The organism is Sutterella megalosphaeroides, assembly GCF_003609995.1.
GTDB lineage: Bacteria > Pseudomonadota > Gammaproteobacteria > Burkholderiales > Burkholderiaceae_F > Sutterella > Sutterella megalosphaeroides.
The window spans coordinates 1,839,903-2,301,275 of the sequence record NZ_AP018786.1; the positions used below are offsets into that span (position 1 = coordinate 1,839,903).

Here is a 461,373-nt window from a genome sequence, read left to right on the forward strand (position 1 = left end):
CGAAATCGGTCTTGAAGCGGTCGGGCCGGCACGCAACGTTTTCGAGTTGCCGCTTGAGCGGTTCGACCTCATCGTGACGCTCTGTGCGACGGAAGATCTGTGTCCCCTGCTGCCCGCAACGCTGCGTGCCCGCATCCTTCATGCACCGTTCGACGATCCGTCGCGCGGGGACTCACAAGACGAGACCGAGCAACGGGCGCATTACCGTCGCGTGCGCGATGCGATCGACGGGTTTTGCGCGACGCTCGTGGACGGGCTTGAGCGCGGCGAGCACATCGACGGGAGGCTCAATCCGAAGGGATGATGTCGTTGCACCTCGTCATGGAAGCGCCGAGAAGTGAAAAACCTCGGACGAGACGAACATGTCCGGGGCGACGGATACCGACCTACGGTCGCTAACGGTACCGGAGCAATTCATAGCCATCTGCGGTACGCCCTTTGGGATTCGTTCTGGACAGGATCCCGCAAGAATCCGCAGCCGGACGCGCAGAAAATCGTGCTCCTCCGGATCTCGCCGATCCTCGTTCGTGGTCGCAACGAGCGAGTGGAGAAAACACGCCGTACCGACACTTCCGTTCAGCAAGCTTCGAACCGAAGGACGAACTCAGGTCGTCAATACTTCCATCAGCCTGCCACTCAATCGGCTGCCCTCATGAAAAGGATTGTGAAATCCTGTATACCTTCAAGATATTTAGACTCCGGGAACCTTTGCTACCATTTTTTTTGAGATTCCTGGTACTGGAGATAACAAAGTAAGCGCAACAGCACGCCATAGAGGTTGTCGAAAAAGAGATTTTTTCTCAATACCGAATTAAAGAAGACAATGGAGACATAAATTTCTGCGCACCAGAACATAGTTTCGTTTGAACCTATTGGAATACCGCAACTCATGGAGTAGTTACATTTTTTAGTAACCTCTCAACGCATCAATTTTACTTCCGAAAGTTTATTAGATCACTTAGTCCCCAACAGACACAAAATACCCAAAAAACTGATGCATATCGCAAGAAGCGAATTATCGACGAAAAACAAGAAAAGCCGTCACCAAACTATCAACTATCTTTTTAAGATCTGTATATTTTATTTACACCAATCTTCCTCTACAATACTTTTTGATAAGCAAAAGGCGCCTCACGGCGCCTTTTTACTTATTTATCTTCTCCAGTCATAACATGGTTAATTGGAGTCACTTCCTCACGGTCGCGCTTGGAACATGAACGCCTGCTTGCGGATCAACTCGTTGAGATAGCGGTAGTCCCTGATGATCGAGCTGTACGAGACGGGGCGGACCTGATGGAGCGCTTTGAGGTCTCGACTGAGCTGGTTGCGCGTATCGCGCAGCGAGTCGATCATCTCCTGGGCTTCGACCATATCGGACGTACTCAAGCTGTCCTCGACGGACCGGAGCATTTCGTCGCAGAGCGTGTACGTCACGTCGATTGCGGACGCGTAGGCAATGTCCTCGGCCAACTTCTTGGCCGCAGCCTCGCTCTGAAGGGACATCGTGCGAAGCAACGTACCCAACGTGTTCGGCAGGATCGAGAGGAACGCCTTCTGCTGTTCGGTCATTGTGCCCGAGTTCGTTGCATACTTGTGGACGATCGAGTTGTTTCCCTGGACCATCAGGTCAAGGAACTTCTGAGCAATGTTGTCAATTTCCTCGCTTTTCGTCGTCGGCTTCATGCAACTGTCGTTGTCGCACCGATACATCTTCGCCGAGGTCGTCTCGACGAGATCGAGCATGGACATCGTCGGCGGAAGACGATCGATCTTGGAAACACTGCCGCTCTTTTGCCCGTCGTAGTTCTTCGTATCCTCGGGCTTCTGAACGATGATGGTTCCGATGAGGGACATGAGCATTTCATGGACCTGCGTGGCCGAGCCGAGGGCAATCTGATACCACTGGGCGGTGTTGTTGCGCTTGAGTTCCAGCCAGACGAGGTTGCCGTAGGGCTTCTTTTCTTCTGGGATCTTGCTGCTGTCGGCAACCTCCCGCTGCGCGTCGATCATCGCCTTGTTGTTCTTGGCGTACCCCATCGCGTTCCAACTGTCGTTGACGATACCCTGCTCGAGCTGACAGGAGTTTGCGTACCGGTCGAGCTGCTGAATAGTGTCCGAAAGCTTGCCGGCGGTCGCCATGCACTCACCGCAGGTCGAACTCAGAGCAAGCTGAAACGCATAACCGAACGAGTTCGAGGTGACCGATCGAAGCAACCGGACATATTGGTCGGTATTGATGTAGTCGAAGCTCCCGTCTAAAAAGTCGATGTCGCCGCATCTATCCTTCCACGGGAGTGGAGTCAACAAAGCAATTGGCGTATCACTGACTTTGTTTCGACCATGTACCGAACCGCTTGCAGGAATACCTTGAAATTGGGATGAGTTTGTACCAGGCATCGTCGTATTGACCACGGAGTTGAATACACTGTCGTGCTGATTTTTGAGCGACTCGACATCGACCGACGACGGCGTGAGAACCGTTGCGACGAGAATGGATGCGGTAGTGAGTTTGAAAAATTTCTTCATGATTGAATGGGGTTAGTTGTTGAATTGCTCTTCGAGCAGTGAGGGTTCGAGCCGCCCGGATGTTTTGGCTCCACAGAAGAGCAACACAAGCCGTTTCGGTTCGATAAATCCGTTTTCGTCAATGAAGCGCTGAATTTCCGACGCGGGCAAACTCGTAACGATCTCATTGCTTTCGATATCGCCGAAGGCATAGATCGGATTCGACTGTGCCAGAAGAAGCTTCGGCAGATCTTCGGAGAGGTCACCCTGCTTTTCCGGGTTGAGCATCGGTTTTGCTTCCTGAAAGTCCTCTTCGGAAATCCAGCCCTGACCCAAGTTTTCAAAAACGCCGTCGGCGGACACGAGGAAAAGCGCGGGCGTGGCCGTGACGCCGAGTTGTTCGGCCTGGCCTTGATCGAGCTTTACGTTCCTGAACTGATAGCTTTCGAGCGATCCGCCGTCGACGCTGATGGCAAACACGTCGAAGCCGTCCTTCTCAAAGTTCCCGATGAGCGGCGCTTCAGACTCGCAGTAGCCGCAACCCGACTTGAAGAAAAAGAAAAGTCCCGCCTTGTTGCGAATTTTCTGCACGACTGCCATAAAGTGGTCGTAGGCCTCACGGTCCACCTTGTGAACGCCATATGTGACCGTCGGCCGTTGACATGTTTCGTCGAGCAGGAGGTTCTCGATCGTGATTTGCTGGGCGATCTCCGCAAACTTTTGGCTGCGATTAACAGCGAAATGCAGAAGGAGGACGTAAGCCATAACGTTCTCCGGCGTCGGATTTTCCCAAACGATGTCCCGATATACAGGCAACATCCCACGTACCCAGGCCGCTGAAAAAGGAGCCGGCTGCGAAGGTTGTTGCGGCTTCTCCTCTTTGACCTCGACTGGTTCGGACTTTGGAAGCAGGGGAGCGACCGGCTGAACGGGTTGCTCCGGTTCCCGTTCCTCCTCGGGGTCTTTGTACCAGTACCAACCTTCGGAGTGCCGACGGTAGAAAGAGGATTGAGCGGCTTTTTGGGCATTTTCGCTTGCTTCGGCAACAGAGCCGGCGCAGGCGACGTGTCCTTCACCTGTTAAGCAAAGGACCGAGAGTGCAAGAAATAGTGGACGCATGGCGATACCTCATAAATCTGAATCTGCACACTCTAAAAAGCAAGGGAGGAAGAGACGGCACGTTTTCGGCTCGTTTTGAGCCGACCATGAAAAGCGTGGCCGACGTAGTTGGCGAGTATGACTGCTCCCCATCCAAGCTGGGCGAAGGTTCCTCACGGGTTTTGCTGATCGGTCCGATCGTTTTTCGTGTAAAAAATAGGATCTTTTCGAGACGGTTTCAAAATGTCCCCAAAAACCTATTCACTTGATTTACAAGCATAAAACTGCAATGTGCTTGTTTGCCTTGCTGCCCAAAAACGCTAGCATGCTAGCGCTTCTTGTATCACCGGGCGTGATAAGATCTACGTGAATCTACATGTTTACTGAATGGAAAACATGTTGTGAAGATTCAAAGAGATCGCCAAAGGTCGCACCCGTAGCCGAAACAGCTTCGGCGCAAGTGAACCGGTCTCCTCGCAAGAGACTCGCAGGTCAGCAACAGGAACCCATCGAGGAGATCCCAGATTTTGCTTGCGCCACAATTTTTGCTGGGATTAGCGAGCTTTTTCTAGGTGTCATCGCCCTTCCCGTCGCAACCGGTTAGGGCCTATTCCTTTTGTGCCAACCGGCGGTTCGTGCTCGATGTTGGGCTCCGTAACCCTGAGCCACCGTCCGTTGCGGACGGTGTACCAACCTAGGTTCAGAAACAGCAGAAGAGGGATCGTCGTTCGGCTTGCCGAAGCACTAGGTCGGCAACTCGCGGCGTGTTCACCGGACTAGGCCTTTTGCTTTGGAGCCGTCGTCGACAGGGCATCGAATAGCGCAAGACGGTTCGGAGAGTTCTTTGGTGTTTTCGAGTTATCCTCGAGCATTGTAAATACTATGATTGCCAGTATTTACGTTAATATATACGTTACTATACGAACGGTAAGAACGCTAGCATGCTAGCGTTCTTGGGACCAAATTTGGTCGGGTAGAACTTGTTTATCGCAAGGATGAGACGCGAAATTACACGAGAATCAATTGCGACAAGATGTGCGTGCAAGACCATCTGGTTACGACCGGGTTGGTCGTGCTTGCCCCCGACGGGGAGCTTCCTTCCGTCCACCCGTTCCCCACCCCTACGAGCCCCCTCGGCGGACGGCACGGTGTGCATCGGGGATACCGTTCTCAGCATCGAGGACGACGAGCTCGTCACGACAAAGCTGATCGTCCTTCATATCGGCCGAAACGGCGAACCCGTTCGGTTCGACCTTTGCGACGAGTCCGAAGGTACCGTGCGGCTCCTCGATCTGCTCCCGCACCTCCTTGAAGCCGAAGAAACAGACGGCTTGGCGGCCGTCGCGGACACGTCGGACCGAAGCCTCCAAACGCAGGTCTTCGAAGGGATCCGATGCGACTTTCTGAAGACGGGCACGCCGGAAAGCCGACGACAGTTCGTTTTCACGACGTCCGACGTCAACCTCCTCACACAGGAAACGTTCCGACGCGACGAGCTTTGGGTGGTCAACAAGCGTCCGAGCGGCGAATCGTCGCTTTGCGCGCTCGCCGAGGTCAAGGGCATGCGTCGCCCAAGCCGCCCGAACGACTTCCGAAAGCTCTGCGTCGAAGGCGCACTCGGCAATGTGCCGCCGTCACGCTGACTGCTGTTTCTTGAGCGCAGCGCAAGCCCGATCAGCTGGTCCGTCCGGTCCGGAAGAGCGGGATGTTGAGCACGTCGCTCTTGAGCTTCAGGTTCTCGGCCGAGAACCGCACGCACAGCTTGATGCGGTCGGGGAACGCGGCCTTGAACCTATCGAGCCCGCCGGTGCCTCATGACCTACATCGCCTACATCGCCTTCATCGACCTCTTCGACGCCGGTCCGCACCGCGACCGGGAAAAATGCGGCGACCTGCGAGGTATCGAAGTCCGTATTGATCGCGACCATGAGACCATTTGGCTCACGCAGAACTAATAGCAGACCTCTTCGATACCACCGCGTAGAACACACAACCGCACTTGGATTCAACCTATCGATCTTATGAGCCAAGTGAAGAGTCAACTATCAAGAATTTCTTGATAGTTCGCCTGGAGGGGGCTCGAACAGTCAATCACAAGGTCAAGCACTACAACCTACGCCGAGGAGGAACCCGTATGCAGGCTGGGAAGGTCCGATCGTTGAGGGCGCGCCCGGAGCGTGCCCGCGATCGCCCGATGGCCGTCGGAGGCCGTATGTGCAACCTTGGCACTTACCCGATCGTGCGTCGCCCGCCCGACATTTGTCGTGCATCGTGTCGGCGCAGAACGCTTCCGTCCGAATCGACCGAATCGAACCATTCGGCCTTCCGGGCGGAAGGGCTTCCGCACGAAGAACCTCATCGGAAGCCCCGAAGACTGCGGATGCATCGGACGCCCTGACACGTGACCTTCGACCGCCGAAGCGGCTCCCTTGCGTCTCAATTTTGCGCGCGGAGACGGGCGGGTTCGCCGGGAGCCTCGCCCGAACCTTTGCCGAAGACCGATCACCGGCCGCGCTTGTTCGCATCGAGCAACTTCCCTACCTCTTCCGACGAAAACACCCGCTCCTTCCCTTCGCGCACGCGCACCAGGGTCTCTTCGGCTTCGTGCGTATCTTCGACCTCGTCGAGATACCGCAAAAGGGCCTCGCGCACGAAGAAGCTCTTCGTACGGCCCGTCGCCCGTGCGAGGCGGTCGAGGCGGCGTTCGATGTTTTCGGGAAGACGAACGGTCAACATGAAGTTTCCTCCGTATGACGCAATGGAATTCCCGCCATCATACGGCTTCCCGCCGCGAGGCATCGCGCCTCTCTTCGACGCTCTTCGACGCTCTTCGCCCCTCTTCGTCCGTCCTTCAGAAGGCTTCCCGCGCCGTCTCCTCCCACACCGCCGGCACCGCCCGCACCGCCCGCACAAAAGTGCTAACGTAGGGGCTCCATGATTGTGTGGGTACCCCAAACCTACCAGGGACGCGTGCCCGTCCGTGCGTCGGGGAGCTTCAACATTCTGACGCCCCGGGGCGTCATTCAGTCATTCAAGGCATCGGTTGGCGCCACTGCCAACTGCTTTCCAACAACGACGGATACGGGTATGCGCGGCTTCGACCCGCATCTCATTCCTCCCCCGGCTGAAGACGAAGGTTTCCTGAGGTATCGCTATGAAAGCGACCAAGACTTGGCGCGACATGTTGAACGAATCGCTGGAAGATCCGAACTTTCGCAAGGAATGGGACGAGGCCAACGCCGAACTGGCCGAGCTCGACAAGATCATTGCGGCTCGTGCATCGGCAGGTCTTGCGCAGCCCGATGTTGCCGCCCGCCCGGGAACGACGCAGTCTGCAGTAGCGCGACTCGAAAGCCAATTCCACGAGAACGGCACAGGCCTCCCCTGAAAACTCGATTCATTACGGGAACTTCCACAAATTCGAGAACCCCGGCGCGTTATCAATCAGAATCAGATACGGTCTCCCGCGCCATCTCCTCGCACGCCGCAATCACCGCCCGCACGAAGTCGGACTCCCCTTCCCCGAGCCCCGCACACTCGTAGTGCACGTCGCCCGCCCGGGGAAGCCCTGCGGGCAGGTACGTCCGGAGGGAATTCCCCGCAAAAGCGCCTCGCGCTTCTTCCCAGGCATAAAAGAGCCAGACGCCTTCGAGCGTATCCCCGGGCCGCGTCGGGCTCATTGCGAGAAGGTACTTGTAGGCGGTATCCATCGTGCGTTCGAGCACCGTTTTCGTGCGGGTCGAGTACTTCGCGTCCGCCACGAACCAGCGCGAAGGGGATGAAGGGGACGACCTCAAAAGCTGCCGCGAGCGCACCGCCAGAGCGCCTTCGTCCTCTTTTTCTTCCTTTGCTGCCTTTGCGACCGCTTTGACCTCTTTGACCTCTTTCACCGCTTTGAGCTCTTCAGTCGCCCCGGCGCTTTCCGCCATTGTGCTTGGCTTCTCCGTCGCGCCCCGCCGCACCGACACCCGCACGACGAAGTCGGGCGTGAAGAAGGCCTCTTCGGGCGTGACGACCTTGAGCCCTCCGCCCTCGGCGGGCGACAAGACGCTCGTGCGCGCGAGACGAACGGCAAACCGCTCGTCAAGGTCGACCGCTTCGCCTTTTTCGCCTTTGTCGGCTCCTTCGGGTCGTTGCGTTCCCGAAGCCTCTTCGATTGCTTCGGTTGCTTCGGCTGCTTCGCCCCCTTCGGCTGCGCCCTCGCTCAACTCATTCAACCCGCTCAAGCCTTCGCTCGCGCTCTCGCTCAAATCACTCAAGCGCACCACGGGTTCGTAACAAACGAGCACTTCGGCAACACAGTCGCCCGCGGCTTTCTCGAAGAGGAACCGATTCGGTCGATCGGAGGAATCTCTTCTTCCCGCGCGTTCGAGTTCGGGTTCCGCCGCACTGCGCGTATCCGTCAACTTGAAGCCCGCCGCGGAGAGCCCTTCGAGCACGCGAAAGAGCGCGTGGAGTTCGAACACGCGGCTTCGCCCACACGCCGTAAGGAGTGCGGCCTCGTTTTCAAGCACGGGCTTTTCCGAGCGCTGCACGCCCGAGATCGCTTCGAAGAGCGCCCGGTAGGCGGGAATCGACCGGAAGACTTCCGTAGGTCTCAGGGTGTCCCTGCCGTTCGTGAGCGTCAAGAGGAGCGGCTCCGCGGGAAGCATCGTGCGGTAGTCGCGAAAGAGCACCGACGTACGGCGTTCAAGCCCGAAGAGCGCCTCCGCATAGGCGAGGATCCGCTTGGCGGCGTCTTTCGCAAGGGGTGAAGCGGTCGAGACGTAGCCCGGCCGATCGGGCTCGCGCACGCGGAGTTTCTCCGCGCGCTCCGCCGCCTCGCGCGCGTCCGCACGGAGTTCCTCGCCGAGCGCCGCGAGCACGCCGAGAATCGCGCGGTTTTCGTAGGTGTCGAAGCGTTTCGCGCTCGACTCCACCAAAACGTGCCGCGGCAGGTACGTGCGTCCTCCGATCCGAAGGCCCGCTCCGTTGGGCGAGGGGACGAGTTCGTCGGGATGTTCCGCGACGTAGCGAACGGTGTCTGAGGTCACCGCCCGCAATTTCTCCACCGCGTCGACCCTCGACTGCGGCACGAGCCGAAAGCGCGCGTTCGCTCTCAGGTAGTGCGCGCACTCCTCGTACGTGCGAAGCAGCCTTTCGAGAATCGCAATGCGACGCTTGAGGGTCGAGCTCGAAGAGCTCGAGGAATTCGCATCGCGCTCGGCGTCGGGGGTCTTGCCGTCAGCCCCGTCCGGCCCGTCTTTGCCCTCTTTCCCGTTCACTTCCGCACGAACGAACCACTTTCCCGCCCGCTCGAAAACGAGGTTGGAGAGCTTCACGACGTAGCCCGAATCGCGCTCGGGAACGCAAAGGAAAACGGGCTCCGCGCGAAAGACCGCTTCGGGGGCCGAGGAGGGGTCGAAGGGAGCGAAGGCGGCGGGCTTTTTGAAGCTTTGGAAGCCTTGGAAGCTTTCGACCCCTTCGAGCTCCTGAAGCTCCTGAAAGTCCTCAAGCCGCTCCAACGCTTCTTGCGCCTCCTCCCACGGGCCGCTCCCCAAGCGGTAACCGAGTTCCACGTCCGCCGTCCCCAGCTCGTAGGCCATCGCCGCAACGGGTGCGCCGAGACGGTCGACGGGGGTCAAGACCCAGACGAAACGCTTCGCGGGGAGAGGGGTCTCGGGGGAGGAAGCAGAAGACGAAGCAGAAGACGAAGCGGAAGCAGCGCCCGGAGAGGACGCCTGCGTCGCATCGCGGGCAGCCGCAACCCCGCTCACCGCGCTCACCTCATTCGATGCGTTCCGTTCGGTCGCCGCGTTTGCTCCATTCGCATCGTTCTCTTCGCGCTCTTCGCGGGCAATCGCCGTGCGCACGACCTGACCGTTGATCCGAAGTTCCGCTTGCGGGTACGTGCGAACGGACCGGAAAGCACGGGGAAAATGCGAGGAACGGAAGGACTGCCGGGACTCTCCGGACTCTCCGGACGTCATGGAGCGCGACGCCCCGCGAAGGTGCAGGGCGACGCCGGCGTCCGGGGCGTAACGAGCTTCAGGAGCATCAGGAGCTTCAATAGCTTCACGAAGCGCATCGCGAAGCGCTTTTGAGGCCTCCCGGTCCGCGCGCCTCAGCGCCTCCTCGTCGACTTCGAACTGCCAGACGCGCTCGGCGGGCACGAACGTTTCGATGTCGGCGACCGTTTCCGCACCGATCCCCGAGGGTGTGCCGCCCGAGCCCCTCCGAAGCCCGAGTCCGAGTTCGAGCCGAAGCCCGAGCCCGAGTCGTATGACGGTTCCCGCTTCGAAATCCCGAAGGACGAGTTCATCCATCGTCATCCATCCCCGTCAGAAGAATCGGTACCAACCGAGCGCACTTTCCCCGCGCGCGAGGATCCCGTCGAGAATCGAGCGGCTGCGCGTGAGGCCGAGCACCGCGAGCGTTTCCCCGAACGTTTCGAGCTTCTCGCGGTACGCGTCGCCGCTCCCTTCGATGCGGGGAAGCAAACGCGCCGCGACCGCAAAGTCGACCGCCGCGCGAACGGCGTCGGTCACGGAAAGGCGGGCGGACGCTCCCTGAGACGCACTTTGAGAGGCGCTCGCGGCTGTCACGGCGTTCACGGCTTTCACTTCAGCTGCTTTGAGGGTGCTCTTTCCCCGAGCCTTTTGGATCGTCTTTTGGGTTGCCGTCGGGAATTTCGAGAGCTTTGAGAGTTTCGAGGATGCTCCCCCCGTCGTCGCGCCGTTTCCACCCGCATCCGCTTCGCAAAAGACAGGGACGGCGCTCGAGACATAGTCCCGCATCGCCCGACGGGTTCGCACCGACGTCACCCCTCCCGTCGCACGGAAGGCGGCAACCACATCTTCGAGAAGCGCCAGCGCTTCCGCTTCCCCTTCGAAATGCGCGCGCGGCCCGAAGGCGGCACGCATCGCCCGCCAGGAGACGGGCGGACGCGGGGCATCGTCGGAGCCATGGGTGCCCTCGTCGGTTGCGCCGTCGTCGTACGAAGCACCCCGGTCGCCGAGGTTCGCGAAGTCGGGCTCCGTTTCGGGGAGCGTCACCACGGGCGCGCGGTCGAGGAGTCGGGGCGAGAGGTTTTCCGTCGTGAAGTCCGAATTGATGGTCGCGAGGAACCGCAACGTGTCGGGAACGTCGTAGAGCGCGTCGCCCCCGAGGGCGATGCGGTTCATGCGGCTTCGGTCGTCGCAAATGCGCATGAAGTCGCCCCAGTAGTATTCCATGGGGGAGAGATTCGCTTCGTCCAAAAGCATCACGAACGGAAGATCGTCGAAACCCGCGCGCGCTTCGGCGTCAAGGAGCGCCAACGCGTCGCTGCGTCGGGGGTCGGGGCTCTCGAACGTTTTCGAGAGCGGATTCCAGTACCCGAGGAAGTCGCGCTTCGAGGTCCAACCGCGCTCGACCGAGACGGGGAGGAACCGTTCCGTGCTTTCCGTGCTTTCCGCTTTTTCCATGCTTTCGGCGTGATCGCTCCCGCCGGTGCGATCCGACCTGTCCGAATTGTACGAACCGTCCGACCGTTCCGACTTTTCCGTCAACCCCAACACGTCCCCGAGGATCACCGAGATCGAGGTTTTCCCCGCCCCCGGAGGGCCCGAGAGAACGGTGAGGAAGTTTTGGGTGAGCAGGATGAACAGGTTCAGGATCGTCAAGCGGTCGTAGTCGCGCAGGCGTTGCACGTCCGCAACGAGCGTGCGCGCGAGCGTCACGGGGTCCGCTTCAAAGCGCGGCCGTGCGGCCGTTTCCCGAACGCGCGTTTCGATCCGGAGCGTTTCTTGCGCTCTCTTGCGGCTCCCCGCCGCTTCCAAGAGTTTTTCGGCGAAGACCCCGTCGAACGCGAAATTCCGAGCGCGCTCCAGGGCGTTCTCAAGGTACGCTTCCGCGGCCTTCGCTTCCGTGCGAAGGCGCTTTTCTTCGTCGGCGAGCGTTGCAAGCGACGCTTCCAAGTCGTTCCTCATCGCAACGAGGTCGGCGGAGGCTTCGATGTTGCCCAAAACCCGGGTCTTTTCCGCGAGCTTTGCTTCGAGGCGTTCGGTTTCGTCAAGAAGCGTGCGGTTGCGCTCTTCGGCCTCTCGCCGCACGCGCTCGGCTTCGCGCTCCGCGACCGATTCCGTCGCCTTGAGGCTCGTTTCCAAGCGCCCGATTTCGGTTTTAAGGTCCTCGATCCGACGGGCGAGCTCACCGTAGCCTTCGATTTTCTTCGCGAGTTCCGGGGTCGTTGCAATGCGGTTGGCGATCCGCCCCACGATGCGCCCGCCCGGGCTCTTTGCGTCAAGCGAATTATCGAGCAACTCCGCAATCGCCCGTCCCACGACCTCGACCGCCTCCGCGCCCATGCGGCGCACGGTCAAAAGACGCGCGATTCGCATGAGGCGGGTCTTCGCGATGGCGGGGTCGGTCGTGACGTAGGTTTGCGCTTCGGGCGGAAGCGCTGCGATCGGGCTCTCGTGAGGGTCGCCTCCCGAGAGCTCGGCCGCCCGATTCATCCACACCTCGGGTCCCGCTGCGAGCACCGACGGAAGCACCTTTTCCGCCAAGGTCGCGTCCGACAACACGTCGAAAAGCTTCGGCGTTGCGCCCGCCGCAAAGGCGATTTCGACGGGACAGCTTGCGGTCACGCACTCTTCCACGACGCGCAGGGTGCGAATCGCGGGGTCGTCCCTCAGGAACCCCGCCACGAGTCCCCGTCGGGCGTTCGCGTCGCGCGTGACGAGATTGACGTAGGGCCGCTGCTGACCGTCCTCCTTCAATTTCACGGGGCCGTAGTAGCGGTTCCCGACCGCGAGCAAAACGGGGACGTTTCGGACGTGGAGGTGCGTGAGCCCCTCGTCCGCGACGTCGTCTCCGTCCGAGTCGGACATTTCCGCGCCTTCGGGTCGGAAGCGAACGAGGATGTCTTTTTCAAGGTTGATATCTTCTACCCGCGGGCGCACGACGAGAAAGCCCGCGTCGTCTTCGAGCGGGTGCAGACGCCCTTCGGCCGCGAGCCGGTCGTAGTCGATCGCGCGCTCGAAGTCCTTGCGCGGAGCGCCCGACCCCGCGTCGCGGTTCACGAACGAGTCGTCCGACTCGAGGTCACAGACGTAAAACGCCCCCTCCTGGAGCCGGGCCTTCCTGTGCGTGCGCAGGTTCGCGGCACCGAGCCGCGGGAATTCGCTCGTGAAGTCGTGCTTGACGTAATTCCCGAGCGCGTCGAACCGGTGCGTAAAGAAGAGGTTCATAAACGTCCCCGCCCGACGCACGTACGCGAGAACGCGCGCGCGGCCGTAGGCGGGCTTCGGAAGACGCTCGCAGAGGGCGGGCTCGGCGGTCGACCCCGCTCCGTCTGTCGCCGAGGATGCACCGTGTCCGCTTTCGGGCGCGCACGGAAGGTCGAACACCGTCCGGTTCGCGGCGCTCGGGTCAAGCGCGAAGAGGTCCGCCGGGCGTTCGGAGGGCGACGAGGAAGAAGAAGAGGGAGCAGAAGAAGAGGCGGCGACCGGAGCGGCTGCGGGCGTCTCGGGGCGATCGGTCCGATCGGTCGTTTCAGGGACGTCGGGCTCGTCGATCGCCCCCGCGTGCGGGGTAACGGCGGAAGCGGATTCCGGTTCGGGTTCGACTTCGACAGTCGTCGCCGCGGGAGCACGGGCTTCGGAAGCCTCGGCCTTTTCGCGCTCGAAAACCTCGGGAGCCTTTGCGGTTTTTTCAGCCTTGGCGGCAAGTTCCCGACCGAGCTTCTTCGCCGCTTCCCGTGCGGCGGCGAGAACGTACTCGCGCTCTTTGCGCTTCGTGCGGATCTTCCGGGGGTCGACCCTGCGGGCGACGGCGGACAAGGTCACGGGGCGAGAGAGGCGAGAGGGGCGGGAATCGCTGGGGTCGGAGACGGGCTCGACGGTTGCGGGCGAGCGGGCGGGCTCCTTCTCGTCGGACGGTTCGGCCTCTTCGTCCTTCGCTTCGTCCTTCGCTTCGGATTGCGCGCCGGAGTCGGTGCCGTCACCGGCTTCGTCGGGAATTGCTGCGTCAAGGCCGCACAGGGTCCGGAACGCGTCCTCGAGTCGTTCGTCGTCCGTTTCGCCGAGGCGCTCCAAGAGTTTCTCCGCGGCCTCCTTTGAAAAGGGGGCGTTCTTCGCGAACCACAAGAACCCGAGCATAACGTCTTCGAAGAAGTCCGCTCGAACGGACAACGGCGTCGTCGGGAGCAGATCGCGTCGATAGACTTCGAGCGACGTGATCATCGCGTACCTCAGGTACGCCTCGGGCGAGAATTTGCTCTCTTTCGCCATTTCGGTCAATGCCCGACACCAGGGCTCGAAGAGCGGGGGTTTGCCGTTCCCGGGAAAGGCCCGGTCGATGTCCGGGCAGGCGCGCCTCATGGCCGCCGCGTCGGGCGTCACCGGGTACGGGGAAAGTTTTCCCAAGAGCCCGCGCTCCAAAGGCCGGCCTTCAAGAATACAGCGCTCGAACTGCCTGTAAAACGCCTCGCCCTTGAAGAAGTTCGATGCCTTGACGAGCTTCTGCAAGGTCATACCCGACTTGAGGGCCTGCTTTGTCAGGCGGCGCAGTTCGGCCTTGTCGACTTGGTCGGCAAAAACTTTAAGGAGCGAAGAAAGTGAATACATGACGAAGCCCTCGGACGCGAAAAGGAGAGTGCAATTTTTAGAGTGTACCCCGCCGGTGTCCGACCCGAAATGGGGATTTGTCTGCGCCGTTGGGGCGGCTGATGCGTGAAAAATCGCGGGATTCGCCGGTGCCTCGGGTTTCGCAAGGCTCGAAACGAGGACGGGGAACGGAGCGCTCGGGCGGCGGGCCGCCCGACGGCGAGGATGAACTTTACGAGCCGCGAACGCCGTGCGCGTCAAGCCCGCTCTTCGGAAAACCTCGGAGCTTCGAAGGCTCCGGGACTGCGGGCTGTTAGGCTCTTGGACACGGAAGCTGCCGCACGCCGCTTCGGCTCGGTGGGACGCACGAAACTCACATGAAGCCCGACGAACTCCGACGACGCCGGACATGTCCGAGTTGCCCGAGACGTCTGAAAAGCGGACGGTGCGGAAGACGCGAAGAGGACCGCACGGGAAACGCACAAAGGGATGCGAGAAAAAGGCGGAAAGAGAGGAGAAAAGAAAGGGAGGAACACGGGCGGCCCGTCCCCGACCTTTCCCCCCGGGCCCGACCTTCGACCCCCGATGCCCCTTCGGGTTCAACCGTAGAATCGACTGAAGAACCGACACGCCGTCGGCAATCGATTCCTACACCAAGCCATGCCCATGTCACCCGAGAACCTCACCGCTTCGGCTTCTTCAGCTTCCCCGACCTCATCACCCTCCACCGCCCCCGCGTCGTTCCCGACCGACTACCCCGAGCACGCGCTCTTTGCGAGCGAAGCCGAGGCGCTTCGCAGCGAGGTGCTCCGCGCGGGGCACGACCCCGTAGCGGCCTTCTTTACGCTCTCTCTCAACGCCCTTCGTCGCGACGGCCTCGCGACCGCCCGCGTGCGGCAGTTCGAGGCCGTCATGAAGCCCGTCGACGAACTCTTTTTCGCGAACTTCCCCGAAGACCCCCGCTTCTTGCGCGAGCTCGCGCATGCGTTTTCCGCCGGGGAAGGTTTCCCTGAGCGGCGCTTCCCCACGGACGTGGATGAAAAGCTCCTTGACGTACTGCTTGACGGCCTCCCGCTCACGTCGAAAACGCGCTTTTTCGACCCCTTCATGGAAGGGGGCCGGCTCGTACGGCACCTCTACGCCCGAACGCCCGTGCGGAGGATCATCGGTTGGGATACCGACCCTTATCGGGTTTTGCTCCTTCAGGCCGAGCGCCTTCGCACGACGCGCGGGCGCGCGACGACGCCCCCTCCGCGCTTTGCCGAGCGCAATCTCCTCGCGAAGCGCCCCTCGACCGTGCTCCTACTTCTGGCGCTTGCGGGCGGGATCGACGCGGGTGCGGCCGTTTCTCCCGAAGGAAGCGAGACGGCAGCTGCGGCCGACGTACCGGCCGCCTACCGCGAATACGACCTCGGTCTCATCACGCTCTACCTCGCGGGGCGAGCGCTGGAGCCGGGCGGTCGCTTTGCGCTTCTCACGTCGAAAGAAGCCGCCCGCAACGAAGCGAACGCCAAACTGCGCCGCGAACTCTTCAAGTTCGGGTCCGTTGTCGGCATCACCGGTCTCGGGGACGAGGACGAGCGGCTCGTGCTGCTTTTCGAGCGGGGCGCCGCGGCCGATCAGACGTACTGCGTTCTGAAGGAAGGCGACGCGAGCGAAATCGCGGAAGGCTCGCGCTTTTTGGCGGATCCGCTGACGCGGTTTGCAATTCGGTAACGATGCGCGGAAGGTGTCAAGCGCGGGCCGTTGAGCGAGGCGGTCGGGAATCGACGACGCCCCGCTTTCCGCACTTCGCCCGCTGCCCGTCGCCCTTCGCTCTTCGTTCACCGAAAAAGTGCTCCTCTCGGACGGAGTACAATTCTTCGGTTCGTCCTCGACACCCTTCGTCACTCTTCGACGGTGCTCGCTCGGTTCCCGCCTCAAGCCTCCCATGTCCGGCCTGCTTCTCGTTCTTCCCGATTTTTGGTGATCCTCCTCGGCGTCTTGTTGCGCGCCCGGTTTTTCACGGATTCGGCCTTTTGGATGCGCACCGAGAAGCTCGTTTTCTACGTGCTCCTTCCCGCGATGCTTTTCCTCTCGGTAGCGGGCAGCACCGTCGCGCTCGGCGACGCGGCGGTTTTTCTTGCGGCGGGCGTTCTCGCGATGAGCCTTGCGGCGGCGTTCGCCTGGGGGATTCGCTACCTCGTTCGAGCCGACGACGTAACGCACGCGTCCGTCTTTCAGTGCGGGTTTCGATTCAATTCCTACATCGGCTTTGCGTTGGCGGCCCGCATCGGCGGCGACGAAGCGCTCGCGCTCCTTGCGCTCCTCATTGCGGTATGGGTGCCGATCAGCAACGCCTTGGCGACCGCCGAAATTGCACGGGCGGTGGCGAAGGCGAATGGAGCTGAAGGAGTTGAAGGCGCTGACGGAGCTGCCGAGAGCGGAAACGCAGGCGGCGAGAACGGGAAGGCAAGCGCACAATCCCGCACGACCCTCACCGGTCGGACGCTTCTTCGAAAGACCCTGAAGGGCGTCGTCACGAACCCGTTGATTCTTGCAACGGTGGGCGGCCTCCTCTGGAAGGGTTTCGGGCTTCCGCTTCCCGTAACGCTCGTACAAACGCTCAAGCACCTCGGGGACGCGTCGCTTGCACTCGGGCTGCTGTGCATCGGAGCGGGGCTCACGGCGGGAGCCCTTCGGAAGTACGCGCGGTTGATTGCCGCCGCCACGTTCGAGCGACTCGTTGCCGCCCCCGTCGCGGCGCTCCTCGTCACGAGCGCGATGGCTTTCTTCTTTCCGCTATCCCCCATGGGGGCGGCGGTCGTGTTGCTCTTTGCGGCGCTTCCGACCGCGCAGTCCTGTTATGTAATGGCAAGCGCCATGGGCGGGAACGCCCCCGCGGTCGCGGGTGTGACGACCGCGCATATTCTGGCGTCCGCGGTGACGTTGCCTTTGTGGACGATCGTCATTCAGCGGGTGTTGGCGGGGGCGGCGCTCTTTTGAGCATCTTTTGAGTGTCTTCCGAACGGTCGAGGTCGCGCCGGTTGCTTCGGGCGTTTGAAGGACTTGGAACGAACGCGCTCGGATGATGGATAAAATTAAAGGAGAGGTACCATTTTCTACGACAACCTCTCCGAGCCCCATTTAAACCAGTAGAATTTCTGTTTACGTCAGAAAATCAACGTTCCTTTTAGCCGAATTTTCCCGATTTTTTCAATATCGCCGACAAAATTCCTTTTTCGTCTACCTCGTAAGTTTTGAACTCTGCTATATTGGTTTCCTTCAGCCAAATTTGGCCTTCGCCTTCGTTCCCTCGATGTTGCTTGGCGGAATAATATCTGTTTTTCAACACCTCTTTACTGGAAAGAACCCAATAACGAATAATGTCCCTCCAAACGGCAATCCAGACGAAAACATCGCAGCATTGCGGTTTGATTTGCTGGAAATTCATGCTGAATCCATATCTGGAATCGCTCGAAAGCGCCTTCGAAATCAGCGACCCTCCGCTCTTTCGCCTAACGGCTCTCGATGCTTTCACCTCAATTCGTATACCATGGTACCAGAAATCGTACTGTCCGCTGTAATTCGGATCGTATTCCTTCGACGGACTTTTCAATTCCGGAACGATCGTACTCAAGTGCTTCTGAGCCCACGCCTCACCAAACGTTCGCGGAGCCGTGATCTCAAAAACATGCAGATATTTGTTCCGTTCCAGATATTTGTTACGAATTTCGAGATACTGTTCGATGCTGATTGTTTGAGTTCCGAGCAAATGACTTATCATAAACTCGAACTTATTGAACGGATAAACCGAATGCAGATCTTCCAGAATTTCTTTGTCAAGGTTGTATGAATTATTCGGGCTAGAATTCATACGATGAATCAAAGAATCAAGCTCCTCAATTAACTTTTCCATAAACAACATCCTTTATATATCGAATCTGCTCATCATTCAAGTCGTAGATTGAAAAAACAATATCTTCAATCTCCACCTTTTTAGAGTCGTCGCCTCGCAAAACTTCGTCCACCAACAGTTGCAGGCGCTCGTCGTCTTCTCTCGAAATTTTCGGGAAAGGCAGTTCAAGCAAATTTCCCTTCAAAACCTTGACTTCACCGAACAACTTCATGTACATAAATTGGAATAGCGGCGAATTCAAGAAAGCCATCACCGTTTTTATGCTCATCGAAGGTATTTCCGGTATGAGTATGTTCGCACTGTTCAAAAAAAGGCTTGAACTGTCATCGTAAGAAAAGACAAGCTTCTTCGAGATGAACTTATAAACTAGCTTCTCAGGAGCACGGTAAATTTCCTCCCTTGCCACTTGTTGCAGGTTGCCTCGATCATAAGAAATATATTTTTGAGCCGGATTTAAACGATACGGTCGAATTTCTTTCCCGGTATAAATTTTCTCCATACCATCGGAAGGTTCGGAGAAAAGCTTTTTCTTATTGTCTCCCGTGACAATCCCCAGTCCCCAAACGCTGTCCTTGAGGAAGTAGCAGCCGACCGCCTTCACCGTCTTGATGATGGCAAGATCTTTTTCACTCAAAAAGTTGAAGTTATAATTTTCCGTCTCGTAGACGGTATGTAAGTGGACCACTTGTTCGTCGCCGCCCTTACAGACTACGAAATTATCTGTTTTATGACTCGGACAGCACTCAATATCCACATATTTGGTGGTTACCCCGGAAAAGAATTCATCGTACAAAGATACTTTCGCAAGACCGTTTTCGAGGATGAACTGTCGAACGGAACGGTGGCTCTTTACATTCAAGATCGATTCGGGAAATAAAAATTTGATGGTCCCGCTCTTTTTGAGAAGAGAAAACGCCTTGATAAAAATTCGAGAAAAAGAGTCCTGATCTGAGGTGTGGTTCTTCGCTCCCCAGGGAGGGTTCGTCGCAATATAGTCGAACTTTCCGCCGAGAAGAGGAAGATCCTGCTCGACGGAAAAATCCAAGTTATAGACCTGTGGGGTAAAATCAAACGACCAATACTTGATCAACAGATTGATCTTTGCAATCATTACGGCGATTGGATCGATATCAAACCCGAAAAGCTGCGTGGGGTGTACCGCCGAGGCAGACAGAAGAAAGATTCCGCTACCGCAACACGGGTCCAGGAAGCATTCACCCTTAGAAAAGGACAAATCGTTTATCATGTTCTCAACGACAGCTTTGGGCGTGTAATAGGATCCCATCAAATTTTTATGACCTTCGGGCAATAAAAATTGGTATACAAGCCCCAAAAGATCAAACTCATCCGTCGGCAAGCGGATGTTCGACAAATAATCGTCAAAACCGATTTCCTTATAGGCCTCGATCGTTTCAGCCACGTGTTTTTTGTGACAGAGCCGGTTTGCCTTTAAGAGATTGATCCCCAAGGACAAAAGAGCGCTCTGAATCGAAATATTGTTATCTTCAATATAATCGACTATTGCTCGAATAGAGATGACATTGCCCTGATTGAACATATATTCAACTGGTTCGACACGCCTGGTCGACCTCAGCTTGTTGGCCCTGGAAGTGAGACGTCCTTCGATATTCGTACTCAGCTTTGCCCAGTTTTTTACAGTGGCGTCGGATACCCGTGAAATGTCTGCCCAGTCAAATACGTTTATTTTCATAGGAATTATCAGGAACTCTTAGTCTTCAAACAATAAAAGAGCAAGGCGTAGTGGATAGCGGCCTGGAAGCTCCCAGGAAAGAGAACCAATTTCCACGCGTGAAATCTATCAGGATGCATAACTCCTCGTGAAGCACCTTCAAGAACCTTGAAACCAACTGAAGTTGTGGCGATTCAAAGATGAGTCCAAGAGTTGAAGAGCTTTTGCTCGACTAAACAAAGAAGACGCTAACTCTTGTTAACCCCAGACCCGGGCAATGTCCAAGCATCGACCAAAGACAAACCGTCAAGGACATAGAATAACAGTCCCATTCAATTCGCAACAACTCCAGGCAAACCTCTCCAAAAACTCCAACAATAGGCAATAGAGCCTAATAAAATGCCCTAGAATTAGGGGCTCTTAACCATTTGGAACCTATTTTTTTAAGGCAAACAGTCCAGATCTCTTTTTTCGGCTAGTTCATTAAAGGCCTTCTTAAATTTAGTGCAAAATTCACTTATCTTTTCAGGATTCTTTCGACACCAGAATTCAAACAAAATTGACTCATCGCGAACAATAGATAACGCATACTTATACCATGCTTTAAAATCTGGGGTTTTATAACTTCCTGGCTCATGTGGCCACTCATTGAATAGAATCTCAAACTTAAGATCTGGTTTTCTTGAGATGTTTAACCGGAACTCGTTAAAGGTTTTGGTGTCCTTGAGAAATACAAACATGTCCTTTTCTACAGTTAGAGGGAGTATCAAAAAATTTTTTGATTCCTCAAATGTTTTATAATTCGAAGAACTTTTAAAGTCCTTATTCTCCAAAACATCAGCATCTAGAACTATTATGTTTTTCGTAAACTCTGGGATATTTTTTCGAACAAGATCTAAATAGTTGGGCCATCCCAAATTTACATTTATGAACTCCATATAATGATCAGGAATTATCTTTAGCTCCTGTTCCAGGACATATCTTAAAAAGCAAATTGCCACATGGTCTTCGCAATATACATGGATATGTCCATCTTGAGAGTACGTTAAGTCAATCATTGATAACAAATTCAGCATTCCCGAACGAGTGGTGACGTTCTTTGCTTGAATAATACGGGTACCATCAAAATCATACTCAGGCTCAAGATGTACAATTGCCCAATCATGCCATGCTCGCGGACATTGATTTAGCCTTGAACTTTTCTGTTTTCTAGAAATATAATCAAGAATAATCGGGGAATGAGTTGTAAAAACAACCTGTATCCTATAATTCTCAGCGGATGTATAAAGGAAATCTACAAGTTTTTTCTGTGAAAATGAGTGCAATGTTGCATCAAGCTCATCAATAAGAAGTATTCCTCCTTTATAGGCTTTTTGATATTTGTTTTCCAGGCGCCTAAATGACAGAACCGCCAGAATGATCTTCATGACATTTCCTTCTCCGGCTGAATTAGTCAAAATATCATGAAACTGATCGCTGACACCAGCAAAAGTACGGACAGTTGTACCCTTTTGGATATCTACTTTTGCAGTAGTATCTTTTTTGGTTTCTTGAATAGATAAAATTTCTCTATAATTATCTAGACAGAATGTCCTTTCCTCTTCAGTAAAGTTTGTCTCTTCTCTTTTTGTCTTCCTTGCTTCGCCTATGGGAAAGAGTCGACTAAGACTTAAAAAATAAACGGGCAACTGTATGTAACCAGAACCAGTGGAACGCCCTCCTTCTGCATTCCAAAACCTCAAGGATTCTTTTCCATTTTCTTTCCGGGCTATACTTGTGACTTTAAAATAATCCTGTTTATATACGCCTCGGTTCAATCTTAGTTCCCAATTGTGCTGCCCGACTACATCATGCTTTGGCGATAACTTGAATTTTTCCTTAAATTGAGACTTAAAGTTGTACCCATCAACAGTCTTACTCCCATACATAGGACTGCCTTTAGAGATAGTAAATGGTTGACTGATGAGCCCTAAAATTGTTGTTTTTTGGGTAGCATTTCGTCCAGCTATAGCCGTAATTTTTTTACCTAGCTGAACTTTGACATTCGAAAAAGCGCGAAACTTTTCGATTTTAATAGATTTAATAATCATTTCATTCCTCCGTTCTTAAATTCATTTTAATCCCGTTATCCTGTAGCTGTTTATCGCTGGGACAACTACTCGGATCAGAAAAGATCATTATCTCCGAAGCAATTCCTTTGTTCGCAGCACTATATGTTAGATCAAACCGGTAAATTTTGTGATCTTCATACAATTGAAGAATTTCGGGAACATCATCATATGTAATAAGCCATGGCGAATAAACTTCTCTGGTTATGACATCATGAATTTTCTGATGATCTCTTGGCGTGAAAAAGTTCTTGTATAACTTCTGTCCCTTATTGAAATAAGGCGGATCAAAATAACAAAAGGAGTTTGTAGAAAATCGAGGATAGAAATTCCGTAAGAAATTGATAATATCCCGATTGTAAATGTGTATTCTGTCTTTTTGTTGTGCTATTATCCTTATCTTTTCAATTAAAGCCTCCTTGTTGAATCTAGCATCAAGCTTCCAATTGCCTTCCTGCGAATACCCGCCAATTGGACCAGCCGTCAGAATCCCCGAGCGATTAGTTCTATTAAGAAATAACGTTGCAAAAGCAAGCTCCAACGAATAACAGTGTCCCGAAGAAAAGATTTCCTTCTGTCTATGCCATTCTTGGATGGTTACTGGAGTCTTTTGTATCAGATCTATCAGCGAATTTGGCTCTTTTTTTATTGCACGCCAAAATGAATAAATCGCCTTATCGTAATCATTGATAACTATATTTTCTACAGTATTATCTAAAAGTAAAGACAACGCTACTCCTGCCCCACCAGCAAAAGGCTCGACATAAGTACAATTCGTAAGATTTAAGTTCTTAATATTCAGGCGAATGAAATCTGCTAAGCGAGACTTTCCACCTGGATAACGCAAAGGTGATGGATTACGCACGCAATCGTCCCCAAAATTAAAGTTCTGCAGTGTATCCCTCTATGGCACCCTTAATCAACTCGTACATCTTGCAGAGAAAAAATGCCACACAGCATTTGATGTAGATCAAGCACAGATGCAACCCAACTATTCCATAACCTACGAATTGCACGAAGGATTTGTGTTTTATAATCGCGCAACTTTTGGCCCCTGAAAACAGTCGTAGATTCGAGCTCTACAGAAGCGTTTGAAGCCCTCACGAAGTGTCACAGTCAGGACAGCGTGAAGAACCAGACCACAGACCAAGGATACACTTTCTTTGCATGTCAAGCCGGGGGTTCAGTCGTTCCTGGGCGATGCCCTCTCCTCGAGCCAGCATGACTACACCCCATATCGACAAGCACCTTCTTCGGTCGACGCCTCGCACCGGCATCATACCCGCTGGCCTTCAGCATCGCTCATAGGGATCCGCGCACGCCACTCGCAAACACGCAACTGCTGCCCGTTCGCCCGTCCCGCGCCCGACGCCCAGCCCCTTCCCCTCGCGAACGCCCCGCCGCCCCTGCGCGGACAAGCGAAAGCGTTTGAAACCGCTCGAGGCGCTCCGCACGCCCCGAACCACTCCGATCCGAGGCCCGAAGACCGCCGCAGCGCCTTGCAAACCTCTTGCCATGTTCTCTGCGGTGTGCGCCCCGCTGCCCGTTGCTGTGTCCGGCCCGCACCCTTCTTCCGCCTCACTCGGCTTTCAGAGCTCAGGATCCCCATTCCCGCGCCCGCAGCGCCCTTCGCATTGCGTCGTCGCTTCCCGCCGATCCCTCTCCTGTCCCTCGTACGTCCCTCTCGCGCGCGATTCCCCTCTTCCGGCAGCCTGCGCCTCCTCCCGCTTCCCGCTCGCCCACCTGCCTCCGCCCGCCTCTTCCTACGAGCGACCTCTCACGATCTCCGCCCGTGCCGCACTGCACGAGCATTGGGAGAAGCGTCCAAACAACGAACAAGTGAACCCTCACTTCGTGTGCGTCTCCGACGCACACGCTCGAAATAGAAAGGGAGCGTTTCCGCTCCCCCTCCTCGTATGACTCGCGTATCGGTCCGACCTCAACGCGTCACTCCCGCGTCTCCGTGTCGTCCCTCTTCCCCGTCACCGTTTCACCCAACTGCTTCACGGCAAAGACCGCCATGAAGAAGGCGCTCACGGGAATCGCTAGGTACACGTAGCGCACCTCCATCCACGGGATCGACTGCATGTGGGCGTTCGAGCGCATCACCCAGACGACGCCGTACCAACAGATGACGACGTAGGTCACGAGCTCGATCAGAAGCACCGCGACGCGCATCACCCGTTTCACGGCGGGAGAAGCGATCTGCGAGGTCGCGAGGTCGACGACGAAGTGGTTCTTCGTACGCACGAGCTCCGCGGCCGCGAGGAAGATCATCCAGATGAGGCAGAACTGGATCCAGTCGTCCGTCTGCGTGAAGTTGTAGATCGGCACGAACCGCACGAAGACGTTCAAGAGGAACATGACGAAGATCGCCGCCAGAAAGAACGTGCACGCCGCCTGCGTCACGCGGCTGAAGATCGTTTCGAATTTCGAGTACATCGTCTTACTCTCCGATCAGTTGAGCGAACCCGACCGAGAGCTCGGGCACGAACGCGACCGCGATTGCCATGAGGATCATGATGAGGACGTAGCCGACGGCGTCCTTCGCGATGTTCATGACGTGCTCGCCCGTAATGGACGAGAGCACGTAGAGGTTCAACCCCACGGGCGGCGTCAGAACGCCGATCGCGAGCGCAATGCACATCACGATCCCGAGCTGCGTCACGTCGTAGCCGAAGCTCTTCGCAAGAGGCACGAAAATCGGCACCGTGATGAGGAGAATGGCCGTACCCTCCATGAAGCACCCCATGATGACGAGAATCGCGATGATGAGAAGGATGACGGGCGTCATGGTTGAGAAGTTCGCGGTGATGAAGCCGATCGTCTCTTGCGGGATGCGCGTATAGAGAAGCACGAACTGGAAGAACCCGGCCGTAGCAATCACGAACATCACCTTCGCCGTCTGCTCGACCGTCTCCCAGAAGATGCGCGGAAGGTCCTTCACGTGCAGCGTCTTCGTGATGCAAAACCCGAGGAACATGACGTAGAGCGACGCCACGGCTGCGGCCTCCGTCGCCGTGAAAAGCCCCGCGAAGATCCCGCCGATCACGATAACGGGGGTTAAGAGCGCCCAGAAGGCCTCCTTGAAGGCCGCCCACCGCACCGCGTAGGGTTCCGGGGCCGCTTTCGCGTAGTTATTTTTGTAGCTGATGTAGGACGACCACACCATGAAGCTCAAGCCGAGCAAGAGCCCCGGAAGCGCACCCGCCTCGAAGAGCGAATTGACGCTCGTCGACGTCAACCCCGCGTAGAGAATGAGCGTGATGCTCGGCGGGATGATGGGGCCCAACGCACCGCCCGCCGCGATCGTGGCGCACGAGAAGGACCGACTGTAGCCCGCACGCGTCATTTCGGAAATGGCGATCAGCCCGATCCCCGCAGCACACGCCGCGGCCGACCCCGACATGGCGGCCATCACGATGCTTGCCGCAATGGCGGCGTTCGAGAGCCCGCCCCAGCGGTGCCCGAGACACACGCGCCCGAACCCGAAGAGGCTCTTTGAGATCCCGCCCACCGACATGAGGTTCCCCATCAGGAGGAAGAACGGGATCGACATCAGCGTGATGCCCGAAACCTGCGAGAACATGCGCTGCGGCACGAGGAAGAGCCTCGCCGGGTCACCGCCCGCAAAGAGGTACGTGGCAATGGACGCAAAGCCCATCGTAACGGCTGTGGACACCCCCAGGAAGAGGAGGACCACCACGGCCGCGAAAATGAAAAACATGGTCATGGGAAGCATGCGGCCGCGACGGACATATGTCCGACGCGGCCTTTCGGGGTCCGAGTGAACGAATTACTTGATTTTATCAATAGCGGCGAGGAGTTCGTCCATGGCTTCCTTGCCGGAAAGCTTGCTCACTTCCTCGTATGCGGGCTTCATCTTAGCAACAAACGAGTCGCGGTTCGGGACCGTGACGTTCATGCCCTTCTTTTTGAGCTCTTCGATGGCGGCGGCTTCGCCGTGCGAGACCTTGTCACGCGTCAGATTCTGAGCCTTCACGGCTTCTTCCTTCAGGATCTGCTGCACCTCGACAGGCAAACCATCGAAGAAGGTCTTGTTGGCGAGGAACACCTGGCAGTCGAAGTAGTGGTTCGTGAGCGCCAACTGATCCTGCGTTTCGTAGAGCGAATCGGCGAGGATCGTGAAGACGGGGTTTTCTTCACCGGTCACAACGCCCTGCTTGAGCGACGTGTAGAGCTCCGAGTAGGCGATGCGCTGCGTGTTGGCGCCGATAGCGTCAAACGCGGCGAGCAACCCCGTCGAAGGCGGAACACGGATCTTGACGCCCTTGAGGTCCTCGGCTGAGTTGACGACCACGCCCTTCGTCGTCGTCTGACGGAAGCCGTAGTCGAACATCGAAAGGCCCACGGCGTCATGGTTTTCGAGCTTCTGATTCATCCAACCCATGACAAACCCGTCGATCACCTTGTGGGCCTGGTCGTAGTCGGAGAAGAGGAACGGCGCCGTCATGGCGTTGAGCTCCTTCGCATACATGGCCATGTTGCCGAGCGACACGACCGAAAGATCGAGCGCCCCCAACGTCACCTGCTCCGCAAGTGCCGGTTGGTCGCCGAGCTCGCCCGCTGGGTAGACCTCCACCACGTATTCGCCCTTCGTGCGGTCCTTCACGTTCTGAGCGAACTGCAGCGCCGCTTCATGGTGAATGTGCGAGACGTTCGCCGTGTGGGCGAGGCGGATGGTGGTCGCCGCCCAGGTGCCACCCGAGAGGGAGAGCGCGAGGATAGTAATTGCAGAAGATTGGAGGACCGCCTTGTTTTTTGACATTTTATTTCTCCAGATTTAAAAAATTAAAAATGGTTTTTATATAAAAATGAAAAACTAGAATGCATCAACGATGACAAGTCCAGAAAGTCATTAAATTAAACTTATCAAAGCCACTCAGGGTTTCTGACATCCCAACGAATATTTGTTTTAATAACTTTTGCAGGGACACCTCCAAGAAGCGCGTGAGGCGAAGAAAACTTGGAAGCCACAACAGCACCAGTAGCAACAGCGCAACCCTTGGGAATAAAAGTATTCTTAAGTACTTTTACATCAAAGGCAAGCCACACATTTTCTTGAATCTCAACTCCATCTGCTATGTTAGATATAAATCCGTTTTCATCAAATATCGTGTGAGCATCACCTGCCATTATTTTTACTGAATCCGCAAGCATGCAACCGTCGCCAATTTTGACTTGGTTATTGCCATACAAATGAACTTTCACTCTTTCAGGAGCAAAAACATTATCTCCGATAATTAGCGACCCTCCAGAGTGAACCCTATTTGTGAAAAACAATCCATTAAAAACTGATTTCCCAATATAGACAAATGTATTTGTGCCACACAATAAATTGCTGTTTTGAAATTTTGCTGCCTTATGCAAAACTACAAGATTACCTTTGCCTGTGAAAGTTATCTTTACGCCAGGAATAAAAGTTACCTCTTTCTCAGATTCAAACTTATGAATTTGAACATCAGGTTGTGAAGATTTATCAAAAACTATAACTACATTAGCCTGCGGGTCATAATAATTAGCAAAATCCGCCATCTTATTGGCACAGAGTTGAAATTTTGCATAATCACAATCTAGATATAGCTTATTGTCAATCAAGAATTTGACTCTGGCTATATCAAGTGGATCTTTGGCAGGCACACCACCAAAACAGAAAAAATCAATATATCTTGAAACCCAAGTTTTTATCGAGATAAGTTCATTCCAGAAAATGAGCTTATCCGTTAGCTCATTATGCCCCCAAATTGGATACTGGACAAGATTGCGGCAAAGATCATAAGGAATGACGACTTCTTTGTAAATTTTATTGAAGAATTCCTCAATAATGAATTTCCCAACTAAGTGATACCAATTTAAGTTGGGCTCAACCGGTGAAAATGCCAAGACTTCTTGCTTGGATTTCAGAATTATTTGCTGGCACAGGCCCTGATTCAAAGAAGAAAGTCCTGAACAAAAATGAGTAATAGCTTGTTCGTTAGCAACACTCAACTCTTGCTTCTTAGCAGAAGGAACCTGAATAGACCCAAGATCCGAGAGTATTTCTTCTTTTGAGTATCCAAGTAGTAACTTATGTTTTATGGCCAAGTCTACCCAAGGAAACACACCAATTGAATATTTCTTGTTTATCCGGTACTTAACCCCCCCCAGTCGATCATTGTTCAACATGAAGTAGAAATCAAATCGCAACAAGGGAACGTTGATTACCTTATCTGATTTAATAGGGTACTTGCCGATGTTGATAAAAGTGTTCTCTTTATCATCATATACTTGTTTAAGCAAATCATCGTCAAGAGCCGAGTACACCTGAACAGTATTAGGTAAATTATTGGCTTTCAGAATATGGCTAAGAATTTCACCTGATCGTTTATTTGCAGATATAATTTTAATAGACTTCATTTAAATTCGTCTTTATCAAGGTTAGACAGCCACTGTCGTAGTTTTATTCTAAAATCTTGATCCACAACCTCCTCCAGCAGAGGAGGGCATTGAGGATTATATTTCAGAGAATATTGTAAAAGTGCAGAAGTACTTTCGGTATCTGTAACTTGATATGGTTTCGCCGGAAGGCTACTGTAGATAACAAAGGTTGGTAGTTGGGCTTCGATTAAAAAATCGACTATACCACTTCGGACAGCAATAATTCCCGCCACCTCTTTTGTCGCACTCAATAGTTTCCTAAATGGAATATTTGGGTTATTGATTAAAGCCTGGAAACCAAAATCTCCTAAAATAGTAACAATATCATGGATGTCCTGAGGATTCAAAGAGTTTGAGGATACAGACTCAGGGATCAGCAATATTTTTCTTTGAATATTTTCTTTTTTATATTGCTTATGCAGCTTTGATGATTTTAAGAAAATGCCGTTTTGGATGAAAAAATTTTTCATCCAAAAAAAGTAATTTTTTTGCGGATCCTGAGAAAACTCAAAAGCACCATAATATTGAATAGGGAATAAATTTAAGACCTTTTTGCCATCTAGTTCTGAATAAAATGGAAGGTCATTAAACAATTTCCTTTCTTCAACAATAAATGAATATTGTGGACAAAGATGTTTGACAAGTTCAGCATGGTATCTTTTCGTGCAAATAATAAGAACTTGCTGCTGTGGAATCCGAAGATAATCCCTAATTATTGAATCGATAAAATACTTGAGGACAAGATAGGCTTCTCCCGAATTAGATCTTAATATTATTAGATTTTTGTTTTTACTAATTTCTCGTAGTTGGTCTTTATTCTTCTTTGAGGTATCTACTTGTTTGAAATTAAATCTGAGGAAAAAATATTCTAATCCGGATGAACGTTTTACACGGCTGTAGAATCTGACTCCCAAAAGCGTAATTGAATACTTTTCCAGCTTTCCAAGCCTATATAGCTCCGTTAATTTTAAAACTCCACCAAAAAAAGATCGAACAACAGTCGCAATATCACCATTCCGATAAATTTTTCTGGCTTTCATTTCATGGAAAAAATATTCTTTGCCCTTATAGGCTTTCATCGATTACAACATTTAAATCTAAAGAGGCATCTCTTTCTTTATTTATAGCAAATGCCGTTAATAAACCTGACGGCTTGCTATCGTTAACTAAAATTCTCTCTCCAGTTGGAGCCCCTGAGATCAAATGATCAAATCGGATTTGTTTTTCTGATAAAAATTTGATCAGACTTTCTTTATGCTTATCTTCGCGAGCAGTAATCAAGACGATCAAATCGTGCTTTGGAATTGTCTGGAAAAATTCTTGAACCCCGGGAAGAAGACGATCTCCTTCAGGGGATAGATGGCCATTATGAATTACAATAGTCCCATCAACATCAAAAATCCAGGTCTTAGGCAATGCAGATAATTTCAACATACGAAAAATACAATGAACGGCCCAAATCAAATTTGAGCCGTTCACATAGAAAATTAAAGGAAATCAGCGGACTTCAAAATCCCATTATAGAAAGCTGCGCAGATGCTATCATAATCTTCCCACGCATAAGTAGTCAGCGAGAGCCAAATTACTGCATGGAGTGCGCGAATCTTTGTCTTAGAAACACCATCTAACTGGTCGAAGTAATAATCTTCCATGTCTGCCCAGTTATTTGGTCGGACAGCCAATTCTACCCCCTTGGTTCCAATTTCAATTGCAAATTTTTTGCGATTGAATTGGTCATAATTTCCAACAAGGGAATAATAAACCTTAGCCCAGTCATAATCAACGTCACCATAGAGTTTCGTTTTACCGAAATAACCTCTGGGGTCAATAAAGTAGACCTTACCGTTGACGCGATCATAAATCATATTGGAGAAAGTAGGATCTCCATGAATCAACTTAAATTCCTGAGGATAGAAATTCCGGAGGATACGGGCAAGACTATCACGATCGTAGAAAATGTTTTTGTAGTATCGATCGTTAATTCGAATATATTCTTCTCTGGCAAAAGGAACCAGATCCTCAACTTTCTCGAGCCGTTTAAAAGTCTTATCAATGTAATTGTCATCCAGGTCAGAAACTACGGCGGGATGAGCGGGTTCTAGATTGTGAAGAGACTTAAGACCATTGACAATTCCGTCGATAATCTTGCGCTTCTCACTCATGGTGAGACAATCGTATTCGAAGATGTTGTGTCCACGAATACGTTCCATTACCAAGGGTTCAAAGGAATGAATCTTAGGAATTGCTTCGAATCCCAGATTCTTAACATGCTTATACCAAGCAATTTCATCAACAGCAATTTTTCGCCCTTGATCATCAATACCTCGTTTAGTCACCGTATCTTCATTAAAGATAACTTCATTAAACGGTCGACAAACTGCCGGGCTACTATAAGATTCAAAAACACGCATCGTTCCCACTTCATCTATATTTTCAAGATAGAAGGGGGTAAACTGAATATCTCGGCTCTGCAACCAGGGGACAAGTGCTCCTTCTTTAGGAACGTCTGCAAGTTCGTCCTTATTTTTAAACACGAAGAAACCAGCAACCCCAGCAGAGGAGGAAGCACTATGCTTTAAGCGGCCATTATCAAAGGACCAGCGGCAAGGAAAAGTACCAGAGAGCCCTATCAAATTTTGTTCAATAGGGGCCTTCATGATATTAGGCATGGACCAATTCTGATGGAATAACAGGTCACACCAAAGTACGACTACGGGATCGTTATCATTAAAGTTCTGTATGGCATTACGAATACCAGATGCAGTCCCCTTCCCATCTGCATCAACTACGCGAATGCGATATTGCGGACCAAACGCAGCCAAATACTTAACCAGAGCATCCTGCTTGTAATCACAGATAACCGTAATATCGTGATCTTTAAAAGCCTCAAATGCCCAGAAAATCATGGGACGATTATTGACCGGAACTAAGCATTTCGGTCGATTTCGAGTCAACCCCTCAAGGCGCGTCCCTTTTCCGCCTGCTTGAATAATTACGTGCATATAAACCCTTTTTTAACAGACTTTTCTAGCAATCAAATCTTGAATATGGACTATCCCAGAAAAATTCTTATCGCTATCGATAACAATGAGTTGATTAACCTTATATTTTTTGATCTCTTCCAAGGCGGAATGAGCCGACAAGTGAGAATAAATTGATTTAAGCTCACGACTCATAACATCTTTAAAGGAAACCTTATTGATATCGATTGTATTCCTTAATATCTTACAAAGATCTCCCTCAGTAAAAATGCCTTCGGGAATACCAGAGCTATCGACACCAATAACAACGCCCAACTTTCCCTTAGACATAGCTTCTACTGCATCCATAAGAGATGCTTGAGAAGATACTATCGGGAGATTTTGGGTTCGCATCACATCTTGGACACGCATTAAAAGCCGCCGACCTAAGGCTCCAGCAGGATGAGATCGTGCAAAATCTTCACGACTAAACTTTTTTGCCCCCATAACAGCACTTGCAATAGCATCTCCCAGTGCCATTGTAACTGTGGTTGAGGAAGTGGGCGCGAGATTCAATGGGCAGGCCTCGCGAGTGATTTTAGTTACTAAGCTAACATCAGCAGCACGTGCTAGAGAACTCTCCGCTCGACCCGTCATTGCAATAATCCGAATATTAAGATTCTTTAATGCCGGAAGGATGGTTAAAAGCTCATCGGATTCGCCAGAAAAGGAAATTGCCACAAACACGTCATCTGGTTTAATCATTCCAAGATCACCGTGTGCAGCTTCATCGGAATGCACAAAGAACGATGTAGTTCCTGTTGAGGAAAATGTAGCTGCAAGCTTACGACCTACATGACCAGACTTTCCAACACCTGAGAAAATCACATTTCCTTTAGTGTTCAGGATCAATTTGACTGCATCGACAAAAGGCTGTCCTAATTCTTTTTCAACACTGTCGATAGAATCACGCTCTATCCGGAGAGCCTTGCGGCCCTCCTCTAGAAGAACCTCATCAGGGGTCATATTCAAATCCTTCGCAAATTTCAAAGATTATCTTTGAGTTTGCTGTAATGATTATAAAGAATCGAGGCTACCTCGAAATCTTGATTATCGTTGATATCGACCAATGGGCGAGTTGTTTCAAAGAGATAGGGATTCCTACCAATTTGGTACCAAGCCTGCTCAAGCATCTCCCGGCGCATGATAAAAGCCGACCACGTCACTTCAAATAATTTTGGGAGATCTTGTGAAATTTTGTGCCAATATCCAAAATTGAAATTTACGGGATTCCCATTGGCATCAAGAATATGATGCCCGACTCTTTTTACAACAGCAATGCTATCGTACTTGGGATCCAGATTGCTATAGCAATCAATAAGACGATCAAACTCATCAAAGAGAGGTTGCGTTACCTGACACCACATAATATCGGGAGCACCAGGAATCGCGTTAACAATTGCAGAAACAATCTGGTTTTCTTTGGCCGTGCTCTTGGTAAGAGCAAGGTCGCGCAGGTGGAAGTTAAAACCATACTTTGCGCAAAGTTTTTCTACAGCTTCGTTCTCCGACGAAACATATACATCATCAGGCGAGAAAACCTTGAGTAATTGCTTAGCTTTGATATCGAAGAGACTATCTTCACCACAGAAGGGACGAAGATTTTTGTTGGGAACTCTTTCAGAGTTTGTTTTCAAGGGAATAGCAACCTTGAGTTCACGGTCGTTGATTTTCACTCTTACCTCCGTTATTCCATAATAATTTCAGGGAAAATCCCCTTCAGTCCGACAGGATTCACTGAAATAATTTCTACATCGGGATAGAAGCATTCAATAAAATATTGAATATTTTTCCAACCCTTAATTAAAAGTTCCGAATTAAACCGGTCCGATTGTGCAGTTTTATCAAAATAGCCATTTGCAGCGCAATCACAACCTACCAGATAAATTCGACGAGCCCCAGCATACAAGGCAAAGTAGACGGCTGAAAAAACACAGGACCCAAGATCAGGAAGAGCTTGGCTTTCAATGTCCCGGTTAATTGACTCCGATGGGTGGTCAAAATAGAATTTTTCAGCATTATCAAACTTCGAAATTAGTCTATCAGAGTAATTCCAAAGCTTGCCTTGATTTCGTGATAAGTATAGATGATCGCGATTGCTGGAACTACAAACCCCGAAAAATTTCGTGAAGTGGGTTTGCTGGAGTTCTAAATGATACTGGTTCGTAACGGAATTATCAATTGCAAACCAATAATCCAAGTCAGGAAATAGCAAAAATGATTTATTCACGCCAATGTGAATAGCATCTTCAATCTTTTTATATCGACACAAAGTCGGCCCAGTGGCCAAAATAACAAAATCCTTCCCTTCGTGTTTATTTTTGTATTTAGGGAAAACCATACCGTGCTGGCGAGCAATAGCAATGCCCATTTGATGCTTGATTCTGAGCTCCTTAACATCAGCTTGCAAGGCATCAATCTTCTTTGTCATTGCATCAACTTTAATGAGCAAAGGATTTTTCTTTGAAGAAAAGAAGGGAATTCCAAAAATCCGCCGCTTAATTTCTTTGTCATTTTCGATGGTTTTATAGACAAAGAAATAGCGAGTTGCCGTCGCCTCCTTCAATTTGGTTTGTACAACAAGATTCAACCCAAAATATTTTTCTGTGATTTTCCCAGGTTTAGTTATTTTTCGGTAAATTTTCATTTGAGAGATCCGACGATTGTATTGATGATTTGTTGGGCCGACTCTTGATCATAAGAGTATTCGAAAGTATGTTCTTTATCAATAAAAGGATACCCTAACATAGAGTGAATCTCTAAGGTTCTTTCAGTCCCAATATCCGAAAAGCGGTGAGGCGTGTACAGGACATGCATAGGTCGTTTCAAAATACTAAAGACCTCAAGAATGCCACAGCGCAAACCGATGATTGCCTTGCTTTTACTTGCCAGATAGGTAACCTCTTCGACAGTTAAGGATTCAGAAAATCCTAACTTCGTTGGTGATCCATTCTTTGTATTGACAAAAATATCATACCCTTTGGCCCGAATTTCGGTCGCTAATTTTTCCCAGAATTTTTCATCGACAGGCAGCACACTCTTTGCTTCAGGCTGAAGGAGTACAAATTTCTCAAGGTTTAGATCTTGTATTGATTCAACCCTTTGAATTGCCTCCGGAGAAAATTTTGGTGCGCTATAGATAAATTCATCTGCATTCGAATTCTCTCGAATTACTTCTGCATAATGCTTTTTCAAGCCATTCTTGTATTTTATTCTAAAGAGTTCGTTAAGTTCATCTACACCACAGTGATGCGTTCTAAAGACTGTTCCTTGATACTTATATTCCTTATCTTGAAGAACATCATTTAGAACAAGATTGGATATATTTGTTGTGATGATAGGTGCATCAACAAACATACGAAGCATATTTGCATGGACTTCATTATGAACGACAAAGCAAAACTTCTTGGTTTTATATTTTTCCAGTACGCTTTTATACAATTGCGTTAGAAGGTAGTTTTCTCCCAAAGCATTCACTCGACAAATCCATACGAGATCATACTTTTCGCCGATTTGTTTATATATGGACGACAAAATTGTGGTCTCGAAGGACTCAGGAAATAGCTCCACATAGTCCTCAAAGCCATTTGGTAGAGGAAGTCTGCCATAGTGAAGAATGGGAAGCCCAAGGAACTTCACTTCGTATTCCTTTTGTTTCCTATTTTTTTTGATAATTTTCATTTCACAACATTAAAAGATTTAGCGGGTAAGTTTTATCAATGTATTGAGTCAGAGGAAACGAACATTCTAGATGTGAACTCTGATGACTCTCAGCTGCGCTGATCATTGTCTCAATCTTCACTCTGAAACGCCTGGCATTCCTATTTCTTTCTTCTTTATAGTCAGATTTTTTACCTTTCCGGTGATAAATATGTCTTGCAATGAGGCCATTCCTTAGTTGATCAATTGCAAATACTGCTAATTTTGCCCTAAACCCCTGAGCGAGAATAGCAGAGTCGTATGTTTCATCCAACAAATCCTCATCTGTTATCTTGTATTTATTGACAGAAACGAGATAGCGAATGATAAAATCAAAGTCTTCATATCCATGCCCGACGTATCCTTCATCAAACAAGATCTCATTCTTCTGGAAACAAATAATAGAAGAAGGAATGGCAATATGGGTATAACTCTTTCTGAGTTCCCTTATTCTTTTTGTTTTTAGATTCTTATTCTGCGCACCAAACCGGCAATATACGCAAGGGAACATTAAGAAATCTTCCCTTTTTGATCGAAGACAACGATCAATAATTTCTTTGGGCAATATAACATCAAGGTCGCACAGTAAAACTTTGCCTTCTACTTCTCTTAAGGCATAGTTTCTTAACTTGGATCGATTTACGCCCCCAGAATATTTACAAATGATAATGTTGCCCTTGTCAAACCGGTTTAAAATCCAACGCAGAATTAAATTGCTTCGAGGATTAACAGCAAATTTCACTACAACATTCTCATTTTGTAGTTTCATCAGGCGAAACATATGCCGCAAGGCATAAAGAACTCCTCGATGAAAATCAACTGGAACAATAATATTTAACATCTGTCTTAAAGATCAACAGCAACTTTTGTAGCAACAGCAATCTGATAAATAATCTGCATCAGGTCTTTCGCCATCAGCATGCCCTTGGTATCCACCTTAGGCAGAACCAGGATACGATCCCCAGGACCGATTCCCAGTTTCTCGGCCAAGCCCACCTCGCCGTTTTGCTTGGCAACAAGAATTTGTTTGTCGTTCGCACGGGCCGACACCCCGCCGGCAGCGGCAAGGTAGTCGTCGAGCGACATCTTCGACTCGAAGGCCACAGCCTTCGGAAGAACGACTTCGCCCGTCACGAGAACAACGTTCGACTTCTGCGGGATCACAATTTCGTCACCGTCCTCTAGCCACAGATCGGAGACCTGTCCGCCGCGAGAGACCACCACCACGCCGTCGGGTTCAAGCTGTGAAGCACGCTTCACGAAGTCTTGAATCAGCTGAGCTTCCTGAACGCGCACCTGAGCTTCCTCAGGCGTAGAGGAGGTCGCCGTCAAAGCCGTCTGCTCGAGGCGACGCAGAGAGTCCTGAATAACGGCCTTCTGATCGCGAGCGACGCTCTTACGACGGATATAGATCGATTCGGTAGCGGCAAGCTCGGGCTCAACCTCGATTTGACGCAGAAGTTCTCTAAGCTTGACCGTTTTGGCAACTGGATATCGGGATGCCCCGGTGATGGCACCGCTCACCGTCGCCATGATCGTTTCGCCCGGCTTGTCCGCAACGAACTCGACGATGTCACCGTCGGCCAGCGCAAACTTGCGGAATTCTTCAAGATCGAAGTACCGGTTGAACGGCTTCTGATCGCGCGTCCCCGTGACGCTCACGTGCGAAACGTTGCGAAGCGGAGAAGCGAGCTCAATGAGCCCAGAGCCCTTGGCGACAGACGGCTTCGAGAATTCGTACTCCGCCTCTTCGCGAAGAAGGCCGTAGGCCGAAACCGAAACGCCCTTTTCCTTCACCAGAATCACGTCGCCGTTCTTGAGGCGCAGGTTGGGAACGCTCCCCTCCAACGCAAAGCGGTAAAGGTCGAGCTTTGCCACGACCTTCTTGTTGCGAAGCACCTCGATGTGGCGATAGCTGCCGCGATCGACGTCGATCCCGCCCGCTCGATCGATGAACGACAAGATGGAATCGACGGAACCGCCCGCGTAACGGCCAGGACTATTCACGAAACCCGCCACATAGACCGCGACGGGCTGAGCACTCTGAAGGTTGACATAGACCTGCACGTTGTCCGTATAGACGCGAGCAATGGCATTGCGAACGGTCGAGAGCAGATTCCCCTGACGGACGCCCCCCACATGGATCGGGCCCACCTCGGGAAGGAAGAGGTTACCCTGCTGATCGACCACAAGGACGTCGTCAAACGTGCGGGCACCCCACACGCGGACGACTACACGGTCGCCCGGAGCCAGGACGTAATCGGGCGAAGCCGCATCGCTGAACGTGTTCGCGAAGCGCCCTTCAAAGAGGTTCGCTGCGAACGGACGAAGCGCCACGGAAGTGGCACTCACGAGCTGCCCCTGAGCCCAAGCGGGCGGAGCTACGTTCACGGAAGGAAGCATCGTCTGTGTATAGCCCGTCGGCTGGGTACCGGTCATCACCGTACCGTTGGGGCCGACCTGAACGCCCGCAGGCATGGCCGAGGGCGTCGTACCGAGTCCGGTGCTCGCGGGGGCGGGATTGGTCGAAACCCCCAGGCTCAACGGATTGACGGTCGTCACCGCAGCGGCGGTGGCCGCAACGGCGCCGGCAGAACCGAGCACTGTCGTCATGCAGGCAAGGGTGAGAAGCGAAATTCGCGTTCGGTTGAATCGCATAGTCAAAAAATCCATTCGTCAGAAACCCGCGTGCTCGCGAATCGAGGCCACGATGAGTCGTACAAGACCGTAAATCAAGAAGAAGCCGAAGAAAGCGCAGAGTGTGAAGACCCACGTCCGGGGGTAACGAGACTCGTCGGGCAAAGTAGGCTGCTGAATCGCCACGAGGTAGCGGCTCTTCGCCAACGCCATCGAGCGGGCCTGCTCGTACGCCGACATGGCGGTCGTCAGCTGCTTCTGCGCGAATTCGCTCTCGATCATCAGGTTCTCATACTCAGAAACCCAAGAATTGATCGCACTCCCGCCTGCGGGATTCCCCGCGATGCGAGCCTTCTCTGCATTCAACTGCGATTCCACGGCGGCAAGGCGCTTTTCAAGTGCCTTTACCTGCGGCGCAGTCGGCTTCATATAGGAGCGCGCTTCGGCAAGTTCGGCCTTCACCTTCGAGCGTTCCCCTTCGAGTTCGAAGACCAGGGTCTGCAAGCCCGTGGCCGTTGCCTTTGGGTCGAGTTCCTTATGTTCGTCGCGGAACGCCTCAAGCGCCTTCTGGGCCTTGACGATGCGTTCCTGCGCAACCTTTACTTCGGACTCGGCCAAACGAATCGCATCGTTGCGTGAGCGGTCGTTCATCTCGTTGATAAGCGCTTCGCCTTGACGCAAAATACCGGCCGCGATGTTTTGAGCCATGTCGGGGGTGTAGGCACGCACCGTAAAGGTCACGATGCCGCTGTCGACGTCGATCTTCGGCTGGGCCACGCGATGCCAAAACGACTCTTTATCCCAAAGCGTCGGCGAGGAAGCAAGACGCGACACCCAGTCGCGACTCGTATCGCTGTAATGCTTCGTCAGCTGAAGTTCGCCGTCCAACGTTTCAAAGACATCAGGCGAGCGAAGGTACGCGTCCACGATGCGCGCATCTTGAACGCTCGTCGACGCGGTCTTGAAGAGCTGTGAGGCAATGTCGATCCCCATCGGCTGCTCGACCGCACTGCGGACGGCAAACTTCGTCTCCGACACGTACATGGGCGAAGCCACGAACGCGCAGTAGCCGAAGGTGAGCAACGTCGGCAAAAGCACGAAGAGCCCGACTTCCTTTTCAAAAGTCGAGCGCCGCGACCACCAATTCGATCCTCCGGAAGGTGCGCCGTTCACTTGTTCTTGCGGGGTTACTGCCGCTTGAGCCTTCGACGGCGTCGCGGTAGGAGTTGCCGCCGAGGCCTGAGCCTTTGGAGCGGCAGGCTTGACCGGAGTGGCAGTAGCCGGCGCTTTCGGAGCCGCGGGTTTCGCGGGGGCAGGCTTAGCCTGAGCAGCAGGAGCCTGGGGCTGCGGAGCAGCCGGCTTGGCCGGAGTCGCAGCGGCAGGGGCTTTCGGAACCGCAGGTTTAGAAGGGGCAACGGGAGCCGACGCCTTCGGTGCAGCGGGCTTAGCCGGCGCCGCCGGGGGCTGCGCCGGCGGAGCAACAGGTTTAGCTGGACTCGTCGGGGCCTTCGGGGCATCGGGCTTCACGGAGGTTGCGCTCTGAGGCTCCGTAGCCAAGGGCTTCTCGTTTGCGTTAGCTTCGTTTGGCATTACAAATTTCCGTATAGGACCGGATAGCGTCTTCGACGTCCGGGAAATATTCCAATCGTCCGGCATTGAGGACGGCGCCGCAGACACAGTTCTGTCGCACCGCCCCCATGCTGTGAGAAACAAAAATCAACGTCGACGTCGCCTTCTTCGCTTCGAGAGCTGCGTCGGCCTTGCGGCGAAATGCCGCGTCGCCGACGGAGTAGGCTTCGTCGATCAAATAAAAATCAAAACCGATGGCCATGGAAAGTCCAAAAGCCAATTTGCTTCGCATACCGGAAGAATAGGTCTTTACGGGCATGTCCATGTAGTCGCCGAGCTCGGCAAAGTCTTCCACATACTCGGTGACCTTACGGATATCTGCGCCATAGACACGAGCCACAAAACGAAGATTCTCTCTTCCTGTGAGCGATCCATGAAAGCAACCAGCAAAACCAATTGGCCAAGAAACACGCGATGTACGAATTACACGCCCAGAATCCGGCCGTTCCGCTCCGCCTAGAATTCGAATCATGGTCGACTTCCCTGCGCCGTTAACGCCAAGGATACCTATGCTTTTCCCTTCCTCAATCTTCAGATTGACATTGTCCAGCACAGTATGCCAACCACTTTTTACACGGTAGCGCTTGCACACGTTCTGCAACTCGATCATTCATCCCTCCGACGCGTCCTGACGTAACGCTCCAGATATCCTCCAATTGCACACGTCACAATGGTACTCATCAAAACATAGGTTGAACTAACGCCAGTTACCTCATAAGACTCATGAAGACTCATGCGGATCAATTCGATTGCATGCAATATTGGATTCAGTAGCAAAAACTCCGAAACCGACTGACTGAACACAGAAACCGAAAAGAAAACACCCGATACAAAGAAAAGAATTCTTAGGACCATAGGGACAATATTATTCAGAGCGGGCATAAAAACTGCCATCGATGATAAAATCATCCCACAACCCAAAGTCAACATGGGAACCGCAAGAATCAAAACTAGAAGTAATGATAGACTACCGAATATTATGACATCACCTAAAAGCACCATTGAAATAGCGCAAATTATAATAGCGGTAATTATCTGCGTCGCAGATATCACAATGATCCGAGCCAGCATAACATCAAATTCGGTGACCTGAGGGAAAGTCAAAAGAGTTTTATTTGCCTCTACTGCTGTCATGCATCGACTAATGCCATTAGAAAAAATATTCCAAAAGGCAAAGCCTGTAGCCAAAAAAACTGCCATGTTCATCCCATGTGGTGCTTGCCCCGCCCCCATGAAATATCGAACCCCCCAGAACACCCCGATACTGAAAATACTCTGAATCAGAACCCAGAGGTAGCCCAAATGGCTGTTGCCGTTGATCGTGTGGATCTCGCGCAACACGAGCGCTCCGATCACGCGCCCCTGAACGATCATGCCGTGTCGGAGTTCGGAGAGCGTCTCCGAAAGCTTAGAGGCTTGCATCGACATAGCGCCAGACACCGTCGGCACCCTGACACACGGCGCCGCGACGTTGCGTTTCATTGTTCTTCACGACCACGCGACGGCACGCTTCGCCGAGCGCGTTCTTGAAAGCGCGCTCGACCTGCACCTGCGCGACGCCGAGGGGCGTCTCGTTCATCACGGTGGTCGTACCGACTTCAAGCCCAGCCGCAGCTTCGGCAAAATTTCGGGCGTCGGAGGCTTGAGGAGCATCCCGAACGACTTCGGGCGGCGTCACCTCATGCTGAAGGCCGCGGGGCGCGGAGCACCCCGCCAAAACGACAACGGCCGTCGCCAAAGCGAGGCCGAATCCCGCACGCAATGTCAAACTCATTGATTTTTTCCTTGTTCTTCGTTTATAGGGCCGATTTTCCCGCAGTTTTCAGTTTGCCAATAACTTCCGGTAAATCCACAGAATGACGCGGCAAAAGCGGATCCAGGGGCCGACTTCCGGTTGTTCGCCTTTGACTATCCGAGCACACACATCCTCGGGGCGGCAGAAAATACCAGTCTTCCAGTCCCAATAGCTTGGGTATAGTATCAGAGTTCCCCCTACCAGTTCTTCCTTACTCAGGGTTACCCCTTTGGGCACATCGGGTCCCGCTTCGTCAACGCTCAACCCCCAGCCCGCATAGAAGGGTTTTCCATAAGTCACCACGCGCTTCCCGCGAATCAGGGCCTCGAAGCCGGAAAGGCTTGTCAACGTATGGACCTCGTCCACGTGCGGCAGGATGTCAATAATCGACCCCTCTTCGAGCACGCGGTCCGCGCAACGAGCAAGCACGTCCTCGGGCACACGCCCGATGCGGTTTCCGCTCGTGACGTCGGGGTGAGGCTTGAAGACGATAAAGCCCTCGGGGTTGCGGGTCCGAACGGCTTCGAGCAGCTCCCGGTTCGACTGAATCCTCCCGCCTCCGCGTTTCACGGACGCGTCGTCGTCCACCTGGCCGGGGACGAGAATGATGCGCTTATCCTTCGGAAACGTACGGCAGAGCGCCGCCGTCGCAGGATCCGACGGCATGTTGTACTTCGTGAGGTTGTGCTTGCGGATAAGCTCGATCAGGACGCGGCTGCGTTCGATCAGGCGCTCGCGGTCGGGGTGCATCGGGACCGAACGCAAAATCTTCGTCAAGTCCGATTCGCGCTTCGGGTCATAGTAGATGCCGCTTTCGTCAAGGACGAGCGAGTACGGGTGATTGAAGTCCGACCCGAGCCCCACGGAGCGAATGAAGCCGTCCTCCATGCGCCACAGCCGCACCACATTCAAAGCTCGCGCCCGCTCAAGCACCTCGTCGGTGCATTTCGACGACCAAAGGACCGCGTCGGCTCCGGATGCCGCAGCCTTTTGAAGGCCCTCTTCCACGCCCCACACGAAGTCGATGCGGGAAGCCGTTCCCGAAAGGAATGCGCGCACGTGGGGCTTTTTCCAGTAGCGAAAGCCGATTGCGACGTAGTGCTTGCGGTTGCGCTCGTTCTGCCGACGCTGTTCGGCCAAGAGGTCGATCGCCTCTTCGATTTCCATGCGAGTTTGCGTTACGGGATTCACATAGCGGCAAAGACGCATGTAGGCGGCCGCAAACACAGCTTCGAAGGACGGCCGCGCGCGACGACGTTCGGGCACCGTGCCGTGATCCACCGTAAGACCCCACCCGGCATAAAAGGGCGCACCGTACGTGTGCACGGTCTTCCCGAGCATCAGGGCTTCAAACCCGAGCTGTGAGGTCGCCGTATAGACCGCGTCGAAAATCTTGAGGAACGAGAGCGGCGCAAAGGATTCCGTCAGAACATGCACGCCCTCGGGGACGTGCTTCAACGCGCCCTTTTTTTTGCCGGCTGCGACGTCCGGGTGCGTCTTCACAATGACAACGGCATTCGGCTCCTTCAACGCGTCGGCAAGCATGCGGGAGAGAGCCTCGTCGTCGGCTCCGCCCAAGGTGAGGCTTGCGTCCCCCGCCGTTTGGTCGACAACGAGAATGAGGCGCGACTCGGGTCGAGCACCCACGGCGTTCCGAAGTCGGACTTCGTCGTCCGTCGTAAAACTCGGAGCGTTGTTGTATTTGGAAAGGTCATAAAGCCGCAGACGGCGCACCGCCTCCCGAGCTCGATGTTCAAGCTCGGGCGTCATCCACGATTCCCAGTCGTTCAACCACTCTTCGAGTTGAGAAGGCTGCGTCGCGTCGTAATAGACGCCCACGGGGTCCACGGAGAGCGACAGGGGTTGCGCCCCTTCAACTCCCAACGCGACGGAACGCAAAAAACCGTCCTCAACCGCCACATAGGGCAATCCCTTTTCCGCCGCAAACCTGCGGGCCTTTTCGGCCGTGGCTTTGTGCCCCCAACCGAGGACGGCACGAACGCTATCCGAATCCGACGAACCCGACGAAAAAGCGAAACTCCCGTACGCATCGATTTCTTCCGAGAGGAACGCGGTGAGATTGTCGATTTTCCGTATACCGTTCGAAAAGATGCGAATCATGGGTCGATTAAATCAGAAGTTCGAAGAGTTCGTTTTATTCGGATGATCGTGATCGTTCGGAACGATCGGGTTGATCGCCGTCAACCGTTCCGGGCGAAGGGAAGACGATACCACGGATTCGCGGTGCGGCCACCGCACCCACAGGGTGTCGGACGGAATTTCGTCCTCGCGCCCCCGCAGGACGCCGAGCCCCGGCAGGTGGTCGCCGTAGATGCAGAGGTCGATTCCTCGGCCCGGAGCCTCCGAAGCTTTCCTCCCCTCTTCCGCCTCGACGATCCGGCACAACCCCGCATCGAGGTGCTTCAAATGCGTTTCGTAGCGCTCGACTTCGGTGAGCTTTTCCGCCCCCGGGAATTTGTCCTTCGACCAGGGACCGTGCGCTTCCATCGTCACGACGAAGAGAAAGACGGGTTCCCGGGCTTTTTCGAGGTACTCCGCCGCCCACGCAAGGAGTGCTTCGTCCGAGACGTAATGCCCGCAGTACGCTTCGGGCTTCGTAAAACGCGCATCAAGCTTTTTCAAGGCCTCCAGATCGATGAACTCGTCAAACCCCAAATTCGGCATCACGCGGTTGCGATCGAAAAAGCGCCCGTCGTTCGGATGGCAGACGACCGTACGGTACCCCTGAAGCTTCATGCGTCGGGCGAGACTCTCCATCGGCACCATGGCCGCCAACCGATAGGGGTCGAACCCGTAGGTTTCAAGCGCCCGGGGCTTCAACCCCGTCAGCACCGCGAATTCGCTTCGCATCGTATAGGCCCCGCGCCAGTCGAGCTCCAGGGCTCCCGACGCACCCTCCGCCGCCAGTCGGTCGAGGACGGGCGTCACGCTCGGACGCCCCAAGAGCCGCCCGATGGGTGCGAGCGACTCCGCCTGGACGAGAAGGAGGTGCCGCTTTTCGCTTTCACCCAAAACACCCTTCGAACCCTCTTCCGGCGAAACCTCCCGCTCCTCAAAGCGGAACCGCTCCCGCAACGCATGACGCCGCTGCCCGTGCCAAAGCACATGCAGAAGCGCCGCACCGATCGGCGTGTAGGTCGCGGCATCGGTCTGGGTGTCGAAGGTCAGGGGGTAGTTCGCAAGAAACGCCTCCACCCGCGGGTTGGGCCGACGTACATACGCCACAAAACCAGCAAAAGCCAGAAGAATCGCCGCCGCGATGCCGATTCGCATCCCGACGGACCCGAGGCGGGCGGCGGGCTCAAGAGACACCCCCCACGCAAGGAGCGCAAAGGCTCCGACGACCAACGGCCACACCCACAAGGGCGCATAGCCGAAGTAGAGCCTCGGGTAACGCAATGCGTGGCCTGCCAAAAAGACGTCCGAAAAAACGAGCACCTCCGAGAGGATCGCCGCCTTCAAGCGGTTCCCCGCCCAAAGAAGCACGATCAAAAGAAGCCCCAGAGCGAAACTCGCGATCGGTCGGTCGAAAAGGACGAGGAGCAACGGATAGACGAGCGACGCCGTGAGGCCGCACGTGAGGTGCCCGATTCCGTAAGCGCGAAAGGGCACTTTCATTCCGCGTCCCGCAGCCAAAGGCGTCGCCTCACGGTTCGCAAGCGCCAAGAGCCCCATGAGGACGATGTCCGAAAGGAGTACGAAGAGAACGGTCATCGGGACACACCTCGATCGACATCATTCTCCGTTGCAGAGGAATTTCCACGAGAGCAAGCGCTCGCTTTCTCTCCTGGGTCCCCTTCGCAACCCTTCTCCACGCAGGCCTTCGTACCGCCTTCTCCGCGACTCTCCCGATCGGGCTCCACCGTAAAGAAGAACCCGTTGAGGAAGAGATGCTCAAGCGAAGCGGGCACCAACTTCAAAAGCGCAATCCCGACTGCCAGAATCTTCGGGAAAGCGTATTCGCGCTTTCCCCCGTCGATCGCCCGCTTCATGAGGCGGGCGGCTTTCTCCGCGGACATCAACCACGGCTTCGAGCCTTGATACCTGCGACTCATGTCGGATTCGACGTAGCCCGGGAAAAGCACCGTGACGCCGACGTCTTTCCCGCGAAGGAGTCGCCTAAGCGCCTCCCCGTACGTACGCAACGCCGCTTTGGAGGCGGAGTATCCGGGGGACCCCGGGAGACCCGTCAAAGCGGCAAGAGACGCCACGAACGCGATTTGCACGTGCTTGAGAGGCACAACCCCTTCCCGGCGCGCAAGCAGCAGCGCACGCACGAAAGCATTCGCTGCAAGGATGTTTCCCGTCGCATTCACGTCAAGCTCCCGCAGAAGGTCGTCGTTCTTTTCGGGAAGCCACAGCGTTTCTACGTCTCCCGAATCACGCTCAATACCTTCCACCGACGCCGACACGCCCGCTCCGAGGATGAGAGTGTCGGCCCCACGACGAGCCGCCTCTTCGCACCAAGCAACGAGCGCCGCACGGTCCCGAAGGTCGAAGGCCGCCGTACAAACGGTCGCGCCCTTCGCTTGCGCCACGGTCTCCAGTCGCTCAAGCGCCTTCGTGCGGCGCCCCGCCAAGAGGAGCTCCGTCCCCGGGGCGGCATAGACGTCGACGAGCGCTTCGCCGATCCCGCCCGTCGCGCCGCAGACGGCGACGATGCGGTCTTGATGTTGAGTGGCGTCGGTGGTCATAGGACGTATCGTTTCTCGAATTCACAAAAGAAGTGAGCGGTCGCTTTCGGTTTTCGGGCGTATTCCTCGGCTCTTGCTTTACGTTCACGTCCTTTTTTACTTGGTTCCGGCCACCGGCTTCACCCAAAGCTCGCCCCCCGCGGGGTGACGCTCCAAGAGCGGCCCGCCCGAGGGGGTGGCACCCGCCTTCACGAACCCCGCCTTTTCGTAAAAGCGGATGGCACGCGCGTTGTCGGCCCAGCAGTGAAGCGCCAGCGCTTTCTTCCCCGAATCGCGCGCCATGTCTTCGGCCATGCTCATCATGAGGCGCGAGAGCCCCTGACCTCGGAATTCGTCCGCCACCCAGAAGGTGTTGATCCAGAGCGCTTCCGGGTAGGCCGCTTCGAGAAGCGGTCGCACGGGGTCGAGCTTCGCTTTGGCAATGAACCCCTCCATCACGGCGGGCACCTTCTGAAGCGACGCGTCGTAGGAGAAAAGAAGCCCCGCCAACGTCCCGCGAACTTCGAAGAGCACGATGTTTTTGAGGTCGTACGCCCCCTGCCCGCGCATCAGAACCATCTGCAAAAGCTTCTCGGGCCCCATACCGGGAACGACCCCCGTCAAGAGGTGTTCGATCACGCCTTCGGAGACGACATTCAAAATGTGAGCGACGGCGGGAACGTCGTCCTCACCGGCCAGGCGCATGTTGAGTTCGGGAGAAATCATGAAAAATCCTTGGTAGTCCGAAAATGGGTGGCTGCTCGTCAAAGCCGTACAAAAAGCGATCAAAGTAGCGTACGAGGAAGCGAACAGGGATGCAATCAGGAGGAAAGGCGCTTATCAAATACGCCTTTCGACACTCTGTTCCTTCGTGTTCAGACGGTTTTTTCCCCAACACGTCCGGAAGGCACAGCCTCAAGACTGGCGACGACCTCCGCCACCCCTTGTTCTTCGGCAAGGCGAAGCACCATCATGCCGCTCTTGGGTTTCGTGCGTTCCGAGCGCGCAAAGCGCTCCACGGCGTCCTCTGCCGCGAGTTTCATCGCCTTGTCCGTATAGAAGTTCCCCCGCACGAGCGCTCTCTCGCCCAAGACGCGCTTGAAATCCCGATAGAGTTCCGGGTCGGGCGCTTGAGGGGCCCGCCAGAAGCGGTCGAGCGTGACGTAGGGAAGGCACTGCGTGAGGCCTCTTAAGTTGTAGATCGACCGCCCCAAGCAATAGACGGGCTTACCCGCTTCGAGCGCCATCAACCCCACGGTGCTGTTCACAAGCACGACGCCTCGCGAACCGCGGATCATCTTCATCGTATTGCCGTCTTCGACATACGTCACACGGTCTTCGATCCCGAGCTCCCGCGCGAAGCCGCGGATGAAGTCCCCGTAACGAATGAGACCGTTGTCAAGGGGATGGTTGCGTATCAGAAGGCGCGTTTTGGGAAACGCACAGCGCGCAAAGGACGAAAGCACGTCCGCAATCGCTTCCTGCACGCGTACGTACGGGGAATAAAGCTGAATCTGACTGTCGGTAACGAGCTGGAGCGGAAAGAAGAAGTAGGGTTCCGTCCGCTCTTCGAAGGCCTTCAGGGTCTCCTGCGAGGTCTTGGCACGCGACGCGCGCTTGAGGTAGCGCGGCAAAATCCCCAGAAGCTCGAAAAAGATGTTCGTCGGGCGGTGGGTGCGGTAGTGACGGTACTTGGGCCAGAGGAAGAAATTCCCCGCATGGTGAAGAATCGCCTTCGTCACCTTGTCGTGGAGGTCGTTCTCAAGCTTTGCTTCCGTCGGATCCGGCAGGTCCTGCGCCAGGGCATGGATTTCCTTCGGGTTCGTGGGGAGAGACGACCGCCCGTTGACGCCGTTTTCTTCGAGCGTTGAAAAGCCCGAACGGAGATACCCTTCTTCAAACACCCACACGCGGATCCCGCGCACGTGCGCGAGTCGCACCGCTTCCCAATGCAAAGGTCGCCAGTCGCCGTAGAGGCAAATGTCCGTGATGCCGCGTTCGCGATAGAGGTCCCCCACCCACTCGGGCCAGCCGTAGATGTCTCCGGTGTAGGCAATGGCGGGATTCGTGAGGCCCCAGAGCACCGCATCCCCGCCGCAAAAGTTCACCTTGGCGACCGTGGCACCTTCCGCGCGCAGGCGGTCGGCGAGACGACGGAAGAAGAGACTCTGAGGGCCCTGAAGAAGAAGGAAAGAACGACCCGAGAGCGATCCTGAGGTGGCAGCAGTAGCGGAGGATTTCGATTGCTCGGATATTTCCGGAGAAGTCAACGTAGACGATGAATTTGAAGCCTTTGCCAAGGGAGCAGTTTCCGCTCCGGGACGACGAATGCGGTTTTTCTCCGCCGAACGCTTCTCCGGGCGGCCTTTCGACTTTACATCCTTACCGCGAGCCGTAGACGACGATTGTTGGGTGACCTCTTTCATTTTTTTCTACAATAGATCCTCTCCGTCGGGATCCCGAAAGTTTATCAAAGCGGGCCGCGACGGCGGTTTTACGTTTTACATTACCTTCGACGACGATTCTTCCCGACCGTGGGCGGATCGTTTTCCAAACCGATGTCCTACACCATTCTCATCCCCGCGCGCATGCACTCCAAGCGCCTTCCGGACAAACCCCTCAAGCTTCTTGCCGGGAAACCCATGATTGTGAGGGTTGTCGAAAATGTTCGCGGTACCTCCGCCGAACGCATCGTCGTGGCCACGGATCATGAAGCCATTTTTGACGCTTGCCGCCAGGAAGGCATCGAATGTGTCATGACCCGACACGACCACCGCACCGGAACCGATCGTCTGAGCGAAGCCGTTACGAAGCTCGGGCTTCCCGACGACGCCGTCGTCGTGAACGTTCAGGGTGACGAACCCATGATCCCCACGTCGGTCGTCGATCGCGTGGCTCAACTTCTCGTCGAACATCCGGAATGCGCCATCGCCACGGCCGCCCATCCGATCGACGATGTCGAAAGCTTCCTCAACCCCAACATCGTGAAGGTCGTGCTCGACGGTCGCGGCAACGCGTTGACCTTCTCCCGTGCGCCCATCCCCTGGCCCGACGGCTGCGAGTCCCCGAAGGCGCTCACCGCCCTGCCGGAAGGTTGCCATCCCCTTCACCACATGGGGATCTACGCCTACCGCGTCGGATTTCTCAAGAAGTTCCCGACCCTTCCCCGTGCGCCGATGGAAGCGGCCGAGAGCCTCGAGCAGCTTCGCGCGCTCTACAACGGCGACAAAATCGCCGTGACCGTGCTCGAAGAGTCCCTCCCCGCAGGTGTCGATACCGCCGAGGACCTCGAACGTCTGCAAGCTGCGTATTCTCAGAAAAACGCGTAACTACACCTTGCGTTACCGAACGGAGGCGAGCTTTGCGGCTCGCCTCCGTTTTTTCGTACCCGCAGTGCCCTCAGTTCCCTTACCGCCCCATCGCGGCCACGTCTTCGCGGGCCTTCGGGAGCTCTTCCACCACGATGTCGATCGCACGACGGACGTGCTCCACGTCGTGCGCGGCGGAAAGGAAAAAGCGCAGACGCGCGGCACCTTCTTCGACGACGGGGTAGATGATGGGCATCACGTTCACGTGTCGGGCGAAAAGACGCGCGGCGAGCTTCCCCGCAAGCAAGGAGCTTCCGAGCATGATCGGCACCACCGCATAGCCTTCCGCAGCCCCGGTATCAAGGCCCTTCTCTTTGGCGTAGCGCACGAACTCGTGACTCACCACCTGAAGCTTCGCGACGCGTTCGGGTTCGGCGAGCATCAGTTCGATCGCACGGCGCGATGCGGCCGCCAAGACGGGCGACATCCCGACGCTGTAGACGAACCCGGGCGAGGTGAATTTCAAGAGTTCCACGAGCCCCTTCGTCCCCGCGATATACCCGCCGCAGCCGCAGCAGGTTTTGGACAACGTCCCCATCCAGAGGTCGACGAGCTTGGGGTCGACCCCGAAGTGCTCGAACGTCCCGCGACCGGTCTTACCCAGAACCCCCAACGCGTGCGCTTCGTCGACCATGAGGAAGCACCCCCAGGTTTTCTTGAGGCGCAGAAGTCCCGGCAGGTCGCAGATGTTCCCGTCCATCGAGAAGACGCCTTCCGTCACGATCAAAGCGCGCTGCGCCTTCGGGCGGTGTTCCTTCAGGAGGCGCTCCAAGGCGGCCGTATCGTTGTGGGGGTAGCTGATGCGACGCGCCCCGGAGGCGAGCGCCCCCATCACGATCGAATTGTGCGCGAGCGCGTCGTGAAAGATCACGTCCTGGGGGCCGAAGAGCTTTCCGATCGTGGAAACGTTCGTCGCGTGGCCGCTCACATAGACAATCGCGTCTTCGGTTTCGTAAAGGTCCGCAATCGTCTTTTCAAGCGCACGGTGCGGGGGTCGTTCGCCCGACACCAAGCGCGAAGCCGACGCGCTCGTTCCCCACCGCTCCATCGCCTCGATGCCGGCCTTTTCAAGCTCCGGGTGCCCGTTCAGATCGAGGTAGTCGTAGGTCGAGAAATTGAGGAAAGGAACGCCGCCGATGCGGGTCTCGGCTTTTGCGATCCCGTCGTGGCACTGAAAGAAGGGATTCAGAATCCCCGCGCGTTCGGCGACGCTCTGCTCCATGCGGAGCTGCTTCAGAGCGGGAAACTCTTCAAAGGAGAGGGTCTTCGGGTCCGGAGTCCAGCGGGCTTCGTCGAGCGCACGGCCGCCGGCCGAGCCGGCAGCCCCGGAAGCCCCAGCCGCACCACTAGCGGCGTTCTTCTTCAGCCGCGCGAGCAGATTCGAGCGGTCCGCGCTCGTCAGTCCGAAAATCGAATTTTGTTTGTCGGTCACGGGAATTTCTCTCAAAAGTCTTGTGGTTGCTTTTGTCGGTGTTTTCGCTGTTTTCGCTTGTTTCGCTTTTTGCCGTTTGGCTTTCCTGCCGTCTTCGTCTTCGTCGAATCCGTCGCCTCGCGTGCGTTCCTCCGCGGTTCGGTTGCCCGAGAGCGTAACGCAAAACGCGACAAGCGTCGCTTGCGCTCAAAAAACGGTGACGAACGTTGAAGGCCGTCGGGAAGCGGGGAAGGCGGGCGAAGGACGGTGAAGGATTCGAAAGGACTCGAAGAGCAGACCTCCGAAAAAGCATCGGGCGCTCGAGCCCCTTGCCTCTTTCGGGGACGGCGTGCGGGTTGCACGCCCGCCGTCCCCGATTCCTTACCGACTCCTCGGCGACTCTTCGGCGTTCCTTCAGTCCTTCACCTCACTTCACCTCACCTCAGCTCGATTCACGCCCCCTTCCCCGAAGCCCCGACGTCCGCGAGGACGCCTTCCTTCAGTTCGGCGGAGAGTGCGACCCCGTGACGGTGCGCGAGATCGTCGAGCGTCTGTTCGCCTTCGTTCTTGACGTTCAACATCTTCCAGAAGCGCTCGGCCATCGTGCGAATCGTCGCACCGCCCGAAAGCGACACGGCGGGGATCTTGAATCCAAGACGCTCTTCGAGCGCAGCCGCCAATTCCACCACCATGAGGGAGTCCATCCCCAAGTCCGCCACGGGCTGGTGGGCGTTCAATTCCGAGGCCGCCACACCCATGAGTTTCGCCACTTCCGATGCAACGAGCTCGGTGAGGATTCCGACCGCCTCTTCTTCGCTCTTACCCGTCAGCAAGTCGCGAATCGAACCCGCATCGGCGCGCTTTTCCCCGACCGTCGCCCAAATCCCCGCAAAGCGCGGATCGCGTGCGGCAGGCAATTGGTCCACGCGGCTCCAGTCGATCGCAAAGAAGTGGAGCGGCGTACGGCCGCCCTTTTCCACCATGGCGTCAAGGGCCGCCAAGACTTCCGTCGAATCGAGTGCCGGAGTACCCAAGGTCGACTCGAGGATCTTCTTCGCGCTCGGGTTGACTTTCAGCATCCCGACGTCGCCGACCGGACCCCAGCCGATCACACGCGAAACGAAACCCGCACGACGGGCGCGTTCCGCGAGGACTTCCAGCGCGGCGTTCGCCGCCACGTAGTTCGCCTGACCGGGGTTCCCAAGCAAGACCGTAGCGGAAGAGAAAAGGACGCAGAAGGGAGCGGTCTTCTTTTCGAACGCTTCAACCTTTTCCTCTTCTTCCTCAGCCTTCGCTTCTTCCCGAGCCTTATGGGCCTCAAGCGCCGCCAGGAGGTTTTCCGCCCCCTTCACCTTCGGCCCCCAGACGCGCTCGCACGCTTCCCGCGTCAGGTTCGGGATCATGGCGTCCGCCAACACCCCGGCCGCGTGCACGACGCCCGCCAAGGGGGGCATCGTTTCCAGGACCGAAAGAAGCGTCGTCACGACGGCAGTGCGGTCACCCGCAATGTCCAAAGCCGGAGCCGCAACCTTGAGCCCCGCGAAGCGTTCTTCCAAAGACCGCACGAATTCGGCCGCGTCCTGATCCGCCAAGCCGCGACGCGAGAGAAGGACGAGCCCCGTCGCACCCGCACGGGCGTAGTGTTCCGCGGCCTTCCGCCCCAAGCCCCCGAGACCGCCCGAGAGGACGACCGTACGACCCGAAACGGAACGCGGAAGGGCTTCGGTCGAAACCGGCGTTTCCTTCACGTCATGCACGTCATGCACGTCATGCGCTTCATGCGTTTCAGCAGCTTCGTCGGTCGCTTCGCTTTGCGTGCGATACGCGACGACGAGCTTTCCGATATGAACGGAACTTTGCATCGTCGCAAAGGCGTCGCCCGCCGCATCCGCGGGGAAGATCATGAGGGGCAACGGACGGAAGACGCCCTCTTCGAAGCGCGCGAGGAGCTCGCGGAAGAGGTCCGAAGCGAGCGCCGGGCAGTCGACCAACATCTGGTCGACGTCGATACCGAAGTAGGAGATATTGCGACGGAAGGGTCGCAGGAACATCGGGCTGTCGGCGTAGAAGTCGCGCTTACCGAGCTCGAGGAACCGTCCGAAGGGTGCCAAAAGCCCCAGGGACTTTTCGGCGCCGTTCCCTGCCAAGGAGTTGAGCACGAGGTCCACCCCGCGCCCCTTCGTATCGCGTCGGATTTCGTCCGCAAAGGCGAGCGAGCGCGAATCGTAGACGTGTTTGACGCCCAAGCGCTTCAGAAGCGACCGCTTCGCGTCCGACCCTGCGGTTGCGAAGACTTCGAGCCCCAGGTGGGCGGCGATCTGAATGGCCGCCAGCCCCGCACCGCCCGCGGCGCCGTGAATGAGGATCGACTCCCCGCGGCGCGCGCGACCGAGGTAATGAATCGCGTACCAGGAGGTAAAGAACGCAACCGGAACGGAAGCCGCTTCGGCAAAGGTAAGGTTCGAGGGCTTCTTCGCCACGGCTTCTTCCGTCGTACGCACGACCGTGCTGAAGCACGCGGGGGCAAAGGCCACGACGGCGTCGCCCGGCTTCACGCTCGTGACGCTCTTACCCGTACGGCGCACCACACCCGAGGCTTCCAAGCCCATCGTCGGACCCGAGAACCCGTTTTCGAGCGCTTCTTCAGGCAGCAACCCCATCGCCCACATGACGTCGCGGAAGTTGAAACCCGTCGCACGGACGTCGATTTCGACTTCGGTGTCGCCCAAGGGGGCGGTGAAGCGGTCCGACTTCCAGTAGAGGTGGTCGAGCTTGCCCGGAACGTCAAAAGCGAGCGTACGGCGGGGCGTGAGGTCGCCCTCCTTCGAAGAAGACGAAGCCCTCGAAGAAAGCGAAGCGGTCCCAGAGGTCTCAGAGGTCGCACCCTGCAATTCCTCAGCCTCGTCCGAGAGGTCGCACGTTTCGACGTAGCGTCGGTAGAGGCGCCCTTCGGAAACGGCCGTTTCGCTTTCGAATTGCGCAACCGATTCCTTCGGTTCTTCACCCGATGCTTCATCCGAACGTGCCGTCCCCCCGGCCGTGAAGCCGCGAAGGAGTTCCACGGAGGCGCGCTCGATCGATGCGTCCGTTCCGTCCTGAAGAGCAACCGTGCGCACCGTCACCGACGGGCATTCGTTCGCAAAGACGCGCAGAAGCCCCACGGCCGCACGGGCGGCGGGGGATTCCACCTCATCCGCACCCGTCGTGCACGGCACGCCCGAGAGCGCATCCGTAACCACGACGACCTCAAGCCCGGCAGGAAGAGTTCCCGCCTTTTCCGCCGCCACCGCGGCGCGGCAGAAGGCGAAGAGTTCGTGCGGGAAGGCGTCCGCGGCTTCAGAAACGTACGGTTCGTTCTTTTCGATCTTTTCGCTAGTCGTCTTCACGAGGTCGAAGAACCCGAGGATACGCGTACCCGCGGGCAACGCAGCGAGCCGTTCGTTCCAAGCGACAGTGAGGCGCTCAAGCATATCGGAATCGTCACGCGTTTCACTCGATTCGGAGTGTTCGCTGCCGCCCGACACCGTCACGAGCTCAACCCCCGTCGTGCGAACGAGCGTCGAGAGAAGCGAAGCACGCGCAGCCGAAAGGGTCGAACCGTCGCCCTCTTCCTTCCCGTCCGTCAAGAAGCCTTCCGCCGACGCCCCCGCAACGATGCGAAGACGGTCCGCGGGGAGGAAAGCCAAGAGCGACGCCGTCGTGCCCTCCGTCGTGCCATGAAGGGCGCGATCCTCTTCGGCGCTCTCAACCACCGCCGCAATCAGCATGCGGGGGGCAAGCCCCGTTTCTTCCGTATCGACGCGCGAAGCGGCAAAGCCCGCGCGTTCCAAAGCGGCAAGCCACGCGGCTTCGTCGGCAAGGGGCCCCGAGTAGGTACCGTTCCCTTCCGCATGCCACCAGGCGGCGTCCGCCCCGTTGAGGATGTCCGCCATCGTGTTGGGGGCTTCTTCAACGAGGAAAAGCGGCGCACCCGGAAGCATTCGAGCAGCCAAGGTCTTGAGGCACGCCGCGGGGTCCGCGAGGAACGCGAGCCCCTCGGGGAGGAGCACCGCGTCGAAGTAAGCATTCGAGAACGTATCGGCAAGCTGCGCGATCCCCGTCACCTTCACGCGGGGGTTTTCCGCGTATTCGGCACGAAGGCGCTCCAACATCGACGCTTCTTCCGAGTCGTCGGCGGCGATCACCAGCGTCACCGAGCGCGGGAGGGTCGAGGCCAAAAGCTTCGCGTAAGTCGAGCCCGAGCGGGTAACGAGAAGAATGTTCGGACGAACGGGGGTCTTCTTCGCTTCGAGTGCCTCCGTCACTTCGCGTACGTACCGGCACACGGCATAGGGCGCAAGAGCGCGCTTGGGCATGCGCTCGAACAAAGCCTTCATCACGGTCGCGCGCTTCGGGAAGACGACGTCGGCGGTGACGTCGCCCGCCACCAAGTCCGCACGACGGGCGTCGAGCGTATCAAGAGCCGTGAGTTCCGGCCACAATTCGGGGCTTTCCGCCAAAACCGTACGGAAGAGGTCGTCGCAGGCGGGACAGTCGGCGGCAGAGAGCACGCGCACAAGCCCGTCCTTTCTTTCCGCAAGGCCGTTTTCCACCATCCGGTCAACGAGCACCTTCGCCCAGGGCTCCGCCTCTTCGGCAAGCCACGCTCCGTTCGTCAAGAGCGTCTCTTCCGCCACCCATTCGTCCTTCACGGGAACGGATTCGCAGAGACCCGCGAGGACGGTCCACATAAGGAGCGTATCCGCATCGAGCGCGGCTTCGGGGTTCCATTCCATGGAACGGGCGGTGTCGGAAAGGGCGCGGGAGAGCGCACGACGAAGGCGAGAGACGTCGGCGGTCGTCCCTTCAGTCGTGGTGCCATTCGACTTTTCACCCGGCTCTTCGACCTTCCCTTCGCACGTCGCTCCGTTTTTCACTTCGGCGAAGATCGACGCACGGTCCGTATCGGCCGCGTACCAGGCTTCGGAGTAGAAAGCAGGGAGCACGCCCTTCGCTTTCTTATGAACGCGCAGGAACCGTACGCCTTCGAGGCGCGCGAGCACGTCGCCCTTCGCGTCGTAGAGCGTGTAGAGGGCCTTGGCGGAGCGGTCCGTGAGGCTCAGGAGGTCCGCGGTCGCCCAAACGGGCGTGCCGCGCTCCCAAATCACGGTGCGCTCGAACCACGTAGGCAAATAGGTCGCACGAGAGGAAGCCCCGGAAGTCTTTTCGGAATTCTCACGAGCCGCTTTCGCATTCGCCGCCGCTTCTTCAAGCGCGAAGAAAAGCCCCTGAAGCGCACCGTCCACGAGCGCGGGCGAAAGCCCCTCGCCGCGGTCCGCTTCTTCGGATCGGCTCGCGAGCTTGACGACGACGCGGTGCGTGCCCGCAGCACGCTCCTTCGTTTCGAGCGTCTCAAGGCCGATGCGGGCGGATTCCGAATCGTCCTTCACGAAAAGGGCCGCTTCGATCGGGCGGAAGGCGCCCGCGTAGCAAAGACCTTCGGCCGCAAGCCGCTCGTAGAAGGGTTCGATGTCAAACGTCTTTTCGGCGTCGCGCAGGAACGCTTCCGGGTTGACGGCCGCAGGACGCGGGGCATCCGAAACGGTCGCACGGCCCGAGAGGTTGACGAGAGCGTCGTCCTCGGACATTTCGTCGCGGGTCGAAAGCGTCAGCGTCCCCGCATCGTCCACCTTGGTGGAAAAAACCTTCGCGGGGGCGTCCGCGAGAGGAGCGGGACGCAGGATCATGAGGTTCTTGAGCTCAAGCGCACGCTCGGGGGCGAGCGCACGGCGGGCGGCCTCGGCCGCGACCTCAAGGAACCCCGCCGCCGGGAAGAGCACCGTCGCATCGATCTCGTGGCCTGCGAGCCACGGACGCGTCTGAAGGTCGAAGACCGCCTCCCAGGCGTTTTTCGCGTGCGGGATGCGACGCCCGAGAAGCGGGTGCTCCTCGGGGTCGCGAACAAAAAGTCGGCGCGATTCCGGCGTCGCTTCCGCCCAGAAGCGCTTTTTGGCCCAGCGGTAGCGCGGAAGCGTACGGTCGCGGGAAACGGCGGGCCACGCAGCGAGCAAAGCCGCGTGCGGCCAGGCGGCGGCAACCGTTGCCGCCGATCGACCCCACGCCGAAGCCGCATCCTCGCGGCGCATGACGAAAAGGGTCTTCGCGTCGACCGACTTCGTCTTCGCGATCGCGCGCACGTACCCCGTCAGAATCCCGTGGGGACCCACTTCGACAAAGCGGTCGACGCCGAGATCGAGGAGCGTTTCGACGGCCGACTCAAAGCGCACGGCTTCGCGGATGTTGCGCCACCAGTAGTCGGCCGTGAGCTTTTCACCCTCCGTCACCTTCCCGTCGACGCTCGACACAAAGAGCGTGCGGGAGGCCTTCGGGGAAAGGCGCCCGAGCGTACGTCGCACGTCCCCTTCCAAGGGCGCCATGCGGGAGCTGTGGAAGGCGTAGGGAATGCCGAGGAGCTTGCAGAGGCCCCCTTCCGACTTGATGACGGTGCGAAGGTGCTCGATCCCCTCGGGGTCCCCGGAGAGCGTGTAATTGTCGGGCGCGTTGTAGCCCGCGATTTCAACGCCCGGGTATGCGGCCAAGAGTTCCTTCAAACGCGCTTCGGGGAGCTTGACGGCCGCCATCGTGCCCGAACCCGCCATGCGTCCCTGCAAAAGGGACCGCTCGTAAATCACCGTGACGGCGTCTTCGAGCGTCAACGCGCCCGAAGCCCAAGCGGCGGCCACTTCGCCGACGCTGTGGCCCGTTGCGGCATCCGCCTCAATGCCTTCGGCACGAAGGAGTTCGGTCATGCCGATTTGCATCGCAAAGAGAAGCGGTTGCGCGACTTCGGTGCGCTCCAGGGTCCAGTCGGCTGCGGGCTTCGCGAGGTAGTCCGCAATCGACCAGCCCGCGAGCGGCGCGAAAATCGCGTCCACGCGTTCGATCGCGGCGCTAAAGCACGCGTTCGCCTTCAAAAGATCAGACCCCATCCCGACCCACTGGGAGCCGTTGCCGGAATAGACGAAGGCCGTACGGATGCGAGGGCGGCCCGCACCCGCCGAGGCGGCCGCGGCGGCCGTGCTTTCGGTCTTTCCGTCCTTCTTCGTGTCCGAAGCATGGTCGTACGCGGCCGTCGCCCCGTCGGGGAAGCGTTCCGTGTCGGCGTAAGCCGTAAGCCACCGGGCGGCTTCTTCGGGCGTTTCCGCACGCAGCCACACCGCGTGCGGCAGGCGATCGCGCTGATGCGCGGCCGCGGCGGCCGTACGGTTGAATTCCGCGGGAGAAAGGCCCTTCACGCGCTCGGCGTAGGCGCGAGCGAGCGACTTCAAGCTTTCGCGACTCTTCGCGGAAACAAGAAGCGGAAGGAGACGTTCGTCACCGGTCGTCGAGGAAACGGCGACTTCCGGAGCTTCGGGCGCTTCTTCGAGCACCGCGTGCGCGTTCGTGCCGCCGAAGCCGAAGGAATTGAGCCCCACGAGCGCGGGACCGTCCGTCTTCGGCAAGGGTTCCGAAACGGTCGGCACGCGAATGCCGAGCCCCTCGAAGTCGATCTTCGGGTTGGGTTCGGTCAAAAGGATGTTCGCGGGAATCGTCTTCTTTTCAAGGACCGTGAGGGCCTTCGCAAGGCCCGCCATGCCGGAGCCCGTTTCCAGGTGCCCGACGTTCGACTTCACGGAGCCGACGGGCAAGGGTTCGCTTCCCGGCCGGCCCAAGACGCGGCCGATGCTCGCCGTTTCGATGGGGTCGCCCGCGGCCGTCCCCGTCCCGTGCGCTTCGACGTACGCGACGCGCGAAGCGGGGACTCGGGGGTCCGTATAGATGGACGTCAAAAGGGCGGCTTGCGCATCCCCGTTCGGAAGGGCGATGCCTGCCGTACGGCCGTCGGAATTGACGCCCGTAGCGCGGATCACGGCGTGAATCGCGTCGCCCGCTGCGAGCGCGGCTTCGAGGGGCTTCAGGATGATGACGGCACCGCCTTCGGAGCGGACGTAACCGTTCCCCTTCGCGTCAAAGACCTTGCAGCGACCGTCTTCCGAGAGCATGTGGGCTTTGGAGAACCCGACGAAGGGCATGGGCGAAAGGAGCACGTTCACGCCACCGACGAGCGCCATGGGGAGGTTTTCTTCCGCCATCGCGCGGCAGGCTTCGTTCAAAGCCACAAGGCTCGAGGAGCACGCCGTATCGATCGTCATGCTCGGGCCGTGGAGGTCGAAGAAGTAGGAAAGGCGATTCGCGATGATCGAAAGCGACGTCCCCGTCATCCCGTAGGGGCCCGTCACCGCCATATCGTCCGAGCGAATCATCCCCATGTCGGTCGAAGCGGCACCGACGTAGACCGCGGCCTTGCTGCCCGCGACCGAGGACGGAGGAATCCCCGCGTCTTCGAACGCTTCCCAGGCCATTTCGAGGACCATGCGCTGCTGCGGGTCGAGCGCTTCCGCCTCCTTCGGGCTCATCCCGAAGAAGGTCGCGTCGAATTGCGTCAGGTCGCCCACGATCCCCGCACTCGTCGTGCAGGTGCGGCCCGGGGCCTTGCGGTCCGGATGCCAATAGCGTCCGAGGTCGAACCGCTCCCCGGGAATCGAAGTGACGACGTCCGTCCCTTCGGACAAAACCTTCCACAAGCCGTCGAGCGAATCGATGCCGCCCGGAAAGCGGCAGCCGATACCGACGATGGCAAATCCCTTGTCGTAAATCATGTGCAACCCTTCTGTAGTGGACTTCGTGCGTTGGCAACCCCGAACCCCGCCGACTGCGCTCGATCGAAAGTCAAGCGTAAGGACACGACTCGGGGACGATCGTTCGTCGTCCCCGTCGGTCTTCCCATCGGTCCCGCTCCGCCGAGTTTTCAGATCGGCGGAGGGTTTCCCCAAGCGTCCGCATGCGCACGTCGGTCGACGCGAATACGACGAAGCCGCCTCCCCTCCTTGGCTTCTGGCCTCAAGGGGAAGCGTCCATCGCGTTCGGTCGCCCTCCGAAACGGGAGGCACCTCGAAAGGGCGCGTGCCTCGGACGCCGTCGGTTGGCGTTCGGTCGGTTTCACACCGCACCGTGTTCTCACCCATGACCTTTCAAGTAAGGAGCATCCGAGAGCTCGACTCAAGGAAAAGGGGCATGGGTCAGAAGGAGCGTACGGGGAAAGGAAGCCTCTGCGCTACGACCGAAAGGTGAAGTGTCGGTTGGTTGAGAGTTGGCTGAAACCAAGGGGAAAACCCTCGAAAAACCTCATAAAAAAGACCGTTCGGGGGCGGGTTTTGCGGTTCCCCAACAAAGAGAAGGTTCCGGACAGACCCGTCGATCCGTCCGGAACCTCGCATTCATTCGATTGTCGGAATGCTTTCAGTCGACATCAAGCTTCCGCAATCCGAGCGCCTTGGCTTAGAAGCTGTGCTTCACGCCGGCAACAACCTGAGCCACGGAGGGGTTGGTGTTGTCGACCGTGTCTTCGAACCAAGCGGCACCGCCGTAGACGGCCGTACGCTTGCTGAGAGCGTATTCGTAGCCGCCGCCGACCGTCCAGCGCGTAACTTCCTTGTTGGCGCGGTCGCTGTCGGCGTCCATGTAGCCGGCCATACCGTAGGCCGTGCCGCCCATGACCGGGAACTTCGTGCCGAGGACGATGCCGTAGCCGTCGATGTCGCCGTAGCTGACGCCGCTCACGCCGTTGGCGAGCTCGACACCGAAGTCTTCGGTGCTCATGCCGCCGCCGACCCAGTTGGCGTCCTTGAAGTACTGCGCGGCGAGGTAGGTCGTCGCGAAGCCGCAGTCGTAGTTGGCGCCGAGGGTGATCGTCATCTGATCCTTGCCGCGAACGCCGTCCGTACCGGCGGAATACTTGCCTTCGTCGAGGTAGTCGAAGGCGCCGATGAAGCCGAGGCTGCCCACCTTGTAGGTGGCACCGATGGCGGCGTAGCGGTCGGCGGAGGACTTGCCTTCAACGCCCGTCGTGTCGAGTTCGTTGTCGTTCTTGAAGGAGTACTGAGCGTAGACCTTCGCGCCGTAGAGGTCGGGCGATTCGTAGACGATGGCGTTGTCAACACGGCCGGCGTTCGTCGCGAAGACGAGGTTCTGGTTGCCGATGATGGAACCCCAGCCGCTGCCCATCGGGGAGAGGTCGGCGAGGATGCCGTACGTGCCGTTGTCGCTCACGAGCGTGCCCATGCGGCCGAAGGAGAACGTACCGAAGTCCGTCTGGAGGAAGAGGCGGGATTCGCGACCGAAGAGGCGGCCGTCGTTGCCGAGCTTGCCGTCGTCGGCCGAGAAGCCGTTTTCGAGCTGGAAGCCGACCACCATGCCGTTGCCGAGTTCTTCAACGCCCTTGAGGCCGAACTTGGAAGCGGAGTTGTTGCCGGAGTCGAGCGTGAACGTCGTGTCGTTCATGTCGGCGGCTTCGTAGCGGGCGTTGTGGTCGCCCGCGACCGAGGTCATGCCGAAACCGACGTCGACGGTACCGTAAAGGGTAACCGAAGCGGCCGAAGCGGTACCCGCGACGGCACCGAAGAGAGCCAGAGCAAGAAGCGTCTTCTTCATAATAAGAACCTTCCTAATTTCAAGAGAGTTTGTTCTTTCCCCTTAAGGCCGATCTCCAAGATCGTATGCACGCCCGATCTTCGAGCGGGTCGGAGGGAAAAAACGGTGTTTCATTGCGGACGTGCGACGGATTCGCCCCGCCCCGCTCGTCCCGTGAGGCTCCTCACGCGTCTGCGATCGGTTAGCCGCTTCGGAGCGGTCGGGTCGACGGTGGCGGCGGCCTTGAAGCCTTTTCGTGTCGGGCTCCGGTACACCGTGAGCAACGTTCCGCGGTTCGGTCTTCGCCCCGAGCGTCCGCTTGAGCGTTTTGGAAACGCCGCAACACCCGAGTCGTACGACCCCCATGGGGAGTTCTCACGTAAAGAACCCGCACCATACGGGTGGAATAATACCAAGTCTCGGCCTCGAAACGTAGAACGCCCGCGAATTTCAAGCAAAAAAGCGTTGCGAAAACGCCACACAAGCTTTTCATGTCGGAAAAAGAGCGCGACTCCCGACAGGTCTTCGACGGGAAATCGACAGTCAACACCCGCGGCCGTTCTCCCAAATCTCCGCGGGATTTGAAAAGCGATTTTGCCGTCCGACGGTTTTCCTCTTTTCCACGGTTGGTTTTCACGGAAATGGAGGTAGGATGTGTATTTCGTACAACATGGTGAGGAAGCCGTGCTCGGCCGCAGTCCACGGCGGGCCGACCGCGAAAGAACTTCGCGGTCGTTTCATGGTCGTCTTTTGCTCGTCGACAGCGCGGAAATCGCCCTCCGGACGCCCGAACGCGAGCGCGCAACGGGAGCTGAAAGTGCTTATTTACGGAACATCATAGAAATTCCCGATGAAGGTCATTGAAAACAATGCGGCCGGATTTCGGATGAAAACGAAAGCGTCTTTCGAATCCGTCCGGAAAGACCGTATCGATTCGGGAAAAGAATCGATTTTTATTCCTCCGACGATTCGGACAAGTAAACGCATTTCCGTTTTTTTTCAGGACGAAAAGTTCGAGCATGTCGAACGGATAAAACCCTCCGAATTCCTCTCGATCCGTCGGGAATCCTCATGGGTTTTTTACCTAGCCTGTTGGGGGTCGGCTTTTCGGATGAGGGCCGAGTCGAAAATCGAATGCGCGCGAATGTCTTCGAACGAAGGAGAACGAGGTGTTCGATGGGTTCGGTGCGTTCGGCAGGTTCGGGATGGTCATGCGCGTTCGGGATGGTCATGCGCGTTCGTCATGCTCAACCGGGTCGGTCGGGCTGCGGGCTCCGTTTTTCGGGGCCCCCAACCCTCCCCGCGTTTTCCTGTACGATGCGCGGTACCTTTTCGGAGCCGTTTCGATGCGTGTTGATGCGTGTTGACCCGCACGGTTGCGGGGCCTTACGGGATTACGCGTTCTTCGGGGCACGTCGTTTCGTTCTTGCTCCCGACGCGCTTCCCAACGTCTTTCCGACTCCTTTTCACCGTTTTTCGTTGTCCGCCGCCATGCCGCTTCGCAAACTTCTTCGCAAAAAAGCCGTTCGCACCGCCCTTCGTCAAACCCTCACCCAGAGTACGGCTGCCGCTGCCGGCACCTCCGCCGCGGGCGGGAGCCTCACGAGCATCCTCACCGCGCTCGCGACGGGTGCGGCGGGTACCGCGGGCGTGGCGGGCGTAGCCAACCTTACGGGCCTCAACATGGCGGACGTCGGTGCGATGGTCGATACGGTCCTTGCGCATGCGAGCCGGATCGACTTTGCGGCGCTCTCCGGTCACGTCGCGGACGGAGCACGTACGGTTGCGGACTTCGGGGGCGACGCGCTCGCCTTCGTGAAAGCCCGCATGCCCGAATGGGCGACCTTTGAGAACGCCGCGAAACTCGCGCGCGAGCTTTTCGACACCCTTCGTCACGCGGCGGGCGAAGGCCTCGAAAAGCTCGGGGAGTTCATCAAATCATAAGCATGCCGTTACGGTACGCGAGCCCTTCGAGGGGATCGAGCACCACGCGGTCGGTGGAACTCAAGGGGCGCAGGATCTTCGTTTTCGACGCGAACGCCGCACGGGCTCCGAAGAGGCTCGGCATGGGGCTTGCCAGACGCACGCCCGCGCGAACGAGCGCACCGTAAAAGACCCGGGACCAAAGAAGGGCCGACGCCGGAAGCGTTTTCTTATCCAGGTGCGCCGTCCCGAACCACTCGAACCCCCAGTGAAGCGCGGGGTCGGCCTCTGTCCCGCGCACGCCCTCGGGAACGAAGATCGACGTACGGAAGTCTTCCGACACCCGGATCGCGAGCGAACAACGGGCCGCATCCGCAAGGCCCGCGTCGTTCTTCGACATCATGAAGGCACGCGCTCGGAAGGGAGCGTGCAAAAGGGCGGCGGGGTCGCAAAGCGCCGCACGCTCCTCTTCGCAGAAGTCGACTTCGGCGGGCATCCCGGCCGCAACGGTCAGGGACGCAATCGTCGTCAGATCTTTCGTCACGTCCCAACGACGAAGCTCCGTCTTGACCGCCTTCGTGCGGGAGTAAAGGAGCAACTCCGTACTCGTCGTCCAGGCGGCGTAGGCATTCAACAACCCGACCGCCACGGGGACGGAGCCGAAGTTTTCCAACGCGAGGCACCGAACATTTTCGTCCGCCGGATCGTCGAAGATCAAAAGAAGCGGAAAGAGGTGCCGGCGTACGGCTCCGGGGCGGCTCTGCTCCAGGTCGACGCGCGGGTCGTAGGCGGAGTGGACGAGTTCGGTCGGAGCAGAGGTTGAAGGGATTGAAGCACAGGCCGGAGCAGCGGAAGGCTCGGCTGCGGGAGCGGGTTCGGCCGCCTCGGCGGTCGGCATGTGTCGGGCGGACTCCTCATTCACATCCGCTCCGGCGAGCGCCTCCGCACGGATGTGCACCAACGCTTCCTGGAGCGCGATGCGCTCTTCGGGCGTAAGCCACAGGTCGGTGCGGCGACGTCCGAGACGTTCCTGTTCGGCGAGGAATCGGGCTTTGCGTTCCTTGGCGGTGGGATCCTTCGGCGGCATGTTCGTCTGAACTCCTTTCGATTTTGCGCGGCGAGCGTCGACGGGAGAGAGATACGCGGACTCCCTCTGCGACGCGATGTTTTCGGTGTTTTCCACCATTGTAGGGAGTGTACGGACGGTTCGAAAGACGAAACGTGCTTCTTGTCCGCCATGGGAGGTCGGCGCAAGGGCTGCTTGTTCACAACAACCGAACGACCGAAGCAGTCTTCTCGAAAGACCGTAGACTTAGGAATTTCCCTTATCCTAAGATGTTTACCTTAGGTCTTTTGGTCTGAATTCTCCTTCGAAAACACGGGATTAGTACCTAGGACTCCAGGTTGTTTTGAAATGTTTCCGTCTGCGTTTTCGGGGGTTTTCCCTCTCCGTCCTGGGGCTTGGGAGTCGGTACCGTTGTTCGGTGTTTCGGCCCGGACCACGCGCCCGACGGGGCGTGCGAGGCCGAGCACACGTTTGCAATCACCTCAGAGGAAAGCAAAATGAATCGTGTTTTCAAGACCCGCTGGAGCGTCGCGCGTCAGCAATACGTCGTCACCGATGAAGAACATGCTGCGAAGGGCAAGGCCTCGAAGAGCGTCGTCGCGCTCGCCGTTGCCGCTGCCGCTGCTTTGACGGCAGGCGCCGCCTCGGCCGCCTACGTCGAACCCGGCTTCGTGGCTCAAACCGCCGAAGACGTCGCGAAGGCCACGGCTTCGTGGGAAACCGCCGAATACTTCGACGATTGGGGCCTCAAGGCCATGAACGCCTCGTCCGCTTACGCGCTCGGCTACAACGGTGACGGCATTGCCGTGGGCGTTATGGACTCCGGCGCCCTTCTGTTCGACCATCCCGACCTCAACGGCGATCGTTTTCATGCCGTTACGGTTGAAAATCAGTCGTACGGTTCGTGGGGCAACCGCTACCCGCAACATGAAGGCGGTGACGGCATCTACACGCCCGACAGCGAAGTACCGGATAGCGGTTCCTGGCAAATGGGCATGAACGACTCGCACGGCACGCACGTGACGGGTACCGTGGGCGGCAACCGCGACGGCAACGTCTTCCACGGCGTGGCTTGGGGTGCGGACATCTACGTCGGCAACACGGGCGGCACGGACGACACGAACTACGGCCCCTTCCAGGATCCGCAGTTCTTCTACCAGGGTTGGAACGCCATTGCGAAGGAACTCTCCAAGGCGAACAAGTTCTCCGACGGCACGACCCGCGGCGGCTTTATCAACAACAGCTTCGGCACGAACACCCGCGTCGTTGACAACGGCAGCACCGGCACCGACGGCGGCAGCACGGGCGTGCATTTCCCGACCGACACGGTTTCCCAGACCGAGTACGAATACTTCCTCTTCATGCGCGATGCCGAAAACCGCGTGAACACGGATTCGAAGTGGGATAACAAGTCCTTCGTCGATGCCGCGTTCGACGCCGTGAAGGACGAAAAGGTTGTCCAGATCTTCACGACCGGCAACCGCGATTTCGCGAACCCCTTCTATCGTCCGCTCTATCCGTACTTCAACCCCGAAGCCGAACAGCACTGGATTGCCGTGAGCGGCCTCACGAAGGACGGCGACAATAACTACAAGCTCTGGAATACGGTCAACGAAGCGGGGAACGCGAAGTGGTGGACCGTCGTCGCCCCGGGCACGAACATTTCCTCGAGCATCGTGAACGACGACGGCACGCCGGGCTACAGCAACACCTACAGCGGCACGTCGATGGCCGCTCCGCACGTGGACGGCGCCATGGCCGTCCTCATGCAGCGCTACGACCAGATGGATGCGCTCCAGGTCCGCGACGTGATGCTCACGACCGCGACCCACTACAACCCCGACGGCTCGATCATGGAAGGCTGGACCAACACCGACGGCACGACGCCGAAGGACGGCGAAGTCTCCGACCGCATGGGTTGGGGCCTGCCCGACCTCAAGAAGGGCATGTACGGTCCGGGCCAGCTCCTCGGCACCTTCACGTACAACATGCGCGACAAGGACAGCATCGACGTTTGGTCGAACGACATCTCCGAAGTGGCGCTCAACCAGCGCCAGGCCGAAGATGCGGATTGGAAGGCCGCCGCTGAAAAGTGGTATGCCGCCGGAAAGCCCATTAAGCTTGAAGACGGTACCATCCCGTTCAACGACGAAGAAAAGAAGCTGATCGGCGACATTCTGCTCGACACGGAAGACGATATCGTCGGTCTGTATCCTGACGATGAAATGATTTCCAAGGAAGAAGCGTTGCGTTGGCGTGACGCCTACTTCCAGAAGCGCCTGCAGGCCATCGACAAGCGCGAATACGACGGCTCCCTTGTGAAGGAAGGCGAAGGCACGCTCGTCATGACGGGTACCAACTCCTACGAAGGCACGACGACGGTGAAGGGCGGCACGCTCCTCGCCTTCGGCGAATCGATCGGTAAGAACAAGACCGTCACGGTCGAAGGCGGCACGTTCGGTGTCATCTCGGGCTACACGGACAACTTCACGCTGACGGGCTCGCACACGAGCACGACGGCGGCCGATACGGGCCTCACGATCAACGTGGCCGACGGCGCCTCCCTCTACGTGAGCGCTGCGGGCGACGTGACGGTCGACCAAGTGACGTTCGGCTCGAACGCGAAGATCATCGTGGGCGTCGAAGGCGCTGCTCCCGAACAGCTCGCCAAGGCCTACACGAACGGCGACGCCGTGGACGGTACGTTCACGACGAAGGCGGGTTCTCTCGCCGGTGCCTCGACCTCTATTGAACAGCAGGATTCCGCGTTCTTCACGGTTTCCAATACGGTCGAATTCTCTGCTGACGGCAAGACCCTCTCGACGAAGCTCGACCGCAAGGAAGGCGTCACCTACGGTACGTTCGCCCGTACGGCCAACGAACGCGCGATCGCTCAGGCTCTCGAAACTCAGACGAACGCCTTCGCGGGTGAAATCCTCTCGATGACGGCCGACGAAGTTTCGAACACGTACGCTTCGCTTTCGGACGACATGTACTCGGCTGCCCGCAACGCCCTGGTCGTCAATTCGACCATGGTGACGCGCGCCGTGATCGATCAGGCTCGCGGCTTCGGCGAAGGCCGTGCGGCGGAACTTGAAAACGGTCGCGGTCGCATTTGGGCCACCGGCATCGGCTTCTGGGGCGATGCAGACGGTTCCGAACGCAGCCTTGACGTCGACTTCCGTGCCGGGTTCCTCGGCGGCGAAGTCGTGGCTCACGAATCCACCAAGCTCGGTGCCTTCTTCGGCTACGGCTCGACCGACTACCAGGGCGACCTCGGCAAGATCGACGGCGACGACCTCCATTACGGTATCTACGGCTTGACCGACATCGGTGCGGTTTCGCTCACTTACGGCGTCAACTACACGACCGAAGACCGCGACTCGCAGCACCTGATGGGTGAAACGCAGAACGCTCACTCCGAAGACGCGACCGTTCTTCAGGCGTATGCCGAAGCGGCCTACAAGTTCGACGTGGGCGGCCTCTCGATCGATCCGTACTTGGGCTTTGCCTGGGCGCGCGTCGAAACGGACGGCTTTGCCGAAAACCTCGGCTCGACCGCGATGAGCGTCAAGGATCAGAAGGACGACATCCAGATGACCACCTTGGGTGCTCGCTTCACGCTCCCCTTCACGATGGGCACGATGCCCGTCGCGTTTAAGGCCGATGCGGGTTGGACGCACTACTTCGGCGACACCGAATCGATCACGCAGCTCCAGCTCGGTGCGGGCGGTAACGTCGCTCAGATCCAGGGCAAGGAACTCAAGGATCAGTTCAACCTCGGTCTGGGCGTGAACGGCCAGGTCGCGAAGAACGTCACGGTCGGCGTTTCGTACACGGGCTCCTTCGGCACCGATACGGACACGCACGGCGTGATCGGCAACGTCCGCTTCGCGTTCTGATCCCCTTTCGGTTGACCCGAAACCGAAAGCACCGAACGTCGTTCACAGGCACTTGCTTCGAACGGCGTTCGGTCTTCCTCCCGGGGAAGCCGATCGCAGAACCGCAAATTGAAACCCCCGCTCGACCAATCGAGCGGGGGTTTCGTTTGTCTTGGGGCCGGGCGGCCTTTCGGGCTACGGCTTCCGGATACGGGTACCGCTTCCGGGCAAGGGAAAAGGCGGGCGGCGCGAGATCTTCCCGCACCCGCCCGCCTTTACGAGAGGCCGGAACGGTCTTCGAGCCTTCTCAGAAGCGTCGAGCAAGCCCCACGACCACGCCTTCGATGCGGAAGCCGTCGAGATCCTCGGGCACGATCTCGGCGTAGCCCGCCGCTTCGTTGCGGGAGAGAAGCTTCGGGTGCCCCTTTTCCACGGCGAGCTCCTTGATCGTGAAGTTGCCGTCGACGTGCGCCAGGACGATCTTCCCGGGACGAGGCTCCGCCGTGCGGTCCACGAACACCATGTCGCCGTCGTGGATCCCCGCGTCGATCATGGAGTCGCCGCTCGCTTCGACGACGAAGGTCGCCTCGGGACGACGTGCCAAATAGTCGGCCGGACTGAAGGCTTCGACGTCCGCATCCGTGCTCGGATTCGGGAAGCCGCAGGCGGCACGCAGATCCAACTTCGGCAGCTGAAGGTTCGCGGCGGGGAGATTCGTCAGGATGTCGTGCTTCTTCTCCTCGGCGTACCGGGCGCACACCGTCTGAGGATCCGCGTCGGGAACGGAATCCTTGAGGGCGAAATAGTTCGTGAGGAGCGAACGCATCTCGGTACTCCCCGCAGCAATGCAGCGGGCGTGAAGTTCGGCGGAGATGCGAATGCGGTACGTGGCGGCAAAGCGCTTCCCGTCAATCGGCGGACGGCCCGCGCCGGGGCGCGCTCCGCCGTGAGGACCGCGGGGTTCGCCGCGCTTTTTCCGGACGCGCTTGGGCTTTACGGGAGCTTCCGTCGCGGGTGCGGCGGCCGCAGGGGCGTGCGCCTCTACTGCGGACACCGCTTCGGGTTGCGTTGCCGTCGGCTTTTCGGTCGACACTTCCGACGTCGCCTTGAGGGCTTCCTTCAGGGCTTCCGTCTCTTTTTTCGTTGCGGTTGTTTTTCGAACGGCCATCGAAATTCTCGTCATTCAGGTATGAAACCGTCGGCAAGCGGCCGACGAACGCCCCTTTATTGTGCCACGATCCGACCTCCGAGTCGAGTCCCAAGCGTCTTTTTACTGCCTCAAAAGCACTCCGTCTTCGCTCGAACACGTGCGCACCCCCGACCCCCAATCCGAGGAAAAACCCTCGGTCGGTACTTTTTCGGTCGATTTTGCATTGACAGTCCGGTTTCCTTTTGATATTGTGACACTAAATCGGGTTTTCGGAAGATTTCGGTATCGGCCTTGGTGCAAAACGACACTTTTCCCGCATCCAAGTCCCCTTCACCAAAGCTTCCGGCTCGATCGACCTCACCCTTCAGGGATACCTGCCATGACCCACTCGTTCCTTTCGCATCCCCTTGCCGCGCTGCCCCTTTCGAAGACCCGCCTCGTCGAAAACGGCGGCATCGCCGCCCTCGGCTTTCTCGCCTTCGTCGCGACGGGGATTCCCGTTGCGGAGGCGCTCCTCTACACGGGTGCGTTTCTCGCGATCGGGCTCGGGTTCGACCTCCTGCGTCTGAGCGTCGAAGGTCGCCGGAAGAACCGCTAAACGTCTCCTTCCGGTCCTCGGCTTCTCAGGACCGACGTCGGGGGCGGCTTCGGATGAGTTCAACGCACTTCAACAAGACGTCGTGCTCCATGCGAACTCGACAAACCTCGCCTTCAAGCGTCGCGACCTCCTCTCGGAGCGCCTGCGTCGTCGCTTTCCGCTCTTCGAGTTGCTTCGAGAGCCGGGCGAGTTGCTCCAAGACCTCCTTGAGGCGTTCCTCTTCGGACGGAGCGCTCGGAACGGACGACGATTCGAGGGATTCTTTGAAGGGTTCTTTTCCGGAATCATGGTTGTGCGTGTTCGGTTCGGAGTCGGAAAAGCGGGAACTCTGACACGGGTTCGGTTACCCGACTCGCACGCATGATGCCTTCGGATCGGCGCGAACCGAATGCTCCGATCGGCATCGAACGCACCTCGCCGAACGCCCGTGTCCAATATGGTGTTAACCCAGATATACAGCTTCATCCAATAAGGGTTGATACGTACTCCTTGGGATAGTGTTGTTTGTACGCAACACTTTTCGTGTTTTCTTAACCCACTGATTAACCTGGAATTTACAATTTTCTGCTTGTTGTACTTCTTCTCCGACTTCCCTTTTGCGGACAGAATGATTCACGTCTTCCGCGAGCACGCAGCGGGTGACGTTCATTTTCAAAAAAATCGGAGATTCATATCATGTTCAAGAAGTCTCTCGCCGCCGTTGCGGTTCTCGCCGCCTTTGCCGGTTCCGCTTACGCTGCCGACGTCACGATGTACGGTCGTGTCGACCTCGGCCTTCGTTACACCAACACCGACGCCGACGTTGCCGGTCAGGACGACGTCAGCAAGTTCGAAATGGCCTCGGGCAACTACACGGGTTCCCGCTTCGGCCTCAAGGGCGAAGAAGACCTCGGCAACGGCCTCAAGGTGGGCTTCGTCCTCGAAAACGGCTTCGACGCCGACGACGGCTCCTTCGACTCGAACGGCGACGACAAGATCTTCGGCCGCCAGGCTTCGCTCCACCTGAAGGGCTCCTTCGGTGAAGTCGCCTTCGGTCGCATGGGCATCATGAACAGCACGGCGGGCACGTTCGGCATCGGCCAGCTCTCCTCGCTCGAAACGGGCTGGGGCGAAGTCGGCAACCAGAACCTCATCTGGGGTGCGGGCTTCTCCTCGCGCTACGACAACATGGTGACCTACGCCACGCCGGAATTTGCGGGCGCCAAGGTGATCGCTCAGTACTCCTTTGGCAAGTCGCACAGCCCCGACGCCGATGACGAGACGACCCAGGTCGAAGGCAAGCCGACCACCGACCGCTACGCCGGTATCGGTGTCACCTACAACGCCAACAACCTCGCTCTGCGTGCGATCGTCGACACGATCAACAAGAAGAGCGGTGACGTTAATCTCGGTGCCGATTACAAGGACGTCGACGACACGGTTCGCGTCACGGTCGGCGGCTCCTACGACTTCGGCGTCGTGAAGCCCTTCCTCGCCGCTTCCTACTTCAAGGACGGTACGGTCGGTGCGATGGCCGGCGTCGGCGGCAATTCCGCCGGCATCTACGACGGCTACGGCTTTGTCCTCGGTGCCGATGCTCCGCTCTTCGGCGGCACGCTGAACGCCACGGTCGGCTACCTCAAGGCCGATGAGCAGAACCTTGACGCCGGCGTCAAGGCCGAAGACATCGACCGCTTCATCGTCGGTGCGGGCTACGAGTACAAGCTCTCGAAGCGCACCCTCGTCTATGTCGACGCCGGCTACGGTCAGGACGACATCGACAACCGTACGAACGGCGACAAGCCTGCCTACTTCCAGGCCGCCTTCGGTATGGCTCACTACTTCTAATCGAGTCTTCGGTTGAAGTCGAGCCGCAGAGGTCGGCGAGGGTGGCGTCCGTGCAAGAGTCCGCTTTCCTTTGACCGGCCGCAGCGGCGGCAGTCACCGACGGAACGTGCAAGCCGTCGACTGCCACGATGAGTTCGAAGCCCGCGGGGTTCACCCCCGCGGGCTTTTTCATGGCTCGAATTTTTTCGAAAGCTCCTTCGAAGCGTTCCCTTTGCGTTTTCACAAGGGAGATTGAGCGAGCGTCTGCCTTCGACGAGCTCAATTCCAGACGCGAAATGGCACAATGCGGGGATCGTTTCATCTTTCTGCTTTCCCCATGACCGCCTCCGCAACCGAAACCTCCGTCCTCACCGCCTCGCACTGGGGCATCGTTCGCGCGTCGGTCCGCGACGGGCGGATCGTGCGCGTCACTCCGTTCGAACTCGACCGCGCCCCCTCGCCCAATCTCGAGCGTCTCGCGAACCTCCCCTATTCGCCCTCCCGCATCCGCTACCCGATGGTGCGCGAAGGCTACCTCAAGAAGGGCCCCGCCTCGCGTGCAAACCGCGGGAAGGACAAGTTCGTGCGCGTTTCCTGGGACGAGGCGCTCGATCTCGTTGCGTCCGAAATCCGCCGCGTCTACGAGCAGTACGGCCCGAGCGCCGTCTTCGGACGGTCCTACGGCTGGATGTCGACGGGAAAAGCGAACAGTGCGGTCACGCTCCAAAGACGCCTTCTCAACCTCATGGGCGGGTTCGTGCCGTGCGAGAACAGCTATTCGACCGCGGCCGTCGGGAAGATTCTTCCCTACGTCGTGGGGACGAGCGATCCCCGCTCGACCTCGTGGGAGGTGGTGCTTGAGAACACCGAATGCGTCGTCTTCTGGGGTGCGGACCCGTTGGTGACGAATGACGTCGATTGGCTCACCACCCTTCACCAAGGCACGGGTTACCTTCGGGCCTTGAAAGAGAAAGGCATCCGCACCGTGAACGTCAACCCGATTCGCACGGACACGGCCGAATTCCTCGGGTCCGAGCAGATTTCTCCGCGCCCCGGCACCGACTGCGCGCTGATGCTCGGGATGATCCACGAGCTCGTGCGCACGAAGGAGGCGGACCTCGAGTTCCTCAAGACCCACACGTCGGGCTCACGCGAATTCCTCGACTACGTCGAAGGCAAAACGGACGGCGTTGCGAAGACCCCCGCTTGGGCCGAAACGAAGTGCGGCGTTCCGGCGGCGAAAATCGCCGAGTTCGCGCACGAACTCAAAGCGCACCGCACGATGCTCATGGTCGGCTGGGGGATTCAGCGCATCCAGTACGGCGAACAGTCCCACTGGATGGCGTTTGCTCTGGCGTCGGTCTTGGGGCAGATCGGCCTTCCCGGGGGCGGCATCGGCACCAACTACCACTATTCGAGCGGGGGTTCCCCCATGGCGTGGGGCCCCTTCCTCGGGGGCATTTCCTCGGCCGTGAAGCCCGTCAAGCCCGTGACAAAGCCCTGGAAGGGGAGCAAAACGATTCCGGTCGCGCGCTTTGCGGAGTGCTTCCTCCATCCGGGAAAAACGATCGACTTCAACGGTCGTAAGGTCACCTATCCCGAAGTACGGCTCGTCATGTGGGCGGGCGGGAACCCGTTTGCACATCAGCCGCAGACGAACAAACTGCGCGAAGCCTGGACGAAGCCCGAAACGGTCGTCGTCACCGACACGGTCTGGACCGCCACGGCGCGCCATGCCGACATCGTGCTTCCGGCCGCGACCGTGTGGGAGCACGCCGACATCACGAATATCGGCACCTATTCGAACGACGGCCTCGTCGCTATGCAGCAGGCGATTCGCCCGCAGTGGGAATCGAAGTCCGACTACGCGATTTTCAGCGCCTTGGCCGAACGCCTCGGTTGCAAGAAAGAGTTCACGGAAGGTCTCGACGAAGCGGGTTGGATCAAGCGTCTTTACAACGAGTCGAAGGCGATGGGCGAGCGCATCGGCGTGAAGCTCCCCGCGTTCGAAGACTTCTGGAAAAAGGGTTACGTGCTCTTTGACGTGAAGGAAAAGGACCGCCGGTTCGTCGCCTTCGAAGACTTCCGCAAAGACCCGAAGGCGAACGCCCTCTCGACCGAAAGCGGCTTGATTCAACTCTATTCGCCCAAGATCGCGGGATACGGCTACGACGACTGCCTCGGGCATCCGTCCTATTTCGAGCCGACCGAAGGCGTCAACACGGCGACGAAGGCCGCGCCCCTTGCGCTCATGGCCGTCAAGAGCCGCTACCGCATGCACAGCCAGTTGGACGGCACGGTGTCGCACGATTACGCCAACATCGACGGGCGCGAACCCTTGTGGATCCATCCGAAGGACGCCGAAGCGCGCGGCATCCGCTCCGGGGACCTCGTCCTTGTTGCGAACGGGCGCGGTCGCGCCATGGCGGGCGCTTACGTGACGGAGCGCGTGATGCCGGGCGTCGTGGTGCTGCACCACGGCGCGTGGTACGCTCCCGTCGAAACGAAGGAAGGGATCCTCGACCTTCGAGGGAATTCGAACACGCTCACGATGGACGAACCCACGTCGAAACTCGCTTGCGGCAACATCGCCTCGACCGCCCTCGTCGAAGTGACGAAGTGGACGGGCGACCGCCCGCACGTCTACGTCTTCGATCCGGTCGAAGAAGCCCTCTGACGCGACTCCGATGTCGGCGGGCGCCTCTCCGGCTCTTCAATTTCATTCGAAGGGCCGCGAGGCTGCACGCTTGACGTGGCGTCCTCAAACGGCCGCGGCCCGGAGCGGGTTCATTCCTGTTCGGGCCGCGGCCGTTTTGCGGTCCTTGCGTCGGAACGAAGCTGCGATCGGAAAGACCGAGGACGAACGACGCACCGAAACACGTGTTTGCCCCGAACAACCGAAAGAAAAAAAAGGGCCGCGAGTCGAAGCCCGTGCGACCTCAAGAACGAATTTAGAAAACCGCGACTCGGGGACAGCCGTCGACCGATAGACTTCGGGAAATCGAGCATTCGAATTTATCGTCGATTTTCAGGAATGAAAACAAATTTTCCGATGCAGGAAGAATCCAATCCATCTTTGCAAACACATGGATTCACCCGAATATACGGCGATATTTTCCGAAGTAAATCACACTCTTTCCGAGCGATTTCACCATGAAATCCGCCCCGAAATTCATCCCGAACTTCGTGTTGCAAGGTTCGAGAATTCCGATGGAAAATGAAACCATTGACGGTATTTTCCGTTTGAAATCGCATGCCGAATTCGTCCTTGCATTCGTCCTCGAATGGCTCGACGACGAAGTACGGGCTTTCGGCCTGCCCTGACGGGGAACTCCGATCCGGGCGCTTGTGACGGCGGTTGTCCGCATTCGTTTCGCCTCGGAAACGGTCGCTCCCCGAACCGTTCTCGGGCGCCTCGTGCGCTCGGACGGGCTACCTCATCGGAGGAGACTTATGAACCGCATCTATCGGACTCGCAAAAACCGGCGCACCGGCGCTTTGACGGCCGTTTCGGAATTGAAGCACGCCGACGGGAAGAAAACCGTTTCGCTCTGCGCCGCGGCGGTGACCTCGGCGCTCGTCGCCCTGGGTCTAGCCGTCTCGCCCGCCGTGCTTGCCACCCCCTGGTCGACGGGGGAAGACATCAATCTCTCGAAAGAAATCGACGACGGGATGACCCATATCCCGGGGCCCGATTTTACCGAAGGCGACGTAGCCTTTGCGTTCGGCGACTCGAAGACGCCCGCCAAGACCTACGTCACGGACATTTACCTTGCGGACTCCGATCCGTCGGCCCTGAAAACCTACTTCCACTTTCAGGGGAAGGATTCGGGCGAAGTGACGCTCGATCTGACGAGCGGCACCGTGCTCGACCTCTTCGCGCAGACGAAGGGCTTCGAGCAGACGCTCGTGAGTACCACGGGGCACATCGACACGACGGGCGGCGTGCCGTGGGGCGATCTGCGCGACCGCTTTTATCTGAGCACGGGTAACGGCGAAGAGAATACCCCCGAGACGAGCATTTTCTACCAGTACCTCGCCTACGGCCCCGACACGTCGGATCGCATCGGCCGCGCCTCGTACGTCATCGGCGAAGAAGCTTTGAACCTCCTGGGCGTTTCCGTCGACAAGTCCGACTATATCAACGGTCTGAAGTGGACCGATCAAACGGTCGGGACCTATGTCGTACTTTCGGGAATCGATCTCAATGAAGGGAAAACGCTCTCGCTTTCCGTCCCTGCGGGTTCGCAAACGTTCGGAGCGAAGCTTACGGGCGCGGGCGGCATCGCACTTACGGGCGCGGGGCGCGACACGTCGACCGTTCGGTTCGAGCCCCTCTACCGGAGCAACGACCCGACGATCGACGCGCTTTTTGCGGGAGCGAACACCTTTACGGGCGGCGTACGCCTGAGCGGCCTCAAGGTCGAACTGGCCCGACCGACCGCGCTCGGCACGGGCAATACGATCCATGCGTCGAACGCGTACGTTTGGGAAACGACGGACGGAAGCCTCGCCGACAACCACGCGATCAACTTCTCGGATTCCGAGTTTTCGGTTATCAACGGACTCACGGCCGCGAATACGACCTTTTTGGGGACGAACTCCGTCAACTCCTCGGGGCAGACCTCGGACGGGAACGCCTTCCGAGCGGCAAACGTCGACATCTACGCCTCGAGCTCGCTCACGGTCTCGGGCGGCAACGCTACGACCGGTACCCTCGCCATGCGCGGCGGAGCGACGCTCACCCTCACGAACGACGGGGCTATGGTTTCGGGCACCGACGTCACCGTTTTCAGCTGGGGCAACCGGATCGACGCTTCGGAGCTTTATGCGTCGACCCTCACCCTCAAAAAGAATACGTCCTCAAGCGCGTACCTCACGGTGACGGGCGGCGCGAAGGTCGAGGGCGCCCTGACGCTTGAGTCGGGCGGCCTCCTCTCGGCGGCCGACGCCCTCGTAGCGGGCAGCCTCGCGATGACGGGCGGCGAGATCATAGCGAGCACCCTGCGCGTCGACTCGTCGGTCACGGACCTCCACGGCGCGAACACCCTCAGCGTGAACGCGGCGGGAGAAGCGCTCTTCACGGAAGGCTTCGCTCTTGCGGGCGAAGACACCGAACTCACGGTCAACGGGAACTTCACGGCTTGGGGCGATTCGACGCTCGAAGACGCCCAACTCACGACAACGGGAACGTTTGAATTCGGCGACCTTTCGGCCTCGGGCACCTCGGGGCTCACGGCCGACGGGAATGCCTCGGGCAACGCGCTCGGTCTCACGGAATCGGCCCGAGTCGATTTCACCTCCGGGGCGAAAATCGCAGAAACGGTCTCGCTCGCGGATTCCGCAACCCTCGCGGCCGAAGGGCGTATCTCCGCGAATTCGCTCGTTCTCGCCGACAATGCGACGCTCGACGTGCCCGAAGCACGCCTCACCGAGAGCCTCGTCTTTGAGAATACGACGCGCACCTACGAAACGACGACGACCGGGTACGGGAACTCCGCGTACCGCGTCGAGCTTAACGGCTCGGACGTCGCCTACGGCGATGCGGCCGGTCAGATGACGCACGTTGCCTCGACCCTCCTGCAAGACGGCTCCTACCTGACGGTCGACTACGCGAACAAGGACTTCCTCGGGAAATCCGTCGCAATGGAAACGTCGAAGGGACTCTTCAACCGTCTGACATTGAAGTCGGAGAACGGCATTCAAAACCTCGACCTCAAGCTTTCGGGCGCGACCGAAGACGTGGTCGAACTCAAAGGCTCGGGCGCGGTGACGCTCTCCGATACGTTTGCGGAGAACTCGGCCGACTACGCGGGCTGGATCCGCATGACGGGCACGAGCCTCGACCTCACGACCGAATCCGGGAAACTCAACTCGACCCTGACCTCGGGCCAGGGCGTTTCGGTCGGTGCGGGCGGCACGCTCCTCTACGCGGGAAATACGACGCTCGAATTGAACCGCATCGGCTGGGCCGGCCCGGGCGATAACACCCCGAGCGGCACGCTCGACCTTTCCGGGTTCGATTTTTCGGCGCTTGACGACGACACGCCCGCCTTGCGGGTCGACTCCGTCACCGTGAACGGCGCCGGTACGATTCGGCTCGATCAGTCGGTCGTGACGGGCCTTGACGACGGAACGAGCAGCGTGTCGGGCGACCACATCTTCCAAACGCTCTCCAGCACGAACCGTCGACTCGTCGTTGAAACGACGGCCAACCCGAACGCCAATCAGATTCACGGCACGGTCGACGTCAACGTCGTCGGAAGCGAAGAAGACTCCTCCACCCTCACGGGCTACTTCAATGCGAACGGTACGTTTGCCGGCACCGATGCGAGCGACGACACGGGCGTCGCCACGGGCACATGGGGCTTCACGACGCTCTTTGAGGACGGGAACCTCTATGTGACGCACGGTCTCGCGCAAGTCGAGCTTCGCGGGGAAAAAGCGGATCAAAAAGCGCTCGAACTCGCCGTCGACGGCACGACCGAACAGCGCTTCGACGTCCGTCTCACGGGCTCGGGCGACCTGCGAAAGACGGGCACCGGGACGCTTCTCCTCAACAACACGCTCTCCGACATGTCGGGGACGACGTACGTCGAAGCGGGTACGCTCGCGGCCGATGCGGGCGCGCTCGGCACCGCGGCGCTCGATGTCGCGGGAAGTGCGGTCTTCGAACTCCACGGCGGTCAGGATACAAAAAACACTCAGTCGGTGCGCACGCTCAACGTGGCCGAGGGCGGCACGGTCGAAATCGACTCCGACCCGGCGAGTCCCGACCTCCTCACGCTTTCTTTGACCGAGGGCGGCACCTTTGCCGCGGGCTCGACCCTGACGGGGACAAGCACCTCGCAGCTCGCGCTTGCGGGCGGGACGCTTGAAATCACCGACCTCGAACAGACGGCCGAAAACTTCAAGGGCTCGATCGATCTGGCCGCGGGGACGACGCTCAAGCTTTCCGGAGACGATACCGAGAAGCAGGCCGATCTCTCCCTCCTCTCCGGCACGGGTAAGGTGATTCTTGCGGACAAGGCGCTTTACGGAAGCAAAGCGGGCTTCACCGGAACGATCGTGGTCGACGACGGTTGGCTCACGATCAATAAGGACGCGAACACCGGAACGCCCGGCAACCGCGCGTCGCTTGCGATGAGCAAAGGCATCGTCGATTCGACGGATAAAACGCACGTCTTCAAGACGATCACCCTCACGGGCGGCCAACTCGGCGTAGGGAGCGCCGTTCCCGGCTCGGACGCGACGGGGGCCCTCATTGCAACCGACGGTCTCACGCTCAAGAACATGGTGATCGACGTCGACAACACCGAAAACCAAGCGGACGTTCCCGCGGAAAGTCTTCTTGCCGTCGACAACGAAACGGGGGCGACGTCCTGGCTCGTGCGGCTTGCGAAGAATTCGACGGCTGAGGCCGTCATCGACGCCGATTCGATCACCGTCAACGCGAAAGCTCACGAACAAACGAGCGACCTCGTTCAGGACGGTGCGGACGTAGGCGACGTCACCTATGAAACCGGAGTCGTTGTCGACGCGACGGGTATCGGCATCAACTACCGTGCAACCGCTCTGACGCTCACGGGCGAACTCGAACTCGCGGGTTCGGATACCGTCACCGCCGATTCGACCCTCGACCTCAAAATCAATGGAGAGGACTCGGGCGGCATTCGCGTGACGGACAAAACCGTAACGCTCGCGAAGACGGGCACCTACGGGACGCTCTCCGTCGACGAAGGTGCGAAGGTGGCGGTCAATGGCACCCAGACGCTTGCGCGCGGGGGCGAGATCCTCGGTGCGGTCGAAACGGCCGAGGGGACCGAGTTGCTCGTGACGGGCGGAACGCTTACGATCGGGGCCGCGGCCTCCACCAAATTTGCGGCCGCGCTCGATGCGAAGGATGCCGCTCGGGGTGCCGCGCTTCGCTTCGAGGGCCGTCAGGGTACGGCCAAGGGTAAACTCTTTGAGGGTAACCTTGCGGCTCGCAAGGATGCGCGCGTCGAATTTTCCGGGACTTCGGGCAACTTCGCCCTCAGCTCGGGAACGGCCGCGTACGTACTCGAAGATGCGAGCCACATCACCTTCGGTCCTGCGGCGGGCAAAGACTTCGTCGCGGACAAGGTCGCGGTCGACGCGACGAGCACGGCCTACTACGACCTCACGGGTCCTGCGGCGGGCTCGGTCGACCTCTCGGGCGTGACGGGCGAAGGCCGCGTTTCGCTCGGCTACCGCGAAGCGGGCGGCACGCTCGCGGCTTCCTCCGTGAACGAAGCCTTCACGGGCACGCTCGCCTACTCGAACGCCGAGCTCGTCATCGGGACCGATACGTCCGTCGCGAATTCCGCGCTTACGCACTTTGCATCGCAGCAAGGGAAACTTGAAGTCGGTGCGGGGTCGGTGCTCGGCATCAACAACCTGAAGACGATCGGCTCGGACGGCACCGTGGCCCCCGTTCCGATCGCCCTGGCGGGCGACCTGACGGTGGCGGAGGGCGCCACGCTCGACTTCACGCCGGGCATTCGCATCGGAAACGGCGAGGGGTACCTCGGAAACGCTTCGGGCGTCTCCGTCAATGCGATCGACATGCGGGGGCACGTGCTTCGCGCCTCGGGCGGCGTGACGGTCAAGGCCGACATCAAAGACCTCGACTTCGCAAGCGGCTTGCCGGGCAACGGCTCCTTCGACGGGTCGATTCTCGACCTGATCGGCGAAGAGCCCGATTACCCGGTCCTCGCGCTCATCACGAACGTCGGCGCCGACGCGGATACGCTCGCGCGCCTTGCCGCCGCCATGACGCTCGACGCGGGCGAAGCCGCAAGCGAATTCACCGTCGATTACTGGCAGCCCGATTGGACGGGCGGCACGGGCGAAGCCCTTCACGTCGCCAACGTCCGTACGGGTGCGAAGATCGTCGCGGACGCGGCGAATTCGGGCCTTGCGGTCGGTGCGGGGATTACGGGTATCGACATTCGTCCGAACGCCACGCTGCGCATCGACCCCTCCGCCTCGACCGACACGGGCGCTGAGACGCATACGATGGACGCCGTCATCACCGGGGACGACTCCGTCACGCTCGTCGTCACGGGGAACTACGGCGACGCGAATTCAAGCGTCGTCTTTGCGGCCGACAACACCTATACGGGTGAAACCCGTATCGAGCGCGGCGCCGAGGTGCGTGCGACGGCCGCGCGCGCTTTTGCCTCGAGCAAACGCGTCTCGGTGGGGACCGTCGACCCCGCTCGTCTCGACGAACGCACGACGCTTGCCTTCGCGCACGATGCCGCGCGGTCCGATACGACGACCGAACACGCCGTGCGCGCGCTCGAAGCGGGCGACGCGGGGACGGTCGTACTCGAAGACCGCACGGCCCTCACGCTTACGGACGGACACTCGTCCTTTGCCGCGGGCTCGATCCTCACGGGCACGGAAAACACCGCCCTTCGCCTGAGCGCCTCGGGCGCGCAGGGGGTTGAGGTCGACTTCGCGAATCCCGCCGAAACCCTGAAGGACTTTGCCGGCACGTTCGCGCTCGGCGCCGGAACGGTCGTCAATCTCGCGGTCGAGGGCGACACGCCCTTTACGTGGCACAACAACGTGGGTTACCTCCTCGACGCGCGTTCGCGTGCGCTCTCCTCGGGCGAATTCGTGAAGACCGGTTCGGGCACGCTCGTTATCGACGGCACCGTCACGGATCGCCTCCCCGGCATGTACCTCACGAGTCGCGAGGGCACGACGCACCTGCGGGGCGGCGCCATGCTCCCCGGCCTTACGGCCGCTTCGCGCGTCACCGTCGACGGGGTGGCCTCCTTCGGGAACCTCACGGCCCGAACGGGGAACCTCTTCGAGCTCGACGTGGCAACGGGCGTTGCAACGGACTCGACGGACACTCTCGCGAGCGAGACGGCCGGCGAACCCGTCCGCATCGATGAGATCGGTGCGAACGGCTCGGACGGCATTCGCGTGCTCGGCACCGCTTCGGGGATCTTCAACGTCGCCGTGACGTCAAGCACGAACCGCGGCGCCGAGGAACGCATCCGCGTGATGGACATCGCCCGTCGCGACGACGCGAACTTCGGCGTGCGACTCGTCGACGCGACCACGGGAGCCGCGCTCCCGGGGCTTGAAATCGGCGGCTACGACTACGTGCTCGTCGCGGACGACCGCATCGAAGATCCGGGCACCGACCTCTGGTTGTCGAGCATTGCAGGCGACGAAGGGTCGCGCAACACGGCGGTCTCGGCAGGCTCCTACCTGGGCGTTGCCGCCGCGGCGCAGCTCTTCGACTTGTCGCTTCACGACCGCATGAGCAACCGCTCGTGGCTCAAAGCAAACGCCGACGGGTCGATCGCCAACGCCTTCTGGGTGGTTGAAAACGTCTCGCACGAGCGCTACGGCGATTCGACGGGCCAGATTTCGGTGCACGACACGGCCTCGACCACGACGCTCGGCTCCGACGTCCTTTCGGGACTTGCGGCGGGCGGCACGTGGTACGCGGGGGCGATGTTCTCCTACGCCACCGAAGACACGAAGAGCCGTTCGACGCGCACGGGCCTCGAATCCCGTGCCGACACGGACGCGTGGGGTGCCGGTATCTATGCGGGGTGGCAGCTTGAGGGCGCCGACCGCACGGGTCCCTACGTCGACGGCTGGCTCATGTGGACCGACGCCGAGAGCGACGTGAAGGGCTTGAACGTCTCCGAAACCGCCGAAGGGAACGGGCTCTCCGCCTCGCTCGAAGCGGGCTGGGGCTTCAAGGCCTTCTCCTACGACGCGCACGGTCAGGCGGGCGACATCTACGTCGAACCGCACGTCTCCGTCACGTGGTTCGGTTACGAAGCGGACGACATCTCGAACGACGTTCACGACGTGACCTTCGAAGGGAAGGACAACATCCGCACGAAGCTGGGTGTGAAGACCTACGCCTTCGGGAAGACGACGGGCGGGTTCTCCCCCTACGTCGAACTCAACTGGATCCACAACACCGAAACCTACGGCGTCACGATGTCGAACGTGACCGTCGAGCAGATGGGTGCCGAAGACCAGGCCGAAGTTCGCGCGGGCGCCGACTGGCGCGTGACGGATTCGCTCTCCGTCTGGGGCCACTTCGGTTACGCCTCGGGCTCGAACGGCTACTCGGCGAGCGAAGGCACGCTCGGCTTGCGTTACGCCTTCTGATCCCGACCGAACCCTTCGGGAACACCCGAAGCGTTTGAGTCGCACCTCAACGGCCTCCCCTTCCGGGGAGGCGCTTCCCCCCGCCGGAATTCCACGGCGGGGGTCTTTTTCCTGAGTTTGACAGTTGCAACTAGGGGCAATCCTTGCTCAGCCTGGGGTTGTGCCCCTTTTTTATCGTCCCCAACATGTTATAATATAGTTATATTTTTATGGGCGCACGATGAATCTCGTTATTCAGAAAACCGGGGGCAAGGAGTACGTCTCTTTTCGCGAGTCCTTTTGGGACCCTGTAAAGAAGAAAACCTCCAGCAGAACCGTCCGCAACTTCGGACGGCTGGATCTGTTGCTGGCTCAGGATCCCGAAGCGCTCGACAAGCTGCGTGCTCAGGCCGAGGAGCTCAAGAAAGCACATCAGGAGTCGAAGAATGCGCTCCTGCAGAAACGCGTCAAAGAGGCTTTGTCAATCAAAGCCCGCGGCGCCTCCACAGGGGACAGCCGCACGGTGATGCTTGGGTCGAGCGTGTACCGCCAGATCTGGGAGCGCCTCGCGATGCCGAGAAAACTGCGTGATCTGCAAAGCAAGGGAAACACCCGCTTCGACTTCCCGAACGCGGTCTTCTACATGGTGGCCGCCCGCAGCCTCATGCCCGACTCGAAGCTGGCTCAGTGGGAGCGCCGCAATCGGTTTTTGTACGGCAGCGACAAACTCCGGCTCTGCCACCTGTATCGAGCCATCGATCTTCTGTGCGCCAATAAGGAGCAGCTGGTTGCCTACATGAATAGGCAGATCGCCAAGCAGTACAAGCGGGCGGTCACCGTCGCGCTCTACGACGTCACTACGTACCGGTTCGAAAGCCAAGACGCCGACACACCGCGCAATTTCGGCTTCTCAAAGGACCACAAATTCAATCAGGTCCAAGTGATGATGGGGCTCTTGATCGATCAAAACGGCATTCCGATCGATTACGAACTATTCCCCGGCAATACCGGCGAATTCAGCACGATGCTGCCCTTGCTTCGCAAACTCAAGGACACGTACGGCATCGAGCGGGTGGTGGTTACCGCGGATCGCGGCCTGAACAGCGGCGCGAACCTGTACGCGCTGCGCGAGATGGGGCTCGATTATGTCATCGCGTACCGCTTGCGCAGCAACGCCGCCAAGATGCTGCCGCTGATCCGCGACAGCGAGGGCTGGACCGTGCGGAACAGCAGTGTTCGCACCGATGTCTCGAAGTTCCGAGTCACCGAGGAGACACGGCGTGTTCGAGTTACCGATGAATGCACCGGCCGGCCCAAATTCATTGACATCACATCGAAGCTGCTGCTCAACTATTCGGAGCACAGAGCTCGAAAAGATGCGCACGACAGAAGCAGCCTGGTCGCAAAGGCCGAGCGTTACGCCGAACATCCGGGATTGCTCAAAAGCGACCTGCGACGCGGCGGCAAGAGCTATCTCAAGCTGAAGGAAGGCAACTTGGGAGCCGGCCCGGACACCGAGCGCATCGAAGAAACTGAAGCCTTCGATGGGTATTGCGGAATTTGCTACTCAGATGCGAAAATGACGCCCGACGAAGTCCTGAGGATTCATCACAGTCTCCGGCAAATCGAAGAGTCCTTCAGAATTTCGAAGTCGCTACTGGAGGCGCGCCCGTGCTTTCACTGGACGGAATCACGCATTCGAGGCCACTTTCTGATCTGCTACATCGCCTTGGTCATCCATCGCCTCTTGGAGACCGAGCTGGCGGCAGCCGATGAGAGCATCACCGCGGAGCGGATCATCGAAGCGCTGAGCGAGGCAACGTTGACGGAAGTGCAGTTGCCGGACGGCGAGAAGTTCTACACGAAATCCAACACCGCGGGCGATTTCGAGACCATAGCAAGAGTGGTCGGACTGAAACCGTTGCCGGGTCTTGCGAGCGAGGCGGACGTAAAGCGCGCACTAAGAGTGAAGGCCTTATAACAGCTTACGAACGGTGGAAAAACAGGCGAGAGCCCTTGCCGGGCAAGGTTTCTCGCCATTTTTAACTGTCAAACTCAGGAGAGCCGCTACCGCATGCACAGCCAGTTGGACGGCACGGTGTCGCACGACTACGCCAACATCGACGGGCGCGAACCCTTGTGGATCCATCCGAAGGACGCCGAAGCGCGCGGCATCCGCTCCGGGGACCTCGTCCTTGTTGCGAACGGGCGCGGTCGCGCCATGGCGGGCGCTTACGTAACGGAGCGCGTGATGCCGGGCGTCGTGGTGTTTCATCACGGCGCATGGTACGCTCCCGTCGAAACGAAGGAAGGGATCCTCGACCTCCGAGGGAATTCGAACACGCTCACGATGGACGAACCCACGTCGAAACTTGCCTGCGGCAACATCGCCTCGACCGCCCTCGTTGAGGTCGCCCGATGGACGGGCGAACGCCGTCACGTCTATGTCTTCGATCCGATCGAAGAAGCCCTCTGACGCGATTTCGACAGCCCCCGCGCCTCGCCGACTCTTCGACTCCGCTCGATGAGCATCGGGGCGTGAGCTCGACGTCGAGCCCATAAACGACTCGCGCCCCGGAGACCTGAGGTTTTCCGGGGCGCGTTCTTTTTCCTCGGGCTTTTCCTCGGAATTCGCTCGTTTTCGAGACCGTGCGCGCGATCGGAAAGGCTCTGCGGCTTCAAAACCGATGACAGTTCCATTCGAATTTTATTGCGGATTTCACCGCTTTCGGTACGGTTCTTTTCAACGCATATGAGCGCGGTGCGGAAATTCGCTTTTTATCCGGCGAAATCGGGAAAAAGTGCTTTAAAGACCGTCCTTCTCGCCATGGGCGGTATTCGCCCCCGAAAATCCTGTAAATACACGGACTTCTCAAATATCCTCCAATTTCTTAAGGTAAACACGACAATTCAAAAAATACCTTCCGCGCGTTTACAGCTGTTTTCCGAATAATCCGCATTTTTTGCGTACGAAAGACCCCGAAGTGCCCGTGAAAAACCGTATGGACAAAATCGGATCGTCCTACGGACAATAAGATTGTCGGAGGATCTTTCAATGATCGTTCCCAAGGTTGGAAATTTTCGGTCGGCTTCGTGCGACTTTCGTGTTTTTTTCACGAAAGCCCCGGGGAAAAGGGTCCCCGATTGAGGGGCGTTCGATCCGACTTTCCGCGGCCTCACAGGCCTCGACGCGCCTTTTTCCCTTTTTTTGCGCGTACCGTTGCGCCCGCGGCGTTCTCACGGTTTTTCTCCCCTTTGCACGTCGGTTGATCCTCCCGTCGGCCCGGAAGCCGACTTTCGTACCGCGCGGGCGTCGCTCGAGTGTTCGTCATGTGCATTTTCCGCGTGCCTTCGTACGGCTCCCTCGTTTCGGTTGTCCGTTTGCAAAGGACTCGGAATATCGGAACGGAGCTCTTGCGCGTTCCGCCGGCGCATTTTTCATTTCCGGAGTTTTCTTATGAACCGCATATTCAAAACTCAAAAGAACCGCCGCACCGGTGCTTTGACCGCCGTATCGGAGTTGCAACGTTCCGCGGGCAAGAAGTCCGTCTCGATCTGTGCGGCGGCGGTCGCCTCGGCGCTTTTGGCCGCAGGCCTCGTCGCGTCGCCCGGCGCGCTTGCCGCCCCCGGGTCGCCGGACGAAGACACCCCCTGGTCGACGGGCAACGACATCAACCTCTCGATGGAAATCGACAACGGGACGACCCACATTCAGGGCTCGACCGACTTTGAAGAGGGCGACGTCGCGTTCGCCTTCGGCGATTCGAAGGTCGCGGCGAAGACCTACGTGACGGACATCTACCTTAAGGAGCTCTTCGACACCCCGAAAACCTATTTCCACTTCAACGGAGAGGCCTCGGGCGAGGTGACGCTCGATCTCGGGAGCGAGAGCGACACCATGCTTTCGCTTGCCGAGCAGTCGGCGGGCTTCGAGCAGGCGCTCGTGACGACGACGGGGCGAATCTACAATCAGGGAAAGCACTGGCCCGATTACACCGATTTGCGAGAGCGTTTCTACCTCAGCACGGGTAACGGCGACGCGGGTTCTTCCGAATCGAACGTTTTCTACCAGTACCTGGCCGACGGCGCCGAACGGGTCGGACGCGCCGCGTACGTGATCGGCGAAGCGGCGCTCGGCCTCAAGCTCGTTTCGGACGGCTCCGCCATCCGCGACCGATCCGACTACATCAACGGCCTTCTCTGGGGTGAGAACTCCGTCTCGACGACCGTCGTCATGGCGGGGATCGAACTCTATGACGGGAAGGTCCTTCCTCTTCAAGCCGAAAGCGGGACGCCTACGTTCGGAGCGAAACTGTGGGGTGCGGGCGGCATTGCCGTGACGGGTACGAATCCGACCGACTCGGTGCTCGTCTTCGACACGCTTTACGAAAGCGACGACGCATTCGTGAACGACCTCTTTGCGGGCGGCAACACCTTTACGGGTCGCACCTACCTCAAGGACGTCGCGGTCGACCTCAAACGTCAGACGTCGCTCGGCTCGGGTAACACGATTACGGCCCAAAACGCCCGCGTCACCGAACGCATCGACGGGGCGCTCGCCGACAATCACGCCCTGCGGGTCGGCAATACGACCTTCGACGTCCTCAACGGCCTTACGGTCCGAAACGCCGATTTCAGCGGCCAAAACACCCTTCAATCGACGGGTACGACCGCGGAAGGGAACGCTTTTTCGAGTCAAGGCTTGGTCGTACTCGGCAATGCCTCGACGCTCGCCGTCAAGGGCGGCAATTTCACGTCCGCGGGCGGCCTTGAGTTGAACGGCTCCTCCGTGCTCGACGCCACGGGAGAGAACGTCACCGTTACGGGCACGACCACCGTTTGGGGCGAGGGGAACGAAAGCATCGCGCTGCTTACGACGATGAGCGGTCTTCACCTCAACCCCGATACCGGATACGCGGTCACCGGAGAGCTTGTCGTTACGGGGGAAACGACGCTCGATCCGGGCAGCGACCTTACCGCAACGGGCAACTTGACGACGCACGACCTCACGATGGCGAGCGCCCGACTCGAAGGCGAAGCGATCACGATCGGAACCGACCCCGGCGCGAACCTCACGGGCGACAACACGATCAAGTCGCACTCGACGACCGACTTCCTATCGGGTCTGACGCTCGCATCGGACACGACGCTCCAAGTCGACGGGATACTCAACACGACCGAGTACCTCAAGCTCTCGGGTTCGGCGCAACTCACGACGGACAACAACATCGATGCGGGACGGTTCGTCGCCGCGTCGGGCACCTCGGTCCTTCATACGGAGGGACTCCTGCACGTCTACGACAGGATCACCGCGACCGGCGAGGCCCGGCTTACGGCGGGCGAACTTGATGCCGAGCGGCTCGAAGCGAGTTCCGAAGCCAACCTTTCGATCTCGGGGGACGTCTCCGTTGATAACGAAACGACGCTTCGCGACGAAGCGCGCTTCGTCGCGCGCGGCGATGCGGACCTCGGCGACGTGAACCTTTCGGGCGACTCGGCCTTTGCCGTGCAGGGCACCACCCGGGTTTGGGGGACGCTCACGATCGGTGGAAACGCCGCACTTGAAACCGCCAACGTAAAAACCAACGACCTTCGGATCGGTGAGGCGCTCGTCTTCGACGATACGACGCGCAATTTCTTCACCAAGACCTCGTCCAAAAACGCGTCCGACTATGACGTGCGACTCGTGAAGTCGGACGTCACCTACGAGGAAAACATCGGCAACCTGCTGACTGGAGTCGGTGAAACTCAACTCGACGGCTCGAACCTCACGCTCGCCTACGCCGACAAGGCCTACCTCGGCGACGCCGTCGCGATGACGAACGACCAGGGCAACAACCGCCTCACGCTTACCGCGAAGGAAGGCGTCTCTGGGCTCGATCTCGCGCTTTCGGGCACCACGGAGGACGTAGTCGAAGTGAAGGGCTCGGGTGCGGTGACGCTTGCCGATACGTTTAAGGGGACTTCGGCCGACTACAAAGGCTGGCTTCGCATGACGGGCACGAGCCTCAACCTCACGACCGAAGCTTCGAAGCTCGGTACGACGACGGGCGTTTCGGTCGGCACGGGCGGCACGCTGCGCTATGCGGGAAATACGACGCTCGAACTGAACCGCATCGGCTGGGCCGACCCGAGCGACAACAAGCCGAACGGCACGCTCGACCTTTCCGAATTTGATTTCTCGGCCCTGACCGACACTACGCCCGCCCTGCGGGTCGACTCCGTCACCGTGAACGGCGCCGGTACGATTCTGCTCGATCAGTCGGCTGTGACGGGCCTTGACGACGGCTCGCCGAGCCAGCAGGGCGACCACATCTTCGACACGCTCGCAAGCGAAAGCCGTCGACTCGTCATTGAAACGACGGCCGATCCGAACGCCAATCAGATTCACGGCACGGTCGGCGTCAATGTCGTCGGAAGCGAAGAAGACTCCTCCACCCTCACGGGCTACTTCAACGCGGACGGCACCTTTGCGGGCACCGACTTGAACGACGACACGGGCGTAGCCACGGGCAAGTGGTACTTCACGACGCTCTTTGAGGACGGGGACCTCTACGTGACGCACGGCCTGACCGAGCTCGAACTCCGAGGCCTCAAAAAGCCCGAGGCTTCGAACGCCCTCGAACTCACGGTCGACGGCGCCGCCGAACAGTCCTTCTTCGCGAAGCTGACGGGCACGGGCGACCTGCGTAAGACGGGCTCGGGAATGCTCCACCTCTACAACACGCAGTCCGTCATGTCGGGGACGGCTTACGTCGAAGCGGGCACGCTCGTGGCCGATGCGGGCGCGCTCGGCACCGCGGCGCTCGACGTCGCGGGAAATGCGACCTTCGAACTCCACGGCGGTCAGGATACGGCGAACACCCAGTCGGTTCGCACGCTCGACGTGGCCGAGGGCGGCACGGTGGCGCTCGAATCCGATCCGAACCCCCCGTCGCTTCTCACCCTCAAGCTCCTTGGAGGCGGCACCCTCGCCGCGGGCTCGACCCTGACGGGGACGGAGAGCTCCGAACTTGAACTCGCCTCGGGAACGCTCGACATTACAGACCTTGAAATAACGGGCTCGACCTACCTCGGCACGATCCGCGTGGACGCAGGGACGACGCTCAATCTCACGGGCACCGATACGACGGATGACGTCGACCTCTCCCTCATGCGCGGCGAAGGCACGATTCTCCTTGCCGACCATGCGGTCTACGGCAGCGAAGCGGGCTTTACCGGAACGATCGTGGTCGACGACGGTTGGCTCACGATCGACGAAAAAGCGAACACCGGAACGCGCGAAAAACGCGCGTCTCTCGAGATGACCTCGGGTATCGTCGATTCGACGGGGACGAAGCACATCTTCCGGACGATCGACATTTCGGGCGGTGAGCTCGGCGTCGGCGCCGTCCTTCCGGGATCCGACGCGACGGGTGCCCTCATTGCGACCGACGGTCTCACGCTCAAGAACATGGTGATCGACGTCGACAACACCGCTTTCCAAGCGGACGTTCCCTCGGAGAGCCTCCTTTCCGTCGACAACGCGACGGGCGCCACCTCGTGGCTCGTACGCCTGGCAGAGGGTTCGACGGCCACGGCTTCGATCGACGCCGATTCGATCACCGTCAATGCGCAAACCGGCGGCGAATGGACGAGCAACCTCCTTCAGGACGGCGAAGACGTGGGTGACATCACCTACACCTCGAACATCGTCCGCGACGCGAAGGGTATCGGCATCAACTACCGTGCAACCGATCTGAAACTGGAGGGCGAACTCCTTCTTGCCGGGGCCGACGAGCAAACGGGCGACACGACGCTCGACCTTGCGATTACGGGTTACCCCGACGGCGGCATTCGCGTGACGGACAAAACCGTAACGCTCGCGAAGACGGGCACCTACGGGACGCTCTCCGTCAATGAAGGCGCGGGCGTCATCGTCAACGCGACGCAAACGCTCGCTTCGGGCGGCGAAATCCTCGGTACGGTTACGACCGAGGATAATGCCGAATTGCTCGTGACGGGCGGAACGCTTACGATCGGGGCCGCGGCCTCCACCAAATTTGCGGCCGCGCTCGACGCGAAGGATGCCGCTCGGGGTGCCGCGCTTCGCTTCGAGGGCCGTCAGGGTACGGCCGAGGGTAAGCTCTTTGAGGGTAACCTTGCGGCTCGCAAGGATGCGCGCGTCGAATTTTCCGAGACTTCGGGCAACTTCGCCCTCAGCTCGGGAACGGCCGCGTACGTACTCAAAAATTCGAGCAACATTACGTTCGGTCCGGCGGCGGGCAAAGACTTCGTCGCGGACAAGGTCGCGGTCGACGCGACGAGCACGGCCTACTACGACCTCACGGGTCCCGCGGCGGGCTCGGTCGACCTCTCGGGCGTGACGGGCGAAGGCCGCGTTTCGCTCGGCTACCGCGAAGCGGGCGGCACGCTCGCGGCTTCCTCCGTGAACGAAGCCTTCACGGGCACGCTCGCCTACTCGAACGCCGAGCTCGTCATCGGGACCGATACGTCCGTCGCGAATTCCGCGCTTACGCACTTTGCATCGCAGCAAGGGAAACTTGAAGTCGGTGCGGGGTCGGTGCTCGGCATCAACAACCTGAAGACGATCGGCTCGGACGGCACCGTGGCCCCCGTTCCGATCGCCCTGGCGGGCGACCTGACGGTGGCGGAGGGCGCCACGCTCGACTTCACGCCGGGCATTCGCATCGGCAACGGAGACGGGTACTTCGGGAACGCCTCGGGCGTTTCGGTGAACGCAATCGACCTGAATCAGCACAAGCTCATTCACACGGGCGGGACCGTCACCGTCAAGGCCGACATCAAAGACCTCGACTTCGCGAGCGGCTTGCCGGGCAACGGCTCCTTCGACGGGTCGATTCTCGACCTGATCGGCGAAGAGCCCGATTACCCGGTCCTCGCGCTGATTACGGACGTCAATGCGGACGAGACCGAACTCAAGCGCCTTGCGGCCGGAATGAAGCTCGACGCGAGCAACGCGTCGGAAACCTTCACGGTCGAATACTGGCAGCCCTCCTGGGATCCGGACGCGACTGACAAAACGGTGCACGTCGCCGACGTGCATACGGGTGCGAAGGTGGTTGCCGACGTCGACAACAAGAGCCTCGCGATCGGTGCGGGCATCACGAAGATCGACATCCTCTCGAGCGCGACCCTGCGCATCGACGCGTCGAAGTCCCTCGTCGAAGGTACGCATCTTCTCGATGCCGAGATCACGGGCGGCGCCGATACGAAGGTCGTCGTCACGAACAACCTCACGCCCGATTCGGCCTCGGTGACCTTTGCCGCCGACAATTCGTACACGGGTGAAACCCGGATCGACCTGGGGGCGGTCGTCGACGTGATCGCATCGGGCGCCTTTGCCGAAAGCAGCCGCGTCTCGATCGGCACGATGACCGAAGGCGAAGAAGGCGAAGCGATTCAAGATCGCTCCGTCGTGACGCTCAACGCCGCGGCCGAAGGCGTGCTCGATCCCGTGCGCATGAAGGCGCTCGACCTGGGTGCGAACGGCACCCTCGCTCTGGCCGATCGCAACATCCTCGCGCTTACCGAAGGCAACTCCGAATTCGCCGAGGGTTCGGCCGTTACGGGTTCGGGCGAGAGCGCGCTCGTTCTCGCGGGCGGCGACCTCGTGCTGCACGACCCCAAGGGTACGCTCGAGCAGTTCGGCGGCATCGTCGCGACCGCCTCGGGTTCGACGATCGAACTCGCGCTCGAGGGCGACTACACGTGGAAGAACTCCGTGCGCGGCTACGGCGACGTGCGGCAGCGCACGGTCGGTTCGGGCGAATTCGTGAAGACGGGTGCGGGAGAACTCACCCTCACCGGTGCAATCACGAAAGACCTCTCCGCCATGAACCTGCGCGCCCTCGAAGGCTCGACCCGTCTTGCGGGCAACGTTCGCCTCGGCAACCTCGCCGCGGCTTCGCGCATCGTCGTCGACGGCGTGGCCGAAATGCAAAACCTCGCGGCCGAAGCGGGGAACATCTTCGCGCTTGACGTCGAGACCGGGAAGAGCCCGGCCGCCGACAACGCCGAAGAAACGAGCGTGACGTGGGGGCTTGGTGAAAACGGCTCCGACGGCATCCGCGTGACGGGTACCGCCTCGGGGACCTTGAACCTTGCCGTGACGCCGAAGGACCTCGATAAGGGAGCCGAAGAAAGCATCCAGCTCGTCGACACGGCGAGCGCCGCCGAGGGCTTCACCGTGAATCTCGTCGACGCGACGGGTGCCGAGGTGAAAGCCCTGACGGCGGGTGCCTACGACTACACGCTCGTTCGCAAGGACGACGCGAGTAACGGCACCGACGTGTTCCTTTCGAGCATCACGGGTGACGGCGACGTTCGCAACACGACTGTCACGGCCGGTTCCTACTTGGGGGTTGCCGCCGCGGCGCAGCTCTTCGACTTGTCGCTTCACGACCGCATGAGCAACCGCTCGTGGCTCAAAGCAAACGCCGACGGGTCGATCGCCAACGCCTTCTGGGTGGTTGAAAACGTCTCGCACGAGCGCTACGGCGATTCGACGGGCCAGATTTCGGTGCACGACACGGCCTCGACCACGACGCTCGGCTCCGACGTCCTTTCGGGACTTGCGGCGGGCGGCACGTGGTACGCGGGGGCGATGTTCTCCTACGCCACCGAAGACACGAAGAGCCGTTCGACGCGCACGGGCCTCGAATCCCGTGCCGACACGGACGCGTGGGGTGCCGGTATCTATGCGGGGTGGCAGCTTGAGGGCGCCGACCGCACGGGTCCCTACGTCGACGGCTGGCTCATGTGGACCGACGCCGAGAGCGACGTGAAGGGCTTGAACGTCTCCGAAACCGCCGACGGGAACGGGCTCTCCGCCTCGCTCGAAGCGGGCTGGGGCTTCAAGGCCTTCTCCTACGACGCGCACGGTCAAGCAGGCGACATCTACGTCGAACCGCACGTCTCCGTCACGTGGTTCGGTTACGAAGCGGACGACATCTCGAACGACGTTCACGACGTGACCTTCGAAGGGAAGGACAACATCCGCACGAAGCTGGGTGTGAAGACCTACGCCTTCGGGAAGACGACGGGCGGGTTCTCCCCCTACGTCGAACTCAACTGGATCCACAACACCGAAACCTACGGCGTCACGATGTCGAACGTGACCGTCGAGCAGATGGGTGCCGAAGACCAGGCCGAAGTTCGCGCGGGCGCCGACTGGCGCGTGACGGATTCGCTCTCCGTCTGGGGCCACTTCGGTTACGCCTCGGGCTCGAACGGCTACTCGGCGAGCGAAGGCACGCTCGGCTTGCGTTACGCCTTCTGATCCCGACCGAACCCTTCGGGAACACCCGAAGCGTTTGAGTCGCACTTCAACGGCCTCCCCTTCCGGGGAGGCGCTTCCCCCCGCCGGAATTCCACGGCGGGGGTCTTTTTTCACGTGTTCCCTCGGGTTTTCCCTCCCAAGAAACAGCGTCCTACCGCCCCCAAGGAAGCGCTTCTCCCGTACACTCCCCGTTAACAACGGGCTAAAATACGAGTCGGCACGGTTTTCAGGCCGTTCGCCCTCGTCCTCGTTCTTTCAACCCTTCACGGCCATTTCCCGATGTATCCCTACCCCAAACCCCGCAACGCCACCACGGTCATCTCGTCCCGCCTCCCCCGCGCCCTCAAGGAAGAAGCGACCGCAATCTTCGCCGACCTCGGTCTGACGCCCTCCGACGCGATCAAGACGCTTTGCCGTTACATTGCCCGCACGGGGACGCTTCCCTTCCCCGTCACGGAACACACGGTTTCGAAAGACCTCTCGACGAACACCTCGGGCCGCATTCCGACGGAATTGAAGCCCGTCATCAAGGACATCATCGAAACCAAGTACCAGACGACGATTTCCGCGGCGATCTGGTCGTTCTTCGAAGCGACGGTGAAGGCGCAGGGCCTGCCCTTCGAGGTCGAAGAGGAAAACCGCACGGCTGCGAGCTGATCGCACCGAAGGCCGATTTGTACCGGAAGGACGCCGACTCCCGAGGTCGACGTCCTTTCTTATTTCGCGCTTTTCAAGGCGTTTCGGTCGGGCCGAAGAGGCCGCAACGGAGGGCACGCCACGGACGGAAAAGACGCCGATCCCCGGGAAGAACGGAATGGTCTTTTCCCGAAAGGTCGGCGGGACGTAAGAAGGTCGCTCACGCACCTTTCCGGCGTTTCACCTCCTCCGCGACGAACGCTTCGAATTCCGCAACGAACGCGTCGAGCGCGTATTCGCCCGCTTCAACGAGCGCAAGCTTCGTTTCGAAAGCGGCCGTCATGGCGGCGCTGCGCACCTTGGGGGAGGCTTGGAGGAGGACGTTGCGGCCTTCGGGCGTGCAGTGAAGGTGTTTGCCTTCGGCGACGAGATAGCCCTTGCGCTGAAGCTCCTTGATGATCGCGGCGCGTGTTGCGGGCGTTCCGATCCCGCCCGCCTCTTTGAGTTTCGCCTGGATGTGCGGGTCGTCGAACGAACGCCAGATGTTTTCCATCGCGGCAATCAGAGTCCCTTCCGTGAAGTAGGCCGGAGGCTCGGTTTGGGATTCGGTCCCGATCAGCTCCCGCACGGGGACGAGTTCGCCCTTGACGAGCTCCGGCAGGCGCTGCTTGGCGTAGCGGTCTTCGTCGGACTTGGCACCCGACGCATCCGTTTCGGCCTCGTCCGATTCGCCCGCTTTTTCGGTCGCGCGTCGGGTCGTTCGGGCGGAGGCACCCGAACGGTTTTCCGGCTTTTCCGGCTTTTCAAAAAGCGCCTTCCAGCCGCACACCACAACGACCCGGCCTTTGGCCGCGAACGTTTCGCCGCCGATCGCGAATTCCGCCCGCGTTTCGTCGTACTCGTGCACGGGGAAAAACTGCGCGACGTAGCGTCGGGCGATAAGACGGTAGATTTTCTTTTCCTTTTCGGAGAGGGCCGCGGGGTCGACGGAGTTTGCGACCGGCACAATCCCGTGGTGAGCGGTCACTTTCGCGTCGTTGAACGTGGGACTCACGAGCGCGGGGTTCGCCGCCGCCACGGCTTTGGCGGCAGCGGGACAGGTTTTTGCGATCGCTTCGAGCACCTTCGGAGCCTCCGCGTGCTGCGAGCGCGGCAGGTATCCGCAGTCCGTTCTCGGGTAGGAGGCGACCTTGTGCTTTTCGTAGAGCGCCTGGCAAAGGGAGAGCGTCTCGTCCGCCCCGAACCCGTAGAGGCGGTTCGCTTCGATCTGGATGTCGGCGAGGGTGTAGGCCTTCGGCGGATAGGCCTTTTTGCGCTTCGTCGCGGCGGAAAGTACCCGCGCTTCCTTTTCGGCCTTCAATTTCTCGTAGAGCGCCCGCCCCAGAGCGATGTCAATGAGGCGCTTTCCCTCCTCGTCCATTCCCGGTTGCCCCGGCGCGGGCTTCCAGGCGGCGCGAAAGACGATTCCCGTTTTTTCCAAGTCCGCCGCCATGCGCCAGAAGGGAACGGGAACGAAATGGCGCACGGCGTAGTCGCGGCGCGCCACCATCGCGAGCGCCGGCGTCTGTACGCGCCCCACGGCAATGAGGTTCGAGGGCGCGCGCGAGCGGCCTTTCGAATATTTCGAAAATTCGGAGGATTTCGAGAATCGCCCCGAACGGGCTTTGGGTCTCCGACCGTAGGAAGACCCGTAGGAGGGTGCATGCGCCGGAGCGGGCGAATCGCCCGAAGCGTCCTCCGAGGAAGGCCCCGGGTTGGTGAGCGTATAGACGCGCGAGAGGTTCATGCCGAGAAGCCAATCCGCGCGGCTTCGCCCGCGCGCGGCGTCGCGCATCCCGGCGTAGTTGCGGTTTTCTTTGAGATTCGCAAGGCCCTTGCGGATCGACGCGGGGTCGACGGCCGAGACCCAGAAGCGCTTCACGGGAAGGCGCGATCGGAAGTGTTCGAGCACTTCGTCCACCAGCAGCTGCCCCTCGCGGTCGGGGTCGCCGGCGTGCACGACCATCGAAGCCTCTTTCAAGAGCTTCCCGATTTTCGAGAGCTGCGCCGCCGCCCCTTTCTCTCTTTTAGGGAGCATCTTCCAGGTTTTCGGAAGGATCGGGAGGTCTTCGAGGCGCCAAGGCTTTTTGCCGTTTTTCCCGCTCGGCGTCCCCGTAAGGTAGGCGTCGGGCTCGGCCTGCTCCAAGAGGTGCCCGAAGCACCAGGTGACGACCGTGTTGCCGCGGCAAACGAGGGCGCCCTCCTCGCGACGCAGGACGCCGAGCTCGGCGGCGATCGCCCGGGCGACGGAGGGTTTTTCGGCGATGTAAAGCGTATGGGACACGGAATGCGATCCTTCGAGAAAAAAGAAAAACGGACGGAGCGGAATTTCAAAGGTTCCCCAGGGCTTGCCCGAGACGTCCGTGAGAGAAGCACGTATTTGCTTTCGGCAACAAAGGTCGGTAGGAAACACCAAAATTCGTGGCACGCACGTCGGGCATTCTACCCGCATTTTTCGTCACAACTTCCGCCCGACTACTCCTCAATTCCCTCCGAATATGTAGAAAACCCTAAGGGTGGCATTGGTACAATCCCTGACTTTCTCTCCCTCGAAAAATCATAAACGGCCCCTTTTCATTGAGGACCCCATAACAGTGACTCCTACAAACATCTCGCGACGCGGCTTTTTGGCCGGTTCGGCGGGCACGGCGATGCTCGCCTTCATGGGCTTTCCGTTGACAACGCTTGCGAAAGCGGTTCAAGCGGCGGCCGAAGATCTTGAAACCATGACCTGGAGCGGTTGCGCCGTCAACTGCGGTTCGCGCTGCCAGCTGAAAGTTTTCAGCAAGAACGGTCGCATCATCCGCATTGAAACGGACGACACGGGTCGTCCGGAAGACACCGTTGTTGATGGCGCCTGCCCGCAGGTTCGCGCCTGCCAGCGCGGCCGCTCGATGCGCCAGCGCATCTACGCGCCCGAACGCTTGAAGTACCCCATGAAGCGCGTCGGCAAGCGCGGCGAAGGCAAATTCGAACGCATCTCCTGGGAGCAGGCGCTCGACGAAATCGCCGCGCGTTTGAAGAAGACCATCGCCGAACACACGAACGAAGCCGTCATGATCATGCACGGCTCGGGCAATCAGGCGCTCGTCAATTCCTCCGCCTCCACGTACCGCTTCTTCAATCTCGTCGGGGGCTCCGTCGCCTGGTACTCCGACTATTCTGCGGCCTGCATTCAGAACGCGTGGCCCTACCTTTACGGGCAGTTCGACTACGGCGGAGTGCGCTCGAAGGCAAACGGCCAGGGGTCGTACTTCAGCCAGGTCGCCAACGCCAAGCTCTACGTCACCTTCGGCAACAACCCCGCCGTGACGCGTGCTTCCGGGGGCGGTCAGTCCTGGGAAGCCTTCTCGGCCTTGCGCAAGAACGGCACCGAATTTATCCTGATCGACCCCATTTGCTCCGACACGATCGCGGGCCGCGAAGCGACCTGGATTCCGATTCGACCCGGCACCGACGCCGCGCTCGTCGAAGCGATCGCGTACGTGCTCATTACGGAAAACCTCGTCGACACCGAGTTCCTGCGCACCTACTGCGTGGGTTACGACGAAGAGACTCTTCCCGCTTCGGCGCCGAAGGGGTCCTCCTACAAGTCCTACATCCTCGGTCAGGGTCCCGACGGTACGCCGAAGACGCCCGAACGCGCCGCGCGCATCACGCAGATTCCCGCCGAGCGCATCGTGTGGCTCGCGCGCAAGATTGGGAACACGAAGCCCTGCTTCATCTCGCAGGGTTGGGCTCCGCAGCGCCGCATGAACGGCGAAACGCAGTCGACCTCGATCGCGATGCTCCCGATCCTCACGGGTCAGATCGGGCTCCCCGGCACGAATTCGGGCGCCCGCGAAGGAGACAGCTACGGGCTCGAGAGCGGCCTTCCGACGGGCACGAACCCCGTGACGGTGGGTTTCCCGATCTTCTTGTGGCCGCGCGCCGTCGTCGACGCGAAGTCGCTTACCGCGAAGAACGCCGCGATTCGCGGTGCGGAGGCACTCCGTCACAACATCAAGTTCATCTGGAACACGCAGTCGAACACCCTCATCAACCAGCACGGCGGCATCAATCAGCTGCGTCCGATCCTCGAAGACGAAAGCCTCGTCGAAACGATCGTTGCGGTCGACACGCAGATGACCCCCTCGTGCCGCTTTGCGGACTACGTCCTCCCCGACGTCTGCCACCAGGAGTCGGTCGACCTTATGGCGGACAGCTATGCGGTCGGCGACTGGAACTACGTTCTCATGAGTCAGAAGGCGATCGATCCCGAGTGGGAACAGCGCCCGAACTGGGAAATCATGCGCGAACTCGCGAAGCGTTTCGGCGTCGAAGAGAAGTTCACGGAGGGGCTCACGCTCGAAGGCTGGGTGCGTCGCGTTTATGAAGAAACCCGCGCGAAGCTCCCTGAAATGCCCACGTACGAAGACTTCCAGAAGGTCGGCATCTACAAGTACCGCATGGAAGGGGACTCGGGCATCGTGATGGAAGACTTCCGCCGCGACCCGGCGAAATTCCCCCTCTCGACCCCCTCGGGCAAGATCGAAATCTACTCGGAACGCCTCGCGAAGATGGCGGCCGAATGGGAGCTCCCCGAAGGGAAGGGCCAGGAAATCCACCCGATTCCGCGCTACGTCGCGACGGACGAAATGCTCCTCGAAGACGAAAAGAGCCGCATCTACCCGCTCGAAGCCTTCGGCTACCACGGGCCGGGTCGCACGCACTCGACCTACCATAACGTGCCGTGGCTCCGAGAAGTGCATCCCGACGTCGTTCTCATGAATCCCGTCGACGCGAAGGCCCGAGGCCTCACGACCGGCATGCGCGTCAAGGTCTTCAACGACCGCGGCGCTTTGGTCCTTCCCGTGAAGGTCACGAACCGCATCATTCCGCATCTCGTCGCCTTCCCGCAGGGCGCCTGGTACAAGCCCGACGCCTCGGGTCTCGATCGCGGCGGGTGCTTCAACGTTTTGACCCAGTTGAAGCCCTCGCCCTTGGCGAAGGCCAACCCCTCGCACACCAACCTCGTTCAGGTCGAACGCTTTACGGAGTAACCCACGATGACCAAGCAATACGGCTTTTATTTCAACGCCACGCGTTGCACGGGTTGCCGCACGTGCGTCGTGGCCTGCAAAGATAAGAACAACCTCCAGGACGGGCGCGCCTTCCGACGCGTGCTCGAAGCCGAAGGGGGCGAATGGAAAGAAAACGCCGACGGTTCCTGGACGCAGAACGTCGTCGCCTACTTCACGTCCGTTTCCTGCAACCACTGCGCGGATCCCGCGTGCGTGAAGGTCTGCCCCACGGGCGCGCACAAGAAGCACGCCGACCGTCGCGGTCTCGTTCTGATCGACCCCAAGGAGTGCATCGGTTGCGGGGCCTGCGCCTTTGCGTGCCCCTACGACGCGCCGCAACTCGACGTTGAGGCGAAGAAGATGACGAAGTGCGACATGTGCATCGACCGCCTCGAAAAAGGCCTGATGCCCGCGTGCGTGGGCGCCTGCCCGCAGCGCGCCCTCGACTTCGGTCCCGTCGACGAACTTCGCGCGAAGTACGGCGACGACGGCATGATCGCTCCGCTCGCGGACGGGGCGCTCACGCTCCCGAACCTCGTCATTACGGCGCCCTCCTACAAGATCGACGCTCCCGTCAAGAAGCACGGGACGCCGACCTGGGCGAAGTGAGGCACCGACGACGTGACGACTGAACGCTGAGGCAAAGCGTCCTTCCGGACGCTTCGGTACGCTCCTCTCGCTTTTGCACGCCCGACGGGATCGGTTCGATGCACGGGACCGAAGCACCGTCGGGAAGCGCAGAGAAATACCGAACGTTTGAAGGACGAAGGCGCATCGCAAGATGCGAAGAGATTTGAAAGACTGCCGCATGCACGGGCGGCGAGTCTCTTTCGGAATCTCGGGTCTTCGGCTCTCGGCTTCTTGTTCACTTGTCGGCTTTTCCCGGGTGGCCTTGCGCTTTCCCGGGGAAAAGAAAACGGCCCGATCGACTGGATGTCGACCGGGCCGATTCTTTTCAGGGCCAAGCTTGGTACTCTCCTTCTTTGAGTACTTGTATTCGACTGCGCTTGCCTGCCGTCGAGCAACTCGATGGAATTGAACATCTTCGACGGCGATGCAACCTTTTTCCAGAAAAAGGTTGGTACGTCAGACGTTCACGTAGCCTATCCGCTAACGCTCCACCTGGAGTCTGCCCGTTAATGCTTGTAAACAGTTCGATCGTGATCGATCCAGACAATGTGGAAAATACGTTCACTCCGAAATCCAACCATCGACTTGAGACCACTGAACCGAAAGGCAATTAGGGTGACATCGGGAGTAATCGCTGCCGGGATCGGAGCCCTAATCGCGTCTCTAGCTATCTTCTCAAATCCAAGGGCGTGTCGCCCCACTTTCTTGAGGTCTCCCCAGGTGACTTGGCTCAGTTTGAACAGCTGTACAGCAAGCTCCGCCCGATCGTTCTTCTGAAGGTCATCGACGCTGTAACCCCTTACCATATACTCGAAAGAAAAGATCGGACAATAAGCATCCTGCCTTCCAATACTCGGATCTACCGCAGAAATTGATCTTCCGCGTGTCGGTTTGACCTTCGGAACGCGCTTAGTCATTCAGGCGTTCCTTGAAAAACTCCGCCATAGATGCCTGGGAAATCTCGCTCCCGATGGGCGTGCTCTTCCATGGGGCCTCTTCGTGCGTCATATTGCGCAGTTTCCATGCGGAAAACTGCCCGTATACTTCGTAAACCTCGTCCATCAGCTCAGAGTCTTCCTTACTGAACTTACGAAAATCGACGTCTGTCGGGGCGGGGATGCCCAAAGACCCGTTCTCCTTGTATTTGTGGTACAGAGCCGGGCACACGGGGCCGTGTTGCCACGCATCAATCCGCTCGTTAAAAAGTGGACGACCGTACATGGCAAGACAGAAGCCTTGCGCGTAATAGACCAACTTCTGAAGTTTGAGGTTCGAGATAACATCGCCGGCATCCTCTTCAGTTTTCGAGAGGAAATACTCGGCCACGTCAAAGCATGTAAGCATGTGGTTCTCCCTAAAGCGCCCCTACCATACCCAAGTGAGAGTGCACCATCAGACGTGCGACTACGCTTCGTGGCGCACGGGCGTAGTACATTTTCCAGACCTGCTAACCGAGGGGCTTATGGGTTAGGTTTCAGGCTTGCGTGCCGAGCACGGCTTCATCGTTCGTCGGCGATGGCACTCCCGAGGCGAAATGTGATTATATCGCTCGACGTACCCGCAAGCTCCGGCGTGATTACACTCATTTGGTCTAACCAGAAGCGTTTCCTGCTTCAGGACGCTCCAGCTAGCCTCACCAGGTAGCGTGCCCAACTGGACCAAGTTGTCCATGGAGGGGCGTCCTGATAAGCCACCCCTAAATGGGCTCCAAGCAAGTTCTGCGATTCGTGGCTCAAATATACGAGCATTCCTACAAGTTCATCCCCCCGAAGGAGCCACAGAAAAGTAACCTAATGAAATTTGCTTATGGCTTTGCGATAAGGGGCTTGGGGGTGATGTCCCCGTTCGATTACCTTCTTCCAGTTTTTATCCCTGCATACAGTATTATATACAAGAATAAAAGCCCTCGAACCAATTCGGTGCGAGGGCTTTGATGTTGGGCATTGATTTTGAGTTTCAGCTTCGAAGAGAGCGAGGCGCTTCCACCCGATCGTTACGCGACCTTCGCCTGCTCGGCTGCCGCCCGGCGCTTCTTCTCCTTCCATTCCTTCGCGACCGACGCCGTACGCTCGACGAGCGCCGCTGTGCCTGCGGCCGCGAGGAAGACCGCAAGGAGGTCCGCGGGCATGGCGGTCGGCCATTCCCCGCGCTCGACCGGGATGTAGGCGTTTTCGAGCGCCATCAGCAGGTCCGCCTCACGCGGCCCGAAAGCGGCAAGCGCCGCCGCCCAGGCCGCAAGCGCGACGCCGACACCCGCCCCCCACGGGGCGCGGGCATGAAGGCGCCGCAGCGACTCCGTCGTCTTCCCGACGAAGACCCCGGCGTGAAGCCCCGCATGGAGCGCCGCAAGAAGGAAGAACCAGACGGAGAGTCCCACGTGCGCCGCCCGGTATTCGAGCGACATCCGCCAGTCTTCGGGCGTGAAGGTCGCAAAAAGCATTTGCGAACACATGACGCCCGAGACGAGCGACGCCGCAAAGGAAAGTGCAAGGAGCGCATTGAGAAGGCGCAACACGATTTCGCGCGCTCCCGCGGGGCGGGGTTTGCGTGCCCGCCCGGGGCGCGCATCCTTCAGCCCCAAAGCACGCCGGCACCATTTGACGTTCACGGCGACGTGAAGGATCACGGGCGCGAGCATCAGAACGCCCGCCGCCTCGTGCGCGATGTTGCCCGTATAGCGGTCAAGCATGAGAAAGGCCAGCACGGCAAGCAGCCCCTGATCGAGGCGCACGCGTCGCTCCCAGGCCGCGGCGGAACCGCCCGCCGTCTGAAAGCACTCGAGAAGTTCGCGGGGGCTCATGGCTTTACTCCGAACGGCAGACGCGCTTCGCGAGTTCGTAGGCGGCGTTCGGAAATTCGGTCCCTTCGCAGCTCGAACGGGTGCCGCTCCCGATCGCGCAGACGCGACCGACGTCCGTCCACCCCATGTAGCGAACGAGCGTCTCATAGTGGTGCTCAAGCGCCGGGAACGTCCAGTCGTTCGTATTCCAGGCAGCCGAGAGCAACACCGCCTCGCGCGGCGAGTGCAGCTGCGAGTTGATCGCGTAGAAGCGGTCGATGACGAGCTTGAGCTGGGCGGAGAACCCGAAGTAGTAGAGAGGCGAACAAAGTACGATCAGGTCCGCGTCGATCAGGTGCGGGTTGAGTTCGAACATGTCGTCGCGGTAGACGCAGTCGGCGGCGCCGAGCCCGCAGTGATCGCACCCGCTGCAAGCCGTAACGCGCTTGAAGGCGGCATCGAAGCGGAAGACTTCCGCCCCGACCTCGCGGGCGCCGCGGATGAATTCGTCGGCAAGCAGAAACGTGGCTCCGCGACGATGCGGGCTCCCGGTCACGATTGTGACTTTCTTGGACGAGCCCGCAGCTCGTGCCGTGCGGGCCGGGAAAAGCGCGCCGCCCGCGGCTGCGGCGGCCGCCCCTTGGAGCAGTCGACGGCGGGGAATCAACGGGATGGTTTTGAGGTCGTCCGTCATGATGAGTGTCCTGAGTGTGCGGTGTTTTTTCGCGGAGCCCCGACCGAAGCAAAAAACAGCGGGCCTCCACGCACGTTGGCGATAGGGGGGGGGGGGTAAACTCCTTGGGGGAAAGCGAAGCCGGCTTTACTTCGCGAGCCACGCGTCGAATTCGTCGAGGCTCCCTTCAAGGGAGGATTCGGTCGTGTGGAATCCTTCTTCGAGCTTCGCTTCGGGGCAGGCTTTGCGAAGATCCGCCCAAGCACCCGAGGGGCCGGAAGAAGCCGAGACGACGAAGGGCTTCACGCGCTTGCCGGCAAGCGGATGATCGGCGAGGAACGTCATGACGGGAACCGAGATGCCGCCCCACCAGTAGGGGGAGCCGAGATACACCGTGTCGTAAGCCGCAAGGTCCGGAATCGCCGTCGCGATTTCGCGGCGTTTGCCGCTCCTCTTTTCCTCACGGGCGATGTCGGTCATGTCGCCGTAATCGGACGCATAGGGTTCGCGCAACTCGAGGCGCAGCAGTTCGCAGCCGAGCTTTTGGGCCGCGCGTTCGGCAAGCGTCGCGGTGTGGTCCGTGCGCGAGAAGAAGATCACGATCGTGCGGCCCGACGGGCTCAAGACTCCCGCAGCATCAGCGGACGCTGCGGCGCGGACCGCACCCGGAACCAGAGCAGCCATCGTGCTTGCGGCACCCGCTGCAAGGAGCGTGCGACGCAACGTCATTACGGACGGGACGACTCGTGCGGTTTCCGCATTCGGGGATTTTCGGGTCATGGCGACTCTCCTTGGAGGACAAACACGGGGGAAAAAATGCGGCGAATCTGAAAACCGGTTCGGCTCGGGCGCTCTTTCGCATCGCGTCCGATTCCGAAGGGCTTCAAACTCATTTTCCTATTCCGCCCCTCCCGTCTCGGCACAAAGGAAATCGATTTCCTGCCCGAAACTCTCTCGCGAAATTGACACCGTTTTTACGCTCGGTCGATTTACGATTTATACGACGTCAACCGTTCCGGACACTTTCCGAAGGAGGCTGTCGTGACCGCTACCACCGTTTTCATTCTCGTCGTCGTCGCGTTCCTCGCCGTGATCGGCTACCGTTGCCTGCCGGCCCTCCCCAAGAGCCTGCGCCGCTCGAAGCGCGAGCCGTTCCCGCACTGAGCTCGCAGGAATCCCTCGGCTTACCCATGAGAGGCTCACGAACCTATCGAAATCCCTGAACGCGCGTTCATATTTCGATACGACTTTCCCTTCCCGAGCCCCTCGAAACGCGCGATAGTAGAGGTGAGGAGAGGCCTGAAAGCGCCCGCCGTAAAGGTATTCCCAAAGGCGTTCCGAAAGGTGTTTGCCGGGCGCGGTTGCATGAACACTGCGAGACTTTCTCCCGAACGGAGGTGGACTTATGACACGCAATCGCTTTACCCGCTCATTTCTTCTCGCGGGTGCATGCACGGCACTTGCGGCCCTCGCGGGCTGCTCGGGGATCCCCATCCAGGAACCCGTCGCGATGGGTGACGGCGTCTACTTGACGAGCGCCTACGGCACGGACTTGTCCGAAGTCAAGGCCGCGCTTTTTGAAAGCGCCGCCGAATTCTGCGACGACGACGATCTGATCCTGCACGTCGAGTCCTTCACGGTCGACGCGGCCCCCGCAGCCGAGATCGAAGATCCCGAGGACGCCGAAAACGAAGACCTGAAGCGCGCGGGCTCCGCCGAACTGCGCTTTTCCTGCCGCAAACCCTGAGTCGCAACGGCCGACGAAGCCCCGGGGATTCCCTGTTGCGAGCTTCGTGAGATACATGTCGGCTTGAGGGTCTGAAGCTACGAGGGCGATCGTATGTCGGTCGCCCTCTTCGTTTGTCCGAGGCAGGCCAATTCGCCGGACGGCGTAGAATGGTCGGACCCACGCTCGCTGTCTGACTTTGGTCCGTCCCGAGCGCACCAACCCGACCGCTCAACCTTTCAACCTACCCGACCCATGCCTCGCAAACGCCACCCCATCGTCGAAAACGGCGGCCTGGCCGTTCTCGCCTTTGCCATTTTCCTGCTCGTCGGCACGCAGCCTTCGGAAGCCTTCCTTTATGCGGCGCTCCTCTTTGCCGCCGCGTACGGGATCGACCGGCTGAAGCAGAGAAAGTAAGCACCTACTCACTGCAATCGCCATGAAGTATCCCGTTGCCGTTTGGAAGTCCGAAGAAACGGAACCCCTCGCCTACACCGCCGTCGTGCCCGACCTGCCGGGCGTCGTCACCGAGGTCGATGCTTTCGAAGAGATCGAGGCCGCGGTTCGCGAGGCAGCCGCCGGTTGGATGGAAGCCGAGCGCGATGCGGGAGCCGTCATCCCGGAGGCTTCGTCCGTTGAGAAGTATGCGAACGAGGAAGAATACGCCCGCTCTACGTGGCTTCTCGTTGAACTCGACAACGAAGTGCCGCACGCCTCAACACTCTGACGCCTGAGAACGGCTTCGGCCCGCCCGTCGAGCAACACATGCTCAACCTCCTTTTGCGAGCGACCTCCCGTTACAAGCGAATCGCCCGTTCTTCGATCTCGGCTCGGGTCTTTCAAAAAATTTCGGGGGCGCACCGTTTCTCGGTGCGCCCCCGCTCTTTCAGGAGGTTTCGGACGCATCCCTCAACCCGCAAGCGGGCGAAGGAGGCGTCTTCTCATTCATCAGAAGAGGATCGGCTCGAAGTACCCCGCAAAGAGGACCGACGCACGAAGGGCGAGAGCCCCGAGGATCGCGCAGAGGCCGCCGAGAAGAGCCGCGGTGTGGTTCTTCGCGAAGGAGAGAAGCATCGGAACAACGATCCCGACGCCGACCGCACCCGCCCAGAAGAGGGTCGAGGCGTCGCCCGAGACGAGGCTCTGAGCACCTGCGACCGACCCCGGCGTCCCCTGGAAGGCGACGTGTACGAAGGCAAAGAGCACGAACGCTTCGCCGAGGTGCACGATCGTCGCGGCCGTCGGCACCCACGTGCGTTCCCCGCCTTCGAGGCACCGCGTTGCGGTCATGACTTCGACCGTGCCGAGGGCGCACGCGAGACCGGAGAAGATCCAGAGGATCGGAAGCGCACCCGTCGTCCAGAGGGGAACGCCCACGGCCTGCGTGAGAAGGAACCCCGAGTAAGCGGTCGCCGCCACCCCGAGGACCGCGTCGAAGAGGAACATCCCCTTCGATTCGGCACAGGAGGAGACTTCGCCCGCCTTTTCGGCACGCCACATCACCCAGGCCTGCAGGATCGTGACGACGCAAAGCACCGCCAGGATGCAGATCCCGATGAACATCCAGCTCGTGAAGTTGAACTTCCATTCGATGAGCGCGTTGATCGCCGCCATCGGGAGGTTCAGCATGCGGGCCAAGTGGGAGACGACGAGAAGCGTCCCCACGAGCGCCGCGCCCGTGGCGAGGTAGTGCAAGCGGCGCGACTTCAGCCAGTAGTTCACCGTGAGGCTCATCCCCGAGAGACCCACGAACCAGAGGAAGAAGGCGATCGTCCAACCCCAGTGGCTCGTTGCGGCCTGCCGGGTCAATTCCATGTATTCGTAGGTCATTTGCTCACCACCACAAAGAAGTTGGGCTTCGTACCCTTTTCGGGGAGAAGCTTTTCAGACTTGACCGCGCGAAGCTTCCGCGAGATCGGGCTCTCGGGGTCCGACACGTCGCCGAACATGCGGGCGTGCACGGGACAGACCGCAACGCACGCGGGGTCCTGACCCTGCTCGACGAGTTCGTGACAGCCTTCGCCCATGCACTTCATCGGCAGACCCGTTTCCGGGTGCGACCAACGCACGTCGTAGGGGCAGGACGCAATGCAATAGTTGCAACCCACGCAGCGCGAGGGGTCGGTCTTCACGAGCCCCGTTTCGGGGTCGTGATAGTTCGCCCCGAAGGGGCAGGTCGAGATGCAGGGCGCGTTTTCGCACTGCTGACACTGCACGAGGATCTGCACCGGGCGCCGTGCGCGCTCGACCGTCACCTTGCGGATGTTCGACGGGAGCCACTCCCAACCGGCCACTTCACCCGTCAGCATGTCGGGATAATTCGTCTGCGCGCACGCGACGATGCACGCCGAGCACCCGACGCACTGCGTGGCGTCGAAGAGGTGCGCGAGTTTCTTTTGTTTCTTGTCCGTCATTCTCGGATCTCCTTCGGCCTCAGAGGCGCTTCACGCGCACGGAGCTGTTGTTCGCGAGGTTGCCGCAGACGGGCTGCGCGAAGCCCGTGGCGAACCAGTGCGAGTTGATGCCTTCGCGCACCCAGGCGTATTCGGGCGGGAGGTTCTTCGTGCGAACGCCCCCGGAGAAGCCGTGCGAGAAAAGGCTCCCCGGCATGACGCGGTTCGTGACCGTCACGCGCGCTTCGCCCTTGACGCCCGTGTCGATACCCGTCACTTCGATCATGTCCCCGGTCGAGATCCCGAGACGTTCGGCGTCGACGGGGTGCATCCAAAGCGTCCGGTCCCCGAGGAACTTCGTGGGCCACGTGAAGATGGTCACCCCGGAGCACGACGCGCTGTCCTTCCCCGAGACGAGGAAGAATTCGTCCGAACGGGGTTTCGGCTGCGTGTAGGCCTTCGGGTATTCGAAGTCGGTGAGACCCTTCAAACCCTTGTCCCGGTACTTCGACGCGCAGAGGAAGGAGACGATTTCGGGCTTCCCGGTGGGCGTGCCGAAGGGCTTCTTGTAGGGATAGACCCCGAACTTCTTTTCGGCCGTACGGCACCAACCCTTTTCGGCGATTTCGGCGGCGATGCGGTCGCCTTCGCCGGGCTTCGATTCGTTCTTCGACGCGATGAACTTCGCCCAGGCCTTTTCGGTCATGCCGTCGAACCACGCCTTCCATTCTTCGGTCGTGCGGCATTCCTTCGCATAGCCCAAACGATCGGCGGCGCGGTCCGGATAGGCGCGGCGCAGGATTTCGCAGAACTGCCAGATTTCATGGCGCGCTTCACAGCCTTCGGGAGGCGTGAGACCGGCGCTGTTCAACTGGATGTTGCCGTCGAGCGCCCACTTCACACCCGCGTACTCGTGCCATTCGAGGAACATCGTGGACGGCAACACATAGTCCGCGTAGTCGATGATTTCGTGCGGGAGGATGTCCTGCACGACGAGGAGTTCGAGCGCGCGCAGGGCTTCCGCCATGCGGTTCGAATTCGCTTCGCGGTGGAACATGGTCGAGCCCGTCACGAAGACGGCACGAACGGGATAGGGCTTCTCGTGCAGAATCGCTTCGAAGACGGCCGAGAAGGTGCCCGAGCTTTCGGGGTAGATTTCCTTGTCGAGGGCCTTCCCGAAGGGAATTTCCCAGGTCTGACCGGCGGGGCCCTTCCCCTTCGTGCCGCTCGAGGACGCAGAAGGCATCTTGAGGCCGCCGCCCTGAGTGACGACAAAACCTCCCTTCTGATCGAGCGAACCCGTAAAGAGGTTCAAAGCGCTCATCAGCTGATAGGCTTCGTTGTCGTTCCCGTTGCGCGACGAATACCAACCGTCGTCGCAGACGCCGCCCAACGTAAAGAATTCGCGCGCGACCGTCGCGATCCGCTCGGCGGGAATCCCCGTCACGGCGGAAGCTTCTTCGGGCGTCCACTTCGAGGCCGTACGGGCAAAGACCGCATAGGCCGTTTCGACCTCAAGCGTCGCACCGTTCGGACCCGTCACGGTACCCGTGAAGTCGAGGTCGGGATCGACCCCTTCGGGTTGCGCAAAACCCGTGACCGTCCCCTTTTCGTCCTTGACTAGCCCCATGGGGCGAAGCTCGCCGGAGGTCTTGTCCATCACGACGAAGGCCGTGCCGTCCGTCGCACTCGGGCAGCATTCGGCGGCCGTCACGGGCTTCATGGAGTCCTTCTCGACAAGGTAGGGAGCGTTCGTCCACTTCGCGAGGAACGCGCGGTCGACGAGGTTTTCGCGGATCGCAACGTTCACGAGCGCGTAGATGAAAGCCGAGTCCGTACCCGGCTTGATGGGGAGCCACTCGGCGTCGCCGAACGCCCCTTCGGGCATGCGCGGATCGACGAAAAGCACGCGGGCACCCTGTTGGCGGGCGCGGGCGAGGACGCTCGAAACGCCCATGGCGCAGTTGAGCGTTCGACCGATGCAAAGGAGGTACTTCACGCGTTCGTAGTCGGGTTCGACCTTGCCGGCGCTGTCAAAGCCTTTGCCGAACACCATGCGACGCCCCATGACGGAGGCGCTGTTGCAGGTCGAGCTGTGCCCGATCACGTTCGGGGTGCCGAGCGCCGCACCGAACCACTTCTGCATCGAGGAGAAGTTGTGGCTCGTCATCGCGACGGCGCGTTCGCCGTCCTTTTCGCAGATCGCCTTCACCTTGGCGGCGATTTCGTCGAGCGCCTGATCCCAGGAAATTTCTTCGAACTTCCCTTCGCCCTTGGCGCCCACGCGCTTCATGGGCTTCTTCAGGCGCAAGGGATGCGCCCAGGCCCAGACGGCGGACGCCCCGCGGGCGCAGCAGCCGCGCTGCGGGTGCGAGGGGTTCGGCATGATCTTGACCGTCTGAGGCGTGAAGGGTTCGCCCTTCTTGTGCATGGCCAGAAGGCCGCAGTAGCCGCCGCAAACGTTGCAGGCGCAGGGACGCGCCTCCCAACCTTCGGATTTCAACTGCGCGACTTCGGCTTCGAGCGTCGACCAGGGGACGGCCGCACCCGCAACCGTCGCACCCGCCGCGCCGAGGAACGTACGGCGGGAAAGCTTGGGGAGAACCGTAGCGCTTTCCTTGGTGTTCTTCGTCATGGTGGAATCTCTCCTTAAGTTGCCGCTCCGTCGCTCGGGAAGGAAGAGGGCCCCCTTTCGAGGCGGGCGGCTCGTTCGTGCTTCGTTTCGGGCTTTTTTCCGGGGGTCTCTGCCGCAACTTTCCCTGCGGCTCACGGAAAACGCGCCGAACGACCGCCTCACACTAAAGTAAAGGCCCTACCTTCGTATGTGCGTATTTGTGCGTAGGATCGGCTAACCCGCTATTCCTTTTAAACATAACGAAAATCCTCAACTTTTTGCTTAATCCTTTCCGCCTACCCTATCCGCTTCAAAAACATGAGATTTTTCTGTGAAACGGCCGTTTTCGACCTTTTGCAAGGTTCCGAATTTCCGACAAAATCCGTCGACTATCGAGCCATATATTTTTATTATCTCCGTCTATGGGTAGGACGCGACGCGCATGAAGCAGCCCGGGGCGCGATGCTTCGAAAGGCGCATAAACACGGAAGAGTTGCAGGACGGGCGGCTCGCCCGGAGAGGTGTCGGGAAGCCGTCGGCGAGACGTCGAAGGGCGTCGCACGTACCGAGAGAGGCGACGGGAGGCGAGGAAGACGGAAGAGGAAGGGGGCCGCAAAGGAAGAAACCCCGTCCGGGATGCGGTATCCCGAACGGGGTTCGTGTTGTCGCGCTTTGGTACGGTCCTGCGGCTTCGGGGAGGGAGAACGCTCCCTTGAAGCCGCAGGGGCTCGCGCAGCCTTTCGCGATTCAAGCGCTCAGTGGCCCTTGAACATGCGAAGGCCCGTGCTCATCGACGAGAGGGTCGTAGCACCCCCCATCACGTCTTCGCGGAAGCTCATGTAGATGTGAGCGATCGAGAAGAGGATGAAGACGTACATGAGCGCGTGGTGCACCGTACGAACGGCCTGCGCGTCGCCGAAGAGCGTGAAGACCCAACCGAAGTAGGTCATCCAACCCGTATCCCACCCCCAGGCCTGGGCGTAGAGCGCGAGACCCGTGATGATGATGAGGAAGGACCCGAGCACGAACATCGCGAACATCGCGAGCTGCGCCAGGGGGTTGTGCCCCGCGTACTCCGGAGCGGTCTTCTTCATGAAGAGGTAGTAGGCGACCTGCGAGAAGACGCCCTTCCACCACTTGAAGGACCACAGAGGCGGCAGGAAGATCATGCGGGCGTAGCGGTTCCCGACCGCGGCCCAGTAGAGGCGATAGACGAAAAGCCCCGTAAAGACGATGCCGGCGACGAAGTGGGCGAGACGCACGTAACCGAAGTCGTACGTCGACCACGTATCGCCGATATTCGCCGTGAGCGGAGCCCCGATCAGAAAGCCCGTGACGATCATCACGGCCATTGCGATCGCCATCGCCCAGTGCCAGACGCGCACGGGTGCTTCCCACACGTAGATGGGATGCGTTCCCGCGGAAACGTCGACCTCGAAGGTGACCGGATCGATTTTCATATCTAACTCCTTTGAGTTCCGGGGAGGCGGGGCGAAGCCAAGCGGCGCGCCCTCCTCCCGCGGCCCTCGTCGTTATCGGGCTCAGCGAACCCGCACGCGGCAGAGTTCTTCACCCTCGGGGTTGTAGAGATGCGTCGCGCACGCGAGACACGGGTCGAAACTGTGAATCGTGCGGATGATCTCGAGGGGACGTTCCGGATCCGCCACGGGCGTACCGATCAGGGACGACTCGAACGCGCCCAGAGCGCCTTCGGGCGAACGCGGCGACGCGTTCCACGTGGTCGGCACGATCGCCTGCCAGTTGGCGATGCGCGTATCCTTGATGACGCACCAGTGACCGAGAGCCCCGCGCGGCGCTTCGCAGAAGCCCACGCCGCGGCATTCCTTCGGCCACGTCTTCGGCTCCCAGAACTCCATGTTCGCCGCCGCTTCGTCGCCCGCCTTGATGTTGGCGGTGAGGTCGTCGACGTACTGAACCATCTTCTGAGCCGCCCAACGGCATTCGAGCGCGCGGGCCGCGTGACGACCGAGCGTCGAGAAGACCGCTTCGAGCGGGAGGTTGAGTTCCTGCAGAAGGCCGAGCGCGGGTTCCTTGATGTGCGGAACGTTCTTCGCGACGCCCATGACGAGGCGGGCGAGCGGACCCACTTCCATCATGTGGCCCTTCCAGCGCGGCGACTTGATCCAGGAGTACTTGCCGTCGGCCGAGAGCCACTTGAACTTCGTCTTCGTGCCGTCCGAGCCCGGAGGAAGTTCGAAGGCCTGGTCCGTGACGCCTTCCCAGGGGTGCAGACCCTTGGCGGCATCGGGGTACTTGTACCAGGAGTGGTCGACGTATTCCTGAATCTGTTCGAGGTCGCGCAGATCGACGTCGTGAACTTCGTCCAACTTCCCGTCGATGATGGCGCCGCGCGGGAGTTGCAGGCTCGCATCCGACCAGTCGTTCGCGACTTCGGGGAAGTCGCCGTAGCAAAGGACGTTCTTGCCGGAAAGGCCCCCGCCCACCTTGAACCACTCGGGGTAGAAGGAAGCGATCGCCTTGATGTCGGGCAGATACACGTTCTCAACCATTTCGAGCGACCGCTTCGCGATGTCGCGCATGTAGTTGAGGGTGACTTCGTTCACCATCGTACCCTGAGCGCCCGTGTCGTGGACGTTGATCGGGCAGGCGACGCCGCCGACCAAGTAGTTCGGGTGCGGGTTCTTGCCGCCCAGAATCGTGTGGATGCGCACGATTTCCTTCTGGAAGTCGAGCACTTCGAGGTAGTGCGTGACGGCAAGGAGGTTCACCGCGGGCGGAAGCTTCATTTCCGGGTGACCCCAGTAGCCCTTGTTGAAGATGCCGAGCTGACCCGAAGCGACGAACTTCTTCAGGCGATTCTGCACGTCGCGGAAGTACCCGACCGAAGCGAGCGGATGCTTCGGGGAGATCTTCTGCTGCAGGTCGGCCGTTTCGCGGGGATCCGCATCGAGAGCGCTCACCACGTCGACCCAGTCGAGGGCCGAGAGCTGATAGAAGTGCACGATGTGGTCGTGTACGTAGAGGGTCGCGTTCATCAGGTTGCGGATGATGTTCGCGTTCTTCGGGATCTTGATCCCGATCGCGTCTTCGACGCTGCGAACGGCGGCGAGAGCGTGGATGCCCGTGCACACGCCGCAGATGCGTTCCACGAACGCCCAGGCGTCGCGCGGATCGCGCCCTTTGAGAATCACTTCAAGCCCGCGCCACATGGTGCCCGTGCTCATCGAGTCCGCAATGCGGTTGTCTTCGCCCAGCAACGCCTGCACGCGAAGGTGACCTTCGATGCGGGTGACGGGGTCGACGACGATACGGCGTTCGTTGCTCATTCCTTGCCTCCGATTTCCTTATTCGTCTTGTTGCGGGCCTGTGCGACCGCGCTCAAAGCAGCGTGTGCGGCCGCGGCGGCGCCGACGACGGCAACCGTCGCCAACCCCACCTTGTCGACCGTCGATTCGACGCCGCCCCAGCCCGGGGGCAGAACCGTCGTTTCGTGTTCGTAGAAAGAGCCCTTATCAAAGAAGTTCGGTTCCGAGCAACCGATGCAACCGTGACCCGACTGAACCGGCCACGAGAGACCTTCGTTCCAGCGAACCGTGGAGCAGGCGTTGTAGGTCGTCGGCCCCTTGCAGCCCACCTTGTAGAGGCAGTAGCCGAGCTTCGCCCCGAGGTCGTCGAACTGCTCGACGAACTGGCCCGCGTCGAAGTGACCGCGGCGGTAGCACTTGTCGTGGATGCGCTGGCCGTAGAACATCTTCGGACGCCCCATGCGGTCAAGCGGCGGCAGACGGTCGTAGGTGAGGATGTAGGTGACGACGGCCGTCATCACTTCCGGAATCGGGGGGCAACCCGGGACGAGCACGATGGGCTTATCCTTGATGATTTCCGTAATCGGCACGGCGTGCGTCGGATTCGGCTTCGCCGCCTGCACGCAACCCCACGAAGCGCAGGAACCCCAGCCGATCACGGCCTTGGCGTCCTTGGCGACGTGCTTGATCTTGTCGAGGAAGATTTCCCCGCCCGGGATGCAGTTGACGCCGTCGTCGGCAAGCGGAACGTTCCCTTCCACGGCGAGGATGTAGTTGCCCTTGTACTTCGTGATCGTCTCTTCGAGGGCTTCTTCGGCCTGCGCGCCCGCCGCGGCCATGATCGTGTCGTCGTAGTCGAGCGAGATCATGGAAAGGACGAGGTCCTTGGCGACGGGGGTGTAGGAACGAATGAAGGATTCCGTGCAGCACGTGCATTCAAGCCCGTGCAGCCACACGACGGGCGTGCGGGGTTTCGTCTCCATCGCCTGAGCGATTTCCTGAGCGCCCGCGTTGCCGAGCCCGAGGCTCGCTGCCGTGAGCGAGCAGAACTGCAGGAAGCTTCGCCGGCTCACGCCCCGGCGGCGAAGAGCTTCGTATTGCGTTTCAAACATAGGGGTTCTCCCACGCATTGTTTTTATCCGGACCGAAAGACCGAAGGACTTCGCACCGGGCGACGGTGTTTTGCTCTCGAAGTCCTCCGCCCTTTCGGGCAAAGGAACGGACGACGGATGAGACATCCGCCCGACCTCCTCACTTTGAAGGTTAACGGGAGAGTCCGCGCGAAACCATTGGTCGAAACAACGGTTTTGCTTGTTTATTCATAGTTATTTGGTACTAGGCGGAGGTAGAAACAGAAGGCCGGCGTACGAAAAACGGCTCCGAAGAGCCGTTGGGTGGTGTTGGGGATGTCGGGCGTACGGCAAACGGAGCGACGGTTTTCCTGCCGCCCGATGCCGGTCGATTACTTGAGACCGAAGTTGCGGTCAAGCGACGCCTTCAGGTCGTCGCGCAACTTCTGCAACTTCTCGGCATAGTCCGCATCGTGGTTCCCGGGCGTGCGGTCGTTGACGAACTGACCGAGGTTCTTCACGCCCCAGAAGCCCGCCGTATCGTCCCAAACAGTCTTGTACGCCGTCATGTAGCTGTCCCAGATCGGGTTCGACTTCTCGCCCGCCTTCTGCGGGATGCCATCGCCAACGGAGCCTCGGCCCATGCCGACCCAGCCCGCATTCATAATGAGAAAAATGCCCTTGTCCTTCAAAAGGCCTTCGAGGCCCTTCTCGGTGTCGCGGTAAGCGAACTGCTTCGAGAAGACGCGTTCCGTATAGCCCTTCGTGATGGCGTTCGGCGAATCGTGCCAGTTCGGGTAGCAGAAGACGATGTAGTCGGCCGCAGAGACGATAAGCTGCTCGACCGCCACGTCCTTCGGCGCGGGACCGAACCCGTCCTTCGCATGGAAGAAGGATTCGAGCGGAAGAACGGGATTGAAGCCGATTTTGTAAAGGTCGCGGATTTCGACTTCGAGGCCCTTCTCCATGAAGTGCTTCGCAGCGGTGTTGACAAGGTCCCACTCGACCGATTCATGCCGGGGATCGCCCACCACGAAAAGCACGCGCTTCGCCTTCCCGTCGCGGGTAAAACCGTTCGGAACAATCTTTTGACGAAGTTTCTCGGGCACGACGGACGCGGACGTCACCGCATCGACGTTTTCGGGCATGGCTCCGCCCTGAATATTGACTTTGACGGTGGCGCCGCTTACCGCTTCCGGAGCAGCTTGGAGGGCGGGGGCGGCAAGGGCCGCGGCGGCGGCACAGACGAGAGCGCAAACGGACTTTTGCATGGTTCTTCCTCTTTTTTTCCCGGGTCGTGATCGATGACGACGATCCGGAAACACGCGCGGCGGAGCCGAAAGAAGCGCACGAGCGAGGAAATCCGCAAGGCCGAATGCGTCGGTGCGTGCGAAGCACTTGGGCACTTCAACATGCATCCGACGGTCGAGCGACCCGAAAAGCCCGACCGTCCAAGAGAATCCTCGGTCTCGGGCGGTGTGGTGAACCGAGCGCAGGCGGCGCTTCCGAGATCGAACAAACAGTGCTTCTCGCGACGGCGAACGTTAAGGAGGCGGCAAGAGCCTTGCCTCTAGCGGGTAGCCGGCGAGTATTCTACCGTCCGACCTTAAGCCACAAACCCCGTGTTAACACCGAATTATTCGAATCTCCATCCCCGAAAAAACCCGAACCTTCCGACGAAAAACGTGCTCCTCCGAACGTTCGGAGAGCACGTTTCAAATGATCCCGCACGGGCGCTCGGGCGGCGTCGATGCGGGGCGGATCGGGGCGGCGGGAAGTACGGATGAGCCTTACTTCGCTACGGCCTTCTTGTCCTTCTCAGCCGACTTCGTAACGTCGTTCACGCCCTCGGGCGCGACGACGAGGTGCACGCCCTTGTTCGAGAGCACGAACGGCACTCCGGCGGTTTGACCGAACCTCCGGCCGTCGAGCTACACCGACCGCTCCGGCAACCGCAACCCGATCTTGAAGAAGTCCGCCCAACCCGACACGCGTTCGACAGCTTCAAGACGCAGTTCAGCCTCCGGCGCGTTCTGGTCCGAATAGATGATGAGGCAGGGAACGATGCGCTTCGGATCGGGAAGCCCCCAGTCGACCAGACGTTCGATCACCCTCTCAAGGCGCGCATAGCCCGAGAGCTGGCGAGCATCCTCCTTGAGGACACTCTGGCAGGCATAGCGGGGCTTGTATTTGGCATCGGCGATGAAAAAGCCCCGAAGGCACCCCGTAGCCTCAACGCTCTTACAGAGGAAGTCGAGCTCCTGATAGTGATAGCGCCCGTGGTGCTCGACCCAATTCCCGGCCGACTTCGGCAAGGCCTGTCTAAGCTTCCGAAAGGCATAGAGCTCGAAAAGCTTCGTCATGTTGATCGTGTGCGGCGGGACGTTGCTTTGGGGCGCAATGCCCTCAACAGACGTCCGCTCGAACCCGCGCGCGCCGAGTTTCAGAATTTGGGAGGAAAGCGCGAGTGCCGTGACGTAGTCTCGAAAGAGGGGATTGCCCGACGCGTGACGCGCCACGCAGTCTGCATCAAACGCGGTGACCGGTGTGTCCGCTACGGACTCAAACGCCCGAAGCGCGAGCCGCGCACTTTCGATCAAGGGCGTCACATCAACATCGAACCGCCGATCCACGCGTTGGAGTTCGCCGAATACGATCCGAAGCGCCGCCTTGAGCGTTCGGTTCTCGGGGATGTCCGCATCAAAACAAGGGTAGCGGCACGTAAGTTGGTCGGAGAGGCGGGGCGAGCGGCGCTTCACCAACGTCTCGGAGAGAAGCACCCGCCCCTTGAACTTGCGTTGGAAGACTTCCTTTTTTTCATGGAAGCCGCGGCGCAACCCCTTTCGGACGATGCGCCCCATCACCGCCAGAAACTCGGTGAAGAGAAAGAGCCGAAGCCCGTCGAGTGCGCTTGGAAGCGGAACCTCGGGCACCTCGAAATCGACGTCAAGGAGACCGCTCAGATGATCGAGATTCTCGGGATCGCGCAAGGCCTCGCGAAGGATTGCAAGGATGTCGATCGTGCGCAGTTCCGTATTGAGCTTGGGCTCCACCTGAAGAGCGAGCACCCCGGGCACCACCCAGACGACTCCGACGAAGTAGCTCGATTGCACCCGCAGGCTAATCGCATCCGGACTACCCTTCTTCTCGACAACGAGTGCCGGCGCTTCGTCGCTCGCCCCTTGGTGCACCAGGCACCGCAATTCCCCCGCAGGAAGATCACGCAGTTCCCGATAGACGTCGCGCCCGAGCTGCGTCTCCGTCAACGTGACGGTGTTGTCAAAGTGCTCGGGCACGGTGAAGACGAAGGGTCTCACAAGTCGAGCTCCTCTTCCATCGCACGGATGCGAGCGAGCGCTTCGGGCTTCAAGACGCCATCGCGAACGTACTCGAGAAGCAGGGGCTTCACCTCGTAGCGCCACCGCATGCGGCGCACTGCAGGCGTCGCCATGAGGAAGTACGAGTGCCCGATCCGGACATCCGCCGGATCAAATTCCTCGGAGAGCGTCTCGCGATTCGGCGCCGAGTCCTCGACGTCGGGGTTTTCGACAAAGAGGCTGCTCACTTTGCGGAAAAGTGCCGTCTCGAAATCGGGATGATCGAGCACGGTCGGGTGCAAGGTATAGAAGCCAAAGCGACGGCGCAGGGCATAGTCGAGCGAACCGACGCTACGGTCGGCCGTGTTCATCGTGCCGATCACGTAGAGGTTTTTCGGTACCGTGAAGCGGTCCTTCGAGTAGGCGAGCGTCGCGCTCTCTTCGTCCGCACCACCCTCTCGCTTGTCGACTTCAAGCAACGTGATGAGTTCGCCGAAGATCTTCGCGATGTTCCCGCGGTTGATCTCATCGATCACAAGCACGTAGGGAACTTCGATCGTCGGGGTCTTCATCACACCCCGCGCCTTGAGGAAGTCCTTCACCTTCTGGATTGTAAAGCGCCGGGAGATCGAATAGACCGTACTGCGCGTGAAGCTGTAGCCGTTCATCTCCTCGCGAACACTCATGGGTTCGCCCTTCCAGAGCCAACGCACCGACCGCGATCGGCGGTAGCCGAGACCGCCGTCGTCGTCTAACCACTCGTAGTCGCCCGTCACGATCCCGACCGCGTCCGTACACGTATCCGAACGGCAGGACACGACGACATCGCCCACGGCCATGCGATTGATGAAGGCATTCAAAGGTTTGGCGCCGCTTTTCTTTGCTTCGATTTCATCCGTCGGGTCTTCGCCGTATTCGTCCCATCCGATGCGGATGCGGTTATTTTTGAGGCAGTCCGTGCGCAACGAGTTCTCTTGTGCATTGGCCAATGAAACCTTCCAGACACGCGCGTCCGCGCGCAACGTTTCTCTTGATGCAGAAGGTGCTTCGTTGCCAATCGCTGCGCTTTCGCAAATGCGCTTGAAGATGCCTGCTTCGAGCTGAAATTCGCGGCCGGCGGTCGCATCGTCATCCGCCGGATCCACAGGCTTCCAGCCTTCGACGAAATCCTCGTAGTCAAGCGACGGATGGAAAGTGGTGAAGACGACGCGTCCTTCGGCAGTGAGCTTCTTGTAAGCCTCCATCACCTTTGTCCGGTCATCGCCGCGCTTCGTGGCGCCGCAAAGCCGCGCGACGAGCTCGGGGACGACGTACGTCTTCCCCGTCCCCGGCGCGCCTTGAAGCACGATGGCCTTACGGAAGCGCAGGAGATCGAGCATCTCTTCCGTTGCGTCGGGCTCGTTGTCCGCCTTTTCGTCCGCCATCGCATCGGCATCGTGGGCCAGCAAGGGCGTCATAACCGCATAGGCAGCATCCCAGTAGTCGGTCTTGGGCTTCTTGGCGCGCAGAGCCATGAAGCGCTCTTCGCCCTCCGCCCAGGAAGGAAGGTCTTTCCCGTAGATCGTCTGCATGGAGGTGTACGACGTCACGGGGAGCAGGAAGGGTGCCTCGATCGGCTGGTAGAGGATTGCGATCTTGCGTTGCACGACCGAAGAGAAGACAGGCCCCTTTTCGTTCTCGAGTTCCTTCAAGCGCTCCCAGTTATTCGTGCTGGCCGCTTGGGCGGTGGCGACGATGACGCGCTTCAGACGTTCGAACGCAACCAGAGGATCGGGGTCGAGTCGGTGGTCGACCCAATAGTCCTCTGTCTTCTTCGAAAAGTAGATCCCGTGCTTGTCGGGCGAACAGTCCCCGAGGCTACAGAGGCTGAGCGTCCCGCATTCAAGCCACCAACTGAAGGTGTGCTCGTCAGTTCCGATGGCGTACTCCTCTAGCGTCATGTGCTCAAGCTTTTCGAGCGGCCAGGCATCGAGAAAATCTTTCCAGACCTTCGTCGCTTCGGTACGCCAATCGGTGACGGAATGTTGAAAGGGTGTGATGCAGCGACGTGCCATGGTTACCTCCGGGAGAGTTGGTGAGTAGAGGGGCTTTGTCGATTGTAGCTCCCTGCTGAGTCGCGGGCGGTGGGGTTCGTCGTCGTACAGCTCCGCTTCGAAGGGTCCGTCTGGATACAAAACAAACATCACCAAGGACTATTCCGTATACGGAACGAACCTATCGAAGAACGTTAAGGAGGCGGCCGAGAGCCGTGCCTCTAGCGGGTAGCCGGCACGTATTCTACCGTCCGACTTCGAGACACAAGCCCCATGTTAACACCGAATTATCCGATTCCTTCTCTCCGAAAAAAACCGAACGCTTCGATGAAAAACGTGCTCGTCCAAACGTTCGGAGAAGCACGTTTCGAAAGAGCCCCGCACGGGCGCTCGGGCGTCGTCGGTGCGGGGCGGATCGGAGCGGCGGGAACGGAAGTGCCTTACTTCGCTCCAGCCTTCTCGTCAGTCTTTGCCTTCTCAGCCGCCTTGGACGCGTCGATCGTCTTCTTCGCGTCGTTCATGCCCTCGGGCGCGACGAAAAGGTGCACGCCCTTGTTCGAAAGCAGGAAGGGGAGCTTCCACTCTTTGGACGAGATCTCTTCGGGCGGAATGTACACGAACGTCAGATCGGGGAGCGCCGGCGCGAGGTCCGTCAGGATTTTGCGTCCGTCGACCTTTTCCTTTGCCGAGTCGTAGAGGTTCATCTTCAGGCTCGCCTGCCAGGGGTAGCGCCAGGACACCGTTTCCTTCGGGTCCAGCCACGACGGGTTCGGGACCGCGGGGTAGTCGCTCTCGCTGATTTCCGGGATCCAGACGGAAACCGAGCAGCCGTTGGCGCCTTCCGGATCTTTGGTGCGGAAGCACCCGATGTCTTCCTTGATGATCGTGACGCCCTGTGTCGTGGCATCAACCCAGAGGAAATGGAACTTGGCGGGCTCCTTGTACCACTTGATGGTTTCGAACCCAAGCGTTTTTGCGCGCTCCTCGATGGCGTCGATGACCTTCGCGGCCACCAGCTTGTCGGCCTCCAGGCGCGTCGGCGCTTCCGAGACGGGCACGAATGCAAAGAGATGAGGCTTCAGGTCTTCGGGCTTCTCTTTCCCGAGCTCGGCGAGAAGCGAGAATCCGAGGTCAAGCCCGAAGGAGCCCCCGAAGGTGCGCGGGCCCGAGAGGTACGTAAGGGTCGAGAGCGTCACGTCGGTGCCGAGCGTGCTCGACGCTTCGAGGTCGCCGGGGTTGGACGCGTCCTTCAACTGCGTCGAATACATCTGCCGCATGAGGTTCAATGCATAGCTCTCGTCGGGATGATACGGAGCTTCTTCGGCCATCCACTCGCTGTAAGTGGTGCCGCAGCCGGAAAGCAAGAGAGCGCTCGCAAGGAGAGCGCTGAGGGTCTTCAATGAGGTCATGGGAAAAATCTTTTAAGGGTTGGCTGTGAAGATCGGGAAAGCCGATGCGTCAACCTTCCCGACCTTCCCATGATGCGCCTTTCCAAAAATTCTGCCCGCGCCCTCTTCTCTCGAAAAATTCCCTCGCCCCGAAATGAAAAAACGTGCCCCCCGATCACTCGGGCGAGCACGTTCCGTAGGGTGGATGGGCCGGATCGTCAGCAGATGCGCGGGAGCTGTTCGCCCTCCAACCAGTCGACGTTGCGCCGTCCCCCCATCAAGGTCGTCATCTCAACGCGCCCGGCATTCTCTTCCGTAACGACGCCGATTTCGGCCGCATTCGTGCCGTACGGGTCGCTTCTCATCGCCGCGAGCGCCGCTTCGACCTCGTTTTCGGGGACGATCACGATGAGCTTCCCTTCGTTCGCGACGTAGAGGGGATCGAGCCCCAAGAATTCGCAGGCCGCGGCAACTTCGGGACGCACGGGAATCTTCGATTCGTCAAGCAGCATCCCGACGGAACTCTGAACGGCGATTTCATTCAAGGTCGTCACGAGCCCCCCGCGCGTCGGGTCGCGCAGGACGTGCGTGTTGGGAGCGGCTTCGAGGATCGCTTCCACCATTCGGTTCAAGGGCGCGGAGTCGCTCTCGATGGTCGTGCCGAACGACATGTTCTCGCGCTGCGAGAGAATGGCCGTTCCGTGGTCGCCCATCGTCCCCGAAACGAGAATGCGGTCCCCCGGGCGCGCGGCGCGCCCCGAAATGGAATGCTCCGTGAGCTTTTCACCGATCCCCGTCGTCGTGATGTAGATTCCGTCGCCGTGGCCCTTTTCCACGACCTTCGTGTCCCCCGTCACGACGAGCACCCCCGCTTCGCGGGCGGCTTCGGCCATGGAGCCGACGATGCGATCGAGGTCAGCGAGCGGAAAGCCCTCTTCGAGGATGAAGGTCGCGGCGATGTAAAGGGGCTTCGCACCGCAAACGGCCACGTCGTTCACGGTGCCGCAAACGGCGAGCGACCCGATGTCGCCGCCCGGGAAAAAGAGAGGCTTCACGACGTGCGCGTCGCAGGAGACCGCAACGGGATTCGTCATCGGGGGCATCACCGCCCCGTCGTGCCCTTCGTTCAGATAGTCGTTCGAGAAGTGCTTCGCGAAGAGTTCTCGGATGAGGTCCGCCGTCGCTCGGCCGCCCGAGCCGTGCGTCATGTCGACGACGCCGCGGCGAATGTCGAGCGCCCGGCGATATCCGGATTTGACGGCCATGGTAAGTACCTCCTTTCTGTTCCTTTGGGGAGGCGCGAGGAGCTCTTCAGACGCTCTCAACGTTCTCAACGTTCGCCCCCAGCGCACTTGGAATGGTTCGTATTTGAAGAATAGTCGGTCGCTTCAGCTTGCGTTCGTCCTGCGTCCGTAGGCCCAGGCCGCGGCGCACGCGCCTTCGCTTGAAACCATGCACGCGCCGATCGGGTGCTGCGGTGTGCAGACCGTACCGAAAAGGACGCACTGTTCGGGCGTCTTTTCGCCGCGCAGAATCGCGCCGCAACTGCACGCTTTGTTGTCGGCCACATGGCGCTCTTTCAGAGCGAAGCGCTTCTCGGCATCAAAGCGCCCGTACTTTTCGCGAAGCTTCAGAGCGGACTTCGGAACCGTCCCGAGGCCGCGCCACTCGAAGGCGTCGCGGAGTTCAAAGACTTCGTCCATCAGGGCCTGCGCCTTCACGTTCCCTTCCGGCGTCACGGCGCGGCTGAATTCGTTTTCGACTTCGGCGCGACCGTCGTTCACCTGACGCACGAGCATTTCGATTGCCATCAGCATGTCCAAGGGTTCGAACCCCGCCACGACGACGGGCTTTTTCCACTGCTCGGCGAAACGCTTGTAGGGGTTCGAGCCGATCACGGTCGAAACGTGCGCGGGGCCCACGAGCCCGTCCAAAACGGGCGCGTCGGGGCGCGAGGGGGCGGTGAGGAGAATGTGCTCCATCGCCGCGGGAGTGAGGACGTGCGAGCAGAAAACGGTGAAGTTCGCGAGGTTTTCGGCTTGCGCCTGCTTGATGACGGCAGCGGTCGGAGGCGTCGTCGTCTCAAAGCCGATTGCGAAGAACACCACTTCGCGGTCGGGATTTTCTCGCGCGAGCTTCAGGGCGTCGCTCGGCGAATAGACCATGCGAACGTCCCCCCCTGCGGCACGGCACTGAAAGAGGCTTCGGCCTCCCGAAGCGGGCACGCGCATCGTGTCGGCGTACGTCGCGAGAATCACCTTGTGCTCGAGCGCGAGTTCGATCGCCTGATCGATTCGCCCGATCGGAAGCACGCACACGGGGCAACCCGGCCCGTGGATCATCCGAACGTTCGGAGGGAGGATGTCGCTCAGGCCCCAGCGGGAGAGCACATGCGTGTGCCCGCCGCAAAATTCCATGAAGCGGTAGGTCTTCTCGGGACGAGCCGCACGACGGATCGCTTCCGCCAAACCCCGGGCCGTTTCGCTTTCGCGGTATTCGGTAACGTACTTCACGCTCAAACCTCCGTGCGGTCGGAGGCGGAGCCCGCCGTCTGAGCGAGAAGCTTCAGGGTTTCTTCCGCTTCCTTCGGGTCGATGCGGTTCAGGGCGAACCCGACGTGAAGAATCACCCAGTCGCCCGCCTTGGGGGTGTCGATCAACGAAACGTCGACCGTCTTTTCAATGCCGCCCGCATCGGCCAGGGCCGTGAGCCCGTCGGGCGAAACGGTTTTGAGTTGTACGGGGATCGCCAAACACATAAACGAGATTCCTTATCGCTTGTCGGTGTGCCGTGCGGAGCCGCCCCTCCGAGGCTCGCTCTCTTCGGAGAGAGGAGCTCTTGAGATTCGGGCATCTCCGACGTCGAATTCTTTCGGTGGGTTCTTCGAGCTTCGTCTTTAATCCTACGCACTTGCCGCGCGCTTGTCTTCCGTCCTTTTGCCGAGAAGCGAAGCGCGCGGCATCCGTCGTTCGGGCGAGGTTTCAGCGGTTCCGAAGGGTTCGGTCCGCCCGAAAGACGTAGTCCGCCGGGGGAAGGCCGGTGGCTTTCGCGTGTTCCACGATTCGGGACGCGAGCCACGCTTCGCCCGCCGCAACGCCTCCGTCGCCCGCTGGGGCTTTGCGCGGAAGCAGCGCCTCAAGACCCATCGCTTCGAGACCCTTTGCAACGCCCGAGGCGAGGAAGCGGTTCGCGAAGCACCCGCCCGAAAGGGCCACGTGCTTGGGGTCCATCGGCGTATCCGCACACGCCGCGCGCACTTCGCCCACCCACCGCACGAGCCCCTTCGCGAGCGCGAGATGGAAAAGGAGCGCTCCGTCTTCGTGCGACTCGCCCCGGTCGTGCCCGTCGAGCAACCGATCCATAAGCGGAAGAAGATCCAAAACACCCTGCTCCGTCACGCGTACGAGCGCGTCCAATTCCGAATCCGCGAAGGTCGCCTTCGAGCGCGCCGCAAGGCTTTCGAGCCGCATCGCGGCCGTCGCTTCGTCGTGCTGCACGGGGACCCCGGCAAGCAAGGAGGCCGCCGCATCGAACCACCGACCCGTCGAGGTCGTGCGTTTCGTGAGTCGGGGATTTCGAATCAGCTGCACGATCGCTTCCGCCATTTGGGGCGTGACGTGCCCCGCAAAGCGCCGGGCGATTTCCGTTTCGCGTCCGAGCTCCGTCAGGAGAGCCGCGCCCATGCGCCAGGGCTCCCGCGCGGCGCGGTCGCCCCCGGGAAGCGGCAGGCTCCGAAGCGTCCCGAGTCGCTCGAACCCCGTCGACCCCGCAAGGAGCAGCTCACCGCCCCAGATGGTCGTGGACTCGGCAGAGTCAACCCCTTCGAGGACCGGTCCGAGACCCACGCCGTCGAGTGCCAGCCCCAGAACGGGGATTTCGCCCGTCAAGCCCGCTTCCGCCATCACGGCCCCGACGTGGGCCGCATGGTGCGGGACGCGAATGAGCGGAAGATGCCGTTCGTCCGCGAGCACTTGCGCAAAGCGCGTCGAGAAAAAGTCGGGATGCAGGTCGCAGGCGAGCGCTTCGACTCGTGCGTCGAGAATGCTTTCGAGGTGCTCGACCGCTTCTTCAAGCGCCCGTTCGGTCGAGCGATTTTCGAGGTCCCCGATGTGCTGCGAAAGGACGATTTCGTCCCCGCGCGAAATCGCGCAGGTCGACTTCAGATAGGGCCCGAGCGCCAAGACGCACGGAAGATCGGAGACGCCCGTTTTGATCCCTTCGGGCACGAACCCGCGGGAGCGGCGAATGAAGAGGGGCTTCTCGTCCGCCACCCGCACGACCGAGTCGTCGCAGCGCAGGAGAATGTCGCGGTTGTGGATGAGAATGTAGTCCGCCATGGATCCCAAGCGCTCCACGGCTTCCTCGTTTTGCGTCACGAGAGGCTCCCCGCCCGGGTTCGCGCTCGTCATGACGAGAAGCGTATCGACACCGGCGTCGTGCATCCACGCGGTCCCCTCGGGTTCGCCCGCGAAGGTGTGAAAGATCATCGCATGCAGCGGCGTATAGGGGAGCATCACCCCGATGTCGGTGAGCCCCGGAGCGATGCCCTCCAACCGCGCATCGAATTCCGCGTCCGTGAGAGCATTCGCTCCGGTCGTCGTGTCGATTGCCGTATCGGTCGCCCCTTCGGCCGTACGCTTGCGGGCGAGAACGATCGGACGCGCGGGCGAGGTGAGGAGCCTCTTTTCTTCGGGTGTGAATACGACGTACTGCTCGAGCGCCTCCACGGAAGCCCCCATGACGGCGAGCGGCTTTTCGTCGCGGTGCTTGCGGGAGCGAAGGCGCGCGACGGCCTCCGCGTTTCGCGCGTCGCACGCCAAATGAAAGCCTCCGAGGCCCTTCAAGGCGACGGTAAGTCCCGCCTTGAGCGCCCGCACGACGGCGCGCACGGGGTCGCCCGCGTCTTCGGGCACAAGTTCCGCAGGTTTCCCCGTCGGAAGGAGCAATTGAAGTTCCGGCCCGCACACCGGGCAGGCGTTGGGTTGCGCGTGAAAACGCCGATCCAACGGATCTTCGTACTCTCTGAGGCACGCGGGGCACATCGGAAACTTCGCCATCGACGTCTGCGGCCGGTCGTAAGGGAGTCGGCGCGTGATCGTAAAGCGTGGCCCGCAATGGGTGCAGTTTGTAAAGGGATAGCGGTAGCGACGGTTCGAGGACGAGAACATGTCCGCAAAGCACGCCTCGCACGTGCCCGCGTCGGCCGTAATGGAGGCCGTGACACGGCCCCCTGCGTGGGTTTCCGAAATCGAGAAGCCTTCGAGCCCTTCGGGGAGAGCTTTCGTCATCTCGATCGAATCGATGCGGGCCAACGGGGGCTTTTCCGCAAGGAGCGTATCGGGAAAGGCGTCGAGCGCCGACGCGTCCCCTTCGAGGCGGATGCCTACGCCCGCTTCGTCGTTCCAGACGCGGCCCGCGAGATTGAGGGCGGCCGCAATGCGGTAGACCGTCGGGCGAAAGCCCACGCCCTGTACGAGCCCCGTTACGCGAACGATGCGGGCTTCACGAGAGCCGTTTGAAGAGTCGCTTGAATTCCGAGTGTCGGGAGTGTTCTGCGGCATGGTGGTCGGGTTTTCCGAGTGCTTCACGGCGACGGTCTCCTCGGGGATCGAAGGACGCTGCGCTCTTTGAATTCGTTGAAGCGAGCGCCTCCGGTGAGTTGCGGGCCCCGAATGCGGGTTTTGCAGGGATTCGGGGCACACTTCGAAAAATCCTCCGAGGCCTTCGGAAACGCGTGAGAACGACTCAAGCTGGAGGCTCGGAGGATCGGCTGTATCAGTGAGACGGGTTGTACGTGCAATCTCAGAGGGACGCCACCACAAGCTCCGCCTTCACCCAGGCGAGCCATTTGTCAAGTCCTTCGCCCGTCGTCGCGCTCACGACGAGGATCTTGATCCTCGGGTTGACGCGGCGGGCATATTCCTTCGCCTTTTCAAGGTCGAACTTCACGTAGGGGAGAAGGTCCGACTTGTTGATGATCATGAGGTCCGAGGCGTGGAACATGTCGGGGTACTTGAGGGGCTTGTCCTCCCCTTCCGTCACCGAGAGGATCGCCACCTTGTGGGCCTCGCCGAGGTCGAATTCCGCAGGGCAGACGAGATTCCCGACGTTTTCGATGAAAAGGACCGAGCGGTCTTCGAGCGTCATCGCGCCCAAGGCCCCTTCCACCATCGCGGCGTCGAGGTGGCAGCCCTTCCCCGTATTGATTTGGAGCGCCGGGGCCCCCGTCGCGCGAATGCGGTCGGCGTCGTTCGAGGTTTCCTGGTCGCCTTCGATGACGGCGGCGGGAAGGTCGCCCGAGAGCGCCTTGAGCGTCGCCGTGAGGAGTTCCGTTTTGCCCGAGCCGGGCGAGGAAACGAGGTTCAGCGCGAGAATCCCGCGGCGCGCGAAGTACGCCCGGTTGCGCGCGGCCACTTCGTTGTTGCGCCCCAAGACGTCTTCTTCGATCGCAAGCATCCGCCCCGTCTTTCCGCCGTGATCGTGGTCGTGATGATGGTCGTGATCGTGGTGGTGATGCCCGTGATCGTGCGCATGATCGTGCGCATGGTCGTGCACGTGCATCGTCACGTTGCCGTTTTCGTCCGTATGGGTGTGCAGGTGGCCGCTCGTGCCGCAGCCGCAGGTCGTACACATAGTGAATTTCCTCCTTCGCAAAGTCCGCCGCCGTCTTCGTGGAAGTGTGAAAGCGGAGAGCGTCTGTCTGTTCGGGCCGGGTGTGTCGCTTTCGGTCGCTTCGGGAAGCGGAAAACCTTCGGGGGCTCGCCCGGCCGTGTGTTTGAATCGTTGGATCGGATGGGATCGGGAATGTTTGTGCGTCGGCTCTCAGGGGAGGCCGTCGGCGCTCTCGGACTTGCCGTCGGGCTCTGCGGGTTCGTTCGCCTCCTCGTCGAGCGCCTCGACGATCCCCGTCACCTTGAGTTCGTCCCCGCCCGTGGCGGTCATTTGATACCCCCCGCACTTGGGGCAGGGGTCGCCGTAGCGGTGTAGGGGAACCGTTTCCGCGCAGGTGTGGCACCAGGCGGCGCCCGGTACGGGTGTCAAGACCAGTTCGGCCGCATCCGCGGGTCCTCCTTTGCGCACGCTTTCCCACGCAAAGAAAAGCGCCGCGGGGTCGACCGCGGCGAGTTCCCCGACCGCGGCTTCGACGCGCTTGACGCGTCGGACGTTGTTCGCGCGGGCCGTACGTTCGACGATGTCGATGATCCCTTCGGCGATGGAGAGTTCGTGCATGAAGCGGCTTCCTCGTATGGATTGGCTGCGTCCCGCGCGAAGCTCCCGACTCGGTCGACCGCTCCGAGGATCCTCACGCGTGACGGTGAAAGTCGAGCGGCACGCACGCGTCGAGTCCGAAGAGCGCGAGCCGCAGAAGCGATTCGAACTCCTCGAAGTCGACGGGCTTTTCCTCGGTCGCGTCCGCATTGAAGTCGCGCGCGAGGAGCGTGGCCGCCTGTTGGCCCGGACCGTCGGGCGAAAACTGCCATTCGGTGGGCGAAGTGATCCGAAGACGCACCGCCTCCCCCGCGTCGTTCACCGACACGGCATGCGCGAGCAGTCCTCGGGCCGTCTCCGTCAAGCATAGGGCCTCGCCCGCACGAAAACCATAGGTCGAAAGAGGGGTTTCCCATCGGCCGTTGGGGGACATTCCCGAGGAGGTATCCGAGTCGCCCAGGGACGCCCGAAGCGCCTCAAGCATCGCGGCGATGTCCGTCAAGCGCGCGGCCAAAAGGCTCACCGCGCAAACTCCGCGCAGAGCGACGAGCCCCGCGACCAACGGTTCCCTCAAGCGCCGCACGATCGCCCCCGTCAAGCGGGTTGCTCCCTTCCAGACGGGCGCGAGGTCGAACCCCGGCTCGTGCATCATGCGGTAGAGCAACTCCTCGGCAAAAGCGGGGCCCGCATTGTGACCGGGCAATAAAGGCGCGCTCACACGCCCGAAATTCGCGGGTCGCATGAGAAACCCCCGCGCCAAGCGCGCGGCGGGGAGCTTGTCGTTCCACTGCGCGGCCCACGCTTCCATCGCCTCAATGCTCGTCGTGTCGCTCAACCACGCTTCGGGGACCATCCCGAAAAGCATCGTTGCGGCGGCCTCTCGGGCGTCGTCGAAGAGCGCCCGCACGGTGTCGGTCGCAGCCATCCGGTGCGGCGTGTCGATCGCCTCGGGGTGCAAGGGGTCCATGGCCGCCATATGCTGAAGGACGGTCGCGACCTCCGCACGCAACCGCCCGATCGAACGAAGCATCGCCGCATCGGGCCGCAAGCCGGAGAGCGCCCCCGCGTCCATCACGAGGACGCGCAGATTTTCGACGACCGCCTCCAAAAGTACGGCGCGCTCGGGCAAAGCGCCCGTTCTCGCACGACGCTCCGCGTCGCACAAACCCACGGCGCGCGCTCGGGCCGCATCGAAGGACGCCAGGTGCGCGCAGGGGCAAAGCCCGTAAAGAAGCGGAATGAGGCGCCTTGCTTTCGCGCGCTTTTCGGGAGACGCGAGCATGCGGGCGATACCGTTCGTGCGGGCGTTCAAAACGACAACACCCGCGCGGCCGCCCGGTTTGGGGCTCAGGTCGATGTGAACGGTACCGCTCTCAATCATCCGACTGCGCTCCCGGGGTTCTTTCGACGGCCCCCGTCGAAGGTTCGTTCTGCTGCGTTTTCTTTCCGCCGAAGGGGGCGAAGAGCTTCCGGCGCGAAACGGACGTCTTTCCGGCGCGCTCGATCCGATCGAAGAAGGGTTCGCGCTCTTCGGGCTTCTCGGGCTCGAGCGCCTTGGGCGTGAGGACCGGCGTCTCTTCGATGTTCTTCGGGGGCGCGATGCGAATCGGAATCACGCGGTGGAGTTTCCCGTCCGCGTTCGGAGCGATGAGCGGCGTTGCGTCTTCGTCGTCTTCCGGGATGCGGTCGGCGGTGAGCATCATGTCGAGCGCCATCTGCGCGATCAGGTCTGCGGTCTCCCCGTCCCCGACGTCGTTGACGGGACTCTTCAAACTCAGCATCCCGTAGGCGCCGAGCGCCTCGTCTTCCACCGTCGTGAAAGTAAAATCCCCTGCGGGCAATTCCACGACGAAGGTCGAGCCCGCGCGACGGGTCTCGGGCCAGGTCTCGCGACAGCCGCAGGCAAAGACGCAGAAAATCGCCCAAGGCGTCGTCATCGCGCCGATCCAGTCGTTCCCCCAGCGGCGAAAACCGTGCGCGCGCACGGCGACTTTCGGGTTGAGTACGGGCAACCCCTTCATGCGGGTTTCGGCCGCATGCCGAAACCCCGCCTCGAAAAAGGACGAGGGGTTGAGGCTGTGAACGCGAAGCTGACGAACGTCGGACATGGATATTCCCCTCGAAGCGGCGGTGAAAAACAGAAAAGGACGCTCGAAAAACGCCCCGAACTCCGAACCCTCGGAGGTACACGGAACCCGACGGCTCCGTGCGACGTGCTCTTCGGAGTATAAAAAGCGTGGGACCGCTCGGGTATCGGTCGTTGGTGGAGTCGGGCTACGCCGAAGGGCGGAGGTGCGGGGAGAAAAAGGCGCTTCAACCGAACCGGAAGCGAGTGCTCGCTCTCAACATCACCCCCGACAGGTCGTGCGTTTTTGCGGCATCATGTACCTCACGCGTGCGGAAACGCCGCTCGGGGCGCGAGCCCCCCTCTTTCCCGCACGACGCCCGTTTCACATTTTCAACCGAGACAGAACAAAGGAGGAGCGCTCCCGAAGCCGCCCGCGCGCCTCGGGGGCCCAACCCATGACGGTCATTCGCTACGCGTACTTCACCCATCGCACCGGCCCCCGAGGCACCTGGGAAGCGGCCGTACGTCGCACGGGCGACGACGAAGCGCTCGTCGGCCTCGGGCTTTTGCCCCCGGGGGTCGACCCCATGAACGAGGACTCGCCCTCGCCCCTCACGGAAAAGCTCTTCAAGGAGCTCGCCGAATACCTCGATGGGCACCGTACCGAATTCGACATTCCGCTTGCCCCCGAAGGGACGGAATTTCGCCGTGCCGTCTGGGACGTGCTCCGTCGCATTCCCTACGGCGAAACGCGCTCCTACAAAGAGGTGGCGCTTGCGCTCGGCGACCCGAATGCGGCGCGCGCCGTGGGCGGCGCCTGCAACCGCAACCCCATTCTGGTGCTTGTTCCCTGCCACCGCGTGATCGGTGCTTCGGGCGACCTCACGGGCTTTGCGTTGGGGCTTGACGTGAAGACGTCGCTTCTGGAGCTTGAAGCGGCGCACCGACCCGAGCCCTGAGTGCAAAAGAGAGCGGCCGAGCGCCCCCTGAGAAACACCGATCGCGCGGCAGGCCTTCGAGCGGTAAGCTTCGAAAATCGCGCTTTGCGCAACACTTTGGGAATATCGCCATGACCTCCTCCACCCGCCCGCCCGTTCTCGAGCGTTTCCTTCGCTACGCCGTTCTCGACACCGAGTCGGACCGCGACAGCACCACCGCCCCGTCCTCAGAAAAGCAGCTTCGCTTGGCGGAGCTGCTCGTCGAAGAACTCCTCGCGCTCGGCGTCGAAGACGCCCGCATCGGGAAGGGCGGCGTCGTCTACGGGAGCCTTCCCGCGACCCCGGGGTGCGAAGCGACACCCGCGATCGGTTTCATCGCCCACATGGATACGTCGCCCGACGCCCCGGGCGCCAACGTCTCCCCGCAAATCGTCCGCTACGAAGGGGGCGACGTTCTTTTGAACGAAGCGCAAGGCATTGTGTTCGAAGCGGAACGCTTCCCCGAAATCCGCAAGTACGCGGGCGAAGACGTGGTCTTCACCGATGGCACGACCCTTCTCGGCGCGGACGACAAGGCAGGGATCGCCGCGATCGTCGAAATGGTCGCGCGCCTGCAGGCCGACCCCTCGATTCCGCACGCGAAGATTTGCGTGGGCTTCACGCCCGACGAAGAGGTCGCCCGCGGGACGGAGAATTTTGATATTGAGATGTTCGGCGCCCGCTATGCTTACACGTTCGACGGAGGCGAGGTCGGGGGACTCGAATACGAAAACTTCAACGGCGGCACCGCGTGGGTGACGTCGACGGGCGTGGGCGTCCATCCGGGGAGCGCCAAGGGGAAGATGGTGAATTCCCTGCGGTTCCTTGCGAAATACATCGATCGATTGCCTCCTGAAATGAGTCCCGAATGCACGAGCGGGCACGAAGGCTTCGTGCATCCCAATCACGTCGAAGGGTCGGTCGTTTCGAGCACCGTGCGCATTCTCATTCGCGACCACGACCGGGCGCTTTACGAAGCGAAGAAAGCGCTCCTCGTTCGGATTGCCGACGAAATCAACGCCGAATTCCCGCAAGCCAAGCTCGACGTTCGGATCAAGGACTCGTACGAAAACATGCTCGCCTACATCGAACGCACCCCGAAGGTGCTCGACGTCGTGCGCGAAGCCTACCGCCGTGCGGGGCTCGAACCCGTCGAAGAGCCGATTCGCGGCGGCACGGACGGCGCCCGCCTTTCGGCGCGGGGCCTCCCCACGCCGAACGTCTTTACGGGCGGTCTCAATTTCCACGGGGTCTACGAGTGCCTCCCCGTCAAGTCCCTCGAAAAGGCGTGCGACGTCGCGCTCGAACTCGCGCGACTCTCGGCCGAGGTGACGTCGCTCGAGTGAACGCTTGATTGAACGGAACACCCGAGAAGACCGCGATCCGAGTTCGAACCGACCCGAACACGAACGGACGCAAACGCGGCATTGAGAGAGGAACACTGGCCCCGAACGCAGCAGCTGCCGCGTTCGGGGATTTTTTTCGCCCGGCGGGAGCGCCCGAAAGTTCTCGATCGCGCGTCAAGCGTTCCCAAGCGCCCTCGATCACCCTCAATGGCCCGAAGCCCGCCCCCGTTGAATCCATGCCCGTTAGAATCCAAGAAGTTTTTCCCGATGCTTTCCGAGAAAGCAGCGGGAAATCCCGCCCGATTCTCAATCCCCAACGACGGACCAGATCGACATGCAAGCCAGTCCCGAACAATGCGACGCCGTAGAGAGCCTCTTCACCTTTGTGGAAGAAGTGGCCGGAATCCGCCAGGCCAAGATCAAGAACCTTTCGAAGTGCGACTGGAAGCTCGACATGCGCGACGTCGACCCGTCGCTTCCGGGCGTGCTCGAGGTTTTCAAAGAAGGCTCGGACGATCCGACGCTCCTTTGCCGAATCGAGCTTCTCGACCTGCCCGCCGCCCCGTTGCCGCCTGCGGAATTGATCGAGCACCTCGAAGGCGGTCGCACGGCCGCGGCCTCGACGGCGGCGCTCGTCTGGAAGGGGGGCTTCGGCGAGAGGACGCTTGAAGACGCCCGCAGCGCGCAACTTGCGATCCCAGAGGCTGAACTTGAAATCGCCGAAACGGAAAAGAGGCTTGCCGAACCCGCAGGTGAAAGCGGTGGTGAAGGTGAAGTCGAAGGGGTTGCGACGGAAGCCGCGAATGCGGCGGAATTGACCGCCATGCTCGAAGCCCTTCGTCGAAAGCTCGAGACGCTGCGTGCGGACGCGGCGCTCCTGCCCCTTCTCGAAGCGCGCGACGCGTGGCTCGCGAAGCGCGCCGAGTGGCTCAAAGAGCGGCTTCCGCGCGAACGCAACAAAGCGCTTTTCGAGCGGTTCCTCACGGCGCGCGAAAAACTCGAAGCCTCGAACCTGCGCTCGGAACTCCTCGTCGGGAATTTCATCTTCACGTCGGCTCCCGGCCTCACGGGAACGGGCGATTCCAACGAATTCGCGGACTACCCGCTTGTCGCGCAGCCGATCGAAATCACGATCGGTTCGAGCAAGCGCAATTTGCCGCTCCTTGAAGTGCGCGTCGACGAAAGCGCGAGCCCTCGCTTTCTCGGTGAGGTCGTGCAGGTCTTCGCCGAAGAGCGGATCGACCTCGCGGTCCTGAACGAACTCAAGGAATACGTCGCCTCCGCCTCCCCGGAAGTGCTCGGGGACGAGGCGCTCACGTCCGAAATCCGCAATGCGGCCGTGCGGCTTTCGACCGCCTGCCGCTGGGTCGACCCGAACGAGGCCGAATCGGCGGCGCTCGACGCCGAGCGGGACGCCTCGGACGTCAAATTCCGCATCACCCCTCGAGCGGTACTTTTCTTGCAGGACCGCCCGACGGGCATCAAAGAAGCGGTCGAGGCGATTCGCGCGCAGATCGACAAGGAGAGCGACATCCCGCAGCACCTCGTGGAAATCGTCTCTCCGGACGCCTTCCCGACCTACGCCCCCGAAGAGGACCGCAAGCCCACGCTCGAAGAAAAACTCGCCGCCACCGCGGGCGAAGACGAGACGATTCTCCTCACGAAACCCGCCAACAGCGAGCAGCTCGCCATTGCTCGCTCCATCATGCGCAACGACGTCGTGCTCGTTCAGGGGCCTCCGGGGACTGGGAAGACCCACACGATCGCGAACCTTCTCGGGCACTTCCTCGCTCAAGGGAAGCGCGTCCTTGTGACGAGCCAGACAACGAAGGCCTTGGCCGTCCTGAAGGAAAAGCTCCCCGAAGAAATTCAACCCTTGTGCGTTTCCGTCATTCAGGATAAGAAAGACCTCGAACGCACGGCGGTGGCGCTGCAACGCACGATCAGCGCGACGACGCTCACGGAACTCTCCGAATCGATCGAGGGTCTCGAAGCGGACCGCCGCACGTTGACGGCCGACCTTCACGCCGCGCGCTCGCGTCTCTACGCCCTTCGTCTCAACGAAACGAAGGGCCCCGTCTACCAAGGCGTCGAAATTCCGATTCGGGACCTGGCCGAAGATCTTCGCCGAAACGAAGCGCTTGCAGACCTCATTCCGGGCGAACCCGAAGCGGGGCCGATGCCTTTGACCGCCGAGGAGTTTCGCGACCTCTACGCGACAAACGGCCGGTGGAAGGCCGAAACGCAGCGCGAACTTTCGTTGGAACTTCCCTCTTCGACCGAGCTTCCGACGGGCGAAAAAATGCGCGAGATGTCGGACGTGTACGCGCGTCTCCAAGAAGCGACCTCCTCTGAAAAAACGGGGATCGCACGCGTTTCGGGTCGCAGCAACGCAAGCGGCACGAGTTTCCTCGAGTACGCGACCGCCTCCGGGGCGCGCCTTCTCGTGAAGCGCGACCGCAGCGCGATGCTCGATAAGGATCCGGGGTTCGAGCTTATCGAAAAGTGCGATTCGGACCCGATCCTGCGCGCAGCGCTCCTTGCGGCTCTTGATCCGAGCCTTGATGCGGGGGGAGCGGACCTTTTCGTGACGCTCGGTCAAAAGCTCTCGACCTTGGACGACGCCGAGCGTGAGATGACCCGACGGCGGATGTCGACGGGGCTTGCCGTCGAATTCCCGAAAGATTCGGTTGATGCGTCTCAAGGCGGCTTTGCGGCCCGGAAAGACGCCGCCGAGTGGTTCGCTCAAAACGCCCCCGACGGTCGTCCGGGCTGGTTCTCGCGCGTCTTCGGCAAGGGTAAGAAGATGCTCGCGACGCTCGCCTCCGTCACCGTGAACGGCAAAACACCGAACACGCGCGAGATGTTCGAAGCTATCGCCGCCGAATGCGTCTACCGCGAGAAGGAGCGCGAAACGGCGGACCGTTGGAACGCCGTCGCCCGTGCGGCGGGCGCGCCCGACTTCGCGTCGTTCGGCGAGAACGGCTCGAGCGCCGCGACGGAACTCGCCCGAACCTATGGCGACGATCTCCCGAAGATCGCGGGATGCCGCGCGACCGTCGCGCGTCTTCTCGAAGATCTGCGCGACGCGGAAGTCTCGGCTTACGACTCGGACGGCAAGGCGATCGAACTCCCGCTTGATGTTGCGGATGCCAACGGGAAGCTCGATGAGAAGAAAGCCTTCGAAGATCCCGAAGCGCTCCTTGCCGGCCTTTCGACGCTCGTTCGCGACCTGCTTCGTCCCGTTCATGCTTTCCGTCATATCGAAGCTGACCTGAAGAAAACGAACGACTGGAAAGCGGCCGTAGCCGAAAAGCTTCTTCCCGTTTCGGACCGCTCGCCCGTGGTCGCGCGCCTTGCGGCCGCGCTCCTCGCGGACCCCGACGGGTGGACCGAAGCCGACAAGGACCTTCAGCAACTCGAACGACAGCGCGCCCCCTTCGTACGCCGTCGGGCGCTCCTTGAAAAGCTCGGTGCCGCCGCCCCCGAATGGCGCGATGCGCTCCTTGAGGGGCGTCCGGGGTTCGACGGCACGACCGTTCCCTCCGACATCGAAAAGGCCTGGGACTGGAAGCAAAAAGATCGGCTCTATCGTGAGTGGACGTCGGAAAGCCCCGAAGCGCTCCAGGAAAAAGCCGCTCGGCTTTCGCGGGAACTGCGCTCGAACACCGCACGTCTTGCGGCCGAGAAGGCCTGGTACGCAACGAAAAAGCGCCTCGAAGGGTCGGAAGCGATTTCGAACCTCTCGAAGCTTGTTTACTATATGAAGCGCGCGAGCGGTCACGGAAAGAAGGTGGCGGAATACCGCCGGGAGGCGAACCGGTTGCTGCCCGACTGCCAGACGGCCGTGCCCGTCTGGATCATGATGCTTCAGGACGCGCTGCTCAACTTCAACGGCGCGGGGCGCTTCGACATCGTGATCGTCGACGAGGCGAGTCAGGCGGATTTGCTCGCTCTTCCCGTTCTCTACATGGCGGACAAAGTCATCGTCGTCGGCGACGACAAGCAGGTGACCCCCCTGGCCGTCGGGACGAATCTCGATACGGTCGACGCCCTCGCGCGGCGGTTCTTGGCAGGCCGCGTGAAGGAACCGAAACTCTACAACGCGCAGATTTCGCTCTACGACGTCATCAAGACGATGGGCTTCCCGACGCACATGCTGCGGGAGCACTTCCGGTGCGTTCCCGAAATCATCGGCTACTGCAACCGCTTGAGTTACGAAGGCTCCATTCGTCCGCTTCGCGACGGCTCGAGCACGAACCTCAAGCCCGCGATCGTCCCCTTCCGCGTCGAAAACCCCGAGGCGATCGACGAAGCGACGGACGCGTCGGAAACCCGCGCCAACCGCGCCGAAGCGGAAGCGGTCGTGCGTCTCATGCAGGCGATGATTGCCGATCCCGCGTACGAAAGGAAAACGTTCGGCGTCATCTCGATGCGAAGCGGTTCGCAGTCGCAGATTCGTCTTCTCAAAAACCTCATCTACGCTGCTTTCGACCCGCGCGAAATCGAAAGGCGTCGGATCCTCTGCGGGAGTTCCGCGGAATTCCAGGGGGACGAGCGCGACGTCATTCTCCTTTCGCTTGTCGACTCGGCCGCTCCGGGGAAGATGCTCCGAAAGATGGGCGACGGGAACGACGACTTGCAGAAGAAGCGCTGGAACGTGGCCGTGAGCCGTGCGCGCGACCAACTCTGGATCGTGCATTCGTTCGATCCCCAATCGCAACTCAAGCACGACGACCTGCGCTACGGGCTCTTTGCCTGGGCGCGGGAAGCGTCGCGCGCGGTCGACGTCGATCGTGTGAAGAAGGCCTCGGATTCGCCCTTCGAACTTGAAGTCGCCGCCGCCCTTTTGAAGCGCGGCTTCAAGGTCGAGCAGCAGTACGAAGTAGGCGCCTACCGCATCGACATGGTGCTTTCCTCGCGCGGCCGCAAGGCGGCCCTCGAATGCGACGGCGAACGCTACCACTCGACCGACGCCCAGATCCGCGACGACATGGAACGTCAAACGGTGCTCGAGCGCAACGGCTGGCGCTTCGTCCGCCTGCGCGGCTCGGAATACTTCCGCAACAAGGAGGCGGCCCTGGAGCGGGTCGTTCGCGACCTCGCCGCGCTCGGGATCGAACCCGAAACCGAAGCCGAGGTCGATGCGGGCAGTCCGGCCGCCACCCCGCTCCTTGATCGCGTCAAGGCGAATTACGCACGCCTTGCGGCAGGCGAAGCGCTCGAGGTCGTCGAAACGATCGAACCGAGTGCGACGGCGGATGCGACCGATGCGTCCGCCGAGGCGGCCCGCACCGCGAAGGACGAGCCCGAAACCGTCCGTCCGGTTGAGCCGGTTGAGCCGGTTGAAACGACTGAGACGGCTGAGATAACGGACAAGCCCGACGTCGCCGAAGTCGTTGAGGCCGCCGAACTCCGCGAAACCTCGGAATCGACCGCATCGGCCGAAACGAGCGAAACGAGCGAAACGAGCGAAACGAGCGAAACGACTGAAACGGCCGAAACTGCGGCCGGCAACGAACCCGCCGACGGCGAAGCGGAAAGCAAGGTCGAACCCGAATCAACGCACGACACTCGAGAGCCGCTCGAGCGTCGGCCCTTCGTCCGTGCGCTTCTTGCGGCACTCGCGACGAACGCGGCCGAGCCCTTGCAGGTCTCGACGGATGCGGCGGGCCTCGCCTTCCTCGCCCGCTCGGGCAAGGCGGCGGCGCGCATTGCGGCCTCGGGCGACGATTCGGCACCGATCGCGCTCGAAATCCTCCGAGCGCAAGGCCTGCGGGCGCGCGGGCTTCCGGCCGCCGTCGACAAGAACGGCGACTACCGCATCTGGCGACTTGAGGCCTCCGAGGTCGACGACGAGGCACGGGCGGCCGATCTCGCACGGCGATTCGCGGCTTACGTGCAGCGCGTTGCGGTCAAGATCGACGAAACGGCCTGACAACGCTTGAACTACAGACGGGCGACCTTCCTGCGGGCGGGTCGCCCGTTTGCTTTTCGGACTCGACGGAATCCGAAAAAAGATGCGGGCGGCATCCCGACCACGGATGCCGCCCGCGGACCGCACGTCACGTGCGGCTGGACCAAGGAGAGGGGGAGAGGAGGATTTTCGAGCCGCGCGAAAGCGCCGCCCGAAAATCCGAGGAGAACGGAGTTCTGCCGGTCATCCGACGACGGGCGCTTCCCGCCTCCCCGACGGGAAGCGCCCCGGGGCGACCCGCGCGTCGCGTCGTACGAACGTACGCCGCTCGGCCCGCGTCGTCCTTCGTCGGACCGGTACGTTTCAGAGTCCCTGAGCGGCGGACTTCCCGGCTACGCGCCCGAAGATCAGGCAGTCGACGATCGAGACCGTCCCGAGGCGCACCATGCCGTGCACGCCCCCGGTGATTTCACCCGCGGCGTAGAGCCCCGGAATCACCTTGCCGTCGGCGGCCAACACGCGGGCCTTCGGGTCGATCGCCAGGCCGCCCATCGTGTAGTGCACGCGCGGCCAGAGACGCACGGAATAAAATTCGCCCTTGTTTTCGAGGGTGTCGTCAAAGATCTTCGCCTTGAAATCGGGGTCCGTCTTGCGGGCGATGTAACCGTTCCAGCGGGCGAGCTCTTCGACGAGTTCCTTCTTCGGGATCTTGTGGAAGTCGGCCAGAGCTTCGATCGAATCGAACTTCTTGACGACGCCGTTCTCGAGCCCCGTCTTGAGGGCTGCGGCGGGAACGTGCTTGACGTTTTCGGTCGAGACGACGAGCACCGCCGGGTGACCCGTCGCGACGATCGCGTCGGAGCGCACTTTGCGGTTCCCGGTTTCATTGACGAAGCGCTTCCCGGTCTTGGGATCCACCATGAAGCCGTAGCCCACGACCGCCTCGACGATCTTCGGCGCCACGCCGAACCCCGGTTCGTCGGGCGAGGTCCAGGGACCGAGCTGAATCCAGTCCATATGGAGCGTGGCCGCACCGATTTTCTGCGCCGCAATCAGCGCGTCGCCCGTCGCGCCCGCCTGGTTCGTGCTCTCGAGCTGAGCCCCGAGGCGCGGGTCGTGAAGGCTCCGGAGCGCGACATTTTGCGAGAAGCCGCCGCCCGCGAGCACGATCCCCTTCGTCGTACGGTAGTAGACGAGCTTTCCGGAGTCGTCCTTCGGGAAGACGTAGCCTTCGCGCACGGCGGCCCCCACCACGCGACCGTTTTCCGTGAGGATTTCTGCAAGGCGCGTGCGCGGCGAAATGACGATGCCTTCGGCCTTGCACTTCTCGACGAGAGGCTTCACGAGCTTCGCGCCGTTACCGTTCTGATAGGCGGCGCTACGCGCGACGGAGTGCCCGCCGTGGTAGGCGAGGCGGTCGAACTTGACGCCGATGTAGTCGCGCACCCATTCGTACGTGGGGAGCGCGTTGTCCGCGACGACGCGGGCGAGCTCTTCGTGCACGAGGCCGCCGCCCGACTTCAGCATGTCGGCATAGAGCTGATCGGGCGAATCCTTGATGCCCGCCTTCTTCTGTAGGTCGTTGCCCGGAGCGGCGATGCCGCCGCCGCAAAGGAGCGAATTCCCGCCGAGGATGGCCATCTTTTCGATGACGACGGGCTTGGCGCCCGCGTCTTTGGCTTCGACGGCGGCGCAAAGCCCCGCATAACCGGAACCGACGACCAGCAGATCGACCGTCTTGTCCCAGGCGGGCTTGGGTCCGCAGGCGAGTTCCCGCGCGGATACGCCCGCCGCGGCGAGACCCGCGGCACCCGCCGCAACGGAACCGAGGAAACGACGACGCGTGGTATTTGTCATTTGCATTCTCCTAACTCAATCGTTCAGAAGCGGGTCATGAGACCCGCAAGCACTTCATAGGCGTTCGGATCGCGTTCGTCCGAGCTTTCGCCCGCCCAACCCGCACCCGCATAGAGCTTCGTGCGCTTGCTTAACGGAAATTCGTACCCGACGCCCGCGTTGTAGCGGTCGAGGTCGCCGTCGCCTTCGATTTGGGCGCGCTGACCCATCACGCGGTCGAGGTCGGCCGACATGTAGCCGAAGCTCGCCTTGAGAACGCCCGGACCCGCGGGAATGTCGGCGCCGAGCAGAAGACTCGCGCCCTTATAGGTGGCGGCCGCGGCGAGCACGTTGAATTTCCCCTGGTCGCCCTGGAATTCGGAGCCCTTCATGCCGGCAAAGTACATGCCCGACGCGTAGGCCTTCAGAACGCCGAAATCGTAGTTGCCGCCCAAGCTCACGGCGATCGAGTCATCGTAGTCGGCCGCGGTGTTCGCATAGAGGACCGAATCGACCACGGCGGCAAGATGCAGATTCCCGGCCGTGTACGTGGCGCCCAGCCCCCACTGGCGGTCGGAACTGGCCTTGCCTTCGGTACCCGCTGCGGTCGAATTGGACTTCAACGAATACTGCGCGTAAAGTTGCACGCCCGACCAGACGGGACTGCGGTACGTAATCGCGTTGTCGATCGCCTTGAAGCCGCCCGGCATCGTGTACTTGGTGCCGCCCATGTAGTCGCCCCAGGAGTTCGAGAAGGGGTTGAGCTTCGCGGCCCAAATGCCCGTCGTTCCGAAGCCGCTGCGCAGAGCGCCCGAGCGACCGACAATCACGGTGCCCGCACGGTCGGAGCCGAGCTCAAGCTGCGAGACACGATGGAAGAGCCGTCCGCCCGTCATCGTGCCGTCGTCCGAACCGAACTGGCCTTCGAGCATGAAGCCCGCCTTCAAACCGTTGCCGAGATCTTCGCTGCCCTTGAGACCCCAGCGGTTCGGGATGGTCTGGCTGCTCTTCATCTGAGCCTGGTCGGTCGCGTCCGTCCCCGCGCGGTCCTGATCGACGTGCTGATAGTTGAGACCCGTGTCGATGATGCCGTAGACCGTCACGTCGGCTACGGCACCCGTTGCGAAAAGCGCGCCCAGGGTCGCGACACAGAGCGCGGAAAGTGCGGGACGAAAGTTCTTGGTCATGATCGTCTCCTGTTTAATTCGGTAGTTGAAAGAAACGGCGCCCGTTCCCGTGCGGAGCCTCTTCCCGAGACCGCGGGCGTTCGCCGTCAACCCCGAAGGGATAGCACGTCGCCCTACGCGCGTAAGCACGGGTCCGTACCCCGAAGAAACCCGAGTCGCGACCTTCAAATTTCCTCAAACTTAGCGATTTTCAGGGAGATTTCCAATCGTACTTTTTCTCGCCCGTCCTCTTTTTCGTTCGCCCCCCTTTTCTTCCTTTCGAGAACGACGAAAAAGCCGGCGGTTTCCCGCCAGCTTTTTCGTCACGTCCTGCGTCGTCTCGGAAACGAGACGCACGCTCAGTGCCAAGGTGCTTTTTCCTCGCACGGAACGCCGTCCGTCATCGTGAAGCCTTCGAGGCTCCCCGCCTTCGTCTGCACGCAGATGAAGGTGATGTCGCTGTCCGCGGCGGCACGGATCGCGCGACGCCCTTCGGGCGCGATGCGGAACCAGTCGCCCGCGGCGATCGGGTGCACGGTGCCGTCGAGGTAGAGTTCGCCGCGACCCGCAAGCACGCCGTAGAGCTCTTCGTTCTTCGTATGGCGGTGCACGAACGGAACGGCGGCGCCGGCGGGAAGCGTGTTGATGCTCGTTTCGCAACCCGTCAGATCCAACGCTTCATGGAGCTCGGTGCGGCCGGCGGCGGGGTCGACATGAAAAAGTTCGAAAACGTCGGACATGGTCCTTCTCCTTCAACGGTAATGGGGAGTGTGTTTGTCGTGCGAGATAATTCGACATCTCACCAACCGCGAATACTACGTCACGCTTAGTTCGATGTCAAATTATTTGAGGGAAATTCTTCGAGAACGACTGCAAGTCCGAATGCGCAAGCGCAGCCGAACGGAAGAAAGTTGAAAGGAAAAAGCCCGAGGGCGTCGGTCGCTCTCGGGCTTCGGGGCACGTTTGCGTGCGCTTTCGTGTTGCTTGACTTGACGGTCGCGTCAGTCCTCGCGCTTCCAGCGCTCGATCCCGTCGCGGTAGAGGGCCGCCACGCGGATTTCACCGAGCTTCGCGGTGTGTACCTTGAAGGGGTTGGCGGTGAGGACGACGAAGTGAGCGCGCGCTCCGGGCTCGATGATCCCCACGGTGCCTTCGGTCGGGAGAACGAGCGCCGCACGGCCCGTGTAGAGCGAGAGCGCCGTGGCGACGTCGACCGCTTCGTGCCCGCCGAAGACCGTGTTCGTCGCGTCACGACGGGTGACGGCCGCCTGCACGGAGACGAACACCTGATCGGGGTCCGACCAGGTCGTGGCGGGCGCGTCCGACGAGAGCGCAAACGCGTCCACCGCCTTCGCGATCGAACGTACCGGGTAGCAGGCGTTGCGGTCCGCTTCGGAGAGGAACGCCCGATACGAGGGGTATTCGGCAAAGGGGAAGACGACCTGCGTCGTCACGGCGGGGCGAATCGAGAGCTTCGCGAGCTTTTCGAGCTGATCGGGTCGGAAGAAGGTCGCGTGTTCGATGCGAAGGCTCGGAATCCCTTCGAGCCAGTCGTCTTCGTCGCGAAGCCAGTTGAGGATCGCGTCCATGGCCGCATCGCCCATGACGTGGACCGACACCTGAATGCCGTTACGCTTGGCGTACGCCAAAGCCGCACGGAAGACGGGTTCGGTAAGGAGCAACTCTCCGTTCTTGGGCGCAACGCCCGCAGCCGTTTCTTCGTCCGTCAGACGGAAAGGTTCGCGCATCGCCGCCGTGCGACCCGAGATCGACCCGTCCGCAAACAGCTTCACGCCCGCGTAGCGCACCGGACCCGTCGTTTCCGATTCGTCGAGGTCGGGCATCCCGTAGGGGTCTTCGCCCCCCAGCCACGTGAGGTAGAGGTCGACATCGAGCGGCAACCCCCGACGGCAGGCTTCGCGCCAGATTTTGAGGGGGTCGTACGGGCGACGCACCGTCATCATGTCGGTGACGTTGAGAATGCCGCGCTCAAGGTAATGGTTCCCCGCGGAGAGCGCCCGGGCGATGAGGTCCTCTTCGGTGACGGTGCCGCCCGCGGCGCGCTCGACGAGGCGCACGGCGGGGGTTTCGATCAGGCGTCCGTCCAAGCGCCCGTCCGCGTCGCGCCCAAGGGCGCCCCCTTCGGGGTCGGGCGAAGCGTCGGTCAAACCCGCGAGCTCCAGGGCCTTCGAATTCGCGACGGCCGAATGGCAGTCGGAGCGGCGGATAAGAACGGGCTGCTCGGTCGACACCCGATCGAGGTCCCAACGCGTCGGGGTGACGTTCCCTTCAAGGAGGCTCTCGTCGTATCCCGCCCCTTCGATCCACCCTTCGCCCGTTTGCGCGGCCTTCGTCGCACGAAGCGCTTCGACGAGCTCGTCGATCGTTCGGACGGCGGGCGGCGTCAGAAAGGCCCCCGAGAGGCTCGAGGCCACCAGACTCGCGTGCGTGTGCGCGTCGATGAAGGCGGGCATCACAAAGGCCCCCTTCAGGTCGACGGTGATGAGAGGCTCGCAACTGCGCATCGGTTCGTCGGCCGCGACGAAGCGTCCGTCCTCGACGTAAAAGTCCGTGAACAACGGTGCGTCGGCGTTGCCCGAGAAAACGACGGCATTGGTGTAGTGGGTGCGCATAGAACGGACGATTCCTTCGATTCGGCGGGCCCCGCGTGCGGAATTCCCGCACCCGAGACCCTCGGGACGAGCGGCCTTGCGGGGCGGCGGGTCGGTCCTGCGACCGCACGCGCCTTGGCACCGGGCCGCGGCATCCGAAAAAACAACGACCCTCGTTGGCGCATCTTTGCGTGCGGTACCGAGGGGCGACACGCCTAGGGAATAGGCTGTCGGATTCGTGGATTCTAATCGAGAAATTCCCCGTCGGGCGGCCCTTGCACGATCTTTGGAAAAGCGCTACAAACAGTCGCCGAAAGGTCGATTTGTCGACATTTTTGCCGACAAAAGCCCCTCTGAAGTCGGTTGTTTTTCGACATGAAAAACCTATTGCTCGACCGCCTTCGATTTATAGGTCCTCGCCCTTAGAAAAGCTTTTTCGAGTCAAAAAAGACGATTTTTCGGGACGGTGAAAACCCGATTGCGAACGTTTTCGGGCGCGGCCTTCGCCTATAGTTTTCGAACCGCTCGCACGTTTGCGCCTTGAACGTGGCGAGACGAGCGCCTCTCGAAACACGCCTTTCGCGTCGCGCCGCCACCCCCTACCGCTCACAGGAGAAACCATGTCGTTCGCCAAAACGGCCGCTGCCGGCCTCGTTGCTCTCATGCTCTCGGGCGCCGCGCTTGCCGCCTCGCCTCTGAAAGTCGCCACCAACCCGACGTTCCCCCCGTTTGAATTCCAAGATTCGAAGACGGGTGCCGTGCAGGGCTTCGAAGTCGATCTCATCCGCGAGATGGCCAAGGTCATGAACCGCGACCTTGAGCTCGTCACGCTCAACTTCGACGCGATTCTCCCCGCCATTCTCTCGGGTACGGTCGATGCGGGCGCCTCGGGCTTTTCGATCACCCCCGAACGCGCGAAGCGCGTCCTCTTCACGGACCCCTTCTACACGTCGGGCCTGACGATCGTCGTCAAGAAAGGGAACGACACCGTGAAGGGCTTTGCGGACCTCAAGGGTAAGAAGATTTCCGTTCAGATCGGTACGACGAGCGCCGCGGCCGCGAAGAAAATCGAGGGCACCGAGGTTTCGAACTTCAACAGTGCCGGGGATGCCATCCTCAACATGCTCGCGGGCAACGCCGACGCCGTCATCAACGACAAGCCCGTCACGGACTACATCCTCGCTCAGAACGCTTCGATCGCCTCGCAGACCGTGCACCTTCCGGAAATGGCGACGGCCGACCAATTCGCCATGGTCGTCTCGAAGAAGAACGAAACGCTTCGCGACGAAATGAACGCCGCCCTGAAGACGCTCAAGGAAAACGGCACCTTCGACGAACTCCACGTGAAGTGGTTCGGCAAGCCCGCCGACAAGTGATTCCCGCTTCGGGGCCGCAACGCAACCGCCGCGGCTCCGAAAGCGCCCGAAGAAGAACGCCCGGCGTGAAACCGGGCGTTTTTTCGTTTCCCCGGGTCGCCTCAGAAGTACTCGATGCCAAGCTCGATATAGCGCTCGAAACTTCCGCTGCCGAGCTTTCCTTCGCCGCGCACGAGCTGCGCGGCGACGGTGAAGCGTTGTTCCGCCGTGACATTCGAGAGATCGGAAACGTTGAGGAAGGCCGAGCCTTGAGAAAACCCGACTTTAACGCCGTTGAGAGTGAACTCGACATAGAGTCCGTCAACGCCCGTAAAGACGGCGCCGTCGACGGGGAGTCCGTCGTCGGGTTCGCCGTGATCCACAAACGTAAACCGAGTGAGCGCGACGGCGTCGGAGTCGAGCAAGTTGCACCCCGTCACGCGAAACGACTGTTCGATCGTTCGCGATCGCGTCCCGACGGTCGCGAAGTCGCTCGCGGCGAAGGTACCGAAACTAAAAGGCACGGTTCGGCCGGTGTCGCTTGCAAAGCGGCAGCCTTGTGCGACGACGCGTCCCGAGACGGGGACCGTGACGGTGGCGGCACAGAGCAGTGCCGGCAGGAAGCCGAGGGCCGCGGCGGTCGTTTTAAAGATATTCAAAGCGCACCTCCATGCGGGCATTGAGTTCGCCCGCCGTCACGTTGCGGCCGACGGCGGTATAGAGTTCGGCCTTCAAGTCGATCGTTTGTGGCGATGTGGCGTCGGCGCCGAAGTCGACGTCCTGCTCCTCAATCTCGGTCAAGCCGTTTTCCCAAACGAGCGTTCGCCCCGTACGTGTCGTGAGGCGCACGACGGCTCCCTTCGACGAGACAAGCCCTTCGGACGCCGCTTCGCCGTAACCCCCTACGTCGTGCAGGGAGATGCGAATGGTATCGAAGTGGACGGTGTCGTCGATGACGCCCGTCGGCGGGTACCAGCCTGCCGGAGAAAGACGACACCCCTCGAAGCTCAGCGTGACGGCCTGCGGGGTTCCGGCCGTTTCCCCCTCGCGAAACTCGGAGAGCATCATACGGCCGAAATCGACGTCAGCGGTCGAGGTCGACGCAAAGCGGCAGGACGAAGCCACAATGCGTCCCGTGACACGGAGGTCGAGCGTCGTGAAGTCCTCGGCCGTCGCAGGAGCGACCGCGAAGACGGCCGCGGCCCAAACAATCGGTGTGGCCAATCGAACCATAACGATTCCCCCTTACTGAAATTCGGCGGTGATTTCCACCGTCGTGGCGTAATCGCCCGCGCGTCTCGCAGTACCTCGTTGGCAGAGCCCCCAAACAAGAGGCATCGTGAGGCGCCCGTCGCTATCAAGGGCGCCCGCCTCGCGCGGGACGTTCCATGCTTCGCCGTCGCTGCAGAAGTCGGGCGGCGTCGAGCCGAACTTATAGACGAGCGAGAGATCCTCGTAGTCGCGGAACTTGGCTTCGTTCGTCCCCGGGTACGTCCCGTCCGTGGGACGGAGCGTCACGTTGACGGCCGATTGTGCGGCCCATCGCCCGCAGCCGTATGTGAGCGTCGTCTCGCGCGAGTCGACGACCATCTCTTGCGGCGCGAAGTTCAAGGCATCCAGCGTTTTGAATTGAACGACCTTTGTTGAGAGCGAGAGCTTGCAGTCTTCGCCGAAGACAAAGTCCGTGGGGGGCAGCAAAACGGGGTCGCCGCTTCGCACTTCGAGAATGTTGACAATCAGGTTGAGAAGATTGCCAACCATGACCGTCAATTGCAATCCGGGAGTCGACACCTGTCGGGTTTCGACGAGTTTGCGAATCGTCTCCTTGGAACAGGGGCCCTCTTTACACACAAGTTGAACACGCACGTTGGCGTTGAATTGTGCGTAATTGAAGAGCTCGGCGACTTTGACAATTTCAACGTAGGCCGGGTAGTTTCGAATGTTTTTCGAAGTGACGGCGCCCCAAGGATTTTCGTGAGGCATGTCGGTTTCGGCCTTGCCGAGACTGACGCTCACCGCGCTGAAGGTGTCGAGGTCCAGATGCCCCGTAACGGCAAGCTGAAGACCGTGACCCAGATCGATAGGAGCCGAAACAGGCTTATCACTCCCCTGGCCGATCCCCCCTCCGGTGGAGCCGAGCGCATCAAAGAGCGGGGCTTTAAAGGTCGGAGAGCGCGAGATGAGCTCGCTCTCCCAGAGGACACCCGTTGTCATGGCTCTGGCGAGGGCTTCGTCGTCGATCGTGATCGTTTGTGCGGTCGCCGTTTGTGCGGCAAGGGCGAGCCCGAGAGCGACCAGGGTCGCGGCCGCGTGCTTTGAGGTCCGAGAAGTCATATCACTTGGTTTCATCATAGGGACGGCATACGAGCGTGATGCGCTGAACCTTGTTGTCGGGCGTCAGCGAGTCGAGTCGATAGGGAGCGCGACACCGTTGCGGACGGTTGCCGTCGTCCTTCCAGCGAGCCGACAACGCGCCTTCGAGGGGGAGCGCCCCGAAGTACGCACGGCCTTCTTCGTCCGTGACGGTTTCGAGCGCAAAGGCGTCGCGCCCTTCGAGCATCACGGTGCTCCCGAAGGGTAGCGGCGCGCCGCTCGCATCGGTGAGCGACGCGAGCACCCGGCGCCCGCGCAGCGTTTCAAAGGGAATCGACACGACGGCGCCGTCCGCCGGGACGACGCGTTTCAGGTAGACGGGCAATTGCACGTTGAGAGGCAACGCATCGACGTCGACCGTCAGGTCGTTGACTCGGTACTCGTTGAGGTGCGTGACGATGCTCGTCTCGCCCGCATGGGTCGAATCGATCCCGTTCTTGAACACGGCCTCGGGCACGTCGGGGAAGTGCGCGACGACGTGACCGCCGTAGAGTTCGCGTGTGAGGTAGAGCCCCTGCGAGAGGAGCGCAACGCCGCCCGAAAGCGACCCACCCAGCGCGTAGTTCCCGTCCGAAGCGCTCACGTTGAGACCCGCGCGCACCCGGTTGGCACGGTAGTCGGCCGAGGCCGAGAACCGATTGGCGTCGCCCGACTGGGAATGCTCGGCCTGAAGCGAATACGAGAAGTCTCCGTTTTCAAGGGCCGAACCCGACGCCGAAACCGACGTGTCGACGCCGTCGTCCGTGTAGACGAAGCCCGTACCGATCGTGTGCCCGAAGTGGGCGGCGCTCCCCGTCAAGACGTCAAGCGGAATCGTGAACTGAAGGGCCGCCGTGCGGTCACGCCCGCCTTCGAACCCCGAGTAATGGGTTTGTTGGACCGACAAATTGACGCCGATTCCCCGCACGGTCGTATTCCACGAGACCGAGTAGGAGGAATTTCCCCGGTTGTCCTCGCGCTCTTCGCGTCGCATCGAGGCGTAGAGGCTCCCATATTTGTTCATGGTCTGCGAGAGATTGAGGCTCCAGCGCGACTTGAGGGCGCCGCGAAGTCCATAGCGGTCGCTCGGACGATACGCTTCGTCGATCGTGCGGTAGTCGCCCGCTTCGTAGTGTTCGTACTGAAGCGAGAGGTAGGAGCCCGTCGCTTCGACGTAGCGGTTCCAACCCAACGCCCAACCCCGGCCGTTTCGATGGTTGTCGTCGACGTCGGAGCGCGCGTAGCGCCACTGGGCGTCGACGCTCCCCACGATCGGAATCATCCATGCGGCGCCGACCAGGCCGTTGAAGTAGTCGGGCGTCGTTTGGTTCGCGCCGAAAATCGTTGTGTTGAAGGGGAGCCCGTAGCCCGCGTCGAGTGCGAGGACGGCGGGATCGGATCCGAGGCCCGAACGGTCGAGAACGCCCGCCGCAACGGACCAACGCGTCTTCCCGGTGCGCAGCTGTTTGGCGTTCGTCGTGAAGGGGACGACGAAAACGCGCTCGCGCCCGTCCGCTTCCGTGATCGTGACCTCAAGGTCACCCGAGCCGATCGAGGCGGGAAGATTCTGCAGCGTAAAGGCGCCCGGGGAGACGATGCGTTCGTAGATCACATACCCCGCACGGCGCACCGTAACGCGCGCCTGAGTTTGGGCGTAACCCGTCACGACCGGCACGAAATCGAGTTCGTCGTCGGCCGTAAGACTCGTGTCGACATAGAGCTCCGCCCCGCGTATCGTCACGCCCTGCGAAAAGAAGGGCGACGTCGTGAAGTTCCCGGCCTTGAGACGCGAGCGCGTCTCGGGGAAGATCCGAGTGAGGTAGAGGTTCTGCAGAGACGTGTCGTTGTTCGAGGCTTGGCCCGTTCGGTCGTAGGAAAAACTCCCGTCGGCGATGAGACGCCAGCGGTCGAAGTTCGCCCGAGTGTTGAAGGACCCGTAGAAATGGTCCGCATCGTCGCCCCCGGACGTAAAGCGTCGGTCGGCCGAGAGTCGGTAGTTCGCAAGCAACGCGGGCTCGCCCCAATCCCAAGAGGTAACGGGCGCAAGCGTCGGACGACGGGCGCTGAACCAACTCTCCGGAACGAGAAAGTCGATCGATTGCTCCACGGTCGACACCCGAACGCGGGTCCCGGGAATGAGAGTCGAGACCTGGTCGGTCGTAACGAGGGTCGAGGGCTTCAGCGCTCGGAAGGCTTCCGGCAGATCGGGGTTCGTTTCGTCAAAAGGCAGGTCCGCCAAAAGACGGGCGGGAAAGCGCACGCGATAGCGCGTGCCCGTCGACTCGACCGTCACGACCTGGCGCTGCACGAAGCGGCCGTTCACGAGAATGTCGTAGGCGCGGCTGCCGACGATCGATTCGGACTCGTGCGACTGCAGGTCGGAAATCGAAACGTCGCGCCCGAAGAGCGACTTGAGGGTTGCGGCATCAAAGGCCGCGTCGAGCTCGGCCGCAGCCTCGGCCGTAAGCGGCGCCGCGTCGACCGTAACGTCGTCGTCGGCATGAAGCGGCGCCGAAAATACGGCCGCAAGAGCGATAGCGAGTGTTCGCTGTCGGAGTGGCGTCATTGTTCGGTGTTCCATCGCAGGGGATTGCTCGGGCGGCCTTCGTCGTCGAGCAACCGCGCTTCGACGAGGGACGACGCCGGAGCATCGAATTCGTAGTGCCCCGTCATCGGGGCAAGCATGGGTTTGCGAGCGTCGGGAGCGAGCACGGGCTTACCTGCGACCTCGAGCGAATCCAGGGTGAGCCAAAACGGCGTGGCGTTGCGAATCGCCATGCGCCCGCCCGCAGTCTTCTCAAGCTTCAAGTCGCTTCGAGCGCGCTCGATCGGATCGACGTCGCGCAACGACTCGGGCCGAAGGAAAACCTTCACGAGGGCGGCAAGCACCGACGTGACGCGCGTATCGGAATCGGGCGACGCTTTCGGAATGAAGCGCGCACGCAGAAAGCAGAGCGATTCGACCTCACCGGGCGCATCGAGCAGGGCGACGCGAACGATCTCGGTCTCGCCCGCGGCGAGGGGCTTCAAGGGGCGCTCAACCGTCGCGAATCGGCACAGATCCCGATCGGCCGTACCGTCGGCGCGCGCATCGAGGACTGCGGCATTCATCAGAACCGTGTCGCGTCCGCGATTGACGAGCGTGAGCGCGGCGCTCCCGCGCCCGGCATTGAGCACGATGCGGGTTCGCGAGAATTCGATGCGGTTGGCGTCGAAGTCAAGCGCGGAGGCAACGGTGGCGGCGGGGCTCGCGGCAAGGAGCGCCAACGCGCCCCAGAGTACGGCCCGCATCGTCAAGGCACGGCCGGAACGACACGGCCCGTCACGACGCCGCCGTAGTCGTCGACGCCGTCCCAGCGAACCGTTGCGTCGGCGGGATGTTCGCCCACGGTGAGTGTGGTTCGCTCGAAGGGCTTCACGATCAGGTGCTCGGCGTAGCGCTTCCCTTCGATCGAGACGTTCGCAAGCGTCACGTGAAGGGGCGACCCGTTTTCAACCGTGAGGGTGTTGCCGTCACGCGTCCAGGCGAGCCCCCAGATGGCGTCCTGCATGTTGGCGTCAACACCTTCGGGACGATAAAAAACCTTGAGACGCGAGGCGTAGCGGATGAGAAGCGTGTTTTTGGAACTTTGGTCGCCCACGCCCGGCGTCGCTTCGCTCGAAAGCAAAAAGAGCGACTCGCGATCCTTGGGGAGGGCCTCGGGGTCGAGCACGGTCACGGTGACGCGAACCTGCTTGCCCGTGGGCATCAGGGCGACGGGCGGCGTTGCGATCACGTCACTGCGACGTTCGCGCGTGAAGTAGTCGAGTGCGGTGTTTTTGGCGGCGTAGGGAACGTCGGAGCCGTTCGTCAGAACGCAGCTCCCCGATTGGCGCCCGTTCTCGATGACGATGCGCGTCACGTCGACGCCGAAACCTTGAGGAAGGTCGTTCGGAGCAGCGCTGAGCGGCATGACGACGGCGGCAGCCAGCGCGGCGAGGAAGGAGGAAATTCGCATGGCAAAAAAGAAGCCGAAGACAAAAGAAGCGCTTGAAGACAAGCTTCAAGCGCAGTTCTCGATTACCGAGTTGTTCTTCTTAGAGGTATTCGAAGCCGACGGTCATCTGGCCCTTGAAGTTGCCGGCGACGGGTTCCGCATCCTTGATCCCCTGGAACCAGGCCGTGAAGGGAACGGTCGTGCCGACTTCGGCACTCTCACCCGGGGTGATGCTGTATTCGCTCAATTTCGCTTTGGAGCTGCCGCTATTGAAAGTCAGCTCCTTTTGGTTGAGCTTGATGTGGATGCCCACCTGGGCGGATTCGCCTTCGGCATCAGCTTTGACAGCCGTAAGGGCATTGGGGTCTTTCGAACCCGTGGCGTCCGATTTCTTATCTTCGAACGTCAGCTGGACGAGTTCAAGCGGAATGGCGCCCGCTTCGTATTCTGCGTCCGCATTGGAAAGGAGCTTGCACGAGGTGATCTTGAGCTTGAAGTCCTTTTCGACCGTTTTGTTGTCCTCATTCTGCAGGAAGGCCACGCTGGCCACACCGAGGTTGACGGTCTTGTCCGAGTTGTCGTTGTCAATCTGACAACCGGACTGATAAATGCGACCCGTAAAGTCGACGGTGTGCGTTTCAGAGGCTGCGGCTTGCGCAACGGCGCTGCCGAGACCGAGCACGGTCACAAGGCCGAGAGAAAGAACCGAGGGGGGGGGGAGGGTAAGTTTACACATCTGTATTCCTAATAAGTACACGAAAATACACCAAATACCGGAACCCAAACCTACCATTTTGCGCCAAAAAGGTGGGTAAGAAAACAGATTATAGCTTGGGATTCTCAGCCTTAGCCAAGGCCCAAGATACGATATACCACTTAATTCAATGTAAACCAAGGAAATTCGCAATTGTTGTTTTCGTTTACTTTTCGATGAGTCACCATATGTGCACGTACCGTAAAAAAGCGTAAATGTCCTACGTCAACAACCCCGAAAACCATCTGACAGAAGCCCTTATCCCCTGTCGCCCAGGTTGCGAGTTACCCTCTCCCGCCCGTTTTCATGCGAAATCCGGCACCGAGACCGTCTCCTTCCCTACGACTGCAGATTAGACGGCGAGCGCATCATGAAGGAGCTTGGCTCGCAACCGCCGCGCCCCATGGGACGCTTATGAAAAGACGCCCGGGCTCAACCCCCGGGCGTTCTCCTTACTCTTCAAGCCTCCATTGGTCGACTCTCGCGAACGTCACCGTTATTCCGTCGTTCGGAGAATCACGCTTTCGCGGAGCTCCGCGTCGCCCCCGCAAGACGCACTGCTCGCAGTTGCCCGCACCCGCCCTCGACCGTTCGGGCTGCGCTCTTTCGCAGAGTTGCTACGGTACCCGAACGCCTCAAGACCGTGATGAGTTCCTGCGCCCGCTCTTCGGGTACGGGACGGAAGTCCGAGCCTTCGACGGCATTGAGGTCGATGTAGTTCACCATCGCGCGCCGCCCCTTGAGAAGCCCCGCGAGGCGCGCCGCCTCGTCGAGACCGTCGTTGACGCCCGAAAGGAGCGTCCATTCGATTTGCACGGGGAATTTCGCCAGGTCTCCGTAGCGAAGCGCGGAGTCGAGTAGCTTCTCGACCGGAATGCGGGCCGCCCGAGGAAGGAGCTCGCGCCGAATCGTGTCGTTCGTCGTATGGAGACTCAAAGCGAGCGCGGGCTTTACGGGAGAACGTTCGAGCGCCTCGAATAGCCGCTCGTCGCCCACGGTCGAAACGGTGAGCGCTTTGTGTGCGAAGCCGAGTCCCTCGGCCGAGCCCAAAAATTCGAGCACCTCAAGCACGGCCCGAAGGTTGTGCGAGGGTTCGCCCATGCCCATGAATTTGATTTTCGCGAGCGTCGGCATCCGCCGCAGCCCCTCCCGCACCTGAGCGAGGATTTCAAGACTGCCGAGCTGGCGCACGAGACCCGAGCGCCCCGTCATGCAAAAGCGGCACCCAACGGCGCAACCGACCTGGGTCGAGACACAGAGTCCCTCGCGCGGCAGGAGAACCGCTTCGACGAAGTCGCCCGCACGCATCGCAAGGAGAAGCTTGGCGGTTTCCGCATCGGAACATTCGACTCGTCCGATCGACTCCAAGAGCGCCCGCACCTCGGGCAACGCCCGCGTGAGAGCGGCCGGGTAGCGGCACTTCGCATCGGCCGCCCAGGGGGCGAGCCCCATCCACGCAAGCAGAATCCGCCGCACGTGTTCGGGCTTTGCACCCCGGCGCGCCAACGCCTCCCGCAGGGCGGGCAACGTCGGCGCATCCAGGGCGAATGTGCCGGAGTCGATCTCGGTCGTGGTCTCGGTCGTCATTTCGTTTGGCCGTTCGAGCGTTCGTCGGACGCGGAGGCGTTCTTACGCTGCGTGAAGAGCCGCACCGTATCCCAGTTCACAACGAAGAACATCGCAACGATTGCCAGAATCACGAAGCCGTACCCCCAGAAAACAAGCGGGGTCTTGTCGGGAATCGTCCCGTAGAAGGCCCCGAAAAAGGCCATGGGGGTCCCCTCCTCGACGGCGTTTGCGGCATAGCACCCGAGGGCCGCAAAGTAAAGGCCGAGCGACAAGCGCAGGAAGATGCGCTGCGGCTTCCAGGCGGGCGGGCGCAGGCGCGCGATCATGAGAACAACAATCGGAATGAGGAAAGGAAGCGCTGTGAGGAGCGTGTTGTAGAGACGTGCCATCGAGGTGGGAACGGTATGCGGAAGAAAGAAATGCGGACGCCGGACGACCGAGAGGAGCATTCAAACACCCCCGGCGCGCCCGTACGCGGGCATGCGTCACTATAGCGGATCGTGCGGGAGGGGAAAAAGCGCGGGGCGCCCGGGGCTCTCCATGAAAAGCCCCGACCTTCGCGCGGAAGGCCGGGGCTGCGTCGGAGGTTATGGAATGTGAAGTTCGTGCGACGTTCTCACGCCGCCGCTTCTTCCTTCGTCACGCGAGCGGGTTCGCGAAGCTTCAGGATCGAGTGGTAGACGACGAGCACCGCGAGCACGATGAGGGCAACGGCAAGGATCCCCTGGAGGCCGTGCACCATGAAGACGAAGTTACCCGAGGCGAGGGCCTCTGCGATCTTGACGAGTTGCTGAACGAGAGCGGTCATCGTGACGGCGAGCATCACGGCCATCGGGCCGTAGAGCATCCAGCCTTTGCGACCCGTCGCCTTCAGGAAGACCGCAAGGCCCGTCAGAACGAGAGCGGAAAGAAGCTGATTGGCCGAGCCGAAAAGCGGCCACACCGACATATAGCCCGCCATGCAGAGGGCGTAGCCGAGCAGGAGCGTGAGGGTCGTCGCAAAGACCGTGTTCGTGAAGAGCTTGCGCACGGGCGTCATCGCTTCGCCTTTCGCCGGCATGAAGAGTTCCTGCAGCGACATGCGCCCGATGCGGGCGACGGCGTCGACCGACGTCAGAGCCAAAGCCGACACGCACATCGTCAGAATGCAGGCGGCGATATCCTGCGGCACGCCGAAAATGTTGGTCAAAAAGCCCGCCACCGACGTGGAGAAGATCTGGAAGGGCGTACCCGCGGGAAGAGCGCCGTCCGTCGCGGCCGCGCAGACGACGATGAGCGACACGACGCCGAGCACGACTTCAACGGACATGGAGCCGTAGCCGACCAAACGCATGTCGGACTCGTTTGCGACCATCTTCGAGGACGTACCCGAGCTCACGAGCGAGTGGAAGCCCGAGACCGCACCGCAGGCGATCGTGACGAAAAGGATCGGGAACATGTCAAGGCCGTTCACCTCAAAGCTCGTGAAGGCGGGCATGCGGATTTCGGGGTTCTCAATGAAGACACCCGCCACGGCGCAGAGGATCATCCCGATCAAAAGGAACATCGAGAGGTAGTCGCGCGGGGTTTTCAAGGCCCACATCGGCACGACCGACGCCGCAAAGAGGTACGCGAAGACGACGTAGCGCCAGGTTTCGGCGTCCGCGAAGACGGGAAACGCGATCCCCGCCGCAACCATCGCGACCATGAGGACGACGCCCGTCACGAACTGCACGCCCGCCGAGGGCTTCGCGTACTTCAAGAAGAAGCCGAAAAAAACGGCCACGACCATGTAAAGGAGCGAAATCGATGCGGCGGCCGCGTTCGGGACGATTTCCGCGCCGTCCTTCGCGAACCCGTTGAAGGTCCCCGCGACCATGTCGCAGAAAGCGGCGATCACTAGGAGCGTGAAGAGCCAGCAAAAGAGGAGAAAGAGCTGCCGACCCGTGCGCCCGACGTAGTCTTCGATGATGGTGCCGATCGAGCGGCCGTTGTTCTTCACCGAGGCGTACAGAGCCGTGAAATCCTGCACGGCGCCGAAGAAGATCCCGCCCGCGAGCATCCAAAGGAGCGCGGGCAACCAACCGAACATCGCCGCGATGATGGGCCCCGTGACGGGGCCCGCCCCGGTAATCGACGTGAACTGGTGCGCGAACACGGTCCAACGCGACGCGGGCGCAAAGTCGCGTCCGTCGTTGAGACGCACGGCGGGCGTGGGATTCTTGGGATCGATCCCCCAGGTTTTTTCAAGCCAGCGTGCGTATCCGAAATACCCGACAGCCAAAGCCGCGAGCGTGATGACAATCATGGTGAGCCCGGTCATACCGAAGGCCTCCTCACAGTCGAAAGAAAAACGGGAAAAAGTGGGAAAAGCACATAGCCGACGCCCTGCAGAGCGCGTGCGTTTTTACATTATTCGCACTTTTACAAATCTCCTGCATCGGACAAACACCCTATAGCACACTGAAAACATTTGAATTTTTTCTGTTTTCCCAGATTTTCATTTTTGCAAAATCGTCGGTTTTGCAAGTCGCACCCTCCGAATGTCGCACTTAAGACCGCGCGAGCGCAAAGGCTCTCGGGAAAAGTGCCGAGGCGCCCGTCGTGCCGCACCGATCGTCACGGGACCGTCACGCGTTTGTAATGCGACGTACGTATCCTCTTTCGTTTTCCCCTTCTGCGATTCGGTCCGCACGTCCCATGTCCTCGTCGCGCAAACTCCGCAACCCCGCCGACATCCGCACGCTTTTTTGGCTCTGCTGGCTTGTCTACGGAACGTCCTACCTCGGTCGACTCAACTTTTCCTCCGCCATGGTGCCGCTTCTCGATTCGGGAGCGCTCACGAGCGTCGCCGCCGGCTGGATTCAAACCGCCTACTTCGCGGCCTACGGGATCGGGAGTCTCGTCAACGGCCTTGCGGGCGATCGGGCGCACCCGCGCACGATGATCCTGACGGGGCTTGCGGGCTCGGCCGCGGTGAACGCCCTCTTCGCGCTCCTCACGACGGCGGGCGACGGGGGAGCGGCGTCGGGCGTCGTCGCCTCGGTCGGCACGTTCCTTCCGATCCTCTTGTGGGGGGCAAACGGGTGGTTGCAGTCGATGATCTGGGCGCCGATCGTGCGGATTTTTGCGGTCATGCTCACTCCCCGCGACAAGCTCGACTGCTGCATCAACATGGTGTCTTCGCAGGTAACGGGGACGCTCGCCAGCTACGTCTTCGGGGCGATCCTGCTTGCGGTCTTTCCCGTCGAGAGTCTCTTCTGGATGCCTGCGTTGCTGCTTGCGGGCGCGGCGGTCGCCTGGGTTGCGGTTTTCCCAAGGCTCACGGCCCGAACGGGGGCATTTGAAAAAACCGTGAGCGTCGACGCGCCCCGCACCGAAACGGGGAAGAGTGTGACCGAAGGCACGATGAAGAGCACGAACAAAGGCAGGAACAAGGGCACGGTTGCCTTTCTTCTCACGGCGGGCTTCGGCTTTCTCGTCTTTCCGGCCCTTCTTCACGGGACGCTCAAGGACGGGCTCGTCGCCTGGATTCCCGCTTTTCTCGCGGACCGCTTTGCGCTTTCGGCCTCAAGCGTCCTGATGCTCACGACGGCCGTGCCGATCGTGAACCTTTCGGGCGCCTACATCGCACGAGCGCTTTACCGCCGTACGGGCGAGCGGGTCGAACGGTCGGCGGCGATCCTCTTTCTTGCGGGCTCCGTGGGGCTCGCCGTCACGACCGCGGCGGGGAGCGACGCCGTCATGCTCTCCGGCATGCTTCCGACGCTCCTTTTGCAATGCGCCTCGATCGCGGGCCTGGCCGCGGCCACGGCCGCGATGATGGCGGTGAATTCTCTCCTCACGGCCATCTACCCCCTGAAATTCGAGCGCTCGGGGCGTGTGTCCACCGTCTCGGGCTTTTTGAACGCACTCGGCTACGCGGGTGCGGCGCTTTCGATGTGCGCGACGGGATCGGCGCTCGACGCCGTCGGCTGGACGGGCATTCTCGCCCTTTGGACGGCGCTCACTCTATTGACGAGCCTGGCGGCCTTCGCGGGGTCGCTGAAGGTTGTCAGTCGCCGCGAAGCTTCTCCCGTCGATCGGCCGCAACGCCCGACGCGCCCCAAAGAAGGATCACCGCGCCCGTAAAGAGGAACGAAAGCGCAAAGCCCGCACTTCGTTCAAAGAGCGCCCCGAAGATCCACGGCCCCGCACCCGCCGCGACGTAGCCCGCCCCTTGCGCAAGGCCCGACATCGCGAGCATTTGACCGAGGTTCGAGGCCTTTTTGGCCATAAGCAAAAAGGCGACCGAAAGCATCGAGCCCTGCGCCGCCCCGGCTGCGACACTCCCTGCAACAAGCCACAGAACGTTCGTTTCGCCCCAATACCAGGCGCATGCTCCGAAGAGGTAGAGCGCCGTCAGAATCAATGCCGCACGCGCGTCGTTCCCGCACGCCTTCATGAAGCGCGCCGTTCCGATCGAGGCGGGAAGGCCCGAGACGAGGTAGACGAAAATCCAAAAGCCCCCGGCTTCCGCCGTCATTCCGATCGAACGCCAGAAGGCGGGCATCCAGGCGCAGACCGTGTAGATCAAAAGCGACTGCAAGCCCATCACCGCCGTGAGGCTCCAGGCGAGGGGATCGCGAAGAAGTGCGCCGAAGCCGAAAATTCCGCCCTTCGAAAGCCCCCCGGCACCCCGCGCATCGCCCCGCCCGTCCGCGGGAAAGCGCGCAAAGGCGACCCAGAGCAAAAGCCCCGCAAGGCCCGCGGCCGCCCAAGCGAGCATCGTCGCTTCGTACCCGCCGAAGGCCCGTGCAAGCGGCACGGCCGTGAGCCCCCCGATCGATCCCGAGAGACCGATCACGCCCGTGTAGATCCCCATCATGAGGCCGAGCCGTTCGGCAAACCACGTCTTGACGACGACGGGCATGACAACGTTCAAAAGTCCGATCCCGGCCCCCACGAGAAGCGTCCCCGTCCAAAGGGCTTCCGGGAAGGCGACGCCCCTCAGCGCCGAGCCCGCTGCCAAAAGGAGCACGGCGATCGCCGCCGCTCCCTTGAGACCGAACCGCTGCCCGATGCCGGGCGCCGGAAAGGAGACAAGTCCGAAGACCGCAATCGGAAGAGCCGCAAGCAACCCGTACTCCGCGTAACCGATCGCAAGCCGCCCGACGATCTCCTCCGAAAGCGGCCCCACTGCGGTGACGGGGCCGCGCATCAACAGGGTTACGGCCAGAAGCGTCGCGACGAGAACTGCAAAACCAGCGGACTCCGACGACGTTCGTGCGCCGTGCGCGGGAGCGTCTTGCGACGAAAGCCCGTTCGAACGGGGGAGGACGCGGAGGGTGGGATTCTCATGGAGTTCGGTGCGGTCGGTCGGCATGTTGAAACCGGTTGGCGGGAAAGAGGGAAAAAGCGAGCGAAGCGGGACCGGAGAGAAATGCAGTCGGGCTTTCGACATTGTCGCACCGTGCGCGCTCCCGACGTTCTCGGGCTTCTCGGCGAGCTCGCGCCGCACCCGTAGCCCCGGGAACCAAGTTTTGTAGAATGACCTCGATGCGACGTGCTTCTCGACGACTGTTTTCGGATCGGGTTCGCCTTCGGAAGCAACATCAAGCGCGCGCAGCAACGTTCGGAAACAGTTCCTCGCGCAGCTGAACGATTGTTCACCCCGAGACGCGCTATTCTCATCCGAACCCGAATCGGCGGCATGCGCGCCGTCATCGGCCGGGACCGATCCCGATGCGTTCCCAGCGACGGACCTCGGGCCCGACCGAAAAAAATCTCCTGGAACACCAATGAAAAAATCGCTTGCTCTTCTCCCGCTCGCCGCTCTCTGTGCCGCCATGCTCGCCGGCTGCGCCGCCGACGGGACGGCCTATCGTTCGGACGTCTACTCTTCGAGCAGCGTCAACCGCGCTCAGGAAGTAACGACCGTTGAAATCATCGCGATTTCGCCCGGGCGCGTCGCCGTGAGCAACACCGAAAACCGCGACCGCGCGCAGATGACCGGCGCCATTCTCGGCGCCATCGCGGGTGCCGCGCTCGGCAGCCACAACAACCACGACACCTCGTCGCGCGTGATCGGCGGTCTCGCGGGCGGTGCCGTGGGCGCGCTCGCGGGCGACGCCGTCGGGGGCGGCAGCTCCACGTCCTTCGTCGAAGGCGTGCAACTCGTCTACAAGACCTCGACCGGTCGCATGCTGCAGTCGACCCAGGTCGGTCGTCCGTGCGAATTCAAGACGGGCACCGCCATCATGGTTTCGCCCAGCCCCTCGGAAACCCGCATTCAGCCGAACAACCCCTACGGTTGCCCGAAGAACTGATCGGCCGACGACTCTCCATTCATCGATAAGGGGCGCCCCCGCTTGCGCGGCACGCGCGCAAACGGGCGCCGGAAAAAAATCTTATGAAGAAAACCATCCTTGAAGCCGCGATCCTCGCCGCTGCCGCCTTTGCGGTCCTTCCCGCGTCGGCCGAGCCGGCGCCCGTGCCCATGACGGAGATGGAATACAACATCAACGTCGTGAAGCAGACGCAGATGCAGATCGAGGCCGAAGCACGCGCCAAGCTCGAAGAGCGCCGCCGTGCCGAAGCCGCCGCTGCCGCCGCCAAGGCGAAGGCCGAGGAAAAGGCTCGCGTCGAGCGGGCCCGTGCCGAACGCATTCGCGCGGAATCGGCCGCGGCCAAAGCGAAAGCCAAGGCGGAACGTCAGGCGAAGCTCGATCGCTACGCCGACGAAGAACGCGAGCTCGAACTCGAATTGAAGCGCCTCGACGTCGAAGCCCGCCGTGCCGCCGTCGGCAACTCGATCGCGACCGACAAGGCCCGCGCCGAACTTGCCCGCGAAAAGGCTCAGCTCGAACTCGACGCCCTGCGCGTGCAGATCGACAATCTCAAGAAGGAAGATCCGGCGCTCGCCGCTCCGACGCCCTGACGGGCGACCCCGGACGGGCGGCTTTTGGACCGGAAGTCCGGAGAACCCGCCCGCTTCCGAGAAGAGAGCGCTTTCGCCTTTCGAGGCGGAGGCGCTTTTTTATCGACAGCACGGCGTGCGAACCGTGACCGACACCTGAGAAAGATGCGTATAATGCGAATCATTATCGTTTGACGGACGAGCATAGCACCTTGATCGAGGCTCTTCCTCTTCGTCAAGCATCGACCGCACACCGATTTTGTCCGGGAGGACCTGACGTGACTTCGATCATCGACATTCGCACCTACATTCGCGAGCACCCGGGCGTGAGCCTCAACGAGCTCGCGCTTCACTTCAAAACGTCGGAACCGATGATGGAAGTGCTCCTTTCCCGCTTGATCGAGCGCGGCGACGTCGAAGCGTACGAGCGCCCGAAATGTACGGGCTCGTGCTGCTGCTCGGACGACGCCCGTCAGTGCTATCGCCCGACCCGCCGCTGACCGCACGCAGGCTCCGCGTCCGACCGATCGTGCGTCATGATTTCGTCATCGCACCGTCATCGAAATGTAACTCCTTGAAAATTTTGGGATTGCCCTTGCATTTTGTTGTCGGACCTGCTATAGTTCGTCTTGTTGTGGTTCAGGTGGTGTCTTTCGTTTCCGCGAGGCTTCGTCAGAATCAAGTCGCTGTTGGGAGTCCATTCGGTTCCGTTCCGCTGTTGCTCAAGGATCGGGATTGAGCTTGATTGTCTACGAGACTCCGGAAAAACCACTGACCACAAAGAACCAAGGTTGCAGGGCGAATCGAGAGATTTCGCCCTTTTTTCTTGCCTGAAATTTCCCGCCCACCGTTTTTGCGCGCTTCCGTCGCCCGGGCTTTCCGCCGGTTCGACGACGCAGAGCGACACCATTTTGGAGGCTTCTTCGATGACGCTTGCCGAATCCCTTCAGCCGGGCATGCCCGCTCCCGATTTCACGCTGCCCGACGACACCGGGACCGACGTGACGCTTTCCTCGCTTCGCGGCCGGAAAGTGATTCTTTACTTCTACCCGAAGGACAACACGTCGGGCTGCACGCTCGAAGCGCAGAACTTCCGCGACCGCCTCGCCGACTTTGAAAAGCTCGGTTACGCGATCTACGGCCTCTCGCGCGACGGCGTCAAGACGCACTGCAACTTCCGCGCGAAGCACGGCCTCACCTTCCCGCTTCTCTCCGACCGCGAAGAGACGGTCGTGAAGCTCTACGACGTGCTCAAAGAAAAGACGATGTACGGGAAGAAGTGCTTCGGGATCGAACGCTCGACCTTCGTGATCGACGAAAACGGCATCCTCACGCATGTCCTTCGCAAAGTGAACGCGAAGACCCACGTCGACGAGCTCTACGCGCTGCTCGCGGGCTGATCGACGCCCGCCGACCCCCGATCAAGACGAACAACGGGCCCGTCGCAGCCGAACGGTACGTACACGGGTACGTGCGTTCGGTTGCGGCGGGCCCGAGCTTTTCAAGGAAGGCACGCCCTCCTTCGACTTACCAGCTCCAACCGACCGCAACGTTCCCCGTCACGCCGCGGCGGTCGAGCCCGTAACCCTTCAGACCGAAGTGAACGCCCCAGGACGCATCCTCTTCGGGGCGCAGTTCCAGACCGAGTTCGCCGATCAACGTATTGCCCGAAAGGCTCGGTTCGTCGAGTGCGAGCCCTTCCACCGTGCCGCTTGCATCGCCCCCGAAGACGTGCTCGTACGCGAGGCCCGCGTGCCAGGCGAATCGCCTCGAGCCTTCGCCCGAAAGCCTAAGGCCGGCACGCGCCGCGTGTGTCGTCACGTCGTCGGCCGAATAGCGCGACGCGGCCTCGTCCGTCAATCGCACGTCGTCGCCCTCAAGGTAGACGCCGACGTAGCGCCCGTAGAAAGCGAGTCGCATCGTGTCGGCAAGCGGCATCGTGCGGGTCACGCCCGCGTGCACCGACGCATAGAGCCCGTCCGAATCATAGGCGGCGTGTTCGCTTTCGAAATGGCCGTCGAATTCGGTCGACGAGCGCCCGAGGCGCAGCGCCGCATCGAGCCGCCAGGCATCCGAGAGCTTCCAGAGGCCCGCAACGCCCGCACCGAAGTAGTCATGGTCGCCCTCGGCCGTAGCATTTCCCGCCGCCGCGTCGCTCGACGCCCAACCGGCTTCAACGAAGAGCCCGAGCGCACCGCTTCCGAGCCGAACCGCTGCGCCCGTTGCAAGCGTCACGCCGTCGACGTCGACGCGCGACCCCGTTTCGTAGCGGCTCGTTCCGCCCGTGACGACGCCGAACACCTGCCGGTCCCCGAGCTTGAGCGCGTCATCGAGCGCCCGCAGGCCGTCGTCCGCCACGAATTCCGCCCCCTGCGCAACGAAGGCCGCCGTGCCTAGACGCACTTCGGAGAGGGTCTTCGCGTTCTCATTGAGGGACGACCGCGCGCGTCCGACCGAAAGCGTGTCGCCCGTTGCCTCCGAAAGGATGTCCGCTTCGAAGGCATAGTCGACGAGCGTCCCTTCGTAGACCATCGTGTCGGCCGTGAGGCCCGTGATTTCCGGCGCGAGCACGCACTCGTAGAGCGCATCGGGATCCTTGAGGTTCGAAGCGGTCAGTCGAACGGTGCGGCCCGTGAGGTCCAGCGGGTCTTCCAGAGTGAGCACCGGACTTTCGACGTTGACGTCGGAAAGCGTCAAGACCAACGTGTCGAAACCGCCCGCCGAGCGGACGCGGTTGACGCCCGAAGCTTCGATGCGGTTTCCGGCATCGATCCCGACGCCCGTGTAAAGACCGCTCGTAACGTGGAATCCCCCGTAGACATCCCCTTCGACCGTAGTGTTCCGGAGCCGAACGACGTTACCCGAAACGGTGAAGTCTCCGTCCGTATCGACAACGCCCGCCGCCACCAACTGTATGTCGGCGCCGTGAAGCGTACTGTCAACGATCGACACGCTGTTCTCCGTCACGGTGGCTTTCCCGCCCGAACTTCCTGCATAACCGCCGAACACCAAACGGTACGCAGAGCGTGCGTCAAGCTCGCTCCCCTCGATCTCGACCGCGTTGCCAACCGCAGAGAGCTCGGTCGTCGGACGATTGGGAAGCGTCGAGACGCGACCTCCGAAGAGGTCATAGAGCATCGAGCCGCCCGTCACGTTCGAGAGCACCGCACGATTCCCGGAGACCGAGAGCTGCTTGGGCAGGTCGCCCGTACCCGTACCTCCTCCATATACGAATACGTAGGCGCCGCCCGCGGAAACCGCCTCCGTTGTCTCGGGGATATGTCCCGTAAACCGTACCGTATTCCGCTCGGCCGATACGCTTTCGTACGATTTCGCGGGCGAGATGTTGATATACGCGCCCCGCACGTCCGAAGCCACGCTCTCAACAAGCTCGACCCGGTTGTCCGAGAGTGTCACCCGACCCGATCCGGGGTGTTCGTCGACGAAATTGTTCGAGTGGTCCGCGCCGTAGAAGAATCCGGTATCGTCCCGCACGCCCGTGAGCGTCACGGATCCGTGCTCGAAGGTGTTGCGATCGGGATCTTCATCCGCGTCCCAACCCGCAAGTCGGCAGTTTCCGTCCGGACAGACAAGAGCATAACTCTCGGCATCGAGCGACAAGACGCCGTTCGTCGCGTTGCCGGTTACGACGACGCTCTCGGCATTGCAAACCCCGCACGCCGCAACCCCTGCAAGGCCGGCGAACGAAAAGGAAAGTACGCGGGCAACCGCATCGGTATGTGTCATGGCGCCTCCTTCGGTTCGAGTGCTTCGGTTGAGAGCAAGGCGATCGGCAATGCGACACCCCGCTTGGGGTTAGTTTATGTAGGAAGGCCGTCCGATGTCATCGGTCATTTCCCGAAATTCGCCGCTCCCGTCCCTCGCGCTGCTCCTGCTTCGCAGGCGATAATCTTCCGGTCTGCCGGCTCCGCTCTCTGTTTCTTTTCCCATGTTCCGCTCGTTCACGCACGTTCGACGAGGTCTTCGAAAGACGCTTGCGCTCTTCTCGGTCGCGCTTTGGATTTCGGAAGCTCCGCAGGGTGTCTTCGCCGCCCGAATGCCCGAAGACGCCCCCGTTCGTCTCGGGATCGTCGCCTACGTTCGACCGTCGCCCTTCGAAGCCGTCGTCCGCCCGACGATCGAAGCGTTGCGGGCGCACTTCGGAGAGCGCCTCGAGGTGCGTTTTTACCCGACGGCGGACTTGGCCCGAGCGGTACGGGCGGGCGAACTCGACGTCTTTCTTTCGAGTTCGGGCTTTTTCCTCAGCATGCGCGCGGCGGGAGCCCGGTCGCTTGCGACCGTCGCCTCGGTCGACTATCCGAACCCGAACCACAATGACGGGGCGGCGCTCGTCGTGCGCTCGGACCGCGAGGACCTCGCAACGCTTGCCGACCTCAAAGGAAAAACGCTGGCGACGAACGTCCCCGAAAGTTTTACGGGGAGGCTGGTTCTCGCGGGCGAAATCCTTCGCTCGGGCTACGACCCCGACCGCTTTTTCGGCGCCGTGCGCTACCTCGGGCCGGGCGAGCGCCTTCAGAGTTCGCTCGGACTTCTCGCCTCGGGCGAGGTGGATGCGGCGAATCTGCGCCTGTGCTTTTTGGAGGCGTGGCTCGCCAGGCATCCCGAAGATGCGGGACGCTTTCGCGTCCTGCATCGCAAGGACAACCTCGGAGCCGCCTCGGCCGGCGACGACGAAACCCGCACGGGCCCCGAGCCCTGCCGGCGCTCGACCGACCTCTACCCCGCCTGGACGGTCGCCTCGACCTCCGTCACCGATCCCGACGTCTCGCGCCTCGTGACGCGGATTCTGCTCGACATTCCGCCTTCGGGCGAGCACGGTCTCTACTGGAGCGTCGCCACCGATTTTTCGAGCATCGACCGGCTCTTTCGCGATCTCAAAATCGGGCACTACGCATACTTGCGCGAACGCACGCTGCGGCGTTTCGTCGCCGAGTACCGCGAATGGTTCCTCGTTGCGGGACTGCTTGCGCTCGGGCTCGTGCTCCATTCCGTGCGCATCACGCAACTCGTGCGGCGTCGCACGGCCGAGCTCGTGCGGGCGCTCGGCGAACAGAAGCGCCTTGAACTCGCGCAGCGCGAAGCCGCGGAGCGCTTGGAGCGCTTGGAGCGTACGGGCGTCGTCGGGCAACTCTCGACGATTTTCGCGCACGAGATGCGACAGCCGCTCGGCGCGATTTCGCTCTACAGTTGCGGATTGCGAAAAATGACTGCGACCCCGAACTTCTCCCCCGAGCACGTCCGTACGGTACTCGACAAGCTCGATCGGCAGACGGCTCGAGCCGATGCGATCGTCGAGCGCGTTCGCGCCTACGCCAAACGCGGCTCTCGCCCGCGCACCGTCTTTTCGCTCGAATCGGTCGTGCGTCGCGCCGTCGCGGACCTCGCCGCCGCGGGACGATTCCGCGCCCGCATCGCGACCGAAGTGCGCTCGGGCGAAGCAAGCATTTCGGTCGAGGCCGATCCGCTCGAAATCGAAATCGTCGCCTTGAACCTCATTAAAAACGCGCTCGAAGCCTTGGAGCAACAACCCTCAATCGCGGATCCGCTCGTCACCGTCACGATCGGCGCCTCGGAAGGTCGGGCGGAGCTCGCGGTTCGCGACAACGGCGCGGCGCTCGATGCGGAAACGCTCGAACACATCCGCACCTCTCCGCCCTCGTCGAAGGCGGACGGACTCGGCCTCGGTCTTTCCATCGTGCGCGGAATCGTCGAAAATCACGGCGGGCGCCTGGCCTTCGAGCACGCGCCCGAAGGCGGATTGCTCGTTCGCGCATTGATTCCGCTCGCACGCCGCGCGACCCGCGACCCGTCGTCATCATCCTCTCCGAACGTTTCCTCCGCCGACACGCTCAACACCTTGTGAACCATGCCCTTTCGACCATCTCTCACCGAAAACGACATCGCCCTTCTCAAACGCCGAACGCTCGTGCGCATCGTCGACGACGACGCGGAGCTGCGCGACGCCCTGCAATTTCTTCTCGAAGTCGAAGGCTGGCGCGTCGCCTCCTACGGGAGCGCGGAAGACTTTCTGAAGTCCGACGCGCCGAGCGTTCCGGGCTGCGTCGTTCTTGACGTGCGCATGCCCTCTCTGTCGGGGCTCGAAGCACAGGAACGGATGAACGACCTCGGGATCCGACTTCCGATCGTCTTTCTGACGGGACACGGCGACGTCGACATGGCGGTTTCGGCCATGCTCGACGGCGCCGCGGACTTCATCCTGAAGCCCATCGACAACGAGCGGCTTCTCGGCTCGATCGCCCGCGCCGCCTACCGGAGTCTTTCGGATTCGGACGGCCCGCCTCCGCCCGCCGAAGCGCGGCGGCGGCTTGAAACGCTCACCGAGCGCGAGACGGAAGTCGCGAAGCTTCTCGCACAAAAGCTCGCGAACCGCGAAGTCGCCGAACGACTCGAAATCGCTCTGCGCACCGCGGAAACCCACCGCGCCGCCGTCCTTCGCAAGCTCGGCGTGCGTCGCACCGACGAAATCGCAGCGCTCTTCGAGGCGGCTCGCGATGCGCACCCCTGACTCCGTCGATCGCACCGGCGCCGAAGACCGCCAAGCTTTTTTGCTTCTCTCCGGCGCCGACGGGACGGGGGCACTCGCTCCGAAATACCCCCGTGATTTCCCTTAAATTTCCTCCGTTTTCACCCCGCCTTCGCTCGAAATCGCCCGTTCTTTGACACCGCAGCGGACTACGTAGCGGGTCGTCTGTCGATACTCACGTCACGGAGACCGGGCGGGTCCGTTCGGCCCGTTCCTCCGTTCCTTTTTTCCCACACAACAACTATCGGGTACGAACATGACCAAAGAATTGAGCCGTCGCGGACTGCTGAAGTCTTCGATTTTCGGCGCCGCCGGTGCCGCCGCCGCGGGTTTCTCGGGCGCCGCCTCCGCCGCGCAGAACGCCAAGGATTCGCCGAACACCGCCTTCGACGCGATCGTTCTCGGTGCGGGTCCCGCGGGGCTCGTCACCGCGATCACCGCGCACGACGCGGGCGCCAAGGTTGCCGTTTTCGAAAAGAAGGACCGCCCGGACGGCAACGCCATTTTCGCGCTCGGTTCCGTCTGCGGCTGGGGCACCCGTCACCAGAAGGAACAGGGCATCGAAGACACGGCCGACGCTTTCTTCGAGATGATGATGGATATCTCGAAGCAGATGGGCGATCGCGCGCTCAACCGCTGCTACACGGACAACATCTCGGCCGGCATCGACTGGCTTGAGAGCAACATCGGCGTCAAGTTCGGCAAGATCCGCCCGATGCCCTATCCGCGTCTCGGCCGCACGTGCCGCGTCGAAGGCGAAGGGATCACCGGTGGCGCCCAGCTCGTTCGCAAGCTCCTTGCCGCCTGCGCGAAGCGCAACATTCCGATTTTCTACGAACACAAGGCGGTCGAGCTTCTGCACGACGACCGCTATGCCGTGACGGGCGTGCGCTTTGCGACGCCCGAAGGCATGAAGTCCTTCGCCGCGAAGGCGGGCGTTTGCATCGCGACGGGCGGTTTCTCGGCGAACCCCGAAATGGTCTGCCGCTACATCGGCGGTTGGGCCACGCGCATGGTGCTTCGCGGTTCGACCTCGACGACGGGCGAAAATATTTCGCTTACGCTCCCGCTTTTTGCGAAGTGCGTCAACATGGATCAGATGCACAACGGCCCCATCATCGGCTCCACCCACGTCAACCCCGCCGACGTCCTCAATTCGGGCTACGGCGTTCAGGTCGACACCTCGGGCAACCGCTTCATGGACGAAAACAATACCTACGTCATCAAGGCCCGTACGTGCGCTCAAAAGACGCTCGACAACTTCGCCTGGGTGATCGTCGACAGCACGTGCCCGGTCCTCGACAAGGTGATCCCGAAGTTCGACCGCCTGAACAGCCCCTACGGCAAGGCCGATACGATCGAAGCGCTGTGCAAGAGCGTGAAGCTCCCCGTCGAAAAGGTGACGAAGCTCGTCGCGGACTACAACGCGCGCGTCGAAAAGGGCACGCTCGGCGAAATGAATCCGCCCTGCACGTACAAGAAGCCCCACCCGATCGCCAAGGCCCCCTTCTACGCGGTGCCCTTCCAGGGCGGCCTCACCGCCACCTTCGGCGGGCCCCTCATCAACACGAAGGCGGAAATCCAATCAATGGACGGCCGCTCGATCCCGGGCCTCTATGCGGCCGGCAACGCCGCGGGCGGGATCTTCTACCACAACTACGCGGGGGGCGCCCAGCTCGGTGCCGCCACGGTCTTCGGTCGCATCGCCGGCGCGGAACTCGCCAAGCGCGCGAAGGCTTAAAACGTTTCAGGAGAACACTTAAATGATGAAGCACATTGCGACCCTTGCCGTTGCTCTTACGCTTGCCGCAGGCAGCGCTTTTGCCGCGGACCACAGCCTCGCCGACCGTCACGTCGCGCGCGGTCTCGAATGCGCGAGCTGCCACAAGACGGCTCCCGCCCCGGGCGCCGTCGTGAAAAAGGACGCCTGCAAGACCTGCCACAACTACGACGACCTCGCCAAGCGCACCGCGAAGCTCGAACCCAATCCGCACTACACGCACTTGGGTGACGTGAACTGCGTCGAATGCCACCGCGGTCACCAGGCTCCGCGCCTGATGTGCAACGACTGCCACAAGTTCAACATCATGCCGAAATGATGCTTTCCCGAGGAGGGTTTCGGCCCTCCTCGGGATTCGGACCCCCGGGCGCCGACGCCCCGTTTCGCCGCATTTCGCCGTGCGCCGAAACGGGGCGTCGGCCTTTTTGTCGGCGAGCGCCCCGGAAGAGTTTTGCTGCCCCGTCGCATCGCCTCTTTTCAATCCCGCGTACCGTTCGCCCCATCAAACCGTTGCAATCGTCGACAATTGATATACACTCTCGGCCTCGGGGCTCTTCCCGACCTCGATTTCGAACCCGAACGCGGACGCTCCCGTCCGACACCGCGCTTTTTTTCATCTCCATAGGTTCAACATGCGCCAACTGAAGATTGCCGCCACTCCCGGTACCGTTTCCGCGTTTCGCTGCGAGCGCGAAGTGGTTGCGTTCGACCACGCCGACCTCACGGACGTTTCCGTTGCGGTCATGACCGTCAAGGAAGCCGAAGCGGGGCTTCTCGACAAGGTCGACGACACCGGATTCCGTATTCCGATCGTTCTCGTTGCCGAGGGCGAACCTCTTCCCGCGGCGCTCGCGGGGCGTGCCGCGGCCGTCATCAGCCGCAACCCGACGGACGCCATGCTCTTCGGGCGCCGCATCGACGGACTTGCACGCGGCTACGAAGAGCGCGTGCTGCCGCCCTTTTTCGCCCGACTCGAAGACTACGTCGATCAGGGGTACGCCCAGTTCGACTGCCCGGGCCACCAGGGCGGGGCGTTTTTCCGCCGTCACCCCGCGGGGCGCGAATTCGCGGACTTTTTCGATGAGAACCTCTTCCGCTCCGACCTCTGCAACGCCGACGTCGCGATGGGGGACCTCCTCATTCACGAGGGCGCTCCGCACCTCGCGCAGCAGGCGGCGGCCAAGGTTTATAACGCCGACAAGACGTACTTCGTTCTGAACGGCACGTCCTCGGCGAACAAAGTCGTTTTGAACGCGCTCCTCGCCCCGGGCGACCTCGTTTTGTTCGATCGCAACAACCACAAGTCGAATCACCACGGCGCGCTCGTCATGGCGGGTGCGGTTCCGGTGTATCTTGAAACCGCCCGCAACCCCTACGGCTTCATCGGCGGGATCGACGATCACTGCTTTGAAGAGAATTACCTGCGCGACCTCATTCGCGAGGCGGACCCCAAGCGCGCCGACGCAAAGCGCCCCTTCCGCTTGGCGGTCATTCAGCTCGGCACCTACGACGGCACGATCTACAACGCCCGTCAGGTGGTGGACCGCATCGGACACTTGTGCGACTACATCCTTTTCGACTCCGCTTGGGTCGGGTACGAGCAGTTCATCCCGATGATGAAGGACTGCTCGCCCCTCCTTCTTGAGCTCGGGCCCGAAGACCCCGGCATCATCGTCACGCACTCCGTTCACAAGCAGCAGGCAGGCTTCTCGCAGACGTCGCAAATCCACAAGAAGGACTCCCACATCAAGGGACAGCGCCGCTACTGCCCGCACAAGCGCTTCAACAACGCCTTCATGATGCACGCGTCGACGAGCCCCTTCTATCCGCTCTTTGCGGCGCTCGACGTCAACGCCAAGATGCACGAGGGCGAATCGGGTCGTCGCCTCTGGGACGACTGCGTCAAGGTGACGATCGAAGCGCGCAAGCAGATTCTTCGCAACTGCAAGTACATCCTTCCCTTCATCCCGAAGGAAGTCGACGGCCTCAAGTGGGAAGACCACCCGACGGGGAAAATCGCTTCGGATCTGCGTTTCTTCGCGTTCGAGCCGGGCGCCTCGTGGCACAGCTTCGAAGGCTACGGCCCGAAGCAGTACTTCGTCGACCCGTGCAAGCTGCTCCTCACGACCCCCGGGATCCGTGCGGAAACGGGCGGATACGACGACTTCGGCGTGCCCGCGACGATTTTGGCGAACTACCTCCGTGAAAATGGGATCGTTCCCGAAAAGTGCGACCTCAATTCGATCCTTTTCCTGATGACGCCCGCCGCGGACCTCGCGAAGACCGAACACCTCGTCTCGCAGATCCGTCGCTTCGAGCGGCTCCTTGACGCGGACGCGCCGCTCTCCGAGGTGCTCCCGTCGCTTTACGCCGCGCACGAAGAACGCTACCGCGGCTACACCATCCGCCGACTCTGTCAGGAAATGCACGACTTCTGCCGTGCGACGAACCTCAAGGGGCTTCAGAAGGCGATGTTCCGCCGCGCGCACTTCCCCGAGCGCGCTCTTTTGCCGCAGGCGGCGCACTACGAGTTCATCCGCGGCAACGCCGAACTCGTGCCCCTGGAAAAAGCCGCGGGTCGCATCGCCGTCGAAGGGGCGCTCCCCTACCCGCCGGGCGTTCTTTGCGTCGTTCCGGGCGAAGTCTGGGGCGGCGCCGTCCTCGACTACTTCCTCGCCTTCGAAGAGAACATCAACCGGTTCCCGGGCTTCTCGATCGAACTCCAGGGCGTGTACGTCGAAAAAGACGCCGACGGACGCAAGCGCGCCTACGGGTACGTGCTCACGGAAGAGCGCGCAAAGGAGTTGCTCGGCTGAGAGCCGCCCGTGACGACGCGAGGTTCGGACTGACTTGATCCGAGCCGGACCGACGTTCGACACGCTCGACACCCGCGACGGGGCTTTCCTCACTTTGGGGAAGGCCCCGTCCGCTTTTTGGAAGGAGCCCCGAGCGCGAGCTCTCGAACCGTCGGTCCTGCGGTTCGTTGGATTTCATCCGCCGTTCGAGTCTAATTCGTCGGGTTTTCAGTTCATTTGTCGACCGAAATCGTGGATTCGGAGGTTTTGCCGAGCCCGCTGCGAGTCGCCTCAAAGACTCGCGATTTCGTCCGACAAAAGGGCGGTGGGACAAGGGTCCGAGGGCCGAAACGGGCGGTAGAGTGTTCGAACGGACCGAGCCAACCGAAGCACAACCTGCGCGCAATCGGCGCTCATTCCGACGCCCCGACGGAGCTCGGTTCTTCGAAAGCCAAGAACAATCCATTCGCCTCCCTTTCAGGATGAAAACCATGCTTCCCTTTACCGCCCGCCGCAATCTCCTCGCCGCCGCCGCGGCGCTCACGCTTCTCTCGGGCCTGCCCGCCGCGGCTTCGGCCGCCGATGCGGCCTCCGCCGAACCGCTCAAGGTCGGCACGAGCAGCACGTTCCCGCCCTTTGAATTCAAAGATTCCCAAACGGGCAAACTCGTCGGCTTCGAAGTCGACCTCGTTCGCGCGATCGGCGCCAAGATGGGCCGTCCCGTAGAGTTTCTCGACTTCAGCTTCGATGCGCTCCTTCCCGCCATCGTTTCGGGCTCGATCGACATGGGGGCCGCGGGCTTTGCGAAGACGCCCGAACGCCAGAAGCGCGTTCTCTTTTCGGACACCTTCTACCATTCGGGCCTCACCATCATCAAACGCAAGGGCGACACGCGCATCAACGGGATCGACGACCTCGTCGGCAAAACGATTTCCGTGCAGTTGGGCTCGATCAGCCACGAACGCGCGAAGCAGATTCCGAACGCCAAGGTGGTGACGTTCGACAGCGGCGCCGAAGCGATTCTCAACCTCACGACGGAAAATTCCGACGCCGTGATCAATTCGCGCCCCTCGACCGACTACATGGTCGTGCAGCGCCCGTCGCTCGGCGAAAAGATCGAACGCCTGGAGCCGATCCGCAAGTCCGAAATGGGCATGGTCGTGCGCAAGGGCAACACCGAACTCGTCGAAGCCGTCAACAAGGCGCTCGCCGAAGTGAAGGCGGACGGCACGTACGCCGCCCTCGAAAAGAAGTGGTTCGGTCACAACGACCCCGAAAACCTGAAGTAAGCACCCGCTTACCCATATAAATGTCTCGGCCCGACGGGAGCTCGAGACGCAGCAAAGCCGCATGAGAAGCCCGGTCGGCCGGAAAGCCGATCGGGTTTCTTTTCGTTGTGAGGCCCCTACATGCCCCAGGCGCGCACCGCACGAACACCCTGCCGCTTCCTCCGAAGCCCCCCCTCCTGCGTCCTCCGGGCCGCTCGCATCGCGCCGACCGTCATCTCACGTCCCGAACACCCCTTCGTCGGATTTACAGCGCGCTGCAGTCGCCATTCGTCGGTTTCCCGCCCCTTTTGTCGACCGTTTTCGTGGATTCGGGAGTTCTGCCGATCTCGCCTCGGATCGGCTCAAAAGTTCGCGAATTCGCCTGAGAAAACGCGGGGGCGGACGAGCTCGATGCGGTCGAACGAAAGCTAAAGTTGCCCTAACGGAAGACGCCGACGCACGACCGAAAGAAAAGGCCAAGCGGCTCGAACGCCTTGTGCCGCAGGCCTTTTCGCCGGTCCTCGAGAACGTGCGCGACGTTCCTCCGTCTGAAAACTCGAAAAACAACTTCCCTTCACTCTCCCCCATTTGGAAGGACACCAACATGACGCCCTCCGCTACCCGCCGCACTCTCCTTGCCACCGCCGCGACCCTCACGCTCCTCTCGGGCCTCCCCGCTGCTGCCTCCGCCGATACGGCGGAAAAGGCCGCGCCGCTCGTCGTCGGCACCGAACGCACGTTCCCGCCCTTCGAATTCAACGATTCGAAGACGGGCGAACTCGTCGGCTTCGAAGTCGACCTCGTCTACGCGATCGGCGCCAAGATGGGGCGCCCCGTGAAGTTCGCCGAGTACAAGTTCGACGCCATTCTTCCCGCGCTCCTGACGGGCACGATCGACATGGGTGCGGCGGGCTTTGCGAAAACGGAAGAGCGCAAAAAGCGCGTGAACTTCTCGGACACCTTCTACTACTCGGGCCTCTCCATCATCAAGCGCAAGGGCGACACCCGCATCAACGGGATCGACGACCTCAAGGGGAAGACGATTTCAGTGCAGTTGGGCTCCATCAGCCACGACCGCGCGAAGCAGATCCCGGGCGCGAAGGTCGTAACGTTTGACAGCGGCGCGGACGCCATTCTGAACCTCATCACGGAAAATTCCGACGCCGTCATCAACTCGCGCTCCTCGACCGACTTCATGCTCGTGCAGCGCCCGTCCCTCGCGTCGAAGATGGACCGCTTGGAGCCCATCAACAAGTCCGAAATGGGCATGATCATCCCGAAGAACAATCCGGAACTGCTTGCAGCCGTCAATAAAGCGCTCGCCGAACTCAAGGCCGACGGCACGTACGCGGCGCTCGAAAAAAAGTGGTTCGGCTACAACGATCCCGCCAACGGCGCGAAGTAAGCCCACGCTCTCGCGACAACGCCCGAACGTCGGAGAGGCCCCCGAAGACGAGCTGAAGTCCCGGCGAGAGCAGTCAAAACGAAGCCCGGTCGTCCGCAGAGGTCGACCGGGCTTTTCTCCGCCCTTCGATGGAGAGGAAGGGAAAGGGGCGCAAGGCCCCCACTCTCACTTCTTCGCGGCGGCTTCGGCCTTTTCCTTTTCGGCCGCTTCGATGAGGATGTCGGCGCGTTCGCGCAGGGTCGCTTCGTCGAGCGCACCCGTGTGGACCCAGATCGGTTCGCCGTGCACGTCGTAGAACATCTGCGTGGGCATCGAGGTGATCAGGTACTTGTCGTCGATCCCGGGATACTTGTCGATGTCGACCGTGACGAAGGCGGCGCGGTCGCCGTAGTCCTTCTGGAGCTTCTTCATGAGCGCTTCCATTTCAGGGCAGCTCGCGCACCATTCGGCGCCGAAGTCGACGACCGTGACCTTGCCCTTGACGGGGAAGGGTTCGACCCAGTCGGCGGCGAAAACGTTCGCGGAAAGACCCGCAAGGAGGGCGGCACCTGCGAGGGCGCCGATCATCTGACGACGAAACATAGGAAAGTTCTCCTCTTATAGGAAAAGTGGTGTCGCAACCGACGCGTGGCGGTCGGCCGCGAAAAAGTGGTTGGTCGGGTTTCAGCGGGCTCGTTCCGTAAGCACCCCTTGCGCCATGTCGTAGAGGCGGTTCGAAACGTCGAGACTCGTCGAATCGTGGGTCACCATCAGGACGCCCGTCCCCGCATCGGCAAGCTTGCGGAAAATCCTCACGACGCCTTCGGCGGACTCGGTGTCGAGGCTCGACGTGGGTTCGTCGGCGACAATGAGGCGCGGTTCGTTCATGAGCGCCCGCGCGATCGCGACGCGCCGCAGTTCACCGCCCGAGAGCGCGCTCGGGTACTGGTTCGCGAGGTCCCTGAGACCGACGGACTCCAGAAGCTCCAGCGCCCGACCTTCCGGTTCGGGCCCGTGCGACGCGAGGTACCAGGGAAGCCTCACGTTGTCGAGCACCGTGAGGGTGGAAAGAACGCCGGCCCCTTGCGGGACGTAGCCCACGGCGCGGTTGCGAAGCTCCGACGCTCCCCGGTCTTCAAGGCCTTCCAAGGGGCGGTCGACAAGGGTCACGCTCCCTTCGGTCGGGCGCAGAAGGCCCACCAAGATGTTGAGGAGCGTCGACTTACCCGAACCCGAACGCCCGAGAAGCGTCACGAGTTCGCCCGAGCGCACCGTGAGGTTCGCGTGGCGCAGCGCCCAGAAGGGGCGGCCGCCGCGTTCGTAGCGTTTGCCGACGTCGCGGGCGTCGATCAGAATCGTTTCGTTTTCGCTCATCTCATTCCCCTTCGCGAAGCGACGTGTAGATGTCCTTGCGCCCGATGCGCCAGGCCGTGGGCAGGGTCGCAAGGGGGCACGTCACAAGACCCGCCACCGCAGACGTCACGACCGTCCCCCAGAAGGCGCCCGAAGCGGGCGAGAGGTAGGGTAGCCCGATCGCCTTCGCGATCGACACCGAGAAGACTTCAAGGAAAAGCCACCCGAAGAACATCCCAACCACCGTACCCGCAAGACTCATGAGGAAGGATTCCGTCATCACGATCGAAATCACCTTCGATTTCGTCGCCCCCAGGGCACGCAACGTCGCGAATTCCTTTTGTCGCTCGTTGAACGCGAAGAAGAAAACGACGAACATCACGAGCGCGGCCACGAGCCACACGCCCGCTGCGGCGGAATACATGACGGTGACGATGTTTTGAAGTTTCGCCGACGTGTCGCTCATCATGTTGGAGGCGAAAACGAAGTTGACGTTCGCCTTGAGGCCCATGCGGTCGAGCACTTCGTCGGAAATGGAAATCGGGTCGACCCCGGGTTTGACGCGCACGAGAATCGAGGAATAGGCCTTGTCGACCTTATTGCCCATGTCGGGCGAAGCGATGTGAGCGATCCTGCGTGCGGCCTCCATGCTCATGAAGACCGACGAGTCGAAGCCCATGCCCGAGGGCTCCAAGCGCCCCACGATCGTGAACTTCTGGTTGTAGAACGTGATTTCCGAACCGATCTCGCCGAAGATGTAGTCGCCGACGATCACTTCGTTGCCGGTCAAGGGGCGGTCGACCGCCTTGCGAAGCCACGGCTCCACGACGAAGTCCGTCGACTGATCGATCCCGATCAGCTGCACCTTCACCGTGCAGCACTGCGCGTCCAAGGACGAAATAAAGAGCTGTCCCGAGGCTTGCGCGACGGTCGGGATGTCTTTCACGACGTCAAGGACCGACTCGTCGATATAAAAGGTCGAGGGTTCGGCACGCAGCAGGACACTTTCCATTTTCTTCCCGGAGCCCTGCGGCACGACGAGAAGGTCCGCACCCATGCGGGCGGAAAGCGAGGAGATGCCCGATTGCAGATTCGCCGAAATCATCGAGCCCGCAAAGAGCATGAAGGCGAAAATCGCCACGACGAGCGCGAGGCTGAGCGATCGGAAGGGTTTCTGGGCGAGGTTCGCCGAGGCGATTCGCCGGGTGGATAGAGGCAACATGAAGGTGCGACTCCGAATATCCGGTGGGAAAACCGAGCGAGGCAAGAGACCGCGAGAATCGGGAGGGCGACCGTCGGTCGATCAACCGAACGGTTCGACCGCTCCCCCTGTTTCACAACCTCGGAAGGTCGCGCGGTCGTCGCGGGCCTTCCGAGCGTTGATCGGCGTCGATCAGCGACGGCGCGAGAGTCGCCAGAAGTCCGCGAGCGCCGCAACGGCCAGAACTGCACCCGCGATCACCAGGGCGCCTTCCGTCGTCGAGTGGCACTTCATGAGGGGATTCGGGCAGGGGCCGATCACGACCGTCGCGAGCGCGATGATGAGAAGACCCAAAACGACGTTCGCGATCTGAAGCCCCATGGCAACGCCGCGATCCGCAAACTGCATGAGAACGCCCAGGACGGCAACGGCGCCCGCCGCCGCGGCCACGGCGTGCGTCATCCAGACGCACTTCATGGGCGGATTGGCCGCACAGTGCGGCAACCACACGAGCGCGGCAAAGGCCGTGAGCGCACCCAGAACGAGCATGAGAAGGCCGGAGAAGAATGCGGGTTTCATGGGAAAAATTCCTTTTTGGTCGTAAGGGAAGAGGGGCTCGGAAAAAAGGGACGCGTCCCCCGGCACGTCCCCTTTTCGGGAAAAACTGCGGCTTCGTGCGGCTTACTTGTTGCGCGACGCGAGACCCGGGTCACGGCGGCCCGTGCCTTCGAATTCGTAGCCGTGCGACACCCAGCCCTGGATGCCGTCGGGCATCACGTAGACATTTTCATAACCTTTGTCGATCACGACGAGCGAAGCCTCGAAGGAGACGTTGCACATGCGGTTGATGCAGTAGAGGATGATGAAGGAATTCTTCTTGTCTTCGGGCAGCAACTTCGTCCAGTCTTCGATGTTCGCGTGGATGGCCCCGGGGAGATGGCTCTTCTGATAGATCTCGTCCGGGTTGCAGTCAAGGAGATACACCCCCTTCTGCCCGAGCACCTTGTGCACGCGCGCGAGCGACAGCGGAATCGGCTGGCGCATTTCCTGAACGGTCTTCCCCTTCGGGTCGATGATCTGTTCGACCGCGTGAGCGGAAAGCGCGGTGAGCGCCAGAGCACCGGCGGTCAGGACGGAAACGAGGGCTTTTTTCATGGGGTTCTCTCCGATGGATGGGTGGCGGTCGTGCCGACGGGGACGAGACCCGCGCGTCGGCGTCGGGCGCAAGACCCGAAAGTTAAAAGGAGCCTAGCAGGAGAAGATTAAGGCTTTGTTACCGAAAACACGTTTCGGGCATGAGGGAAAACACTGCGAAAGCCTGTTTTCCCGAACGATTCGATCGGTTTCCTCGTACGAAGAAGGCTTAAGATTTCGCGCCCTTCGGGGGCTGCGAAATAAAAAAACACCCCGGCGAACCGAAATTCGTCGGGGTGCCTTTTTCGGCCTTCCGGCAGACCGGGCGGCGAGCCGCCCGGTCGACTCGGACCTCAAGAATTACTTCTTGGCGGTCTTCGTGCCGGCGTCGAGGATGGCGAGAGCCTGTTCGCAGAAGACCTTGCCTTCGTTCACAAGGGTCTTCGCGTACTTCGGACCGTGGACGCCCCACGAACCGTCATCCTTGATCTTGGCGGCGTTCTTGCGGGCCTGTTCCACATAGAGCAGAACCTGAGCGCGTTCGGCATCCGAGATCTTGGCGACTTCGAGCTTGTCCTGGATCGTCAACAGGTCGGCCGTGATCTTGGCGTAGCCTTCCTTAACGGGGGTCTGCCAAGCGATGACCTTGTTGTAGATCGTCTTCTGGTCCTTGAAGCGCATGCTTTCCGGGAACTTCGACTGGATCGGGCTGTGGCAGCCCATCGATTCGACGAGGTAGCGGTCGGCAAACGCCGTGCGGCCGCAGCTCCACATCAGGTCGATGTAGGGACGACCGTCATCCTTCGTGAGGTTCCAACCCTTCGGGCTCGTAAGCTTGCGGTCCTTGGTACCTTCGGGAGGATTGATGGACTTCTTTTCCGGGTCGACGAGGATGCGCCACATATGGCTGCGGCGGACGTTGTCGAAGCCGGCGAGGTCCGGACGCTGGATCGCGGCGAAGTTTTCGCACGAACCCATCATCGGCATATGGCACGATTCGCAGCTGTTGCGGCTGTGGGTGCCCCCCTGAGCGAAGAATTCGGCAGCCGTCGTATGGCAATCCTGGAACTGCTTCTTCAGGTTAGGGACGGTGTAGTGAGAAGCCCAGTCGTTCGAGGTCACTTCATGCGGGTCGTGGCAGGTCGTGCAACGCATGCCCTTCTGATAGTGCTTCGAATAGTGGGACTGCGAACCTTCGGTACCGCAAGCCGGGCAGAAGCTCTTGAAGTAGGTGTTGAACGGCGTCTTGAAGTTGTTCTTGGCATCGTCCTGGTTGTAGACGAAGCGCTGGTGGCAGCGTTCGCAATCGGACGGCATGCCCGCACCGCGAGCACCGTAAAGGTGAGCGCCGGCGCCGTGGCATTCTTCACACGAGACGCCCTTGGCGATCGTGTGCGAGCGCAACTTCTTGGCGTCGCCCAAAGCGGCGAAGAGTTCGTCCTGGCTCTTGAAGTCGAACTTCCACGTATGGCAGATTTCGCAGTAGGACGAGCCCGGCTGGAACATGGCCTGCGTGCGGTTCGACGAACCGTAGGAGTTGAAGCCCCAGACGTTGGAAGACTGAGCGCCGAAGTCTTCGAGCTTCACGGGGAAGGTCGGATCCCAGGCGTTGATCTTCTTGGCAACTTCCGGAGTGATGTGTTCGGCCCAGTTGCGGGAGAACTGGTTGCCGCCCGCGACGATCTTGCCGGTGCCCTGGCCGAGGTTGCCGCCTTCGACGTGGTACGTGCCGCGCACGAGCCACTTGTCGACGAAGCCGTACTTCGTGCGGGGCGTGCCCATGATGACGTAGACGTCGTCGGCTTCAATGCCTTCGGGCAGGACGGAAGCCTTCGAGTTGTAAAGGGGCTTCTTCATGTCGCCGCCGACTTCCGTGAGTTCTTCAGGGAAGCGGACGATCTTGTTGTGGCGGGAACGTTCCCACTTTTCGTACTGCGACGGATGGCATTCGCCGCACTTCTTCGGGCCCACGAAGTTGTTCGGGAGATCGAGGAAGGATTCGTACGGCAGACGATACGTCACGGCAGCCTTGCGGCCCGTGTCGTGGTGGTACTTGTCGCCACCGCCGAATTCAACCCACTCTTCGTTACGGTCGGACATCGTGAACTTACCGACGACGCGACCTTCCTTGAGGTACTTGAAATAGGGGTGGTTCGCCTTGAGGTAATCCCAGAAGGCCTTGTCCTGAGCGACATAGCCGTCGAGGGTGCGCGGAAGGTCAACCGACGTCTGATCGGCGGCAGCCGGAGCTTCGGCGGCAAAAGCCGTCGTAGCCACAGCGGCCGACAAGCAGGCGGCCAGAGACAGAAGCTTGGAGTGCTTGGTCATGATTAGCTCCTTGGTGGTCTCTTTGTGAAAAAGTGTTGAAACAAATGTCGTTCTCTTTCAAGTCCGACTTCAATTGAGGTCAAATGCAAACCCTCGCGGATCCGCAAGCCGAACTCTACTCCTTAATCTCAAATTAAGAAAGCACCCCGTCGAACCCCCGAAAAGTCCCTTTTTTCCCGACTTTTTCAGTCGGATTTTCATTAGGATAAACAAAATTATCCCTTATTTTTCATAATGATAATTACAACATTTGGTCATTCAGTATGGTGCGCCGCAGGGCGAAACACTCCATTCGGATAAACCGATCGTCTTTACCTCTACTTAGGTAGATACTATGGTATATGCCCCTAGTCTTTCGAAGGTTGTTCCACCAAATGGAATGAGTCATTCCATTAACAGGTCGTTACTAGGTAGTAACCTCCCCTCTCACAGGAACCTTAAGACGGGTGATTTTGAGAGCTCAAAAAATACCTCCTTAGAGGTACAAAATGATGAAATTTCCCGTCTCTCAGGGAAATTACCAGGGCCAAAGCTTGCCTTTTACTATCAATCATTAGATTTCAATAGTTAAAACCCACCCCTGAAACGGCGATTTCGAGGGGCGGGCGAACGTGTCGCGGGTGCCTCCCTCCGAACTTCGTTCGGTCGAGTCGAACGGGAAATGACGGATTTCGGCGTGCGGAAGCGGGGTTTCGCGGGCGACGGAGACGCTCACGGCACTGCTCGGAGGCGTTGCGAATGAACGCGTACGGAAGAGCGACCGAGAGCACCGCAGACGGCCGGAGACGGAAGGAGACGCCGGGGACCGCTCGAAAGGCATGCGGCCCGGGCGCTCGTTGCGCACCGGGCCGCATGATCGGCGGGTTTCAAGAAACGACAGAAGAAAGCGTGAGGACGCCTCAGCTCTTTCCTTCGAGGCGATCGAGCATGCGGCTGAAGCCTCTCGAATGGATGGTGACGGGGGTGTCCTCGCCCGGAGTTCGATCGGAGCGCTCGCTCGGGTGGTCGCGTTCAGCCGCGCGGTCGACTTCGGAGCGGATCTGCGCGTCGAGCATTCCGGCGGACTTGGCAGGCTTGGGGTTCCCTTCGTAGACCGTCATCCGCGGCGGCAACATCGCGTCTTCGATCGGCTTTTCGGTTTCGCCCGGAAGCCGCGGGAACGTAATCGTAAAGCGCACGCCCGCCGTGCCGTTACGCTCCACCGTGACGCGCCCCGCATGGCGTTCCGCGATGTTGGCGACAATCGAAAGACCGAGCCCCATCCCCTTCGCACCCTTCGTCGTTTGAAGGGGCTTGAAAAAGAGGGCGAGCTGCTCGTCCGAGATGTAGGGACCGTTGTCGCCCACGGAGAGCGCCCAGGTTTTCGCGTCGCGCGCGACGAGCGACACTTCGATGCGGGGCTTCTCGACCCCGGAGATGGCATCCGCGGCGTTTTTGAGGAGATTCAGGACCGCAAGTTCGATTTCCCAGGCGTCCACCTCGGCCATCGATCCCGGATTCACCCGCACGACGATTTCGGCGTTCGTCTGGCGCGAGCGGCGGAAGGTCGTGATCGAGTTTCCGATCACGACCGACAGATCCGTCACCGTGCGCGGGGGGTAGTCGTGCTTCGCGTAGGAACGCACGCGATCGACGATGCGGCTTGCGCGTTCGGCTTCGTTCGCGATTTCGGTAAGCGCCCAGATGAAGCTCTCTTTGTCGAACTTGTCGTTTTTCGTACGGCGGTGGAGGCTGTTCGCGTAATTCGAAATGGCCGAAAGGGGCTGCTTCAGTTCGTGCGCGATGATGGTCGACATCTGCCCCACGATCCCCGTGCGTTCGAGGTTCGCGATGTGTTGGCGCGACTGCGCGGCTTCCGCCTCGACAAGGTCGCGGTCGTGCAGCGCGTCGCGGAGCTGCTGGGTTTTGCGGCGCACCAACACCGACAAACTCACCGCGTAGGAAATGACGACGAACGTAAGGAAGATGATGAGCGCCAGAGCCTCGGAATTCTCCCGCATGAAGCGGTGCAGGCTCCACGTCGCGAGGTGCTCGTAGGGGCCCATCTTGAGTTCGTAAAAGAGGTCGTAGATCGAGCGGTTGAGAGCGGGGAACTGCCACTGCCCGCCGTAGCGATCGGCGTTCATCGAAAAGAGGAGCGACCCGATGTTCTTTTTCAAGAGGGGATCGGTCTTCGCGGTTGTCCCGAAGGCCCAGCCCGGGTACGTGGGGGTAGAGTGCGCGCACGCAAGACCGTCCGCGAGCTGCGGGTCGACGATCACAAGGTCGCGCTTCACGTCGACGACGCCCGCTTCCTGAAAGCGTTCGAGCGAACACGCAGGCAGAATCCCGAGCACCGCCTCGCCCGAGAGGACCGCATCCAGAACCGCGCGTTCGTCCCCGTTCGTGAAGGTCGTCCGGCGCCCCGCGGCCTGCGCCGAAAGTCCTTCGCGCTGCAGGAGCGCCAGGGGCGCGAGCCACCCGCCCAGGGACGTGCGTTCGACGGCGACGATACCGCCCTCCTTGAGGCTTTCGATCAGGTGCTGAAGGTTCTGCCGTTCGGAAACCCGACTCCCCGTCGAGGTGAAGACCGTGGCCGTGCCGTCGGACGTGACGGCACGCTGCGTTGCGACGGTCGTCGCAGAAGTCGACCCGCCCGCGTCGTTGCGAGCGAGCATGTTCCCTTCGAGGGCGCCCTTTTTCATGAAGAGAACGCCCGCCTGCGCCTCTTCGGCGCGCAAGGCGTCGACGGGAAGGAAGGTGGCGAGCTGCTCCACAGTCGTTTTCGACTGTTGCAGCGCAAAGGTGTGCGAATTCGCGATGAAGAAGTCGATTTCCGAATTCTGAAGCGCAACCGACAAGCCGCGGCCGTCCAAGTAGAAGACCTGAACGTTCTTTTTTCCAAGCGCGTGACGAAGCGCCTCAAGCGTATAACGAATCCAGGAGGCATACTGCGTGCGACCGAGCTCCGCCTCAATCCCGATGCGAATCGGGCGACCGATCCGCATGCGCTCCGAGATGACCGGCACGCCGACCAGGGCGTCCGCGGAAATCTTCGCGTTTTTGATCGCCTCGGGTTCCGGAATTTCCGCCATGTCGGGTCGGATCGCCGCGCGGATGTCGCTCGACGGGGTGCCGGTCGTCGTTCCCATGCCGATGAAGGAGCTCCCCGCGGGCGGCGCGGCCGAAGGCGCGGGGGCGTGCAGGCTCAGGGCAAGCCCGAGAGCGCAGGCCAGGGCCGAAGCCCGAGCGGGTGAGCGGACGGATCGAAAAGAAAGGCGTGCGAAAGAACGGGGAAAAAAACGAACGAGGGACGTCGGGCGTATCGGCATGGGCGACGAGGGATTGGGTTGAGGGTTGGCTAGTTGCAATTTAATGCACCAAATCTACCGACGCGCAGAATGACTGCTACCATCTTTATGGGATCTGCCTTCAAAGGAGGTCAATATGTACGTCGGTATTCATTACTTCATGGAACTTTACGGCGTATCGGCGAGCACGATCCGTCGATGGTGTGACAGCGGAAAGCTTGTCGTGCATCATCGAACCTTCGGCGGTCACCGGCGCTTTGCCGTCGACGCTCCCGCCTCCGAGACCGATGAAAGAGGTATCGTCGGCTATGCTCGGGTCTCCTCGTACGATCAAAAGTCCGACCTTGAGCGGCAGGTCGAGCGCCTCAAGCGTTCCGGCTGCGACGAGGTCCTGACCGACATCGGCTCCGGTCTAATACATGGTCAGCCCCCTGATTGCAACGAGGGCAGCAATTCACATTGGCCTCCGAAGGCGGGCGCAGCCCGCCATCGGGGACCAATATGTCGTGCTCGGGTACGATGCTTGCCGAGGTCAAGCGCTCGTGGAATAAAAAGCTCGTCGCGCAGCGACGAGCGGCTTTATGCCGCGAAAGGCGCTTGACGGAGTTCCTGCCGATAAGCTGCTCGCGAGACGAATGCGACGCGCGAAGCGCCGGCCGCATTCGCCTTAGCGACTAGCCATCGGCTCGTTTGACCTCAGAGCTTGTTTATCGTTTTATCGTTTTATCGTTCCTTTCTCCGTTTTGAGTCTGTGGCCCCGAAGGCGGGCAACGCCCGCCTTCGGGGCCCATAGGCCGTGTTCGGGTATGGTGCTTGCCGAGGTCAAGCGCTCGTGGAATAAAAAGCTCGTCGCGTAGCGGCGAGCGGCTTTATGCCGCGAAAGGCGCTTGACGGAGTTCCTGCCGATAAGCTGGTCGCGAGGCGGATGCGACGCGCGAAGCGCCGGCCGCATTCGCCTTAGCGACCCGCCATCGGCTTGTTTGACTTCGGAGAGGATTCATCGTTCCTTTCCCTGTCCGGGGAACACCAGTGAGGTGTCCGGCTCACGGCCGGGCGGGGGCTGACCATTTCATTATTGCCGGAAGCCCGGCCTCAACACGTTGCTCGGGCGCTTGCTCTCCGGGCGGGTTGGCGTTCTCCGCGTCGTCCATGAGGACCGCCTGTTGCGATTCGGCACGGAGCTGATACGTCGCATCTGTCGCCACGAGCGCACGAGCTTCGAGGTGATGGAAGAGCGACCCGCGATGTCGTTCGAAGCGGAGCTCGCCAAGGACGTCATCACGTTGATGACGGTGTTCTGCGCTCGGCTCTACGGTCGCCGAAGTCATCACAACAAGGAGGTTGCAGGCGACGCTGCGGGACCTCCTACCGGACCCCCACACCCCCCGCACAAAAGTGCTATCGTGGGTGCTCCATGATTGTGTGGACACCTCATAATGAAACCCGATTTCCCAAACTACGTCTACCTGAAAGAATCTCGCGTCAAGGAGCTCTGCGTCAACGAGGCGCCCGCCTACCACGTCGGTACCCGAGCGGTGGATATGGAGCACCTCGACCCGGAAGACGAGGCTGTGTTGATCGAGCTGCTTCTTCGATGGAACAAGCAGGTGAACGTCTTCGTTCAAAAGTTTGAGTCCTCGGAGTGGCGACTGTTCGTAATCGGGAACGGTTATCGGAAGCTTCGCGACGCTTTGGTGGCCGGGAAAAATCCGACCTCGTATTTCGGACTTCAGGGGCGGCAGTGGAAGGTGGCCCTGCAATTTGCAAGCTCCGTGCAAAGCAACCGCTGGCGGCTGGCGCAAACCAACGCTCTGAAGTCGATCAAGAAAGGATCGAGATGGGTTGCGTTGAGCAAGGACGCTCAGAAATTTGTTCGTCGCATGCTCAACAGTCTGAGCATCGACTTCTTTGACCTGATGGACGGGAAAACTCCCAATCTTTCGGATCGTGAAAAAGGTATCCCGGACATTGAAAAACTGTGCGCATGGGGGCGACATAAAGTCCAAGACTGTCTGGGGAAAATCCCGGAGGTGTCTCCGACTTTGATTCGTTTTGATTCCGACTCGTTCAAACTTGAAGAAGAGGACGGACGTCAGTATCTGTCGTTGATGAGCCTTACGCCGGGAAAGCGCATCAAGCTTCCCATTTTGGGATATGTTCCCGCTCGAAAAATCGACGGCAAAAACAAGCTCTCCACAATTTCCGTCATTAAGACTCATGGCACTTGGAAAGTAGAATTCCAGTATTCGCTTAAAAAACCGGACGGAAGCCTTCGAATCAAGCCGTTGCTCCTGCCCGATGCTTATCGTTTGAAGGACGGTTTCGCCGTCACTCGCGCATTGGATTTTGGATTGACAGAGCCCCTCACGACCCATGACGGGATTCGCTTCGGCGCTCATGAAAGCCGGCCCGACCTCGGGAAGCGCTCGAACGGCCGCACCTTGGAGATTCCGGGGCTCGGCGAACTGATCGAGCGGTATGCGCAATATCTCGACCGGAAACAGGCCGAGCGCAACCGATTCGAAGCGATGGTCCGCGATCCCGATACGGACAAGAAGAAAAAGAAGCACATCAAGAAGAACAACCTGGGATCGAAGCGGTACGAAGCGGAAATCTGTCGACTCAAGGCGGCTATCGTATGTTGCATCAACAGGGCTATAAACAATTTGTTCGCCCGGTGTCCCGCCAATGTTTACGTCATCGAGTGCCTCTCCGAAGTGTTTGATTTGAAAGGAATCTCAAAAAAGGTGCGCAGCAAACTTTCGAAGTGGTGTCGCGGAATAATTCGTGCACGACTGTACTATAAGGCTGCGAAGCGAGGCATAAGAATTGTCGAGGTTGCCGCAGCTTACTCGTCGCAACAATGTCCGATTTGCGGACACGTGGACCGAAACAATCGACACGGGGACAAGTTCCACTGTAAGGCGTGCGGCTACATCGGGGATTCCGATCAGGTTGGGGCGCTGAATTGCCTGAAAAGGGCGGAATCGCCAAAGTACGAACGATTCATGTCGACAGAGGAGGTTCGCAAGCTTTGTCGGGAGGAGTATCTCTCATACTGTAAGGCTCATAACATTGCCCCCTTGCCCGAAGCCAGACCCAAACCTAAAACCAAACCACGAAGTCGGCCAAGGTGCTAAAATAATGTGTAATTTTCAGAATCAGACGAAGGCTTACAGGAAATAAAGAATCAAATGATTTCCGAGATGTAGTAATGTCATGCCTCCCATGTCGCCGGGGGCGGTCCATCTCCCTCCTTGGCTTCGCGAACGGGAAACCGGGAGTGTGCCATCAAGGACGAGGCCATAAAAGCCGCCGTGAAAACGGCCGGCATGTGAGGGGGATTCCGCAGGCATCGGGAGAGAAAACGGCGCGCTTTGAGATAATTACCGTTCGCGTGCCGGGCTTCGCAAGGAGTACGAATTAGGCCCAAAACCGGATGATTTGATGGGTTTATACGAACGGCGAAAAACCGTGATTCGAGGAACGTTTCGAAAACGTATGCCGTCGATTCTATCCCGCGCGCCGCGGCGCGGCCTGACCAATTCTTCTTACGATCCGCCCGTAAAGCGAAAGCCGCCCTCTTTCACGACCGGCCGGGGCTCCGAAGTGCGCGGGACCCGGGCGCGGGCGACGACGAAGCCGACGCGCTTTGAGGCGTGCTCTCTATACTTGACGGATCGATGTTGCCCGCGCCATCCCCTACCCACGCCCCATGTTTCTTTCTTCCACGCCTTACGGTCAGCCGCTTCGGCCCGACGATCGCCTCGCCGACCGCCTCAGTCCGGAAATCGCCCTGACGCTTGCCGCTCACGAGGTTGAGACGGCCGAGGACCTCTATGAATGTATGGCGACGGGCGCCACGTGGTTTCGGGCGTTCACGGGGATCGACGCCAAGCGTGCGACGGAGCTCGTTCGGTGGATGCGCGACGCGGGGCAAGCCGTGGGCGAAGTGACGGAGCGCTTCTTCCTGCCGGGGAAGGCTTCCGAAGCAAATGACACGAACGGCACGAACGATTCGGCCGACACGCGTGAGGCCGGAGGAGCCGCGCGGGAAGGTGCGGCTGCCGCTCTCCGCGACGGGAAAGTTGCGGCGGGCTTCTTGAATCGCCCCCGCGGCGACGCGAAGTCCGGAACCGGAGTGAGACGGAACGCGGGTACGGGATCGGGAGCTTTTCTTCCCGCCCACCCCGGCATCGTACCTCTGGAGCGCATCGTGCTCCCCGCGGAGCTTGACGGCTCCGAGGGGCTCAACCGCGCGCCCGCCTTCGGCTGCTCGCTTGAGGCCCGAAACGACCTCGAAGCCATTCGCACCTGGTTGGACGCCCGGGCGGGAAACCCGAACACCTACGCCAACTACCGCAAGGAAGCGGAACGCTTTTTGCTCTGGTGCCTCTACGAACGGGAAACGCCCCTCTCCGGCATCAAGGCGGGCGATGCGTCGAAGTACCTGCGGTGGCTCGAAGAGCTCGGGCGACGCGACGAGCGCGACTTCGGGGAGCGCTGGAAACTCCCCGCCGCGGTTTGGATCGGCCCCAAAAACGCGACGCGCGATTCGTCCGCCTGGCGGCCCTTCAACGGTCCGCTCGGGGCGGCGAGCCGCCGAAACGCTCTTGTCGTCGTGCGGCAGCTCTGCAACTTTCTGAAGAAGACGGGCTACCTCATTTTCAACCCCTTCGACCAGGTGAGCCCCAAGGTGCCTCTGTTGAAGGGCGAAGGCGCTCCTCAGGCCTTTGCGGACAGGTCTCTCACCGACATGCAGTGGCGCGAGATCGCCGACCGTCTCGAACTCCTTCCCGAGGGGCTTCCGCGGGAGCGCATGCGTTTGATCCTCATGCTCGGGAAGAGCCTGGGGCTTCGCGCCTCGGAAATGCTCGAAGCGCGCGCTTCGTGGATCGTCGAGCGGCGCGTGGGCTTTTCCGTTCGGTTGGCGATCGAAGTGCTCGGTAAAGGGAGCAAGGTGCGCAGACTCCCGCTCAATGCGGAACAACGCGACATCATCGAGAGCGCTTTCCGCGCTCGGGGCCTTCCGGGCTACGCCGGGTGCAATCCCGAGACGCCGCTTCTCGTCAACCTCGGGCGAGGCCGCAATCCTCACGGGCCCATGTCCCGAAGCGGCCTCTACCGCGTGCTCGAGGCGTTTTTCGATCGGGTGGCGGACGAGATCGCCCTTGAGCGCCCCGGGGACGCCGCGAAACTTCGTGCCGCTTCGACCCACTGGTTGCGGCACACCTTTGCGGTGACGGCACTTACGAAAACGAGCGTCAACGTCGTGCAGGCGGCGATGGGCCACGCCTCGGTCGCGACGACCGGGCGCTACCTCGCGCCGGAAGAAGAAGAGATGAGCAAGGCGCTCGAGTCGATCCGAACGTTCTGAGAGTTGAAAGCCGACTCTCCCGGCGGCAGACTTACGCCTGCCGTACCGCCGTAAATCCATAGGAATTCTCCGTTATGCCGGCGGAATTCCTTCGTCGGGTCGTGCTTTCAACGGGCTCACCGCGCCCAGATCTGTCGATAGCGGATGAAAACCGCCTCCCACACCTGGCGGGCGTTCAAGGGATGTTCGGCCGCACGGCGCACTCCGGCGCAGACGGCGAGAAAGTCCCAGAGCTTGGCGGCTTCCGCTTTTTGGGCAAGTCGCTCGATCGCGTCCGCCTCGCCCACGAAGTAGCGCGGACCCACGCCCGACTTCGTACGCACGAGATCGTGGCTCCAACGAGAAAGAAGCATCGCGAGGGCGGGCACCGAGAGGTCCGTCGGATGCGCGCGCAGAATCGCGTCGAGCCCGATTTCGTCCCCGCGGCGCAGCAAATCCATGACGGCCGACTCGGCTTTCGTCGCAAGGCGCGGCACCGTGTCGTCCTTGAGGGCGGCGAGCGGCGCCCCGCCCGCCATGGCGAGCGCCGCTTCGGCGTTCTTCACCTTTTTCGTGCGCAGGAACTGAAGGGCTTCGTCCTTCGTGGGCAACGGGACGCGCACGAGGCGCGAGCGCGAACGAATGGTGGGGAGAACCGCATCGATGTCTTCGGCGCAAAGGATGAAGACGAGCCCTTCGGGGGGCTCCTCCATCGACTTCAGAAGGGCCGACGCCGCCTCTTCGCGCACCATGTCGGCGGGGTAGACCAAGACGACGCGACGGCCGCCGCGGTTCGCAGCGAGACCGATGAAGTCCGTCAGGGCGCGCACCTGATGGATGCGCACTTCGCGGCTCAGCTTCTTTTTGTCGCCGCTTCGTTCGTTGTCGGCAGGCACGTACGGAAGTTCGAAGACGTTCGCCATGAATTCCGAGACGACGGGTTTGAAGTCGGGGTGGCTCCCTGCATGAACGAGTTCGCACCCGCGGCAGCGCCCGCAGGGCGTTCCGTCGGCGGCGGGCGATTCGCAGAGAAGACTCGTCGCGAACGCACGCCCCAATTCGAAGACGCCCGTCCCAGGCGCTCCGTAAAGAAGCACCGCATTCGGAAGACGCTCGCGCAGGAACGCGAGCTGCGCGGCGGGTTCCGCGTGCCAGGCATAAGGAGTCAGAGCCACGGGCGCACCTCCTTCAAAAGGGTTTCGGCAATCGTGTCGGGGTCGGCCGAAGCGTCGACGACCACAAAGCGCTTCGGGTCGTTTTTCGCGCGCTCAAGGTACGCATCGCGCACGCGGTCGAAAAAGTCGCGGTTTTCGCGTTCGAACCGGTCCGAGGCTTCGCGCCCCGCTCGGCGGCTTTCGGCCACCGCAGGCGGAAGGTCAAAAAGAATCGTGCGGTCGGGGGCAAAGCCTTCGAGGGTCCAGGCTTCGAGCGCTTCGACGCGCTCGCCCGGGACGCCTTTGCCGCCCGCCTGATAGGCGTAGGTCGCGTCCGCAAAGCGGTCGGAAAGCACCCAGGCACCGCGCTCGAGAGCCGGCCGAATCACACGCTCGACGTGTTCGGCACGCGCCGCAAAGAAGAGGAGCGTTTCGGCCGTCACGCCCATCTCGTCACCGAGAAGGAGACCGCGGATTTTTTCGCCCAAGGGCGTTCCGCCCGGTTCGCGCGTCCTCACGACCTCGATCGCTCTCGAGCGAAGAAAGTTTTCCAGTCTGTCGATTTGGGTGGTTTTACCCGCTCCGTCGATGCCTTCGAACGTGATGAAACGACCGCGCATGCCTTGTGCCTTGTATTCGTCGTGTGGGGGTGGGAGGAAAGAAAAGCGGCGTCGGCCGGAAGGAGTCCCGACCGAGGCCGCACGCCCTCATTGTAGCGAATGCCTCGGACGGGACCGAATGCCGTTACTGCGCCCGCAGCGGGCCCTTCTCTTCGGCCGCTTTCGGAAGCTTCAGAGGGGTTGTTTGTTTGCGCAGAATGAAGTGGCGCACGGCGGCGTTGTGGTCTTTCAGGTTCGTCGTGAATTCGCTCGTACCGTCGCCGCGCGAGACGAAGTAAAGGTAGCGGCTCGCCGCGGGATGCACCGCCGCTTCGATCGAAGCCGGAGTGGGCATCGAAATGGGCGTGGGCGGAAGCCCCGAGATGCGGTACGTGTTGTAGGGCGTGTCGCTTCGGAGGTCCTGCTTTGTGAGGCGTCCCTTCCACGCGGGCCCGAGCCCGTAGATCACGGTAGGGTCGGTTTGCAGGGGCATGCCGACCTTCATGCGGTTGTGAAAGACGGAACTCACGAGATGGCGGTCGCTTCGCTCGCCCGTTTCCTTTTCGACGATCGAAGCGAGGATCAGCGCTTCGTAGGGCGTGCGAACGGCCACTTCCTCGGAGCGGCTCGCCCAGGCTTCGTCCAAAAGGCGCTTCTGGCGCGCAACGGCCTGCTTCATCACCGCAAGGTCCGTCGTGCCCGAACCGTAGCGGTACGTGTCGGGCGCGAAAAAGCCTTCCAAGGACGGGTAGTCGGAGAGCCCCAGGGCGCGCTTCAATTCCTCTTCGCTCATGCCGCGCGTGACGGGCTTCAAGTTCACGCCCTCGGCGAAGATCGCACGCACTTCCCAGATCGTGGCACCGTCGGGGATGCGCAGCTGCTGATCGATCACGGGACCTTCGGCGAGCAGATCGAGAATCCCCGTGCGGGTGACGCCCGCGGGGAAGCGGTAGAGCCCCGCATGGATGCGCCCCATGCCCGAAGGATGGAGGCGCGAGGCCGCACGCATGCTCCAATCTTCGACCTCCAGGCCCGCTTCGCGCATCTTCGCGATAATGCGGCGCGCACCGTCTCCTTCTTCGACCATGACGTCGACCGTGGCGGTCTTCACCGTCACGGGAACGGGCACTTCGTTCACATAGTGGCGCAGCCCGAAAAAGCCCCCGACCGCGAGGATCGCAAGGAGCACCGCCAGGAAAAAGCACCCTTTCAGAAGGCGTCGGGCGAAGCTCGGACGGCCGTCATCGGTCGCAGCAGCCTTCGCTGCGGCCTTTTCGAGAGGCGCGTCGACCGGCTTTTCTTCCGACGTTTCTTCCGGGCTTTCTTCCGTCTTTTCAGGAGACTTCTCAGCGTCCTCGGTCTTTTCCCCGTCCGTCTTATTGTCCGTCTTGTCTTCGGACTTGACGTCCGCGTCGACTTCCGTTCGGACGTCCTCCGAGGGCGTAACGGCCGGCGTTTCAGCAGCCTTCGTCTTCTCGGCGTCGGTCTCGGCGTCCGTCCGGGCGTCGTTGTCGGCAGTCGGGCCGGTCGGGGCCTGTATTCGGTTCTTCGTCACGGCGAGTGGTTTCCTTCGTCTCGGATTGTTTCGGGCATTGGTAGGATAGTGCGCGCAGTTTAGCGGATGGAAGATCCGCGGCGCACGCTTCATGCGGGTTCGTAGAACCTCCCCGACGCGTCGGCGTGAAAGGCCGCCCCCTCGGCGCGGTCCGATCCGCTATCCTTGTCGGACCGAAAACTTTTCCTTTTTGAAGGAGACCAGCCATGCTTACCGCCATCCCCGGCGAGGCGAGCCGTCCTGAGAGCTTTGCGCTCGCTTCGGCTCCCTGCGGCGCCTTCCGTCCGCTTGACCTGATGCTCGTGCGCGTCACGGGCGCGGACGCCGTTTCGTTCCTGCACGGTCAGTTCACGCAGCGCGTCGACAACCTCGGAGCTTCGATCCGCACGGCGGGCTACTGCTCGCCCAAGGGCCGACTCCTTGCGGTCGTTCGCCTCTGGCGCGAAGCGGACGCCGTGATGATGCTTTTCCCCGCGTCGATTGCCGCGGGCCTTCTGAAGCGCCTGCGCATGTACGTGCTCCGGAGCGACGTCGCCTTCGAAGCCGTCGACGTGCCCTGTCTCGCGCACCTTTCGGGGACCGACGGGCTCGAAGCCGCCCGTGCGCTCGGGTTCGAGGGGCTTGAAGCCCTTCCCGCCGCGGGCGAAATCGTCGAAGTCGCCGGCATGAAGTTGATGGGGCTCTCCGCCGCGACGGACCTTCCCGGCTTTGCCGCGGGCGGCCCCCGTGCGCTTTTGCGCGTGACGGACGCCTCCCGCATCGCGCACCTTCCCGAATCCTCCGCCCTCTGGTGGGCGGCCGAAATCGCCTCGGGCGTTGCGACCGTGCACCCCGAGACGCGCGAACTCTTCGTGCCGCAGGCCGTGAACCTCGAACTCGTCGACGGGGTCGTCTTCACGAAGGGATGCTACCCCGGTCAGGAGGTCGTCTCGCGCGTGCAGCATATCGGCGAGACGAACCGCCGTGCGGCGATCGGTCGTGCGACGCTCGGGACGGCGCCTCTCCCCGGTGCCCCCGTCTTCACCCCCGAAGGCGCCGCGGGCTACGTCGTCGTTGCCGTCTCGAACGGGACCGACACGGTGTTCCTTTACAGCGCGACGAAGGCCGCGCTCGAATCGGGCGTTTCTCTTTCGCCCGAAGGCGAAACCGTTCAATCGATTGAGCTTCCCTACCGCTACCGCAATGTATTGGCGGGTTGAGAACGCTCTTCGTTCGGCGTAAAATCGCTCCGTGGGAGGCCCTCCGTTTGAGGCGCCTCCCATTTTTTGAGCCCGTTCCCCGCGTTCGGGACCGTTTTTCCCAACCCCGACTGCAAATAAAAATCGAATGAAACAGTCTCTCTGGGCCCTGGCGGCCGCCCTCCTCTTTTCCTTCATGGCCGCGTTCGTGAAGCTCACGAGCGATCAGCTCGGCACGCTCGAACTCGTTTTCTACCGTTCGATTTTCGGCGTGCTCTCGATCGGATTCTTCGTTTGGAAAAGCGGCCTCTCGGTGAAGACCCCGTACCTGGGCGGGCACATCAAACGTTCCGTCCTCGGGACCCTTTCCGTCGCGCTCTGGTTCTATACGCTCGGGAAGCTCCCCTTCGGGACGAATATGACGCTCATCTACACGACGCCCCTCTTCATGGCGGCGAACTTCATCATCCTCGCTTTGGTGAAGCACCAGCGCGCCCCCTGGGCGCTTGTGGGCGCCATCGTTGCGGGCTTTGCGGGGATCGTGATCGTGCTGCAGCCGAGCTTCAGCAACGACGACCTGATTCCGGCCCTCATCTGTCTTTCGGTGTCGCTTGTGGACCTTGCGGTCTACTGGCAGATGAAGGAGCTCGGAAACCTCAAGGAGCCCTCCTGGCGCATCGTCTTTTACTTCACGATCTTCGGGAGCCTCTTCGGCTTTGCGGGCTCGTGGATTCTTGAGGACGGGATGCACGTGCCGGACGCCATGGCGACCCTTGGCATTCTCGGTATGGGGCTCTGTGCGACCCTCGGGCAGATCTGCACGACGCGCTCCTACGCCTACGGGAACATGCTCCTTTCCTCCTGCCTCGGATTCTCCGCCATTCCCTTTTCGGCCGTGATCAGCTATTTTCTCTTCGACGAGACGGTGACGGCGACGGCCTTGGCGGGGATGTCTCTCATCATCGCGGCGGGCATGACGGCCTCCGTCACGACGAAGCGCGCCGAGAAGGCGGAAGAAGAAAAACGCGCGAAGGAAGCAGCCGAGAAAGCTGCCGCCGAGCAGACGGCGTAAGAAACGCACTTCGACTGACACCGACACGACGCCCCGACCCGCATGCAAACGGTCGGGGCTTCGTTTTTCCCGGGACGCTGATTTGCGAGAATCGCTCCCCCAAGCCGCCGTCAACGCAATCCTCCGCGCTCGTCCCGATTTACAATGCACTACGGAGCCGCCCCGAGGAGGCTTCCCGGTTGTCCAAGGTTCTCAAAGGTTTTCAGCGTGCACCTCAACGTTCGGCTTCTCAGGCTTTTCTTCATCCTCTTGCTCATGCACGGGTGTACGACGGGCATGCGCTTTACGGCAACGCTCGACGCGATCGATCACGGGGCGACGCCCTTTGCCGTGGGGGCGATGCTCTCCTGCGTCGCGCTTTTCCCCGCCTTTTTCGCCGTAGGCGCGGGCCGGTGGCTCGACCGCACGGGCGCGCGAAAGCCCATGCGTTTGGCTTTCATTTGCGTCTCGGCGGCGGGAGGCGCCGCGCTTCTCTTTCCGACGGACGCGGCGGGCGTCGCACCCCTCTTTCTTTCGTGTTTCCTCGTGGGGGTCGCCTTTTTGCTTACGAACACGGTCGTGCAGCGTCTGACGGGGGACTTCTCGTCGCCCGAAGGGCGCACGAATGCGTTTGTCGTTCTCTCGATGGTGACCGCAGGCTCGGGTCTCGTGACCCCGGTCGTGACGGGTTACATGATCGAGCACTTCGGCTTTCAGGTTTTCTACGCCTGGTGCGTGGCGGCGGCCGTACTTCTTTTCGTCCTTGCCTTGACGCCGGTTCTGGGGTCCATTCTCTCGGGAGCACCCCGCAACCGCTCGAAAGGGGCCGAGCGCGGCCGCGCCGTCGACCTCCTGAAGGATCCCGCCATGCGGGCGATTCTCGCGGCGTCCGTTTTCATTTCGGTCGGGTGGGAGGTCGGGAACCTTCTCATTCCGGTCTACTGCCGCTCGGTCGAGCTTTCGCCCTCTCACATCGGCTGGATTCTCGGGAGCTTTTCGCTCGCGTCCTTTTTCGTGCGGTTGCTGATGCCGATGTTGACGAGACGGCTCGGCGAATGGCGGCTTATTTCCTTCACGATGCTCGTTGCGGGTGCGGCCTTTTCGCTCTTTCCCCTGTTCACCGATCTTTTTGCCCTCATGGCGTGCGCGTTCCTTCTCGGGATGGGGTTGGGAGCTTCGATGCCGAACCTCATGAGCCTCATCTATCGGCTCTCGCCCGCAGACCGCATCGGAGAGGCGATCGGGTTGAGGCTCATGCTCATGAACCTCAGCAAAGCGAGCTTTCCCGCGCTCATGGGCGTGCTCGGAACCGCCGTCGGTGCGGGGGCGTCGCTCTGGGGGCTCGCGGTCTTTCTCTTCGGCGGCTTCGGGTTCGCCATGCGAATGCGCCCGACCGTGACGCGGGCTTTGGCCGAAAAGTCGACGCGCGCCGCAAAATCGGCAAAAACGGAAAGCACCGAAGGAGCGAACAAAGCCGAAGCCGCGCCGCCGAAAGCCGAACGCTGACAGGAGCCGCCGGCTCGACACGGTACGTCACACGCCTTTCGCCCGTTCGTTGTACGCTTCTCGGAAAGCGACTCCGTCCCGTTCCCATTCGGACCTTCATCGTCAACCACCCCTCCTTAAAAGGAGAGGCTTGAGCGATCAGGCCGGTTGACCAGCCTCAGTGATCCGAAAGGAGAACTACGTTGCAGTTAGGTTACAAGACCCGCCCCGGGGTGCTTCCTCAGCTCCGGGCTCCGGAAACGGCAGAAGCAGACAAGCTTTGGGTAAGCACGAAACGGTCTGCCGTTGCAATGCCGGACTGCACCATTGGCGAGGGGAATTCAACTTCTATGTTGATGTCACGGGGGTAGCCCCCGATTAACCGTAAGGTTAACTAAACATGTCAGTTTCAGTGTTTGTTCAGGACAGGAAGCACCGGCCTCTGATGCCGTGTCGACCCGCTCGGGCGCGAAGGCTCCTGAAATCGGGCCGAGCTCGCGTCGTGAGACTCTTCCCGTTCACGATCCGTTTGACGGATCGGTTGATCGAGGACTCCAAGCTTCAGCCCGTCCTCGTGAAGATCGATCCGGGCTCCCGTCGCTCGGGCTTCGCCGTTGTTCGTGTGGACGAGAGGGGAGATCATCATGCCCTCTTCTTCATCGAACTCGTTCATCGCGGCGCATCCATCCGTGATGCATTGACCGGTCGCAGTGCCTGTCGCCGTCGGCGACGCGGGAATCTCCGCCATCGTGCCCCGAGGTTTCTCAACCGCACGAAGCCGCAGGGATGGTTGCCTCCGTCGCTTCGACACCGCGTGGATACCGCGACCGCATGGGTGGCGAAGCTCGTCAAACTCGCGCCCGTTACGGGGATCGTGGAGGAGCTCGTCAAGTTCGACGCGCAGAAGTTGCAGAACCCGGAAATCTCGGGCACCGAGTATCAGCAGGGGACGCTCTTCGAGTACGAAGTGCGCGAGTATCTTCTTGAGAAGTTCGGCAGGAAGTGCGTTTACTGTGGAGCGGAGAACGTTCCGCTCAACATCGATCACGTGGTCCCGAAGGCGCGTGGCGGTTCGAACCGCGTCTCGAACCTCGTGCTTTCCTGCGTGGACTGCAACCAAAAGAAGGATGCGCAACCTGTTGACGTTTTCCTGAAAAATCGCCCCGAAGTGCTTGATCGCATCAAGCGTCAAATCAAGAAGCCCCTTCGAGATGCGGCGGCGGTCAACGCAACGCGTTGGTCGCTCTTCAACGCGCTGAAGGCCTTCGGCCTTCCCGTCGAAACGGGTTCGGGCGCACTGACGAAGTTCAACCGCCATACGTTCGGCGTTCCGAAGGAACACTGGCTCGACGCGCTCTGCGCGGGTCGGGTGAACGGGGTGCACTACCCCGAGGGGATGGGCATCCTTCAAGTCCGTTGCACGGGACGGGGGAGTTATCAGCGCACGCGGGTCGACAAGTACGGCTCCCCGCGCGGCTACTTGACGCGCCAAAAACGCGTTCACGGCTTCGCCACGGGCGACATGGTGGAGGCCGTCGTCCCTTCGGGGAAGAAGGCCGGAACCCACCGGGGACGCGTGGCCGTCCGTGCGTCGGGCAGCTTCAACATTCAGACGCCCCAGGGCGTCATTCAAGGCATCAGTTGGCGTCGTTGCCGACTGCTTTCTTACAACGACGGATATGGGTATGCGTGGCTTCGCCCCGCACCTCATTCCTCCTCCGTCTGAAGACGGGGGTTTCCTGAGGTATTTCTATGAAACGCATCACCTTTTCGCTTCCCGACGATACCGCCGAACGCTTCGAAGCGTTCCTCGCCGAGCACGGCTACACCAACCGCTCCGAAGCCTTTCGCGACCTCATTCGCAAGGCCGAGGCCGACCGCCTCTCCGCGAGCGACGACCAACCGTGCGCGGCCGTGGTGAGTTACGTCTTCAACCACAACGAGCGACGCCTCGCGGAACGCACGACCGAAACGCAGCACGAACACCTCGACGTGGTGCATTCCGTCATGCACGTCCATGTGGGGCCCGAAGACTGTCTGGAGTCGCTTGTGCTCCTCGGCAAAACCGGAGCGGTGCTTGAAGCCGCGAACCGCATTCTCGCGGAACCCGGCGTCCGTCACGGGCGCATCAACCTGATTCCGAGCGAAGCGAAAGACGGGGACGGGGACGGGCACAGTCACGGACACGTTCACGGGCATTCGCACGGTCACGAGCACAAGCACGACCACAAGCACGACGAATCTTCGGAATGTTGATTCCCGTTGATTCCCGTCGTTTGGCTTTGACCTTCAGTCGAGCGACGCTTCGCGCAGCCGCCGTGCGGCATCGCTTTGCGGTCGGTCGATCACGTCGGCGACCGGCCCCGTTTCGACCGTCCGGCCCGCGTCCATGACAAGCACCCGATCGGCATAAGCGCGCACGAGCGCCAAGTCGTGCGCAATGAGAAGCACGGCCAACGCCCGCTCGCGCGCGATCCCCCGCACGAGATCGAGCACGCGCCGCTGCGTGATGACGTCGAGTGCGCTCGTCATCTCGTCGCAGACCAAAACACAGGGCTCCGGAGCGAGCGCACGCGCCAACGCCGCGCGCTGACACTGCCCGCCGCTCACTTCCGAGGGGTAGCGCCGCATGAGTTCGGGCGACAAGCCGCAGCGCTCGAAAAGCTGCGCAATGCGTCGCTCGCGCTCGGGCGCGGGCACGCCGAGATTCACCAAGGCCTCCGCGGCGCTTTCACCGAGCGTCAACCGGGGATCGAACGACGCAAAGGGCTGCTGAAACACCATCTGCACCGAGCGGCGGTAGGTGCGGAAAGCTTCGCCGCGCAATGCCGTCAAGGGACGGCCCGAAAACCGCACCTCGCCCTCGTCCGGACGATCAAGCCCGCAGAGAAGGCGCGCAAGCGTGCTCTTGCCACACCCCGACTCCCCGACGACCCCGAGAATTTCTCCTCGGAAGAGCTCGACCGAGGCCCCGTCCAAGGCCCGCAACGTGCCGCCTGCGGGCATACGGAAGCGCTTCGTAAGCGCCACCCCTTCGAGGATCGGCGTTTCGCAACTTTCAGACGTTTCGGGCATCGTTCGTTTCCTCATTCAAGCGCGTTCTGAACACATTCCGAGCGTTCCAGCCTGAAAAGCGCCGCATCGAGCTCCCGCGCGTACGCGCTCCCCTCAGGGCCGAAGACCGCCTCGGGCGTTCCTTCTGCGTCGACGCGCCCCGCGTTCAGAATCACCACCCGGTCGGCGGGCCGCACGACGCTCCCGATGTCGTGCGACACGGCAAGGAGCGCTCCGCCCCGCTTTCGGGCATACGCAAAAAGCGCCTCGCGCACGCTCTTTCGCGACGCGGCATCGAGCGCACTCGTCGGCTCGTCGGCGAGAAGCACGGCGGGCTCCGACAAGAGAGCCGCCGCCACCGCCGCGCGCTGATTCATCCCGCCCGAAAGTTCGAAGGGGCGGCTCGCCCAGACGCGTTCGGGGTCTTTGAGATCAAGCTCGGCAAAAAGCGCAAGCGCGCGTTCGCGAAAGTCCTTGGGGTCGATCGGGCCGTTGACGTCTTCGTGCGCGCGGGCGGCTTCGAGGATTTGGTCCCCGTAGCGGCGCACCGGACAGAAGGCGCCTCCGGCGTCCTGCATGATCCAACCGATCCCCGAACCCCGAATCGGTCGCAGTTGCCGCTCCGTGAGACCGAGAAGCTCCCGGCCCTCAAAGCGGACGGAACCCGAAACGCAAACGCGCTTGCGGTCGCCGGCCAGGCCTGCAATGACGCGCAGGAGCGTCGTTTTGCCTCCGCCCGAGGCGCCCGCCAACGCCGTCACCTCACCCGCGCGAAGGGTGAGGTTGACGTTCGCGAGCACCGTGCGACCGTCGATCGCGACGGAAAGGTCCCGAACGACGAGGCGAGGTTCCGGGAGCGACGTGCTCGCAGGTTGAAGAGCGGAACTCGAACTCACGGCTTCGCCTTTTCACGAGGACGCACGACGGGCGTGATTTCGTAGAAGTCGGTCGGATGGGCTTTGAGGCCCTCCACGCCCTCGCGTGCGACCATCGTCATCTTGAGATGCGCCGCAAAGACGAAGGCGTCGTCCGCAAGGATGCGGTTTTGCATGTCGACCGCCAGTGCTTCGCGCCTCGCGGGGTCGAAGGTCTGCGAGAGCGTTTCCGCAAGACCCTCAAGCTCCGGGTTCACGTAGCCGCCGTTGTTTTCCGAGGAGCTCGAAAGAGCGTGCGTCGTGAAGAAGTACGCGGGGTCTCCGGTCGGCGCGGTCACCATGGCGCTCGCATAGACGTCCCAGGTTTCGGAACGACGACGAAGCGCGTTGTGGTCGGCCGTGGAATTCACCTCCACCTTGACGCCGATCGACTTGAGGTCGGCCTGCACCATTTCCGCGAGAAGCGGCAGCTCCTGCCGGCTCGGGTACGTGAGCCACCGCACGACCAGGGGCTTCCCGTCCTTCTCGCGCACGCCGTCCCCGTTCGCGTCGCGCCAGCCCGCGTTTTCAAGCACCTCGGCCGCGGCCTTCAAATCGAACGTGCGGGCGGTCACCGCTTTACCGCCAAACGCGAAGTCGGCCGGGAAGGGACCCGTCGCGGGAACGCCGTTCCCTTGGAGAAGGACGCTTGCGAAGCGCTCTTTGTCGACCGCCATCGCCACGGCCCTCCGCACGGCGGGGTCGCTTGCGATCGGGCTCTTGTAATTCATGTGAAGGAAGAACGTGCGGCTCGTCGCGGTGCTCGTCGAGACAAACCCTCCCTTTTTGAAGAGCACGTGACTCGCATAGGGAAGACCGTACGCGGCGTCGATTTCACCCGACTGAAGGGCCATCGTGAGCGTATCCCCGTCGCTGATCGTCAAGACCCGCACGCGGTCGTACCCCGGGCGCGTGTCGCCCCAGTAGTTTTCATTTCGCACGAGCTCGATCGAATCGTTCGTGACGACCTTCACCGCACGGTAGGGACCCGTGCCGACGACGATCCCGTCTTTGACACCCGCTTCGACGTCCACCACCGCCCCGTAGGGGTCGGAGAGGTAATTGACGAGCGTCGGGCGCGGCACTTCGGTGCGGATCGTGAGCGTCAGGCCGTCAGCCTCAACGGAAGCGATTTGCAGGTCGCCGCGCGCGCGGGCATGCTCCTTCACAAGCGCTTCGAGGGACGCCTTCACGGCTGCGGCATCCACCGCACGGCCGTTCGAAAAGCGAACGTTCTCTTTGAGTTCAATCTTCCACGTAAGGGGGTCGACGTTTTCGAACCGTTCCGCCAACCAGGGCTGCGGGCGCATGTGTTCGTCGTAACGGAAGAGCGTTTCGCCCACCCCGTAGCGCAGCGCCGCCCAACCGGCGTAGCCGTTTCGGGGATTGACGTCGGGCTCTTCGTTTTCCGCGTTGAACGTGGTGTCGCCGAAGACGAAGACGGCGGGCGCTTCGGCCGCGGTCTTCGCGGGCGTTTGGGGAGCGGCGGACGAGACTTCTTTTGCGGCGTTCGTAGCGGCGTTCGATGCGTCCTTACCCGCATCCTCCGAAGGGCCGCAGCCCGTAAGTGCGAGCGAAGTCGCCAAAGCGAGCGACACGGTGAACGACGTAGCGAGCGCACTCGTCGCGCGCAGTCCGCTCTTTCCGGTCGTTTTCGAAAGAATCGTCGGGGGAAGCGTCGGTAGACGGGTCATTTTGAAAACTCCTCGATGCACGCACGGGTGCTCGGATCGAGCGCATCGCGCAACGCGTCGCCAAAGAAATTGAAAATCGCAACGGCAAGCAAAATCGCCGCCCCCGGAGCAAGCACCACCCAGGGGCTGCTCTGAAGCATGCTGCGTCCCGCGCTCATCATGTTGCCGAGCTCCGCCGTCGGAGGCCGAGCGCCGAGCCCGAGAAAGGAAAGACCCGCCAATTCCATCAGCATCGTGCCGATGTCGAGCACCGCCGTGACGAAAACTGGGCCGAGAGCGTTCGGGAGCACATGCCTCACGAGAATCCGCCCGTCGCTCGAGCCCGCCAGTTTCGCGGCGTCGACATAGGCGCTGCCGCGCACCGCGAGCGTGAGGCTCCTCGCAATGCGCGCGTATTTGGGCCAGCCGATGAAGGCAAGAGCAAGTACGGCATTTTGAAGGCCGCCTCCCAATACGGCCGCGACGGCGAGTGCGAAAACGAGCCCCGGAAAGGCGAGGACGACATCCGACACCCGCATGAGAATCGCGTCAAGCACCCCGCCCCGATAGCCGCAAAGCACCCCCGTTGCCGTTCCGATCGACGTCACCGCAACGACGAGAACGAGCGTGGAAAGAACGCTCGTTTGAAGCCCCACGAGAATGCGGGAAAAGAGGTCGCGCCCGAAGCGGTCGGTCCCCGCAATATGCATCCACGACGGGGAATCGAGCGGAACGAATGCCTGAAGGTCGGGGTCGTAGGGCGCAAAGCTCTCGGCACCCGCGGCGACCGTCAAAAGAAGCAGTACGGCAAGGGACGCCCACACGAAGCGTCGGTCGGAGAAAAGCTTCACTCAGGCGCCCTCCGCTCGAATACGGGGGTCAAGCTTGCGGTACGTGAGGTCGGCGAGGAAATTCACCGTCACGTAAATGATGCTCATCCACATCACGTACGCCATGATGATCGGGTAGTCGCGCATGCGGATCGCGTCGACCGCGAGGCGCCCGACGCCGTCCCACATGAAGATCGTTTCGACGATCGCCGCACCTCCGAGAAGGCTTCCGATGGAAAGCGCCAAAAGCGTCACGATCGTGACGCCCGAGGCACGCAGTACGCCGAAGACGATCGTGCGCCATTCGGGGACGCCGCGCGCCCGCGCGCCTTCGACGTAGGGTTTTTGGAGTTCGTCAAGGACCGCCGCGCGCACCTGTCGGACGTACTTCGCGCTCATGGCGGTGGCAAGCGTCAGCGCGGGAAGAATCGCACCGCGCAGGCTCGGCTCGCGCGAAAGTACGGGGAGAAGCTCCAGCCGTATCGCAAAGACGTACATCAGAAGGAGCGCCACGAAAAAGTTCGGGGCGCTGTTTCCGGCAAACGAAAGAAACCGAACCGCCCGGTCGACCGCACCCCCGCGGCGCATCGCAGCCAAGGTGCCCAGCGGAATCGAGATCGCGGCCGTGAGGCCCACGGCCGCGCCCGCAAGCAGGAGCGTCGCTGGAAGTTTCGAGACGAACGTATCGAAGACGTCAAGGCCCGAGACATAGCTCTTTCCCATGTCCCCCTGCAGGATTCCCGCAAGCCATCGCGCGTACTGAACGAGAAAGGGCCTGTCGAGCCCGAGTTCGCGCCGTGCTTCGGCTACGACCTCCGGGGAGAGCACCTGGCCGGTGTTCTCCATCTTCTGCGTGACGACGTCCCCGCCCGCCAGGCGCAGGAGCCCGAAGGTGACGAACGTGATCGCCAAAAGCACGGGAACGAGCGCGAGAAAGCGCCCGAGGATGTTATCGAATCGCATCGGCCGCAGCCGTCTCGGGTTTCACGGGCTTCACGGCACGCACCATGAAGAGGGGGGTCGACGCATTGTTGAGCCGTTCGTCTTCATTCCAGAGGTGACGCCACGCGTCTTCGTCCGTCTCGACGGCAAGGCCCATGGCTTCCAATTCCGTACGGTCCCAGGCGGGACGCATGCGGCCCGAGAGTTCGGCGCGGCGCGCGATCGACTCCATCGCGGGAATGTCGGTTCCCGCCGTATCGTCCGTCACCCCCGCACGGGCCACGTTCGCCTTGTCTTCGCGGTGGGCGCGGGCGGCGTCTTCGCAGTAGAGGTACCGGTACCAGTTGGCGTCGAAGTTGAGGAGCAACCCGTTCGGGCGCAATACGCGCGTCCATTCGCGGTAGGCCTGAAGGGGACGCGGGAGGTTCCACGTGACGTTGCGCGAGACGACGACGTCGAAGGTCGCGTCGTCAAAGCCGAGCGATTCGGCGTCCATCCGATGGAATCGCACGTCAAGGCCCTCGGCGTTCCTGGCGGCCTCTTCGAGCATTCCTTCCGTGTAGTCGACGGCGGTCACTCGGGCGCCGAGCTTCGCAAGGAGCACCGCGAGAAACCCCGGCCCCGTCCCGACGTCAAGCACGTGCAGGTCCGAAATCGCACGGCCGGGAAACGCGGCGGCGAGCTCCTTTTCAAAGAGCGCGAGCCACGCGGCTCCGCCGTCGCGCTCCTCGGCCTCGCGCACGGCAACGGCATAGCTCGGCGCGCGCTTCTGCCAATAGGCTCGGTTGTCGGCGGCATAGGTTCGGATATCGATCACGATCCCTCCTCAAGGCGGTTCGTCCGAATCGACGCGAATTTCAGAGGGCCGCACGCGCGGCCGACACCCCGGTCGATTCGGTGTGTATGAAAAATTTGAAATTCATCATACATCACCCCCGCTAGAAATCGAATCGTTTTGCACTCTTTTCTTGCCGAAAGCGCTCGACGGGAAGAAAACCGGAAATGAAAAGCAGAAAAAGGTCGAAAAAGAAGAATGCCGTCCGAAAATATTCCGGACGGCATCGTTTGCTTCTCGAGGTCGGGTTTTCAGGAACTCGGTTCAAATTCCGAGCTCCTTAATCCCCGCTCAGTTGGCGGCCTTTTCGGCCTTGGCGGTCGTTTGGACGGGCTGAGCGGAGGGCTTGCCGAACCACTTTTCGTAAATCTTGTCGTACGTGCCGTCCGCCTTGATGGCGTCGAGCGCGTTGTCGAGACGGTTGAGAAGCTTGGTGTTCCCCTTCTGGACCGCCATCCCGTACTGGTCGTCGGAGACAACGAAGTCAAGCGCGACGAGGTTCATCGACTTCGAGGCGGGCTGCCGGAGGAAGTAGCGGTTCACCGGACCGTCGTTCAGCATCGCGTAGCAGCCGTTCTTGTTCAATTCGAGGAACGCGTCCGCGGCGGAGTTGAAGGTACGGATGGTGGTGTTGGGGATGCGCTTCATGACGAGCGCGCCCGAGGAACCGATTTCGGCGCAGAGGCACTTCCCTTCGAGGTCCTTCACGGACTTGATGTTGGGAGCGTTTTCCTTCGTCGTCATCACGGTAAGACCCGCATTGATGTAGGGCTTCGTGAAGTCGACGCGCGCGGCACGTTCGGGCGTGATGGTGAGCGCGGAGACGGCGGCGTCGATGTTGCCGCTGATGAGAGCCGGAACGAGTCCGTCGAGAGACATCGAAACGATTTCAATGTCGAAGTTTTCCCGCTTTCCGATTTCACGGATGAGGTCCATGTCGAAACCTTCGTAGCGACCCGTGTTGGAGTCGAGGAATTCGAACGGAGCATAGACCGTGAGACTGCCCACGCGAAGGGTTTCGGCGTTGGCGACGGTGGAAAAAATGCAAGCGGCGGCCGCGGCGACGGCGGCGATCTTGGAAGCAATAGCCATGATAGAGGGCCTCGAATTCTTTGATTCAGGCGGACAGTGCAACTGATCGCGGCCCCTCTTCTTTGAGTTCACGGTGCTTCGGTTCGTCCGAACGTATAGACGACCTCTGCGGGGGCTTTGCTACCAGCCGGACCCTCCAGGGTTGGCGTCTGACTCAGTGCCGGACACAAACGGCCTCAAGTCAGCTTGTAGATCTTCTTTAAGTTCGCGAACGGGGTCTCCGTTCGCAGCCCGAAAGGTCGTCGCGCGAAACCTATGAAAATGCGCTTCGAAGTCTCGGACTCCCGGCCCGCTCGGGAGAGCGGTCCCGACCCTCCGCGCCGCACCGGCGCTTCGGATAAGGCACATTCTTGCACTGCTCTCGGAAGTTTTGCAAGTCGAAAACCAAGATTTTTTTTCGAGCTTCGTTTGCGGACTCCTCCGGGGAAAGCCCGGAACCCCGTCTGCTGCGGTACCCGCACAACGCAAACAACCGCCGTCAACATGCAGGCATTACACACCATTCGTCGCCAACGTCGTCGATTTGTCACCCCCATGAAAAACGGGACGAATCGCTTTCCGTCCCGTTTTTGCACCTCTGCGCTCGGGCATTTTGCCCGGCCCTGGAATCGACCGAGATCAATCCCCGAGAGCACTTTCAGAACCCGCCGGCTCGTCCGGCAGCTCACTCAACGGCTCTGGCCCACATAGCGACCCTGTGCGTCGTAGCGACGACCGTTCGAGTCGATGCGTCCCTGATAGCGCCCCGATCGGTCGTAGATTCGGCCGCTTTCATCCTGCCGCCCCATGTAGCGTCCTTGGGCGTCGTAACTCCGCCCGCTCGAGTCGACTCTCCCCTGATAGCGCCCGGAGCGGTCGTAGGCGCGACCGTTCGAATCGACCCGACCTTCGTAGCGACCCTGTGCGTCGTAGCGACGGCCGTCTTCTTCGACCCGTCCCTGATAGCGCCCCAATCGGTCGTACTGACGCCCCGTTTCCCGATCGGACCAGGGATCCGCGAGAACCTGCGGGGCGACCCCCGCAGCGAGCACGCCCGCGAGCACCCCGAGCATTCGAATGGCATTGCGTCGTTGCATGTATATTCTCCTTTTCCGATGGTGAGAAGTTGTGACCTTGGGGCCGTGAAAAGCCCGAGTCGCCGCCCGCAAGCGGGATTCGGTTTTCAACGTTTCTTTCCCATGTAGCGTCCCTGAGCGTCGTAGCGACGGCCGGTCTTGTCGATGCGTCCCACGTAGCGCCCGTCCTTGTCGTAGAAGCGACCGTCCGCATCCTGCCGTCCCGTAAACCGGCCCTGAGCGTCGTAGCACCGTCCTTTTGCGTCGACCCGACCCGCATAGGCGCCCGTTTTGTCGTAGGAACGTCCTTTCGAATCGACACGGCCGCTGTAGGCGCCTTGAGCGTCGTAGCGACGACCGTTGTCGTCTTCTCGTCCCGTATAGCGGCCGTTCTTGTCGTAGTACCGGCCCGAACCGTCATCCTGAAGAGGCCGCCGGGCAGCCGAGCGGCGCGGCGCGGACTTCTGAGGTGCGGACTTCTGAGGTGCGGACTTCCGAGGAACGGTCTTCCGGGGTTCGGTTTTTCGCGGCGCGGGTTTGCGAGGTCCGGGCTTTCGCGCTGCCGTCTTCCGCGGGGCGGTTTTGGCAGACGCTATGCCTCCGAAGATCGCCCCCACGAGAGCGCCGAGCAATCGCAGTATTTTCAATTTTTCCCTCTCCTTCAACGAACGGCAGAACCGAAATCGAATCTCGGATCGATGCGAGTTCCTTGGTCTTAGTTTAGATCCGCTTCGCGGAAAGGCTCGGGCCGTCCCGGGCGACGATTGCGATGGCTGCGAAGAAACCCGACGGTTCGCCTGGAACGCTCCGAATGACCGTGGAGAAAGCCCGGGCGCTTCGGATGAAACTCACGTCCCCTGCACGGACCTTATTCCCCGCAGCGGGCGTCCGCTTCGCCCCTGAGGTCGCGGTCGACAAACGCCAACGAAAAAAGACCCGAGCGTTTCGTGCTCGGGTCGTCCGACGGGTTCTAAGTCCGTTCGCCGTCCGTCAGCCGTCCGAAGCGCCGCGCTCCGGTGCGCGGCTCCTCGACGGGCTCTCGGGATTAATCAGGCTCAGTGCTTACCGATCGAATCCATGAAGGCGCAGTAGGTTTCCTTCGTGAAGACCGGGCGGAAGTTCGAGCAGATGCGCTCGGCTTCGGCCGCGTCGTCCCAGAGGAGGTCGACGATCGTGTCGGCGAGCACCTCGGGGGTCTTGCGCAGCGCCGTGTCAAGGTCGGCGAGGTTGTAGTTCGCACCGTGAAGCACCCCGGTAACGCACCCGACCCACGGATGCACGACCGGCATCAGGTGCGAGACGTCGCCCATGTCGGTCGAACCCGCGGCGTGGTTGCCGGTGGAGACGCGGTTTCCGAAAAGTTCGCGGGCGTTCGCTTCGAGGATCGCGCGGAAGTCCGTATCGGGCTTCAAGGGCAAGTACCCCGGAAGGTCCTTGATTTCCACGGTCGCGCCGATCGCGTCGGCACCGGCCGCGAGCGCCCGATTGATCTTCGCGTTGTAGTGCGTGAGCGCTTCGACGTTCGAAGCGCGCACGTAGCTTTCCATCGTCACGCGGTCGGGAATAACGTTCACGAGGTCGCCGCCCGAATTGATGATCGGGTGGAAGCGCACGCAGTCGGCTTCGCGGAAGGTTTCACGAATGGCGTTTACCCCCATGACGCCCATCATCGCGGCATTGAGAGCGTTCACACCCTGATCGGGAGCGCCCGCCGCGTGGGCTGCCTTGCCGCGGTATTCGACGAGCTTCCCGATGAAGCCGTTCGAGGAGCCGCCGCAGACGAACCACCCGTCGGGGTTGTCGGTCGAGTCGACGTGCATCTGCATCGCCATGTCGATGTCGTCGAACGCCCCTTCGGAAATCAACTGTTGTTTCCCGCCCAAATAGCGGATCTTCCCGCTTTCGCGAAGACCGTTGCGGTAGTCGATTTCGACGTACTCTTCGGCGGGCACCGCAAAGACGACGACGTCGCCGTCCAAGTATTCCATCGCGCCCGAGTCTTTCAGAGCCATCGCCACGGCGAGCATGTTCGCGATCTGCACGTTGTGGCCGCAGCAGTGGGCGGCACCCGTCACGGGGTCGCTGTTCGGATGGTCGCGGCAGACAATCGCGTCGAGTTCGCCGAGCATCGCGACGGTGCGGCGCGAAGAGCGCCCCTGCATGCGCGCTTTGACGCCGGTGACGGCCCAGCCGTCCGTGTACTCGAGACCGAGCTTTTCGAAAGCGGCCTTCACCTTGGCCGACGTTTTCACTTCCTTGTAGCCGAGTTCGGGTTCGGCGAAGATGTCGGCGGTGAGCGCCTGAAGTTCGGCCTGGCGTTCGCGAAGCGCGCGGGCGATCCGTTCTTTGAGTTCGTTTTTGGTCATTCTCGTATCGGGCGGGGTCGCTCAACGCGGTTTTACGTGAGGCACCACACCCCCTCCTTGAGAGAGTTGAAGTTCGAAGCGTTCCGGCATCTCGGGTTCGGGCTTCCGGCGCGCTTCTCCGTTTGGTGATTCGGGTTTCATTCAAAAGGGCCCGCGGGCGGGTTGTCCGCAGGCCCTTGGCGTTTTTCAGGTCAGAACACCCCTTCGAGGTGCAACATCACTTCGGCCAAGGCGGTCGCACAGAGGAAACTCCCCGCCGCGACGGCCAACGCCACCGGGACGATGCGCCACGAGAGGCGCTTGAAGGCTTCGAGGTCCTTGCCGAGCGACAAGCCCGCGTAGGCGAGCAAGGGCGTGGTGATCGCGAGGAAGTTCACTTCCTTCGTGTAGGAGAGAACGGTGGCCCCCCCCGGAAACCCGGGAAGCGAAATCACCACGGCCACCATCGACACCCAGAAAACGACGGGAAGCTTGTTGAGGCCCGGGATTTTCGCAACGAGGCAGCCGATCGTCGCAATCAGCGCGAGGAGGAAGCAGCCGATCGAGCTCTTCATGAGGTCGGGCGTGTAGGCCACGACGTTCGCCACCCAGGCAAAGGCCGCGGTCACAAGGAGAATGAAGGTGATGTCCCGCATCTCGTTCCAGATCTTTTGCATGATTCGTGTCCTTATGAATTCGGTTTGTGTTTCGTACGAGGGAAGTTCGAGTTACTCCACCTTGACGGGAGCGGCGGCGAGTCCGGCCTCGGCCTTTTGTGCCCCGCGGCGGCCGTGGATCAGACGATCGGCCCATTCATAGACGCGGATCGTGACGGGAAGCGAAATGAAGAGCGCGAAGTAGACGCCGATGACGCTCGTCAGAAGGTTCGCGGCGGCGGCATAAGCCTTGACGGTTTCCGCGGCTTCCGGGAAGACCGTGATGATCGGCGCGGTGGCGGCGGCCATCATCGAGGCCGAACCGATCCCGGCACCCATCGCAAGCGAATGCGGGTGGAAGAACCCGGTCTGAGCCACAACGCCCGCAAGGAGCGAAACCCACAGCGCGCCGAAGACCGTGCCGCAGATGTACATGCCCATGACGCCGCGCCCTTCGGGGCTGTCCATGCCGAAGCGTTCGGCGATGATGGCGACGTTCGGTTCGCGGTCGATCGAGTAGCAGGCGCCGATCGCTTCGCGCTTCATGCCCACAAGAAGCGCCACCGGCAGACCGAAGATGAGCGTCCCGAAGAAGTGGCCGAATTCCTGCATGACGAGGGCCCAGCTCGAATTGAGCACCATGTCGATGTTCGGGCCGATGTCAAGACCGATCTTCACGATCAGAACGAGCATCCCGATGCTGAGAATGCGCCCGGCGCGGTCCATCTGTTCGGAAGAGACCAGGCGGAAACGGGGGAAACTGAGGATCGTGCCGAGAACGAGCGCGTAAAGGAGCGGGAGCAGCACGACGAGGCCGAAGCGCTGAACGCCGATCCACTCGGCAATGACGATGACGACGAGAGCCATCAGGTGCAGTTTGAAGTTTCGGATGAGGTCCATGGCGGTGTCTTCCGTTGACGGTTGAGTCTCGAGGATGGGAAAAAACGAAAAAAGCGAAAAAAAAGGGAGCCACCTCGATCGGTGCTCCCGTTTCATAAGTCTTTGCGTTTATGAAAGTCGTCGGCTTCGGGGATTCCGGTTCATCCCTCGGATGAGGGCTGCCCGATGCCGGCACAAGCATCATGAGGTCGTCGAAGTGGAAAGGGGCGTGCGAGAGCCCCCCGTAGACGAGGAAGATGTTGTGGACGCGGAAGAGGACGCACCGAGGCCGCCCGACACAAGCGCACCGAGGCCCAGGGAGGCGTTGGCAGCGGTGTTGAGAAGCGACTTCATGATGCGGGTTTCCTCTTCGGGAGGCTCTCAATCGGACCTTCGGGGTCTTTTGAAAGCCGAGTGCGCCGACGCCTCGAAAACGCCGGAACACGGAAAGTTCGGACGCCTCGTGCGGCGTCCTTGAATAAAAAACTATCACACTTCGCAAAATCCCGAAAGGGCGCGGAAAAAATAATTTTTTCCCCATCGCCGCGTGCGCGTCGCGAATCAATCGCCCTAATGCATATCGCCTAAAAGAGACATTTTTCGAACGAGTTGCAATTTTGCCGTCGGAAGACATCACGATCACGACGGATGACGGACGTTCAACAAAGGTTCAACACTGTGCAACCGCAGCGGGAGTCGCGTCGGAGTCGGAGGAAAACGTTCGAAAGCGACTCCCGCAATTCATTCCCGGACTCGACCCACCGAAACAAAACGGGATCCGACTTTTCCGAAGAAAAGCGGATCCCGTTTCGAGGCTTTGAAGGTTTCCGGAAAGAGCCCGCGAGCGGATTCCTTCGGCTTTCTTCTCAAGCAGCGGTCTTAGGGTCGAACGTTCGAAATCTGAACGACGAGGCCCGAATCGCCCACTTCGACCGGATTGGGCATTTCCCCTTCGAGGTCGCCCGACTGCGGCATGAAGTTCCCGGTCTTCGAGACGCGGGCGCCGACGATGACGGTTTTGACGCTCGTCAACGTATCGGCCCCCATCGCCATCGTCATCGTTTCATCGAGCTTGAAGTTGAAGGGAAGATCTTTCACCTTCACTTTCATGAACGCAACGGGCATCCGGCTCGTTTCGGGACGCGCGTAGATGAAGACGGTGTCTTCGGGCGAGGCCTTGCCCTTGATGGCGTCCGTCAACAAGACGGAGCCCGAAACGCTCGCGGCTTCGCCCGCCTGAACGGTCGGGACGGCTTCAAGCTTCCCGTCGGCCTTCCCTTGCGCAGCACCCGCTTCCGCGGCATTGCGGTCCGCGGCGCGCGGCGACACTTCGGAGATGTTGTCGTTCACGCCGCCGAGGCGCTTCGCTTCGGCGATGTTGGCGCGGATCTGGTCGATGTCGGGGAAGTCGGGCGGCACGACGCGAACGAGGTGCTCCCAGTATTCCGCGGCACGCGCGTACTGCTCCTTGTCCCAGGCCTGAATGGCGAGGAGCGCAAGGGCCTTCCACTGATCGGGGTCGATCCGAAGGGCGTCCTTCAAGAGCTTTTCGACTTCGGGCGTGATCACCTTGCCGTTCGCGGCCGCCATCATGTCGGCCATGTCGGCCATGAGGTCGGCATTGCCCGGAACGAGCTTGTTCAAGTGCCGGTAGGCTTCCACGGCTTCGTCGAAACGATTCACCGAAGCGGCCGTACGAGCGAGCATGAACCAGCCCTGGGCGTTCGCGGGGTCGGCGTCGAGCTGAGCCTTCAGGTCCTCGAGCATCTTCTGCATTTCGACGGCGGAGTGGCCCGTGCGGCCGCCCTGCTTCTGCATGGACGCGATGAACGCGGGATCCATCGCCGTGTAGCGGCCGAGGGCGAAGTAGCCGAAGGCCGTCGCGCACGGGATGAGGATCGCAAAGAAGACGGCGAGCTGACGGGCGACACGGGTGTGCGCGCCCGACTTTTCGGCTTCTTCTTCGCGCGTTTCTTCGAGAACGCGCCGTTCGAGTTCGAGACGGGACTCTTCGTACTCGTCCGTGTCGATGCGACCCGCCTTGTGGTCGGCCTCAAGGTCCGCGGCCTGCTGACGCAAAATGGCGAGAACCTGTTCGCGACGGTCGGCCTGAGGGTTGGCGCAACCGCCGCGCCAGAGCGGAACCGCAACGGCGAGAACGGCCACGAGGCACATGACTACGCAAAGGATGATGAAGATCGTCACGGCTTACTCCTTGCGACCCGAAAGCAAATCGGAAGCGAGCGCCTGCTCCTCTTTGGAGAGGGGCTTGACGGCTTCTTCGACGAGACGCTTGCGACGGCGAAGATTGACATAGAACGCACCGACGCCGATCACGAAAAGCGCGAGCGGGCCGAGCCAGAGGATGGCGGTCGTCATCTTGAAGGGGGGCTTGTAGAGCACGAAGTCCCCGTAACGCTCGACCATGAAGTCGATGATTTCCTTGTTGGTCTTGCCGGCCTTCACCTGCTCGATCACCTGGTTGCGAAGGTCGACCGCGAGTTCCGCGTTCGATTCCGCAATCGACTGGTTCTGGCAAACGAGGCACCGGAGCTGTTCGGACACTTCGACGACGCGCTGATGCGCGATCGGGTCGAAGGCCGTCGGCTCGGCTTCGGCGGCGGCGACGCTCCCCGCGGAGAGCGCCGCAACGGCAGCCATGAGGGCGCCCGCGAAAACGTGCTTCAGACTCGTCATCATTCGGCCTCCAGCTTTTCGATGAGGGGCTTCACGTCCTTGTTCCAGTTGTCATCAAGGATCGGATAGCTCACCTTGGCGCGCACGAAACCCTTCTTGTCGATGATGAAGGTTTCGGGAACGCCCGTGACCCCGAGGTCGATGCCGACCTTGTTGTCGCGGTCGTAGAGAACGAGGTCGTAGGGGTTGCCCATCGAGCGGAGTTCGGCCTGGGCGGCACCCGGCTGATCGCGGTAGAGGAGCCCGACGATCGGGGTCTTAAGACCCTGACGCTTGAGGGCGACGAGGTACGGGTGCTCTTGCTTACAGGGCGCGCACCAGGTCGACCAGACGTTGAGCATCCAGACCTTGCCCTTCATCGATTCGGAGGAGAAGGTCTGCTCCGGTTCGAAAAGGGTCGGCAGAACGAACTGCGGCAGGGGCTTGTCCTGATAGGCCGTCGGAAGCATCTTCGGGTCCATGTAGAGGCCCTTGAAGAGGAACCCCGCCAGGAGCAGGAAGACGGCAAACGGAATGAGAAATTTGGCTTTCATGTGTCAGTCCTTTTTTCGGGTCTCGGTTGCGTTCGCCCGTCAAACCGCGGCGTGCGCCGCGGCCTTCGTCGAACGACGGCGGTAACGTCGGTCGAGCATGGCGATGAAACCGCCGAGCGCCATGAAGATGGCACCGAACCAAATCCAGGTGACGTAAGGCTTCGAGTAGGCGCGCACGACCCAGCCGCCGTCCGTGGTCGGGACGCCGAGCGAGACGTACACGTCGCCCGTGATCGAGTGGCGGATGGCGGCTTCCGTCATCGGCATCGAGTTCGAGCTGAAGTACTTGCGCTTTTCCGGGTGCAGCTCGGCGATCACCTTGCCGTCCTTCGAGAGCGTGAAGTTGCCGCGGTCGGCCGAGTAGTTGTGGCCGCGGGCGCTTTCAACGCCGTTGAAGGTGAAGACGTAACCGTCGACGGTCACGGTGTCCCCTTCAAACATGCGCACGTCGCGTTCGGACTGATAGCCCTTCACGAGCGCCACGCCGATGATGAAGACCGCAACGCCCACGTGAGCAAGGTGCATGCCCCAGTAGCTGCGCGGCTGACGCGCGAGCTTCGCGAAGAAGTTGCCCGGAGCGTGACGGATCTGACCGCGCACGTCTTCGATCGCACCGAAAACGACGAGGAACGCAAGCGTACAGCCGACGAAACACCACGTGCCCCATTCGCCCATAAGGAGCGGAACGGCGGCGCCGCAGGCAACGGCCAGCACGAAGCACCAGATCATGCGCTTTGCGAGCACCTTCGGGTCCTGTTCCTTCCAACGCGCCATCGGGCCCATCGACATGAGGAAGACCATCGGGAGCATCAGGGGACCGAAGACGGCGTCGAAGTACGGGGGCCCGACCGAGATCTTCCCGGCGTTCAACGCATCGAGGAAGAGCGGATAAAGGGTCCCCAAGAGCACCGCGCCCATCGCCACGACGAGAAGCACGTTGTTGACAAGGAGCATCGATTCACGCGAGATGAGGCCGAAGTTCCCGCCGAGGCCCACCGTCGGGGCGCGCCAGGCAAAGAGGAGGAACGACAACCCGATCACGACGATGAGGAACGCGAGAATGAAGAGGCCGCGCTCCGGATCGGTCGCAAAAGCGTGCACCGAGGTGAGTACGCCCGAGCGAACGAGGAAGGTGCCGAGAAGCGACAGGGAGAAGGTGAGGATCGCAAGAAGCACCGTCCAAATGCGGAAGCACCCGCGCTTTTCCGTAACCGCCAGGCTGTGAATGAGGGCGGTACCCGTCAGCCACGGCATGAAGGAGGAGTTTTCAACGGGGTCCCAGAACCACCAGCCGCCCCAGCCGAGTTCGTAGTACGCCCAGTAGGAGCCGAGCGCGATGCCGAGGGTGAGCAGAATCCACGCAGCCGTCGTCCAGGGACGCATCCAGCGGGCCCACGCCGCGTCGAGGCGCCCGGAGAGGAGCGCGGCGATCGCGAACGCAAACGGAACCGCAAAGCCCACGTAGCCGAGGTAGAGAAGCGGCGGATGGAAGACCATCCCCGGGTCCTGCAGGAGGGGATTGAGGTCGGCCCCTTCGGCGGGCGCCGGGAAAAGACGCAGGAAGGGGTTGGAGGTGAGAAGCATGAAGAGGAGGAACCCCATGCCGACGAGGCCCATCACGCCCGTCACGCGCGCGACCATGTCCGCGGGCAGGCGCTTGGCGGTAAAGGCCACGGCCGCGCTCCACCAACCGAGCGTCACGGTCCAAAAGAGAATCGAGCCTTCGTGCGAGCCCCAGGTCGCGGCCACCTTGTAGTACCACGGGAGCATCGAGTTGGAGTTGTTCGCCACATTGAGGACCGTGAAGTCCGAGATGTAGAACGAATACGCCAGACAGGCGAAAGCGATCGTGCCGAAAAGCGCGTTGGCCGCCGCGGCCGGGCGCGCGACCGCCATGAGCGCGCGGTTGCCCCGCGCGGCCCCGATGAGCGGCAACACGCCCTGAACGATGCTCAACGCAAGGCACAGGATGAGTGCGAAGTGTCCGAGCTCAGGAATCACTTGTGTTATCTCCGGTTGAAGTAATGGGGAAAGGAGGCTCCGGAAGGGCCCCGATTCTCACGGTTGGAAATCGTTGTCGGATTCGAATCGAATGGAAGCGCTCCCGCTTCACGCACCGAACCCCCGGGCATTTTCAAAAACGCCCCGGGGGTTTCGGGTTTGGGTGTGAAGCGCGTTCGCGTCCGCCCTCTTCGTTCTTGGCGAACCTTACGGGTGATTGGCGGGCATGGGCTTGCCCGCGGCAATCGCCTCGTCGTGCGCCTTCTTGACGCCCGCCTTGTGAGCGTCTTCGAGGGCCTGCGCGGCTTCGGGCGGCATGTAGTTTTCGTCGTGCTTCGCGAGCACTTCGCTTGCCGTGAAGACGCCCGCTTCGTCGAGCTTCCCTTGAGCGACGACGCCCTGGCCTTCGCTGAAGAGGTCGGGGAGAATCCCCGTGTAGCGAACGGGCACGGTCTGCGCGGTGTCGGTCACGCGGAATTCCACGGTGACGCCGTCCGCCTGACGCACGACGCTGCCCGGTTCCACGACGCCCCCGAGGCGGAACGTACGGCCCGTGGGCGCTTCCTTCGCCGCCACCTGGGTGGGCGAGAAGAAGAAGACGAGGTTTTCGTTGAAGGCCTGAAGGCCCATGAAGATGCCGGCGCCCACAACGACGACGGCCGCACCGATCAGAGCGAACTTTTTCGACTTGGCGTTCATGAGGGGTCTCCTTAGATTTCAAGGGTCGACTTGGCGGCCCGCGCTTCGCGGGCGAGACGGGCGCAAATCTTGCGACGGCGCGCGACGAGCGTCCAGAGTTCGTAAATCACACCCGCGGTAAGCGCCCCGTAGGAGCACCAGACGTAGTAGCCGTGCCCGCCCATGGTGATGAATTCGGAAAGAGAGGTCCAGTTCACAGTTTGCCCTCCAAAGCGGCCTTCTGAGCCCATGCCTGACGGCGTTCGCGTTCGAGAATGATGGTGCGGGTGCGCGAGAGCACCACGCCCGCGCCGTAGCACATGCCCGCAGCCACCATGATGAGAAGCGTGTAGAGCATGATTTCGGCCATCGAGGTGCTGCGCGACGTGATCGACGCGCCCTGGTGGAGGGTGTTCCACCAACGCACCGAGAAGTAGATGATCGGTACGTTCACGACGCCCACGATCGAGATGACGCTCGCGGCGCGGTCGGCGCGACGCTTGTCGTCAATCGCGGAATGGAGCGCGATGAAGCCGAGGTAGAGGAAAAAGAGAATCAGCATCGAGGTGAGACGCGCGTCCCACACCCAGTACGTGCCCCAGGTAGGACGACCCCAGAAGGCGCCCGAAAAGAGCGCGATGAAGCCCATGAGGGCGCCCGTCGGGGCCATCGCCTGCGCGACGATGAAGGCGAGCGTGTTGTTCTTCCAGAGGCCGATCAGGCTGAAGACCGCCATCAGCACGTAGAGGAACATGGAAAGCCATGCGGCCGAGACGTGAATGAAGATGATGCGGTAGGAGTTCCCTTGACGGGCTTCGATCGGGCACTCGAAAAAGCCCATGTAAAAGCCCACGCAAAAGAGCACCAGGGCCGCCCCCATGAAGTAGGGGATCAGGGTCCCGGCCTTGCGATAGAAGGCCTGAAGGTCCGAGGAATGCATGTTCTCTCCTTCTCCTTGAAGTTCGTGTCGGAAGTTGTCGGTGTAGCTGTTCTTGGTTTTTTTATTGTTCGGCGATGCGAAGCGCCGCGGAAACGGCGATCGGAGCAAGCGCCAACGACAAAAGCGTCAGACCGCCCACGATCAGAAAATGCGCGCTCGGACTCATCGCGACGGCGACCGCCTGAGCCGCACCCGCGCCGAAGATGAGTACCGGAATGTAAAGGGGCAAAACAAGAAGCGACGTGAGAACGCCCCCGGTGCGAAGACCGAGCGTCAGAGCGGCGCCGATGCTGCCCACAAGCGACAAGACGGGCGTTCCGAGCAGAAGGCTCGCGACGAGCACCGCCGTCACTTCAAGCGACAAATCGAACATCACGCCGAAGAGCGTCGCGAAAATCGTCATGGGAACGCCCGTCACGAGCCAGTGCGCGGCGACTTTCGCCATCACAATGACGGGAAGGGGTTCCGCGGCAACGAGCATCTGTTCGAGCGTGCCGTCCTCGTGGTCGGTCGCGAACATGCGGGGGAGCGACAAAAGCGCGGCGAGCAGAGCCGCCACCCAAACCACGCCCGGCGCGATCGAGCGGAGAATATTCGTTTCCGCCCCGACACCCAACGGCACGAGCGTCACGACGACCGCAAAGAAGAAAATCACCTGAGCGAGGTCCGACTTGCGACGCATCGAGAGCGTCATGTCGCGTCTCAGGATCGTGAGAAAGAGATTCCACATGTTCGGCTCCTTCAGCGGGCGGCGTTTTCAGCTTCGTCGGCCGCGGCGTCGTCGAGCGCCCGCTCGACGGCGGTACGCCGCACGGGCGACCAGGTTTCGGGTTCGATCACAAGGAGCCGCGCCTTTTCGACGGGCACTTCCTGGTGCGTCACGAGCATGACGACGCCGCCTTCGGAGACGTGTTCGCCGATGAGCGTTGCAAGGCGCGCGACACCCTTCACGTCCAACGCCGTAAAGGGTTCGTCGAGAATCCAAAGCGGAACCGAGCGCGAGAGCCAGAGGCGCGCAAGCGCCACGCGACGGCGCTGCCCTTGCGAGAGCTGCCCCGCGGGAACGTCGATGAAGTCCGAAAGACCCACGGCGGCCAAAGCGTCGAGGGCTTCGGCTTCCGTTGCCTTCAGCGACGCGACGCGCGCGTTGATCATCACGTTTTCAATGACAGAGAGGTCGTCCTTCACGCCGTTTCGGTGACCGATGTAGCAGAGTTCGCTCCAGAAGTCTTCGGCCGCCTTCGCAATCGGCGTCCCGCGCCAGAGGATTTCGCCTTCGACGGGACGCATGAGGCCCGTGAGCAAGCGCAGAAGCGTCGTCTTCCCCGCGCCGTTCGAACCCGCCACGCGCACGAGCGTGCCCGGTTCGACCGCAAAATTCATGCCGCGGAAAAGCGTTCTTTCGCCGCGCTCGCAGGTAAGCCCGCGAACCTCGAGGATGGGGTCGGACATAGGGAAAGGGGCCTCAGCCGTTCAGGGTTGGTGAATGTGTTCGGGCTCCGAATCATACCCGCCTCGGGGGTCGTGCGGGAGGTCGGGAGCTTCGACGGTGGGTGCAGTGTAGGTGGGCTAAATTAAGATTCCCTTACCGTTTGTAGCGTCTCCCGAGAGCCCTGAAAGGCCGATAGACAGGGCTTTCGGCGGCATTAGGGAGAGCCTTTCGAGGGGCGTCCGACGCTCCCTATTCTTAAGTCCGCCCCGAAAGCTCCGTTCGGGGTCTTTTTCGGGTTTGTTCGGGCTTTTTCGTGCGTTTTTCGGGGTCTTTGCGGCCTTTTGGGTCGTTGGAGCGCTCCCGAGGCCTCTCGAACGGTGCGAGAGCCCGTCGGCATCGAGGTACTAAACGAGAAAGAATCGGCACGAACGAGCGCGAATGTTCGGGAACGTTGGCGAGCGAAGGGGAGCCCCGGCGCGTCGCCGTCTTCGCCCGTCTTCGCCCGCGCAGGCTAAAATGACCTCCTTCGCGGTCCCGTTCGGACCGATCTCACCGCCACACAGCCATGAAGCGACTTCTCATTCTTTCCTCCGCCCTTACCGCTCTTTTCGGCCTCACCGCCTGCCAGACCCTGCAGGACGAGCACCAGAAGTACCTCGACCGCGAGGAAAACATCACGAACGTCGTCGGCAACGTCTGGCGTATCGAAGCGACGTGGCCGCACGTGAAAGAGTCGCGTCAGCTCTCGGAGCACCTTTACGACAAGGCCCGCGCCTTCTGCGAAAGCGAAGAGCTCGGCATGCTGCCGCTTTCGGGCTCGGTCGAAGACGGCTCGGGCGACGCGACGAAGCCCGCGCACGGCTGGCTCGAATTCCGCTGCCAGTCGGGCCTCAAGTACCGCCCCGAATATAAGGGCATGACCTTCCACTTCGACCCCGAAGAGCTGACGGGCGAAGAAGATCGCTGATCCCGATCGGCCCGCGAGCGCCCGCATGTCCAAGACGGATTCCGACGCCATCGAGACGGCCGACGGCACCGCCGAACTCTCCCGCCCTGAGCCCGTGCCCGGGGCGGCGCTTTCGGCCGAGCCTGTCGCCGAGTCTGCTGTCGAGCCTCTCGTCGAACCTGTGCTCGAAACGGCTGTTGAAACCGCTGCCGACGCGTCTTCAACGAAGGCTCCGGCTCTCTTGGAAGAAGCGTCCGAAGAATCGTCGGAAGCCGAGCCGCCCCGCGCCTTCGACCCGCAGGCCGAATTGCGGACGCTCCCGAACCTCCCCGGCTGCTACCGGTATTTCGACGCCGAGGGGAATTGCCTCTACGTCGGGAAAGCCCGCGACCTCAAAAAACGCGTATCGTCCTACTTTCAGAAGACGGGGTTGTCGCCGCGCATCGCCCTGATGGTGTCGCGCATCGCGCGGCTCGAAACCACCGTGACGCGGTCCGAGGCCGAAGCGCTCCTTCTTGAAAACAACCTCATTAAGACGCTCGCCCCGAAGTACAACATACTCTTTCGGGACGACAAGAGTTACCCCTACATCAAGTTGGGGCCCGAGGAATTCCCGCGTCTTTCCTACTACCGCGGGGGCGTCGACAAGCGGTCGCGCTTTTTCGGGCCGTATCCCAATGCGGGGGCCGTGCGCGAAGCGATTCAGACGCTCCAGAAGGTGTTCGGCCTTCGCACGTGCGAAAACGGCGTCTTCTCAAACCGCTCGCGCCCGTGTCTTTTGGGCCAAATCGGGCGGTGTTCGGCTCCCTGCTGCGGGCGCATTTCTTCGGAAGACTACGCGCGCGACTGCGAGCGCGCGGCGGCGCTTCTCGAAGGGCGCACGCGCGACCTCGTCGAAGAGTACGAAAAGCGCATGTGGGCGGCGAGCGAAAAGTGGGAATTCGAAGAAGCGGCCCTCTACCGCGACCGCATTGCGGCGCTCACGACCGTGCAGCACCGTCAGGCGATCGAAACGACGGGGGGCGACACGGACGCGGACATTCTCGCGTGCGCGGCTTCGGGGGGCGTCGTGTGCGTGAACCTCGCCATGGTGCGCGGCGGCCGCCACCTCGGGGACCGACCCAACTTTCCGAAACTCAACGTGCGCACGGAAGCGCTCCTTCCGAGCCCCGGCGAAATTCTCGAAGCCTTCGTCGCGCAGCACTACGACGGGATGCCGATTCCGTCCGTCGTCATTTTGCAAAACGACGCCGAGCACCCCGACCTCGCCGCAAACGTCGCGCGCATGCTCACGGACCTCGCGGGTCGACGCATCACGGTCGTAACCGAGCCGCGCGACACGCGCCGGCGGTGGCTTGAGATGTGCACGACCGGGGCCGAGATCGCGCTCGCGCGGCGCCTTCAGGAGGAAGGCAGTCAACTCGCGCGCCTACGGGAGCTCATCGACATCCTCGGGTTCGAGCCCGAAGACGGCGACCCCATGAAGTTTTCGGTCGAGTGCTTCGACATTTCGCACACGGCGGGCGAAGCCACCCAGGCTTCCTGCGTCGTCTTTGCCGAGGGGCGGATGCAATCGTCCCTCTACCGGCGCTTCAACATCACCGGGATCGAGCCGGGCGACGACTACGCCGCCATGCGTCAGGTCTTGGAGCGCCGCTACGCGCCCGTGGCGCGCGGCGAAGCGTACCTGCCCGATGTCGTACTCGTTGACGGCGGGCACGGCCAGGTCGAATCCGCCCGACAGGTCTTCACCGACCTCGGGCTCGATCTTTCCGTCATCGTCGGGGTTGCGAAGGGCGAAGGCCGGAAGACCGGGCTTGAAACCCTCATCTTCCCCGAAATCGACGGGGAACGGCGCGAACCGCTCGTTCTCGGCACGATGTCGCGCGCCCTCATGCTCATTGCCGAAATCCGCGACGAAGCGCACCGCTTTGCCATTACCGGGATGCGTCGCAAGCGCGCGAAGACCCGCAACACCTCGCGCCTCGAAGACTTGGAAGGCATCGGCCCCAAGCGCCGCGCGAAGCTGCTTGCGCACTTCGGCGGCATGAAGCAGCTCTCGAACGCCTCCGCCGAAGACATCGCGCGCGTCGACGGTATTTCCCGGGCGCTCGCACGGCGCATCTACGACGACCTCCATCGCGCCGCCCCCGACATCCCCCGAACGGAGGAGTCGGATACCTGATTCCGACCCGGCCGTCGACTTTTTTTGAAGTCGGACCTTGTTTTCAGCACCGACCTTCGCCATTTCCACTACTCTTTATTCCGTCCCCCGACTCGTTGCTCACACGCTCTATGAAGCTCAAGCCTCCCTTCCGCATGAACGTGCCGATGGCCCTCACCTGGGCCCGCATTGCCATGATCCCGCTTGTCATCGGGATCTTCTACGTGCCCGCACGTGTTCTCGATCCGCACCTCGTCAATCAAATCGCCTGTGCGGTCTTTGTTCTTGCCGCCGTCACCGACGCGCTCGACGGGTTCCTCGCCCGACGCTACGAAGGGTGGGCGACCCGCATGGGGGCCTTCCTCGACCCGGTGGCGGACAAACTTCTCGTTTCCGCGGCGCTCGTCGCGCTCGTCGGACTCGATCGTTGCGACATGGCCGTGGCGATGATCATCATCGGTCGCGAAATCACCGTGACGGCGCTGCGCGAATGGATGGCGAAGATCGGCGAATCGGGGCTCGTCAAGGTGAACTGGTTCGGGAAGATCAAGACGATCGCGCAGATGACGGCCATTCCGTGCCTTCTCTGGTACGACCCCGTCTACGGGTTCTCGGTCGCGCTCGCGGGCGAGGTGCTCCTCTGGATCGCCGCGCTCCTCACGGTCTATTCGATGTACGTGTACCTGCGTGCGGCCGTTCCCTATTTCGAAGAGCAGCGGGTGAAGAATTGAGCACGGACGCCTCTTTCGCCGCCTCTCTTGCCGCTTCTTCCTCGTTCGACAGTCCGTCTTCCGTCACCCGCTCCCGCCCTCCGCGAACGGCCGAAATCTGGTGTCGCGTGATCGACAACTTCGGCGACGCGGGCGTGACGTGGCGTCTTGCACGGCGTCTTCGCGACCTGGGGCTTGCCGTGCGTCTCGTCGTCGACCGCCCCGACGTGCTCGCCAAGCTCGTGCCGGAGCTCGACCCCGATCAAGCCGAATCCGTCGTGCGCGGGATTGCCGTCGCCCGCTGGGACGATCGGGCGGCGTGCGCCGCCGAAGTCCTGGCGGAGCTTGAGATCCCTGCGGGTAAGGCGCACGAAGAGAGCGAAGAGCACGCCTCCGAGGGGGCTTTCGCCCGCTCGGCCTCCGACCTCACGATCGAAGCCTTCGGCTGCCGCCTTCCCGAGGCGGTGGAGGCGCTTCTCGCGCGCTCGCGCGAAGAGCGCGTCGCGCGGGGTCTTCCCGCGGAAGGTTCGGGCTTTCTCTACATGAATCTCGACTACCTGAGCGCCGAAGACTGGGTGGAAGCCTGTCACGACGTCTGGGGGCTGCACCCGAATCTTCCCCTTCGAAAGCTCTGGTACTTCCCGGGCTTTACAGCCCGCACGGGCGGTCTTCTGATCGAAGACAACCTCCGGGAGGATACCGAGGACTTCGCCCATCGCCGCGACGACATCCTTCGCGCACTCGGAGCCAAGCCCGAGCGCCCCGCCCTCTTTCTCTTTGCCTATCCCGTGAACGCGCTCGCGCGCCTTGCGGATGGCATCGCCGCGTCGGCCGCAGTCGAGCCCCTTACGGTGCTTGCGGCGCCGGGCGCGGCGGGTGACGAAATCGAGCGGCTCCTTCAGGGGCGCGCGGGGGTCGACGTCTGCCGCACGCCCTTCGTGCCACAGGAAGCATTTGACGACCTCTTGCGGGCGTCCGACGCCGTGGTGATCCGCGGCGAAGACAGCTTCGTGCGGGCGCAGCTCGCCGGCAAGTCCCTCCTCTGGGCCACCTACCCGACGGAAGACAACGCGCACCTCATCAAGATGGACGCGTGGCTCGCTCGGGTCGTGCCCGCTCTCGCCGAGACCGACCCCGAGAGCGCCCGAATTCTCGAGACCGCGAACCGCGAGTGGCTCTCGGGCGAACTCGAACCCGAAACGTTTGCGGCCTGGTGGCGCTCGCGCGGCGCGATCGAGCGCGGCATGGCCCGCTGGCGCGATCGGCTCTTCGCGCACGGGGACCTCGCGCGTCGGATCGTGGAGCGCGCCGAACGGGTTGAAGGGAGCTGAAGTTCCCCGAATGAGCGCGTCGACGGGCGCGTCGACTAAGGCGCCTTCGGCCCGCCCGAGCGCCTTGGAGCGCCTTGGCTACGGCTTTTCCGAAACGTTCTCGGCCGCCCTTTTGAAAACTTTGCTAAAATCAAGAGCTAAAATTTTTTCGTCCTTGGGCCCGAAGAGGTTCGCCGGGGACTTACTTTGCAAACTGCACTAGGAAAACTCGAAATGAAAACCGCACAGGAACTGCGCCTCGGCAACGTCTTCATGGTCGGCAAGGACCCCATGGTCGTCGTCAAGTCCGAATACTCCAAGGGTGGCCGCGGCGCCTCCGTCGTCAAGATGAAGATGAAGAACCTTCTGACGAACGCCACGACGGAAACCGTCTTCCGTGCCGACGACAAGTTCGAAGACCTCATCCTTGAACGCAAGGAAGTCACGTACTCCTACTTCGCCGACCCGCACTACGTCTGGATGGACGAAGAATACAACCAGTACGAAGTCGACGCCGACGTCATGGCCGAAGCCCTCAAGTACCTCGAAGACGGCATGCCCGCCGAAGCCGTGTTCTACGAAGGCCGCGCCATCTCGATCGAACTCCCGACGATCCTCGTTCGCGAAATCACCTACACGGAACCCGCCGTCAAGGGCGACACCTCCGGTAAGGTCATGAAGCCCGCCAAGCTCGCCACCGGCTACGAACTCTCCGTTCCCGCCTTCGTCGAAACGGGCGACAAGATCGAAATCGACACCCGTACGGGCGAATACCGCAACCGCGTGAAGTAATTCACGGCGTCGTTGCCGACGCGCTTGGAAGTCCCTTGCGGGACTTCCTCCGTACCGAGCCCGGCCGGGTCAAACCCCGCCGGGCTTTTTCTTTTGTCTTTTCGGCACCGCGCCGCTCAGAGGTCGACCGCGCCGAGCGTGAAGTCCTTTCCGAGGCTTCGAAGCGCCTCGCGGATCGACTCGATCTTCGTCGACTGCCGGAAATTGAGCATCCGCTCGACGTAGCCCAAGCTCATCCCCGTTCTCTCAGCCAACTCGGCCTTCGAGACGTTTGCCTCGAGCCGCGCGTTGTGCAACACGATCTTCGCCGTCTGCGTGAGCGTCAGGCGCACGACGTATTCGCCTTCCTCGGCGGGCGACGCGACCGGAATCGGTTCGTCGTCCCACATGAGAAAGTCGAGCCAGTCGACTACCACGAGCTCCGCCCACTTTTCGCACGTGTCCCCTTCATCCGGGCAGGAAACAGCCCCGGGCAGGTCGCGGCAGAGGATGGTTGTGTCCTCAAGAAAATGGCACGCAAAATCAAATTGCATGGATTTGCTTACTCTCTCTTCGTTTGAATTTTCGCCCGCCGCACCCGCAGCGCCCTTCCGCACGCGGACGGGAAGCCCGTGCAGGAGGACGACCGCCCGACGATGCGGTGGCGTCGCGACCGATTATTGACGATTTTCGGGAAGGACCTTGCGGTCCCCGCTTCCGACCGCAGGAACGGGAAACCCCCGAAGTTTCCTCCGAGGGTGTCGATTCCGTTACGGGTTGTCCAAGCCCGCGGCCGTCAATAGGGCATGGTTTCGTTCTTTGGCTTTCTTGTAGAGCGAATTCACACTCATCACCTCGAAGTACACGCCGTTCACCACACCGAAGAAATAGTCGCCGCTCGCACCGAGCTGCAAACCGGAATTTCGACATTGCTTCCTCAGGGTCGGCGTAATGTGCGCCACGATGAAGCAGTAGATCGGAAGCTTGTCCGCGCCGGTGATTTCCGTTCCGTCGGCGGCCGTCACGCCGCCGGCCCTGAGCTCGTCGACGTAGTCGAGCACCTGCGAGATCGGGTTTTCATCGAGATCGCAGTCGTCGTGCCCGGGGCGCTTGAACTCGATGATGTAGAGTTCGCCCGCATTGTCCGCCGTGCCGACCGCGAAGAGCTTGAGCGCCGCACGATCCGTCCGCTGATCCGACGTCAGACAGTGGACGAACGTCAGTCGCTCGTCGATCAGCCAGAGGTTCTGCTTGTCCGTGCCGACGGCCAAGCGATCGTCCGTGTTCATGGGATAGAGCAGCGAATGGATCGCCTTTTCCTTCCGGAAGCCGCCCTCTTCGCTGAGGCTCATCGCCTTCTCATACATTCGGAGGTAGAAACGGCGCGACGCCGCAAGCTTCACGAGATCGCGCGCGAGAATGGGCTCGATCCGCTCGGAAAGCTCCCGAATCTTGCTTTCAGCCTCTTCCCCCGACCAGTCGACGGCCATCCAATCGTCGACCTCCCGACGTTCCGCGCGTTCGTACTTGTGGAATTCCTCCCGGAAATATTCCCGGACGTCGGATACGGACGCATCGGGCCTCACGTACAAACTGTCGCGTCGCCGGTTCAGGAAGGCCTTGTACTCGGGCGCCTCGGTGTCCACGAACTCTTGCAGCCTGGCGTTCGACTTGACGGCCAAGCGCTCGAATTCGGTCTTCAGGTATTCCGAGCAGATCTCCTCGACCCGCTTCAAAATCGCTTTTTCCGAAGGGTGGTCGTCGCTTCCCTCCGTTCCCCATTCGATCACGTTTCGTTCGTTGCCCACCAACTCGTCCAACACCCGAGACTTCACCAGGCCCAGGAACATCCTGTCGGCGCCGTCCGCGTCGGGCATCAAGGATTCGATCTTCGGATCCAAGGCGGTCGACGCCTTGCAGACGACGCGACCGCCCGCGCAGTAATAGATGCCGGGGCGCAGGCCATTCTTCGACTTGAATTTCAACGTCTGCTGAAGAAACTCGAAGTCGTACCCGGCCAGGTTGAACGTTTGCTTCTCGGTCGCGGCAAGTCGCATTCCTTCGAACACGTCGTTAGCGCACAGGCTCTCGCCCGCGCAAACCACGCGAATCTTCGGAACCGTGCCGCTCGCAAAGTCCCAAAGGAAGTGCCCGATGATGAGATGCACGATCTCTTCGGCCGTCACGTCGTGCGTCTGCTCCATCCCGTCGATCATGGATTGCAGTGAGATCGTCGTCCGGACCGCCTCGTCGTCGCCCGCCTTTCGCGTGCTCTCATTCTCGATGTCGCTCGTAGAAAATTCGAAGCGGCGGAAGTACTTCTCTCCGCTCGACGCCCGATAGACGCTCTCCACGACGACCTTCCGGAAGGCCTTCAGCCACAGGAAGCGGCCGATCCCCTTGCAACCGAATCGGGCCGCCTTCCGGTCCGTATCCATCGTGCAGAAGGACTCAAAGTTTTCGTCCGTGAAGCCTTCGCCGTTGTCCGTCACCCGGATCGATTCGATCGGACGGTCATTCGTCGGGTGCCCCTTTCGCGTCGGTTCGGCTTGCAGCTTCAGGCGGATTTCGACCGTGATTTCGGCGTTCTCCGGCTCGACGTCGGCGCACGCTTGAATCGAGTTGGCGACGGCCTCCAACAACGCGTCTTTGTAGCTTGTGATCTTCCGGAGCCTCGAAAGATACCCCGAGACATTGGCTTTCATGACTGGACCTCGGTCCCTGTGTGCAACTCTCCTCGGGCCGCAGACCCCGAGGCGGGAAATGGCGTACGAAACCGCGAGCCGTATGCCGGCGGGCGACCCGTCGGCCCTGCGGTCGGGCGTCGCGGTGTTGTTCGACGAAGATAGCAAAATCTCGGCAGGGGGATGGGGGGTCCGCTCGCTTGCGGCGTTGCGCTCGGTCCTCGACGCGCTCCACGCCCGGCGAGCGCCCGAGAAAGCCCTACCTGCCCGACTTTCAACGTCGAAGGCCCTACCAGGTCGTGCTATGATCACGTCTGACACGAAGCAAGGGGGAGACTCTGCATATCTGCCACCCTGCATCATTGACAAGGCCCGTGTTACCAGCACGGACTTTGTCGCATCCGCACTGCTTTCGGAGGTCCCTCCGTGGCGCAAGCCACGGATCCGGAACCTCGCGCGCGGTTTGGCTGATGGGCCGGGCGAAACGTTTGCCTGCCTCGTTCGTGCCTTCGAAAGCAGCCTCAACGCGTGAGGGATCGCTCGGTCCGTCACGCGTTTTCTTTTCTTCGTCCTGCATTCTTACGCAGCCGTGCTCGTGCGCACGCCGCCGATAGCCGCTCACCGTCCCGGTCGACTGCCCTCCCTTTCAACCGCCTGCGCCGCACGGAAACACGTATTGCCCGCCGTCACGCAGGTCGTCCCGTCCGGGCGCGATAGAATTGCGCAACAAGACCCCATTTGCCGACCGACTTCGAGCCCGTGTGTGATGCGAAGTGTGGGAGGTATTGTGGGAGGTAGAGAAAATCAGCTGAAAATTTCCATGGATATCAAGAAGGATAATGCGATGTACATGCGCATCGCGCACATCGCCGCCGAACGCAGCTACGCCCGACGTCTCAAGGTGGGCTGCGTCATCGTGAAGAATCACTCGATCATCTCCTTCGGCTGGAACGGGATGCCCACCGGGTACGACAACTGCTGCGAGATGGAAGTGAACGGCGAGACGGTGACGCGCCCCGAAGTGCAGCACGCGGAATTGAACGCCATCGCCAAGCTCGCCGAAAACGGCTACTCCTCGAAGGGAGCGTCGATCTTCATCACGCACAGCCCCTGCATCCACTGCGCGCTCCTCATTCAGAAGTGCGGCATCACCGAGGTCTTCTACCACGAGCTCTACCGAAGCGAAGACGGCCTCAACTTCCTGAAGCGTGCGGGGATTCGCGTCGAGCAGCTTTGAGGCCCAACCGTCGGTCTCACCCGGACGAGCGCAGGCCCATAGGGGAAACGGGGTGCCCGTCGGCACCCCGTTTGCTTTTCAGCCGCCCTCCTGCGGGCGGCTTTTCTCGGCATCTTACCCGAGGTGCTTGAGCACCACGGCTTCGAAGACCTTCACCCCGTTGATGAGGTACTTCGGGTCGAAGGTCATGTTGGGCGCATGGAGCCCCGGCGTCGCGCCGACCCCGACCCCGAAATAGGCCGCCTTCATCGAGGGCTTCGCGAGCTTGTAGCAATGGAAGTCTTCGCCGCCGCCACCGCAGTCCGCGGCCAGAGCGTCGTCACCCAAGACTTCGCGGATCGCATCGCCCACTTCCGCCTTGAAGTCCTCGTCGTAGACCGCAGCCGGGCACGTGAGCAGGATTTCGAGATCGGCTTCGGCTCCGTGGGCTTTCGCAGCGTATTCGACGGCGGTCCGAATCTTTTCCATGTACTCGTTCATGAGTTCGTTCGTCTGAGCGCGCACGTCGAAGGTGATGGTCGCGCGATCGGGAACGATGTTGGTGCCGCCCGCGTCGGCATGGAACTGCGTCGCCTTCGCGGACCAGACGCCCGTCGGGTTGAGCCAGATCCCCTGCACGGCCGCCACGATCGCGCCGCCCGCGTCGATGGCATTGACACCCAAATGGGGACGCGCCGCGTGGGCGCCGCGCCCCTTCACCGTCACGCGAATCGTGGTGGAAGCCGTGTGGCGCACGCCCGAGCAGACCTTCCCCGCGGGGAGGTCCTGAATCGGACGAATGTGGGCGCCCAAGACGTAGTCGACGTCCTCAAGAATGCCCGCCGCGATGAGCGCGTTCGCGCCCGCACACGTTTCTTCGGCGGGCTGCAGGACGAGCTTCAACTTGCCGCGCTTCACCTTGCCGACGAGGCGGCTTGCGGCCGCCAGGAGCATCGCCGTGTGGGCGTCGTGCCCGCAGGCGTGAATCGCGCAGTCCTTCCCGTCGATCACGAAAGGAAGCGCATCCATGTCGGCGCGAAGCATGACGACGGGGCCGGGTTCCGCCCCTTCGATCACGGCCGTCACACCCGTCGTGCCGCCAACGCCGCGCTCGACCTTAAGGCCGAGGGCTTCGAGTTTTTCCGCCGCATACGCCGCTGTGCGCACTTCCCGCATGGCAAGTTCGGGCATTTCGTGAAGGTCGGCGCGCAACTCCGCCGGATCGTAAATCACGCTCATTGGGGTCCCCTTTTGACAAAATAGAAAAACTGGCATTTCTCGTACCACTTTTAAGCGTACGATAACCTTGAACGAAATATTATGCCTCCGAGCGGACGAAATCGCGTTTTCACGCCTTGACGACCTGCCGCTCGTTTTTCCCGTTTATCGACTTTCTCGTGAGGCCCCGTTCCCATGACCACCGACACCTCCGCCCCGACGGACGCCGACGCGAAAACCCGCTGCAGTGCCGCCGCCCCCAAGCCCGACCGCATGGCGCGGCTTGAAACGATTCCCGTCCTCAAGGAGGAAGCGGAAACGATTCGGCTGATGGCCGAGCTCTACTGCAAGGCCCACCATCCCGAGCTACGCTCCACCGAGGACGGTCTTTGCCCCGAGTGCCGAGCGTTCGTCGAGTACGCGCGAAAGCGCCTCGCTTGCTGCCCCTACGGGGCCGAAAAGCCCGTCTGTGCCAAGTGCCGCATCCACTGCTATAAGCCCGCCGAGCGCGAAAAGGCCCGCGAAATCATGCGGTGGGCGGGCCCGCGACTCCTCTGGCGACACCCGATTCTGACCCTCAAGCACCTCTTGAAGGAACGCCGCGAAGCGCCCGAAAAGCCCCGGAACCGTCGCGAGACGGCGCCCGCTGCTGCATCGAAGGAAGCACCGAAGGAGGCCCCGAAGTCGCCTTCCGACGCGGGCGCCCGATAAGAGACCCCGGACACCATCGCTTCCCCGGCGACTCCACCCCCGTTTTTTTCTTTTTTTTGCACCCCCGGAAACCCCGCATGCTGCTTCTCGTTTTTCCCGTTCTCGCCATGATCCTCATGGGCGCGCATCTGATGTTCCACGGCTTCGGCCTTCTCGCCTTCGCAGTCTTCGTGCCGATCGCGATCCTCTTCGTGCCGCACCGGTTCGTCGCGTACTTCTCCTCGGCCCTTCTCGCCCTGTTTGCGCTGGAGTGGGTGCGTGCCGGCGTTGTGCTCGTCATGAACCGCATCGACGCCGGGCGCCCCTGGATGCTTGCGGGCGCGATTCTCGGCGCGTGCGCGGTCTTCACGCTCCTTTCCGCCGCGGTCTTCCTCTCGCAGCGGCTGCGCCGCCGCTACGGGCTGCTCCCGAAGGAGGCCGAAAAGATTGCGGCCTGAGTCGATTGGAGTCGGCTTGAACTCGATCGCGGTCGTTCGAGCGCCGTAGGGTCTCTTCGGCCCCAATTTCAACCTCTTCTTCGATCGGACCTGTTGCGGTTTTGCAACAGGTCTTTTTTCTTTTCTTGGCAAAGACCCACCGAGCGGAGCCGCAGTTTTCGGGCGATGCCGCGAACGCACCGCAACGTCGTGTTTCCTAACGATTTTCCGCTCGACACGATGTCGACTTCGGGTGCAGGATAAAGAGATCGGGCGCGTCGCGCGGGGTCTCAACGGAGCAACTCACCCCGGCAAATCTTTCGCGGAAATTTGACAAACGGTCGGAACGTCTCTAACATGCCGTCAATTTAGCCGCGAAAACGTGCCCCCACGTTCGCGGCCTTTTCTTGACCGTAGTTTTCTTCTCTTCCCCTTGAAGGAGATTTCTTAATGTCCACGAATGACACCGCCTTGACGATTCGCGACATGATTGAACCGGCGATCATGGCCGCCGGCGGCTGGGTGAACACCCACGCCCATGCCGACCGCGCCTACACGCTCTCGCCCGACGTGCTCGAAATGCGCCGCACCTGCACGCTGCAGCAGAAGTGGGACGCGCTCGACCGACTCAAGCGCGAATCGACGGAAGAGATCTTCTACCGCCGTTTCTGCCTCTTCTTTGAAAACCAGATCAAGCAGGGCGTCACCGCGCTCGCCACGTTCGTCGACATCGACCCGCAGTCCGAAGACCGCGCGATCAAGGCCGGCATCCGCGCCCGCGAACACTACAAGGACCAGCTCACGGTCAAGTTCGCGAACCAGACTCTGAAGGGCGTGATTCATCCCGAAGCCCGCAAGTGGTTCGACATCGGCGCCGAAATGGTCGACATCATCGGCGCGCTTCCGAAGCGCGACGAACGCGACTACGGCAAGGGCGACGAAGCGTTCGACATCATCCTCGAAACCGCGAAGCGCTACAACAAGATGGTCCACGTGCACGTCGACCAGTTCAACGAATCGCTCGAATACGAAACCGAACAGCTCTGCGACAAGACGATCCAGCACGGCATGCAGGGCCGCGTCGTCGCCATTCACGGGATTTCGATCGCCGCGCACTCGAAGAAGTACCGCGAACGTCTCTACGCCCGCATGAAGGAAGCCGACGTCATGATGATCGCCTGCCCGACCGCCTGGATCGACACGCCGCGCTCCGAGCAGATCGGCCCGATGCACAACTCCATGACCCCGGTCGACGAACTCGTCCCGGCGGGCATCACGGTCGCGCTCGGTACCGACAACGTGTGCGACGCCATGGTGCCCTGGAACGCCGGCGACATGTGGCATGAAATGACCACGCTCGCCACGGGCTGCCGCTTCGACTACTTCGACGAACTCGTCAAGATCGCCACCGTCAACGGCCGCAAGGCGATCGGCATCGACTAATTAGGATAGGTTGAGAGTAAGAATCATGTTCAAGTCCCATATTGCCGAAGACATCCTCGCCGAACATCTCGTCTCCCACGGCGCGGTTTCGTTCCTCACGGAAGCTCCGATGCGACTCAAGTCGGGTCTCATCACCCCGATCTACGTCGACAACCGCACGCTCACGGCCTTCCCGGACGCCTGGCGCGACATCATCGAAACGATGGCTTCGCGCGTGGCCGAACTCAACCTCGAATTCGACGTCGTCGCGGGCGTTGAAGGCGCGGGCGTCTCGCACGCCGCCGCCCTCGCGTACCGTCTCTCGAAGCCCTCGATCTTCGTTCGTCAGACGGCGAAGACCTACGGCAACCACAGCCGCGTCGAAGGCGCCTCGGTGAAGGGCAAGCGCGTCCTCATCATCGAAGACCACATCTCGACGGGTCTCTCGCTCCTTTCCGCCGTCGAAGCTCTCAAGGCCGAAGGCGCCGAAGTGACGGACTGCCTCGCGATCACCTCGTTCGGCATCGACGAAACGACGAAGCTCTTCAAGAAGGAAAACGTCGTCTGCCACGAAATGCTCGACTTCTCGAAGGTCCTTGACAAGGCCGTCGAAATGGGCAAGCTCACGGCCGAAGAAAAGTCGACCCTCGGCGACTGGCTCCAGAACCCCTGGACCTGGGCCGCTCGTCACGCCATCACCCCGACGGGCAGCGAAAACTAACGCCGCCGCGTCGATCGGGCGCCGCCCTCCGTTGAAAAACCGACGGGGGCGGGCCGCAAAGGGCCCCGCGCTTTCCGCGCGGAGCCTTTTTTCGTTTTTCGTTTTTCCCTTTTTTCATTGACCCCCGACCGGCGCTTTCGGGCCGGTCCCGTTCCCTCCCAAGGAATATGACCTCCAAACCGAAGCAGAAGCTCACCTTCCTCGAACTCACGATGGCGACGATCCTCAACATGGTCGGCTCGTCCATCATCCTCATGCCCACGAAACTCGCCGAAGTAGGCACGATGTCGATCTTCGCCTGGGCGATCACCATTCTTGGGTCCACGGCCGTTGCCTACGCGCTCGCACGCTGCGGGATGCTCTCGCGCAACCGCGCGGGGCTCGGCGGCTACGCCGAATACGCCTTCGGGAAGTCGGGCAGTTACCTCGCGAACTTCACCTACGGCCTTTCGCTTGTCATTGCCAACCTCTCGATCGCCGTCTCGGTCGTGGGGTATGGCGTCATGATTTTCGAAGCGACGCTGACACCCTTGGAAATCGGTCTTTGCACCATCGTTCTCATTTGGGTGACGACCGTCATCAACTTCCCGGGCGTACGCATGACGGGCGTCGTGAGCCACGTCTTTGCCTGGGCGCTTCTCATTCCGATTCTCTTTTTGTGCGTGGCGGGCTGGTTCTGGTTCTCGCCCGAGCGCTTTGTTGCGGCCTGGAATCCGCACAACATGACGCTTTTCGACGGGATTTCGGCGTCCTTGAGTATGACCCTTTGGGGCTTTTTGGGGCTTGAATCCGCGTGCGCGAACGCCGACGCGGTCGAAGACCCCGAAAAGAACGTGCCGCGCGCCGTTCTCTGCGCGACGGCGGGCGTGGCGGTGATTTATCTGCTCTCGAACAACGTTGCGGCGGGTATCGTCGACAACGCGACGCTCGCTGCCTCGACCGCCCCCTTCGGGCTTGTCTTTGCGACGATGTTCACGCCCTTCGTGGGCAAGGTCGTCATGGGCGTCATGGCGCTTGCGGAAGCGGCGGCTCTCATGAGCTGGCAGTTCACGCTCGCGGAAGTCTTCCGCGGGTCGGCGGCCGAAGGCTATTTTCCGAAGATCTTCGCTCGCCTCAACAAGCACCGCGTGCCCGTTGCGGGGATGCTCATCATCGTGGTGACGCAAACGCTTCTGGCGCTCCTTACGGTCAATCCGCGTCTTGAGGAGCAGTTCTTCATTCTCGTCGACCTCGCGGTCGTGACGAACCTCGTTCCCTATCTCCTTGCCTTGGCCGCGCTCAACGTGATGGTGCACCGCGAGGCGCTCCCCGCGCGCGACGCGAAGCTCACGGTTCGCCTTGCGGCCGTGGGGTCGATCTATTCGCTCTACGCCCTCTACGCCTGCGGTCCGACCGCGATGCTCTGGGGATCGCTGGCGACCTTCCTCGGCATGTGGCTCTACGGCTACGCGGGGCGCGATCTGGAGCGCCGCGTGGCGGCGGGGCGCCCGTTTGCCGACATGAACGACGAACGCCGGGCATAACGTCAGACAAGCGCTCGAGGAGTTCGGGAGCTTTCGGGCTCCGCGAGCCTCGCGAAATCAACATTTGACGGCGCTCGAAGGCGGTGCGATGCGAATCGCGCCGCCTTTTTCTTTTCGCGCAAGCGCCGCGTCTCGGCCCCCTGCAACTGCCGTTTTTCCCGTGTGCCGGGGCCGATCGGCTGCGCTACACTTGGTAGTCCTCCGTTTCGCAGCACGCCCCGCGTGCCAACATTCAATGAAGTACCTCATCGTCGACGACCACGCCCTCATTACGAGCGCGCTTTCCATGATGCTTATCGACCGCGATCCCGCCGCCGCGGTGCTCACGGCCGAAACCGCCGAGGGGGCGATCGATCTCGTGCGGCGCGAAGGCGACACGGCGGACCTCTTGATTCTCGACCTCTCGATGCCGGGCGTCACCGGGACCGAGCTCATGGAGGAGATCGTTCGGATTCAGCCGATGCTGAAGATCCTCGTCGTCTCGGGCCTGGTCGATCAGCAGAGCATCATGCGCGTGCTGCAACTCGGTGCGGCGGGGTTCGTGCCGAAGAGTCTCGACACCGAAATGCTCGCAAGTGCCATCGACTTCGTACTGAAAGGGGGCGTTTTCATCCCCTCGAAGCTCCTCGCGGAATCGCAGCGCCTGGGATTCTTCAACCGCACGGCCGCAAGCCTCAAACGCGAAACCGAAGAGCCCGTCCACCTGACGGAGCGCCAGAAGGACGTCCTCATGCTCCTCGCGCAGGGCGCCCCCATCAAGCGGATCTGCCGCGAGCTCGACCTCTCGGAAGGCACCGTCAAAACGCATGTCGCGGCGATTTACCGTGCCTTCGGCGCCTCGAACCGCACGGAAGCGCTCCTTGCGGCCCGTCGCGCGGGGTTCGACATCGAGCTTTGAGCACTCTTGCACCTGCGTCTTGCCCGTCGGGACGTATTGAAATTCAAAAAGCCCGGTCGTTCATGCCGACCGGGCTTTTCTTCTTTGCCGAGCGTCCCGTTTCGCGTCAGAGCACGCGCGCGAGGAAGGTGCGCGTACGCTCTTCCTTCGGATTGGCGAGCACCTCGTCGGGCTGACCCTCTTCGACGATGCGGCCTCCGTCCATGAAGACCACGCGGTCGGCGACCTCGCGCGCGAAGCCGATTTCGTGCGTGACGACGATCATCGTCATGCCGGATTCCGCGAGCTTCTTCATCACCGCGAGCACTTCGCCCACGAGTTCGGGGTCAAGTGCGGAGGTCGGCTCGTCAAAGAGCATCACCTTCGGATCCATCGCGAGCGCCCGCGCAATCGCCACGCGCTGCTGCTGTCCGCCCGAAAGGCTCGCGGGGTAAGCGTCCGCTTTCGCGGAAAGGCCCACTTTGTCGAGAAGCTTCAGAGCGCGCGCCTTCGCGTCCGCCTTCGAGCGCCCGAGAACGATTTCCTGGGCGAGCATGACGTTTTCGAGCACCGTCTTGTGGGGCCACAGGTTGAAGCGCTGAAAGACCATCCCGAGGTGTTCTCGGAGCACGTTGAGGTTCGTCTTCGGGTCCGTGACCGAAACGCCGTTCACGACAATTTCGCCCGAGGTGACGGTCTCAAGCGCGTTGATGCAGCGGAGCATCGTGCTTTTCCCCGAACCCGAGGGCCCGAGCACCACGACTTTTTCGCCCGGTCGGACGGCGAAGTCGATGTGTTCGAGCACGGTGTGGTCGCCGAACACCTTTTTGAGCCCTCGGATTTCGACGATCGGTCGGATGTCGGCGGCAGGAGTCGTTGTCATTTTCTTTTGATCCTCACTTCAAACCTTCGTCGCCCTTGCCGAGGTGCGCTTCGAGTCGGCGGATGCCGTAAGCCAAAAGGAGCGTCATCACCCAGTAGACGCAGGAAATCGTAATGTAGGGTTCCCAGTAGCGGGCCGAGGCGCCCGCGACGGTGCGGGCGGCGTAGGCGAGTTCCGCGAGGCCGATCGCGGAGATGAGCGACGAATCCTTCAGAATCGCGATCGCGTTGTTGCCGAGTGCGGGGAGCATCCGACGGAAGGCCTGCGGGAGAATGATGTGCCGCATCGCCTGCCCGTAACTCATCCCGAGGCTGCGCGCGCTTTCCATCTGGCCTTTGTCAAGCGACTGAATCCCCGCACGGAAGACTTCCGACATGTAGGCTCCGGCATTCAACGTAATCGCACAGACGCCTGCGAGCACCGCCCCGTACTGGCTGCGGATGTCGCGCGCGAGCGACCCGTCGATCAAAAGGCCGTCGACCGGATGAATAAAGAGCGGCAGCACCGCAAAGTGCATGAGAAAGATCTGCACGAAAAGGGGCGTGCCGCGGAAAAAGCTCACGTAGACCGCGATCGGCCAACGAACGCCGTAGTGAAGGAGGGCGTTCGCGGCCGCCGTACGAGCGGAAGCGAGGCGCCCCATGCCGAGAAGCGTCCCGAGAATGAGACCGAGGAGCACGCAGACGATCGTGATTTTCACGGTCATCCAGGCGCCGTTCAAAAAGAGCGGCCAGTATTCGACGATGACGTCGGAGCGAAATCCGAACATGACTTGGTGACTTGGTTGGGTTGAAAGCAAAGGGAGATGGGCGAAATCGGGATTTCGGCGGGTCGGGCGGGTCGGACGACCGACGTCCGAAATACCCGAAAGGGCGTCCGCCCGAGCGGAACGCCCTTTTCAGCCGGTTTTCACCCGTTTTCGACCCTCCGGGGGAAGCGCAAGCCCCTCCCCTCGGGGGATCTCATGGGAATTACGGAATTACGGCAGCTTCGGCGCGTCCGTGCCGAACCACTTCTTATAGACCTCGTTGTAAGCGCCCGAGGCAATGGCGGCTTCGAGGCCCTTGTTCACGGCGTCGAGCACTTCCTTGTTGCCCTTGGCGATGCCGATGCCGAAGTACTGTTCTTCAAAGCCCGGATCGCGGCACTGGTTGAACTGCTTCTCGGGATTCTGCTTCGCGTAGTACTGAAGAACGCCCACGTCGCCGATCATGGCATCGACGCCGCTGTTGTTGAGCTCTTCAAGCGCAAGGGGCGTATTGTCGAAACGGCGGATGTTGGGGGACGACTTCCCGAAGGCGTTCGAGGCGGCGATGTCGCCCGCGGAGGCGTTCACGACGGCGATAAGCTTCCCGTCGAGTTCCTTCAGGGACTTGATCTCAAGGTTCTTGTTCGTGAGGATCAGCTGATGGGCGAGGAAGTAGGGACGGGCGAAATCGACGACTTCCTTGCGCTTGTCGGTAATCGTGATCCCCGACATGATGATGTCTCGGTCGCCGTTGTTGAGCGCGGCGAAGATGCCGTCCCAGGGCGTGTTGACGAACTTCACTTCAAAGCCCCCAGCCTTGGCGATTTCCTTCATGAGGTCGACGTCGAAGCCGACGAGTTCCTTGTTGGGGGTTTCGTATTCGAAGGGACGGTAGGTCGCTCCGGTACCGACCACGTATTCGGCGGCCTGAGCAAAGGTCGAGGCGAAAGCACCCGCCACGACGGCGGCGGCGAGAAGGGACTTGAGCTTCATGGGCTGGGCTCCAAAGCGATGAGGGAAAAAACGAAAAATCGAGGGCTCGCCGGTTTTTCGGAAAGAGGGAAGGAAAAGGAAAGGCGCCTTTTCCCCGACGAGCTTCGGGGCATTCTCCGACGGCGACGCCCCAAGGGTCAAATTCGAAAACGCCTTTCTTTGTCCGAGGCCCTCCCCGTTACGGGAAAAACCTGATTTTCATGGAATTTGTCGACAAAAGGGTGGTGTTTATCGCCCGCAAACAGGCCTCGAAACCCAGTTCCTTCGAACACCGCGTTCGGGTTTTCACGCGTGGCGGTCGGTAGGAAGAGTCCCTAGAATACGCGCAACCCGTTTATGCGGTTTCGGCCCGATTTTCAACCAACTCCAACCCTCGTAAAGGACTCTCCCGATGCTCGGAATCCTGATTACGCTCGCGGTCGTGGCGGTCGTCGCCTACTGCGTGCTCAAAAACTACTACCCGCCGATCGTTCTCCTGCTCGCGGGCTTCGTGATGCTCGTGTGCGCCGCGGCGACGGGCACGATGCCCGTGGCGGCCGACAAGTCGACGAACTTCTTCGGCTTTGACCTCGGGGAAGCCTTCACGGCGCTCATGCGTTCGCGCTTGCCCGGCCTCGGCCTCAACATCATGTTGATCGCGGGCTTCTCGGTCTACATGGACCGCATCGGCGCTTCGAAGGCGCTCGTGAAGCTCTGTGTGAAGCCCCTTCAGGCCATTCGCTCTCCCTACGTGCTTCTTGCCGTCACGTACGTGGTGGGCCAATTCATGGCGCTCTTCATCAATTCCGCCGTGGGTCTCGGTCTTCTTCTCATGGCGTCCGTTTATCCGCTTCTCGTCGCACTCGGCGTTTCGCGCGCCTCCGCCGCGGCCGTGATCGGATCGACCTGCTGTCTCGACCTCGGTCCCGCGTCGTCGAACGCCATGCGTGCCGCCGACCTGATGCAGGTTGACGTCGTCACCTACTTCGTCACGAGCCAGATTCCGGTTGCGCTTTGCGTCATCGCGTCGGTTGCGATCGGGCACTTCTTCGTGCAGCGCTGGTTCGACCGTCGCGACGCGATGAAGCTTGCGAACGGTCCCGCGGAAGAAAAGCAGGACATCGCGAAGGCCTTCGAAGGTGCGGGTCCCGCGCATTACGCGATCCTCCCGATGCTGCCACTGTTCCTTCTCATCGTCTTTTCTCCGATGGTCTACGCCGACGTGAAGCTTTCGCTTCAGACGGGGATCATCGTGTCGATTCTCATCGCCTTCTTCGTCGACCTCCTCACGAAGCGCTCCTTCAAGGACTGCTGCGCCTCGACCCAGGCCGTTTTCGAAGGGATGGGGAAGGTCTTCACCTCGACCGTGGGTCTCATCTGCTGCGCGGAACTCTTTGCGCTCGGTATGAATAAGTTGGGCGGCGTCACCGCCCTCATTCAGGCCGCGGCCTCGATGGAATCCGCGGGCGTCTGGGTGATGCTGCTCGTGATGCTCGCGATCATGGTCGTCGCGACCGTCGTGACGGGCTCCGGGAACGCCGCCTTCTTCGCGTTCTCGCCCCTTCTTCCCGAAGCCGCCGCGAGCGTCGGGATCAGCACCGCGGTGCTTGCCGTTCCCGTGCAGCTCTCTGCGGGGATTGCCCGTACGATGTGCCCGATCGCGGGCGTCATCATCGCCGTCGCGGGTATTGCGGGCCTTACGCCCTTTGACATCGTGCGCCGCACGGTGCCCGTGATGCTCCTTGCGCTCACCGTGAACGTGATCGCCTCGGCCGCGCTCCTCTGAGCTCTTTGACCTTTCCGACCTCGCAACGGACTCCGCCGCGGCTCTTTCACGAGTATCGCGGCGGGGCCTTCGCGAATCGACTTTCACATTCGACTCCATCACCCCCCTTTCGGAGAATTCGACATGGCTCTTCTCATTAAAAACGCCCGCGTCTTCGCCCCGAACGACCTCGGTCGTCAGAACGTTCTGATGGTCGGCGAACAGATCGCCGCGATCGGGCCCGACCTCACGTGCGACCTTCCCGACCTCGAAACGATCGACGCTTCGGGCCGCATTCTGACGCCGGGCTTTTTCGATCAGCACATCCACGTGACGGGCGGCGGCGGCGAAGGCGGCCCCGCGACCCGCACGCCCGAGCTCGTCCTCTCCGAACTCATCAAGTCGGGGACGACGAGCGTCGTCGGCGTCTCGGGCACGGACTTCACCACGCGCTCCATTCCGAACCTTCTCGCCAAGGTGCGCGCCCTCAAGACGGAAGGCGTTTCCGCCTGGATGTACACGTCGAACTACCGCTACCCCGCCACGACCCTCACGGATTCCGTCGCGAACGACCTCTTCTTCGTTCCTGAAGTCCTCGGCGTCAAGATCGCGCTCGGCGACCACCGCAGCTCCTTCCCCACGACCCAGCAGGTGCTCGCGCTTCTCGCCGACATCCGCGTGGGCGGCATGATTGCGGGCAAAACCGGGTTCCTTCACATTCACCTCGGGAACATCCCGGGCGCCTTTGCGATGTTCGACGAAATCGTCGCGCGCGGGTTCCCGATTCGCCACATCCGTCCGACCCACTGCGGCCGCATCCGTCACGTCTTCGACGCCGCGGTTGAGTTTGCCTTGAAGGGCGGCCACATCGACATCACGACGGGGGCCTCCTGCTGCTTTGATAACGCGTCGCTTGCCGTTCTCGCCGCTCTCGAAGCGGGCGTCGACCCGAAGCTCATCACGCTCTCGACCGACGGTCACGGGTCCGTGCCGCGCTTCAACGAAAAGGGCGAAATGGCGGGTCTCGGCGTGGGCGGCGTCGAAGGAAACCTCCTTGCCTTCAAGCGCCTCGTCGGCGACTACGGCATGGCGATCGAAAAGGCCCTCCCCTTCGTCACGTCGAACGTCGCCTCGGCCTTGGGCCTCGCGGACCAGGGCGTCGTCGCGAAGGGTGCCTGCGGCAACGCCTGTCTCTTCACGGAAGACTTCACGCTTACCGACGTCGTCGCCCGCGGCCGCGTCATGATGCGCGACGGCGAAGTGGTCGTGAAGGGGACGTTCGAAGAATAATCGGACGCGTCCGAGTGCTTTGACGGCACCTTGACGTCAAAGCAGTCAAAGGACTTCAAAGGGCGTCGACCTCGAAGGTCGGCGCCCTTTTTCGTTTTGAGAAATTCTTGGGTGTTTCGATTTTCCGGATTCGAAATCTAAAGAGTTGAGGAGCTCAACCGGGCGAGCGTCCCGAGGCTCGATCAGCCGATCAAGCCCGCAATCGTCGTTCCCGCGACGATGACGGCAATGAGAAGAAAGACCGTGCCGCTCACGCGGTACATGAGCTGCGGGCCGCGTCCCCGCAGGAGAAAGTCGCGCGCCCGACCTGCGAGAAGGGCGTACCCCACCATGCAGACGAAAACGAGGAGCGCGTAGGTGGAGGTCAGCAGCACCGCCTGCGGGACGTAGGGAAGCTTCGGATCGACGAACTGCGGCAGCACCGAAACCGCGAAGACGACGGGCTGCGGGTTCGTGAGCTGCAAAACGACGCACTTCCAAAAGAGCGAAAAGCGCGTCTCGGCGGGTTCGCGCGACTCTTTCGCCTTCGCGGGATCGACCACGGCGGGGGCTTTGCGCCGCAAGGTTTTGAGGCCGAGCCAGACGAGAAAGCCCGCGCCCGCAAGCTTCACGGCGGCAAAAAGAAGCGGGCTCGTGGCGAGCACCACCCCGACCCCCGACATCGCCACCGCAAAGAGGATCGCAATCCCGACCGCCGTCCCGGCGCAGCCCCAAAGCGTGCGGCGCCAGCCCCAGGCGGCGGCGAACGTGACGATCATGACCACGCCGAGCCCCGGCGTCAGAATGTTCGCGAGGCTCGTGACGAGAAAAAGCGCGAAAAGGTGGGACACGGGGGGACTCCTGGGAACGTGTGGGAAAAATCGAGGGTGTGAGAGCTTGAGCGGCGTTCTCGCGACGGGACGGAACGGACAGAGACGAGGCCTTTTTATGGGTTTTCAGGTTGGGGCCTCCGTCCGGTCGCAATGCTCACCGCTCGCTCGTCACTCATTATCGTATCGGTCGGTTTGTTCGTGTTCCTCGCGGCTTTCATGACGTGCGGCTGCGTCGTAGGCGTCCGCCACCATCGCGAGCCACCGAAGCACGGTGAAGGGCTCCCCGTCGTTGTAGTGCGCCTCGACCGCTTCGCGCGCCCGACGGAGTTCCCCGGCCTCGGGGAAAAGCTTCGCTTCGAGCGCGAATTCTTTGAGCCAGGGGAGGTGCTTCGTTTCGTCGAACGGAACTTCGCCCTCGTCCGTCGCGAGCGGACGGTGCAGTTCTTCAAGGAGCCCGCGCATCGCGTCGAGCGCTTCGTCGGTGAGGGTCGGCACCTTGGCGCCGAGTCCGCGCTCGAGAAGTTCGAGCCAAAGGGGAAGCCGCAAGCGGAGCGCCGCTTCTTCGTCGGTATCCAGCCGCTCCAAGCGTGCGGTGCCTAGCATCATGCGGATGCGGGCGGCTTCTTCGAGGGCGAATTCGTCGGGGGAGGACGTCGTGTCGGAAAACATGGGTTGAAAATTCTTCGATTCGTGGAAAACGGAAAAGAGTGCGCGGGCGGAACGCGCCGCCCGATGTTGTGATCAGGACTGCGGTTCGCTCGCGGAAGTCGAATCGTTCGCGACGGGTTCGGGCGCTGCCTTCGAGTCGGACGATTCGGTCGTGTCGGTCGTATCCGTCGAAGGCGCCGAAACCGCATTCAACGCGTTCACGATCGCCTCCACCGAAGCGGGCTTCTGAAGGATCCGCGGAAGGGTCGCGGGCATCGTGTCGCCCGCCTCCGGCCGCTCGAAACGCGCCTCGATCAAATCGCGCGCCACGGCCGTGAGCACCACGGCGGGAAGCCTCGTGCCTTTGAGCTTTTCGATCCGCCCCGCGATGTCAAGGCCCGTCGGGCGGTCGTCGCCGAGGTTGTAGTCCGAGAGGAGCCGGAGGTTTTCGATCGAGGCGAGTTTGCGGCACGCCTCGTCGTCCGGCAACTCGTACGCGAGCACCTCGGCTCCCAGACTTTCGAGGGTCGAGCCGAGCGCTTCGCGCACGAAGGCGTTGTCTTCGACGAGCGCGATCGGGCCCGACAAGCGCCCCACGGCCGCGGCGCGCACGACCTTTTGCGAGCAGAGCCGCACCTGTTCGGCTTCGCTCACCTCCAGGCACAGGCGAAAGACGCTCCCGCGTCCGAGGTGCGAGCCCACGGAAAGGGTGATCCCGAGCTCGCGGCAGATCCCCTTCACGATCGAGAGCCCGAGGCCGAACCCCGTCCCCGGGCGGGCCTTCCCGGCCGAGCCGCGGTAGAAGGTGTCGAAAATGCGCGCTTTGTCTTCGCGCGAAAGCCCCGGGCCGGCGTCGTAGACCCCGATTTCGACGCGGCTCGTGCCGCGACGGCGCAACGCCAAAACCACTTCCGCATTCGGGCGCGTTTCGTCCGTATAACGGATGGCGTTCGAGACGAGGTTGCGAAGCGCCCGACGCAAAAGCTGCGGGTCCGTCGAAACGGTCACGGGAATCGGACGGATACGGAAGCGAATCCCCTTTTCCCTCGCGACGGGGCCGAATTCCTGCTCGAACTCTTCGAGGAGCGCCGTAAGGTCCACCTGCTCGACGTGAAGTTCCAATTTCCCGAATTCCATCCGCGTCACTTCAAGGACCTGCTCGACGAGCGTCGAGATCGAATTCGAGGTGCTCGTGAGGTGCGCGATGATCGGAGCCGTTTCGGGCGTGGCGCGCCGCTTCAGAATATCGAGACAAATCCCCATCGCCTGAAGGGGCTGGCGCAAGTCGTGGTTCGCGGCTGCGAAAAAGCGCGCGCGCTGCTCGCTCACGGCTTCGGTAGCGCGGCGGGCGCTTTCGGCGCGGTTGATTTCGGTTTTGAGGCGCTCCACAAGACGCCGGTTTTCGGCGTCGGTGAGGATCGACGAGAGGACCATCTCGTTCAGTTTCCGCCCCGAATAAAGAATGAAGACCGTTACGGCGATGATCACGAGTGCCATGGCGGTTTGGCTCACGCCATATTGCGCCGCAACGGAAATCGTGAGGGGTGTGAGCGACAAGAGCGTGAACGCGGTCAACGACGGCATCCAGCACGAATACACCGGCCAACTCGCAAACGTCACCGCCACGATCACGGCGACGGTCACGACCTGTTCGATCCCCTTGACGGGCACGATGAAAGCGGCGCCCGCCACACCCCAGATGATGCCCGCTGAGACCGCCAACACCATCCACCGTCGGATCCACACCCGCACGCGCGCCACGCGGTCCCGATCGCGCCAGAAAAGCCGCACGAAGTGAAGCGAAAAATAAAAGTGTGCGAGGCCGAACACGCACCAGACGGTGAGAAAGACGGCGTTCACGTCGCTTTGCCGAAACATCACCGCAAAGGCGATGATCCCCGCAAACTGCGCCGCAAGCGCTACGGGGTGGAGTTTGAGCGACGCGAGAATGAGCTTCACGAGCGTGCGCGCCGTGATGGGACGCGCGGCGGGCGCAAGGAAGAAGGCCTTCAGAAACTGCTTGGTTTTCCGGCGCTTGCTCGTGCGTCGCTCGGGCAAGCCGTCGGTTTTGTCGTCGTACATGATCGGAAAACAGCGAAAAGCTTCGGGGGCGCGGGCTGCGTTGAGAGCCGTGCGCCCCGCGTCGGAAAAAGGACAAGGTACAGGAAATGCGCCGGGGCGGCAACGTCCGGGCTTACGACCGTCCGGCGTCGCGAAGGGGCGCTTATTCCGGGAGAAGTCAACCGCCGTCACGGCGGCCCGTCAAATCCGTCCGGGCACCTCCAAGGCCCGCAACACCGCCCGACGCTCGCCCGCCGTCTCGGCTGCCAAGTTTTCTTCGGCTTCGAGCTCCAACCGCACCCGGCACCCCGCGGGAAGCGCGTGTTTGTCGGCCCCGTGCCCCATCGGAAAGCCCGTAAGGACGGGCGGCATCTTCGGGTCCGACGTAATGAAGTCGAACGCGTCCGCAAGCGCGAAGTCTCCGGGAAACGACACGGCGCGGTCCGCCCCGGTAATGCCCCCGAAAAGAATCGCGCGCTGCGTCTCCAAAATCCCCGCGTCACGGAGCGTGAGGAGCATCCGCTCGATCCGATAGGCGCTCTCGCCCACTTCTTCGAGAAAAAGGATCCCCCCGCGGAAGGCTTCGGGGTCAAGCCACGGGGTTCCGACGAGCGCCGTCGTCATCGCAAGGTTCCCGCCCCAAAGGCGACCTTCGAAAGCGGTGCGCTCGGCGGGTGCCGGACGTCTTTCGAATCGACCGACGGTGCGGGCCGAAAACCCGACCTCAAATTCTTTCCGGGGTTCCTTCCCGTCGAGCGTTGTCAGGGCTTTCAGAAACCCTTCGACCGTGAGATCGCTCGGCCGGTCGAAGGACGAGAACGTGGGTCCGTGCCAGGACGCTCGGCGCGTCTTCGTATAGAGCGCAATTTGAAGTGCCGTCGCGTCCGAATACCCCATGAATGGCGCGCGATCGCGCTCGAGCAACTTCCAATCGATTTCGCGCAAAAGGCGCGAAGCGCCGTACCCACCGCGAAGCGCAAGCACCAGGTCCGTGTCGGCGTCCGTCATCGCTTCCGTGAAGTCGCGAAGGCGCACGTCGTCCGTCCCCGCAAAGCGCGCGACATTGCCGCGGGTCGCATCGGGCAGACGAATTTTCCCATCGGGAAGGAGCGCCTTGAGGTTTTCGAGACACGCCGCGCGACGTTCCTCGTCGATCGAGCCGTCCGCTCGGATCATCTGCCGCGAAGGGGCCGTGATGCGAATGCGCGGGAAGGCGCGTGCGGTTTCCGTCGCGGAAGAATTCAAGGGTTTCGAGGAAGCCTCGCTCATCGGTCGGCTCCTTCGGCGTCGGGGTGCGCGTGAGCGCAACACGTGCACCGGGGCTCCTCCGCGGAGGCTCCCTGAGAAGCAACGGACGCCGCACGCTTTTCGCTTCGACGCGCTTCGAAAAAGTCCTTCAGCATCCGCTCCGACTCCGCTTTCAACACCCCCGTCGTCACCCACGGGCGGTGATTCACCCCGGGGACGTCGAAGAGCGAAAAGGCTCCGCCCGCGGCGCCCTTTTTCGGGTCGCCCGCACCGAAAACGAGCCGCTCCAGGCGCGCTTCCGCAATCGCACCCGCACACATCGGGCAGGGTTCGAGCGTGACGTAGAGCGACAGCCCTTCGAGTCGGTGGTTGTCAAGGAGCCGCGCGGCCTCGCGCAGCACGAGCACTTCGGCGTGCGCGGTCGGGTCCCGATCGCGGATCGTGCGGTTGCCGCCGCGAGCGACCACCTTCCCGTCCTTGACGAGCACGGCCCCGACGGGCACTTCGCCCGCGTCGGCCGCCCGTTGCGCTTCCTCAAGCGCCTCCCGCATGAAACGCACGTCCGCCTCCGGATCGACCGAGGGCGCCCCCGAATTCACGGTGCGGTTCTTTTCCCGAAGCGCTTCGATGCGGCGCGCGCGGCGCTCGGCAAGGATCGTGCGGGCGCTTTCCAATTCGTCGAGGAGGCGCGAGGCCGTGACGCCCGGCATCGGTTCGAGCTGCGACCGGTAAAGCCCGTGAGGCTCGCTCTCGAGATTCGTGCGTTCCGCGAGCGAAAAGCGCTCGCAAAGCGCGCCCACTTCGGCGGGCACAGCCTTCAGCCAGTCGCCCGCTTCCGCCAAAAAACGCGCGGTCGCGCGCTCGACCTCGGCGTCCGTGAGCGGTGCGCCTTCGGGTTTTGCGGGCCAAAAGAGAAGCGCCGCTCCCGCCACGCACTTCAAATCGGCAAGCGTCGGGTCGTTTTTCTCGATCGACGCGAGCGTACTCCCCCGACGAATCGAGAGGGCGACGAAGCGTTCGAGGTCGCTGAGCGTGTAGTCGCGGACAACGTAGGCGTACATGGAAAAAAGTCTCCGGGGAAAAAGCGCGAGGTTCCGCGATCGGGTGCGTTTTCGGGCGTCGCTTATGTCGATCGACTCGCGGCCCGCCGCTCGCGGCGTTCGCATCCGTCGCGACCGTCACGCTACAATGTCAGCCGTTGAAAACACTTTTCTGCGGGGAACTTCATGCGCCGCTCTTTTCTCTCGGTCGTTTTCGCCGGCCTCGTTTCGGCACTCATTCTACCCGCAGCCCACGCTTCGCCCCAGAGCGACGCTTTGGCCGAGTGTCTCCACACCAACATGACGGCCGACGACCAAAAGGTGCTCATCCAGTGGGCGTACGTGGCGCTCGGCAAAACCTCGGCCGCACGCGCCGTACAGCCGATTCCCGCCGAGAAGACGAAGGCCGTCGAGTCGGCCGCGCAGCGTACGCTCTCCAACCTCGTTCTTCGCAAGTGCTCGAAGCCCGCGCTCGCGGTCCTCGTGAAAGACCCGAAAACGGGCCTTCAAGACACGCTCCAGAGCCTTGCCTCGCGTCTCATCCAAGACGAGTTGAAACGCCGCACCTCGCCCGTGCTGCCGATTACGATCACGGACCTTCTGAAGCCGCGCGGCTGATTTTCGCCGCATCGGGGAGCATTCCTTCCCGCCCCCCGAGCATCGACATGCATGGTTCGGATCCGACCGCAAAGGAGTTACTCCTTGCGGTCGGATCCGAACCGCGTCCTTATTCCTTGTAGACGGCGGTCGGCGCCTTCGGCGCTTTGCCGTGGGCGGCCTTGAGGTTCGCGGCGTCGTGGCAGGAGGCGCAGTTTTCGGGCTTCACGGTCTTCGGATCGACCTCGGCACCCAAGAGACCTCCCATCTCGAGGATGTGCTCCTTGGCCTTCTCGTTCCACAGGGCCTTGCCGCCCACAACGACCTTCGCATGGCAGGCGTAGCACGTCGCGGCCATGGGCGTCGCGTACCGGTCGGGCGTCGTCGCGGGCGCCTTGCGGTCCTTGTTGTCGGGGTCGACCTTGGTGTCGATCGCAAGGAGCTCCGCCTTGTCGCCGAGTCGGTTCAAGCGCTCGAGCGTGTAGGTTTCGCCCTCATGGCACTTCGCGCAGTTGGAAAGCGTCGCGACGTAGGTGACGTGACGCACGCCCTCCGTTTGGGCCTGCCCCGCTCGGAAGTTCCCGTGATGCGCGTGCACAAAGACCTTCCAGTCCGGGTGCGAGACGACGAGCTCGTCGACGAAGTGCGGATCGTCCTTTTCAATCAGGCGGTTGCGCACGACGGCCGTGGGAGCTGCGCTCGCGTTGTGACACGTCACGCAGGTCGTGAGATCCGAGATCGCGCTCGTATTCTGGTCGACGAGAATGGAATCCAGCCCGAGCTCGCGCTTCATGAAGGCGGGCGTGCCGTCGTTCCCCGAAACGTGGCGCGAGGCGCCTGCGGCGGCCTTCGTGCCCGCGGCGTGGCAGGTGCCACAACGAATCTTCGTCCGGTCGCTCGCCTTATCGTAACCGTGGCAGGAGCCGCACTTTTCGTTCGAGACGATGCGGGGGCTGCGCGAGAGCGTATCAAGACCTTCCGTGTCGAAATTCACCGAGGCGGTCCAGGCCGTATTGCGCCGCGCGTTCTTGTCCGTGCACGCGACAAGCTTCGCCGCATCGTCGAAGCAGTAGCCGAAGACGGCGGACGCCACGCCCGTTTCGCCCGCGGTGTCCTTGACGGGCAAGGGTTCCGACGAAACGCGCCAGAGGCCGTCCGAGCCCGCATGCGCGGTCTTCGCGTCGACCTTCACGCCCTTGGCGGAAACAAAGCCCGTGCGCGCACCCCAGTTGGCGTACACCGTGAGGAAGTCGATCGCGGGATCGTCGGTGCCGAGAAGACGCCCTTCCCGATCCTCGACGCGCAGCGTCAGATCGACACGCCAGGCGTCGGCGTCGACGGGAACGAGCTTCGCCTCTTCGATCGTCACGCGACCGATCGCCTTCTGGGCCTCGGCGCGCTCCTTCTTGTAGCGTGCGGTGTGAACGTCGCCCGTCGCCTTGGCGGAGTGGCAACCCTGACAGTCCTCGCGCTTTTCGAACGCCTTGTGGCTTTCGAGCTTCGAAAAGTCGTGGCAAACCATGCAGTTGTTCTTGTCGAGGTCGATCTTCCAGTGAGCCTTCTCGCCGTCGCCGTGACACATCGTGCAGGTCCCGAGCGCGCGGCCCGCACGGAAGTGGTACTGATGAATCAGCGGAGCGAGCGACGAAAGCTGTTCGCTCTCGTCCTTGTGGTCGACGAGCCACTTCTTCATGGCTTCGCCGTCGTCGTGGCAGGCAAAGCAGTGAGCGTGCTTGTCGATCCATTGGTCGAGTTTGTCGTAGGTGACCGCGGCCTGAACCGAGGTCGAGGCAAGAAGCGCCGTGAGGAGCGCGTAGGAAATGTGCTTCATGACGTTGGGGTCTCAAAGAACGGGAAGGGTCGCTTCCCGGGGAAAGCAAGGTAAGCGGGGTCGGCGCGTAAAGCGCGAAAAAGCCCGACAATGCGCAACACCCGAGGCCGACGGCCCCGGGTTCGAGGTTGAGGTATGAGTTCGGTCGGGGGTGCGAGCGGAATCCTCAGAACGTGTGGACCATGCCCGAGGCAAAGCCGAGACGGTTGGCGTCTTCGGCCTTGCCGTAGCTGTCGTTCATGTAGCCGAGGCCCGTGTAGACGAACGTGCGCTTGCTCAAGGGATATTCGTAGCCCGCGGAAACCGTCCAACGCTTGAGGTCGCGATCGGCCTCGTCGGCGTTTTCCGCCTTCATGAAGCCGGTGTTGAGCTTGAGGCGGCCGCCCGAGACGGGAATCAAGGCCCCAAGGTTCACGCCCGCGCCCGTCATGCCGTCGAGGCTTTTGACGCCCGCGTCGTTCGCAAGGAGCGTGTCCTTGCCGGCGAGCTCGGTTTCGCCCAACGCGCGCACGCCGTCGAACCACTGCGCGGCCGCGAAGAATTTCGCAAAGCCGAAATCCACGTTGCCGCCCGCGCTCACGTGTTCGGCGTCCTTGAAGTGCCCGACGTTCTGTTCGTTGCCGTAGAAGGTCTTGTCCCAAATGAGCGTGAAGTAGACGGGGCCGCGTTCGACACTCATCGCGAGCGAAGCGAGGCGGTCGACCTCGGCCGAACCCTCTTCGAGGCCGGTCGCTTTCGTCGTGTCGTTTCCGAAGGAATAAGCGCCGTGGAGCTTGACGCCCGCGATCGAGGGCGAGTGGTAGACCACCATGTTGTCGTACGGAACGAAGTCGCCCGTCATGACGGACTTGTGCCCGGGCACACCCACCCACATCGTCGAAAAGGGCGAGACCTTGGGGCCGAAAAGCCCCGTCGTGTTGTAGCCCGAGAGGAAGCTCACGAGTCGGCCGACCTTCACCTGACCGAAGTCTCCCGAGAGGTTCACCTGCGCTTCGCGCGAGAAGAGGCGGTTGAACTTCATCTGACCGTTGTCGGCGTCGAACCCGTTTTCGAGGACGAACCCGAGCTTCAGGCCGTTCCCGAGATCTTCGCTTCCTTTGAAGCCGAAGCGGCTCATGGCGTTCTGGCCCGACATCATCTGAAAGGTGTTCGAGGTCTCGTGCCCGTTGTCAACGCGCTGATAGTTGAGGCCGAGGTCGAGGATGCCGTACACGGAAACGTCGGCCGCCTGCACACCGGAGGCAAGGCCGAGAGCGGCAACGGTCAACGCGCCGAGAAGAGACTTCGAGGTAGGAGCGAAAGGGGTCATGTGGGGAAAATTGCGGGAAATGAGGTTGAACGAAAAAACGTGCGCGTCTCGTACACAGCTCGTACGCGTCACGCACGAAAACCGAGACAAGTTCTACGAACGGATCTCCCGTTCGAGGTGAATACGCAGGCGTTTGCGAAATATACGCAGGAGATCGCGCGTTCGCCTTCCGTTTTCCCCGAAGCATTTCTCGGAAAGCGAGACAAGCATCTTTCACCAAACGATCGCGAATCGAGCAGCCTCAAACGAGATTTGCTGCGACGGAAAATGAAAAAGACCCCGAATCCGGAGCCCTTTCCTTTATTTTCAGCGACCTCCGCGGCCGCTTCCGTTTTGACTCACCTTCGCGGGAGTCAGTCGTCCGCACCTTCGAGCGCCGTCGCACCCGCGGTTTGCGAACCAGTCTCCGTTGCCGCAGCCTTGCGTCGCTTTTCGATCCGCGCATGGATCGCATAGCAGAGGATCACGAACGGAATCCCCGTCCAGAGCGCCGCCTGCTGCCGCTCGTCAAAGGCCAAGCCCACGAGCGACCCCGCGCACATGAGGCCGCCCAGGATCGGGAGGAACGGGAAAAGGGGCGCCCGGTAGCGAAGCATCTCCAAGGTCTTCCCCGACTTCAGCCAACGGCGGCGGAAGTTGTAGTGCGAGAGGCAAATCGACCCCCAGACGATCAGCGCCGAAAAGCCCGTGATGCTCGTCAAAACGATCAAAACCGTATCGGCCGCAAAGACGCCCGAAAGAAGCGCGAGCATCCCGCCCGCAAGCGCTACGGCGAGCGCCCGCACGGGAACGCCCCGCTCGTTTTGTTCGGCGAGTTTCTTCGGAAGCAACCCCTCGTACGCAAGCGACCAGATCATGCGGCCCGAGGCGTAGAGCCCCGAATTCGCGGCGGAAAGCACCGCCGTGAGGATCACGAAGTTGAGGATGTCGGTCGCGTACGGAATCCCGAGTCGTTCGAAAACGACGATGAAGGGGCTCTTCGTGACGCCCGCCGTTTCAACCGGAACGAGTGCGGCGAGCACCAGAACGGTTCCCATAAAGAAAACCACGAGACGGATCACGGTCGTACGGATCGCCATCGGAATGACGTGCTCGGGGCTTTCCGTTTCACCGGCCGCAACGCCGATCAATTCGGTCCCGAGGAATGCAAACGTCACGGTCGTCATGGCGGCAAAGACGGGCGCGAGCCCGTTCGGGAACCACCCGTGCGCCGTGATGTTCGAGAAGTAGGGGGTCGGCGACCCGTCCGAGAGCGGCAGAATCCCGAAGATCGCCAGGCCCCCGAAGAGGATCACGATCTGGATCATCACGACCTTGACGAGCGAAAAGACGAATTCGCCTTCCGCAAAGAGCCGGGTCGAGAAGAAATTCATCACGGCAAGGAGCGCAAGGAACACCGCACACCACATCCAGATTTCGACGTTCGGGAACCAGTACGCCATCGAGAAGGCGGCGGCGAGGAGGTTCGTGCCCATCGCCACCACCCACGTCACCATATAGAGCATCGCCGCCGTAAAGCCCGTGGCGGGCGAAATGAAGGCGGATGCAAAGGTGTGGATGCTCCCCGTCACGGGCATCGCGACCGAGAGTTCCCCCAAGCTCTGCATCACGGCGTAGATCATGAGCGCCCCCGCGGCGTACGCAAGAAGCGTCCCGAAGGCCCCGGCCGACGCGATCATCCCCCCTGTATTAAAGAAGAGCCCCGTACCGATCACGCCGCCGAGCGAGAGCATGATGAGGTGACGAGCCTTCATCGTTCGTTGAAATCGGCCCGAAGCCCCGTTGTCCGAATCCGCTGTATCCATGCGCTCTCCCTGTGAATGGAACCAACCCCCGAGAAATCGGGGACGAAATTCTGAGAATAGCACCGCTCTCGTTATCCCGTACATAGAAGCACTTAATTTTTCCTATCGAAAGGTGCCGATGCGTTCGGCTTCGCAGGACAACAGTGCGCACAAAGAGAGGGATGGAGCGGCACCTGCGGTTCTGAACGCTCCCGAACGCTTCCAAAGCTTCCGAACGGCCGCCCGCCTCGGACAGCTACAATGAGGGCCTTTTTCATTCCTTCAGACCATCCGTCGATTCCCCATGCTCATTCGCCGCCTCTTGGGTGAGCGCGACCTCGAAGCGCTCGGTCCGCTCCCCGACCTCCTTCCGAACCTCTGGTACGGTGCGCCGCACCCGGCGCTCGTGCGCCTGAGGGATGCGGTTCGAAGCGGAAATTTTTTCCCGTACGAGGCCGCAGGACTTTGCGGTCGCACGGGGGCGGGCCTTTTCGTCGGGCCCCGAGGGGTGGAGCTGGTCGTCGCGCACGAACCCTTTCGCGAGCCCGAACGGGACGAGGGGTCGCGGCTTCCGGCCGCCGACCGCCTCGCGGGCACGGTCGAAGCGGCGGCCTTCGAATTTGCGGCGAAAACGACCGAGCTCGTCGACGCCCGCGGGGAAACCTTTCGGCTCTTCGACTTCGCCGAAGCGCTTTTTGCCGCGAAGCCCCTCAAAATCGCCCGCGGAGGCGGTGCGGGGCTCAATCTCACGCGCGCGCACTGGATGCGCGCGCTCCTCGATGCGCCTTCGGCCCCCGCACCCCGAATTTTGAACGCCGCCCATGCGACGGGAGCGGGGCTTTTGCGGCTTTACGGCGAATGGTGGGAAGGGCCCTCCCCCGTCTTCGACGTGAAGCACCCCTTGATGTGGCTCGCGCCCCGCACGACCGTGAAGCCCCTCGTCGAAAGGCTTCTTGCCGATACGCCGACCGCGGCCGACCCGCGGCTTACCGACCCGCGGGTGCTCGCAAAGCGCCCCGAGATCGTGGCGGAGACGGACGATTGGGTTGTGATCGTGAAGCCCTCGGGCCTTCTGTCGGTTCCGGGGACCTTGGGGCTTGACGACGCAATGACGCTCACGGCACGCATGATTGCTCAAGGCTCGGCCCCCGACACCGTCACCCTCACCCCCGTTCACCGGCTCGACATGGATACGTCGGGCCTGCTCGTCTATTCGAAGAACACCGAGGCGACGCGCGCGCTGATGGCAGCCTTTCGCGAAGGGCGCGTCGAGAAGCGCTACGAAGCGATTTTGGAAGGCGTGCTCGATCCCGCGGTGCCCGAGTCGGGCGAAATCGCGTTTCCCCTTACCACCCATCCGCTCGACCGCCTGCGCCAGTGTGCGGCGGAAGGCGGGCGCGCGTCCGTCACCCGCTACGCGGTGCTTGCGCGCGGGCGAAGCCGCACGCACGTCGCGCTCGAGCCTGTAACGGGGCGCACGCATCAGCTGCGCCTTCACGCCGCGCACCCCCTGGGGCTCGGCACCCCCATTCTCGGCGACCCCTATTACGGTCCCGCGGGGCTTGCCGCGGAGACGCCCGAGACGCCCCTGTGCCTGCACGCGCGGCTCCTTTCGTTCGACGACCCGCGCACGGGTGAGCGGCTCCGGTTCGAGGCGCCCGCGCCCTTCGAGGGGCTCCTCTTCTGAACCCGCAAACGACGAAAACGTGCCGGGCGGATGACATGAGGGTAACGGACGAATGGCGGAAGGATCGGGTGGGTCCCGTCGAACTCTCCTCAAGGGAGGACGCCCGCACGAATGTCATACACCCGAACGGCGTATTGCACTTCCGTCCGATCGGGCGTATAAATTTTCGAATCCCGATTGAGTCTCGTTTGCATTTCCCGCCATGACCAAACCGACCGAATCCAACGAATCCGCCGCCCCCGCCGCCGACGGCGGCGTCTGCCCCGCGTTGGCGCATCTGCGCTTCGACGTGACCGGGATGAGCTGCTCGGCGTGCTCGGCCCGCGTCGAGCGTGCCGTCGAGGCACTTCCCGAAGCGCGCGACGTCGCGGTGAACCTTCTGAAAAACACCCTCACCGTAACGGCTCCGGCCGAGAGCGCCGACGCAATCGTCGAGGCCGTGCGCCGTGCGGGGTACGACGCGATGCCGACGGGCGGCACGGGCGGAAAAGGGAACGCCAAGAGTGCCGCTCGATCTTCCTCGGGCTCGGACGCTTCGCCCGCCGCGCGCGAAGCCCAACGCGTCAAGCGCGAAATGACCGTTCGCCTTGTGGGGTCGCTCGTCTTTTTGATTCCCCTCATGACGCTCTCCATGGGGCCGATGCTGGGCATTCCTCTCCCCGCATGGCTTTCGCCCCCCGAAGGGGTGCTGGCGAACGCGCAGCTTCAGATGTTTTTGTCGCTCGGACCCGCGTACCTCAACCGCGCGTTTTTCTTCCGGGGCTTCAAGGCGCTCGTCGATCGCGCGCCCAACATGGATTCACTCGTTGCGGTGGGCTCGGGCGCCTCGTACCTCTACGGCTTCTGGGCGCTCGTTGCGATGAGCGTCGCGCTCGGAGCTGGCGAAACGGACCGCGTCGCGCACCTCGCGCATAACCTCTACTTCGAAGGGGGTGCGATGATTCTCACCCTCATCACGATCGGCAAAGCCCTCGAAGCGCGCGCCAAGGGGAAAACCTCCGAAGCCGTCGAAAAGCTCGTCAACCTCGCTCCCCGCGAAGCGATCGTGGTGCGCGACGGACGCGAAATGACGGTGCCGCGCGAAGAGGTCCTCGCGGGCGAAACCGTTGTCGTCAAAACCGGGATGACGATTCCCGTCGACGGCGTGGTGCTCGAAGGGACGGGGTCGGTGGACGAATCCGCCATGACGGGCGAGAGCCTTCCCGTGACGAAACGTGCGGGCGACACCGTGACGGGTGCGACCCACCTCGTCGCGGGCTACGTCACCGTGCGCGCAACGGGTGTCGGCGAAGACACGGCGCTTGCGCGCATCATCCGGCTTGTGGACGAAACGACCTCGTCGAAAGCCCCTGTTGCGAGGCTTGCGGACCGGATTTCGGGCGTGTTCGTCCCCGTCGTGATCCTCATTGCCCTCGCAACCGCTCTCGTGTGGCTGGCGCTCGGGGCGACCTTTGAGACCGCCTTCACGCATGCCGTCTCGGTGCTTGTCATCTCCTGCCCCTGCGCGTTGGGGCTCGCCACCCCCACGGCCGTCATGGTCGGGACGGGTCAGGGGGCGCTGCGCGGGATTCTTTTCAAAAACGCGACGGCTCTGGAAACGCTTCAGTCGGTCACGCACGTCGTTCTCGACAAGACGGGGACCGTCACCGAAGGGAAGCCCTCCGTCACGGGGACGAAGGCCGCGATCCCGGGGCTTGAGTCGGCTCTTTTGATGACGGCGGCGTCGCTCGAAGCGGGGTCCGAGCACCCGCTCGGGGCCGCGATTCTTGCGGCCGCGCGCGAAGCAAAGCTCCCCTTGCAGGCCGCCTGCGACTTCCGCCAGTTTGCGGGGCTCGGCATCTCGGGGAAAATCGGGAAGAAAACCTATTTCGTCGGGAACGCGGACTTTGCGGAGCGCGTCGTAGGGACGCTGCCCGAAGCGCTGCGCATAGAAGCCGAAGACGCCGCCCGTTCGGGTGAAACGCCTCTTTGGACGGGGTCTTCGTCGGAGGCTTTGACGGTGGACGGCCGCGCTCCGGAAGGCGCCGCAGCAAGTCTTCTCGGTCTCATTCGCGTGGCCGACACCGTGAAGCACGATTCGGCCGCGGCGGTCGAGGCCCTTAAAGGCCTCGGGCTCACGGTCGTGATGCTCACGGGCGACAACGCCGTGACGGCGAAGGCCGTGGCGCGCAAGGTGGGCATTGACGAAGTCGTCGCGGGCGTTCTTCCCGACGGCAAAGCCCGCACGGTCGCGGACCTGCGCGCGGCCGGGCACAAGGTGCTCATGGTCGGGGACGGCATCAACGACGCTCCGGCACTTGCCGCCGCCGATGCGGGCGCTGCGGTCGGGCGCGGGACGGACGTGGCGCTCGAATGCGCCGACGTCGTTTTGATGCGCGATTCGCTCCTTGACGTCGTCGCCGCCGTGGAACTTTCGCGCTCGACCCTCAAAAACATCCGCGAAAACCTCTTCTGGGCCTTCATCTACAATGCGATCGGCATTCCGGTGGCGGCGGGCCTTTTTGCGGCGCAGGGCTTGAACCTCAACCCGATGATGGCGGCTGCCGCCATGAGCCTTTCGTCCTTCTGCGTCGTGACGAATGCACTGCGCCTGCGGCGCTTCCGCCCGAAGGCGTCCGAGACGGCGCGCCTTGCGATCGACAACTCCGAACTCACCACCTCGTCGGCTGCGACCGGCACTCACACCAAGGAAAAAATCGTCATGGAAAAAATCGTTCACATCGAAGGCATGCACTGCGGCCACTGCACCGCGAACGTCGAAAAGGGTCTCGGGGCGGTCCCCGGGGTCGAGTCCGTCAAGGCGGACCTCGAAAAGAAGCTCGCCCGCGTCGAAGCCGAAGACTTCGTCACGGACGAACTCCTCATCGCGACCGTGAACGGTCTCGGCTTCAAGGCGACGTCGGTGGAAACCGTAAAGTAAGCCTTCACTTCAAGCCGAATGCTTGAGCTTCTCATGAGGCCGCTGCGCCTCATGAAGCTCCTGGAAAAAAGGCGAAGTCCGAAAGACTTCGCCTTTTCGTTTTCGGTCGGTGCGATCCGAACGCCGACACCCCGGGCGTTTCCCTTTATCGAATCTCACCGACCCCAAGAACGTAACCGCAGCCGGTCTTCCTCGCGGAGAGGAAGTCCTTCGCGACTCGGGCGCCGCGTCCTTGAAAGAGAGTTTCGCACGGGTGTGCGTCAGATCATGTCGCACGCAAACACGACCGGTGCTCCGATTTTGTTTTCCTCTCTTTTCGAACGGGAACGCGCGAACCGCGAGAAAGGCCGCGGAAGCCCCACAAAAAAATCGACCGCCCTTCGCAAGCGTCCCCGATTCGGTTCGGGGCGGCTGCCAAGAACGGTCGACGAGTCCGGAATACGGGGAGTCGGACGAAAACGGAATTCGTCTCTTCCCCCCCTATTCGGCCTTATTCAATCATTCCACCTCTTTGAGGCTCTTGATCGGCGTGAACGTGCCGTCTTCGTTCGGACGGAAGACGTAGTGTTCCTTGAGGTAGATGATGTCCTTGCGGTCGACCGCTTCGAGTTCGGCGAGAATCGCCGCGCGCGCGACGACGTTCGCACCCGCCGCGACGGCGAGGTTTTCGATGGCGGCAAGCGACTCGCCCGTGGCGATCACGTCGTCGATCAGAGCGACGCGCTTCCCGCGAATCTTCTCGGCCTCAACGCCGTCGAGCCACAGGGTCTGCTCCTTCTGGGTCGTGACGGACCGCGCCGAGAAGCAGATGGCGTTTTGCATGTAGGGCTTCTTGCTCTTACGCGCCACGACGAATTCCTTCATCCCCATGAGGCGGCTCATTTCGTACGTGAGGCAGATCCCCTTCGCTTCGGCGGTCATGAGGACGTCCACTTCCGGGAGGCGCTTCACGAGTTCGGGAGCGACCGTCTGAACGAGTTCCGTGTCGGAAAGGCACACGAAGCTCGCGAGCGCGAGGTTGTCGGCCACGCGCACGTAGGGAAGTTTGCGCTTGAGACCGCAGATTTCGAAGTCAAAGTATTTCACGAGGAATCTCCGAGAAAAAAATACAAACAACGGGAAACTGTTGCGTCATCCGTGCGGGGGGCGCGTCGCCCCGGGGGGCATTCCGGCGGGGTTGAATCCGCCGGTTCGATCGGCGCGAAGGAGGGCCGTGAGCGCGGTCCCCGAAAAAGAGGGAGCGGGACCGCGGGGGCCTGCCATCTGGTCGATCGACTCGAGGCGACTTGGGGTTGAAGGGTAAATAAAAAAACCAAACGGGTGTGAGTACTCACTTGAACTCTACGAGCACGCGCCCCGTCATCTCCGCGGGCGGCTCCACCCCCATGAGGGCGAGCACCGTGGGCGCGACGTCGGCGAGCACGCCCGAGTCGACCGAGGCGACGCGATCGGAGACGACCACGATCGGGACGGGGTTCGTCGAGTGCGCCGTGTTGGGGGAGCCGTCGGGGTTGACCGCGTTGTCGGCGTTTCCGTGGTCGGCGATCTGTACGACCTCGTAGCCCGCAGCCGTTGCCGCTTCGACGACCGTCTTCGCCGCTTCGTCGACCGCGCGCACCGCGGCTTCGATCGCGGGATAGACGCCCGTGTGCCCGACCATGTCGCCGTTGGCGAAGTTGAGCGCCACGAAGTCGTACGTCCCCGCGGCAAGTGCCGCGGCGAGCTTTTCGGCCACTTCCGGAGCGCTCATTTCGGGCTTCAAGTCGTAGGTCGCGACCTTCGGGCTCGGAACGAGAATGCGGTCTTCGCCTTCGAACGTCTCTTCGCGGCCGCCGTTCAAGAAGAACGTCACGTGCGCGTACTTTTCGGTTTCCGCGATCCGCAACTGCTTGAGGCCCTTCGACGCGACCCATTCGCCGATCGTGTTGACGACGTTTTCTTTCGGGAAGAGGACATGCAACCCCCGGAACTTCGCGTCGTACGGGGTCATCGTCGCAAAGTAAAGGGGCATCGGTTCCATCCCCTCGACGGCTTCCTGCGTGAGAACGCTCGTCAACTCTTTGGCACGGTCGTTGCGGAAGTTGAGGAAGAGCACCGCGTCCTTCGCGCGAATCCGACCGACGGGCGAACCCGCCTCGTCCGCGAGCACGACGGGCTTCACGAATTCGTCGGTAACGCCCGCGGCGTAGGAGGCTTCGAGTGCGGCGACGAGGTCGCACGACGCTTCGCCTTCGCCCTTCGTGAGAAGATCGTAAGCAACGCGCACGCGCTCCCAGCGCTTGTCGCGGTCCATTGCGTAGTAGCGACCGACGAGGCTCGCCACGCGGCCGCCGAGTTCACCCGAGGCGCACTTCGCCGTGACGGCCTTGAGGAAGCCGAGGCCGCTCTTCGGGTCGGTGTCGCGCCCGTCGGTGAAGGCATGGACGAACGTGCGATCGGACACCCCTTCTTCGAGCGCGAGCTTCATGAAGCGCTCGAGATGTTCGTTCGACGCGTGCACGCCCCCGTCGGAGAAAAGCCCCATCAGGTGCAAGGCCGCTCCCGTCGACTTCACGTATTCAAAGAGCGCGCGCACTTCGGGGTTGGCGGCGAGCGCCTCGGGCGAGTCCGCCTCGGCGCGGCACGCGCGGTTGATTTTCACGAGATCCTGAAAGACCACGCGGCCCGCGCCGATATTGAGGTGTCCGACTTCGGAATTCCCCATCTGCCCTTCGGGCAGCCCCACGGCGAGCCCGTCGGTACGCAGTTCGGCATGCGGCCAACGTTCGGCCAGAGCCGTCAGAAACGGCGGACGAACGGCGGAAATCACGTCGGCGGCGGAACCGTCGCCCCGTCCCCAACCGTCGAGAATCATCAAAAGGACCTTGCGGCTCATCGGTTAACCTCGTTTGCTGTCAATTCAACCTACGCAAACCCGACGTTCGGGGTTTGCGGCTCGTTTGGGCCATGCGCGTCGCGCAATCGGGCGCCCGGTTTCGAAACCGTCGGCTTTGAAACCGGGGCGCGCTCCAATGGTGAGGATTATTGCAGACCGTCGCGGTTGAGTTCTCCGCCCTGGGTGAGAATCAGCTCCTTCAAAAGCCGCGCGAGCGTTGCGCGGTGTTCGGGAGAGATTCCGCCCACGATCTGCCGCTCCACCTCGACGTGCGACGTGACGGCTTTGAGCGTCAGTTCCCGCCCCGCCTCGGTTGCTTCGAGGATCACGCCGCGTCGGTCCTCGGGATCGGTGCGGCGCACGAGCCAGCCCTTTTCCTCGAGCTTTTTGATGCGGTTCGAAAGCCCCCCCGAAGAGATGAGAATCTTTTCCTGGAGGATTTTCGGCGTGATCGTACGGCCGGGATTGCGCGTCAGGACGGCGAGCACCTCGAATTCGCCCCGGTTCAGGCCGAAGCGCGCGAGATTCTCGTCGACGCGACGCGCGATGTAGTAACTCATCCGCACGAGACGCGCAACGACCGGGATCCCGTCCGTATGAAGGTCGGGCACCTCGGCGAGCCACTCTTCTTCGAGCGAATCGACGAAGTCCCGGAGGTCGCGCACGTTGGCGTCGGGTTGCGACTGCATCTCGCCGATCAGTTGCCGCCGTTGTGGCGCACGAGAAGGTTGCGGTAGATCGCGAAGATCGTTTCGAGGCGCTTTTCCTCGAAGTCGAAAGCCGCCTGGTGGTGACCGGCGTCAAGTTTCGAGCCCACGACGATGTAGGCGCCTTCGCCGCCCTTTTTCTGCACGCGCTTGATGAGCACCGTCGCGTCGTCCGAGCCGTTGAAGTTCATCGTTTCGACGACCTTTTCGACGTAGGGGGCCTTGGCGGCCGCTTCCGCCGCGAAGTCGCGCGCCTGAGCGTCGGGCACGAAGTCGACCGCTTCGCCCATCACTTCGTGCGTGACGGTGCAGCCGTACATGGCCGCCGCGCCTTCGACGCGGGCAAGAGCTTCCTCAAACATCGTCGTATTGATCTTTTCGTTTTCGCCGCGCACTTCGACCTGCATTTCGGCAGTCGACGCAATCACGTTGCGGCCTTCGCCCGCGCGGAGGTAGCCGACGTTGACGCGCGTCATGCCTTCGCCGTGGCGGGGAAGCGCCATCAACGCAAGCGCCGCAGTGGAGGCGGCCATCAGGGCGTTGCGGCCCACTTCGGGCTGCATGCCGGCATGCGACGGCGTCCCTTGGAATCGGAAGTCCACCTTCGTCGTGCAGAGGAACTTTTCGGGAGCGACGACCACTTCGCCGCCCGGGATGTCGCAGCCCACGTGCATGCAGTAGAGGAAGTCGACGTCGTCGACGATGCCGCTTTCGGCCATCGGACGCGCGCCGCGCACGCCTTCTTCGGCGGGCTGGAAGAGAAGCTTCACGGTGCCCGAGAGGTTGTCGCGGTTGGCGGCGAGCCAGTCGGCGAGCGCCATGCCGACCGCCTGGTGGCCGTCGTGACCGCAGGCGTGCATGTAGCCGGGGTTCTGCGAGGCGAACCCTTCGCGGTTCGGGGTGTGTTCGGGGGCGGCGGTTTCCGTGACGGGGACGCAGTCAAGCTCGAATCGGAGCGCCACGACCGGACCCGGACGGCCCGTTTCGAGAATGCCCGCAATGCCCGTCACGCCGTCGAGGCGCTTGAGGATTTCTTCCGAGACGCCCTTTTCGCGCGCGGCCTTGAGGCCCGCTTCGATCTGCTTCTTGTTCGCGCCGCGGATAAAGGCGTCGTTGATCACTTCGCGACCGCACAGGACCTTGAGACCCGCCTTTTCGAGGTGCTCGATCACGCGGGCCGAAGAAACGAACTCGGCCCAACCGGGTTCGGGCCAGCGGTGAACGTCGCGGCGAAGCGCGCAAATATCCGTAGCGTTGACGGGTTCCTGGAACGACATGTAAGCCTCCGATGGGATATGGAGCGACGCAGAGCGCCGCGGTCAAGTGAGAATACGGGAAAATTCGGTCGGAAAACAAAACCGGGACGCTGGGGTCCCGGTTTTTTAGGGCTCGGGCGCCCGCGCTTTACGCGTAACGAACGAGCGAGAAGACGAGTACGGCGACAAAGCCCGAAAGGAGCGGCACGCTCGTACGCTTGACGACCTCAAGGGGGTTCGCCTTCACGGTCGCCGCCACGATGATCGTCACGGCCGCCACGGGCGAAGCCGCGCGAATGAGGTTCGACGTGCACTGCATCGGGAGCGCCACCATGATGGGATCAACGCCCGCCTTTTCGGCAATCTGCGGGATAAGCTCGATGAAGCTGTAAAAGACGGCGTTCCCGGAGCCCGAAATGAAGGTGATGAGCGCGGTGATGCCGGAGAAGGCGAACATGAGACCCGTGCCCGCGTTTTCAACGTCGGAGAGCGAGTGCGAAATCATGTCGATGACGCCGATCGAGGAGAGCCCCGCCACCATGGTCGAGGCGGCGACGATCAGCACCACGACGCGCGAGAACCCGTCCCCCATGCCGCGGAAAAAGAGGTTCGCGTCCTTGAGGGTCGCCTTGGCGTCGCGCTTGCGGATCATTTCCGTTACGAACGCGAGCGCAAACGAGAAGATCGTGATTTCAACGAGACCCACCTTCACGGACTTGAAGGCCGCCCAGAAGAAGATCGTGAGAATGAGGGGGAGAATCGGGAAGATCGCGTAGTAGGCGGGAGCGTCCGCGGCCTTCGTCGCGAGCTTCGACTCGTCGATTTCGGCCGTCTGGCGACCGGCGTCGCGCTTGTCCATGTACTTCTGCCAGAAGTAGTGCACGATGCCCATCACGACGATCGCGGGAATCGTGATCGGCGCGTGGTGGTAGAAGACGTAGTCGACGACGTGTTCGAACCCGAGCACGCGCGCGGCCACCACGTTGTCGCCCCCGAGCGGCGTCGGAACGATCGTGGCGGTCGTGGCGATGACGCCCGCAGCCGTCATCGGACTCATCTTCGCCGCGCGAAGGACGGGGTAAAGGGTCGCCATGAGGATGACGGCGAGCGACGAAGCGCTCGGAATGATGATCGAGAGAATCGTGCCGATCCAGAAGACGAGCGGAACGAGCACGTAGGGCGAACGCACCGCGGCGAGCGGACGCGAGAGCACTTCGATCACTTTGTCGTTCGCGCCGATGTGCGACATGTAGGCCGCAAAGCCGAAGAGCGTGAGGATGATGAGACCCGCGTTTGAGTACTGCTTCACGAAGAGGTCCTTCACGACCTTGAAGGGGTCGACCCACGCCAGCCCCGAACTCGCCTTTTCGGCAAGCACCGGATGGCCGAGCGCGAGCGCGGCGAAAAGGAGAACGAGGCCGGTGGCAAAGAGCACCACCTTGGCGTCGTAGTTCTTCGCAATGGCCCAGCCGGCCACCACGAGAGCCACGAGGGAGAGGATCACTTCCAGCATGTTTGTCTCATCGGCGGCCCGTAAGGCCGCTCCGTCGTTGGGAAAACGCGAGATGTTAAAGATTTTCAGGGCTCCGCGCGTCGGGAAACCCCGTAGGTCGTCCTACTTTTTATCTTGATCTGAAGATTTCTTAATTCGAATCAAACTGTAACTTTTCCGAAATTTTGCGTCCGCACGATCGGTTTTTCCGTCCATTTGCGGCTTTTTCCTTGTCCCCCAGGCTTTCTCGGGAAATGCCGTGCGAGGTACCCCGTGGAAAAAAGAAAACTTTCTCTTCACGTGAAATATCTTCACACGAAGAGAAATTTGTGCTATAGTTCACCTCATGCAGACGAAAGCGCACCTCACGGACGTTTTCGTCGCCATCCGTGAAGGGATCGAAGCCTCGAGCAACACCTCTTGAGGGAGAGGGTGCGGCTCGAGGCTTTTTATTCGCCCGTTGCCCGCACACGCCGCTCGTCGCGACGAGCGCCGCGCCCCGTGATGAGATGGTCAAACCCGCCTTTTCTGGAGATACGCCCATGGCCGATTCCGCGAGTTCCGTTTCCGAGAGTCTTTCGCCCTCGTTGCAGTCCCTGTCGCAACCGCGCACGCCCTCGGTCTCGCCCGTCGCAGGCGCTCTGCTCGTTGCCGCGGCGGCCGCGCTCTGGGGTACGGTCGGAACGGCTCAGACCTTCATCGTCGGGGGCCTCGCCCCCGCCTGGGTGGGGGCTCTGCGTCTCATCTTCGCCACGGTCTTTTTCGGGCTTTTGCTGCTCGTGGCGGGTCGATCGCGCGAAGACGCGACGCACGCCGAGCGCTTTCCCTTCGGGCTCGCGCTCTTTGCGGGGCTCGCGATGGGCTTTTACAACCTTGCGTTTTTTGCCGGCGTCAAAGCCGCGGGCATTGCCGTCGGTACCGCGGCCGTGATCGGGAGCGCTCCCGTTTGGGCGGGGTTGCTGGAAACGATCGTCTTCAAAAAGCGTCCACCCCTTCTGTGGTGTGCGGGGACGGTCGTTGCCGTCGCCTCCGGGACGCTTCTCGCGCTCTCGGGAACAACCGGCGCGCAGCTCGACCTCGGAGCGCTCGGCCTCTGTCTCCTTGCGGGCTTTATGTACGCCTCCTACACGCTTCTTTCGAAGTCGCTCGTGCGTCGCACGACGCCCTTGCGCGCCACAAGCGCGACGTTTCTCTTTGCGATGCTCGTGGCGTTGCCCGCCGCATTTCTCATTTCGGGCACGCCCGACATGGCCCCCGCCGACCTGCGGGTGGTCGCCTACCTCGGTCTTGTGACGACGGGGGGCGCGTACCTTCTCTTTACGACGGGTCTGAAAGGCATCCGCGCCTCGACGGGCGTCGCGCTCTCGCTCGTCGAACCGGTGACCGCTTTTCTTCTCGCCGTTACGGTGGCGGGCGAGGCCGTGACCCTCACGGGCGTTCTCGCGCTGGCGGGCATTCTGGCGGGGTTGGCAATCGTGCTGAAGGCGGACGCCTGAGAAACGTCTGAAGCGGGGGCGGGAAGGTTCCTCGCCCGCGGGTTACCTTTTGAAGGCGGAGAGGTCGAACGGAGCCGCTCTCAGAACGATTTCCGCCCGCGCGATGCGACGCACGAGCCGAAGCCGCTTCACGGCGGGCCACCAGGAAAAGAGCAATCGGTCGTACGGATTCCAAAGCGCCACCCACCCGAGAACGAGCATCCCTTCGGAAATCGTCGAGGTGACCGTCGGGTAGTCGGGAAAGTCGGCAAGCCACCGCACGACTTGGCACCCGAGCATGAAAACGAACCCCCAGAAGCACGCCGTCCCCACGCTTCGCAAGGCCTCGCGGGCTTCTCGAGCCCGCCGCGCGATGCGCTCCTTGAAATACCGAGCCGTCATCGCCTGAAGGAGCGCTTCGTCGCCCGCGTTCACCGCCTCGGGCGGCAGCAGCAAAACGATCCGCACGGGGTCCGTCTCGGGCACGCCCGACACCTCGTCTTCGACGTACTCGACGATGTCTTCGTTCATGTCGACGTACGGAAGCGGCACGGGCACGGTCGTCGCGAACGCGTCCGCCACGTCCGCGAGAAAGAGCCGTACCTCGCGCACGCCGTCGGGCATGCGCTCGCTCGCGGCGTGCTCGAGCATGTATTCGAGCTTCTCGCGCGTGAGGCCGAGCCGGTCGTAGACGTCGCAATGCTCGGGAAGTTCCGGGAGTTCGGGATCGGGGGTCGGGCGCATCGGGCTGCCTCGGAGGGTCGAAAAAGAATGGAGAACGGGTTTTTTCATTCATCATACCGCCCGTCAGGTCCCCGATTTTTCATCCTTTTCCCTGTAACTCGGGTGTTTTCCTTAGCTTGACGGGGCCCGAGACGCCCGAATCGCAGGCACAATGGCAGAACATCTTCGGAGACACTCATGCTGTTCGAACTGCGCCAATCGCTCCTGCTTCTACTCACCGCCACCATCTGGGGGCTCTCGTTCGTCGCCCAGTCGGTCGGGATGGACCACGTCGGTCCCTTTACGTTCACCGCGTCCCGCATGGCGCTCGGCACGCTCGTTCTGCTTCCCTGGGTGTTTTTCGCCCGTCGTCGTCTCGCCCGCAACCGGCCCGACACCTACGCCGAACGCACGACGCCCGCGTACCGCAAGCGGCTCCTTCTCGGGGGTTTCCTTTGCAGCTTGTGCCTTTTTGCGGGCGAATCGCTCCAGCAGTTCGGGCTCGTTCACGACACCGAGGTCGGCAAAGCGGGCTTCATCACGGCGCTCTACATCGTGATCGTCCCATTTCTCGGGTTCTTTCTCGGAAAGCGCGTCTCCAAGCTCGTGCTCGTCGCGGTCGTCCTTTCGCTCGTCGGTCTCTGGTACCTGTGCGTTCCGCCCGAAGGCTTTTCGATCGAGCTCGGGGACTTTTTCATTTTCCTCTGTGCCTTCGTTTTTTCGCTCCACATCCTGGTCATCTCGCACTTCGTCACGCGCGTCGACGGGGTGGAGCTTGCCGTCACGCAGTTTGCCTTCGGCTCCGTCATCGCCGCGCTGATGATGCTGATTTTCGAAGACCCGACCATCGAGGGTCTCCGGGGCGCCCTGATTGCGATTCTCTGGGCGGGCATCATGAGCAACGGCCTTGCGTATACCCTCCAGATCGTCGGGCAACGCGGCATGAACGACACCGTCGCCTCCCTTATCATGAGTCTTGAGAGCGTCGTCTCCGTGCTTGCCGGATGGGCGATTCTCGGCGAAGTACTTTCGGAGCGCGAACTCCTCGGTTGCGTTCTGATGGCGGGCGCCGTGGTGCTCGCGCAGCTCCCGCAACCGAAGAGCGCCGGGAAGCCGCAAACCGAGTCGCGGCTCGGCTCGGATGCGACGGAGGCCGCCTGACCCGAGCGTTGCCGACGCACCGTTCTCCCGTTCTCCCCTTTCCCCTCAGCCCCTCCGGAGAATACGACCATGTCCGATATCGTCCTGACTCTTTCCGTTCCCGCCGAAACGCTTGAGCGTGCGCGTGCCGTCTGCGAGCGCGACGGCACCGATCTTGAAACCGAACTCCTTCGTCGCATCGAGCTCATTGCCTCGCGCGACCGCGAAGCCCGTTCGATTCTCGTGACGCCCGACGCCGCCGACCGTTTGGCCGAACTCATGCAGGATCCGGCCTCGGGCGGGATCGAGCCCTCGGCCGCGCAGATGTTGCGTCATCTGAAGTAAGTCGATGCGATTCCGTTCGTACATCGCACTCGCACTGACCGCGACGGCGATCGTGCCCTTTTTCGCTTGGAGCGTGCTCCAGCGCGGGGACGTCGATCGTCGCATTCTCGAAAGCGATGCCGAGCAGTCCCGCGCCGCGCACGAAGCGGCGCGTCTCGTTGAAGAGCGGCTCGAAACGCTCGCGCAGCTCGCGCGCTACGCGGCCCGCTCGGTCGGCGAGGCGGCGCGCGCCGAACCGACGCCCGTTTCGCCCGAAAAGGTCGAACTGTTGCTACGCGACGTCGTCAAAAGCTTCCCGACGCTCAACAATCTGCACGTCGACCGCCTCGCACCCGAGAGCGCTCGCGTGGCGGCCTTTTATCCCCCGCACGCTTCGGACGGCCGCGCTCTTCTCGGCGTCGACCATTCGACCCGATGGCACGTCGCCGCCAAACGCCGGGGGCTGGAGGGAGTCGCCTTTTCCCCCGTTCTCACAAGCTCCCAAAACCGCGAAGCGCCGCCCATCCTGACCTTTGCGGCGGATGTCCCGGGATCGCCCGAGTTGCTGTTGTCGGGAGCCGTCGAGCTTGAGGCGCTTTTGCATGAAATCGAAGGCTCGCTTTCCTCGCGCGGGCTTCAGCTCACGGTGCTTACGCCCGAGCGCCAAATCGTCTGGCCCGCTTCGACCGCGCCGCACGTGCGAACCTGGCCCGAAGTACCCGACGATCGCAGTCTGATCGGCTTGGGCTCGGCGCGACGCTTCGTCACCGTAGCGCACCTCCCCGACTCCGTCTCCGGCTGGGCCATTGTCGTCTCGAAGCCCGAAAGCCTGCGCTCCGCGGAGCGGCGCCGCATCGAGCGACGTACCGCACTTTTGGCAAGCGCCGTACTGCTTCTCACGCTCGTTGCGGGCTGGGCCGCGGGCCGACCGCTGCGTCGGGCGTTCCGACAGTTGGAAGAGGATCTCGACGCACGGGGTTTCGGCACGGACCGCACGACCATCCGGCGCGGTCCCGACGAGTTGCGTCACGTGCAACGCGTCTATCGCGAGGTGCGCCGTGCGCTCGACGCGCGAAACGCTCAACTTTCCGCCACCGCCGAGCAACGCGCGCGCGAACTCGAGGCCGAGGAGCTCCTTTTCCGATCGGTCTTCGACGGAATCGAGCTTCCCTTCCTGCTGCTCGACGCCGACTGGAAGCCGCACCTCAGAAACCGTGCGGCGACGTCTCTGAACGACCGCGTGGCCGAGCGTCTCGTCGACGAAGCGCGCGCGCACTGGACTACGCCCGATGCCGCCGACACGACGACGGTCGACGTGCGCAATGACGACGGCAGGCTCGAAACCTTTGCGCTGCACGTTTTCCCCTTTTCCGCGCGACGCTCGACGCTTGCGGAGGGCTACGCTCTGCTCGTCGAGTCGGTCACCGATCGAGAAGCTTTGAAGCGCATGAAGGACGACCTTCTCGGGATCGTAGCGCACGAACTCAAGACCCCCGTCACCGCATGCCGCCTGCAAGTCGAACGGCTCGAGAGCACGCTCGGGCCCCACGAAGGACTGCGAGCGCTCGATCGCGACCTCGACCATTTGCGACACATCGTTCACGACTGGCTCTCGGTCGCGCGCATCGACGGGGGCACCTTTACCGTGTACCCGAGCGTCGTTCAGCTCGATCCCCTCCTGCGCAAAGCCCGACGGCTCGTACGCGCGAGGTACGACTTCGACTTTTCGGTCTCGGTCGACGAGGAGGCGGAGTGCATCTTTGCGGACGCAAGTGCCCTCACCGACGTGTTTGTCAATCTCTTTACGAATGCGTGCCGCTACGCGAAACCCGACAAAAAGCCCGTCGTCGCGGTGACGGCACGGCGCGAGGGAAACGACATCGTCATCGACGTGTGCGACCGCGGCATCGGCATCGCACCCGAAGACCTGGAGCGTATTTTCGACCGCTTCTATCAGGTCTCTCAAGGAACGCGACGCCGCACGGGCGGCACCGGTCTGGGGCTCGTGATTTGTCGGGCCGTGTGCACCGCGCACGGCGGCACGCTTGAAGCTTCTTGCGCCGGGGGCGTCACACGCTTTACGCTTCGACTGCCGCAACCCTCGCCTTGACGACCGATCGGGCCGGTTGACGCACTGCTTTCTTACAACGACGGAGGTTCGCGAGGCATTTATGACCCAACCCCTCATCCTCGTCGCCGACGACGAACCGCGCATTCGCGAGCTTGTCGCCGAGCATCTCAGGGCCGCAGGATTTGCCGTGAGCGAAGCCTGCGACGGCAAGACCGCCCTTGAGCTTTTCCATACGCTCTCCGTGAAGCCCGATCTCGTGCTCCTCGACCTGATGATGCCCGAGATGGACGGGCACGAAGCGCTCGCGCGTCTGCGCGAAACGAGCGACGTGCCGGTGATCATTCTGACGGCGCGCGATCTTTTCGACGACAAGCGGCGCACCTTCACGACGGGGGCGGACGACTACCTCGTCAAACCCTTTTCGTTGCCGGAATTGGAACTCCGTATTCGGGCGCTTTTGCGCCGAAGCGGGCACGGTGCCGATCGAAGCGAGGAGAGCCGCATTTCGACGGGCGACTTTCTTCTCGACGCCGAACGGTGTCGCATCGAGTGGCGCGGTCGCTCGGCCGCTCTGACCGGACGCGAGCTGCGGCTCCTCACGCCGCTCGTTTCACGCCCGGGAAACGTCGTGCGCTACGAAGAACTCCTTCGCGTGGGATGGCCCGACGATCCGTACGCGGACACCTCGCACCTTCGCGTGGCGATTGCTCGACTGCGGAAAAAAATCGCGGGACTCGGCCTCTCGCCTCGCGTGCTTTCGTCGTACTCCTCTGTCGGGTACCTCCTCGGCGATCTCTCCAACTACGACGACGATTACGGCGACGAGAGCGACGATTGAAACGCGGTTGCAATCTTTTTGCAACAAACCGGGATTACCGTACGGTTTTTCCCTTCGGAGAAATCCCATGCAGACCTCCCGTCGATCTTTCCTCGGTCGGGCCGCCGCGGGCCTCGGCCTTGCCGGCTCCGGCTCCCTTCTCGCTCCGACCGCTCGTGCAAACGAAAGCACGGCTCCCGCGTTTGACGCCGTCTACGACATCATCGTCGTCGGTTCGGGCATCAGCGGCACGATGGCCGCGCTTGTGGCCGCCCGCTCGGGCGCCAAGACGCTTCTCATCGAAAAGCTCAATCGCCTCGGCGGCACGTCGCGCTACAGCGCGCTTGACTTCTCGTGCGTCGGCAGCGATCGTCAGAAGGCCGAAGGGATCGAAGACACCCCCGAAGCCATGGTCGACGACATGGCCAAGGTGGCGGGCGGCCTTGCCGACCGCGAACGCGCCCTCAACGTGGCGCGCAACACCGCTCGTGCTCAAAAGGTCATGGCCGAGCACGGCGTGAAGTGGAAGAATCTTCTGAAGCTCGGCGGCCACTCGGCCAAGCGCTGTCTCATCGCCGAAGGGGGCGGTGCGGGCATCTTGCGCAGCCTCTGGGCGTCGTTCGAGCGCTACCCGAACCTCACCGTCATGCCTTCGACGAAGCTCGACGAGCTGATTCTCGACGAAACCGGCGTGACGGGCGTCGTCGTGCGCACCCATTACCTCTTCGACGCGTCGCTTCCGAACGACGACCGCGACAACCGATCGGGCGCCGTCAAGCGTTTCGGCGCTCGTCAGGGCGTCATCATGGCCACGGGCGGCTACGCGCGCGACAAGGAATTCATGAAGGACGAAGTGCCCTACCTCGAGCACACGTCGAACTCCTGCTCCGAAGGCGCCACGGCCGGCGCTCTGAAGAGCATGATCCGTGCGGGCGCCCGTCCCGTGCAGCTCGGTCTCTACCGCTTCAGCTTCGCTCTGCCGACCGAAGACTTCATTTGGGGCGTCGCGATCGACGCGAAAACCGGGAAACGCTACTGTGCCGAGTCGCTCGGGCGCAACGCTATTGCACTCGCGAGCATGCGCGTTCGTCAATCGTCGGGCAAGATGCCCTTCATCGTCTACGACGACGCCGCGCTCGAACTCTTCCACAACCTCGGTCGCGCCGCCAAGAGCCTTGCGGGCCTCAACGGTCGCAACGGCACGATGTACAAGTTCGACACGCTCGAAGCCCTCGCCCGTCACTTCGAGACGGATCCGAAGGCGCTCCGGGCGACGATCGACGCGTACAACGCCGACATCGCCGCGGGTCGCGACTCCGCTTTCGGCAAGGACCTCGAGCGCTCGGGCCGCAAAGTCCGACCGATCGGCAAGACCGGCCCCTTCTACGGCATTCCGATGACCGCGCGTTGGGACTACTGCCCGGGCGGCATCCTTACCGACACCGAAGCGCGCGCGCTCAAGCTCTCCGACGGCACGCCCCTTCCCGGGCTCTGGGTGGTCGGCGAAGCCGCGGGCGGCATTCACGGTGCCGAGCGTCTTACGGCCTGCTCGATGCCCGACTGCTCGGTGACGGGCATGCTCGCCGCCGAAAGCGCCGTCAACTCCGCCAAGAAGAGCCTCTGACAAGGATGTCATCCATGAAAAAGCACCTCCTTACCGCGGCCTTCGCCGCCCTCCTTCTCACCCCGACCTTTCAGGCCTCGGCCGTCGACCTGAAGCATAAGGGCTTTGAATGCTCCACCTGTCACGCGAAGGGCTTTACGGCGCCCGACCGCTCGACCTGTCTCACGTGCCACAAGTCCGACGACATCGTCAAAGCCACCGAGCGTTTCAACTTCACGACGAGCTTTACGAACCCCGTGACGGGTGAGACGAAGACGAGCATCGCGCCCGTCAACCCGCACGACAACTTCCACTTCGGCCGCGACGACCAGTGCGTCAACTGTCATAAGGAGCACAAACCCAGCACGACCACGTGCCAGACGTGCCACGACATCGAGCCCTGGGGCCTCAAAGCGCCTCGCTGATCCCCGGCGGCAGTACCCGCACGAAATCTTCTCCCCGACCGGGCCCCGGTCGGGGTTTTTGTTTGTTGGCATGCCGCGGTCTCCGCGTGAGATTTTTGCGTAAGGCCTTGAGCTTAGGTACAATGTCGTGCCTTTTTCATCGGTTGACGTCTTCACCCTCCCGAACCGGAGCCGTCGGCCGTTTTTCCAGCCTTACAAAAAATCCGAATCCCCTTACTCATGTCCGCCGATACAACGCCGCATACGTCCCACGCCGTGGACGACTCTTCCTTCGAACGCACGATGAAGGCCCGACATCTGATCATGCTCTCCCTGGGCGGCGTGATCGGAACGGGTCTTTTTTTCAACACGGGGTTTGTGATCGGTGAAGTCGGCGCGCTCGGCACCGTTCTCGCCTACCTCGTCGGCGCCACGCTCGTTTATTTCGTCATGCTGTCGCTCGGCGAACTCTGCGTGGCGATGCCCCACACCGGAAGCTTCCACCTCTACACCTCAAAGTACATTTCTCCGCGCGTGGGGTTCACCGTCGCGTGGCTCTACTGGCTCACCTGCACCGTCTGCGTCGGGACGTCCCTTCTCGGCGCGGGCCTCTCCATGCAGTACTGGTTCCCCGACACGCCGGTCTGGCTCTGGTGTCTCGTCTTCTGCGTGCTTGTTCTCGGCATGAACGTCTTTACGAGTCGACTTTTTGCCGAAGGCGAATTCGTCTTCTCGCTCATCAAGGTGGTGACGATTCAGGTCTTCATCATCTTGGGCGGTCTCGCCGTCTTCGGCGTTCTTCCGCTGGCCGACGGCTCGCCCGCCCCCTACTTCAAGAACCTCACCGAAGCGGGCCCCTTCCCGAACGGCATCCTCCCGATGGTGACGACCATGGTGGCCGTTTTCTTCGCCTTCTCGGGTACGGAACTCATCGGGGTCGCTGCGGGTGAAACGGAAAACCCGCAGCGCGTCATCCCGATGGCGATTCGCACGACCGTGGTGCGCCTCGTCGTCTTTTTCATCGGTACGATCGTCATTCTCGCAGCGCTTCTTCCGCCCGAAGAAGCGACGATCCTCAAGAGCCCCTTCGTGACGATTTTCGAACGCCTCGGCATTCCCTACGCCGCGAGCATCTTCAACTTCGTGATTCTCACGGCCGTCGTTTCCGCCGCCAACGCCAACCTCTTCGCGAGCGGGCGCATGCTCTGGTCGCTCTCGAAGGACGGCATGCTGCCCAAGGCTCTCGCCAAGCAAAGCAAGAACGGCCTCCCCGTCACGGCGCTCGTCGTTTCGATGCTGGGCGGCTGGGCCACGCTCGTCACCTCGGTCGTGGCGGCCGATACGGTCTTCGTCTTCTTGACGGCTCTCTGCGGCTTCTCGGTCGTGGTCGTCTGGATGTCGATCAGTCTCGCGCACATCAACTTCCGAAAGCGCTGGCTTGAAGAAGGTCGGTCGCTCGACGAGCTCCCCTACCGCGCACCCTGGTTCCCGTTCGTACCCGTGGCCGCCATCGTGCTCTGCTGCATCGCCTGCGTCGGCCTGGCCTTCGACCCCGAGCAGCGCCTGGCGCTCATCGTCGGCCTTCCCTTCTTCATCGGGTGCCTGCTCGTCTATCCGAAGCTCGCCGCACGGCGTCCGCAACACGGCGAGCCTCAAGAAGTCGCGCCCTGAGGCCCGTTCCTCATCCGCGATATGCGGATTTGAAAAATCCGCTCCTCTTCAGTACAATCCAATGATCTTTTTGGAGGCGTGGCAGAGCGGTTGAATGCACCGGTCTTGAAAACCGGCAACTCGCAAGGGTTCATGAGTTCGAATCTCATCGCCTCCGCCAAATAAGAAAGCCCGAATAGTTCATACTGTTCGGGCTTTTTTATTTTAAAAGAAACATTTTTTACAAACGGCACTTCTAAAAATTGTCATTTTTCCAGGAAATCAATCCTCCAACAGCAACTGCATCCCTGTTATCTCAATAATTTTATTGCCATCAGGCCGACCTAAATACCAAACCTTATATCCCGGCGGTCTACGAAGAGATTCCAAAATCGTCATTTCATAGTCATTTCCACAAGCCTTGACGATTTCCTCAACAATCTTTCTTGCCAATGCATCCGAGACACCGGAAACCAAGACATACGGCTTAACTTCAATGAAAAATCCCTTCAGTTTCCCTCGAATAGAAGGCGGTATGTCTTTTGCGGATATGACTAGCATTTCGGCTCCCTCAAAATCTCGACAATATCATTCGCCATTACCTCCAAAAGATTCATCTCAAGCGCCCGCGAACAAAACTCATCGATAACTGATTTTCTATCAAATCCGGATTTATCCATTCTGGATGCCATCGAAAAAGACAAATCTATTGTCAAGAATTTTTTATATAAATCTGCCATATCATAAACAAATGGCATTGGTGACCCAGAATGAACAAAACCAACCCGTGGGCTATATCCCATGGCAACAATAACTGTCGTTGCAACGCCATAAAGTAAACCGTTGCTGAAAGTTAAAATAGAGTTCACCAAATCACTGTCTTTGGGTCTTCCCGGAATATAAGCTCTACCTGACCAATCTACACCGTACCTTTGAGCCATCTCGGAATACATTTTCCGGACTCGAATACCCTCCATTCCCATCATCTCCGGTATTGACTTATCACCCAAGTCAAGCCCCGGGAATCGTTGAGAAAACATGCGACGCGCAACCAATAAACGGGAATCAGGATCACAACTCATTGTAATTTGTCGCAGCAGATTTCTAGAGTCCGATGTTGGTGATACGCCAGAAGCATAAAACGCCAAACCTTCCGCGCCTATCCAGCAGACCGTACATCCTGCCGAAGAGAGAATCTTGACAGCTTCATGCGTAATAGTTGTTCCAGGCCCCAATAAGATAGCAGCAACCAGACCAATAGGTATGCGAACAACATGGCATTCCGAATCAATCCATTTGACGCTACTATCGTCAACCTCCAATCTTCCATGCTCAAGATAGACATACGGATATCTATCCTTAACTTGTGGATATAAATCCCTCGTCAACTTTAAAAATATCTTTCTTGCCATAAATCCACCTAACATTCAAATAACCATCGAAACAAATAAATCTCCTACATACGAAAGAAAACACAGCCTTAATAAGACTTAATGTTTGCCTATTGACAAATCTATATTCTTGCGTTTAGTTCATCAATTAACGAATAATTAACCATCAAAGAAAGTCACACCCCCGCTTGCGCGGGGAATACATATGGCGCGTGATTCGCGCTTGAAGCCTGCCGGAAACACCCCCGCTTGCGCGGGGAATACTGAAAGTTGAGGTCGACAACGAGAATCGCAAGGGAAACACCCCCGCTTGCGCGGGGAATACGCGGGCGCCTTTGCGGCGTTCAAACTCGTCACGGAAACACCCCCGCTTGTGCGGGGAATACATTCTCGCTACGCTTGACAAACGCACGTCTCAGGAAACACCCCCGCTTGCGCGGGGAATACTTGGTTTCCTCCTTTGGTGATCGAGTCGATGAGGAAACACCCCCGCTTGCGCGGGGAATACCACCCTGTGCGGCCGAAAAGGCCAACCGATGCCCGGAAACACCCCCGCTTGCGCGGGGAATACAATGCCGAGGACTGGGACGAGTGCGCTCATCAGGAAACACCCCCGCTTGCGCGGGGAATACGCGCGCCGCCAGCACAATGCCGCGATGGATGAGGAAACACCCCCGCTTGCGCGGGGAATACTGGCCGACCACAACGCGCCCGGTACGTACGACGGAAACACCCCCGCTTGCGCGGGGAATACTTGGTATTGCTCCGAGCCCCGCAACCCGCGCCGGAAACACCCCCGCTTGCGCGGGGAATACCGACCGGCGTTGAACTTGATCGAGTCGGGCGTCAGAAACACCCCCGCTTGCGCGGGGAATACTTCCTTTGCCGCCTTGTTCTCAGACTGAAGCTGGAAACACCCCCGCTTGCGCGGGGAATACCACGCGAAAACGTGCGGAACGCCCGCAATCGTCGGAAACACCCCCGCTTGCGCGGGGAATACTTCATACCGAACTGCATGCCCGTCCAGTCCGCGGAAACACCCCCGCTTGCGCGGGGAATACACGGGACCAAGACAAAGGCCGCCCGCCGAGCCGGAAACACCCCCGCTTGCGCGGGGAATACGGGATCGAAAAGGCCCGGAGCGTGTAGGTCCCGGAAACACCCCCGCTTGCGCGGGGAATACAGCAAGATCTTGTATTACTCTTTAGCGAAAGAACCATATATTGCCATATGGCTGTACTCCAGGGTTTAGCTCAAACCTCTGCGATTGGGGTCCGAATAACTTTTCGTGATGCATATTTTTTATGCATTCCAAAAGTAACTGGAACGTCATACAAGACCATCCCGCCGATATGACCTCCACTCCAATCCTCTGTGATCTTCTCAAAAGGAATCCAAGAAGATTCTTTCAGAAGCTCTATTAGCCCTAATCTAGCTTCATCAGGTGTCGCAAAGCAACCGGAAAAAATCGGCTCTGAAGGTGGGCATCCTTTTCTCCCAAGATAGACTGGCCATTTTGGATTCTTAAGCCCATTCACCATGGCAATGGACCATCTCTCCGGAACCGTTAAGATGCAAGCAAAAGCTGCATCTTGCAGATAGTATCTCCGGGTCAACTTGGCACCACCATTATTGGCCTTTTTTCCATCTGATTTTTTAGGAATGCGAAGATAACTCCAGGGATCTCTATCATCATAGCCATTCCCTACCATATGGAAGTCCGAAATGACAGCTGGAAGAACTTGTGAATCCTTCCGTTGAAGGCAATAGACATCCAGTTTAGATGAACGAAGTTCCTCAAGAGAACCTTCTTGTGTTCCACCTCTTCCCATTGCACAGAAGAGCAAGCCAATTATTCCTGATTTTGTCGGAAACGGCAGAGTTTCACGAGAACCGAAAAGGCTTCGATCCCCCCAACTCTGCAACGGCCCTTCCAGCCATAGCAATAGACTTTTAGTCATGATGCACAGCATCCAGAATATTTTTGATCAAAACATCAATATTCTGACATTCAGTTCCTTCGCCAAAATCGATGCACGACTTCTTACCAAAAAGAGAACCGCATCGAGATTCCTTAGAGTCCAATTCACTCAGCATTGTTTTGATGCTCGGCTCAATATAGCCACCGCCATTCCCAGGTTTTACCGGAGAGTCAAAAGCGCACTGCAAAGGTTGCCCCTTCCTGATGTAACAGCGGCAAAAATCCCAAACACTAGAAGCAGCCATCGTCTTCTGTCGCGCCGACGGAACTGCCAAATATATTGCCTTTACAAAACTCGAAATAGCATAATCAATATCCTCTCTCTTTTCAAGACCAAGCGTATCAATAAGCTGCTGCACATCGAGCGAAATATATCGGTAGAAGGTAGCGGAGCTGAACTCATTAACACCCAAATGACCGCCTCCAGCTTCATCTTCCTCCCTCAGATCATCAAGACCCGAGAAGAAATCAAGCTCCGGAGCTGCCTTGTGAGTGCTAAAAGCATGATTAAATGAGCATGCTGCTTCAACATTCATTTCAGCAGCCTTTGCAACCATTCTCCCAAAAAGAGCAATGTCGAGACCGTCATATGGCGTAGCGCTAAGTTTTTTCAACAGAGCTTTGATCTTTTTCTCTGAACTCGATACATCAAGATTGCACTCCAACAGGCAGTCAACAATTTTATTGTACTCGGAGTCCGTGAGATAGAGCAAAGTATCATCGCTCAGGATTTTGGCCATTGCCGAAGCCACTTTTTTCTGTTCAGTCCCTGTTTTTTCCTGCAATTTGGCAGCAAGGACTTCAGCCACTTTCTTCGTTCTAATACCGAGAGTAACACCGAGCTCATGAAGCTTTGTGCGAACAGCACGTTTCCAACACTGCGAACTCACCCGGATTCGGGGCGCACCACCAATTGTGACCGTCTTGGGGCTTCCAACGTCGTCCCGATTCAGACATGAAACCGGAAAAGACTGAATGATATGGAATTCAATAATAGGTTTCATTCAATTCTCCTTAGATTTTCAGTGAGAGCTGCAAGAGTCCAAGGCCCCACGCCCGACCTCTCCCAATCCCTCGTCCAACTGTCTCTATAAATTTCTCTTTTTCCTGAACCTTCAGGACACCGGATATTCTCGCCGTATGCAATGTAATTCGATTTCTTCCTTTATTAAAAATCAGAGGCCTAATACGATCAACATTCTTTTCTACTGCCTTAAATCCCGATCCTTCGGCTTTCATATCCAACCATTTCCCGATTTCCAACTCATCCCGAATAGGAATTCTTTGACCGGAACCTTTACAAACAAAAGGGTTTGCTACCAACGAAAATCTATAAGTCTCCTTATCAAAAAAAGATTCCAGTATAGGATTGGTGATTATCTTACAATCCTCCACCCCCGAGTTTCCGAAGTTTAAAACACATGGTGAGACTTTCGACAAGATGCGAATTTCTCTGCCAAAAATATGTTCTCCACAATCGACCCATTGGATACCAGAGGGCAACTCAGATCCTTGACCATCATAGCGATGCGGGAAGAGATCCATGACCAATCGATGCAACGAATAGGTATCTGTCACTTTCAAACGAATTTGCGCCATAGGCGACAGAATCATTTGTGTCGCATAGAGTTGCATCAGATATCCTCCTGTTCTTCAACAGTCCGGAAAAAATCCCGAGCCCATCGGATACGTACTCTTTCGTCATACCATTCCAGATCACGAAGTAGCGAAACATAATCCAGCTGCCCCGGGCATCTTGCTTGAATCAGACGAATTATGGGACGCAACACCAAAAGCGCGTCATCAACTCCATCTGTGGCCAATAGACGACGAAATCGAGGATCCGATGGAGGTTCTTTATTTGAGCCATCTTTTTTTATTCGTTTTTTTACTGCTAGTTGAAGTACTTTTCCAAGAGATAAAGAACCGGAGCCAACATCTTTTTCAGATGCCAACATACTAGCAACTAAAGTATAGATCTTTCGTTTTCTGTTGTCTGTCAAATCGATCCAGGGAGAAAGATACATGTAAATACATGCCTCCTGTTCCTGGCTAGCTGCTCGTCGCAAGGCCGACCGAGCGCCGTTCGATCTTTTACAAAGCTCGATCATATTTTGAACAAAAGCAGCTGCACGATTACTTGAAGTGCTCTCTGATTTCATTTCGCATCCTTTGTTTTCAAAAAAGGCCGATTTTTTGCCCAAGCCTCTAGCCTCTTAATACCAGGAATTTTTGGACACATTCGATCGAAAGATTTTCCAACTAATTCTCTTGTCTTTGCACGATAGGCTTTTACGTCCCCCGTATCGCACAAAATTTCAAGCTCATCCTTCAACTTATCGCATTCGAACCAGAAATTCTGTTCGGCTTGTTTTATTCTTTCGGGAAGATTTTTACCAATACGAAGATCACTCCAATAACTATTTGTTGCCTTACTAAGAAGTCCAACAAGTTTCTCAAGCCTTTTCATCTCCACATGATACCGAGCATAAGCCACCTCAGCACTTGATTCTTCATCGGGAAATTTAAAAACCTGAGATACAAATCCATCGTTAGCGGTCACGTATTGATCACCAGATTTATAGCTAACCTGAATCCCCAATGACCATACGCCTTTTCTTCCTTTTCGATCACGAACCGCTTCAGTTTGAACACAATGCCATCCTTTAGTTTCTTTCGAATAAAAGGGCAAAATCTCACCAATGTGACGCCACGGCAAACTGAAACACTTTGCGTCTAGAGTTTCAATTTTGCTTTTATTATTTTTCTTGGACGTCATGAACTCCCGAACAGAAACACTTGGCGGAACCATTCCCGGGCTCAAGTCTGGCCTCACACCATCAGTAACGATTACTCTATCACCCTGTATCAAGAAGAACCTGGATACTGGAAAGAGAAACTCGTACAGTGTAAAACGAAAATCTCCCTCATCATCCGGCAATCTCTCCCAAGCTGGAACCCCCATCCCCTTAATATATTTAACTTTATCGATATCTTCTTTTGTAAGAAGATTGTAGCGAAGCGTTTCAACCAAACCATCCGCCCAAGCAAAATTATGGAGATACCCATACATCCCTATAGTCAATGCCCTTCCAGTAGCTTTATTCTTAATCAATCCTTGCTGAAGAGTGATTGACTTGTCGTGATATTTTCCACCCCATGGAAATGCGACAAGACGCAGGATACTACATACTAGTTCCGAAACTGTTAAAGGAGAAGAACTTTCTCTTTCCGTTAAAATTGTTGTATTACCCGTTGAAACTCCAACTCTCAATTCAGACAAATTCCAGCTCTTTTCTGCCTTCATCGAACGGAGAGCAACATACTGCAGAAATGGTTTTTCCCCTTCCAAATCAAAAAGCGCTTCATGTTTATGCAAGTAATCCAGAACTTTCCGACGAAACACTTTCGACGTCAAATCCTGCCAATCTTCACGATACTCCAAGGCATCCTCACAGGCACGCTGCGTCAATGCGCGAAGAAACAGAAAGCACGCCAGCTGATCCGCGACCGGACCGCACAGTTCATATGCCTCATCGTTCTCGAAAAGTTCGTTCAGTGACACCGGGTCTCGCCCTGCCACGGGGATCCAGGGCTTGGTAAGTAAAGAGAACATGCGCTCCTCCTTTTATTTCTTGAAGTACTTTACCCCTCATTGCGTCAATCACTGACGCACACAAACTTCCTCTTCCGACAATTCCGTGAAAAGGCCCTCTCTTTTGGTATAGATCAAACGTCCTCGCACAGTCCTTACGCCCCGGATCTCGCCGCCGGGGGCCGCCAGGCCTACGGCCGTGCGATTTCGTCCGAATCGTGGCGATTCGGTGAGAAACTTTCTGAGCTTGGCGGGCAGCTCCGGCAACTCGTCTCGCACGAGGACGAAAGGGGTACGCACGAGCCGCTCTTCGCACCACAGCGTCAACTCCGCGCTTGATGCGTTCTCGGCAGGGAACTCCGTATCCAAAATCAGAAGCTCGTCCTCGGGCCCTTCGATCCAGCGCGTGCAGGGGACGCGATCCGAACCGCCCGAGATACTCATCTTCACCAACGCCGAGCCGCTCATCCGGAGCCGCTTCGCGTCTACGTCCTCAAGCAATCTGCGAATCGGCTCGGGAAGCTCGTCATCGTTGCCGTACGCGGTCTCAAGCAACTCGGAAATATCGTCAGGGAAGCAAATACGGTCCCGAGCCTCGAGAGCCCGGTAGGTTTTCCAGAGTACGTAAGGTGCGTAGATCACTCCCGATGTCCCAAACTCTCCGCGGGCGATCTCGTCGGGCCCGGGCACCAGAACGGTCATGCCCGGGATCGCGCACCCCGAGGGGCGCACGGTGCGCTCGTGCCTCCAGAGGCGCCCCATCCGTTGCAACACATGATCCATCGGCGCAATTCGAGTCACCAAGTAGTCGGCATCCAAGTCGAGGCTCATTTCCAAGACCTGCGTCCCCACAAGCAAAAGCCCCTTTTGCGAGCGTTCTTCGGCTTTCGGCGCAAAAGCTGCGGTCCAGCTCTCCTCAAGCGACAATCGCTCGACAGGCCGGAAGCGTCCGTGAAGCAGTCCGGACGGGATGACTTCAGAGAGACGACGAAAAACAGCCTGAGCGTCCCCGACCGTATTTTCAATCCACAGAACTCGTTCGCCTCGACGCACACGAGCAATAACGTCCTTTTCGACGACGGCTTGATCGTCAGTCACGCGCAGATGCACGTCAAGCTTGCGTTCGGAAGGCAAGACTCGAACGGTGTAAGACGATTCGGTCATCGCAGTCAGACGAATGGGACCGTCGGAGTTTTCTTCGACAACGCCTTTCGCCTCTTCACCGAGCAGTTCGTATCGAACTCTCCGTGTTAGGGTAGCGCTCAGAATAATGACGGTACACCCAAGCAACCTAAGCGTATGAACCACGGACTGCAAAATCGTCGTCGTATAAGCATCGTACGAATGAACTTCGTCGAAGACGACCACCTTCGGAACCAAGCCGGCCCATCGCACCGTATGGAATCGCACCGGCAGACCGGCCAAAAGACACTGGTCGATCGTACCGACCCCGAAATTGCCCAGAAGAGCTCTGCGCGGCGTGCTCGCCCACTCACCGCCCGCAGCGGCCTCCTTGCCCATCGCAGCCTCAAGCAGACGCGCCGCCTGATGAACCAGATTTACAGGAATATTGCTACTCGTCATTGTTCTCACCGCACGAGCAAACCTCGACCAGAGCGTCGTACTGGTGAGCTGTGTCGGCATGGCGAAGTAGATGCCTCGCGCTCGTCCGTCAGCAAGAGCTCGATACGCCAACCACAAGGCCGCTTCGGTCTTTCCATAACCCATCGGCGCTTCCAAAATATAGAGTCCGGGCCCGGCATAGAGTTCCCCCGCCTCTTTCTGAAAGGCACGCGGCTCGAAGCCGAAGAGGGCGCGGAAATCGAGCTCGCCTTCGACGCGAATCTTCTCGAACCCCGCCCGAGACACCAACGCTCTTGCTTTTTCGGCAACGTCGGCTTCTTCGAGCGGCTCCGAAACTTGCGAAGCTATCCAGTCCGCCAACGTGACCGTCCCGGCCCACAAGTCGAGCATCGCACGGCGAGCTTTTGACCGTGGCGGCCTCGGGAAACTGTCGATTCCGAGCTCGTGCTTGTACCAAGCCAACGCTTCCGCGCGATACTCCTGCCACAGCCTGCCGCCCGCCGCGACGTATTCGGCGGGGTCCTCCGCCTCTGCTGGTTCGTACCCGTGGTGGCGCTCGACGACCTCTCCGATCGCGCGCACCGATTCGTCTGCAACCGCGGTTCGACTGACGCACGGATGCGGCACTTCCTGGAGATCCGTGGGGAATCCTCGAAGGACCTCCGACCAATGCTTCACCTCGGTGCTCTCGGCGGGCAACGAATCGAGAAGCTTTTTCAGAAACAACGGGTTCATTTTGCCGACGTCGTGCGCAGCCGCCAAAAGCGCTCCTTCCTCGGGAATCACGCTTTCAAGCCCCATCACTCGACGAAGTTCCAGCCACACGCGCGCGGTCAGCAAGCCGTGATCCAAAACCGAAATCCCCAATCGCCTGCTCCCGCCCGTTTCAACTGTCTTTGCCGGAAACAACCGAACCACTTCTCGAACGCTCATCTTCTCTCCCCCCGTAACAGGTCTGCAAAGCAGTGTAGCCTCGCATCGACCGAAGCATTGCGCCTCCCCCTCGACGAGCTGCAACGCACCGAAAAGAGGGATCGGCTCCTCCCTTACGCGCGTAACCCCGCAGGCGATACTTCCTCCCAAACATCTTCTCAAGGGAGGAAACCCATGATCACCCGCCGAAACCTTCTTTGCACTTCGGGAGCCCTGCTGGCAACGACGCTTGCGGGGTGTGCCGCGACGCCCGCGTCCGTAGAGAGCACCGGCGCTGCTGACGATATCATCGCGCTGCCCTCGGGAAAAATCCGTGGGAGCGTTCGCAACGGCATTCGCGTCTTCCGAAACGTCCCCTTCGGTGCGAACCCCTACACGCCCGAACGCCGCTTCCGCCACTCGGTTCCGCCCGAACCCTGGACGGGCGTGCGCGACTGCACGAAACCGGGGGCGATTCCCCTGCAACCCGATCGCAACGGCCCGGGGATGATCGGAGGGGGTGATGCGCTCGTACTCAACCTCTGGGCGCCCGCGGGCGGCAAGGATCTGCCCGTCATGGTGTGGATTCCCGGAGGCGGCTCCACGAACTGCGACAACAACGATCTCCGTTTTGATGGCACGCGTTTCGCCGAGGACGGCGTCGTACTCGTTACGCTCAATTACCGCGTGAACGTCGACGGCTTTTTGAAGCTCGAAGACGGGGATGCGAACTGCGGCCTCTCGGACATGATCCTCGGCCTCAAGTGGGTACACGACAACATCGCGCTTTTCGGCGGCGACCCCAACCGCGTCACGGTCTTCGGTCAGTCCGCGGGCGGCACGCACACGACGAGCCTCATCGCCTCGCCCAAAACGAAAGGTCTCTTCTCTCAGGCAATCATTCAGAGTCCGTCGGCCGTCGCTCAGTGGCGCAACGAAGCCGATGCACGCAAGGCTGCGAAGCGTCTCGCCGACTTTCTCGGCGTTCCGCCCACTCGCGCGGGCTTTGCGTCGCTCACCAACGACGAACTCGTCGCCTTCAAGAAGTTGGTCGGCCAACTCTCGAAGGACCCCGACTGGTCGCTTTTCTCGCAGGGCAACACGGCGCTCTTCAAGCCTTATGTCGATCACGACATCCTGCAGGATCGCCCCGTCGACGCGATCCGCGCGGGAGCGGCTGCGGGCATTCGCGTGATCTCGGGTTGCACGAAGGAAGAGTGGCGCAATTACGTCGTTCCGAACGGCGCGATCGACCGCATCGGCTACGACGCCGTGAAGATGCTTACGGCAAGCCTCGGCCTTCCTTCGAGCATCGCCGAAGACTACCGCGCCGCGGGCCACGGCCGCACGACGGGCGAAGTCTTCACGCGCATGCAGGGCGACCTTATTTTCCGCATGCCCTGCAACCGACTGCTTGAATCGCTAGCAATCTCCGGTACCCCTGTTTGGGCTTATTCGTTCGAATGGGAAAGCCCCGTGACGGGGAAGACCGGGCAGAAGCGCGGTGCCGCTCATTCGAGCGACGTTTCTTTCGTCTTCGATACCATCGCCGCCCCGACTGCCGTTGCGATCAACGGCGCCGACGCGCCGCAAGCGTTGGCCGACGCCATGCACGGGGCTTGGGTGCGCTTTGCGAAGACGGGCAACCCGGGCTGGGAACCGTTCGACCTCGAATGTCGCGCCACGCGTCGCTTTGCCGATGAAGTGAGTACGGTGCTCGACCCGTGGGCGTTCGAGCGCAAGACGCTCATCGTTCCGTAAAGGTCGATCGACGACACACGGCGGCGTCCGACTTTGCGCTACGCTTCGGGTGTGGGTCCGACAACGGGCTCGCACCCGATTGTTTTTCCGCGCCCCTCAAATCGCGTTCGGTTCTCGCTAAAACATGTCAGCTCTCTACGACGATCCCGCCTTTTTCTCCGCCTACGCAGCCATGCCGCGCAGCCGACTCGGCCTTGCCGGCGCGCCCGAGTGGCACGCGCTGCATGCGCTTTTACCCGAAGCGAGAGGTCTTGACGTGCTCGATCTCGGTTGCGGCTACGGGTGGCACGCCGCGCACTTTGCGAGAGAAGGTGCACGCCGCGTTCTCGCTCTCGACGCCTCGAAGCGCATGCTTGAGCGTGCACGCACCGAAAATGCGGATCCTCGAATTGAGTACGAACCGTGCGACCTGAACGATCCCGAAGCCGTGAAAGCGCTTCCAGGGCGCGGTCCTTTCGACCTCGTACTCGCGTCGCTTGTCATTCACTACCTCGACGACTATCCGGGACTCGTGCGTGTCGTTCACAACACGTTGCGCCCCGGAGGAACTTTCGCCTTCAACGTCGAACATCCGGTCTTCACGGCGCAGGGCTCTCAAGACTGGATTTACGGACCCGGGGGCGAAATCGAGTACTTTCCCGTCGATCGCTACGCATTCGAGGGACCGCGTGAAACGAACTTCCTGGGGAACCGCGTACGCAAAGTTCATCGAACGCTCGGTACCTACTTGCAAACGCTCCTCGACGCGGGATTCGTGCTCCGGAACGTCGTCGAACCGAAGCCTCTTCCGGAAGCCGTCGCCGCAGACCCTCGACTGGCCGATGAGTTGCGCCGACCGATGATGCTGCTTGTTAGAGCCGATAAACCTGCGTGAGCGTCGGCCGACATTCAGTCGGCCGACCGAACGGGTTTACCGTTGCGCGGCGTCCTTCAGACGCTGCAACGCGTCGCGCCGACGCACCTCTTCGTCGCGACGGCGAACTTCATCTTCGCGATCCCGGCGATCCTTGCGCTTTTCTTCACGGTAGCGCTTGCGCCAGTACACCTCCCACTCCGACTCGTTGTAGCGGCGCCCGCGGTACTCATAAGTCCCGTCGCGATCGCGCTTCCAGTCGTTACGATACTCGTCGGCAAAGCGCTGCAACTGATCGCGGGAAACCTCCTCGAGAATGGTCCCGATCACCGTCTCGGCTGCTCGGACGGTTTGGGTTGAGAAAACTGCGGCGGCCGCAGCGGTGAGAAGTCGTCGTCGATTCGAGATCATTCGCCCTCCTTTTTTTGAGTGAATACTCACATTCAACGTAGTCGCTTCGCGGACGGAATACAACAAAGAGCCCGATCCGTCTGCATTGCCGACCTTGCAGTCAAACTTTTTCAGTCATAGGTGCTTTCTATGGCTTCTCCGAAATCCCCGTGAGGTCTCCCGGCTGACCCATATTATTGGACATAACAGAATTTCTCTCCGAAAGTTTTACCGAATATCAAAATCTCCGACTCGCCCCTCTGGATCAGGCATCGGATTTTTCCAGGAAAACCATCGATTATTTTTCTCACCCCGGATTTGCCCCCAACCGTCGACATATAAAACGAGCAAGTTCGCCGTTGGAAAAGACGTCTTCGCAGTGTCGAATGTTCATCCGAGCATCATTCAAAGTCAGACACCTCCGAACAGACTGTTTGCGGCATTGTTCCCCGACTGGTGTTTTTCCCGACCCCGAATTGGCACTCGACGCGGTAAGGTAGTCCTTCGGTCGCGCGCAGACCTGACCGCCGCCCGCACGGGCGACTGCCTGCGCCGCTTCTTTTCCGAATACTCGGAAAACGGAAATCACCGAACTTGTACCAACCATTCCCTTCAAAGGAGGCGGCGCTTTCCGCGCACCTGCGTGCGCGTCGTCGAAGCGCCGGAACGACTATGAATCTTCGTATCGCCGCCGCGGCTTTCTCGGCCGTTGCCATGCTCTGCAGCTCGGTCTACGCTCAGGAACCCGTCAACCCGCAGCCCGCCACGCCGCTCACCTACGAAAATCCCGCTTACCAGAAGATCACGCCCGACGTCGCGAAGAAGATGATGGAAGAAGGCGGCGTGGTCGTGATCGACGTGCGCGAGCCCAACGAATATGCCGAAGGCCACGTCAAGGGCGCCGTGAACGTTCCGCTCTCGACCCTGAAGCCCGGCGTCAAGCTCGAAGCCGCCCCCGACCTCAACCAGAAGGTGCTCGTGCAGTGCAAGTCGGGTGTTCGTGCCGAAAAGGCTTCGAAGATCCTCGTTGAATCGGGTTACAAGCACGTCTATAACTTCTACGGAACGAGCCAGTGGCCCTTCGGCCTTGTGAAGTAAGCATTAACTTGCTTTAACATCTCTGAAAAAAGCCCGAAGCGCTCCGGCGGTTCGGGCTTTTCGTTTCTATTTTCCTCACCGGACAAATCGTCTGGGTTTTTCGTGCAACCACTGCTCGAACGCTTCTCGGAGCGAAAAGCGCATGTACTCCGCGTGCGGCGAAAGTTCCATGCCTTTGCGCCGAAAAAACGACACGCTCAACGGCGCAAGCGGGAATGCTTCCTTGGGCAGTGCCTGCAGGCGCCCCTCGTACCGCGGGTCCTCCGCCGTACTGAGCGGCGAAAGGCTCAACGTTCGACGCCTTCCCTTGAGAGCGTCGATCCCATAAAAGTCGCATATGGTCAGACTCTTCGGCATGCCCGCACCGAATTTCACGAGCTCGCTCGTCAGAAAATCCTCGTCCTGAGCCGTGGACAACCACTCGCTTTCGGCAAAAAGACGACGCAGGTCCGCTCCGGGCTCGAAAATCGGATGCGACGGATGCGCGACCACGCCCTGATCGACCTCAAAGAGCCGCTCTTCGACGAGGCGTCCGAGCTCCTGATGTCGATAACGCCCTACGAGCAAAAGCGAGAGATCCAGCCGGTCGGTCAAGATGAGCGGCAGACAGTCCGAGAGGAAACCGCTAGAAAACACGATTTTCACGTCCGGAAATCTCGTGCGAAAACGCCCGACCGCTTCGGCGAGCACCTCGGGTTGCAAGACGGGCGTGACCGCAAGCCGCAACGTGGGCCGCGTGCCCGCCACGATCGCCTCCACCGCCGCGGTCGCCCGATCCGAATTCGTGGCGATCGTTTCCGCATAGGGGAGAAGTTCCAAGCCCGCCCGATTCAAGCGCAACCCGTTCGAACCGCGGTCGAAAAGCTCGGCTCCCAAATCGGCCTCGAGCCCGGAGATCGCTTTGGCGACCGTCGATTGCGTCAGCGAGAGACGGGCGGCTGCCGCACGCACGCTTCCGGTATGCACGACAGCAAGAAACGCCTTGATCTGACGAATTTTCATAAACTCGGCTGAATTTGACTGAAGTCGACCTCCTCTGACGGGAGAGTTGGCCCGGATGATCGAAAATTATCGCCTTTTTTCACGCACCGGGGCGACGGGTGCGAACAAGGGCGCTCCGCCCGTGGAAGCGCCCTTGTGTCATCTGCCGGAGTCGGGACGCATGGTCGACGTGCGCCCGGTTGCGATTCACACCGCGGCCAATTCCCGACCGACGAGCCACCCCCAGGTCGCCGCGCGACCCGCGCAGAAGCCGCCGATGAGATTCGGATAGGTGTTCGCAAAGAACGATCCGCTGTCCTGACCGATCACGTAGAGCCCCGGAATGAAATTGCCCTCGGTATCGATCGCCCGCATGTGCGTGTCGATCTGAATGCCGTCGAGCGTACAAAGCGAGTACCCGGCGTTCTTCACCCCGTAGTAAGGCGCCTTCTCAAGCGGGGCGAGTCGGAACGCTTCCTTACCGAAGTCTTCGTCGACGCCCTTGTGCGCCAATTCGTTGTAGCGCTTCACGGTGGCGGCGAGTTTCTCGGGAGGCAGATGCAACTTGCGCGCGAGCTCCTCGATCGTGTCGGCCTTCTGAACGAACCCCTGGTCGATCAGCTGCGGCAAAACCGTTGACTCGATGAACTGCCACTCAAAAATCGGTCGGGCTCCGTTCGCGTGCGGATGCAGTCGGGCGCAGCCCGCCATGCACGTCTTCTGGACGAAATCGGTCCAGGTCGCATCGAAAATCGAATAGTGGCAGTGTCCTTTCTGATACTCGTCCGCGTGAAGAATTCCTTCGTAGGTGCCCGACTCGTTGAAGAAGCGCTCCCCGTCGGCATTCACTTTGAGCCACGGCTGACTGCCCGGCCAGAAGGTACCCATGTCGGTCTTTTTCATCGCCTCGATGCCGGGCTCCTGGTCCGGGCGCAACGCGCTGCGGTCGAACTGCGCCATCGAGTGCGTCTCGTCCATCTTGGCGCCCACCCAGAGGCAGGCGCGGATCCCGTCACCGAGTGCCCCCGGCATCGACTTGTTGCCGCCGAGGATACGAAGGTTCCAGGGTTGAAGCGCTTCGAGCATCGCGTAGTTGCGGCAGTAGCCGCCCGTGGCGATCACCGTTCCCTTCTTCGCGCGATACCGTACGAGTTTGCCGTCCGCATTGCGGGCGATGCACCCCGTTACGCGTCCGTCGACGCGTTCGAGTTTGAGCATCGTGGTGTTGTAGTGAAACTCGGCTCCGTGCTTGACCGCATAGTCGTAGAGCACGGCATTGCCGTTCAAGCGCTTGCCGCCCTTTTCGTCCTCCCAGCGCGCCAGGGGCCACTTCGGCGTATGGCACGACGGCCAGGCCGGATAGCGCGACTCGGCGGGAGAGTCGACCGTTTCATGCCAAAGTTCGACGCCGCGCTCGGCCAGGCGGTCGCCGTACCAATTCATGACTTCGCCCGAGCGGTCGACAAAGGTCTTGAGGAGTCGCTGATCGACGTGCCCGCCCGCGGTTTTCGTCGCATAAGCGATGAAGTCGAACTTGTCGATCTTCGTTCCCCACTTTTGCTGGTAGCGCGAATCGATGGCGGCAAAGCCTTCGCGCACGCCCGTGCCGACGGCAAATCGGTCGATGCCGATGACGCGGGCGCCCTGCTCTGCTGCCGACGCCACGGCAAACATACCGCTCGTGCCGCAGCCGACAACGAGAACCTCCGTCTCGATCGTCGACACGATGTCTTTTTCATCGATGGAGGGAGGCTTGCCGAGCCAGTCGCCGGAGTCCGCCTCGTCGGACTTCGCGTCGTGCTTCACGACCTCGACGGGAATTTCGCCCTTCGCCTGCGCGACGCACTTCGCAGCCGCGCGAGAGACGGCGTCCGACGTGACGGTAGCTCCCGAGACCGCATCGACCGATGCGGTTTGCTTTTCCATGAGCAGAGCCTTGAGTTTGCTTGCGGCGGCCTGCCCGATCGAAGGGGTCTCACCCGAAGCGTCGATCACGACGTCGGTGATTCGATTCGCATCGAACGTCATCGTGACGGTTACGTCTCCGGCAATGCCGGAGGCTTTCGCCGTGTACGTACCGGGCGTGTAAATTCGGGCGGGGGCGGCATGCAACAGCGAAGCGGCGGCAGCCGCTCCGGTCGCGACGCCGGCGCGCAAAAGATTGCGACGAGTCAATGCGGTCATGAAACTTCTCCTTGGGTGTGGTCGACCGGACGTTTTCACAGTCCGGTTTCAACGATCATACGATGCGGTTGCGCCGCACCCCGCGGAAGTTTTTTCGCCCCGTTCGCCGAAAGCGAACGCACTCGTTCGCGCTTTTCAGGCTTCGAAGCTAATTGTTTACTTCAGCGCCCCGTCACGTTCGCCACCGTCGAGCGCCGAAACATGAGCATCTCCCGAAAAGAGCCGTGCAACGCGGTCGGAGGCCATGATGGCGCCGCGCGCGAGAACGAGCGAAACAAGCACCGTGAGGGCGATCCACACCCAAAAGCCCGCGCGGCCTTCGGCGCGCAACATCGTGCTTCCCTTCATCGCGAAAAAGAGCGCCGCGAGGATCACGCACCCGGAAAAGACGGTCGTCAAAATCCCCGCGACAAGGTCGCGGCGACTCCCCGCCTCGACGACGATGGAGGGCTTCGCGGGATCGAACCGTACGAGAACCGTCTCGCCCGGCTTTCGGACGTCACCCTCTTCGCGCGACGTCAGAAAGCGCGCTTCTACGGTGCGACCCGGTTCGGGTTCGTAACGAACGACTTCGTAATAGACGAGCCGCGTCATTTCGCGGTCGTCGTGGCGGTAGCGCCGCTCCTCGACGTCGACGCGCACGATTTCGGCTTCGGCGGTAAGGCCCGAGCGCGCGAGCGTAAGGTCGGTCTTCACGAGCTGCGCTCCGTAAAGCAGCCCGTAGATACCGAGGAGAACAAAGAGACACGAGGCAACGTAAAACAGGGCGGGCATCCACATGGGTTTTCTCTTTCGATCGTCCCGCAAGCGGGGAGTCGCCTGCGGAGTCTTGGACGCACGACCGCGCCGAGCCTTCGCCTGCAGGTAGGCGAACCCGAAAAAAAGCAAAAGGCCGATGAGCGTCAGGGTGAATTTCATTGCGAGGAGCTCTGCGGGGAAGCACGAAAAAAGTCGATGCCTAATCTTCGCACGTTGCGAGGGCGGCGCGCGGTTTTTCAAAGCAGCCCATAAGTTCGAGCTTCTTGCAATCAGAAGCTTTGCGACCTTTTCCTGCATGCCCCCGGCTCGGTACGCTTTTCTCCGACGTACCGAGCCCTTAGCGTCTCGGGCGCCTTTCCCATTCACGACCGCGGTCGGGCAACACCGGCCGCACGACCGGAAAGACACGATGACATTCACCCCGGAAGAAGAGCGCTTCACCGACGTGATGGCGCAATTTACGGCGTATTTCGGCAAACATTTGCCCGACGACGTCATGGAAAAACTCAAGCGGCTTCGCGAGGAACAAACCTCCGACATCGCCCGGCTCATTTACGACGCCATGTTCGAGGACCTGGCCATGGCCGCCGAGCGCGACGTGCCCTGCTGTCAGGATACGGGCGTCATTCAGTACTACGTGCGGCTCGGTGCGGACTTTCCCGTTCGGAACGGCCTCGAAGCGTGCCTGCGCGAGGCGGTGCGCCGTGCGACGACGAGCGCCCCGTTGCGCCACAACGCCGTGCAGATTTTCGACGAGAAAAATACGGGCGACAACGTTGGCGTCCGCATCCCCTGGATCGACCTTGAACTCGTCCCCGATTCGGACGAATGCACGATTTACGGCTATATGGCCGGGGGCGGCTGCTCGCTGCCCGGCGCGGCGAAGGTGTTGATGCCCGTTGAAGGCTATGAGGCGATCGTGGAGTTCGTCTTCGACACGATCTGCGAGCGGGGCGTCAATGCGTGTCCCCCGCTTTTGCTCGGGATCGGCATCGCGGGTTCGGTCGACGTGGCCGCCACGCTCGCCAAGCGCGCGCTCATGCGCCCGGCAGGCTCGCACATCGACAACGCGCGCGGAGCCGAATTCGAGCGCATGCTCGCCGAGGGGCTCGACCGCCTCGACATCGGCCCGGGCGGCCTTACGGGGCGCAAAACCGTGATGGGCGTCAACGTCGAAGTCGCGGCCCGTCATCCGTCGTGCCTGGCGGTTTCCGTGCAAACGGGCTGCTGGGCGCATCGCCGCGCGGCCATTCGTTTCAAGAGCGACCTCTCCTTCGAGGTTCTTACGCACAAGGGGGCTCTATGTTGAAAAAAGTTTTGACGACGCCCGTGCGGGCCGAAGACATCGAAGACCTGCGCATCGGCGACGTGATCTATCTTACGGGCACGCTCGTCACGGCGCGCGACGACGCGCACATGCGCCTCGTGAAGCAGGGCCGCAAGCTGCCCGTCGACCTCGACGGTCTCGCCATTTTCCACGCGGGTCCCATCATGGTGCCCTGCCCGCCCGAGGAACACTCGGGCAGCGGCTACAAGGTCGTTTCGATCGGCCCGACCACGTCGATGCGCATGGAAAAGTTCGAGCGCGAATTCATAGCCGAAACGGGCGTGAAGGTGATCGTCGGCAAGGGCGGCATGGGTGCGGGCACGGTCGAAGGGTGCCGCACGCACAAGGCGTTGCACTGCGTCTTCCCGGGCGGCTGCGCGGTGCTGGCCGCCTCGAAGGTCGAAGAGGTGACGGCACTCCACTGGCCCGAACTCGGCATGCCCGAAGCCATGTGGGTGATGCGCGTTCACGAGTTCGGTCCGCTCATCGTCTCGATCGACACGAAGGGCGGCAATCTCTTCGAGGAAAACAAGCGGACGTTTGCCGAACGCAAGCAGCCGATCGTCCGTGAAATCTCGGAGAAGGTCGATTATTTCGACTGAGCGTCCGAGCGCTTTTTCAAGGCCGTCCGAGAGGTATGTCGGGCGGCCTTTTCGTTCTCCGCCGGGGCCGCTTCGGAATGCTTTCGCATCACCGCAAGGAATGCCTCGGCCGCCTTCGAAACGTAGCGGCTCATGCGAGACGCTGCATAGACGACGCGTTCGGGCATGTCGGGTTCGAGCGTGAAAAACCGTATCTCGGCGCTCGTACGGCGCGCGAGCGTATCGGGAACGATCGTCGCACCGAGACCCGCCGCGGCGAGCGCGAGCGCCGCGGCAAGCGACTCGCTCTCAAGAACCACCCGAGGGGTCGCACCCGTACGGCGTTGAAGCTCGAGCGCGACGTCGTGCAAGTGCTGTCCGGGCTTCATGCGGATGAAGGGGCGACCGTCCAGGCGCGAGAACGGAAAGTGCGCACGCCCGTCGGCGTCCCGCTCAGGGAGCCAACCGTCGAGCACCGGGTTTTCCGGGTCGACGGCAAGCAGAAACCGCTCGCGAAACAAGGGCGTGAGCTTCAAGTCCGAGGTATCCGACGGTTCGACGAGAATGGAAAGATCGGTACGTCCCTCGCGCGCCGCGCGCTCGAGTTCGGCCGTCGTCCCCTCGACGAGTTCAAGTTCGACGTCCGGGTACGCGCGTCGAAAGGCAGGAAGCACGTCCGCAAGCAGGATCGTTTCGCGAAATTCGGAAACCCCGAGCCGCAAAGTCCCGCGCACGCCCGAAGCCAGGTCGGCAAGCTCGCGTCGACATTCATCGCGCTCGCGCTCGATGCGCTGTTCGGCCCGAAGAATGCGCTCGCCCGCGGCCGTCAAACTCAACGGCCGCGACGAGCGATCCAGCACTTCGAATCCCCAGGCCCGCTCGATGCGGGCAAGCGTCTGCGAGAGACCCGACTGCGTGACCCCCAACTCCCGCGCCGCGCGGGTGATGCTCGCCGAACGGGCAAGCGTTTCGAGAATCCGTACGGTCGATTCGGCCACGAGCGTCGTCCGAAAAGGTCGCTCAGGGCAGAAACGCCTTCACGGCCTCGGCCTCAAGGGCGAGTTCGGCGACGTTGCGCTCGATCCGGGCGCGAAGCGCTTCGGAAATCTCAAGACCCTCAACGGGACGCGCCACGCCGTTTTCCGTGCGGCAGGGGAAACCGAACACCATCCCTTCGGGAACGCCGTACTCCCCTTCGGAGGGAACCGCCATCGTCACCCAGCGTTCGCCCGAACCGAGCGCCCAGTCGCGCATGTGGTCGATTGCGGCGGAAGCGGCCGAAGCCGCGGAACTCGCGCCGCGCGCGGCGAGAATCGCGCCGCCCCGCTTCGCGACGACGGGTTCGAACTCGTCGGCAAGCCACGCGGCCTCAAGGCGCCCCGCCACCGGTTCGCCCTTCGCGGTCGCAAACGAGACGTCGGCCGCCATCGTCGGGCTGTGGTTCCCCCAAACGGCAACGCGCTCGATGTCGGCCACGCGACAGCCGAGCTTTTTCGCGAGTTGCGCTTCGGCGCGATTCTGATCGAGCCGCATGAGGGCGGAGAAATTGCGCGCGGCAAGATCCGGTGCGTTTTTCATCGCGATCATCGCGTTCGTGTTGCAGGGGTTCCCCACAACGAGCACCTTCACGTCGCGCGAGGCCGAGGCGTTGAGGGCGCGCCCCTGCTCCATGAAAATCCGGGCGTTGGCTTCGAGCAAATCGGCGCGCTCCATTCCCGGTGCGCGCGGACGGGCGCCTACGAGAAGCGCGTAGTCCGCGTCGCGGAACGCTTCGACCGGATCGCGAAAGGCCGAGAGCCCGTGAAGAAGCGGGAACGCGCAGTCTTCGAGCTCCATCATGGTGCCCGTAAGGCGGGCGCTCGACGCGGACTCGGCGCGCTCGAGAAGCCGCAGCTCCACGGGTTGGTCGGCCCCGAGCATGGCCCCCGAAGCGATGCGGAAAAGAAGCGAGTAGCCGATCTGGCCGGCCGGGCCCGTGACGGCCACGCGAACGGTTTTTTTCGTGGTTTCCATGGAATGCTCTCCTTTGAGCGAAGCCGCTCGTCTTCGGGCGAGCGGCGCGGGACTGGTGATGGTCGGAGTGCCGTGACGTGCTTCGAGCAGCTCAACGCTTGTCGGTAAGCTTGATTTTGGTTTCAAGCTCCTTGAAGCGCAAGGGCTTCGGAGCGCTCCGGCGGTTTTCGTAGTCGGTATGAAGGAGTTCGTGCGCGAGGTCGCTTCCCGCCCGACCGAGGTAGTCGCGGTAGAGGGCCGCGACGTCCGGGTTTTCGTCCGAACGCTTCACGGCGAGGCGATCGTCTTCCTCGTAGACCATGCGCTGACGAACGGGAAGGGTGCGCGTCCAGTTGTCGCCGCGCGCGGTGCCGCCCCCGCCGATGCAGCCCCCGGGGCACGCCATCACTTCGACGAAGTGCCAGGGCGAGCGCCCCTCGCGAACGCAGTCGAGTACCGGACCGAGGTTCTTCAAGCCGTGCACGACCGCAACGCGGAGTTCTCCGAAGCGCTCCGTCTCAACGCGCGCTTCCTTGACGCCCGCAAGCCCCCGCACCGGTTCGAACCGGAGCGGAAGCGCGCGGGGCGAGCCCGCAAGGGCGCACACCGTACGCAAAGCCGCTTCCATCACGCCCCCCGTCGTCGCAAAGAGCTGCGCCGCGCCCGAAGCTTCCGTCATGAAGGGGGAGTCGAAGGGTGCGGGGTCGATCGCGAGGGGATCGATCCCCTGGGTGCGAAAGAGCCGCTCCAATTCGCGCACGGTCAGAACGAGGTCGACGTCGGCGACGCCCTCGCGCGCAAGTTGCGGCCGAGCTGCTTCGTCCTTTTTGGCCGTGCAGGGCATGATCGAGACGACGCGGATCGCGGCGGAATCGAGCTTTTTCACGCGCGGCAGATAGGTTTTCGCAAGCGCGCCGAAAATCGCCTGAGGCGAGCGGGTGGAGGAGACGTGGGGGAAAAGGTCGGGATGACTCTTTTCGACGTGATTGATCCAGCCCGGGCAGCAGGAGGTGAACATCGTGTCGACGCGCCCTTCGGAGTGCTCGAGGCGATGGAGGAGTTCGGTGCCCTCTTCGAGAATCGTCACGTCCGCCGACCACCGCGTGTCGCACACGAAGTCGGCGCCGAGCTTTTTGAGGCCCGCGACGATTTCCCCTTCGAGGTTGCGTCCCGCGGGCGCCCCGGCGGCTTCGGCAAAGGCCATGCGCACGGCGGGCGCGATCTGTACGACCGTAACGACGTCGGGGTCGGCGAGGTAGTCGAGGAAACGGTCCGTTTCGTCCTTGACGGCGATGGCGCCCGTCGGGCAGACGAGCGAACACTGCCCGCACTGCACGCACCGGTCGGAGTCGCCCCAGAGTCCGCCGTCAAAACCCACGCTCGAGGCACACCCCGTGCCTTCGAAGGTGATGGCGGAGACGCCCTGCACCTGGCGGCAGACTTCGACGCAACGCAGACAGCGAATGCACTTGTCGGCCGTAAAAACGAGGGCGGGCGCCGAGCGGTCGACCGTCGTGCGGTCGGTGAGACGGCCCGAGAGGCGCGAAAGATCGAGCCCCGTTTCTTCGGCCGCACGCTGCAGTTCGCACCGACCGTGGCGCGCACAGCCCGAACATCGCTCGCAGTGGTCGGCAAAAAGAAGTTCGGCCTGCAAGCGACGCGCGCGGCGCACGCGTTCGGAGCGCGTGTCGACGCGCATTCCGTCCTCGACCGCGCTCGTGCAGGCGGTCGCGAGCGTCTGACGGCCGCTTGCGGTCGTGACGTCGACGAGACACATGCGGCAGGTCCCCGGACGGTGGTTGAGCGCGGCGAATTCGCACAAGGTCGGAATCCGCACGCCCTCGCGCCGGGCCACTTCGAGCACGGTTTCGCCTTCGCGACAGGCCGCGGGGCGGCCGTTCAAATAGATTTGCATGAGGTTCTCCCTGGGGGTCGGTGCCGGTCAGTGTTCTTCGAGCGCGCTCTTACCCGGAATCGGGCGCAGGGTCGTGAGCGAGAAGAGCCGGTAACAGCGCATGCAACGCTTCGCTTCTTCGAGCGCTTCGTCGGGATCGAGCCCGAGCTCGACCTCGTCCCAGCTCTTGACGCGCTCCGCGGCGTCGAGGTGTCGGATTTTGGCGCGGGGTTTCGCTACGGGCGCGGGTTGGGGCGGCTCGGCGTCAAGGAGCTTTCCTTCTCGGAGCATTTCGCTCATGCGCCGACGCGCAAGGAACCCGGGCACGCCCGTGAGGAGGTACTCGTGAATGGACGCGGCGGCCGTTTCCCCTTCTTCGAGCCCGCGAATGAGGCTCGTCGGACCGATCGCCGCATCGCCCCCGGCGAAAACGCCGTCGCGCGAGGTGGCAAGCGACGCATCCACTTCGATCGTGCCGCGGCGGGTGAAGCGGATGCCGTCTTCGGGCGTGAAGACGGACGGATCGGTTTTCTGCCCGATCGCCGCCACGACGGTCGAGCAGGGAATGACGAATTCGCTCCCCGGAATCGGACGCACCGAGCGCCGACCGCTCGCGTCGGGTTCGCCCTCGGCCATCCGAACGAGCTTGAGCCCGACCACTTCACCCCCTTCGACCACCACTTCAACGGGGGCCGTAAGGAATTCGAAGGCAATCCCTTCGTCGAGAGCCGCTTCGATTTCCTCGGGGTCCGCGGGGGCGCTCGCACGCGTGCGGCGGTAGGAAACGGTCACCCGACCGCCAGTCCCTTCGAGGAGGCGCCGCGCGGAGCGGCAGCAGTCCATCGCGACGTTGCCGCAGCCGACGACGACCACGTCGCCCTTCAGAGGCATGGAGCGCCCCTCGTCCTGGGCGCGTTCGAGGTCGAGCAGAAAGTCGAGCCCTTTGAGGTAACCCTTCGCGTCGGTGGCTTCGCCCTCCAGCCCGAGGTACTGCCCTTCGGGGCAGCCGAGCCCCAAAAAGACCGCGCGGTAGCCGCGGCGGAAGAGGTCCCCGATCGAGAAATCGCGCCCGAGGGCCTTGCCGTAATGCACGCGCCCGCCGAGACGCGCGACGGCGTCCGTTTCCGTCTCGAGAAAGCGGTTGGGGAGGCGATAGGCGGGAATGCCGAGACGAGCCATGCCGCCCGCGTGGTCTTCCTTTTCGAAAACGTCGACGCGAACGCCGCGGCGAAGCAGGTGATAGGCGCAGTTGAGCCCCGCGGGGCCCGCCCCGACGACGGCAACGGAAGGTGCCAAGGGGCTCGGGAGATCGCGCGCGGGGGCTTTCTCAAAGAAATCGACGACCGCTTCTCCGGCGTTGTCCGACGCGAAACGCTTCAAATCCTTGATCGCCACGGGGGCGTCGACGCGACCGCGCACGCAGGCCTTTTCGCAGGGGCGAACGCACACGCGCCCGCAGGAGCCGACGAGGGGGTAGTGCTCAAGCAAAACGGCGGTCGCGAGTTCCGGATGACCGTCGCGGATGTAGTCGATGTAACGGGGCACTTCGACGTGCGCGGGGCAGGCTTCGATGCAGGGGGCGGTGGCGACCTCGTAATGGTCGCGCGTGCCGCGGGGGACCGTCGGCGCGTGACGGAGGTCGTCAAGAAAGTGATCGATCGCTCCGAGAATCGGCGCGGGCGTCGTCAGGCCGATCCCGCACAGGCTCGATTCCGCCATCAGAGCGGCCACCTCGCGCACGTACGCCCAGTCGACCGATTCGCCTTCGCCGTTACAGGCCTTCTCCAGCGCTTCGGCAATGATCACCGTGCCCGCGCGGCAGGGCGTGCAGCGCCCGCACGAGAGACGGCGCGCTTTGCGGTAGTAGCTGTAGAGGACTTCGGCGAGCGTTGCGCGCAGGTCGAAAACAAGAAACCCCTGAGGACCCGCAAAGCCCGCCACGGGGTTGCCGGGATTGAAACTTTGGAGCGCCCCCACGGGCACGTCCTCGGGCGTCGGATGACCGAAGTCGCGTCGGTAGTCGTGCACGCGACCGTTCCAGACACCGTAGATAAGTTCGTCCATAGAAGTGTTTCCTCGGGGGACCCCCGTATTTCGCTTTTTTTGGGGGAAGTGGAACGAGACGCGGGGCGAAGCCGCGCGTACCCGTATCCGTCGTTGAAAAGTAAGCCGTCGGCCGTCCGAATGACAAAGGCACCGTCTTTTGTGCCTTGCATGCGGGGCTTTGCGGGAATCGAGCGCTCGGAGCAAAATGCGGCAACGGGAACGCGACTCGGGCGAACATAGAAAAAGTTCTATACTTTCCGTCGTTGGGACGGCTTTGTCTTGCCGCGCGCTCCGACCGTTCCCGATCGTCGCCGCGCGACGGTCGATCCATTATAGGGAGGGATCGGCGCCCGTGGTCGATAATTTTTTCTATGCCCGAGCCCGACCGCCTCCTTCCACCCCGTCTTCCGTTCGCATGACCGATCCGCGTTTTTTGCCTTACGTCCGCGTCGCCCGTCTCATTGCCCGTACGTTCGGGCCCGACTGCGAAGTGGTCCTCCACGACCTCACGACACCCGCGCATTCGGTCATACACATCGAAAACAACGGCGTGACGGGACGCCGCATCGGCGACACCTTCAAGCACCTCGTCGACAAGGCCATGCGGTCGGAGGAAACCGACGTATTCGCGAACTACTACTATCGCTTCGAAGGCCGACTCATACGTTCCTCGTCGTTGCTCGTGCGCGACGAAACGGGGAAGCTCATCGGCGCACTCTGCATCAACGCGGACGTGACGGCCGTTCAAGCACAGCTCGACTTCATCCGAAGGCTGCTTCCGGGATTCGCCGACGCGTGTTCCCCGGAAATCCGTCCGCTCGAAGCAGCCCCTCCGAGCGCGGCGCCCGCGTGCGGGAACGTCCCCCGCGCTGCGGGCGCCTCCGCCGAACCCACCCCAACGGTGCTCGAGCTCGTCAACGGCCTGATCGACGCCGCGGTCGACGAAGCGTGTGCGTCGGGACCGCTCACGAAAGAAAAGCGTCTGCAGGTCTTGGAGTTCCTTGAAAAAAAGAGCGTCTTCCTTGTGAAAGGCGCCCTCGAACGTACGGCGGAGCGCCTCGGCGTGGCAAAGGTGACGATTTACAGCGATCTCGACGCCGTTCGGAGGCGCTGAACGCACGACGGAGCGCAAGGGCGGTCGGCGCTTTGCGCCGGGGCCCTCGGACTTGGGTCGACCTGCACCCTGCGAGGCCTCCCGGCGAAAACGAGTTTCGAGAAGCGTCTCGGCTAAAATGAGCCTTCCGTCGACATCCCTTTTTTCCTCACCCGTTTCCCCACGCCATGCGTACCTGCGCACGACTTCTCGCCCTGCGACTCTTCGTTTCCGAGTGCGGCACCTCCCCCGCGTCGACCGTTCCCCCGATGTTGCGTCGGCGTCTTTCGCCCCTCGGGCGCCTTGCGGCCGCGGCCGCCCTGCCGGCACCGACGGACGTTGCGGCCGACGACCCCGTCGAACGCGCGGCGCGTGCGAGCGACACCGCCTGGGTGTTTGCGTCGCGCCGTGCCGACATCGCGCGGGCGGTCGAGGAGATGCGCAACATCCGTGCGGGAGAGGGTGTCTCGCCCGCGCACTTTGCAACGAGCGTTCACAACGGGATCGAGGCGCTTCTTTCGATTGCCGCTCGACACACGGGGGCGGAAACCGCCGTTGCGGGCGGGCTTTTCACGGCGGAAGCGGGCTTTGAGGCGGCGGTGGGTCTTTTGAGCGAATACCCGCGCGTACTGCTTCTCGTGGCGGACGAAGCGCCCGAGAGCGTTTTCGGGGAAAAATCCGCGCCCGCCTTTGCGGGAGCGATGCTCCTTGCTCGCGCGAAACCCGAAGCCGCCCGAACGATCTGCGAGACGGGTGCGCCCGAAGGGGAGCCTCTCGTCGCGCTCTTTACGCGCCCGAGAGCCGAAGACGAAACGATCGATGCGAGGCTAACCGAGCCCGCGGGGGCGCTTTCCGCCCTTCGGGAGGTCTTTGCGTGGCTCGAAGAAGAAGATACGCCGCTTTTGACCCGCTGCGATCGTCGGGTCGCGCACGTGTGGACGAAGACGAAAGCCTTCTGCGACGACTTCGATTCCGCCGAAACACCCGAAGCGCCCGAGAGCGCCCGCGTCCGATGAAGGCCCCGGAAGCCGCCGGCCGAGCGACCGGTCGAGAGAACGTCGAAACCGACAAAGCGCCCGACGCCCCCAACGACGCCCCTGCCGACGCCGCAATCGACGGCAGCAGGGGCGAGCGGCCCCCGCGCGCCCGAAATCCGGTCTTCGGCCCCGTAGCGGACCTCTTTCGACTTCTCGGGACGGCTTCGGCCTTCGTCCTTTTCGGGCTCGGGGGACTCGTCTTTCCGTTCGTGGCGGCGCCCGGGTACCTCTTCGGACCGAAGGACCCGCGAAGCCGCACGCTTCGGGCACGTCGGATCGTGCGCGCGTGGTTTGCGATTTTCGTGGCTGTCATTCGCGGGCTCGGCCTCGTGCGGGTGGAAGTGAAAAACGCGGAGCGCTTGGAGCGCCCCGGCCTCATTTTGCTCGCGAACCATCCTTCGCTCATCGACGTCGTGTGCCTCATGAGCAAACTCGGCAACGCCACGACGATCGTGAAGGCGTCGCTTGCGAAGAACCTCTTCACGCGCGCGCCGATTCGCGCGGCGGGCTACGTCCCGAACGACGCGGGACCGGACGCGCTGCAGCCCTTGCTTGCGGAGCTCGACGCGGGGACAACGTTCGTCATTTTCCCCGAGGGGACGCGTACGCCCGTGGATCTCCCGCCGGGCGAATACCCGCGCATGCACCGCGGGGCCGTGGTGCTGGCACTCGAAGCCCGCCGACCGATTACGCCCGTGCGGATTACGGCGCGTCCGCGTTGGCTCACGAAAGACCGCGCCTGGTGGAAGCTGCCCCCGGAACCGATGACGCTTACCTTCGAAGTTCTCGAAGACCTTCCCGTTGACGACTATCAGGAACTATATAATTCAAGGCCGCCGAAAGCCGCGCGACGCCTCACGGCCGAACTGGCGCGCCGCCTCTTCGAGGTCGACCCGCCCCGGGCGAAGGACGGCCGACGAAGCGAAGCGCTTCGAAACGAGCCTTGAAAAACCCGGCGCGCGCAACGTCTTTGCGTCCACTTAACCCACGGAGTCGGCTCCGCAGCGCATGCGGGCGGGAGCCGAAAAGATTATGGATTCGACCCTCATCAACGAAATCAAAGCGCTCGTCATTTCGAGCCTCAATCTCGAAGACACGACCGTCGAGGATATCGACGAGAACGCGCCCCTTTTCGGCGAAGGCCTCGGCCTGGACAGCATCGACGCGCTCGAACTCGGGCTCGCCTTGAAAAAGACCTACGGCATCACGCTTACCGCCGAAAGCGCCGAAGCCCGCGAGGTCTTCCGCTCCGTCAAGACCCTGGCCGACTACGTGGCCGCCCACCGCAACTGATCCGACACCGCTTTGCGACACACCATGACCGAACTTTCCCCGAGCGAACAGCGCATTTACGAAATCCTGAGCGAGATTCTCGTCAACGACTTCGAAATTCCGGCCGAAAAAATCGCCCTCGACGCCCGTCTCTACGAAGACTTCGACATCGATTCGATCGATGCGGTCGACATGATCGTGCAGTTGAAGCCCCACCTCGGCAACCGTCGCGTCACGCCCCAGGACTTCAAGACCGTGCGCACGCTCGGCGACGTCGTGACCGTGATCGCGCGCGTTTTGGACCGCCCCGAAGAGGAATAACCGAAAGGGGCATCCGCGCTTTCGCGCTTCCAAGTACCTCATTTCGCATGCCCGCCCGCGCGCTTCTCGTCGTGCTCGGCCTCACCTATCCGCTCTGGGTCTGGTGGGGCCTTCGTCATTGGGGAGCGGACGTCGTGGCGGCGGGTCTTTTCGCGCTCGCCCTGCTGAGACTTTTCGTCGAGCGCGACCCCGCGAAGCGCCGCGGAGCTGCCGGAGCGGCCGCCGTTGCCGCGGTCCTCGCACTTTGCGCGGCGCTCTTCGATTCCTCCGAAGCGTTGCTTCTCTATCCCGTCTTCATGAACGGGTTTTTGCTCGTCCTCTTTGCGTCGAGCCTTGCCGCGGGGCGCGTGCCCGTGGTCGAACGCCTGGCGCGCCTCAAAGACCCGGACCTCCCGCCCGAAGGCGTACGGTGGTGCCGCGGCGTCACCCGCGTGTGGTGCGCCTTTTTCGTTGCAAACGGAGGAACGGCTCTTGCGACCGTAATCCTCGGCGACCCCGACCTCTGGGCCCTCTGGAACGGGTGCCTGAGTTACGCGGCGATGGGCCTCCTTTTTGCCGGAGAATTCCTCGCCCGAACGATTGCGATGCGACGCGGGAAAGCATCCTGAGGCGCGAACAAATCCTGCCCGACCGCCTCTTGCGCCCCTCCTGCGAAGCCCCCGAAGATTCTGAAAAGGCTTCCGACCGACGGTTATACTTTTCGGTTTGATTACCGACCGCTTCGCTTCGCCCATGCCGTCTTCGTCGTCTTCTTCGTTTGCTTCCGACGCCTTCTCCTCGTCCTCGCCATCGTCCTCGTCGCTTCTCGCGCGCTTTTTCGCGCTTCGATCCGACGATCCCCGATTCGCCCGCAGGCTCGTGGCTCTGCGCGATACGGACGAGGAACTTGAGCCCGTGACGGCCGAAGCGTTTTTGCGACGTGCGGCGGCCTGGCGCGCGACCTTTGCGCGGGCAGGTTTTGGGACCTCTCCTTCGACCGACCGTCCGCGGCGACTCTTCGTTTTGACGGACGACACCCTCGAAGGGGCGGCGCTCCTTTTCGGAGCGTGGGGCGCGGGCGTCGAAACGATGCTCGGAAGCGACGCTTTGCCCGAAACCCTGAAGCGCCTGCGGGCAGGGGGCCTTCTCGAAGAGGGCGACGGGATCGCGCTCGATGCGGCCCGTGCCTGGCACGAGCGCGAGCAGCCGGACGAAGCCCGGGACCTCGTCGCCTTTACGGAGCCTACTCGGACCGCCGGTAGCGCAACTCTTCCCGCGCTTCCCGTCCTTCCCGAAAAGCGCGACCTCGCCTCGCTTTTCACGAGCGGCAGCACCGGGGACGCGAAACGTGTGGCAAAACGCCTGGAGCAACTCTTTCGGGAGGTGGAAGGCGTGGATCGGGCGCTTCGGGCGTTGCCCGAAGTGGCGCGGGCACTCGCCGACGGGCGCTCCGTCGCGGTGCTTGCCACCGTCACGCACCAGCACATCTACGGGATTCTCTTTCGGCTGCTTTGGCCGCTCCTTTCGCTCGTACGGGAGGCAACCGAATGCTCCGAAATCGGCGGCCGGCCCCTGCGGGAGACGCCGGTCCTTCTCACCTCGGCACGTCTGCACTACCCGGAGGCCCTTGCGCGCACCTTCCGTCGCGCCCGCGATCTCGGGCTCGAAACCGTGCTCGTCACCTCGCCCGCGCACTTGAAGCGCCTTGATGCAACGCTCTTCGCGCCGCTTTTCACGGGCGAAAACCCCGTGCGGCGTCCCTTGGCGGTCGTCTCCTCGGCGGGTCCCTTGGACGAAGCGGGCGCCCTCTTGTCGCACGACGCCTTCGGGCGCTTCCCGCTTGAGGTCCTCGGCTCGACCGAAACGGGCGGGATCGCGCGGCGCATGCGCGAATGCTCTGCGGCGGGGACGGTCGCGACCCCCGACTGGCGCCCGATGCCGGGCGTCTCGGTGTCGGTCGAAGACGAAGAAACGGGGAGAATTCGCGCGGAGGGGACGGGCCGCGTGCGGGTCTCGGGCCCTCAAATCCGGTCGCCCGAAGGCGAAACCGGGGCGGATCGGATCGAACTGCGAACGGAAAAGACCGATAACGGCGACATCTCGCGCTTTCGACTGCTCGGTCGCACCGACCGTATTCTCAAGATCGAAGGCATGCGCGTCTCGCCCGCCGACATCGAGGCGGAGATTCTCGCGACGGGCCTCGCGCGCTCGGTTCGGGTGCTCTTGGACCCCGCAAGCGCCGCGCGGCGGCGCGAATCGCTCGCCGCTCTCGTCGAATTGACCCCCGAGGCGCGGGACATGATCCTCGCCGAAGGGAAGTCCCGCCTCACGGCACTCATCAAAGCGCGCTTGACGGGGCGCGTGACGCCGTTGCAGACCCCGAAGCGCTGGCGCTTCGTCGACGCGATGCCCGTCAACGCCCAGGGGAAGTGCACGGCGCGCTCCGCCGAACGATGTTTTGACGCGCGGGAGCCCGAGTGGGTGACGGTGTCGGATGCGTGCGATTCGGCTTCGGGCGTTCGCACCGCTCGGCTTCGAACGCGCTTGACCGACACCTTCGCGTGGTTCGAAGGGCATTTCGAGGGGGTGCCGATTTTGCCGGGCGTCGCGCAATTGGTGCTCGTCGAGCGCGCGGTCAAGGCGCGCGTGCCGGGCGGCTCGGAGTTTGCCACCCGATCGGTGCGCAACCTCAAATTCAAGGCCCCGACGACCCCGGGCATGACGATGGACCTCGTTCTCACGATCCCCTCGGAAAAGGCGGGAGAAATCGCCGTGAAGTTTGCGTGGATTCGGATGGAGCGGGTTGAACGGACGGAAGACGCCGAAACGTCGGATGCGTTGCGGGGCGCGTACGTCGAACACCCGCACGCGCAGGGGACGATCGTCTTCGGGCGCCCGACCGAACGAAACGCGTCGTCCGAGCCCGCATGAGTGCGGGAGACTACGGCGGTCTCGTTTGACTCCACCGAACCCGGCAACCGACCGGCCGCCGCGAGCCAAGCTCGAGGCGGCTTTTTTTGCGTTGAGTGCTTCGACGCTCCGTTTTCCTCCTCGGGCCGTCCGGGCGGCGAACACTCGTTTTTACCCGATTCGTCAAAACCGAATTCCACATTTGAGCGAAGACCGAACGAAAGCGCCGATGGTGCGCGGTTCGCCTTTTTCCGAGAATGCGAATAACAACTCGACGAAGTCCCGCCGACCACGGGCCTGCGCCGACGCATCAACCGCCTCAAGGAGAAAAATCATGATCCGACACCGTTTCGCGCGCGCATCTCTCGCTGTCACGCTCGCACTCGCCTCTGCCTTTTCTGCCGAAGTCGCCCTCGCGGGGGACGGAGCCTCGGGTCCGGCCGTACAGTTCAAGGGCCAAGGCAGTATCGGAGAGATCGTCGGGAACCCCTACAAGATCGCCCCGCTCACGGCCGTCATCCGCAACGGCGGGCACGAACTCTCGGACGCCGAGGTGCGCATCGTGCCGAAGCCGAACGGGCAGGAAATCCACTACAAAGTCAACGACGCCGAACTGCGCACGCACGGCGGGATTCCGGTTTTCGGGCTCTACCCCGACTACAACAACACGGTGGAAGTCTCCTACACCCGCTTTGACGGCAAGGAAAAGGTCCGCATCGAAAAAGAGGTCTACCGCATGTATGCGCCTGCGGTTTACACTCCGACGAACGGCAGCATGAATCAGCATCACAACATGTTCGAGACCGAAGTGGTGAAAGTCGACCCGGAATTCGCCGACCGCCTCTACTTCATCAACAACTTTCTCACCACGGCTCCGCAGCAGGGACGCGTAGTCTGGAACAATCCCATGGGCGGCGCGCTTGAGTGGAGTTACTACCCGCAAAACGCCATTCTCGACACGAAGGGCGAAGTGCGCTGGTACATGAATCCCGACTCGATCTACGATCCGGAATCAATCTACCGAGCGGGCGTCATGATGGGCTTCCATCAGAACGCCGACGGGAAAATCACGTTCGGCTACGGCCAGCGCTACGCCAAGTACGACATTCTCGGCCGGGAAATCTTCAATCGCCGGCTACCCGCCAACTACGCCGACTTCTCCCACGCGCTGATGGTTGCGGACAACGGACACATGTTCCTGCGCGTCTCCGCCGCCGATCAACGTCGCCCCGACGGCAAGCGCGTCCATACGGTGCGCGACGTCGTCGTCGAACTCGACGAAAACGGCGTGGCAGTCGACGATTGGCGTCTCTGGCAGTCGCTCGACCCGTACCGCGACGTGGCCATCAAAGCGATGAACCGCGGCGCCGTGTGTCTCAACATCGACGAAACGCTCGACGGCAAGACGTTGTCGAGCGAAGAGCTTGCCGCCATGGACACGCAGGACAACTTCGGCGACATGCCGGGCGTGGGCGTCGGGCGCAATTGGGCGCACGTCAACTCTGTCGACTACGACCCGTCGGACGATTCGATCGTCGTGAGTTCACGCAACCAGTCCGCCGTCGTCAAGGTCGGTCGCGACAAAAAGGTGAAGTGGATTCTCGCCTCGCCCGAAGGCTGGAAGGGTGAACTCGCCTCCAAGGTTCTGAAACCCATCGACGCAAAGGGCAACCCCATCAAGTGTGAAGGCAGCAAGTGCGAAGGGGGCTTCGACTGGACGTGGACCCAGCACGCCGCCTGGCGTATCGACGAGAAGTCCGACAAGAACATCTTTTACCTCTCGGTCTTCGATAACGGAGACGGTCGCGGCATGGAGCAACCCGCACTGGCAGAAGACAAGTACAGCCGCGCCGTGATCTACCGCATCGATCAGCAAAAAATGACGGTCGAACAGGTTTGGAGCTACGGGAAAGAGCATGGCTTCGAATGGTTCAGCCCTATCACATCGATGGTCGAATACCAGAAGGATAAGGATTCCGTCCTTGTTTACTCTGCGACGGCGGATCTCAACCTGAAGCTCTTCCATCAGCAGGCCGCAAACCCCGTCATCAACGAATTCAAGTGGGGCGCTTCGGAACCCTCCGTCGAGATTCGTTTGAAGAGCACGATGGGCTATCGCGCCTTCTGCTTTGACGTCGACAAGGCCTTCAACGCCGAAGCCAAGTAAGCGGACGTTTTCGTCCCCCGACGGAACGCCGACGGCAGCAACCCGCGGCGTTCCGTTCCTTTATCCTGCTCCGTCATACCAGTCCGCCGCCCTGGGTTCGATCTCCGAGCATACGATGAGAACACTTCACCTTGAGAGCCTGCGTCTTCTAAAGGCGCTTTGCCAAACCCACAACCTCGCCTCGGCGGCAATTCTCGCCGAAATGCCCGTCTCGACCGCATCGAGACTCCTGTCGGCCATGCGCGAGCATTTCGAGGACGAGCTCTTCACGCGCTGCTCGGGCGGCCTGGCGCCGACGGCGCGCATGTGCCGCCTGCTTCCCAAGGTCAACACGCTTCTGGCGGACTACGACGATCTGATGGAGCCCGAAAGCTTTTCGCCCGCCACGCTCCGGCGGTGTTTTCTCATCGGATGTCTCGATCGGGCCGTGCGCTTCGTCGGTCCGATGCTCGACACGCTCGCGCGCACGGCTCCGGGCGTCTCAATCGAAATCGTGACGCTGGACAATCGTTGGGAGGAACACTTGAGAAGCGGCGTGCTCGATCTCGTCATTTCACCCGTACGAAAAGTCGGCGAAGGTTTTTGTCATGCGGTGCTCGCCTCGTTAGGAACGTGCTTTGTCGTTGCGCCCGACCATCCGCTCCTTGCACGGCTCGAACAAAACGGCACCGTCACGCTCGACGATCTGCTCGAGTTCGGGCACATCGAAGTCGCTTACACGCCGAGCGTCTTTTACCGCTCGCACGCCGCGCTCGAACCCGAACGCTGGCGCGAGCGGCGCATCGTCGTCACCGCCCCCTCCTTTTTCAGTGCGCTCCTCATGGTGCGCACCTCGCACCTCGTCCTTCGGATGACCGCTTCGCCCGTTTCGTTTTACGACACACTGGGCGTGTTGCGTACCTTTGAAGCCCCCGCCGAACTCGACGAAGCGTTCGAGCCCAAACTCATCTGGCACGAGCGCGGCGCGGGGGACCCCGCACTCGAATGGTTCCGCGCCGCGCTGATCGCGAACGCGGGAAAGGCCTGAGGGCGCCCCAAAACTTCATTCGTTTGTCACGAAACCGAACGCGTACCACGCATTCTTCATCCAGTTGCAACCGCCCCGTCACATCGAGTCGAGACAATGTGCTTCGGCACTTTCGCCGGTTCACCGGATGATTCTTCATGTCCGTTTCGATTTCCCGACGCCGTTTGCTCGGCTCCTCTTCGGCCGCACTCGCAGCCGCCGCGCCCTTCGGCGCTCTTCTTTCGTCGCCCGCCGCCGCGGCGGTGAGCGAAGCTCTGAAACCCTCGTTCGAGCACCCCCTGACGCAACGCACCGTCGCCGAGATGCTCGCCATGAGCCCCGTCGACACGGCGCGCGAAAGCGCGCTCGTTTCGAACGCCTTCCGCGTGCTCGTCGACGCGGCGGAAGCGCTCCGGGAGCCGGCTCTGCGCAACGCCGTCCTCGCGATCCTGAAGGACCCCGTCCCGACCGTGGCCGACACGGACGAAGGGAAGGTGCTCGCGGCCCTCAAGGCCGAAGGGCTGATCGACGCGAAGCGTAACAAGGTCTTTCCGCACGTGACGCAGAAGGGCCGTCCCGAACAGCCCTTCTGGAGCGCCCCGGGCTCGGGTTACGCGAGCCACCACGCCTACCCCGGGGGGCTCGCGACCCACTGCGCGCTCAACGTCCTGTCGGCCGTGCGCCTGCTTGAAAACTACGATTCGGTCTTCGACTGCGACCTCGATTACGACGCCGCCGTGAGCGGAGAACTTTTGCACGACCTTCACAAGCCCTGGGTCTTCGCGTGGCAGCCGGACGGCTCCTCGCGCGTCGAAAAGCCCCTGGCGAAGACGGGCGAACACCACGTGTTGAGTCTTGCGGAATCGATGAAGCGCGGACTTCCCGCCCGCGTCGTCGTCGCGCAAGCCGCAGCGCACGACCACCCCGGAACGCCCGCGGGCGAAGCGCTCGTCGTCGGCTGGATCCGTGCGGCCGCGATCATCGCCGGAGTCGATCCGGTCGAGCGCGGGTTCCTGGCCGCCGACAAGAAGACGCTGCCCTTGCCGCGCCGCAGCGAAGGCTTCGTCGTGCACCTCGCGGACCACGACTTCGTTCTTTCGGGCCCCGCTTGTCAATGGAGCCTGCCGGCACTCAAAAAGCTCGCCGCTTCGACCTACGGTTTGACGAGCGAGAAGGACTTCAACAGCTTCCGCAACTACGTCTTCGCGAATCTCTCCGCGATGCGCGTCTGGGCGCTCCTCTCGACCGAGGGCGAAGCCGCGCTTGCCGCGGACGTCGCCCGAATCCTCAAGGCCTGATCGGTCGAGAGGATTCCGACCCTTGCCCCTTTAACCCTTTTCAATCTTGAAACCCGTGAACGGATGCCCGATTCGACCGACCGAAGGTCTCCCCCGAGCACCCGTCACTCCGCGGGACGCTGCGAACCGAAAGCACATCGAAAGCGAATTGCTTCACGCCGCCCTCCCGCACTTTTTTTTCTAGGATGAAACTTCCATGATCCGCACTTTCAAGCTCGCCGCCGTCGCTCTTGCCGCCGCTTCCGCCCTGGCCGTTCTCGGCTCGGCCCATGCCGCCGATGCCGCCGAAACCTTCCCGACGATCGAACGCGCCGTCTTGCGGGCGACCAGACCGAGCTCGTCCGTCAGTCGCTTTCAAACAAGACCGCCAAGAACGTCATCATTCTGATCGGCGACGGCATGGGCGACAGCGAAATCACCGCCGCGCGCAACTTCGCGCACGGTGCGGGCGGTTTCTTCCCCGGCCTCGACGCCCTGCCCCTCACGGGCCAGTACACGCACTATTCGCTTGACCCCAAGACCCACAAGCCCCGCTACGTGACGGACTCGGCCGCGTCCGCGACCGCGTGGAATACGGGCGTGAAGAGCTACAACGGCGCGATCGGCGTCGACGTGAACGGCAAGCCCCACGCATCGATCCTCGAACTTGCGAAGAAGGCCGGCAAGGCCACGGGCAACGTTTCGACCGCCGAACTGCAGGATGCAACTCCCGCCGCCGTCGTCGCGCACGTCGCGCAGAGGAAGTGCTACGGCCCGAGCGCGACGAGCGAAAAGTGCCCGAAGGAAGCCGCGGAAAACGGCGGCATCGGCTCGATTACGGAACAGTTCATCAAGGCGCGCGCCGACGTGACGCTCGGCGGCGGCATGAAGAGCTTCAAAGAAGTCGCCAAGGGCGGCGAATTCAAAGGGAAGGTGCTCCTTGACGCCGCGCGCGAAGCGGGCTACCGGATCGTGACGAATACGGCCGAAATGCAGGCCTTGAAAGCCGCCGACTCGACGAAGCCCGTCCTCGGCCTCTTCTCGGAAGGCAACATGCCCGTGCGGCTCACGGGTCCGAAGGCCTCCTACCACGGCAACCTTGAGAAACCCGCCGTCGTCTGCGAAAAGAACCCGAAGCGCACGGCCGAGCATCCGACGCTTGCTCAGATGACCGAAAAGGCGATCGAACTTCTGAAGACGAATCCGAACGGCTTCTTCCTGCAGGTCGAAGGCGCGTCGATCGACAAGGAAGACCACAAGGCCAATCCCTGCGGGCAGTTCGGCGAAACGGTCGACCTCGACGAAGCCGTGAAGGTCGCGCTCGACTTCGCGAAGAAGGACGGCAATACGCTCGTGATCGTCACGGCCGACCACGCTCACTCCTGCCAGATCGTCTACCAGGACGCGAAGGCCCCGGGCCTTACCGCTTCCGTCATGACCGCCGACGGCGTTCCGATGACGGTCTCCTACGGCAACAGCGAAGTCGAAGACGACCAAGGACACACGGGCACGCAGTTGCGCGTGGCGGCCTACGGTCCCCACGCCGCGAACGTGACGGGTCTCACCGACCAGACCGACCTCTTCTTCACGATGCGCGACGCCATGGGTCTCAAGTGAGGCAAAGCCGCAACCGTCGCACACGGCATCCCGGGACGTTTCCGACCGCCCCGGGATGCCGGAAGCCCGGCGGTCAAGGCTCGAAACTCAACGTTCGAAGTCCAACGTACCCGAAACGCCCGCCCGAAAGCGCGGGCGTTTTTGGTTTTCGGGGAAGTCACAAGGATGCCGTCGGGAGGTCACCGAGACCAACGCCTCGACATTCGTTTCGCATTCGTTCTCGCCGAACGCACGATTCGACCGCCCACCCCCGTTTTTCAACGGAGAGCGCTAGAATTTCTCCCCCTTAACGTTTTCCCTAACTCTTCTTTCCCCTCGTTTTTCCCATGACCGACCGCACGCTCCCTCAGGAAGGTCTCCGGGCGTGGCTTCCCGTTCTCGGGCTCGCCTTCGCCGCCTTCACCTTCAACACCTCCGAATTTCTCCCCGTGGGGCTTTTGCCCGACATGGCCGCCGGGCTCAGCGAAACCGTCTCCGACACCGGGCTCATCATCACGGGCTACGCCTGGGTGGTGGCGATCATGTCGCTCCCGCTGACGCTTCTCACCGCCAAGATCGAGCGCCGCAAGCTTCTTCTCGGCCTCATTGCGGTCTTCGCGCTTTGCCACGTGGTCGTTCTGTGGACGAACACGTTCGAGTCGCTCCTTGCGGCCCGCATCGGGGTGGCGTTCACGCACTCCGTCTTCTGGTCGATCATGACGCCCCTTGCCGCGCGCATGGCGCCGCGAGGAAAACGTGCCGTGGGGCTTGCGGCCGTCATGGGCGGAACGATCGTCGCGACCGTGCTCGGGGTGCCGATCGGCACCCAGCTCGGGCACTTCTTCGGTTGGCAGGAAGCGTTCTGCGTGATCGGTGCGGCGGCTTTTGCGTGTCTCGTCCTCATTTGGGCGGTGCTCCCGGAGTGCCCGAGCAACAAGGCGGGATCGCTCGCCGCCCTGCCGGGGCTCTTGAAGCGCCCCGCGCTTTTGCAGCTCTATTTCCTCACGGCCGTCACCGTGCTCGGGCAGTTCACGGCCTATTCCTATGTGAGTCCCATCCTCGCGCAGGCGGGCTACGGCGAATCGGACGTCGTCACGGTGCTGCTTGTTTTCGGCCTTGCGGGCATTCTCGGGACGGTCGTGTCGACGAAGACCGTCGACCGCTTTACGTCGGCAACGCTCACGGTGCCGCTCGTGGTGATCGCGCTCTCGCTCGCGTTTTTCAACACCGCGGCGAACCTCGGCTACGCCGAACTCCTTGTTTTGACGCTCTTCTGGGGCGCCGCCATGACGACCGTTTGCATGGCCTTCCAGACGGTGGTGCTCAACGTGGCTTCGGACGCCGCCGACATCGCGGTGTCGCTTTACTCGGGGATTTTCAATATCGGGATCGGCACCGGGGCCTTTACGGGAAGTCTTATTTCCGCCCGTTGGGGGTTCGACCCCGTGGCGTCCTCGGGGGCGGCCTTCGTGGCGGTGTCGGCCGTTCTGTGCCTTGCGCTCTGGGTGACGACGAAGTCGGCCGTCTTGCCGGGCGGCGAAAAGCCCGCCGCGAGCACCGCGGGCGAAGAGATGCCTCACTGAGGTTCTGCGGAAACGAAACGTCCGAGAAGTCCTTGTTAGCCTTTGAGAGTCCTTGGGGCTTCCGGACGACGGCAAACCTCGGAGCTTCGCTTCGCATCGAAAAGAGCCGCCTCGACCGCCGGTCGGGGCGGCTTTTCTTTTGCGTTCTTTTTACGCGCGGGCGCCGCGGCCCGAAAGACGAGCAGAGAGGACACCCTCGGGCGGCCCCGGGGAAGGATCCAACAAAACCGCCCCGACGAAACGATCGTACGGGGCGGCGTCTTTGAACGTTGCTGCGGGTCAGCGCTCGAGCACGAGGAGCGCGTCGACGCGGTTGTCGGGGGTCATGCGCACGGCGTAGCGGCGGCGCTTCCCCTGAAGGATCAGGTGGCGGTCGATCGCCTTCTGAAGGCGCGCGACGTCCTTTTCGAGGCGCGCGACGACGGCGTCGTGCTCGTCCGCAAGGCGATCGGCGTCTTTCTTCACGGCCGCGGCAAAGGCCATCTGCGCTTCGTTCATGCCGCGCGATTCGACTTCGAGGGCTTGCAGCGCGATGTTGCGGCTCTTGTCGAGGAGCGGGTGCACGCTCGGGAATTCCTGAACGTTAAGGGCAATCCTCGACGAGCACCGCATCCCGTGGATGTAGTCGTCGCTTGCGATGACGCGCATGAGCGCGATCGCTCGCAGGAAAAGCACCGCCACTTCGCGCTCGTCCATGAGCGCGATGCTTTCCGTGAGGGCGTGGTCCGCTTCGTCGGCGGTGCGGATCGTATTGACGTAGGTTTTGAGGGCCGTGTCGATGCGCGCGTTGACGGCGCGCATGGCGGCCGCAAGTTGATCGGCGCGCTCCGTGCGCTCCTGGGCGCGCCCCTCTTCGAGCCCCAAACGACGCACGTCGCGCGAGAGGTCGAAGAGTTCGTCCCAACGGTGCTTCCACTCGTGCCCGCGCACGGCGGGGATGAAGAGCTTCAATTTGCGCAGGCGCTCTTCGATTACGTCGAGTTCGTGGCGCAGTTCCCCTTCGAGCCCGTGCTTTTGTTCGGCGGGGTCGAGAAGATTGAAGAGACGATGAACGGCCTGCGGTCCGCCCCAACTGTAGTCGGGGGCGCTCATGGGTTCGCCCATTTCCGCCCCTTCGCGCAGCGCGATGACGGAAAGGTCGTTCGACGTGGCGTTCACACGCGGCTCGAACCCTGCGGCCAGGGCGTTTTCAATGACGGGCGAAAAGCTCACCGCATAGGTGTCGGCCGCGAATTCGTCGTCGGGCTCCCACGCGAGCACCGCGTTGTGCGCGAAGATCCCGTCGAATTCCTTTTTCTCGTGGGGCTGCAAGGCCACTTCGCGGTAGCCCGGAAGCTCGATTTCGAGCGCGCGCTGCACGAAGAGTTCGGCCGAGGTGACGTCGCCCGCCACCGTCGTGAAGGCGAGCATGTCGGGGCGCCGGACCCCGACCGTCGGGCGCTCGGCTTCGGCTTCGGGTTGCGGCGTCTCGGGGACGTGCACGGACTTCGGGCGGGCACCCACACGTTCGATGCGACGAGCGGCGGCGGGTTTGCGGCGCAGAACCTGCCAGGCGACGCCCGCGCCGCAACCGACGACGCAGGCACCGAGAAGAAACGCGGTGATGAGAGAGTTGTCCATGGGTGTGTGAAACAGTGGGGATCGTTTCGGCGGGCGGCTCTGCGTGCGGGCGAAAGACGCGCGGCGCAAAACGGGCCCGCAGGCCCGAAAGAAACAAAAAAAGAGGTCTTCGAATTGTAGCCCGAACGGCACCCGCCCAAATCCGTAAACCCGTCGCAGTACCTTGAGGCGCCACAGGTTTTGCGCGGTTTGTCGAACGATTCGGAACGATTTCGGGAGGAAAGCCGCGGCGCGATGCCGTTCGGCCCCGTCGGGCGGCCTTTTCTTGATCCCGCTCAAGACTTTTCTCGGGCGGCCGCGCTACCATGGACTTCTTTCTCGTCGATCGCCTGCTTAGGGGGATCGATCTCGTTTTCACGCAGAGACTTTCCGAGACCGCGTCATGCTCAATTTCCAGAACCACACGCTTGAACTGGCCAACGGCGTCCAGATGCCGATCATCGGCTTCGGCACCTGGCAGATTCCGCTCAACGAACACTTCACCTCGAGCGTTCAGACGGCGATCCAGATCGGGTACCGTCACTTCGACACGGCTCAGATCTACAACAACGCGCAGCTCCTCGGCGAAGCGATTCGCGATTCGGGCGTGCCGCGCTCGGAATTCTTCATTTCGACGAAGCTCTGGACCTCGCACCGCTCCTACGAGTGCGCGATGGAGGGGTTCGAACAGATTCTGGAGCAACTCCAGATGGATTACGTCGACCTTCTGCTCATTCACTGGCCCGCCTCCCAGGGCGAAGCCGTCGTGTGGCAGGCGCAGAATTACGGTGCGTGGCGCGCGCTTGAGACGATCTACGCGCAGAAGCGCGCTCGCGCGATCGGGCTCGCGAACTTCCTTCCGCACCACCTCGTGCCGCTTCTGGCGCGTGCGAGCGTCGCACCGATGGTCAATCAGTTGGAAAGCCATCCGGGCTACACGCAGTTCCGCGCCGCGGGCTTTTCGCTTGCGAACCGCATCCCCGTGCAGAACTGGAGCCCGCTCGGGCGAGGGACCCTTCTGCGCCACCCCATCATGACCGCCATCGCCGAAGGGCACGGCGTCACGCCCGCGCAGGTGGCCCTGCGCTGGAGCCTCCAGCACGGTCTCTGCCCGATCCCGAAGGCGACCGAGTTGCGTCACCAGCAGGAAAACCTCCGTATCTGGCACTTCGAGCTCACGCCCGAAGAAATGAAGATCCTCGACACGATGCCGCAGACGGCGTTCTCGGGGCTGCATCCCGATACGGTGACGTTCTGAGTTCGATTTCGGGACGCTGCGGATCCCGCAGCTCCCGATGCGCCCATTCGTCCGAAGCCCCGGCCCGCCCGGGGCTTTTTCGTCGCGCAAAGAGAGAAAGCCGCCCGAATCGACTTCGAGCGGCTTTCGTTATCTGCGAGGTTCGGTTGGAGGCCGGAATTAGAACGCCGGCACCACCGCACCCTGATACTTCTCTTCGAGGAACTTCTTCACGTCGGGGGTCGTGAGGACGGCCTTCAGCTTCTGAATTTCGGGACGGCTTTCGTCACCCGCACGCACGGCCACGATGTTGGCGTAGGGCGAATCCTTCGCTTCGATCGCGATCGCGTCCTTCACCGGGTTGAGGTTCGCGCCGAGGGCGAAGTTCGAGTTGATGACGGCAAGCGCCACGTCGTCGAGCGACCGGGGAAGCTGCGCGGCTTCGATTTCGACGAACTTGAGGTTCTTCGGGTTTTCGGCGACGTCGGCCACGGTGGCGAGCACCCCGGCACCGTCCTTCAACTTGATCAGACCCGCCGTTTCGAGGACCTTCAGAGCGCGACCGCCGTTCGTCGGGTCGTTCGGGATCGCGACCTTGGCGCCTTCGGGCGTCTCGGCCACGGCCTTGACGCTCTTCGAGTAAACACCCATCGGTTCGATGTGGACCGCGACGAGCGAGGCGAGCTTCAGACCGCGCTGCGCGGAGAAGTCGTCGAGGTAGGGCTTGTGCTGGAAGAAGTTCGCGTCGAGTTCCTTGTCGTTCAAGGAAAGGTTCGGCTGAACATAGTCGCTGAATTCGACGATCTTGAGGTTCACGCCCTGAGCCTTCAGAGCGGGTTCCACGAAGCGGATGATGTCGGCGTGCGGCACGGGCGAGACGCCGATCGAAAGGGTGGCGGCGCCGTCCGCCGCCTTCGGAGCTTCGGCGGGGGCTTTTTCGCCGCAACCCGCAAGCGTCAGAGCAAAACCGGCGGCCACGGCGGCGGTGGCGAAGAATTTGGTGAACGTCATGATGTGCATCTCCAAGAGATTCGTTTTCTGAGAATGGATTTCAACGGGGGCCGAAGTCCCCTCTTAGGAGCGCAGAGTTCGGCCGAACGCGTCACTTGAAGGTCCGGAGAGGATCCGGCAGACGGCTCGACGTTTTTCTTATGGATGAACCTGGCGGCCTGCCCCCGCGGGGCGGCGTAGGTCGAAGTGTACGCCCGAAAGCGGCGTGTGCGGGGCGCACCGACGACGAAAAGATGCAAAGTCCTTTCTGTTTTTTGAGGTATTACCTCGAAATCAGGGTTTTTACCGACGTTATCACTTCCTTTCCGCCCCGAAGCCCGCCGCGCCCGTCGTCTCGGGCGTGTACGCCGATGCGGGGTGGATCAAAATTTTTCGAAAAATCACCCACCCCCGAAGCGAGTCAAAACACCGTCGAATTTTCTTTTCCCGCCTCTCGCGCGGGGCGCTTTCCGTCCGCATACTGCTTCTCGAACCAACGTTTTTTCTTCCACGTGCGTCGCCTTTTCCCCGCCCGAAAGCGTTCCCTTTGTTTCGCGGCCTCGACCCGAAAAGGTCGATCGGACCGTACGCACGCCTTTTTCTTCGGGTAATTCGCCATGCAGCAGTCCGCTCTCCATTCTTTCCCGCCGCTTCACGCACATCCCTTCGATCGGGCGATCACGAACGCATTCGGCCGGTCGCTTTTCGGCTTGGCCGAAGACATCGAGCTCGTCTCGCGCGCCAATCTGCCGAAGTCCGCGAAGAGCCTCGAGCGCCTCGGCGTTCACCCCGTGACGGCGCGACTCGTTTTCGAGGGAATCGAAGCGTGCGGTCAGCTCGAACACATCCTGGTTTCCGAAGCGTTCGTTCTCGCCGTCTGCGCGATGACGAAGGCCGACAATCCGGAAGCTCCCGCCATGCGGGCGCACTTGGAGCGCGCGAAGGGGAGCGAGGCGGTTGCCCTCATCGACCGCTGCAAGCAAGCGATCCGCGCGGGCTACCCCGATGCGACGGCCGAAAACCGCTTCGTCTCGGGCCAGGCCGCGGCCTGGGCGCTTCGAAAGTACCTCCGCGACGAAGCGGCTTGAGGTTGGACGGCTTTACGAGTTTACAAGGAGATTGAAGTAACCAACAGGCATTTGATCCTTGGGGCGGGGCCCGGTTCGAGCAATCGAACCGGGCCTTCGTCTTTTTAAGACGCCCTTTCTTCAATGCGTTGGCGCCTCGGATTTCGATCAGTCGAAGAGGTCGCGCGCGAGCTTCATCGGGCAGTAGGAGGGCCCGCACATCGAGCAGAAGTGAGCCGTGCGGGCGCCGCGCCCCTTGAGCTGCTCGCCGTGAAAGCGCCGTGCGCGCTCCGGATCGACCGAAAGGAGGAACTGGTCGTCCCAGCGGAATTCGAAGCGCGCGGCGCTCATCGCCGCATCCCGCAGAAGCGCCCCGGGGATCCCCTTCGCGATGTCGGCCGCGTGGGCCGCAATGCGAAAGACCGCCATTCCTTCGCGCACGTCGCAAGCGTCGGGAAGACCCAAGTGCTCTTTGGGCGTCACGTAGCAGAGCATGGCCGTGCCCGCGGCACCGATCGTCGTCGCGCCGATGGCGGCCGTCACGTGATCGTACCCCGCACCGATGTCGGTCACGAGGGGTCCGAGCGTGTAGAAAGGCGCTTCGGCGCACCAGTCGTCTTCAAGCCGCTGATTTTCAACGACGCCCGAGAGCGGAACGTGTCCCGGTCCTTCGATCATCACCTGCACGCCCCGACGGCCCGCGGCGGCGTTCAATTGCCCCAACGTCCGAAGTTCCGCAAACTGCGCGGCGTCGTTTCCGTCCGCGATCGACCCCGAGCGAAGGCCGTCGCCCAGCGACAACGTAATGTCGTAGCGGGCGGCCGTATCGAGAATCTCGTCGAAGTGTTCGTAGAGGAAGTTTTCCCGCCCGTGATCCTTCATCCAACGGGCGAGAATGCCGCCTCCGCGCGAAACGATGCCCGTCAAGCGGTTGCGGGTGAGTTCGACGTGCGCTTTGAGTACCCCTGCGTGAATCGTCATGTAGTCGACCCCGGACTCTGCCTGCTCGACAAGCACCTCGCGGAAGATCTCCCAGGAGAGGTTCGCGGGGTCGCCGCCCGCGCGCTCGAGCGCTTCGTAAATCGGCACGGTCCCAAGCGGCACGGGCGACGCACGCAGGAGCATTTCGCGAGTCGTACGGATTTCCGGGCCCGTCGAAAGGTCCATCACCGTGTCCGCACCGCAAAAGAGCGCTTCGCGCAGTTTCGCGTACTCTTCGCGACCCGACTTGGACGACGCGCTCGTACCGATGTTGGCGTTCACTTTCGTCGAGAAGGCTCGCCCGATCACCATGGGTTCGGCTTCGGGGTGGCGGACGTTGAGGGGGATGACGGCGCGGCGTCGAGCGACTTCGTCGCGAACGAATTCGGGCGTGAAGGCGGGAGCGGCAAGGAGCTTCGCGTAAAGCGCCTCCGCGCGGGGATTCCCGCAGCGGCTCAGTTCTTCGAGAAACGCTTCGCGCCCGAGATTTTCGCGCTCGGCCGCAAAGGCCATTTCGGGGGTCACGCGCCCTTCGCGGGCACTCTGGAGTTGCGTGGGGGCGCCGGGCTCGGGCCGGGCGCGAAGGCGCGGCGTCCCTTTTCCGTCCCCTTCCCCGAAGGGGCCCGTCACGTCGGCGAGCCACAGAGCAGGTTGACGGCCGCCGCCGAAACATTCGGGCGTCGGCTCCAATTCGATGCGACGAAAGGGTACGGGCTCGCCGAAGGTGCTCGGGCGATAGACGCGAAGGCCGGGCAAACGCCCCGCGAAAAGGCGGATGCGTTCATTGGCATCGGCGGCGTCGGGCGTTTCGGGGGTATCGGCGGACCGCTCGTGCGCGGCGATCGGAATGATCGACGCTTCCGGAGCACTCGAAACCGTCGAGGCGGCGCGGGACTTTTCGGTCGGGTTCGTCATGAAGGATCCTCCTGTGGCGACGAATGGAAAACGTGCGCGGAGGATCCGGAATCGGAACGGGAGAAAGGGGCGGGAAAGAAAACGAGAAAGCAATAGGAACGAAGAACGAACGGATGTTCCGCGCTCCGAACGCCGAGCAAAAAGCCGTCCTCGTTTCGTTCCTCGGATTTGCAAGCGATCGGTGTCGCACGGCTTGTCGACGTGCAACGCGCCTTGACGGCGTCCGATTTCAAGGTCGCCGTCTCTTGCAAAGAGTGCCGTACGACTTACGCCTTTCGTGCCTTGCGTGTTTTTCGTGCGTTTCCCGCCGCAGGTCTCAACCCGATCCGGTGCTGGAAGTATTTCTCAACCAGGCCACACGGGCCCGGTACCCTCAACGCACTTCGAATAATACGACCGGAGACGTCCGTGCGGGAGGAAAACAACCGAAAGCCCGACCTTCTTCAAAGCAGCGCGTTATTCGGCGTCCTTTTCGGAGGCCTTCTCGCCGAAAGCGGGCTCCTCGCGGAAGGACTGCGCTTGCGCGGCCTTTTGCTTCCCGATCTTTTCGAGGTTGCGAAGGAGTTCGCGCGAGTGCAAGGCCACCATGTCGACCGTCAAGCCCCGTCCTTCGGGCGCGCGACCGCGCGCGTCGTTACGGGGAATGCCGTGCTCGAACGTGTGGTAGACGACCGTGCGGATGACGCCTTCGGTCGACTCGACTTCGTAGGTGATGACGAAGGGGCAGGCGTCGGCGCCGCTTCCTGCGGGGAGGCGCTTCACGTCGGCGCCCGCGGCACGAAAGCCCTTTTCCATTGCGTCGACGAGCGCCGGGCTCTTCACGGAGCTGTTTTCAAGAAGGCACACCGACATGTAGTCGACGGGCGCGAACTGCGCCGTTTCGTCCTGCTCGGGGGCCGTTTCGGGTCGGTCGCCCGAGAAGCTCGAGCAGCCCGCAAGCAAAAGAGCGGCCGAGAGAAGACCGGCCGTCGGTCGGAAGGCGTGAAACATGGTCTGGCTCCTCACTGATGAAGGGCGGCTCCGCCGAGGGTCCGGGGGGCACCGCTACGGGAAACTATAGGACATGCCGCGCGCGAGTGCACGGGGCGGCCGCCATAAACAGAAAGGAATGCGCAAAACGCCCGACGCGCAAAGCCCGTTTGAACCTGTATAGTGGGAAGAGGAAGACCGCGCGCGACGAGCTCCCTTCCAAGAGTCCTTCACGAAGGTCCTTGAAAAAAGACCTTTGCGCGCACGTCCTTCCGTTCAGGCTACACTAACGAAACGACCGCCCCGTCCGTCAACGCGTGCCGAACGACGTCCCGCCCCCGAGGTTTCCGTCGCACGCGCGGCCGATCGTGCTCCCTCCGCTTCGATCGCCTTCGACCCGATGCGAGGGCCGAGTCGTTTGCTCAACCTTCTTTCGGATTTGCACAAACAATGAATTTCACCAATCTGTCCGGGAATTTCGAGTACAAGCCCCTCATCCGCGTCATCGACGACGACGACGCCGTGCGTCGCTCCTGGGCGTTTTTGCTGAGCGGCGAATCCTACGACGTCGTTACCTACGCCGATGCGGGGAGTTTCCTCGCTTCGAGCGATTTCCGCCGCTACGGCGCCATTTTGCTAGACGTGCGCATGCCCAACATGTCGGGGCTCGAACTTCAGAACCGCCTGAAAGAACTCGGCTGCGACCTCCCGATCATCTTCGTTTCGGGCCACGGCGACATCGACATGGCGGTCAACACGCTCAAGAACGGAGCCGTCGACTTCCTTCAGAAGCCCGTCAAGGACGACCGCCTCCTCGAAGTGATCGACGCCGCGGTCGCGCGCAACAAGGCCGCCCGACGCGATCAGGCCGAAGTGGCCGACTTCAAGGCGCGCCTCGAGCAGTTGACGCAGCGCGAGCGCGAAGTGATTCGCATGGTCGCGCAGGGCTACTCCAACAAGGAAGTGGCGGCCGAATTCGGCATTTCCGAAAAGACCGTCCAGGTCCACCGCGGGAGCGCCTACCGCAAGCTCGATCTCCACAACGCGGCCGAAATCGCGCGCCTCCTGCTCCGTTCGGGCGACCCCCTCTGATACGAAAAAGAAAGAGTTGAGGAAGGGAAGCGTCCGACGGTCGGGCGCTTCCCTTTCGATCTCCAAGCCGGCATCCCTTGGCGGGGATGTCGGCTTTTTTGTGTGGTTTTTTGTCCTTTCGCCTATTTTCGGGAACCGTTCGCCCCCCGACGGGGTCGTTTTGAGGCATACTTTCGGCACTTTCGAAGCGCTCGGCCGCTTTTCACGAAGCGGCGTCGGACGTGCTTCGCGCGCGCGACCCCCTCTCCTTCGTCGAGCGTTCCCTTTCGGGTTCTCCCCGCCGCATGTCGTGCGGTGCGCGGTCGAGACGGCCCCGGAAGGCTCCCTTCGAAGTCGATCGAGCTCCGACGTTTCGTTCATTCGACCACGTCCGTCGCGTGCCCCGGCCCTTTTCCATTTTCTACTTTTGGAGACTGCCGACATGCTCAGCGACATCGAAATCGCCCAGGCTGCACGACTCACCCCCATCGACGAGCTCGCTCACTCCGCGGGCCTTGCCGACGCGGAATTCGAACCCTACGGCCGCGACAAGGCGAAGGTCGACCTCGACCCCGCCCGCAAGGAACGCGGCCGCCTGATTCTCGTCACGGCCACCTCGGGCATGCCCGCGGGGTCGGGCAAAACCACCACCTCGATCGCGCTCGCGCAGGGTTTGAAGAAAATCGGCAAGTCGGCCGTTCTCGCCCTTCGCGAACCCTCGCTCGGTCCCGTCTTCGGCATGAAGGGCGGTGCCGCCGGGGGCGGCTACAGCCAGGTCCTTCCGATGGAAGCGATCAACCTCCACTTCACGGGCGACCTCCACGCGATCACCGCGGCGAACAACCTCCTCGCGGCCCTTCTCGACAACGCCCGTCACCAGGGTCAGGTGGAACTTCGCGAAATCTTCTGGCGCCGCGTCATGGACGTGAACGACCGGATGCTGCGCAACATCGTGAGCGGCCTCGGCGGCCCGGCGAACGGCATCCCGACGGAAGCGGGCTTTGACATTACGGCCGCCTCCGAGCTGATGGCGGTGCTCTGTCTCGCGGACGGCATGGAAGACCTCCGTGCCCGCATCGACCGCATCGTTCTCGGCATCCGCAAGGACGGCACGGCCTACACCTGCAAGGATCTCGGTGCGACGGGCGCTCTGCTCGCCCTCTTGAAGGACGCGATGAAGCCCAACCTCGTGCAATCGATCGAGGGGAACCTCGCGTTCGTCCACGGCGGCCCCTTTGCCAACATCGCGCACGGCTGCAACTCCTTGGCCGCCACGCGCGCCGCGTTGAAGCTCGGCGACTTTGCCGTCACGGAAGCGGGCTTCGGCTCGGACCTCGGCGCCGAAAAGTTCATCGACATCAAGTGCCGCATGGCGGGTCTCAAGCCCGCGGCCGTGGTGCTCGTGACCTCCACGAAGGCCCTCAAATGGCACGGCGGCGTGCCCCTTCCCGAAATCGGCAAGCCCGACGTCGAAGCGCTTCGCAAGGGTCTTTGCAACCTCGACGCGCACGTTCGCAACCTCAAGAATTTCGGCCCCGAAATCGTCGTCTCCCTCAACCACTTCCACACCGATACGGATGAGGAAATCGACGTGATCCGCAACCGCTGCGCCGAACTCGGCGTGCGCTTTGCGGTCTGCGACGGCTTTGCCCGCGGGGGCGAAGGCGCCGTGGAACTTGCGCGCGCCGTCACGGAAGCGGCCGACGAACCGCGCGAGCTCCACTTCACGTACGACGAAGACGCTTCGCTCCTTGATAAGGTGACGGCGGTCGTTCGCAAGGTCTATGGCGGCGAAGGGATCGAACTCTCCGAAGCCGCGAAGAAGGATCTGAAGCGCATCGTCGAACTCGGTTTCGGCAACCTTCCCGTCTGCATTGCGAAGACCCCGTTCTCGCTCACGGCCGACGGCAAGGCGCTCGGCGCCCCGACGGGCTTCACGGTTCCCGTGCAGCGCTTTATCCTCAACGCCGGTGCCGGCTTCGTCGTCGTCACGACGGGCGCCGTCATGCGCATGCCCGGGCTCCCGAAGGCGCCCGCCGCCATGCAGATCGACGTCGTCGACGGGAAGATCACGGGCCTTGCCTGATCGACCGCGTTGCTTGAGGCCGACGGTTTCGGTCGGTCTCGGGCAACCGTCTCGAATGTTTCGAGCACTTCGAGCGGTTCGGGCCATCAATGAAGTCTACGAATCGACTGCATTGATGCAATCCATCGATGAGCTCACCCACAGAAAACCGCGGTTTATCCGCGGTTTTCTGTATTTGGGATACGTGTTGTCAACGAAGAGCGCTTCGCTCTTTCTGAAAAATCGAGCAAAACCAGGTGGAAACCCCGATCAACCAACCTTTGCATAAAACAACCCGGCGCATAGAATTCGGGCTTGCAGCTTTTCCACCCTTTTTTCCCAAAGGATACTCATCATGCGCATTTCCGCCCGCAACACGCTCGAAGGCAAGGTCGTCGCCCTCAAGGAAGGCCCCGTCACAACCGAAGTCACGATCGAAACGAAGGCCGGCGAAAAGATCGTCGCCTCGATCACGACGACCTCCGCTCAGAGCCTGAACCTCAAGGTCGGCGAAAAGGCCTACGCCGTGATCAAGGCTTCCTCCGTGATGGTTGCGGTCGACTGATTCGGTCGCACGCGACTTCCGAAAAGAGAGGCTTCGCCCGAACCTAACGTCCGAGTGCCAAGCCCGAGCCCGCCCGCGAGGTCCCCGGGGACCGTCCGAGCGGGCTTTTTCGTGCCCGGAAGATCGAAGCCCCTCTTACGCTCCGATCACGGGCCGCCCCGGGAAGAGCCGATCGAGAACGCGCGCGAGGTAGCGGGAAAAAGGAATGAATTTGACGTGGGGCGAAACGAGGTTCCGGAGCGGGTCGAAGCTCGCGTTCGCGTACTTCTCTCCGTCAACGTAGAGATCGAGGCTGATCGCGAACTGCTTCACGAGTGCGGGCAGGTAGTACTGCTCCTTGCGCCAAGAATAAACGAGCGTGAGCCTGCACGCCCCGGGGGCGGCGTCGTGGGGTAGCGTACGCACCTCAAAGCGCTTTTCTTTGAGAAGCTCTACGAGCACGTCGTGCACCTCGGGTTCGACGAGCCCCGGCTCCACCACGCAAATCGTCTGCTCCGAGGTGCGCATCGAGCCGTTCACGTGCACGACGGAGCAGCCCGCAACGAGGAGTACGGCGGGCACGACGGCTCCGAGCACGAGGCGCGGGATGCGGGCAAATCGGGGGAGTCGGGCGCGAAGCCCGCGAGACGAAGTGGAATCCATGGAGCGAAAGGCAAAGCTCGGAGAAAGGCGGAGAGGCTCCGAGCAGCTCAAAGAGATCCCCGGCCGCACGAGCACGCCCCGAGAGGTTGGTTGCGGTCCCGCACACTCTAGCGCGGCAGGCGTCCGACCTGCAAGCCGGAAAGCGCTCGGCGCGCCGAAGAGACGCAAGACGAGCGCCGAAGAGGCGCCGGAAAAACGAGGAGAGAGGAAAAAGAGAAGCGGAGAAAGGGCTGCGCGGAATGCGATTCTGCGGATCCCGGAAAAGGAAACGGCGGTTCGGAAAAAGGAGAAAACCGAACCGCCGCAAGAGAGGAGAAACAGCCTTTGGGACTCAAGCGATGCGACCAAACATCTCATCACCAAGGACTGCTCGGAAATTCCCGTGGAGGAACTTCCTGCGGAACCTCAAAACCGTCGACTTCGTTTGTCCTCACTACGTCGGGGTTTCGCTCCGGAAGCGGGGACCAGCCGCTTGGCTCCGGAAAGATTCCGCTTCTTTCAACCACCAGAAAGAGCCACATGTCGCTCTTCCCGCCGTCGATCCGAGGACCGACGACTGTTCGACTAAACAAGACACCCCAAAGGAGAAAAGAATGTCTTCATCGAACAAGACGTAGTGTACCAAGGGGAATCCCTCGTGTGTGACCCGAAGTGCATTTTTCGTTTGCGTTAAGTGTTTCTATTTGTAACTTAGGGGTTTCCCGAGCGAGCCACTTACTACCTTTGATCTAAACCCATACTTTTGGCTGTATCGGGGGATTTTTACACTTCGACGACCCTTTTTGGGAATCGCCTTTTTCGTTTTCCGAAAAATATCTGCTCGCGCACCGTAAAGGAAAACCCTCAAACCTCACCTGTTCGGTTTTTCGAAACACCCCGTTCGGACTACGGACTTCGGTAGGCAGACTTCTTCGATTTCCCCGTCAATCGGCCGAAAAAAAAGAGGAGCGCCGAAGCGCTCCCCGCGTCGATGTGTTTTCGGATACCCCATCGGGGATACCGCGTCCTACGTCCGCGGGCGGAGGCCGAAACCTCCGCTCGACGCCGCGGACGGACGCCCTTTTTCGCTTTTTCAGAAAACGAGGTTCGAGATGAGCCAACCGATCACGGTGCCCGACACCACGAAGACGAGCCCCGGGCGCAGGTACGAGTGGTTGATGACGAAGGTGCCCAAGCGGGTCGTGCCGGTGCGGTCGAAGGCCGTGCAACCGATCTGGGCGCCCCCCGGGATCATGAAGTCGCCGTAGCAGCACGCCCAGGTGCCGATCAGGAATTCGGGAGGAAGGCCGAACTTGAGACCGAGCGGCATCATGATGGTGGTTGAGACCGTGGGCGAGAAGATGACGGTCGAGACGCAGAAGGCGGCCACGCAGAAGAGGAACGGAGCCGAGGAGGCGATGCCCGAGAAGGCGTCGGAGAGAACCTGCGTGTGCGAGTCGAAGAACGTACCCGTACACCAGGCGATGCCGAAGACGCCCACGACGCCGATGAGACCGGAGCGGAAGACGGAGCCCGAGGCGAACTTGTCCGAGGGGACCTTACAGACCATGATGATCACGAACGCGGTCGCGAGCATCACCATCTGGATGAGGCTCGGGATCGGGAGCTGCGTCACCTTGTCGCCCGAAATCCATTCGGGGCGAAGGCCGGGGACGGAACCCACGAGAATCGAAACGAGAATGCCGAGGAGGAAGATGACGACGGCGGTCTTCGCACCCTTCTTTTCTTCGTAGTTCTTCGAGAGGTCGCCCCCCGCGAGCCACTGGTAGTCGCCCGAGGCAAGACGGCGCTGGAATTCGGGATCTTCTTCGAGTTCCTTACCGCGCCAGAAGACGGAAAGGGCCGCGCAGAAGGTGGCGCAAAGGAAGGTCGGAACCGTGACGGCGAGAATCTGCCAGAAAGCGATCCCCTGCGTCGACATGATCCCCACCATAGCGGCCATGGCGGCGGACATGGGCGAAGCCATCACGCCGATACCGGCCGAAATCACCGAGGCCGACACGGCGCGCTCGGGACGAACGCGGGCGGAGGCCGCCACTTCGGCAACGACCGGGTAGACCGCAAAGGCCACGTACGCCGTACCCACGAGCATCACGAAGAGCGAGCACACGAAGGGACCGACGATCGTGATCGCCTTCGGGTACTTGCGAAGCATCTTTTCCGCGAGGCGCACAAGGAGGTCGAGGCCGCCCGACCCTTGCAGAACGGACGTCGCGGCGATCACCGCCGTGATGATGAGGAGCACCGAGGTGGGGGGAGACCCCGGCTGCACGCCGAGACCGAGAACAAGCACGCAGACACCGAGACCGCCCGCGGCACCGAGCCCGACGCCGCCGAGGCGACCGCCCACGGCCACGCAGAGGAGCACCACCGCGAGCTGGACCCAGGACATGAGATCCATTTCCATCTTGAAAATTCCGAAGCGTTGAAGCGTTGATAACGGGTCTCCGCATGAGAGCGGCAAAGCGTTGCGGGACCTTAAGCGAAAGCCCCCGCCGGCGAACCGAAGTCGACGGGCGAGGGCAAAGACGGGTATTGTAACGGCGCGTTACGGGGCGTTTATCCTTGCAACACGCCGATCGGCGACGGAATGTCGGACATTTTTTGAGCGGGCTCAAAGAAAATGCTTATGCTGATTTTTGTCGACAAAAGGAGGGGCGCCGCTTCACCTCCCGAGGCATGAAAGAGGCGCCCTTCCCCGTGAGTTTCTTCCGGGCGAGGGCGCCTTCGGTCGGCGCAGAGCAGACGATGAGCGGGTGAAAACCGAGCGAAAAACGGACGAAGAGCGCCGTCTTGCGCCGGGACTTCGTCGGCCCTAGTCGGCCCGCAAACTACGGCTGCGACCGTCCGACGTCGTCAGACATCGAACGTCGCGTGCGTGACGGGTTCTTGAGCGAGGAGCGTCATCACGTCGCGCGCGACGTCGTCGACCTCACGCAGGCGCATGAGACGGCGGGCCAGCATTTCAACCGTATCGGCGGGCAAGACCATTTCGGTGACCGACCGGAACTTCTTCAAAAGCGCCTCGTCGCTCACGGGATTCACCGGGGAGCCGAGCGGCATCGGCACGCGCTCTTCGAACGTGCGACCGTCCGCAAGCGTCACGCGCACGATCGGTTCGTCGTCGTCCTTCTGGGTCTCGTCAACCGTCATCTTCACCTTCGCCATCGCAGCCGCAACGCGCGGGTCGTTGCGGCGGGTGCGGGCGTAGGAGGCAAGCTGGGCGTTCCCGAAAACGAGGTCCGCCGCGAGCGCGTAGGGAATCGAGAGCTGCGCGGAATTCATGGGGTGCAGATCCCGCGCCCCGCACATGCCGAAGACGAAGGGGTTGATGACGACTTCGATCGCGGCGACTTCGTCGGCCGTGAAACCGACTTCGGCCATGAGGTTGTCGAGCGCGTCGATGCTCGAATGGGTCGAGCGGCAGGAGGCGTGCGGCTTGATCGAGACGCGGCGAAGCTTCCAATTGACACCGAGCTCGGCCGTCCACGCTTCCGGGTCGCGCGTCGAGGGCGCAAAGCTCTTGTCAAAGCCGCCCCAAACGTCTTCGAAGACCTGCGAGGGACCCGTGAAGCCTCGGCGCGCGAGGATCGCGGCCGAGAGCCCGCCCCAGGCGGCGTGACCCGCGTGGAGGCGCTTGCTCTGCGCCCCGTCGTGCACGCACGCCCAGAGGCCCGAGGCGTAAGAGGACGCAAGCCCCAGGGCCATCGTGAGTTCCTGCGCGTTCAAGCCCAGAATCCGACCCGCGGCGACCGCAGCCCCGAAGGGACCGCACGTCCCCGTCGAATGAAAGCCCGCGCCGTTGTGCGCTTCGTACGCGCCGCACGCTTCCAAAGCACGGCGCGCGACGTCGTAACCGAGGACGACCGCCGTGATGAATTCGCGGCCCGAAACCGTACGGCCTTCGGCGGCGGCCAGCTCCGCCGCGGCGGCGGCCGCGGGCAACACCACCGCGCCCGAGTGGTCGCACCCGCCCGTGTCGTCGAGCTCGAACGCGTGCGCGGCCGTTCCGTTTACCAGCGCTGCGTTGAGAGGAGTCATCGAGGCGCCTTCGCCCCAGAGCGTCGCACGCCCGCTCGGGGCTTCGCCCGCTTCAAGGAGCGCCGCGCGCAGAAGGTGCGCTTCTTTCGAGATCGCACCCGCCACGCCCGCGCCGATCGTGTCGAGAATGTGGCGCTCGGCCTTCGCGACGACGTCTTCGGGAAGGTCTTCGTAGCGGGTTTCGACCGCAAAGCGCGCGAGAAGGGCGCTCTTGAGGAGCGGTGCTTCGGCGGGCGTATCGGTTGTTTCGGGTGCTTGGGTGGTTTGGGTCATGAGGGTCTCCGTCGGAGGAAAACGAAAAAGAGGTTATCGGGAATGTTTCGGCAAGATTCCGAAAAGGTACGACATTCTAGTTTGCCTCGCGCAGCGCGGCCCGCGGGACTACACTCGAAGTGAGGGAGTCCCGTTTCGAAAGCCGTCGAAGAACCGTGGAAGACGGAGGGAGACCGAGCGCGCAAGCGGAGAAGGAGGCAAAAGGCGCGCCTCGAAGACTTTTCAAGCAAGCCCTTCGCAAGGCCCCGAAGGCGGCCCCTCGAAGGCTCCTCTGCGGTCACCTTTCGGTACCTCGGAAAGCACTTCAACGGCACCTCAAAAAAAGTTGCACGCAAAATGTAGATTTAATGTAATATTCTTTCTATCAATTTTCGGACCCCGATTTAGTCCGCCCCATTTTCCGGGTTTCGGGTGGCGCCAAGCGCTCCGCGAAGCCCGCAAGCGAAGGAATACACCATGCTTACCGCCAATCAGATCGCTCTCATCAAGGCCTCGGTTCCCTTCCTCGAAGAACACGGCCTCGAACTCACGACGCACTTCTACCGCCGCATGCTCGAAGGCAACCCCGAACTGAAGAGCGTCTTCAATCAGGCGCACCAGATGAAGGGCGAACAGCAGATGTCGCTCGCCGTCGCGGTGCTTGCCTACGCGAAGAACATCGAAAACCCGGCCGTGCTCGCGGGCGCCGTGCGCCGCATCGCTCAGAAGCACTGCACGATCGGCATCCGCCCCGAGCAGTACGCGATCGTGGGCCGTCACCTGATCGCATCCCTCGGCGAACTCCTCGGCGAGGCCGCCACTCCCGAACTCGTCGACGCCTGGACGGCCGCCTATCAGCAGCTCGCGGATCTCTTGATCGCCACCGAACAGAAGATCTACGACGAACAGGCGAACGTCGAAGGCGGCTGGTCCTCCTGGCGTCCGATGCGCGTTGCGAACCGCGTTGAGGAATGCCGCGACGTCGTTTCCTTCTACCTCGAACCCGCGGACGGCGGTCCCTTGCCCGCGTACGCTCCCGGCCAGTACGTCTCGGTGCGTACGTTCGTCAAGGAGCTCGGCCTCGTGCAGCCCCGCCAGTACACGATCTCGCAGGCGAGCGGCACGGGCTTCATTCGCATTACCGTCAAGCGCATCGCGGGCGACACGACCCCCGAAGGCCGCATGTCGAACCACCTCCACAAGTACCTCAAGACGGGCGACGTGATCGACGTCTCCGCTCCGACGGGCGACTTCACGATCGACGTGAAGGCCGAACACCCGGTGGTCTTCATCGCCGCGGGTATCGGCATCACCCCGATGGTTCCGATGATCGAAACGCTCGCGACGGAAAACCCGCTGCGCGAAGTGCACTTCATCTATTCGACGCAGAACTCGGAAACCTATCCGCTTCGCGCCGAAGTCGAACGTGCCGTCTCCGGCATGCCCAACGCCGCGAGCGCGGTCTTCTTCACGAAGCCCCTCGAAAAGGACCGCATCGGCGTCGACTACAACGCCGAAGGGCGCATCTCGGTCGACGAACTGCGCAACTTCTGCCAGAATCCCGATGCGGACTTCTACCTCTGCGGGCCGATCCCCTTCATGAAGTCGATCGCCGAAGCGCTCCGCTCGATCGGTATCATTGCGCCTCGCATCCACAGCGAAGCGTTCGGCACGGGCGACTGGGAATAAGTTCCCGGTGCGGGGCGAACCGAAATCGGTCGAGCGCGTGACGTTTGTCCGACCGACCGACCGGACTCGCTCCCCTGCTTCGATCCGTCCGAAGTTCGGCCCGTTTTGCCGATTCCCGCGCTCCCCGCGCGAAGGAATGCGAAACGGGCCGTTGTGCTTTGGTACGATTCCGTCGATCCGCTTCAAAGAGAATCGACTTCCCTTTACTTTTTCGGGCCGCTTCGCCCCCGACAGCCATGCAACTCACGCGCTTCACGGACATGAGTCTTCGCATTCTCATGTACCTCGCTCACGTCAACCGAGCCCGCCTCGTCACCGTTCAGGAGCTCTCCGAGAAGCTCGAGTGGAGCCCGCACCTTCTCGTCAAAATCGTCAACCGCCTCTCGCACGAGGGGTTGATCGAAGCGGTGCGCGGTCGCAAAGGGGGAATTCAGCTCGCCGAAGGGGCGGAAAAGCGCCGCATCGGCGGGCTCGTTCGGCTGTTCGAAGGGACGGACCCCTTGATCGACTGCTCGCAGCCCGCGTGTACGCTCCGTGCGGGCTGCGCCCTCGGGCGTGCGCTTCACGAAGCCCGGGAGGCGTTTTTCGCGTCGCTCGACGCGATGACGATCGAAGACGCCGTGCGGCCGCCCGAATTGCGTCGGACGCTCTCGCGCCTGAACGGCATTCCGATCGTCGAAGTTTCAAGTACCTCAACCGCAGAGGACGAGGTCGCCCGGGCCTGAGGATCGTTTCCCCGGCTCAAGCCTCTTTCATCTCGGATCCCGAGTTCGCTCGGGATTTTCTTTTTTTCAGCGGGGCCGCGCCGCGTCCGCTTCGAGGACTCCCGCGCGCACGAGCACGTCGCGCACCGCAACGGCCGAGCGGCATTCGAGCTTGCGGGTGAGGTTGCCGCGGTGCATTTTGACGGTCGCGACCGTTACGCCGAGTCGATCGGCGATTTGTTTGTTGAGAAGCCCCTCGGCAACGAGCGCCGCGACGGCCGCTTCTTTGACGGTCAAGCGCGCGACGAGCTCGCGCGCTTCGCCGTCCGCCTGCCTTGCGACGTGCGCTTCGAGACTGCGCTCGACCGCACCCCGCACCGCTTCGATCAATTCGCGCGGATCGGCGGGCTTCACGAGAAAGTCGACCGCGCCGCGCTTCACCGCCCGCATGGCGGTCGGCACGTCCCCGTGGCCCGAAAGAAAAATGACGGGCAGATGCGCCCCCTTGTCGACGAGCGCTTCGTGAAGTTCCGAGCCGTTCATACCGGGCATGCAGAGGTCGAGGACGACGCAACCCGGCCGCAGCGGATCGTCGAGCTCCAGAAAGCTTTCCGAGCTCGAGTAAGCGAGCACCTCAAAGCCCGACATCCGCAGAAGAAAGGCCGTACTCTGAAGGTGCGCCTCGTCATCGTCCACGAGGCGCACGAGCGGCACGACCTCGGAAGTCTTGGGAACCGACGGCGTCGGCGGGAGCGACGAATTCGAAACGGGGTCCATCACGAGTTTCTCTCTTCTTTTTTCTGCGGATCGCTTTCGTTACTTCAAAAACGCGGAAATCGCCACGCCGAAGTGCTCGGCGAGGCGCTTCGCGGCCTCGGGCGGAATCGCGCGCGTGCCGGACTCCATGTCGGAGATGCGCGACTGGGTGACCCCTGCAAGGTCCGCCACCGCTTTTTGCGTCATGCGGCACTGCTGCCGCAGGCGCTTCAAGAGTACGCCCGGCGGCTCGTCGATCGCGGGCTTTCCCGGATCGCGATCGAGCCCCATGAGACCCAGGAGCGACGCCAGGTGCGCCTCCACCAAGTCGGCCTTTCTCACGGGCACGCGCAGCGTGAAGACCGCATCGCCCGAACGTGTTTCCGTTCGCGTCAACCGTACGTCGTCCATGTTCTTTTTCTCGAAGGCAGGCGGCTTTCCGCTGCGCGCTTCGTCTCCTTGTCGTATGCTTCAAGCTTGAATTTTATCGACTTCAGCGGCTTAGCCGCCCATAACAAGAAATCATGCCGTTTGACAAAGTCATCCAATCCATCTCGTCGCTGCGCGAGGAAATCAGCGGAGAGTTCGACGTCCTTCTGAAGGAAATGAGCGCGCGCTTCGGCATGAAGCCCGATCCGGACGAAATTTTCCGCCCGCTCCCCGAGCCGCAGGGTCTTTCTATTTCCCTCATGCAGGCGCTTGAGGCGCGCCGCTCGGAGCGCTCCTTCAGCAACGAACCCTTGTCGGATCAGGACCTCTCGAACATTCTCTTTGCCGCCGACGGGATCAACCGCAAGAACGGCCGTCGCACGACGCCTTCGGCCCTCGACTGGCAGGACACCGAGATTTACGTCCTGAAGGCGAACGGCATCTGGCGCTGGGTGCCCGAACGCCGCGGCCTCATTTTCTGCGCGCGCGAAGACATCCGCGGCCGTACCTGCTACGCGCAGCCGACCGTGGCGCGCGCGCCCGTGCAGTTGGTCTACGTATCGAACCGCTCCAAGACCCGGAGCACCTTCACGGACCTTGCGGAAAAGGTCTTCACGAAGATTTCCCGCGACGTCTGGACCGAAGAGAAGATCGACGAAATGCGCGTTCGCGCCACGCACATCAACGCGGGGGCGAAGATCGAAGCCGTCTACCTTGCGGCTGCCGCCATGGACATGGCCTGCGTTTCCCGCACGGGCTTCCCGACGGACGAGCTTGAGCGCCTTCTTCACCTCACGGAAGACGAAACGATCGTCGCGTGCCAGAGCCTCGGCTATCGCCCGAAGTCGATTCTCGACCACATCCGCTGATGCGTGTCGAGCGGTTGTCGACGCTTTGACGGCATCCAAGCCGACGTCGAAATGCCGAGCGGTCCCGATTTCGAAAGTCGGGGCCGTTTTGTTTTTCGTTTTTCGGATACCGTTTCCGATTGGACTTCGGCGCACGTCCCCTCACCGACGCCTCGCCCCCGCCAGGATCTTCCCCCGCAGCCACTGAAGCGCGGGGTCGCCGTTCAGGCGGTCGTGCCAGATAAGGAGCGGAGTGAAGTTCCTCGCAAGAGGATCCGTCGGAAGGACCGCGAGCTTTCCTTCCGCCACCCACGCCCGCGCGTTCGCTTCCGCGGCGATGAGGTAGCAGTCGGTACGGCGCGCAAGTTCCGTTGCCGCCAGAAAGTACGGCGTCCAAACCGCCACCGTGCGGCTCCCCGCCGATTCGACGGCGGATTTCCCCGGGGCGCCTTCGCGCTCGACGAAGGCGTTCGAACCCGTTTGCACCTGGATGCGCCGCCAGGCGCGCAGTTCCGTAAGAGCGATCGTGCGCTTTTCGTCGCGGGCGCGTTGAAGGAGCGGATGCTCGGGCCGCACCACGACGACGAATTCTTCCGTAGGGAGCGCCTGCGCGTGGTAGCCCGAAGGCATTTCGTCCGCGCGCCCCGGGTAGAGAACGAGGTCGAGTTCGCCCGAACGCAGGTCCTCCCAGAAGTCGAGCTCCACGGTGCGAAGCGCCAGACTCACGCCCGGCGCCTCCTCGAAAATCTCGGCCGCGACGGGCGAAAGAAACGCCTCCACGCCGCGGTCGACAAGCGCGATGCGAAACGTGCGGCTCACCTCCGACGGGCGAAACCCCGTCTCCCCCGTGAGACGGTCGATCCCGGCAAGAAGCGCGCGCACTTCCGGATAGAGCGCCACGGCTTTCGCGTCGGGCGCGTAGCCCTTCCCCGTGCGCACGAACAAGGGCGAGCGCCACAGGAGCCGCAGGTGCGAGAGCGACCGTTGCACGGCCGAGACACTCATCCCGAGTTCCTCCGCCGCATCCTGAAGGCGCTCCCGGCGGTAGAGCGCTTCGAAAACACGCAGATGGTTCGATTCGATCCTGGGCTCCGACATGGCGGAAAACTCCTTGTTTTCGCTATTTCCCTGAAACACGGGGCATTCGAGCCCTCACGCATTCCGATCGGTCAAATTCGACCGCTCATGGGTGATTTTACACCATTGTCGTACTTTTGTCGACTCCTGATAATTCATCCCCGAACACACAGAGAACCGCGGCGGCCCCGTTTTGAACCTGTTTGAACCCGTTCAAACGAGTTCGAACCCCTCCGAGCCGCCCGACCCCATTCCTCTTTTTCGGGAGATTTCCATGTCCGATATGCCTCGCCGTCGCTTCCTCGCGGGTGCGGGAGCCGCGCTCGCCGGTCTCGGCATCAACTTCGCTCACGCGGGTGTCGCCCGCGCCGACCAACACTGGGACGAAACGTTCGACGTCATTATCGTGGGTGCCGGCCTTGCGGGCCTCACCGCGGCCTGCGCGGCGCTTGACGAAGGGGCAAAAACCGTGCTCCTTGAAAAGATGAGCGTCTCGGGCGGTACGGGGAACTATTCGAACGGCACCTTCAGCGTGGTGGGTTCGCCCCAGCAGGCGGCGGCCGGCATCAAGGACGACTGGAAAATCCTCATGGAAGACAACATGCGCGAAGGCGGCGGCTGGTGCCGTCCGGAGCTCGCGCGCCACGTCGCCGAGCAGAGCCACGCGTCCTACGAATTCGCGATCGCGCACGGGGCGACCTTCGAAGACTACCTGATTCCCTTCCCCGGTCACAGCGTGAAGCGCCTCCTGCAGCCCACCAAGAACTGCGAAGTCGGTTTCCTGCAGCCCTTCCGTCGGTACGTCAAGGAACACGGCGGCGAAATCCGCACGCGCGTTCGCGTCGACGAGATTCTTTTCAACGACGCGGGCGAGGTCGTGGGCGTCAAGGCGCGCACGAACTACCGCTTCGACCCGTCGCTCGAATCGGACGACCTCGAAAACAAGACGGGTACCGTCAAGTACTACCGCGCGCTTCGCGGCATCGTGTGCGCGACGGGCGGTTGGGCGCACGACAAGGTGTTTCTCGAACAGGAATGCCCGCAGTTTGCGCAGACCTTCTCGACGCAGCACATCGGCAGCACCGCCTCGGGCTATCGACTGCTCGCCAATGCGGGCGCCCGCATGATTCAGACGGCCTTTTACCGTGCGGCCTTCCCGGAAGCGAACAACATGGGTAAGGGCGTGATCGTCGACGTGACGACGGGGAAGCGCTACATCTCCGAAACGAAGGACCGTCGCACGCAGTTTGAGGCCGCGAACATTCAGATGCTCAAAACGGGTCGCATCCCCGTCTCGATTCTCGACAAGGAAGCGTACGAGCACGTCGTCAACATGCCGCACTTCCAAGTGAACCGTGCGGCGGGCTGGGTGACGGAGCACCCCTCGATCGAAGACGTCGCGAAGCACTACGAAATTCCGCTTGAGCCCCTGAAGGAAACGATCGCGCGCTACAACGCGGACGTCGAAAAGGGTGTGGACACGGAATTCGGCTCGGACTTGGAGAAGAAATTCAAGAACCCGATCGACCACGCGCCCTACTACGTCTGCTGGGTTCGTCCCGACCTCAACGCCAATACGGGCGGCGCCCTCATCACGCCGAAGGCCGAGGTCGTCGGCTTGAACACGAACAAGCCCATCCCCGGCCTCTACGCGGCGGGGAAGGCCACGGGGGGCGTGCACGGTTATTCGCGCCTCCTGGGGGCGGCGATTGCCGACTGCGTGGTCTTCGGCATGACGGCCGGCCGCGAAGTCGCCCGTCGCAAGCCCGCGGCTTAATGCGCACGCACGACATCGACAAATTTCGAGAGACACTGAAATGAAGATCCAGACCCTCTTTGCGGGCGCTTTTTCCGCCGCCCTTATGTTCGGGAGCCTCGGCGCCTCGGCCGTTGAGGTCCCCGCCTACCACCGAAACGCGAAGCTTGAGTGCGCCTCCTGCCACACGCCCGAGGTGGCGCGCGAAGGCCGTACGCCCTCGAAAACCGAGTGCGTCGCCTGCCACAACGAAGACGCGCTCGTCAAAAAGAGTGCCGAGCGGCTCGGCGCGCGCAATCCGCACGAGAGCATCCACTTCCACCGCGACATGCCGTGCGAAGACTGCCACCGTCAGCACAAAGCGCCCGTAAACCAGTGCACCGAGATGTGTCACGTGTTCCCGGAAATGAAGTTCCCAGCCAACTCCTAAAGGACCCTCGACATGAAGAAACTTCTCGGCGCCCTCGCCCTCTCGGGCTTTGCGGCTATGTCGCTCGCCCCCGCCGCTCTGGCGGCCGACGTTGCCATGTACGGTCTCATCGACTCGGGGCTCTCCTACGTGCACGGCGAAAACGATTCGACCTTCGACATGAAGAGCGGCATGGTCGCGCCCTCGCGCTTCGGCATCAAAGCGAGCGAAACGATTTCCCCCGACCTGCGGGTCGGCGTGGTCCTTGAAAACGGCTTTGCGTCGGACGACGGCTCCATTTCGCAGAAAAACCGCCTCTTCGGGCGCGAAGCCACGGTGAGCGTCGAAGGCGACTTCGGGCGACTCGTTTTCGGCCGCTCGGGCGTGCTCGTGTCGGGGTTCGGCACGACCGGCATTCTCAACGCACAGGCCTCTCCCTTCGTGGGCGGCTGGGGCGCCGTACGCGGGCATCGCGCCGTCATGACGGGGTTCTTCCGCTCGGTTGACAACGTCGTCACCTACGCGTCGCCCGAAGCAGCGGGCGCGCGCCTCTGGCTTCAGTACTCGGGCGACACCGGCACGGGCCCGGCGGGCAAGGAAAACAGCCACCGCGTCGACCGCTTCTACGCGGGTGCGCTCACCTGGAAGGGCGAAGCGTTCGATACGATTGCGGTCGTCGAACGGCTCGACCATGCGGACTCGCAAACGCTCCCCGACGTCTCGAGCCAGACGAGCGCCACGATTGCGGGGAATGTCAAGACGGGAGCCGTCACGACCTACGGGCTCGTGCATTGGTTCAACCACGCGACCTCGCTCCCCGACAGTCTTCAGACGACGCTTGACGCGGGGATTTTCTCGCGAAGCGCTCCCGCCGAAGGGTGGTCGGTCAACGCGGGCGTATCCGTCGCCGCCGGTTCGGGCTCCGTGAAGCTCGCCGCGGGTTGGTTGGACGCCGAAAGCGAAACCGACGGTGCGAACGACATGGAGCGCCTGACCTTCAGCGCGGGCTACATGCTCCCGCTCTCGAAGCGTACGCAGCTCTACGCGGGCGCGGGTTGGTCCGGGGACGACTACGGTCGCAAGGGCGTTGAGAGCGCCGACCAGTGGAGCGTCGTTTCGGGCATGATCCACTTCTTCTGATCGCACGCCGCACCCGAAACGGCAAAACACAACGGGCTCCTTCGGCCGTTCGGCCGTCGGAGCCCGTTTTGCATTCCGCGTTGTCGTGCCTTTCGTTCGTCGGGTGTCGTTGTTCGGAAGTCGGCTTGCTCAGAGCGCCTGCCACCACGGGTCGGCGGACGCAACGACAAAGCTCTGCGCCGCCTTCCCCGGCACCCCCCGCGCAAGCGAGACGACCTCTCCGATTCGGGGCATCAAAAGCGGCACCCCCACGGCCGCGGCCGATGCTTGGGCGTGCTCGATCGGCTCCTTCCAGCCGTGGGTCGAGAGCGCGTACTTGCTGTGATGCGTCGGAAAGACCGCCCGGGGCGCGAGGTCTTCGAGCGCGCGACGCCAGTCGGCGGGCATGAGATGAATGTCCTTCCAGTCCGTGTTGTATTGGCCGTCTTCAAGAAGCGCGAGATCGATCGAGGGGAAGCGCCTTTTGATTTCCCGGAAGTGCGGTCCGTACCCGCCGTCGCCCGAAAGGTAGAGCGTGTAGTCGGCGAATTCGAACATCCATCCGCCCCAGAGCGTCGTGTCGCGCTCGAACGTTCGGCCCGAGAAGTGCTGCGAGGGCGTGAGCGTCAGACGAAGGCCGTCGAGCTCGATCGACTCCCACCAGTCCGCTTCCAGAATCCGCGCGGGCGCAACGCCCCAGCGTTCCAGGTGCATCCCCACGCCGAGCGGACAGACGAAACGCCCGACGCGGTCGCGAAGCGCCACGATCGTGTCGTATTCCAAGTGATCGTAATGGTCGTGCGTGATGACGACGAGATCAAGTGCAGGCAGTTTTTCAACGCCCATGGGCGCCGTCGTCGGAAACGGGCGCCCGAACCCCGGCACGGGCGAGGCGTCGCCGAAAACGGGGTCGATCGCAATCGTGAGGCCCGCTTTCCTCAAAAAGAAGCTCGAGTGCCCGAACCAGACGAGCGAATCGTCGGGGGTCTCCCCGAAATCGATGTCGTCCGCGGGAAGCGGTCCCGAGGGTTCCAAGGCCGACTTGTCGCGCAGGAGAAAGTCGACGATCGCCTGAGGTTTCGACTTCGTTCCCGCCGTCACTTGGACGGGAACGAGATTGCGAAAGCGGCCGTCGACGAAGTTGGGCGAAGCCGCCATGCGGCGCAATCGGTCGCCCGAAGCGGAGCCCCCGAAGACGGGGAGTTCGAGCGCCGCGCGGGCGCCCGCCGCCGTGAAGAGGCCCGCCCCCGCAAGGCCCGCGGCCCAGCGGAGAAAGCGACGGCGCGTCGTCGGGATCGACGACGAAGGAGCAGACGAGCGAGCGGAACCGGAGGAACCGGAAGGGAGTTTTTCGGGCATGGGCGCGAAGACGGAAGCGAACGAAAGAGGACGAAAGACGGGACTTTTTCCATCCTCGCACGTCCTACGCCTTCGTGCTCGTTCGAATCGTTCGGATTCTTGTCCGAACCCGTCGTTTCCCGGGGGTGCGGGAATTCCCCGAGTCCTCTGCAAGTCCTGGGGTTTTCACGAAATTCGAGGGAATGCGGTCGTTTACGGCCTTCCGCCGCCCTCCCCCTTGGGCATAATTCTTTTTACGGATTCTTACCCCGTAATCCGACGTAAAAGAAAACCCCACCCCCTAGGAGAACTCATGATGCACGGCCATATTTTCGACGCGCCCGTTACGCGTCGGCGCTTCCTGTGCCTCTCTGCGATGTCGGGCATCGCACTCTCGGCGGGCGTCGCACCCACGGTGCTCGCCAAGGCCATCGAACAGGCGGCCGACGACATGGTCTATTCCTGGACCGCGTGCGTCATCAATTGCGGCCACCGCTGCCCGCTTCGCGCCTACACGAAAAACGGGCGCGTGATCCGCATCGAAACCGACAACACGATCGAGGACGGGTGCTCGCCCCGTCAGCTGCGCGCGTGCCTCAAAGGCCGTTCCATGCGTCAGCGCCTCTATTCGCCCGACCGCCTCAAGTACCCGATGAAGCGCGTCGGCAAGCGCGGCGAAGGGAAGTTCGAACGCATCACGTGGGAAGAAGCCTACAAGACCGTCGCCGAAAAGTTGAAGCACACGGTTGAAACCTACGGGAACGAAGCGCTTTACTGGCAGTACTGCTCGGGCCAGCAGTCCATGGTCAATTCCCGTAGCGCCTGGTGGCGCCTCCTGAACCTCACGGGCGGCTACCTCAAGTACTACGGCTCCTACTCGACCGCTCAGATTTCGGCCGCCTTCCCGATGACTTACGGCTCGAACGCCGCTTCGGATACGAGCGAAATCGCGAATGCGGAACTCTGCGTCTACTTCGGGAACAATCCGTCGGTGACGCGGGGATCGGGCTCCGGGAAGTCGTATCAGTTGACGTGCGCCCTTCAAAAGCACGCCCCGAAGATGATCGTCATCGACCCGATCTACACCGATACGATGGCGGGCAAAGGCGACCGCTGGATCCCGATCCGCCCGGGCACGGACGCAGCGCTCGTCGAAGCGATTGCGTACGAGCTCATCCGCAACAATTGGGTCGATCAGGCGTTTCTCGACACGTACTGCGTCGGTTACGACGAAAAGACCCTCCCGAAGTCGGCCCCCGCGAAGTCCGACTACAAGTCCTATATCCTCGGGGACGCCGACGGCGAACCCAAGACTCCCGAACGCGCCTCGCGCATCACGGGGATTCCGGTCGGGACGATCGTGGAGCTTGCGCGTGAAATCGGAACGACGAAGCCCGTCTTCTTCGCGCAGGGCTGGGGGCCGCAGCGCCAGGCGAACGGCGAGCAGACCGCTCGCGCCATTGCGATGCTCCCGATTTTGACCGGGAACGTCGGCCTCAAGGGGACGAATACGGGCGAACAGGAAGGGAACACCCCCTTCCCCGTGCAGTACCTCCCCACGGGGAAGAACCCCGTGAAGGCGACCATTCCGTGCTTCCTCTGGACGGACGCCGTTCTGCGCGGCGCCGAAATGGATGCGATTCACGACGGCATTCGCGGCGTTGACAAACTCTCGACCCCGATCAAGATGATCGTCAATTCGGGCGGTAACACCCTCATCAATCAGCACGCCGACAGCAACCGCACGGACGAAATCCTGCGCGACGAAACGAAGTGCGAATTCATCGTCGTGTGCGACAACATGATGACGCCTTCGGCCCGCTACGCCGACATTCTTCTTCCCGACACGCTCGGCCCCGAAGCGGACGACATCGCGAGCGCGGGCGGCTCGAACGGCGACGTGGCGTCGCTTCTTCCCATGAAAAAGTGCGTGGAACCCCAGTGGGAGCAACGTCCCACGTGGGAAATCTGCCGCGGGATCGCGCGCGAGTTGGGGCTCGAAGACGCCTACACCGAAGGGCGCGATCAGATGGGGTGGATCCGCTGGTGCTACGAAGAAACGCGCCGCAAGTACCCGACCCTGCCCGACTTCGACACCTTCTGGACCACGGGTCCGCAGCAAGTCTACGGCCTTCGCAAGAACATGGTGGCGCTTTCCGAATTCCGCGAGGATCCGGTGAAGAACCCCCTCAAGACCCCCTCCGGGAAGATTGAAATCTATTCGGAACGCCTCGCGGACATCGCCAAGACCTGGGTCCTTCCCGAAGGCGACGTGATTTCGGCGCTGCCGAAGTTCTGCGCCACCTGGGAAATGCCCGGCGACCCGCTTGCGGCCAAATATCCCCTGCAGTGCTACGGCTACCACGGTCACGGGCGCATCCACAGCACGTTCCACAACCTCCCGTGGCTGCGCGAGCAGTTCCCGGATCACGTGCTCATGAATCCGATCGACGCGAAGATGCGCGGCATCGCCAACGACGACCCCGTCGAAGTCTTCAACGACCGCGGCACGGTCGAGCTGCGCGCCAAGGTGACGCCGCGCATCATGCCGGGCGTCTGCTCGATTCCGCAGGGCGCCTGGTACCGACCCGTTGAAAAGAACGGCCGTCGCGTCGACGCGGGCGGCAACATCAATACGCTCACGTCCCTGCGTCCGAGCCCGCTTGCGAAGGGGAATGCCCAGCACACCGTGCTCGTCGACGTTCGCAAAGCCTGACCGATCTTCGAGGAGAAATAAAAAATGAAACAACTCGGTTTTTTCATCGACACCTCGAAGTGCACGGGGTGCAAAACCTGTACCGTCGCCTGCAAGGACGCGCACAACCTTCCTGAGGGCGTCAACTTCCGACGCGTCCTCGAATACGCGGGCGGCAGCTGGCGTCAGGACCGCATGACGGGCGCCTGGCACCAGAACGTCTTCGCTTACTACCTCTCGATCTCGTGCAACCACTGCGGGGATCCCGCCTGCGTGAAGGCGTGCCCGACGAAAGCGCACCACAAGCGCTCGGAAGACGGGCTCGTCGTGATCGACCGCGAAAAGTGCATCGGCTGCGGCATGTGCGCGAAGGCCTGTCCCTACGGCGCGCCGCAGTTCGACGCGGCCGCGCACAAGATGGTGAAGTGCGACGGGTGCCTCGACCGCCTCGAAAAGGGCCTGGCTCCGATCTGCGTCGAATCCTGCACGCAGCGCGCGATCGAATTCGGCGACATCGAAGAGCTCCGGAAGAAGCACGGCGAGCTTGCCGCAATCGGGCCGCTCCCCGACCCCGCGCAGACGAAGCCCGCGCTCGTCGTCAAGGCGCCCAAGACCGTAAGCAAAGCGGAACTCAAGGGCGAAGCGGAAGGTACGGTGTACACGCACTGAGTTCGGGTACGTTCGGGCGCTGTGATGCGATGTGATGCGGCGTGAGAAGCGCCCCCGAAAGACCGAACGGCAACAAGAAGCCCGGCCCGGGAATTCGCTTCCCGGCCGGGCTTTCGTTTGAGACGCATCGGGTCCGTCGGGGTGTGAATCGACGGTTCGCCCGACGCCGAGCGTCGAAAGACGCCTCAGTCGTTCGGGGTTTCGGAGGCTCGATCCCCTTCGGTCTTCCAGCGCGCGTACGGGTTTTCGGAGAGCGTCGCATTGTAGTAGCGCGGGTCGCCCGTCACCTCTTCCCCCGCCCAGTCGGGCAGAAGGAGCGCTTCCTCTTCGCTTTCGAGCTCGACTTCCGCGACGACAAGCCCGCGGTTTTCACCTTCGAATTCGTCCACCTCCCAGACGTGCCCCGCAAAGGGGACGCGGTAACGGCGCTTTTCCAATACCGGAGGGAGAACAAGTTCGTCGAGCATGCGGCGGGCATCCTCCAACGGAATCGGGTACTCGAACTCCGAGCGCGTGCACCCCGTCGTGCGGCCCTTCACCGTAAGGCGCGCTTTGTCTCCGGCGACACGCACCCGCACCGTGCGGTCGGGGTCGCGCGAGAGGTACCCCTGGCGATAAAGCGTCCCTTCGGGGTCTTCCGCGAGGCGCTTCCAGTCGGGAAGAACCGTGTCCCCGGCGTCGCGCACGAGAAATTTGCGTTCGATTTCAAGAGCCATGCTTTCTTTCCTCGCGTTTTTCACCGCACCCCGGCACGGCGGAAGCGCCGCACGCGCAGGCCTTCGCGAAGCGTCATGCGCTCGGCGTTCGCTTCTTCGATCGTCCAGCGTTCTACGAAAGCGAGCTCCCGCCCCGAGTCGGATCGCACGACGCCTCGAAGTTCCATGACGCCCCGATACGCCTTGAAGCTGCGAACCTCGTAGTTCTCGTACCCGAAGGAGCTCGCACGACCGTCGGCGTCGAACACCACGCCGCAATCCGTCCCCGCGGGGGCCGCGGGAGCGGCGTTACCCGCCTCTTCCACCCAGCGTCCGCGGACCTCTTCGTCGCCCGGAAGGCCGATCCCGTAGATGCCGCACCCGGAGAGCATCGCCGTCGAGCCGACGAGGCCGAGGGCGAGCGCACTCTTCAAAATCTGACGTCGTTCCATTGTTCCATCCCGAAATGAGAAATCGTCGATTCGCTCATTATCCCGCCTTCGGGCGGGGAAGCGCGGGCGACGGACGGAGAACGGAGAGCCGAGCCGAACAAAGGCGGAAAAAGACGAAGGCGGAAGGAGAAAAAAAGGCCCCGGGTCTTCGAGGTAACCCGGGGCCTTCGGAGGGAGGCCCGTCGCCTTGCGGGGCGACGGTTTTCGGTTCGGGCCGATCGTCCGTGCGAGCGGCCCTGTCCGACGGCGATTACTTCATCGCGGCAAAGCCTTCGCCGGCGATCATGCCGAAGGTGAGAGCGTCAATAACGGCCACCGTGCCGAGACGCGAAGCGCCGTGCACGCCGCCCGTGATTTCGCCGCCGGCGTAGAGACCCTTGATCGGAGCCTGCGTCATCGTGGAAATCACCTGGGCCTTTTCGTTGATCATGACGCCGCCCATCGTGTGGTGGATCTTCGGGCAGACTTCGATGCCGTAGAACGGAGCCTTCGAAACGTCGAGACCGTTGTTGAACTTGAGGATGCGGTTGAAGTCCTTGTCTTCGCCCGACTTGACGAAGCCGTTGAACTTCTTCACTTCTTCGAGGAACGCGGCCTTGTTGATCTTGAAGTGGTCGGCGAGTGCTTCGAGCGTGTCGAACTTCTTGACCGTGCCCATTTCGAGCGGGAGCTTGACAAAGGACGGATTGATCGCCTTCACGATCGCGTCGTCGCAGACGGCGATCGGGTAGTTCTGGTCCGTACCGATGACCTTGAAGAGCGCGTCGGCCTTGATCTTGCGGCCGGCGTGTTCGTCCATGAAGCGCTTGCCGGTCTTGCGGTCGACCACGAGGCCGAGGTCCATGCAGGCATGGTTCGTGAAGTTGACCGACACGCCGAAGCCCTTTTCATGCGGGTTGCAGTAGGGGAGGAACTGCAGCCAGCAGAGCTGAACCGGAGCGGCGCCGATGCCGAGGGCCTTGAGGAGCACGCCCGCGGTGGCACCGGGCTGGTTCGTGGAGTCGGTCGTCGGGACGACGCGGGGGTCCTGAACCTGACGGAACCAGATGTCGCGCGAGAAGCCGCCCGCGGCGAGCATCACGCCCTTCAGGGCCTTGACGGTCTTCTTCTTGCCGGTCTTGTTTTCGAGGTCGTCGGAAACGGCCTTGGCGTTGAAGCGATAGCCTTCGCGGCAGACGATGCCGACCACCGAGCCGTCTTCGCCCATGACGAAATCGTCGAACTTGCAGCGCGTGCGGATGACGACGTTCTTCATGCCCTTGAGCACTTCGTGCATCGGCATGATGTAGCCCGAGCCCGTGCCCGCCTTGATTTCATAGGAACGCGGAACGGAGTGGCCGCCTTCAAAGAGCATCTTGTTCGGGACGAATTCGCAACCGCAGTCGACCACCATCTTAATGGTGTCGTTGCAACGATCGGCGATCGTGGCAAGGAGGTTCGTGTGGTTGATGCCGAGGCCGTCCTTCAGGCAGTCGGCGATGAAGAGTTCCTTGCTGTCCTTGATGCCCTGGGCCTTCTGAACGGGGTTCACCGGGCAGGCGACGTTGCCGCCGCAGATCGCGGAGTTGCCGCCCACGGTCGGCATCTTTTCGATCATGAGGACCTTGAGGCCCGCCTGACCGGCCTTGAGGGCGCAGGCCATGCCGGCAAAACCGGAACCGACGATGACGACGTCGAATTCTTCGTCCCACTTTTCAACCTTGGCGGCGGGAATGCCGGCCTGGGCGGCGGCAGCAGCCATCATCGCGGTGGCGGCGGCAGCGCCCGACTTGAGGAAACTGCGGCGGCTCGTATCGATCGACATGTAATTTCTCCTAATCGTTCGTCAAGCGTGCTTCGGGTCGGAACCGGGTTTGTTCCTTCAGGAACCCGGTCCGTTGCACGCGTTGGAGTGAACTCTAAAGAATCGCGCCGTTCTTCCCCACATTCCGAGGTATAGGGGCGAGATCAAGGGAAACCCCGCATCCGCGCGGCGGTAAAACGTCATGGAAAGACGCGGGGAAAAGAGAGGCCGACGCTTCGCAATCGGATGCGGGGAGCGGAATTCCGGGGACGCTCGGCGGAAAAAGAAAGCGCCCGAAGGGAGGGGCTTCTCTTCGGGCGCGGGTTCGCTTCTTTGAGGCGTCAGAGTCGGATCCGTTCGGGTTCGTCCCCGGAGAAGTCGGTTTCTAGCACTCCGAAGCCGAGCTTTTCCAAGTGTTCGCGGCCCGCTGCGGTCGTGACGAACGTCGTGCCGCTGCCGAGGAGCACGCCGTCCTTCATGACGGTGTGCCCCGCGACGATCGTTTCCGTCGCCCGCTGCCGATCGAGGTCGACGATCGTCACGTCGGCCGCGGCACCGACGCCGAGCTGTCCGCGATCGAAAAGCCGCAGGTGTCGCGCGGGATTGAGCGAAGCCTTGAGGACGAACTCGTTCAACGTGAGGGCCCCGAATTTGACGAGCGAAAGGCCGGTCGCGAGCGTGACGTTTCTCGGGATGCAGCCGCCGTCGGTCGAGAGGGCGTCGACGAGGAACGTGCCGTCCGCGCGCTTGGCCTGCGCGAGGTAGAAGCGCGAAAGCGCGGGATTGACGGGGAAGGAGCCCGCCGTTGCGGTACCCGCCTCTTCCCAAATGCGAACGGCTTCGTCGCCGCCCGTCAATTCGGAAACGAGTCCCGTGTCGCGCACGACGAAAAGGCACCCGCGGCGGATCGCTTCGACGATGCCCCGGCGCGTGGGTTCGAGCCCGAAGGAAGCGAGACACGTCCGTGTCACGTGATCGATCACGTCGCCCTTTGCATCGCACGTGAGGATCGTGCCGTTCATGGGGGAAACATAACTCTCCGACCAGATCCCGGGGTTTTCCGCGAGCAGCGCTTCTGCTTCGAGCACTTCGTCGAGGACGGGGCGCACCCGACCGCGGCAGTAGGCGTTGATGTGCGCGAGATGGAGCTTCAACCCGCGCACGGCCTCGACCGCTTCGCGCATGCCGAGAATGTTCGAGCCCGCCGTTTCGGACCCCGCGTGCCAGGCGACGTAAGCGCCCGCTTCGTTGCAGAGTTCGACCATGCGGCGCGAGGTCGTGAGGGGCAAAGGCCAGTGGCCGCCCATGAGTTTCACCCCGATCGATCCCTTTTCGAGGGTCTTTCGGATGAAATCCCGCATTTGCGCGTCCGAGGGCGACAGAGTCCCGAAAAGTTCGCCCGGCGAAAAGCCTTCGATCGAGGCCACGTTGATACCGGAGCCCGTACGGTCGGCGTGCTCAAGCAGGTCGTCGAAGGGTCCTGCCATGTCGAGGCACGTCGTCACGCCCGCCATCGCCGCCATGCGCGCGCCGTACGGGGAGCCGAAGATGCTTCCCAGATGAAGGTGCGAATCGACGAGCCCCGGGAAGACGTGCGCGGTCGTGAAGGTCACTTCTCGCGCTTCGCCTTCCAATTTCGGTGCGACGGCCGCGATGCGACCCGCTTCGATTGCGAGATCAAACCGTCCGTACTTTCCGTTTGCGGGGTCAACCAAGAAACCCCCTTTGATCAGTCGGTCCCAAATCTTCGCCACGACAACCTCCCTTTTCCGTTGAAGTCGACAGGCAACCATTGTGACCGCGGGTACGGGACCGCCACATCGGGAAAAGCGCGCAGAGGCGGGGCTTAAAACGGAAATCCCCTTGGAAAGTCGAGCGCAACGCGCTACGCTAAGCTTCTCTTTCGACCCACCGACCGCACTAAAAACAAGACCATGGCCCCCACCGAGCCGTCCGCCCCCGACATCGGCACCGACGATCTTCGTTTTCTTTTGTCCCTCTACGAAACGCAGAGTCTCACGACGAGCGCCGCGCACCTGCAACTCAGCATGGGGGCGGCCTCTCGGCGGCTCGGGCGACTGCGCGCGGCGTTCGGGGACGAGCTTTTCGTGCGCTCCGCCCTTCTTCTGATGCCCACCGAGCGGATGCGCGCGCTTGTTCCCGAAATCCGCCGCATCCTCCTTTCGGTGCGGGAGCTGTTCGCCAACGACACGCTCGACCTCGCCACCTCGCAGCGCTCCGTGAAGATTCTCTCGATGGACAACGGCATCCTCACGCTTCTCAACGACGCGATCGGGCACTTTTATCAGTCGGCCCCGCACGCGACGATTTGCGTGGAACCCGTCGACCGGGGGCTTTTTTCGAAACTGCGCGAAGGGGACGCCGACATGGCGCTCTTTCCCGTGAACGACGTCCCGAAGGACATGCGGGTGTTGGAACTCTACCGAACGCGCCGCGGCATTCTCGTGCGCGACGGCCATCCGCTTTTGGAGGTCTATGCCGAGCGCGGGCACCTCACGCTCGAAGACCTCGCTCGATTCCGCAAGGTCGACATCTCGTTTTCGGGCGCGCCCCGTTGGGGGACCGCTTCGCGCATCGAAGCGGAACTTACGGCGGGCCTGCAGCAGACGGGCTTTTCGATGCCCTACTTTCTCGCCGTTCCGTACGTGGTCGGACAGACGGACTTCACCTACACGGCCCCCGTCATCACGTTGCAGCACTTCGTGCGGATACCCCAATTCAATCTCCGCATGCTCCCCGCACCCGCGGAGCTCGCGGAATTCGCGCCGCGTCTCATCTGGCACGAACGCACCCACACGGACCCTTTCCTTCAGTGGGTGCGTGCCATCATCACGGACAACTGCCGCGAGGCGGCCCGCCAGGCGGGGGCGCTGCTGTGAAAGACCTTTGAGCGGAAGTCGAACGTTCGTCAAAGGCCGTCGGAAAGGCCGCGAGCGAAGGTTCGGCATGCGCCATACCTCGGTATGGGCTACGTCGACCTTGGTCGAGGATTCCCCGACCTCGGGCGTATTCCCCGAGGGTTTTCACGGGGGTAATGGGGCGGTTGAGAGGACACTTCGGGACTCTCCCCTCTTGTCCGCGCAGCTCGCTTAACGTAGGCTTAAAAACCGAACGGCCCGCCCCGATTTTTCCCGGCCGCCGCGCTCATTCCGGTCTTCGCACGAGCCGCCGAGGAGGTTTTCGACCGTCCCCGCCGCCGAAGCCGGAATCCGCGCGAGCGCTTTGACTCCACCACCTTTCGGGCGCCGCCACCGGAGATAACGATGAACGTCAAACCCTTCTTTGCCGCCCTTCTTGCGGGCTCCTTCCTCTTTGCCGGCGCCTCCGCGGCCGATGCCGCCGAATTCGGTGCGGACCGCCACGTGGCCCGCGGCGTCGAATGCGCTTCCTGCCACGGGAAGAACAACGAAATCTCGACCCCGACGATCGACCAGTGCACGCAGTGCCACAAGCCCGAGGACGTCGCCGCCCGTACGAAGGACGTGAAGCCCCACAATCCGCACGTCTCGCCCCACTACGGCAACACGCTTGACTGCACGCTCTGCCACATGCAGCACGCCGAACCCGAAAACTACTGCGACCAGTGCCACCAGTTCGGCTTCAAGGTCAAGTAATTCGGAGCAATTTCGGATCGAAAGCCCGCAAACGATTCCTGCTGCTTGCGTGACGTTCGATCCCGAGATACCCGGCGGCCCGTACGAAGACGTACGGGCCGTTTGCGTTTGCGGTAAGACGATTCGCACGACCGAGGCGAAGTGCGTCGGTACGTCAATCCTTACCGCGCGAGTACGAGCCCGAGAACGCCGCACGCGACGAGCACGCACCCGCAGAGAAAGACGGAAAGGCGAAGCGTTCCGCGCGAGAACGGCATATGGGGCTTTCCGACCGGGTCGCAAAGCCAGTCCCAATCGCGGACGGACCCCACGACGAGCACGACCCCGCCCGCGATGCAAACGAGCGCGTCGTTGTCGCGAAGCCATCGGACGATGTGTTCTTCCATGGTGCGGCTCCTCACCTCTTCGTTGCGGGACCGCGGAACTCAACCCTTCGGGACGGCGTTCAAGTGCCGCGGCGAGCGCCGATTCAAGTGCTTCGGGGCACGCCATTCGATGACCTCGCGAATGAGTTGCATCGCATCCTTGTCGTCGGGCTTCAACGCAAGCCACCGATAGGCGTGCAGCAGCCCCATCTCCTCGTGCCCGGGATTCATCCATTGCGCGTAGGCCATGCGCCGCTCCCAGCGCCAGTCGCCCGCTCCCTCTTTGCGAATGCTCTCGAAAAGCTCGATCGCACGGTTCATCGCCGCTTGATCGATCTCGTCTTCGTCCTCGAGTGCTCGCGCGTCGCCCAAGACGGCCAGGTTGCTGTAGGCGCGTCCGAGCGCCAACGTCACTTCGAAATCGCGATCCTCCGGCGCCACGGCTTCGAGCTCGCGCACGCAGTCGCTGAAGCGGTCCTCGTCGTTCAACTTCTCGACGCGCTCCAAAAGTTCGGCAAAGGGGCTCGCCGGTTCCTGCTCGGTTTTCTTGACGGTATCCATATTTCACCTATACGTCGTAATTTCGATTCCTTCGGGAAGCTCGTCGACGATCCGCGTCAAAACGGCGTCAACAGTCGCATCGACGGCTTCCATGTCCGTGCCGGGTTTCAACGCGATGCGCCAGACGCAGTAGTCAAGCCTCGTGCAGTCGGAGGTCATTCCCTCAAAACCCGGAATCTCCGTAGCGCGGGCCTCCCAAAGCGTTCCGAAGCGCTCTTTGACGGCCCCCGTCAGGAACTCCCCTGCAAGGCCCTGCGCCTCGACGATGAAGTCCGCATCCTCGAAGTCCAGGAACGCGGCCGGAGTTTCGACCGAGGCGATCGCGTCGAGATTCACACCGTCGGCCGTCAAGCGCATGCGTCCCTCGTCGTCGATCGTCGCCCGAATCCTTGTTTCGTACGACTCGGGGTCGGGTGTTCGGGCCGCACCCGCAGTCTTGAGGGTTTCAAAGAATCCGCGCAACTCCCCGCCGAGCGGATCGACGCCCAAAACGCCCTCGCCTTCCTTCACGGGCGCGAGCTTTGCTTTGAGCGTCGCGTCGACGGAGAATGCGGGTTCCTGCGTGAAGTCCCCGGAAGCTTCGAGGCGTCCGCCCTTCCAGACGAGCTCAAGCACGTCGACCCGTCCCGAAAGTCCGCTCAAGGGGGCCTCGCTTCGGAGTTCGCGGGGTTTGAATAAGCGGCAGATCGGTGCGAAGACCCTCCCCTCGGCCGTCGCGTCGCTGCCCGTCCAAAGCGCGAGGAACCGGCAGGGAAGCGCCGCAGCCCCGGGACCTACCACGCTGCCGCGCGTTCGCAAATCGACGGGCGGGATGCCGAGATCGGCAACATTCACGCGCTCGACACTCGCCTCCCAGTCAAAGCGCCGGGCGAGTGTCGGAGTCGTCTCCCCGCGCGCGTCCGAGTCGTGCGCCGCTTCGATAGCTTTGCTTTCCAGCTTGAGCTTCACGGCTCCCGTCGAGAGGGGCGGCGCCAATGCCCGCAGGTCGTCCGCTTCGCTCTCGTAGTCGAGCTTGAAGTGCGCCTTGGCGAGGGAAACTTCGAGCGCAAAGCGCTTGGCGCCGATCCGCACGCGGTCCGCCTCCTCGCGACCCGCTGCGGAAGCTGCCACCTCGCCGCGTGCGACAAGCGCTCCGCCCGTACCGAGCCGCCCCTCGAAATCCGCCGTGAAGCTGCCGGCCCCGAGCACTTCGCCCTCGATCTCGACCCGATCCCAGGCGAATTCGACGGTATCGAGCGAGAAGTCTCGCTCAAAGGCGACGCGAAGCCTCGGACGAGCGTTTTTCGCGATCGCCCGTTCCTCGGGCCCGAAGGCGTCGGATTCGATCGATGTAAATTCCACCCGGGGCCGAAGCCCAGGCGTGAAGACCCCGCGGAGCGTGAATTCCGAGAGTGCGGGCGGAAGCAACACGGACCCGCCAAGCTCGGCAGGCTCGGCACTGGGGACGCTTTTCACGTGCAAACGAATATCGCGCGCGAGAAAGCGCGGCTCGGTCTCGACCGACCAGGAAATCGGTCCCGAGGCGCCCTGAGCCCGAGCGAGCACCCTCCGGTCGAAGGCGTCGAGCTGCTTTACGAGCACGCCGTAGCCCGCCGCAGCACCGAGCGCGGCAAGAAGCACGAGTGCGGCGACGAACTTTCTTCTCACGAGGCCTCCTTCCGGTTCTTCGTTCTTCGCTCTGCGATCAGGGCCGATCCTCAACATCCGTCCCGACCTCAGGGATCGGATCGGGAATCCGGCCGGCATCCGACGCCCGCGTCTTCGGACAGGCTGCGGGAGAGCCGCTCGTGTCGATGCAAAACCACGTGGGGCTCTTCCAGACGTGAAGCTCCCCGCCCGAACCCGGCACCGCTTCTTCGCGGCCCTCGAAGGTTACGAGAGCCCGCCCCTCCCGGAACGGGTACCCGAAAGCAAAGCGCGGAGCGATGACGACGCGCCCCGATGCGTCGGCGTAACCGAGTCGTCCCGCGCCGTCGAGCACGCGCACGAGCCCCTCGGACGGGATGTCGGGGCCGTTGTCGTACCGCATGACGCGAAGCTCTTGCGGCTCGGCCGCGCAGCCCGCAAGGAGCGCGGCCGCCGGGAAAAGCACGGCCGCCGAGCGGAGAAGCGTCCTCGGGCACGCCGCACGCATTCAGGCCTCCCCGCAGCCGCCCGAAGGCAACGCGCGCGACGACGGCGTCGCTTCGGGCGTCTCGAGCGCGTCGCTCTCGGACGTGCTCCCGGACGAGCTCTCGTGCGCTTCGGACTCGTCGTCCCCTTCGGCCTTCGCCACGGCCTCGGCGGGTGTCATCGTACCGTCGATCACCTCGAGAAGCATGTCGCCGTACTGTTCGAGCATCGCGGTCGGAACGAAAACGAGCGAGCGCAGGACGTCGTCGTGAGGCATCTCCGCTCCCTCCGGGCAGTCGACGTACGTGTGGTAGCGCACCTCGCCGTCCGTCAGATCGCACTCGAACGCGCCGCGCTTGAAGCCCCAGTTCGCACGCGTGACGAATTCGATCACGGCCGGGCGGCGCGCGGCTTCGACCTTTTCGACCGCAAAGGCATAGCACTGCAGAATTTCGTCCTGCACGTCGACGACCAGGCGGCAGTTGCGAAGGCGACAGTCGAGCTGACAGCCCGTATAGAAGACGCTCTGCTCTTCGTTGAAGTCGTAGGTCCAGCCGATCGACTTGAAAAACGCGTGAACGCGTTCGATGAGTTGCTTTTGATTCATCGCTGCTCCTTATCGGAAATGGAAGGGTTGCGGGCGGGCTTTCCGCCGCCCTCTCAGGATTCGGGCTCGTCGAATCCTTCGCCGTACGACACCTTGAGGGTCATGCCGGGCAGAGCCGCGCCCTCGGAAAGTCGAATTTCATGCTTGTCGTCCTCGGTAAAGCCGATCGTTTGACCGTCGCAAAGTTCCGCCCGGCAGTCGAGCACGTACAGCACGAGCGTCCCCGCGAAGGCGAAGAGTTCGCCGGGTTCGGCATCGGCCTCAAGCACCTCGATCTCCCGACGTCCGAACTTCTCAAGTCCCGAGGTGTAGGCGCACATACCCTTTTCGCCTCGGTAGAGCCCCACCCAAACCCAGTCGCGGATGGGGTCGGACCCCGACTTCATTTCGAGCGCCCACTTGCGGTAGAAGGCGGGTTCGAGCACGGTGCCGTTCACATAGATCCCGAGCACGTTCGGGTCGTCCGCCGCCGTTGCGACGAGCTTCACGAAAAGCCGGGCGCTTTCCCAGAGATCGTCCTCGTTCTCGAAGTCACTCCCCGGCAACGTCGCGAGAAGCTGCGCGCCGTGCGCTTTTGAGGCATCCACGGCCTCGGGCCAAAGGAAGTTGCTGCGAGCGCACTCCTCGGCCTCGCCGTCGGGAACCGGGACGGGCATGAAGCTCACGGCCGCAATACGCCCGTCGATTTTTTCAAGGAAGATCGATTCGTCGTCCTCATCGTCTTCGTCGCCGTCGAGGTCGTCGTCCGCGTCCTCTTCCTCCTCGGGATCGAAGTCGATCCCCCATTCGGCGCGCAGGCGCTCCGAGAACCGCTCCCGATCCCAGACGGGATCCTTGAGAAGCAGAAACGCGAGGAAGCACCCCGGCTTTTCGGCGGTCTCGGGCAGCTCGGACGTTTCGGCTGTTTCGGGCAGCATTTCGGTCGCGGCCCCGTTCGTCGCATCCGCGTCTTCATCGGTTATTGGACGATCATGTCGGTCGTTCATAGGACCTCCTTTGCAGTTCGGGAAAGTCGGGGAAAGTTGGAGGAATGTTGCACGGGTGCTTGGGCGCCCGCTCGAAATCGTCTCGTACGTCGGACGCGGCACCGCGCTCAGTCCGCGGCGTAGGTCTTGCGAGACTTCGACGAGCGAAGCGCCCGCGCTTTTCGGCGTCCGCCCTCGGCCTTTTGGTCGCTTGCGCCCTCTGCCGAATTTTCAATACGTTCCTCGGGCGCCTTCGGAAAAGCCGTCTCTTCGACGTCCTTTATCCGCACGCCCCGAGCTCGGCGCAGAAAGCTCCGGAACCCCGCACGAAGCACGCCCTCTTCGGCCGTCACCCATTCGACGAGCTTCTCGAAGACGACGTCGCTCTTCCAGGCGACGAATTCGACGTACTCGTAGTCGATAGCGCTCCCCGAGCCCGTCGTCAGAAGAGCCTCGGGCGCGAGGCTTCGCAGACGGGCTTCGAGGAGATCGCGCAGTCGGTCGCGCTCTTGCGGCGTGTCCGTCTTCGGAACGAACCACAGGAATCCCGCCGTCGCGCCTTGGCGTTCGAGCTCCGTCATGAGGTCGGTGCGGTCCTTGAGGTAGTCGTTGTGGAGCATCGGACAGACGGTCTCGATGCGGTACGCATCAAGGAGCAGGTCGTCTTCCGTCTTCCGCTCGGGCTTTCTGTGCACCTCGGTTTTGAGGGCGAGGTAGTCGTCGAAGTCGAACCCTTCGGACTCCGGAATCGTTTCGCGAACGAACGCGGGGAACGCTTCGAGCGGCATGCCCTCCTCGGCCGCGCCCGTACGAAGCGTCATCTCGGCAAACCAGCGCATCCGGACCGCTTCACCGATCAACGTGTCGAGCATCTCACCGAGCGCTTCGAAGAGAGCGGGCGCCTCGTCTTGGGTCGCATCAAAGAGGGCGGGCCCCGTGAAGACGAGCCGCCACTCTCCGCCCGGCTTCTTCTCGGGACGGACATGCAATTCGTCGGCACGCAGAATGCGCCCGGCCGCCTCCGCCTCGACGGGGGCCGACCCTGCGCCCGAGGCTTCGGACCCCGGACCGACACCGAGCACCACGCGCCAATGGCCTCGGAGTACGTCGGGCGCGCGGTGCACGATTTCGCGAAGCGCGAGCGCGGTGAGGCGCCTGCCCGCGGGCGAAAAGACGAGGCAGAGACGCTTTCCGTCCTCTCCGTCTTCTTCGATCCGAAGCGTACGTCGGTCTTGACGGTCATTGCGGTCGTGAATCAGCCGACCGAAGATGCGTCGCACCTTCTCCTCCGCCTGCCGTCGCCCGACGGGACCCGAGGCGCAAAGTCGACGCAGTACGGCTTCGTCGGCGACGAACGCTACCCAAGCGGCGTCCGCACGTTCGGAAAAAGGTTGAAAGAAATGCTCGGCCGCAAGGCATCGCCGCGAACTTTCGATAAACGTTTCCGTATCCGAATCCCCCGGCCGGAATTTCAGTGCTTTCTCCCAGTGCGGGAGAGATTCGATGACGCGGTCGAGATAGAAGAGCGCGTACGCGCGGCGAAAATGCCAGTAATGGTTCTGCCGGTCTTTCTCGGGCACGGTATCGAGCAGGGCAAGCGCCTTTTCGAAGAGTTCCGTTTCGCCCGGTGCGGCGAGGTTGTTGTAGGCGCGGGCGAGTTGCCCGACGATCTCGGACGTGCGGCGATCCGCCGGCATCGCCTCGATGAAGTCGATGATGCCCCGGTAATCTTCCCGGGCGTTGAGCGACTCGATGTGTTCGATGGCGGAGGGGGCGGCGACAGGGTTTTCGTACATGGCCTCTCCTTTTCGTAATCGGGCGTACTCGGGCGCGGACGGCTCTCTGGCCTCGCAACACCGTTTTCGACCATCTTAGCAAGGCCCGAAAGCCTTGATAATCCCTCCGTTTCGAATGAAATACCGGGTTGCAATTGAAGAAAACTTTCCTCCCGTCGGGAGGCGTTCCTGCGCTCGGGCGACCTCCTTTCGGTTCTTTCGGGCGTGCGCCTTCAGGGACGCGACCCGAATGCACTTCCTTGCGCTTCCTTCTTCGGGGCGGGACCTCGCTTTCTTTTCGGCCTTGAAGACGGCTACACTCGGAAGAGCAAAATACAGGTGCCACTTTTTCCGCATCCGCCCTCCGCGGCGGACCCCCGAAGCCATGCGTCTACGAAATCTTTTCGCCGCACTTTTCGTTTGCCAGCTTGCGGCGGGCTGCAGCACGTACGTCACGGTTGAGAGCCGCCCCGAGGGCGCGCGCATCACCGACCTCACGGGCTCGGTCGAATACGGGATCGCGCCCGTCGAGGTGCAGTACCCGACGGACGACCTTGAAGCACGCGGCGGGAAGATCCCGGGCTTTCGCGCGACCTGGCCTTCTGGGGCGAAAGCCGAAACGGCCGCGGAACTCGTTCCCGACCCGAAGCGGGGCCTCACCGTCACGCTCGAGCGCCCGAAGGAGGCGCCGGGTTACGAAAAGGACCTTGAATTCGCGCTTGAACGCGCATCCGAGCGCGCCAAGCGCGCCGAGGCCGAACGCGATCGGATGGAGCTCTACCTCGACTCGCGCCCGTACGGCTTCTGGTTCCGGCCCTTCCCGTGAGCGTTCCCGTGAGCGGCTTCGCGAGAAGCACAAGGAAAATACGGGCCGCGAAAAGCCCGAAAGAAGCCAAACGAGCGCCCGAGCGCGTATCATGCTCACTTCCTTTCAATCTTCCGACTGCGTAATCCATGTCCAACGAACTCTTGCGAGGCCGCGCCCGGGCCGGACTTCTCATCGTCGCAGCCGTCTGCGCTGCGACGGGCAGCCTTGAGGCAGCCCCCGTCGCTTCGAGCGAACCCGTCCGAGCCGTCGAGGCCTCTTCGGGCACGGGTACGGTTGCGGCCACGGCACACCGCGCCGCGCCGATGAGTTTCGACGAAGCGCGCACGCTTCTTCATGCGCGCGCCGACATTCTTCGCGCGCACGACGCCGAAATCGCCCGCGCCGACTACGAGTCCGAAAGCGCGAAGTGGCTCGGCGGCCCGACGATCGACGTCGAGGCAATGCAGATGGAAGGGACGAAAACGATCGAGCTCGGGCTCGACACTTCGGGGATTGCCGGTGCCGTGGGCGGAATGGTCGACGCGTTGCACCCGGGGTACGGCAGCGCCGTTGCCTCGCGCATCCCCTCGAACTTTTCGATTTCCGCCAAGGAAGACATCGGCGGCCCGCGCGCGGCGATCAACATGGTGTGGCCCCTTTACACGGGGGGTGCGATTTCCGCCAAGCAGGCCGCACTCGGGCACAAAGCGACCGAAAGCCGCGCCGAGCGCGATGCGGTGCAAAACGAAATGGACGCGGACCTCGCTCGGAAGTACTGGGCCGTACAGCTCGCGCGCTCGATCGAAAAGGTGCGAAGCGACATGCTCGCCGACGAAGAGCGGGCCGTGCACCGCGCGAAGCGCTTTGAAAAAGAGGGGCTTATTTCGAAGATCGAACGCATGAGCGTCGAAGTGTCGCGCGACGCCGCGAAGCGCGACCTCGTCGCCGCGCAGACGGACACCCGCGTGGCGGAAACCGAACTCATGCACGGGCTCAGGGAAGCGCGTCTGCCGGAGCTTTCCACGCCGCTCTTTGTCATTCGCGGCGACCTCGGGACGCTTGCCGACTGGGAAGCAGCCGCCCGTGCGTCGAGCCCCGTACTTGATCGCATCGACGCGCAGCGCCTTCAGGCGGTGCAGGGGGTGGCGGCGGCCGAGAGCCGTTTCAAGCCTCAGGTCTTTGCCTTCGGGACGAAGAACCTCATCAAACACTACTTGACGTTGCCCGAGCCCGACTGGGTCGCGGGGATCGGCGTCAAATTCACGCTCTGGAGCAATTCGGACCGCTTCGCGAGTCTTTCCGCCGCGCAGAGCGTCGTTTCGAAAGCCGAAGCGGCGCACGCCGAAGCGCAGAATACGATCACGAGCACCGTGAACGTCGCCTTCCTGCGCGTCACGCAGGCGCGCGACGAGTACGACCTTACCGATTCGACCGTGAAACTCGCGCGAGAAAACCTGCGCCTTCGCGAATCGAGCTTTGCCGAAGGTTTGTCGACGGCGCTTGACGTGAGCACCGCCCGCACGCAGCTGGCCGGAGCCGAAATCGCCAAGCGCGTCGCCGCCTACAAGTTCGTGCTCGGTTGGGCGATGCTCCACGCGGCCTCGGGTCGCATGGACCAATTCGTCGAGTCGCTCGCGCGCAACGACCTCGAGACCGAACTCTGAGAGCGAACTCCGAGACCGAATTTTGCGGCCGACGCCAAGCCTCCTCCCCGATGCACGTGATGTACTTGATGCGCTCGATGCACGGTGCAGAGCCTTCGGGGAAGGTTTCGTCAAGCCGACATCCCTTTTTCCTTTTTTCCGCAGTGGTTTTCTATGACCGACGTCGAACGTTCCGCGGCTCGTCCGAATGACGGGCTCGATTCCCGCCCGAAGGCGGTTTCCAAAGTGCCCGCGATCGCGGGTCTCGCTGTTCTGATCGGCGCCGCGGCCTTCGTGGGCTGGGGCGTCTGGAAGGCGACGAACCCCGAACCCGTGCCGCTTCAGGGTACGGTCGACGCCACGACCGTGTCGGTGGCGGCGAAGATCCCCGGGCGCATCGGCACCGTGAACGTGAAGGAAGGGGACGTCGTGAAGGCGGGCGACGTCGTCGCCGTCATCGAGATTCCCGAAATCGAAGCGCGTCTCGCGCAGGCGAGCGCCCTGAAGCGCGCCGCCGCCGCGAAGGCCGATCTCGCCGAAGAAGGCGCCCGCACGCAGGAAATCGACGCCGCGCGGGCGACCCTCGAGCGCGCCCGCGCCGGGGAGACGCTCGCGAAAAAGACGTTCGACCGCATCGACGCACTTTACCGCGAGGGGCTCATTGCCTCGCAGCGCCACGACGAAGCACGCGCGCAACTTCAAAACGCCCGCGAGCTCGTTGCGGCCGCCCGCGCACAGCTTTCGGCCCTCGAAGAAGGCGCCCGCCGTCAGGAAAAGGAAGCCGCCCGAGCGCTTCTCGCGCAGGCCGAAGGGGGAGTCTCGGAAGCGACCTCCCTTGCGGGCGAAAGCGACGTGAAGAGTCCCATTGCGGGCGAAGTGACGCGCGTCGTGATGGAACCGGGCGAAGTGGCGCCGGCGGGCTTCCCGCTCGTGCTTGTCACCGACGTCTCCGACCCCTGGGTCACCTTCAACCTGCGCGAAGACGACCTGAAGGGCGTCACCGTGGGGCGCCGTTTCCCGGCGCACGTTCCGGCGCTCGGCGGGACGTTCGACTTTTCCGTCTACTGGATCAACCCGCGGGGCGACTACGCCACGTGGCGCGCGACCCGTCAGTCCTCGGGGTACGATCTCCGGACCTTCGAAGTGCGTGCCCGCCCCGTCGAAGCGATTCCGAATCTGCGCCCGGGGATGACGGTGGTGGTGGATCGCGCGGCGCTTGAAGTCGCCGACAGTGCGGCCGACACCACGGCCCGTCACTAACCCACCGGTATCCGCCATGCGCTTCGGCTCTTTTTGCGACGCTCTCTTCAAGGTGGCCCGGCTCGAAGTCTCGGGCGTTTTCTCGCGCCCCAAGGAGTGGGTGACGGGACTTTTGCTGCCGATTTTCTGGTGCGTCGTGTTGGCGCTCACCTTCGGCAACGGCCTCATGACGCGTCTTCCCGTCGGGGTGGTGGACCTCGACCGCTCGAGCAGCTCGCGCGCCGCGATCGAGCGCGTCGAAGCGCTCCCGTCGGTGCGATCCGTGAGGTTTTCGTCGATTGCCGAAGCGAACGAGGCCCTTTCCCGAGGCGCCACCTACGGGACGATCGTCGTTCCCCCCGACTGGGAGCGCGACAACCTGCGCGGGACCGGAAGCGCGCTTTCGCTTCAGCTCAACAAGACCTACTACGCGGTGGGGACCATCCTTGAGGTCGATTTGAAGAGCGCTCTTGCCGCCGCGCGCATGGAAGAGGCCGCCGTCAAACTCACGCAAGCGGGCGGCACCTTTGCCGCGAACGCCGGACGCATGCGCGTCACGGTTCCCGACGTCGACTTCGAAGGGAACACGGCCTTCAATTTCTTTGCGTACCTGTTGCCCACACTCCTCCCCGGGGTGCTCGCCCTGGGGGCCGCGTTGATGTTCGTTTCCTCCGCCGTTCGCGAATGGCGCGACGGGGGGCTCGATCGGTTTTTCGAAGCGGCGCTGGGAAGCGCAACCGCGGTCGTACTCGGGAAGCTCCTTCCCTGGATCCTCTTTTTCGGCCTTGCGTCCACGGCCTGGGTCGGGTATTTCGCCGGGATCGAAGGCTGGAGCGCGACGGGCCCTCTCGCCCTCTGGATTGCGGGCGGCTGGGTGCTCGTTCTCGCCATGGCGGGCTTGGCCGTTCTCTTTACGGCGATTTCGCCCACGTGGGTGATCGCGGTTTCCGCTACCGTGTGTTTGATCGCTCCGACCTTCCCCTTTACGGGCTTTTCCTTCCCGCTCGAAGCGATGACGCCGGGGGCGGCCTTCTTCGGCGAACTTCTGCCCCTTACCCACTACCTGAGGCTTCAGTCGGAAGTGTGGGTCTTGGGGAGTCCCGTCGAGACGATCCTCGCAACGCTCGCGACGCTCGCCCTCTTCCCGCTCGTTTTCTTTGCGGCGGGGACTCCCCTTTTGGCTGCGAAGTGGCGCGGACGACTTCCCCTTGAAGCCACTGCCCGCGAACTCGCGCGGCTAGACGCGCCGGAAGCGAAACGGACCGAAGCGCTCGAGCGCGAAGCGGCCGCCTCGCACCCGACGGGATTCTTGGAAACCTTCGGGTGGACGTTGCGCGCGTCGATCCTCAACCGCGACACCTTTGCGGTCTTTGCGGGGGCCGTTGCGTTTTACCTCGTCTTTTACGGGTGGCCGTACGGCAATCAGCAAATCGAACGCGTGCCCGTGGCGGTCGCGGACCTCGACGGTTCGAGCGCCGCGCGGCACCTGATTGCCAAATTCGACGCCGCGTCCGTGTCGCGTATTCTCCTCGTAACGCGGGATGCGCGCGAAGCCGAAGACGCCTATCGACGCGGGAAAACCGACGTCGTCGTGACGATTCCCGAAGGGTTTGAGGAGCGCCTCGCCCGAGGGCTCAATACGACGATTCACGTGCTCGGCAACGGCGCCTACCCCGTGAAAGCGCGCGCCGTGCAGGCGGCGTTGGCCGCGATCGTCTCGGAGTCGGGCGTCCTGGAAGAGGCTTCGTTGCGCTCGCCGGGCCTTCCCGTGGCGGCCCTGGGGGCCGCTGCCGTTCGGGCGCCGAGTTTGATCGTCGACTACCGCTACAACACCAATTCGGGTTACGCCAACTACACCGTGCCGATGGTGGGCCCCGTCATCATTCAGGCCGTGATGCTCATGGGGATCACGATGGCCTTGGGCGGGTGGCTTGCGGCCGCGCGACGCCCGAGAACGGTAGCGGACGCGTTGAGACGACCCCTTACGGGAGGCTTCGCGCTTTTCGCCGCCTTCTGGTTCATCGCCTTTTTCTGGTTCCTCTACATGGAAGGGTTTGCTTTCTGGGCGATGGACTACGGGAATCTCGTGAACGTCACGGGGACCGTTGCCGCGGGCTTTTTCTTTACCGGGGCGGTCGCCGCACTCGGTACGGCCGTGACGCTTGTGATCGGCACGAACGCCTGGACGACGCCCGCCGTTGTGATCGTTTCGGCTCCGGTGCTTTTCCTTTCGGGCGCCGTCTGGCCCGTGGAAGGAATCACGAACCCCGCGGCGTTGGGGCTTGCGCAGCTCCTCCCCACGACCCCGGGCATTGCCGCGATTGCCGCGACGTCCCAGGACGGCGCGACCCTCCACGCGATTCTTCCCGCCTGCGCGCACCTCTCGGGTCTCATGCTCCTTTACCTCCTGCTTGCCTACGCCGCCGCCCGACGGTTGGACGAGCGCGATGCGCGTTCGGCGTTGGCGGGCCACAGGTTCGACCGGAAGTCCCCGGGGGCGGGCGACTTCTGAATTCCTTTGCTCTCGACCGATTCATCTTTTTTTTCCATGCGACTCATCGACTCCCACGCCCACCTCAACTCCGACGCCTTTGATGCGGACATCGACGCGGTACTCGACCGCATGACCCAAGCCGGGGTCGTTGCCGCCGTCACGGTCGGGTGCGACGACGCGGACCTCCCACGCCTCGAAGCGCTCCTCGCGCGTCGCCCGGGGTTTCTCTTCGGCGCCTGGGCCGTGCATCCCGAGTACCCCGACCACCGCGAACCCGACGTCGACGAAATCGCCGAAGTGGCCTCGCGCCCGGGGATGGTGGCGGTAGGCGAAACGGGGCTCGATTTTTACTGGTGCAAGGAGCCCCTCGACTGGCAGCGGGCGCGCTTTCGCCGTCACATCGCCGCGGCGAAGATCGCGGGAAAGCCCTTGATCGTTCACGCGCGCGATGCGGAACCCGAAGCGCTTGCGATTCTCCGAGAGGAAAAGGCGGGCGAGACGGGGTTCGTGATGCATTGCTTTTCGTCGACCGTGGAAACGGCCCTCGCGGTCGTTGAGGCGGGCGGGCACGTGAGCTTTACGGGAAACCTCACCTTCAAGAAAAACGACGCGTTGCGGGAAGTGGCGCGGGCGCTGCCTCTTGAGCGCCTGATGCTTGAGACCGACTGCCCCTACATGGCGCCGGTGCCGCTGCGCGGGAAACGCTGCGAGCCGCAGTACGTCGAATACGTCGCGCGGGAAATCGCCCGCTTGAAGGGGCTTGAAGCCGAAGAAGTCGCCGAGCAGACGACGCGAAACGCGATCGACTTCTTCCGACTTCCGCTCTGAGGCTTCGAGGAGCCGCCGCGTCGCGCGGCTCCCGTGCGCACCGTGCTATTCTCACGAAAATTTTCGGGTTTTCACATTCCTTCGACCATGACGATTTCGTTCTCTTCACGCCCGGAGTTTTCCGTGCGTTCGACCGTTGCCGCGCTCGCGGGTACCGTCCTTTTTGCAGCCGCCGCTTCGGGCTTTGCGGCCGACGCGAATTCCGCGAACTCCGCGAGCGGGGTCGCGTCCGTGTTGCCGCTTACCGACGCTTCCGCCCAACACCTGACGGACGATCCCCTCACGGCCGCGCGCATTGACGAGTTGCGCCGCGCGGTTCGCACCGGGAACGCCGCGGCCGCGAAGCGCCTCTTGGCCTCGGGCCTCACCCCCAACAGCCTCATGGAAAACGGCGACACGCTCTTTACGTACGCCATGCGCTCGGACGCTCCGGAAACGGCAAAAGTCGTGATGGAAGCGGAAGGGTTCGATGCGAACGCCCTCAACCGCTTCGGCGAAACGCCTTTGATGTTGGCGGTCTTCAAGGGGAACGAAGCGATCTTCAAGCGTCTTCTTGAGCTCGGTGCCTCGACCGAAGGGGCTCCGGGGAAGTGGACGCCCTTGCACTACGCCGCAACGGAAGGCCGCCGCACGTTCGTCGAGTACCTGATCGAGCACGGCGCCGACGTGAACGCGCAGACGAAGGCGGGCGTCACACCCCTCATGATGGCGGCGCGCAAACCCTCGCGCGTCGTCGTCACGCAGCTTCTGCGTTCGGGCGCCTACCGCGACTACTGCACCGACAAGGGAATGTCGCCCGCGGACTTCGCGCGAAACGCCGGGGACGAGGAGTTGGCCGACTATCTTAAGGTCGAGCGCTGCGCCGTGAAGGGACGCCGCAACACCGTGCGCATCGGCACCGTCGAAGCGCCGTCGAATTTCCCGACGCGCTGAGCGTCGGTTGAGAGGACACATCGTGCTCAAACTTTCGGCACTCGAACTGCTTTCGCCCGCGCGCGACGCGCAAACGGGCATCGCCGCGATCGACCACGGGGCGGACGCGGTGTATATCGGCGGCCCCGCCTTCGGGGCACGCGCCGCCGCCGGGAACACCCTCGACGAAATCGCACGCTTGGCGGAATACGCCCACCGCTACGACGCGCGCGTCTTTCTCGCGCTCAACACGCTCTTTACGAACGAAGAGCTGCCGCTTGCGCGAAAACTTGCGTTTGACGCGGCAGATGCCGGGGTCGACGTTCTGATCCTTCAGGATATGGGGCTTCTTGCGGGGCCCTTGCCCGACATCGAACTTCACGCCTCGACCCAGTGCGACATCCGAACGCCCGAAAAGGCGGTGTTTCTCGAGAAAGCGGGTTTCTCGCAGATGGTGGTGGCGCGCGAACTGTCGCTTGACGAGGTCGCCCGCATCCGCGCGAGGCTGTCGCCCGAGACCCGTATCGAATACTTCATCCACGGGGCTCTGTGCGTGAGTTACTCGGGGCAGTGCTACATGAGCGAAGCGCTCGTGCACCGGTCCGCGAACCGCGGCGCCTGCGCGCAACTTTGCCGCCTGCCCTACGACGTCTCAACCGAGGCGGGCGTGCCGCTCTACAAAAAGAAGCACGTACTGTCGCTGCGCGACAACAACCAGACCGAGCACCTCGAAGCGCTCGTCGACGCGGGCGTCTCGTCCTTCAAGATCGAAGGGCGTCTGAAGGACGCGAGCTACGTGAAAAACATCACGGCCTGGTACCGCAACGCGCTCGACGCGATCATCGCGCGTCGGCCCGAACTTTCGCGCTCGTCCGCGGGGCGAAGCACCTTTACGTTCGAGCCCTCGCCCGAAAAGAGCTTCAACCGCGGTCGCACGGACTACTTTATCGACGGGCGCAAATTCGACGCCCCCTACGATTTGGCCGAACTCGAAACGCCGAAAGCGGCGGGAGCGCCCGTAGGCATCCTGCGCGCGATCGAACCCAAGAGCCTGCTTCTGAAGCCGCGCGACGGTGTGACGCTCGCCAACGGTGACGGCCTCACCTACCGCACGGCCGAAGGGGACGTGCGGGGCTTTTCCGCAAACCGCATCGAGCCCGCCGCCAAGGGGCTCGTGCGCGTTTATCCGCGCGAAGCAACCGAGCGCCTCTCGGGCCTCCTCGTCGGCGCCACGATTCTTCGCAATCGCGATCAGGCATTTTCGAAACTCATGGCGGGCGACACGGCCCGCCGCCGCATTCCGGTGACGCTCGCCTTTACGGTGACGGAGGATGCGCTCGACCTCGTCGTCACGGACGGCACCTCCTGCGGGGCGGCGTCGGTGGCGATGGAGCTCGATCCCCCGGCCAACCCCGAAAAGAACCGGGCGTCTCTGGCGGCAAACCTCGGGAAGCTCGGCGACACGGTCTACGAGGCGGCCGACATCCTCATTCCCGAAGACCTCGACGTCTTCGTTCCCGCGTCGATTGCAAACCAATTGCGCCGTGCGGCCGTCGAAGAGCTCGATCGCGAACGCATCCTGGCCCGCCGCGGAACCTCGCGCAAGACGCCCGTTGCCGCATCCGAAAACCCCTATCCCGAACCAATCTTGGGGTTCAACGCGAACGTCGCGAACGATGCCGCGCGCGACTTTTACGCGGCGCACGGCGCCCGCGTGACGGCGCCCGCTTTTGAGATCAAACCCGTGGCGAACGCCCCCTTGATGACGTGCCGCCACTGCGTGCGCGCGCAGCTGAAGCTCTGCCCGAAGATGGTGAAGGCATTCCCGGAAATTCTCGAAAAGACCGACCGGGCGCTCCTCCGTCCCGAACCCCTCATCCTCACCAATTCGGCGGGCGAAAGGTTCCGGGCGGAATTCCACTGCCGCCGCAGTCCCTGCGAAATGACGATCACCAAGTGCTGACTTTCATGACCGACGCGGACAACACCCCTTACGAAATTCTCGCCCCTTCGGCGGCGCTTCTCCCCGTTGCAACGGGCCTTCGGGCGGCCCTTGACCGCCTCTCGGCCCCGGACGCAACCGCCCCCGAGGCGCTTTACTGGGGCGAGATTCCCTTTCTCGACTTCGGGCACGAACTTGCGCGCTTCGCGCTCTGGAAGCGCGGCTGGGAGCCCGAGGGCGAAATCAACGCCTCGCGCTTCGGCGAGCGCGACCTTTACCACCATCTGCTGACGGAGCTCAACATCATGAGCGAGGCCGACCTTTGCGAGCGCTGCCGCGCGCAGACGGAAGGTGCGGGCACCTCGGCGCGCTACGCACGAATCGAAGCCGCCCCGACCGTCAAAACGCTCCTCACCGACGAGATGGCGCTCGGCTGGGGCGGAGTGGAGGTCGTGGGACGCGGAACGCCCGATCCCGAACGCGTGAAACGCGAGCGGATGTTCGTCGACTACTTCCGCGGGGCACTCTCGGGCTTTGCGCTGCGCGCATCGGACCTCTCCGAAGGGGCGTCGCTCGTTGCGGAAGCGATGGCGGGCGACATGGTGGGCCCGAAAGAAGCCGCACGGCTTTTCGAGCGCACCGTCACCGAAGCCGTCGTGCGCTTTTCCTCCTGGCACGAATGGGCGAAGTCGCTCCTTGCGGCCGAAGTCTTTCTCGCGCTTGAAACGGGCGAGGCGGCGGCCCTTGAGGTGCTCGCCGAGCGTGAGGCGCTTCTCACGAGCTTCCTCGAAGGTCCCTGGGGCAAAACCCCCTGGCCGCGCCTGAGGGCGAGCGAAGCGATGCCGCCCGTCTACGAGAAATAAATCGAGACGGGAATCCGCGCAAAAAGGCCTCCGGCGCACGGCACGCGCGGGAGGCCTTTTTCATGAGATTTTGAGGGTCGGTTCGGGGGACCTTCGCGCTCAAGACGAGGGCGTGATCCCCGCTTCGCGCGCTTCCTGCTCGCGGCGTTCCAAAAGACGCAACGTTTCCGCGTACTGCACGTAGCGCGGCGAATCGGGCTCGAGCGTCCCGAGGACGGTGCGAATCTGCTCCGCCGCAAGCTTCCAGTCCTGCGTCTGGAAGGCGGCGATCGCGAGAAGCTCGACCGCTTTCATGTTGTCGGGCTGAACGGCGAGAGCCTCCTGAAGGACGCTTTTCGCTTCGGGGAGCAGGCGCGCTTCGCCCGAGGTGAGGAGCGCCGCGCCGAATTCGAGCATGACTTCGGGGTCGTTGCGCACCTTCGTCTGCGCCTTGCGCGCTTCGCGGTAGGCGGTGGCGGCCCCGGCGTAGTCGCCCGCTTCGACGCGCTTGCGCGCAAGGAGCACCCAGGCGCGGCCGTCGCGGCTGTTGTCGCGGAGATACGTTTCGATCGCTTCCGGCGTGGCGGTGCCTTCGAGGACCTTCTGGTCTTCGGCCAGGCGCATCATTTCGGGGGCGCCCATGATCGTGTAGAGCCCCGTCGGGATCCCCACGAGGATCGCAACGACGATCACGGTGAGGGTCGCCGGGCTCATGCGAAGGGGCTTTGCGGTACCCGTTTCGGCCGCCTCTTCGGCGGTTTCCGACGGGCGCCCCTCGTGCTCTTCGAGCATGCGGCGCTCGAGGTCCGTGAGAAGCTCTTTATAGAGCGCCTCGGTGATGCGACCCGAGGCGCGGTCTTCGTCGAGACGGCGCTTTTGATCGCGCAGCGCCTCGAGGAGTTCGCGCCGGTGATCGGCCTCGTCGCTTCCCGTCTTCTCCTCGTCGAAACTTTTCGACGTGGTCGGAACGAGAAAGAGTGCGGCTACGACGAGCATCAGGCCCATCAACGCGAAAAGAATCAGGCGGTCGCTGTCAAGGTCGAACATGGCGGTGAGGCAACGTGAGGGAAAAAGGGCGAAGGAGAAGGCTCGGCGCCCTCTCGGAAACCCCAAATAATAGCGAAAACCCGCAGACGGGCGGATCGGCGAGGAGCGGATTTCGCGCGTTCTAGGTCGAAGGGCGTAAAAAGGCCCGATCCGAGGACCGGGCCTTTTCGGCTCACGTGAGTCGATTCCGGGAATCGATTACTTCGCGGCCGTCTTCTGAGTCATCGCCTTGCGCAGGAGGTCGGTGGCGTCCTGAGCGGCCTTGGCGGCCTTGGCGAGGCTGCGAACCGCCTGATCGGGATTGTGGAACCAGGCACCGTTGACGGCCGTCCAGTATTCCCAATTGATGTGCGCGGTGCTGTGGAGCTTGCGGGCTTCGTCGAGGGTCTTTTCGTCGACGCCCTGGGCGAGAGCGAGTTCGAACGCGTTGAACATGTCGTTCATGCGGGATTCGACTTCGCGGACCTTGCCGTCATAGTAGGCGTGCATCGCGTCGATCGACTTTTCCATCTGGGCTTCGGTCTTGTCCTTGTGGCAGGTCAGACACGTTTCCTTGATGTAGTGACGCGGCGACGTGGCCCAGTGGAGGGTGTAGGTCTTGCCGGTCTTTTCGTTCGTCACCTTGGGCATGTGGCAGGACTGGCAGGTGGCGCCCGCCTTTTCATGCTTCGAGCCCATGAAGGTTTCGAAGTCGGGGTGCTGCATCTTCACAAGGAGCGCGCCCGTCAAGTTGTGCTTGAAGTCGCGGTAGCCGATCTTGTCATAGTACTCTTCGATCTGGTCGGCATTCACGAACGGGAAGTGGTTCGTCAAACGATTGTCCATACCGATCTTGGCACCCGTCTTCGCATCGACGCCCGGGTTGCAGACGTACTCGACGTGGCACTGCGCGCACATGAGGTTCGAGTCGGACTTTTCCATGTAGGCGATCTTGCGCGTGAAGCCGCGAACGCCCGCGTCCTTGACGTCGATCTTGGTCTTGTGAGCGGCCACATCCGTGTAGACGGTCGGCATGTCCTTGCGTTCGAGCGCGTCGATGAGCGCGTCGCGAACGATGCGGGGCTTCGCGTTGTGCGGATCGTGGCAGAAGTTGCAGTTGATGGCGTGGTTGACTTCGCGAACGAGGTCCACAGGGTTCGAGGCGCGATTGAACTTCGCCCCTTCGACCTTGTCGCCCATGTAGGCCCAGTCGAGCATCACGTCGGTCGACTTGCAGGACCAGCAGACGGCGTTCGCAGCGGCGGCCGTACCGGGCTTGAAGGGCTTGTGTTCGTTGTTGTCGGGGTAGTTGTCCTTGAGGACGTCCCAGACCTTATAGGATTCGCCCCCTTCGAGCGTCGTGTAAAGCCAGCCTTCCTTCGGTTCGAAGCGGCCGCCGAACGCACGGTCGACGATGAACTGGTCGAGCGCCATGAAGGCGTGGGCGCGCGGCAGGTCGTGCTCCTTCGTGAAGCCGTGACCGCCGAGAGCGCGGTCGAAGAAGGGGTCGGGAGCGGGGCCGTTCGCCGACTTCTTCGAAGCGCGCGCCGTACGGTCGCTCGCCGTAAAGAGCGACTTGTACTGGTCTTCGTGGCAGGCACCGCACGTCTTCGGGTCCATGCTGACCGTCGGACGGGTCTTCATGTTCTTCAGGTGAGCGTCGACGCCCGAGTGGCACGACGTGCAGGCGACGTCCTTGTGCGCGGCACCCGCGTGGGATTCCGTGATGTTCGAGTGGCAGGTCTGGCAGGCCTTGAGGTCGGCGGCCTGCGCCGAGGCGACGAACGCAAGCGCGATCGCGGCGGCGGCAAGAGAAAGCGGCAAGTGTCGCATGGTGGCTCCTTGCTGGATGCGAGGGAATTCGGGATTTCGGGATCGACTCGGGCGGCTCGGGCGTAAATCGTTCGCCCTCGGGAAAAACCGTCGTCGGTCGTCTCTTTGTTGCCGATTGTAGGAAGTCTTAAGCACTTCTTAAAGAATCCGAAAGGACTGACATCACCCTCCTGAAGGGAACGAAAGAAATACCTCTTTAGAGATATTTTTATAGAGGACCGAAACGAAATTTTTCTGGGTTTTCAATGAATTAACTGCGTCTCTCTTTCTTAACGAAACCTTACCCGCCACCCCCTCCGGCCACCCCCGAGGTTTCCCCAATCTTGCAGACAAAACGTCGTGAAGCAAGCACTTACACGTGTTTCATCGTGTGAACCGAGGATTGGAATCGACGATCGACGGGCGCGGGGCGCAGGGAGCAAACGCGCGGAAAAACGAACGCCCCGGGTCCGCGGGGGCGGACGTCGGGGCGTCGTTCGTATCCGGAAGGACTCCCGCCCGAGGCTCGGACGGGATTCGTTCGTCGGTGTCGATCAGGCCTGATCGATTTCTTCGTCCTTGTGACGCGGCCAGGCGAGAACGCCGCGCGAGGAGGGAAGAATCGAGGGATCGAACTCGGGCTGGGCGATCCCGGCACGCTTCTGCGCGAAGTAGTCGTCGAGCACGAGGAAGGCGATGCGACCGAGCATCAGGATCGCCACGATGTTGAGGATCGCCATGAGCGCCATGAAGAGGTCGGCGAGGTTCCAGACGAGGCCGAGGCTCGCCACGGACCCGAAGAAGACCATGCAGACGACGAGCGCGCGGAAGATCTGGAGAGCAACCGGACGACGGCTGATGAAGTCCATGTTCACTTCACCGTAGAAGTAGTTGCCGATGATCGAGCTGAAGGCAAAGAAGAGAACGATCACCGTCATGAAGACGTTGGTCCATTCGCCGAGCTGGCTCGAGAGCACGTGCTGCGAGAGTTCGATCCCCGTCAAGCCCGATTCCTGCCAGCCCGGGGTGAGAAGAACGAGCATGGCGGAAGCCGTGCAGACGAAGAGCGTGTCGACGTAGACGCCCGCGGCCTGAACGAGACCCTGCTTCACGGGGTGCGTGGCATCGGCCGTGGCGGCGGCGTTCGGGATCGAGCCCATACCGGCTTCGTTCGAGAAGAGGCCGCGCTTGACGCCCGTCATGACGGCCATCGCAAAGCCCGCGCCGAGCACGGCGTCGAAGTCGAAGGCGTGACGGACGATTTCGGCGAGCACCGTCGGAACCATCTGGATGTTGAGGATCGTGACGATCGCGGCAACGAGGAGGTAAGCACCCGCCATGAAGGGAACGAGAATGCCCACCACCTTGGCGATACGGGTGACGCCGCCGAAGATGACGAGCGCCGTGAGGAGCGCGATCGCGACGCCCGTCATCGAGGGATCGAGCCCGAGCGAAGTCTGCATCGAGATGGCGATCGTGTTGGCCTGCACCGAATTGAAGATGAGGCCGTAGGTAACGGAAATGAGCACCGCGAAGACGGTGGCGAAGAAGGGCGACCCGAGCACGTTGCCGATGTAGTAGGCGGGACCGCCCACGAAGCCGCCGCCCTTTTTCGGGGCCTTGTAAATCTGGGCCAGAGTCGATTCGACGAAACCCGTCGCCGCGCCGAGCGTGGCGATCACCCACATCCAGAAGACAGCACCCGGGCCGCCCGTGGCGACCGCAATGGCGATGCCGGCGATGTTGCCCACGCCCACGCGCGACGCGGTCGAAACGCAGAAGGCCTGGAAGGTCGAGATGTGACCTTCGCGGGGTTTCGCCCCCGCGCCTTCGCCGATCAGGCGGAACATTTCGCCCAAGCGACGCAGCTGCACGAACCCGGTGCGGGCCGTGAACCACAGCCCCGAGCCGACGAGCATCAGGATGAGAACGTACGACCACAGAAAGTCGTTGATGACGGTGACGATTTCATTGAGCCAATTCACAGTTTTTTTCTCTCTTCGGATGGACCGATGTCGGGGATCGCGTCCCGGGGAAGCCGGCTCGGACGGGTCTCTCGTTTTTGCACGCACCGTTTCTCGGATTTCTTTTTTCGGGCGTCGAACGCAAAACGGGCGCCTGCTTACGGCATGAACCCGCAAAGCGAAGCGCCCGAAGGCGTTGAAAAGCGTCGCGCCCGGACGTCGTTTTTTGTCCGGAAATCGATGCCGGAGACCGCTTGTCCGACCGGTCCCGAACGGGGACCGACGGATCGGCGTGAACTCTAGCGACCCGTCAATTGTAACCCGTCATGTCCGGAGACGCCCTCCGAGGCGGAAGAAAAAATCGAGCGGGCGCTCAGTCGGCGAGTTTTCGGCGGCTTCCGTGACGACCGCACGTCACCTGTCGAACGTCCCCCTGACGCAGGGCGCGCTGACGGCGCGCCTCCTTCGGGTCGACGAGCAAAGGGGCGCACAGTTCCACGCGATCCCCCGCGCGCAGTGCGGTTTCGAGCATCGCGCGACGCCCCCAGAGTGCGATCCCCGTCCCTTCGGGGAGCGTTTCGGGCGCAAGACCCGCCGCACGGATCGCGTCTTCGACGCGGGCGCCCTCGGCGAGCGTGATGTCGGCTTGCGTCGCGCCCGAGGCGTCGACGCGGCAGAGCGTAATCTGCATGATGAAATTGATTCCCGCTAAAATTATGGGTTCCTTCGGAGTATTCGGGCCCGGTGCGCGTCAACGCGCGTCCGAGGTGATCCTCGGTCGATCCGCACCCGAGCCGCGCCCTCGTGCGGCGCGCCGCAGAGCGTCCGATACGCTCGACAAGCGTCGGGCGGATCGTCCGCGGCCCTCCATTCTTTCACGAAACCGTTCGAGATTCCAAATGGCCCTTATTCAGAACAAGCGCGCCCGCCACGATTACGCCATCGAAGAGAAGTTCGAGGCCGGGCTCGTGCTGCGCGGTTGGGAAGTGAAGAGCGTTCGCGCTTCGCGCGCACAGATCAATCTCGCGCACATCTACGTGCGCGACGGGGAGCTCTTTCTCTGCAACGCCCACATGACGCCCGCCGACCAGGTCTGCACGCACGAGACGCTCGAAACGAACCGTACGCGCAAGCTTCTCATGCACAAAAAAGAGATCGCAAAGCTCATCGGCAAATCGGAGCGCGCGGGTTACACCCTGGTGCCCCTCGACCTTCACTTCACGCGCGGTCGAGTGAAGGTGACCGTCGCGCTTGCGCGCGGGATGCGCGAATTCGAAAAGCGCGCCGACGAAAGCAAGAAGGAATGGAAGCGCGAGCAGGAACGCATCATGAAAAAGGACGCCCGAGGCCGTCACATCCTCTGACGCACCGCGCGGTCTTTCGACCGCCGCGGCTTTCCGTCCTGTTGCCACGATTTTTCCTCCGGAATTCTTCGTCATGTCCCTTTTGAAGTTCGCCCCGAAGGTTGCGCTCCTTTGCTGCTCCGCGATCCTTTCCGTCTCCTCCCTCTCGGCCCGTACCGTTACGGACGACAACGGCGACCGCGTCGAGGTGCCCGAAAAAATCGAGCGCGTCGTCGTGGCGAACATTCTGCCGCTTGCCGCCGCCCTCACCGCGTACACCGGGGACGGCTCGATCGTTGCGGGCATGCACCCCGCGAGCTACTCGGCGGCGAAAAACGGCCTGCTCGGCGAACTCTTTCCGGAGGTGCTTCGCGCCGACACGTCGTTCATTCGCGGGGCGGCCCTCAACGTCGAAGCGCTCATGGCGCTCGAGCCCGACCTGGTGCTTGTGAACGCGCCCGATCGGCGGATGCTCGAACAAGTACGCTCCGCAGGGCTTGCCGCCTATGCCGTGAGCCCCACGAAGTGGCACTACGACGTCGTTGAAACCTACCGCGGTTGGACGGCGTCGCTCGCGCAGCTTTTTCCCGAAGCAAACGGCAAGGGCGAACTCATCGAAGCGCGCACCCGCGAAATCGAGTCGCTCGTTGCGGACCGCACGAAGGACATCGCCGAAAAAGACCGCGCGCGGGTACTTTTCATCGTGCGCCTTGACGAAAAGGAAATCGTCACCTCGGGGCGCAATTTCTTCGGCGAATACTGGTGCCGCGCCGCGGGGGCCGTGAACGCCGCACACGACCTCGAAGCCGAAAACGCGAACGCGCGGCTTTCGATGGAGTCGGTCTACGGGTACGACCCCGACGTCGTGATCCTCACGAATTTCACGAAGGCCGTGCCCTCGGACCTGCGCGCAGGGAAAATCCCGGGGCAGGACTGGACGCCTCTCAAGGCCGTGGAAGAAAACCGCGTCTACAAGATGCCTCTGGGGCTCTACCGCACCTTCACGCCCGGGGCCGACACGCCGCTCACGCTCCTGTGGCTTGCGAAGACCCTCTACCCCGCGCGCTTTGAGGACGTCGACCTCGTACTTGAAACGAAGCGCTGGTACAAGGAAATCGTCGGGGTCGAACTCACGGACGCTCAGGTCGAACGCATGTATTCGCCCGACCGGTCGGCGGCTGAAGGCGCGTCGCAGGGCGTCAGAAGCACGCAGTAACCTTAGCGCCACACACGAACCATGACCCACGGAAACACCCCCGACGCGGGCTGCGACTTCGACGCGGCGCGCATCGATGCTCTCGCCCGCCGCCGCTTCGCGCTTGCAATTTCGGCCCTTTTTCTCCTGCTCGTCGTCCTCTCGGTGGCGGCCGTAGGGATGGGGCGCTTCGGCCTTGCGCCCGCCGACCTTCTTTCGACCCTTGCGGGCGAAGCGCCCTCGCGCGCCGCGGAAAACGTCGTTTGGAACGTGCGCCTTCCGCGCGTGGCGCTTGCGCTCCTCGCGGGTGCGGGGCTCGCGCTTTCGGGGGCCGCCTTTCAGTCGCTCTTTGCGAATCCCTTGGCCTCCCCCGATACGCTGGGCGTTGCGACGGGAGCGAGTTTCGGCGCGGTGCTCGGCATTCTGTGGGGGTTCCCGGGGATCGGCATTCAGGCGATGAGCCTTGCGTCGGGGCTTCTTGCCATGGGGATCGTGCTTCTCATCGCGCGCACGCGCTCCGGAACGTCGATTCTCATGACCGTTCTCGCGGGGATCGTGACGGGGGCGCTTTTCACGGCACTCGTAAGTCTCGTGAAGTACGTCGCGGACCCCCAGGACGTTCTTCCCGCGATCACTTTCTGGATGATGGGGTCGCTCACAGGCGCTTCGAAAGACGCCCTGCTTGCGGGCCTTCCGATGGTGGCCGCGGGGTCTCTGCTTCTCTGGCTTTTGCGCTGGAAACTCAACGCCGCCACGCTGCCCGCCGAAGAAGCGGCAAGTCTCGGGATTCCCGTGCGGCGCCTTCGCGCGCTCGTCATTCTTGCCGCCACCATGATCACCGCCTCGGTCGTTTCGATGTGCGGTCTCATCGGTTGGGTGGGGCTTCTCGTGCCGCACGTCGCACGCATGCTTTTCGGCTCGGACAACCGCTTCGTGCTGCCCGCTTCCGCCGTACTCGGCGCCCTTTTCATGCTCGTCATCGACACGGCCGCACGCACGCTCACGGCGAGCGAAATTCCCGTCTCGATCCTCACGGCCGTTGTCGGCGCGCCATTTTTCATCGTGCTTCTTCGTCGAACGGGAGGTGTGGCGTGATTCTCGAAGTTTGCCGCGGCACCTACGCGTGGCCGAACCATCCCCCCGTCTTCAAGGACGTCTCCTTCCGATTCGATACGGAAGCTTTCGACGGACGCGGCGGGATTTTGAGCATTCTCGGACCGAACGGTGCGGGAAAGACGACGCTCCTCAAAACCATGCTCGGACTCCTTCCCTTTACTTCCGGGCACTCGGAACTCAACGGGCGGCGCGTCGCCGACTGGCCCGCGCGCGAATTCTGGCAGTGCGTGGGCTACGTCCCGCAGGCCAAGGCCGGGGGCTTTGCGCCGCTCACGCTTGCCGAACTCGTCGTCCTCGGCCGCAGCGCCCGCATCGGCCCCTTTGCCGTTCCGGGGCGCCGCGACTGGGAAACGGTCGATCGGGTGATGGAAGCGGTCGGGATCGCGCACCTGCGCACGCGCCGCACGAACGAAGTTTCGGGCGGGCAGCTGCAACTTGCCATGGTGGCGCGCGCCCTCGCCGTGGAGCCCGAACTTCTGGTGCTCGACGAGCCCGAGAGCAACCTCGACTTTCGCAACCAGATGCTCGTTCTCGACGTCATCGAGCGACTCGTCGATCGGGGACTCTCGGTCGTTATCAACACGCACTTTCCCGCCCACGCGACGGAACTCTCCGACCGCGTGCTCCTTTTGCCGCGCGGCGAAGCGCCGATTTTCGGGCCCACCGCGGAGACGATCACCGAAGAGAACCTCACGCGCCTCTTCGGCGTACAGGTGCGCATCCGCGAGGTGCCTACCCCCGAAAAAATCGTGACGTGCGTGGCGGCCGTGAAGCTTGACGACGCGCCGTGAGCGGCCGCCCGGGAGTTGACGGCCGGTGCGTGCCGTCAAGACTCTTAGAGAAAACCCCTAAAACACCCCCTCCTCGGACGCGGGACAATGGTCTGCGACTTGCCTTTTCGGGTAGGCCTTTTTAAAAATCTCTAAGTGGTTGAAAATTATGAAATTTACCCCCCCCCAGCGCGCCTAAAGGCGCTCACTCCGATCTGACGTGCGCCAAGAAGACGCTCGTCGCTCTTGCCACGCTTTCCGCGCTCGGCATGGCCTCCGGCTCGGCCTTCGCACAGGATTACATCGAGCAGTACCCCGTCGACTCCAACTGGCAGCTGACCGTCGAGGCCTCGACTAATCCCGGCTCCGCCTGGGGGAATTTCACCCTCTCGAGTGCTTCTCAACCCCAAGACAATACCGACGCCGTCATCGACCTCACGTTCACCGACGATCTTTACGCCAAGGTGAACGCCATGAATGAAACGATGGGCAAGTGGGGCAGCCTCAACGAAGGAAAGAATGAAGATTACTGGTCGACGGTTTCCGGACTTCATTTCTACGGGACCGATTCCGCTACCTACGCCACACTCGACCTCGATTTGACGGCCAAGACCACGGACGCGTCGGAAGGCTCCTACGATCTGGTTGGGCTCTACCTGGCCGGTGTGGGCGATTTGACGGTCGGTGCTGCCGAGGGCGAGCCCGAAGGAACAACGAACATCACCGTCACGGGCAACTACGACGTTCCCGTCTCTACGCACAATCCGGTTGCGACGGTTATCGGTCTTATGGCCGAAGCCGACGGCCCGATTCAGAACGAACAAGAAATCGTCACCTTCAATACCCGGACGACGAACATCAAGGCGTCCGCAACGGGCAAGAACCTCATTCCCGTCGGCCTCTACATGAGGAACGGTTCGCACGAGCCCGTCATCGAGTTCAACGGCAACGAAACGACGATTGCCGCAGCGAGCACCGCGGGCAACGCGATCGGCGTGTTTGTCCAGCAAGACGACTTGACGGACGATCCGAATCCTGTCTCGGGCATCCTGGGTCTCAAGAGCACCACAACGACGATCACGGCCGAAGCTTCCAAAGCAATCGGCCTCTGGGCGCTGGGTGACAACACGGTTAATGTCGGGGGCGACCTCAAGGTGACGGTTCAGGGCGACAACTACGCCCTCTGGTTCGGGAGCGACGCCGAAGCTCGCAGCGAATCCTCGGGACTGGCGGACGCCTTCCGCGACATCATGAACACCTGGAGCTGGAGCCGTCCGCAACTCGGCAAAACGACCTTCCGCGTGCTTGAGGGTGCCTCCGCCACGCTCAACGGCCGGGTGCACTTTGATAAGAGCGCCGCAATTCTCCTTGGCGGCGACATGACCGTGAACGGCAAGTTCACGCTTCTCGGCACCATCGACGGCGTCGAAGGGGCCGATTCGAAGACCGTGCTCGGGAACCTCACGCTCACGCAGGGCGGCACGATCGGCGCTGCGACCGGCGCGGGCTCCCTCGACCTGACGGCGAACCTCGCGAAGCTTGCGGTGTCGGGCGACCTCACGGCGCAAAACGCCACGATCAACGCCGACGAATTCACGCTCGAAAACGGCACGCTCGACAACCTGAGCGCCGAAATCAACGGCACCAAAGCCACGCTCGGCGACGGTGCGAAGCTCGTCAACAAGGGCGGCTTCCACTACGACACCATCGTGCTCGGTGCGGGTTCGACCTACCTCGAAGAAGAAGACGAATTCTTCGATGCCGAGGGCAACCTCGGGATCGAACTTGCGGCCGACGAAGGCACGCTCGAATTCGCGGGCGGCAAGCTCGGCGCGATCGGTGCCGAATCGAAGGCGCTCACGCAAATCCGCTTCGCCGACGAGGCTCCCAATCAGAGCAGCAACTCCGACCTCACCCTGGTCCGCTTCAGCGCGAATTCATCCTACGCCCTTGACGACGTGACGTTCGCGCAAACGAAGGAAGATCGTCTTTCGGGCCTTGAGGTGACGGACGGTGCGAAGCTTGCCGTCAAGTCCTTCACGGCCGGCAACGGGAAGGCGTTCGTTAAGCAGGGCGGCGCCCTTTCGATCGACAAGCTCACCTCGACGGGTAACTTCGCGATGACGGTCCGCGATACGGGCCTTCTCACGATCGACGAGTTCGTCGGCTCCGAAGGCAGTCACTTCACGCTCGCGGAAGGTGCGGCCAACATCGGTACGCTCGACCTGACGAAGGGCGTTCTTGAAGTGGGCTCGAAGGGCAAGCTGAGCACGACGACGGGCGAAGTCTTCACGATCGCGCTGAACGCGGACGGCACGAACATCGCCGAAGCGAACGCGCTTAAGTACTCCACCGACAGTCTCGTCTTTGCCGAAGGCGGCAAGCTTGCGCTGACCGACGCCAAGTTCAATAAGGGCTACGCCGACACGGCGACGGACGTCTTCACGACGGCCTACAAGGGCGGGGCGATTACCTTCACGGGTACTCTCGTCGACGCCTCGGGCAACGTTGAAGAGTCGGTTGACATCGGCGACGTCAACGACGGTCAGATCTTCGAGAAGACCGACGTGACGGCCAAGGCCGACGAAACCGGCAAGGTTGAAGTCGACAAGTCCTTCGGCGGCCGCACGCTGCAGTTGGGCAAGGGCGTCGCGTCCGTCGACGTGACGAACGGCAACACCCTCACGCTCGTGGGCTCTGCGGAAGGCGGCGAACTCGTTGCCTATGAAGGCGACAAGGCGCCCGCTCTCAACGTCGCTGGCGGGCTCGCCCTTGGGAGTGAGACCGCCGACGTGAAGGGGTCGATCAGCGCTGCGATCGACCTGTCCGGCAAGGACGGCCTCACCGTCAAGAACGGCTCCTTTACGCTTGCGGACGTCACCGTCTCGGGCGAAACGAAGCTCGATGCCGGCAAGGCCGGGAAGCTCGATGTGACGTCCTTGAAGCTTGCAAACAACGTTGACGTTCTGGGTAACGTCAACGTTGGCACGCTGACGGTTTCGCAGGCTGCCGACCTCAGTGTCGAAAGCGGCAACCTGACGGTTGCGAAGGGTTCGCTCAAGAACGTCGCCGTTACGGTGGGCGCTCAGGCGGCTGCCGCTTACGCCGCGGCGGACGAAACCCCGGCCGCCTCTTCGACCGACGCGACGACCTTTGCGTTCGGCGGCAAGACGGTTGACGGGTCGATCAGCGCGAACGCGAACGGCGTCGTTGCGATCGGCACCACAGACCTCACGGCCTTCCACGCGGTCTTCTCCGAAGAGTTCGGTACATGGAGTGCCGGCACGGCCGCCGCTTTCGTGGCGGGTCCCGTGACGGTTGAAAAGACGGGTTCGCTCCTTGTGGGCGCCGCTGCCGGCACGAACGCTCAGGTCGCCTTCGGTAAGGATTCGGTCCTCGTGGCGGACATCACCGGCATGACGGCTGAGGACACCCTCATCACGGCCGATTCGTTCGACGTGGCGAAGGAATCCGTCGCCTACCTCGTCGGCTCCGTCAAGGACGGCGTTGCTACCTACAAGCTGACGTCCGATACGAATCCGGATGCCAAGTACTGGAACAGCAAAGAGACGCTCAAGAGCGGTTCGGCCATGCTCGAAGTCGCTTTCGACGACAAGGGTAACTGGACCGTCGCGAACGTCAATGCGCCCGAAGCCTACGGGAACCTCATGCAGGGTCATGCGCTTGCCGATGCGGGCTACCGCAGCCAAGGCGCCGAACGCGACTACGCACAGGCTCTCTTGACCGACACGACGGGTCTTTCGAACGCCGCCGTCGCTGCGCGCTTTGATGCGGCCATGAACCCGGGCGGGTCGCTTGCGGTCTTCACGACCGCCTACGACCGTGCGTCCGATCTGCGTCGCGTCGTTCGCGACGAAGCGGCCGCCGCTTCGACCGAGTCCCGTCTCTGGGCTCGCGTTACGGGCGGCATGACGAAGTTGGACGGCATCTCGACGGGCGCTCAGGCGCTCAACGTTGAAACCGACGCCTACGGTCTTGCGGTCGGTGCCGAAAGCATGCTGGGCGACTGGAAGCTCGGCGGCGCCTTCACGGCAGGTACGGGCGACACCGACAACGACGACGTTGCGGCGAAGGACGAGTTCGACTTCTACGGTCTCTCCTTCTACGGCAAGAAATCGATCGGCGCTTACGACGTGCTCTTTGACGCGACTGCGGCTTGGGTGAAGTCGGACCTTAAGGTCAACGGCGTTGCCGACCTCACGACCGATACGACGACCTCCGTCTACGGACTCGGGGCCGAAGTGCGTCGTACGGCCGATCTCGGCGCCGTGAAGCTCACGCCTTTTGTCGGCGCGAACCTCTACTACGTGACCTCCGACGGCTACACGACCAACCACGGCGTGCGCGTCGACGACGCGGACGCCACGGCGGTCGAATTCCCGATCGGGGCCGAGCTCTCGGCTGCGTTCGATACGGCGGGCGGCATGCGTCTTCTTCCGGCCTTCTCGCTGGCGGTCGTTCCGACCGCGGGCGACACCGAAGTCGACCAGACCGTCGCCTTCGCGGGTGCGACGAGCAGCTACCGCTTCACCTTCGCCGACGACGTGAAGGTCCGCTCCAACCTCGCCCTTACGGCCGAGGCGGGCGACTTCGCCTTCGGTCTCAAGGCGGGTTACGAATGGGGCGATGGGGAGCGCGGAGCGACCACGTTCTCGCTCAACGCCGCTTACCGCTTCTAACCGCGTTTGACGTCTTCGATTCGAACGCCCCGACCTCGCCCGGGGCGTTCGGGCGAAGCGGCACACGGGCGCCGCGGGCATTCCTTCGAGGATGCCCGCGGCGTTCTTTTTCGCACGTTCGAATCCGCTTTCGACGAGCGAAAATCCCCGCGGTTCGTTTTGGCAACTCGGGCGCTATTGCAACTTTTTATCTTTGCAAAAACCGAGTAGTTACTTTTCCTTATATCGAAAAATCATATACTTAGTGCATTCACAGCGCATTTTTCGCAAGTTTCCTTGACAACATAAACGGTGCGGGTGTAGGGTTCACCTACCGGCGGATGAACCGCCTTTTTTCAACCCTCATTCCGGGAGCCCGAAGATGATCGACGATATATCCGCCGAGCGCGTGGTGATTTTTGATACGACGTTGCGTGACGGCGAACAGGCGCTTGCTCAAAGCCTTTCCATGCAACAGAAGCTTCAGATCGCCCTGGCGCTCGAGGACCTCGGCGTCGACGTCATCGAGGCGGGTTTCCCGATTTCCTCCGCGGGCGACTTCGAGAGCGTGCAGACGATTGCGCGCGCTCTGCGTCGCGCCGTTCCCTGCGGGCTCGCGCGCGCCGTCCCGGGCGACGTGACCCGCGCGGCCGAAGCGCTGAAAGCGGCCGAACGCTTCCGCATTCACACGTTCATTGCGACGTCGACCCTGCACGTTGAAAAGAAACTGCGTCGGTCCTTCGACGATGTCCTCGCCATGGGGGTTGCCGCCGTGAAGGAAGCGCGCAAGTGGACGGACGACGTCGAATTCTCCTGCGAAGACGCGGGCCGCACGCCGATCGACAACCTCTGCCGCATGGTCGAGGCGGCGATCGACGCCGGGGCGACGACCGTCAATATTCCCGACACGGTCGGCTACACCTTCCCGACGGAATTCGGCGGCATCATCCGTACGCTCATGAACCGCGTCCCGAACATCGACCGCGCGGTCGTCTCCGTGCACTGCCACAACGACCTCGGGATGGCGACGGCCAACTCGCTCACGGCCCTTCAGGAAGGGGCCCGTCAGATCGAGTGCTGCATGAACGGCCTCGGCGAGCGTGCGGGGAATTGCGCCCTCGAAGAAGTCGTGACCGCCATTCGCCTGCGTCAGGCGTGGTTGAAGGGCCTCAAAACCGGGATCGTTCACGAACGCATCGCCCGCACGTCGATGCTCGTCTCGAAGATCTGTCACGAGCCCGTTCCCTCGCACAAGCCCATCGTCGGCTCGAACGCCTTCGCGCACAGCTCGGGCATCCACCAGGACGGCGTTCTCAAGAACCGCGAGACCTACGAAATCCTCACGCCCGAGAGCGTGGGCGTGCACGGCAACGTCCTTCACATGACGGCCCGTTCGGGTCGCCACATGATCAAGGCGTGCCTCGAGAAGCTCGGCTACACCGAGAGCGACTACAACATGAACGACCTCTACGCGCGCTTCTTGAAGCTCGCCGACAAGAAGGGCCAGGTCTACGACTACGACCTCGAAGCGCTCCTCTTCTTTACGAAGGTCGAAGAAGAAACGCCCACCTATCAGCTCGACCGCATGAACGTCATGTGCGGAAACGGCGAAACCCTCCCGACGGCAAGCGTCCGCTTGCGCGTGGGGAAGCGCACCCGCACCGAGTCGAGCATCGGGAACGGTCCGGTCGACGCGATCTACAACTGCATCACGCGCTTGACGGGCATTCGTTGCCGGCTCGTTTCCTACTCGATCAACGCCAACGGCGAAGGGATGGACGCGCTCGGTCAGGTGGACGTGACGGTCGAACACGAAGGCCGCATCTTCCACGGCATGGGCCTTTCGACCGACGTCCTCGAAGCCTCCGCCCGCGCGTTCGTTCACGCGATGAACGTGATCGAACAGGCGCGCGAAGTCGAGAAGAAGCGTAAGGGGACGAGCACGAACGCCCCCGCGGCCGAGCTCGAAAGCCACGAACGCCGCGGCGTCTGAGTCCGCTCGGTTCGCTCGGGCCTCTTCCGCCTCTTCGGCTTCTCCGTTTTCCTTTTTTCCCAACTCGGGCGCTCGCGCGCCCGGGTGCGGGCGAGCTCGTCCCGAAATTTCGGTTTTCGGGCGCCTTCGCCCTCGAACACGCGTTTTTCAACCTTATCCACGACCATTCCCATGCGACACCATACTTTCACCGTTCTCGCGGGCGACGGCATCGGCCCCGAAATCATGCGCGAAGCCCTGAAGGCCGTCGAGGCCGCCGCCCAACGCGAACACTTCACCTACACGGCCACCGAAGCCCTCGTCGGGGGCGCCGCGATCGACGCGGTGGGGACGCCTTTGCCCGAAGCGACGCTCGAAGCCTGCGACCGTGCGGAAGCCATCCTTTTCGGGAGCGTCGGCGGCCCCAAGTGGGACCACCTTCCCCACAAGGACCGTCCGGAAGCCGGGGCGCTCCTGCCGCTTCGCAAGCGCTACGGGCTCTTTTGCAATCTGCGTCCGGCGCGCTTTTTCCCGGGGCTCGAAGGCCTCTCTCCTCTGCGCGCGGACATTTCCGCCGCGGGGTGCGATTTGGTCGTCGTGCGAGAACTCACGGGCGGGATCTACTTCGGCACCCCCAAGGGGCGCGAAGGCGCAGGGGCGAACGAAAAGGCCTTCGACACCGAGGTCTACAGCCGTCGCGAAATCGAACGCATCGCCCGTGCGGCCTTTGAAACGGCGCGCCTGCGCCGCCGCGCGGTGACGTCGATCGACAAAGCGAACGTCTTGGCCTCGTCCGTCCTCTGGCGGGAAACGGTCGAGCGGGTGGCCGCGGACTACCCCGACGTCGCGCTCTCGCACCTCTACATCGACAACGCGACGATGCAGCTCATCAAGGCGCCGTCGCAGTTCGACGTCGTCTTGTGCTCGAACATGTTCGGCGACATCCTCTCCGACGAGTGCGCCATGATCACGGGCTCGATGGGGATGCTCCCGTCGGCTTCGATCGGCGAATCGGGTTTCGGTCTTTACGAACCCGCGGGCGGGTCCGCCCCCGACATCGCCGGGCGCAACATCGCAAACCCCATCGCGCAGATCCTCTCCGCCGCCCTCATGCTTCGCTACTCCCTCGGCGAAACGGGTGCCGCCGACCGGATCGAGCGCGCGGTCTCGCGGGTGCTCGCTTCGGGCGTTCGCACGGGCGACATCGCCCGCGCGGGCGAAGCAACGGTGAGCTGCTCGGCGATGGGCGACGCCATTGCGGCCGCCATCCAAGAAGAGCGCGACGAATCCGAAACGACCGGGGAGGCCTGAGCCATGGGTAAGACACTCTACGAAAAGGTTTTCGACGCCCACGTCGTCGCGGAACGTCCCGGGGAATTGCCGCTTCTTTACATCGACCGCCACCTCGTTCATGAGGTGACAAGCCCGCAGGCCTTTGCGGGTTTGCGCGCCGCGGGGCGCAAACCCCGTCGGCCCGACCTGATGCTCGCCACCATGGACCACGACATTTCGACCGAGTCGCCCTCTTTGGAAGCGTGCTCCCCCATGGCGCGCACCCAGGTGACGACCCTGATCGAAAACTGCCGCGAATTCGGCGTCACGCTCTACGGGCTCGGGCATCCGCGTCAGGGGATCGTGCACATTGTGGGACCCCAGACGGGCTTCACGCTCCCCGGGACGACGCTCGTGTGCGGCGACTCCCACACCGCCACCCACGGCGCGTTCGGGGCGCTTGCCTTCGGGATCGGCACGTCGGAAGTCGAACACGTGATGGCCACGCAAACCCTCAAGCAGCAGCGCCTCAAGACGATGCGCATCCGCTGCACGGGCCGCCTCGGGCGGGGCGTTTCCGCCAAGGACCTGATTCTTGCCGTGGCGGGTCGCCTCACGACCGCGGGCGGCACGGGCTACGCCGTCGAATTCGCTGGGGAAGCCGTCGAACACCTCTCGATGGAAGGCCGCATGACGCTCTCCAACATGGCGATCGAAATGGGTGCCAAGGTGGGGATGATCGCCCCCGACGAGACGACCTTCGCCTACCTAAAAGGCCGTCCCTTCGCCCCCGAAGGGAAAGCCTGGGACGAGGCGCTCGCGTACTGGAAGACCCTGCGCACGGACGACGATGCGGTGTTCGACGCGGAAATCGAAATCGATGCGGGAAGTCTTGAGCCTCAGGTCACCTGGGGAACGAACCCCGGACAGGAATGTGCCGTGACGGGGCGCGTGCCCGACCCGAGTGCAATGCAGGACGCCGTCGAAGCGGCGAGCGCGAGCGCCGCCTTGGCCTACACCGAACTCCGAGCGGGCGCCCCCTTGATCGGCACGCCCGTCGACACCGTCTTCATCGGCTCCTGCACGAACGGGCGCATCGAAGACTTCCGAGCCGCGGCTGAAATCGTACGCGGTCGGCGCGTGGCGCCGGGCGTTCGGGCGCTCGCCGTTCCGGGCTCGATGGAAGTGCGCGCCGCGGCCGAGGCCGAGGGTCTTGCCGACATCTTCAAGGCGGCGGGCTTCGAGTGGCGTCTTCCGGGCTGCTCGATGTGCCTTGCGATGAACGACGACAAGGCGCAGCCCGGCTCGCGCGTCGCCTCGACTTCGAACCGCAACTTCGTCGGTCGTCAGGGGTACGGGAGCCGCACGCACCTCATGAGTCCGGCGAGCGCCGCGGCCGCGGCCGTTACGGGCGTCATCTCCGACCCGCGCGAATTCTTGAACTGAGGCCCCAATCATGGAAAAATTCACGACGCTCACCGCCGTTGCCGCGCCGCTCGCCCGCGCGAACGTCGACACCGACCAGATCATCCCGAAGCAGTTTCTCCTTGCGGTCGACCGCAAGGGTTTCGGCAAGCACCTCTTTCACAACGACCGCTGGCTCGACGCGGAAGAGACGCGGGAGAATCCCGAGTTCGTGCTCAACCGCGAGCCCTTCCGTCACGCGCAAATCCTCGTCGCCCGGGAAAATTTCGGGAGCGGCTCCTCGCGCGAACACGCCCCGTGGGCACTTCTCGACTTCGGGCTGCGCGCGATCATCGCGCCCTCCTTTGCGGACATCTTCCGCAACAACGCCTTGGGGAACGGCCTCCTCACCGTGACGCTTCCCGAAGCGGTCGTGGAGAAGATGTTGACCGAACTCGATCGCGCTCTGGGCACGCCCGTGACGATCGACCTCGAACGCGAGACGGTTGAATTCAAGGGCGAAACCTTCCCCTTTTCGATCGACCCCTTCCGTCGGTCGATGCTCTTGAAGGGGCTCGACGCGATCGACCTGACGCTTGAAGCCTCAAGTGCGATCGACGACTACGAAACCCGCGCTCCGGCCTGGGTGCGACTCGACGGGGCGAAGCGCTGAATGCGCCGAAGGGGCTCAAGGAGCTGAAGGCGCTGAAGGCAACTTTCGGCTCCGCAGAAGTTCACGATGCCTCGAAAACGAACGGACCGTCCGACGGGCTCCCGCGAGCCTCCGGACGGTCCGTTTTCTTTGCGCGGGTTTCAATCGCGTTTCAGTCGGACTTCAGTCGAGCTGCAGTCGAACTCCAAGCACTCACTTGAGGTCCTTCACGGCGGTTTCCGCCGCAACGACGCCCGAGACGATGGCCCAGGAGTTCATCATGGCCGTCATGGAGTCCGCGCCGTTCGCGCCCCCGACAACGCACCCCGCACCGTAAAGACCGGGAATGACCTTGCCGGCGGTGTCGAGAATATGAAGACCCGCATCGGCCTTGAGGCCCCCGAGCGTCGTCTGGTAGCGCACCTTCTGCTCGACGATGTGGTAAGGCCCAACGCCAAGCCCGCCCGAGAGCTTGCGGTTGAAGTCCGTGTCCTTGCCCGCTTTGACCATCGCGTTCCAATGCGCGACCGTCTCCGTGAGCCCCTTGGGATCGATCCCCATGGTGCGCGCCGCTTCTTCGAGCGAATCCGAGACCGCCATCACGGGGCGTCCGTTGTTGACGATCTTCGTCCACCCGTCAAGCGCCGCGGCGTCGGGAACGAGCTTGTCTTCCAGAGACTTTGCGACGTACTTTTCCCAGGCGGCCTTGTCCATCACGATGTAGGCAATGGAATCGGGCTGCGCGACGGTCGCATCCGTCAGGACGCCGAGCCCCGCGTTTTCATCGACGAAGCGCTTGCCGAGGTTGTTGACGTAGATGGCGCCCGACGCCTTCATGGTGTCGGTGGAGGAAGCCGTAGCGGCCAAACCGTGATGCGGACGGGTTTCTACGCCCTGCGGGTACATCTTGACGAGGTCGAGGTTGATCGTTCCCGCATTCAAGGCACGCGCCATCTTGAGGCCGTCGCCCGTTTCGCCGTCAACGCCGTAAAAGAGGTAGTTCTTCATCGAGGGCGGCAACATCGTTTGGTCCGCCCCGAATCCGCCCGAAGCGAGAATGACCGCTTTCGACGTGAGCTCGACCGTATTGCCCGAGGCGTCCGTCGCCTTCACGCCGACCACGCGCCCGTTCGCGTCCGTGATGAAGGACTGCGCGCGGGTTTCAAGCAGGAGTTTCCCGCCCATGCCGAGGAACTTTTCCCGCATGAGGTTGAGGTAGTTGACGGAGCGCCCCGTCACGCCGAGCTGGCGGTTCGCGGAATGATCGGGGTACTGCGTTGCGGCGGGCCCGTACGGGATCTTGAGGTCGTCGATCAGCCAGTCGACGACCCCCCCGACGCGCTCCGTCACCATCCGAACGAGCACCGGGTCGTTTTTGTGCTTCCCGACGCGGAAGATGTCTTCGGCCGCAAGTTCGGGACTGTCCTTCGTTTCCTTCATCACCTCGCGCTGGTAGCGCGAGCCCGTCGCGATCAGGGTCCCCGCATTGAGGACCGTGGCGCCCCCGATCGTCGGCATCTTCTCGATGAGGATCACGGACTTGCCCAGAGTTTCCGCGCGCACGGCGGCGGAAATGCCGGATCCGCCCGCACCGACCACGACGATGTCGGCGTTCTCTTTGATCGTCTTCGCGGCCGCTTTCTTCCCGACCTTCTTCACCGCAAAGAGCGCCGGATCGCCGCCCGCTTTGCGAATCGCATCGGCGACGGCCGCTTTGATCCCGTCGCTTGTCATCGTCGCGCCCGTCACGGCGTCGACCGCCGCCGACTGCTCCGCGACGATGGCGGCGGGAACCCGCGCGAGGGCCGCGTCCGAAATGCCCGCCGTTTCACCGTGCCGAACGACGTTGACCGTTGCGAGCTTCCCTGCCTTCACCGTCAATTCGACGGCGATTTCGCCGTTGCGACCCGAACCCGTCCCCGTGTACGTGCCGTCCTTCAGGGTGGGAGTAGCGGCAGCCAGACTTCCCGAAAAGAGCGCGGCAACGGCAAGCGCCGCCATGGTTTTCGCAATCATTTGAGAGCCTCCTTTGTGACTTTCCTCGTGGTTTTCCTCTCGCCTTTCTTCGGTCTCGCTCGAACGCGGCCCGTGGTCGCGGAGCCGCCGAGCGTCGAAAGGGCGCTTCGAGGAACGGAAAAAGCCGTTTCTTTGTTTCTTCGTTCGATTATGGCCCCCGGCCTTGGCGGCGCTCTCGAAGGCACTTGGCAAACGCACGGGTGCGATTTGATCGGCGGCAAGAGGAAGTCGGACGCCCCGAATGCACGAGAAGCACAAAGGGCCGTCCGGAGGTTGCCCGACAGCCCTTTGTTGGGAAAGGAGCTCCGTTGAAGCTCCTTGGTGGTTTTGTGCGGTTTTGGCGCTTAAGCCGAACCGCTTTCCTTGTCCGCAACCGTATTGGCGGAAGGCGCGCTCGCTTCGGGGTTCGCCCCGGAGGCGGAGGAGCTTTGCGGGCCGTTCAACTCGGCCTGCAGAAGCTTCACCATCATGTAGCGGTTGAGCATCTCACGGGTAAAGAGCAGGAACCCGAGGTAGAGCTCGCTCTTGCGGAGCGAGATCGGCTCTTCGGAAAGCTGCGTCATGAAGTCGCTCTGGGCGTCCTCAAGGCGCGTGAGCAACTTCGTGCAGCGCGAGGCGGAAAAGCGCGTGCGCAGAAGTTCCATGTCTTTGGCAAGCAGAATCACGTTGTCGAGCATCCGCCCCTTGAAGGGCGAATGGCAGTTGGCAACGTAGTTTTCCGCAACGCCGAGTTCGCCCATAAGCGCGTGACTCACTTCCTTCATGCTCGTGAAGGCGCGGTAGTAGAAGCACCGCGCGTCACGGTCGCCCGAAGAGAGCACGGGTTCGTGGGACATGCGGTAGTACTCGCCTCGCCCCTGCGAGACGCGTTCGAAAAAGTCGACGCCGCGCGCTTTGAGTTCGCGAAGCTCGCGGATGTCTTCCCGCACGAACGCCTGGAGCGACTTCGAGAAGAGTTCGAGCGTCTCGTCGAGGTTCTCGTCGATCGACTGCGTGAGAAGTTCGCGCACGCTCGTACGGTCCCCGCGGTCGGTGACCTGAGCGACGGCTTCGAGGCGCTCTTCTTCGGCGGAAGGGAGAAGATTCGAGCGGATGATGATGCAAAGCGCGATCACCATCCCGGCAATCATCGCCCAGTGGCCGAGCCAGAGGAAAAGGGCCGAGACGATCGCGCAGGCGGCCGCCGCCGTAAAGGCCGTGAGGAACCAGCCGCTCACGACGGTGAGCACGCCCGAGACGCGGTAGACCGCGCTTTCACGGTCCCAGGCGCGGTCTGCAAGCGACGAGCCCATCGCGACCATGAAGGTGACATACGTGGTTGAGAGCGGCAATTTGAGGCTCGTAGCCGACGCAATGAGGGTCGCAGCAAGCACGAGGTTCACCGACGCGCGCAATTCGTCGAAGGGAAGTTCGGGTTTGCCCGGTTCCGCCGCCTTAGGCACAAAGCGCGTATCGAGCGCCCGGAAAAGCGACGCGGGCAGGATCTGATGGATGAGTTCGTTCGTGTGCAGAGCTCCCCGCACGACGAGACGCGCGGGGAGCGAAGATCCGAACTGCTCTTTGCCGCCGCGCGACGAGGAGGAAAGGTTCACGGACGTGCGGATCACGCGGTGGGCTTTCTTCGAAAACCAGAGCGTGAAGCACATCACGAGGCCCGACAGGGCGAGAAGCACGGTGGGCGTCTTTTCGACGTTGCGAAGCGCCCCCATCGTAAAGGTCGCGGGGTCGACGGGACCCGCGGCGGAGGCTTCGCGGTAGATGTTGAAGCTGTCGAGCGCCGCGATCGGCACGCCCACGAAGTTGACGAGGTCGTTCCCGGCGAAGGCAAAGGCGAGCGCGAACGTGCCCGAAAGGATGACGACGGGGAAGATGTTGGCTTTCTTCCAGAGAATGGCCGCCTGGAAAAGGCCCGAGAAGAAGAGGAAGGTGACGCCGAGGATGAGACCCGAATTTTCGTTCATCCACGCGAGCCACTCGGGGCGCATGAAGGAGGCGCCCTTGGCACCCTTCATGATGAGGAAGTAGAGAATCGCGGAGAGACAGAGACCGCCGAAGATGCCGCCCGCGCGGCGATAGACGGTTTCGTAACGGAAGGAAAAGACGATGCGGGTGAGGTATTGAATGACAAAGCCCGAGATGAAGGCAACCACGACCGAGACGAGGATCCCGAGGATCATGACGAGGGCTTTGCCGGAGTTGATGTAGAGCCCCAGATCCGTGATCGGCGCCCCCTGAGACCAGACCTTCCAACAGGCAAGCGCTCCGGCGCCGCCCAGAAGTTCAAAGAGAATCGAAACGGTGGTCGACGTGGGAAGGCCGAGGGAGTTGAAGGTGTTCAATAGGAGCACGTCGGTCACCACCACCGCGACGAACACCACCATGACATCGTTGAACGTGAGGTGCTCCGGAACGAAGACGCCCGTCTTCGCGATTTCCATCATGCCCGAGGAGAAGGTGGCGCCGAGCAGCACGCCCGCACTCGCCACGGCCATGATCACCCAGAAGGGAGCGGTGCGGGAACCGACGGCGGAGTTGAGGAAGTTGACGGCGTCGTTGCTGACGCCGACGAAAAGATCGCAACATGCGAGGAGCGCGAGCAGAGCCAGCGCCGCATAAAGGAAGAGATCCATAGAAGAAGGGCCGTCCTCGGTTCGCTGCTCCGGGGGAAGAACGCGCGAGCACACGGCGGACGGAACGATTTCGGGTTATAGGGGCATACGAAACATCGCATTTTACCACTTGTAAGGAAAAGCGACTAGTTTCGTATTTCCTTTGTTTACAACACGTACACACTCCCGTCCCCGACACGGTAGACGTGCGGAAAATCGGCAAACGAAAAAAGCGCGCCCCCGCTTTTTCGGGCGGGGCGCGCGCTTTTCGGCGTGCGAACGAGGAAGTCCGCACGAGGGGGCGGCAAGGGCCTCAACCGAGGTTGGCTTCGGTCCCCTTCGTCGAGGTTTCTTCCTTCGGACGACGCAGATAGAGGAAGACGACGAGCGGCAGCAGCACGAAGCCCGAGAAGAAGACCACGAACTTGATCCCGAACCACATCGCGAGCGCCCCGCCCAGAATCGGGCCGATGACGCTTCCCACCTGCTGCGCCGCGTAGGAGAGACCGAAAATGCGGCCGCGGTCTTCGGGGTTCGTGCTGTTCGTGAGCACCGCGTTGATGGCGGGGAAAATGCCCGCGAAGGTAAGCCCCCCGATGAAGCGCCAGATCCCGAAGGGAACGAGCGTGTCGGGAATCGACTGGATCATCCCGAAAACGGCCGTACCGAGGAGCGCCGTGTAGAGCGCGGGGCGGAACCCCCAACGCTGCCCGATCACGCCCCAGACGGGCGAGGCGATCACGCCCGAGACGCCCACGATCGAGAAAAGCAAACCCGTCACGAAGACGATGCGGTCCATGCTCCCCTGGAGTTCCCCGACGTAAAGGGGCATCACGGGCTGCTGCAGAAGGATCGTGAGCTGCACGATCCCCGCGCAAAGAAGCATGCGCTGCACGACCGGAATCTTGAGAAGGTTCGTCTTTTCCTTCGATTCGGTTTCTTTCTTTTCCTGGGGCTTCCTCTTCGGCTCCTTAATGAAGAAGATCAAAAGGAGCGTGATCACGAAGAGCGCTGCGCCGCCCAAGAAAAAGGTCGTACGCATGTCGAAGGCTTCGGCGAGAAGGCCGCCTGCGAGCGGCCCCAAGACGCCGCCTGCCGTCATCGCGCCCTGCATGGTGCCCATGCAGATCCCGACTTTGTCGCGCGGGGCGTTGCTCGCCATGATCGCAAGGCACGCGGGCCAGAGACCCGCCGCAAAACCCTGGAAGCACCGCATCGCTAGGAGCTGCCACGGGTCCTGCACGATCCCGCCCAAGGCGTAGCTGATCGCAAGAAGCACCGCGGCGCGCACGGCCATCAGTTTGCGCGACTTCTTGTCCGCCATCGCGCCCCAGATCGGGGCCATGATGCCTGAAATCAGGAAGGAGGCGGAAAAGATCACGCCCGACCAAATATTGACGTCGGCCTGAGCGACGCCGAGCTCCTGCATGAGGTACATCGGAAGGAAGGGAATGAGCATCGTGTAGCTCACCGACATGAGAATCGAGCTGAGCGACAGGATGACGAGCACGGCCTTCCAGGACTGTTGAGAATTCACGGACGGGACTCCCTCAAAGAGGTCGTCAGGGCGCTCCGGGGGATGAGGGGGCGGCGGTGACGGCCAAAGCCCGCGGACCGGTTCGACCGGACGCAGGCCACTGTGGTTTTTTATGAAACAAGGTGTTGAACGCTTCAATGATACGCCCGAAGACGGCCCCGTCCGCGTATTCGCACGTTGCACGAAAGCAACCCAACCCCCTGCGAACGGTCGGAATCACCCCGAAAGAGGCCGCTTTTGCGTCTTTTTCCAATAAAGCCCCGCACGCATCTTTCGCCTTCCGTCGCCATCTCGCGCGTAAAGCTACACATTTCGGAGGATCTCAACAAATTCCGAAAACCGTCCGTAATAATCGAACAAACAAGCGGGAATACCCTTATCAATAACAATTAGTTACATAATGCGTAAAAGAACGGGGAGTGGTCGACACTCCCCGAAGCGATGTGCGGCGTGCGTTCCGAGGGGTCGCGCGCGATGCGTCGAACGCCCTTCAAAGCACGACGGTTCCGCTGCCGCAACCGTGCGAGGCGCGCGGTCCCCGGCCTTCTGACAACTGCATCCCCCGATGCAAGGCCGACGCGCCTCTTTCGACGAACCCGTGTTCGTTCGTCGACTTGCGTATGCCCCTTCGTCCTCGACGAAGGCAACGCCCGAAGGCGTCGCGGTACTTTCCGCGTGCGTTGCGCCGGGCGTGCTTCCCGACGCGCCGCATTGAGGGTCATTTTACGCCATCCCGTCGTTTTATCTAGTCCTTTCGGAGGGTGGCAGGACGAAAAATATCCCTTTCGGGTTATATCGGTTTCCCGCGGGGGCGGTGTTCGCCGAGTTCCCCCTCTTTGCACCCTCTTCACGCACCCGTCACTTCGTGCGCTCTTCGCGGGCTCTTTACGCGCTCAATGCAGGGCGACGGGACGGGGAAAGAGCTGATCGACGAGGTCGCGCACGATCCGTTCGGGGTCCCCGAAGGGGCCGGGCGTCAAGGCGTTGCCGGCCTCGGCCGTGTCGCACTTCCAGGCCGCGCGTTTGGCTTCGCCCGTGAGGGCGTCGCGAAAGTCCAGGGTGAGCTTCTCGGGTAGCTCGCTGAAGCCCTTCGACGAAACGGCCGAAATCGTCACGGTCGTGCGGCACTGATGCGCTTCGGGGGAAGCCCCCCGATCGAGAAGTCGAACGCGAAAGCCCCGGTCGTCGAGCGCTCCGCGAACGGCCAAATCCAAGGACGGCGAATAGCCTTCGCCCGGGATCAGGCAGGCTTCCATGCCCGCTTCGGGGAAGTTCGCCAAGCGCGTGACGCGCTCGGCCGCGTCGGGGCCGCTCGGCTCGTCGCCGAACCAGGCACACCCCGAGACCGACCCCGCGAGCGCCAACGCGAGCGCCAACGTGAGCGCGCAAGGGCCGAGCGTGCGGCGGCGGTTACGCCCCCGAACGCTTTCGGGGACGTGCGACGACGGGGTTCGAAGCAGGGGAAACGAATTCGGACGGGATGACGGCATTCTCAAAAATCTCCGCTCGAGTCGGGCGCGCTTCTTCAAAAAAACGCGCTCGGAATTTATTAAGGTTAGCGCAATCGCGCGCGGAGGGCGGTCGGCTTTCGTACGAACGGAGGGGAAAAGAAGAGAGGGCGGTCGAAAACGCGTCGGGACGATCATTGAGCGCCCTTCCCGAAAAACCGTCCGACGGCGTTTCTCTTCCTTGCAACAGTCTGCAAACGCGCGAAAACACGCCGGCATCCTTCCTCTACAATGTGCGAATTTCGCGAGCCTTCCGGGCGCGACCAACACCTACGCCCGCCGCCCTCGCCCTTTCCCTTTACCTCCACACCGTCAAGCCCAGCCCCACCATGAGCTCCCCGCGCACCGCCCCCCGCACTTCCGGCCGCAACCGCACCGTCGCCCAGGAACCCCCGCATCTTTTCGAGCCGAAATGGGTGTGCGCGGCGAGTCTTCTCTTTACGCCGATCTACGGCGGCCTTTTGCAGGCCCGCAACTGGGATTCGCTCGGCAACCCCGACGAAGCCCGCGCTTCGCGCCACTGGGTACGCATGTCGATCTGGCTCGTCGTTCTTTATTTCGTCATGCAGGTGCTCTTTCGCAACGAGCCCGTCATGACGTATGCGGGCCCTTACTTCCTTGTTGTCCTCTGGGCCGCGTGGATGCTCACGAGCGGCATGCGGCAGCTCCGTTACGTGAAGGCTTCGGTCCCCGAGTACGAACGACTCCCCTTCGGGCGCACGATGTCGATGGGCGTGCTCGGTTGGGTCCTCTACGGGATGATTTCCGCCACGATCACGCTTGCACTCGTTCTGACGGGGTTCGAGCCCCTTGAGACCGCAGGCACCGCGGGTACGTCCGAAACGGGCGTCGTCATCAGCCGCGAGCCCGGAGCCGAAGAGCTCGTCGTTCGTCCGATGACGCCCGAAGAGTCCGAAGCCGCCGCCAAGCAGGTGGAGGAAGCGGGTGTGGGTCGCGTGACGGTGTCGCCCGAATTCGGCGCGAAGAACTGACCCCGCGTTCTCTTTTCGAGCACCCCGAGCGCCATGCCCCGGCGGCTTGACACGACCTTTCGCATTCCCGGGCCGCCCCGTTCGGAGACGACCCGTACGGAAGGCGGCCGCCTCCGTCCGCTTTCGGCCGCCGAAGCGTTGGAGCGCCGCGAAGCCGTCGAACGGGCGGCCGAAGCGGGCGACCCGGAAGCGCGCGTTGAACTCGCCCGACGGCTTCTCTCGGAAGCAACGCACTGGACGCACAGCCGCCGAGCCCGGCGGCTCCTCGATCGGGTGCTCGACGACCCCTCTGCGCGCATGTCGAAAGTACGTGCTCGGGCTCTCTACCTCAAAGGGCTCACGCTCTTGCGCGGTCAGGGGGTTCCCCGCGACCTCGAAGCCGGGGCGTGCGCCGTCGAAGAGGCGGCTTGGGCGGGCGTGACGGAAGCCGAAGTCGACGCCGCACGTTTGGCCCGACTCGGCTTGGGGCGCACGGTCTCCCTCGAAGACGCACTTTACTGGTGGCGGCTTGCGGCCGCGGCCGGAAACCTCGAAGCTCAACGCGAGACCGGGCGCGCCTACCGCGACGGCCTCGGCACCGCGGTCGACTTCGTGCAGGCGGCCCGATGGCTCGGCCTTGCCGCCGAAAAAGGCGACTCGGCGGCGCAATACGAATCGGCCCTTTTGCAGCTGCGGCGCGACAACCCCGACCGCGACCCCGCGGCGGCCCGCCGTTGGATGAAAGAAGCGGCGCTTTCGGGAAACGTCGACGCGCAGCATCGACTCGGCCTCTTTTACTGGTCGGGGACGGGCGGCTCCGTCAACCTGCGCCTTGCCGTTCGGTGGCTCACCCGCGCGGCCGAAGGCGAAAACGCCCGGGCGGCGGCGACGCTTGCGGGCCTGTTTCTCACTGGGAACGTGTTCGAACTCAATCGCCTCCACGCCTGGATTCTGCTGCAACGCGCGAAGGCGCTCGGCGACCCGACGGCGGACGCGACCGCCGCCGGCCTCAAAGACCTTCTCGACCCGAGGGAGCGCTCGGAGGGACGCAAACTCCTCAAACGCTGCCCCGACACGAAGTCGCTTCTCGAAGCGCTCCTTCCCAAAAACTGGAAGCGCTGAGGACGGGGCTTTCCCGAGTGTTTACCTCGCCCCCCTCCGACTGTTGGATTTTTACAACACTTCCGTCATATTTTTTCATCTTTTTTTCGACGACTTTTTCCGACCCGTTGCACTCGCCTGCCGAGCCCGCGTCCGAGGCGTCGTTCGCGTCGTTTTCAAGGAGGCGGAGCGCGACTTTCAAGCCCTTTTTCAAGGTCCGCTCGTGGTCTGTTTGACCCCTGTTCACGGCCGGTTCGGCGTCTCTTTCGGCATCCTCTTTTCGGCGGCTTTGGGGCGATTGCGAGACGACTTTCGTGACGGATTTCGGATTGGACGCGCGGGGACTTTGCGACGTGCGGCGCTCTCTTTTTTGAGCCGCCTCGCATCGACTTTGGTCGACCTCTGGGCGACTTTTTTCCGATCTGTTTTCACCGTGCTTTCGAATCCTTTCGAGCCCTTTCGAGTCTTTTCGAGCCCCCTCCGATTGCCCCTCAAGGGCCAGATCTCGACCCGCCCGCGGACGCCTTTTCGACCCCGACCGATCCTTCCCCGGACGCCCCCCGTTCGGCGTCCGTCTCGCTTTTCTTTTCCCATCGTCAACCCGGTTCGGAGCCCTTTTGAGATCTCCCGCGACGAACGACGACGCGTCGCCCGTACGCGGTCGGACGCCTCGCGTCCGGCGCGTTTTCTTCGCACGACGATCCCGTTTTTCCGACGCACCGCGCACTCCCGCATCGCGGCGGCGGACCGGGTCGGAGGGCGGAAAAAGGACGGTTGGCAGAACCGCGACACTCGCGACGACCCGCAAGCCGATGCACCCCGGCCCTTGGAAACCGTCGTGTTTTCCAGGGACTTTACCCTACCGCCAAAGGAATATCTGTTGCAGGATTTCGTCCCTTCGACGGGATCTTGGGACGCCTCCCGACGCGCGCGTTCGGATTTCGAAGTAAGCCGAAACGCTTCGGTTCCGCCCCCCCGTTCGACGCCTCTCGGCGGCTGCGCGGACGGGGTACTCGCGGCACATTTCCCGAGCCGTTCGTCCGCGTTTTTCCGCGTTCGCACCCGCCCGAACGCCTTCGCACGATTCGTCACCGGACGCCCCGTCGAAGCCGTCGGACGACATGCTCCGCCCCTTTTTTCGCCCCGTGTCGAGACCGCTTTTCTCAATGGCATGCGACCCGATCGGTGTCTTTTTCGGGAAGCACGGACCGACCGTCGGCGCTTGGTCGGCGAACCGTATTTCGAGCGGCATTCGAGTCGACATTCGGAGGTGTTTTTCGCCCCTTTTGCAAGATCCTCGAAGGGGTTTGAAGTCGCCCCCGCACGCCTCCTTTCTTATTTGACATCATCCGACGGATCCTGCCCGAAGGCATGCCGCCGCCCCCTTTCGGACGAGCGGGGAAAACCCCGAAAGAGATCCCCGAATGCACCCCGTCGGGGGCTCCGAAAGTCGTTCGCGATACCTCCTTCGGGCGACCCCCTCGATCCCATTCCCGACGTACCTCGTCCGAGCCGGAAAACGCCTTCTCGCCCCGTCCTTTTTCCTGCCGCACGGCCCGTTTCCAATGATGCAGGTAGGTTAACCCTGATGGCGCTCGGCGCCCCAGGGCCTACAATGACTTCCAAGCGGTCGATGCAACGCGTCGGCGTCTTTTCGAAGCACCCCGACGTGCGGAATCTCCGCACCGATCGGACCGGGTTCCGACTCCGTCGGCCCGCCCCCTCGGGAGGCGTTTCGAAAAGGCACCGAACCGCACTTTCCTGCGTTCGAGCCGTGACGAATGCAATTGGACGGCAAACCCTCAAGAGGTTCAGTCGCGGGTTTGTCGATTGCAGGGCCGTACCGCTGGTACGGCTCGTTGTGGCAGCAGGTCCCCGACGACCCGTTGCCGACTCAAACCTAACCGAAAGAAGGAGAGGGCCCCCGCTCGCATGTCACCGTGCGGGCAATGCGGTACCGAAAAAAATCTATGAACCGTTTGGAACTCGTTGAATGTCTGGCCGCCAAGTACGGCCATAAGATCGCCAAGACCGACATCGACCGCCTGCTTATTTCGTGCTTCGAACAGATCATCGACGCTTGCGCCGAAGGCCGCACCGTCACGCTGATCGGCTTCGGCACCTTCAAGGCCGTCGAAAGCGCCGCGCGTACGGGTCGCAACCCTTCGACGGGTCAGCTCATCCACATCCCCGCGCAGCGTAAGCCGAAGTTCATCCCGGGCACCCGCTTCAAGCAAACGCTCAACCGCAAGGACGAGGAATAAGTCGAAGCCGACGGCCTTCGGGTCGTCGGTTGCGCGTTCTTCGAGCGTTCTTCGAACTTGTCGGTCGGCCCTTCCCGGTGCGAAGGGCCGCTCGGGCCTAACGGCTTGAAAACCGCCCCTTTCGGGGCGGTTTTGCTTTATTCCGATCGTTCGCGCTCGGCCGAGAAGTCCGGCGTCCCGAAGCGCTCCGCGGCCGCTTTCTGAATGAGGCCCCGCACCCAGACGTGGGCGGGTTCGAGGTGCTGGTGTTCGGGCCAGACGAGATGCACTTCGACGTCGCGACTTCTGCCCGCTTCGAAAGGCACCCACACGACCGCATAGTGCCGGGCCGAGACGCGTCCCGCCGTTTCGGGCGCGAAGAGCACCGCATCGGTCGATTCGAGAACGGGAAGGATGTCGTAGACCGATTCGGCCGTAACGGCCGCCTCGTCGTCGCGCCGACTCCGATCGGCAGTGCCCGTCAAGACGCGCTCGTACGTCGGGCGACCCGCATCGGAATTGACGAGGACGGTGAGCCGCGGATACGCGCCCGCTTCCGCGGGCGAAATCGTGCGTCCGAGGCGCGCAAGCGGATGATCCCGGCGAACAATCACCCCGGCGGGACTGCGAAAGAGGAGCATTTTCCGCAAGCCGGGCGGCAGGCTGAAGCCCGAGACCAGAGCCATGTCGACCGTACCTTCGTGCAAGTCTTCCCAGAGATGGGGCGTGCGGTGCAGGAGCGTCAGTTTGAGGCCCGGTGCGCGAGCGAACAGTTCCGCCGCCACACGTTCGATCACCTCGGGAAAGACCGCGCCGCAGGACGCGATCACGAGCCGGCGCTCCACCGCTTCGGGCGCGAAGACGCTCGGCGCGGTGAGGCGGTCGAAAGCTTCGATGTTGCGCCGTACGGGCTCTTCGAGCCGCATCGCCGCTTCGGTGGGCGTCAATCCCGTCGGACCGCGCACGAAGAGCGGGTCGTCGAAGGCGTCGCGCAGCCGTTGAAGCATGCGCGAAGCCGTCGCCGTGCTCATGTCGAAATTCTGAGCCGTGGCGCCGAGCTTGCGCGTGTGCATGAGGTCGATCAAAAACCTCAGATGGTAGATGTCGAGGCGGTCGGGGCCGGACGGGGCGGTCATGATGGTGGCGGTCGGGGCGGTTGAAGAAGTCGAAAAGGCCGAGGCGATCAGGCAGGCCGGCGGTTCCGCGGGCGGGAAAAAAGCGGGGCGTGCGGACGATGCCGCGCTCCCTCGCTCCGGCACCCGAACGGCAAAACCCCGCCGAGCGGCGGGGCTTTCTCACGAGAAGAGCGCCTCAGAACTTGTGCGTGAGGCCCGCCGCCGCGGTCGCGCGGTTTGCAATCGCATTCGAAGCGTCCGTATTTTCGAACATCCCGTTCGCGTACGCATAGGTCCCGAGGACGTAGAAGCCCGTGCGCTTCGAGAAGCGGTACGCCCAGCGCAGAGCCCCCACCCAGCGTTCGCCTTCCGTGTCGGCCGCCGCACCGCGTTCGCCCCTCCATTCGCCCGTCACCACCTTGACGGAGCCGTGCAGCCGCCCGCCCAGAAGCGGCGCGTTCGCGCCGATCGAGAAGGCGTCCGCGCGGAAGCCTTCGCGGCTTGCGGCGCCGTCAAAGCCCATGCTCGAAGCGGAAATGACGCTCGGCACGCCGAGCATGCCGCGCGCGTTTTCGAGGTGCTGATAGGCGACGTGCACGCGCAGGTCGCCGAAGCCGCGCGAGGCGCCCGCAAAAATGTTGTGCGTAGGCTTTGCGTCGTGGGGCTGCGGGCCGTTGGCGGCGTTCGCGTAGTCGATCATCTGCCAGGCAAGGAGCGCGGTCGCGTTTTCGCCCTTCCAGCCGGCGGCGAGCGCATAGAGGTGTTCGGTGTTCGAGAAACCTTCCGATTCGGGATAGGTCGCCTGGTTCGTACTGTTCGAGAACTGGCCGAGGAGCGTGACACCGTGAATCGGCGCGCTCTTCACGACGATCGCGTTGTCCATGATGGGGCTCGACTGGAAGACGCCCGCGAGCGCCGCGTCCGGGGCGTTCGAGGCCAGAGGATTCATGCCGGTCGCGGCCCACTGGGCGTAGGTACCCGTCGATCCGAGAAAGCCCGCCGTGCGGCCGAGGGCGATTTCGCCCGTCCCTTCGCGACCGATCACGACCATCGCTTCGCGCGAAAAGAGCGCGCCCGCGCGGGCGTCGTTCGCAACGCGCCCCGTGTCGCCTTCGAATCCCGATTCAAGCACGAAGTGCACGTACCCGGTTTCGCCGAGCGATTCGCGACCGCGCAAGCCCCAGTAGGAGGACACGTCGATCGAGGGCTTCATCTCGAGCGTCGGGTTTTTGCCTTTGGAATCGACCGCATAGAACCCGGTGTCGATTTGGCCGTAGATTTCGGTTTCCGCGGCAAGAGCGGAAGTCGACGCCGCGCCGAGAGCGGCAAGGCTCGTCGCGAGGGCGAGCGCGGAAATGCGAAGTTGGGTGGTGTGCATCGTTGGGCCGCGGACGGCGGGGTCGGTCGGAGCCGTCCGGGGCTTCTCCTTTTTGGTGTGGTTTGTGAGGTTGGTCGGATTGAGGACAAGATCGCACCCGAGGGAGGCGCAAAGAGGGGCGCCGACATGCGACAGCCCCTCTGCGGTCATCGGTTCTTCATGCGAGCTTGCGTCGCCCGCGGGCCGAACACCCTGCGGGCGGGAAGCGCGCTTCGAGCGATCAGAGCTTCGGGAAGGCCTTCGTCAGGTCGAACACCCAGGCCTGGTAGCCCATCGTGTCGTTGAAGCGCATGAGGACGGACGGTTCCTTTTCACCCCACTTGTATTCCGCGAGGTAGGGGTGGATGTCAACGCGCCCCTTCTTCCCGGCGAGCGTTTCGCCGAGACCCGCGGTCGAGTAGTAAACGAGGAAGGAGTCCTTGTCGGGCATGTACTGAGCAAGACCCGTCACGGGCGAATAAAATTCATAACCCTTGTCATCGCCCACGGCGTAGACCTGCTCGACCGTCATCTTCTTCTGGTCGATCTTGTAGACGACGCCGCGCGAATACTTGTCTTCGGGCAGAGCGGGTTGCTCCATGCCGCGGCCGTCGCCGTTGTCGAAGGCCGAGACGTAGATCACGTCCGCATCGCTCTTGGCGTCGACGCGCCAGGCGGTGTGCTGGGTCCAGGTCCAGTCAAAACCGCCTTCGCAACGCGAATTTTCGCACTTCAAGGGCTTGCCGTCCTTGTCGACGGGCGTCAGGACCTTTTCCGCAAAGCCCTTCTTCCAGCCTTCGGGCGCGCCGAGAATCCACTTCACCTTCTTGTCGCGGCCGATCTTGATGATGGCGGACTGATGGCGCGAGCTGATGACGATCGAGTCGTCCGTCGGGTCGTAGTCGACCGAATTCACGTGCGCCCAGTTGCGACCCGCACCCACGCCGGTGATGTCGCCGAAGTCGTCCGACTGGTCCTGCTTTGCGAGTTCCGCCGAGGAGAGCGTCTGACCGGCCTTCGACGCGTCGATGTTGAGGCACACCGCCCCCTGGTCGAGCGCCTTGATGACGTTGTCGCGGTACGGGTCGAGAATGTCGAAAAGTTTGAATTCGTCGAAGACGTTTCCGTTCTCGTCCATTTCGACGATCACGTCGCGCACGGTGTGCACGCGCTTTTCATCGGCGCGGCGGTAGTCGGACGACGAGACGCGCAGGAACGTGTGTCCGTTTTGCGCGGCGTCGATCGCGTGCGAATAGTCGGCGTAGCCGAGGGGGAGGCGACGGTTGAAGAGTTCGCGACCGAGCATGTCGTACTTCGCGTAGCGCTGACCGTAACCCCAGAGGAGACCGCCGTCGGCGGTCTGTTGGAAGCCCATCATAATCCCCGCCTTGTAGGGCTGTTCGGGATCGTACATGTCGTCGTTGGGCATCAGGTACCAGCGCACCGTGCCCGTCGAGTCGACGATCGCGTTTTCAGGACCGAACGCCCATTCGAGCGCCCCGCCCATCGGGTTGTTCCAAACCATGCGGGACGCATCGGGGGGCGTGCGCACGATGTTATTGATGAAGTAGAGACGATCCTTGAAGGCGGGATCCGTCTTTTCGACCTTCACGTCGAAGGTCGTGTGGCTCTGGGAATTGAGCCCGTTCGAGCGAAGGAAGACGGGCGCCGTATAGAACTGGTACGTGTCCTTGAAGTGTTCGGTCTTCCCCTGGAACACGCGGTCGTATTCGACTTCGACCGTATTGACGTAGTCGGGATAGAGGCCGAAGACGGGAATGCCGCCGTGAGAGAGCACCTGACGGTCCGAAACCGCGTACTTGAGGTCCTGACCGCCCGCCTTGGGAACGACGCGAACGACGGCGTTCTTGACATCGTAGCCGCCGTTGCGAATCACGGCCGTAAGCGGAGCAACTTTATAAGGATTGACAATCACTTCGCCGATGTGACCGGTCGAACGGAAGGCCACGTGCGGCCCCGAAGCGCCGCCCGAAGCGAGGGCGGGAGCGGAAAAGGCGGCAAGCGAAGAACCGAGGGCGAGCAGGACGCCGAGCGTGAGCGTCTTGGGAGCGAATGACATGGTTGAAGTCTGTTTTATTTGAAAAGTCGGAGAACAGTTGGCCGGTCGGCCCGAGTTCCGTCGACGGCGACGTTTTCGGGCGTCCCTGCAACGTGTTCGCCCATTCTAGGAATTGCTCCCGCACTCCCCAAGACGGACGAACCCCGCCGTGTTTGCAGGATCGGCCGCGAGGTCGTTGCAGTTTCCGAAACGCCCTACCGTATTTCCACGAAAAACGAAACGACGACCGAACGTGCGCGAAGACGACGTTCGATTCTTCCGTTTCGTCGAGGATCCGATCGCCGAAAACGAACACCCCGACCGAATTCGATTCCGATCGGGGTGTCGCGCTTCATTCCGAATTTTCCGCGTCTCGTGCGTTGGCGCCTCACGCCGGGACGCCGACCGTAAAGAGGACGATCGGTTCAAGGTGTTCGGGAAGGTTCATCGCCTGACGCAGGGCCTCATGGTTGAACGAAGCCCGCACGCAACCCGCGAGTCCCAGGGCGGTTGCGGCGAGGTAGCAGGACTGCCCCATCGTGCCCGCATCGACCCAGACGCCCTGCGGACGGGCGTTTTTCGAGCGCTCCTTGTCGGCGACGAAAACGAGCGTCACGGGCGCCTTTTCGACGTATTCGAACTGGTACGCGGTCGAGACGCGGCGCACGTCCGCTTCGGCCGTTTGTTCAAGCGTCATGTCGGCCGCGTTGAAGCGCCACGCGCCGTCCGAACGCAACACGTACACCTCCACCGCGCGCAGATCAAGGGTCGACGGCGTGGTGCGCCGGCCGTCCTCGTCCGTGATGCCCGCCGCGGCCCAGAGGAGTGCGGCGAGGTCCGCCTCCTTCAGGGGGACGGCTGCGGGGTTGCGGTTCGTGCGGCGCTTCTCGAGCGCTTCCTCAAGCGTCATTGCGAGCGGCGAGCGCTCGGGCAGTCGGATCGTCTTCATTCCTATTTCTCCTTGTCGTTCGGGTTGAGACGGTTGAGACGCAGCGCGGGCAAACGGTCCCCGCACGCCGCGTCGAATCGGTCGAAACATCAAACATACGTTCCCCGCGCCGCCACGGCGCGGATGGCGTCAAGCCTGCGGGCCGCAAGGCGCGCGACGCGCTCGACGAGGCGCGCCGCCCCGGCGGGGTCCCTATCGGGAACGCTCACCCCCGCGGCACGAAGCGGCGGAAATGCAGGTTTCGCCTCTCCGGCATCGGACGCACGGGACGCATCGCCGGGCTCACTCCGGACCTCGAACGCCCGTCCCTCTCGAGAAAGCGCGTCTTCGATCGTGAGCGCGAGCATCGGGTTTTCGTCCGGCAGGAGGTGCGTACGCACGACGCACTCGGTCGCATCGAGCCGCACGAGCACGCACGGGCACCCGTCGAGTCCCTCGAATCCGACGCTTCCGGCTCCTTCGCCCGCAAAGCGCGCGCGGTAGAGCGCCCCGTCGTGCGCCCAGTCGAGCGTCCGAGCATCTCCGTGCACGGGGGCGCCGGCCGAAGCGGCAACAAGTGCGGCAAGCTCCGCGAGCACGGCGCGGGACGAGGCGTCCCTTTGAGGCTCGGCGACAACGACGAATTCCAATACGGGTCGATCCATGGTGCGAACTCCTTGCGGTCTTCAGGTTTGCAGCTGACGAATGCGACGGCGGTAAACGGCGGGCGACACCCCGAACCAAAGCGTGCAGGTGCGCGAGAAGTTCGACGGGTCGGAAAAGCCGATGTTGTAGGCGATTTCGGTAATCGAAAGTTCCGTGTGCGCAAGCGCGTCGTGAGCGAGCTGACGGCGACGGCGCTCGAAAAGTTCCGCAAACGTCACGCCTTCGCTCTCCAAGCGTCTCTGGAGCGTGCGCGCCGAAAGATTCACCCGGCGCGCGACGTCCGCAATCTTCGCGGGCTCACCCGCCGCGAGCATCGTCTGAAGTTCTTCTTCGACGCGGGCCGCAAAGCTGCTCTGTCGCACACGATTGAGGTATTGGATGACGACGCGCTCGTTCGCCTCGCGGAGCATGGCGTTCGCGCTCGCGTAAGGCTCCATCACGTCGGCGTACGAAAACCGAATCGCTCCCGGCGTCTCGCCCGAGGTGTCGACGCGGCAGCCGAAATAGTCGTCGAGTCGACGCTGAAGATTCCCGTTGATTTTGGGAACGCGCAACGCGACGGAAACCGGAACCACCCGGTGCTGCACGAGGGAGTTCGCCTGCCGGAGTACGAAAGCGAGCATCGCCGTGAGGGCGGCGCTCTTGGCTTCGTTGCCTCGCAACGTTCGCAGCGACAAAGTCGTCCCCTGCGCGTCGTGCGAAAGGATCATGTCCATCGTGCTCGAAACAATCTTGCAGTAGCGCGCCGTCAAGTCGAGCACCTGGGCGAGCGAATGACTCGTCACGATCGCAAGCCCCAGGCCGTGCAGGGCCGCGGGCTGCATTTCCTGCCCGCACCGCAAGCCCACGAGCTCGTCGCCCGTCGCGGCGATGATCGCCTCCCAGAAGCGGCGCACGGCCTGTGCGGGGTAGCGCGCGTCGGGCACGGTAAGAAGCGCTCTCTCCAACCCGGCCCGATCCATGAGCGGCTCCGGGTCCACGCCGTAACCGCGCACGGTCTGGCAGATCGATCGAATCCAACTCGCCAAAATCGAGTCGCCGATCGGCAGTGCGGCTTCTTCGACTTGAGCGAACATCCTTTTCTCCTTCGGTTCGACACCGAAAAGCGGTGGGGTTGCGGGCACGCTGAAAGGTCCTCCTTTTCCGGCTCTTTCCCCGAGAATCGGGCCGAGAGCCGCGAACATTGTACGCAAAAGAGCCTTGCAGTCTGCGCGCGAATTTTTCCGTCGTCGTGCTTGGGGTTCGTCGGGAGGCGCCTCTCCCGAGACGTGCGCTCGGGAGAGGCGCAGGCGGCAGCGGCCGAGGGACGAAAACGACCGACGTCCCTCGGACATGCTTCCAACGTCGTTCGTCAGGCGTCGTACTTCACGCCTTTTTGAGCGACGACGCGCGTGCCGGCTTCGCCCTTCAGGATCTTGTCGATTTCGTGCAGAGCGCCGATCACGGCGGTCTTGCCGCAGCGTTCGACAAAACGGCAGGCGGCTTCGACCTTCGGGCCCATGGAGCCCTTCGCGAAGTCCATGGCGCGCAGGCTCTCGGGATCGGCTTCGACGATGCGGCGCTGCGTGGGCTTGCCCCAGTCGACGTAGACGCCGTCAACGTCGGTCGCGATGATGAAGACGTCCGCTTCGACGCTCGAAGCAAGGAGCGACGACGCGAGGTCCTTGTCGATCACGGCTTCGGCGCCCACGAGGTTGCCCGCCTCGTCGAAGTAGGTCGGGATGCCGCCACCGCCGCAGCACACGACGATGTGGCCGTTCCGAACGAGGGTCTTCAGGGGATCGAGCCCCCAGATGCGCTTCGGATCCGGGCTCGGCACGACACGGCGGTACTTGTCGTTGTCGGGCGCGATCGTCCAGCCGTTCTTCGCGGCGAGCGCTTCGGCCTCTTCCTTCGTGTAGACCGGGCCCACGGGCTTCGTCGGGTGCGCAAACGCAGGGTCCTTCGGGTCGACTTCGGTCTGAGTGAGGACCGTAGCGAGCGTGGCGCTCTTCGGCACGAAGTTGACGAGCTCCTGCTGGATGAGGTAGCCGATCATCCCGATCGATTCGGCGCCGAGCACGTCGAGCGGGTACATCGGAACCGCTTTGTACGCGTCGTTCTGAAGCGCGATCAGGCCGACCTGGGGGCCGTTGCCGTGGGTGACGATGAGTTCGTTCCCTTCGTAAGCCTTGGCGATCTGTTCGGCGGCCAGACGAACGTTGGCGCGCTGGGTTTCGGCGAGCATCGGTTCGCCGCGCTTCAAAAGCGCGTTGCCGCCGAGAGCGATGACGATACGCATGATGAATTCCTTCTCGTGAATCGAAAAATCTTTCTCGTGAAAACGGAGGACCGTCCCGTTGCACCTCGAAGCGCGCGGCGGTCCCCCGCATTCCTTTCAGCCGGGCCTCAAGCGACTCAGTTCACGCCGACGACGGCGGAAAGGAGCGCCATGCGAAGCGCCACCGAGAAGCCGATCGCACGGAAGTAGAGCTGGTGCTCGGTGTTGTCGATGCCGAAGTCGAATTCGCCGGGATTGCGCGGCAGCGAGTGATGAACGCCCACGGTCTTGCCGGTCTTCGCCTTGATGTTGCGAAGCATGTCGAGCGAGACGTAGTAGTTGGCCATCTTCTTTTCGAAGTCGGCTCGGTTCGGGTCGTCCTTCTTGACGGAGCACCCCGGGAGATAAATGAGGTCCACGCCCTTATCCATGTAGAGCTCTTCGTTCTGCTTCATCGTGAGGTCGAAGTGCTCTTCGAAGTTCGCGCCCATCTTCTGGAGCTTCTGGCGAACGATTTCGGGCGTGCGCAGTTCGCTCGTGCCCGTATAGACGATCTTCGCACCCATGGCGGCAAGCGCCAGGGCGAAGGACTGACCGGAGCGGGCACGCGAGAGGTCGGGGGTGGCGATGGCGACGGTCGTCTTCGAGAGGTCGCCGAAAGCACGCCAGCAGGTGTAGGAGTCGAGCAGCCCCTGGGTCGGGTGCGTCACGTGGCCGTAGCCGCCCGAGATCACCGGAGCGCAGTGGCCTTCGATTTCCTTCAGGGCGCCGAGGGCTTCCACGTCGTTCGGGTGACGCATCACGATGACGTCGGCGTATTCGCTCGTCACACGGAGGCTGTCGGCGAGGGATTCGTTCTTCGCGACGGACGAGTTGTGCGTCGGGTCGGCTTCCGTGATCACGGAGCCGCCGAGGCGGTGCATGGCGTTTTCGTGCGAGCAGCGGGTGCGGGTCGAGGGCTGGAAGAAGAGCGTGTAGAGGACCTTGCCCTTCAGCAGATCGGTGCCGGTGCGCATGAAGGGTTCGAGCATTTCGGCCGCGCGGTAGAGGTTGAGGATCTCGTCGCGGCTGAAGTCGTCGAGGAACGTGATGTTCTTGCCCTTCATGTGGGTGGCGTCGAGCACTTCGCGAATGTCGCGGGCCTTGAAGTCGGCGGTAAGAGCCATGGTGGTTCTCCTTTGCGTCAGAGAGTTGCGTGTGAGGTCGGTGGGGTTCGAGGCGCGCCGAAGAGGTCCCGAGGATTGCAGACCTCTCCGGCAGAGCCCCTGTCGTCAGATTTCAACGTCGCGGTTGCAATCCTTCGAATAGATGTAGGAGAAGGGTTCGCGGCCGATGCCGTAGCCCGCCTGCAGCGAGAAGGCGCCCATCCAGAGGAAGTCTTCCTTCTTCGTGAGGTACCACTCGTTGTCGAGGTTGTAGGTACCCGCGCCCTCGTAGATGTAGGCGCCGTGCTCCTGCACGTGCGTTTCGACGATGTTGTGGGAAGCGCCCGGATCGAAGGAAAGGATGTGCATGTTCATGTCGAAGGCTTCTTCGAGCGGGAGGAAGTCCTTGACGTGCACGTTGGCCATGCCGTCGTAGTCGCGGAAGGGAACATCGTTGATGTTGCCGAAGACGGCGTAGGGTTCGAGTCCGGCCGGGTGCGGCACGTAGCGCTGCTTGTAGAGGAGAATGCGACCCTCTTCGCCGTTGACGTTCTTGAAGCCGATGCCGACGCCCGCGGGCGCATAGGCGTAGCCGCCCTGCGTGAGAACGCGCTTTTCGTCGCCCACGGCGACTTCGAGTTCGACCGTGCCGTCCAAGACGTAAATGAAGCTTTCTTCGTGCGCGAGGTTGGCGTAGGGAATGGTCGTGTGGGCGTTCGCGCCGAGCGTACCGATCAACTGAACGAAGCCCGCACCGATCTTGGGCGAGCAGAGGATCGTCATCTTGGCGTCGACGATCCCGGGGATCGTATTGATGACACGCCCTTCGGGCGTGATGATCGCAAAGCTGTCGCGCTTGACGATCGAGCGATTCGAGAGCAAATCGGCAGGATAACCGGGCATGATGAACTCCTTTTCCATTGGGTTGTCTTCTGCGGTGTTGGCCTTCGGGTCACCGCCGCGTTGAATTCACTATAGGCCTCGACGTGTCTTCATCCGACGCTTCGGACGTCAATATCATGTCATTTCACGCCACAAGAAAGGACGACCGACACTGCGGATCAACGCTTTTACCGTTGATTTTTATGAAATAAGAATTTGACCCCGCAACCTATGATTCGAAGATCGTGGCGTCGCAAGTCATGCAACGACACTATTCCTGTCATTTGACGACACGCCGGAAGGAAGAAAAAACGGACGGCCGCCGGGCCGTCCGCGAGGGAGTTGAGGGCGTGCGCGCACGCCCTTGCCGAGGAGAGAATGTACGAGCTCAGAACGTGATGTCGAAGACCTGCTGCAGGTAGAGCGCCGCCGACGCCATGATCCCGAGAATCACGAAGAGCGGCCCGTAAAAGCGCACCCACTTGAAGTAGTCGACCTTGGAGATCGCAAGCGTGGCGATGAAAAAGCCCGACGTCGGGAAAAGAATGTCGGTCAGCTGCCCGCCCCAGGCGTTTGCGGAGACGATCGCCTGCTGCGAGATGTCCAGAAGCGTCCCTAGAGGCGAAAGAATCGGCATCGTCAGAATGGTGAGTGCGGTAGCGCCCGGGATGAGCAGATTGAAAATCGACTGCTCCCACAAGACGGCGATGGCCGTGAGCGCGGGCGGCGTCGAAGAGAGCGCTCCTTCGAGCCAATAGACGATCGTATCGGTGATGAGGCCCTTGTCCATAACGACCGAGATCGACGCGGCCACGCCGCACAGAAGCGCCCCGACCATCAGGTCGTGCATCCCCGCGTTGATGTCGTCGCAAATTTGTTGGGCGGACTTCCCGGCGATCGCGGCCGCGATGATCCCGACCGAAAGGAAGAGCCCGCCGATCGCTTCAAAGCCGAGGTTGAGCATCAGGATGAGCGCGATGACAATCGGGAACATGACAAGGGTGGCCGCGCCCGCTGCGACCTGGCGCTTCGTGAAGACTTTGTCTTCGCCCGCCTCTTTGAGGATCTTCTCGCGCAGCTCGCGGTCGGTTTCAAAGGAGAGGCTCTTCGTCGGGTCCTTCTTGATGCGCGCCGCATAGAAGGAAACGTAGACGATTGAAACGACCACGGCGAGTACGAGGACGACGAGGCGCAGGCCCGAACCCGAGAACATCGGAATCTGCGCGATCTGCTGACCGATCCCCACCGACGCCGGGACGGTGATGCCGAAAATGAACCCCATGCAGGGCCCGAGAAGCGCCACGGCCGTGGCGGTCATGCCGTCGTAACCCAGACGGTAAAAGAGCGGCAGAAAGACGGGCAGGTATGCGAGCGACAGTTCCGGCGTGCCGATGAAGGCCGACACGATCGAGACGGCCGCCATCAGCATGGGGGCGACGAGGTAGTCGCACCGCCCACGGCACCCGAGAGTTTTTGGATCCCGAGGTCGATGATGCCGCAACGCTTCAAAAGCCCCATGCAGGCGCCGACGAGGAAGGTAAGGATGATGACGCCCGAGGCCTTTTCAAAGCCGTACGGAATCGCCGTGATGATTTCGAGCCAGCCCGCGGGATGGGGTTCGATTTCCTTATAGGTTCCGGAGACGACGAGGTTCTGCACGCCCTTGGCGGTCTCGACGAGCTGCCGCTCGTACTCGCCCGCGGGGATCACGTACGTGAGCGCCGCCATGACGAGGATGAAGGTTCCGAGAATGATGTAAATATCCGGAAGCTTGAAACGCTTTTTCGACGTGTCGCGGGCGGTCTCTTCCCGCGGCGGGGTCGCTTTCGTGGTGTCCGACATGATGGGAAACTCCTTTGAACGGATGGAGGCCGTCGCCGCGCGACGACCGTTCGTCATGCCTTCCATTCTTTCGAAATCCCCCGCAAAACTCTCCGCTCATCGACGCCAGTCGATGGTCTTTTCGCGCCACGCACTTTCTTGACGCGTACGAAGGACGTGCGTTCGCTCCGACCTGGGGGCGCACCCCCGACGAAATGCCGAAGGCGCGCACGCGCAGCGTCGGCGATCGAAAGCGAGAGCCTTGAAAAGCCGTTGTCGCGCGCATCGCAGGCTTTTCGGACCTTCCGCGCCGCAACCGACGCGGGCGCACCCTCACCCTTTCTCCGGATACGTACCCGACATTCCTTATGCGGCACGTTGCCATGTTCCGCTAAAAAAAGCGCTTGACGGAAAGCCCTGAGACTGACGTCCGGAGACACGTTTTGCTTTCGACCGACGGAACCGACATCCGACCGAACAACCGGGCACGCAGGCCTCAGAGAAGCGTCAGCACCATCGTGATCGCCAGTGCCACGCCGGTCCCGAAGAGAATCGACGGGCGCTGAAACGCATTGGCTTCCTTGAGCTCGGCCCCGGGCGTCACGGGCACGACGGTCGAGAGTGCCGCAACGGGACCGCCCGTGAGGAAGCATTGGATGACGGCCGCCCCGGAAGCCGCGGCAAACGCCGCGTCGAAAGGATCGGCTCCGGCCTCGAGCACGATTTGGAGAAAAGGAACGATCACGGCCACCGACGCCCCGTAGGACTGAGTCACGAAAGCCGTCACGCACGCTACGGCAAACATTACCGTCACGGGCGCAGCCGAAACGAGCGGTTCGACAATGCCCGCAAGCACGTCGACGAGACCGATTTCGCGAATGACGTTCGACAAAAAGAGAAACCCGAGCGTGGCGACGAGCGGCGTGGCAACAAGCCCGACGCCCCGGATCATGTCGGCTTCGGCCTTGCGGGCGGGCGCCCCCGAGAGGAGCATCGTCACCACGGCGGCGAGCACCCCCACGAGGAAAACGGGCAGCCCCGCAATAAAACCCGCGCAGAGAACGAGAAACGGGAAAAACGCCCGAACGGAAGAATCGGTCGGGGAACGCGAGGCGATTTCGCGCAGCACGGCACCGTGCGCGGCGGGGTCGACCGAAAAGCCCGAGAGCCGGAGGGCGCGAGAGGCTCTCCAGGCCGAGGCGGCGAAAACCGAGAGACCGACGACGAGCCCGAGCACGTTGAAGAGTCCGTAGCCGACGCCGGCCGTCGCAAGAATCGCTACCTGGGTCGGGTGAGTGAAGCCCGCCAGGTTGCCGATGTGTCCGGCATGCGCGATGATCCCGGCCGTTTTGTTGGGCGTCACGCCGAGGCGCACGGCGGCGGGCGCCGTCACGATCGCGGTCACCACGGGCTGCGTAAAACCCGTGAGCGCTCCGATGCAGCCCGCGGCGAGGCCGCCCGCGACGGCTACGCCCACGCCGCCCCCGAGTCGGTCGCCGATCCGAACGACGTCGCGCACCACGATGTCAAGGTAACCCGTCGATTTGAGTACGCCGATAAAAAGCAGAATCCCCGTCATGTCGACGAGCACCGGATTGAGCCCGGAAACAAGGAGCTTTGCGACCGTGAGCGGCGCCTCGCCCGTGAGCGGAATTCCCGCAATCGTCGCCGAGAGCGACGCGCCGATAATGGCGGTGAGATAAAGCGGCGTTTTGCCGGTGATCATCAAAAAGAGCGTCCCGAGCATGACGCCCTGAGCGACGATCGTTCCAAAGCCTCCTTCCATGATGCGTTTTCTCCCGTCGGTTGGCGACTGGCTTTCAACCGGTCTGACTGCGATCGACGGCAAATTCGGGAAAGTCGCTCCGCTTTCGCGGTTGTCTTTCGCTTTTGTCGTCCGACGGCCACACTTTACCGACCGCGTAACTGCGGCGCCGAGAGCTGCGAACGCCAATCGCTTGTCATTGCGCGCCACGGCGCGACTCCTCCGCGACGTCCGAAGACGGGCGGAGAACTCGAACGCATCGTCGGCGTGCGGGGGAGAAGGGAATGAGAGAGGAAGCGGGAACCGTTCAGTTGCGCCGCTCGACGTAGTGCTTCACCGCCCCTCGCAGCGCCGCGCGGGCTTCTTCCGAAGGGTAGTCGTCCCCGACCGAGCCGAAGGGGGCGATCAGCCCCGGAGGACGTCGGTAGATCTGAAGGGCGAAGTTTTCGACCTTTTCCCGTTCGAGCCAGCGGGCAAGTTGCAGGAGGTCGTCGTTTGCGAGGTAATCGGGATGCGCGGTCGTGCGGCATTCGAAGCGAACGCCCGAGTCGCGCACGAGGCGAAAAGCGTCGAGAAAGCGCGCGTACGCCCCCTTTGCGCCCACAACGGCCTCGAACTTATCGGGCGCGTCGGGCGAGGCTTTCACGTCGAGGCCCACCCACTCGAGATCGGGGAGAATCTCCGCGAGGCGCGCGGGATAAGCGCCTCCCGTGTGAAGCCCCGCCGCGAAGCCCCATTCCCGCACGCGCCGCACGGCTTCGGGAAGCGCCGGATCGATCGTGGGTTCGCCGCCCGAAAAGACAACGCCGTCCAAAAGGCCGCGGCGTCGGGCGAGAAGCCGCTCGACCTCCTCCCAGGAGCCGTGTTCGAGCTCCGGCGCAAAGTCGCGCGACTGCATCCAGGGATTGTGGCAGTATGCGCACCGCCAGGGGCAGCCCTGCACGAACACGACCGCCGAGAGTTTTCCCGGGAAGTCGATCGTCGTAAAGGGGGTGATACCCGCAACGCGAAGCGCCCCGGCCGGGCGGCTCGGGGCGACGTCGCGCGAATCGCACGATCCGCAATGCGTCATTTCGCGTCGCGGTGCGTTTCGTGGGCGCGAGCGCTCGATTCGGTAAAGCAGACGCGCTCTTCGAATTCGCCCTTCTTGCCGATGTTGAAGCTCTGCACCGGGCGGTGGTAACCCATCACGCGGGTCCAGACTTCGCAGGGCTGGCGTTCGGAATCCTTGAGTTCGAGCGTTTCGTTTTTCGTCGTTTCAGTCATTTCATGCTCCTTCGTTGATTAACCATACGGGGTCAGCTGGCCGCTTCGGCGTGCGCTTCGCGGCGCTTCTTCGCGATCAGCTCCGCGTCGCACTTCGGGCAGAAGTCGTGGCGGCCGGAAAGGTACCCGTGCTTCGGGCAGATCGAGAACGTGGGCGTCACGGTGATGTAGGGGAGACGGAAGCGCGTGAGCGCGCGGCGCACGAGGTCGCGGCACGCCTCGGGCGAAGAGAGCGCCTCGTTCATGTAGAGGTGCAACACCGTGCCGCCCGTATACTTGCGCTGCAGGTCGTCCTGACGTTCGAGCGCCTCGAAGGGGTCGTCCGTGAAGTTGACGGGAAGCTGCGAGCTGTTCGTGTAGTAGGGGTTCGAGGTCGTACCCGCCTGCAAAATGTCGGGGAAACGCTTGCGGTCTTCTTTCGCGAAGCGGTAGGTCGTTCCTTCGGCGGGGGTGGCCTCAAGGTTGTACATATGGTCCGTCTCTTCCTGGAAGGCGACGAGCCGCGCACGCACGTGATCGAGAAATTCGAGCGCGAACGCGTGCCCCTTTTCCGTCGTGATGTCTTCGGCATCGTCCGTGTAGTTGCGGATCATTTCGTTGATGCCGTTGACGCCGATCGTCGAGAAATGGTTGCGCAGCGTCCCGAGGTAGCGCTTCGTATAGGGGAAGAGCCCCTGGTCGATGTGGTGCTGGATGACCTTGCGCTTGATTTCAAGGCTCGTCTTCGCCAGATCAAGCAGGTAGTCGAGGCGCGCGAAGAGCCCCTCGCGGTCCCCCTTGAAGAGGTACCCGAGGCGAGCGCAGTTGACGGTCACGACACCGAGCGACCCGGTTTGCTCGGCCGAGCCGAAAAGGCCGTTGCCGCGCTTAAGCAACTCCCGCAGGTCGAGCTGCAACCGGCAACACATCGAGCGGATCATGTTCGGCTTCAATTCCGAATTGATGAAATTCTGGAAATACGGCAACCCGTAGCGCGCCGTCATGTCGAAGAGGCGCGTCGCGTTTTCGCTCGTCCAATCGAAGTCGGGCGTGATGTTGTAGGTCGGGATCGGGAACGTGAACACGCGTCCCTTCGCGTCGCCCTTCATCATCACTTCGATGTACGCGCGGTTGATCATGTCCATTTCGGCCTGAAGGTCCCCGTACGTGAAGGGCATTTCTTCGCCGCCGATGATCGGGCGCTGCGGCTTCAGGTCTTCCGGGCACGTCCAGTCGAAGGTGAGGTTCGTAAAGGGTGTCTGCGTCCCCCAGCGCGAAGGCACGTTGAGGTTGTAGATCAACTCCTGAATGCACTGAAGGACTTCTTCGTAGGGAAGGTTGTCCTTGCGGATGTAGGGAGCGAGGTACGTGTCGAAGGACGAAAAGGCCTGCGCGCCCGCCCATTCGTTTTGCATCGTGCCGAGGAAGTTGACGATCTGGCCCGTCGCGGACGACAAGTGCTTCGGGGGATTGGCTTCGACCTTCCCCGCGACGCCGTTCAGGCCCTCCTGAAGGAGCGTACGCAGGGACCAGCCCGCGCAGTAGCCCGAAAGCATGTCGAGATCGTGGATGTGGATGTCCGCTTCGCGGTGCGCGCGACCGACTTCCTGCGGGTAGATGTAACTCAACCAGTAGTTGGCCACGACCTTACCGGAGACGTTCAGAATGAGCCCCCCCAACGAATAGCCCTGGTTGGCGTTCGCGTTGACACGCCAGTCGATCTGATCGAGGTACTCGTTGATGGAACTTTCGACGTTCACCCAGCTCTGCTTGGCGTTGCGCACCTTGGCGCGGGATTCGCGATAGACGATGTAGGCGCGCAGCGTCGTGAAGCACCCCGCTTCGAAAAGCGCATGCTCGACCGCATCCTGCACCTCCTCGACGTGAAGCGTCCGGCCGGAGCGCACGTCCCCGAGACGCTTCATCACGATCGTCTCCACGATCTCTCGGGCGCGCTCGGCGTCGAACTCCCGCGTGGCCTTGCCGGCACGCGCCACGGCCGAGACGATTTTTTCCACGTCGAATTCCCGCACGGAGCCGTCCCGCTTCAAAAGGTGCTTCGGTCGAACCGTATTTTCCATTGCGCTCCCCGTCTTCTGAAAATTTCAAGAATCTGCGGTAGTTGCTATATATTGTGTTTCATATACAAGCAATCCACCATGAATGGTGGATTCAACCCGCAGGACCTCCACTATAGCAAGTTGCCGTCCGAACCGCGTCCTCCTTTGTGAGGAGGTGGTCCGATAAGCGCGGGCGCGACGTTGCACAAAAAAATTACACCTCCACAAGATGCGGCAACCTCTGCCGTGCGAGCCCCAAGGCTAGGCGCCGACGCGCAACCTTATCCACATACCTGGTACTTACCCTAGGCCGCATCGACCGATTCGGGTTTGTACCAATCCGCTATATGACCTGTCGTTTTCTCGCATGTGGCGCGCGCCTCGCGCTCCCTACACTTCTTCCCCGAGTGTTCTCTGCGCGCATGCGTTGCGCGCAACCTTCGACGAAGAGCCCCGAGGGGCTGCCGAAGAAAACGCACCGGGAGAAGCGCCGTCTGCGCGCTTTCCCCGCTTTTCTCCGGCAAGCATGCGGCCTCGTCGAAACTCCGTCAGCCCGGTGGCCGGAAGGTACCGGGCTCCTTTTTTTGCCCGCCGCTTTTTATGCGGCTCTTTTCACCCGCATCGGGTGAGAGCCCTCGGCCGCCGCCCGAGCCGGACGATACGGGACGGCACGACCCGTTCGGGTGCATCCTCGTCCGTTCCCGTGCGCTCCGGTGCGTCGGAGCGGGAAAGCCACCGGGGCTCTCGGGCCGCCCGCTTTCGAGCATGCACCCCCTGAAAACCCAAGGATCGGACGCTCTCCTTACGTACTTTTGCGTAAGCTGAATTCACCCCCGTCGGAAGCGTCTTCCCAAGCCGAACGCACCAAATCGGTGCGCCATACCCCGAAAAGGCGCCTTTTCGGGAAAAGACATTCTTTTTATTCTTATCAAATGTTATACGCAGTATCGCTTAGAGACCTCAAAATGCGTCGATCGAAGTGCTTTGAGACGCCTTGAGGCACCCTCCCCGCAGCGTCGATTTGGGGACTGTACGGCGTGCGGGAGGTCGCTTCGCACGCCCGTGCGTCCCGAGCACGAGCCCGGAGGTCGCGGGAGGGTCCCTGCGGCGTTGAGGCCCCTGCGAGGCATTGAGGGTGAGTGCTCCGGTGAGGTTTCCCGGACGCCCGCAAGGGCGAAAGGAGAGGCGCAGGGAAAAGCGGCACGCAAGTCGGACCGACGCGAGGGCCCGCCCCAAAAAAAGAAAAAGGCTGACGACGGTCCCTTTATCCGTCATCAGCCTTTTCTCGTCGTGCAGCTTCGTTTGTTTTGTCGGAAGCAGGACCAACCACAACCGACGTGCGCTTGAGGAGCAACGCATGGAGCTTTCGCGTGCTGCAGGACCTAAGTTACACCCCGTCATACGGATGCGCAAATTGTCTTTTTTGTGAGTTTACGCCTCGTTTCCAGTTGTTTACGCCCTGTTTTTATCTCCTTATAGGTAAGAAAATCCCCAACCGCCGAACGCGCTTTCGTTTGATGCCTTCGACCGATCCGATCGGAAAAGGGCGTCCGAACGTCTCCGTGATTACGTATTTATACGTACCCACAGCCGACTTCCCGCGTCGACGCCCGCGTACACGCAATCATCCGTACGGATGATCCCGCGTCCCTTCCATCGGGAATAGGATCGAAGAGCGGGAAGGCCCGTCGCACACCACGCGGTACACTACCCGCCACACGATACGAAGCCGGGCATCTCGTGCGCGTACTGCGCGCTTTTGTGCCCCATTCCTCACGAAAATCCATGATCGACGAAGAAAACTACGGCGGCCGCGAGCGCGTCAAAGCGCTCGACCTCCTCACCACGCTCCCCGAACTGCTCACCCATCATCTCGACAAGCGTCCCGACGATACGGCCTACAAGCAGTGGGATGCCTCGACGAAGAGCTGGCGCGACATCTCCTTCAAGGAAACGTTCGACGAAGTGCTGCGTTGGCGCCACGCCTTCGCGGGGCTCGGTCTCGCGCGCGGCGCCCGCGTGGCGATGCTCCTGCCCAACTGCGTCGACGCCGTCTACTTCGACCAGTCGGCGCTCTCGAACGCGCTTGTTCCCGTGCCGCTGCACGCGATCGACACGCCCAAGTCCTCGGCCTACATCCTGAACGACTCGGGCGCCGAAGTGCTCGTGACGAACAAGAAGCTCAAGTGGAAGGGGATCCGCGAAGCGGCCGAGACGCCGAACCTCAAGCTCGTGGTAATCACGGACGACGAGGATGCGGACGACGAAACGGGGCCGATTCCCGTTCTGAGTCTTGCGACGTGGCTCGAGCGCACGCCCCGCGCGCCGTTGCCCGAAGGGCCCAAGGCGACGGACCTCGCCTGCCTCGTCTATACGTCGGGCACGACCGGGAACCCGAAGGGCGTGATGCTCACGCACCGCAACATCCTCTCGAACGTGCGCGGCGTTCTGCGCTCGCTCCACCCGGACGAGCACGAAACGCTCCTTTCCTTCCTGCCGCTCTCGCACACGTTCGAGCGCACGACCTCCTACTACCTCGCGCTCGGTCTCGGGTACACGACCGCCTTCAACCGCTCGATCGCGACGCTCTCGGAAGACCTGAAGACGATCCGTCCGACCGTGCTCATGTCGGTACCGCGCGTCTATGAAATGATCTACGGAAAGCTGCGCGACGGGCTTGCGAAAAAGCCCGCGTACGTGCGCTACCTCTTCGACTGGGCGGTCGAGGCGGGGTGGCGTCGTTTCTGCCGTCAAAACGGTCTTCCCGTCGAACCCTCGGGGCGCGCCTGGCTCGACCCCTTCGTCGCGGGCTTTCTCGACCGCAAGATCGGCAAAACGCTGCGCGCCGTCTTCGGCGACCGCATTCACCTCTACATTTCGGGCGGCGCCGCCCTTTCGACCCCCGTCGCGAAGGTCTTCCTCGCGCTCGGTGTCGACATCTTCCAGGGTTACGGCATGACCGAAACGAGCCCCATCATCGCCGTCAACCGCGAGGGGTCGAACCACCCGAACACCGTCGGGCCGGCTCTTGAAAACCTCGAAGTCCGACTCGGCGACGGGGGTGAATTGCAGGTGCGCGGTCCCTCCGTCATGCAGGGGTACTGGAACCGCGAAGACGCCACGCGCGCGATTTTCACCGACGACGGCTGGCTCAAGACGGGCGACGTGGCCGAAATCTACAGCGACGGGCACATCCGCATCACGGGCCGCATCAAGGAAATCATCGTCACGTCGACGGGTGAAAAGGTGCCGCCCTCGGACCTCGAAGCCGCGATCGAAACCGACCGCCTCTTCGCGCAGACGATGGTGGTCGGGGACGACAAGCCCTACATCGCCGCGCTTGCGGTCGTCAACCCGGAAGCCTTCAAGGCTCTGTGCGACGAACTCGGGCTCGACCCCGACGACGACGCGTCGCTCGACGCGAAGCCCGTGCGTCAGGCCGCTCTCAAGCGCATCAAGCTCGCCACGTCGGGCTTCCCGAATTACGGCGTGCCGCGTCAGGTGAAGCTCTTGCGCGAGCCCTGGTCGATCGACAACGGTCTTCTCACCCCAACCCTCAAATTGAAGCGCAACATCATCCGTCAGCGCTACGTCGACGAAATCGACGCGCTGTACGATCTCGTCGCGAAGTAACGCGACGAGATCGATCGACGCGACGGTCGATCCGTCGACCTTCGCGTTAACCCTTAGGAAAGCCGGCGTTCGCGCGCCGGCTTTTTCGCGACAATATTTCGCTTTCGACGCCCCCTTCGGGAAGGGCGTCGAGTCTCTCGACTTTCCCGCCCGGCCGTACCTCGGAGGAATTCCGCCTTGCAACCGTCCGCTCCCACCGAAGAGAACACGACGAACGTAACGACGTGCGCTCCCTGCCCGCTTAAAACGCTTCACACCATTCCGGAAATGCTCCGCCGCACCGTGAGAGTCCATTCCGAGCGCGAAGCCTTCCGTCAGTTCGACTACCAGGAAAACGCCTGGATTTCGACCTCCTGGCACGACTTTTACGAAGGCGTCATGCGCTGGCGGCGCGCCTTTCACGCGATGGGTCTCAAGGCGGGCGACCGCGTGGCGATGCTGCTTACGAACTCGCTCGACGCCGTGACGTTCGATCAGGCGGCGCTCGCGAACGCTCTCGTTCCCGTGCCGCTTCATGCGATCGACACGCCGGGGAGTTCCGCCTACATCCTGCGCGACAGCGGGAGCCGCTTTCTCGTGACGACCTCGCGCGCCCGCTGGAACGCCATTCGCGCGACGGGTGAGGCACTCCCCGACCTTCGGGAAGTGGTCTTCACGAACGAGCTCGTCGACGCGCTCGACGGCACAACTCTGCTTTCGGGCGTCGAAGCGTGGCTTGCGCGCGGCAACCGCGTGGCGGACAACGAACTCTGTGCGGGTCCGGGCGCGGACGACCTCGCGGGCTTCGTTTATACGTCGGGGACGACGGGTCGCCCCAAGGGAGTCATGCTCACGCACCGCAACCTCGTCTCGAACGTGAAGCAGATTTCGAGCGTCTTCACCGTGACGGAAAAGGACCTCTTCCTGAGCTTCCTTCCCTTCTCGCACACGTTCGAGCGCACCGTCGCGCACTACGTCTCGGTCGCGCACGGCTCGGCCATGGCGTTCGCGCGATCGGTCGCGAACATCGAAAACGACCTTACCGACGTGAAGCCCACGCTCATGTGCTCGGTGCCGCGCGTCTACGAACGGATCTATCAGAAGCTGCAGCTCGACCTCTCGAAGCGCTCCGAAGAAAAACGACGCCTCTTCGACTGGGCGCTCGAAGTGGGCTGGCGGCGCTTCTGCCGCGAGAACGACCTGCCGGTTGTCGAGTCGGAGCGCTCGGGGCTCGACGAGACGGTCGCGAAGATGCTCGACGAGGAAGTGGGCGCCGAAGTGCGCGCGCTCTTCGGGGGGCGCCTTCGTGCGACCTTTGCGGGCGGCGCTTCGCTCAACTACACGGTCGCGAAATTCTTTTGCGCGATGGGCGTTTCCGTGCAGCAGGTCTACGGCCTCACCGAAACGAGCCCGATCGTCTCCTTCACGTCCGCGCTCAAGAACCATCCGAACTGCGTGGGGCTCCCCGTCCCCGGTACCGAAGTGCGCATCGGCGAAAACGACGAACTTCAAGTGCGCGGTCCCCAGGTCATGAAGGGCTACTGGGGCAAGCCCGCCGAAACGCGCGCGGCCTTCACCGAAGACGGCTGGTTCCGCACGGGCGACCAGGCCGACCTCACGGACGGCGGCCGCGTGCGCATCAAGGGGCGCATCAAGGAAATCATCGTCACGTCGACGGGCGAAAAGATCGCCCCCGTCGACCTCGAATTCGCCCTGCAGGAAGATCACCTCTTCGCGCAGGTCTTCGTTCTGGGCGAAAATCGCCCGTTCGTGAGCGCGCTCGTCGTTGTGGAACCCGAACGCTGGCGCGCACTCTGCGACGAAATGCAGCTCGACCCCGAGGATCCCGCCACGCTCACGAACCGCGCCATGACGCGCCTTGTGGTAAAACGCGTGCGTGCGGCCGCCAAGGACTTCCCCTCCTACGGGATTCCGCGCGCCGTGGCGATTCTGCGCGAGCCCTTCACGGTCGAGGAAGGTCTTTTGACTCCCACGATGAAGCTGCGCCGCGCCGCGATCGCGAAGCGCTACGCGCACGAAATCGACGCGCTCTACGCGGGGCACAAGTCGGCCTGAGACCGCCCGAAGCGCACCGGAATCGGTCGAATTCGACCTTTTTTCCTCGTCCTCCGACGAAAATCTTCGTCGGGGGATATTTTTTTTGCCCGTATTCCCCACAACGGCGCGGAAAAAGGGTACACTTCGTCCGCAATCAATCTCCGGTTTTCTCCGGCTGCTCCCGCGGGCTTCGAGACCCGGGTCGAGCTCCCTTGAAAACAGCGACGCGAACCCCTGCCCGTTCGCGTACGAGGAACCCCCATTCCACAAAATATGCGTCGAATCGTCCCTCAAGTCGGTCGACCCTATTTTTTTTTGCGCTAAGAGGTTGTTATGCGACTCATCCAGAAGGCCCTCACCTTCGACGACGTTCTTCTCGTCCCCGCCTACTCCGACGTTCTTCCCCGCGACACGCAGCTTCAGACGAATCTGACGCGGAACCTCCGTCTCAACATTCCGATGGTCTCCGCCTGCATGGACACGGTGACGGAGTCGCGCCTCGCCATTGCGCTCGCTCAGGAAGGCGGCGTGGGCTTCATCCACAAGAACATGTCCGCCGATCAGCAGGCGGCCGAAGTCTCCAAGGTGAAGCGCCATGAAGCCGGCGTCGTCTCCGAACCCATCACGATCGGTCCCGACATGCTCGTGGGCGACGTGATCGCCATCGCCCGCGAACACCGCATCTCCGGTCTTCCGGTCGTCGCCGCCGACAACACCGTGCTCGGCATGGTCACGAACCGCGACCTGCGCTTCGAAACCCGCATGTCGATCCCCGTGCGTGAAGTCATGACCCCGCGCGAACGTCTCGTGACGGTTCACGAAGGCGCCTCGCTCGAAGAAGCCAAGGGTCTCATGCACAAGCACCGTCTCGAACGCGTGCTCGTCGTCACGGACGACTTCAAGCTTGCGGGCCTCATGACGGTGAAGGACATCACCAAGGCCACCGACCACCCCTTCGCCGCCAAGGACAGCCAGGGCAAGCTCCTTGCGGGCGCCGCCGTGTCCGTCGGTGCGGGCACCGAAGAACGCGTTGAAAAGCTCGTCGACGCGGGCGTCGACGTCATCGTCGTCGACACGGCCCACGGCCACTCCTCGGGTGTTCTCAACCGCGTGAAGTGGGTTAAGGAACACTATCCCAACCTCCAGGTGATCGGCGGCAACATCGCCACGGCCGCGGCCGCTCTCGCGCTCGTCGATGCGGGCGCCGACGGCGTCAAGGTTGGTATCGGCCCGGGCTCCATCTGCACGACGCGCGTCGTCGCCGGCGTGGGCGTTCCCCAGGTCACCGCGATCAGCAACGTCGCCGAAGCCCTCCAGGGCACGGGCGTTCCCTGCATCGCCGACGGCGGCATCCGCTTCTCGGGCGACATCGCCAAGGCGATCGCCGCGGGCGCCAACGTCGTCATGATGGGCGGCATGTTCGCCGGCACGGACGAAGCTCCGGGCGAAGTGATCCTCTCGCAGGGCCGCTCCTACAAGTCCTACCGCGGCATGGGCTCGCTCGGTGCCATGGGCAAGGGTTCCGCCGACCGCTACTTCCAGGACAACAACCAGGGCAACCTCGACAAGTTCGTTCCCGAAGGCATCGAAGGCATGGTTCCCTACAAGGGCCCGATCGCCGCGATCATCTATCAGATGATCGGCGGTCTGCGCTCCTCGATGGGCTACTGCGGCTGCCGCACGATCGACGAAATGCGCACCCGCGCCCAGTTCGTCGAAATCACCGCGGGCGGTCTGCGCGAATCGCACGTCCACGACGTGACGATCACGAAGGAAGCTCCGAACTACCGTCGCGAACACTAATCGCACGCCGACGAAAGGAGGAGCCGCGCTCCTCCTTTCCCGCACGACGCCCGAGCGGTTTCCGCACAAGGAAACCCGCCCGGGCGTTCTTGTTTTCCGAGCCGCGTACGCTTCGCCGAGGGGCTTCTACGAGAAAGCCCCGATGCGGAACTGTTACAATACGTGCCGTTCCGCGCGGGGCTTTCAGGCCCCCCTGTTTCTCTCCGCCGAGCGCCCCGACGGCGCGCGCCGGACGAGACCGCACCGGTTTTTCAACTCTCCCTACGGATCCGACTATTCCTATGTCTCACGACCGTATTCTCATCCTCGACTTCGGCAGCCAGGTGACGCAGCTCATCGCCCGTCGCGTGCGCGAAGCGCACGTCTACTGCGAAGTGCATCCGAACGACGTCTCCGCCGACTTCATTCGCGAATTCAACCCGAAGGGCATCATCCTCTCGGGCTCGCACATGAGCGCCTATGAAGAAAGCAACGACCAGGCGAGCCCCGCCGTCTTCGAAGCCGGCGTGCCCGTTCTCGGCATTTGCTACGGCATGCAGACGATGGCCCAGCAGCTCGGCGGTCGCGTTGAAAGCGGCACGAAGCGCGAATTCGGTTACGCCGAAGTGCGCGCTCACGGTCATACCCGTCTGCTCGAAGGCATCGAAGACTTCAAGACCGAAGACGGTCACGGCATGCTCAAGGTCTGGATGTCGCACGGCGACAAGGTGACCGAACTGCCCCCGGGCTTCAAGGTGATGTGCTCGACCCCTTCGTGCCCGATCGCCGGCATGTGCAACGAAGAAAAGGGCTTCTACGCGCTTCAGTTCCACCCCGAAGTCACCCACACGGTGAAGGGGCGCGAAATGCTCGAGCGCTTCGTCATCGACATTTGCAAGTGCTCGCCCGACTGGGTCATGGGCAACTACATCGAAGAAGCCGTGGCGTCGATCCGCGAACAGGTGGGCGACGAAGAAGTCATCCTCGGCCTCTCGGGCGGCGTCGACAGCTCGGTTGCCGCCGCGCTCATCCACCGCGCCATCGGTTCGAAGCTCACCTGCGTCTTTGTCGATAACGGCCTGCTGCGCAAGAACGAACGCGAACAGGTTCGTGAAACGTTCGAAAAGAACATGGGCCTCAAGCTCATCGTCGTCGATGCCGTGGATCGCTTCATGAACGCCCTTGCCGGCGTGACCGATCCCGAACAGAAGCGCAAGATCATCGGCCGCGAATTCGTGGAAATCTTCCAGGAAGAAGCCTCGAAGCTCACCGCCGCCAAGTGGCTCGCTCAGGGCACGATCTACCCGGACGTCATCGAGTCCGCGGGCGCCAAGACGAAGAAGGCGAAGACCATCAAGTCGCACCACAACGTGGGCGGCCTCCCCGACACGCTTCACCTGAAGCTTCTCGAGCCGCTGCGCTCCCTCTTCAAGGACGAAGTCCGCGAACTCGGCGTCGAACTCGGCCTTCCCGCCGAAATGGTCTACCGTCACCCCTTCCCGGGTCCCGGTCTCGGCGTTCGCATCCTCGGTGAAGTGAAGCGCGAATACGCCGACCTTCTGCGCGAAGCCGACGCCATCTTCATCGAAGAACTGCGCGCCGCCGATCTCTACGACAAGGTGAGCCAGGCGTTCGTCGTCTTCCTCCCCGTGAAGTCCGTGGGCGTCATGGGCGACGGCCGCACCTACGAATGGGTCGTGAGCCTGCGCTGCGTCGAAACGTCCGACTTCATGACCGCGCACTGGAGCCACCTCCCCTACGATCTCCTCGGCAAGGTCTCGAACCGAATCATCAATGAAGTCCGCGGTATCAACCGCGTTGTTTACGATGTCTCGGGTAAGCCCCCCGCCACGATCGAGTGGGAGTGACCCCATTAGGTTCTAAGACGTTCTGAGAAGAACCCAAACCCCTGAGATGCCCCGGCGCTCAGGGGTTTTCAATTGTCAACCGAGCCGCCCGTCCGGGCGGCACACGCAAGGCCCCGTGCGCGTTCTCCTACATGGGATGCGGAGCCTTGCGCGTGCCAACTCACAACCGGAAGATCACGGCAAACGCGTCAACAATGATGTTTTCAGTAAAACACCAACAAGCGCATGCCGATTGGAGCGTAGCAACTTAAAGTTGCCTACAATACCTTCAGCTATATTCCAAGGAGGTTTTCATGACTTCCGTCCTGCGGATTCTCGCGAACGGCATGGCTGCCCTGGGTAGCCCCTTGATTACAAAGGGGTATCCTGAAAACAGTCGCACGCCGTTCTCCGATGACAGACGACGACTGCTCGCGGACTATCGACGAGTCGAGCGTGATCTTCGAAGAAGCATCGACAAAGTGAAGCAAGAGAATGCCTCGGAAACACACAGCCGTTGAGTTGCAAGATCGAGTTTCCTGAAAACTCGGGGGGGTTTCATCTTGCACAACATTCGAAGAGGTCTTGAGAGGGCATGGGCAGCCGTTCACTCGCAACGGTTTTTGTAACGGTCTTTTTTCAGGGTCAATTTCCCTGCGACACAGGGGATCAACAGGGCGCAACCAAAAACCGCGCAAACGCCGCCAGAAGCACCCAAAAAGACCGTTACGAAAAAGCTAAAACCCCCTTAACTCACGATTTACAGGAAGATCGGAGGTCCTGAAACACCGTTACCGATCGATCCCCCGATCGGGGCGGACTCAATGCCGAAGACGAGCGAGCCCTTGCGTTTTCTCAGGCCGTGACGCCGAGCAACCGCAAGAAGAGTTCGTCGCGTCGGGTTGTCTCCGTCGTCCAGCTCGCGGACTGCTTGCCTCCCGTTGCGGTGATGAAATCGATGCAACGGAACCGGTCCAAAATCCCGATCAGCGAAGTTTCCTCGAGCCACGAGCGGAGCTCCATCTCGAGCCCCAATTCGTCCTTCGACTTCGCAGGCTCGGGGGTGCCGAGCTTCGCCCGGAGGTCGAGGATCCGCTTCGTCAGAAAGCCGTGGTATCCCAGACCGACAAACTGAGCGAACTGGCGGCCGCGGAGGCTTTCCGGACGCGGCCTTCTCGGCTCGTTCCCGTTGAAACCCTCCTTGTAGGTTGCGAAGAGTTCCTCGGTCTTCTCGCGGGCACGGTAGACTTCGAGCGCCTCGAACGGATCCTTGATCGCGTTGCTGACGAGGATGAAGTAACCCCGGTACCGCTTCGTCTTTTGGATTTCCGCCATATTGAACCCGACCTTGACGCCCTTCGCGGTGCGGGCCACGGTGAGGTAGCAATCGATCAGCTTCTGAGCGGACGGCCGGAACTCCTCGATTCCGTTCTCCAGATCCTCCTTGAGGGAGAGGAGCTCCAGGCGCATGCGCTGCTCGTGTTCGGGAGCCTCCGCCAGATTATGAAAGACATGCACATAGAGCCGGCGGGAGCACTTCTCGGTCTCGCCGACGGCGTTCCGGCCGCCGGGCCGTCGGCGCACGGTGGCGAACTCGCGCGTGCGGGTGTGCTTTACGCCGCTCACCTCGGCGTCGAACGGGCAGATATTGGCGAAATCCGAGAGCTCGTCTCGCGCCGCATCGATCTCGTCGCGCACCCAGCTGTCCGCGTTGCTCGCCGGCATGAGGAACTTCACACGATCGCGGGCGAAGTGCGTGAGGATCTCCTGACTGTAGAGGCCGTCGTCGACCACGGTGACGGGAGACGGCAACCCGAGAACTTCAAGCTGCCGCAGCGCATTGACGAGCGCGACATTGTCGGGAATGTTTCCCGGCTGCTTGACAAACGCCACGGGCTCTCGGCTCTTGGTCGAATAGAGCACGAGGAGCTTGACCGTGTCGAGAGCGAGCAGGGGCCCCTTCGGGCCGGCGCGCTCGGCGCGCCGCCGGAAATAGGACTGAACGCCGGACTCGTCCCGCCCGACGGTATCGAAGAGCTCGCCGCAGACGTCTTCCGTCATCGGGTACGCGTACGGGAGCGGATTCATGATCTGCCAGTCGGCGAGCCGAGTCAGAGCGGCTCCGTCCGTTGCAAGCCAGTAGCGCGCAACGGATGCGAGCTTGAGCGCATCTTCCTCGCCGAAGCTGAGGAGCAGGTCTTGGTCGATGCCCGATTCGCGGCCGGTCCATTCGAGGATGGCACAAAGGCCGAAGTGCGTGCGCTCCGCCTCGACGACCGTCTTCTTACCCTCAGAAGCTTTCTTTCGAGGGCGTGTCGGGACCATTTCTTCCGTTCCGGCCGGGATCTTGCCCAAAAGTCGGGTAGAGAGCGTCTTCGTTTTCCGTGCCTTGGGGTCGTACCCGGTGATGCGCTCATACACGTAGACATCACCATTGGGGCGGCGTTCTCGTCGCGTCCCGACATGCTGTTTCCCGGTCAAAGCTCGTCCCATGATTCAACCCCTATAGTGAGCGCTTATTTTATTGTACATACACTATTGAAGTTAAGAAAAAAGCCCTTAAATTTCAAGGACTTTTTCAGGCTTTAGCCAGTCCCCTCGACTTTTAAGATGGGGGCATAATCCGACTTTTATGTTTACCAGAGCCGTAAATTAAAACAAGAGGGTATGATTAGACCGCTCGCGCCTCCCGCGCCCGCCGCTCCGCGCGGGCCCCTCCACCTTAGCCCCCGCTAACGCATCAGTCCGGCATACCGCATCACGAAAAACAAAAGGCAGCCTCATTGGGCTGCCCCCTGGAGTAACCCTCCCGGACACAAAAACCCTGACACTCCCGAGAACATTGATCATTATCAAGAGAACACAAGAAAATAGCAGAACCAACAAATAACGATCGCCGCTATAAAAGCCACGATTGTACTCAAGGTATCTAAAAGTGCCTCTAGAAATTTAAACATGGTCACCCCCGTGTCCTGCAACAAGAAGCGCCGATAACCCAAAGCCCTCCCCGGAAGTCGTCGGCGAGGCATTAGCGCAAGGCAATCACCTCCGAGGAGATTTTATATGTTCTATGGTCTAAAAACCGAAGTTGTCGACGGGAAGGTCATGTGCACCTGCCGAGACATCCCCGAGTGCGTCTACGACGCTCCTACCGTCGAAGAGGGCGAAAAGTTTGCCGCCCAGGCCTTTCCGGCCGCTCTGGAGCTTTTCTACCGCCGCAAGCGGGCGATCATCCCTCTTCCGTCTCCTCTTCAGGAGGGAGAGATTCCGATTCGTGTTCCTACGCGCGTGCAGGGAAAGATCCTGCTGTGGAACTACATGATCGAAAACCGCTATCGGCTCTCCGACCTGTCGCGGCTCCTCAACATCTCGGCCACACAGGTGCAGCGTTTCGTCGATCTGTCGAAGGACGGCGCCAGCATGGAGGCCATCGACGACGCCCTCGACGTCCTGGGGGCGCATTTCACGTTGACCCTTCAAAAGCGCTGAGACCGATCGCGGCCCTACCCGGGACACCTCGGGGATTGCCCTGGTTGCGTCAGGTGAGGTGGACCGACACCCCGCACCTGATGCGCGAAGCGACGTAGAATAGACGACATGAAAACCGCCACAGTTTCAAAGTTCGAGTACTTCCGGCGCGGTCTCCTTGACGGCCTAACCGCTCCCTTCCGGATGTTCACACCGAAGCCGACAGCACCGAAATTTGACGAGTCCCTTCTGGAAAGTTCGTATGTCGGCAATGAGGCCGACGCCGAGAACATCCGAAGCGACTTCGAGAAAGTTTTGGGGCACGCCCGAACAGAACCCAAGTTGAGCGCCCGCAAGCCCCGTTAAGGCGCGCCCGAGTACGCTCGGCGGGCGGTACCTCAGCGTTCGAGCTTCGCTTCAATCTTTGCGAGATCGACGTCGACGCTCGCCCAGGTGACGCCTGCGAATTCGGGCCTCGCCGCGAGCTCCGACGGGTCGGAGGGCTGCTGGACGGGAAGTCCCTCTTCCAACATGCCTTCGATCCAAAGTTCGACGGATGCCTTCGCCTTTGTGACGGCATCGTCAAGGTCGTCCCCCTGCGAGTAGCAGCCGGGAAGATCCGGAACGATCACACCGTAGTCGGGGTTCTCTTCCGTTCCCGGGGCAATCGCAATTCGATATTTCATTGATTTTTCCTTTTTTCGCGGGCATTCCGCGGTGTGGTGCTCGAAAAGGGTTCAGATCATTCTATTCGCCGACCGCAAGACCGTTGCGGGTCGGGCCTCCGCCGTACCGTTGTACGTTCCGTCGCGTATACCGCGCCCCATCCCGAACCTCGAAATCCGACCGATCGCGGGGTATCCAAACCCGTCCACCTACAACTATTTACCTAATCGATAACCCGTCCGACATGGGAAATTTGCAGGATAACTACCTATGGTTCGTTGAGTTTGCGTGAAATATCATGGGCGGATGTTTGCCGCAGGACCAAATACGGCAACGTCAATCCTCCGGAGGATCAGGTCGACTGAGGAGAAGACCGGCCGGAGGGGCATTTCAAGCTAATCCACATGACCAAGACTTTTCAGTTCAGCGCGCTCACTCTGAGCCTTCTCGCCGGCCTCGCCGCCTTCAACGCCAACGCCTGCTCGACGGTGATCGTCGGCAAGGACGTGAGCCAGACGGGCACGATCATCGTCGGCCACAACGAAGACAACGGCGGTCGCATTCTCACGGCCCAATATTGGGTTCCCGCCGCGGACCACAAGAAGGGCGAAACGATCAAGTTCGAACCCGCCGCGGCCGAAATCCCGCAGGTCGAACACACCTACGCCTTCTACTGGTCGCAGACCTACGACCCGGCGGGCGCCTCGTTCTCGGACGGCTTCGTCAATGAAAACGGCGTCACGATCGTCTCGAACGCCTGCACGGGCATCTACGAAGAAAACGTTCAGCCCGTCAAGGACGGCGGCATCGGCTACGGCATCCGCCGTCTGATGGCCGAACGTGCGGCGAGCGCCCGCAACGCCGTCGACATCGCCATCGACCTTCTCGGCAAGTACGGCTACTTCTCGGAAGGCCGCACCTACACGATCGCCGACGCGAACGAAGCCTGGCAGCTCGCCATCCATCAGGGGAACACCTGGGTTGCCCGTCGCGTGAAGGACAACGAAGTCGTCTACATTCCGAACAATTTCATGATGGACAAGGTCGACGCCACGGACACGGAAAACGTCATCGTCGCTCCGGGCATGATCGAACGCGCCATCGAACAGGGTCGCTACAAGCCCGCCAAGAAGGGGGTCTACAACGACTTCAACTTCCGCACGGCCGTCGCTCCCGCGGAACGCCGTTCGGCCGACTACAACCAGTCGCGCAACACGCTCGCCTGGGAAAAGATCCTCGGCGTGAAGATCACCGATCCCGAACAGTTCCCCTACAGCGCCACGCCCTCGAAGAAGTTCGGCGTTGAAGACGTGAAGGACCTCCTGCGCACGCACGAATCCGTCATCGGCGACGATCCGGGCTGGTACCACCACCGCAGTCTCGGCATCTGCCGCGCCACGACGCACGAATCCGCCGTCTTCGTCATGAACAAGAACCCGCTTCTGACGCAGGCCTGGCGCGCCCATGCGCGTCCGTGCGAAACGCCGTACGTGCCGCTCTACCCGCTCGCCGGCCCCGCCGAAGGCGCCGCCTTCCTCGATTGGCAGAACGCCACGGCCGAGCAGTTCAAGGGGACGCCTGAACACTTCTCCTACGACGCCGACTGGCCCGTGTGGTCCTTCGTGACGCACGCCAACGCGGTCGACTACCTGCGTGACGAATTCAAGGACAGTCAGGAAGCCGTCCGCGAACTCGAAGCCAAGCAGGCTGCCGAACGTCCTGCGGTCGAAGCGCGCGCCGCGGCCCTCTTTGCGATTTCGCCCGAAAAGGCCCGTGCGTATCTGCACGACTACAACGTCGCGGTCTTTGACGAAGCCCGCGCCGCCATGGCCGAAGAAACGGCCGAATTGATGCCGCACAAGATGAACGTGCTCGCCGACACGATCGACCCGAAGTCGGAAAAGACGGTTGACATCGTTCTTTACTCCGACAAGGATCTCGACGCGACGAAGATCGACCTGAAGCGCACCTACGCGGGCGTGGGTCGTGCCTCGGTCGGCAACACGGGCGTGATCTCGCAGCTCGCTCAGCCCGTCAAGCACGAAGCGCGCGACGTGGACGGCGACGGGAAGACGGACCTCGTCCTTTCGTTCAAGATGAAGCCTCTGACGCTCAATATGCTCGCGGGTGCCAACTACGACCTGTGGCTCTACACGTACTCGGGCGACGAACGCATCGCCGCGATGGACGACGTGCTCGTTCGGGGCGAAGCCTACAAGGGCGCCCAGGAACGCAAGGAAAACGCCGACGTCTGAGTCGCGTTGACCGACAAAACCCGACGCGATCACCGGCTGCGATCGCGTCGTTCGGGAAGGAGTTGAGAGCGTACGGCGCTCTTTGACACCTTCCCGTGCGCGGAGAGGTCCGACGGGATCTCTCCGCTTTTTTTGCGTGCGCTCGAGGTCGAAGCGGCTTTCTTGTGATGCGGGTTTCCGAGTCGCTATCATGACCGCGCGCATCCCCGGGGCCGTCCCGGGGCTTTCGACTCCTTTTTTGCCTTTCACACCTCCTTCACGAGGACGAGCTCATGCACGCCGCGACGACTTCGACCGACAGTCTGCTTCGACTTTCGCTCAACGACCTTCTCTTTCTCGAAGCGCTCGTGCGGCTCGAATCGCTCAAAGATGCGGCCGACGAATTCGGTCTTACGCGCGCGAGTGCGAGTCGGACGCTTGCGCGGCTGCGCGCCGCCGCGGGCGAACCCCTCTTCGTGCGCTCGAACCCCAACCTCGTGCCGACGCCCGAAGCGAGGCGCCTTGCAACCGCCGTACGCCGCCTGCGGCTCGTGGCCCGCGAGTTGTCGCCGCCCGGAGCGCCCGAGCCCCTCACGCTCGCGCGGCACTTCACGATCGGGGCGGGCGAAAACGCAACGTACGCTTTCTGCCTTCCCGTGATCGAACGACTGAACACCATCGCGCCCCGCGTCTCGGTTTCGATCGAGCACTTCGAGCCCGAGCGGCTTTTCGAACTCCTTCAAAGCGGAAAGCTCGACATCGCCTTTTATCCGCAGGAGGTGCTGCCGCCGCACTTCGAGTCCGCGGTCCTTTCGTCGAACAACATCGTCGCGATGGTGCGGCGCGAGCACCCGTTGCTCGCTCTTGCGCGCGAGCGAGAGCTGACGCTCGGGGACCTGGCGGCCTACCCGAAGATCCGCGTTTCTTCGGCGGTCGCGCGCCCCTTCGACGAAGACGACGAGTCCGACTTTGCGCCGTTCTATCACGCCTGCTGCGCATCCGACGTGCCGAGCGTTCCGTACTTTCTCTCGGCCCTGGAACTCCTCTCGCGCTCGGATGCGCTCCTATCGGTTGCGGCGCGCACGGCCGAGGCGGCGCTGCGACGCTTTTCGGACTGCGCAATCCTTCCGATTCCTCCGCTTGGGCGCCGGGACTACAAGGTGCGCGCGATCTGGCACCGGCGGCTTTCGCGTGACCCGGAATTCCTCTGGTTCAAGGGGGTGATGGCGGGCGTTCTGAAGGGGGATTGACGGGCGATCGACGCAGAAGCGCGGAGCGCGGGAAGGAGACGCAGCAAAACTGAAAAAGCCCCGGCACCCGAACGGGCACTGGGGCTTTTCTGAAGACGCGAGCGTCAGGCGGCAAGCGTCAGGCGTCAGGAGGGACCGAGGTCCCGAACCGTCACGCTTCTTCGTGTCGGGCCGACGCCGGCAAAAAGAGCGTCACGCGGGTGCCGCCGATGGGGCTCGCCTTTTCCACCTTGACGGTGGCGCCGATGCGGGAGGCGCGCTCCTTCATGATCGCCAAGCCCACGTGCTGGCCCTTGCGCTTTTGAACGAGCTCGTCGTCGATCCCGACGCCGTCGTCCGTGATGCTCACCGTCAGGTCGTCGCCGTTTTCGATTCGGACGTCGACCGTTTCGGCCTGAGCGTGCTTGCGCACGTTGGAGAGCGCCTCCTGGATGATGAAAATCGCCTGGAGCTTCTGCCGCTCGGTGAGCTCCGCCCCCTGGCCGTTGACGGAAAGGCGCGCCGACACGTGCGACTGCCCTTCGAAGCGTTCGATCACCGTGCGCACCCCCTCGACGAAGCCCTCCTTGTGGATGCGTTCGCGGAAGTTGAGGAGCAGCTCGCGCACGTCCTCGTAGCACTCCTGAACGCCCGTGCGGATGGCGTTCAGGGATTCGTCGCGGAGCTGATCGTCCTTTTTCGCGATCGCGTCGTCGAGGAACTGCACCTGAAGGTTGAGGAAGCTCAAGGCCTGCGCGATCGAGTCGTGGAGCCCCTGCGCGAGGAGCTGACGCTCCTGCACGACCGCGAACTGACGGTCGCGCTCGATCAAGCGGCGGTTCGCAATCGCCACACCCAGGTGCGTCGCGAGGCTTTCGAGCAACTGTACGAGCTGGCTCGCGAGTTCCGGTTCGTTCCGGAAGAGGAGCGTATAAATGCCGACGTCGCTCGTGCTGCTTCGGACCTGGAAGCAGTAGGCCGTGCGGAACCCCTGCTCGGCGAGACGCTGCCAGTGTTCGTCCTCGGACGCCTGAAGGCGCAGGCGGATCGGGTAGTTTTTCTCCAGCACCTCGTCGATCGTCGAGTCGGAGTAATTCAACTCGGCGTACTTCTGAAGGTACTCGGGCGAGACGCCGTAGGAGCTCGCCAAGTGCACGCGGTCGCTTCGCACGTCGATGAGGTTCACGAGGCACGCGTCCGCTTCGGTGTAGCGGATGATGCGCTCGACGAAACCGTCGGTGAGTTCTTCCAAGGGGCGCTGCTGCGAGAAGAAGGACGTGATCTCGTAGAGCTGCGCGAGGTGGCGGTTCTTTTCTTCGACCGTGACGGTCTTTTCCGCGACCTTCTGCTCGAGATTCGTGTAGAGGTCTTCGAGGCGGTCGGCCATGTGATTGAACCCGCGCGCGATGCGCCCGATTTCGTCTTCGCCTCCGACGTCGATGCGCGCTTTGAGGTTCCCGCTCGAAAGCCGCTTGATCCCGTCGCCCAGGCGTTCGACCGGTCGGATCACCCAGCGAAGCAGCAAGAACATGATCGTAAAGAGGCTCCCGATCGCAAGGACGATCAGGAGGATCTGCAAGTAGCGCAGCTGCCAGAGGTAATGCTCGCGATAGTCGTCGATTTGTGCGACGAGGAGCGAGACGTCTCTCGCGTAGCTTTCAACGAGCTGCATAGGCACGGGCCGGTGCAATTCGCGCGCATCCCGCACGACGGGCACGATCACCGTTCGCCAGGCAGTCTCCAGCTCCTCAAACCCCTTGCGAATCTCGGGATCTTCGGGAATGGCAAGCGGCAGCCACGGGTCGCCCGCCTTCAAAAGTTCGTACTGACGGTCCGAGACGCGAAGCTCCTCCGTGAAGGCCGCATCGTCGTACGAAGGCTGTGCGACGAGCGCCGCGCGGAAGGCGTGGTAGCGCAGCTCGCCCGTCGCCGCTTTCGCGGCGGCGCTCGCTTCGAGTTGCCAGTTGAGCATCATCGTGTACGCAATCGACGTGACGATGAAGCTCACCCAGAGGAGCGTCAGCAAAAGCAGTCGGGCGGAGAGACTCTTGAAGTAGAGAATCCCGCGCTCGCGCAGCGTTTTGGGCGCCGCCTCGGGAGCGGCGCCGATCGGGTTCGGGTTGGTGTTCGACATGTGCGGTTTTGTGAAATCCGTTCGGGTTTTTCAGATTTTGCGATGCGCCGGGACGGGCGGTCCCGGCGCGTGTGTCGTTTCGGAGGCGGTCAGAGGAGCTTCTTTTCTTCTTCGAGCACTTCGATGACGAGCGACGAGCCACCCGCGTCCGACTCCGCGTTGCCCTCGGAGAGCGGGAGCGCTTCGAGGCGCTCGGCGCGCCAGGCCGCGGCGAGCTGCTTCCCGCGACGGGCGCGATGCAGGAGATGGTCTTCGAACGACTTCTTCGCAAGGAGCACTTCGCGCGGCTTCGAGCCTCGGCCCGTGCCCGTGACGACGACCCCTCGGGTGTCGACGGCCTTCAGGTCGACGAGCTTTTCACTCGCCAGAAGCTGCATGAGCGAAACGCCCACGCCGCCCGCACTCAAACGTCGGATTTCTTCGAGCGGGAAGATGAGAATGCGACCGAGCGCCGAGAGGCAGGCCGCGTGCGTGCGACCCGTCGTCACGACGGGCGGAAGCGCCCGTTCGCCCGCAGCCACTTTGAGGAAGGTGCGGCCCGCTTTCATGCGGGTCGAGAGGTCGCCCAGGGTGCACACAAGCCCCATCCCGTCGCTCGTCCCGAAAAGGACGCCCGTATCGGGCGGCCCCGCGAGGAACCCGACCGCTTCGCTGCCGCGTTCCATTTCGATGAAGGCCGAGAGCGGAGAGCCGTCCCCGCGTCCGCCCGGAAGGCTCGCGACGGGAACGTTGTAGACGCGCCCCTTGTCGTCGACGACGACGAGCGTGTCGACCGAACGGCATTCGACTTGCGTCAAGAAGCCGTCCCCCATCTTGAAGCTCATGAGCGAACCGTCGTGACCGTGCCCGGTGCGGGCGCGCACGAAGCCCTTCTTCGAGACGACCACCGTGACGGGTTCGTCGGCCACGGCGGGCTCGGCGGCGGCCACGGCCGCTTCTTCGATCACGGTGCGGCGCGCGTCGCCGAACTTCTTCGCGGCGGCATCGATTTCTTTCGCGACCGCGCGCTTCAAGGCGCTTTCGCTCGAGAGGAGCCGCTCGAGAGAAGCGCGTTCCTTCGTGAGTTCGGCGAGTTCCCGTTCGATCGCAATCGCCGCTAGGCGCGCCAATTGGCGGAGACGAATTTCAAGAATGTCTTCCGCCTGACGGGCCGTGAGCGAAAACTCCGTCATGAGCGCTTCTTTCGGCTCGTCGTGGTTGCGGATGATTTCGATCACTCGATCAAGGTTCAAAAGCGCGATCGAGCGGCCTTCGAGCACGTGAATGCGGTCGTTCACCTTCTCAAGGCGGGCGCTCGTGCGACGACGCACGGTCTTCAAACGGAAGTCGAGCCACTCGGCAACGATTTCGAGGAGGCCCTTCTGACGGGGCTTCCCGTCGATGCCGAGCATGACGAGGTTGACGGGAACGTTCGCCTCGAGTTCGGTCTGAACGAGAAGCGTCTGCACGAACTCTTCCCGGTCGATGCGGCTCGACTTCGGTTCGAAGACGAGGCGCACGGGCACGTCCTTGCCGGACTCGTCGCGCACGCGTTCGAGCACGGCGAGCATCGCGCCCTTCGCCTGCTGCTGCTTGGCGGTGAGGGACTTCTTGTCTTTTCTTACCTTCGGGTTCGTGATCTGCTCGATTTTGTCGAGAACGAGCTTCGACGAGCACGCGGGCGGCAGTTCGTCGACGACGAGCTGCCACTGACCGCGGGCAAGCTCCTCGAAGTGGTAGCGCGCGCGAACGCGCAGACGGCCTCGACCCGTGCGGTAGACCTGACGGATTTCGTCGCGCGAGGAGATGATCTGACCGCCGCACGGGAAGTCGGGCCCGGGCATGAGGGCGAGCACTTCGTCGAGCGTCGCTTCGGGCTTTTCAAGAAGGAGCGTGCAGGCGGCGGCCACCTCGGTCAGGTTGTGCGAGGGGATTTCGGTCGCCATACCGACGGCAATACCCGAGGAGCCGTTCAAAAGGACGAACGGGAGCTGCGCGGGGAGTTCCACGGGTTCCGTGAAATTCCCGTCGTAATTCGGCACGAAGTCGACCGCCCCTTTGTCCACCTCATCGAGGAGCAGGGCCGCGATCGGCATGAGGCGCGCTTCGGTGTAACGCATGGCGGCCTGCGAGTCGCCGTCGCGCGAGCCGAAATTCCCTTCGCCCGCGACAAGCGGATAGCGAAGCGAGAAGTTCTGCGCCATGCGCACCATCGCGTCATAGACCGACTGGTCGCCGTGCGGATGGTATTTGCCGAGCACGTCGCCCACGACGCGGGCGGACTTCACGGGGCGGTTTTCGTAACGGAGCCCCATGCGGTCCATGTCGATCAGGATGCGGCGCTGCACGGGCTTTTGCCCGTCGGAGACTTCGGGGAGCGCACGGCTTTTCACAACCGACATCGCGTATTCGAGATAGGCGCGCGAAGCGTAGCGAGCAAGCATCAACGCACCGTTTTCTTCCGTGTCGCCCGTCATCGCCTGCGCCACGGGGGAGTTGCCCGGGAGATCGCCTTCGGAATCTTCGGGCTCGACCGGAGCTTCGGCCTTTGCAACGGGTTCGGCGGCTTCGACGGCTTCCACCTTGCGGTCAACCTCGGGCGCCTGCGGGACGTCCGGGGCGGACGGCATGTCGGCCGCGTCGGCAGGGGCGGAGACGGGAGCAACGAGCGCTTCGGCGGCGTCCGACGTCTTCGGCGGCGTCTTCGCGAGCGCCTTCGCGACGGTCTTCGGAGCGGCCTTGGGAGCAACCTTCACGGGCGCAACTGCTTCGAGCACGTCCGCAAAGAGGAGCCCGTCGGGGACGCTTTCGGTTTCGCGTTCGGCGCTCGCGCGGCGCGTGCGCTTTTGCGCGGCGGCCGCCTTGCGTTCCTCCGCAAGGCGCTCGGCCTTCAGTTTTTCGAGTGCGCCGTCATTCCACGGAATCCGCACCTCTTCGCCGAAGAGGTCGCCCGTAAAGTCGTACACCGGAACGGTTTTCTTCTTGCCCATGTCGATATTCCTCAGACGTCGGTTTCGGCGCGGTCGCCGTAGGCTTCCATCCATTCGCGGCGGCCGTTGGCCTGATTGCCGCTCATCAGGAGGTGCATCACGGATCGCGTGACCGCTTCGTCCATATCGCCGAGCGACACGGGAAGGAGTCGGCGCGTATCGGGGTTGAGCGTCGTTTCCGCAAGCTGTTCGGCCTGCATTTCACCGAGCCCCTTGAAGCGCGAGACCTTGAGTTCGTCCTCGCGGAAGCCTTCCTTTTTGAGCGCGTCGAGCGTTCGGGTGAGCTCCCGATCGTCGAGGCAGTAGATCTTGCGGTCCTTCTTGCGACCCTTTTTCGGCGCGTCGACGCGGTAAAGGGGCGGCATCGCCACATAGACGTGGCCGAGCTCGATCAATTTCGGAAAGTGCCGGTAAAAGAGCGTGAGAAGGAGCACCTGAATGTGGGAGCCGTCGACGTCGGCGTCCGAGAGAATGCAGATCTTCCCGTAGCGCAACCCCTTCAAATCGGGGTCACCCTCTTTCGGGTGCGGATCGACCCCGATCGCGAGCGCGATGTCGTGGATCGTGTCGGAGCCGAGCAGTTCGTCCGAGTCGACTTCCCACGTGTTGAGAATCTTCCCGCGCAGGGGAAGAATCGCCTGGAATTCCTTGTCGCGGCCCGCCTTGGCGGAGCCCCCGGCCGAGTCCCCTTCGACGATGAAAAGCTCGTTTCGGGTGATGTCGTCCGTTTCGCAGTCGGTGAGCTTGCCGGGCAGCACCGCCACGGTCGAACTCTTGCGTTTTTCGTATTTTGAGGCCTGCCGCTGACGCGCCTGCGCGACGCTCACAATGTGTTCGACGAGCTTTTTGCCGTCTTCGATGTGGTCGTTCAACCAGAATTCGAACTGCGTGCGCACGAAATTCGAGACGAGCTTCAAGGCGTCGCGGCTCGTGAGCTTTTCTTTGGTCTGCCCCTGGAATTGGGGATCGAGCGACTTCGTCGAAAGGACGAAATTCGCGCGCCCGAAGACGTCTTCGGCCAGCACCTTCACTCCCTTCGTTTGAAGGCCGTGAATTTCCATGAAGGTTTTGACGGCCTGAAAGAGCCCGTCCTTCAAGCCCGACTCGTGCGTGCCTCCCTGCGGGGTCGGGATGAGGTTCACGTAGCTTTCGCGCGTGAGCGGCCCTTCGGTCGTCCAGGCAAGCACCCAGGCGGCGCCTTCGCCCGGAGCGAAGCCCTCCGTATTTTCGTCGGCGTACCCGGACGCCTCGAAGGGTTCCACGAGGGGATCGGCGCGCAATTCCGAAAGGAGGTATTCGCGCAGACCCCCTTCGTACTTCCACGTTTGGGTTTCACCCGTCTTTTCGTTCGAATAGACGACCTCGCACCCCGGAAGGAGCACGGCCTTCGAGCGCAGAAGCCGCACGAGCGCCGCCTCGGGCACGACGGGGCTGTCGAAATACTTGGCGTCGGGCCAGCAGGTAACGCGCGTACCCGTCTGCGACTTCGGGCGCGAACTCTTTTTGTCGGACAAGGGGTCGACGACGAACCCGTCCTCGAACGCGAGGTTCGCCTCGCGCCCGTCGCGCCAGACCGTCACTTCGAGTCGCGTCGAGAGGGCGTTCGTCACCGAGACGCCCACGCCGTGAAGCCCCCCCGCGAAGGAGTAGGGACCCGAGCCGTCCGCCTTGGCGAACTTCCCGCCCGCATGCAGTCGCGTGAAAACGAGTTCGACGACAGGCGCGTGCTCTTCGGGGTGCATCCCCGTGGGAATGCCTCGCCCGTTGTCTTCGACCGTCACGCCGCCGTCGGCGCGCAACGTCACCGAAATCCGAGTCCCGAACCCGGCGAGCACTTCGTCGCTCGCGTTGTCGATGACTTCCTGCACGATGTGAAGGGGATTGTCGGTGAGCGTGTACATGCCCGGACGCTGCTTGACGGGCTCAAGCCCTTTGAGCACGCGAATGGAACCGACGTCGTAATCCTCTGCCCTCGTCTTCTTTACCACTTGACCACCTTGAAACACACCCGGGCGCTCGTTTTGGAAAGCTTCCGGGTCGACCGCGAGGGTTTGCACGACGCCGCTCGACGCCGCCGCCCCGAAAAACGCCGGAAAGCCCGCCGCGACTGACATTCGGCGGGCAAGCACCCCTCGAAAGGCCCCTATTTTACCCGACGTTTGCCGCGGGCCATGCGGGGGTGCCCGTGGGCCGACGGGATTCGGGAAGCGTACGAATTTCCCTTGAAAACCAGCGAGTTCAACGGGGTTTGCGTTCGAACGTCCGCAGGCGGGACGGCTCGCCCGACGATCGCACGGAAAAGTCGCCCGCAAAGGGCTTCGCTCTAGGCAAATCCCCTGATAAAATTCTGCTTTTCCACCCCCGGGCATCCCGCAGGGTCTCTCATTTTCCAGGGTTTACAGAGATGGATAAGAACGAGAAGTTGTACATGGGCTTTGACGCCGGCACGCAGAGCGTCAAGGTGGCGGTTTATGACGGCAATTTCCAACCCGTAGCGACCCGCAGCCTTCCGACGACCCTGCGCTATCCGCATCCGGGCTGGGTGGAAATGGATGCGGACAATTACGTGGCGGTGACGCTCGAGTGCATGAAGGGCGTGGTTGACGATCTGCGCGCGGCCGGGCGCGATCCTGCGAACATTGCTTCCGTCATGGGCGACGGGATCATCTGCGGGATCGTCGGCATCGACCGCGAAGGCCGCGCCGTCACGCCGTACATCAACTACCTCGACAGCCGCACGACCGACGACGTCGAAGCGCTCAACGCGCGCGGGCTCGAGATCTGGGGGCGCGAAACGGGCAACCCGGAAGCGAGCCCCATGTTTCCCGCGATGTTCGCGCGCTGGTTCCTGCGCAAGCACGAAGGGTTCCGCGAAAAGGGCGTGAAGTTCGTGCACAACGCTCCCTACATCCTCATGCACCTCGCGGGCCTTGCGGCCGAAGACGCCTTCATCGACTGGGGCGCCATGTCGGGCTGGGGGCTCGGCTACGACGTGAAGGAAAAGCGCTGGTCGCCCGAGCAGCTCGAAATCCTCGGGATCGATCCCGCCTACATGCCCCGGATTTTGAAGCCCTGGGACCGCGTCGGGGGGCTCTCGGAGGCCGTCGCCCGCGAAACGGGTCTTCCCGCGGGCATTCCGATTCTCGCCGGTGCGGGCGACACGATGCAGTCGATGCTCGGCTCGGGCATTTTCGAAGCCAACCAGGGGGTGGACGTCGCGGGCACCTGCGCCATGTTCTGCGTTTCGACGGACGGGATCGTCCCCGAACTCTCGAAGCCCGGCATGGGGCTCGTCTTCAATTCGGGGACCCTTCCCGACACGTACTTCTACTGGGGGTTCGTGCGTACGGGCGGGCTCGCCCTTCGCTGGTTCAAGGACCACGTCTGCCGCGAAGAAGGGAACGGCGACTACTACCGCGAACTCTCCGAGGGCGCTGCGAAAGTGCCCGCGGGCTCGAGGGGCGTCCTCTTTCTCCCCTACCTCACGGGCGGCAACGGCGACGAGAAGGACGCCTCGGGGTGCTTCCTCAACATGACGATGGACGACGATCAGTTCGTCATGTGGCGCGCCGTGCTCGAGGCGATCGGGTACGACTACATCGGGCTTGCCGACAACTACCGCAAGGCGGGGGTCGACCTCACCCGCATCACCGTGACGGAAGGAGGTTCGCGCGACGACCTCTGGAATCAGATCAAGTCCGACATGCTTGAAGCGAACATCGTGCGCTTCAAGAACCCGGGCGGCGCCGTGCTCACGAACTGCATCTTCGGCGCCTGGGCGACAGGCGGCCTCGGCGGCGAAGCGGAGGATCCGGCGCCGCTTCGCGAAGCGCTCGCCGCGGCGATCACGCCTTCGGGCGCGTTCGAGCCCGACGCCGCACGCTCGCGCGCCTACCGCGAACTCTACGAAATGCGCCGTTCGCTCGTGGCCGTCGACATGAAGGCGGCCTTCGCGAAGCTCGTTCGCATGCGCGACGTGCACTGAGCGATTCCGATACGCCGAAGGACGTCGACATCCCGACGCTCACCGAACGCCCTTTCGACCGACCCCGGTCAAAAGGGCGTTCGTGTTTTTACACCTTCCGTTTTCGTTTTTTCCCGCGTCCTGCCGCTCCGTTGCGTTCTTTTTCGTCCTTTTTCGCGTTTGAGCTTCTTCCGCAGGCGACGACGCCCTAAAATGAATTTTCAAGTCATGCAAACCGACGGATGTGTCAACGCCTACCGTCGGCGCCTTCGGGCAAAACGGACGTGCGGACGACCGCCCCTTTTTGCTCCCGCATCGAATACTTCGCGTTGAACTCTCGCTAGGAATCTAAAAACATGAACGAAACGACGAAATACGGTCTCATCTTCCTCGGCGGCGTGGTGGTCGGCGCGCTCGGCGCCTGCGCGATTTCCCGCGGCAAGCTCAACATCAAGCCCCTTGCGGCCGACCTCGTCTCGGGCGGTCTGGAGCTACGCGAAAAGGCGCTTGCCGCCGTCGAAGGCGTGAAGGAAGACCTCGCCGACGTGGTCGCCGAAGCCCAGGTGAAGGCCCAGGAACGCCGCGAAGCCGCGGAACTGCGTGAAGCCGCGGCCGCCGAAGCCGCCGCGCCCGAAGCGGCCGAAACGGTTGAAGCGAAGCCCGCTCCCGCCGTGACGCCCGCCTGCTGATCGAGCCGGGCTCTTTCCGACTCTTTCCGGCTCTTTTCCTTACGCCTGCGACTAAGTCCCGAGGCGCGCCCTGCGCGCGCCCCGGCTTTTTCCGCCGACTTTCTCCGCCCGGAGCGCCGCGTGCGCCCCGGGCGTCGGGTGCATTATGAATTTCGAACTTGTTCATGCGGCCGGCACGCGCGAACGTTGGAAGACAACGAGTACGCTCACGCGTGCGTCGGCCGCATTGCTTGCCGACGAGGTGGCCGCCATCGAGGGCGTGACGGGCGTTACCGTCAACGCCCGCACGGGCTCGGTCGTCCTCACGGTTGCGAGCGCCGCGGCGAAAACCCGCACGTACCTTTACTTCGAATCGCTGAAGCGCGTGCCGCCCGTTCGGCGCCGTCAGCCGCGCACGAGCGCGGACAACGAGGCGCTGCGCGAAAAAGCGCGCGACGACGCCCGCAAGCTCCTTCACGCCGATGCGGCGACGCTCGTTCGCGAAACGCTTCCGAGCACGGAACGCTGGATTCCGGCCGAAGGCACCGAACCCGGTGCGACGGCGGGCGCCCCGCAACCCGCGCGCACCCGCATCGGGCGCTTCGTCGAGACGCTCGTTCGGGGCTTCGCGCATATGCCGATTCTCGAACTGATCGACCGCATCAAGGCGCTTTTCGCGCACGCGTTGCCGCTCGGACGCGCCGGCGCTCGGGGTGCTCGGGCTCTTCAGGCCGCGCCCGCGGGGGTTCCCGCTGCGGCTTCGGTTGCGGATGAAAACGACGCCTCGGCGGAACTCGACTTCGCGCCGCTTGCGCGCTACGTCTTCCTGCGCCCGATGCTCCCGATGCTCGTCAACACGGCAAACGCCGTGCTCGGCGCGATTCCGCGTCTCGTCGACGCCGCGAAGGAGCTCATGCACGGTCGACTCAACGTCGAAGTGCTCGACGGCGCGGCCATTCTCATTTCGCTTTTGCGGCGCGACTTCCGTACGGTGGGGCTTCTCGTGCTTCTGCTTGGCCTCGGCGAGATGCTTGAAAATTACACCCGCAAGAAGTCGCTCGCGTCGCTTGCCGATCAGCTTGCGATCAAGGTCGACCGCGTCTGGATCCGCTCCGAAGGCAAGGTCCGCTCGATTCCGCTTTCCGAACTTTCGGACGACGACGTCGTGGTCGTGCGTTCAGGCTCCGTCATTCCCGTCGACGGCGTGGTGCTTGCCGGGGATGCCGCCGTCAATCAGGCGACGATGACGGGCGAGCCCCTCCCCGTGCACCGCACGACGGGCGGGAGCGTCTTTGCGGGGACCGTGGTCGAAGACGGCGAAATCGACATTCGCCCGACCGCCCGCGGCGACCGCTCGCGCCTCTCGAAGATCGTGCGCTTCATCGAAAATTCCGAAGCCGCCAAGGCGGGGATTCAAGGGAAGGCAGAGCGCCTCGCCGACGCGATCGTCCCTTACAACCTGCTTCTCGCGGGGCTCGTTTTCCTCGTGACGCGCGACCTCACGCGCACGGCCTCCGTGCTGCTTGTCGACTACTCGTGTGCGCTCCGACTCGCGACTCCGCTTGCGATTCTCACCGCCATGCGTACCGGCACCGAAAAGGGCGTGCTCGTGAAGGGCGGCCGGTTCCTCGAAGCGCTCTCCGAAGTCGACACCGTGGTCTTTGACAAGACGGGCACCCTCACCTCGGCCGCGCCCGTGCTCTCCGACGTCGTGCCGCTTTCGCCCGACTACGACCGCGATTCGATTCTGCGCCTTGCAGCCTGCCTCGAAGAGCACTTCCCGCATCCCGTCTCGCGCGCGGTCGTGCGTGCCGCCACCGCCGAAGGGCTCTTTCACGACGACGAGCCGCACGACACCGAAGTGCGCTACATCGCCGCGCACGGCATCTGCTCCGCGGTGCGGGGCGAAAAGGTCGTGCTCGGGAGCCGTCACTTCGTCGAGGACGACGAAGGGGTCGACGTCACGCCCGCCGATGCGGCCGTGGCGACGCTTGCCGACCAAGGGAAGTCGATTCTCTACATGGCCGTGGGCGGACGCATTGCGGGCGTTCTCGGGATCGAAGACCCCATACGCGAAGAAGCCCGCGAAACGATTGCGCGACTGCGCGAGAGCGGCATTCGCAAAATCGTGATGCTCACGGGCGACGGCGAACGCACCGCGCGCCACGTGGCCGAGTCGCTCGGGCTCGACGACTTCCGCGCGCAGGTGCTCCCCGAAGACAAGGCAAAGCACGTCGAGGCGCTCAAGCGCTCGGGCGCCAAAGTCCTCATGGTCGGGGACGGCATCAACGATTCGCCCGCGCTTTCCGCCGCCCACGTGGGCGTGACGCTGCGCGACGGGACCGACATCGCCCAGGAAGTGGCGGACGTCGTGCTCACCGAAAACCGTCTGAGCGACCTCGTTACCGCAATCGACCTCGGGAAAGCCTCCATGCGCCGCGTGAAGCAGAATTTCACGCTTTCCGTCGGGCTCAACACCGCGTTTCTCGCGGGGGGTCTTACGGGGACGCTCACGCCCGCGGCGGGTGCGCTTTTGCACAACGCCACGACGATCGGCGTTTGCCTCAACGCGATGCGCTCGCCCGTCGAGCCGCTCGAGCCGCGTCGGTCGCTTGCGCACGCGATCGAAGACATCACGTCGAACGTGCGTTCGACGGTGAGCGACATCGAAGCGAAACTTGCTCCGACCGTTGCCGCCGCCGACGCTCCGGTCGTCGCCCGTACGTAAAGGAGATTCGCCATGACGATTTACGAATCCGTCCGTTCGCTCACGCCCGGCCGCGCCCGACTGCGCCACGAGGCGCTCCGGGGGCTTGCAACCGACGAGGTCGAGTCGCTCGTTGAAACCGTCCGCAACATGGACGGGATCACCGGCGTCACGATCAACCCTCGGGTCGGGAGTTTGCTTGTCACCTGGGATACGGAGAAGACCGACGCCCGGACGCTCCTTGAGGCGGCGGAGTGGTTCCTCGCGAGCCGCGAAGCGTTGGTTTCGACGGAAGCTGCCGAAGCCTCGTGCGACGCCGCGAGTGAAACCTCCTGCAGTTGCTTTTCCGCTCTCAAAGCGGGAGCCGAAATGCTCGATCGCGTCGAGCACCTGATCGAGCCCGCGGGCGGGCGCATTCTCGACGGACTCAGTCCCTTCCTTGCGCCCGACGTCAAGAAGGGCGGTCGCGCACGACGCGTCACGCAAAACCGCTTGATGCTCGCGGGCTTTGCAGGAAGTCTTGCCGCACTTGCCGTTCGCGGTACCGCCGCGCACGTCGTTTTGGGCGGCGTCTTCACGGCCCTTTTGACGGTGCACCTCTGGCAGCACCGGCGCGTACTCTGAGGTTACCCCCGTGACGATTTTTCAAACCGGCATTCGGGGTCTCGGGGGCTTGCTGCTCCTTGCCGCGGGAGCAGCGCTCGTACTTCTTGCGGGGGCGTTGCTTCTTGCCTTCGGCGTTCTCGTACTCGTTGCGCTCGGGGGGCTTTACCTCACGTCGCCCGAAGAGAGTCGGACGCTCGTCAAAGCCGTCCCTCGAAAGATTTCCGAGTGGATGCGCGAGATGCGCGCCATGGTGGAATACGCGGGAAACGTTCTGCTGACGGCGCTCGGAAAGCGCCCGCCGCAGGCCGCAGAAGCCACAGAAGCCGCCGAGGCCGCTAAGGCTGCTCCCGAAGCATCCTCGGCGGAGTCGACCGACTCGGAGGGCTCCGCCCCTCGGGAAGTGCTTCCCGAAGCGCCCGAGACGCGATCCCGCGAAAGCGACCCCCGCTGAAGCGTTTTTGACACACTTCCGCTCCGCGAAGCCCGTCCGACCCGCGTGTCCGACGGGCTTTCTTTCGCTCGGGGACGCAACGTCCTTGTCATCCATTCGTCATCGTTTTTCGATCTTCGAGGATGTTTACGACGGTTTTTCGGGGGTGTTTCCGCGAATGTCACAGTTCTGTCATAAAGTTGTCATATTCGACCACTACCATTCGGGAGCCTCTTACTCGGAGCAGTACCTCCCATGGATCCGTTTCTTTTGACAGCTCTCGGTCTTCTCGGCCTTCTCGCCGTGCTCGACCTCTTCGTCGGCGTGAGCAACGACGCCGTCAACTTCCTCAACAGCGCCGTCGGTTCGCGCACGGCCCCCTTCCGCATCGTGCTCACGGTCGCCGCGGCGGGCGTGCTGCTCGGCGCGACCTTCTCCTCGGGCATGATGGAAGTCGCCCGCTCGGGCGTGCTGATGCCCGAAAAGTTCACCTTCAACGACGTGATGGTGGTCTTTTGCGCCGTCATGGTCGCGGACGTTCTCCTTCTGAACCTCTTCAACGCGCTCGGGCTTCCGACGTCGACCACGGTGTCGATCATCTTCGAGCTCCTCGGCGCAACGGCGACCCTCGCCTTCTGGAAGATCTGGCAGGCGGGCGAACCCCTGGCCGACATCGGCGCCTACGTCAACAGCGGCAAAGCGCTCTCGATGATCATGGCGATTCTCGTCTCGGTGGCGGTGGCCTTCGTGGCGGGTCTCGTGGTGCAGTTCCTCCTGCGTCTCGTCTTCTCCTTCCGCTACGAAAAAGCCTACCGCTACCTCGGGGGGCTCTTCGGCGGCATTGCGATGACGTCGCTCTTTTACTTCCTCATCATGAAGGGCGCCAAGGGGGCTTCTTTCATGACGCCCGAGCGACTCGCCTTCTTGAAGGACAATTCCGACCTCATCCTCTGGAGTTGCTTCATCGGTTTCACGGTCGTCTTCCAGGCCCTCATCACGTTCTTCAACACGAACGTGCTCCGTTACGTGATCCTTGCGGGGACGTTCTCGCTGGCGTTTGCCTTTGCCGGCAACGACCTCGTCAACTTCGTGGGCGTGCCGCTTGCGGCTCTTGACTCCTGGCACATCTTCAGCGCGGCGCCCGGTGCCGACCCCGCCGTCTTTACGATGGAAGGTCTTCGCGAACCCTTCGCCGCCTCGACGGGCTGGCTCGTCGCTTCGGGCCTCGTGATGGTGGTGACGCTTTACTGCTCGAAGAAGGCCCACCGCGTCATCCGCACGTCGGTGAACCTTTCCTCGTCGACTCGCGGCGGTCGCGAGCAGTTCGGCTCGTCCTTGCCCGCCCGCGTGCTCGTTCGTGCGTCGCTTAACGCCAACACGCTCATCCGTCAGTTCCTCCCCGAGTCCGTGCTCGAAGGGATCGGCTCGCGCTACAAGAAAAAGACCCTGCAGCCGGGCGAACGCGAACTTCCGTTCGACGAAATCCGCGCCTGCGTGAACCTCGTCGTCGCCGCGGCCCTCATCGCGTCGGCTACGAGCCTGAAGCTTCCGCTCTCGACCACGTACGTCACCTTCATGGTTGCGATGGGCTCGTCGCTTGCCGACGGCGCCTGGGACCGTGAAAGCGCCGTCTATCGCATCTCGGGCGTTCTCACCGTGATTTCGGGCTGGTTCATGACGGCGCTTTCCGCCGCCACGCTCTGCGCGGTCGTGACGCTTCTTTTCCAGACCTTCGGCATGGGTCTCATGATCGCCGGCATGGTGGTGGCCCTTGTCGTCATCATCAAGACGAACTTCCTCACAAAGGAAAAGGAAAAGTCGATCGAAGAAGACGAAGGCATCGCCGGGGGCGACGTCGAAACGATCCGCACGCTCCTCAAGGAAGCGATTCCCGTCGAGCGCGCCCGCACGATCGAGCTCCTTGCCGACTCGATCGACGCCTTCCTCGTCGCCGACGCTCAGAAGCTCACGGACTGCCGCGACGCGGCCGTCGATCTTCTCGAAGAAGTGTCCGTTGCCCGCGGCAACTACTACCGCATGGCGCTTTACCAGGGCACCAAGGCCGACCGCGACGCGCGCAACTTCTACTACCGCTCCTACTCCGCGATGAAGGATCTCGCCCACGGTCTGCGCGACCAGGTGAGCGTCACGGAAAACTACGTGAAGAACAGCCACTCCGCGATGACGGGGCTCATGGCCGAAAATCTCAAGCAGATTTCCGCCGAACTCAATCGTCTCAAGGCGGACTTCACGACCGAACGCGCTCAGGCGCTCCTCACGCTCCTCGACAAGGCGCAAAGCGACTACCTCGTGCAGTCGAACGCCGAGTCGGTGTCTCTCCGCAAGAGCGAACTCTACCTCGGGAAGATCCTCTACACGCGCGAACTCGTGACGCGCTACCAGATGGTTAGCTTCCTCGAAGCGCGCCTCAACTTCCAAGCTTAATCTCGCTCGATCCGTCGGACTCGGCGCATACCTCCCGGCGAGGGAGCGCCGCGAGACCGAAATCGCAAAAGGCCTCGCTTTCCCGGAAGCGAGGCCTTTCTCTTTTTCCTGCTTTCGTGCGAATCGTTTCTCACACCGCCAGGCGGTAGCCCACGCCGATTTCGGTCACGAACCACTTCGGGCGCGCGGGATCGTCTTCGAGCTTCGTACGCAGGTGCTGCATGTAGATGCGAAGGTAGTGAGGCCGGTCCGCATAGGGCGACCCCCAGACCTGCTGCAAGAGGACGCGTTGCGTAAGGACCTTGCCGCGCGATTCGACGAGGACCTGCAGCAAACGGAATTCGAGCTTTGTGAGGTGAACGGATTCGCCTCGCTTCTTAACCGTGCGGGCGGCGAGATCCACCTCGACGTCTCCGATATGCACCACCGAGCCGTCGGCGCCCGCCACCGCCGTAAGCCCCCGGCGGCGCATCTGCGCGCGCACGCGAGCGAGAAGTTCCGCCATCCCGAAGGGTTTCGTGAGGTAGTCGTCCGCACCGAGGTCGAGCGCCTTCACTTTCTGGGCTTCCTCCGTACGAGCCGAAAGGACGATGATCGGCACGGCCGATTCGGCGCGCGCGCGGGCGATGATTTCGGAGCCGTCCCCGTCGGGAAGGCCCAGGTCGACGATCAGCAGGTCCGCGCGGCTCAGGCGCACGGCGCGCAGTCCCTCGCGGAGGGTCCCGGCGGACTCGGTCGTAAAACCTTCGCGCCTCAGGGCTTCTTCCACGAAGCGGGCGATGGCGGGTTCGTCTTCGACGACGACGGCATGCGGTTCGGCGGCGGTATTCGTTTCGGTCATGCGCGGGGCTCCTCGGGGGCTTTTGCGGGTGCGGGCGACTGATCGGGTTGAGCGATCTCGGACGGTTCGAGCGATTCGTGAGATTCGAGAGCTTCGATCGGCTCGTCTTCGTCGCCCAACACCGTCTCCTCATTGTCGAGCGTCTCGACGGGAACGTGGGGAAGAACAACCGTAAAGGCGGCACCGCCCATGCCGGAGGTCGTTGCGAAAATCTCCGCCCCGTGTGCGCGGGCGATCGTGCGGCAGATGGCAAGCCCGAGGCCCACGCCCGTCACGTTGAATTCTTTCTGCCCGCGCCGGAAGGGATCAAAGAGCCTCTGGGGATTCCCCTGCGGCAACCCCGGCCCGTTGTCGGCCACGCCGAGGACGACGGAATTGCCGCGACGCACGGCGCTGCAGACGATGTGCGTGCCCGCGGGAGTGTATTTCACGGCGTTGTCCAGGAGGTTCGCAAGCACCCGCACCATGAGCACTTCGTCGCAATAGACGAGCGGGCAGTCGGGTTCGACCTCGACCGTCACGACGTAACGGTCGAGCCTCTCGCCCAACTCCGAAATGCCGATTCCGAAAAGCTCCTCGGCGGGAATCCAGTTGAGGTTGAGTTTGATGCGCCCCGACTGAAGGCGCGCCATCTCCAGGAGGTTTCCGACCAAGCGCTCCATGCGCACGGCGTCGGCTCGGAGGTTTTCGGAGTCCTCAAGAATTTTGCGCTCGAGCGCCGCGTCCCGACGGTTCGGCTCGGACGCAACGAGCTGCTCCGCGGAGGCGCAGAGCTCTTCGCTCGCGAGTCGAAAGCCCGTGATCGGGGTTCTCAGATCGTGGGAGAGCGACTGAATGAGGGTGAAGCGCATGCGCTCGGCTTCCATCGAAACGAGTGCCCTACGGGCTTCTTCGCCCGAGGCGATGCGCTCAAGGGTCAGCGCCCCGAGCGCTGCAAGCGCTTCGACAAGGCGAATGCCGGTGCCGTCCGCGGGCTCTGAGAAACTCACGACCATGACCGCCCTCACGTGCCCGCCCGACATGAGGGGGACGTAGCGGTACGGGGAGGAAGAGAGCGTTTGCGTTCCCGCACCCGCTTCGCCCCCGTGGTCGAAACACCACCGCACGACGGCGGGGTCGACCCGAGAAAGGGAGGCGTCGATCCTCTCCAACTCCCAGTCGCCTTCGGTGCGCTCCTCTTCGGGATCATCCGAGGCGGTCGGGCGCCAGTATTCGCTTTCGACATTCATGTGGCGGTGAAGCCTCCCGCGCAGCACCGCATAGACGTCCTCTTCAAGGACCGCACCCGAGAGTTCGCGCGCCGCGTCAAAGAGCATTCGCGTCTGGTGTTCGCGCTCGTTGATCGACTTCACAAGGCGCTGTCGGTGAGCGACAAGCTGCCCGGCCGCAAGACCCACGATCAGCATCACGGCGAAGGTGATGAGGTACTGCGTGTCGCTCACGGCAAAGGACCAGCGCGGTTGCACGATCGAGATGTCGAACGCCAACACCGAGAGAACGGCCGCGAGCGCGGCCGGACCGCTCCCGTAGCGAATCCCGCAAAAGAGCACGCCGAGCAGATAAAGCATCGCGTGGTTCGTGGGCTCCATCACCGAGGTAAGCGGCAAAAGGAGCCCCAGCGTCAGTAGGACGATCACCACCGCCTGCACGTACCCGTCGAACCCCGGGCGAAATTCTCCGAAGACGTCTTTGAAAAGCGCGATGGGACCCGTCGCATCGCCGCGGCGGGAGAGTTCGAGCAGATGCAGCTCGGGGGCGCTTCGGCGCAGCGCGCGGCGCCTCGCCTCCTCGATCCAGCGGTTCGCGGCCACGACGTCGACGAGCGAGAGGTTGTGTTCGCGCGCGTAGCGGCTCACTTCGTCCGCGTAGGTGCCCGCGAGCACGTCGACCTTCGCCCCCAATTCGCCCGCAAAGCGCAGAAGCGCTTCGACTTCGGGGTTCGAGGCGAACTTTCGCCCCGACTCCATCCAGACGACGTGCCAGGGCGACGAGAGCGAGCGCGCCATGCGGGCCGCTTCGCGAACGGCGCTCTCCGAAACGCTTTCAAGCACGACGAGAAGGCCGAATCCCGTGTCGTCGATCGAGCGGCGGGTGGAGCGGCGCCGCTCGGTGCGGATCTGCGTCTCCATGCGGCTCGTCATGATGCGAAGCGCCAGTTCGCGCAACGCAATCAGGTTGCTGCGGCGGAAGTACGCGTCGCGCGCCCGCTCGACCACCTCGGGCAAATAGATCTTCCCCGCATTGAGGCGCACGAGCAGGTCGTCGGGCGGGAGATCGATGAGGCGCACTTCGTCCGCCTCGTCGAAAATGCGGTCGGGGACGGTCTCGGTGACGGCCACGCCCGTCACCCGCTCGACCACGTCGTTGAGGCTTTCCAAATGCTGGATGTTGAGGGCGCTCCAGACGTCGATCCCCGCTTCGAGAAGCTCTTCGATGTCCTGCCAGCGCTTCGCGTGGCGCGATCCGGGCGGATTGCTGTGCGGCATCTCGTCGATCACCGCGACGGAGGGGCGCCGGCGGAGAATCTCATCGAGGTCGAGCGTTTCTTCGACGACGGGACCGCGCTTGACGCGCAGGCGCGGAAGGATCTCAAGACCCCGCGTCAGCGCGTCCGTTTCCTTGCGCTTGTGCGTATCCACCCACCCGATGAGGACGTCGTAGCCCGCCGCGCGCCGTTGGTGCGCCTCGGAGAGCATGGCGTAGGTTTTACCCACGCCGGGCGCCATGCCGAGAAAAAGACGCAGTTTGCCGCGGCGGTGCTTGCGCGCCTCGGAAAGCATGGCCTCGGGATTGGGCCTCAGGTCGTCGCTCATCGGGGGTGGGACTCCGAAAAAAGTGGATCAGGAACCGCGGGCGGTCGAATCGACGCCGTCAAGCGGTTCAGACGGCTCGGACGGCCGGGACGCTTCTCTCGCCGCAGTCGCTTCGTGCGTTGCGAAGCTTTCGAGCATCTTTCCCGCCGCATCCGCAACGCGCAGGTTCAATTCCAGCACGTTCACGAGGGGCTCGGGCCCCATGGCCAGGAAAGGTTCGCGCGCCGTCTCGCGCACGAGCGCTTCGAGCCGTTCGGGGGCGAGCCCGCTCGTGCGGGCGACCCGGGGAATCTGGTAGAGCGCGGCCGAAAGCGAAATGTCGGGGTCGAGCCCCGAGCCCGAGGCCGCGAGCAGCTCGGCGGGAACGGGGGCCGCGGAGCCCGTGAGGCGCTGCCAACGCTCGGCCCGCTCCGTCATCAACCGGGCAAGTTCGGGATTCGTCATCGCGAGGTTGCTCCCCGACGAACCCTTGGCATTGTAGTCGACCGCCGAAGGTCGGCCTTCGAAGAGCCCCGAATCGGTCCAATTCTGTCCGATGAGGCGCGATCCCACGGGACGCCCGTCGACGCGCACGACGCTCCCGTTTGCGCTCTCGGGCACGACGAGTTGAGCGACGCCCGTCACGAGCGCCGGGTAGCCTAGCCCCAAAACCGCGCTCAGAAAGAGGAAGATCCCGAGCGCCTTGCCGAGCGCAGCGCCCGCCGAGAGGGCGCTCGCTTCGGAGCGCGCACCCGTCGTTTCTTCGGTTCGCATGGTGTTCATACGTTGTTTCCTTTGCAATTCGTCAAACCAAGCCCAGACCCGAAATCAGAAGGTCGATCGCCTTGATGCCGGCAAACGGAATCACGACGCCCCCGAACCCGTAGACGAGGAGGTTGTGCCGCAGGAGTTCCGCGGCAGGCGCCGTGCGGTACCGAACCCCCTTGAGCGCGAGCGGAATGAGAGCGACGATTACGAGCGCGTTGAAAATCACGGCGGACAAAAGCGCCGAAGCGGGGCTTGCCAAGTGCATCACGTTGAGGACCGAAAGCCCCGGGTAGACCCCGGAGAAGGCCGCGGGGATGATGGCGAAATACTTTGCGATGTCGTTTGCGAGCGAAAAGGTCGTGAGCGACCCGCGCGTCATGAGCATTTGCTTGCCGACCCGCACGACCTCGATCAATTTCGTCGGGCTCGAGTCGAGGTCCACCATGTTCGCCGCCTCTTTCGCGGCGTTCGTCCCGGAATTCATCGCAACCGCCACGTCGGCCTGCGCGAGCGCGGGCGCGTCGTTCGTGCCGTCGCCCGTCATAGCAACGAGGTGCCCTTCCTTCTGGTAGCGGCGAATGGCTGCGAGCTTCGACTCCGGCGTCGCTTCGGCGAGAAAGTCGTCGACGCCCGCTTCGCTCGCGATCGCAGCGGCCGTGAGGTGGTTGTCGCCCGTGATCATGACGGTCTTGATCCCCATGCGACGCAGGTCCGCGAAGCGCTCCGAAATTCCGGGCTTCACGATGTCCTTGAGTTCGACGACACCGAGCACCCGACCGTTGACGGCAACGACAAGAGGGGTCGAGCCGCGCGAGGCCACCGCATCGACCTGACGGTCCGTTTCGCGCGGCAAGGTCTTGCCGCATTGCGCAACGAGCGAGCGAAGTGCGTCGGGGGAGCCTTTGCGGATTTCACGCCCGTCGGGGAGGTTCACTCCCGACATGCGCGTCTGGGCCGAGAAGGGAACGAAGGCCGCACCCTTCGGGAGTTCGTTCGCCCAGCGAGCGTTCGCTTCCGAGCGGGCGAGTTCGACGATCGACTTCCCTTCGGGCGTATCGTCGGCGAGCGACGCCAGGAAACTCGCTTCGAGGAGCATTTCGCGTGCGACCCCGGGCGCGGGGTAAAAGGCCGAAGCGCGGCGGTTCCCGAACGTGATCGTCCCCGTTTTGTCGAGCATCAGGACGTCGATGTCGCCCGCAGCTTCGACCGCACGGCCCGAACGCGCGATGACGTTCGCAGCCATGAGGCGCGACATCCCCGCGACGCCGATCGACGACAAAAGTCCCCCGATCGTCGTCGGGATGAGGCAGACGAGAAGCCCCACGAGCACGGTGTAACCGATCACTTCGCCCGAGCCGCTTGCGGCAACGGCAAAGTCCGAGAAAGGAAGAAGCGTCGCCGTCACAAGCAAAAAGACGATTGTGAGCGCGACAAGCAAGGTGGAAAGCGCCGCTTCGTTCGGGGTCTTCCCGCGCTTGGCCCCTTCGACCATCGCGATCATGCGCTCGATGAAGGATTCGCCCGGCTCGACCGCAGCACGGACAACCAACCAGTCGGAGACGACCGTCGTACCGCCCGTCACGGACGAGAAGTCTCCGCCGTTCTCGCGAATAACGGGCGCGGATTCGCCCGTGATCGCCGACTCGTCGACGGACGCGACCCCGAGAATCACTTCGCCGTCGCACGGGACGACTTCACCCGCCTTGACGAGGACGACGTCCCCTTTGCGAAGTTCCGTCGAATCGATGCAAACGCAAGGGGCATCGGGCCCGAGCGTCGCGGCGTCGGGATTCTCGATTCGGTGCGCGACCGTTTTCTTGCGAAGCCCCTTGAGGGCCCGCGCCTGGGCTTTTGCCTGACCTTCCGCCATCGATTCGGCGAAATTCGCAAAGAGCACCGTGAACCAGAGCCAGAGCGCCGTTTGGAGCGCAAAGGAAGCGTCGTCGCGCCCGTACCCGGCAAAGCTCGCGGCGGCAATCGCCGTCGTGAAGATGGCGCCCAGGTAGACGAGGAACATCACCGGGTTTTGCAACTGCACGCGGGGGTCGAGCTTCTTGAAGCTTTCCCCGAGTGCTTCCTTCAATACGACCGCGTCGAAAAGCGGTCTTTGGGTTTTCTTACTCATCTTTTTTTCTCATCAGAAGGCGGGGAGCATGAGGTATTCGGCCGCCGCGCCGAGCGCGAGGGCGGGTACGTAGGTGAGCGCTCCGACCAAGAGCACGACGCCGACGAGAAGTCCGCAAAAGAGGATCCCGTACGTGGCGAGCGTCCCCGAGGAGGGCGGCACCGCACGCAGCCGGCTCAAAGAGCCCGCGAGCGCGAGCACCACCGCGATGACGGCGAAGCGCCCGAACCACATCGCCAGACCGAGCCCGATGTTGTACCAGGGGGTGTTGGCATTGAGCCCCGCAAAGGCCGAGCCGTTGTTGTTCGCGGCGGACGCCCAGGCGTAGAGAATTTGGGAGAACCCGTGGGGGCCGGGGTTCGTGATCGAGCTCGTACCCGCATCGAATAGGACCGAGGCCGCAACGCCCGCAAGCACGATGACGGGAGTGACGAGCATCCCGAGGGAGGCGAGCTTCATCGACGAGACACCGATCTTCTTTCCGACGTACTCGGGCGTGCGCCCCACCATGAGACCCGCCACGAAGACCGTGACGACGATGAAAATCATGATCCCGTAAAAGCCCGCACCGACCCCGCCGAAGACGACTTCTCCGAGCAGCATCAAAAGCGTCGGCACGAGCCCGGCCAAGGGCGAGAGCGAATCGTGCATGTTGTTGACCGCACCGCACGACGCGGACGTGGTCACAACCGAAAAGAGGGACGAGTGCGAAAGCGCAAAGCGCATTTCCTTCCCTTCGAGGTGCATTTGCGAGGCCGCAGCGCCGAAATTCGTCGCAAAGCTCCCCGCTTCGCTCTCAAACCAGGCAAAGACGAGCACCGCCGCGACGAACATCACGGCCATCGCGCCCCAGACGGTCCAGCCCTGACGGGTGTCGCGCACGAGGCACCCGAACGTGTAGCAAAGGCCAGCGGAAATGATGAAGATCGCGAGACATTCGCCGAAATTCGCGAGAGCCGTCGGGTTCTCAAAGGGATGCGCGGAATTCACGTTGAAAAAGCCCCCGCCGTTCGTGCCGAGAAGTTTGATCGCTTCCTGGCTCGCCACGGGCCCCGTGGAAGCAACCGCAGCGGGGTCGGTCCAAGAGCCGATCGTCGTTGCCGCGTTCCACGTCTGCACGACCCCTTCGCTCGCGAGAAAGAGGGCGAAGAGGACGCTCATCGGAAGAAGGAGCCACAAGTTGATGCGCACGACGTCAGCCCAGAAATTTCCGAGTTCGTGCGTTTCCGAGCGGGCGATGCCGCGCATCACGACGAAGGCAACCGCGATCCCGGTGGCGGCGGAGACGAAATTCTGCACCGTCAGACCGAGCATCTGAGAAAGGGGCGAGAGCGTGGTTTCACCGCCGTAGGACTGCCAGTTGGTGTTCGTCACGAAGGAAATCGCCGTATTGAAGGCCTGATCGGGCGCCATGCCCGCAAAGCCTTCCGGGTTGAGCGGCAGATACCCCTGCACGCGCAGAAGAAGGTACAAAGCCGCAACGCCGATCACGTTGAAGCTCACGAGCGACACGGCGTAGGTCGCCCAGGTCTGCTCGTGCGCGGGGTCGATGCGAAGAAAGCGCATCAACGCTGCGTCGACGCGTCGGACGCACGCGGGGGCACGCCCCTCGGCCATCGGGAGCATCCAAAGGCCGACGGGCTTCGTAAGGAGTGCGAGCGTCAGAAGAAAAATCAAAAGAAGTTCGATCGTTGAAAACATGGTGAACCTCGTCGGGGTGCGAAAGGGACGCATCGCGTCCCGCGCCCTCAGGCGTCAAGGAGCGCCCGCAGGAGCCACACGAGCAAAAGCGCACACGCCAAGAGAAATAGCAGTTCGGTCATCGGGGACCTCAAAACCCGCAAAGAAAAAAGGCGACGCTGCGGGAGGAGGCGTCGCTCGAAGGCGGGGTGCGGCAGGGCGCCGTTCGCCCCTCCGACCCCTCGGAGCACGCTCCGAACACTCGGGGATCCTCAACGGCCCCGGTTCGCGTGCATGAAAGACGTAAAAAATTTCAGGAGTCCGTAGGTTGCGGCGGCCGCAACGAGAACGCCCAGAACCACGGCTTCGGACATGTTTCCTCCGTTGACTGGCTTTACGTACGGAACCCATTCTAGGAATCCGTCCGTAAAAGCCGAATAAAAACTCATACGAGGCCGCGAGCGCTCAGGAATTCGCGCGCAACGTCCGCGGCGTTCTTCCCCTCGACGTCGACCGCGCGGTTCATGCGGCGCATGTCTTCGTCGCTTACCGCCCCCGCCAGGAGCTCAAGCGCGTCGAGCACTTCGGGGCGCTGCGACTCGAGTTCGCCCCGCACGACGTAAATCGCGTCGTAGGGCGGGAAAATGCGGTCCGCGTCCTTCAAAAGCACCGAGGGCGTTTTGGTGAGGAGCGCGTCCGTCGCGAAGCCGTCCACGACGTCGACCTCGCCCGAGGCGAGCGCCTCGTAGCGAAGCGCAGAATCGAGGCCGCGCACTTCGGTAAAATCCGCCGAGCCGTAAAACGACTTCATTTTCGGAAGGCCGTCCTCGCGCTCGATGAAGTCGACCGTGGCGCCGAGCCGCAGGTGCGGCGCCGCACGCACAAGGTCCCGCACGGTCGTGAGACCGAGCGCTCGGGCCTTCTCCGCCGCAACCGCCATCACGTACGTATTGTTGAAGCCGAGGGGCTTCGTGACCGCCGCGCCGTACGAGCGGCGCATCCCGTCGACCACACGCCGGTAGACCGTGTCGGGATCGGTCGTGTCGACGTTTTCCTTGAGGATGTTGGCAAGGGCCGTCCCCGTATAGACGGGCAGGATGTCGACGTCGCCCGACTCCAGAGCGGCCGTACCGAGACGAAGGCCGCCAAGGTTGAAGCGTCGTTCGACCGCCAGGCCCGTACGCGCTTCGATGAGTTGGGCGGCCAGATGACCGACGATCGTGCTCTCCGTGAAATTGAACGACCCGACGACGATGCGGGGCTCGGATGCGGCCGCCGCCGAACGCACCCCCTGAACGACCGGAACCGCGAGAAGCGCGGCCGCAACCGCCGCCAGAAGGAGCGCCTCGCACCGCCGGCGGGGGCGTTCCGCGTGTTTGGCCGGACGTGCGAGCGCTTCCATGCGCCCGAGCAGAAAATCGAGCCCGATCGCCGTGAGCGACGCGGGAATCGCCCCGAGAAGGACGAGTTCTGTGCTCTGCGAATTGAGCCCGACATTCACGAACCAGCCGAGACCGCCCGCGCCGGCAAAGGCGGCGATCGTCATCGTGCCGACGCTCGAGACGGCCGAGACGCGAACGCCCGACATGATGTAGGGAAAGGCGAGCGGCAGCGACACCCTGCGAAGGCGCTGCCACTCGCTCATGCCCATGCCGCGCGCGACCTCAAGGAGTTTCGGATCGACCCCTTGGAGTCCGGTGTACGTCCCCTTCAGAATCGGAAGGAGCGCGTAGACGATCACCATCAGCACCGCCGACGGCGCGCCGATCCCGACGACGGGAACGAAGAAGGCGAGAAGCGCGATGCTCGGAATCGATTGCAGCACGTTCGCCGCGCCGAGCAGGACGCCCGCGAGCGCGCGCGAGCGCTGCATGCGGATGCCGAGCGGTATGCCGATCAGAAGCGACACGACGACCGCCGCCATCGTCATCCCGAGGTGATCAAGGAAGAGGTCGCCGAGTTCCGCGCGGCGCTCGAGAAAGACTCGAATGAAAGCATCGAACATCATGCGGCCTCCCCGCTCTGCGCGGCACCCTTCGGGAGGACGCTTCGCGACATCATCGCGAGGAAGGTCGCGTGTTCGATCGAACCGAGAAGCTTTTCATCCGCGTCGACGACCGCAATCGGCGCGTCGCTCCGGTAGAGCTCCCGCTCGACCATGGCTTCGAACGTGGTCGAGCGTTCGACGACGGCTTCGACCGGTCGGACGGAGCGTGCGATCGAGGTCGGCAGGAAAAAGCGCGCCCGAAGGTCTTTTGCGGTGACGCGTCCGAGGAGTCGTTCCTCGTCGGAAACAACGAAGAGCGTTTCCGTTTCAAAGGCCTTCATCGTACGCAGCGCCTCGCGCACCGAGCGATCGGGGCGGATCGTCGGGCACTCGGCTGCCGTCAGTTCTTCGGCCCGGATGAGGTCGGGGTTCTGCCAGAGCTTCTCTTTCCCGATGAAGCGCCGAACGCCCGCCGTGGCCGGGTGCTTCAGAATCTCTTCGGGCGCGGCGTTTTGCACGATGCGACCGTTTTCGAGAACGCAAATCCGATCGGCCATGCGAATCGCTTCGTCCATGTCGTGCGTGACGAAAAGCACCGTCTTGCCGAAGGCCTCCTTGAGCCGCACGACCGCGTCCTGCAGACTCGTACGCGTCACGGGGTCGAGCGCCGAGAACGGTTCGTCCATGAGCACGATCGGAGGCTCGGGCGCGAAGGCGCGTGCAATCCCCACGCGTTGACGCTGCCCGCCCGAGAGTTCCGCGGGGTAGGCGTCGCGATGGATCGCGGGGTCGAGCCCCACGAGTTCGAGCATTTCGTCGATGCGACGCTCAAGCGCCTCGGTTTTGCCGGCAAGTTCGAGCGCGAGCCGGATGTTTTCCGACGCGCTCAGATGCGGAAAAAGCCCGCCCTCCTGCACGACATAGCCGATGAAGCCCGGAAGACGCGCGAGCGGAAACTCGGTGACGGGACGACCGTCGACGAGCACCTCGCCCGAATCGGGCGCATGGAGGCGGTTGACGAGTTTCAGAAGCGTGGTTTTGCCCGAGCCGCTCGCGCCGATCAGGGCGCAGAGTTCGCGGTCGGGTACGGTGAGGTCGATCCCGCGCAAAACGGGACGATCCCGATAGGCGAGCGTGACATTGCGAAATTCGATCATATCGACGGAAATGAGGCCGATCCCGCGGCCTTGTTGCAATCCCGTCACTCTAGAGGTCGCGCCGTAAAAACCGTCTATGAATGTGCGCCTTGGGCCTAAAAGCCGTATAAAAAGCCCGCCTCGGCTTTCGCCGGGCGGGCTTGGACGTGAAGCCGCGTCCGATTGTGGAAACGGGGCTTACTCTTCGTTCGCCTGCGTTTCACCCTTCACGAACGCTTCGTTTTCGATGCGGGCGTTGAGCGTCGCCTTGAGCGCGTCGAGGTAGCCGATGCGGTCGGCTTCGCCGTAGATGCCGGCGAGTTCGCTCGTGAGGCTGCGGATCTGAGCTTCGGTCGGTTCGACGAGCTTCGAATCCTTCACATAGGCGATGATGTAGGCGCCCCCCTCGACCTGCGTACCGACGAAAGCGGGGAGCTTGTCGGCGGGGTAGGAGATTTCGGCGTCGATCAGCTCGACGGGCTGACCCTGCGTCTTCTGGCGCGAAACGCGCACGGGTTCGGCAAAGCCTTCGAGGCTCTTCGAAGCGCGCACTTCGGCGAGCTTCTTCTCGCCGTCCGCCTTCGCGAGTTCGCGGGCGCGTTCGAGCTTGAGCTTCTCGACGATCTGAGCCTTCACGTCTTCGTAGGGACGCACGGCCGTCGGGAAGTGTTCGAGCACGCGGGCGGAAACGAGCACGTTGGAGCGCACTTCGATCGCGCTCGTGTTGCGCTTTTCCTTGAGGCTTTCGTCGCCGAAGAGCGACTCGACGAGGTGCTCCGTGATGATCGGACGCAGTTCCGGATCCGTCACGCCTTCGCGCGTCACGTTGTCGACCGTTTCGATCTTGAGGCCGAAGCGTTCGGCGGCGGGTTCGAGACTGTCGGGCTGTTCGTAGACGATGTTCGTGAACTCTTCGGCCTTTTCCGAGAATTCGCGGATCGCCATCTGTTCGACGTACTCGTGTTCGATCTCGCCCTTCACCTCTTCGAAGCTCTTGCCGTGCTCGGGACGGATGTCGGTGACGTAGATGATGTGGTAGCCGAATTCGGATTCGACCGGACCGACGATGTCACCCTTCTTGGCGGCATAGACGGCGTCTTCGAAGGGCTTGACCATCAGGCCGCGACCGAAGAAGGAGAGGTCGCCCCCGTCGTTGGCGCTGCCGGTGTCGGCGGA

General features: G+C 61.8%; 340 protein-coding genes, 1 tRNA gene, 2 pseudogenes and 1 CRISPR repeat array (2 of these 344 running past the window's edge). Of the genes and pseudogenes, 141 read left to right on the forward strand and 202 right to left on the reverse strand.

The genetic code is table 11. The features are described 5' to 3' along the window. Nucleotides 1–304 carry the 3' portion of an arsenate reductase ArsC gene (locus S6FBBBH3_RS07405; protein WP_120177142.1) on the forward strand. Its footprint begins 152 nt before the window's first position, so only the last 304 of its 456 coding nucleotides appear in the window; its start codon lies beyond the left edge, outside the window; its stop codon occupies nucleotides 302–304. Nucleotides 305–1,194: 890 nt separating this feature from the next. On the opposite strand, the gene S6FBBBH3_RS07410 is transcribed toward S6FBBBH3_RS07405, so the two are convergent. Both S6FBBBH3_RS07410 and traF read right to left on the reverse strand, forming a co-directional pair. Beyond that, nucleotides 1,195–2,526, reverse strand: coding sequence for a conjugal transfer protein TraH (locus S6FBBBH3_RS07410; protein ID WP_120177143.1), 1,332 nt, complete (start codon nucleotides 2,524–2,526; stop codon nucleotides 1,195–1,197). A 12-nt stretch (nucleotides 2,527–2,538) separates the two neighbouring features. Beyond that, the gene (gene traF / locus S6FBBBH3_RS07415; RefSeq protein ID WP_120177144.1) at nucleotides 2,539–3,624 is read right to left on the reverse strand and encodes a conjugal transfer protein TraF; all 1,086 of its coding nucleotides are present in this window, start codon (nucleotides 3,622–3,624) and stop codon (nucleotides 2,539–2,541) included. 1,127 nt (nucleotides 3,625–4,751) lie between these two features. On the opposite strand from traF, the gene S6FBBBH3_RS10995 reads away from it, so the two are divergent. Then, nucleotides 4,752–5,246, forward strand: coding sequence for an AAA family ATPase (locus S6FBBBH3_RS10995; RefSeq protein ID WP_123957668.1), 495 nt, complete (start codon nucleotides 4,752–4,754; stop codon nucleotides 5,244–5,246). Between the two features lie 171 nt (nucleotides 5,247–5,417). Next, nucleotides 5,418–5,558, forward strand: coding sequence for a hypothetical protein (locus S6FBBBH3_RS11100; protein WP_170143873.1), 141 nt, complete (start codon nucleotides 5,418–5,420; stop codon nucleotides 5,556–5,558). Nucleotides 5,559–6,105: 547 nt separating this feature from the next. On the opposite strand, the gene relB is transcribed toward S6FBBBH3_RS11100, so the two are convergent. Next, nucleotides 6,106–6,339 carry a type II toxin-antitoxin system RelB family antitoxin gene (relB, locus tag S6FBBBH3_RS07430; RefSeq protein WP_120177146.1) on the reverse strand — a complete coding sequence of 78 codons (234 nt, stop codon included), beginning with the start codon at nucleotides 6,337–6,339 and terminating at the stop codon, nucleotides 6,106–6,108. Between the two features lie 418 nt (nucleotides 6,340–6,757). Between relB and S6FBBBH3_RS07440 the strand changes: the two genes are divergently transcribed. Continuing rightward, complete coding sequence (locus S6FBBBH3_RS07440) at nucleotides 6,758–6,991, forward strand: helix-turn-helix domain-containing protein (RefSeq protein ID WP_120177147.1); 234 nt, start codon at nucleotides 6,758–6,760, stop codon at nucleotides 6,989–6,991. A gap of 52 nt (nucleotides 6,992–7,043) precedes the next feature. Here S6FBBBH3_RS07440 and S6FBBBH3_RS07445 read toward each other — a convergent pair whose 3' ends face one another. Together S6FBBBH3_RS07445 and S6FBBBH3_RS07455 are read right to left on the reverse strand one after the other, a co-directional pair. Beyond that, the gene (locus tag S6FBBBH3_RS07445) at nucleotides 7,044–9,908 is read right to left on the reverse strand and encodes a DUF2357 domain-containing protein (protein WP_170143874.1); all 2,865 of its coding nucleotides are present in this window, start codon (nucleotides 9,906–9,908) and stop codon (nucleotides 7,044–7,046) included. Between the two features lie 15 nt (nucleotides 9,909–9,923). Further along, on the reverse strand, nucleotides 9,924–14,192 hold the full coding sequence (locus tag S6FBBBH3_RS07455; RefSeq protein WP_120177149.1) for a coiled-coil domain-containing protein: 4,269 nt from the start codon (nucleotides 14,190–14,192) through the stop codon (nucleotides 9,924–9,926). A 639-nt stretch (nucleotides 14,193–14,831) separates the two neighbouring features. On the opposite strand from S6FBBBH3_RS07455, the gene S6FBBBH3_RS07460 reads away from it, so the two are divergent. Then, nucleotides 14,832–15,887, forward strand: coding sequence for a hypothetical protein (locus S6FBBBH3_RS07460; RefSeq protein ID WP_123957669.1), 1,056 nt, complete (start codon nucleotides 14,832–14,834; stop codon nucleotides 15,885–15,887). Between the two features lie 306 nt (nucleotides 15,888–16,193). Further along, nucleotides 16,194–17,156: an AEC family transporter gene (locus S6FBBBH3_RS07465; RefSeq protein ID WP_232008759.1), complete on the forward strand. Its 963-nt coding sequence runs from the start codon at nucleotides 16,194–16,196 to the stop codon at nucleotides 17,154–17,156. Between the two features lie 187 nt (nucleotides 17,157–17,343). Here S6FBBBH3_RS07465 and S6FBBBH3_RS07470 read toward each other — a convergent pair whose 3' ends face one another. The 26 genes from S6FBBBH3_RS07470 to S6FBBBH3_RS07575 all read right to left on the reverse strand — a co-directional run bounded on the left by S6FBBBH3_RS07470 (nucleotide 17,344) and on the right by S6FBBBH3_RS07575 (nucleotide 47,887). Next, a complete protein-coding gene (locus tag S6FBBBH3_RS07470) occupies nucleotides 17,344–18,069 on the reverse strand; it encodes a hypothetical protein (RefSeq protein ID WP_120177151.1) in 726 nt (241 codons plus the stop codon). Beyond that, nucleotides 18,053–19,627 carry a TaqI-like C-terminal specificity domain-containing protein gene (locus tag S6FBBBH3_RS07475; protein ID WP_170143875.1) on the reverse strand — a complete coding sequence of 525 codons (1,575 nt, stop codon included), beginning with the start codon at nucleotides 19,625–19,627 and terminating at the stop codon, nucleotides 18,053–18,055. The genes S6FBBBH3_RS07470 and S6FBBBH3_RS07475 overlap by 17 nt, the downstream gene beginning before the upstream one ends. A gap of 575 nt (nucleotides 19,628–20,202) precedes the next feature. Continuing rightward, nucleotides 20,203–21,849, reverse strand: coding sequence for an AAA family ATPase (locus tag S6FBBBH3_RS07480; protein ID WP_120177153.1), 1,647 nt, complete (start codon nucleotides 21,847–21,849; stop codon nucleotides 20,203–20,205). 1 nt (nucleotide 21,850) lies between these two features. Further along, nucleotides 21,851–22,732: a DNA adenine methylase gene (locus S6FBBBH3_RS07485; protein WP_120177154.1), complete on the reverse strand. Its 882-nt coding sequence runs from the start codon at nucleotides 22,730–22,732 to the stop codon at nucleotides 21,851–21,853. 1,082 nt (nucleotides 22,733–23,814) lie between these two features. Beyond that, the gene (locus tag S6FBBBH3_RS07490) at nucleotides 23,815–24,309 is read right to left on the reverse strand and encodes a TRAP transporter small permease (RefSeq protein WP_120177155.1); all 495 of its coding nucleotides are present in this window, start codon (nucleotides 24,307–24,309) and stop codon (nucleotides 23,815–23,817) included. A gap of 4 nt (nucleotides 24,310–24,313) precedes the next feature. Continuing rightward, entirely contained in the window at nucleotides 24,314–25,600 is a 1,287-nt protein-coding gene (locus S6FBBBH3_RS07495; protein ID WP_120177861.1) for a TRAP transporter large permease, read from the reverse strand. Nucleotides 25,601–25,663: 63 nt separating this feature from the next. Then, nucleotides 25,664–26,656 (reverse strand): TRAP transporter substrate-binding protein, encoded by a 993-nt coding sequence (locus S6FBBBH3_RS07500; RefSeq protein WP_120177156.1) that lies wholly within the window; start codon nucleotides 26,654–26,656, stop codon nucleotides 25,664–25,666. Nucleotides 26,657–26,760: 104 nt separating this feature from the next. Then, nucleotides 26,761–28,284 (reverse strand): acyltransferase, encoded by a 1,524-nt coding sequence (locus S6FBBBH3_RS11000; RefSeq protein ID WP_123957670.1) that lies wholly within the window; start codon nucleotides 28,282–28,284, stop codon nucleotides 26,761–26,763. Continuing rightward, nucleotides 28,281–29,384 (reverse strand): hypothetical protein, encoded by a 1,104-nt coding sequence (locus S6FBBBH3_RS11005; protein WP_123957671.1) that lies wholly within the window; start codon nucleotides 29,382–29,384, stop codon nucleotides 28,281–28,283. Before S6FBBBH3_RS11005 ends, S6FBBBH3_RS11000 begins: the two co-directional genes overlap by 4 nt. Next, nucleotides 29,371–29,739 carry a hypothetical protein gene (locus S6FBBBH3_RS07505; protein ID WP_120177157.1) on the reverse strand — a complete coding sequence of 123 codons (369 nt, stop codon included), beginning with the start codon at nucleotides 29,737–29,739 and terminating at the stop codon, nucleotides 29,371–29,373. Before S6FBBBH3_RS07505 ends, S6FBBBH3_RS11005 begins: the two co-directional genes overlap by 14 nt. 53 nt (nucleotides 29,740–29,792) lie before the next feature. After that, nucleotides 29,793–31,307 (reverse strand): NTP transferase domain-containing protein, encoded by a 1,515-nt coding sequence (locus S6FBBBH3_RS07510; protein WP_120177158.1) that lies wholly within the window; start codon nucleotides 31,305–31,307, stop codon nucleotides 29,793–29,795. 12 nt (nucleotides 31,308–31,319) lie between these two features. After that, nucleotides 31,320–32,315, reverse strand: coding sequence for a KpsF/GutQ family sugar-phosphate isomerase (locus tag S6FBBBH3_RS07515; protein ID WP_232008760.1), 996 nt, complete (start codon nucleotides 32,313–32,315; stop codon nucleotides 31,320–31,322). Continuing rightward, complete coding sequence (locus S6FBBBH3_RS07520; RefSeq protein WP_197714298.1) at nucleotides 32,312–33,001, reverse strand: acylneuraminate cytidylyltransferase family protein; 690 nt, start codon at nucleotides 32,999–33,001, stop codon at nucleotides 32,312–32,314. Before S6FBBBH3_RS07520 ends, S6FBBBH3_RS07515 begins: the two co-directional genes overlap by 4 nt. A gap of 11 nt (nucleotides 33,002–33,012) precedes the next feature. Beyond that, nucleotides 33,013–33,972, reverse strand: a complete 960-nt coding sequence (locus S6FBBBH3_RS11010; protein WP_123957672.1) for a hypothetical protein — start codon at nucleotides 33,970–33,972, stop codon at nucleotides 33,013–33,015. Next, entirely contained in the window at nucleotides 33,969–35,006 is a 1,038-nt protein-coding gene (locus tag S6FBBBH3_RS11015) for a hypothetical protein (RefSeq protein WP_123957673.1), read from the reverse strand. The genes S6FBBBH3_RS11010 and S6FBBBH3_RS11015 overlap by 4 nt, the downstream gene beginning before the upstream one ends. Nucleotide 35,007: 1 nt before the next feature. Then, nucleotides 35,008–35,865, reverse strand: coding sequence for a hypothetical protein (locus S6FBBBH3_RS07525; RefSeq protein ID WP_120177160.1), 858 nt, complete (start codon nucleotides 35,863–35,865; stop codon nucleotides 35,008–35,010). A 5-nt stretch (nucleotides 35,866–35,870) separates the two neighbouring features. After that, a complete protein-coding gene (locus tag S6FBBBH3_RS07530) occupies nucleotides 35,871–37,682 on the reverse strand; it encodes a polysaccharide biosynthesis/export family protein (protein ID WP_197714299.1) in 1,812 nt (603 codons plus the stop codon). 18 nt (nucleotides 37,683–37,700) lie between these two features. Then, on the reverse strand, nucleotides 37,701–38,759 hold the full coding sequence (locus S6FBBBH3_RS07535) for a capsule biosynthesis protein (RefSeq protein WP_170143876.1): 1,059 nt from the start codon (nucleotides 38,757–38,759) through the stop codon (nucleotides 37,701–37,703). Between the two features lie 475 nt (nucleotides 38,760–39,234). After that, nucleotides 39,235–39,900: an ABC transporter ATP-binding protein gene (locus S6FBBBH3_RS07540; protein ID WP_120177163.1), complete on the reverse strand. Its 666-nt coding sequence runs from the start codon at nucleotides 39,898–39,900 to the stop codon at nucleotides 39,235–39,237. Beyond that, the gene (locus tag S6FBBBH3_RS07545; RefSeq protein WP_170143877.1) at nucleotides 39,897–40,718 is read right to left on the reverse strand and encodes an ABC transporter permease; all 822 of its coding nucleotides are present in this window, start codon (nucleotides 40,716–40,718) and stop codon (nucleotides 39,897–39,899) included. The genes S6FBBBH3_RS07540 and S6FBBBH3_RS07545 overlap by 4 nt, the downstream gene beginning before the upstream one ends. Next, the gene (locus S6FBBBH3_RS07550; RefSeq protein WP_120177165.1) at nucleotides 40,699–41,064 is read right to left on the reverse strand and encodes a DVU3141 family protein; all 366 of its coding nucleotides are present in this window, start codon (nucleotides 41,062–41,064) and stop codon (nucleotides 40,699–40,701) included. Before S6FBBBH3_RS07550 ends, S6FBBBH3_RS07545 begins: the two co-directional genes overlap by 20 nt. Before the next feature lie 48 nt (nucleotides 41,065–41,112). Then, the gene (locus tag S6FBBBH3_RS07555) at nucleotides 41,113–43,206 is read right to left on the reverse strand and encodes a capsular polysaccharide biosynthesis protein (RefSeq protein WP_120177166.1); all 2,094 of its coding nucleotides are present in this window, start codon (nucleotides 43,204–43,206) and stop codon (nucleotides 41,113–41,115) included. 12 nt (nucleotides 43,207–43,218) lie between these two features. After that, complete coding sequence (locus S6FBBBH3_RS07560; RefSeq protein ID WP_120177167.1) at nucleotides 43,219–44,820, reverse strand: LTA synthase family protein; 1,602 nt, start codon at nucleotides 44,818–44,820, stop codon at nucleotides 43,219–43,221. After that, nucleotides 44,817–45,800: an SDR family NAD(P)-dependent oxidoreductase gene (locus S6FBBBH3_RS07565; protein WP_120177168.1), complete on the reverse strand. Its 984-nt coding sequence runs from the start codon at nucleotides 45,798–45,800 to the stop codon at nucleotides 44,817–44,819. The genes S6FBBBH3_RS07560 and S6FBBBH3_RS07565 overlap by 4 nt, the downstream gene beginning before the upstream one ends. Nucleotides 45,801–45,896: 96 nt before the next feature. Then, nucleotides 45,897–46,505, reverse strand: a complete 609-nt coding sequence (locus S6FBBBH3_RS07570; protein ID WP_120177169.1) for a GNAT family N-acetyltransferase — start codon at nucleotides 46,503–46,505, stop codon at nucleotides 45,897–45,899. A gap of 149 nt (nucleotides 46,506–46,654) precedes the next feature. After that, the gene (locus S6FBBBH3_RS07575; RefSeq protein ID WP_170143878.1) at nucleotides 46,655–47,887 is read right to left on the reverse strand and encodes a capsule biosynthesis protein; all 1,233 of its coding nucleotides are present in this window, start codon (nucleotides 47,885–47,887) and stop codon (nucleotides 46,655–46,657) included. 450 nt (nucleotides 47,888–48,337) lie between these two features. Between S6FBBBH3_RS07575 and kdsB the strand changes: the two genes are divergently transcribed. Continuing rightward, nucleotides 48,338–49,108, forward strand: coding sequence for a 3-deoxy-manno-octulosonate cytidylyltransferase (kdsB, locus tag S6FBBBH3_RS07580; protein WP_120177171.1), 771 nt, complete (start codon nucleotides 48,338–48,340; stop codon nucleotides 49,106–49,108). Nucleotides 49,109–49,187: 79 nt separating this feature from the next. On the opposite strand, the gene S6FBBBH3_RS07585 is transcribed toward kdsB, so the two are convergent. From S6FBBBH3_RS07585 to S6FBBBH3_RS07595, 3 genes are all read right to left on the reverse strand, one after another. Beyond that, entirely contained in the window at nucleotides 49,188–50,579 is a 1,392-nt protein-coding gene (locus tag S6FBBBH3_RS07585) for an aminotransferase class I/II-fold pyridoxal phosphate-dependent enzyme (protein ID WP_197714300.1), read from the reverse strand. 431 nt (nucleotides 50,580–51,010) lie between these two features. Next, complete coding sequence (locus S6FBBBH3_RS07590) at nucleotides 51,011–59,236, reverse strand: type I polyketide synthase (RefSeq protein ID WP_170143879.1); 8,226 nt, start codon at nucleotides 59,234–59,236, stop codon at nucleotides 51,011–51,013. 679 nt (nucleotides 59,237–59,915) lie between these two features. Next, nucleotides 59,916–61,067, reverse strand: coding sequence for a porin (locus tag S6FBBBH3_RS07595; protein ID WP_120177173.1), 1,152 nt, complete (start codon nucleotides 61,065–61,067; stop codon nucleotides 59,916–59,918). 1,470 nt (nucleotides 61,068–62,537) lie between these two features. On the opposite strand from S6FBBBH3_RS07595, the gene S6FBBBH3_RS07600 reads away from it, so the two are divergent. Beyond that, nucleotides 62,538–62,990, forward strand: coding sequence for a hypothetical protein (locus S6FBBBH3_RS07600; protein ID WP_123957675.1), 453 nt, complete (start codon nucleotides 62,538–62,540; stop codon nucleotides 62,988–62,990). Here S6FBBBH3_RS07600 and S6FBBBH3_RS07605 read toward each other — a convergent pair. Next, nucleotides 62,980–64,056, reverse strand: a complete 1,077-nt coding sequence (locus S6FBBBH3_RS07605) for a hypothetical protein (RefSeq protein WP_123957676.1) — start codon at nucleotides 64,054–64,056, stop codon at nucleotides 62,980–62,982. The two genes, S6FBBBH3_RS07600 and S6FBBBH3_RS07605, sit on opposite strands and share 11 nt — an antisense overlap. Nucleotides 64,057–64,532: 476 nt before the next feature. Between S6FBBBH3_RS07605 and S6FBBBH3_RS07610 the strand changes: the two genes are divergently transcribed. Beyond that, nucleotides 64,533–67,937, forward strand: coding sequence for an autotransporter domain-containing protein (locus S6FBBBH3_RS07610; protein ID WP_120177176.1), 3,405 nt, complete (start codon nucleotides 64,533–64,535; stop codon nucleotides 67,935–67,937). Nucleotides 67,938–68,223: 286 nt separating this feature from the next. On the opposite strand, the gene S6FBBBH3_RS07615 is transcribed toward S6FBBBH3_RS07610, so the two are convergent. After that, a complete protein-coding gene (locus tag S6FBBBH3_RS07615; RefSeq protein WP_170143880.1) occupies nucleotides 68,224–69,084 on the reverse strand; it encodes a LexA family protein in 861 nt (286 codons plus the stop codon). 361 nt (nucleotides 69,085–69,445) lie between these two features. On the opposite strand from S6FBBBH3_RS07615, the gene S6FBBBH3_RS07620 reads away from it, so the two are divergent. From S6FBBBH3_RS07620 to S6FBBBH3_RS07655, 9 genes are all read left to right on the forward strand, one after another. Continuing rightward, a complete protein-coding gene (locus S6FBBBH3_RS07620) occupies nucleotides 69,446–69,664 on the forward strand; it encodes a hypothetical protein (RefSeq protein WP_120177178.1) in 219 nt (72 codons plus the stop codon). 675 nt (nucleotides 69,665–70,339) lie between these two features. Beyond that, nucleotides 70,340–71,491 carry a porin gene (locus tag S6FBBBH3_RS07625; protein WP_120177179.1) on the forward strand — a complete coding sequence of 384 codons (1,152 nt, stop codon included), beginning with the start codon at nucleotides 70,340–70,342 and terminating at the stop codon, nucleotides 71,489–71,491. Between the two features lie 316 nt (nucleotides 71,492–71,807). After that, complete coding sequence (locus tag S6FBBBH3_RS07630; RefSeq protein ID WP_120177180.1) at nucleotides 71,808–74,147, forward strand: molybdopterin-dependent oxidoreductase; 2,340 nt, start codon at nucleotides 71,808–71,810, stop codon at nucleotides 74,145–74,147. Nucleotides 74,148–74,623: 476 nt separating this feature from the next. Next, nucleotides 74,624–74,794: a hypothetical protein gene (locus tag S6FBBBH3_RS11105; protein WP_170143881.1), complete on the forward strand. Its 171-nt coding sequence runs from the start codon at nucleotides 74,624–74,626 to the stop codon at nucleotides 74,792–74,794. A 129-nt stretch (nucleotides 74,795–74,923) separates the two neighbouring features. Beyond that, nucleotides 74,924–82,648, forward strand: a complete 7,725-nt coding sequence (locus S6FBBBH3_RS07635; RefSeq protein ID WP_120177181.1) for an autotransporter outer membrane beta-barrel domain-containing protein — start codon at nucleotides 74,924–74,926, stop codon at nucleotides 82,646–82,648. Between the two features lie 220 nt (nucleotides 82,649–82,868). Further along, nucleotides 82,869–84,608: an IS1634 family transposase gene (locus tag S6FBBBH3_RS07640; RefSeq protein ID WP_120177182.1), complete on the forward strand. Its 1,740-nt coding sequence runs from the start codon at nucleotides 82,869–82,871 to the stop codon at nucleotides 84,606–84,608. Between the two features lie 57 nt (nucleotides 84,609–84,665). Continuing rightward, nucleotides 84,666–85,103 carry a molybdopterin dinucleotide binding domain-containing protein gene (locus S6FBBBH3_RS07645; protein WP_408646502.1) on the forward strand — a complete coding sequence of 146 codons (438 nt, stop codon included), beginning with the start codon at nucleotides 84,666–84,668 and terminating at the stop codon, nucleotides 85,101–85,103. Nucleotides 85,104–86,084: 981 nt separating this feature from the next. Further along, the gene (locus S6FBBBH3_RS07650; protein WP_120177184.1) at nucleotides 86,085–93,929 is read left to right on the forward strand and encodes an autotransporter outer membrane beta-barrel domain-containing protein; all 7,845 of its coding nucleotides are present in this window, start codon (nucleotides 86,085–86,087) and stop codon (nucleotides 93,927–93,929) included. 279 nt (nucleotides 93,930–94,208) lie between these two features. After that, a complete protein-coding gene (locus S6FBBBH3_RS07655; protein WP_120177185.1) occupies nucleotides 94,209–94,586 on the forward strand; it encodes a type II toxin-antitoxin system RelB/DinJ family antitoxin in 378 nt (125 codons plus the stop codon). A 199-nt stretch (nucleotides 94,587–94,785) separates the two neighbouring features. Here the strand turns inward: S6FBBBH3_RS07655 and S6FBBBH3_RS07660 are convergent, their stop codons facing one another. Then, on the reverse strand, nucleotides 94,786–96,888 hold the full coding sequence (locus S6FBBBH3_RS07660; protein WP_232008761.1) for a DNA topoisomerase: 2,103 nt from the start codon (nucleotides 96,886–96,888) through the stop codon (nucleotides 94,786–94,788). A 310-nt stretch (nucleotides 96,889–97,198) separates the two neighbouring features. Between S6FBBBH3_RS07660 and S6FBBBH3_RS07665 the strand changes: the two genes are divergently transcribed. Then, on the forward strand, nucleotides 97,199–99,646 hold the full coding sequence (locus S6FBBBH3_RS07665; RefSeq protein WP_232008762.1) for a DMSO/selenate family reductase complex A subunit: 2,448 nt from the start codon (nucleotides 97,199–97,201) through the stop codon (nucleotides 99,644–99,646). Nucleotides 99,647–99,652: 6 nt separating this feature from the next. Then, nucleotides 99,653–100,276, forward strand: a complete 624-nt coding sequence (locus S6FBBBH3_RS07670) for a DMSO/selenate family reductase complex B subunit (protein ID WP_120177186.1) — start codon at nucleotides 99,653–99,655, stop codon at nucleotides 100,274–100,276. 527 nt (nucleotides 100,277–100,803) lie between these two features. Here the strand turns inward: S6FBBBH3_RS07670 and S6FBBBH3_RS07675 are convergent. From S6FBBBH3_RS07675 to S6FBBBH3_RS07695, 5 genes are all read right to left on the reverse strand, one after another. Further along, a complete protein-coding gene (locus S6FBBBH3_RS07675; RefSeq protein WP_120177187.1) occupies nucleotides 100,804–101,214 on the reverse strand; it encodes a hypothetical protein in 411 nt (136 codons plus the stop codon). Continuing rightward, a complete protein-coding gene (locus tag S6FBBBH3_RS07680; RefSeq protein WP_120177188.1) occupies nucleotides 101,207–101,641 on the reverse strand; it encodes a Panacea domain-containing protein in 435 nt (144 codons plus the stop codon). Before S6FBBBH3_RS07680 ends, S6FBBBH3_RS07675 begins: the two co-directional genes overlap by 8 nt. A 649-nt stretch (nucleotides 101,642–102,290) precedes the next feature. After that, nucleotides 102,291–103,097: a DUF4405 domain-containing protein gene (locus S6FBBBH3_RS07685; protein WP_120177189.1), complete on the reverse strand. Its 807-nt coding sequence runs from the start codon at nucleotides 103,095–103,097 to the stop codon at nucleotides 102,291–102,293. A 4-nt stretch (nucleotides 103,098–103,101) separates the two neighbouring features. Then, entirely contained in the window at nucleotides 103,102–103,770 is a 669-nt protein-coding gene (locus S6FBBBH3_RS07690) for a flavodoxin family protein (RefSeq protein WP_120177190.1), read from the reverse strand. A 126-nt stretch (nucleotides 103,771–103,896) separates the two neighbouring features. Then, nucleotides 103,897–104,529 (reverse strand): flavodoxin, encoded by a 633-nt coding sequence (locus tag S6FBBBH3_RS07695; RefSeq protein WP_120177191.1) that lies wholly within the window; start codon nucleotides 104,527–104,529, stop codon nucleotides 103,897–103,899. A 261-nt stretch (nucleotides 104,530–104,790) separates the two neighbouring features. On the opposite strand from S6FBBBH3_RS07695, the gene S6FBBBH3_RS11350 reads away from it, so the two are divergent. The 4 genes from S6FBBBH3_RS11350 to S6FBBBH3_RS07705 all read left to right on the forward strand — a co-directional run bounded on the left by S6FBBBH3_RS11350 (nucleotide 104,791) and on the right by S6FBBBH3_RS07705 (nucleotide 106,202). Beyond that, nucleotides 104,791–104,913: a hypothetical protein gene (locus S6FBBBH3_RS11350; protein ID WP_269460459.1), complete on the forward strand. Its 123-nt coding sequence runs from the start codon at nucleotides 104,791–104,793 to the stop codon at nucleotides 104,911–104,913. A 241-nt stretch (nucleotides 104,914–105,154) separates the two neighbouring features. Next, nucleotides 105,155–105,496, forward strand: coding sequence for a hypothetical protein (locus S6FBBBH3_RS07700; RefSeq protein WP_120177192.1), 342 nt, complete (start codon nucleotides 105,155–105,157; stop codon nucleotides 105,494–105,496). Nucleotides 105,497–105,730: 234 nt separating this feature from the next. Then, nucleotides 105,731–105,892, forward strand: coding sequence for a hypothetical protein (locus tag S6FBBBH3_RS11110; RefSeq protein WP_170143882.1), 162 nt, complete (start codon nucleotides 105,731–105,733; stop codon nucleotides 105,890–105,892). Nucleotides 105,893–105,914: 22 nt separating this feature from the next. Then, nucleotides 105,915–106,202 (forward strand): type II toxin-antitoxin system HicB family antitoxin, encoded by a 288-nt coding sequence (locus S6FBBBH3_RS07705; protein WP_120177193.1) that lies wholly within the window; start codon nucleotides 105,915–105,917, stop codon nucleotides 106,200–106,202. A 221-nt stretch (nucleotides 106,203–106,423) separates the two neighbouring features. On the opposite strand, the gene nrfD is transcribed toward S6FBBBH3_RS07705, so the two are convergent. The 18 genes from nrfD to hybE all read right to left on the reverse strand — a co-directional run bounded on the left by nrfD (nucleotide 106,424) and on the right by hybE (nucleotide 130,894). After that, entirely contained in the window at nucleotides 106,424–107,305 is an 882-nt protein-coding gene (gene nrfD, locus S6FBBBH3_RS07710; protein ID WP_120177194.1) for an NrfD/PsrC family molybdoenzyme membrane anchor subunit, read from the reverse strand. Beyond that, complete coding sequence (locus S6FBBBH3_RS07715; RefSeq protein WP_120177195.1) at nucleotides 107,302–107,889, reverse strand: 4Fe-4S dicluster domain-containing protein; 588 nt, start codon at nucleotides 107,887–107,889, stop codon at nucleotides 107,302–107,304. The genes nrfD and S6FBBBH3_RS07715 overlap by 4 nt, the downstream gene beginning before the upstream one ends. A 19-nt stretch (nucleotides 107,890–107,908) precedes the next feature. After that, nucleotides 107,909–110,503, reverse strand: coding sequence for a molybdopterin-containing oxidoreductase family protein (locus S6FBBBH3_RS07720; RefSeq protein ID WP_120177196.1), 2,595 nt, complete (start codon nucleotides 110,501–110,503; stop codon nucleotides 107,909–107,911). Between the two features lie 734 nt (nucleotides 110,504–111,237). Further along, complete coding sequence (cybH, locus tag S6FBBBH3_RS07725) at nucleotides 111,238–111,942, reverse strand: Ni/Fe-hydrogenase, b-type cytochrome subunit (protein WP_120177197.1); 705 nt, start codon at nucleotides 111,940–111,942, stop codon at nucleotides 111,238–111,240. Nucleotides 111,943–112,023: 81 nt separating this feature from the next. Continuing rightward, entirely contained in the window at nucleotides 112,024–113,790 is a 1,767-nt protein-coding gene (locus S6FBBBH3_RS07730) for a nickel-dependent hydrogenase large subunit (RefSeq protein ID WP_120177198.1), read from the reverse strand. Then, the gene (locus S6FBBBH3_RS07735; protein ID WP_120177199.1) at nucleotides 113,787–114,881 is read right to left on the reverse strand and encodes a hydrogenase small subunit; all 1,095 of its coding nucleotides are present in this window, start codon (nucleotides 114,879–114,881) and stop codon (nucleotides 113,787–113,789) included. The genes S6FBBBH3_RS07730 and S6FBBBH3_RS07735 overlap by 4 nt, the downstream gene beginning before the upstream one ends. Before the next feature lie 350 nt (nucleotides 114,882–115,231). Continuing rightward, nucleotides 115,232–116,110, reverse strand: a complete 879-nt coding sequence (locus S6FBBBH3_RS07740) for an NAD(P)H-dependent oxidoreductase (RefSeq protein WP_120177200.1) — start codon at nucleotides 116,108–116,110, stop codon at nucleotides 115,232–115,234. 660 nt (nucleotides 116,111–116,770) lie between these two features. After that, on the reverse strand, nucleotides 116,771–118,156 hold the full coding sequence (locus tag S6FBBBH3_RS07745) for a 5-methylcytosine restriction system specificity protein McrC (RefSeq protein WP_170143883.1): 1,386 nt from the start codon (nucleotides 118,154–118,156) through the stop codon (nucleotides 116,771–116,773). Further along, the gene (locus tag S6FBBBH3_RS07750) at nucleotides 118,153–120,210 is read right to left on the reverse strand and encodes an AAA family ATPase (protein ID WP_170143884.1); all 2,058 of its coding nucleotides are present in this window, start codon (nucleotides 120,208–120,210) and stop codon (nucleotides 118,153–118,155) included. Before S6FBBBH3_RS07750 ends, S6FBBBH3_RS07745 begins: the two co-directional genes overlap by 4 nt. Before the next feature lie 419 nt (nucleotides 120,211–120,629). After that, nucleotides 120,630–121,598: a hypothetical protein gene (locus tag S6FBBBH3_RS07755; protein WP_120177203.1), complete on the reverse strand. Its 969-nt coding sequence runs from the start codon at nucleotides 121,596–121,598 to the stop codon at nucleotides 120,630–120,632. Nucleotides 121,599–121,795: 197 nt separating this feature from the next. Next, the gene (gene hypE, locus S6FBBBH3_RS07760; protein ID WP_120177204.1) at nucleotides 121,796–122,842 is read right to left on the reverse strand and encodes a hydrogenase expression/formation protein HypE; all 1,047 of its coding nucleotides are present in this window, start codon (nucleotides 122,840–122,842) and stop codon (nucleotides 121,796–121,798) included. 123 nt (nucleotides 122,843–122,965) lie between these two features. Continuing rightward, nucleotides 122,966–124,090, reverse strand: coding sequence for a hydrogenase formation protein HypD (hypD, locus tag S6FBBBH3_RS07765; protein ID WP_120177205.1), 1,125 nt, complete (start codon nucleotides 124,088–124,090; stop codon nucleotides 122,966–122,968). Nucleotides 124,091–124,092: 2 nt separating this feature from the next. Further along, a complete protein-coding gene (locus S6FBBBH3_RS07770) occupies nucleotides 124,093–124,335 on the reverse strand; it encodes a HypC/HybG/HupF family hydrogenase formation chaperone (RefSeq protein WP_120177206.1) in 243 nt (80 codons plus the stop codon). Nucleotides 124,336–124,558: 223 nt separating this feature from the next. Beyond that, entirely contained in the window at nucleotides 124,559–127,165 is a 2,607-nt protein-coding gene (locus tag S6FBBBH3_RS07775; protein ID WP_232008763.1) for a carbamoyltransferase HypF, read from the reverse strand. A gap of 214 nt (nucleotides 127,166–127,379) precedes the next feature. After that, nucleotides 127,380–128,210: a hydrogenase nickel incorporation protein HypB gene (hypB, locus tag S6FBBBH3_RS07780; protein WP_120177208.1), complete on the reverse strand. Its 831-nt coding sequence runs from the start codon at nucleotides 128,208–128,210 to the stop codon at nucleotides 127,380–127,382. Nucleotides 128,211–128,399: 189 nt separating this feature from the next. Beyond that, nucleotides 128,400–128,807, reverse strand: coding sequence for a hydrogenase maturation nickel metallochaperone HypA/HybF (locus S6FBBBH3_RS07785; protein WP_120177209.1), 408 nt, complete (start codon nucleotides 128,805–128,807; stop codon nucleotides 128,400–128,402). Nucleotides 128,808–128,880: 73 nt separating this feature from the next. Next, nucleotides 128,881–130,167: a hypothetical protein gene (locus S6FBBBH3_RS07790; RefSeq protein ID WP_120177210.1), complete on the reverse strand. Its 1,287-nt coding sequence runs from the start codon at nucleotides 130,165–130,167 to the stop codon at nucleotides 128,881–128,883. After that, the gene (gene hybE, locus S6FBBBH3_RS07795) at nucleotides 130,160–130,894 is read right to left on the reverse strand and encodes a [NiFe]-hydrogenase assembly chaperone HybE (protein WP_120177211.1); all 735 of its coding nucleotides are present in this window, start codon (nucleotides 130,892–130,894) and stop codon (nucleotides 130,160–130,162) included. The genes S6FBBBH3_RS07790 and hybE overlap by 8 nt, the downstream gene beginning before the upstream one ends. Before the next feature lie 415 nt (nucleotides 130,895–131,309). On the opposite strand from hybE, the gene S6FBBBH3_RS07800 reads away from it, so the two are divergent. The 3 genes from S6FBBBH3_RS07800 (at nucleotide 131,310) to S6FBBBH3_RS07810 (ending at nucleotide 139,115) form a co-directional block, all read left to right on the forward strand. Continuing rightward, a complete protein-coding gene (locus S6FBBBH3_RS07800; RefSeq protein WP_170143885.1) occupies nucleotides 131,310–131,813 on the forward strand; it encodes a methylated-DNA--[protein]-cysteine S-methyltransferase in 504 nt (167 codons plus the stop codon). Nucleotides 131,814–131,923: 110 nt separating this feature from the next. Next, a complete protein-coding gene (pepT, locus tag S6FBBBH3_RS07805) occupies nucleotides 131,924–133,177 on the forward strand; it encodes a peptidase T (protein WP_120177212.1) in 1,254 nt (417 codons plus the stop codon). Between the two features lie 334 nt (nucleotides 133,178–133,511). Continuing rightward, nucleotides 133,512–139,115: an AAA domain-containing protein gene (locus tag S6FBBBH3_RS07810; protein WP_120177213.1), complete on the forward strand. Its 5,604-nt coding sequence runs from the start codon at nucleotides 133,512–133,514 to the stop codon at nucleotides 139,113–139,115. 342 nt (nucleotides 139,116–139,457) lie between these two features. Here S6FBBBH3_RS07810 and S6FBBBH3_RS07815 read toward each other — a convergent pair whose 3' ends face one another. From S6FBBBH3_RS07815 to S6FBBBH3_RS07830, 4 genes are all read right to left on the reverse strand, one after another. Next, a complete protein-coding gene (locus tag S6FBBBH3_RS07815) occupies nucleotides 139,458–140,951 on the reverse strand; it encodes a flavocytochrome c (protein ID WP_120177214.1) in 1,494 nt (497 codons plus the stop codon). 23 nt (nucleotides 140,952–140,974) lie between these two features. Next, complete coding sequence (locus S6FBBBH3_RS07820) at nucleotides 140,975–142,117, reverse strand: porin (protein WP_123957678.1); 1,143 nt, start codon at nucleotides 142,115–142,117, stop codon at nucleotides 140,975–140,977. A 338-nt stretch (nucleotides 142,118–142,455) separates the two neighbouring features. Beyond that, complete coding sequence (locus S6FBBBH3_RS07825) at nucleotides 142,456–142,836, reverse strand: cupin domain-containing protein (RefSeq protein ID WP_120177216.1); 381 nt, start codon at nucleotides 142,834–142,836, stop codon at nucleotides 142,456–142,458. A 261-nt stretch (nucleotides 142,837–143,097) separates the two neighbouring features. Next, entirely contained in the window at nucleotides 143,098–144,729 is a 1,632-nt protein-coding gene (locus S6FBBBH3_RS07830; protein WP_120177217.1) for an amidohydrolase, read from the reverse strand. Between the two features lie 599 nt (nucleotides 144,730–145,328). On the opposite strand from S6FBBBH3_RS07830, the gene S6FBBBH3_RS07835 reads away from it, so the two are divergent. Beyond that, nucleotides 145,329–146,084 (forward strand): basic amino acid ABC transporter substrate-binding protein, encoded by a 756-nt coding sequence (locus S6FBBBH3_RS07835; RefSeq protein ID WP_120177218.1) that lies wholly within the window; start codon nucleotides 145,329–145,331, stop codon nucleotides 146,082–146,084. 101 nt (nucleotides 146,085–146,185) lie between these two features. Here S6FBBBH3_RS07835 and S6FBBBH3_RS07840 read toward each other — a convergent pair whose 3' ends face one another. The 10 genes from S6FBBBH3_RS07840 to S6FBBBH3_RS07885 all read right to left on the reverse strand — a co-directional run bounded on the left by S6FBBBH3_RS07840 (nucleotide 146,186) and on the right by S6FBBBH3_RS07885 (nucleotide 157,017). After that, on the reverse strand, nucleotides 146,186–146,722 hold the full coding sequence (locus tag S6FBBBH3_RS07840) for a fimbrial protein (protein ID WP_120177219.1): 537 nt from the start codon (nucleotides 146,720–146,722) through the stop codon (nucleotides 146,186–146,188). Then, nucleotides 146,709–147,287, reverse strand: coding sequence for a fimbrial protein (locus S6FBBBH3_RS07845; protein WP_170143886.1), 579 nt, complete (start codon nucleotides 147,285–147,287; stop codon nucleotides 146,709–146,711). Before S6FBBBH3_RS07845 ends, S6FBBBH3_RS07840 begins: the two co-directional genes overlap by 14 nt. Before the next feature lie 21 nt (nucleotides 147,288–147,308). Next, nucleotides 147,309–148,397 (reverse strand): hypothetical protein, encoded by a 1,089-nt coding sequence (locus tag S6FBBBH3_RS07850; protein ID WP_120177221.1) that lies wholly within the window; start codon nucleotides 148,395–148,397, stop codon nucleotides 147,309–147,311. Nucleotide 148,398: 1 nt separating this feature from the next. After that, nucleotides 148,399–150,981: a fimbria/pilus outer membrane usher protein gene (locus S6FBBBH3_RS07855; RefSeq protein ID WP_170143887.1), complete on the reverse strand. Its 2,583-nt coding sequence runs from the start codon at nucleotides 150,979–150,981 to the stop codon at nucleotides 148,399–148,401. Beyond that, nucleotides 150,978–151,706: a fimbrial biogenesis chaperone gene (locus S6FBBBH3_RS07860; RefSeq protein ID WP_123957679.1), complete on the reverse strand. Its 729-nt coding sequence runs from the start codon at nucleotides 151,704–151,706 to the stop codon at nucleotides 150,978–150,980. The genes S6FBBBH3_RS07855 and S6FBBBH3_RS07860 overlap by 4 nt, the downstream gene beginning before the upstream one ends. 2 nt (nucleotides 151,707–151,708) lie before the next feature. After that, a complete protein-coding gene (locus tag S6FBBBH3_RS07865; protein ID WP_123957680.1) occupies nucleotides 151,709–152,413 on the reverse strand; it encodes a fimbrial biogenesis chaperone in 705 nt (234 codons plus the stop codon). 79 nt (nucleotides 152,414–152,492) lie between these two features. Then, on the reverse strand, nucleotides 152,493–153,128 hold the full coding sequence (locus tag S6FBBBH3_RS07870; RefSeq protein WP_170143888.1) for a fimbrial protein: 636 nt from the start codon (nucleotides 153,126–153,128) through the stop codon (nucleotides 152,493–152,495). Between the two features lie 534 nt (nucleotides 153,129–153,662). Then, nucleotides 153,663–154,733, reverse strand: a complete 1,071-nt coding sequence (locus S6FBBBH3_RS07875; protein WP_120177226.1) for a radical SAM protein — start codon at nucleotides 154,731–154,733, stop codon at nucleotides 153,663–153,665. Continuing rightward, nucleotides 154,730–155,104 carry a hypothetical protein gene (locus S6FBBBH3_RS07880; protein WP_123957681.1) on the reverse strand — a complete coding sequence of 125 codons (375 nt, stop codon included), beginning with the start codon at nucleotides 155,102–155,104 and terminating at the stop codon, nucleotides 154,730–154,732. The genes S6FBBBH3_RS07875 and S6FBBBH3_RS07880 overlap by 4 nt, the downstream gene beginning before the upstream one ends. A gap of 227 nt (nucleotides 155,105–155,331) precedes the next feature. Further along, nucleotides 155,332–157,017 carry a carbon starvation CstA family protein gene (locus S6FBBBH3_RS07885; RefSeq protein WP_120177228.1) on the reverse strand — a complete coding sequence of 562 codons (1,686 nt, stop codon included), beginning with the start codon at nucleotides 157,015–157,017 and terminating at the stop codon, nucleotides 155,332–155,334. Between the two features lie 377 nt (nucleotides 157,018–157,394). Between S6FBBBH3_RS07885 and S6FBBBH3_RS07890 the strand changes: the two genes are divergently transcribed. Further along, entirely contained in the window at nucleotides 157,395–158,825 is a 1,431-nt protein-coding gene (locus S6FBBBH3_RS07890; protein WP_170143889.1) for an MFS transporter, read from the forward strand. Here the strand turns inward: S6FBBBH3_RS07890 and S6FBBBH3_RS07895 are convergent. After that, nucleotides 158,749–160,059 (reverse strand): MFS transporter, encoded by a 1,311-nt coding sequence (locus tag S6FBBBH3_RS07895; RefSeq protein WP_120177867.1) that lies wholly within the window; start codon nucleotides 160,057–160,059, stop codon nucleotides 158,749–158,751. The two genes, S6FBBBH3_RS07890 and S6FBBBH3_RS07895, sit on opposite strands and share 77 nt — an antisense overlap. A gap of 415 nt (nucleotides 160,060–160,474) precedes the next feature. Between S6FBBBH3_RS07895 and S6FBBBH3_RS07900 the strand changes: the two genes are divergently transcribed. From S6FBBBH3_RS07900 to S6FBBBH3_RS07915, 4 genes are all read left to right on the forward strand, one after another. Next, nucleotides 160,475–161,002 (forward strand): glycine zipper 2TM domain-containing protein, encoded by a 528-nt coding sequence (locus tag S6FBBBH3_RS07900; RefSeq protein ID WP_120177230.1) that lies wholly within the window; start codon nucleotides 160,475–160,477, stop codon nucleotides 161,000–161,002. 83 nt (nucleotides 161,003–161,085) lie between these two features. After that, complete coding sequence (locus S6FBBBH3_RS07905) at nucleotides 161,086–161,613, forward strand: hypothetical protein (protein WP_120177231.1); 528 nt, start codon at nucleotides 161,086–161,088, stop codon at nucleotides 161,611–161,613. A gap of 257 nt (nucleotides 161,614–161,870) precedes the next feature. Then, nucleotides 161,871–162,092: a FeoC-like transcriptional regulator gene (locus S6FBBBH3_RS07910; protein ID WP_170143890.1), complete on the forward strand. Its 222-nt coding sequence runs from the start codon at nucleotides 161,871–161,873 to the stop codon at nucleotides 162,090–162,092. A gap of 426 nt (nucleotides 162,093–162,518) precedes the next feature. Further along, on the forward strand, nucleotides 162,519–162,992 hold the full coding sequence (locus S6FBBBH3_RS07915) for a peroxiredoxin (RefSeq protein WP_120177868.1): 474 nt from the start codon (nucleotides 162,519–162,521) through the stop codon (nucleotides 162,990–162,992). Nucleotides 162,993–163,119: 127 nt separating this feature from the next. On the opposite strand, the gene S6FBBBH3_RS07920 is transcribed toward S6FBBBH3_RS07915, so the two are convergent. Then, the gene (locus S6FBBBH3_RS07920; RefSeq protein ID WP_120177233.1) at nucleotides 163,120–165,339 is read right to left on the reverse strand and encodes an autotransporter outer membrane beta-barrel domain-containing protein; all 2,220 of its coding nucleotides are present in this window, start codon (nucleotides 165,337–165,339) and stop codon (nucleotides 163,120–163,122) included. A 202-nt stretch (nucleotides 165,340–165,541) separates the two neighbouring features. Between S6FBBBH3_RS07920 and S6FBBBH3_RS07925 the strand changes: the two genes are divergently transcribed. The 7 genes from S6FBBBH3_RS07925 to S6FBBBH3_RS11115 all read left to right on the forward strand — a co-directional run bounded on the left by S6FBBBH3_RS07925 (nucleotide 165,542) and on the right by S6FBBBH3_RS11115 (nucleotide 175,405). Then, entirely contained in the window at nucleotides 165,542–167,476 is a 1,935-nt protein-coding gene (locus tag S6FBBBH3_RS07925) for a sensor histidine kinase (RefSeq protein ID WP_120177234.1), read from the forward strand. Nucleotides 167,477–167,479: 3 nt separating this feature from the next. Beyond that, nucleotides 167,480–168,139 (forward strand): response regulator transcription factor, encoded by a 660-nt coding sequence (locus tag S6FBBBH3_RS07930; protein ID WP_120177235.1) that lies wholly within the window; start codon nucleotides 167,480–167,482, stop codon nucleotides 168,137–168,139. Nucleotides 168,140–168,413: 274 nt separating this feature from the next. After that, nucleotides 168,414–169,898: an FAD-dependent oxidoreductase gene (locus S6FBBBH3_RS07935; RefSeq protein WP_120177236.1), complete on the forward strand. Its 1,485-nt coding sequence runs from the start codon at nucleotides 168,414–168,416 to the stop codon at nucleotides 169,896–169,898. Between the two features lie 22 nt (nucleotides 169,899–169,920). Continuing rightward, nucleotides 169,921–170,256 carry a cytochrome c3 family protein gene (locus S6FBBBH3_RS07940; protein ID WP_120177237.1) on the forward strand — a complete coding sequence of 112 codons (336 nt, stop codon included), beginning with the start codon at nucleotides 169,921–169,923 and terminating at the stop codon, nucleotides 170,254–170,256. A 313-nt stretch (nucleotides 170,257–170,569) separates the two neighbouring features. Then, complete coding sequence (speF, locus tag S6FBBBH3_RS07945; protein ID WP_120177238.1) at nucleotides 170,570–172,753, forward strand: ornithine decarboxylase SpeF; 2,184 nt, start codon at nucleotides 170,570–170,572, stop codon at nucleotides 172,751–172,753. A gap of 470 nt (nucleotides 172,754–173,223) precedes the next feature. Then, complete coding sequence (locus S6FBBBH3_RS07950) at nucleotides 173,224–174,021, forward strand: basic amino acid ABC transporter substrate-binding protein (protein WP_170143891.1); 798 nt, start codon at nucleotides 173,224–173,226, stop codon at nucleotides 174,019–174,021. Between the two features lie 583 nt (nucleotides 174,022–174,604). After that, complete coding sequence (locus tag S6FBBBH3_RS11115) at nucleotides 174,605–175,405, forward strand: basic amino acid ABC transporter substrate-binding protein (RefSeq protein ID WP_170143892.1); 801 nt, start codon at nucleotides 174,605–174,607, stop codon at nucleotides 175,403–175,405. 165 nt (nucleotides 175,406–175,570) lie between these two features. On the opposite strand, the gene S6FBBBH3_RS07960 is transcribed toward S6FBBBH3_RS11115, so the two are convergent. From S6FBBBH3_RS07960 to S6FBBBH3_RS07990, 7 genes are all read right to left on the reverse strand, one after another. Then, nucleotides 175,571–175,987: a thioredoxin family protein gene (locus S6FBBBH3_RS07960; protein ID WP_120177241.1), complete on the reverse strand. Its 417-nt coding sequence runs from the start codon at nucleotides 175,985–175,987 to the stop codon at nucleotides 175,571–175,573. Between the two features lie 81 nt (nucleotides 175,988–176,068). Further along, nucleotides 176,069–176,758 (reverse strand): ABC transporter ATP-binding protein, encoded by a 690-nt coding sequence (locus tag S6FBBBH3_RS07965; RefSeq protein WP_232008764.1) that lies wholly within the window; start codon nucleotides 176,756–176,758, stop codon nucleotides 176,069–176,071. A 1-nt stretch (nucleotide 176,759) separates the two neighbouring features. After that, nucleotides 176,760–177,959, reverse strand: a complete 1,200-nt coding sequence (locus S6FBBBH3_RS07970; protein WP_120177242.1) for an ABC transporter permease — start codon at nucleotides 177,957–177,959, stop codon at nucleotides 176,760–176,762. Between the two features lie 171 nt (nucleotides 177,960–178,130). Next, the gene (locus S6FBBBH3_RS07975; RefSeq protein ID WP_120177243.1) at nucleotides 178,131–178,517 is read right to left on the reverse strand and encodes a DUF4418 family protein; all 387 of its coding nucleotides are present in this window, start codon (nucleotides 178,515–178,517) and stop codon (nucleotides 178,131–178,133) included. A gap of 102 nt (nucleotides 178,518–178,619) precedes the next feature. Beyond that, on the reverse strand, nucleotides 178,620–179,093 hold the full coding sequence (locus S6FBBBH3_RS07980; protein WP_120177244.1) for a rhodanese-like domain-containing protein: 474 nt from the start codon (nucleotides 179,091–179,093) through the stop codon (nucleotides 178,620–178,622). Between the two features lie 339 nt (nucleotides 179,094–179,432). Further along, nucleotides 179,433–181,400, reverse strand: coding sequence for a cytochrome C (locus tag S6FBBBH3_RS07985; protein WP_120177245.1), 1,968 nt, complete (start codon nucleotides 181,398–181,400; stop codon nucleotides 179,433–179,435). Between the two features lie 899 nt (nucleotides 181,401–182,299). Continuing rightward, on the reverse strand, nucleotides 182,300–184,531 hold the full coding sequence (locus tag S6FBBBH3_RS07990; RefSeq protein WP_170143893.1) for a sensor histidine kinase: 2,232 nt from the start codon (nucleotides 184,529–184,531) through the stop codon (nucleotides 182,300–182,302). 319 nt (nucleotides 184,532–184,850) lie between these two features. On the opposite strand from S6FBBBH3_RS07990, the gene S6FBBBH3_RS11455 reads away from it, so the two are divergent. The 3 genes from S6FBBBH3_RS11455 (at nucleotide 184,851) to S6FBBBH3_RS08010 (ending at nucleotide 190,067) form a co-directional block, all read left to right on the forward strand. After that, nucleotides 184,851–185,291 (forward strand): recombinase family protein, encoded by a 441-nt coding sequence (locus S6FBBBH3_RS11455; protein WP_408646503.1) that lies wholly within the window; start codon nucleotides 184,851–184,853, stop codon nucleotides 185,289–185,291. Between the two features lie 835 nt (nucleotides 185,292–186,126). Next, nucleotides 186,127–187,830 carry a zinc ribbon domain-containing protein gene (locus S6FBBBH3_RS08005; RefSeq protein WP_120177249.1) on the forward strand — a complete coding sequence of 568 codons (1,704 nt, stop codon included), beginning with the start codon at nucleotides 186,127–186,129 and terminating at the stop codon, nucleotides 187,828–187,830. A gap of 575 nt (nucleotides 187,831–188,405) precedes the next feature. Then, entirely contained in the window at nucleotides 188,406–190,067 is a 1,662-nt protein-coding gene (locus tag S6FBBBH3_RS08010; protein ID WP_120177250.1) for a tyrosine-type recombinase/integrase, read from the forward strand. A gap of 116 nt (nucleotides 190,068–190,183) precedes the next feature. Here the strand turns inward: S6FBBBH3_RS08010 and S6FBBBH3_RS08015 are convergent, their stop codons facing one another. The 3 genes from S6FBBBH3_RS08015 to mltG form a co-directional block, all read right to left on the reverse strand. Next, nucleotides 190,184–191,221 (reverse strand): DNA polymerase III subunit delta, encoded by a 1,038-nt coding sequence (locus tag S6FBBBH3_RS08015; RefSeq protein WP_120177251.1) that lies wholly within the window; start codon nucleotides 191,219–191,221, stop codon nucleotides 190,184–190,186. Next, nucleotides 191,212–191,820 carry a dTMP kinase gene (tmk, locus tag S6FBBBH3_RS08020; protein WP_120177252.1) on the reverse strand — a complete coding sequence of 203 codons (609 nt, stop codon included), beginning with the start codon at nucleotides 191,818–191,820 and terminating at the stop codon, nucleotides 191,212–191,214. Before tmk ends, S6FBBBH3_RS08015 begins: the two co-directional genes overlap by 10 nt. Before the next feature lie 124 nt (nucleotides 191,821–191,944). After that, nucleotides 191,945–193,354 (reverse strand): endolytic transglycosylase MltG, encoded by a 1,410-nt coding sequence (gene mltG / locus S6FBBBH3_RS08025; RefSeq protein ID WP_170143894.1) that lies wholly within the window; start codon nucleotides 193,352–193,354, stop codon nucleotides 191,945–191,947. Nucleotides 193,355–193,560: 206 nt separating this feature from the next. Between mltG and ygfZ the strand changes: the two genes are divergently transcribed. The 5 genes from ygfZ to nikR all read left to right on the forward strand — a co-directional run bounded on the left by ygfZ (nucleotide 193,561) and on the right by nikR (nucleotide 199,324). Continuing rightward, entirely contained in the window at nucleotides 193,561–194,553 is a 993-nt protein-coding gene (gene ygfZ, locus S6FBBBH3_RS08030; protein ID WP_120177254.1) for a CAF17-like 4Fe-4S cluster assembly/insertion protein YgfZ, read from the forward strand. Between the two features lie 127 nt (nucleotides 194,554–194,680). Further along, nucleotides 194,681–195,604, forward strand: a complete 924-nt coding sequence (locus tag S6FBBBH3_RS08035) for a DMT family transporter (protein WP_120177255.1) — start codon at nucleotides 194,681–194,683, stop codon at nucleotides 195,602–195,604. 207 nt (nucleotides 195,605–195,811) lie between these two features. Further along, entirely contained in the window at nucleotides 195,812–197,089 is a 1,278-nt protein-coding gene (locus S6FBBBH3_RS08040; protein ID WP_232008765.1) for an MFS transporter, read from the forward strand. Between the two features lie 379 nt (nucleotides 197,090–197,468). Continuing rightward, nucleotides 197,469–198,794, forward strand: coding sequence for an RNA-guided endonuclease IscB (gene iscB, locus S6FBBBH3_RS08045; RefSeq protein WP_120177257.1), 1,326 nt, complete (start codon nucleotides 197,469–197,471; stop codon nucleotides 198,792–198,794). A 26-nt stretch (nucleotides 198,795–198,820) separates the two neighbouring features. Then, nucleotides 198,821–199,324 carry a nickel-responsive transcriptional regulator NikR gene (gene nikR / locus S6FBBBH3_RS08050; RefSeq protein ID WP_120177258.1) on the forward strand — a complete coding sequence of 168 codons (504 nt, stop codon included), beginning with the start codon at nucleotides 198,821–198,823 and terminating at the stop codon, nucleotides 199,322–199,324. Between the two features lie 33 nt (nucleotides 199,325–199,357). Here nikR and S6FBBBH3_RS08055 read toward each other — a convergent pair whose 3' ends face one another. From S6FBBBH3_RS08055 to S6FBBBH3_RS08095, 9 genes are all read right to left on the reverse strand, one after another. Continuing rightward, nucleotides 199,358–200,143 (reverse strand): ABC transporter ATP-binding protein, encoded by a 786-nt coding sequence (locus tag S6FBBBH3_RS08055; RefSeq protein ID WP_170143895.1) that lies wholly within the window; start codon nucleotides 200,141–200,143, stop codon nucleotides 199,358–199,360. 11 nt (nucleotides 200,144–200,154) lie between these two features. Then, entirely contained in the window at nucleotides 200,155–201,018 is an 864-nt protein-coding gene (locus tag S6FBBBH3_RS08060) for an ATP-binding cassette domain-containing protein (protein WP_120177260.1), read from the reverse strand. Continuing rightward, nucleotides 201,015–202,730 (reverse strand): ABC transporter substrate-binding protein, encoded by a 1,716-nt coding sequence (locus tag S6FBBBH3_RS08065; RefSeq protein WP_120177261.1) that lies wholly within the window; start codon nucleotides 202,728–202,730, stop codon nucleotides 201,015–201,017. Before S6FBBBH3_RS08065 ends, S6FBBBH3_RS08060 begins: the two co-directional genes overlap by 4 nt. Further along, nucleotides 202,727–203,560 (reverse strand): ABC transporter permease, encoded by an 834-nt coding sequence (locus S6FBBBH3_RS08070; RefSeq protein WP_120177262.1) that lies wholly within the window; start codon nucleotides 203,558–203,560, stop codon nucleotides 202,727–202,729. The genes S6FBBBH3_RS08065 and S6FBBBH3_RS08070 overlap by 4 nt, the downstream gene beginning before the upstream one ends. Then, nucleotides 203,561–204,502, reverse strand: coding sequence for an ABC transporter permease (locus tag S6FBBBH3_RS08075; protein WP_120177263.1), 942 nt, complete (start codon nucleotides 204,500–204,502; stop codon nucleotides 203,561–203,563). Further along, on the reverse strand, nucleotides 204,489–205,298 hold the full coding sequence (locus S6FBBBH3_RS08080; RefSeq protein WP_120177264.1) for a class I SAM-dependent methyltransferase: 810 nt from the start codon (nucleotides 205,296–205,298) through the stop codon (nucleotides 204,489–204,491). The genes S6FBBBH3_RS08075 and S6FBBBH3_RS08080 overlap by 14 nt, the downstream gene beginning before the upstream one ends. A gap of 309 nt (nucleotides 205,299–205,607) precedes the next feature. Then, complete coding sequence (locus S6FBBBH3_RS08085) at nucleotides 205,608–206,408, reverse strand: basic amino acid ABC transporter substrate-binding protein (protein WP_120177265.1); 801 nt, start codon at nucleotides 206,406–206,408, stop codon at nucleotides 205,608–205,610. A gap of 668 nt (nucleotides 206,409–207,076) precedes the next feature. Continuing rightward, nucleotides 207,077–207,484, reverse strand: coding sequence for a transcriptional initiation protein Tat (locus tag S6FBBBH3_RS08090; protein WP_120177266.1), 408 nt, complete (start codon nucleotides 207,482–207,484; stop codon nucleotides 207,077–207,079). Between the two features lie 86 nt (nucleotides 207,485–207,570). After that, on the reverse strand, nucleotides 207,571–208,080 hold the full coding sequence (locus S6FBBBH3_RS08095; RefSeq protein ID WP_408646504.1) for a hypothetical protein: 510 nt from the start codon (nucleotides 208,078–208,080) through the stop codon (nucleotides 207,571–207,573). On the opposite strand from S6FBBBH3_RS08095, the pseudogene S6FBBBH3_RS11460 reads away from it, so the two are divergent. Next, a pseudogene (locus S6FBBBH3_RS11460) lies at nucleotides 207,974–208,366 on the forward strand (hypothetical protein); the annotation flags it as partial. The gene S6FBBBH3_RS08095 and the pseudogene S6FBBBH3_RS11460 sit on opposite strands and share 107 nt — an antisense overlap. Nucleotides 208,367–208,518: 152 nt before the next feature. Here the strand turns inward: S6FBBBH3_RS11460 and S6FBBBH3_RS08100 are convergent. The 12 genes from S6FBBBH3_RS08100 to ccmA form a co-directional block, all read right to left on the reverse strand. After that, nucleotides 208,519–209,829: an amidohydrolase gene (locus S6FBBBH3_RS08100; RefSeq protein ID WP_120177268.1), complete on the reverse strand. Its 1,311-nt coding sequence runs from the start codon at nucleotides 209,827–209,829 to the stop codon at nucleotides 208,519–208,521. 191 nt (nucleotides 209,830–210,020) lie between these two features. Continuing rightward, on the reverse strand, nucleotides 210,021–210,485 hold the full coding sequence (locus S6FBBBH3_RS08105; protein ID WP_120177269.1) for a hypothetical protein: 465 nt from the start codon (nucleotides 210,483–210,485) through the stop codon (nucleotides 210,021–210,023). Nucleotides 210,486–210,536: 51 nt separating this feature from the next. Next, nucleotides 210,537–211,364, reverse strand: coding sequence for a DUF3100 domain-containing protein (locus tag S6FBBBH3_RS08110; protein WP_120177270.1), 828 nt, complete (start codon nucleotides 211,362–211,364; stop codon nucleotides 210,537–210,539). Between the two features lie 858 nt (nucleotides 211,365–212,222). Next, complete coding sequence (ccmI, locus tag S6FBBBH3_RS08115; RefSeq protein WP_120177271.1) at nucleotides 212,223–213,548, reverse strand: c-type cytochrome biogenesis protein CcmI; 1,326 nt, start codon at nucleotides 213,546–213,548, stop codon at nucleotides 212,223–212,225. A gap of 3 nt (nucleotides 213,549–213,551) precedes the next feature. Beyond that, nucleotides 213,552–214,043, reverse strand: a complete 492-nt coding sequence (locus S6FBBBH3_RS08120) for a cytochrome c-type biogenesis protein (protein ID WP_232008767.1) — start codon at nucleotides 214,041–214,043, stop codon at nucleotides 213,552–213,554. Beyond that, nucleotides 214,040–214,573 (reverse strand): DsbE family thiol:disulfide interchange protein, encoded by a 534-nt coding sequence (locus tag S6FBBBH3_RS08125; RefSeq protein ID WP_120177272.1) that lies wholly within the window; start codon nucleotides 214,571–214,573, stop codon nucleotides 214,040–214,042. Before S6FBBBH3_RS08125 ends, S6FBBBH3_RS08120 begins: the two co-directional genes overlap by 4 nt. A gap of 39 nt (nucleotides 214,574–214,612) precedes the next feature. Continuing rightward, a complete protein-coding gene (locus S6FBBBH3_RS08130; RefSeq protein ID WP_120177273.1) occupies nucleotides 214,613–216,574 on the reverse strand; it encodes a heme lyase CcmF/NrfE family subunit in 1,962 nt (653 codons plus the stop codon). Between the two features lie 207 nt (nucleotides 216,575–216,781). Next, a complete protein-coding gene (gene ccmE, locus S6FBBBH3_RS08135) occupies nucleotides 216,782–217,273 on the reverse strand; it encodes a cytochrome c maturation protein CcmE (RefSeq protein ID WP_120177274.1) in 492 nt (163 codons plus the stop codon). Nucleotides 217,274–217,284: 11 nt separating this feature from the next. Next, complete coding sequence (gene ccmD / locus S6FBBBH3_RS08140) at nucleotides 217,285–217,470, reverse strand: heme exporter protein CcmD (RefSeq protein WP_232008768.1); 186 nt, start codon at nucleotides 217,468–217,470, stop codon at nucleotides 217,285–217,287. Beyond that, entirely contained in the window at nucleotides 217,467–218,192 is a 726-nt protein-coding gene (gene ccmC / locus S6FBBBH3_RS08145; protein WP_120177276.1) for a heme ABC transporter permease CcmC, read from the reverse strand. Before ccmC ends, ccmD begins: the two co-directional genes overlap by 4 nt. Nucleotides 218,193–218,253: 61 nt before the next feature. Continuing rightward, nucleotides 218,254–218,922 carry a heme exporter protein CcmB gene (gene ccmB / locus S6FBBBH3_RS08150; protein ID WP_120177277.1) on the reverse strand — a complete coding sequence of 223 codons (669 nt, stop codon included), beginning with the start codon at nucleotides 218,920–218,922 and terminating at the stop codon, nucleotides 218,254–218,256. An 11-nt stretch (nucleotides 218,923–218,933) separates the two neighbouring features. Beyond that, nucleotides 218,934–219,644 carry a cytochrome c biogenesis heme-transporting ATPase CcmA gene (gene ccmA / locus S6FBBBH3_RS08155; RefSeq protein ID WP_120177278.1) on the reverse strand — a complete coding sequence of 237 codons (711 nt, stop codon included), beginning with the start codon at nucleotides 219,642–219,644 and terminating at the stop codon, nucleotides 218,934–218,936. 545 nt (nucleotides 219,645–220,189) lie between these two features. Here ccmA and S6FBBBH3_RS08160 point away from each other — a divergent pair. The 5 genes from S6FBBBH3_RS08160 to efp all read left to right on the forward strand — a co-directional run bounded on the left by S6FBBBH3_RS08160 (nucleotide 220,190) and on the right by efp (nucleotide 225,546). Further along, nucleotides 220,190–220,591, forward strand: coding sequence for a hypothetical protein (locus tag S6FBBBH3_RS08160; RefSeq protein ID WP_120177279.1), 402 nt, complete (start codon nucleotides 220,190–220,192; stop codon nucleotides 220,589–220,591). A 25-nt stretch (nucleotides 220,592–220,616) separates the two neighbouring features. Next, the gene (gene uvrC / locus S6FBBBH3_RS08165) at nucleotides 220,617–222,755 is read left to right on the forward strand and encodes an excinuclease ABC subunit UvrC (protein WP_232008769.1); all 2,139 of its coding nucleotides are present in this window, start codon (nucleotides 220,617–220,619) and stop codon (nucleotides 222,753–222,755) included. 110 nt (nucleotides 222,756–222,865) lie between these two features. After that, the gene (pgsA, locus tag S6FBBBH3_RS08170) at nucleotides 222,866–223,465 is read left to right on the forward strand and encodes a CDP-diacylglycerol--glycerol-3-phosphate 3-phosphatidyltransferase (RefSeq protein ID WP_120177280.1); all 600 of its coding nucleotides are present in this window, start codon (nucleotides 222,866–222,868) and stop codon (nucleotides 223,463–223,465) included. A 95-nt stretch (nucleotides 223,466–223,560) separates the two neighbouring features. Continuing rightward, nucleotides 223,561–224,775 (forward strand): elongation factor P maturation arginine rhamnosyltransferase EarP, encoded by a 1,215-nt coding sequence (gene earP, locus S6FBBBH3_RS08175; protein ID WP_408646505.1) that lies wholly within the window; start codon nucleotides 223,561–223,563, stop codon nucleotides 224,773–224,775. A gap of 213 nt (nucleotides 224,776–224,988) precedes the next feature. Next, nucleotides 224,989–225,546, forward strand: coding sequence for an elongation factor P (efp, locus tag S6FBBBH3_RS08180; RefSeq protein WP_120177282.1), 558 nt, complete (start codon nucleotides 224,989–224,991; stop codon nucleotides 225,544–225,546). A gap of 116 nt (nucleotides 225,547–225,662) precedes the next feature. Here efp and S6FBBBH3_RS08185 read toward each other — a convergent pair whose 3' ends face one another. Together S6FBBBH3_RS08185 and S6FBBBH3_RS08190 are read right to left on the reverse strand one after the other, a co-directional pair. Further along, nucleotides 225,663–226,079 carry a type II toxin-antitoxin system HicB family antitoxin gene (locus S6FBBBH3_RS08185; protein WP_120177283.1) on the reverse strand — a complete coding sequence of 139 codons (417 nt, stop codon included), beginning with the start codon at nucleotides 226,077–226,079 and terminating at the stop codon, nucleotides 225,663–225,665. Nucleotides 226,080–226,295: 216 nt separating this feature from the next. Further along, the gene (locus tag S6FBBBH3_RS08190; protein ID WP_123957683.1) at nucleotides 226,296–228,644 is read right to left on the reverse strand and encodes an ATP-binding protein; all 2,349 of its coding nucleotides are present in this window, start codon (nucleotides 228,642–228,644) and stop codon (nucleotides 226,296–226,298) included. Between the two features lie 385 nt (nucleotides 228,645–229,029). Here S6FBBBH3_RS08190 and S6FBBBH3_RS08195 point away from each other — a divergent pair, with 385 nt between their 5' ends. Continuing rightward, entirely contained in the window at nucleotides 229,030–229,446 is a 417-nt protein-coding gene (locus tag S6FBBBH3_RS08195; RefSeq protein ID WP_120177285.1) for a deoxycytidylate deaminase, read from the forward strand. A 114-nt stretch (nucleotides 229,447–229,560) separates the two neighbouring features. On the opposite strand, the gene S6FBBBH3_RS08200 is transcribed toward S6FBBBH3_RS08195, so the two are convergent. Next, complete coding sequence (locus S6FBBBH3_RS08200) at nucleotides 229,561–230,664, reverse strand: amidohydrolase (protein WP_120177286.1); 1,104 nt, start codon at nucleotides 230,662–230,664, stop codon at nucleotides 229,561–229,563. 174 nt (nucleotides 230,665–230,838) lie between these two features. On the opposite strand from S6FBBBH3_RS08200, the gene S6FBBBH3_RS08205 reads away from it, so the two are divergent. The 6 genes from S6FBBBH3_RS08205 (at nucleotide 230,839) to S6FBBBH3_RS08230 (ending at nucleotide 236,334) form a co-directional block, all read left to right on the forward strand. Further along, complete coding sequence (locus S6FBBBH3_RS08205) at nucleotides 230,839–231,354, forward strand: nitrous oxide-stimulated promoter family protein (protein ID WP_232008770.1); 516 nt, start codon at nucleotides 230,839–230,841, stop codon at nucleotides 231,352–231,354. 77 nt (nucleotides 231,355–231,431) lie between these two features. Beyond that, nucleotides 231,432–231,791 (forward strand): hypothetical protein, encoded by a 360-nt coding sequence (locus S6FBBBH3_RS08210; protein ID WP_120177287.1) that lies wholly within the window; start codon nucleotides 231,432–231,434, stop codon nucleotides 231,789–231,791. Between the two features lie 429 nt (nucleotides 231,792–232,220). Further along, nucleotides 232,221–233,213, forward strand: a complete 993-nt coding sequence (locus S6FBBBH3_RS08215) for an amidohydrolase family protein (protein ID WP_120177288.1) — start codon at nucleotides 232,221–232,223, stop codon at nucleotides 233,211–233,213. 25 nt (nucleotides 233,214–233,238) lie between these two features. Then, complete coding sequence (locus S6FBBBH3_RS08220; protein WP_120177289.1) at nucleotides 233,239–233,913, forward strand: orotate phosphoribosyltransferase; 675 nt, start codon at nucleotides 233,239–233,241, stop codon at nucleotides 233,911–233,913. Between the two features lie 167 nt (nucleotides 233,914–234,080). Beyond that, the gene (potE, locus tag S6FBBBH3_RS08225) at nucleotides 234,081–235,436 is read left to right on the forward strand and encodes a putrescine-ornithine antiporter (RefSeq protein ID WP_120177290.1); all 1,356 of its coding nucleotides are present in this window, start codon (nucleotides 234,081–234,083) and stop codon (nucleotides 235,434–235,436) included. A gap of 235 nt (nucleotides 235,437–235,671) precedes the next feature. After that, nucleotides 235,672–236,334, forward strand: a complete 663-nt coding sequence (locus tag S6FBBBH3_RS08230) for a response regulator transcription factor (RefSeq protein WP_120177291.1) — start codon at nucleotides 235,672–235,674, stop codon at nucleotides 236,332–236,334. A gap of 106 nt (nucleotides 236,335–236,440) precedes the next feature. Here S6FBBBH3_RS08230 and S6FBBBH3_RS08235 read toward each other — a convergent pair whose 3' ends face one another. The 3 genes from S6FBBBH3_RS08235 to S6FBBBH3_RS08245 form a co-directional block, all read right to left on the reverse strand. After that, the gene (locus S6FBBBH3_RS08235) at nucleotides 236,441–237,196 is read right to left on the reverse strand and encodes an amino acid ABC transporter ATP-binding protein (RefSeq protein ID WP_120177292.1); all 756 of its coding nucleotides are present in this window, start codon (nucleotides 237,194–237,196) and stop codon (nucleotides 236,441–236,443) included. 13 nt (nucleotides 237,197–237,209) lie between these two features. Beyond that, the gene (locus S6FBBBH3_RS08240) at nucleotides 237,210–237,965 is read right to left on the reverse strand and encodes an amino acid ABC transporter permease (protein WP_120177293.1); all 756 of its coding nucleotides are present in this window, start codon (nucleotides 237,963–237,965) and stop codon (nucleotides 237,210–237,212) included. Between the two features lie 210 nt (nucleotides 237,966–238,175). Continuing rightward, complete coding sequence (locus S6FBBBH3_RS08245; RefSeq protein WP_120177294.1) at nucleotides 238,176–238,937, reverse strand: basic amino acid ABC transporter substrate-binding protein; 762 nt, start codon at nucleotides 238,935–238,937, stop codon at nucleotides 238,176–238,178. Between the two features lie 391 nt (nucleotides 238,938–239,328). Here S6FBBBH3_RS08245 and dcuC (S6FBBBH3_RS08250) point away from each other — a divergent pair, with 391 nt between their 5' ends. Both dcuC (S6FBBBH3_RS08250) and iadA read left to right on the forward strand, forming a co-directional pair. Next, the gene (gene dcuC / locus S6FBBBH3_RS08250) at nucleotides 239,329–240,702 is read left to right on the forward strand and encodes a C4-dicarboxylate transporter DcuC (protein WP_120177295.1); all 1,374 of its coding nucleotides are present in this window, start codon (nucleotides 239,329–239,331) and stop codon (nucleotides 240,700–240,702) included. Between the two features lie 123 nt (nucleotides 240,703–240,825). Then, a complete protein-coding gene (gene iadA / locus S6FBBBH3_RS08255; protein ID WP_120177296.1) occupies nucleotides 240,826–241,971 on the forward strand; it encodes a beta-aspartyl-peptidase in 1,146 nt (381 codons plus the stop codon). 182 nt (nucleotides 241,972–242,153) lie between these two features. Here iadA and S6FBBBH3_RS08260 read toward each other — a convergent pair whose 3' ends face one another. The 5 genes from S6FBBBH3_RS08260 to tadA form a co-directional block, all read right to left on the reverse strand. Further along, nucleotides 242,154–242,801, reverse strand: coding sequence for a LysE family translocator (locus S6FBBBH3_RS08260; protein ID WP_120177297.1), 648 nt, complete (start codon nucleotides 242,799–242,801; stop codon nucleotides 242,154–242,156). 150 nt (nucleotides 242,802–242,951) lie between these two features. Further along, complete coding sequence (locus tag S6FBBBH3_RS08265; RefSeq protein WP_120177298.1) at nucleotides 242,952–243,452, reverse strand: hypothetical protein; 501 nt, start codon at nucleotides 243,450–243,452, stop codon at nucleotides 242,952–242,954. 72 nt (nucleotides 243,453–243,524) lie between these two features. After that, complete coding sequence (locus tag S6FBBBH3_RS08270) at nucleotides 243,525–245,513, reverse strand: hybrid sensor histidine kinase/response regulator (RefSeq protein WP_120177299.1); 1,989 nt, start codon at nucleotides 245,511–245,513, stop codon at nucleotides 243,525–243,527. 180 nt (nucleotides 245,514–245,693) lie between these two features. Beyond that, nucleotides 245,694–246,761 carry a S66 peptidase family protein gene (locus S6FBBBH3_RS08275; RefSeq protein ID WP_120177300.1) on the reverse strand — a complete coding sequence of 356 codons (1,068 nt, stop codon included), beginning with the start codon at nucleotides 246,759–246,761 and terminating at the stop codon, nucleotides 245,694–245,696. Beyond that, entirely contained in the window at nucleotides 246,758–247,801 is a 1,044-nt protein-coding gene (gene tadA / locus S6FBBBH3_RS08280) for a tRNA adenosine(34) deaminase TadA (protein WP_120177301.1), read from the reverse strand. The genes S6FBBBH3_RS08275 and tadA overlap by 4 nt, the downstream gene beginning before the upstream one ends. A 165-nt stretch (nucleotides 247,802–247,966) precedes the next feature. Here tadA and S6FBBBH3_RS08285 point away from each other — a divergent pair, with 165 nt between their 5' ends. After that, nucleotides 247,967–248,398, forward strand: coding sequence for a hypothetical protein (locus tag S6FBBBH3_RS08285; protein ID WP_120177302.1), 432 nt, complete (start codon nucleotides 247,967–247,969; stop codon nucleotides 248,396–248,398). Between the two features lie 109 nt (nucleotides 248,399–248,507). On the opposite strand, the gene S6FBBBH3_RS08290 is transcribed toward S6FBBBH3_RS08285, so the two are convergent. The 3 genes from S6FBBBH3_RS08290 to S6FBBBH3_RS08300 form a co-directional block, all read right to left on the reverse strand. After that, nucleotides 248,508–250,208, reverse strand: a complete 1,701-nt coding sequence (locus tag S6FBBBH3_RS08290) for a multiheme c-type cytochrome (RefSeq protein ID WP_120177303.1) — start codon at nucleotides 250,206–250,208, stop codon at nucleotides 248,508–248,510. Nucleotides 250,209–250,374: 166 nt separating this feature from the next. Beyond that, nucleotides 250,375–251,517 (reverse strand): porin, encoded by a 1,143-nt coding sequence (locus S6FBBBH3_RS08295; RefSeq protein ID WP_123957684.1) that lies wholly within the window; start codon nucleotides 251,515–251,517, stop codon nucleotides 250,375–250,377. A gap of 353 nt (nucleotides 251,518–251,870) precedes the next feature. Further along, a complete protein-coding gene (locus tag S6FBBBH3_RS08300) occupies nucleotides 251,871–253,322 on the reverse strand; it encodes an amino acid permease (RefSeq protein ID WP_120177305.1) in 1,452 nt (483 codons plus the stop codon). Between the two features lie 283 nt (nucleotides 253,323–253,605). On the opposite strand from S6FBBBH3_RS08300, the gene S6FBBBH3_RS11290 reads away from it, so the two are divergent. Both S6FBBBH3_RS11290 and S6FBBBH3_RS08310 read left to right on the forward strand, forming a co-directional pair. Then, a complete protein-coding gene (locus S6FBBBH3_RS11290) occupies nucleotides 253,606–254,988 on the forward strand; it encodes an RluA family pseudouridine synthase (RefSeq protein WP_120177306.1) in 1,383 nt (460 codons plus the stop codon). A 202-nt stretch (nucleotides 254,989–255,190) separates the two neighbouring features. After that, complete coding sequence (locus tag S6FBBBH3_RS08310; RefSeq protein ID WP_197714301.1) at nucleotides 255,191–257,908, forward strand: heavy metal translocating P-type ATPase; 2,718 nt, start codon at nucleotides 255,191–255,193, stop codon at nucleotides 257,906–257,908. Between the two features lie 498 nt (nucleotides 257,909–258,406). On the opposite strand, the gene S6FBBBH3_RS08315 is transcribed toward S6FBBBH3_RS08310, so the two are convergent. The 6 genes from S6FBBBH3_RS08315 to S6FBBBH3_RS11120 form a co-directional block, all read right to left on the reverse strand. Continuing rightward, nucleotides 258,407–258,994: a type I phosphoribosyltransferase gene (locus S6FBBBH3_RS08315; protein ID WP_120177307.1), complete on the reverse strand. Its 588-nt coding sequence runs from the start codon at nucleotides 258,992–258,994 to the stop codon at nucleotides 258,407–258,409. Between the two features lie 244 nt (nucleotides 258,995–259,238). Next, nucleotides 259,239–260,783, reverse strand: a complete 1,545-nt coding sequence (gene gpmI / locus S6FBBBH3_RS08320) for a 2,3-bisphosphoglycerate-independent phosphoglycerate mutase (protein ID WP_120177308.1) — start codon at nucleotides 260,781–260,783, stop codon at nucleotides 259,239–259,241. A gap of 146 nt (nucleotides 260,784–260,929) precedes the next feature. Continuing rightward, a complete protein-coding gene (locus tag S6FBBBH3_RS08325) occupies nucleotides 260,930–261,472 on the reverse strand; it encodes a MarR family winged helix-turn-helix transcriptional regulator (RefSeq protein ID WP_120177309.1) in 543 nt (180 codons plus the stop codon). 8 nt (nucleotides 261,473–261,480) lie between these two features. Then, nucleotides 261,481–262,767: an amidohydrolase gene (locus S6FBBBH3_RS08330; RefSeq protein ID WP_120177310.1), complete on the reverse strand. Its 1,287-nt coding sequence runs from the start codon at nucleotides 262,765–262,767 to the stop codon at nucleotides 261,481–261,483. 127 nt (nucleotides 262,768–262,894) lie between these two features. Further along, nucleotides 262,895–264,259 (reverse strand): C4-dicarboxylate transporter DcuC, encoded by a 1,365-nt coding sequence (gene dcuC, locus S6FBBBH3_RS08335; protein ID WP_120177311.1) that lies wholly within the window; start codon nucleotides 264,257–264,259, stop codon nucleotides 262,895–262,897. A gap of 130 nt (nucleotides 264,260–264,389) precedes the next feature. Further along, nucleotides 264,390–264,782 (reverse strand): hypothetical protein, encoded by a 393-nt coding sequence (locus S6FBBBH3_RS11120; protein ID WP_170143897.1) that lies wholly within the window; start codon nucleotides 264,780–264,782, stop codon nucleotides 264,390–264,392. On the opposite strand from S6FBBBH3_RS11120, the gene S6FBBBH3_RS08340 reads away from it, so the two are divergent. Further along, nucleotides 264,781–265,734 (forward strand): DMT family transporter, encoded by a 954-nt coding sequence (locus S6FBBBH3_RS08340; RefSeq protein WP_170143898.1) that lies wholly within the window; start codon nucleotides 264,781–264,783, stop codon nucleotides 265,732–265,734. The genes S6FBBBH3_RS11120 and S6FBBBH3_RS08340 overlap by 2 nt on opposite strands. Before the next feature lie 42 nt (nucleotides 265,735–265,776). Here S6FBBBH3_RS08340 and S6FBBBH3_RS08345 read toward each other — a convergent pair whose 3' ends face one another. Beyond that, the gene (locus S6FBBBH3_RS08345) at nucleotides 265,777–266,505 is read right to left on the reverse strand and encodes a hypothetical protein (RefSeq protein ID WP_123957685.1); all 729 of its coding nucleotides are present in this window, start codon (nucleotides 266,503–266,505) and stop codon (nucleotides 265,777–265,779) included. A gap of 129 nt (nucleotides 266,506–266,634) precedes the next feature. On the opposite strand from S6FBBBH3_RS08345, the gene S6FBBBH3_RS08350 reads away from it, so the two are divergent. The 8 genes from S6FBBBH3_RS08350 (at nucleotide 266,635) to S6FBBBH3_RS08385 (ending at nucleotide 274,626) form a co-directional block, all read left to right on the forward strand. Then, nucleotides 266,635–267,597, forward strand: a complete 963-nt coding sequence (locus tag S6FBBBH3_RS08350; RefSeq protein ID WP_120177314.1) for a DMT family transporter — start codon at nucleotides 266,635–266,637, stop codon at nucleotides 267,595–267,597. A 69-nt stretch (nucleotides 267,598–267,666) separates the two neighbouring features. Further along, entirely contained in the window at nucleotides 267,667–267,921 is a 255-nt protein-coding gene (locus S6FBBBH3_RS08355) for a hypothetical protein (RefSeq protein WP_120177315.1), read from the forward strand. Nucleotides 267,922–267,925: 4 nt separating this feature from the next. After that, the gene (locus S6FBBBH3_RS08360) at nucleotides 267,926–270,010 is read left to right on the forward strand and encodes a sensor histidine kinase (RefSeq protein ID WP_120177316.1); all 2,085 of its coding nucleotides are present in this window, start codon (nucleotides 267,926–267,928) and stop codon (nucleotides 270,008–270,010) included. Between the two features lie 61 nt (nucleotides 270,011–270,071). Continuing rightward, a complete protein-coding gene (locus S6FBBBH3_RS08365; RefSeq protein WP_120177317.1) occupies nucleotides 270,072–270,809 on the forward strand; it encodes a response regulator transcription factor in 738 nt (245 codons plus the stop codon). A gap of 67 nt (nucleotides 270,810–270,876) precedes the next feature. Further along, entirely contained in the window at nucleotides 270,877–272,412 is a 1,536-nt protein-coding gene (locus S6FBBBH3_RS08370) for an FAD-dependent oxidoreductase (RefSeq protein ID WP_120177318.1), read from the forward strand. 14 nt (nucleotides 272,413–272,426) lie between these two features. Further along, a complete protein-coding gene (locus tag S6FBBBH3_RS08375) occupies nucleotides 272,427–272,816 on the forward strand; it encodes a cytochrome c3 family protein (RefSeq protein WP_170143899.1) in 390 nt (129 codons plus the stop codon). Nucleotides 272,817–273,035: 219 nt separating this feature from the next. Beyond that, on the forward strand, nucleotides 273,036–274,466 hold the full coding sequence (locus S6FBBBH3_RS08380) for an amino acid permease (RefSeq protein ID WP_170143900.1): 1,431 nt from the start codon (nucleotides 273,036–273,038) through the stop codon (nucleotides 274,464–274,466). 72 nt (nucleotides 274,467–274,538) lie between these two features. After that, nucleotides 274,539–274,626 (forward strand) — tRNA-Ser (locus tag S6FBBBH3_RS08385). Between the two features lie 101 nt (nucleotides 274,627–274,727). Here the strand turns inward: S6FBBBH3_RS08385 and cas2e are convergent. From cas2e to cas3, 8 genes are all read right to left on the reverse strand, one after another. After that, a complete protein-coding gene (cas2e, locus tag S6FBBBH3_RS08390; protein WP_120177320.1) occupies nucleotides 274,728–275,006 on the reverse strand; it encodes a type I-E CRISPR-associated endoribonuclease Cas2e in 279 nt (92 codons plus the stop codon). Beyond that, nucleotides 275,000–275,857, reverse strand: a complete 858-nt coding sequence (cas1e, locus tag S6FBBBH3_RS08395; protein WP_120177875.1) for a type I-E CRISPR-associated endonuclease Cas1e — start codon at nucleotides 275,855–275,857, stop codon at nucleotides 275,000–275,002. The genes cas2e and cas1e overlap by 7 nt, the downstream gene beginning before the upstream one ends. Nucleotides 275,858–276,010: 153 nt before the next feature. Further along, a CRISPR array of direct repeats spans nucleotides 276,011–277,019; the repeat unit is 29 nt; unit sequence GGAAACACCCCCGCTTGCGCGGGGAATAC. A 70-nt stretch (nucleotides 277,020–277,089) separates the two neighbouring features. Then, nucleotides 277,090–277,797: a type I-E CRISPR-associated protein Cas5/CasD gene (cas5e, locus tag S6FBBBH3_RS08400; protein ID WP_120177876.1), complete on the reverse strand. Its 708-nt coding sequence runs from the start codon at nucleotides 277,795–277,797 to the stop codon at nucleotides 277,090–277,092. Further along, complete coding sequence (gene cas7e / locus S6FBBBH3_RS08405; RefSeq protein WP_120177321.1) at nucleotides 277,790–278,821, reverse strand: type I-E CRISPR-associated protein Cas7/Cse4/CasC; 1,032 nt, start codon at nucleotides 278,819–278,821, stop codon at nucleotides 277,790–277,792. Before cas7e ends, cas5e begins: the two co-directional genes overlap by 8 nt. Before the next feature lie 10 nt (nucleotides 278,822–278,831). Next, nucleotides 278,832–279,452, reverse strand: a complete 621-nt coding sequence (cas6e, locus tag S6FBBBH3_RS08410; protein ID WP_120177322.1) for a type I-E CRISPR-associated protein Cas6/Cse3/CasE — start codon at nucleotides 279,450–279,452, stop codon at nucleotides 278,832–278,834. Continuing rightward, nucleotides 279,452–279,979, reverse strand: a complete 528-nt coding sequence (gene casB, locus S6FBBBH3_RS08415; protein WP_120177323.1) for a type I-E CRISPR-associated protein Cse2/CasB — start codon at nucleotides 279,977–279,979, stop codon at nucleotides 279,452–279,454. Before casB ends, cas6e begins: the two co-directional genes overlap by 1 nt. Next, complete coding sequence (gene casA / locus S6FBBBH3_RS08420; protein ID WP_120177324.1) at nucleotides 279,976–281,433, reverse strand: type I-E CRISPR-associated protein Cse1/CasA; 1,458 nt, start codon at nucleotides 281,431–281,433, stop codon at nucleotides 279,976–279,978. Before casA ends, casB begins: the two co-directional genes overlap by 4 nt. A gap of 48 nt (nucleotides 281,434–281,481) precedes the next feature. Further along, the gene (gene cas3 / locus S6FBBBH3_RS08425) at nucleotides 281,482–283,929 is read right to left on the reverse strand and encodes a CRISPR-associated helicase Cas3' (protein WP_120177877.1); all 2,448 of its coding nucleotides are present in this window, start codon (nucleotides 283,927–283,929) and stop codon (nucleotides 281,482–281,484) included. Between the two features lie 174 nt (nucleotides 283,930–284,103). Here cas3 and S6FBBBH3_RS08430 point away from each other — a divergent pair, with 174 nt between their 5' ends. Together S6FBBBH3_RS08430 and S6FBBBH3_RS08435 are read left to right on the forward strand one after the other, a co-directional pair. After that, nucleotides 284,104–285,669, forward strand: coding sequence for a carboxylesterase/lipase family protein (locus S6FBBBH3_RS08430; RefSeq protein ID WP_170143901.1), 1,566 nt, complete (start codon nucleotides 284,104–284,106; stop codon nucleotides 285,667–285,669). Nucleotides 285,670–285,793: 124 nt separating this feature from the next. Beyond that, nucleotides 285,794–286,543, forward strand: a complete 750-nt coding sequence (locus tag S6FBBBH3_RS08435; protein ID WP_120177326.1) for a class I SAM-dependent methyltransferase — start codon at nucleotides 285,794–285,796, stop codon at nucleotides 286,541–286,543. Nucleotides 286,544–286,579: 36 nt separating this feature from the next. Here S6FBBBH3_RS08435 and S6FBBBH3_RS08440 read toward each other — a convergent pair whose 3' ends face one another. Next, the gene (locus S6FBBBH3_RS08440) at nucleotides 286,580–286,933 is read right to left on the reverse strand and encodes a hypothetical protein (RefSeq protein ID WP_120177327.1); all 354 of its coding nucleotides are present in this window, start codon (nucleotides 286,931–286,933) and stop codon (nucleotides 286,580–286,582) included. Between the two features lie 651 nt (nucleotides 286,934–287,584). On the opposite strand from S6FBBBH3_RS08440, the gene S6FBBBH3_RS08445 reads away from it, so the two are divergent. Continuing rightward, nucleotides 287,585–288,010 carry a rhodanese-like domain-containing protein gene (locus tag S6FBBBH3_RS08445; RefSeq protein WP_120177328.1) on the forward strand — a complete coding sequence of 142 codons (426 nt, stop codon included), beginning with the start codon at nucleotides 287,585–287,587 and terminating at the stop codon, nucleotides 288,008–288,010. A gap of 75 nt (nucleotides 288,011–288,085) precedes the next feature. Here S6FBBBH3_RS08445 and S6FBBBH3_RS08450 read toward each other — a convergent pair whose 3' ends face one another. The 3 genes from S6FBBBH3_RS08450 to S6FBBBH3_RS11125 all read right to left on the reverse strand — a co-directional run bounded on the left by S6FBBBH3_RS08450 (nucleotide 288,086) and on the right by S6FBBBH3_RS11125 (nucleotide 291,955). Further along, nucleotides 288,086–289,012 (reverse strand): LysR family transcriptional regulator, encoded by a 927-nt coding sequence (locus tag S6FBBBH3_RS08450; protein ID WP_120177329.1) that lies wholly within the window; start codon nucleotides 289,010–289,012, stop codon nucleotides 288,086–288,088. A 186-nt stretch (nucleotides 289,013–289,198) separates the two neighbouring features. Beyond that, entirely contained in the window at nucleotides 289,199–291,175 is a 1,977-nt protein-coding gene (locus tag S6FBBBH3_RS08455) for an FAD-dependent oxidoreductase (protein WP_120177330.1), read from the reverse strand. Between the two features lie 156 nt (nucleotides 291,176–291,331). Further along, the gene (locus S6FBBBH3_RS11125) at nucleotides 291,332–291,955 is read right to left on the reverse strand and encodes a DUF3592 domain-containing protein (RefSeq protein WP_170143902.1); all 624 of its coding nucleotides are present in this window, start codon (nucleotides 291,953–291,955) and stop codon (nucleotides 291,332–291,334) included. A gap of 388 nt (nucleotides 291,956–292,343) precedes the next feature. On the opposite strand from S6FBBBH3_RS11125, the gene ttdA reads away from it, so the two are divergent. Beyond that, nucleotides 292,344–293,243, forward strand: a complete 900-nt coding sequence (gene ttdA / locus S6FBBBH3_RS08465; RefSeq protein WP_120177331.1) for a L(+)-tartrate dehydratase subunit alpha — start codon at nucleotides 292,344–292,346, stop codon at nucleotides 293,241–293,243. Continuing rightward, the gene (gene ttdB / locus S6FBBBH3_RS08470; protein WP_120177879.1) at nucleotides 293,240–293,863 is read left to right on the forward strand and encodes a L(+)-tartrate dehydratase subunit beta; all 624 of its coding nucleotides are present in this window, start codon (nucleotides 293,240–293,242) and stop codon (nucleotides 293,861–293,863) included. Before ttdA ends, ttdB begins: the two co-directional genes overlap by 4 nt. On the opposite strand, the gene S6FBBBH3_RS08475 is transcribed toward ttdB, so the two are convergent. The 4 genes from S6FBBBH3_RS08475 to S6FBBBH3_RS08490 form a co-directional block, all read right to left on the reverse strand. Then, a complete protein-coding gene (locus S6FBBBH3_RS08475; protein ID WP_120177332.1) occupies nucleotides 293,851–294,840 on the reverse strand; it encodes a LysR family transcriptional regulator in 990 nt (329 codons plus the stop codon). The genes ttdB and S6FBBBH3_RS08475 overlap by 13 nt on opposite strands. A 22-nt stretch (nucleotides 294,841–294,862) precedes the next feature. Next, complete coding sequence (locus S6FBBBH3_RS08480; RefSeq protein WP_120177333.1) at nucleotides 294,863–295,855, reverse strand: malate dehydrogenase; 993 nt, start codon at nucleotides 295,853–295,855, stop codon at nucleotides 294,863–294,865. Nucleotides 295,856–295,946: 91 nt separating this feature from the next. Further along, entirely contained in the window at nucleotides 295,947–297,749 is a 1,803-nt protein-coding gene (locus S6FBBBH3_RS08485) for a [FeFe] hydrogenase, group A (RefSeq protein ID WP_120177334.1), read from the reverse strand. 27 nt (nucleotides 297,750–297,776) lie between these two features. Beyond that, nucleotides 297,777–299,792 carry an FAD-dependent oxidoreductase gene (locus tag S6FBBBH3_RS08490; protein ID WP_120177335.1) on the reverse strand — a complete coding sequence of 672 codons (2,016 nt, stop codon included), beginning with the start codon at nucleotides 299,790–299,792 and terminating at the stop codon, nucleotides 297,777–297,779. Nucleotides 299,793–300,189: 397 nt separating this feature from the next. Between S6FBBBH3_RS08490 and S6FBBBH3_RS08495 the strand changes: the two genes are divergently transcribed. From S6FBBBH3_RS08495 to S6FBBBH3_RS08550, 12 genes and pseudogenes are all read left to right on the forward strand, one after another. Continuing rightward, entirely contained in the window at nucleotides 300,190–300,888 is a 699-nt protein-coding gene (locus S6FBBBH3_RS08495) for a helix-turn-helix transcriptional regulator (RefSeq protein WP_170143904.1), read from the forward strand. 167 nt (nucleotides 300,889–301,055) lie between these two features. Next, nucleotides 301,056–301,883: a beta-ketoacyl synthase chain length factor gene (locus S6FBBBH3_RS08500; RefSeq protein WP_120177337.1), complete on the forward strand. Its 828-nt coding sequence runs from the start codon at nucleotides 301,056–301,058 to the stop codon at nucleotides 301,881–301,883. Then, nucleotides 301,880–302,851: a lysophospholipid acyltransferase family protein gene (locus tag S6FBBBH3_RS08505; RefSeq protein ID WP_120177338.1), complete on the forward strand. Its 972-nt coding sequence runs from the start codon at nucleotides 301,880–301,882 to the stop codon at nucleotides 302,849–302,851. The genes S6FBBBH3_RS08500 and S6FBBBH3_RS08505 overlap by 4 nt, the downstream gene beginning before the upstream one ends. An 85-nt stretch (nucleotides 302,852–302,936) precedes the next feature. Continuing rightward, nucleotides 302,937–303,197 (forward strand): phosphopantetheine-binding protein, encoded by a 261-nt coding sequence (locus S6FBBBH3_RS08510; protein WP_120177880.1) that lies wholly within the window; start codon nucleotides 302,937–302,939, stop codon nucleotides 303,195–303,197. 24 nt (nucleotides 303,198–303,221) lie between these two features. Further along, nucleotides 303,222–303,497: an acyl carrier protein gene (locus tag S6FBBBH3_RS08515; protein WP_120177339.1), complete on the forward strand. Its 276-nt coding sequence runs from the start codon at nucleotides 303,222–303,224 to the stop codon at nucleotides 303,495–303,497. 47 nt (nucleotides 303,498–303,544) lie between these two features. Beyond that, complete coding sequence (locus tag S6FBBBH3_RS08520; RefSeq protein ID WP_120177340.1) at nucleotides 303,545–304,105, forward strand: COG4648 family protein; 561 nt, start codon at nucleotides 303,545–303,547, stop codon at nucleotides 304,103–304,105. Nucleotides 304,106–304,229: 124 nt separating this feature from the next. Next, nucleotides 304,230–306,407 (forward strand): AMP-binding protein, encoded by a 2,178-nt coding sequence (locus tag S6FBBBH3_RS08525; RefSeq protein WP_123957688.1) that lies wholly within the window; start codon nucleotides 304,230–304,232, stop codon nucleotides 306,405–306,407. Between the two features lie 313 nt (nucleotides 306,408–306,720). Beyond that, complete coding sequence (locus S6FBBBH3_RS08530) at nucleotides 306,721–308,553, forward strand: aryl-sulfate sulfotransferase (RefSeq protein ID WP_120177342.1); 1,833 nt, start codon at nucleotides 306,721–306,723, stop codon at nucleotides 308,551–308,553. Nucleotides 308,554–308,668: 115 nt separating this feature from the next. Continuing rightward, nucleotides 308,669–309,580, forward strand: a complete 912-nt coding sequence (locus tag S6FBBBH3_RS08535; protein ID WP_120177343.1) for a LysR family transcriptional regulator — start codon at nucleotides 308,669–308,671, stop codon at nucleotides 309,578–309,580. Nucleotides 309,581–309,717: 137 nt separating this feature from the next. Further along, nucleotides 309,718–310,857, forward strand: a complete 1,140-nt coding sequence (locus S6FBBBH3_RS08540; protein ID WP_120177344.1) for a metal-dependent phosphohydrolase — start codon at nucleotides 309,718–309,720, stop codon at nucleotides 310,855–310,857. Nucleotides 310,858–311,172: 315 nt separating this feature from the next. Continuing rightward, nucleotides 311,173–312,453, forward strand: a pseudogene (phoA, locus tag S6FBBBH3_RS08545) (alkaline phosphatase); the annotation flags it as partial. Between the two features lie 326 nt (nucleotides 312,454–312,779). After that, complete coding sequence (locus S6FBBBH3_RS08550; RefSeq protein WP_120177345.1) at nucleotides 312,780–314,015, forward strand: sugar transporter; 1,236 nt, start codon at nucleotides 312,780–312,782, stop codon at nucleotides 314,013–314,015. A gap of 279 nt (nucleotides 314,016–314,294) precedes the next feature. Here the strand turns inward: S6FBBBH3_RS08550 and S6FBBBH3_RS08555 are convergent, their stop codons facing one another. Beyond that, nucleotides 314,295–315,635: a hypothetical protein gene (locus tag S6FBBBH3_RS08555; RefSeq protein ID WP_120177346.1), complete on the reverse strand. Its 1,341-nt coding sequence runs from the start codon at nucleotides 315,633–315,635 to the stop codon at nucleotides 314,295–314,297. 382 nt (nucleotides 315,636–316,017) lie between these two features. Between S6FBBBH3_RS08555 and S6FBBBH3_RS08560 the strand changes: the two genes are divergently transcribed. Then, nucleotides 316,018–316,872, forward strand: coding sequence for an aldo/keto reductase (locus S6FBBBH3_RS08560; RefSeq protein WP_120177347.1), 855 nt, complete (start codon nucleotides 316,018–316,020; stop codon nucleotides 316,870–316,872). Nucleotides 316,873–317,031: 159 nt separating this feature from the next. Here the strand turns inward: S6FBBBH3_RS08560 and S6FBBBH3_RS08565 are convergent, their stop codons facing one another. Next, nucleotides 317,032–317,862 carry a MetQ/NlpA family ABC transporter substrate-binding protein gene (locus tag S6FBBBH3_RS08565; protein WP_120177881.1) on the reverse strand — a complete coding sequence of 277 codons (831 nt, stop codon included), beginning with the start codon at nucleotides 317,860–317,862 and terminating at the stop codon, nucleotides 317,032–317,034. A 596-nt stretch (nucleotides 317,863–318,458) separates the two neighbouring features. Between S6FBBBH3_RS08565 and S6FBBBH3_RS08570 the strand changes: the two genes are divergently transcribed. Continuing rightward, complete coding sequence (locus S6FBBBH3_RS08570; RefSeq protein ID WP_120177348.1) at nucleotides 318,459–318,929, forward strand: hypothetical protein; 471 nt, start codon at nucleotides 318,459–318,461, stop codon at nucleotides 318,927–318,929. Nucleotides 318,930–319,076: 147 nt separating this feature from the next. Here S6FBBBH3_RS08570 and thiC read toward each other — a convergent pair whose 3' ends face one another. Together thiC and S6FBBBH3_RS08580 are read right to left on the reverse strand one after the other, a co-directional pair. Then, entirely contained in the window at nucleotides 319,077–320,804 is a 1,728-nt protein-coding gene (gene thiC, locus S6FBBBH3_RS08575) for a phosphomethylpyrimidine synthase ThiC (protein ID WP_120177349.1), read from the reverse strand. A gap of 456 nt (nucleotides 320,805–321,260) precedes the next feature. Beyond that, complete coding sequence (locus S6FBBBH3_RS08580; RefSeq protein ID WP_120177350.1) at nucleotides 321,261–321,794, reverse strand: hypothetical protein; 534 nt, start codon at nucleotides 321,792–321,794, stop codon at nucleotides 321,261–321,263. Between the two features lie 429 nt (nucleotides 321,795–322,223). On the opposite strand from S6FBBBH3_RS08580, the gene S6FBBBH3_RS08585 reads away from it, so the two are divergent. The 3 genes from S6FBBBH3_RS08585 to S6FBBBH3_RS08595 all read left to right on the forward strand — a co-directional run bounded on the left by S6FBBBH3_RS08585 (nucleotide 322,224) and on the right by S6FBBBH3_RS08595 (nucleotide 325,474). Then, on the forward strand, nucleotides 322,224–322,865 hold the full coding sequence (locus tag S6FBBBH3_RS08585) for a response regulator transcription factor (protein ID WP_120177351.1): 642 nt from the start codon (nucleotides 322,224–322,226) through the stop codon (nucleotides 322,863–322,865). 421 nt (nucleotides 322,866–323,286) lie between these two features. Continuing rightward, complete coding sequence (locus S6FBBBH3_RS08590; RefSeq protein ID WP_120177352.1) at nucleotides 323,287–324,930, forward strand: formate--tetrahydrofolate ligase; 1,644 nt, start codon at nucleotides 323,287–323,289, stop codon at nucleotides 324,928–324,930. 334 nt (nucleotides 324,931–325,264) lie between these two features. After that, nucleotides 325,265–325,474, forward strand: a complete 210-nt coding sequence (locus S6FBBBH3_RS08595; protein WP_120177353.1) for a TOBE domain-containing protein — start codon at nucleotides 325,265–325,267, stop codon at nucleotides 325,472–325,474. Between the two features lie 135 nt (nucleotides 325,475–325,609). Here the strand turns inward: S6FBBBH3_RS08595 and S6FBBBH3_RS08600 are convergent, their stop codons facing one another. The 3 genes from S6FBBBH3_RS08600 to S6FBBBH3_RS08610 form a co-directional block, all read right to left on the reverse strand. Beyond that, nucleotides 325,610–326,116, reverse strand: a complete 507-nt coding sequence (locus S6FBBBH3_RS08600; RefSeq protein WP_120177354.1) for a hypothetical protein — start codon at nucleotides 326,114–326,116, stop codon at nucleotides 325,610–325,612. Nucleotides 326,117–327,188: 1,072 nt separating this feature from the next. Next, nucleotides 327,189–328,508, reverse strand: coding sequence for an anaerobic C4-dicarboxylate transporter family protein (locus S6FBBBH3_RS08605; protein ID WP_232008771.1), 1,320 nt, complete (start codon nucleotides 328,506–328,508; stop codon nucleotides 327,189–327,191). 464 nt (nucleotides 328,509–328,972) lie between these two features. Then, entirely contained in the window at nucleotides 328,973–330,430 is a 1,458-nt protein-coding gene (locus S6FBBBH3_RS08610) for an MmgE/PrpD family protein (protein WP_120177356.1), read from the reverse strand. Nucleotides 330,431–330,841: 411 nt separating this feature from the next. Here S6FBBBH3_RS08610 and hmpA point away from each other — a divergent pair, with 411 nt between their 5' ends. After that, the gene (gene hmpA, locus S6FBBBH3_RS08615) at nucleotides 330,842–332,098 is read left to right on the forward strand and encodes an NO-inducible flavohemoprotein (RefSeq protein ID WP_408646485.1); all 1,257 of its coding nucleotides are present in this window, start codon (nucleotides 330,842–330,844) and stop codon (nucleotides 332,096–332,098) included. A gap of 236 nt (nucleotides 332,099–332,334) precedes the next feature. Continuing rightward, nucleotides 332,335–332,823: an RrF2 family transcriptional regulator gene (locus S6FBBBH3_RS08620; RefSeq protein WP_120177358.1), complete on the forward strand. Its 489-nt coding sequence runs from the start codon at nucleotides 332,335–332,337 to the stop codon at nucleotides 332,821–332,823. A 66-nt stretch (nucleotides 332,824–332,889) separates the two neighbouring features. Here the strand turns inward: S6FBBBH3_RS08620 and S6FBBBH3_RS08625 are convergent, their stop codons facing one another. Both S6FBBBH3_RS08625 and S6FBBBH3_RS08630 read right to left on the reverse strand, forming a co-directional pair. After that, on the reverse strand, nucleotides 332,890–333,579 hold the full coding sequence (locus S6FBBBH3_RS08625) for a response regulator transcription factor (RefSeq protein ID WP_120177359.1): 690 nt from the start codon (nucleotides 333,577–333,579) through the stop codon (nucleotides 332,890–332,892). A gap of 39 nt (nucleotides 333,580–333,618) precedes the next feature. After that, on the reverse strand, nucleotides 333,619–333,969 hold the full coding sequence (locus S6FBBBH3_RS08630) for a helix-turn-helix domain-containing protein (RefSeq protein ID WP_120177360.1): 351 nt from the start codon (nucleotides 333,967–333,969) through the stop codon (nucleotides 333,619–333,621). 113 nt (nucleotides 333,970–334,082) lie between these two features. On the opposite strand from S6FBBBH3_RS08630, the gene S6FBBBH3_RS08635 reads away from it, so the two are divergent. After that, the gene (locus tag S6FBBBH3_RS08635; RefSeq protein WP_120177361.1) at nucleotides 334,083–334,856 is read left to right on the forward strand and encodes a nitroreductase family protein; all 774 of its coding nucleotides are present in this window, start codon (nucleotides 334,083–334,085) and stop codon (nucleotides 334,854–334,856) included. A 141-nt stretch (nucleotides 334,857–334,997) separates the two neighbouring features. Here S6FBBBH3_RS08635 and S6FBBBH3_RS08640 read toward each other — a convergent pair whose 3' ends face one another. Continuing rightward, nucleotides 334,998–335,933 carry a LysR family transcriptional regulator gene (locus S6FBBBH3_RS08640; protein WP_120177362.1) on the reverse strand — a complete coding sequence of 312 codons (936 nt, stop codon included), beginning with the start codon at nucleotides 335,931–335,933 and terminating at the stop codon, nucleotides 334,998–335,000. Nucleotides 335,934–336,186: 253 nt separating this feature from the next. On the opposite strand from S6FBBBH3_RS08640, the gene S6FBBBH3_RS08645 reads away from it, so the two are divergent. From S6FBBBH3_RS08645 to S6FBBBH3_RS08655, 3 genes are read left to right on the forward strand one after another with little or no spacing between them, the layout of a single operon-like run. Then, nucleotides 336,187–337,689 (forward strand): flavocytochrome c, encoded by a 1,503-nt coding sequence (locus S6FBBBH3_RS08645; RefSeq protein ID WP_123957689.1) that lies wholly within the window; start codon nucleotides 336,187–336,189, stop codon nucleotides 337,687–337,689. Between the two features lie 40 nt (nucleotides 337,690–337,729). Further along, nucleotides 337,730–338,098: a cytochrome c3 family protein gene (locus tag S6FBBBH3_RS08650; protein WP_120177364.1), complete on the forward strand. Its 369-nt coding sequence runs from the start codon at nucleotides 337,730–337,732 to the stop codon at nucleotides 338,096–338,098. Nucleotides 338,099–338,110: 12 nt separating this feature from the next. Next, nucleotides 338,111–339,217 carry a porin gene (locus tag S6FBBBH3_RS08655; protein ID WP_120177365.1) on the forward strand — a complete coding sequence of 369 codons (1,107 nt, stop codon included), beginning with the start codon at nucleotides 338,111–338,113 and terminating at the stop codon, nucleotides 339,215–339,217. A gap of 129 nt (nucleotides 339,218–339,346) precedes the next feature. On the opposite strand, the gene S6FBBBH3_RS08660 is transcribed toward S6FBBBH3_RS08655, so the two are convergent. Then, nucleotides 339,347–340,555, reverse strand: a complete 1,209-nt coding sequence (locus S6FBBBH3_RS08660; RefSeq protein WP_120177366.1) for an MBL fold metallo-hydrolase — start codon at nucleotides 340,553–340,555, stop codon at nucleotides 339,347–339,349. Nucleotides 340,556–340,847: 292 nt separating this feature from the next. Between S6FBBBH3_RS08660 and S6FBBBH3_RS08665 the strand changes: the two genes are divergently transcribed. Further along, on the forward strand, nucleotides 340,848–343,250 hold the full coding sequence (locus S6FBBBH3_RS08665; RefSeq protein WP_232008772.1) for a DMSO/selenate family reductase complex A subunit: 2,403 nt from the start codon (nucleotides 340,848–340,850) through the stop codon (nucleotides 343,248–343,250). A gap of 24 nt (nucleotides 343,251–343,274) precedes the next feature. Next, the gene (locus S6FBBBH3_RS08670; RefSeq protein ID WP_120177367.1) at nucleotides 343,275–343,898 is read left to right on the forward strand and encodes a DMSO/selenate family reductase complex B subunit; all 624 of its coding nucleotides are present in this window, start codon (nucleotides 343,275–343,277) and stop codon (nucleotides 343,896–343,898) included. A 185-nt stretch (nucleotides 343,899–344,083) separates the two neighbouring features. Here S6FBBBH3_RS08670 and S6FBBBH3_RS08675 read toward each other — a convergent pair whose 3' ends face one another. From S6FBBBH3_RS08675 to S6FBBBH3_RS08690, 4 genes are all read right to left on the reverse strand, one after another. Further along, nucleotides 344,084–344,614 (reverse strand): CYTH domain-containing protein, encoded by a 531-nt coding sequence (locus S6FBBBH3_RS08675; RefSeq protein WP_120177368.1) that lies wholly within the window; start codon nucleotides 344,612–344,614, stop codon nucleotides 344,084–344,086. A 20-nt stretch (nucleotides 344,615–344,634) separates the two neighbouring features. After that, nucleotides 344,635–345,045: a lipocalin family protein gene (locus S6FBBBH3_RS08680; protein ID WP_120177369.1), complete on the reverse strand. Its 411-nt coding sequence runs from the start codon at nucleotides 345,043–345,045 to the stop codon at nucleotides 344,635–344,637. Between the two features lie 250 nt (nucleotides 345,046–345,295). Further along, a complete protein-coding gene (locus S6FBBBH3_RS08685) occupies nucleotides 345,296–346,849 on the reverse strand; it encodes a flavocytochrome c (RefSeq protein WP_120177370.1) in 1,554 nt (517 codons plus the stop codon). A 320-nt stretch (nucleotides 346,850–347,169) separates the two neighbouring features. After that, nucleotides 347,170–348,582, reverse strand: a complete 1,413-nt coding sequence (locus S6FBBBH3_RS08690; protein ID WP_232008773.1) for an amidohydrolase family protein — start codon at nucleotides 348,580–348,582, stop codon at nucleotides 347,170–347,172. A 180-nt stretch (nucleotides 348,583–348,762) separates the two neighbouring features. Here S6FBBBH3_RS08690 and S6FBBBH3_RS08695 point away from each other — a divergent pair, with 180 nt between their 5' ends. Next, nucleotides 348,763–349,728: a LysR family transcriptional regulator gene (locus tag S6FBBBH3_RS08695; RefSeq protein WP_120177371.1), complete on the forward strand. Its 966-nt coding sequence runs from the start codon at nucleotides 348,763–348,765 to the stop codon at nucleotides 349,726–349,728. Between the two features lie 384 nt (nucleotides 349,729–350,112). Continuing rightward, nucleotides 350,113–350,463, forward strand: a complete 351-nt coding sequence (locus S6FBBBH3_RS08700) for a cytochrome c3 family protein (RefSeq protein WP_120177372.1) — start codon at nucleotides 350,113–350,115, stop codon at nucleotides 350,461–350,463. A gap of 161 nt (nucleotides 350,464–350,624) precedes the next feature. Here the strand turns inward: S6FBBBH3_RS08700 and S6FBBBH3_RS08705 are convergent, their stop codons facing one another. The 7 genes from S6FBBBH3_RS08705 to S6FBBBH3_RS08735 form a co-directional block, all read right to left on the reverse strand. Next, nucleotides 350,625–350,849 (reverse strand): hypothetical protein, encoded by a 225-nt coding sequence (locus tag S6FBBBH3_RS08705; RefSeq protein ID WP_120177373.1) that lies wholly within the window; start codon nucleotides 350,847–350,849, stop codon nucleotides 350,625–350,627. 39 nt (nucleotides 350,850–350,888) lie between these two features. Then, nucleotides 350,889–351,389, reverse strand: coding sequence for a hypothetical protein (locus tag S6FBBBH3_RS08710; protein ID WP_120177374.1), 501 nt, complete (start codon nucleotides 351,387–351,389; stop codon nucleotides 350,889–350,891). 3 nt (nucleotides 351,390–351,392) lie between these two features. Then, on the reverse strand, nucleotides 351,393–353,036 hold the full coding sequence (locus S6FBBBH3_RS08715; RefSeq protein WP_120177375.1) for a hypothetical protein: 1,644 nt from the start codon (nucleotides 353,034–353,036) through the stop codon (nucleotides 351,393–351,395). A gap of 37 nt (nucleotides 353,037–353,073) precedes the next feature. Next, nucleotides 353,074–353,523 (reverse strand): WG repeat-containing protein, encoded by a 450-nt coding sequence (locus tag S6FBBBH3_RS08720; RefSeq protein WP_179950555.1) that lies wholly within the window; start codon nucleotides 353,521–353,523, stop codon nucleotides 353,074–353,076. Next, nucleotides 353,524–354,108 (reverse strand): YbjN domain-containing protein, encoded by a 585-nt coding sequence (locus S6FBBBH3_RS08725; protein ID WP_120177376.1) that lies wholly within the window; start codon nucleotides 354,106–354,108, stop codon nucleotides 353,524–353,526. Nucleotides 354,109–354,161: 53 nt separating this feature from the next. Continuing rightward, nucleotides 354,162–355,094 (reverse strand): DUF4261 domain-containing protein, encoded by a 933-nt coding sequence (locus S6FBBBH3_RS08730; protein ID WP_120177377.1) that lies wholly within the window; start codon nucleotides 355,092–355,094, stop codon nucleotides 354,162–354,164. 107 nt (nucleotides 355,095–355,201) lie between these two features. Next, nucleotides 355,202–356,869 carry a tetratricopeptide repeat protein gene (locus tag S6FBBBH3_RS08735; protein WP_120177378.1) on the reverse strand — a complete coding sequence of 556 codons (1,668 nt, stop codon included), beginning with the start codon at nucleotides 356,867–356,869 and terminating at the stop codon, nucleotides 355,202–355,204. Nucleotides 356,870–357,233: 364 nt separating this feature from the next. Here S6FBBBH3_RS08735 and S6FBBBH3_RS08740 point away from each other — a divergent pair, with 364 nt between their 5' ends. From S6FBBBH3_RS08740 to S6FBBBH3_RS08775, 8 genes are all read left to right on the forward strand, one after another. Continuing rightward, nucleotides 357,234–357,674, forward strand: a complete 441-nt coding sequence (locus S6FBBBH3_RS08740) for a hypothetical protein (RefSeq protein WP_120177379.1) — start codon at nucleotides 357,234–357,236, stop codon at nucleotides 357,672–357,674. Nucleotides 357,675–357,802: 128 nt separating this feature from the next. Beyond that, nucleotides 357,803–359,320, forward strand: a complete 1,518-nt coding sequence (locus S6FBBBH3_RS08745) for a TolC family protein (protein WP_120177380.1) — start codon at nucleotides 357,803–357,805, stop codon at nucleotides 359,318–359,320. Nucleotides 359,321–359,473: 153 nt separating this feature from the next. Next, nucleotides 359,474–360,559, forward strand: coding sequence for an HlyD family secretion protein (locus tag S6FBBBH3_RS08750; protein WP_120177381.1), 1,086 nt, complete (start codon nucleotides 359,474–359,476; stop codon nucleotides 360,557–360,559). A 16-nt stretch (nucleotides 360,560–360,575) separates the two neighbouring features. Next, nucleotides 360,576–363,050 carry an ABC transporter permease gene (locus S6FBBBH3_RS08755; RefSeq protein WP_120177382.1) on the forward strand — a complete coding sequence of 825 codons (2,475 nt, stop codon included), beginning with the start codon at nucleotides 360,576–360,578 and terminating at the stop codon, nucleotides 363,048–363,050. A gap of 36 nt (nucleotides 363,051–363,086) precedes the next feature. Next, nucleotides 363,087–363,860, forward strand: coding sequence for a TatD family hydrolase (locus S6FBBBH3_RS08760; RefSeq protein ID WP_120177383.1), 774 nt, complete (start codon nucleotides 363,087–363,089; stop codon nucleotides 363,858–363,860). Between the two features lie 123 nt (nucleotides 363,861–363,983). Then, complete coding sequence (locus S6FBBBH3_RS08765; RefSeq protein WP_232008774.1) at nucleotides 363,984–364,793, forward strand: ankyrin repeat domain-containing protein; 810 nt, start codon at nucleotides 363,984–363,986, stop codon at nucleotides 364,791–364,793. Between the two features lie 22 nt (nucleotides 364,794–364,815). After that, a complete protein-coding gene (locus tag S6FBBBH3_RS08770; protein ID WP_120177385.1) occupies nucleotides 364,816–366,735 on the forward strand; it encodes a peptidase U32 family protein in 1,920 nt (639 codons plus the stop codon). Then, entirely contained in the window at nucleotides 366,729–367,577 is an 849-nt protein-coding gene (locus tag S6FBBBH3_RS08775) for a DUF1266 domain-containing protein (protein WP_120177386.1), read from the forward strand. Before S6FBBBH3_RS08770 ends, S6FBBBH3_RS08775 begins: the two co-directional genes overlap by 7 nt. 99 nt (nucleotides 367,578–367,676) lie before the next feature. Here S6FBBBH3_RS08775 and ccmI (S6FBBBH3_RS08780) read toward each other — a convergent pair whose 3' ends face one another. The 4 genes from ccmI (S6FBBBH3_RS08780) to S6FBBBH3_RS08800 form a co-directional block, all read right to left on the reverse strand. Then, a complete protein-coding gene (gene ccmI, locus S6FBBBH3_RS08780) occupies nucleotides 367,677–368,603 on the reverse strand; it encodes a c-type cytochrome biogenesis protein CcmI (protein WP_120177387.1) in 927 nt (308 codons plus the stop codon). A 198-nt stretch (nucleotides 368,604–368,801) separates the two neighbouring features. Further along, nucleotides 368,802–370,415, reverse strand: coding sequence for an ammonia-forming cytochrome c nitrite reductase subunit c552 (locus tag S6FBBBH3_RS08785; RefSeq protein ID WP_120177388.1), 1,614 nt, complete (start codon nucleotides 370,413–370,415; stop codon nucleotides 368,802–368,804). Nucleotides 370,416–370,948: 533 nt separating this feature from the next. Beyond that, nucleotides 370,949–372,379: an alanine/glycine:cation symporter family protein gene (locus S6FBBBH3_RS08790; RefSeq protein ID WP_120177389.1), complete on the reverse strand. Its 1,431-nt coding sequence runs from the start codon at nucleotides 372,377–372,379 to the stop codon at nucleotides 370,949–370,951. A gap of 352 nt (nucleotides 372,380–372,731) precedes the next feature. Next, nucleotides 372,732–373,049 (reverse strand): RnfH family protein, encoded by a 318-nt coding sequence (locus S6FBBBH3_RS08800; RefSeq protein WP_120177391.1) that lies wholly within the window; start codon nucleotides 373,047–373,049, stop codon nucleotides 372,732–372,734. A gap of 208 nt (nucleotides 373,050–373,257) precedes the next feature. On the opposite strand from S6FBBBH3_RS08800, the gene smpB reads away from it, so the two are divergent. From smpB to leuD, 9 genes are all read left to right on the forward strand, one after another. After that, nucleotides 373,258–373,722, forward strand: coding sequence for an SsrA-binding protein SmpB (smpB, locus tag S6FBBBH3_RS08805; protein WP_120177392.1), 465 nt, complete (start codon nucleotides 373,258–373,260; stop codon nucleotides 373,720–373,722). A 73-nt stretch (nucleotides 373,723–373,795) separates the two neighbouring features. After that, entirely contained in the window at nucleotides 373,796–374,917 is a 1,122-nt protein-coding gene (locus S6FBBBH3_RS08810; RefSeq protein ID WP_120177393.1) for an ABC transporter substrate-binding protein, read from the forward strand. Between the two features lie 21 nt (nucleotides 374,918–374,938). Then, nucleotides 374,939–375,991: a FecCD family ABC transporter permease gene (locus S6FBBBH3_RS08815; protein WP_120177394.1), complete on the forward strand. Its 1,053-nt coding sequence runs from the start codon at nucleotides 374,939–374,941 to the stop codon at nucleotides 375,989–375,991. Continuing rightward, a complete protein-coding gene (locus tag S6FBBBH3_RS08820; protein ID WP_120177395.1) occupies nucleotides 375,988–376,803 on the forward strand; it encodes an ABC transporter ATP-binding protein in 816 nt (271 codons plus the stop codon). Before S6FBBBH3_RS08815 ends, S6FBBBH3_RS08820 begins: the two co-directional genes overlap by 4 nt. Nucleotides 376,804–377,051: 248 nt before the next feature. Continuing rightward, a complete protein-coding gene (locus S6FBBBH3_RS08825) occupies nucleotides 377,052–381,482 on the forward strand; it encodes an autotransporter outer membrane beta-barrel domain-containing protein (RefSeq protein WP_120177396.1) in 4,431 nt (1,476 codons plus the stop codon). 361 nt (nucleotides 381,483–381,843) lie between these two features. Further along, nucleotides 381,844–383,454 carry a 2-isopropylmalate synthase gene (leuA, locus tag S6FBBBH3_RS08830; RefSeq protein WP_120177397.1) on the forward strand — a complete coding sequence of 537 codons (1,611 nt, stop codon included), beginning with the start codon at nucleotides 381,844–381,846 and terminating at the stop codon, nucleotides 383,452–383,454. Nucleotides 383,455–383,625: 171 nt separating this feature from the next. Continuing rightward, nucleotides 383,626–384,744: a 3-isopropylmalate dehydrogenase gene (gene leuB / locus S6FBBBH3_RS08835; RefSeq protein ID WP_120177398.1), complete on the forward strand. Its 1,119-nt coding sequence runs from the start codon at nucleotides 383,626–383,628 to the stop codon at nucleotides 384,742–384,744. Between the two features lie 3 nt (nucleotides 384,745–384,747). Beyond that, nucleotides 384,748–386,151 carry a 3-isopropylmalate dehydratase large subunit gene (leuC, locus tag S6FBBBH3_RS08840; RefSeq protein ID WP_120177399.1) on the forward strand — a complete coding sequence of 468 codons (1,404 nt, stop codon included), beginning with the start codon at nucleotides 384,748–384,750 and terminating at the stop codon, nucleotides 386,149–386,151. A 10-nt stretch (nucleotides 386,152–386,161) separates the two neighbouring features. After that, on the forward strand, nucleotides 386,162–386,782 hold the full coding sequence (leuD, locus tag S6FBBBH3_RS08845) for a 3-isopropylmalate dehydratase small subunit (RefSeq protein WP_120177400.1): 621 nt from the start codon (nucleotides 386,162–386,164) through the stop codon (nucleotides 386,780–386,782). 192 nt (nucleotides 386,783–386,974) lie between these two features. Here leuD and S6FBBBH3_RS08850 read toward each other — a convergent pair whose 3' ends face one another. The 4 genes from S6FBBBH3_RS08850 to S6FBBBH3_RS08865 form a co-directional block, all read right to left on the reverse strand. Continuing rightward, a complete protein-coding gene (locus tag S6FBBBH3_RS08850; protein ID WP_120177401.1) occupies nucleotides 386,975–388,777 on the reverse strand; it encodes an FAD-dependent oxidoreductase in 1,803 nt (600 codons plus the stop codon). A gap of 344 nt (nucleotides 388,778–389,121) precedes the next feature. After that, nucleotides 389,122–391,407: an inorganic phosphate transporter gene (locus tag S6FBBBH3_RS08855; protein ID WP_120177402.1), complete on the reverse strand. Its 2,286-nt coding sequence runs from the start codon at nucleotides 391,405–391,407 to the stop codon at nucleotides 389,122–389,124. Between the two features lie 292 nt (nucleotides 391,408–391,699). Next, nucleotides 391,700–392,923 carry an MFS transporter gene (locus S6FBBBH3_RS08860; RefSeq protein WP_120177403.1) on the reverse strand — a complete coding sequence of 408 codons (1,224 nt, stop codon included), beginning with the start codon at nucleotides 392,921–392,923 and terminating at the stop codon, nucleotides 391,700–391,702. A gap of 893 nt (nucleotides 392,924–393,816) precedes the next feature. Then, nucleotides 393,817–394,413 carry a hypothetical protein gene (locus S6FBBBH3_RS08865; RefSeq protein ID WP_120177404.1) on the reverse strand — a complete coding sequence of 199 codons (597 nt, stop codon included), beginning with the start codon at nucleotides 394,411–394,413 and terminating at the stop codon, nucleotides 393,817–393,819. Between the two features lie 347 nt (nucleotides 394,414–394,760). On the opposite strand from S6FBBBH3_RS08865, the gene S6FBBBH3_RS08870 reads away from it, so the two are divergent. The 3 genes from S6FBBBH3_RS08870 (at nucleotide 394,761) to S6FBBBH3_RS08885 (ending at nucleotide 398,767) form a co-directional block, all read left to right on the forward strand. Then, nucleotides 394,761–395,423 carry a hypothetical protein gene (locus S6FBBBH3_RS08870; protein ID WP_123957690.1) on the forward strand — a complete coding sequence of 221 codons (663 nt, stop codon included), beginning with the start codon at nucleotides 394,761–394,763 and terminating at the stop codon, nucleotides 395,421–395,423. Nucleotides 395,424–395,456: 33 nt separating this feature from the next. Continuing rightward, the gene (locus S6FBBBH3_RS08875; RefSeq protein WP_120177406.1) at nucleotides 395,457–396,524 is read left to right on the forward strand and encodes a tetratricopeptide repeat protein; all 1,068 of its coding nucleotides are present in this window, start codon (nucleotides 395,457–395,459) and stop codon (nucleotides 396,522–396,524) included. 1,949 nt (nucleotides 396,525–398,473) lie between these two features. Next, on the forward strand, nucleotides 398,474–398,767 hold the full coding sequence (locus S6FBBBH3_RS08885) for an HU family DNA-binding protein (RefSeq protein ID WP_120177408.1): 294 nt from the start codon (nucleotides 398,474–398,476) through the stop codon (nucleotides 398,765–398,767). Nucleotides 398,768–398,904: 137 nt separating this feature from the next. Here the strand turns inward: S6FBBBH3_RS08885 and S6FBBBH3_RS08890 are convergent, their stop codons facing one another. The 15 genes from S6FBBBH3_RS08890 to S6FBBBH3_RS08955 form a co-directional block, all read right to left on the reverse strand. Next, nucleotides 398,905–399,882 carry a LysR family transcriptional regulator gene (locus S6FBBBH3_RS08890; RefSeq protein WP_120177409.1) on the reverse strand — a complete coding sequence of 326 codons (978 nt, stop codon included), beginning with the start codon at nucleotides 399,880–399,882 and terminating at the stop codon, nucleotides 398,905–398,907. 175 nt (nucleotides 399,883–400,057) lie between these two features. Continuing rightward, the gene (locus S6FBBBH3_RS08895) at nucleotides 400,058–401,239 is read right to left on the reverse strand and encodes a porin (protein ID WP_170143905.1); all 1,182 of its coding nucleotides are present in this window, start codon (nucleotides 401,237–401,239) and stop codon (nucleotides 400,058–400,060) included. A 220-nt stretch (nucleotides 401,240–401,459) separates the two neighbouring features. Continuing rightward, the gene (locus S6FBBBH3_RS08900) at nucleotides 401,460–403,298 is read right to left on the reverse strand and encodes an aryl-sulfate sulfotransferase (RefSeq protein WP_120177411.1); all 1,839 of its coding nucleotides are present in this window, start codon (nucleotides 403,296–403,298) and stop codon (nucleotides 401,460–401,462) included. A 367-nt stretch (nucleotides 403,299–403,665) separates the two neighbouring features. Continuing rightward, nucleotides 403,666–404,226 carry a nitroreductase family protein gene (locus tag S6FBBBH3_RS08905; RefSeq protein ID WP_120177412.1) on the reverse strand — a complete coding sequence of 187 codons (561 nt, stop codon included), beginning with the start codon at nucleotides 404,224–404,226 and terminating at the stop codon, nucleotides 403,666–403,668. 89 nt (nucleotides 404,227–404,315) lie between these two features. Next, the gene (locus tag S6FBBBH3_RS08910) at nucleotides 404,316–404,870 is read right to left on the reverse strand and encodes a hypothetical protein (RefSeq protein WP_120177413.1); all 555 of its coding nucleotides are present in this window, start codon (nucleotides 404,868–404,870) and stop codon (nucleotides 404,316–404,318) included. A 21-nt stretch (nucleotides 404,871–404,891) separates the two neighbouring features. Next, the gene (locus S6FBBBH3_RS08915) at nucleotides 404,892–405,947 is read right to left on the reverse strand and encodes an AraC family transcriptional regulator (RefSeq protein ID WP_120177414.1); all 1,056 of its coding nucleotides are present in this window, start codon (nucleotides 405,945–405,947) and stop codon (nucleotides 404,892–404,894) included. A 275-nt stretch (nucleotides 405,948–406,222) separates the two neighbouring features. Further along, nucleotides 406,223–407,152 carry a carbamate kinase gene (arcC, locus tag S6FBBBH3_RS08920; RefSeq protein ID WP_120177415.1) on the reverse strand — a complete coding sequence of 310 codons (930 nt, stop codon included), beginning with the start codon at nucleotides 407,150–407,152 and terminating at the stop codon, nucleotides 406,223–406,225. Nucleotides 407,153–407,268: 116 nt separating this feature from the next. Beyond that, nucleotides 407,269–408,297: an aspartate/ornithine carbamoyltransferase family protein gene (locus S6FBBBH3_RS08925; protein WP_120177416.1), complete on the reverse strand. Its 1,029-nt coding sequence runs from the start codon at nucleotides 408,295–408,297 to the stop codon at nucleotides 407,269–407,271. Nucleotides 408,298–408,402: 105 nt separating this feature from the next. Then, complete coding sequence (gene allE / locus S6FBBBH3_RS08930) at nucleotides 408,403–409,179, reverse strand: (S)-ureidoglycine aminohydrolase (RefSeq protein WP_120177884.1); 777 nt, start codon at nucleotides 409,177–409,179, stop codon at nucleotides 408,403–408,405. A 367-nt stretch (nucleotides 409,180–409,546) separates the two neighbouring features. Further along, nucleotides 409,547–410,587 carry a YfcC family protein gene (locus tag S6FBBBH3_RS08935; RefSeq protein WP_269460460.1) on the reverse strand — a complete coding sequence of 347 codons (1,041 nt, stop codon included), beginning with the start codon at nucleotides 410,585–410,587 and terminating at the stop codon, nucleotides 409,547–409,549. Continuing rightward, a complete protein-coding gene (locus tag S6FBBBH3_RS11355) occupies nucleotides 410,581–411,000 on the reverse strand; it encodes a hypothetical protein (RefSeq protein ID WP_269460461.1) in 420 nt (139 codons plus the stop codon). The genes S6FBBBH3_RS08935 and S6FBBBH3_RS11355 overlap by 7 nt, the downstream gene beginning before the upstream one ends. 475 nt (nucleotides 411,001–411,475) lie before the next feature. Next, on the reverse strand, nucleotides 411,476–412,765 hold the full coding sequence (locus tag S6FBBBH3_RS08940) for a citrate transporter (RefSeq protein WP_120177417.1): 1,290 nt from the start codon (nucleotides 412,763–412,765) through the stop codon (nucleotides 411,476–411,478). Between the two features lie 286 nt (nucleotides 412,766–413,051). Continuing rightward, nucleotides 413,052–413,816, reverse strand: coding sequence for an anaerobic ribonucleoside-triphosphate reductase activating protein (locus S6FBBBH3_RS08945; protein WP_120177418.1), 765 nt, complete (start codon nucleotides 413,814–413,816; stop codon nucleotides 413,052–413,054). Next, nucleotides 413,813–414,010 carry an anaerobic ribonucleoside-triphosphate reductase gene (gene nrdD, locus S6FBBBH3_RS11360; protein ID WP_120177419.1) on the reverse strand — a complete coding sequence of 66 codons (198 nt, stop codon included), beginning with the start codon at nucleotides 414,008–414,010 and terminating at the stop codon, nucleotides 413,813–413,815. The genes S6FBBBH3_RS08945 and nrdD overlap by 4 nt, the downstream gene beginning before the upstream one ends. A gap of 32 nt (nucleotides 414,011–414,042) precedes the next feature. Beyond that, complete coding sequence (locus S6FBBBH3_RS08955) at nucleotides 414,043–416,070, reverse strand: ribonucleoside triphosphate reductase (protein WP_120177420.1); 2,028 nt, start codon at nucleotides 416,068–416,070, stop codon at nucleotides 414,043–414,045. Between the two features lie 1,764 nt (nucleotides 416,071–417,834). On the opposite strand from S6FBBBH3_RS08955, the gene S6FBBBH3_RS08965 reads away from it, so the two are divergent. From S6FBBBH3_RS08965 to S6FBBBH3_RS11020, 5 genes are all read left to right on the forward strand, one after another. After that, on the forward strand, nucleotides 417,835–419,682 hold the full coding sequence (locus S6FBBBH3_RS08965) for an AMP-dependent synthetase/ligase (protein WP_120177422.1): 1,848 nt from the start codon (nucleotides 417,835–417,837) through the stop codon (nucleotides 419,680–419,682). Nucleotides 419,683–419,949: 267 nt separating this feature from the next. Next, nucleotides 419,950–421,737: an AMP-dependent synthetase/ligase gene (locus tag S6FBBBH3_RS08970; protein WP_120177885.1), complete on the forward strand. Its 1,788-nt coding sequence runs from the start codon at nucleotides 419,950–419,952 to the stop codon at nucleotides 421,735–421,737. A 315-nt stretch (nucleotides 421,738–422,052) separates the two neighbouring features. Further along, the gene (gene guaB / locus S6FBBBH3_RS08975; RefSeq protein WP_120177423.1) at nucleotides 422,053–423,522 is read left to right on the forward strand and encodes an IMP dehydrogenase; all 1,470 of its coding nucleotides are present in this window, start codon (nucleotides 422,053–422,055) and stop codon (nucleotides 423,520–423,522) included. 281 nt (nucleotides 423,523–423,803) lie between these two features. Beyond that, nucleotides 423,804–425,369, forward strand: a complete 1,566-nt coding sequence (gene guaA / locus S6FBBBH3_RS08980; RefSeq protein ID WP_120177424.1) for a glutamine-hydrolyzing GMP synthase — start codon at nucleotides 423,804–423,806, stop codon at nucleotides 425,367–425,369. A 293-nt stretch (nucleotides 425,370–425,662) separates the two neighbouring features. Continuing rightward, entirely contained in the window at nucleotides 425,663–425,869 is a 207-nt protein-coding gene (locus S6FBBBH3_RS11020) for a hypothetical protein (protein WP_123957691.1), read from the forward strand. A 334-nt stretch (nucleotides 425,870–426,203) separates the two neighbouring features. Here the strand turns inward: S6FBBBH3_RS11020 and S6FBBBH3_RS08985 are convergent, their stop codons facing one another. Next, nucleotides 426,204–427,841, reverse strand: a complete 1,638-nt coding sequence (locus S6FBBBH3_RS08985; RefSeq protein WP_120177425.1) for an IS1634 family transposase — start codon at nucleotides 427,839–427,841, stop codon at nucleotides 426,204–426,206. Between the two features lie 612 nt (nucleotides 427,842–428,453). Here S6FBBBH3_RS08985 and S6FBBBH3_RS08990 point away from each other — a divergent pair. Further along, nucleotides 428,454–428,837: a helix-turn-helix domain-containing protein gene (locus S6FBBBH3_RS08990; RefSeq protein WP_170143906.1), complete on the forward strand. Its 384-nt coding sequence runs from the start codon at nucleotides 428,454–428,456 to the stop codon at nucleotides 428,835–428,837. 377 nt (nucleotides 428,838–429,214) lie between these two features. Here S6FBBBH3_RS08990 and S6FBBBH3_RS09000 read toward each other — a convergent pair whose 3' ends face one another. Continuing rightward, nucleotides 429,215–429,502, reverse strand: coding sequence for a type II toxin-antitoxin system HicB family antitoxin (locus tag S6FBBBH3_RS09000; protein WP_120177428.1), 288 nt, complete (start codon nucleotides 429,500–429,502; stop codon nucleotides 429,215–429,217). 384 nt (nucleotides 429,503–429,886) lie between these two features. Here S6FBBBH3_RS09000 and S6FBBBH3_RS09005 point away from each other — a divergent pair, with 384 nt between their 5' ends. Continuing rightward, on the forward strand, nucleotides 429,887–431,737 hold the full coding sequence (locus S6FBBBH3_RS09005) for a C69 family dipeptidase (RefSeq protein ID WP_120177429.1): 1,851 nt from the start codon (nucleotides 429,887–429,889) through the stop codon (nucleotides 431,735–431,737). A gap of 272 nt (nucleotides 431,738–432,009) precedes the next feature. After that, complete coding sequence (locus S6FBBBH3_RS09010; protein ID WP_120177430.1) at nucleotides 432,010–432,966, forward strand: LysR family transcriptional regulator; 957 nt, start codon at nucleotides 432,010–432,012, stop codon at nucleotides 432,964–432,966. A 151-nt stretch (nucleotides 432,967–433,117) separates the two neighbouring features. Here S6FBBBH3_RS09010 and S6FBBBH3_RS09015 read toward each other — a convergent pair whose 3' ends face one another. The 3 genes from S6FBBBH3_RS09015 to S6FBBBH3_RS09025 all read right to left on the reverse strand — a co-directional run bounded on the left by S6FBBBH3_RS09015 (nucleotide 433,118) and on the right by S6FBBBH3_RS09025 (nucleotide 440,036). Continuing rightward, on the reverse strand, nucleotides 433,118–435,079 hold the full coding sequence (locus S6FBBBH3_RS09015) for a HAMP domain-containing protein (RefSeq protein ID WP_120177431.1): 1,962 nt from the start codon (nucleotides 435,077–435,079) through the stop codon (nucleotides 433,118–433,120). 89 nt (nucleotides 435,080–435,168) lie between these two features. Further along, entirely contained in the window at nucleotides 435,169–437,535 is a 2,367-nt protein-coding gene (parC, locus tag S6FBBBH3_RS09020) for a DNA topoisomerase IV subunit A (RefSeq protein ID WP_232008859.1), read from the reverse strand. A 524-nt stretch (nucleotides 437,536–438,059) separates the two neighbouring features. Beyond that, complete coding sequence (locus S6FBBBH3_RS09025; protein ID WP_232008776.1) at nucleotides 438,060–440,036, reverse strand: DNA topoisomerase IV subunit B; 1,977 nt, start codon at nucleotides 440,034–440,036, stop codon at nucleotides 438,060–438,062. Between the two features lie 440 nt (nucleotides 440,037–440,476). On the opposite strand from S6FBBBH3_RS09025, the gene S6FBBBH3_RS09030 reads away from it, so the two are divergent. The 6 genes from S6FBBBH3_RS09030 (at nucleotide 440,477) to S6FBBBH3_RS09055 (ending at nucleotide 448,868) form a co-directional block, all read left to right on the forward strand. After that, complete coding sequence (locus S6FBBBH3_RS09030; protein ID WP_232008777.1) at nucleotides 440,477–442,033, forward strand: FGGY-family carbohydrate kinase; 1,557 nt, start codon at nucleotides 440,477–440,479, stop codon at nucleotides 442,031–442,033. Between the two features lie 335 nt (nucleotides 442,034–442,368). Beyond that, nucleotides 442,369–442,701, forward strand: coding sequence for a hypothetical protein (locus S6FBBBH3_RS09035; RefSeq protein ID WP_120177435.1), 333 nt, complete (start codon nucleotides 442,369–442,371; stop codon nucleotides 442,699–442,701). A gap of 145 nt (nucleotides 442,702–442,846) precedes the next feature. After that, nucleotides 442,847–445,408, forward strand: coding sequence for a heavy metal translocating P-type ATPase (locus tag S6FBBBH3_RS09040; protein WP_120177436.1), 2,562 nt, complete (start codon nucleotides 442,847–442,849; stop codon nucleotides 445,406–445,408). A gap of 12 nt (nucleotides 445,409–445,420) precedes the next feature. Further along, nucleotides 445,421–446,011 (forward strand): HMA2 domain-containing protein, encoded by a 591-nt coding sequence (locus S6FBBBH3_RS09045; RefSeq protein WP_120177437.1) that lies wholly within the window; start codon nucleotides 445,421–445,423, stop codon nucleotides 446,009–446,011. A gap of 10 nt (nucleotides 446,012–446,021) precedes the next feature. Next, the gene (locus S6FBBBH3_RS09050) at nucleotides 446,022–446,444 is read left to right on the forward strand and encodes a hypothetical protein (RefSeq protein ID WP_120177438.1); all 423 of its coding nucleotides are present in this window, start codon (nucleotides 446,022–446,024) and stop codon (nucleotides 446,442–446,444) included. A gap of 234 nt (nucleotides 446,445–446,678) precedes the next feature. Then, the gene (locus S6FBBBH3_RS09055) at nucleotides 446,679–448,868 is read left to right on the forward strand and encodes an inorganic phosphate transporter (protein WP_120177439.1); all 2,190 of its coding nucleotides are present in this window, start codon (nucleotides 446,679–446,681) and stop codon (nucleotides 448,866–448,868) included. A gap of 130 nt (nucleotides 448,869–448,998) precedes the next feature. Here the strand turns inward: S6FBBBH3_RS09055 and S6FBBBH3_RS09060 are convergent, their stop codons facing one another. From S6FBBBH3_RS09060 to S6FBBBH3_RS09100, 8 genes are all read right to left on the reverse strand, one after another. Then, complete coding sequence (locus tag S6FBBBH3_RS09060) at nucleotides 448,999–449,709, reverse strand: response regulator (protein WP_120177440.1); 711 nt, start codon at nucleotides 449,707–449,709, stop codon at nucleotides 448,999–449,001. Beyond that, complete coding sequence (locus S6FBBBH3_RS09065) at nucleotides 449,706–452,522, reverse strand: sensor histidine kinase (RefSeq protein WP_120177441.1); 2,817 nt, start codon at nucleotides 452,520–452,522, stop codon at nucleotides 449,706–449,708. The genes S6FBBBH3_RS09060 and S6FBBBH3_RS09065 overlap by 4 nt, the downstream gene beginning before the upstream one ends. 27 nt (nucleotides 452,523–452,549) lie before the next feature. After that, nucleotides 452,550–453,284, reverse strand: a complete 735-nt coding sequence (kdpC, locus tag S6FBBBH3_RS09070) for a potassium-transporting ATPase subunit KdpC (RefSeq protein WP_232008778.1) — start codon at nucleotides 453,282–453,284, stop codon at nucleotides 452,550–452,552. Nucleotides 453,285–453,306: 22 nt separating this feature from the next. Further along, the gene (kdpB, locus tag S6FBBBH3_RS09075) at nucleotides 453,307–455,394 is read right to left on the reverse strand and encodes a potassium-transporting ATPase subunit KdpB (RefSeq protein WP_120177442.1); all 2,088 of its coding nucleotides are present in this window, start codon (nucleotides 455,392–455,394) and stop codon (nucleotides 453,307–453,309) included. A 12-nt stretch (nucleotides 455,395–455,406) separates the two neighbouring features. After that, complete coding sequence (gene kdpA, locus S6FBBBH3_RS09080; RefSeq protein WP_120177443.1) at nucleotides 455,407–457,095, reverse strand: potassium-transporting ATPase subunit KdpA; 1,689 nt, start codon at nucleotides 457,093–457,095, stop codon at nucleotides 455,407–455,409. Between the two features lie 424 nt (nucleotides 457,096–457,519). Further along, nucleotides 457,520–459,082, reverse strand: coding sequence for an ABC transporter permease/substrate-binding protein (locus S6FBBBH3_RS09090; RefSeq protein WP_120177445.1), 1,563 nt, complete (start codon nucleotides 459,080–459,082; stop codon nucleotides 457,520–457,522). Continuing rightward, nucleotides 459,079–460,266: an ABC transporter ATP-binding protein gene (locus S6FBBBH3_RS09095; RefSeq protein WP_123957692.1), complete on the reverse strand. Its 1,188-nt coding sequence runs from the start codon at nucleotides 460,264–460,266 to the stop codon at nucleotides 459,079–459,081. The genes S6FBBBH3_RS09090 and S6FBBBH3_RS09095 overlap by 4 nt, the downstream gene beginning before the upstream one ends. A gap of 129 nt (nucleotides 460,267–460,395) precedes the next feature. Further along, on the reverse strand, nucleotides 460,396–461,373 hold the 3' portion of the coding sequence (locus S6FBBBH3_RS09100; protein WP_120177447.1) for a SurA N-terminal domain-containing protein. Its footprint extends 924 nt past the window's final position; 978 of the gene's 1,902 nt are visible here — the last part of the coding sequence; the start codon falls outside the window, past its right edge; its stop codon occupies nucleotides 460,396–460,398.

Coding starts and splice junctions, on each gene's coding strand:
- S6FBBBH3_RS07410 (WP_120177143.1), bottom strand. CDS start 2,526: ATGAAGAAATTTTTCAAACTCACTACCGCATCCATTCTCGTCGCAACG.
- traF (WP_120177144.1), bottom strand. CDS start 3,624: ATGCGTCCACTATTTCTTGCACTCTCGGTCCTTTGCTTAACAGGTGAA.
- S6FBBBH3_RS11100 (WP_170143873.1), top strand. CDS start 5,418: ATGACCTACATCGCCTACATCGCCTTCATCGACCTCTTCGACGCCGGT.
- relB (WP_120177146.1), bottom strand. CDS start 6,339: ATGTTGACCGTTCGTCTTCCCGAAAACATCGAACGCCGCCTCGACCGC.
- S6FBBBH3_RS07440 (WP_120177147.1), top strand. CDS start 6,758: ATGAAAGCGACCAAGACTTGGCGCGACATGTTGAACGAATCGCTGGAA.
- S6FBBBH3_RS07445 (WP_170143874.1), bottom strand. CDS start 9,908: ATGGATGAACTCGTCCTTCGGGATTTCGAAGCGGGAACCGTCATACGA.
- S6FBBBH3_RS07455 (WP_120177149.1), bottom strand. CDS start 14,192: ATGTATTCACTTTCTTCGCTCCTTAAAGTTTTTGCCGACCAAGTCGAC.
- S6FBBBH3_RS07460 (WP_123957669.1), top strand. CDS start 14,832: ATGCCCATGTCACCCGAGAACCTCACCGCTTCGGCTTCTTCAGCTTCC.
- S6FBBBH3_RS07465 (WP_232008759.1), top strand. CDS start 16,194: ATGCGCACCGAGAAGCTCGTTTTCTACGTGCTCCTTCCCGCGATGCTT.
- S6FBBBH3_RS07470 (WP_120177151.1), bottom strand. CDS start 18,069: ATGGAAAAGTTAATTGAGGAGCTTGATTCTTTGATTCATCGTATGAAT.
- S6FBBBH3_RS07475 (WP_170143875.1), bottom strand. CDS start 19,627: ATGTTCAATCAGGGCAATGTCATCTCTATTCGAGCAATAGTCGATTAT.
- S6FBBBH3_RS07480 (WP_120177153.1), bottom strand. CDS start 21,849: ATGATTATTAAATCTATTAAAATCGAAAAGTTTCGCGCTTTTTCGAAT.
- S6FBBBH3_RS07490 (WP_120177155.1), bottom strand. CDS start 24,309: ATGTACTCGAAATTCGAAACGATCTTCAGCCGCGTGACGCAGGCGGCG.
- S6FBBBH3_RS07495 (WP_120177861.1), bottom strand. CDS start 25,600: ATGACCATGTTTTTCATTTTCGCGGCCGTGGTGGTCCTCCTCTTCCTG.
- S6FBBBH3_RS07500 (WP_120177156.1), bottom strand. CDS start 26,656: ATGTCAAAAAACAAGGCGGTCCTCCAATCTTCTGCAATTACTATCCTC.
- S6FBBBH3_RS11000 (WP_123957670.1), bottom strand. CDS start 28,284: ATGAAGTCTATTAAAATTATATCTGCAAATAAACGATCAGGTGAAATT.
- S6FBBBH3_RS11005 (WP_123957671.1), bottom strand. CDS start 29,384: ATGAAAGCCTATAAGGGCAAAGAATATTTTTTCCATGAAATGAAAGCC.
- S6FBBBH3_RS07505 (WP_120177157.1), bottom strand. CDS start 29,739: ATGTTGAAATTATCTGCATTGCCTAAGACCTGGATTTTTGATGTTGAT.
- S6FBBBH3_RS07510 (WP_120177158.1), bottom strand. CDS start 31,307: ATGCACGTAATTATTCAAGCAGGCGGAAAAGGGACGCGCCTTGAGGGG.
- S6FBBBH3_RS11010 (WP_123957672.1), bottom strand. CDS start 33,972: ATGAAAATTTACCGAAAAATAACTAAACCTGGGAAAATCACAGAAAAA.
- S6FBBBH3_RS11015 (WP_123957673.1), bottom strand. CDS start 35,006: ATGAAAATTATCAAAAAAAATAGGAAACAAAAGGAATACGAAGTGAAG.
- S6FBBBH3_RS07525 (WP_120177160.1), bottom strand. CDS start 35,865: ATGTTAAATATTATTGTTCCAGTTGATTTTCATCGAGGAGTTCTTTAT.
- S6FBBBH3_RS07530 (WP_197714299.1), bottom strand. CDS start 37,682: ATGCGATTCAACCGAACGCGAATTTCGCTTCTCACCCTTGCCTGCATG.
- S6FBBBH3_RS07540 (WP_120177163.1), bottom strand. CDS start 39,900: ATGATCGAGTTGCAGAACGTGTGCAAGCGCTACCGTGTAAAAAGTGGT.
- S6FBBBH3_RS07545 (WP_170143877.1), bottom strand. CDS start 40,718: ATGTCGATGCAAGCCTCTAAGCTTTCGGAGACGCTCTCCGAACTCCGA.
- S6FBBBH3_RS07550 (WP_120177165.1), bottom strand. CDS start 41,064: ATGAGTTTGACATTGCGTGCGGGATTCGGCCTCGCTTTGGCGACGGCC.
- S6FBBBH3_RS07555 (WP_120177166.1), bottom strand. CDS start 43,206: ATGATTCGCATCTTTTCGAACGGTATACGGAAAATCGACAATCTCACC.
- S6FBBBH3_RS07560 (WP_120177167.1), bottom strand. CDS start 44,820: ATGACCGTTCTCTTCGTACTCCTTTCGGACATCGTCCTCATGGGGCTC.
- S6FBBBH3_RS07565 (WP_120177168.1), bottom strand. CDS start 45,800: ATGACCACCGACGCCACTCAACATCAAGACCGCATCGTCGCCGTCTGC.
- S6FBBBH3_RS07570 (WP_120177169.1), bottom strand. CDS start 46,505: ATGATTTCTCCCGAACTCAACATGCGCCTGGCCGGTGAGGACGACGTT.
- kdsB (WP_120177171.1), top strand. CDS start 48,338: ATGTCCTACACCATTCTCATCCCCGCGCGCATGCACTCCAAGCGCCTT.
- S6FBBBH3_RS07590 (WP_170143879.1), bottom strand. CDS start 59,236: ATGATTTACGACAAGGGATTTGCCATCGTCGGTATCGGCTGCCGCTTT.
- S6FBBBH3_RS07595 (WP_120177173.1), bottom strand. CDS start 61,067: ATGAAGAAGACGCTTCTTGCTCTGGCTCTCTTCGGTGCCGTCGCGGGT.
- S6FBBBH3_RS07600 (WP_123957675.1), top strand. CDS start 62,538: ATGCCGCTTCGCAAACTTCTTCGCAAAAAAGCCGTTCGCACCGCCCTT.
- S6FBBBH3_RS07605 (WP_123957676.1), bottom strand. CDS start 64,056: ATGCCGCCGAAGGATCCCACCGCCAAGGAACGCAAAGCCCGATTCCTC.
- S6FBBBH3_RS07610 (WP_120177176.1), top strand. CDS start 64,533: ATGAATCGTGTTTTCAAGACCCGCTGGAGCGTCGCGCGTCAGCAATAC.
- S6FBBBH3_RS07615 (WP_170143880.1), bottom strand. CDS start 69,084: ATGGCCGTTCGAAAAACAACCGCAACGAAAAAAGAGACGGAAGCCCTG.
- S6FBBBH3_RS07620 (WP_120177178.1), top strand. CDS start 69,446: ATGACCCACTCGTTCCTTTCGCATCCCCTTGCCGCGCTGCCCCTTTCG.
- S6FBBBH3_RS07625 (WP_120177179.1), top strand. CDS start 70,340: ATGTTCAAGAAGTCTCTCGCCGCCGTTGCGGTTCTCGCCGCCTTTGCC.
- S6FBBBH3_RS07630 (WP_120177180.1), top strand. CDS start 71,808: ATGACCGCCTCCGCAACCGAAACCTCCGTCCTCACCGCCTCGCACTGG.
- S6FBBBH3_RS11105 (WP_170143881.1), top strand. CDS start 74,624: ATGAAATCCGCCCCGAAATTCATCCCGAACTTCGTGTTGCAAGGTTCG.
- S6FBBBH3_RS07635 (WP_120177181.1), top strand. CDS start 74,924: ATGAACCGCATCTATCGGACTCGCAAAAACCGGCGCACCGGCGCTTTG.
- S6FBBBH3_RS07640 (WP_120177182.1), top strand. CDS start 82,869: ATGAATCTCGTTATTCAGAAAACCGGGGGCAAGGAGTACGTCTCTTTT.
- S6FBBBH3_RS07650 (WP_120177184.1), top strand. CDS start 86,085: ATGAACCGCATATTCAAAACTCAAAAGAACCGCCGCACCGGTGCTTTG.
- S6FBBBH3_RS07655 (WP_120177185.1), top strand. CDS start 94,209: ATGTATCCCTACCCCAAACCCCGCAACGCCACCACGGTCATCTCGTCC.
- S6FBBBH3_RS07670 (WP_120177186.1), top strand. CDS start 99,653: ATGACCAAGCAATACGGCTTTTATTTCAACGCCACGCGTTGCACGGGT.
- S6FBBBH3_RS07675 (WP_120177187.1), bottom strand. CDS start 101,214: ATGACTAAGCGCGTTCCGAAGGTCAAACCGACACGCGGAAGATCAATT.
- S6FBBBH3_RS07680 (WP_120177188.1), bottom strand. CDS start 101,641: ATGCTTACATGCTTTGACGTGGCCGAGTATTTCCTCTCGAAAACTGAA.
- S6FBBBH3_RS07685 (WP_120177189.1), bottom strand. CDS start 103,097: ATGAGCCCCCGCGAACTTCTCGAGTGCTTTCAGACGGCGGGCGGTTCC.
- S6FBBBH3_RS07690 (WP_120177190.1), bottom strand. CDS start 103,770: ATGACGGACGACCTCAAAACCATCCCGTTGATTCCCCGCCGTCGACTG.
- S6FBBBH3_RS07695 (WP_120177191.1), bottom strand. CDS start 104,529: ATGACCCGAAAATCCCCGAATGCGGAAACCGCACGAGTCGTCCCGTCC.
- S6FBBBH3_RS07700 (WP_120177192.1), top strand. CDS start 105,155: ATGACACGCAATCGCTTTACCCGCTCATTTCTTCTCGCGGGTGCATGC.
- S6FBBBH3_RS11110 (WP_170143882.1), top strand. CDS start 105,731: ATGCCTCGCAAACGCCACCCCATCGTCGAAAACGGCGGCCTGGCCGTT.
- S6FBBBH3_RS07705 (WP_120177193.1), top strand. CDS start 105,915: ATGAAGTATCCCGTTGCCGTTTGGAAGTCCGAAGAAACGGAACCCCTC.
- nrfD (WP_120177194.1), bottom strand. CDS start 107,305: ATGACCTACGAATACATGGAATTGACCCGGCAGGCCGCAACGAGCCAC.
- S6FBBBH3_RS07715 (WP_120177195.1), bottom strand. CDS start 107,889: ATGACGGACAAGAAACAAAAGAAACTCGCGCACCTCTTCGACGCCACG.
- S6FBBBH3_RS07720 (WP_120177196.1), bottom strand. CDS start 110,503: ATGACGAAGAACACCAAGGAAAGCGCTACGGTTCTCCCCAAGCTTTCC.
- cybH (WP_120177197.1), bottom strand. CDS start 111,942: ATGAAAATCGATCCGGTCACCTTCGAGGTCGACGTTTCCGCGGGAACG.
- S6FBBBH3_RS07730 (WP_120177198.1), bottom strand. CDS start 113,790: ATGAGCAACGAACGCCGTATCGTCGTCGACCCCGTCACCCGCATCGAA.
- S6FBBBH3_RS07735 (WP_120177199.1), bottom strand. CDS start 114,881: ATGTTTGAAACGCAATACGAAGCTCTTCGCCGCCGGGGCGTGAGCCGG.
- S6FBBBH3_RS07740 (WP_120177200.1), bottom strand. CDS start 116,110: ATGCAAAAGTCCGTTTGCGCTCTCGTCTGTGCCGCCGCCGCGGCCCTT.
- S6FBBBH3_RS07750 (WP_170143884.1), bottom strand. CDS start 120,210: ATGGCACGTCGCTGCATCACACCCTTTCAACATTCCGTCACCGATTGG.
- S6FBBBH3_RS07755 (WP_120177203.1), bottom strand. CDS start 121,598: ATGACCTCATTGAAGACCCTCAGCGCTCTCCTTGCGAGCGCTCTCTTG.
- hypE (WP_120177204.1), bottom strand. CDS start 122,842: ATGGCCGTCAAATCCGGATATCGCCGGGCGCTCGACATTCGCCGCGGC.
- S6FBBBH3_RS07770 (WP_120177206.1), bottom strand. CDS start 124,335: ATGTGTTTGGCGATCCCCGTACAACTCAAAACCGTTTCGCCCGACGGG.
- hypB (WP_120177208.1), bottom strand. CDS start 128,210: ATGTGTACGACCTGCGGCTGCGGCACGAGCGGCCACCTGCACACCCAT.
- S6FBBBH3_RS07785 (WP_120177209.1), bottom strand. CDS start 128,807: ATGCACGAACTCTCCATCGCCGAAGGGATCATCGACATCGTCGAACGT.
- S6FBBBH3_RS07790 (WP_120177210.1), bottom strand. CDS start 130,167: ATGATTGAGAGCGGTACCGTTCACATCGACCTGAGCCCCAAACCGGGC.
- hybE (WP_120177211.1), bottom strand. CDS start 130,894: ATGTCCGACGTTCGTCAGCTTCGCGTTCACAGCCTCAACCCCTCGTCC.
- S6FBBBH3_RS07800 (WP_170143885.1), top strand. CDS start 131,310: ATGACGGTCATTCGCTACGCGTACTTCACCCATCGCACCGGCCCCCGA.
- pepT (WP_120177212.1), top strand. CDS start 131,924: ATGACCTCCTCCACCCGCCCGCCCGTTCTCGAGCGTTTCCTTCGCTAC.
- S6FBBBH3_RS07810 (WP_120177213.1), top strand. CDS start 133,512: ATGCAAGCCAGTCCCGAACAATGCGACGCCGTAGAGAGCCTCTTCACC.
- S6FBBBH3_RS07815 (WP_120177214.1), bottom strand. CDS start 140,951: ATGACAAATACCACGCGTCGTCGTTTCCTCGGTTCCGTTGCGGCGGGT.
- S6FBBBH3_RS07820 (WP_123957678.1), bottom strand. CDS start 142,117: ATGACCAAGAACTTTCGTCCCGCACTTTCCGCGCTCTGTGTCGCGACC.
- S6FBBBH3_RS07825 (WP_120177216.1), bottom strand. CDS start 142,836: ATGTCCGACGTTTTCGAACTTTTTCATGTCGACCCCGCCGCCGGCCGC.
- S6FBBBH3_RS07830 (WP_120177217.1), bottom strand. CDS start 144,729: ATGCGCACCCACTACACCAATGCCGTCGTTTTCTCGGGCAACGCCGAC.
- S6FBBBH3_RS07835 (WP_120177218.1), top strand. CDS start 145,329: ATGTCGTTCGCCAAAACGGCCGCTGCCGGCCTCGTTGCTCTCATGCTC.
- S6FBBBH3_RS07850 (WP_120177221.1), bottom strand. CDS start 148,397: ATGACTTCTCGGACCTCAAAGCACGCGGCCGCGACCCTGGTCGCTCTC.
- S6FBBBH3_RS07855 (WP_170143887.1), bottom strand. CDS start 150,981: ATGACGCCACTCCGACAGCGAACACTCGCTATCGCTCTTGCGGCCGTA.
- S6FBBBH3_RS07860 (WP_123957679.1), bottom strand. CDS start 151,706: ATGCGGGCCGTACTCTGGGGCGCGTTGGCGCTCCTTGCCGCGAGCCCC.
- S6FBBBH3_RS07865 (WP_123957680.1), bottom strand. CDS start 152,413: ATGCGAATTTCCTCCTTCCTCGCCGCGCTGGCTGCCGCCGTCGTCATG.
- S6FBBBH3_RS07870 (WP_170143888.1), bottom strand. CDS start 153,128: ATGTGTAAACTTACCCTCCCCCCCCCCTCGGTTCTTTCTCTCGGCCTT.
- S6FBBBH3_RS07875 (WP_120177226.1), bottom strand. CDS start 154,733: ATGACGACCGAGACCACGACCGAGATCGACTCCGGCACATTCGCCCTG.
- S6FBBBH3_RS07880 (WP_123957681.1), bottom strand. CDS start 155,104: ATGGCACGTCTCTACAACACGCTCCTCACAGCGCTTCCTTTCCTCATT.
- S6FBBBH3_RS07885 (WP_120177228.1), bottom strand. CDS start 157,017: ATGACCGGGCTCACCATGATTGTCATCACGCTCGCGGCTTTGGCTGTC.
- S6FBBBH3_RS07890 (WP_170143889.1), top strand. CDS start 157,395: ATGTCCTCGTCGCGCAAACTCCGCAACCCCGCCGACATCCGCACGCTT.
- S6FBBBH3_RS07895 (WP_120177867.1), bottom strand. CDS start 160,059: ATGCCGACCGACCGCACCGAACTCCATGAGAATCCCACCCTCCGCGTC.
- S6FBBBH3_RS07900 (WP_120177230.1), top strand. CDS start 160,475: ATGAAAAAATCGCTTGCTCTTCTCCCGCTCGCCGCTCTCTGTGCCGCC.
- S6FBBBH3_RS07905 (WP_120177231.1), top strand. CDS start 161,086: ATGAAGAAAACCATCCTTGAAGCCGCGATCCTCGCCGCTGCCGCCTTT.
- S6FBBBH3_RS07915 (WP_120177868.1), top strand. CDS start 162,519: ATGACGCTTGCCGAATCCCTTCAGCCGGGCATGCCCGCTCCCGATTTC.
- S6FBBBH3_RS07920 (WP_120177233.1), bottom strand. CDS start 165,339: ATGACACATACCGATGCGGTTGCCCGCGTACTTTCCTTTTCGTTCGCC.
- S6FBBBH3_RS07925 (WP_120177234.1), top strand. CDS start 165,542: ATGTTCCGCTCGTTCACGCACGTTCGACGAGGTCTTCGAAAGACGCTT.
- S6FBBBH3_RS07930 (WP_120177235.1), top strand. CDS start 167,480: ATGCCCTTTCGACCATCTCTCACCGAAAACGACATCGCCCTTCTCAAA.
- S6FBBBH3_RS07935 (WP_120177236.1), top strand. CDS start 168,414: ATGACCAAAGAATTGAGCCGTCGCGGACTGCTGAAGTCTTCGATTTTC.
- S6FBBBH3_RS07940 (WP_120177237.1), top strand. CDS start 169,921: ATGATGAAGCACATTGCGACCCTTGCCGTTGCTCTTACGCTTGCCGCA.
- speF (WP_120177238.1), top strand. CDS start 170,570: ATGCGCCAACTGAAGATTGCCGCCACTCCCGGTACCGTTTCCGCGTTT.
- S6FBBBH3_RS07950 (WP_170143891.1), top strand. CDS start 173,224: ATGCTTCCCTTTACCGCCCGCCGCAATCTCCTCGCCGCCGCCGCGGCG.
- S6FBBBH3_RS11115 (WP_170143892.1), top strand. CDS start 174,605: ATGACGCCCTCCGCTACCCGCCGCACTCTCCTTGCCACCGCCGCGACC.
- S6FBBBH3_RS07960 (WP_120177241.1), bottom strand. CDS start 175,987: ATGTTTCGTCGTCAGATGATCGGCGCCCTCGCAGGTGCCGCCCTCCTT.
- S6FBBBH3_RS07965 (WP_232008764.1), bottom strand. CDS start 176,758: ATGAGCGAAAACGAAACGATTCTGATCGACGCCCGCGACGTCGGCAAA.
- S6FBBBH3_RS07970 (WP_120177242.1), bottom strand. CDS start 177,959: ATGTTGCCTCTATCCACCCGGCGAATCGCCTCGGCGAACCTCGCCCAG.
- S6FBBBH3_RS07975 (WP_120177243.1), bottom strand. CDS start 178,517: ATGAAACCCGCATTCTTCTCCGGCCTTCTCATGCTCGTTCTGGGTGCG.
- S6FBBBH3_RS07980 (WP_120177244.1), bottom strand. CDS start 179,093: ATGAAAAAAGCCCTCGTTTCCGTCCTGACCGCCGGTGCTCTGGCGCTC.
- S6FBBBH3_RS07985 (WP_120177245.1), bottom strand. CDS start 181,400: ATGACCAAGCACTCCAAGCTTCTGTCTCTGGCCGCCTGCTTGTCGGCC.
- S6FBBBH3_RS07990 (WP_170143893.1), bottom strand. CDS start 184,531: ATGGGAACGACGACCGGCACCCCGTCGAGCGACATCCGCGCGGCGATC.
- S6FBBBH3_RS11455 (WP_408646503.1), top strand. CDS start 184,851: ATGGAACTTTACGGCGTATCGGCGAGCACGATCCGTCGATGGTGTGAC.
- S6FBBBH3_RS08005 (WP_120177249.1), top strand. CDS start 186,127: ATGAAACCCGATTTCCCAAACTACGTCTACCTGAAAGAATCTCGCGTC.
- S6FBBBH3_RS08010 (WP_120177250.1), top strand. CDS start 188,406: ATGTTTCTTTCTTCCACGCCTTACGGTCAGCCGCTTCGGCCCGACGAT.
- tmk (WP_120177252.1), bottom strand. CDS start 191,820: ATGCGCGGTCGTTTCATCACGTTCGAAGGCATCGACGGAGCGGGTAAA.
- ygfZ (WP_120177254.1), top strand. CDS start 193,561: ATGCTTACCGCCATCCCCGGCGAGGCGAGCCGTCCTGAGAGCTTTGCG.
- S6FBBBH3_RS08035 (WP_120177255.1), top strand. CDS start 194,681: ATGAAACAGTCTCTCTGGGCCCTGGCGGCCGCCCTCCTCTTTTCCTTC.
- iscB (WP_120177257.1), top strand. CDS start 197,469: ATGTCAGTTTCAGTGTTTGTTCAGGACAGGAAGCACCGGCCTCTGATG.
- nikR (WP_120177258.1), top strand. CDS start 198,821: ATGAAACGCATCACCTTTTCGCTTCCCGACGATACCGCCGAACGCTTC.
- S6FBBBH3_RS08055 (WP_170143895.1), bottom strand. CDS start 200,143: ATGCCCGAAACGTCTGAAAGTTGCGAAACGCCGATCCTCGAAGGGGTG.
- S6FBBBH3_RS08065 (WP_120177261.1), bottom strand. CDS start 202,730: ATGACCCGTCTACCGACGCTTCCCCCGACGATTCTTTCGAAAACGACC.
- S6FBBBH3_RS08075 (WP_120177263.1), bottom strand. CDS start 204,502: ATGCGATTCGATAACATCCTCGGGCGCTTTCTCGCGCTCGTTCCCGTG.
- S6FBBBH3_RS08085 (WP_120177265.1), bottom strand. CDS start 206,408: ATGGCTATTGCTTCCAAGATCGCCGCCGTCGCCGCGGCCGCCGCTTGC.
- S6FBBBH3_RS08090 (WP_120177266.1), bottom strand. CDS start 207,484: ATGCAACGACGCAATGCCATTCGAATGCTCGGGGTGCTCGCGGGCGTG.
- S6FBBBH3_RS08100 (WP_120177268.1), bottom strand. CDS start 209,829: ATGACCAAAAACGAACTCAAAGAACGGATCGCCCGCGCGCTTCGCGAA.
- S6FBBBH3_RS08105 (WP_120177269.1), bottom strand. CDS start 210,485: ATGCAAAAGATCTGGAACGAGATGCGGGACATCACCTTCATTCTCCTT.
- S6FBBBH3_RS08110 (WP_120177270.1), bottom strand. CDS start 211,364: ATGGACCTCATCCGAAACTTCAAACTGCACCTGATGGCTCTCGTCGTC.
- S6FBBBH3_RS08120 (WP_232008767.1), bottom strand. CDS start 214,043: ATGATGACGAGTCTGAAGCACGTTTTCGCGGGCGCCCTCATGGCTGCC.
- S6FBBBH3_RS08125 (WP_120177272.1), bottom strand. CDS start 214,573: ATGAAAGCCAAATTTCTCATTCCGTTTGCCGTCTTCCTGCTCCTGGCG.
- ccmE (WP_120177274.1), bottom strand. CDS start 217,273: ATGAACGCCAAGTCGAAAAAGTTCGCTCTGATCGGTGCGGCCGTCGTC.
- ccmC (WP_120177276.1), bottom strand. CDS start 218,192: ATGCATTCCTCGGACCTTCAGGCCTTCTATCGCAAGGCCGGGACCCTG.
- ccmB (WP_120177277.1), bottom strand. CDS start 218,922: ATGTGGAATCTCTTTCTCACGATCCTGAGACGCGACATGACGCTCTCG.
- ccmA (WP_120177278.1), bottom strand. CDS start 219,644: ATGTCCGACCCCATCCTCGAGGTTCGCGGGCTTACCTGCGAGCGCGGC.
- S6FBBBH3_RS08160 (WP_120177279.1), top strand. CDS start 220,190: ATGAAGCGACTTCTCATTCTTTCCTCCGCCCTTACCGCTCTTTTCGGC.
- uvrC (WP_232008769.1), top strand. CDS start 220,617: ATGTCCAAGACGGATTCCGACGCCATCGAGACGGCCGACGGCACCGCC.
- pgsA (WP_120177280.1), top strand. CDS start 222,866: ATGAAGCTCAAGCCTCCCTTCCGCATGAACGTGCCGATGGCCCTCACC.
- efp (WP_120177282.1), top strand. CDS start 224,989: ATGAAAACCGCACAGGAACTGCGCCTCGGCAACGTCTTCATGGTCGGC.
- S6FBBBH3_RS08185 (WP_120177283.1), bottom strand. CDS start 226,079: ATGCAATTTGATTTTGCGTGCCATTTTCTTGAGGACACAACCATCCTC.
- S6FBBBH3_RS08195 (WP_120177285.1), top strand. CDS start 229,030: ATGGATATCAAGAAGGATAATGCGATGTACATGCGCATCGCGCACATC.
- S6FBBBH3_RS08200 (WP_120177286.1), bottom strand. CDS start 230,664: ATGAGCGTGATTTACGATCCGGCGGAGTTGCGCGCCGACCTTCACGAA.
- S6FBBBH3_RS08205 (WP_232008770.1), top strand. CDS start 230,839: ATGACCACCGACACCTCCGCCCCGACGGACGCCGACGCGAAAACCCGC.
- S6FBBBH3_RS08210 (WP_120177287.1), top strand. CDS start 231,432: ATGCTGCTTCTCGTTTTTCCCGTTCTCGCCATGATCCTCATGGGCGCG.
- S6FBBBH3_RS08215 (WP_120177288.1), top strand. CDS start 232,221: ATGTCCACGAATGACACCGCCTTGACGATTCGCGACATGATTGAACCG.
- S6FBBBH3_RS08220 (WP_120177289.1), top strand. CDS start 233,239: ATGTTCAAGTCCCATATTGCCGAAGACATCCTCGCCGAACATCTCGTC.
- potE (WP_120177290.1), top strand. CDS start 234,081: ATGACCTCCAAACCGAAGCAGAAGCTCACCTTCCTCGAACTCACGATG.
- S6FBBBH3_RS08230 (WP_120177291.1), top strand. CDS start 235,672: ATGAAGTACCTCATCGTCGACGACCACGCCCTCATTACGAGCGCGCTT.
- S6FBBBH3_RS08235 (WP_120177292.1), bottom strand. CDS start 237,196: ATGACAACGACTCCTGCCGCCGACATCCGACCGATCGTCGAAATCCGA.
- S6FBBBH3_RS08240 (WP_120177293.1), bottom strand. CDS start 237,965: ATGTTCGGATTTCGCTCCGACGTCATCGTCGAATACTGGCCGCTCTTT.
- S6FBBBH3_RS08245 (WP_120177294.1), bottom strand. CDS start 238,937: ATGAAGCTCAAGTCCCTTCTCGCCGCCGCCGTCGTGGCGGGTGCTTTC.
- dcuC (WP_120177295.1), top strand. CDS start 239,329: ATGCTCGGAATCCTGATTACGCTCGCGGTCGTGGCGGTCGTCGCCTAC.
- iadA (WP_120177296.1), top strand. CDS start 240,826: ATGGCTCTTCTCATTAAAAACGCCCGCGTCTTCGCCCCGAACGACCTC.
- S6FBBBH3_RS08265 (WP_120177298.1), bottom strand. CDS start 243,452: ATGTTTTCCGACACGACGTCCTCCCCCGACGAATTCGCCCTCGAAGAA.
- S6FBBBH3_RS08270 (WP_120177299.1), bottom strand. CDS start 245,513: ATGTACGACGACAAAACCGACGGCTTGCCCGAGCGACGCACGAGCAAG.
- S6FBBBH3_RS08275 (WP_120177300.1), bottom strand. CDS start 246,761: ATGAGCGAGGCTTCCTCGAAACCCTTGAATTCTTCCGCGACGGAAACC.
- tadA (WP_120177301.1), bottom strand. CDS start 247,801: ATGTACGCCTACGTTGTCCGCGACTACACGCTCAGCGACCTCGAACGC.
- S6FBBBH3_RS08285 (WP_120177302.1), top strand. CDS start 247,967: ATGCGCCGCTCTTTTCTCTCGGTCGTTTTCGCCGGCCTCGTTTCGGCA.
- S6FBBBH3_RS08290 (WP_120177303.1), bottom strand. CDS start 250,208: ATGAAGCACATTTCCTACGCGCTCCTCACGGCGCTTCTTGCCTCGACC.
- S6FBBBH3_RS08295 (WP_123957684.1), bottom strand. CDS start 251,517: ATGACCCCTTTCGCTCCTACCTCGAAGTCTCTTCTCGGCGCGTTGACC.
- S6FBBBH3_RS08300 (WP_120177305.1), bottom strand. CDS start 253,322: ATGGATACAGCGGATTCGGACAACGGGGCTTCGGGCCGATTTCAACGA.
- S6FBBBH3_RS11290 (WP_120177306.1), top strand. CDS start 253,606: ATGCTCATTCGCCGCCTCTTGGGTGAGCGCGACCTCGAAGCGCTCGGT.
- S6FBBBH3_RS08310 (WP_197714301.1), top strand. CDS start 255,191: ATGACCAAACCGACCGAATCCAACGAATCCGCCGCCCCCGCCGCCGAC.
- gpmI (WP_120177308.1), bottom strand. CDS start 260,783: ATGAGCCGCAAGGTCCTTTTGATGATTCTCGACGGTTGGGGACGGGGC.
- S6FBBBH3_RS08325 (WP_120177309.1), bottom strand. CDS start 261,472: ATGCAGTCGCAACCCGACGCCAACGTGCGCGACCTCCGGGACTTCGTC.
- S6FBBBH3_RS08330 (WP_120177310.1), bottom strand. CDS start 262,767: ATGTCGTTCCAGGAACCCGTCAACGCTACGGATATTTGCGCGCTTCGC.
- dcuC (WP_120177311.1), bottom strand. CDS start 264,259: ATGCTGGAAGTGATCCTCTCCCTCGTGGCTCTCGTGGTGGCCGGCTGG.
- S6FBBBH3_RS08340 (WP_170143898.1), top strand. CDS start 264,781: ATGGCCGATTCCGCGAGTTCCGTTTCCGAGAGTCTTTCGCCCTCGTTG.
- S6FBBBH3_RS11120 (WP_170143897.1), bottom strand. CDS start 264,782: ATGGGCGTATCTCCAGAAAAGGCGGGTTTGACCATCTCATCACGGGGC.
- S6FBBBH3_RS08345 (WP_123957685.1), bottom strand. CDS start 266,505: ATGAAAAAACCCGTTCTCCATTCTTTTTCGACCCTCCGAGGCAGCCCG.
- S6FBBBH3_RS08350 (WP_120177314.1), top strand. CDS start 266,635: ATGCTGTTCGAACTGCGCCAATCGCTCCTGCTTCTACTCACCGCCACC.
- S6FBBBH3_RS08355 (WP_120177315.1), top strand. CDS start 267,667: ATGTCCGATATCGTCCTGACTCTTTCCGTTCCCGCCGAAACGCTTGAG.
- S6FBBBH3_RS08360 (WP_120177316.1), top strand. CDS start 267,926: ATGCGATTCCGTTCGTACATCGCACTCGCACTGACCGCGACGGCGATC.
- S6FBBBH3_RS08365 (WP_120177317.1), top strand. CDS start 270,072: ATGACCCAACCCCTCATCCTCGTCGCCGACGACGAACCGCGCATTCGC.
- S6FBBBH3_RS08370 (WP_120177318.1), top strand. CDS start 270,877: ATGCAGACCTCCCGTCGATCTTTCCTCGGTCGGGCCGCCGCGGGCCTC.
- S6FBBBH3_RS08375 (WP_170143899.1), top strand. CDS start 272,427: ATGAAAAAGCACCTCCTTACCGCGGCCTTCGCCGCCCTCCTTCTCACC.
- S6FBBBH3_RS08380 (WP_170143900.1), top strand. CDS start 273,036: ATGTCCGCCGATACAACGCCGCATACGTCCCACGCCGTGGACGACTCT.
- cas2e (WP_120177320.1), bottom strand. CDS start 275,006: ATGCTAGTCATATCCGCAAAAGACATACCGCCTTCTATTCGAGGGAAA.
- cas1e (WP_120177875.1), bottom strand. CDS start 275,857: ATGGCAAGAAAGATATTTTTAAAGTTGACGAGGGATTTATATCCACAA.
- cas5e (WP_120177876.1), bottom strand. CDS start 277,797: ATGACTAAAAGTCTATTGCTATGGCTGGAAGGGCCGTTGCAGAGTTGG.
- cas7e (WP_120177321.1), bottom strand. CDS start 278,821: ATGAAACCTATTATTGAATTCCATATCATTCAGTCTTTTCCGGTTTCA.
- cas6e (WP_120177322.1), bottom strand. CDS start 279,452: ATGCAACTCTATGCGACACAAATGATTCTGTCGCCTATGGCGCAAATT.
- casB (WP_120177323.1), bottom strand. CDS start 279,979: ATGAAATCAGAGAGCACTTCAAGTAATCGTGCAGCTGCTTTTGTTCAA.
- casA (WP_120177324.1), bottom strand. CDS start 281,433: ATGTTCTCTTTACTTACCAAGCCCTGGATCCCCGTGGCAGGGCGAGAC.
- cas3 (WP_120177877.1), bottom strand. CDS start 283,929: ATGAGCGTTCGAGAAGTGGTTCGGTTGTTTCCGGCAAAGACAGTTGAA.
- S6FBBBH3_RS08430 (WP_170143901.1), top strand. CDS start 284,104: ATGATCACCCGCCGAAACCTTCTTTGCACTTCGGGAGCCCTGCTGGCA.
- S6FBBBH3_RS08435 (WP_120177326.1), top strand. CDS start 285,794: ATGTCAGCTCTCTACGACGATCCCGCCTTTTTCTCCGCCTACGCAGCC.
- S6FBBBH3_RS08440 (WP_120177327.1), bottom strand. CDS start 286,933: ATGATCTCGAATCGACGACGACTTCTCACCGCTGCGGCCGCCGCAGTT.
- S6FBBBH3_RS08445 (WP_120177328.1), top strand. CDS start 287,585: ATGAATCTTCGTATCGCCGCCGCGGCTTTCTCGGCCGTTGCCATGCTC.
- S6FBBBH3_RS08450 (WP_120177329.1), bottom strand. CDS start 289,012: ATGAAAATTCGTCAGATCAAGGCGTTTCTTGCTGTCGTGCATACCGGA.
- S6FBBBH3_RS08455 (WP_120177330.1), bottom strand. CDS start 291,175: ATGACCGCATTGACTCGTCGCAATCTTTTGCGCGCCGGCGTCGCGACC.
- S6FBBBH3_RS11125 (WP_170143902.1), bottom strand. CDS start 291,955: ATGTGGATGCCCGCCCTGTTTTACGTTGCCTCGTGTCTCTTTGTTCTC.
- ttdA (WP_120177331.1), top strand. CDS start 292,344: ATGACATTCACCCCGGAAGAAGAGCGCTTCACCGACGTGATGGCGCAA.
- S6FBBBH3_RS08480 (WP_120177333.1), bottom strand. CDS start 295,855: ATGGAAACCACGAAAAAAACCGTTCGCGTGGCCGTCACGGGCCCGGCC.
- S6FBBBH3_RS08485 (WP_120177334.1), bottom strand. CDS start 297,749: ATGCAAATCTATTTGAACGGCCGCCCCGCGGCCTGTCGCGAAGGCGAA.
- S6FBBBH3_RS08490 (WP_120177335.1), bottom strand. CDS start 299,792: ATGGACGAACTTATCTACGGTGTCTGGAACGGTCGCGTGCACGACTAC.
- S6FBBBH3_RS08495 (WP_170143904.1), top strand. CDS start 300,190: ATGACCGATCCGCGTTTTTTGCCTTACGTCCGCGTCGCCCGTCTCATT.
- S6FBBBH3_RS08500 (WP_120177337.1), top strand. CDS start 301,056: ATGCGTACCTGCGCACGACTTCTCGCCCTGCGACTCTTCGTTTCCGAG.
- S6FBBBH3_RS08505 (WP_120177338.1), top strand. CDS start 301,880: ATGAAGGCCCCGGAAGCCGCCGGCCGAGCGACCGGTCGAGAGAACGTC.
- S6FBBBH3_RS08510 (WP_120177880.1), top strand. CDS start 302,937: ATGGATTCGACCCTCATCAACGAAATCAAAGCGCTCGTCATTTCGAGC.
- S6FBBBH3_RS08515 (WP_120177339.1), top strand. CDS start 303,222: ATGACCGAACTTTCCCCGAGCGAACAGCGCATTTACGAAATCCTGAGC.
- S6FBBBH3_RS08520 (WP_120177340.1), top strand. CDS start 303,545: ATGCCCGCCCGCGCGCTTCTCGTCGTGCTCGGCCTCACCTATCCGCTC.
- S6FBBBH3_RS08525 (WP_123957688.1), top strand. CDS start 304,230: ATGCCGTCTTCGTCGTCTTCTTCGTTTGCTTCCGACGCCTTCTCCTCG.
- S6FBBBH3_RS08530 (WP_120177342.1), top strand. CDS start 306,721: ATGATCCGACACCGTTTCGCGCGCGCATCTCTCGCTGTCACGCTCGCA.
- S6FBBBH3_RS08535 (WP_120177343.1), top strand. CDS start 308,669: ATGAGAACACTTCACCTTGAGAGCCTGCGTCTTCTAAAGGCGCTTTGC.
- S6FBBBH3_RS08540 (WP_120177344.1), top strand. CDS start 309,718: ATGTCCGTTTCGATTTCCCGACGCCGTTTGCTCGGCTCCTCTTCGGCC.
- S6FBBBH3_RS08550 (WP_120177345.1), top strand. CDS start 312,780: ATGACCGACCGCACGCTCCCTCAGGAAGGTCTCCGGGCGTGGCTTCCC.
- S6FBBBH3_RS08555 (WP_120177346.1), bottom strand. CDS start 315,635: ATGGACAACTCTCTCATCACCGCGTTTCTTCTCGGTGCCTGCGTCGTC.
- S6FBBBH3_RS08560 (WP_120177347.1), top strand. CDS start 316,018: ATGCTCAATTTCCAGAACCACACGCTTGAACTGGCCAACGGCGTCCAG.
- S6FBBBH3_RS08565 (WP_120177881.1), bottom strand. CDS start 317,862: ATGACGTTCACCAAATTCTTCGCCACCGCCGCCGTGGCCGCCGGTTTT.
- S6FBBBH3_RS08570 (WP_120177348.1), top strand. CDS start 318,459: ATGCAGCAGTCCGCTCTCCATTCTTTCCCGCCGCTTCACGCACATCCC.
- thiC (WP_120177349.1), bottom strand. CDS start 320,804: ATGACGAACCCGACCGAAAAGTCCCGCGCCGCCTCGACGGTTTCGAGT.
- S6FBBBH3_RS08580 (WP_120177350.1), bottom strand. CDS start 321,794: ATGTTTCACGCCTTCCGACCGACGGCCGGTCTTCTCTCGGCCGCTCTT.
- S6FBBBH3_RS08585 (WP_120177351.1), top strand. CDS start 322,224: ATGAATTTCACCAATCTGTCCGGGAATTTCGAGTACAAGCCCCTCATC.
- S6FBBBH3_RS08590 (WP_120177352.1), top strand. CDS start 323,287: ATGCTCAGCGACATCGAAATCGCCCAGGCTGCACGACTCACCCCCATC.
- S6FBBBH3_RS08595 (WP_120177353.1), top strand. CDS start 325,265: ATGCGCATTTCCGCCCGCAACACGCTCGAAGGCAAGGTCGTCGCCCTC.
- S6FBBBH3_RS08600 (WP_120177354.1), bottom strand. CDS start 326,116: ATGGATTCCACTTCGTCTCGCGGGCTTCGCGCCCGACTCCCCCGATTT.
- S6FBBBH3_RS08605 (WP_232008771.1), bottom strand. CDS start 328,508: ATGTCCTGGGTCCAGCTCGCGGTGGTGCTCCTCTGCGTGGCCGTGGGC.
- S6FBBBH3_RS08610 (WP_120177356.1), bottom strand. CDS start 330,430: ATGACCCAAACCACCCAAGCACCCGAAACAACCGATACGCCCGCCGAA.
- S6FBBBH3_RS08620 (WP_120177358.1), top strand. CDS start 332,335: ATGCAACTCACGCGCTTCACGGACATGAGTCTTCGCATTCTCATGTAC.
- S6FBBBH3_RS08625 (WP_120177359.1), bottom strand. CDS start 333,579: ATGGACCCCGTTTCGAATTCGTCGCTCCCGCCGACGCCGTCGGTTCCC.
- S6FBBBH3_RS08630 (WP_120177360.1), bottom strand. CDS start 333,969: ATGGACGACGTACGGTTGACGCGAACGGAAACACGTTCGGGCGATGCG.
- S6FBBBH3_RS08635 (WP_120177361.1), top strand. CDS start 334,083: ATGCCGTTTGACAAAGTCATCCAATCCATCTCGTCGCTGCGCGAGGAA.
- S6FBBBH3_RS08640 (WP_120177362.1), bottom strand. CDS start 335,933: ATGTCGGAGCCCAGGATCGAATCGAACCATCTGCGTGTTTTCGAAGCG.
- S6FBBBH3_RS08645 (WP_123957689.1), top strand. CDS start 336,187: ATGTCCGATATGCCTCGCCGTCGCTTCCTCGCGGGTGCGGGAGCCGCG.
- S6FBBBH3_RS08650 (WP_120177364.1), top strand. CDS start 337,730: ATGAAGATCCAGACCCTCTTTGCGGGCGCTTTTTCCGCCGCCCTTATG.
- S6FBBBH3_RS08655 (WP_120177365.1), top strand. CDS start 338,111: ATGAAGAAACTTCTCGGCGCCCTCGCCCTCTCGGGCTTTGCGGCTATG.
- S6FBBBH3_RS08660 (WP_120177366.1), bottom strand. CDS start 340,555: ATGCCCGAAAAACTCCCTTCCGGTTCCTCCGGTTCCGCTCGCTCGTCT.
- S6FBBBH3_RS08665 (WP_232008772.1), top strand. CDS start 340,848: ATGATGCACGGCCATATTTTCGACGCGCCCGTTACGCGTCGGCGCTTC.
- S6FBBBH3_RS08670 (WP_120177367.1), top strand. CDS start 343,275: ATGAAACAACTCGGTTTTTTCATCGACACCTCGAAGTGCACGGGGTGC.
- S6FBBBH3_RS08675 (WP_120177368.1), bottom strand. CDS start 344,614: ATGGCTCTTGAAATCGAACGCAAATTTCTCGTGCGCGACGCCGGGGAC.
- S6FBBBH3_RS08680 (WP_120177369.1), bottom strand. CDS start 345,045: ATGGAACGACGTCAGATTTTGAAGAGTGCGCTCGCCCTCGGCCTCGTC.
- S6FBBBH3_RS08685 (WP_120177370.1), bottom strand. CDS start 346,849: ATGTCGATCGATACGAGCCGCCGCAGTTTCCTCAAGTCGGGCGCTGCC.
- S6FBBBH3_RS08695 (WP_120177371.1), top strand. CDS start 348,763: ATGGCCCCCACCGAGCCGTCCGCCCCCGACATCGGCACCGACGATCTT.
- S6FBBBH3_RS08700 (WP_120177372.1), top strand. CDS start 350,113: ATGAACGTCAAACCCTTCTTTGCCGCCCTTCTTGCGGGCTCCTTCCTC.
- S6FBBBH3_RS08705 (WP_120177373.1), bottom strand. CDS start 350,849: ATGGAAGAACACATCGTCCGATGGCTTCGCGACAACGACGCGCTCGTT.
- S6FBBBH3_RS08710 (WP_120177374.1), bottom strand. CDS start 351,389: ATGGATACCGTCAAGAAAACCGAGCAGGAACCGGCGAGCCCCTTTGCC.
- S6FBBBH3_RS08720 (WP_179950555.1), bottom strand. CDS start 353,523: ATGCGTGCGGCGTGCCCGAGGACGCTTCTCCGCTCGGCGGCCGTGCTT.
- S6FBBBH3_RS08725 (WP_120177376.1), bottom strand. CDS start 354,108: ATGAATCAAAAGCAACTCATCGAACGCGTTCACGCGTTTTTCAAGTCG.
- S6FBBBH3_RS08730 (WP_120177377.1), bottom strand. CDS start 355,094: ATGAACGACCGACATGATCGTCCAATAACCGATGAAGACGCGGATGCG.
- S6FBBBH3_RS08735 (WP_120177378.1), bottom strand. CDS start 356,869: ATGTACGAAAACCCTGTCGCCGCCCCCTCCGCCATCGAACACATCGAG.
- S6FBBBH3_RS08740 (WP_120177379.1), top strand. CDS start 357,234: ATGCGTCTACGAAATCTTTTCGCCGCACTTTTCGTTTGCCAGCTTGCG.
- S6FBBBH3_RS08745 (WP_120177380.1), top strand. CDS start 357,803: ATGTCCAACGAACTCTTGCGAGGCCGCGCCCGGGCCGGACTTCTCATC.
- S6FBBBH3_RS08750 (WP_120177381.1), top strand. CDS start 359,474: ATGACCGACGTCGAACGTTCCGCGGCTCGTCCGAATGACGGGCTCGAT.
- S6FBBBH3_RS08755 (WP_120177382.1), top strand. CDS start 360,576: ATGCGCTTCGGCTCTTTTTGCGACGCTCTCTTCAAGGTGGCCCGGCTC.
- S6FBBBH3_RS08760 (WP_120177383.1), top strand. CDS start 363,087: ATGCGACTCATCGACTCCCACGCCCACCTCAACTCCGACGCCTTTGAT.
- ccmI (WP_120177387.1), bottom strand. CDS start 368,603: ATGTTCGACCTTGACAGCGACCGCCTGATTCTTTTCGCGTTGATGGGC.
- S6FBBBH3_RS08785 (WP_120177388.1), bottom strand. CDS start 370,415: ATGCGACACTTGCCGCTTTCTCTTGCCGCCGCCGCGATCGCGCTTGCG.
- S6FBBBH3_RS08800 (WP_120177391.1), bottom strand. CDS start 373,049: ATGCAGATTACGCTCTGCCGCGTCGACGCCTCGGGCGCGACGCAAGCC.
- smpB (WP_120177392.1), top strand. CDS start 373,258: ATGGCCCTTATTCAGAACAAGCGCGCCCGCCACGATTACGCCATCGAA.
- S6FBBBH3_RS08810 (WP_120177393.1), top strand. CDS start 373,796: ATGTCCCTTTTGAAGTTCGCCCCGAAGGTTGCGCTCCTTTGCTGCTCC.
- S6FBBBH3_RS08815 (WP_120177394.1), top strand. CDS start 374,939: ATGACCCACGGAAACACCCCCGACGCGGGCTGCGACTTCGACGCGGCG.
- S6FBBBH3_RS08825 (WP_120177396.1), top strand. CDS start 377,052: ATGGCCTCCGGCTCGGCCTTCGCACAGGATTACATCGAGCAGTACCCC.
- leuA (WP_120177397.1), top strand. CDS start 381,844: ATGATCGACGATATATCCGCCGAGCGCGTGGTGATTTTTGATACGACG.
- leuB (WP_120177398.1), top strand. CDS start 383,626: ATGCGACACCATACTTTCACCGTTCTCGCGGGCGACGGCATCGGCCCC.
- leuC (WP_120177399.1), top strand. CDS start 384,748: ATGGGTAAGACACTCTACGAAAAGGTTTTCGACGCCCACGTCGTCGCG.
- leuD (WP_120177400.1), top strand. CDS start 386,162: ATGGAAAAATTCACGACGCTCACCGCCGTTGCCGCGCCGCTCGCCCGC.
- S6FBBBH3_RS08850 (WP_120177401.1), bottom strand. CDS start 388,777: ATGATTGCGAAAACCATGGCGGCGCTTGCCGTTGCCGCGCTCTTTTCG.
- S6FBBBH3_RS08855 (WP_120177402.1), bottom strand. CDS start 391,407: ATGGATCTCTTCCTTTATGCGGCGCTGGCTCTGCTCGCGCTCCTCGCA.
- S6FBBBH3_RS08865 (WP_120177404.1), bottom strand. CDS start 394,413: ATGCCGTCATCCCGTCCGAATTCGTTTCCCCTGCTTCGAACCCCGTCG.
- S6FBBBH3_RS08870 (WP_123957690.1), top strand. CDS start 394,761: ATGAGCTCCCCGCGCACCGCCCCCCGCACTTCCGGCCGCAACCGCACC.
- S6FBBBH3_RS08875 (WP_120177406.1), top strand. CDS start 395,457: ATGCCCCGGCGGCTTGACACGACCTTTCGCATTCCCGGGCCGCCCCGT.
- S6FBBBH3_RS08885 (WP_120177408.1), top strand. CDS start 398,474: ATGAACCGTTTGGAACTCGTTGAATGTCTGGCCGCCAAGTACGGCCAT.
- S6FBBBH3_RS08890 (WP_120177409.1), bottom strand. CDS start 399,882: ATGACCGCCCCGTCCGGCCCCGACCGCCTCGACATCTACCATCTGAGG.
- S6FBBBH3_RS08895 (WP_170143905.1), bottom strand. CDS start 401,239: ATGCACACCACCCAACTTCGCATTTCCGCGCTCGCCCTCGCGACGAGC.
- S6FBBBH3_RS08900 (WP_120177411.1), bottom strand. CDS start 403,298: ATGTCATTCGCTCCCAAGACGCTCACGCTCGGCGTCCTGCTCGCCCTC.
- S6FBBBH3_RS08905 (WP_120177412.1), bottom strand. CDS start 404,226: ATGAAGACGATCCGACTGCCCGAGCGCTCGCCGCTCGCAATGACGCTT.
- S6FBBBH3_RS08910 (WP_120177413.1), bottom strand. CDS start 404,870: ATGGATCGACCCGTATTGGAATTCGTCGTTGTCGCCGAGCCTCAAAGG.
- S6FBBBH3_RS08915 (WP_120177414.1), bottom strand. CDS start 405,947: ATGTTCGCTCAAGTCGAAGAAGCCGCACTGCCGATCGGCGACTCGATT.
- arcC (WP_120177415.1), bottom strand. CDS start 407,152: ATGCGTATCGTCATCGCTCTCGGCGGCAACGCGCTTTTGAAGCGCGGC.
- S6FBBBH3_RS08925 (WP_120177416.1), bottom strand. CDS start 408,297: ATGGCTCTTACCGCCGACTTCAAGGCCCGCGACATTCGCGAAGTGCTC.
- allE (WP_120177884.1), bottom strand. CDS start 409,179: ATGCCCGGTTATCCTGCCGATTTGCTCTCGAATCGCTCGATCGTCAAG.
- S6FBBBH3_RS08935 (WP_269460460.1), bottom strand. CDS start 410,587: ATGCTGATGGCGGCCGTCTCGATCGTGTCGGCCTTCATCGGCACGCCG.
- S6FBBBH3_RS11355 (WP_269460461.1), bottom strand. CDS start 411,000: ATGTCGGACACCACGAAAGCGACCCCGCCGCGGGAAGAGACCGCCCGC.
- S6FBBBH3_RS08940 (WP_120177417.1), bottom strand. CDS start 412,765: ATGGAAGGAGGCTTTGGAACGATCGTCGCTCAGGGCGTCATGCTCGGG.
- S6FBBBH3_RS08945 (WP_120177418.1), bottom strand. CDS start 413,816: ATGACGCATTGCGGATCGTGCGATTCGCGCGACGTCGCCCCGAGCCGC.
- nrdD (WP_120177419.1), bottom strand. CDS start 414,010: ATGACTGAAACGACGAAAAACGAAACGCTCGAACTCAAGGATTCCGAA.
- S6FBBBH3_RS08955 (WP_120177420.1), bottom strand. CDS start 416,070: ATGGAAAATACGGTTCGACCGAAGCACCTTTTGAAGCGGGACGGCTCC.
- S6FBBBH3_RS08965 (WP_120177422.1), top strand. CDS start 417,835: ATGATCGACGAAGAAAACTACGGCGGCCGCGAGCGCGTCAAAGCGCTC.
- S6FBBBH3_RS08970 (WP_120177885.1), top strand. CDS start 419,950: ATGCTCCGCCGCACCGTGAGAGTCCATTCCGAGCGCGAAGCCTTCCGT.
- guaB (WP_120177423.1), top strand. CDS start 422,053: ATGCGACTCATCCAGAAGGCCCTCACCTTCGACGACGTTCTTCTCGTC.
- guaA (WP_120177424.1), top strand. CDS start 423,804: ATGTCTCACGACCGTATTCTCATCCTCGACTTCGGCAGCCAGGTGACG.
- S6FBBBH3_RS11020 (WP_123957691.1), top strand. CDS start 425,663: ATGACTTCCGTCCTGCGGATTCTCGCGAACGGCATGGCTGCCCTGGGT.
- S6FBBBH3_RS08985 (WP_120177425.1), bottom strand. CDS start 427,841: ATGGGACGAGCTTTGACCGGGAAACAGCATGTCGGGACGCGACGAGAA.
- S6FBBBH3_RS08990 (WP_170143906.1), top strand. CDS start 428,454: ATGTGCACCTGCCGAGACATCCCCGAGTGCGTCTACGACGCTCCTACC.
- S6FBBBH3_RS09000 (WP_120177428.1), bottom strand. CDS start 429,502: ATGAAATATCGAATTGCGATTGCCCCGGGAACGGAAGAGAACCCCGAC.
- S6FBBBH3_RS09005 (WP_120177429.1), top strand. CDS start 429,887: ATGACCAAGACTTTTCAGTTCAGCGCGCTCACTCTGAGCCTTCTCGCC.
- S6FBBBH3_RS09010 (WP_120177430.1), top strand. CDS start 432,010: ATGCACGCCGCGACGACTTCGACCGACAGTCTGCTTCGACTTTCGCTC.
- S6FBBBH3_RS09015 (WP_120177431.1), bottom strand. CDS start 435,079: ATGTCGAACACCAACCCGAACCCGATCGGCGCCGCTCCCGAGGCGGCG.
- parC (WP_232008859.1), bottom strand. CDS start 437,535: ATGACGGGCGACACGGAAGAAAACGGTGCGTTGATGCTTGCTCGCTAC.
- S6FBBBH3_RS09030 (WP_232008777.1), top strand. CDS start 440,477: ATGGGCTTTGACGCCGGCACGCAGAGCGTCAAGGTGGCGGTTTATGAC.
- S6FBBBH3_RS09035 (WP_120177435.1), top strand. CDS start 442,369: ATGAACGAAACGACGAAATACGGTCTCATCTTCCTCGGCGGCGTGGTG.
- S6FBBBH3_RS09040 (WP_120177436.1), top strand. CDS start 442,847: ATGAATTTCGAACTTGTTCATGCGGCCGGCACGCGCGAACGTTGGAAG.
- S6FBBBH3_RS09045 (WP_120177437.1), top strand. CDS start 445,421: ATGACGATTTACGAATCCGTCCGTTCGCTCACGCCCGGCCGCGCCCGA.
- S6FBBBH3_RS09055 (WP_120177439.1), top strand. CDS start 446,679: ATGGATCCGTTTCTTTTGACAGCTCTCGGTCTTCTCGGCCTTCTCGCC.
- S6FBBBH3_RS09060 (WP_120177440.1), bottom strand. CDS start 449,709: ATGACCGAAACGAATACCGCCGCCGAACCGCATGCCGTCGTCGTCGAA.
- S6FBBBH3_RS09065 (WP_120177441.1), bottom strand. CDS start 452,522: ATGAGCGACGACCTGAGGCCCAATCCCGAGGCCATGCTTTCCGAGGCG.
- kdpC (WP_232008778.1), bottom strand. CDS start 453,284: ATGAACACCATGCGAACCGAAGAAACGACGGGTGCGCGCTCCGAAGCG.
- kdpB (WP_120177442.1), bottom strand. CDS start 455,394: ATGAGTAAGAAAACCCAAAGACCGCTTTTCGACGCGGTCGTATTGAAG.
- kdpA (WP_120177443.1), bottom strand. CDS start 457,095: ATGTTTTCAACGATCGAACTTCTTTTGATTTTTCTTCTGACGCTCGCA.
- S6FBBBH3_RS09090 (WP_120177445.1), bottom strand. CDS start 459,082: ATGATGTTCGATGCTTTCATTCGAGTCTTTCTCGAGCGCCGCGCGGAA.